The 461,373-nt window shown below is 62.8% G+C and carries 365 protein-coding genes, 4 tRNA genes and 4 pseudogenes (2 of these 373 cut by a window edge); 219 read left to right on the forward strand and 154 right to left on the reverse strand.

Annotated elements, in window-relative coordinates; all coding sequences use genetic code 11:
* The 17 genes from glpK to MRBLMU1_RS12445 form a co-directional block, all read left to right on the forward strand.
* Window positions 1–806 carry the 3' portion of a glycerol kinase GlpK gene (glpK, locus tag MRBLMU1_RS12365; protein ID WP_363501685.1) on the forward strand. 694 nt of this gene lie to the left of the window's left edge, so only the last 806 of its 1,500 coding nucleotides appear in the window; its start codon lies off the left edge, out of view; it ends in the stop codon at window positions 804–806.
* A 701-nt stretch (window positions 807–1,507) separates the two neighbouring features.
* On the forward strand, window positions 1,508–1,936 hold the full coding sequence (gene mraZ, locus MRBLMU1_RS12370) for a division/cell wall cluster transcriptional repressor MraZ (protein WP_090316576.1): 429 nt from the start codon (window positions 1,508–1,510) through the stop codon (window positions 1,934–1,936).
* Between the two features lie 9 nt (window positions 1,937–1,945).
* Entirely contained in the window at window positions 1,946–2,911 is a 966-nt protein-coding gene (gene rsmH / locus MRBLMU1_RS12375) for a 16S rRNA (cytosine(1402)-N(4))-methyltransferase RsmH (protein WP_363501690.1), read from the forward strand.
* The gene (ftsL, locus tag MRBLMU1_RS12380; RefSeq protein ID WP_363501693.1) at window positions 2,908–3,183 is read left to right on the forward strand and encodes a cell division protein FtsL; all 276 of its coding nucleotides are present in this window, start codon (window positions 2,908–2,910) and stop codon (window positions 3,181–3,183) included. Before rsmH ends, ftsL begins: the two co-directional genes overlap by 4 nt.
* The gene (locus MRBLMU1_RS12385; protein ID WP_363501696.1) at window positions 3,180–4,955 is read left to right on the forward strand and encodes a peptidoglycan D,D-transpeptidase FtsI family protein; all 1,776 of its coding nucleotides are present in this window, start codon (window positions 3,180–3,182) and stop codon (window positions 4,953–4,955) included. Before ftsL ends, MRBLMU1_RS12385 begins: the two co-directional genes overlap by 4 nt.
* The gene (locus MRBLMU1_RS12390; protein ID WP_363501699.1) at window positions 4,952–6,529 is read left to right on the forward strand and encodes a UDP-N-acetylmuramoyl-L-alanyl-D-glutamate--2,6-diaminopimelate ligase; all 1,578 of its coding nucleotides are present in this window, start codon (window positions 4,952–4,954) and stop codon (window positions 6,527–6,529) included. The genes MRBLMU1_RS12385 and MRBLMU1_RS12390 overlap by 4 nt, the downstream gene beginning before the upstream one ends.
* A complete protein-coding gene (locus MRBLMU1_RS12395; RefSeq protein ID WP_363501702.1) occupies window positions 6,529–7,920 on the forward strand; it encodes a UDP-N-acetylmuramoyl-tripeptide--D-alanyl-D-alanine ligase in 1,392 nt (463 codons plus the stop codon). Before MRBLMU1_RS12390 ends, MRBLMU1_RS12395 begins: the two co-directional genes overlap by 1 nt.
* A 2-nt stretch (window positions 7,921–7,922) precedes the next feature.
* The gene (gene mraY, locus MRBLMU1_RS12400) at window positions 7,923–9,092 is read left to right on the forward strand and encodes a phospho-N-acetylmuramoyl-pentapeptide-transferase (RefSeq protein WP_363501705.1); all 1,170 of its coding nucleotides are present in this window, start codon (window positions 7,923–7,925) and stop codon (window positions 9,090–9,092) included.
* A complete protein-coding gene (gene murD, locus MRBLMU1_RS12405; RefSeq protein WP_363501708.1) occupies window positions 9,092–10,612 on the forward strand; it encodes a UDP-N-acetylmuramoyl-L-alanine--D-glutamate ligase in 1,521 nt (506 codons plus the stop codon). Before mraY ends, murD begins: the two co-directional genes overlap by 1 nt.
* Entirely contained in the window at window positions 10,612–11,832 is a 1,221-nt protein-coding gene (gene ftsW / locus MRBLMU1_RS12410; RefSeq protein ID WP_363501711.1) for a putative lipid II flippase FtsW, read from the forward strand. Before murD ends, ftsW begins: the two co-directional genes overlap by 1 nt.
* Window positions 11,829–12,908, forward strand: a complete 1,080-nt coding sequence (gene murG, locus MRBLMU1_RS12415; protein WP_363501714.1) for an undecaprenyldiphospho-muramoylpentapeptide beta-N-acetylglucosaminyltransferase — start codon at window positions 11,829–11,831, stop codon at window positions 12,906–12,908. The genes ftsW and murG overlap by 4 nt, the downstream gene beginning before the upstream one ends.
* A gap of 3 nt (window positions 12,909–12,911) precedes the next feature.
* Window positions 12,912–14,303, forward strand: coding sequence for a UDP-N-acetylmuramate--L-alanine ligase (gene murC, locus MRBLMU1_RS12420; protein ID WP_363501716.1), 1,392 nt, complete (start codon window positions 12,912–12,914; stop codon window positions 14,301–14,303).
* A 2-nt stretch (window positions 14,304–14,305) separates the two neighbouring features.
* Window positions 14,306–15,265: a D-alanine--D-alanine ligase gene (locus tag MRBLMU1_RS12425; protein WP_363501718.1), complete on the forward strand. Its 960-nt coding sequence runs from the start codon at window positions 14,306–14,308 to the stop codon at window positions 15,263–15,265.
* Window positions 15,266–15,272: 7 nt separating this feature from the next.
* Window positions 15,273–16,079, forward strand: coding sequence for a cell division protein FtsQ/DivIB (locus tag MRBLMU1_RS12430; protein WP_363501720.1), 807 nt, complete (start codon window positions 15,273–15,275; stop codon window positions 16,077–16,079).
* A gap of 12 nt (window positions 16,080–16,091) precedes the next feature.
* The gene (ftsA, locus tag MRBLMU1_RS12435) at window positions 16,092–17,324 is read left to right on the forward strand and encodes a cell division protein FtsA (protein WP_209724832.1); all 1,233 of its coding nucleotides are present in this window, start codon (window positions 16,092–16,094) and stop codon (window positions 17,322–17,324) included.
* 134 nt (window positions 17,325–17,458) lie between these two features.
* Window positions 17,459–18,682 (forward strand): cell division protein FtsZ, encoded by a 1,224-nt coding sequence (gene ftsZ, locus MRBLMU1_RS12440; RefSeq protein WP_363501723.1) that lies wholly within the window; start codon window positions 17,459–17,461, stop codon window positions 18,680–18,682.
* Window positions 18,683–18,835: 153 nt separating this feature from the next.
* Entirely contained in the window at window positions 18,836–19,339 is a 504-nt protein-coding gene (locus MRBLMU1_RS12445; RefSeq protein WP_363501725.1) for a peroxiredoxin, read from the forward strand.
* A gap of 59 nt (window positions 19,340–19,398) precedes the next feature.
* Here the strand turns inward: MRBLMU1_RS12445 and MRBLMU1_RS12450 are convergent, their stop codons facing one another.
* Window positions 19,399–20,172 carry a class I SAM-dependent methyltransferase gene (locus MRBLMU1_RS12450; RefSeq protein WP_363501727.1) on the reverse strand — a complete coding sequence of 258 codons (774 nt, stop codon included), beginning with the start codon at window positions 20,170–20,172 and terminating at the stop codon, window positions 19,399–19,401.
* A gap of 91 nt (window positions 20,173–20,263) precedes the next feature.
* On the opposite strand from MRBLMU1_RS12450, the gene MRBLMU1_RS12455 reads away from it, so the two are divergent.
* Window positions 20,264–21,022: a helix-turn-helix transcriptional regulator gene (locus MRBLMU1_RS12455; protein ID WP_363501729.1), complete on the forward strand. Its 759-nt coding sequence runs from the start codon at window positions 20,264–20,266 to the stop codon at window positions 21,020–21,022.
* 165 nt (window positions 21,023–21,187) lie between these two features.
* On the opposite strand, the gene MRBLMU1_RS12460 is transcribed toward MRBLMU1_RS12455, so the two are convergent.
* From MRBLMU1_RS12460 to MRBLMU1_RS12470, 3 genes and pseudogenes are all read right to left on the reverse strand, one after another.
* The gene (locus MRBLMU1_RS12460) at window positions 21,188–21,649 is read right to left on the reverse strand and encodes a DUF2244 domain-containing protein (protein WP_363501731.1); all 462 of its coding nucleotides are present in this window, start codon (window positions 21,647–21,649) and stop codon (window positions 21,188–21,190) included.
* 13 nt (window positions 21,650–21,662) lie between these two features.
* Window positions 21,663–22,265, reverse strand: a pseudogene (locus MRBLMU1_RS12465) (cbb3-type cytochrome c oxidase subunit I); the annotation flags it as partial.
* 168 nt (window positions 22,266–22,433) lie between these two features.
* Window positions 22,434–22,832, reverse strand: coding sequence for a VOC family protein (locus tag MRBLMU1_RS12470; RefSeq protein WP_363501733.1), 399 nt, complete (start codon window positions 22,830–22,832; stop codon window positions 22,434–22,436).
* Window positions 22,833–23,177: 345 nt separating this feature from the next.
* Here MRBLMU1_RS12470 and MRBLMU1_RS12475 point away from each other — a divergent pair, with 345 nt between their 5' ends.
* Window positions 23,178–24,020 (forward strand): DMT family transporter, encoded by an 843-nt coding sequence (locus MRBLMU1_RS12475; protein ID WP_363501735.1) that lies wholly within the window; start codon window positions 23,178–23,180, stop codon window positions 24,018–24,020.
* A 54-nt stretch (window positions 24,021–24,074) separates the two neighbouring features.
* Window positions 24,075–25,010 carry a UDP-3-O-acyl-N-acetylglucosamine deacetylase gene (gene lpxC, locus MRBLMU1_RS12480; RefSeq protein ID WP_363501737.1) on the forward strand — a complete coding sequence of 312 codons (936 nt, stop codon included), beginning with the start codon at window positions 24,075–24,077 and terminating at the stop codon, window positions 25,008–25,010.
* Between the two features lie 72 nt (window positions 25,011–25,082).
* Here lpxC and MRBLMU1_RS12485 read toward each other — a convergent pair whose 3' ends face one another.
* The gene (locus MRBLMU1_RS12485) at window positions 25,083–25,562 is read right to left on the reverse strand and encodes a hypothetical protein (protein ID WP_363501739.1); all 480 of its coding nucleotides are present in this window, start codon (window positions 25,560–25,562) and stop codon (window positions 25,083–25,085) included.
* 257 nt (window positions 25,563–25,819) lie between these two features.
* Between MRBLMU1_RS12485 and secA the strand changes: the two genes are divergently transcribed.
* Window positions 25,820–28,612 (forward strand): preprotein translocase subunit SecA, encoded by a 2,793-nt coding sequence (secA, locus tag MRBLMU1_RS12490; RefSeq protein WP_363501741.1) that lies wholly within the window; start codon window positions 25,820–25,822, stop codon window positions 28,610–28,612.
* A gap of 232 nt (window positions 28,613–28,844) precedes the next feature.
* Here the strand turns inward: secA and MRBLMU1_RS12495 are convergent, their stop codons facing one another.
* From MRBLMU1_RS12495 to MRBLMU1_RS12505, 3 genes are all read right to left on the reverse strand, one after another.
* Window positions 28,845–30,488, reverse strand: coding sequence for a sensor histidine kinase (locus MRBLMU1_RS12495; RefSeq protein WP_363501743.1), 1,644 nt, complete (start codon window positions 30,486–30,488; stop codon window positions 28,845–28,847).
* Between the two features lie 72 nt (window positions 30,489–30,560).
* Window positions 30,561–30,974, reverse strand: coding sequence for a hypothetical protein (locus MRBLMU1_RS12500; RefSeq protein ID WP_363501745.1), 414 nt, complete (start codon window positions 30,972–30,974; stop codon window positions 30,561–30,563).
* 13 nt (window positions 30,975–30,987) lie between these two features.
* Complete coding sequence (locus MRBLMU1_RS12505) at window positions 30,988–32,214, reverse strand: porin (protein ID WP_363501747.1); 1,227 nt, start codon at window positions 32,212–32,214, stop codon at window positions 30,988–30,990.
* A gap of 387 nt (window positions 32,215–32,601) precedes the next feature.
* Between MRBLMU1_RS12505 and argJ the strand changes: the two genes are divergently transcribed.
* The 6 genes from argJ to MRBLMU1_RS12535 all read left to right on the forward strand — a co-directional run bounded on the left by argJ (window position 32,602) and on the right by MRBLMU1_RS12535 (window position 37,307).
* Window positions 32,602–33,837 carry a bifunctional glutamate N-acetyltransferase/amino-acid acetyltransferase ArgJ gene (argJ, locus tag MRBLMU1_RS12510; protein WP_363501749.1) on the forward strand — a complete coding sequence of 412 codons (1,236 nt, stop codon included), beginning with the start codon at window positions 32,602–32,604 and terminating at the stop codon, window positions 33,835–33,837.
* Window position 33,838: 1 nt separating this feature from the next.
* The gene (locus MRBLMU1_RS12515; RefSeq protein WP_209724800.1) at window positions 33,839–34,726 is read left to right on the forward strand and encodes an ATP-binding protein; all 888 of its coding nucleotides are present in this window, start codon (window positions 33,839–33,841) and stop codon (window positions 34,724–34,726) included.
* The gene (gene mutT / locus MRBLMU1_RS12520; RefSeq protein ID WP_363501751.1) at window positions 34,723–35,148 is read left to right on the forward strand and encodes an 8-oxo-dGTP diphosphatase MutT; all 426 of its coding nucleotides are present in this window, start codon (window positions 34,723–34,725) and stop codon (window positions 35,146–35,148) included. Before MRBLMU1_RS12515 ends, mutT begins: the two co-directional genes overlap by 4 nt.
* A 269-nt stretch (window positions 35,149–35,417) precedes the next feature.
* The gene (locus MRBLMU1_RS12525) at window positions 35,418–35,954 is read left to right on the forward strand and encodes a DUF3455 domain-containing protein (protein WP_363501753.1); all 537 of its coding nucleotides are present in this window, start codon (window positions 35,418–35,420) and stop codon (window positions 35,952–35,954) included.
* A gap of 103 nt (window positions 35,955–36,057) precedes the next feature.
* Entirely contained in the window at window positions 36,058–36,612 is a 555-nt protein-coding gene (locus tag MRBLMU1_RS12530) for a sigma-70 family RNA polymerase sigma factor (RefSeq protein WP_363501755.1), read from the forward strand.
* Window positions 36,609–37,307 carry an anti-sigma factor gene (locus MRBLMU1_RS12535; RefSeq protein WP_363501757.1) on the forward strand — a complete coding sequence of 233 codons (699 nt, stop codon included), beginning with the start codon at window positions 36,609–36,611 and terminating at the stop codon, window positions 37,305–37,307. The genes MRBLMU1_RS12530 and MRBLMU1_RS12535 overlap by 4 nt, the downstream gene beginning before the upstream one ends.
* A 31-nt stretch (window positions 37,308–37,338) precedes the next feature.
* On the opposite strand, the gene yacG is transcribed toward MRBLMU1_RS12535, so the two are convergent.
* The 4 genes from yacG to MRBLMU1_RS12555 form a co-directional block, all read right to left on the reverse strand.
* Complete coding sequence (gene yacG / locus MRBLMU1_RS12540) at window positions 37,339–37,512, reverse strand: DNA gyrase inhibitor YacG (protein WP_090316479.1); 174 nt, start codon at window positions 37,510–37,512, stop codon at window positions 37,339–37,341.
* Window positions 37,513–37,521: 9 nt separating this feature from the next.
* Window positions 37,522–38,277, reverse strand: coding sequence for a cell division protein ZapD (gene zapD, locus MRBLMU1_RS12545; RefSeq protein ID WP_363501760.1), 756 nt, complete (start codon window positions 38,275–38,277; stop codon window positions 37,522–37,524).
* A 109-nt stretch (window positions 38,278–38,386) separates the two neighbouring features.
* On the reverse strand, window positions 38,387–38,992 hold the full coding sequence (gene coaE / locus MRBLMU1_RS12550) for a dephospho-CoA kinase (protein WP_363501762.1): 606 nt from the start codon (window positions 38,990–38,992) through the stop codon (window positions 38,387–38,389).
* A 15-nt stretch (window positions 38,993–39,007) separates the two neighbouring features.
* Window positions 39,008–39,883, reverse strand: a complete 876-nt coding sequence (locus MRBLMU1_RS12555) for a prepilin peptidase (RefSeq protein ID WP_363502374.1) — start codon at window positions 39,881–39,883, stop codon at window positions 39,008–39,010.
* 227 nt (window positions 39,884–40,110) lie between these two features.
* Between MRBLMU1_RS12555 and MRBLMU1_RS12560 the strand changes: the two genes are divergently transcribed.
* Both MRBLMU1_RS12560 and MRBLMU1_RS12565 read left to right on the forward strand, forming a co-directional pair.
* Complete coding sequence (locus MRBLMU1_RS12560; RefSeq protein ID WP_363501764.1) at window positions 40,111–40,926, forward strand: sensor histidine kinase; 816 nt, start codon at window positions 40,111–40,113, stop codon at window positions 40,924–40,926.
* A 145-nt stretch (window positions 40,927–41,071) separates the two neighbouring features.
* Window positions 41,072–41,944: a hypothetical protein gene (locus tag MRBLMU1_RS12565; RefSeq protein ID WP_363501766.1), complete on the forward strand. Its 873-nt coding sequence runs from the start codon at window positions 41,072–41,074 to the stop codon at window positions 41,942–41,944.
* Between the two features lie 84 nt (window positions 41,945–42,028).
* Here the strand turns inward: MRBLMU1_RS12565 and MRBLMU1_RS12570 are convergent, their stop codons facing one another.
* Entirely contained in the window at window positions 42,029–42,760 is a 732-nt protein-coding gene (locus MRBLMU1_RS12570; RefSeq protein ID WP_363501768.1) for an AraC family transcriptional regulator, read from the reverse strand.
* Between the two features lie 170 nt (window positions 42,761–42,930).
* On the opposite strand from MRBLMU1_RS12570, the gene MRBLMU1_RS12575 reads away from it, so the two are divergent.
* Window positions 42,931–43,887 carry an NmrA family NAD(P)-binding protein gene (locus tag MRBLMU1_RS12575; protein ID WP_363501770.1) on the forward strand — a complete coding sequence of 319 codons (957 nt, stop codon included), beginning with the start codon at window positions 42,931–42,933 and terminating at the stop codon, window positions 43,885–43,887.
* Between the two features lie 11 nt (window positions 43,888–43,898).
* On the opposite strand, the gene MRBLMU1_RS12580 is transcribed toward MRBLMU1_RS12575, so the two are convergent.
* From MRBLMU1_RS12580 to MRBLMU1_RS12590, 3 genes are all read right to left on the reverse strand, one after another.
* Window positions 43,899–45,122 carry a type II secretion system F family protein gene (locus tag MRBLMU1_RS12580; protein WP_363501772.1) on the reverse strand — a complete coding sequence of 408 codons (1,224 nt, stop codon included), beginning with the start codon at window positions 45,120–45,122 and terminating at the stop codon, window positions 43,899–43,901.
* A gap of 18 nt (window positions 45,123–45,140) precedes the next feature.
* Complete coding sequence (gene pilB / locus MRBLMU1_RS12585; protein WP_363501774.1) at window positions 45,141–46,877, reverse strand: type IV-A pilus assembly ATPase PilB; 1,737 nt, start codon at window positions 46,875–46,877, stop codon at window positions 45,141–45,143.
* Between the two features lie 133 nt (window positions 46,878–47,010).
* Window positions 47,011–48,300: an HlyC/CorC family transporter gene (locus MRBLMU1_RS12590; RefSeq protein ID WP_363501776.1), complete on the reverse strand. Its 1,290-nt coding sequence runs from the start codon at window positions 48,298–48,300 to the stop codon at window positions 47,011–47,013.
* Window positions 48,301–48,500: 200 nt separating this feature from the next.
* On the opposite strand from MRBLMU1_RS12590, the gene MRBLMU1_RS12595 reads away from it, so the two are divergent.
* From MRBLMU1_RS12595 to MRBLMU1_RS12605, 3 genes are all read left to right on the forward strand, one after another.
* Window positions 48,501–49,076: a hypothetical protein gene (locus MRBLMU1_RS12595; RefSeq protein ID WP_363501778.1), complete on the forward strand. Its 576-nt coding sequence runs from the start codon at window positions 48,501–48,503 to the stop codon at window positions 49,074–49,076.
* Between the two features lie 13 nt (window positions 49,077–49,089).
* Window positions 49,090–50,127: a hypothetical protein gene (locus tag MRBLMU1_RS12600; RefSeq protein WP_363501780.1), complete on the forward strand. Its 1,038-nt coding sequence runs from the start codon at window positions 49,090–49,092 to the stop codon at window positions 50,125–50,127.
* Window positions 50,128–50,194: 67 nt separating this feature from the next.
* Window positions 50,195–51,412, forward strand: coding sequence for a glutamate carboxypeptidase (locus MRBLMU1_RS12605; protein WP_414646068.1), 1,218 nt, complete (start codon window positions 50,195–50,197; stop codon window positions 51,410–51,412).
* A gap of 168 nt (window positions 51,413–51,580) precedes the next feature.
* Here MRBLMU1_RS12605 and MRBLMU1_RS12610 read toward each other — a convergent pair whose 3' ends face one another.
* Window positions 51,581–53,083, reverse strand: coding sequence for a tetratricopeptide repeat protein (locus tag MRBLMU1_RS12610; RefSeq protein ID WP_363501782.1), 1,503 nt, complete (start codon window positions 53,081–53,083; stop codon window positions 51,581–51,583).
* Between the two features lie 93 nt (window positions 53,084–53,176).
* The gene (uraH, locus tag MRBLMU1_RS12615; protein ID WP_363501784.1) at window positions 53,177–53,530 is read right to left on the reverse strand and encodes a hydroxyisourate hydrolase; all 354 of its coding nucleotides are present in this window, start codon (window positions 53,528–53,530) and stop codon (window positions 53,177–53,179) included.
* A gap of 110 nt (window positions 53,531–53,640) precedes the next feature.
* Between uraH and puuE the strand changes: the two genes are divergently transcribed.
* From puuE to MRBLMU1_RS12665, 10 genes are all read left to right on the forward strand, one after another.
* The gene (gene puuE, locus MRBLMU1_RS12620; RefSeq protein ID WP_363501786.1) at window positions 53,641–54,594 is read left to right on the forward strand and encodes an allantoinase PuuE; all 954 of its coding nucleotides are present in this window, start codon (window positions 53,641–53,643) and stop codon (window positions 54,592–54,594) included.
* A gap of 7 nt (window positions 54,595–54,601) precedes the next feature.
* Window positions 54,602–56,071, forward strand: coding sequence for a xanthine dehydrogenase small subunit (gene xdhA, locus MRBLMU1_RS12625; RefSeq protein WP_363501788.1), 1,470 nt, complete (start codon window positions 54,602–54,604; stop codon window positions 56,069–56,071).
* A gap of 11 nt (window positions 56,072–56,082) precedes the next feature.
* Entirely contained in the window at window positions 56,083–58,446 is a 2,364-nt protein-coding gene (gene xdhB, locus MRBLMU1_RS12630) for a xanthine dehydrogenase molybdopterin binding subunit (RefSeq protein ID WP_363501790.1), read from the forward strand.
* Window positions 58,447–59,457, forward strand: a complete 1,011-nt coding sequence (gene xdhC, locus MRBLMU1_RS12635) for a xanthine dehydrogenase accessory protein XdhC (RefSeq protein WP_363501792.1) — start codon at window positions 58,447–58,449, stop codon at window positions 59,455–59,457.
* A 97-nt stretch (window positions 59,458–59,554) separates the two neighbouring features.
* Window positions 59,555–60,865, forward strand: a complete 1,311-nt coding sequence (guaD, locus tag MRBLMU1_RS12640; RefSeq protein ID WP_363501794.1) for a guanine deaminase — start codon at window positions 59,555–59,557, stop codon at window positions 60,863–60,865.
* A gap of 41 nt (window positions 60,866–60,906) precedes the next feature.
* Window positions 60,907–62,382 (forward strand): adenosine deaminase, encoded by a 1,476-nt coding sequence (locus tag MRBLMU1_RS12645; RefSeq protein WP_363501796.1) that lies wholly within the window; start codon window positions 60,907–60,909, stop codon window positions 62,380–62,382.
* Window positions 62,383–62,999: 617 nt separating this feature from the next.
* Entirely contained in the window at window positions 63,000–66,416 is a 3,417-nt protein-coding gene (locus tag MRBLMU1_RS12650) for a TonB-dependent receptor (RefSeq protein ID WP_363501798.1), read from the forward strand.
* Window positions 66,417–66,572: 156 nt separating this feature from the next.
* A complete protein-coding gene (locus MRBLMU1_RS12655) occupies window positions 66,573–68,279 on the forward strand; it encodes a bifunctional metallophosphatase/5'-nucleotidase (RefSeq protein WP_363501800.1) in 1,707 nt (568 codons plus the stop codon).
* 33 nt (window positions 68,280–68,312) lie between these two features.
* Entirely contained in the window at window positions 68,313–69,539 is a 1,227-nt protein-coding gene (locus MRBLMU1_RS12660) for a phospholipase D-like domain-containing protein (RefSeq protein WP_363501802.1), read from the forward strand.
* On the forward strand, window positions 69,536–70,600 hold the full coding sequence (locus MRBLMU1_RS12665) for a S1/P1 nuclease (RefSeq protein WP_363501804.1): 1,065 nt from the start codon (window positions 69,536–69,538) through the stop codon (window positions 70,598–70,600). Before MRBLMU1_RS12660 ends, MRBLMU1_RS12665 begins: the two co-directional genes overlap by 4 nt.
* Before the next feature lie 4 nt (window positions 70,601–70,604).
* Here MRBLMU1_RS12665 and MRBLMU1_RS12670 read toward each other — a convergent pair whose 3' ends face one another.
* Window positions 70,605–71,381 (reverse strand): DeoR/GlpR family DNA-binding transcription regulator, encoded by a 777-nt coding sequence (locus MRBLMU1_RS12670; RefSeq protein ID WP_363501806.1) that lies wholly within the window; start codon window positions 71,379–71,381, stop codon window positions 70,605–70,607.
* 80 nt (window positions 71,382–71,461) lie between these two features.
* Between MRBLMU1_RS12670 and MRBLMU1_RS12675 the strand changes: the two genes are divergently transcribed.
* Together MRBLMU1_RS12675 and MRBLMU1_RS12680 are read left to right on the forward strand one after the other, a co-directional pair.
* Window positions 71,462–72,040 carry an NUDIX domain-containing protein gene (locus MRBLMU1_RS12675; RefSeq protein WP_363501808.1) on the forward strand — a complete coding sequence of 193 codons (579 nt, stop codon included), beginning with the start codon at window positions 71,462–71,464 and terminating at the stop codon, window positions 72,038–72,040.
* 54 nt (window positions 72,041–72,094) lie between these two features.
* On the forward strand, window positions 72,095–72,472 hold the full coding sequence (locus MRBLMU1_RS12680; protein WP_363501810.1) for a c-type cytochrome: 378 nt from the start codon (window positions 72,095–72,097) through the stop codon (window positions 72,470–72,472).
* A gap of 12 nt (window positions 72,473–72,484) precedes the next feature.
* Here MRBLMU1_RS12680 and MRBLMU1_RS12685 read toward each other — a convergent pair whose 3' ends face one another.
* From MRBLMU1_RS12685 to MRBLMU1_RS12700, 4 genes are all read right to left on the reverse strand, one after another.
* Window positions 72,485–73,456, reverse strand: a complete 972-nt coding sequence (locus MRBLMU1_RS12685; RefSeq protein ID WP_315212049.1) for an ABC transporter permease — start codon at window positions 73,454–73,456, stop codon at window positions 72,485–72,487.
* A gap of 7 nt (window positions 73,457–73,463) precedes the next feature.
* Window positions 73,464–74,537 (reverse strand): ABC transporter permease, encoded by a 1,074-nt coding sequence (locus tag MRBLMU1_RS12690; RefSeq protein ID WP_414646069.1) that lies wholly within the window; start codon window positions 74,535–74,537, stop codon window positions 73,464–73,466.
* A complete protein-coding gene (locus MRBLMU1_RS12695; RefSeq protein ID WP_363501812.1) occupies window positions 74,534–76,063 on the reverse strand; it encodes an ABC transporter ATP-binding protein in 1,530 nt (509 codons plus the stop codon). The genes MRBLMU1_RS12690 and MRBLMU1_RS12695 overlap by 4 nt, the downstream gene beginning before the upstream one ends.
* Window positions 76,064–76,178: 115 nt before the next feature.
* Window positions 76,179–77,174 (reverse strand): BMP family lipoprotein, encoded by a 996-nt coding sequence (locus tag MRBLMU1_RS12700; RefSeq protein ID WP_363501814.1) that lies wholly within the window; start codon window positions 77,172–77,174, stop codon window positions 76,179–76,181.
* A gap of 592 nt (window positions 77,175–77,766) precedes the next feature.
* Here MRBLMU1_RS12700 and MRBLMU1_RS12705 point away from each other — a divergent pair.
* The 4 genes from MRBLMU1_RS12705 to pcp all read left to right on the forward strand — a co-directional run bounded on the left by MRBLMU1_RS12705 (window position 77,767) and on the right by pcp (window position 82,633).
* Window positions 77,767–80,112, forward strand: coding sequence for a TonB-dependent receptor (locus tag MRBLMU1_RS12705; protein ID WP_363501816.1), 2,346 nt, complete (start codon window positions 77,767–77,769; stop codon window positions 80,110–80,112).
* 161 nt (window positions 80,113–80,273) lie between these two features.
* Entirely contained in the window at window positions 80,274–80,972 is a 699-nt protein-coding gene (locus MRBLMU1_RS12710; RefSeq protein WP_363501818.1) for a DUF969 domain-containing protein, read from the forward strand.
* Window positions 80,969–81,925: a DUF979 domain-containing protein gene (locus MRBLMU1_RS12715; protein ID WP_363501820.1), complete on the forward strand. Its 957-nt coding sequence runs from the start codon at window positions 80,969–80,971 to the stop codon at window positions 81,923–81,925. Before MRBLMU1_RS12710 ends, MRBLMU1_RS12715 begins: the two co-directional genes overlap by 4 nt.
* 57 nt (window positions 81,926–81,982) lie before the next feature.
* Window positions 81,983–82,633, forward strand: coding sequence for a pyroglutamyl-peptidase I (gene pcp / locus MRBLMU1_RS12720; protein WP_363501822.1), 651 nt, complete (start codon window positions 81,983–81,985; stop codon window positions 82,631–82,633).
* 65 nt (window positions 82,634–82,698) lie between these two features.
* On the opposite strand, the gene MRBLMU1_RS12725 is transcribed toward pcp, so the two are convergent.
* From MRBLMU1_RS12725 to MRBLMU1_RS12735, 3 genes are read right to left on the reverse strand one after another with little or no spacing between them, the layout of a single operon-like run.
* Window positions 82,699–83,616 carry a LysR family transcriptional regulator gene (locus tag MRBLMU1_RS12725; protein WP_363501824.1) on the reverse strand — a complete coding sequence of 306 codons (918 nt, stop codon included), beginning with the start codon at window positions 83,614–83,616 and terminating at the stop codon, window positions 82,699–82,701.
* Between the two features lie 26 nt (window positions 83,617–83,642).
* Complete coding sequence (locus MRBLMU1_RS12730; protein ID WP_363501826.1) at window positions 83,643–84,554, reverse strand: pseudouridine-5'-phosphate glycosidase; 912 nt, start codon at window positions 84,552–84,554, stop codon at window positions 83,643–83,645.
* Window positions 84,555–84,557: 3 nt separating this feature from the next.
* Window positions 84,558–85,727 carry a carbohydrate kinase gene (locus MRBLMU1_RS12735; protein WP_363501828.1) on the reverse strand — a complete coding sequence of 390 codons (1,170 nt, stop codon included), beginning with the start codon at window positions 85,725–85,727 and terminating at the stop codon, window positions 84,558–84,560.
* Between the two features lie 267 nt (window positions 85,728–85,994).
* Here MRBLMU1_RS12735 and xapA point away from each other — a divergent pair, with 267 nt between their 5' ends.
* The 7 genes from xapA to MRBLMU1_RS12770 all read left to right on the forward strand — a co-directional run bounded on the left by xapA (window position 85,995) and on the right by MRBLMU1_RS12770 (window position 94,551).
* Window positions 85,995–86,834, forward strand: a complete 840-nt coding sequence (gene xapA / locus MRBLMU1_RS12740) for a xanthosine phosphorylase (RefSeq protein ID WP_315212030.1) — start codon at window positions 85,995–85,997, stop codon at window positions 86,832–86,834.
* Window positions 86,835–86,884: 50 nt separating this feature from the next.
* Window positions 86,885–88,078 carry a phosphopentomutase gene (locus MRBLMU1_RS12745; protein ID WP_363501831.1) on the forward strand — a complete coding sequence of 398 codons (1,194 nt, stop codon included), beginning with the start codon at window positions 86,885–86,887 and terminating at the stop codon, window positions 88,076–88,078.
* Window positions 88,075–89,037, forward strand: a complete 963-nt coding sequence (gene deoC, locus MRBLMU1_RS12750; protein WP_363501833.1) for a deoxyribose-phosphate aldolase — start codon at window positions 88,075–88,077, stop codon at window positions 89,035–89,037. The genes MRBLMU1_RS12745 and deoC overlap by 4 nt, the downstream gene beginning before the upstream one ends.
* A 13-nt stretch (window positions 89,038–89,050) precedes the next feature.
* On the forward strand, window positions 89,051–91,432 hold the full coding sequence (locus MRBLMU1_RS12755) for an aldehyde dehydrogenase family protein (RefSeq protein WP_414646070.1): 2,382 nt from the start codon (window positions 89,051–89,053) through the stop codon (window positions 91,430–91,432).
* 135 nt (window positions 91,433–91,567) lie between these two features.
* On the forward strand, window positions 91,568–92,890 hold the full coding sequence (deoA, locus tag MRBLMU1_RS12760; protein WP_363501835.1) for a thymidine phosphorylase: 1,323 nt from the start codon (window positions 91,568–91,570) through the stop codon (window positions 92,888–92,890).
* A gap of 24 nt (window positions 92,891–92,914) precedes the next feature.
* Complete coding sequence (cdd, locus tag MRBLMU1_RS12765) at window positions 92,915–93,319, forward strand: cytidine deaminase (RefSeq protein ID WP_363502382.1); 405 nt, start codon at window positions 92,915–92,917, stop codon at window positions 93,317–93,319.
* Between the two features lie 5 nt (window positions 93,320–93,324).
* Entirely contained in the window at window positions 93,325–94,551 is a 1,227-nt protein-coding gene (locus tag MRBLMU1_RS12770; protein WP_363501837.1) for a nucleoside deaminase, read from the forward strand.
* A 10-nt stretch (window positions 94,552–94,561) separates the two neighbouring features.
* Here MRBLMU1_RS12770 and MRBLMU1_RS12775 read toward each other — a convergent pair whose 3' ends face one another.
* The 4 genes from MRBLMU1_RS12775 to MRBLMU1_RS12790 all read right to left on the reverse strand — a co-directional run bounded on the left by MRBLMU1_RS12775 (window position 94,562) and on the right by MRBLMU1_RS12790 (window position 97,125).
* The gene (locus MRBLMU1_RS12775) at window positions 94,562–94,987 is read right to left on the reverse strand and encodes a VOC family protein (protein ID WP_363501839.1); all 426 of its coding nucleotides are present in this window, start codon (window positions 94,985–94,987) and stop codon (window positions 94,562–94,564) included.
* Between the two features lie 130 nt (window positions 94,988–95,117).
* A complete protein-coding gene (locus MRBLMU1_RS12780) occupies window positions 95,118–95,936 on the reverse strand; it encodes a LytR/AlgR family response regulator transcription factor (protein WP_363501841.1) in 819 nt (272 codons plus the stop codon).
* Window positions 95,933–96,862, reverse strand: a complete 930-nt coding sequence (locus tag MRBLMU1_RS12785) for a sensor histidine kinase (RefSeq protein WP_363501843.1) — start codon at window positions 96,860–96,862, stop codon at window positions 95,933–95,935. Before MRBLMU1_RS12785 ends, MRBLMU1_RS12780 begins: the two co-directional genes overlap by 4 nt.
* Window positions 96,859–97,125 carry a hypothetical protein gene (locus MRBLMU1_RS12790; RefSeq protein WP_363501845.1) on the reverse strand — a complete coding sequence of 89 codons (267 nt, stop codon included), beginning with the start codon at window positions 97,123–97,125 and terminating at the stop codon, window positions 96,859–96,861. Before MRBLMU1_RS12790 ends, MRBLMU1_RS12785 begins: the two co-directional genes overlap by 4 nt.
* A 325-nt stretch (window positions 97,126–97,450) precedes the next feature.
* Here MRBLMU1_RS12790 and MRBLMU1_RS12795 point away from each other — a divergent pair, with 325 nt between their 5' ends.
* Entirely contained in the window at window positions 97,451–98,521 is a 1,071-nt protein-coding gene (locus tag MRBLMU1_RS12795; RefSeq protein ID WP_363501847.1) for a choice-of-anchor A family protein, read from the forward strand.
* 106 nt (window positions 98,522–98,627) lie between these two features.
* On the opposite strand, the gene MRBLMU1_RS12800 is transcribed toward MRBLMU1_RS12795, so the two are convergent.
* Together MRBLMU1_RS12800 and MRBLMU1_RS12805 are read right to left on the reverse strand one after the other, a co-directional pair.
* Entirely contained in the window at window positions 98,628–99,293 is a 666-nt protein-coding gene (locus MRBLMU1_RS12800) for a TetR/AcrR family transcriptional regulator (RefSeq protein WP_363501849.1), read from the reverse strand.
* On the reverse strand, window positions 99,275–100,759 hold the full coding sequence (locus tag MRBLMU1_RS12805; protein WP_363501851.1) for a PLP-dependent aminotransferase family protein: 1,485 nt from the start codon (window positions 100,757–100,759) through the stop codon (window positions 99,275–99,277). Before MRBLMU1_RS12805 ends, MRBLMU1_RS12800 begins: the two co-directional genes overlap by 19 nt.
* Window positions 100,760–100,946: 187 nt before the next feature.
* Between MRBLMU1_RS12805 and MRBLMU1_RS12810 the strand changes: the two genes are divergently transcribed.
* The 9 genes from MRBLMU1_RS12810 (at window position 100,947) to MRBLMU1_RS12850 (ending at window position 113,334) form a co-directional block, all read left to right on the forward strand.
* On the forward strand, window positions 100,947–102,263 hold the full coding sequence (locus MRBLMU1_RS12810) for an aspartate aminotransferase family protein (protein WP_363501853.1): 1,317 nt from the start codon (window positions 100,947–100,949) through the stop codon (window positions 102,261–102,263).
* Window positions 102,264–102,349: 86 nt separating this feature from the next.
* Entirely contained in the window at window positions 102,350–103,465 is a 1,116-nt protein-coding gene (gene ald, locus MRBLMU1_RS12815) for an alanine dehydrogenase (protein WP_363501855.1), read from the forward strand.
* A gap of 24 nt (window positions 103,466–103,489) precedes the next feature.
* The gene (locus MRBLMU1_RS12820; RefSeq protein WP_363501857.1) at window positions 103,490–104,992 is read left to right on the forward strand and encodes a CoA-acylating methylmalonate-semialdehyde dehydrogenase; all 1,503 of its coding nucleotides are present in this window, start codon (window positions 103,490–103,492) and stop codon (window positions 104,990–104,992) included.
* A 59-nt stretch (window positions 104,993–105,051) separates the two neighbouring features.
* Window positions 105,052–106,437, forward strand: coding sequence for an NAD(P)-dependent oxidoreductase (locus MRBLMU1_RS12825; protein ID WP_363501859.1), 1,386 nt, complete (start codon window positions 105,052–105,054; stop codon window positions 106,435–106,437).
* Entirely contained in the window at window positions 106,437–107,729 is a 1,293-nt protein-coding gene (preA, locus tag MRBLMU1_RS12830; RefSeq protein WP_363501861.1) for an NAD-dependent dihydropyrimidine dehydrogenase subunit PreA, read from the forward strand. Before MRBLMU1_RS12825 ends, preA begins: the two co-directional genes overlap by 1 nt.
* Window positions 107,730–107,787: 58 nt before the next feature.
* Window positions 107,788–109,272, forward strand: a complete 1,485-nt coding sequence (locus MRBLMU1_RS12835; RefSeq protein WP_363501863.1) for an NCS1 family nucleobase:cation symporter-1 — start codon at window positions 107,788–107,790, stop codon at window positions 109,270–109,272.
* Between the two features lie 25 nt (window positions 109,273–109,297).
* Complete coding sequence (gene hydA, locus MRBLMU1_RS12840) at window positions 109,298–110,692, forward strand: dihydropyrimidinase (protein WP_363501865.1); 1,395 nt, start codon at window positions 109,298–109,300, stop codon at window positions 110,690–110,692.
* A gap of 18 nt (window positions 110,693–110,710) precedes the next feature.
* Window positions 110,711–111,946, forward strand: a complete 1,236-nt coding sequence (locus MRBLMU1_RS12845) for a Zn-dependent hydrolase (RefSeq protein ID WP_363501867.1) — start codon at window positions 110,711–110,713, stop codon at window positions 111,944–111,946.
* A complete protein-coding gene (locus MRBLMU1_RS12850; protein WP_363501869.1) occupies window positions 111,943–113,334 on the forward strand; it encodes a tetratricopeptide repeat-containing glycosyltransferase family protein in 1,392 nt (463 codons plus the stop codon). The genes MRBLMU1_RS12845 and MRBLMU1_RS12850 overlap by 4 nt, the downstream gene beginning before the upstream one ends.
* A 78-nt stretch (window positions 113,335–113,412) precedes the next feature.
* Here the strand turns inward: MRBLMU1_RS12850 and MRBLMU1_RS12855 are convergent, their stop codons facing one another.
* Window positions 113,413–115,182 carry an allantoate amidohydrolase gene (locus MRBLMU1_RS12855; RefSeq protein WP_363501871.1) on the reverse strand — a complete coding sequence of 590 codons (1,770 nt, stop codon included), beginning with the start codon at window positions 115,180–115,182 and terminating at the stop codon, window positions 113,413–113,415.
* Window positions 115,183–115,287: 105 nt separating this feature from the next.
* Window positions 115,288–116,226, reverse strand: coding sequence for a LysR substrate-binding domain-containing protein (locus MRBLMU1_RS12860; RefSeq protein WP_363501873.1), 939 nt, complete (start codon window positions 116,224–116,226; stop codon window positions 115,288–115,290).
* A gap of 126 nt (window positions 116,227–116,352) precedes the next feature.
* Between MRBLMU1_RS12860 and MRBLMU1_RS12865 the strand changes: the two genes are divergently transcribed.
* The 7 genes from MRBLMU1_RS12865 to MRBLMU1_RS12895 all read left to right on the forward strand — a co-directional run bounded on the left by MRBLMU1_RS12865 (window position 116,353) and on the right by MRBLMU1_RS12895 (window position 123,621).
* Window positions 116,353–117,570, forward strand: coding sequence for a urate hydroxylase PuuD (locus MRBLMU1_RS12865; RefSeq protein WP_363501875.1), 1,218 nt, complete (start codon window positions 116,353–116,355; stop codon window positions 117,568–117,570).
* Window positions 117,571–117,581: 11 nt separating this feature from the next.
* Complete coding sequence (locus tag MRBLMU1_RS12870) at window positions 117,582–118,811, forward strand: M20/M25/M40 family metallo-hydrolase (RefSeq protein WP_363501877.1); 1,230 nt, start codon at window positions 117,582–117,584, stop codon at window positions 118,809–118,811.
* 15 nt (window positions 118,812–118,826) lie between these two features.
* Window positions 118,827–119,270 carry a thioesterase family protein gene (locus tag MRBLMU1_RS12875; RefSeq protein ID WP_363501879.1) on the forward strand — a complete coding sequence of 148 codons (444 nt, stop codon included), beginning with the start codon at window positions 118,827–118,829 and terminating at the stop codon, window positions 119,268–119,270.
* 93 nt (window positions 119,271–119,363) lie between these two features.
* Window positions 119,364–120,638, forward strand: coding sequence for a paraquat-inducible protein A (locus tag MRBLMU1_RS12880; RefSeq protein ID WP_363501881.1), 1,275 nt, complete (start codon window positions 119,364–119,366; stop codon window positions 120,636–120,638).
* Window positions 120,631–122,262: an intermembrane transport protein PqiB gene (locus MRBLMU1_RS12885; protein WP_363501883.1), complete on the forward strand. Its 1,632-nt coding sequence runs from the start codon at window positions 120,631–120,633 to the stop codon at window positions 122,260–122,262. Before MRBLMU1_RS12880 ends, MRBLMU1_RS12885 begins: the two co-directional genes overlap by 8 nt.
* Window positions 122,263–122,267: 5 nt before the next feature.
* The gene (locus MRBLMU1_RS12890) at window positions 122,268–122,885 is read left to right on the forward strand and encodes a PqiC family protein (protein ID WP_363501885.1); all 618 of its coding nucleotides are present in this window, start codon (window positions 122,268–122,270) and stop codon (window positions 122,883–122,885) included.
* Between the two features lie 31 nt (window positions 122,886–122,916).
* Window positions 122,917–123,621 (forward strand): histidine phosphatase family protein, encoded by a 705-nt coding sequence (locus tag MRBLMU1_RS12895; protein ID WP_363501887.1) that lies wholly within the window; start codon window positions 122,917–122,919, stop codon window positions 123,619–123,621.
* A gap of 27 nt (window positions 123,622–123,648) precedes the next feature.
* Here MRBLMU1_RS12895 and MRBLMU1_RS12900 read toward each other — a convergent pair whose 3' ends face one another.
* Window positions 123,649–125,067, reverse strand: coding sequence for a GAD-like domain-containing protein (locus tag MRBLMU1_RS12900; protein WP_363501889.1), 1,419 nt, complete (start codon window positions 125,065–125,067; stop codon window positions 123,649–123,651).
* Between the two features lie 129 nt (window positions 125,068–125,196).
* Here MRBLMU1_RS12900 and MRBLMU1_RS12905 point away from each other — a divergent pair, with 129 nt between their 5' ends.
* Both MRBLMU1_RS12905 and MRBLMU1_RS12910 read left to right on the forward strand, forming a co-directional pair.
* Window positions 125,197–127,581, forward strand: coding sequence for a DNA polymerase II (locus tag MRBLMU1_RS12905; protein WP_363501891.1), 2,385 nt, complete (start codon window positions 125,197–125,199; stop codon window positions 127,579–127,581).
* 10 nt (window positions 127,582–127,591) lie between these two features.
* On the forward strand, window positions 127,592–128,386 hold the full coding sequence (locus tag MRBLMU1_RS12910) for an isocitrate lyase/PEP mutase family protein (protein WP_363501893.1): 795 nt from the start codon (window positions 127,592–127,594) through the stop codon (window positions 128,384–128,386).
* Here MRBLMU1_RS12910 and MRBLMU1_RS12915 read toward each other — a convergent pair.
* Together MRBLMU1_RS12915 and MRBLMU1_RS12920 are read right to left on the reverse strand one after the other, a co-directional pair.
* Window positions 128,383–128,802 (reverse strand): DoxX family protein, encoded by a 420-nt coding sequence (locus MRBLMU1_RS12915; RefSeq protein ID WP_363501895.1) that lies wholly within the window; start codon window positions 128,800–128,802, stop codon window positions 128,383–128,385. The genes MRBLMU1_RS12910 and MRBLMU1_RS12915 overlap by 4 nt on opposite strands.
* Window positions 128,803–128,852: 50 nt before the next feature.
* Window positions 128,853–129,677 (reverse strand): pirin family protein, encoded by an 825-nt coding sequence (locus MRBLMU1_RS12920; protein WP_363501897.1) that lies wholly within the window; start codon window positions 129,675–129,677, stop codon window positions 128,853–128,855.
* 119 nt (window positions 129,678–129,796) lie between these two features.
* Here MRBLMU1_RS12920 and MRBLMU1_RS12925 point away from each other — a divergent pair, with 119 nt between their 5' ends.
* Entirely contained in the window at window positions 129,797–130,684 is an 888-nt protein-coding gene (locus tag MRBLMU1_RS12925) for a LysR family transcriptional regulator (RefSeq protein ID WP_363501899.1), read from the forward strand.
* On the opposite strand, the gene MRBLMU1_RS12930 is transcribed toward MRBLMU1_RS12925, so the two are convergent.
* Complete coding sequence (locus MRBLMU1_RS12930) at window positions 130,681–131,430, reverse strand: SDR family oxidoreductase (protein WP_363501901.1); 750 nt, start codon at window positions 131,428–131,430, stop codon at window positions 130,681–130,683. The two genes, MRBLMU1_RS12925 and MRBLMU1_RS12930, sit on opposite strands and share 4 nt — an antisense overlap.
* A gap of 518 nt (window positions 131,431–131,948) precedes the next feature.
* Here MRBLMU1_RS12930 and MRBLMU1_RS12935 point away from each other — a divergent pair.
* Both MRBLMU1_RS12935 and MRBLMU1_RS12940 read left to right on the forward strand, forming a co-directional pair.
* On the forward strand, window positions 131,949–132,716 hold the full coding sequence (locus tag MRBLMU1_RS12935; protein WP_363501903.1) for a PEP-CTERM sorting domain-containing protein: 768 nt from the start codon (window positions 131,949–131,951) through the stop codon (window positions 132,714–132,716).
* 176 nt (window positions 132,717–132,892) lie between these two features.
* On the forward strand, window positions 132,893–133,993 hold the full coding sequence (locus tag MRBLMU1_RS12940) for an NADH:flavin oxidoreductase/NADH oxidase (protein ID WP_363501905.1): 1,101 nt from the start codon (window positions 132,893–132,895) through the stop codon (window positions 133,991–133,993).
* Between the two features lie 16 nt (window positions 133,994–134,009).
* On the opposite strand, the pseudogene MRBLMU1_RS12945 reads toward MRBLMU1_RS12940, so the two are convergent.
* A pseudogene (locus MRBLMU1_RS12945) lies at window positions 134,010–134,120 on the reverse strand (LysR family transcriptional regulator); the annotation flags it as partial.
* A gap of 168 nt (window positions 134,121–134,288) precedes the next feature.
* Here MRBLMU1_RS12945 and MRBLMU1_RS12950 point away from each other — a divergent pair.
* A complete protein-coding gene (locus tag MRBLMU1_RS12950; RefSeq protein ID WP_363501907.1) occupies window positions 134,289–134,468 on the forward strand; it encodes a hypothetical protein in 180 nt (59 codons plus the stop codon).
* Window positions 134,469–134,627: 159 nt separating this feature from the next.
* Here the strand turns inward: MRBLMU1_RS12950 and MRBLMU1_RS12955 are convergent, their stop codons facing one another.
* The gene (locus tag MRBLMU1_RS12955; protein WP_363501909.1) at window positions 134,628–135,521 is read right to left on the reverse strand and encodes a LysR family transcriptional regulator; all 894 of its coding nucleotides are present in this window, start codon (window positions 135,519–135,521) and stop codon (window positions 134,628–134,630) included.
* A gap of 165 nt (window positions 135,522–135,686) precedes the next feature.
* Here MRBLMU1_RS12955 and MRBLMU1_RS12960 point away from each other — a divergent pair, with 165 nt between their 5' ends.
* From MRBLMU1_RS12960 to paoC (MRBLMU1_RS12980), 5 genes are read left to right on the forward strand one after another with little or no spacing between them, the layout of a single operon-like run.
* Window positions 135,687–136,886 (forward strand): MFS transporter, encoded by a 1,200-nt coding sequence (locus MRBLMU1_RS12960; RefSeq protein ID WP_363501911.1) that lies wholly within the window; start codon window positions 135,687–135,689, stop codon window positions 136,884–136,886.
* Between the two features lie 50 nt (window positions 136,887–136,936).
* Entirely contained in the window at window positions 136,937–137,311 is a 375-nt protein-coding gene (locus MRBLMU1_RS12965) for a cyclophilin-like fold protein (RefSeq protein WP_363501913.1), read from the forward strand.
* A 56-nt stretch (window positions 137,312–137,367) separates the two neighbouring features.
* Window positions 137,368–138,009 carry an aldehyde dehydrogenase iron-sulfur subunit PaoA gene (gene paoA, locus MRBLMU1_RS12970; RefSeq protein ID WP_363501915.1) on the forward strand — a complete coding sequence of 214 codons (642 nt, stop codon included), beginning with the start codon at window positions 137,368–137,370 and terminating at the stop codon, window positions 138,007–138,009.
* Window positions 138,006–138,959 (forward strand): FAD binding domain-containing protein, encoded by a 954-nt coding sequence (locus MRBLMU1_RS12975; protein ID WP_363501917.1) that lies wholly within the window; start codon window positions 138,006–138,008, stop codon window positions 138,957–138,959. Before paoA ends, MRBLMU1_RS12975 begins: the two co-directional genes overlap by 4 nt.
* A gap of 4 nt (window positions 138,960–138,963) precedes the next feature.
* Window positions 138,964–141,153: an aldehyde oxidoreductase molybdenum-binding subunit PaoC gene (paoC, locus tag MRBLMU1_RS12980; RefSeq protein WP_363501919.1), complete on the forward strand. Its 2,190-nt coding sequence runs from the start codon at window positions 138,964–138,966 to the stop codon at window positions 141,151–141,153.
* Window positions 141,154–141,162: 9 nt separating this feature from the next.
* Here the strand turns inward: paoC (MRBLMU1_RS12980) and MRBLMU1_RS12985 are convergent, their stop codons facing one another.
* Window positions 141,163–142,077, reverse strand: a complete 915-nt coding sequence (locus tag MRBLMU1_RS12985; protein ID WP_363501921.1) for a LysR family transcriptional regulator — start codon at window positions 142,075–142,077, stop codon at window positions 141,163–141,165.
* 151 nt (window positions 142,078–142,228) lie between these two features.
* Between MRBLMU1_RS12985 and MRBLMU1_RS12990 the strand changes: the two genes are divergently transcribed.
* Window positions 142,229–143,248, forward strand: a complete 1,020-nt coding sequence (locus MRBLMU1_RS12990; protein ID WP_363501923.1) for a zinc-dependent alcohol dehydrogenase family protein — start codon at window positions 142,229–142,231, stop codon at window positions 143,246–143,248.
* A gap of 12 nt (window positions 143,249–143,260) precedes the next feature.
* Here MRBLMU1_RS12990 and MRBLMU1_RS12995 read toward each other — a convergent pair whose 3' ends face one another.
* Entirely contained in the window at window positions 143,261–143,665 is a 405-nt protein-coding gene (locus MRBLMU1_RS12995) for a limonene-1,2-epoxide hydrolase family protein (RefSeq protein WP_363501925.1), read from the reverse strand.
* 11 nt (window positions 143,666–143,676) lie between these two features.
* Window positions 143,677–144,441 (reverse strand): SDR family oxidoreductase, encoded by a 765-nt coding sequence (locus MRBLMU1_RS13000; RefSeq protein WP_315211907.1) that lies wholly within the window; start codon window positions 144,439–144,441, stop codon window positions 143,677–143,679.
* A 111-nt stretch (window positions 144,442–144,552) separates the two neighbouring features.
* Between MRBLMU1_RS13000 and MRBLMU1_RS13005 the strand changes: the two genes are divergently transcribed.
* Complete coding sequence (locus MRBLMU1_RS13005; RefSeq protein WP_363501927.1) at window positions 144,553–145,506, forward strand: LysR family transcriptional regulator; 954 nt, start codon at window positions 144,553–144,555, stop codon at window positions 145,504–145,506.
* Between the two features lie 40 nt (window positions 145,507–145,546).
* Here MRBLMU1_RS13005 and katG read toward each other — a convergent pair whose 3' ends face one another.
* The 4 genes from katG to MRBLMU1_RS13025 form a co-directional block, all read right to left on the reverse strand.
* Window positions 145,547–147,790 carry a catalase/peroxidase HPI gene (gene katG / locus MRBLMU1_RS13010; RefSeq protein WP_363501929.1) on the reverse strand — a complete coding sequence of 748 codons (2,244 nt, stop codon included), beginning with the start codon at window positions 147,788–147,790 and terminating at the stop codon, window positions 145,547–145,549.
* A gap of 130 nt (window positions 147,791–147,920) precedes the next feature.
* The gene (locus tag MRBLMU1_RS13015) at window positions 147,921–148,835 is read right to left on the reverse strand and encodes a LysR family transcriptional regulator (protein WP_363501931.1); all 915 of its coding nucleotides are present in this window, start codon (window positions 148,833–148,835) and stop codon (window positions 147,921–147,923) included.
* A 62-nt stretch (window positions 148,836–148,897) separates the two neighbouring features.
* Window positions 148,898–149,278 (reverse strand): carboxymuconolactone decarboxylase family protein, encoded by a 381-nt coding sequence (locus tag MRBLMU1_RS13020; RefSeq protein WP_363501933.1) that lies wholly within the window; start codon window positions 149,276–149,278, stop codon window positions 148,898–148,900.
* Between the two features lie 117 nt (window positions 149,279–149,395).
* Complete coding sequence (locus tag MRBLMU1_RS13025; protein WP_363501935.1) at window positions 149,396–149,773, reverse strand: winged helix-turn-helix transcriptional regulator; 378 nt, start codon at window positions 149,771–149,773, stop codon at window positions 149,396–149,398.
* 97 nt (window positions 149,774–149,870) lie between these two features.
* Here MRBLMU1_RS13025 and MRBLMU1_RS13030 point away from each other — a divergent pair, with 97 nt between their 5' ends.
* Both MRBLMU1_RS13030 and MRBLMU1_RS13035 read left to right on the forward strand, forming a co-directional pair.
* Window positions 149,871–150,278, forward strand: coding sequence for a DoxX family protein (locus MRBLMU1_RS13030; protein ID WP_363501937.1), 408 nt, complete (start codon window positions 149,871–149,873; stop codon window positions 150,276–150,278).
* A gap of 11 nt (window positions 150,279–150,289) precedes the next feature.
* Window positions 150,290–151,036, forward strand: a complete 747-nt coding sequence (locus MRBLMU1_RS13035) for an SDR family NAD(P)-dependent oxidoreductase (protein ID WP_363501939.1) — start codon at window positions 150,290–150,292, stop codon at window positions 151,034–151,036.
* Window positions 151,037–151,040: 4 nt separating this feature from the next.
* On the opposite strand, the gene MRBLMU1_RS13040 is transcribed toward MRBLMU1_RS13035, so the two are convergent.
* Window positions 151,041–152,090 carry an NAD(P)-dependent alcohol dehydrogenase gene (locus tag MRBLMU1_RS13040; RefSeq protein WP_363501941.1) on the reverse strand — a complete coding sequence of 350 codons (1,050 nt, stop codon included), beginning with the start codon at window positions 152,088–152,090 and terminating at the stop codon, window positions 151,041–151,043.
* Window positions 152,091–152,259: 169 nt separating this feature from the next.
* Here MRBLMU1_RS13040 and MRBLMU1_RS13045 point away from each other — a divergent pair, with 169 nt between their 5' ends.
* Window positions 152,260–153,189 (forward strand): AraC family transcriptional regulator, encoded by a 930-nt coding sequence (locus tag MRBLMU1_RS13045; RefSeq protein ID WP_363501943.1) that lies wholly within the window; start codon window positions 152,260–152,262, stop codon window positions 153,187–153,189.
* Window positions 153,190–153,208: 19 nt separating this feature from the next.
* Here MRBLMU1_RS13045 and paoC (MRBLMU1_RS13050) read toward each other — a convergent pair whose 3' ends face one another.
* The gene (gene paoC / locus MRBLMU1_RS13050) at window positions 153,209–155,419 is read right to left on the reverse strand and encodes an aldehyde oxidoreductase molybdenum-binding subunit PaoC (protein ID WP_363501945.1); all 2,211 of its coding nucleotides are present in this window, start codon (window positions 155,417–155,419) and stop codon (window positions 153,209–153,211) included.
* 199 nt (window positions 155,420–155,618) lie between these two features.
* On the opposite strand from paoC (MRBLMU1_RS13050), the gene MRBLMU1_RS13055 reads away from it, so the two are divergent.
* Window positions 155,619–156,542, forward strand: coding sequence for an AraC family transcriptional regulator (locus MRBLMU1_RS13055; RefSeq protein WP_363501947.1), 924 nt, complete (start codon window positions 155,619–155,621; stop codon window positions 156,540–156,542).
* A 15-nt stretch (window positions 156,543–156,557) separates the two neighbouring features.
* On the opposite strand, the gene MRBLMU1_RS13060 is transcribed toward MRBLMU1_RS13055, so the two are convergent.
* Window positions 156,558–157,265, reverse strand: coding sequence for a helix-turn-helix transcriptional regulator (locus tag MRBLMU1_RS13060; RefSeq protein WP_363501949.1), 708 nt, complete (start codon window positions 157,263–157,265; stop codon window positions 156,558–156,560).
* On the reverse strand, window positions 157,262–158,194 hold the full coding sequence (locus MRBLMU1_RS13065; RefSeq protein WP_363501951.1) for an NAD(P)-dependent alcohol dehydrogenase: 933 nt from the start codon (window positions 158,192–158,194) through the stop codon (window positions 157,262–157,264). The genes MRBLMU1_RS13060 and MRBLMU1_RS13065 overlap by 4 nt, the downstream gene beginning before the upstream one ends.
* 143 nt (window positions 158,195–158,337) lie before the next feature.
* Here MRBLMU1_RS13065 and MRBLMU1_RS13070 point away from each other — a divergent pair, with 143 nt between their 5' ends.
* A complete protein-coding gene (locus MRBLMU1_RS13070) occupies window positions 158,338–158,946 on the forward strand; it encodes a TetR/AcrR family transcriptional regulator (RefSeq protein ID WP_363501953.1) in 609 nt (202 codons plus the stop codon).
* 71 nt (window positions 158,947–159,017) lie between these two features.
* On the opposite strand, the gene MRBLMU1_RS13075 is transcribed toward MRBLMU1_RS13070, so the two are convergent.
* Window positions 159,018–159,428 (reverse strand): hypothetical protein, encoded by a 411-nt coding sequence (locus MRBLMU1_RS13075; protein WP_363501955.1) that lies wholly within the window; start codon window positions 159,426–159,428, stop codon window positions 159,018–159,020.
* Complete coding sequence (locus MRBLMU1_RS13080; protein WP_363501957.1) at window positions 159,425–160,444, reverse strand: NADP-dependent oxidoreductase; 1,020 nt, start codon at window positions 160,442–160,444, stop codon at window positions 159,425–159,427. Before MRBLMU1_RS13080 ends, MRBLMU1_RS13075 begins: the two co-directional genes overlap by 4 nt.
* A 115-nt stretch (window positions 160,445–160,559) precedes the next feature.
* Between MRBLMU1_RS13080 and MRBLMU1_RS13085 the strand changes: the two genes are divergently transcribed.
* From MRBLMU1_RS13085 to MRBLMU1_RS13125, 9 genes are all read left to right on the forward strand, one after another.
* Entirely contained in the window at window positions 160,560–161,138 is a 579-nt protein-coding gene (locus MRBLMU1_RS13085; RefSeq protein ID WP_363501959.1) for a TetR/AcrR family transcriptional regulator, read from the forward strand.
* 133 nt (window positions 161,139–161,271) lie between these two features.
* The gene (locus MRBLMU1_RS13090) at window positions 161,272–161,913 is read left to right on the forward strand and encodes a M17 family peptidase N-terminal domain-containing protein (protein ID WP_363501961.1); all 642 of its coding nucleotides are present in this window, start codon (window positions 161,272–161,274) and stop codon (window positions 161,911–161,913) included.
* 147 nt (window positions 161,914–162,060) lie between these two features.
* Entirely contained in the window at window positions 162,061–163,578 is a 1,518-nt protein-coding gene (locus MRBLMU1_RS13095; protein WP_363501963.1) for a family 43 glycosylhydrolase, read from the forward strand.
* A 244-nt stretch (window positions 163,579–163,822) separates the two neighbouring features.
* Window positions 163,823–165,517: a DUF1302 domain-containing protein gene (locus tag MRBLMU1_RS13100; RefSeq protein ID WP_363501965.1), complete on the forward strand. Its 1,695-nt coding sequence runs from the start codon at window positions 163,823–163,825 to the stop codon at window positions 165,515–165,517.
* A gap of 17 nt (window positions 165,518–165,534) precedes the next feature.
* The gene (locus tag MRBLMU1_RS13105) at window positions 165,535–166,893 is read left to right on the forward strand and encodes a DUF1329 domain-containing protein (protein ID WP_363501967.1); all 1,359 of its coding nucleotides are present in this window, start codon (window positions 165,535–165,537) and stop codon (window positions 166,891–166,893) included.
* A gap of 24 nt (window positions 166,894–166,917) precedes the next feature.
* A complete protein-coding gene (locus tag MRBLMU1_RS13110; RefSeq protein ID WP_363501969.1) occupies window positions 166,918–167,994 on the forward strand; it encodes a WD40/YVTN/BNR-like repeat-containing protein in 1,077 nt (358 codons plus the stop codon).
* A 4-nt stretch (window positions 167,995–167,998) separates the two neighbouring features.
* A complete protein-coding gene (locus MRBLMU1_RS13115) occupies window positions 167,999–170,431 on the forward strand; it encodes an efflux RND transporter permease subunit (protein WP_363501971.1) in 2,433 nt (810 codons plus the stop codon).
* Window positions 170,428–170,886, forward strand: coding sequence for a cache domain-containing protein (locus tag MRBLMU1_RS13120; RefSeq protein ID WP_363501973.1), 459 nt, complete (start codon window positions 170,428–170,430; stop codon window positions 170,884–170,886). The genes MRBLMU1_RS13115 and MRBLMU1_RS13120 overlap by 4 nt, the downstream gene beginning before the upstream one ends.
* Window positions 170,887–171,028: 142 nt before the next feature.
* Complete coding sequence (locus tag MRBLMU1_RS13125) at window positions 171,029–171,865, forward strand: SDR family NAD(P)-dependent oxidoreductase (protein WP_363501975.1); 837 nt, start codon at window positions 171,029–171,031, stop codon at window positions 171,863–171,865.
* Between the two features lie 22 nt (window positions 171,866–171,887).
* On the opposite strand, the gene MRBLMU1_RS13130 is transcribed toward MRBLMU1_RS13125, so the two are convergent.
* From MRBLMU1_RS13130 to MRBLMU1_RS13155, 6 genes are all read right to left on the reverse strand, one after another.
* The gene (locus MRBLMU1_RS13130) at window positions 171,888–172,259 is read right to left on the reverse strand and encodes a nuclear transport factor 2 family protein (RefSeq protein ID WP_363501977.1); all 372 of its coding nucleotides are present in this window, start codon (window positions 172,257–172,259) and stop codon (window positions 171,888–171,890) included.
* Window positions 172,256–172,957, reverse strand: a complete 702-nt coding sequence (locus MRBLMU1_RS13135; RefSeq protein WP_363501979.1) for a GntR family transcriptional regulator — start codon at window positions 172,955–172,957, stop codon at window positions 172,256–172,258. Before MRBLMU1_RS13135 ends, MRBLMU1_RS13130 begins: the two co-directional genes overlap by 4 nt.
* A 131-nt stretch (window positions 172,958–173,088) precedes the next feature.
* Complete coding sequence (locus MRBLMU1_RS13140) at window positions 173,089–174,699, reverse strand: bifunctional 3-(3-hydroxy-phenyl)propionate/3-hydroxycinnamic acid hydroxylase (RefSeq protein ID WP_363501981.1); 1,611 nt, start codon at window positions 174,697–174,699, stop codon at window positions 173,089–173,091.
* Between the two features lie 13 nt (window positions 174,700–174,712).
* Window positions 174,713–176,155 carry an aldehyde dehydrogenase family protein gene (locus MRBLMU1_RS13145; RefSeq protein WP_363501983.1) on the reverse strand — a complete coding sequence of 481 codons (1,443 nt, stop codon included), beginning with the start codon at window positions 176,153–176,155 and terminating at the stop codon, window positions 174,713–174,715.
* Window positions 176,152–176,703, reverse strand: coding sequence for a VOC family protein (locus MRBLMU1_RS13150; RefSeq protein ID WP_363501985.1), 552 nt, complete (start codon window positions 176,701–176,703; stop codon window positions 176,152–176,154). The genes MRBLMU1_RS13145 and MRBLMU1_RS13150 overlap by 4 nt, the downstream gene beginning before the upstream one ends.
* 36 nt (window positions 176,704–176,739) lie before the next feature.
* A complete protein-coding gene (locus MRBLMU1_RS13155; protein WP_363501987.1) occupies window positions 176,740–177,588 on the reverse strand; it encodes a fumarylacetoacetate hydrolase family protein in 849 nt (282 codons plus the stop codon).
* Window positions 177,589–177,757: 169 nt separating this feature from the next.
* Here MRBLMU1_RS13155 and MRBLMU1_RS13160 point away from each other — a divergent pair, with 169 nt between their 5' ends.
* From MRBLMU1_RS13160 to MRBLMU1_RS13175, 4 genes are read left to right on the forward strand one after another with little or no spacing between them, the layout of a single operon-like run.
* Window positions 177,758–178,339 carry an amino acid synthesis family protein gene (locus MRBLMU1_RS13160; RefSeq protein WP_363501989.1) on the forward strand — a complete coding sequence of 194 codons (582 nt, stop codon included), beginning with the start codon at window positions 177,758–177,760 and terminating at the stop codon, window positions 178,337–178,339.
* Between the two features lie 52 nt (window positions 178,340–178,391).
* A complete protein-coding gene (locus tag MRBLMU1_RS13165; RefSeq protein WP_363501991.1) occupies window positions 178,392–179,501 on the forward strand; it encodes an alcohol dehydrogenase catalytic domain-containing protein in 1,110 nt (369 codons plus the stop codon).
* 11 nt (window positions 179,502–179,512) lie between these two features.
* Entirely contained in the window at window positions 179,513–180,055 is a 543-nt protein-coding gene (locus tag MRBLMU1_RS13170; RefSeq protein WP_363501993.1) for a cupin domain-containing protein, read from the forward strand.
* A gap of 1 nt (window position 180,056) precedes the next feature.
* Window positions 180,057–180,647: a malonic semialdehyde reductase gene (locus MRBLMU1_RS13175; protein ID WP_363501995.1), complete on the forward strand. Its 591-nt coding sequence runs from the start codon at window positions 180,057–180,059 to the stop codon at window positions 180,645–180,647.
* Here the strand turns inward: MRBLMU1_RS13175 and MRBLMU1_RS13180 are convergent, their stop codons facing one another.
* Complete coding sequence (locus tag MRBLMU1_RS13180; RefSeq protein ID WP_363501997.1) at window positions 180,648–181,571, reverse strand: LysR substrate-binding domain-containing protein; 924 nt, start codon at window positions 181,569–181,571, stop codon at window positions 180,648–180,650.
* 122 nt (window positions 181,572–181,693) lie between these two features.
* Here MRBLMU1_RS13180 and MRBLMU1_RS13185 point away from each other — a divergent pair, with 122 nt between their 5' ends.
* From MRBLMU1_RS13185 to MRBLMU1_RS13200, 4 genes are all read left to right on the forward strand, one after another.
* On the forward strand, window positions 181,694–182,881 hold the full coding sequence (locus MRBLMU1_RS13185) for an acyl-CoA dehydrogenase (protein ID WP_363501999.1): 1,188 nt from the start codon (window positions 181,694–181,696) through the stop codon (window positions 182,879–182,881).
* Window positions 182,881–184,098: a CaiB/BaiF CoA transferase family protein gene (locus tag MRBLMU1_RS13190; RefSeq protein ID WP_363502001.1), complete on the forward strand. Its 1,218-nt coding sequence runs from the start codon at window positions 182,881–182,883 to the stop codon at window positions 184,096–184,098. The genes MRBLMU1_RS13185 and MRBLMU1_RS13190 overlap by 1 nt, the downstream gene beginning before the upstream one ends.
* A 112-nt stretch (window positions 184,099–184,210) precedes the next feature.
* Window positions 184,211–185,008, forward strand: a complete 798-nt coding sequence (locus MRBLMU1_RS13195; RefSeq protein WP_363502003.1) for an SDR family NAD(P)-dependent oxidoreductase — start codon at window positions 184,211–184,213, stop codon at window positions 185,006–185,008.
* A 45-nt stretch (window positions 185,009–185,053) separates the two neighbouring features.
* Window positions 185,054–186,130 (forward strand): alkene reductase, encoded by a 1,077-nt coding sequence (locus tag MRBLMU1_RS13200; protein WP_363502005.1) that lies wholly within the window; start codon window positions 185,054–185,056, stop codon window positions 186,128–186,130.
* A 201-nt stretch (window positions 186,131–186,331) separates the two neighbouring features.
* Here the strand turns inward: MRBLMU1_RS13200 and MRBLMU1_RS13205 are convergent, their stop codons facing one another.
* Window positions 186,332–187,222, reverse strand: a complete 891-nt coding sequence (locus MRBLMU1_RS13205) for a LysR family transcriptional regulator (protein WP_315211859.1) — start codon at window positions 187,220–187,222, stop codon at window positions 186,332–186,334.
* A gap of 105 nt (window positions 187,223–187,327) precedes the next feature.
* Between MRBLMU1_RS13205 and MRBLMU1_RS13210 the strand changes: the two genes are divergently transcribed.
* Window positions 187,328–188,494, forward strand: coding sequence for a mandelate racemase/muconate lactonizing enzyme family protein (locus MRBLMU1_RS13210; protein WP_363502007.1), 1,167 nt, complete (start codon window positions 187,328–187,330; stop codon window positions 188,492–188,494).
* Window positions 188,495–188,639: 145 nt separating this feature from the next.
* On the opposite strand, the gene MRBLMU1_RS13215 is transcribed toward MRBLMU1_RS13210, so the two are convergent.
* Both MRBLMU1_RS13215 and MRBLMU1_RS13220 read right to left on the reverse strand, forming a co-directional pair.
* The gene (locus MRBLMU1_RS13215; RefSeq protein WP_363502009.1) at window positions 188,640–189,944 is read right to left on the reverse strand and encodes an ATP-binding protein; all 1,305 of its coding nucleotides are present in this window, start codon (window positions 189,942–189,944) and stop codon (window positions 188,640–188,642) included.
* Window positions 189,941–190,678 carry a response regulator gene (locus MRBLMU1_RS13220; RefSeq protein WP_363502011.1) on the reverse strand — a complete coding sequence of 246 codons (738 nt, stop codon included), beginning with the start codon at window positions 190,676–190,678 and terminating at the stop codon, window positions 189,941–189,943. The genes MRBLMU1_RS13215 and MRBLMU1_RS13220 overlap by 4 nt, the downstream gene beginning before the upstream one ends.
* A 162-nt stretch (window positions 190,679–190,840) precedes the next feature.
* On the opposite strand from MRBLMU1_RS13220, the gene MRBLMU1_RS13225 reads away from it, so the two are divergent.
* From MRBLMU1_RS13225 to MRBLMU1_RS13240, 4 genes are read left to right on the forward strand one after another with little or no spacing between them, the layout of a single operon-like run.
* The gene (locus MRBLMU1_RS13225) at window positions 190,841–191,545 is read left to right on the forward strand and encodes a cytochrome c biogenesis CcdA family protein (protein WP_363502013.1); all 705 of its coding nucleotides are present in this window, start codon (window positions 190,841–190,843) and stop codon (window positions 191,543–191,545) included.
* A gap of 2 nt (window positions 191,546–191,547) precedes the next feature.
* Window positions 191,548–192,081, forward strand: coding sequence for a thioredoxin family protein (locus MRBLMU1_RS13230; RefSeq protein ID WP_363502015.1), 534 nt, complete (start codon window positions 191,548–191,550; stop codon window positions 192,079–192,081).
* A gap of 30 nt (window positions 192,082–192,111) precedes the next feature.
* A complete protein-coding gene (locus MRBLMU1_RS13235; protein WP_363502017.1) occupies window positions 192,112–193,131 on the forward strand; it encodes an alpha/beta fold hydrolase in 1,020 nt (339 codons plus the stop codon).
* A 38-nt stretch (window positions 193,132–193,169) separates the two neighbouring features.
* Window positions 193,170–193,592, forward strand: coding sequence for an organic hydroperoxide resistance protein (locus MRBLMU1_RS13240; RefSeq protein ID WP_363502019.1), 423 nt, complete (start codon window positions 193,170–193,172; stop codon window positions 193,590–193,592).
* Between the two features lie 260 nt (window positions 193,593–193,852).
* Here the strand turns inward: MRBLMU1_RS13240 and MRBLMU1_RS13245 are convergent.
* The 8 genes from MRBLMU1_RS13245 to MRBLMU1_RS13280 form a co-directional block, all read right to left on the reverse strand.
* A tRNA-Pro gene (locus MRBLMU1_RS13245) sits at window positions 193,853–193,929 on the reverse strand.
* 238 nt (window positions 193,930–194,167) lie between these two features.
* Window positions 194,168–194,455, reverse strand: a complete 288-nt coding sequence (locus MRBLMU1_RS13250) for a hypothetical protein (protein WP_363502021.1) — start codon at window positions 194,453–194,455, stop codon at window positions 194,168–194,170.
* Window positions 194,456–195,150: 695 nt separating this feature from the next.
* Window positions 195,151–195,678: a hypothetical protein gene (locus MRBLMU1_RS13255; protein ID WP_363502023.1), complete on the reverse strand. Its 528-nt coding sequence runs from the start codon at window positions 195,676–195,678 to the stop codon at window positions 195,151–195,153.
* A 777-nt stretch (window positions 195,679–196,455) separates the two neighbouring features.
* Window positions 196,456–196,887 carry a hypothetical protein gene (locus MRBLMU1_RS13260; RefSeq protein WP_363502025.1) on the reverse strand — a complete coding sequence of 144 codons (432 nt, stop codon included), beginning with the start codon at window positions 196,885–196,887 and terminating at the stop codon, window positions 196,456–196,458.
* A gap of 420 nt (window positions 196,888–197,307) precedes the next feature.
* Window positions 197,308–197,688 (reverse strand): hypothetical protein, encoded by a 381-nt coding sequence (locus MRBLMU1_RS13265; protein ID WP_363502027.1) that lies wholly within the window; start codon window positions 197,686–197,688, stop codon window positions 197,308–197,310.
* Window positions 197,689–198,337: 649 nt separating this feature from the next.
* The gene (locus tag MRBLMU1_RS13270; protein WP_363502384.1) at window positions 198,338–199,858 is read right to left on the reverse strand and encodes an AAA family ATPase; all 1,521 of its coding nucleotides are present in this window, start codon (window positions 199,856–199,858) and stop codon (window positions 198,338–198,340) included.
* Window positions 199,859–200,213: 355 nt separating this feature from the next.
* Window positions 200,214–201,968 (reverse strand): ATP-dependent helicase, encoded by a 1,755-nt coding sequence (locus tag MRBLMU1_RS13275; RefSeq protein WP_363502029.1) that lies wholly within the window; start codon window positions 201,966–201,968, stop codon window positions 200,214–200,216.
* Between the two features lie 2 nt (window positions 201,969–201,970).
* Complete coding sequence (locus tag MRBLMU1_RS13280; protein ID WP_363502031.1) at window positions 201,971–203,878, reverse strand: ATP-dependent nuclease; 1,908 nt, start codon at window positions 203,876–203,878, stop codon at window positions 201,971–201,973.
* A 130-nt stretch (window positions 203,879–204,008) separates the two neighbouring features.
* Here MRBLMU1_RS13280 and MRBLMU1_RS13285 point away from each other — a divergent pair, with 130 nt between their 5' ends.
* The 6 genes from MRBLMU1_RS13285 to MRBLMU1_RS13310 all read left to right on the forward strand — a co-directional run bounded on the left by MRBLMU1_RS13285 (window position 204,009) and on the right by MRBLMU1_RS13310 (window position 214,139).
* Window positions 204,009–205,562 (forward strand): type I restriction-modification system subunit M, encoded by a 1,554-nt coding sequence (locus MRBLMU1_RS13285; protein WP_363502033.1) that lies wholly within the window; start codon window positions 204,009–204,011, stop codon window positions 205,560–205,562.
* Window positions 205,552–206,796: a restriction endonuclease subunit S gene (locus tag MRBLMU1_RS13290; protein ID WP_363502035.1), complete on the forward strand. Its 1,245-nt coding sequence runs from the start codon at window positions 205,552–205,554 to the stop codon at window positions 206,794–206,796. Before MRBLMU1_RS13285 ends, MRBLMU1_RS13290 begins: the two co-directional genes overlap by 11 nt.
* An 11-nt stretch (window positions 206,797–206,807) precedes the next feature.
* Window positions 206,808–209,894 (forward strand): type I restriction endonuclease subunit R, encoded by a 3,087-nt coding sequence (locus MRBLMU1_RS13295; protein WP_363502037.1) that lies wholly within the window; start codon window positions 206,808–206,810, stop codon window positions 209,892–209,894.
* Window positions 209,895–210,015: 121 nt separating this feature from the next.
* Window positions 210,016–212,133 carry a DUF4357 domain-containing protein gene (locus tag MRBLMU1_RS13300; RefSeq protein WP_363502039.1) on the forward strand — a complete coding sequence of 706 codons (2,118 nt, stop codon included), beginning with the start codon at window positions 210,016–210,018 and terminating at the stop codon, window positions 212,131–212,133.
* Window positions 212,134–212,178: 45 nt separating this feature from the next.
* Window positions 212,179–213,474 carry an AAA family ATPase gene (locus MRBLMU1_RS13305; RefSeq protein WP_363502041.1) on the forward strand — a complete coding sequence of 432 codons (1,296 nt, stop codon included), beginning with the start codon at window positions 212,179–212,181 and terminating at the stop codon, window positions 213,472–213,474.
* The gene (locus MRBLMU1_RS13310) at window positions 213,471–214,139 is read left to right on the forward strand and encodes a retron system putative HNH endonuclease (protein WP_363502043.1); all 669 of its coding nucleotides are present in this window, start codon (window positions 213,471–213,473) and stop codon (window positions 214,137–214,139) included. Before MRBLMU1_RS13305 ends, MRBLMU1_RS13310 begins: the two co-directional genes overlap by 4 nt.
* Before the next feature lie 109 nt (window positions 214,140–214,248).
* Here MRBLMU1_RS13310 and MRBLMU1_RS13315 read toward each other — a convergent pair whose 3' ends face one another.
* The 8 genes from MRBLMU1_RS13315 to MRBLMU1_RS13350 all read right to left on the reverse strand — a co-directional run bounded on the left by MRBLMU1_RS13315 (window position 214,249) and on the right by MRBLMU1_RS13350 (window position 225,644).
* Window positions 214,249–215,526, reverse strand: a complete 1,278-nt coding sequence (locus tag MRBLMU1_RS13315; protein ID WP_363502045.1) for a hypothetical protein — start codon at window positions 215,524–215,526, stop codon at window positions 214,249–214,251.
* A 35-nt stretch (window positions 215,527–215,561) separates the two neighbouring features.
* Window positions 215,562–216,674, reverse strand: coding sequence for a S1 family peptidase (locus MRBLMU1_RS13320; RefSeq protein WP_363502048.1), 1,113 nt, complete (start codon window positions 216,672–216,674; stop codon window positions 215,562–215,564).
* 8 nt (window positions 216,675–216,682) lie between these two features.
* Entirely contained in the window at window positions 216,683–217,438 is a 756-nt protein-coding gene (locus MRBLMU1_RS13325) for a M57 family metalloprotease (protein ID WP_363502050.1), read from the reverse strand.
* A 363-nt stretch (window positions 217,439–217,801) separates the two neighbouring features.
* Window positions 217,802–218,587 (reverse strand): SOS response-associated peptidase family protein, encoded by a 786-nt coding sequence (locus tag MRBLMU1_RS13330; protein ID WP_363502052.1) that lies wholly within the window; start codon window positions 218,585–218,587, stop codon window positions 217,802–217,804.
* A 62-nt stretch (window positions 218,588–218,649) separates the two neighbouring features.
* On the reverse strand, window positions 218,650–221,802 hold the full coding sequence (locus MRBLMU1_RS13335; RefSeq protein ID WP_363502054.1) for an error-prone DNA polymerase: 3,153 nt from the start codon (window positions 221,800–221,802) through the stop codon (window positions 218,650–218,652).
* A gap of 2 nt (window positions 221,803–221,804) precedes the next feature.
* Window positions 221,805–223,280 (reverse strand): Y-family DNA polymerase, encoded by a 1,476-nt coding sequence (locus MRBLMU1_RS13340; RefSeq protein ID WP_363502056.1) that lies wholly within the window; start codon window positions 223,278–223,280, stop codon window positions 221,805–221,807.
* On the reverse strand, window positions 223,204–223,947 hold the full coding sequence (gene imuA, locus MRBLMU1_RS13345) for a translesion DNA synthesis-associated protein ImuA (protein ID WP_363502058.1): 744 nt from the start codon (window positions 223,945–223,947) through the stop codon (window positions 223,204–223,206). Before imuA ends, MRBLMU1_RS13340 begins: the two co-directional genes overlap by 77 nt.
* 173 nt (window positions 223,948–224,120) lie before the next feature.
* Window positions 224,121–225,644 carry a recombinase family protein gene (locus tag MRBLMU1_RS13350; RefSeq protein ID WP_363502060.1) on the reverse strand — a complete coding sequence of 508 codons (1,524 nt, stop codon included), beginning with the start codon at window positions 225,642–225,644 and terminating at the stop codon, window positions 224,121–224,123.
* A gap of 416 nt (window positions 225,645–226,060) precedes the next feature.
* Here MRBLMU1_RS13350 and MRBLMU1_RS13355 point away from each other — a divergent pair, with 416 nt between their 5' ends.
* The gene (locus MRBLMU1_RS13355) at window positions 226,061–226,237 is read left to right on the forward strand and encodes a DUF3606 domain-containing protein (protein WP_363502062.1); all 177 of its coding nucleotides are present in this window, start codon (window positions 226,061–226,063) and stop codon (window positions 226,235–226,237) included.
* Between the two features lie 259 nt (window positions 226,238–226,496).
* Here the strand turns inward: MRBLMU1_RS13355 and MRBLMU1_RS13360 are convergent, their stop codons facing one another.
* Entirely contained in the window at window positions 226,497–227,018 is a 522-nt protein-coding gene (locus tag MRBLMU1_RS13360) for a hypothetical protein (protein WP_363502064.1), read from the reverse strand.
* Between the two features lie 391 nt (window positions 227,019–227,409).
* Between MRBLMU1_RS13360 and ligD the strand changes: the two genes are divergently transcribed.
* The gene (ligD, locus tag MRBLMU1_RS13365) at window positions 227,410–229,374 is read left to right on the forward strand and encodes a DNA ligase D (RefSeq protein WP_363502066.1); all 1,965 of its coding nucleotides are present in this window, start codon (window positions 227,410–227,412) and stop codon (window positions 229,372–229,374) included.
* A 167-nt stretch (window positions 229,375–229,541) separates the two neighbouring features.
* On the opposite strand, the gene MRBLMU1_RS13370 is transcribed toward ligD, so the two are convergent.
* The 5 genes from MRBLMU1_RS13370 to MRBLMU1_RS13390 form a co-directional block, all read right to left on the reverse strand.
* Window positions 229,542–229,937, reverse strand: a complete 396-nt coding sequence (locus tag MRBLMU1_RS13370; RefSeq protein ID WP_363502068.1) for a hypothetical protein — start codon at window positions 229,935–229,937, stop codon at window positions 229,542–229,544.
* A 9-nt stretch (window positions 229,938–229,946) separates the two neighbouring features.
* On the reverse strand, window positions 229,947–230,636 hold the full coding sequence (locus MRBLMU1_RS13375; RefSeq protein WP_363502070.1) for a hypothetical protein: 690 nt from the start codon (window positions 230,634–230,636) through the stop codon (window positions 229,947–229,949).
* 16 nt (window positions 230,637–230,652) lie between these two features.
* Window positions 230,653–231,495 carry a flagellin gene (locus MRBLMU1_RS13380; RefSeq protein ID WP_363502072.1) on the reverse strand — a complete coding sequence of 281 codons (843 nt, stop codon included), beginning with the start codon at window positions 231,493–231,495 and terminating at the stop codon, window positions 230,653–230,655.
* A 1-nt stretch (window position 231,496) separates the two neighbouring features.
* On the reverse strand, window positions 231,497–231,790 hold the full coding sequence (locus MRBLMU1_RS13385; RefSeq protein WP_363502074.1) for a hypothetical protein: 294 nt from the start codon (window positions 231,788–231,790) through the stop codon (window positions 231,497–231,499).
* A 295-nt stretch (window positions 231,791–232,085) separates the two neighbouring features.
* Entirely contained in the window at window positions 232,086–232,640 is a 555-nt protein-coding gene (locus MRBLMU1_RS13390) for a hypothetical protein (RefSeq protein ID WP_363502076.1), read from the reverse strand.
* Window positions 232,641–233,293: 653 nt separating this feature from the next.
* Here MRBLMU1_RS13390 and MRBLMU1_RS13395 point away from each other — a divergent pair.
* Both MRBLMU1_RS13395 and MRBLMU1_RS13400 read left to right on the forward strand, forming a co-directional pair.
* Window positions 233,294–233,458: pseudogene (locus tag MRBLMU1_RS13395) on the forward strand (helix-turn-helix domain-containing protein); the annotation flags it as partial.
* A 114-nt stretch (window positions 233,459–233,572) separates the two neighbouring features.
* Entirely contained in the window at window positions 233,573–233,719 is a 147-nt protein-coding gene (locus tag MRBLMU1_RS13400) for a helix-turn-helix domain-containing protein (RefSeq protein WP_363502406.1), read from the forward strand.
* 93 nt (window positions 233,720–233,812) lie between these two features.
* On the opposite strand, the gene MRBLMU1_RS13405 is transcribed toward MRBLMU1_RS13400, so the two are convergent.
* The 3 genes from MRBLMU1_RS13405 to MRBLMU1_RS13415 all read right to left on the reverse strand — a co-directional run bounded on the left by MRBLMU1_RS13405 (window position 233,813) and on the right by MRBLMU1_RS13415 (window position 235,740).
* The gene (locus MRBLMU1_RS13405) at window positions 233,813–234,430 is read right to left on the reverse strand and encodes an HAD domain-containing protein (RefSeq protein ID WP_363502078.1); all 618 of its coding nucleotides are present in this window, start codon (window positions 234,428–234,430) and stop codon (window positions 233,813–233,815) included.
* 300 nt (window positions 234,431–234,730) lie between these two features.
* Window positions 234,731–235,102 (reverse strand): hypothetical protein, encoded by a 372-nt coding sequence (locus tag MRBLMU1_RS13410; RefSeq protein ID WP_363502080.1) that lies wholly within the window; start codon window positions 235,100–235,102, stop codon window positions 234,731–234,733.
* Entirely contained in the window at window positions 235,099–235,740 is a 642-nt protein-coding gene (locus MRBLMU1_RS13415) for a hypothetical protein (protein WP_363502082.1), read from the reverse strand. The genes MRBLMU1_RS13410 and MRBLMU1_RS13415 overlap by 4 nt, the downstream gene beginning before the upstream one ends.
* A gap of 196 nt (window positions 235,741–235,936) precedes the next feature.
* Here MRBLMU1_RS13415 and MRBLMU1_RS13420 point away from each other — a divergent pair, with 196 nt between their 5' ends.
* The 3 genes from MRBLMU1_RS13420 to MRBLMU1_RS13430 all read left to right on the forward strand — a co-directional run bounded on the left by MRBLMU1_RS13420 (window position 235,937) and on the right by MRBLMU1_RS13430 (window position 238,198).
* Window positions 235,937–236,353 (forward strand): helix-turn-helix domain-containing protein, encoded by a 417-nt coding sequence (locus MRBLMU1_RS13420; protein WP_363502084.1) that lies wholly within the window; start codon window positions 235,937–235,939, stop codon window positions 236,351–236,353.
* Window positions 236,354–236,531: 178 nt separating this feature from the next.
* Window positions 236,532–236,855, forward strand: a complete 324-nt coding sequence (locus tag MRBLMU1_RS13425; protein WP_363502086.1) for a hypothetical protein — start codon at window positions 236,532–236,534, stop codon at window positions 236,853–236,855.
* 374 nt (window positions 236,856–237,229) lie between these two features.
* Entirely contained in the window at window positions 237,230–238,198 is a 969-nt protein-coding gene (locus tag MRBLMU1_RS13430; RefSeq protein WP_363502088.1) for a hypothetical protein, read from the forward strand.
* Between the two features lie 89 nt (window positions 238,199–238,287).
* Here the strand turns inward: MRBLMU1_RS13430 and MRBLMU1_RS13435 are convergent, their stop codons facing one another.
* Together MRBLMU1_RS13435 and MRBLMU1_RS13440 are read right to left on the reverse strand one after the other, a co-directional pair.
* Window positions 238,288–238,614: a single-strand-binding protein/primosomal replication protein n gene (locus MRBLMU1_RS13435; protein ID WP_363502090.1), complete on the reverse strand. Its 327-nt coding sequence runs from the start codon at window positions 238,612–238,614 to the stop codon at window positions 238,288–238,290.
* Window positions 238,615–238,699: 85 nt separating this feature from the next.
* Window positions 238,700–240,007 carry a hypothetical protein gene (locus MRBLMU1_RS13440; RefSeq protein WP_363502092.1) on the reverse strand — a complete coding sequence of 436 codons (1,308 nt, stop codon included), beginning with the start codon at window positions 240,005–240,007 and terminating at the stop codon, window positions 238,700–238,702.
* Between the two features lie 647 nt (window positions 240,008–240,654).
* On the opposite strand from MRBLMU1_RS13440, the gene MRBLMU1_RS13445 reads away from it, so the two are divergent.
* Together MRBLMU1_RS13445 and MRBLMU1_RS13450 are read left to right on the forward strand one after the other, a co-directional pair.
* Window positions 240,655–241,479: a hypothetical protein gene (locus MRBLMU1_RS13445; RefSeq protein WP_363502094.1), complete on the forward strand. Its 825-nt coding sequence runs from the start codon at window positions 240,655–240,657 to the stop codon at window positions 241,477–241,479.
* A gap of 333 nt (window positions 241,480–241,812) precedes the next feature.
* Window positions 241,813–242,676: an HNH endonuclease gene (locus MRBLMU1_RS13450; protein WP_363502386.1), complete on the forward strand. Its 864-nt coding sequence runs from the start codon at window positions 241,813–241,815 to the stop codon at window positions 242,674–242,676.
* A 230-nt stretch (window positions 242,677–242,906) separates the two neighbouring features.
* Here the strand turns inward: MRBLMU1_RS13450 and MRBLMU1_RS13455 are convergent, their stop codons facing one another.
* The 3 genes from MRBLMU1_RS13455 to MRBLMU1_RS13465 form a co-directional block, all read right to left on the reverse strand.
* Window positions 242,907–244,022, reverse strand: a complete 1,116-nt coding sequence (locus MRBLMU1_RS13455; RefSeq protein WP_363502096.1) for a PIN domain-containing protein — start codon at window positions 244,020–244,022, stop codon at window positions 242,907–242,909.
* Window positions 244,023–244,624: 602 nt separating this feature from the next.
* Window positions 244,625–246,130, reverse strand: coding sequence for a site-specific integrase (locus tag MRBLMU1_RS13460; RefSeq protein ID WP_363502098.1), 1,506 nt, complete (start codon window positions 246,128–246,130; stop codon window positions 244,625–244,627).
* A 188-nt stretch (window positions 246,131–246,318) separates the two neighbouring features.
* Window positions 246,319–246,395 (reverse strand) — tRNA-Pro (locus tag MRBLMU1_RS13465).
* Between the two features lie 275 nt (window positions 246,396–246,670).
* On the opposite strand from MRBLMU1_RS13465, the gene MRBLMU1_RS13470 reads away from it, so the two are divergent.
* A complete protein-coding gene (locus MRBLMU1_RS13470; RefSeq protein WP_363502100.1) occupies window positions 246,671–247,444 on the forward strand; it encodes a CPBP family intramembrane glutamic endopeptidase in 774 nt (257 codons plus the stop codon).
* 6 nt (window positions 247,445–247,450) lie between these two features.
* On the opposite strand, the gene MRBLMU1_RS13475 is transcribed toward MRBLMU1_RS13470, so the two are convergent.
* Entirely contained in the window at window positions 247,451–249,376 is a 1,926-nt protein-coding gene (locus MRBLMU1_RS13475; protein ID WP_363502102.1) for a PQQ-binding-like beta-propeller repeat protein, read from the reverse strand.
* A gap of 112 nt (window positions 249,377–249,488) precedes the next feature.
* Complete coding sequence (locus MRBLMU1_RS13480) at window positions 249,489–250,838, reverse strand: MFS transporter (protein ID WP_363502104.1); 1,350 nt, start codon at window positions 250,836–250,838, stop codon at window positions 249,489–249,491.
* 289 nt (window positions 250,839–251,127) lie between these two features.
* On the opposite strand from MRBLMU1_RS13480, the gene MRBLMU1_RS13485 reads away from it, so the two are divergent.
* Window positions 251,128–253,470: a TonB-dependent receptor gene (locus MRBLMU1_RS13485; RefSeq protein WP_363502106.1), complete on the forward strand. Its 2,343-nt coding sequence runs from the start codon at window positions 251,128–251,130 to the stop codon at window positions 253,468–253,470.
* Between the two features lie 40 nt (window positions 253,471–253,510).
* Complete coding sequence (gene arsC / locus MRBLMU1_RS13490) at window positions 253,511–253,858, forward strand: arsenate reductase (glutaredoxin) (protein WP_363502108.1); 348 nt, start codon at window positions 253,511–253,513, stop codon at window positions 253,856–253,858.
* Window positions 253,859–254,015: 157 nt separating this feature from the next.
* Here arsC and ispB read toward each other — a convergent pair whose 3' ends face one another.
* The gene (gene ispB / locus MRBLMU1_RS13495) at window positions 254,016–255,005 is read right to left on the reverse strand and encodes an octaprenyl diphosphate synthase (protein ID WP_363502388.1); all 990 of its coding nucleotides are present in this window, start codon (window positions 255,003–255,005) and stop codon (window positions 254,016–254,018) included.
* 283 nt (window positions 255,006–255,288) lie between these two features.
* On the opposite strand from ispB, the gene rplU reads away from it, so the two are divergent.
* The 4 genes from rplU (at window position 255,289) to proB (ending at window position 258,489) form a co-directional block, all read left to right on the forward strand.
* On the forward strand, window positions 255,289–255,600 hold the full coding sequence (rplU, locus tag MRBLMU1_RS13500; protein WP_008445658.1) for a 50S ribosomal protein L21: 312 nt from the start codon (window positions 255,289–255,291) through the stop codon (window positions 255,598–255,600).
* A 38-nt stretch (window positions 255,601–255,638) separates the two neighbouring features.
* Window positions 255,639–255,920, forward strand: coding sequence for a 50S ribosomal protein L27 (rpmA, locus tag MRBLMU1_RS13505; RefSeq protein WP_090316164.1), 282 nt, complete (start codon window positions 255,639–255,641; stop codon window positions 255,918–255,920).
* Between the two features lie 112 nt (window positions 255,921–256,032).
* Entirely contained in the window at window positions 256,033–257,142 is a 1,110-nt protein-coding gene (gene obgE / locus MRBLMU1_RS13510) for a GTPase ObgE (RefSeq protein WP_363502111.1), read from the forward strand.
* A 228-nt stretch (window positions 257,143–257,370) separates the two neighbouring features.
* Window positions 257,371–258,489, forward strand: coding sequence for a glutamate 5-kinase (proB, locus tag MRBLMU1_RS13515; RefSeq protein ID WP_363502113.1), 1,119 nt, complete (start codon window positions 257,371–257,373; stop codon window positions 258,487–258,489).
* Between the two features lie 66 nt (window positions 258,490–258,555).
* On the opposite strand, the gene nth is transcribed toward proB, so the two are convergent.
* The 5 genes from nth to fdxA form a co-directional block, all read right to left on the reverse strand.
* Window positions 258,556–259,203 carry an endonuclease III gene (gene nth, locus MRBLMU1_RS13520; RefSeq protein ID WP_363502115.1) on the reverse strand — a complete coding sequence of 216 codons (648 nt, stop codon included), beginning with the start codon at window positions 259,201–259,203 and terminating at the stop codon, window positions 258,556–258,558.
* Complete coding sequence (gene rsxB / locus MRBLMU1_RS13525; RefSeq protein WP_363502117.1) at window positions 259,200–259,916, reverse strand: electron transport complex subunit RsxB; 717 nt, start codon at window positions 259,914–259,916, stop codon at window positions 259,200–259,202. Before rsxB ends, nth begins: the two co-directional genes overlap by 4 nt.
* A 145-nt stretch (window positions 259,917–260,061) precedes the next feature.
* Window positions 260,062–261,297: a polyhydroxyalkanoate depolymerase gene (locus MRBLMU1_RS13530; RefSeq protein ID WP_363502119.1), complete on the reverse strand. Its 1,236-nt coding sequence runs from the start codon at window positions 261,295–261,297 to the stop codon at window positions 260,062–260,064.
* 248 nt (window positions 261,298–261,545) lie between these two features.
* A complete protein-coding gene (locus tag MRBLMU1_RS13535) occupies window positions 261,546–262,610 on the reverse strand; it encodes an NAD(P)/FAD-dependent oxidoreductase (RefSeq protein WP_315211802.1) in 1,065 nt (354 codons plus the stop codon).
* A 112-nt stretch (window positions 262,611–262,722) separates the two neighbouring features.
* A complete protein-coding gene (gene fdxA / locus MRBLMU1_RS13540; RefSeq protein ID WP_090316142.1) occupies window positions 262,723–263,046 on the reverse strand; it encodes a ferredoxin FdxA in 324 nt (107 codons plus the stop codon).
* 217 nt (window positions 263,047–263,263) lie between these two features.
* On the opposite strand from fdxA, the gene MRBLMU1_RS13545 reads away from it, so the two are divergent.
* Both MRBLMU1_RS13545 and MRBLMU1_RS13550 read left to right on the forward strand, forming a co-directional pair.
* The gene (locus tag MRBLMU1_RS13545; RefSeq protein WP_363502122.1) at window positions 263,264–263,545 is read left to right on the forward strand and encodes a polyhydroxyalkanoic acid system family protein; all 282 of its coding nucleotides are present in this window, start codon (window positions 263,264–263,266) and stop codon (window positions 263,543–263,545) included.
* 101 nt (window positions 263,546–263,646) lie between these two features.
* Window positions 263,647–264,417: a lectin-like domain-containing protein gene (locus MRBLMU1_RS13550; RefSeq protein WP_363502124.1), complete on the forward strand. Its 771-nt coding sequence runs from the start codon at window positions 263,647–263,649 to the stop codon at window positions 264,415–264,417.
* Between the two features lie 47 nt (window positions 264,418–264,464).
* Here MRBLMU1_RS13550 and MRBLMU1_RS13555 read toward each other — a convergent pair whose 3' ends face one another.
* Window positions 264,465–264,716 (reverse strand): acyl-CoA-binding protein, encoded by a 252-nt coding sequence (locus MRBLMU1_RS13555; RefSeq protein ID WP_363502126.1) that lies wholly within the window; start codon window positions 264,714–264,716, stop codon window positions 264,465–264,467.
* A 190-nt stretch (window positions 264,717–264,906) separates the two neighbouring features.
* Entirely contained in the window at window positions 264,907–265,194 is a 288-nt protein-coding gene (locus MRBLMU1_RS13560) for an HU family DNA-binding protein (protein WP_090316135.1), read from the reverse strand.
* Window positions 265,195–265,397: 203 nt separating this feature from the next.
* Between MRBLMU1_RS13560 and MRBLMU1_RS13565 the strand changes: the two genes are divergently transcribed.
* Complete coding sequence (locus MRBLMU1_RS13565; RefSeq protein WP_363502128.1) at window positions 265,398–266,168, forward strand: hypothetical protein; 771 nt, start codon at window positions 265,398–265,400, stop codon at window positions 266,166–266,168.
* Window positions 266,169–266,171: 3 nt separating this feature from the next.
* Here the strand turns inward: MRBLMU1_RS13565 and MRBLMU1_RS13570 are convergent, their stop codons facing one another.
* On the reverse strand, window positions 266,172–266,528 hold the full coding sequence (locus tag MRBLMU1_RS13570) for an FKBP-type peptidyl-prolyl cis-trans isomerase (RefSeq protein ID WP_363502130.1): 357 nt from the start codon (window positions 266,526–266,528) through the stop codon (window positions 266,172–266,174).
* A gap of 163 nt (window positions 266,529–266,691) precedes the next feature.
* Between MRBLMU1_RS13570 and MRBLMU1_RS13575 the strand changes: the two genes are divergently transcribed.
* From MRBLMU1_RS13575 to MRBLMU1_RS13605, 7 genes are all read left to right on the forward strand, one after another.
* On the forward strand, window positions 266,692–267,660 hold the full coding sequence (locus tag MRBLMU1_RS13575; protein ID WP_363502132.1) for a cytochrome D1 domain-containing protein: 969 nt from the start codon (window positions 266,692–266,694) through the stop codon (window positions 267,658–267,660).
* Between the two features lie 56 nt (window positions 267,661–267,716).
* Window positions 267,717–268,511, forward strand: a complete 795-nt coding sequence (locus MRBLMU1_RS13580) for a polysaccharide deacetylase family protein (RefSeq protein WP_363502134.1) — start codon at window positions 267,717–267,719, stop codon at window positions 268,509–268,511.
* Window positions 268,512–269,507, forward strand: a complete 996-nt coding sequence (locus MRBLMU1_RS13585; protein WP_363502136.1) for a sterol desaturase family protein — start codon at window positions 268,512–268,514, stop codon at window positions 269,505–269,507.
* Window positions 269,507–270,349, forward strand: a complete 843-nt coding sequence (locus MRBLMU1_RS13590; RefSeq protein ID WP_363502138.1) for an EI24 domain-containing protein — start codon at window positions 269,507–269,509, stop codon at window positions 270,347–270,349. The genes MRBLMU1_RS13585 and MRBLMU1_RS13590 overlap by 1 nt, the downstream gene beginning before the upstream one ends.
* A 16-nt stretch (window positions 270,350–270,365) precedes the next feature.
* A complete protein-coding gene (locus MRBLMU1_RS13595) occupies window positions 270,366–271,151 on the forward strand; it encodes a competence/damage-inducible protein A (RefSeq protein ID WP_363502140.1) in 786 nt (261 codons plus the stop codon).
* Window positions 271,152–271,585: 434 nt separating this feature from the next.
* Window positions 271,586–274,708 (forward strand): transglycosylase domain-containing protein, encoded by a 3,123-nt coding sequence (locus tag MRBLMU1_RS13600; protein ID WP_363502390.1) that lies wholly within the window; start codon window positions 271,586–271,588, stop codon window positions 274,706–274,708.
* A gap of 163 nt (window positions 274,709–274,871) precedes the next feature.
* Window positions 274,872–276,236, forward strand: coding sequence for a TAXI family TRAP transporter solute-binding subunit (locus tag MRBLMU1_RS13605; RefSeq protein WP_363502142.1), 1,365 nt, complete (start codon window positions 274,872–274,874; stop codon window positions 276,234–276,236).
* Window positions 276,237–276,249: 13 nt separating this feature from the next.
* Here MRBLMU1_RS13605 and MRBLMU1_RS13610 read toward each other — a convergent pair whose 3' ends face one another.
* On the reverse strand, window positions 276,250–276,708 hold the full coding sequence (locus MRBLMU1_RS13610; protein WP_363502144.1) for a rhodanese-like domain-containing protein: 459 nt from the start codon (window positions 276,706–276,708) through the stop codon (window positions 276,250–276,252).
* A gap of 314 nt (window positions 276,709–277,022) precedes the next feature.
* On the opposite strand from MRBLMU1_RS13610, the gene glnA reads away from it, so the two are divergent.
* The 5 genes from glnA to corA all read left to right on the forward strand — a co-directional run bounded on the left by glnA (window position 277,023) and on the right by corA (window position 282,852).
* A complete protein-coding gene (gene glnA / locus MRBLMU1_RS13615) occupies window positions 277,023–278,438 on the forward strand; it encodes a type I glutamate--ammonia ligase (RefSeq protein WP_363502146.1) in 1,416 nt (471 codons plus the stop codon).
* A gap of 138 nt (window positions 278,439–278,576) precedes the next feature.
* Entirely contained in the window at window positions 278,577–279,104 is a 528-nt protein-coding gene (locus MRBLMU1_RS13620; protein ID WP_414646071.1) for a DUF4124 domain-containing protein, read from the forward strand.
* Entirely contained in the window at window positions 279,101–280,213 is a 1,113-nt protein-coding gene (gene glnL / locus MRBLMU1_RS13625) for a nitrogen regulation protein NR(II) (protein ID WP_363502148.1), read from the forward strand. The genes MRBLMU1_RS13620 and glnL overlap by 4 nt, the downstream gene beginning before the upstream one ends.
* Window positions 280,214–280,282: 69 nt before the next feature.
* Window positions 280,283–281,809, forward strand: coding sequence for a nitrogen regulation protein NR(I) (ntrC, locus tag MRBLMU1_RS13630; RefSeq protein ID WP_363502150.1), 1,527 nt, complete (start codon window positions 280,283–280,285; stop codon window positions 281,807–281,809).
* Window positions 281,810–281,883: 74 nt separating this feature from the next.
* On the forward strand, window positions 281,884–282,852 hold the full coding sequence (gene corA / locus MRBLMU1_RS13635) for a magnesium/cobalt transporter CorA (RefSeq protein WP_363502152.1): 969 nt from the start codon (window positions 281,884–281,886) through the stop codon (window positions 282,850–282,852).
* Window positions 282,853–282,937: 85 nt separating this feature from the next.
* Here the strand turns inward: corA and MRBLMU1_RS13640 are convergent, their stop codons facing one another.
* The gene (locus MRBLMU1_RS13640; protein WP_363502154.1) at window positions 282,938–285,643 is read right to left on the reverse strand and encodes a TonB-dependent receptor; all 2,706 of its coding nucleotides are present in this window, start codon (window positions 285,641–285,643) and stop codon (window positions 282,938–282,940) included.
* Between the two features lie 310 nt (window positions 285,644–285,953).
* Between MRBLMU1_RS13640 and MRBLMU1_RS13645 the strand changes: the two genes are divergently transcribed.
* Window positions 285,954–287,318: a sensor histidine kinase gene (locus tag MRBLMU1_RS13645; protein ID WP_363502156.1), complete on the forward strand. Its 1,365-nt coding sequence runs from the start codon at window positions 285,954–285,956 to the stop codon at window positions 287,316–287,318.
* Window positions 287,319–287,324: 6 nt separating this feature from the next.
* Here the strand turns inward: MRBLMU1_RS13645 and MRBLMU1_RS13650 are convergent, their stop codons facing one another.
* A complete protein-coding gene (locus tag MRBLMU1_RS13650; RefSeq protein WP_363502158.1) occupies window positions 287,325–288,968 on the reverse strand; it encodes an NAD(P)/FAD-dependent oxidoreductase in 1,644 nt (547 codons plus the stop codon).
* A gap of 1,253 nt (window positions 288,969–290,221) precedes the next feature.
* Between MRBLMU1_RS13650 and MRBLMU1_RS13655 the strand changes: the two genes are divergently transcribed.
* On the forward strand, window positions 290,222–293,116 hold the full coding sequence (locus MRBLMU1_RS13655) for a TonB-dependent receptor domain-containing protein (protein WP_363502160.1): 2,895 nt from the start codon (window positions 290,222–290,224) through the stop codon (window positions 293,114–293,116).
* A 93-nt stretch (window positions 293,117–293,209) separates the two neighbouring features.
* Here the strand turns inward: MRBLMU1_RS13655 and MRBLMU1_RS13660 are convergent, their stop codons facing one another.
* The 3 genes from MRBLMU1_RS13660 to MRBLMU1_RS13670 all read right to left on the reverse strand — a co-directional run bounded on the left by MRBLMU1_RS13660 (window position 293,210) and on the right by MRBLMU1_RS13670 (window position 296,000).
* Window positions 293,210–294,493: an aspartyl/asparaginyl beta-hydroxylase domain-containing protein gene (locus MRBLMU1_RS13660; protein WP_363502162.1), complete on the reverse strand. Its 1,284-nt coding sequence runs from the start codon at window positions 294,491–294,493 to the stop codon at window positions 293,210–293,212.
* Window positions 294,494–294,630: 137 nt separating this feature from the next.
* Window positions 294,631–295,182 (reverse strand): flavodoxin family protein, encoded by a 552-nt coding sequence (locus MRBLMU1_RS13665; RefSeq protein ID WP_363502164.1) that lies wholly within the window; start codon window positions 295,180–295,182, stop codon window positions 294,631–294,633.
* Between the two features lie 92 nt (window positions 295,183–295,274).
* Window positions 295,275–296,000, reverse strand: coding sequence for a 16S rRNA (uracil(1498)-N(3))-methyltransferase (locus MRBLMU1_RS13670; RefSeq protein ID WP_363502166.1), 726 nt, complete (start codon window positions 295,998–296,000; stop codon window positions 295,275–295,277).
* Window positions 296,001–296,549: 549 nt separating this feature from the next.
* Between MRBLMU1_RS13670 and MRBLMU1_RS13675 the strand changes: the two genes are divergently transcribed.
* From MRBLMU1_RS13675 to gap, 3 genes are all read left to right on the forward strand, one after another.
* Window positions 296,550–299,615, forward strand: a complete 3,066-nt coding sequence (locus MRBLMU1_RS13675; protein WP_363502168.1) for a TonB-dependent receptor — start codon at window positions 296,550–296,552, stop codon at window positions 299,613–299,615.
* A gap of 141 nt (window positions 299,616–299,756) precedes the next feature.
* A complete protein-coding gene (gene tkt, locus MRBLMU1_RS13680) occupies window positions 299,757–301,751 on the forward strand; it encodes a transketolase (protein WP_363502170.1) in 1,995 nt (664 codons plus the stop codon).
* A gap of 49 nt (window positions 301,752–301,800) precedes the next feature.
* The gene (gene gap, locus MRBLMU1_RS13685; RefSeq protein WP_315223063.1) at window positions 301,801–302,811 is read left to right on the forward strand and encodes a type I glyceraldehyde-3-phosphate dehydrogenase; all 1,011 of its coding nucleotides are present in this window, start codon (window positions 301,801–301,803) and stop codon (window positions 302,809–302,811) included.
* A 72-nt stretch (window positions 302,812–302,883) separates the two neighbouring features.
* Here gap and MRBLMU1_RS13690 read toward each other — a convergent pair whose 3' ends face one another.
* The 5 genes and pseudogenes from MRBLMU1_RS13690 to glnE all read right to left on the reverse strand — a co-directional run bounded on the left by MRBLMU1_RS13690 (window position 302,884) and on the right by glnE (window position 313,246).
* Window positions 302,884–305,742, reverse strand: coding sequence for a TonB-dependent receptor plug domain-containing protein (locus MRBLMU1_RS13690; RefSeq protein ID WP_363502172.1), 2,859 nt, complete (start codon window positions 305,740–305,742; stop codon window positions 302,884–302,886).
* Between the two features lie 228 nt (window positions 305,743–305,970).
* The gene (locus MRBLMU1_RS13695) at window positions 305,971–308,898 is read right to left on the reverse strand and encodes a TonB-dependent receptor domain-containing protein (protein ID WP_363502394.1); all 2,928 of its coding nucleotides are present in this window, start codon (window positions 308,896–308,898) and stop codon (window positions 305,971–305,973) included.
* Between the two features lie 303 nt (window positions 308,899–309,201).
* Window positions 309,202–309,684 (reverse strand): annotated as a pseudogene (locus MRBLMU1_RS13700) (TonB-dependent receptor plug domain-containing protein); the annotation flags it as partial.
* Between the two features lie 215 nt (window positions 309,685–309,899).
* Window positions 309,900–310,355 carry a cache domain-containing protein gene (locus MRBLMU1_RS13705; protein WP_363502174.1) on the reverse strand — a complete coding sequence of 152 codons (456 nt, stop codon included), beginning with the start codon at window positions 310,353–310,355 and terminating at the stop codon, window positions 309,900–309,902.
* Between the two features lie 104 nt (window positions 310,356–310,459).
* Entirely contained in the window at window positions 310,460–313,246 is a 2,787-nt protein-coding gene (gene glnE, locus MRBLMU1_RS13710; RefSeq protein ID WP_363502176.1) for a bifunctional [glutamate--ammonia ligase]-adenylyl-L-tyrosine phosphorylase/[glutamate--ammonia-ligase] adenylyltransferase, read from the reverse strand.
* 180 nt (window positions 313,247–313,426) lie between these two features.
* On the opposite strand from glnE, the gene MRBLMU1_RS13715 reads away from it, so the two are divergent.
* Genes MRBLMU1_RS13715 through tldD form a run of 3 tightly spaced genes read left to right on the forward strand, consistent with a single transcriptional unit; the run spans window position 313,427 to window position 319,967 of the window.
* Window positions 313,427–317,635 carry a YhdP family protein gene (locus MRBLMU1_RS13715; protein ID WP_363502178.1) on the forward strand — a complete coding sequence of 1,403 codons (4,209 nt, stop codon included), beginning with the start codon at window positions 313,427–313,429 and terminating at the stop codon, window positions 317,633–317,635.
* Between the two features lie 30 nt (window positions 317,636–317,665).
* Window positions 317,666–318,463 carry a carbon-nitrogen hydrolase family protein gene (locus MRBLMU1_RS13720; RefSeq protein ID WP_363502180.1) on the forward strand — a complete coding sequence of 266 codons (798 nt, stop codon included), beginning with the start codon at window positions 317,666–317,668 and terminating at the stop codon, window positions 318,461–318,463.
* Window positions 318,464–318,506: 43 nt separating this feature from the next.
* Window positions 318,507–319,967, forward strand: a complete 1,461-nt coding sequence (gene tldD, locus MRBLMU1_RS13725; protein ID WP_363502182.1) for a metalloprotease TldD — start codon at window positions 318,507–318,509, stop codon at window positions 319,965–319,967.
* Window positions 319,968–320,057: 90 nt separating this feature from the next.
* On the opposite strand, the gene MRBLMU1_RS13730 is transcribed toward tldD, so the two are convergent.
* Window positions 320,058–322,706 carry a TonB-dependent receptor gene (locus MRBLMU1_RS13730; RefSeq protein WP_363502184.1) on the reverse strand — a complete coding sequence of 883 codons (2,649 nt, stop codon included), beginning with the start codon at window positions 322,704–322,706 and terminating at the stop codon, window positions 320,058–320,060.
* A gap of 551 nt (window positions 322,707–323,257) precedes the next feature.
* On the opposite strand from MRBLMU1_RS13730, the gene aroG reads away from it, so the two are divergent.
* Window positions 323,258–324,337 (forward strand): 3-deoxy-7-phosphoheptulonate synthase AroG, encoded by a 1,080-nt coding sequence (gene aroG / locus MRBLMU1_RS13735; protein ID WP_363502186.1) that lies wholly within the window; start codon window positions 323,258–323,260, stop codon window positions 324,335–324,337.
* A gap of 424 nt (window positions 324,338–324,761) precedes the next feature.
* Window positions 324,762–327,680 (forward strand): TonB-dependent receptor domain-containing protein, encoded by a 2,919-nt coding sequence (locus MRBLMU1_RS13740; RefSeq protein WP_363502188.1) that lies wholly within the window; start codon window positions 324,762–324,764, stop codon window positions 327,678–327,680.
* Window positions 327,681–327,732: 52 nt separating this feature from the next.
* On the opposite strand, the gene MRBLMU1_RS13745 is transcribed toward MRBLMU1_RS13740, so the two are convergent.
* From MRBLMU1_RS13745 to MRBLMU1_RS13760, 4 genes are all read right to left on the reverse strand, one after another.
* Window positions 327,733–330,573 (reverse strand): TonB-dependent receptor domain-containing protein, encoded by a 2,841-nt coding sequence (locus MRBLMU1_RS13745; protein WP_363502190.1) that lies wholly within the window; start codon window positions 330,571–330,573, stop codon window positions 327,733–327,735.
* Between the two features lie 491 nt (window positions 330,574–331,064).
* Window positions 331,065–333,938 carry a TonB-dependent receptor domain-containing protein gene (locus MRBLMU1_RS13750; protein ID WP_363502192.1) on the reverse strand — a complete coding sequence of 958 codons (2,874 nt, stop codon included), beginning with the start codon at window positions 333,936–333,938 and terminating at the stop codon, window positions 331,065–331,067.
* Window positions 333,939–334,381: 443 nt separating this feature from the next.
* Window positions 334,382–337,054, reverse strand: coding sequence for a TonB-dependent receptor (locus MRBLMU1_RS13755; RefSeq protein ID WP_363502396.1), 2,673 nt, complete (start codon window positions 337,052–337,054; stop codon window positions 334,382–334,384).
* A 437-nt stretch (window positions 337,055–337,491) separates the two neighbouring features.
* Window positions 337,492–340,269 carry a TonB-dependent receptor gene (locus MRBLMU1_RS13760; protein ID WP_363502194.1) on the reverse strand — a complete coding sequence of 926 codons (2,778 nt, stop codon included), beginning with the start codon at window positions 340,267–340,269 and terminating at the stop codon, window positions 337,492–337,494.
* 577 nt (window positions 340,270–340,846) lie between these two features.
* Here MRBLMU1_RS13760 and MRBLMU1_RS13765 point away from each other — a divergent pair.
* The 14 genes from MRBLMU1_RS13765 (at window position 340,847) to MRBLMU1_RS13830 (ending at window position 361,407) form a co-directional block, all read left to right on the forward strand.
* Complete coding sequence (locus MRBLMU1_RS13765) at window positions 340,847–341,785, forward strand: ABC transporter permease (RefSeq protein ID WP_363502196.1); 939 nt, start codon at window positions 340,847–340,849, stop codon at window positions 341,783–341,785.
* Complete coding sequence (locus MRBLMU1_RS13770) at window positions 341,782–342,813, forward strand: ABC transporter permease (RefSeq protein WP_363502198.1); 1,032 nt, start codon at window positions 341,782–341,784, stop codon at window positions 342,811–342,813. Before MRBLMU1_RS13765 ends, MRBLMU1_RS13770 begins: the two co-directional genes overlap by 4 nt.
* Window positions 342,813–344,549: an ABC transporter ATP-binding protein gene (locus MRBLMU1_RS13775; RefSeq protein ID WP_363502398.1), complete on the forward strand. Its 1,737-nt coding sequence runs from the start codon at window positions 342,813–342,815 to the stop codon at window positions 344,547–344,549. The genes MRBLMU1_RS13770 and MRBLMU1_RS13775 overlap by 1 nt, the downstream gene beginning before the upstream one ends.
* 70 nt (window positions 344,550–344,619) lie before the next feature.
* Window positions 344,620–345,582, forward strand: coding sequence for a VTT domain-containing protein (locus tag MRBLMU1_RS13780; RefSeq protein WP_363502200.1), 963 nt, complete (start codon window positions 344,620–344,622; stop codon window positions 345,580–345,582).
* A gap of 177 nt (window positions 345,583–345,759) precedes the next feature.
* Window positions 345,760–346,785 (forward strand): glucokinase, encoded by a 1,026-nt coding sequence (locus MRBLMU1_RS13785; RefSeq protein WP_363502202.1) that lies wholly within the window; start codon window positions 345,760–345,762, stop codon window positions 346,783–346,785.
* A gap of 318 nt (window positions 346,786–347,103) precedes the next feature.
* The gene (gene scpB / locus MRBLMU1_RS13790; protein WP_315221184.1) at window positions 347,104–347,898 is read left to right on the forward strand and encodes an SMC-Scp complex subunit ScpB; all 795 of its coding nucleotides are present in this window, start codon (window positions 347,104–347,106) and stop codon (window positions 347,896–347,898) included.
* Window positions 347,885–350,170, forward strand: coding sequence for a pseudouridine synthase (locus tag MRBLMU1_RS13795; RefSeq protein ID WP_363502204.1), 2,286 nt, complete (start codon window positions 347,885–347,887; stop codon window positions 350,168–350,170). Before scpB ends, MRBLMU1_RS13795 begins: the two co-directional genes overlap by 14 nt.
* A gap of 321 nt (window positions 350,171–350,491) precedes the next feature.
* A complete protein-coding gene (rimP, locus tag MRBLMU1_RS13800) occupies window positions 350,492–350,980 on the forward strand; it encodes a ribosome maturation factor RimP (protein ID WP_209726153.1) in 489 nt (162 codons plus the stop codon).
* Window positions 350,977–352,542: a transcription termination factor NusA gene (nusA, locus tag MRBLMU1_RS13805; protein WP_209726151.1), complete on the forward strand. Its 1,566-nt coding sequence runs from the start codon at window positions 350,977–350,979 to the stop codon at window positions 352,540–352,542. Before rimP ends, nusA begins: the two co-directional genes overlap by 4 nt.
* A 46-nt stretch (window positions 352,543–352,588) precedes the next feature.
* The gene (infB, locus tag MRBLMU1_RS13810) at window positions 352,589–355,459 is read left to right on the forward strand and encodes a translation initiation factor IF-2 (RefSeq protein ID WP_363502207.1); all 2,871 of its coding nucleotides are present in this window, start codon (window positions 352,589–352,591) and stop codon (window positions 355,457–355,459) included.
* 84 nt (window positions 355,460–355,543) lie between these two features.
* A complete protein-coding gene (gene rbfA, locus MRBLMU1_RS13815; protein ID WP_363502209.1) occupies window positions 355,544–355,966 on the forward strand; it encodes a 30S ribosome-binding factor RbfA in 423 nt (140 codons plus the stop codon).
* Window positions 355,967–355,983: 17 nt separating this feature from the next.
* Window positions 355,984–356,907: a tRNA pseudouridine(55) synthase TruB gene (gene truB / locus MRBLMU1_RS13820; protein WP_363502211.1), complete on the forward strand. Its 924-nt coding sequence runs from the start codon at window positions 355,984–355,986 to the stop codon at window positions 356,905–356,907.
* 280 nt (window positions 356,908–357,187) lie between these two features.
* The gene (gene typA / locus MRBLMU1_RS13825; protein WP_363502213.1) at window positions 357,188–359,020 is read left to right on the forward strand and encodes a translational GTPase TypA; all 1,833 of its coding nucleotides are present in this window, start codon (window positions 357,188–357,190) and stop codon (window positions 359,018–359,020) included.
* A gap of 146 nt (window positions 359,021–359,166) precedes the next feature.
* Window positions 359,167–361,407 carry a DUF3141 domain-containing protein gene (locus MRBLMU1_RS13830; RefSeq protein ID WP_363502215.1) on the forward strand — a complete coding sequence of 747 codons (2,241 nt, stop codon included), beginning with the start codon at window positions 359,167–359,169 and terminating at the stop codon, window positions 361,405–361,407.
* Window positions 361,408–361,516: 109 nt separating this feature from the next.
* Here the strand turns inward: MRBLMU1_RS13830 and MRBLMU1_RS13835 are convergent, their stop codons facing one another.
* A complete protein-coding gene (locus MRBLMU1_RS13835; RefSeq protein WP_363502400.1) occupies window positions 361,517–361,981 on the reverse strand; it encodes a GNAT family N-acetyltransferase in 465 nt (154 codons plus the stop codon).
* Between the two features lie 51 nt (window positions 361,982–362,032).
* On the opposite strand from MRBLMU1_RS13835, the gene MRBLMU1_RS13840 reads away from it, so the two are divergent.
* From MRBLMU1_RS13840 to MRBLMU1_RS13865, 6 genes are all read left to right on the forward strand, one after another.
* Window positions 362,033–362,608 carry a helix-turn-helix domain-containing protein gene (locus MRBLMU1_RS13840; protein WP_363502217.1) on the forward strand — a complete coding sequence of 192 codons (576 nt, stop codon included), beginning with the start codon at window positions 362,033–362,035 and terminating at the stop codon, window positions 362,606–362,608.
* Window positions 362,609–362,677: 69 nt separating this feature from the next.
* Window positions 362,678–363,712, forward strand: coding sequence for a tRNA dihydrouridine(20/20a) synthase DusA (dusA, locus tag MRBLMU1_RS13845; RefSeq protein ID WP_363502219.1), 1,035 nt, complete (start codon window positions 362,678–362,680; stop codon window positions 363,710–363,712).
* 335 nt (window positions 363,713–364,047) lie between these two features.
* Complete coding sequence (locus tag MRBLMU1_RS13850; RefSeq protein WP_363502221.1) at window positions 364,048–365,793, forward strand: methyl-accepting chemotaxis protein; 1,746 nt, start codon at window positions 364,048–364,050, stop codon at window positions 365,791–365,793.
* A gap of 93 nt (window positions 365,794–365,886) precedes the next feature.
* On the forward strand, window positions 365,887–366,222 hold the full coding sequence (locus MRBLMU1_RS13855; RefSeq protein ID WP_363502223.1) for an energy transducer TonB: 336 nt from the start codon (window positions 365,887–365,889) through the stop codon (window positions 366,220–366,222).
* Window positions 366,223–366,289: 67 nt separating this feature from the next.
* Window positions 366,290–366,637: an energy transducer TonB gene (locus MRBLMU1_RS13860; RefSeq protein WP_363502225.1), complete on the forward strand. Its 348-nt coding sequence runs from the start codon at window positions 366,290–366,292 to the stop codon at window positions 366,635–366,637.
* A gap of 145 nt (window positions 366,638–366,782) precedes the next feature.
* The gene (locus tag MRBLMU1_RS13865) at window positions 366,783–367,190 is read left to right on the forward strand and encodes a hypothetical protein (protein WP_363502227.1); all 408 of its coding nucleotides are present in this window, start codon (window positions 366,783–366,785) and stop codon (window positions 367,188–367,190) included.
* Window positions 367,191–367,557: 367 nt separating this feature from the next.
* On the opposite strand, the gene MRBLMU1_RS13870 is transcribed toward MRBLMU1_RS13865, so the two are convergent.
* From MRBLMU1_RS13870 to MRBLMU1_RS13900, 7 genes are all read right to left on the reverse strand, one after another.
* Window positions 367,558–368,007, reverse strand: coding sequence for a hypothetical protein (locus MRBLMU1_RS13870; protein WP_363502229.1), 450 nt, complete (start codon window positions 368,005–368,007; stop codon window positions 367,558–367,560).
* A gap of 246 nt (window positions 368,008–368,253) precedes the next feature.
* Window positions 368,254–368,712 (reverse strand): hypothetical protein, encoded by a 459-nt coding sequence (locus MRBLMU1_RS13875; protein WP_363502231.1) that lies wholly within the window; start codon window positions 368,710–368,712, stop codon window positions 368,254–368,256.
* Window positions 368,713–368,715: 3 nt separating this feature from the next.
* Window positions 368,716–369,255, reverse strand: coding sequence for a lysozyme (locus tag MRBLMU1_RS13880; RefSeq protein WP_363502233.1), 540 nt, complete (start codon window positions 369,253–369,255; stop codon window positions 368,716–368,718).
* Window positions 369,256–369,639: 384 nt separating this feature from the next.
* A tRNA-His gene (locus MRBLMU1_RS13885) sits at window positions 369,640–369,715 on the reverse strand.
* A gap of 114 nt (window positions 369,716–369,829) precedes the next feature.
* Entirely contained in the window at window positions 369,830–370,687 is an 858-nt protein-coding gene (gene murI, locus MRBLMU1_RS13890) for a glutamate racemase (protein WP_363502235.1), read from the reverse strand.
* The gene (locus MRBLMU1_RS13895) at window positions 370,687–372,216 is read right to left on the reverse strand and encodes a fumarate hydratase (protein WP_315221144.1); all 1,530 of its coding nucleotides are present in this window, start codon (window positions 372,214–372,216) and stop codon (window positions 370,687–370,689) included. Before MRBLMU1_RS13895 ends, murI begins: the two co-directional genes overlap by 1 nt.
* A 27-nt stretch (window positions 372,217–372,243) precedes the next feature.
* Window positions 372,244–372,843 carry a TIGR00645 family protein gene (locus tag MRBLMU1_RS13900; RefSeq protein ID WP_363502237.1) on the reverse strand — a complete coding sequence of 200 codons (600 nt, stop codon included), beginning with the start codon at window positions 372,841–372,843 and terminating at the stop codon, window positions 372,244–372,246.
* A 231-nt stretch (window positions 372,844–373,074) separates the two neighbouring features.
* On the opposite strand from MRBLMU1_RS13900, the gene acs reads away from it, so the two are divergent.
* Window positions 373,075–375,063 carry an acetate--CoA ligase gene (gene acs, locus MRBLMU1_RS13905; protein WP_363502239.1) on the forward strand — a complete coding sequence of 663 codons (1,989 nt, stop codon included), beginning with the start codon at window positions 373,075–373,077 and terminating at the stop codon, window positions 375,061–375,063.
* A 47-nt stretch (window positions 375,064–375,110) separates the two neighbouring features.
* Here the strand turns inward: acs and MRBLMU1_RS13910 are convergent, their stop codons facing one another.
* Window positions 375,111–377,159 (reverse strand): hybrid sensor histidine kinase/response regulator, encoded by a 2,049-nt coding sequence (locus MRBLMU1_RS13910; RefSeq protein WP_363502241.1) that lies wholly within the window; start codon window positions 377,157–377,159, stop codon window positions 375,111–375,113.
* 309 nt (window positions 377,160–377,468) lie between these two features.
* On the opposite strand from MRBLMU1_RS13910, the gene MRBLMU1_RS13915 reads away from it, so the two are divergent.
* From MRBLMU1_RS13915 to MRBLMU1_RS13930, 4 genes are all read left to right on the forward strand, one after another.
* Window positions 377,469–377,558 (forward strand) — tRNA-Ser (locus MRBLMU1_RS13915).
* 505 nt (window positions 377,559–378,063) lie between these two features.
* Window positions 378,064–379,047: an AAA family ATPase gene (locus MRBLMU1_RS13920; RefSeq protein WP_363502243.1), complete on the forward strand. Its 984-nt coding sequence runs from the start codon at window positions 378,064–378,066 to the stop codon at window positions 379,045–379,047.
* Window positions 379,048–379,071: 24 nt separating this feature from the next.
* On the forward strand, window positions 379,072–381,486 hold the full coding sequence (locus tag MRBLMU1_RS13925) for a S8 family peptidase (RefSeq protein WP_363502245.1): 2,415 nt from the start codon (window positions 379,072–379,074) through the stop codon (window positions 381,484–381,486).
* Window positions 381,487–382,207: 721 nt separating this feature from the next.
* Window positions 382,208–382,387 carry a DUF3606 domain-containing protein gene (locus MRBLMU1_RS13930; RefSeq protein ID WP_363502247.1) on the forward strand — a complete coding sequence of 60 codons (180 nt, stop codon included), beginning with the start codon at window positions 382,208–382,210 and terminating at the stop codon, window positions 382,385–382,387.
* Between the two features lie 106 nt (window positions 382,388–382,493).
* On the opposite strand, the gene MRBLMU1_RS13935 is transcribed toward MRBLMU1_RS13930, so the two are convergent.
* Both MRBLMU1_RS13935 and MRBLMU1_RS13940 read right to left on the reverse strand, forming a co-directional pair.
* Window positions 382,494–383,273: an alpha/beta hydrolase gene (locus MRBLMU1_RS13935; RefSeq protein ID WP_363502249.1), complete on the reverse strand. Its 780-nt coding sequence runs from the start codon at window positions 383,271–383,273 to the stop codon at window positions 382,494–382,496.
* Between the two features lie 196 nt (window positions 383,274–383,469).
* Window positions 383,470–383,706, reverse strand: coding sequence for a hypothetical protein (locus tag MRBLMU1_RS13940; protein WP_363502251.1), 237 nt, complete (start codon window positions 383,704–383,706; stop codon window positions 383,470–383,472).
* 160 nt (window positions 383,707–383,866) lie between these two features.
* Here MRBLMU1_RS13940 and MRBLMU1_RS13945 point away from each other — a divergent pair, with 160 nt between their 5' ends.
* Window positions 383,867–384,409, forward strand: coding sequence for an FxDxF family PEP-CTERM protein (locus MRBLMU1_RS13945; protein ID WP_363502253.1), 543 nt, complete (start codon window positions 383,867–383,869; stop codon window positions 384,407–384,409).
* On the opposite strand, the gene MRBLMU1_RS13950 is transcribed toward MRBLMU1_RS13945, so the two are convergent.
* The 10 genes from MRBLMU1_RS13950 to MRBLMU1_RS13995 all read right to left on the reverse strand — a co-directional run bounded on the left by MRBLMU1_RS13950 (window position 384,362) and on the right by MRBLMU1_RS13995 (window position 397,492).
* Window positions 384,362–386,803, reverse strand: a complete 2,442-nt coding sequence (locus tag MRBLMU1_RS13950; protein WP_363502255.1) for an efflux RND transporter permease subunit — start codon at window positions 386,801–386,803, stop codon at window positions 384,362–384,364. The two genes, MRBLMU1_RS13945 and MRBLMU1_RS13950, sit on opposite strands and share 48 nt — an antisense overlap.
* Before the next feature lie 4 nt (window positions 386,804–386,807).
* On the reverse strand, window positions 386,808–387,866 hold the full coding sequence (locus MRBLMU1_RS13955) for a WD40/YVTN/BNR-like repeat-containing protein (RefSeq protein ID WP_363502257.1): 1,059 nt from the start codon (window positions 387,864–387,866) through the stop codon (window positions 386,808–386,810).
* The gene (locus tag MRBLMU1_RS13960) at window positions 387,866–389,221 is read right to left on the reverse strand and encodes a DUF1329 domain-containing protein (RefSeq protein WP_363502259.1); all 1,356 of its coding nucleotides are present in this window, start codon (window positions 389,219–389,221) and stop codon (window positions 387,866–387,868) included. The genes MRBLMU1_RS13955 and MRBLMU1_RS13960 overlap by 1 nt, the downstream gene beginning before the upstream one ends.
* 15 nt (window positions 389,222–389,236) lie before the next feature.
* Window positions 389,237–390,961, reverse strand: coding sequence for a DUF1302 domain-containing protein (locus tag MRBLMU1_RS13965; protein WP_363502261.1), 1,725 nt, complete (start codon window positions 390,959–390,961; stop codon window positions 389,237–389,239).
* A 51-nt stretch (window positions 390,962–391,012) separates the two neighbouring features.
* A complete protein-coding gene (locus MRBLMU1_RS13970; protein ID WP_363502263.1) occupies window positions 391,013–391,780 on the reverse strand; it encodes a coniferyl-alcohol dehydrogenase in 768 nt (255 codons plus the stop codon).
* A 13-nt stretch (window positions 391,781–391,793) separates the two neighbouring features.
* Window positions 391,794–393,260, reverse strand: coding sequence for a benzaldehyde dehydrogenase (locus tag MRBLMU1_RS13975; protein ID WP_363502265.1), 1,467 nt, complete (start codon window positions 393,258–393,260; stop codon window positions 391,794–391,796).
* A 70-nt stretch (window positions 393,261–393,330) separates the two neighbouring features.
* Entirely contained in the window at window positions 393,331–394,020 is a 690-nt protein-coding gene (gene ligK, locus MRBLMU1_RS13980; RefSeq protein WP_363502266.1) for a 4-carboxy-4-hydroxy-2-oxoadipate aldolase/oxaloacetate decarboxylase, read from the reverse strand.
* Complete coding sequence (locus tag MRBLMU1_RS13985; protein WP_363502268.1) at window positions 394,017–395,066, reverse strand: amidohydrolase family protein; 1,050 nt, start codon at window positions 395,064–395,066, stop codon at window positions 394,017–394,019. Before MRBLMU1_RS13985 ends, ligK begins: the two co-directional genes overlap by 4 nt.
* The gene (locus tag MRBLMU1_RS13990; RefSeq protein WP_363502270.1) at window positions 395,063–396,187 is read right to left on the reverse strand and encodes a 4-oxalomesaconate tautomerase; all 1,125 of its coding nucleotides are present in this window, start codon (window positions 396,185–396,187) and stop codon (window positions 395,063–395,065) included. The genes MRBLMU1_RS13985 and MRBLMU1_RS13990 overlap by 4 nt, the downstream gene beginning before the upstream one ends.
* 93 nt (window positions 396,188–396,280) lie before the next feature.
* The gene (locus MRBLMU1_RS13995; RefSeq protein WP_363502272.1) at window positions 396,281–397,492 is read right to left on the reverse strand and encodes a LysR family transcriptional regulator; all 1,212 of its coding nucleotides are present in this window, start codon (window positions 397,490–397,492) and stop codon (window positions 396,281–396,283) included.
* A 251-nt stretch (window positions 397,493–397,743) separates the two neighbouring features.
* Between MRBLMU1_RS13995 and MRBLMU1_RS14000 the strand changes: the two genes are divergently transcribed.
* The 12 genes from MRBLMU1_RS14000 to MRBLMU1_RS14055 all read left to right on the forward strand — a co-directional run bounded on the left by MRBLMU1_RS14000 (window position 397,744) and on the right by MRBLMU1_RS14055 (window position 409,624).
* On the forward strand, window positions 397,744–398,466 hold the full coding sequence (locus MRBLMU1_RS14000) for a GntR family transcriptional regulator (RefSeq protein ID WP_363502274.1): 723 nt from the start codon (window positions 397,744–397,746) through the stop codon (window positions 398,464–398,466).
* Entirely contained in the window at window positions 398,463–399,173 is a 711-nt protein-coding gene (locus tag MRBLMU1_RS14005; protein ID WP_363502276.1) for a GntR family transcriptional regulator, read from the forward strand. The genes MRBLMU1_RS14000 and MRBLMU1_RS14005 overlap by 4 nt, the downstream gene beginning before the upstream one ends.
* Window positions 399,174–399,290: 117 nt before the next feature.
* Window positions 399,291–400,091, forward strand: a complete 801-nt coding sequence (locus MRBLMU1_RS14010; RefSeq protein WP_363502278.1) for a crotonase/enoyl-CoA hydratase family protein — start codon at window positions 399,291–399,293, stop codon at window positions 400,089–400,091.
* On the forward strand, window positions 400,088–401,941 hold the full coding sequence (locus MRBLMU1_RS14015; RefSeq protein WP_363502280.1) for a feruloyl-CoA synthase: 1,854 nt from the start codon (window positions 400,088–400,090) through the stop codon (window positions 401,939–401,941). Before MRBLMU1_RS14010 ends, MRBLMU1_RS14015 begins: the two co-directional genes overlap by 4 nt.
* Window positions 401,941–402,867: an amidohydrolase family protein gene (locus tag MRBLMU1_RS14020; protein WP_363502402.1), complete on the forward strand. Its 927-nt coding sequence runs from the start codon at window positions 401,941–401,943 to the stop codon at window positions 402,865–402,867. Before MRBLMU1_RS14015 ends, MRBLMU1_RS14020 begins: the two co-directional genes overlap by 1 nt.
* Before the next feature lie 27 nt (window positions 402,868–402,894).
* Window positions 402,895–403,653 carry an SDR family NAD(P)-dependent oxidoreductase gene (locus tag MRBLMU1_RS14025; RefSeq protein ID WP_363502282.1) on the forward strand — a complete coding sequence of 253 codons (759 nt, stop codon included), beginning with the start codon at window positions 402,895–402,897 and terminating at the stop codon, window positions 403,651–403,653.
* A 43-nt stretch (window positions 403,654–403,696) separates the two neighbouring features.
* Window positions 403,697–404,893 (forward strand): formaldehyde dehydrogenase, glutathione-independent, encoded by a 1,197-nt coding sequence (gene fdhA, locus MRBLMU1_RS14030; RefSeq protein WP_363502284.1) that lies wholly within the window; start codon window positions 403,697–403,699, stop codon window positions 404,891–404,893.
* 2 nt (window positions 404,894–404,895) lie between these two features.
* Window positions 404,896–405,594, forward strand: a complete 699-nt coding sequence (locus MRBLMU1_RS14035; RefSeq protein ID WP_363502286.1) for an alpha/beta fold hydrolase — start codon at window positions 404,896–404,898, stop codon at window positions 405,592–405,594.
* Complete coding sequence (locus tag MRBLMU1_RS14040) at window positions 405,591–406,040, forward strand: nuclear transport factor 2 family protein (RefSeq protein ID WP_363502288.1); 450 nt, start codon at window positions 405,591–405,593, stop codon at window positions 406,038–406,040. The genes MRBLMU1_RS14035 and MRBLMU1_RS14040 overlap by 4 nt, the downstream gene beginning before the upstream one ends.
* A 36-nt stretch (window positions 406,041–406,076) precedes the next feature.
* Entirely contained in the window at window positions 406,077–407,309 is a 1,233-nt protein-coding gene (locus MRBLMU1_RS14045; RefSeq protein ID WP_363502290.1) for a gallate dioxygenase, read from the forward strand.
* Between the two features lie 106 nt (window positions 407,310–407,415).
* Window positions 407,416–408,504 carry an acyltransferase family protein gene (locus MRBLMU1_RS14050; protein ID WP_363502292.1) on the forward strand — a complete coding sequence of 363 codons (1,089 nt, stop codon included), beginning with the start codon at window positions 407,416–407,418 and terminating at the stop codon, window positions 408,502–408,504.
* A 151-nt stretch (window positions 408,505–408,655) separates the two neighbouring features.
* The gene (locus MRBLMU1_RS14055) at window positions 408,656–409,624 is read left to right on the forward strand and encodes a PAN domain-containing protein (protein ID WP_363502294.1); all 969 of its coding nucleotides are present in this window, start codon (window positions 408,656–408,658) and stop codon (window positions 409,622–409,624) included.
* 19 nt (window positions 409,625–409,643) lie between these two features.
* Here MRBLMU1_RS14055 and MRBLMU1_RS14060 read toward each other — a convergent pair whose 3' ends face one another.
* Window positions 409,644–411,563 carry a sensor histidine kinase gene (locus MRBLMU1_RS14060; protein ID WP_363502296.1) on the reverse strand — a complete coding sequence of 640 codons (1,920 nt, stop codon included), beginning with the start codon at window positions 411,561–411,563 and terminating at the stop codon, window positions 409,644–409,646.
* Entirely contained in the window at window positions 411,563–412,234 is a 672-nt protein-coding gene (locus MRBLMU1_RS14065) for a response regulator transcription factor (RefSeq protein ID WP_363502298.1), read from the reverse strand. Before MRBLMU1_RS14065 ends, MRBLMU1_RS14060 begins: the two co-directional genes overlap by 1 nt.
* 118 nt (window positions 412,235–412,352) lie before the next feature.
* On the opposite strand from MRBLMU1_RS14065, the gene MRBLMU1_RS14070 reads away from it, so the two are divergent.
* The 3 genes from MRBLMU1_RS14070 to MRBLMU1_RS14080 all read left to right on the forward strand — a co-directional run bounded on the left by MRBLMU1_RS14070 (window position 412,353) and on the right by MRBLMU1_RS14080 (window position 416,023).
* Window positions 412,353–412,964 carry a CHAP domain-containing protein gene (locus tag MRBLMU1_RS14070; protein WP_363502300.1) on the forward strand — a complete coding sequence of 204 codons (612 nt, stop codon included), beginning with the start codon at window positions 412,353–412,355 and terminating at the stop codon, window positions 412,962–412,964.
* Window positions 412,965–413,096: 132 nt separating this feature from the next.
* On the forward strand, window positions 413,097–414,380 hold the full coding sequence (locus tag MRBLMU1_RS14075; protein ID WP_363502302.1) for an MFS transporter: 1,284 nt from the start codon (window positions 413,097–413,099) through the stop codon (window positions 414,378–414,380).
* Window positions 414,377–416,023: a glycoside hydrolase family 43 protein gene (locus MRBLMU1_RS14080; protein ID WP_363502304.1), complete on the forward strand. Its 1,647-nt coding sequence runs from the start codon at window positions 414,377–414,379 to the stop codon at window positions 416,021–416,023. The genes MRBLMU1_RS14075 and MRBLMU1_RS14080 overlap by 4 nt, the downstream gene beginning before the upstream one ends.
* 49 nt (window positions 416,024–416,072) lie before the next feature.
* On the opposite strand, the gene MRBLMU1_RS14085 is transcribed toward MRBLMU1_RS14080, so the two are convergent.
* Both MRBLMU1_RS14085 and MRBLMU1_RS14090 read right to left on the reverse strand, forming a co-directional pair.
* Entirely contained in the window at window positions 416,073–419,090 is a 3,018-nt protein-coding gene (locus MRBLMU1_RS14085; RefSeq protein WP_363502306.1) for a sensor histidine kinase, read from the reverse strand.
* 37 nt (window positions 419,091–419,127) lie between these two features.
* Window positions 419,128–420,069: an alpha/beta fold hydrolase gene (locus tag MRBLMU1_RS14090; protein ID WP_363502308.1), complete on the reverse strand. Its 942-nt coding sequence runs from the start codon at window positions 420,067–420,069 to the stop codon at window positions 419,128–419,130.
* Between the two features lie 220 nt (window positions 420,070–420,289).
* Between MRBLMU1_RS14090 and MRBLMU1_RS14095 the strand changes: the two genes are divergently transcribed.
* The 13 genes from MRBLMU1_RS14095 (at window position 420,290) to MRBLMU1_RS14155 (ending at window position 447,007) form a co-directional block, all read left to right on the forward strand.
* Entirely contained in the window at window positions 420,290–420,931 is a 642-nt protein-coding gene (locus MRBLMU1_RS14095; protein WP_363502310.1) for a response regulator transcription factor, read from the forward strand.
* Between the two features lie 108 nt (window positions 420,932–421,039).
* Complete coding sequence (locus MRBLMU1_RS14100) at window positions 421,040–424,447, forward strand: GDSL-type esterase/lipase family protein (RefSeq protein ID WP_363502312.1); 3,408 nt, start codon at window positions 421,040–421,042, stop codon at window positions 424,445–424,447.
* A gap of 139 nt (window positions 424,448–424,586) precedes the next feature.
* Complete coding sequence (locus MRBLMU1_RS14105; RefSeq protein WP_363502404.1) at window positions 424,587–425,810, forward strand: XylR family transcriptional regulator; 1,224 nt, start codon at window positions 424,587–424,589, stop codon at window positions 425,808–425,810.
* Between the two features lie 195 nt (window positions 425,811–426,005).
* Window positions 426,006–427,958: an SDR family oxidoreductase gene (locus tag MRBLMU1_RS14110; protein WP_363502314.1), complete on the forward strand. Its 1,953-nt coding sequence runs from the start codon at window positions 426,006–426,008 to the stop codon at window positions 427,956–427,958.
* 4 nt (window positions 427,959–427,962) lie between these two features.
* Window positions 427,963–429,753: an IlvD/Edd family dehydratase gene (locus tag MRBLMU1_RS14115; protein WP_363502316.1), complete on the forward strand. Its 1,791-nt coding sequence runs from the start codon at window positions 427,963–427,965 to the stop codon at window positions 429,751–429,753.
* A 187-nt stretch (window positions 429,754–429,940) separates the two neighbouring features.
* Complete coding sequence (gene xylF, locus MRBLMU1_RS14120; RefSeq protein ID WP_363502318.1) at window positions 429,941–430,948, forward strand: D-xylose ABC transporter substrate-binding protein; 1,008 nt, start codon at window positions 429,941–429,943, stop codon at window positions 430,946–430,948.
* 132 nt (window positions 430,949–431,080) lie between these two features.
* A complete protein-coding gene (gene xylG, locus MRBLMU1_RS14125; RefSeq protein WP_363502320.1) occupies window positions 431,081–432,607 on the forward strand; it encodes a D-xylose ABC transporter ATP-binding protein in 1,527 nt (508 codons plus the stop codon).
* A 19-nt stretch (window positions 432,608–432,626) separates the two neighbouring features.
* A complete protein-coding gene (locus MRBLMU1_RS14130; RefSeq protein ID WP_363502322.1) occupies window positions 432,627–433,769 on the forward strand; it encodes a sugar ABC transporter permease in 1,143 nt (380 codons plus the stop codon).
* A gap of 450 nt (window positions 433,770–434,219) precedes the next feature.
* Window positions 434,220–437,228 carry a TonB-dependent receptor gene (locus tag MRBLMU1_RS14135; RefSeq protein ID WP_363502324.1) on the forward strand — a complete coding sequence of 1,003 codons (3,009 nt, stop codon included), beginning with the start codon at window positions 434,220–434,222 and terminating at the stop codon, window positions 437,226–437,228.
* Between the two features lie 66 nt (window positions 437,229–437,294).
* Window positions 437,295–438,896 carry a DUF5597 domain-containing protein gene (locus MRBLMU1_RS14140; protein ID WP_363502326.1) on the forward strand — a complete coding sequence of 534 codons (1,602 nt, stop codon included), beginning with the start codon at window positions 437,295–437,297 and terminating at the stop codon, window positions 438,894–438,896.
* 25 nt (window positions 438,897–438,921) lie between these two features.
* The gene (locus MRBLMU1_RS14145; protein WP_363502328.1) at window positions 438,922–441,798 is read left to right on the forward strand and encodes a TIM-barrel domain-containing protein; all 2,877 of its coding nucleotides are present in this window, start codon (window positions 438,922–438,924) and stop codon (window positions 441,796–441,798) included.
* Between the two features lie 89 nt (window positions 441,799–441,887).
* Entirely contained in the window at window positions 441,888–444,236 is a 2,349-nt protein-coding gene (locus MRBLMU1_RS14150) for a glycoside hydrolase family 95 protein (RefSeq protein WP_363502330.1), read from the forward strand.
* A complete protein-coding gene (locus MRBLMU1_RS14155) occupies window positions 444,233–447,007 on the forward strand; it encodes a glycoside hydrolase family 2 TIM barrel-domain containing protein (protein WP_363502332.1) in 2,775 nt (924 codons plus the stop codon). Before MRBLMU1_RS14150 ends, MRBLMU1_RS14155 begins: the two co-directional genes overlap by 4 nt.
* 110 nt (window positions 447,008–447,117) lie before the next feature.
* On the opposite strand, the gene MRBLMU1_RS14160 is transcribed toward MRBLMU1_RS14155, so the two are convergent.
* Together MRBLMU1_RS14160 and MRBLMU1_RS14165 are read right to left on the reverse strand one after the other, a co-directional pair.
* Entirely contained in the window at window positions 447,118–447,987 is an 870-nt protein-coding gene (locus MRBLMU1_RS14160) for an alpha/beta hydrolase family protein (RefSeq protein WP_363502334.1), read from the reverse strand.
* A 1-nt stretch (window position 447,988) separates the two neighbouring features.
* Window positions 447,989–448,768 carry an alpha/beta fold hydrolase gene (locus tag MRBLMU1_RS14165; RefSeq protein WP_363502336.1) on the reverse strand — a complete coding sequence of 260 codons (780 nt, stop codon included), beginning with the start codon at window positions 448,766–448,768 and terminating at the stop codon, window positions 447,989–447,991.
* Window positions 448,769–448,923: 155 nt separating this feature from the next.
* Here MRBLMU1_RS14165 and MRBLMU1_RS14170 point away from each other — a divergent pair, with 155 nt between their 5' ends.
* Together MRBLMU1_RS14170 and MRBLMU1_RS14175 are read left to right on the forward strand one after the other, a co-directional pair.
* Window positions 448,924–449,811: an alpha/beta hydrolase gene (locus MRBLMU1_RS14170; protein WP_363502338.1), complete on the forward strand. Its 888-nt coding sequence runs from the start codon at window positions 448,924–448,926 to the stop codon at window positions 449,809–449,811.
* 129 nt (window positions 449,812–449,940) lie between these two features.
* On the forward strand, window positions 449,941–451,545 hold the full coding sequence (locus tag MRBLMU1_RS14175) for a methyl-accepting chemotaxis protein (protein WP_363502340.1): 1,605 nt from the start codon (window positions 449,941–449,943) through the stop codon (window positions 451,543–451,545).
* A 102-nt stretch (window positions 451,546–451,647) separates the two neighbouring features.
* On the opposite strand, the gene MRBLMU1_RS14180 is transcribed toward MRBLMU1_RS14175, so the two are convergent.
* The 6 genes from MRBLMU1_RS14180 to MRBLMU1_RS14205 all read right to left on the reverse strand — a co-directional run bounded on the left by MRBLMU1_RS14180 (window position 451,648) and on the right by MRBLMU1_RS14205 (window position 458,507).
* Window positions 451,648–453,042 (reverse strand): DUF3422 family protein, encoded by a 1,395-nt coding sequence (locus tag MRBLMU1_RS14180; RefSeq protein WP_363502342.1) that lies wholly within the window; start codon window positions 453,040–453,042, stop codon window positions 451,648–451,650.
* Between the two features lie 173 nt (window positions 453,043–453,215).
* Window positions 453,216–454,247 (reverse strand): 2-hydroxyacid dehydrogenase, encoded by a 1,032-nt coding sequence (locus MRBLMU1_RS14185; protein WP_363502344.1) that lies wholly within the window; start codon window positions 454,245–454,247, stop codon window positions 453,216–453,218.
* The gene (locus tag MRBLMU1_RS14190) at window positions 454,244–454,792 is read right to left on the reverse strand and encodes a DinB family protein (RefSeq protein ID WP_363502346.1); all 549 of its coding nucleotides are present in this window, start codon (window positions 454,790–454,792) and stop codon (window positions 454,244–454,246) included. The genes MRBLMU1_RS14185 and MRBLMU1_RS14190 overlap by 4 nt, the downstream gene beginning before the upstream one ends.
* Window positions 454,793–454,800: 8 nt before the next feature.
* On the reverse strand, window positions 454,801–456,348 hold the full coding sequence (locus MRBLMU1_RS14195) for a hypothetical protein (protein WP_363502348.1): 1,548 nt from the start codon (window positions 456,346–456,348) through the stop codon (window positions 454,801–454,803).
* A 57-nt stretch (window positions 456,349–456,405) separates the two neighbouring features.
* Window positions 456,406–457,680, reverse strand: coding sequence for an NAD(P)/FAD-dependent oxidoreductase (locus tag MRBLMU1_RS14200; RefSeq protein ID WP_363502350.1), 1,275 nt, complete (start codon window positions 457,678–457,680; stop codon window positions 456,406–456,408).
* A 110-nt stretch (window positions 457,681–457,790) separates the two neighbouring features.
* Window positions 457,791–458,507, reverse strand: coding sequence for an HAD family hydrolase (locus MRBLMU1_RS14205; protein ID WP_363502352.1), 717 nt, complete (start codon window positions 458,505–458,507; stop codon window positions 457,791–457,793).
* 101 nt (window positions 458,508–458,608) lie between these two features.
* On the opposite strand from MRBLMU1_RS14205, the gene MRBLMU1_RS14210 reads away from it, so the two are divergent.
* From MRBLMU1_RS14210 to MRBLMU1_RS14220, 3 genes are all read left to right on the forward strand, one after another.
* On the forward strand, window positions 458,609–459,589 hold the full coding sequence (locus MRBLMU1_RS14210; protein WP_363502354.1) for a LysR family transcriptional regulator: 981 nt from the start codon (window positions 458,609–458,611) through the stop codon (window positions 459,587–459,589).
* Between the two features lie 96 nt (window positions 459,590–459,685).
* Window positions 459,686–460,285, forward strand: a complete 600-nt coding sequence (locus tag MRBLMU1_RS14215; protein WP_363502356.1) for a LysE family translocator — start codon at window positions 459,686–459,688, stop codon at window positions 460,283–460,285.
* A 36-nt stretch (window positions 460,286–460,321) separates the two neighbouring features.
* Complete coding sequence (locus MRBLMU1_RS14220) at window positions 460,322–460,744, forward strand: hypothetical protein (protein WP_363502358.1); 423 nt, start codon at window positions 460,322–460,324, stop codon at window positions 460,742–460,744.
* Between the two features lie 90 nt (window positions 460,745–460,834).
* On the opposite strand, the gene MRBLMU1_RS14225 is transcribed toward MRBLMU1_RS14220, so the two are convergent.
* Window positions 460,835–461,373, reverse strand: the 3' end of a protein-coding gene (locus MRBLMU1_RS14225) for a CYTH and CHAD domain-containing protein (RefSeq protein ID WP_363502360.1). It continues 964 nt past the right edge of the window; only the last 539 of its 1,503 coding nucleotides appear in the window; its start codon lies off the right edge, out of view — the gene reads right to left on this strand; it ends in the stop codon at window positions 460,835–460,837.

Raw genomic sequence — 461,373 nt, forward strand, 5'->3', positions numbered from 1 at the left:
CGATCGCCGTGGCCGGCATCGCCGGCGACCAGCAGGCCGCCACCTTCGGCCAGGCCTGCCATACGCCGGGCATGGCCAAGAACACCTATGGCACCGGGTGCTTCATGCTGATGCATCTGGGCGAGCATCCGGTGGTGTCGCACAACCGCCTGCTGACCACCGTCGGCTGGCGGGTCGACGGCGCCACCGAGTATCTGATGGAGGGCAGCGTCTTCATGGGCGGCGCCACCGTGCAGTGGCTGCGCGACGGCCTTGGCATCATCGGGAAATCGTCCGATGTCGAACCGCTGGCCGCCAGTGTGCCCGACAGCGGCGGCGTGTTCATGGTGCCGGCCTTCGTCGGCCTCGGCGCGCCGCATTGGGACCCCTACGCGCGCGGCGCGCTGGTGGGGCTGAGCCGGGGCAGCAACCGCGCCCACATCGCCCGCGCGGCGCTGGAGGCGATCGCCTACCAAAGCGCGGAGCTGATGGCGGCCATGCAGAAGGATGTGGCGGCGTCGAGCCGGGATATTCCGCTGACAGAGCTGCGCGCCGACGGCGGCGCCGCCCGCAACGACCTGCTGATGCAGTTCCAGGCCGATTTGCTTGGCGTGCCGGTGGTGCGCCCACGGGTGACGGAGACCACGGCGCTGGGCGCGGCCCACTTGGCCGGCTTGGCGGTGGGATTCTGGCAGACCCGCGAGGAGGTCGCCGCCCAGTGGACCTGCGAGCGGCGCTTCGACCCCGTCATGGGCGCCGACCGGCGCGGCGCGCTGATGGAGGGATGGGCGCGCGCCGTGGATCGTTCCAAGGGGTGGGCGGTCTGAGCCGCAGGCAACAGGAATTATGTTTTTGTTACGGAAGTTGACGGTTTTTGCGTCAATTCGCGCTGGAATTGCACCCCGGCGCAGGCGTATAATGACGTTTTTGGTGCAGTGCGGCAGTCTGAAATTTGTATAGACAAATTGCTTGCTGAAAATGCATTGGTCATCAGGCCATTGCCGACTAGCAAAATCGAAGTTGCAGTTATTAAAAGGTTTCATACTCCTCGTCATCGCGCTGCTGGCGCGACATCCGACCATTCCCCTATCAAATCACGCCACTTTCAGCGCCACTCGTGGATCTATTGATCAGTTGTCAATATGACACATCAATGTTGGCGCTTTGCAACTATATGTAAATATTTCAATTATTTTGAGAATTCATTTTCACCGCTTTAGTGCATGCATACACATGTGTGCAGATGAGGTAGCACATTCACATTCCTCGATAAGTACTTAATTTGTTGAGTTATTTTATTTCTAGCTGGCTTCAAGGAATTGCGCTAAGTCCTTAATTTCATTACTAAAATCCCTGTTTCGTTTGCCTGAAAGCGCTTGACCGCTATTCTCCCATCCTCTAAAGTGGGCATCTGTGTGAAAAAGTGTCTTTTTGTGGGAAATTTCTCCTGACTTAGCGGCGGGGGAGATGAAACCGGAAGGTCGCCGCTCATGCTCCGCTAACCCTACTGAGGTCAAAAGGTAATCCCGTGTTTCAAGGCGCGTCCGCAATCAATCTCGATGCAAAAGGCAGGATGTCTATCCCGGCCAAGCATCGTGACGCGCTCTCGATCCAATGCGAAGGCCGCCTCACCCTGACCCGCCACCCCGATGGCTGCGTCATGCTGTTCCCCCGCCCGGTGTGGGAACAGCACCGTCAACAGATTGCCCAGTGGCCGATGCAGGCCCGCGCGTGGCAACGGATATTCCTCGGTTACGCCACCGACGTCGAAATGGACACGGCCGGCCGCATCCTGATCTCGCCGGAACTGCGGGCCGCCGTCGGCCTGGAGCGCGAAGTCATGATGATGGGCATGGGCTCCCACTTCGAAATCTGGGATGCCGCCAAGCAGGCGGAAAAAGAGCAGCAGGCGATTGAAGCCGGCACCCCCGATGTACTCGCCAATTTCTCTTTCTAAGGTCCCGTGATGACATCAACATCGGTGCCTGAATTTCAGCATCGCACGGTGCTGCTTGACGAAGCGGTCGACGCCCTCGCGCTGGACGGCGCGCGCGCCGACGGCGTCTACGTCGACGGCACCTTCGGCCGTGGCGGCCATTCGCGCCTGATCCTGTCCAGGCTGGGCGCCAACGCGCGCCTGATCGCCTTCGACAAGGACCCGCAGGCCATCGCCACCGCCGAACAAATCGACGATCCGCGCTTCACCATCGTCCACGACAGCTTCGCCACGATGACGGCGGCGCTGGCCGAACGCGGCGTGGGCCAGGTCGACGGCATCCTGCTCGACCTGGGCATCTCGTCGCCGCAGGTGGACGACGCCGCGCGCGGCTTCAGCTTCCGTAACGATGGCCCGCTCGACATGCGCATGGATACCACGCGCGGCATGTCGGCGGCGGCGTGGCTCGCCACAGAAACCGAACAGACACTGGAAAAGGTGATCAAAGAATATGGGGAAGAACGGTTTGCTTTTCAGATTGCAAAGGCGATTGTTGCTCGCCGGGCAATCGAACCAATTTCAACCACACGACAGCTTGCCGGCATCGTGGCAGGCGCGGTCAAGACTCGGGAAAAGGGCAAGGATCCGGCAACCCGCACATTTCAAGCTATCCGGATTTTCATCAATAAAGAGCTTGAAGACCTCGAAGTCGGTTTGAACCAGGCCTACGCCAGCCTGGCGCCGGGCGGCATCATCGCGATCATCAGCTTCCATTCGCTGGAGGACCGCATGGTCAAGCGCTTCTTCGCGTCCAAGGCCAATGTCGAACAGCCGGACCGGCGCCTGCCGATCCGCGCGGTCGATTTGCCGCAGCCGGAGCTCAAGCTGCTGTCCAAGATGAAGCCGTCCGACGCCGAAGTCGACGCCAATCCGCGTTCCCGCTCGGCGGTGATGCGGGTCGCGCGCCGCCTGCCTATTCCGGTGGGGGCGGCATGAGCGGCAAGATCAACCTGGTGCTGGCGGCGCTGCTGGTGGGCTGCGGCCTGTCGGTCGTCAACGCGCAGTACCAGGCGCGCCACCTGTTCATCGAGCTGGAACGCTCGCAGGCGAAGGCGCGCCAGCTCGATATCGAGTGGGCGCAGCTGCAGCTCGACCAGTCGACCCTGGGCAAGCACGCGCGCATCGAGGAGATCGCGCGCCGCGACCTGGGCATGACGCCGCTGACCGCCGCGCGCACGCAGTACCTGACGCCGGAAGGATCGAAATGAGCCGCGGCAGCAATGCGAACACCTCGCGCGTAGCACGCTCCAAGGGCGTGCCGTTCTCGAAGAACCCGGTGCTGGCGGTGCGCCTGCCGGTGTGGCGTTCGCGCGTGGTGCTGTTCGTGCTGTTCTTCGCCTTCTTCGCGCTGGCCGCGCGCGCCGTGTGGCTGCAGGGCGTGTCGACCCAATTCCTGCAAAAGCAGGGCGAGATCCGCTACGCGCGCACGCTGGACCTGCCGGCCACGCGCGGCAAGATCACCGACCGTGACGGCCAGGTGCTGGCGTCGTCGGTGCCGGTCAAGGCCATCTGGGCGATCCCGGACGACGTGCAGAACGCGCCGGCCGACAAGCTCAAACAACTGGCGCAGCTGCTCGGCATGAGCAACGCCGAGCTGCAGAAAAAACTCGATTCGGACCGTGGCTTCGTTTATCTGAAGCGCCAGGTCGAGCAGGACGTGGCCGACAAGATCGTCAAGCTGGGCATCGAGGGCGTGCAGACCCGCAAGGAATACAAGCGCTTCTACCCGCAGGGCGAAGTGACGACCCACGTGGTGGGCTTCACCAACGTCGAAGACGTGGGCCAGGAATCGATGGAGCTGGCGCAGCAGAAGACCCTGGTCGGCCAGCCGGGCAGCCGCCGCGTGATCAAGGACCGCCTGGGCCACATCGTCGAGGACATCGAATCGATCCGCGAGCCGCACGACGGCAAGGACCTGACGCTGTCGATCGACAGCAAGATCCAGTACATCGCCTTCACCCAGATCAAGGACGCCGTCGAGAAGTTCAATGCCAAGGCCGGCGCCGCCGTGGTGCTGGACGTGCACACCGGCGAGGTGCTGGCGCTGGCCAACTATCCGACCTATAACCCGAACGACCGCTCCAAGCTGACCGGCGAACAGCTGCGCAACCGCGTCATGACCGACACCTTCGAGCCGGGTTCGTCGATGAAGCCGTTCCCGGTGGTGATGGCGCTGGAAGCGAAGAAGATCACCCCGCACACCATGTTCGACACCGGCAACGGCGCCATGGTCATCGGCGACCGCGTGATCCACGATACCCACGCGAACCACACGATCGACGTCCAGACCATCATTCAAAAGTCGTCCAACATCGGCACCACCAAGATCGCCATGTCGATGACGCCGCAGGACCTGTGGGAGATGTTCACCAAGCTCGGTTTCGGCCAGCAACCCAAGTGGGGCTTCCCCGGCGCCGTGGCCGGACGCGTGCGCCCATATAAATCGTGGCGCCCGATCGAGCACGCGAACATGAGCTTCGGCCAGGGCCTCTCGGTGTCGCTGATCCAGCTGGCGCGCGCCTACCTGGTGCTGGCGCGCGACGGCGACATCATTCCGCTGTCGTTCCAGAAGGTGCACGAGGCGCCGCACGGCACCCAGGTCATCAGCCCGAAAACCGCCGCCGAAATGCGCGAAATGCTGGAAATGGTGACCCTGCCCGGCGGCTCCGCCGTCAAGGCGCAGGTGCCGGGCTACCGCGTGGGCGGCAAGACCGGGACCGCGCAAAAATTCATCGGCGGGCGCTACTCGCACACCAAATACATCGGCAACTTCGTCGGCATGGCGCCGATGTCGGACCCGCGCTTCATCATCGCCGTCATGATCGACGAACCGAGCGGCCCGCTGAAATACGGCGGCGACGTCGCCGGCCCGGTGTTTTCGGCCCTGGCGGCGCAGGCCCTGCGCGCCAAGAACGTGGCGCCGGATTCGGACCTGACCCATATCATCATTCCTGAGTCAGCAGCACAGGAGAACATGTGACGACTTTTAACTTCGACCCGTCGGCCGATTTCCAGGCCATCGCGGCGGCGATCCGCAAGCTGGCGCCTGGCGCCCAGCTGGCGTCGGACTCGCGCCGCATCAAGCTGGGCGATGTGTTTTTTGCTTTCGCAGCCGACGCGGCCACCGCCGTCGACGGCCGTGGCTTCATTGATGGCGCCATCGAGCAGGGCGCGGCCCTGATCGTGCTGGACCCGGCCGGCTTCACCTGGAACGACAGCTGGAGCGTGCCGTATCTCGCCGTCGACAATCTTAAGCAGCAAGCGGGCCTGATCGCCCACGCGTTCTACCAGCAACCGGATGCGGCGATGTTCACCGTCGCCGTCACCGGCACCAACGGCAAGACCTCCAGCGCGGTGTGGCTGGGGCAGGCCTTGTCGCGCGGCGCCGAACCGGCCGCCGTCATCGGCACGCTGGGCGTGGGCGTGTTCCGCGCGCGCGGCCAGGTCGAATACGACGTCACCGGCTACACCACGCCGGACGCGGTGCTGCTGGCGCGCACCCTGGCCGACTTGCGCGACCAGGGCGCGAAGTCGCTGGCGATCGAGGCGTCGTCGATCGGCCTGGAACAGGGCCGCCTGGCCGGCATGCATTTCGACGTCGCGCTGTTCACCAACCTGACCCGCGACCACCTGGACTACCACGGCGACATGGCGGCGTATGAAGCGGCCAAGACCAAACTGTTCGACTGGCCCGGCCTGAAGACGGCCGTCGTCAACCTGGACGACCCGATGGGCTTGCGCCTGATCGCGCATCTGAAGTCGAAGGCGCCATTGGGTGGCGCCATTCCGTTGATCGGCTACACCCTGCGGGACGCCGCCGCGCAGCCGGACATCGACGGTGTGCTGATGCTGCGCGCCAGCCAGTTCCGCAGCACCCGCAGCGCCGGCACCGAATTCCATCTGGAGTCGGCGCTGGGCGTGGCGCTGATCAAAACCAAACTGGTCGGCCACTTCAACATCAGCAACGCGCTGGGCGTGATGGGCGCGATGCTGGCCAAGGGCCTGGGCTTGCGCGCCGCCATCGAGGCGGTCGAGGCGCTGCTGCCGGCACCGGGCCGCATGCAGCAGGTGGGCGGACAGGACGCGCCGATGATCGTCATCGACTACGCGCACACGCCGGACGCGCTGGAGAAAACCCTGGTGGCGCTGCGCGCCGTGGCGAGCGACCGTGGCGGGCAGCTGTGGTGCGTGTTCGGCTGCGGCGGCGACCGCGATCCGGGCAAGCGTCCGCAGATGGGCAAGATCGCGCAGATGGCCGACCACGTGCTGGTCACCAGCGACAACCCGCGCAGCGAAGATCCGCATTCGATCATCGAGCAGATCGTCGCCGGCATGGACATGAACAATCCGGCATCGACGGTGCAGACCCTGGACGACCGCGCCGCCGCGATCCTGTCGGCGATCAAGCACGCCGCCAAGCCGGATGTGATTCTGTTGGCCGGCAAGGGCCATGAGCCGTACCAGGAAATCAAGGGCAAGAAACTGCCGTTCTCCGATGTCGACCACGCGCAGCTGGCGTTGTCGGCCCGTTTAACCATGATGAGGACGAATTGATGCGTGCAGCACTCGCACAGATTCTGCCTTCCCTCCCGGGCGCGCGGCTGGTTGCCGATTCGGGTGAAGTTGTATTTGCAGGCGTGTCGACCGACAGCCGCAATGTATCCGCAGGTTCTTTGTTCGTCGCCTTGCGCGGCGAAGTATTCGACGCCCACAACTTCCTCGCGCAGGTCGCGGAGAAGGGCGTCGCCGCAGTCGTGGTCGAGGAACTTCCTGAAGGCTGGTCCTTGCCGGCGATCGTCGTTCCGAACACTTTGACGGCGTTGGGGCAGATCGCCAATCACTGGCGCCGCCAGTTCGCCGTGCCGGTCATCGGCGTCACCGGCAGCAACGGCAAGACCACGGCCAAGGAAATGATCGCGGCGATCCTGGCCGCCGCCCATGGCGAAGAAGGCCGCCTGGCCACGCGCGGCAACCTGAATAACGAAATCGGCGTACCGCTGACGCTCTTCCGCATGGAAGCGAAGCAGCAGTCGGCGGTCATCGAGATGGGCATGAACCATCCGGGCGAGATCGGCCGCCTGGTCGCCATCGCCGAGCCGACCATCGCCATGGTCAACAACGCCCAGCGCGAACACCAGGAATTCATGCATACGGTGGAAGCGGTGGCGCGCGAGAACGGCGCCGTGCTGGCCGGCCTTCCTGCCGACGGCGTGGCGGTGTTCCCGCATGGCGACGAGTTCACGCCGATATGGGAAGAGCTGTCGGCGGGGCGCCGCATGATCCGCTTCGGCCTGACCAAGGACGCCGAGGTCAGCTGCACCTTCCGTGCCGGAGACTTCGGCAGCGAGATGTTCATCACCATCCGCGCGGCCGAGGGCGTGGAGCCGGAACAGTTCTTCGTCAACCTGCAGGCGGCTGGCGAACACAATGTGCGCAACGCGCTGGCCGCCGTGGCATGCACGTACGCCGCCGGCATCGCGCTGGAAAAGATCAAGCTGGGACTCGATACCTTCGCTCCGGTCAGTGGGCGTCTGCAAAAGAAGGCCGCGGCCAACGGCGCCGTCGTCATCGACGACACCTACAACGCCAATCCGGATTCGGTGCGCGCCGCCATCGACGTGCTGTCGAAAGCGGCCGCGCCGCGTGTGCTGGTGCTGGGCGACATGGGAGAAGTCGGCACGCAAGGCCGCGAGTTTCACGAAGAGATAGGCGCTTACGCGCACAGTAAAGGCATCGAACAGGTGCTGGTCACCGGCGAACTGGCATCCCACATGAAGGGGGGCGCCATTCGCCATTTTGAACAGTTCGGCGACTTGCTGGCTGCCGTGGAGGCAGCCGTCGCACCGAATGCAACCGTATTAATCAAGGGCTCCCGCTTCATGAAAATGGAACGGGTCGTGCAGCATTTGATTGGATCGCAACAAGCTAACAAGGAAAGTCACTAATCATGCTGCTCTGGCTCGCACAGTTTTTCCAGGACGAGATCGGCCCCCTGCGGGTCTTCAACTTCATTACCTTCCGTGCCGTCTTCGCGACGGCGACGGCGCTGTTGATCGGCCTGTGCGCCGGTCCCGCCGTGATCCGCAAGCTGACCGCGATGAAGTACGGCCAGGCCGTGCGCACCGACGGTCCGCAGACCCACCTGAAAAAACACGGCACCCCGACCATGGGCGGCGTGCTGCTGCTGATTTCCATCGGCGTATCGACCCTGCTGTGGTGCGACCTGTCGAACCGTTTGATCTGGCCGGTGCTGATCGTCACGCTGGGCTTTGGCGCCGTCGGCTGGGTTGACGACTACCGCAAGGTGGTGCGCCAGGACCCGGAGGGCATGCGCTCGGCGGAAAAATACTTCTGGCAGTCGCTGGTCGGCTTGGCCGCCGCGCTGTACCTGGCGTTCTCGGTGTCCGCGCCCAACGCCGGCAAGGTGTTCGAGCTGTTCTTCGCGTGGGTGCAGTCGGGCTTCCAGATGGATTTGCCGCCGAAGGCGGACTTGATCGTCCCGTTCTTCAAGACCATCAGCTATCCGTTGGGCGTGTGGGGTTTTATCGCGTTGACATACTGTGTCATCGTCGGGACCAGCAACGCCGTTAACTTCACAGATGGCCTGGACGGCCTGGCGATCATGCCGACGATTATGGTCGGTTCGGCGCTCGGACTGTTCGCTTACCTGACCGGCAGCGCGACGTATTCGAAGTACCTGTTCATTCCGCACATTCCCGGCGCGGGCGAACTGATTATCTTCTGCGGCGCGCTGGCCGGCGCGGGTTTGGCCTTCCTGTGGTTTAACACGCACCCGGCGCAAGTGTTCATGGGCGACGTCGGCGCGCTGGCCTTGGGCGGCGCGCTGGGCACCATCGCGGTGATCGTGCGCCAGGAAATCGTGTTGTTCATCATGGGCGGTATTTTCGTCGCCGAGACGGTGTCGGTGATTATGCAGGTGGGCTGGTTCAAGTACACCAAGAAGCGTTTCGGCGTCGGCCGCCGCGTGTTCCTGATGGCGCCCTTGCACCACCACTTTGAACAAAAAGGCTGGAAAGAGACCCAGGTCGTCGTTCGCTTCTGGATTATCACGATGATGCTGGTGCTGGTTGGACTCTCTACTTTGAAACTGCGCTGATGATCTACGAAGGCAAAAACGCACTGGTACTGGGGCTCGGAGAATCGGGCCTGGCGATGGCGCTGTGGCTCGCCCGCAGCGGCGCGCGCGTGCGCGTTGCCGATACCCGTGAGTCGCCGGAGCGTTTGCCGGCGTTGAAGGAGGCGATCGCCGACGTCGAATTCGTCGCAGGTCCCGGATCTGGCTCATTCAGTGCTTCGCTGCTGGAAGGCGTGGACTTCGTCGCCGTCAGTCCCGGCCTGGCGCCATACCGAGAGCTGGCCGATATCGGCCCGGCGGCCTCCTCGGCGAATATCCCCGTCTGGGGCGAGATAGAACTGTTCGCGCAGGCGCTGGAAGCGCTGGAGAAGGAACGGGCCTACACGCCGAAGATCATCGCCATCACCGGTACCAACGGCAAGACCACCGTCACCACCCTGGTCGGCCAGCTGTGCGAGCGCGCGGGCAAGAGCGTGCGCGTGGCGGGCAATATCAGCCCGGCGGCGCTGGACGTGCTGCGCCGGGTGTTGGACGAAGACGCGTTGCCGGAGGTGTGGGTGCTTGAGCTGTCCAGCTTCCAGCTGCAAACCACCTTCACGCTGGAGCCGGATGCCGCGACGGTGCTGAACGTGACCCAGGACCATCTGGACTGGCACGGAGACATGCCGTCCTACGCCGCCGCCAAGCACCGCGTCTTCGCTGCGGACACCGTGCGCGTGCTCAATCGCGACGACGCCACCGTCATGCGCATGGCCAGCGCCACCGGCCAGAACGTCACCTTCGGCACCGACGCGCCAACCTTGCGCGACGATTTCGGCCTGAACAACGAGCGCGGCGTGTTGTGGCTGGCGACGGCGATTCCGTCCGAAGAGGAAGCCGAGCCGAAAAAACGCAAGAAGAACGATTCGCCGCCACCGCCGGTCGAGTGCATGGTCAAGAACCTGATGCCGGCCGACGCGCTGCAGATTCGCGGCGTGCACAACGCCGCCAACGCGCTGGCCGCGCTGGCGCTGTGCCGCGCGATCGATCTGCCATTGGCGCCGCTGCTGCATGGCCTGCGCGAGTATCGCGGCCAGCCGCACCGCGTGGAGCTGGTCGGCGCGATCAACGAAATCGAATACTACGACGACAGCAAGGGTACCAACGTCGGCGCCACCGTGGCCGCGTTGAATGGCCTGGGCAAGGCCTTCACCGGCGCCGACCAGCGCCTGCTGGTGATCATGGGCGGCGACGGCAAGGGCCAGGACTTCGCGCCGCTGGCCGAACCGGTGTCGCGCTACGCGCGCGCCGTGTTGCTGATCGGCCGCGACGCGCCGCTGCTGCGCGCCGCGCTGGAGCCGTCCGGTGTTGAGCTGGAGGACTGCGGCACCGACCTGCCGCTGGCCGTCAAGCGCGCCGCCGAACTGGCCAAGGGCGGCGACGCCGTGCTGCTGTCGCCGGCCTGCGCCAGCATGGACATGTTCAAGAACTACGCGCATCGCGCCCAGGTGTTTATCGACACCGTGCGCGATATCGCCCTCGACAACGGACAGGAGATCTGATGGCGCTCCAGATGCCGTTCCGTTTTGGCGCGAAATCGGCGGTTCCGTCGATAGACAGCCGCGCGCGGCAATCGAAGATGATGGAGTACGACCAGCCGCTGGTCTGGGTCACCCTGTTGCTGATGCTGCTGGGGATGGTGATGGTGTATTCGGCCTCGATCTCGCTGCCCGATTCGCCCAAGTTCGCCAACTACATCCGCTGGCAGAACACGTACTTCCTGCAGCGCCAGGCGATGTTCGTCGTGGTCTCGCTGATCATCGGCCTGTTCGTGTTCCGTACCCGAATATCGACTTTGCAGAAGGCGGCGCCTTACCTGTTCATCGCCACGCTGGTGCTGCTGGTGATGGTGCTGATTCCAGGCCTCGGTTCGGTCGTCAACGGCAGCCGCCGCTGGCTGTCGCTGGTGGTGATCAAGATCCAGCCGTCGGAATTGATGAAGGTCGTCGCGGTGCTGTACGCCGCCGACTACACGGTGCGCAAGCAGGAATACATGCACAAGCTGACCAAGGGCTTCATGCCGATGGCGGCGGCGGTCGGCTTCGTCGGCCTGTTGCTGCTGCTGGAGCCGGACCTGGGCGCGTTCGGCGTGATCGTCTGCATCGCGATGGGCATCCTGTTCCTGGGCGGGATCAACGCCATCTGGTTCGGCGGCATCGGCGTCATGCTGGTGGCGATCTTCGGATCGATCATCGCGCTGTCGAAATTCCGCCGCGAGCGCTACTTCGCCTACCTGAATCCGTGGGAAGAGGACAACGCGTTGAACAAGGCCTACCAGCTGACCCACTCGCTGATCGCCTTCGGACGCGGCGAGATCTTCGGCGTTGGCCTGGGCGGCAGCGTCGAGAAGCTGCACTACCTGCCGGAGGCGCACACCGACTTCCTGATGGCGGTGATCGGCGAGGAACTGGGCCTGGTGGGCGTGCTGGTGGTGATCGGCTGTTTCTACTGGATCGTCAAGCGTGCCTTCGATATCGGCCGCCAGGCCATCGCCATCGACCAGACCTTCGCCGGCCTGACGGCCAAGGGCATCGGCATCTGGATCGGCGTGCAGACGTTTATTAACATGGGCGTGAACCTTGGCCTGCTGCCGACCAAGGGCCTGACCCTGCCGCTGATGAGCTATGGCGGCACGGGTGTTGTGATTAACTGCGTCGGACTCGCGATCCTGCTCCGGATCGACTACGAGAACCGGGTCCTGATGCGCGGTGGCAGATTATGAAAAAGTTGATGATCATGGCGGCCGGCACCGGCGGCCACATTTTCCCCGGCCTGGCGATCGCGCAGACGATGCGCGCGCGCGGCTGGGACGTGACCTGGCTGGGCACCTCGGCCGGCATGGAGCAGGAACTGGTGCCGAAACACGGCATCGCGATGGACAGCATCGATTTCACCGGCATGCGCGGCAAGGGCTTGAAGCACTCGCTCGGCGGCGCTTTGAAGATGGTCAAGGCCTTCATCGCCTGCCGCGGCTACATCGGCAGCCGCAAGCCGGACGTGGTGCTGGGCATGGGCGGTTACGTGACGGTGCCGGGCGGCCTGATGGCGCGCATGGGCGGCGTGCCGCTGGTGCTGGTCAATGCCGACGCCGCGCTGCTGTTGTCGAATAAGACGCTGGTGCCGTTCGCGGACCGCGTGTGCTTCGGCTTCCCGGCCGATTTCGGCAAGGCCGCCGGCAAGGCGGTCGTCACCGGCAATCCGGTGCGCAAGGAGATTCTGGACATGCCCGCGCCGGAGCAGCGTTTCGCCGGGCGCGAAGGTCCGCTGCGGATACTGGTGGTCGGCGGCAGTTTGGGCGCGAAAGCGCTCAACGACAACCTGCCGGCCGCGCTGGCGCTGATCCCGGCCGGACAGCGTCCACTGGTGACGCACCAGTCGGGCAAGAAGAACATCGATGCGCTGCGCGCGTCGTACGCGCAGGCTGGCGTGCAGGCCAATGTGGTCGATTTCATCGACGACATGGCCGCCGCCTACAGCAGCGCCGACGTGGTGATCTGCCGTGCCGGCGCGATCACCGTGTCGGAGCTGACCGCCGCCGGCGTGGCCAGCGTGCTGGTGCCGCTGGTGGCGTCGACCACCAGCCACCAGCGCGACAACGCGCAGTGGATGGCGAAGCAGAACGCGGCGATCCACATGCCGCAGACGGAAATGAGCGCGCAAAGTGTGGCGACGCTGCTGGAAACGCTGACCCGCAACGCCTGCCTGATGATGGCGACGGCGGCGCACAAGGTCGGCAAACGCGATTCGAACGAATCGATCGCCCAGGTATTGGAACAATCGGTAAAGGTTAAAGGTTAAGCAGTGAAGCATAAAGTACAGAACATACACTTCGTCGGCATCGGCGGCAGCGGCATGAGCGGCATCGCCGAAGTGCTGCTCACGCTCGGCTACACCGTCTCCGGCTCGGACCTGGGCAGCAACGCTGTCACCCAGCGCCTGGCGGACATGGGCGCGAAAGTGTTCCAGGGCCACGCGACCGAAAACATCGGCGACGCCGACGCCGTCGTGACCTCGACCGCTGTACAACAGGACAATCCGGAAGTCGTGGCGGCGCGCAGCCGCAAGATCCCTATCGTTCCGCGCGCGGTGATGCTGGGCGAGTTAATGCGCCTCAAACGCGGCATCGCCATCGCCGGCACCCACGGCAAGACCACCACCACCAGCCTGGTGGCGTCGGTGCTGGCCCAGGGGGGCCTCGATCCGACCTTCGTCATCGGCGGCCGCCTGACTTCCGCCGGCGCCAACGCGAAACTGGGCAGCGGCGAATATCTGGTGGCGGAAGCCGACGAATCGGATGCGTCGTTCCTGAACCTGACGCCGATGATCGAGGTGATCACGAACATCGACGCCGATCACATGGAAACCTACGAGCACGATTTCGAAAAGCTCAAGCAGGCCTTCGTCCACTTCACGCACCGCCTGCCGTTCTACGGCCGCGCCATGCTGTGCATCGACGACGCCAACGTGCGCTCGATCATTCCGCACGTGACCAAGCCGGTGACCACCTACGGCTTCCACGAGGACGCGGAAGTGCGCGCCGTGAACGCCCGCGCGGTCGGCGTGGAGATGCATTTCACCGTCATCCAGGAAGGTTATCCGGACCTGGACGTGGTGCTGAACCAGCCCGGCATGCACAACGTGCAAAACGCCTGCTCGGCGATCGCCATCGCCCGCGAGATCGGTATCGAGGATAGCGCCACCCAGGCCGGCCTGGCCGGATTCGCCGGTGTCGGCCGCCGCTTCACCAAGTACGGCGAGGTCGCCATTCCCGGCGGCGGCAGCTTCACGCTGGTGGACGATTTCGGCCACCACCCGCTGGAAATGGAAGTGACCACCGGCGCCGCGCGCGCCGCCTATCCGGGCCGGCGCCTGGTGCTGGCCTTCCAGCCGCACCGCTACAGCCGCACGCGCGACCTGTTCGAGGACTTCGTGAAGGTATTGGGCACGCCCGACGTGCTGGTGCTGGCCGAGGTCTACGCCGCCGGCGAGGCGCCTATCGTGGCGGCCGACGGCCGCGCGCTGGCGCACGCCTTGCGCGCACGCGGCAAGACGGAACCGATTTTTGTTGAGGCAATCGGCGATATGCCGGAAACCATCATGAACGTAGTGCGCGACGGCGACGTCGTCATGACCATGGGCGCAGGCTCGATCAGCGGCGTCCCGGCGAAACTGACTAATTATCCAAAGGTCTGATCGTGAACCAGCTAACTCCTATCGATGTAAAAACTTTCGGCAAAGTCGGCGTGCTGCTCGGCGGCCGCTCGGCCGAGCGCGAAGTGTCCCTGATGTCCGGCACCGGCGTGCTGGCCGCGTTGCAAAGCAAGGGCGTCGACGCCCATCCTTTCGACACGGCGGAACGCTCGCTGGCCGAACTGGCGGCGGAAAAATTCGACCGCGTGTTCATCGCGCTGCATGGCCGTTACGGCGAAGACGGCAGCCTGCAGGGCGCTCTGGAATTGCTGGGCATTCCGTACACTGGCAGCGGCGTGATGGCCAGCTCGGTGGGCATGGACAAGATCACCACCAAAATCGTTTGGCTGGCCGCCGGCCTGCCGACGCCGAACTACGCAGTGCTGAATGCGAGTTCGGATCTGGCCCAGATCACGGCGGATCTGGGCCTGCCGCTGATCGTCAAGCCGCCCCACGAGGGCTCGACCATCGGCATCACCAAGGTCAACGCGGCCGGGGAATTCAAGGCCGCCTACGATATCGCCGCCGCGCTGGACGACTCGGTGCTGGCGGAGGAATTCGTCACCGGCCGCGAGTTCACGGTCGCGATGCTGGGCGGCGGCGCCGACGCGCGGCCGCTGCCGATCGTCGAGATCATCGCGCCGGCCGGCAATTACGACTACCAGAACAAGTACTTCACCGACGACGTCAAATACGTTTGCCCGGCGGTGCTGCCGGAGGCGCTGACCGCCGAGATGCAGCGCATCGCCGTCGAAGCGTACCGCGCGCTCGGCTGCGAGGGCTGGGGGCGGGTCGACGTGCTGCTGCGCGAACGCGATCAGAAGCCGTTCCTGCTGGAGGTGAACACCTCGCCCGGCATGACGACGCACTCGCTGGTGCCGATGGCGGCGCGCGCGACGGGCATCAGCTATGAAGACCTGTGCGTGGAGATTTTGCGCACGGCCCGTTTGAAGATGAAGGGATAAGTATCAGATGTGGCAAGACGCTAAAGCCTTGAATGCGACCGCCAACGGCATATTCGCCCTGGTGCTGTTGGCATGCATCGCCGCCGGCGTGTGGTGGGTGGCGCAGCGCCCGGCGTTCAACCTGCGCACGATACGTATCGAGAGCATCGGGCATGACGAGTTACAGCACGTGAACCACCTGACCCTGCGGAACAACGCGCTGGGCCGCATCAAGGGCAACTTCTTCACGACCAACCTGGACGCGGTGCGCCAGGCGTTCGAGTCGGTGCCCTGGGTGCGCCGCGCGACGGTGCGCCGCGAGTGGCCGGACCAGTTGATCGTGGCGCTGGAGGAGCATGAGGCACTGGGCACGTGGGGCGAGGACGGCCGGCTGCTGTCGGTCAAGGGCGATGTGTTCACCGCCAATTTGGCCGAGGCGGAAGAGGACCACGAGCTGCCGGCGTTCGACGGGCCCGATGGCAGCGAGAAGGAAGTGCTGTCGCGTTACGCGGAGCTGCGCGGCTGGTTCGCGCCGCTCAAGCTGGTGCCCGAGGCGCTGTCGCTGTCGAGCCGCTACGCGTGGACGGTGCGGCTGAATAACGGCATGAGCGTGGCGCTGGGGCGCGAGCAGACCAGCACCACGTTGAAGGAAAGGGTGGACCGGCTGACGGGGATTTATCCGCAACTGGTGGAGCACTTGCCCGATATAGAGACGATAGATATGCGGTACCAGAACGGCCTGGCCCTGAGCGCGGCGGGATTGAAGATCCCGAAAGAGGGCGCCAAGCCAAAAGCGGCAGCAAAAAAAACGATAAGCGTTAAACCCCAACACTAGGTAGCAACAGACATGACAAAAGACGCTAAAAACCTGATCGTCGGTCTCGACATCGGCACCTCGAAAGTGGTGGCCGTGGTGGCCGAGGTGATGGGCGATGGACGCCACGAGGTGATCGGGCTGGGTCAGCACGAATCGAAAGGCCTGAAGAAGGGCGTGGTGGTCAACATCGAAGCGACCGTCGAATCGATCCAGCGCGCGCTGGAAGAAGCGGAGCTGATGGCCGACTGCAAGATCCGCAATGTCTATGCGGGCATCGCGGGCAGCCATATCCGCAGCTTCAATTCGAGCGGCATGGTGGCGATCAAGGAAAAGGAAGTGACGGCGACCGACGTGGCGCGCGTCATCGAAACGGCAAAGGCGGTTAACATCCCGACAGACCAGCAGCTGCTGCATACGGTGCCGCAGGAGTTCATCGTCGACAGCCAGGAAGATGTGCGCGAACCGATCGGCATGAGCGGCATCCGCCTTGAAGTGAAAGTCCATATCGTCACCGGCGCCGTGTCGGCGGTGCAGAACATTGTCAAGTGCGTGCGCCGCTGCGGACTGGAAGTGTCGGACCTGATCCTGCAGCCCATGGCCTCGGCCGACGCGGTGCTCACTCCCGACGAAAAAGAGCTGGGTGTTGTGCTGATCGATATCGGCGGCGGCACCACCGACGTGGCGGTGTTCTCCGACGGCGCGATCCGCCACACCGCCGTGATCCCGATCGCCGGCGACCAGATCACCAACGACATCGCGATGGCGCTGCGCACGCCGACCTCGGAAGCCGAAGAGATCAAGATCCGCTACGGCGTGGCCAAGCAGGTGCTGGCCGATCCGGGCGAGAGCCTGGAGGTGCCGGGACTGGGCGACCGTGGTCCGCGCAACCTCTCGCGCCAGGCGCTGGCGGCGGTGATCGAGCCGCGCGTCGAGGAGCTGTTCGCGATGGTGCACCAGGTGGTGCGCGAATCCGGCTACGAGGGCGTGCTCTCGTCGGGCATCGTACTGACCGGCGGCACGGCGATCATGCCGGGCATGGTCGAAATGGCGGAAGACATCTTCCTCAAGCCGGCGCGCCTTGGCACGCCGGACTATCGTGGCCAGTTGGCCGACGTGGTGCGCAGCCCGCGCTACGCGACCGTGCTTGGCCTGTTGTTGGAAGCGAAAAAGCAGTACCTGCGTGGTCACATCGTCACGCGGCAGGATGGGTCGGTGAAGGCGGTATGGCAGCGCATGAAGGAATGGTTCTTAGGTAATTTCTAAAGCAGCACGAGTAAAAACACGGGTGGTTTTTCACCAAACTTTTTTTTAAATTGAAACCGCAGTTTTCAATCCCCAGTTCTTCTACCAATATGAGGACTGGCGCTTGAAAACCGCATTCTGATAGGGAGCACATCATGGAGTTTGATATGGTCGATAACGCAGCTTTGGGCACCGTCATCAAGGTCGTCGGAGTCGGCGGAGCAGGTGGCAATGCAGTTCAACACATGATCGTTAAAGGCATGTCCGGCGTGGAGTTCATCGCCGCTAACACCGACGCGCAGGCGCTGTCGACCTCGCGCGCACACAACGTCATCCAGATCGGCGAGACCGGCCTGGGTGCGGGTATGAAGCCCGACGTCGGCCGCAAGCTGGCCGAGGAATCGCGTTCGCGCATCGAGGACGCGCTGCGCGGCGCGCACATGGTATTCATCGCCGCAGGCATGGGCGGCGGCACCGGCACCGGCGCCGCGCCGATCGTGGCCGAAGTGGCCAAGTCGCTCGGCGCGCTGACCGTGGCGGTGGTATCGAAGCCGTTCTCGCACGAAGGCCAGAAGTGCATGGACATCGCCGACGAAGGCCTGGAGCAGCTGTCGGAACACGTCGACTCGCTGATCGTGATCCTGAACGAGAAGCTCGAAGAGATCTACGAAGACGAATCGCTGATCGAGTGGCTGCAGCACGCCGACGATGTGCTGAACAACGCCGTCGCCGGTATCGCCGAGATCATCAACGTTCCGGGCCACATCAACGTCGACTTCAACGACGTCAAGACCATCATGGGCGAGCAGGGCAAGGCCATGATGGGCACCGCGACCGCGTCGGGCATCGACCGCGCGCGTATCGCGGCCGAACAGGCGGTGGCTTCGCCGCTGCTGGACGGCGTCGATCTGTCGGGCGCGCGCGGTGTGCTGGTCAACGTGACCGCAAGCCGTGGCCTGAAGGGTAAGGAGATCAAGGAAGTCATGGCGGCGGTGCGCGCCTTCGCGGCGCCGGACGCTTCGATCGCTCAGGGTATCGCCTACGACGACACGATGGGCGACGAGATCCGCGTCACCGTGGTGGCCACTGGCCTGGGCAAGAACAAGAAGCACGTGCAGCTGGTGCCGCAGCAGTTGCTGCGCACCGGTACCCACAACAGCCCGATGATGCCTTCGGGCGCCCTGGGCGGCGCGGCGTCGGCCGGCGTGTCGATGGGTGCGACCGGCGGCATGGGCGGCGGTGGCGCCCCGGCCTTCGACGGCATGAAGGCGCCGGCGGTATGGCGTCGCGAGTCGGCCTCCGAGCAGGTGCGCGCGATGGAGAAGAACGGCATGGAGACCTACGACATTCCAGCCTTCCTGCGCAAGCAGGCCGACTAAGAGTCGATCAGGGCTCACCGGGAGTCAACCGGGGCCATCCCGCACGATCGTGCAGGATGGCCGGGGTTCAGGCATACTGTGCGTTCTATGCCGGGAAGAGCCGCGCTTGTCGCGGCTTTTCCACGTTCACTACCCCAACAAAAGGAGTCACACATGACCATCAAGATTGGCGATACCCTGCCGGAAGGCACCCTGTCCGAATTCGTCGAAACCGAAACCGAAGGCTGCTCGCTCGGCCCGAATACGTTCAATGTGCAAGACTTGGTAAAGGGCAAGAAAATCGCGATTTTCGGCCTGCCAGGCGCCTACACCCCGACCTGCTCGGCACAGCACGTGCCAGGCTACGTCAAGCACGCCGCCGACCTGAAGGCCAAGGGCGTCGATGAAATCTGGTGCATCTCGGTCAACGACGCGTTCGTCATGGGCGCATGGGGCCGCGACCAGAAGGCCACCGGCATCGTCCGCATGATGGCTGACGGCAACGCCGCCTACAGCAAGGCGCTGGGCCTGGACGCCGACTTCAGCAAGCACGGCATGGGCACGCGCTCGCAGCGTTATTCGATGCTGGTCGAAGACGGCGTTGTCAAGCAACTGAACGTGGAACAAGGCGGCAAGTTCGAAGTGTCGAACGCCGAGACCCTGCTGGGCCAGGCGTAAGCCGGCCTTATGCGGTAAAGAAGGCGCCGGAGACGGCGCCTTTTTTTTCGTCCGCCGGTTTAGTCGATGCCGCCGGCGTTATGGGTGGCTTTGAACAGCGTCGAGTCTATCGTGAACGAGCCGTCGTCCTGGACGTCGAAGTAGGTCCGCGTTTCCTCCGGCGCGCTGGCGAACAGGCTGCGGATCGCCGCCACCCGCTCGGCCGGCGTCCGCATGCGCGCGGTCCACTCGTCGAATACCATTTGCAGCTTCCAGTCGCCGGCGCGCTCCGGCTGGAAGCCTGCCGCCTGCAGCATCGCGGTCCATTCGGACGGGCGGTAGTCGCGCACGTGCGAGCCGTCGCGCAGCAGTTCGACCGCCTGCAAGGTGGTGTCGTGCAGCGGCACCTCCGGCGCGGTGATGTCGATGACGACCAGCAGGCCGCCGGGCTTGAGCACGCGTTTGACCTCGCGCAGCGCCGCCGGCACGTCGAACCAGTGGTGCGCCGAGAAGCGCGTGACGACCATGCAGAACGAGGCGTCGGCGAACGGCAGGCTGGCGACGTTGCCTTGCTCGGTGACGATGTTGTGCAGCCCGCGCTGGTGCGCCGCGCCGGCCACCACGGCCAGCATTTCAGACGACAGGTCGAACGCGGTGACCGATCGCGCGACCGGGGCGACGGCGAAGCTGGCGTGGCCGGCGCCGCATCCAAGATCGAGCACCAGCGGTTTTCCCAGGCCGGCGGCCAGTTCGCGCAGCGCGGCCAGGTCGGCGCCCTGGGCGTGGACGGCGCTGCTCAGGTAGGCGCTGGCGGTGGGGCCGAATTGCTGGGCGACGACGGCTTGCTGTTGCATTTTATTTCTCCTGAAATGGGCGGGTCAGGGCAGAATAGGCGGGTTTGTATCCTGTAACAAGACAAGTACTTATCCTGGTATAAAAACCACCATGCAAAACAAGCTAGGCGATTTCATCCGCGCGCATCGGGAGCGCACCACGCCGGCCAGCGTCGGGCTGCCGGGCGGGGGACGGCGCCGCACGCCGGGGCTCAGGCGCGAGGAGCTGGCCCAGCTGTGCGGGGTCAGCCCGACATGGCTGACATGGCTGGAGCAGGGCAGGCCGGTGTCGGCGTCGGGCAAGATGCTGGCCCGGTTGGCCGAGGTGCTGCAGTTGAGCGCGGCCGAGCGCGGCTATTTGTTCAGCCTGGCCGAGCGGCTCGACCCGCAGGGCGAGGCCGACGGCGTCCCGCTCGACGTGGCGCTCGACGCGATCGTGGCGGCGGTGGATGCGCCGGCCTATATTCTCGACCTGCGCTGGGACGCGGTGGCGTGGAACGGCGCGGCGGCGCGGTTGTTCGCCGGTTGGCTCGATGGACCGTCGCCGAATCTGCTGCGCTTCATGTTCCAGTCGGCGGCGGCGCGCGGGTTGATCGTCGATTGGCCCGAGCGTGCGCGGCGGCTGGTGGCCGAGTTCCGCGCCGACATCGGCAAGCACGCCGAGCAGCCGGCGGTGCGGGAATTGATCGCCGACGTGGCGCGCGACAGCGCCGAGTTCCGCCAGCTGTGGCGCCTGCAGGATGTGGTGGGAAGGGAGGGCGGGTTGCGACGTTTCAAGTCGCTTGAAGGCCGCGAACTCAGCTTCAGCCAAGTAACGCTGCATCTGGCCAAGCGCCACGATCTGAAGCTGGTGATGCTGTTGCCGGTTTGAACCGGATTGGGGCCCGGGCAATGCGAAAAGCAAGGATCCACGTAGGGCGGATTAGGCGGAACGCCGTAATCGGCCATGCATGAGCCGCTGCCGGCACCGCGATGTCATGGATAAAAACGGGCGCTATGTCGAGATCGTGTAGAAATGGTGGACCTGACCCTGGAGCTAATGCGGCAGGTAGCGCCCCAGCTCCATGGCGACCAGGCGCTTTTGATGTGGCGTGAGAAAACCACCCAGCGGTACCGGCGCCGACAACCCCTCCGCCTGCAATCGGATCGGATCGCTATCCCGCCTCGGCGGCAGCAATCGCGTGCTCCACGGTTTGAGCAGATGGCGCCGGCAACGCCGCGCGCGGCGCTGTTCGATGAAGATGGCGGCCTCGGAGATCTCGATGCGGTCGTAGTCGCCGGCGTGGCGCGCATGATAGCGCAGGCACGCGGCCAGCGCGCCCAGTTCCAGCGCCGCGTATGCCAGCATATGCCAGTAACCCCACCATAGAAATGTCGCGGCCACTAGCAGGGTTGGCGCGCACACGGTGGCGAACAGCAGCCCGATCTGGCGCTGGTTCAGCACGCCGCGCCGCTGCAACAGCCAACTGCGTCGTTCGGAGGGCACATCACGCGGCATCGCTCGCTCCCATTCAAACCACCTGCGGCGGTTTTTCGAAGGTGTGGAACGGCGCCGGACTCGGCACCGTCCATTCCAGGCCTTCGGTGCCTTCCCACGGCTTGGCCGGGGCCGGCTTGCCGCCGCGGAGGGTCGGCAGCACGATGGCGAACAGGAAGTATACCTGTGTCAGCCCGAACAGCAAGGCGCCCACCGTGGCCACCTGGTTGTAGTCGGTGAACTGGGTCGAGTAGTCGGCGTAGCGGCGCGGCATGCCGGCCAGCCCGAGGAAGTGCATCGGGAAGAAGGTGACGTTGACCCAGACCAGTGAATTCCAGAAGTGGAAGGCTGCGCGCCATTCGTCGACCATGTGCCCGGTCCACTTCGGCACCCAGTAGTAGCCGGCGAACAGCGCGAACAGCGAGCCGGCCACCAGCACGTAGTGGAAGTGGGCGACGACGTAATACGTGTCGTGCACCTGGATGTCGATCGGCGCGACCGTCAGGATCAGGCCGGAGAAGCCGCCTATCGTGAACACCCACAGGAAGCCCACCGCGAACAGCATCGGCGCCTCGAACGTCATGGCGCCGCGCCACATCGTGGCGATCCAGTTGAAGACCTTGACGCCGGTGGGCAACCCACCAGCGCTTCGTCGATCGTTTCGATGGCCATCATCGCCCCCTCTGAGTCAGTCCAGCTTATGACGGATGAGGGGGCGCGCATGTCACCTTGCGCGCCGCGTGATTGTAGGCGGCGGCGCTGGCGTTTTTTCGGAAAAATCCGGGGAGGAGTGCGGCAAAACACCTCAGGTGTTGGGCGCCGTCCACACCAGGTTCCACAGGTGGCCGTCGAGATCCTCGAAGCCCTGGTCGTACATGAAGCCGTGATCCTCGGGCGGATGCGGGGTGCGCCCGCCGGCGGCGACCGCTTTGGCGATCAGGCGGTCCAGCTCGTCGCGGCTCTCGCAGCTCAGGCAGATGATGACTTCATTGGCTTCCCTGGCCTGCGCGAGCGGCTTGTCGATCAGGGACTGGAAGAAGGCTTCGGTCATCAGCATGGCATAAATGCTGTCGTCCACGATGACCATGAAGGCCGCGTCCTCGCTGCTGAACTCTGGATTGAAGCTGAAGCCCAGCGCGGAAAAGAAGGCCTTGGACTTGTCGAGGTCCTTGACCGCGAGGTTGAAGATGATCTGTTTGTTCATGACGTCCCCATGTCGAAAAGTGGATGAATAAAGGGTATTTCATGGGGACGACGAATGAAAGCGTGCGACATCGACAAGCCGATGAAAATTTTTTGCCGAGTCTTGCGGCCGGCCATGCCGTAGACCGCCCGGGTTGCCGACGTCACCTGCTGCAGGGAAATTATCAACTTGCTATAATCACAGCCGATCACGGCGCCGATGTCTATCCCGCGCCGCCGCGATCCTGGCTCCGGACGTCGCCATGATGACGTTCCCAGTGGCCCGATGCCGGCCCGTAGCAAGGAGCTTCCTCTGTCTTCCGTTTCCACCATCTCCCGTAAAGAAAACCTGCACAGCATCTACGCGATGCTGATCGCCGTAGCCATGTTCTCGTTCATGGACACGGCCATGAAGCTGCTGTCCGCCCACTATCCCGCCATGCAGGTGACGGCGTTGCGGGCGCTGAGCTCGCTGCCGCTGCTGTGCGGCTACATCATTTATCGCGGCGCCTTCCGTGGCATCTTCGAGGTCCGCTGGTCGATGCAGATTTTCCGCGCCGTGCTTGGCATCGCCATGCTGACCACCTTCGCCTTCGGCCTGAAGTCGCTGTCGCTGGCGGAGGCGTATTCGATTTTCTTCATCGCGCCGTCGCTGATCACCGCGCTGTCGGTGTTCGTGTTGAAGGAGAAGGTCGGCCCGGGCCAATGGGTCGCCATCGTCGTCGGCCTGGTCGGCGTGCTCGTCGTGCTGCGTCCGGAAGGCACCGGCTTCCTGACCATCGGCGGCCTGGCCGTGCTGGGCGCGGCAGCCTGTTATGCGATGTCCGCCATCGCCGCCCGCGTGCTGGCGCGCACCGATAGCACCGAGTCGATGATGTTTTGGCTGCTGACCATGATGGCGGCCGGCGCGGTGGCGCTGTCGTGGCGCAACTGGGTGCCGGTGCGCGCCGAGGACGGTTGGGTGCTGCTGGCGCTGGCGTTGTCGGGCTTCTTCGGTCAGCTTGCCATCACCAAGGCCTTCAGCACCGGCAAGGCGTCGGTGGTGGCGCCGTTCGAGTACTCGGCGCTGGCCTGGGGCGTGGCGATCGACTGGCTGCTGTGGCAGACGCTGCCCGACGGCTATACCTTGCTGGGCGCCGGCATCATCATCGCCAGCGGCATTTACCTGGTGCGGCGCGAGGCGGTGCATGTCGAGGCCGAGCATCCTTGATCCTGGGAAATGCCGGCCGCAGCGCGGCGATCTCAACTTCGCTATAATCGGACCATGTTAAAACAACGCACCATCAAAGAACTGGTCCGCACCACGGGTGTCGGCCTGCACTCCGGCACCAAGGTCGAGCTGACCCTGCGCCCGGCCGAGCCCGATACGGGCATCGTTTTCCGCCGGGTCGACCTGTCGCCCGTCGTCGAATTCCCCGCCAGCGCCATGGCCGTCGGCGACACCCGCATGGCGTCGGTGCTGGTCAAGGACGGCGCCCGGGTCTCGACCGTCGAGCACCTGATGTCGGCCTGCGCCGGTCTCGGCATCGACAACCTGTACATCGAGGTCAGCGCCGAGGAAATCCCGATCATGGACGGCTCGGCATCGTCGTTCGTGTTTCTGCTGCAGCAAGCCGGCGTGCTCGAGCAGCCGGCCGCGAAGAAATTCATCCGCGTGCTGAAACCGGTGGAAGTGCGCGAAGGCAAGGGCGACAAGGAAAAATGGGCGCGCCTGACCCCGCACAACGGCTTCAAGCTGGACTTCTTCATCGAATTCAACCATCCGGCGGTCGACGGCACGCAGCAGCGCGCCAATGTCGACTTCGGCGATGTCTCCTATGTGCACGACGTGGCGCGTGCCCGCACCTTCGGCTTCATGCAGGATGTGGAGATGTTGCGCGGCATCGGTCTGGCGCGCGGCGGTTCGCTCGAGAACGCCATCGTGATGGACGAGTACCGCATCCTCAATTCGGACGGCCTGCGCTATGACGACGAGTTTGTGCGCCATAAGATTCTGGACGCGATCGGCGATTTGTATCTGGTCGGGCATCCGCTGCTCGCCAGTTATGAGGCGCACAAATCCGGCCACGCACTGAACAACCAGCTGTTGCTGGAGTTGCTCAAGCACCCGGATGCGTATGAAATCGTCTCGTTCGAGACCAATGAATCGGCGCCGCCGTCGTATCTGCGCCAGATGGCGCGGGAGTGGGCGCTAACTTAACCTTGATTGAACCCTGAACGACGGGGTCGTACCCCGTACGGGGTACGACCCCAGACATACCGCAGTGCGGGTTTAAGCCGGGCGGCGCCGTGCCACCATGGCCTTTAGCGCCGCGATCAGCGTGGCGTTTTGCGGCGTGTCCTCCAGCGTGTCGCCCAGCGCGTCGAAGGCCGTCACGGCCGCTTCCGGCAGCGACAGCGCCCGCATCTGCTCCTTGATCTCGGCCGGCTTGGTCATCTGCACCCGCAGCTTGACGCCGTGCACCTGCCAGCCGCGCCGCGCCAGGGTCTCCTGCAGCTTGGGGATTTGCTGCTTCAGCTTAGCCGCGAGGGAGGCGTTCGGCAGCGACAAGGTCAGCTGGCCGTCGTCGAAAGCCAGGATTTCGCAGTACTTGAACATCGCCGGCAAGGCGATCGCACAATCTTTTTGCAGCGCCGCCATGCGCTCGATGGCCGGCATCATGGCCGCCAATTTGTCGTCGCGGCGCAGGAAGTCGGTCGCGCCGACCGGGGTGCGGCGGTTGATCGATAGATTGGAGGAATTGAATCGCATGCGGCGAACCATATCACGGCGCCGGATTCCCGTCATCAGCCCGCTTGGCCGACGGCCTTGCGTGCGTCGCCCACCGATAAATTAGGTTGATTTAGTGACATTGTTTACGCTTGGGGTATTGTTATATAGGCCAATAACCCAACCTTGGCACGGACGCATGATAAAATCACCGTCTTTTGCCATAGTCGAACTCCGTGCGGTAAGGCGTTTTTCACCTACAGAGCTTTTTTTAACGGCGTTTTTTCAAGAATTCAAGCATGTCATTACTGACCCAGATTTTCGGCAGCCGCAACCAGCGTCTGCTCAAGCAATACCAAAAAACGGTACGCGAGATCAATGCGCTCGAGCCGGCGATGGAAAAACTGTCGGATGCCGAGCTGCAAGCGAAGACGCCCGCCTTCAAGGCGCGCATCGCCAACGGCGAGACGCTCGACGCGCTGTTGCCCGAGGCGTTCGCCGTCTGCCGCGAAGCGAGCAAGCGCGTCTTCAAGATGCGCCATTTCGACGTTCAATTGCTTGGCGGTATGGTTCTGCACTTCGGCAAGATCGCCGAAATGGGCACGGGCGAGGGCAAGACCCTGACCGCGACCCTGCCGGCCTACCTGAACGCGCTGTCGGGCAAGGGCGTGCACATCGTCACCGTCAACGACTATCTGGCCCAGCGCGACGCCGAGACCATGGGCAAGCTGTACGCCTGGCTCGGTCTGACCACCGGCATCAACCTGTCGCAGATGGAGCACTCCACCAAGCAGGCTGCCTACGCGTCGGACATCACCTATGGCACCAACAACGAATTCGGTTTCGACTACCTGCGCGACAACATGGTGTTCGAGGCCAGCGACCGCGTCCAGCGCGCGCTCAACTTCGGCATCGTCGATGAAGTCGACTCGATCCTGATCGACGAAGCCCGCACCCCGCTGATCATCTCCGGCCAGGCCGAGAACCATACGGACCTGTACCACAAGATCAACGAGCTGCCGCCGCTGCTCACGCAGCAGATCGGCGAAGAGACGTCGGACGGCAAGGGCAAGGTCGAAGTCCCGGGCGACTACGTCAAGGACGAAAAAGCCCACTCGGTGCTGCTGACCGAAGCCGGCCACGAAAAAGCCGAAGCGATCCTGACCAAAATGGGTCTGCTGCCGGAAGGCGCCTCGCTGTACGACTCGGCCAACATCACCCTGGTGCACCACCTGTACGCGGCGCTGCGCGCGCACGCGCTGTACTTCAAGGATCAGCACTACGTGGTGCAGAACAATGAAGTCGTCATCGTCGATGAATTCACCGGCCGCCTGATGACGGGGCGCCGCTGGTCCGACGGCCTGCACCAGGCGGTCGAGGCGAAAGAGGGCGTCAAGATCCAGAACGAGAACCAGACGCTGGCCTCGATCACCTTCCAGAACTACTTCCGCATGTACGCCAAGCTGGCCGGCATGACCGGTACCGCCGACACCGAAGCGTACGAGTTCCAGGAAATCTACGGCCTCGAAACCGTCGTCATTCCGCCGAACCGTCCTTCGCAGCGCAAGGACCGCCAGGACCAGGTCTACAAATCGGCGGCCGAGAAGTACAACGCCATGATGCTGGAGATCCGCGAATGCTACGACCGCGGCCAACCGGTGCTGGTCGGTACCACCTCGATCGAAAACTCGGAGCTGTTGTCGGGCATCCTGACCAAGGGCGGCCTGCCGCACAACGTCCTGAACGCCAAGCAGCACGCCCGCGAAGCGGAAATCATCGCGCAGGCGGGTAGCCCGAAAGCGATCACCATCGCCACCAACATGGCCGGTCGCGGTACCGACATCGTCCTGGGTGGTAACGTCGAGAAGCAGATCCAGTTCATCGAGGCGAACCCGAACCTGAGCGACGCCGACAAGGCCGCGCAGGCCAAGGCGATGCGCGACGGCTGGCAAGCCTTGCACGAGCAGGTGGTCGCCGCCGGCGGTCTGCATATCGTCGGCACCGAGCGCCACGAATCGCGCCGCGTCGACAACCAGCTGCGCGGCCGCGCCGCGCGCCAGGGCGACCCGGGCATGTCGCGCTTCTTCCTGTCGCTCGACGACCAGCTGCTGCGCATCTTCGCGGGTGACCGCGTGCGCGCCATCATGGACCGTCTAAAGATGCCGGAAGGCGAACCGATTGAAGCGGGCATCGTCTCGCGCTCGATCGAATCGGCGCAGCGCAAGGTCGAGGCGCGCAACTTCGACATTCGTAAGCAACTGCTCGAATACGACGACGTCGCCAACGACCAGCGTAAAGTCATCTACCAGCAACGTAACGAGCTGCTGGAAACCACCGACATCTCGGAGCTGATCGAATCGCTGCGCCATGGCGCCTTCACCGACCTGGTACGCGAATACGTGCCGGCCGAATCGGTCGAGGAGCAGTGGAACGTCAAGGGCCTGGAAGCGGCTTTGGCGTCGGAATGGCAGATCGACGTGCCGCTGACGGCGATGCTGGAGTCCGAGCAGAACCTGAACGACGAAGACATTCTGGAACGCGTGTTGGCCGCGGCGGATGCGGTGTACCAGGCTAAGATCGATATCGTCGGCAAGGAATCGTTCGGCGGCTTCGAGCGCAACGTCATGCTGCAAAGCGTCGACAGCCACTGGCGCGAGCACCTGGCCGCGCTGGACCACCTGCGCCAGGGTATCCACCTGCGCGGTTACGCGCAGAAGAATCCGAAGCAGGAATACAAGCGCGAAGCGTTTGAACTGTTCGGCCAGATGCTCGAAATGATCAAGAACGAAGTGGTCAAGTTGATCATGACGGTACGGATCCAGTCGCGCGAAGAGATCGACGCGGCCGAAGCGGCGATGCAGCAATCGCACGTGGAGAACGTCAGCTACCAGCACGCGGACTTCAATCCGAACGCGGCGCCGGAAGAACTGTTGGCGCCACAGGCGGCGTCCAATCTGGGCGGCCTGCCGCCGGAGCTGCAAGGCCTGAGCGGCGAGCAGCTGATGGAGCTGGGCTTGAAGGTCGGACGCAACGATCCATGCCCATGCGGCAGCGGCAAGAAGTACAAGGCCTGCCACGGCAAGCTGGCGTAAGACAAAAAACCGGAGCTAGCTCCGGTTTTTTTATGCGGCTGTGGATACTGGAGCATGAATCGTATGGACATTGGCGCATGAATCGCTTGGATGCCGACGCATGAATCGCGCGGAGACACGTAGGGCGGATTAGCGCAGCGTAATCCGCCATATACGCGCCGTCGGCGGCGCATGCATGGCGGATTACGGCGTTCCGCCTAATCCGCCCTACGTGTTTCAGAACGACGCGTGTTTAGCGGGCGGCGTCCCGCTGCGGCGCGGAGCGCGGTAACAGCATCCGCACCGATGTTCCCGCGCCCGGCGCCGACGAGACGCTGATACGCCCACCCAGCACCGCGTTGACGATGTTGTACACGATGTGCATGCCCAACCCCGTCCCCCCCTGGCCCATGCGCGTGGTGAAGAACGGATCGAATACCCGCCGCAGCACGTCGTCCGTCATGCCGACGCCGTCGTCGCTGAAGGTCAGCGCCACCATGCCATCCGCCGCCGCTTCCGCATGCACGGTGACGGTCCCGCTCCCGCCTCCCTCGAACGCGTGATTGAGCGCATTGTTCATCAAATTATTCAAAACCTGATACAGCCCGCCCGGATAGGAATCGAAGCGCAATCCCTCCTGTATCTCCAGCACCACCTCGCAACCGGCGCGGCGCAGGCGCGGCGTGTAGGTGGCGATGGTGTCGCGCACCGCCTCCTGCAGGTCGAACTCGCGCCGCTGGTCGTTGGTCTGGTCGACGGCGATCTGCTTGAACGACGAAATCAACTCCGCCGCCTTGTGCAGCGAGTTCGATATCAGTTGGCTGGCCATGCGCACTTCCTCAAGATGCATGATCAATTCCGAGCGCCGCAGGGCGCCTGCGGCGACGTGGCGTTCGAAATCCTCGACGCGGTCGCGCAGCGAGGTCGATGCCAGCAGGCTGTTGCCGATCGGCGTATTGAGTTCGTGCGCGATGCCCGCCACCAGCGATCCGAGCGAAGCCATTTTCTCCGATGCCAGCAGCTCGACCTGCGTGCGCTGCAAGGTGGACAAGGCGGCGCTCAAATCGGCGTTGGCGCGTTCCAGCGCGGCCGAGCGCTCGGTGACGCGGCTCTCCAGCGAGACGTTGAGGTCCTTCAGATCGCGCTTGGCCTCGGACAGGCGCAGCTCCGAGTGCTCCAGCTGCGCGATGCGTTCGCGCAGCGCGGCGCTCATGGTGTTGAGCGCGCGGGCGAATGCGGCGATTTCGTCGTCGCCGTCGACCGCCAGCGCCTTGCTGTAGTCGCCCAGTTCCATTTGCGCTGACTGTCCCATCAGGGCGTGCAGGCGGCGTCCGATGCCGTGGGTGAAGGCGTAGAACAGCAGCAGTCCGAAGGCCAGGCCGGCCAGCGAGATCACGCCGCCCTGCAGCATGACCTTGTCCCGCGCGTGTTTCAGATCTTCCGTGGTGAGGCCGAAGTTGATGCTGCCGATGCGGTTATCCTGCAGCAGCAGCGGCGAGCGCGCATGCAGGGTCGCGCCGTCGATGATGGTGTGGACGCCCTTGAAGCTGGTGCCGCCACCTTGTTTGAGGATCGCGGGCAGCGGCTCGTGGCGCTTGCCCACTTCGATGATCGGTTGTTCGTTTTCGTCCAGCACCAGCAGATAGCGCAGCAGGCTGTCGTCGGGGTCGGCCAGCATTTCGGCCAGATAGCCGCTCAGCTCCGGCAGGCGGCCACGCGTGGCATAGGGACTGAGGGAGAGGTTGAGCGTGATCGCATATTCCTGCGCGACCCGTTCGGCGTTGGTGCCGACCGCGTGGTTCATCAGCCGGATGCTATTCCATATCAGCACGCCGACCACCAGCGCCTGGATCACGGCACTGAGCAAGAGGAATTTGGCGCGCAGCGATAGGCTCACAATGGTCTGCTCACAATGGTCGTGTCGTCATGCCGGGGCGGCGGTCCGCCGCCCCGGCATGACGGTTGAGGGTTAAGGCAGCGTCAGAATCACCTTGACGGTATCGTCCACCGCCGACTTGTCAATATAACCGATCGCCTTGGGATCGGCGGCAACCGCTTTTTTTACTTCGGCGTTGCCGGCGTATTCCTTCGGTGGCGTGCCTTTGCCGGTGAACACCAGCTTGGACCACAACGCCTTGACCTGCGCGGCGTCCTTGTCGGCGACCTTGCGATAGAAGTCGGCGCGGATCGGCGAACCCTCGGCCTGGTCGATCGGCGTGAACAGCGTCGATTTACCGAGGAAGAATTGCGACGCCTGTTCCGAGAACATGCGCGTGGCCGGATTCTTCTGGCTGACGATGACGACGGTTTCGGCCGATGCCGACAGGGCGAAGGAGGCCATGGCCAACGCGGACAGCGCGAGCGAGATAACGATTTTTTTCATATGCGCTCTCCAATCAGAATACGAAGTCGAGCGAGGCGCCGACGACGGTGACGCTGTTGCGGTAGCCGGCGGCCGGCGCGAAGATCAGCATGCCCGATTTGGTCTTGGGCTTGACGCGGTCCACCTGCACCTTGAGCGCCAGCGATTTGGCGAAGTCCCAGCGCACGCCGATCAAATCGGAGGTCTGTTCGGCCGATGTCAGCGTGCTGCGGACGGTCGACGACAACAAGCCCGCGCGCGGGAAGTTGGCGGGCAGGTTCACCGAGCTGCCGGCGTCCTTGGTGGCCGCGTGCGAGTAGTACGGCAGGAATTTGCCGAGGCGATAGCCGGTCATGAAGTACCAGGCGTTGGTGTCCGGGATGTAGACCGGATCCTTGGCGCTGCGCTGCGCGTACTCGGTCTGCACCAGGATGTTGTTCCAGTCCATGGTCGCGCCGAGCGAGGTGAAGGCGATCTTCTTGCCGTCGGTCAGATTGATGTCGCTGGCGAGTTGCGCGAAGCCGACCTGGCGCAGGGTGGCGCCCAGGCTGTTGATCGGCGCCAGATCCTTGATCTTCAAATCGGCGCGGGCGTGGCCGATGCGCACCGTGAACGGACCATATTCGCCGCCAAGGCTGATGCCGGCGGCTGGAGCGCGGTAGTTGGCCACCGAGCCGGCGCCGGTCGGCACGAACAGCTTGCCGCGGCTGCGGCCGACGAAGGCCTGGCCGGTGAAGTTGAAGTCGCCGAAGGCGCGCTGGTAGTTGATGTCGGCGCCGTCGGCGTTTTCCATCGGCTCCTGGCCGTACATCTCGATCGGTGGACGCATCATGGTGTTGGCGTAGCCGACGTTCTGGTAGTCGGAGATCAGGAAGATCGGCATGACGATGCGGCCCACGCGCACGCTCACTTCATCGTTGACGCGCGCTTTCAGGAAGCCCCAGGTCAGGTCGGTGGAGTAGCTGTCGCTGGTGGTTTTGCGGGTCAGTACCTGCACGGTGCCGGACAGCCAGTCGTTCATCTTGTAGGTCGCTTGCAGACCGAGGTTGGTATCGAGTCCGATGCGGGCCTTGTCGCCGACACCTTCGGCCTGGTTGTAGCGGACGAATTGCGCGTCGTCGGTGTTGCTCTTGGCGACGCCCAGCGTGCCGAAACCGCTGATGGTCAGGTTGCCGTCGTCGAGCACGCCGGCCCGCGCCTGCGTGGCGGCGGTGGCGGTCAGGGCGGACAGGACTGCCGCTACTAAAAGTTGCTTTTTCATGTAATCAAAATCCTTGGTCTTGGTCGAGGGATGGTGCAGTTTGTGTATGACAATGCGGGGATGGGGCATTCGTTGCTCACGTTAAACTAATTTCCCAAATGCATGAAATCGAAAGCAATAAAATGTACGGTCGTGCTAAAAAGATGTGGTTTTTGTGCGAAAGTCCCCGTGGATTCATGGGGTTGCATGCATCGTCAAGATACTTTTTACGCATATTTATCAATTTCACCAGTGATCCCACCACCTTGAACTGCGTGACCAATAGTTACTAATGCTTGCGATGCCGGGCCCGGCATGGAATGGCGCGACGGGCATGCGACGTTTTGCCCGTCAGGTATTACAATAGCGGCTCCCAGTTCCCAACCTTCCACCCACGAGATCACTTATATGGCCGTCAATTCCCCTCTGCCCCTCGCCTCCGCCCTCAAGCCTGTCGCCGGCGTCGAAATCGGCTTCGCCGAAGCCGGCATCAAGAAGCCGAATCGCAAGGACGTGCTGGTGTTGAAGGTCGCGCCGACGGCCACCGTGGCGGGCGTGTTCACGCTCAACCGCTTCTGCGCCGCGCCGGTGCAGATCGCCAAGGCCCACCTGGCCGCCGCCAAGGAAAGCGGCAAGCCGATCGCCGCGCTGCTGATCAACACCGGCAACGCCAACGCCGGCACCGGCGAGCTGGGTCTGTCGCTGGCCAACGAGACCTGCGCCGCACTGGCGGCGCAACTGGGCTGCGAGGCGTCGCAGATCCTGCCGTTTTCCACCGGCGTGATCCTCGAACCGCTGCCGGCCGCGAAAGTGATCGCCGGCCTGCCGCAGGCGATCGCCGGCCTGAAGGCCGACAACTGGTACAACGCGGCCGAAGCCATCATGACCACCGACACCCAGCCGAAGGCCGGCTCGCGCACGGTCACCATCGGCGGCCACACGGTCACCATGAGCGGCATCAGCAAGGGCGCAGGCATGATCAAGCCGAACATGGCCACCATGCTGGGCTACCTGGCGCTCGACGCCAAGGTCGCGCAGCCGGTGCTCGACGTGCTGGTCAAGCAGGTCGCCGACAAGAGCTTCAACTGCATCACCATCGACGGCGATACCTCGACCAACGACTCCTTCATGCTGATCGCCACCGGCGCCGGCACCCTGGAAGTGAACTCGGTCGACTCGCCGGAGTACACCGAACTGGCGGCCGCCGTCACCGAACTGTCGCTGTTCCTGGCGCAGGCCATTGTGCGCGATGGCGAAGGCGCGACCAAATTCATCACCATCACGGTGGAAGAGGGCGAGAGCGTCGAAGAGTGCCGCAAGATCGCCTACTCGATCGGCCACTCGCCGCTGGTCAAGACCGCGTTCTTCGCCTCCGACCCTAACTTGGGCCGCATCCTGGCCGCCATCGGCTACGCCGGCGTGGATCTGGACGTCGGCAAACTGAATCTGTACCTGGACGATGTCTGGGTCGCCAAGAACGGCGGCCGCAATCCGGACTACAAGGAAGAAGACGGCCAGCGCGTGATGAAGCAGAGCGAGATCACCGTGCGTGTCAAACTGGCGCGCGGCGCGGCGGCGGCCACCGTCTACACCTGCGACCTCTCGCACGACTACGTGAGCATCAACGCCGATTACCGTTCCTAAGATGGCGACGCCCCTCGAACAATTCCTGGTGCGCGCCGAGGCCCTGCTGGCGCGCGTGGAGGCGGTGCTGCCGCAGGCGCCGCGTGAACCCGACTGGAAGCTGGGCTTCGCCTTCCGGTGGCGCAAGCGCAGCGGCGGTGGCGCCAGCTACCTGCAAGCGGTGGCGCACGTGTCGCCGATCGCGCTGGACGACCTGCAGCATATCGGCCCGCAGAAAGAGCAGATCGAGCAGAACACGCGGCAGTTCGTGCAGGGCCGGCCGGCCAACAACGTGCTGCTCACTGGCGCGCGCGGCACCGGCAAATCGTCGCTGATTAAGGCCTGCCTGAACCAGTTCGGCAAGGACGGCCTGCGCCTGATCGAAGTCGACAAGGCCGACCTGGCCGAGCTGCCGGACATCGTCGACATCGTCGCCGGGCGGCCGGAGCGCTTCATCATCTTCTGCGACGACCTGTCGTTCGAAGAGGGCGAGAGCGGCTACAAGGCGCTGAAGGTGGCGCTCGATGGCAGCATCTCGGCGCAGTCGGACAATGTGCTGATCTACGCCACCTCCAACCGCCGCCACCTGATGCCGGAGCGGATGTCGGACAACACCAGCTATACGCACGACGAGGACGGGGACCTGCATCCCGGCGAAACGGTGGAGGAAAAGATCTCGCTGTCGGAGCGCTTCGGCCTGTGGCTGTCGTTCTACCCGTTCAAGCAGGATGATTATCTGGCGATCGTCGGCCACTGGCTGTCGTCGCTGGGCTGCACCGAGGCGCAGATCGAAGCGGCGCGCGGCGACGCCTTGCGCTGGGCGTTGCAGCGCGGCTCGCGTTCGGGACGGGTGGCGTGGCAGTTCGCCAAGGACTACGCCGGCAAGCTGCCGCAGGGCGGCCAGGCATGAGCGGCGGCGAAGCGAAGATCAAACCGGTCGACGTCGCCGTCGGCATCCTGATGAAGCCGAACGGCGACGTGCTGCTGGGCCAGCGTCCGGCCGGCAAACCGTACGACGGCTACTGGGAATTCCCGGGCGGCAAAGTCGATCCCGGCGAAACGATACTGCAAGCGCTCAAGCGCGAGTTTGTCGAGGAGCTGGGGCTGACGATCAACAGCGCCGAGGAATGGTGTGGTGTCGAATACGTGTACCCGCACGCGCACGTGCGGCTGCATTTCTACATCAGCCGGGACTGGGAAGGCGAGCCGCAAAGCCTCGAAGGCCAGGCCTTCGCGTGGCAGGGTACGGTCGGCGTCGAACCGCTGCTGCCGGCCACGATACCGCTGCTCGAATGGCTGGACGTGGTCCGCGCCGAACCAGTCCCGTCTTAATTCATCCTTGCACCACAACGCAAATCCACCTCGGAACCACGTAGGGCGGATTAGCGAAGCGTAATCCGCCATGCATGTGCCGTCGGCGGCTCAAAGATGGCGGATTACGGCGTTCCGCCTAATCCGCCCTACGTGTCTACCGGACGGATCAACTGCAAAGGGTGCAAAAAAATATTTGCATCCCGCTGCATCCAAACTCGGCCCTGGTGTGTAGTACTGACATCAACGGGACAATCCCGCTGGTTCTCACTACTACCCAGGAGCCTGCCATGCAAATCCATCATTCCGCCGCCATCCTCGCCGCCGCCGTCCTGCTGTCCGCCTGCGCCAGCGCCCCGACCTTCGACCAACAGGCTTTGCCCGCCGCCGTGCAAGTGCCAGCAGGTAACAAGGTCGCCATCGAAACCGTCGGCGCCGGCGACATCACCTACGAATGCAAGGCCAAGAAGGACGCCGCCGGCCAGTTCGAATGGACCTTCGTCGGCCCCGACGCCGTCTTGAGCGACCGCAGCGGCATGAGCGCCGGCAAATACTTCGGCCCGCCGGCCACCTGGCAGCACAACGACGGCTCCAAGGTCACCGCCACCCAGGTCGCGGTCGCCCCGGCCGGCGCCGGCAATATTCCGTCGCAGCTGGTCAAGGCCAACCCGGCCATGGGCAGCGGCGCCATGACCGGCGTCACCTACATCCAGCGCGTCGCCACCAAGGGCGGCGTGGCGCCCGCCAGTGCTTGCAGCGCCGCCAACCTCGGCGCCAAGGAAACGGTGAAGTACCAGGCCGACTACATCTTCTGGAAAGCCGCGTAATTTCGTTGCCCGGCGGCGGGCGCTCGGATGTGATCGGCTATAATCGGCCGACACTCAGCAGATCACCGCCGGGCCGCGCCCACCCTTTTTTTTCCGACTGCTGATGCCGAACGCCCCGGACGGTTTTGACTACGACGCCGCGCTGCACGCCTGTGCCAAAGGCGACCAGCGTGCCTTGCAGCGCCTGTACGAACAGGATGGCCGCCATCTGCTCGGCGTGGCGCTGCGCATCGTGCGCCGGCGCGACGTGGCCGAGGACGTGCTGCACGACGCGTTCGTCAGCATCTGGCAAAAGGCCGCCAGCTTCGACCCGCAGCGCGGCGCCGCGCGCGGCTGGATTTTCACCGTCGTGCGCCATCAGGCGCTCAACACGCTGCGCTCGCGCGAGCGGGAAGTGTATGCCGAGGCCGACACGCTCGACGCCTTGCGGGAAGACCGGACCGACACCGTGGCCGAACAATTTGAACTGCAGGCCAGCATGGGCCGCTTGAACGATTGCCTCGGCCATCTCGACAGCGCCAAGCGCAACAGCATCGTCTGCGCCTATGTCGACGGCTGCAGCCACAGCGAAATCGCGACGCGGCTGAACGCGCCGCTGGGCACGGTCAAGGCCTGGCTCAAGCGCGGCTTGGCCGCATTGCGGGAGTGCATGGGATGAACGAATCACTGGAGGAATTGCAGCAGCTGGCAGGCGAGTACGTGCTGGGCACCTTGCCGCTGGCGGCGCGCTTGCAGGTGGAGCGCCGCATGCAAGACGAGCCGCTGCTGCGCGCCGAAGTGGACGCGTGGGAGCGCCGCCTGCTGCCGTTGACGGCGCTGGCCGAACCGGTCGAGCCGTCCGCCAAGCTGTGGCCGCGCATCCTCGGCAATCTGCGGCCGCAGGCGGTGGCCGACGCCGGCGGATGGCGCCGCTGGTGGGACGATTTGCGGCTGTGGCGCGCGCTCGCGGGCGGGGCGATGGTCGCCACGTTCGTGCTGGCGAACATCGTGCTGCTGCGTCCCGACCCGGCGCAGCCCGCCTACATGGTGGTGCTGGTGTCGCCGCAGGAGCGCAACGCCGGTTATGTGGTGCAGGCCAGCCTGAACAATCAGCTGACCCTGACGCCGCTGGAAGGCACGCCGGTGCCGAGCCGGAAATCGCTGCAGTTCTGGACCAAGGGCAAGGACTGGAGCAAGCCGGAATCGCTGGGATTGGTGACGCCGAACCAGCCGCTGAAGGTGGCGCTGGGCAAACTGCCGCGGGTCGAGGCCGGGCAGTTGTTTGAAATCACGCTGGAGCCGGAAGCGGGCTCGCCGACGGGCAGGCCGACCGGTCCGATTCTTTACATCGGCAGGGCCGTCAAGGTCATGTAGGGCTCCAGCCCATCGCGTTCAACTAATCAGCTCACTCTTCCTCGAGCGGATCTTTCGGCGGCGCGGCCGGGATGGCGTACTTTTCCTCGGCCCAGGCGCCGAGATCGATCTGTTTGCAGCGTTCCGAACAGAACGGGCGATACTTATTCTCTTCCTTCCACTCCACTTTGGCGGAGCAGGTAGGGCAGTCAACTACGGTGGCCATGATAATTCTTTAGAAGTTACAGAGTGTGAGCTCGAATGGTACATCATCTTCCAGCGCCTTGGGTTTCAGGTCGCCGCCCTGGGTGGTGAAGCGCACCCACAGCATGTACTTGTTGGCGGAGATCTCCGGGATCGCGCCCAGCGATTCGTCCAGGGTCAAACGCAGCATCTGGTAGACCTTGCCCTGCAACATTTGCTGATAGCTGCCGGCGACGGCGATCATCTTGACCGGGCCGCCGGAGTCGCGCAGCAGGCGCAGCACCAGCGCCAGCGCGTCGAACAGCGGCGCCAGCGGCGCGAACCAGGTGGCGATGTCGTTGAAGCGATGCTCGGCCGGACGCTTTTGCCAGGCGTAATACGACGGCAGATCGAATTCGCAGGCGCCGCCGGGAATGATGGTGCGGCCGCGGATGCTCATCAGCCATTCGTTGTCGCGCACGTTCTGGCCGGTCTTGCCCTGGGCCGCGACCAGCGCGCTGCTCACGCCGTCGAGCTCGGCGAGGATGGCATCCAAGGTTTCGCTCTGGACATTGGGATTCATGCGGTAGCCCAGCAGGCTTTGACGCTGGCGTTCCAGTTCCTGCAGCAGGTCGGATTTCAGGTCGGCGCGGCCGGCCACTTCCAGCATGTCGAAGATCGTCGACAGGGCGACGTGATGCTGCATCGGGTGTTCCTGATGCACAAAGAATTTGAATTTCTCGTACAGATCCTCTAATCGCAACAACGTGCGGATGCGCTCGTTGAAAGGATATTCGTAGACAATCAAAATAACATCCCTCTATTTGTGGACCTGCGGTGAATTCACGTGATTCTGAAGCAAGCCAAGCAAAAATACAAACGTTGCGAAGGTATTGTTACCGTTCTTTTTGAAAATGCTAGCGAATTTTCATGTACAGGGCGTGTAAACGGTCGATTTGGGGCCTCAAGGCGGCGATTCCGTCGTTATTCTCGATAATATCGTCGGCGGCGGCCAGCCGCTGCGCGCGGCTCGCCTGGGCCGCCATGATGGCCCGCACCTGCGATTCCGGCAGATTGTTACGCGCCATCACGCGGGCAATTTGCACTTCCTCGCGGCAGTCGATGACCAGCACGCGCGCCACCCTGGATCGCCAAGTGCCGGACTCGACCAGCAGCGGCACCGCGTAGATGACATAGCTGCCGGTCGCGGCCGCGCCGGCGGCCAGCGCGCCATCGCGGATGCGCGGATGGAGGATGGCTTCCAGGCGCGCCTTGGCGCCGGTGTCGGCGAACACCAGTTGGCGCATGCGCGCGCGGTCGAGCGCGCCGGCGGCGTCGGCGAACTCCGGGCCGAATTCGGCGATGATGGCCGGCATGGCCGGGCCGCCGGGTGCGGTCAGGCTGTGGGCGATGAGGTCGGTGTCGACGATGCTGGCGCCGCGCTCGGCGAACATATTGGCCACCGTGGTCTTGCCGCTGCCGATGCCGCCGGTCAGGCCGATGGAGAAGGGGGCGGTGCTCATGCCGTGGCTTTGCTTTTAATAGTAAGGATAGACGACGCGGGTGAAGGCGGTCAGCGGCTCCCGGTACAGGAAGGTGATCAGGCCGGCGGCGGCCAGATACGGCCCGAACGGGATCTGGTAGTCGAAGCCGCGCCGGTTCGCCACCATCAGCGCGATGCCCACCACCGCCCCGACAAGCGAGGCCATCAGCACGATGGCGGGCAGGGTCGCCCAGCCCATCCACGCGCCCAGCGCGGCCAGCAGCTTGAAGTCGCCATAGCCCATGCCCTCGCGGCCACGCACCAGTTTATACACCCAATAAATGGTCCACAGCGCCAGATAGCCGGCCGCCGCGCCGACCACCGCATCGTGCAGCGAGACGTAGGTGCCGTTGAGGTTGATCAGCAGGCCGGCCCAGATCAGCGGATAGGTCAGGTCGTCGGGCAGCAGCTGGGTGTCGGCGTCGATGAAGGTCAGCGCGACCAGGAAATACAGGAAGAACAGGCCGCCCAGGCCCTGCCACCCGGTGCCGAGTTTCCACACCACCAGCGCCGACAGCACGCCGGTCAGCAACTCGATGGCCGGGTAGCGCGGCGAAATCGGCGCCTTGCAGTTGCTGCATTTGCCGCGCAGGACCAGATAGCTGACGACCGGGATGTTCTCCATCGCGGTGATCTGGTGGTGGCAATGGGGGCAGGCCGAGCGCGGCACCATCAGGTTGTAGCGCTCGGTGTGAACCTCCTGCTTGCCGGCCTCGACGGCGCAATAGTTGTCCGATTCGCGCTGCATCATCTTCGGCAGGCGGTGGATGACGACATTGAGGAAGCTGCCGATCAGCAGGCCGAACAGGCCGGCGATGAGGCTGATGGCCAGGTCGGCGGCGGGAGCGAACAGCAGCGGCGATTGCGGCATCGAGTCGAGCATACGGGTTCATCGGCCCTGAACGGGCGGGTAGGTGGTCACAGGCCCATATTAAAGCATCAAGGCAACATTGCGGGGCGTTTTTCAGGGGACGCGGCGCGGGACGGTCCGCGCGGCGCCTCCCTCGTTGGGGATATGGGAAGGATATTGAAATGATGGCAATGTGCGGGAACCGAATATCGGAATACCGATAAACCCCACGTCGCATGGAGCCGTTTTTGCTGTTGTTCATACAGACACCATTATTTGTGATGTTGGGCGTCATCCTGGAATGCTTGCTGTTGGGCGTGTTATTCCGGATATGCCTGCGCAACATCGCGCGCCGCTACGAATCCCGGCTCAGGCAGCTGGAGGAGCGCGAGCGCGTCGCCTTCGATCTGCACGACATGCTGCTGCAAAGCATGCAGGGCGTGCTGCTGCGGGTGCAGAGCGTCGGCCAGCGGCTGGCCGACGGTAGCGCCGAGCGCGACACCATTGAAACCATCCTCGACCAGGCCGACGAGGTGCTGGCCGACGGCCGCCACCAGGTACTGGCGCTGCGCACGCCGCTGGTGTACGGGGACAATGTCAGCCAGGCGTTCGCGCAGGTTGGGCACTCGCTGCGGGACAATTTCAAGACGCCGTTCAGGATGATCGTCACCGGCCGGGCGCTGCCGCTGGAGGGCGAGTTCGGCGAGGAGATTTACCGGATCGGGCGCGAGGCCTTATTCAATGCGTTTCAGCATGCGCAGGCTGGTCATATCGAGCTCGAGCTGGTGTACGGCTGCGAGTTCTTTTCGCTATTCGTTCGGGATGATGGCAAGGGCATCGATGCGGCGCTGGCGCCGGAAGCCGGCTATCGCGGCCTGAGCGGCATGCGCGAACGGGCCGAGCGGATGGGCGGCGGTGTGGAGGTGCTAAGTTTGCCCGAGCGCGGCACCGAGGTGATTCTGAAGGTGCCGGGCAAGGTGTGCTATCCGCCGCATGGCGAGCGGGGAGGGCACTGGCGGCAAAGGCTCGCGGCTTGGCTGGGCCGCACCGAATCGCGAGGATGATCCGCGCGAGGCTTCTGCTCGCGCATGTTTGACACCTGGGGTAAATGTGGATACGGTTGTGCATACCTCTGACACGAGCTGTCAGACGAGCTGGGGTTCGAAGGGGCCGCTACCGGCAAAGACCTGACATTCGCGTGCGAAAAATATGACCTCTTTTTATCAGTCGGATGTATCAATAGCTCCAAGGGCATGGTCCAAACACGCGTTTCATTTTCAGGTCGCGTTTGTGGTTTTCTCCGGCCTTACCGTCCTGACTGGCGCCATGGCGATTGCCGCCACGGGCGGCGCGGCGAGCTTATGGCTGCGCAATCCGGTGATGTGGTGCGTAACAGTCGCGCTGTGTGCGGGAGTCCGCAGGCTTCGTATGCCGCCAGCGTGGGTGGCGACAGTGATGATCGCCGCGCTTGCACTGAGCATATTGGTCGGGCCCAATCAGGCGGGCGTGCATCGCTGGCTCGCTGTCGGGCCTGTGCAACTGAATGTTGCTGCGCTCATCATGCCCTCTGCAATCCTGCTAATGGATCGCGGAATTCGCAGGAACGGGCAGCCTGGATACGCGCTTGCCGCGCTAGGGGCGGCGGCCATGCTGGCGTGGCAACCGGATATGTCACAGTTGACAGCCCTGATCGCTGCGGCCGTGATGTGGACCGTTGCCCAGCGCAGGTTGAGGTCGCTGATTGTGATCGTACCAATAGCATTGCTTGCCTTACTGATCTGCGCTGGCAGGCCAGATCCACTCGATTCAGTGCCTCATGTCGAAGGCATTTTTCATCTGGCGGCAGAAGTTTCACCCATGCTGCCCTTCTTCGGCGGAACCTGTTTATTGCTAACTTCCCTCAGCCCGTTGGCTTTTGCGAATGACGTGGACAAGCGTCCGGCGGCTGCGGGATTGGCAGCATATTTTTTGGTGTCCGGCTTCGCCTGGTTGTACGGCGCTTTCCCGGTGCCACTGGCAGGCTATGGCATCAGCTTCATTCTCGGCTGGCTTATCGGTGCCACGGCGCTAGTCATGAAGTAGGCGGTCGTGCCGACAGACCGCTTCCGGCGATTGGCAGAAAGTTGCTTCGTATTGCCCGCACCCGTAGTTCGGATGGAAAACGTCTCACGCGCGTTCGATGCCCAAAAGCCTATCGGCGAAATAGCGCGATGGCGTGCTCCCAAGTGCCTTCCTGAACATGATGATGAAGGCCGTCGTGGATTCGTACCCCAAGTCGCCGGCCACTTGCTGGACTGTTGCACCGCCGGCAAGTTCCCGCAGGGCGATGACTAGATATAGCTGGCGCCGCCAACGGCCGAAGCTCAATCCTGTCTGTTGAACCATCAGCCTTTTCAACGACCGCTCACTGACGGCAACATGCTTGGCCCATTGGCCGAGGGTACGGCGGTCGCTTGGGTCTGCCAAAAGAGCGGCAGCAATCAAGGCGATCTTTGGATGGTCGGATATGTGCAGCTCCAGCCCCTCGCGGGGCATCAATGCGAGCTCATCGAGCATGACCCGAACGAGGCGATCGGCATGCGCATCGCGCGCATCACTACCTGATAGTTCCGCTATCCGGAGCATCATCTCCCGCAGCATCGGCGATACTGACAGCGTGCAGCATTCGGTCGGAAGCGCGGCGGCGCCGGGCTCGACAAACAGGAAGGTCAGCTGAGCATTGGGCGTGACCTCATTGCTGTGAGGAACGCCACCGGGAATCCACACGCCGCAGTCGGGTGGAGCGATCCAGACCCTATTTTTCGCTCTGCAGGTGACTGCGCCGTGTAGTGCAAAGATCAGTTGCCCCTGCCGATGCTGGTGCTCCAGCCCCTCCGCTTCATAGTCGGCGAAGTCCATCCTGACTGCCATCGCTGTTCCATGCGAGAGGCTTAGATCGATAGCGGTACTGCAAGGAGGCAGCAGACTCGGAGCTTGGCCTAATTTAGAGATCATTTGGCATTATCTCCACTTTTAATCGCGACCGCAACCTTCTAGGATGTGGGTTCAGCAACCCTAGGAGAGTAATCATGCGTATAGCCGTGGTTGGCGCGACCGGCAGGATCGGTGCCAAACTTACCGAAAATCTCTTGGCCAAAGGGCATTCAGTCAAAGCTCTTTCAAGAGGAGGGCCCGCCCTCGATGCACTAGTCGCGAAAGGAGCGGAACCGTTCCTTGGCAGCTTCGATACAGGTGCTGGTGAGCTTAACAAGTTCTTCGAAGACGCTGACGCTGCGTTCCTGATGGTCAAAACCATTTGGGGGTCGGAGGACTTTCACGGGCACTACCCGAAGGTAGCGCTTCGGTTTTTCGACGCACTTCGAGATTCCCCGGTGAAATTTGCGGTGAGCCTGACCGGCATGGGATCCGAGGTCAGCGGGAACACCGGCCATTTCCAGTCCTTCTATATCCTGGATCAGATACTCGACAGACTACGCGACATCAATCTGGTGCACCTGCAGGGTGGCTGGTTCATGGAGAACCTGTTTGCGTGGGTCGACTCGATCGCGCAGCACGATGGAATCGGCTGGTCGCTTGGCCCGAACGTCAAAACTCCTTGGATTGCCATTCAGGACATCGCGGATCTCGCGGCGAAGGAGTTCGACACGCCGAGTGACCGGCACCGGTCCATCAAGGAACTGGGCGTCGATCACACGATGACCGAGATCGCCGCGATTATCGGCCGGGCGCTCGGTAGAGACGTGGATTACCGCTTCATCGACAGGAGCGATCGCGAGGTCGAAACGGTATTCCGTGAAAAGTTCGGATCGCTCGGACAGTGGGTCTATGATGGCGACACGTTGGCTGCGCTTAACGATGGACGTGTTACCTTTCGCGATGGTCGTCCCGCGCCGCGAACGACGATGGAGGAATTCGTCAAAAACACCCTCGGACCGCTGATCGAGAAGGCGCGGACCGATGGCGTTAAACCACAGACTTTCCAAACGTGGAGCGCACGCTGGCGCCGTGCGCCAACCCAAGCCTGAGCTGATACTCCTTAAACCACCGACCCCAGCTTGAATATCGGCAGATACATCGCCACCACCAGCCCGCCGATCAGCACGCCCAGGATCACCATGATCGCCGGCTCCATCAAGCTCGACAACGATGCCACGGCCTCGTCCACTTCCTCTTCGTAGAAGTCGGCCACCTTGCCCAGCATGGCGTCGAGCGAGCCCGATTCCTCGCCGATGGCGACCATCTGCGTGACCATGTTGGGAAACACCTCGGCGTTCTGCATCGCCACCGTCAGGCTGGTGCCGGTGCTGACCTCGTTCTGGATCCTGCGCGTGGCGTCCAGGTACACCGCGTTGCCCGCCGCGCCGCCGACCGAGTCGAGCGATTCGACCAGCGGCACGCCGGCGGCGAACATCGTCGCCAAGGTGCGGGTCCAGCGGGCGATCGTGGCTTTACGGATGACCTCGCCAAACACCGGCAGCTTGAGCAGCAGCTTGTCCATGAAGCGCTGCATTTGCAGCGAACGCTGCCATGCCCGGAAGAACAGATACAGCCCCATGCCGACGGTGAAGAAAATCACGTGCCACCATGATACGAAGAACTCCGACAGCGCCATCACGAACAGGGTCGGCGCCGGCAGGTTGGCGCCGAAGCTGGCGAACACCTCCTTGAACGCAGGCACCACCCAGATCATGATCACCGCCGTGACGACGAACGCCACCGCGAGGATGGACACCGGGTACATCAGCGCCGACTTGATCTTGGCCTTCATGGCCAGCGTCTTTTCCTTGTAGATCGCCAGCCGCGTCAGCAGGTCCTCCAGGATGCCGGCCTGTTCGCCGGCGCCCACCAAGTTGCAGAACAGCGGGTCGAAGTATAGCGGGAACTTGCGGAATGCCTGGTTCAGGCTGGTGCCGGTCTCGATGTCGGCGCGCAGGTCCATCACCAGCTTGGACACGGATGGATTCGAGTGGCCCTTGCCGACGATGTCGAACGATTGCAGCAGCGGCACGCCAGCCTTCATCATCGTCGCCAGCTGGCGCGTGAACAGCGAGATGTCCTTGTCGGTGATGCGCTTGCCGCTGCGGTAGGCCTTCTTCTTGACCTTGGTGACCATGATGCCCTGACGGCGCAGGGTGACGTTGACCACGGCCTCGCCGCCGGCGCGCATCTCGCCGCGCACCGTCTTGCCGGTCTTGTCCTTGCCCTCCCAGGCGAAGATCAGTTCCTTGACCTGGTTGCCCGCGTTGCCCGAAGTCGCCATGATCGTTGTCCTTCCCGCTTATTCGTTGGTACAGCCGAGCACTTCTTCCAGGCTGGTCAGGCCGTTCTTGACCTTTACCAGCCCCGACTGCCGCAGCGACTTCACGCCTTCCTCTTCGGACTTGGCGGCGATTTCCATCGAGTTGCCGTGCGCGAGGATGATACTTTCGATGGCCGGCGTGATCGGCATGATCTGGTAGATGCCGACCCGGCCCTTGTAGCCGCCGCCGTTGCAACGCTCGCAGCCGACCGGGCCGTAGGGCTTCCAGCTGCCGTCGAGCTCATGCTGCTTGAAGCCGGCCTTGAGCAGCAGGTCGTGCGAGATTTCGACCGGCTGCTTGCAGATGCACAGGCGCCGCGCCAGCCGCTGCGCCGTGATCAAAATCACCGACGAGGCGATGTTGAACGGCGCCACGCCCATGTTCATCAGCCGCGTCAGGGTCGACGGCGCGTCGTTGGTGTGCAGCGTCGAGAACACCATGTGGCCGGTCTGCGCCGCCTTGATGGCGATGTCGGCCGTCTCCAGGTCGCGGATCTCGCCGACCATGATGATGTCCGGGTCCTGGCGCAGGAAGGACTTCAGCGCCACCGGGAAGGTCAAGCCGGCCTTGTCGTTGACGTTGACCTGGTTCACGCCCGGCAGGTTGATCTCGGCCGGGTCCTCGGCGGTGGAGATGTTGATGCCGGGCTTGTTGATGACGTTCAGGCACGTGTACAGCGACACCGTCTTGCCCGAGCCGGTCGGGCCGGTCACCAGCACCATGCCGTAGGGACGCTGGATGGCGTCGAGCAGCAGTTCCTTCTGGTCCGGGTCGTAGCCGAGCGCGTCGATGCCCATCTGCGCCTGCGTGGCGTCGAGGATACGCATGACGGTCTTCTCGCCGAACAGGGTCGGCAGGGTCGAGATGCGCAGGTCGATGGTCTTGGTGGGCGAGACGATCAGGCGCATGCGCCCGTCCTGCGGCACGCGCTTTTCCGAGATGTCGAGCTTGGCGAGCACCTTGATGCGCGAGACCAGCTTGTCCTTGATCGAGATCGGCGGCTGGGCGTGCTCCATCAGCACGCCGTCGACGCGGAAACGCACCCGGTAGAATTTCTCGAACGGTTCGAAGTGCAAGTCCGACGCGCCCATGTTGACCGCGTCCATCAGCATCTTGTTGAGGAAGCGCACCACCGGCGCGTCCTCGACGTCGTTGGGCGCAGACTCGGCCGCCGCCACCGCCGCCGCCGCGCTTTCCTCCTCGGCGAACTGGATGTCGGACTCGTCGCCGGCCAGGTCGGCGATGCTTTGCTCGCTGGTCTTGTTGAGCCGGGCGAGCAGCTGCAGCAGCGCGTCGTGCGGCACGATGACGGGCTCGACCGTGGACTCGGTCTGGAACTTGATCTGGTCGAGCGCCTGCAGATTGGTCGGATCGGAAATGGCCACCGACATCTTGTTGCCGCGCTTGGCCAGGGCGATGACGCGCTGGGCCTGCATCAGCTTGTTGTCGATGGCCTTGGCGGGCAGCGCGTCGATGTTGAGCGCGGCCACGTCCATCAGCGGATAGGCGAACGTTTCGGCGCAAAAGGAGGCGAGGGCGCGGGCGTCGATCACGCCGCTCGACAGCAGCACGTCGATGAAGGCCAGCTTGTCCTGCACGGATTTTTTTTGCAGCGCCTCGGCCTGGATCGCGGAGAGCCTTCCGGCTTGCAGCAATGCGCGCGCCAACCCCGGCATCTGGGCGCCTGGCGCGGCGTTGGGTAGGACTGCTGCCATAGAAGCATCTATCTTGATAGGGGACGGGCGATCAAAGAATCATGCTCTTGAGCATTAAATTTGTAAAGCCGTTTGTCGCTGCCAAGAAACGATTGTACGCCCGGGTGTTGCGTTCGCCACGTGGGCTTAGCAATCAGACACCGCGTTTGGTGCCGGGACGTATCAATTTGACGACTTTGATGGATTGATCATGCGCCTGGATCACCTCGATGATGCAGTTGCCGATTTTGATACTGATGGGCGCCTCTGGAATTTCTTGCAACAATTCCAGCAGCATGCCGTTCAGCGTTTTGGGGCCGTCGAGCGGGAAGTTCAGGCCCAGGCGCTTGTTGACGTCGCGCAGCGCCGTGGCGCCCTCCAGCAGGCACTCGCCCTGCTCGTTCCAGGCGAAGCTGTCGGCGCGGGCGTCGCCCGGCATCGAGGTGGTGAATTCGCCGATCATTTCCTCGATGATGTCGTCCAGCGTGACGAGGCCCTGCACCTCGCCGTACTCGTCGACGATGATGCCCAGGCGCTCCTTGCGTTCCTGGAAGTACTGCAGTTGCGTGAAGACGCCGGTGTCCTGCGGGATGAAGTAGGGCGTGGTCAGCAGCGCGCGGAAGTGCTCGACCGTCAGCTCCTCCTCCTGGTTCAGCAGCGCCACCGCCTTGCGCACGTGCAGGATGCCGACGATGCGGTTGATCTCGCCCTCGTAGACGGGCAGCTTGTTGTGGTAGCAGGTGGTCAGCTCGCGCTTGATCTCCTCGACCGACTGTTCCAGGTCCAGCGCCTCGATCTGCGAGCGCGGCGTCATGATGTCCTCGACGACGATGGTTTCCAGGTCGAACAGGTTGAGCAGGATGCTCTTGTGCTTTTGCGGGATGAAGTTGCCGCCCTCGAGCACGATCGAGCGCAGCTCCTCGGGCGACACGCGCGCGTCCTGCAGGTGGGCGCCGGCCTTGGTGCGGAACAGTCGCAGCACCTGGGTGACGAACAGGTTGACGAACCAGATCACCGGCTTGAACAGCGCCATCAGTGGCCGCAGCACGACGCTGGTGGGCAGCGCGATGCGCTCCGGATAGGTGGCGCCGATCATCTTCGGCGAGATCTCGGCGAACACGATCAGCAGGAACGCCACCACGCCGGTCGAGATGATGATGACGTTGTCGTCGTGGCCGAAGTATTCGATGGCGATCGACGTCACCAGCGCGGTGGCCATGGCGTTGACCAGCGTGTTGGCGATGAGGATCAGCGACAGCAGCTTATCGGTGCGGTCGAGCAGCCACAGCGTGGTGATCGCGGCGCGGCTGCCGCGCTTGGCCTCGTGGCGCAGGCGATAGCGGTTGGCCGCCATCAGGGCGGTTTCGGCCATGGCGAAAAAGGCCGAGCACAAGATCAGGAGGGCGAGTGCAAGAAGTTGCACCCATAAGGGCACGGTATGCAATTGTCACCGTAAAGAGTCTGGAAAACTGGTCGCCGTGCAGCTGCAGGCCCAGAGCGTTATCAGCTTGGAATTTTAAGGCATGGATGAGTCAGGTGCAAGTTGGACTAGTTTCATGCCGTAACAATGCCGTCACAAAAGATTTGTAAGCTGCGCGTGGTTGTTTCGCCATGCCTCACAGTACAAACCTTATTCGGGAACCCATGATGAAATCCATAAAGATAGCCTTGTTATTTGTTTTGATGGCCGCCTACAGCGGCCTGGCCGGCGCACAAACACTCAATACCCAGTTCTGGGGTTGGATCGGTAAGGACCAGCATGGTTACTACCTGGACGGCTCGGATTGGCACTATTGCTTCAGCAATAAGGGCGGTGGCTGCGGTACCGTGGCGTTGACGACCGGTCATTCCCAGTGCAGAACAACCGGTTTTAACATCGGCGCCAAATGGGCCATCCCGACCAAGATCGGTGGCATGGAGATCAACGCCTCGGCCAACCATTCCTGGACGGCCTGCAATATTCGAAGCGAGACCGTCACCTGCAGCCCCAATGTGGGCTACAAGGGCCGCGCGGTCATCAACTTCAGCGAGCGCCGGGGGAAAATGCGCGTGCTGGGCGGAGAAAACTACCTCACGCTGAGGTCGAGCTGCCCGGCCGGCTGGCGTTCCGACTGGATGGGCGGTCCGAGCTGGCGTTGCACCTACGTGGGCGGCGCCTACACCACCGAGGGCTATTTGCCCGAGTGGCGTGGCAGCAGCTGCCAGTACGACAAAATCTAAGGGCGCCGCCGCAATGCCTTTCAATATACATTTTTCATCGCCCCGCGTGGCTGCGGCGGCAGTCATCGGCGGCTGTCTCTTGATCGCGGCGGGGGCTTACTTCGTTTCCCGCAGCGATCATCGGGCCGACCCGGCTGAAGCGCCGCATGTCGACGGGTTTAGCGCTTTGTTGGCGCATGCACCGACGGCCTCCGATGCGTCCTCGACTATGTCCGCCGTGGCGGGCGCCGTCCAGGGGGCGCCCGGCTCAGACTCCGCCGATGCCGGAGCCGTCAAGCCATACACTGCGGATGAGGCGTCCGCCAGTCTGCGGGGTTTCCTCGACAAGATCCAGAAGCGGGAAAACCTGTCGTCGCAAGAGGTCGAGGAACTCCAGGCCCGGCTGCTGGCTTCGATCGAAAGCGATCCCGGCGTCGGCAAGGCCGTGGAACAGTTTTATCACAACATGCCGGCCGAACAGGCCATGGAGCGCGACATGATCAGGTCGCTGCTGGTCGCGTCGCCGGCTGGCCGCAGCATCGTGTTGCAAGAGGCGAACGCCATCTGGGACAGCAAGAGCGAGAGCAAGTTCGGGGAGATGTACGAGACGTACTTTAACTTGCCGGGCCGGGCGCCGCAGGAGGTGATAGTCCGTGCATTGGCCGATTTGAAGGTGGGGACAAAATCCGATGATCGAACCGCCGTCGCGCGGCTCAATTTCATCGGCACGCTCGCGGAGCAGAAGAGTGGCGATACCGCCAATCTTCGCAGCGACGCCGTCCAGCTCTTGAACCAGGTGGCGGAAAGCCCGGGCAGCGACATCGTGCGGGCGCTGGCGGTGCAGAAGCTTTACCGCTTGAGTTCGCCAGGGGAGGCGTCCAACATCGCCATTACGCAACTGTCGAAGGGCGTCTCCGGCGATTTGGTGCGGGAGACATTGAGCTCGGTGACCAGCGGCGACGTCGAGCTCACGCCCAACCTGCGCGCGGCATTGACCACTGCCGTCAAACGCCCGGGCGCCTCGGCCGAGGAGAAGCAGCAATTCAGCCAGGTGCTGGGTCCGCGTGGCTGAGGTGCGTGATCGTTGACGAGGCGTTACTATGGAGCCTACCTCCATACAACGATAAGGGTCGTCGATCATGCGTAAGAACTTTGTTTTGCTTGGCTTGATGTTGGGGTTGGGCGGCGCGGCGGCACAAGCCGCGCCACTCAACAAGGCGTTGCTGGCGCAGGCCGAAAAGGCACAGCCTGAGGCGCTGGCGCTGCTCGAGCGGCTGGTCAACATCGACTCGGGCACCTACAACGAAGCGGGGCTGGACAAGGTCGGCGCGATCGCGCGGGAGGAGTTGAAGAAGCTCGGCGCGCGCATCGAAGTGCTGCCGGCGTCGCCGGCCAAGTCGAGCAACATCGTCGCCACCTGGACCGGCAAGGGCAAGGGCCGCATCCTGCTGGTGGCGCATATGGATACCGTGTTCGGCGACGGCACCGCCGCCGCGCGGCCGTTCCGCGTCGATGGCAAGCGCGCCTACGGCCCCGGCATCATGGACGACAAGGGTGGCATCGTCATGGCGCTGTATGCGATGAAGCTGCTGCGCGAGGCCAGGTTCGACGAATACGCCAAGGTCACCCTGATCCTCAACACCAACGAGGAAACCGGTTCGGCCGGCACGCTTGCGCTGATCGACAAGCAGGCGCGTGAACACGATGTGGCCTTCAACCTGGAGCCGGGCCGTCCGGCCGATGGCCTGGTGATCTGGCGCAAGGGCAGCGGCGGCATCGAGCTGGACGTCAAGGGCAAGGCGGCGCACGCCGGCGTGGCGCCGGACGCGGGGCGCAACGCCGCCATGGAGGTGGCGCACCAGGTGCTGCAATTGAGCAAACTGGGCGACGCCGGCAAGCAGACCACGGTCAACTTCACGGTGATCAAGGCGGGTGAGCGCAGCAACGTCATACCGGACGCCGCGCACGCCGAGGCCGACGTGCGGGTGGCGGTGGCGGAGGAGTTCGACCGGGTGGAGAAGGACATGGCGCGCATCTCCGCCAACAAGCTGATCCCCGACACGCAGGTGAGCGCGAAGCTGCGCCGTGGCTTCCCGCCGATGCCGCAAAACGCGGCGACCGACGGCATGGCGGCGCGCGCGCAGGCCATCTACGGCGAGTTGGGCAAGAAGCTGACCTTGGAAGGCAGCGGCGGCGCGGCCGATTCGAGCTTGATCGCGGCGGCCGGCGTGCCGACCATCGACGGCTTGGGCATCGTCGGCGGCGGCATCCACACGCCGGAGGAATATATCGAAGTCGACAGCATCGCGCCGCGCCTGTACCTGTTGACGCGGCTGATCATGGACTACAGCAAGTGAACGGGACGTCGGCATGTCGTCGTGAAGACGTCGATGCGCCTTCGATTCTCGTAGGGCGGATTAGAGAAGCGTAATCGGCCATGCTTGCGCTGCTTGCGGCTCATGCATGGCCGATTACGGCGTTCCGCCTAATCCGCCCTACGTGATTTAGAAGATTTTGCGCTGACCTTAGGCGCGCAGCATCACGGCGTGACCGGCGATGGTCGCGCCGTTCTCCTGGCGGGCTGCAAGCGGCTCGGCAGCCAGCAGCTCGAAACCCGTCTCCCTCGCCAGGCGTTCGAGATAGGCCAGCGTGTGGGCGTAGCGGTTGGTGGGACGCAAGGTGAAGTCGGCATCGTCGCCGGCTTCGACGGAGAAGCAGAAGCGCCCGCCAGGTCTTAGCGCGCGGTGCACGCGCTCGAACACCGGTTTCAGGTCGCCGATGTAGACGAAAACATCGGCGGCGACCGCGAGGTTCCATTGGTCGGCGTAGCCGTCCAGATAGCTCAGCAGATCGGCGCAGGCCAGCGTATCGTAGCCGCCGCGTTGGGCCGCCTTGTCAAGCATCTGTTGCGACAGGTCGACGCCGTCGAGGCGGCGCGAATAGGCCTTGAGATACGGGGCGCACAGGCCGGTGCCGCAGCCGATGTCCAGCGTGTCCAGATCGGCCTCCGGGGCCACGCGGCGGAGCATCGCGTCCAGATAGGCCGGGGTCTGGTAGTCAAGCACCTGCACCAGATGCTCGTCGAAGTGGTTGGCGTATTGGTCGAACAGCGAGCGCACGTATTCGGCCGGCAGCACCGCCGGCGTCTCGCCCACGCCGAGCGACGCCAAGGCGAAGGCGATGGTTTCCGGATTGTCGCCATGGGCCAGCGCGGCGCGGTAGGCGGCGATCGCCTCGTCGTTGCGCGCCAGCGAGCGGAGGGCGTTGCCGCGATGGTAGTGCGCCAGCGCGTGGTCCGGCTTCAGTTTGATCGCGCGGTCGTAGCTGTCCAGCGCCGCCTCGAATTCGCCCAGCTTGAACAGGCTCGAGCCCTGCGCGCTGTAAGCCTCCGCCCATTGCGGACGCAGATGGATGGCGCGGTCGAAGCTTTCCACCGCGTCCGGCAGCTGGCGCAGGCAGTGCAGCGCGTTTCCGCGCGCGAACCAGGCATCGGCGTGGCGGTCCTTGATGTTTAACGCGTCTTCCGCCGCGCCCAGCGCCTCCAGATAGCGGGCCTGGTCCTGCAGCACGATGGCGCGGTTGCAGTGCGCCTCGGCGTAATTCGGTTGGATCTCGATCGCGCGTTGGTAGCTGAGCAGCGCGTCGTCGAGCCGGCCAAGCTTGCGCAGCGCGTTGCCCCGATTACTCCAGGCCATGGCGTAGTCGGGCAGCAGGGCGATGGCGCGTTCGTGGCTGGCCAGCGCTTCGTCGGCGCGTCCGGCGTCGAGCAGCGCGGCGCCCAGGTTGGCGTGGGCCTTGGCCTGCTGGCCGTCGATTTCGATGGCTTGCGAGATCAGCGCGATGGCCGTAGTCGCGTCGCCCTGCTGGCGGGCGATCACGCCCAGCAGATGCAGCGCGTCGAACTGGCGGGGATTGAGCTCGAGGACCTGGCGGTACAGCGCCTGCGCCGGTTGGAGGCGGCCTTGCTGGTGGAGTTCGACGGCTTGTTGCAGGAAGGACGCTTCGAGGGCGGAATGGGATTCGGTCATGGTGTGCGCATCTTAGGGGAGTTCCCGCCGGCGAACAAGCTGCGGGCGATTACACAACCTGTGGTCCGTCGCGGATACACGTACCATTTATCCTCAACTCCCGCGATACGTCGAATACGCCCAAGGCGACACCACCAGCGGCACATGATAATTCTGCTCCGCGCCGGCCACGCCGAAGGCGATCGTCACCTCGTCGATGAAACGCGGCTCCGGGAGTTCCACCCCCTGCGCGGCGAAATAATCCCCGGCGCTGAAAACCAGCTCATATTTCCCCGCTTTCATCGTCTCGCCCTCCAGCAGCGGCGCCGAACAGCGGCCGTCGGCATTGGTGACATCGGTCTTGATCAAGGTGCGACCCTGCGCGCCGACGGCGTACAGCGCCACCTTGACGCCGGCCCCCGGCTTGCCCTGCGTGATGTCGAGAACGTGCGTGCTCAGCTTGCCCATGGTCTGTCCTATATGTGTACGTCATAAGTATCTATCGTACAAATCATATACCGACGGCGGCCTACGCATATATGATTACAGATATATTCCCCATCGACTTGCCAGCGCCCATGACCACTTACGACAACTATCCGCGCGACATGATCGGCTACGGGCCGAAACCGCCCCACGCCCAATGGCCCAACCAGGCCCGGGTGGCCCTCCAGTTCGTGCTCAACTACGAGGAGGGCGGCGAGAACAACGTGCTGCACGGTGATGCCGGATCGGAAACATTCCTGTCCGAGATCATCGGCGCCGCCTCGTTCAGCAACCGCCACATGAGCATGGAATCGCTGTACGAGTACGGCTCGCGGGCCGGTTTGTGGCGTTTGCTGCGCATGTTCGAGGAGCGCAAGCTGCCGCTGACGGTGTTCGGCGTGTCGATGGCGCTCAAGCGGCATCCGGAGGCGGTGGCGGCGTTCCAGTCGCTGGGCCACGAAATCGCTTGCCACGGGCTGCGCTGGATCACCTATCAAAACATGGACGAGGCCACCGAGCGCGCCCACATGAAGGAGGCGGTCGATATCATCCGTGAACTGACCGGCGCCGCGCCGCAAGGCTGGTACACGGGCCGCGATTCGCCCAACACGCGCCGGCTGGTGATGGAGCACGGCGGCTTCCGTTACGACTCCGACCACTACGGCGACGACTTGCCGTTCTGGCAAAAGGTCGATTACACCGACGCCGCAGGCAAGGCCGCGACGGCGCCGCAGCTGATCGTGCCGTACACGCTCGACACCAACGACATGCGCTTCGCCGCCGCGCAGGGCTTCAACTCCGGCACGCAGTTCTTCGACTATCTGAAGGACGCCTTCGACGTGCTGTACGCGGAAGGCGATCCGAATGGCTTGAACCAGCCGAAGATGCTGTCGATCGGCCTGCACTGCCGCATCGCCGGCCGCCCGGCGCGGGCGGCGTCGCTGGCGCGCTTCCTCGACTACGTGCAGGGGCACGACAAGGTCTGGATCACGCGCCGCATCGATATCGCCGACCACTGGCGCGCCACACACCCATTCGTAGATTGAGACCACGATGTCCGAACCGATTCGTTTTTACTTCCGTGGCGCTGTCCAGGAGATCACCAACGCCGCGCCGACGCGCACCGTGCTTCAGCACCTGCGTGAGGACTTGCATTGCACCGGCAGCAAGGAAGGCTGCGCCGAGGGCGATTGTGGCGCCTGCACGGTCGTCATCGGCAGCTTGAACGCCGGCGGCCAATTGGAGATGAAGTCCGTGAATTCCTGCATCCAGTTCGCGCCCACCCTTGACGGCAAGGCGCTGTTCACCGTCGAAGATTTGCAGCAGGCCGACGGCACCCTGCATCCGGTGCAGCAGGCGATGGTCGAATGTCACGGTTCGCAATGCGGCTTCTGTACGCCCGGTTTCGTCATGTCCCTGTGGGGCATGTACCTGGATAAAAACGGCCAGCCGGCGCAGCGCAAGGAAATCGACGACTGCCTGTCCGGTAACCTGTGCCGCTGCACCGGCTACCGTCCCATCATCGACGCCGCGCACCGCATGACGCAGCTGCCGAAAGTCGGTTTCGACCGCGAAGCCCTGGCGCAGCAATTGCGCGGCTTGCGCCGCGACGAGGGCGCCAGCTACACCGCGCATGGCCAGACCTTCCACGCGCCGCGCACTCTGGACGAACTGGTGGCGCTGCGCGCCGCGCATCCGAAGGCGACGCTGCTGGCCGGTTCCACCGACATCGGCCTGTGGGTCACCAAGCAGATGCGCGAGCTGGGCGACATCATCTATCTCGGTCACGTCGCGGCGCTACAAACCATGGGCGAAAAGGACGGCATGCTGGAAATAGGCGCCGGCGTATCGCTCGACGACGCGTATCGGGCCTTGGCCGAACTCTATCCGTCCCAATTGAGCGAGATGCGCCAGCGCTTTGCCTCGCTGCCGATTCGTAACGCTGGAACGCTGGGAGGCAATGTCGCCAACGGCTCGCCGATCGGAGATTCGATGCCGTGGATGATCGCGCTCGGCAGCGAAGTCGTTCTGCAAAGCGCGTCCGGCCAGCGGGTGTTGCCGCTGGAGGCGTTCTACCTCGACTATCAGAAAAAGGATATGCGGCCGGACGAATTCGTCGTCGCCGTGCGCGTGCCGTTGCCGCGCGCCGGCATCGAATTCCGCACCTATAAATTGGCCAAGCGCTTCGACCAGGATATCTCCGCCGTTTGTGCCGCGTTCGCGTTCAAGCTCGATGGCGAGGTGGTCGTCGACGCCCGCATCGCTTTCGGCGGCATGGCCGCAACGCCGCGCCGCGCGCCGCGCGCCGAAGCTTCTCTGATGGGACTGCGCTGGAACGAGGCCAATCTGCGTGTGGCGATGGACATGCTGGCGCAAGACTTCGCGCCGCTGTCGGACATGCGCGCCTCCAGTTCCTACCGAATGCAGACGGCGCAAAACCTGTTGCGCCGCTTCTGGTTCGAAACGCGCGCCGACGCGCCGCTCGCGGCCGATGCCGTCAACGCCTTCGCATGCCGCGCCTGAAAGGAGTCATCATGAACCATCCAGCCGCTCCTGAACTTGCGCCAATCGCGTTGGACGCCGCCAAGGCCGCCGCCGCCGAGGCGTGGAAGGCCGTCGGCGTCGCCCGCCCGCATGAATCGGCCGAGCTGCACGTGCTTGGACAGGCCACCTATACCGATGACATCCCCGAGCTGCAAGGCACTTTGCACGCCGCGCTGGGCCTGTCGTCGAAGGCGCACGCGCGCATCACCGCGATCGACCTCGTGCCGGTGCGTGCCTCGGCCGGCGTGGTGGCGGTGTACACCGCTGGCGATATCGTCGGCACCAACGACTGCGGCCCGATCATCCACGATGACCCGATCTTCTGCGTGGAAGAGGTGATGTATGTCGGCCAGCCGATCTTCGTCGTTGTCGCCGACACGCACGACAACGCCCGCCGCGCCGCGCGCCGCGCCGTTGTCGAATACGATGAGCTGCCGGCCATCTTCACGCCGCAGGAGGCCAAGGCCGCGCAATCGTACGTGCTGCCGCCGATGCGGCTCCAGCGCGGAGAGTTCCAGACCGCGTTCGACGCGGCGCCGCGCGTCGTCAAGGGGCAGCTGTTCGTCGGCGGCCAGGAACAGTTTTATCTTGAGGGCCAGATCGCCTACGCGATCCCGAAGGAGGACAACGGCATGCTGGTGCAGTGCTCCACCCAGCACCCGAGCGAGATGCAGCACGTCGTCGCCCATGCGATCGGCGTGCATTCGCACAAGGTGCAGGTCGAGTGCCGCCGTATGGGCGGAGGCTTCGGCGGCAAGGAATCGCAATCGGCGCTGTGGGCCGCCGCCGCCGGCATCGCCGCCGCCAAGCTGCGCCGGCCGGTTAAACTGCGCGCCGACCGCGACGACGACATGCTCGTCACCGGCAAGCGGCATTGCTTCTTCTACGAATATGAAGTGGGCTACGACGACGACGGCAAGATCCTCGCCGCCAAGGTCGACATGACGCTGCGCGCCGGCTATTCGGCCGACTTGTCCGGCCCCGTGGCCACGCGCGCCGTCTGCCACTTCGACAACACCTATTATCTGTCGGACGTCGACATCCGCGCCGCCTGCGGCAAGACCAACACCCAATCGAATACCGCCTTCCGGGGCTTTGGCGGTCCGCAGGGCGCCATTGCCATCGAATACGTGATCGACGAAATCGCCCGCAACCTGGGCCGCGACGCGCTCGATATCCGCCGCCTGAATTTCTATGGCAAGACGGAGCGCAACGTCACGCCTTACGGCCAGGAGATCGTCGACAACGTCATCGAGGCGCTGACGACGGAGCTGGAGAAAACCAGCGAATACCGCGCCCGCCGCAAGGCCATCGACGCCTTCAACGCGGGCAGCCCGATCTTAAAGAAAGGATTGGCGCTCACGCCGCTGAAGTTCGGTATCGCCTTCAATGTGACCCACTTGAACCAGGCCGGCGCGCTGGTGCACGTGTACGTGGACGGCTCGGTGCTGGTCAATCATGGCGGCACGGAGATGGGGCAGGGCATCAACACCAAGGTGATGCAGGTGGTGGCGCATGAACTTGGCCTGGACATGGAACATGTGCGCGCGACGGCGACCGACACCAGCAAGGTGTCGAACACGTCGGCGACGGCGGCATCGACCGGCGCGGATTTGAACGGCAAGGCGGCGCAGGATGCCGCGCGCCAGATCCGCGAGCGCCTGTCCGCCTACGCGGTCAAACTGTATGGCGACGATGACGGCCAGCCGGTGCGCTTCTTCGACAACGCCGTCCACGTCAACGGCCATGCCGTGCCGTTCCCGGAACTGGTGCAGAAGGCGTATCTGGCACGGGTGCAGTTGTGGTCCGACGGGTTCTACGCCACGCCCGGCCTGCACTGGGACCCGAAGACCATGAACGGCCATCCGTTCTCGTACTACGCCTACGGTGCCGCCGTGTCCGAGGTGGTGGTCGACACGCTGACCGGCGAATGGAAGCTGCTGCGCGCGGACGCGCTGTACGACGCCGGCCGTTCGCTCAATCCAGCCATCGATATCGGCCAGGTGGAGGGCGCTTTCATCCAGGGCATGGGCTGGCTGACCACCGAGCAGTTGTGGTGGAACCCGGCGGGCAAGCTGATGACGCACGCGCCATCCACGTACAAGATTCCCGGCGTGTCCGACTGCCCGGAGGACTTCCGCGTCAAGCTGTACGACAACGGCAATGTGGAGGACAGCATCCACCGCTCCAAGGCGGTGGGCGAGCCGCCGTTGCTGCTGCCGTTCTCGGTGTTCTTTGCGATCCGCGATGCGATTTCCAGCGTCGGCGGACATCGCGTCAACCCGCCGCTGAACGCGCCCGCGACCAGCGAAGAGATACTGCGCGCGGTGTCCGCGGTGGAAATGGCGGCTTAAGTGGACGAGTGGCTGACAGCCCGGATCACGGAACCGGCGGTGCTGGTGACGGTGGCCATCGTCGAAGGCTCCGGCCCGCGCGAGCCGGGTGCCAAGATGCTGGTCACCGCGCAAGGCCAGGTCGACACCATCGGCGGCGGGCATCTGGAGATGTGCGCGGTCGAGGTGGCGCGCGGGATGCTGGCCGGCGCTGGCGCGGCGCGGCTGGAGCGTTACGCGCTCGGCCCGACGCTGGGTCAATGCTGCGGCGGCGTGGTCCATCTTGCGTTCGAGTTGATCGATGTTTCGCTGCGTTCGGTGCTGGAAAGCTTGCGAACGCGCCGCCGCGAAGACAGCTGGCGCCTGGGCGCCATCGACGGCCCTCCTTGCGCGCTGCTGCTGGATGCCGATGGCAGGGTGGTCGCGGGGGAGGGCGAAGGCGCGCCATTGGTTGACCGCAAGCGCGGCACGCATGTGGTGAAAGACGCTACCGGTCGCCGCTGGCTTGCCGATCCGTGCCTCGCTCTGCGCGCGCACCTGCTGCTGTTCGGCGCCGGCCATGTCGGCGCGGCCATCGTCCGCATGCTGGGCGAGTTGCCGTGCACGGTGACCTGGGTCGACGAGCGTGAGGAGATGTTCCCGTCGACGATACCCGCCAACGTCACGGTGGAAGCGACCGACGTGCCGGAGGCGCTTGTCGCCGGCGCGCCGGCCGGCGCCAGTTACTTGGTGATGACCCACAGCCACGCGCTCGACCAGCGCTTGAGCGAAGCGATTTTGGCCCGCGCGGACGTCGGCTGGTTTGGTTTGATAGGCTCCAGGACCAAGCGCGTGCAGTTCGAACGCAGGATGGCCGCGCGCGGCCTGCCGAAGGACCGCATAGACGCCATGGTCTGTCCGATCGGCCTGGCCGGCATCACAAACAAGCTGCCCGCCGCCATCGCCGCCTCGGTTTGCGCCCAACTGTTAATGGTCTGGGAAGCGCAGCAGAGTCTAACGTTAAACCACGTAGGGCGGATTAGCGCAGCGTAATCGGCCACGCATGTGCCGCCGTCGGCTCATCGATGGCCGATTACGGCGTTCCGCCTAATCCGCCCGACGTAGAACCACCAAATTTTTGAGAGAACTTATGTCCCCCCCAAACCTGCAAGCCTACCGAGGCAGCTTGCTCCACTTCCTCGCCGATCCGGCCTTCAGCGACCAGTCGCACGACTGGCATGAAGACGGCCTGCTGATCGTCGCCGACGGCAAAGTCCAGGCGGCGGGCGACTACGCCACGCTTCACGCCACACTCCCGCCGGAAACCGTAGTGCACGACTACAGCGGCAAGCTGCTGATGCCCGGCTTTATCGACACACACGTCCACTACCCGCAAACCGACATGATCGCCTCGCCGGCCGAAGGCCTGCTGCCATGGCTGGAGACCTACACCTTCCCGGTCGAGAGCAAATTCGGCGACCCGTCGCACGCGGCCGGCGTGGCAGACTTCTTCCTCGACGAGCTGCTACGCTGCGGCACCACCACCGCCATGGTCTATTGCAGCGTGCATCCGCAATCGGTCGACGCCTTCTTCACCGCCAGCGAACAGCGCGGCCTGCGCATGGTCGCCGGCAAGGTGATGATGGACCGGAACTGTCCCGATTACCTGCGCGACACCGCCGAATCGAGCGCCCGCGACACCGAGGCGCTGATCAAGCGCTGGCACAACCATGGCCGCTCGCTGTACGCGATCACGCCGCGCTTCGCGCCCACGTCCACCGAGGAGCAATTGCACCTGGCCGGCGAACTGGCGCGCGCCTATCCGGACACCTTCATCCAGACCCACGTATCGGAGAACGAGGCCGAATGCGCGTGGGTGCGCGAATTGTTCCCCAAGTCGCGCAGCTACATCGACGTCTACGACAGCTACGGCATGATGCGTCCACGCGCGATGTACGGCCACTGCATCTGGCTCGATGAGCGCGACCGCGAGCGCATGGCCGAAACCCGGTCCGCCGCCGCCATCTGCCCGACCTCCAACCTGTTCCTGGGCAGCGGTCTGTTCGACTTCGAGCGGGCCGACACGGCAGGCGTTCTGCTGTCTCTGGCGACGGATGTCGGCGGCGGCACCTCGTTCTCGATGTTGCAAACCATGAATGAAGCCTATAAAGTAGCGCGCTTGGGCGGCAGTTATCTGCCGGCTTTGCGGATGTTTTACCTGGCCACGCTGGGCGCGGCGCGCAGCATGCAGCTTGAAGGCACGATCGGCAATTTCAGCGCCGGCGCGGAGGCGGACTTCATCGTCGTCGATCCGCAGGCCACGCCGCTGCTGCAGCGGCGCACCGACCGCGTCGAAAGCCTGGAGGAATTGCTGTTCGCGCTGGCGTTGCTGGGCGACGACCGCGCCATCGCGGCGACATATTCCGCCGGCCGCAAGGTGCACGCCCGCGCCTCGATTTAATCGTCGGGATAGGAACGGACTTAATTCACATTGGAAGCCACATGCAAAAAAATATCGCCAGCCTGAAGGCCGTCGCCCTCGCCGCCGCCGTGTTCTGCGCCTTGCCGCAAGGCGCCCACGCCGCCAGCAACGAGGACATCGTCAAGAGCCATTTCGCCTCGCTGGTCTCGGGCAAGGAGCCGAAACTGGCCGAGCTGACGATGTTCTTCACGATGATGCCCAAGGGCGGCGATCTGCACCACCACTATTCCGGCGCGATCTACGCCGAGCAGTATCTGGAGTGGGTGGACAAGCAGGGCTACTGCGTCAACAAGAACAGCTTCATGATCGATGTCAGCAAGGAGACCGTCGCCAGCGAGCGCGCCAAACCGCTGGCCGAGCGCGCGTGCCTGTCCGGCCAGGACGTCTTGCAGAACAACACGGTGCTGGCCAACCTGCTGCAGAAATGGTCGGACAAGGACTTCCACAACCATGGCGCGGTGCAGTCGCCGCCGGACCGCCAGTTCTTCGACACCTTCGCCTACTTCAATCCGGTGGCGTCGACCAATGCCGCCGAAGGCCTGAAGACACTGAAGCAGCGCGCCATCCAGGAAAACCTGAGCTACATCGAGACCATCTACGAGATCGCACCGATCGCGCAGGACAAGGCCTTCGACGACAAAGCCATCGCCGGCGGCGTGACCGACGCCGACCTGGCCGCCTACAGCGCCAAACTCGAGGACGACAAGGCCTTCCAGGGCTGGATCGCCGCCTACCTGGAAAACGTCAAGACTTCCGGCGCCGGCATCGACGACGCCGATTTCACGATGCGCTACCAGCCGTTCGCGCTGCGCTTCCTGTCGCCGTCGCAGGTGTTTTCGCAGATGGTGTCGAGCTTTAAGCTGGCTTCCTCCAGCCCGATGATCGTCGGCGTGAACATCGTCGGCCAGGAGAGCGTCCATGTGGCGATGCGCGACTACGCGATGCACATGCAGATGTTTAAATTCCTGAAGACGAAATATCCGAAGGTGAAACTGGCGCTGCACGCCGGCGAGCTGTCGCTGGGCATGGTGCCGCCGGAGGGTCTGACCTTCCACATCCGCGACGCCATCGATGTCGCCGGCGCCAGCCGCATCGGCCACGGCATGGACATCGCCCACGAGACCAACCCGCTGGGCATTATGAAAAAAATGCGTGATCGGCAGATCCCGGTCGAGGTCAATCTCAGTAGTAATGACTTTATTTTGGGCGTGAAGGGCGCGGCGCACCCGGTCACGTTGTATCGCAAATATGGCGTGCCGTTCGTGCTGTCGACCGACGATGCCGGCGTGTCGCGTAATAATTTGTCGGGCGAATTCGTGCTGTACGCGGCCCGTTATCAGCCGACTTATGCCGAAGTCAAAAAACTGTCCTACGACAGCATCCGTTATTCCTTCCTGGCCGAAGCCCACAAGCAGCGGCTGTTGAAGGGATTAGACGGCAAGTTCAGCAAATTTGAAGCTGAAATTGCTGCGTCGCAAAGCAAGCCAGCGCGCTAACCCGCCGGGCATCGGCGGCGAAAAGCTGGCTCAACAGCTGGGTGGTGTGGTGCGCAACCCACACCATTCTGTTGTTTGTTACAAAATATCCTTCCGCACAGCAGCATCCGACTGTTGTCATAAATTCCTCTCTGTGGCATGCGCCGCGACATTTTTTTTCACTCTGTGGCCGCGATGCGACATAAGCGCCGAGGGTCGTGCTGATTTTTGCATTTATACCAATGAAAAGATTTCACGTAAGAATGGCTGATTTATAATTCCGGCTTATTCCACGTCGTAGTTGCACTCGCCTCATAATTTCGCCCTATTTATATATTTTTCATCTGAATTCTTAAAATAAATCGTATTTGTCATGCTTTTTTCGATCCTGCATAGTTGGATGAAATGATCCAAAAAAGCAAGATTATTGCTTTCACACAGTTCAGTAGATAAGTGGCAAACCAGGCGGAAGCGTCACCTACCGACGTCACAGCCCTGACATATTAAGCCGTTACACTCACCCGCTGCCGTTGGCACGCCGGGATTTGGGCGGCTCGACCAGTTGCAGCAAACGTAAAGAGGAGTCCCGCCATCCGCAGGATTTCCACATAACTATTAGTCTTTTTTGGGGTTATACAATGATCAATCATAAACGGCTCAAGCTGACGCAAATAGCGCTCAGCCTGTCTATCGCGCTAGCGGCGGCACCGGCCTTTGCACAGAACACGACGTCGGCCATCGGCGGCCGCGTCTCGGTGGCTGACGGCAAGCCTGCGGCGGGTGCCGTAGTGTCCATCCTCCACACCGAATCGGGTTCCGTCACCAATGTGGTGACCGATGCCGAGGGTCGTTATGTGCAGCGTGGCTTGCGTACTGGCGGGCCGTACACGATTACCATCACCAAAGACGGCGTCACGGAAACGCGCAAGGACGTCTACATTCAATTGGCTGAAACTGCCAGCGTCGACGCCACCCTGGGCGCGCCGGCCATGCAGACCGTGACCATCGCCGGCACTGCCGCCCGTTCCGATAAATTCAACAAATCGAACATGGGCGCCGGCACCAGCATCAGCGCGACCGAACTGGCGATCCAGGGTTCGATCAACCGCAACCTGCAGGATTACGCCCGTGCCGACCCGCGCGTGTCGCAGACCGATAAAGAGCGCGGCGAAATGTCGGTGGCCGGTCAGAACTCGCGCTACAACTCGCTGACCATCGACGGCGTATCCGTCAACGATACCTTCGGCCTGGAAGCGAGCGGTTCGCCGACCGCCAAGCAGCCGATCTCGATCGACGCCATCCAGTCGGTGCAAGTCAACGTCGCCAACTACGATGTGACCCAGAAGGGCTACACCGGCGGCAACATCAACGCCGTCACCAAGTCCGGCACGAACACCGTCAAGGGCAGCGTCTACTACGTGTTCCGTAACGACAGCATGGCCGGCGACCGCTACAACGCGACCAACAACACCTACGCTCCACCGGCGCCGTTCAAGGAAACCACCAAGGGTGGCACCATCGGCCTGCCGCTGATCAAGGACAAACTGTTCATGTTCGCTGGCTGGGAAAAGCTGGAATCGACCCGCGCCGCGCCGGCCTTCGGCCCACTGGGCAGCTCGGTGACCAACGTCGGCATCACCCCGTCGGCGATCGCGTCGGCGCAGTCGATCGCGCAGACCGCCTATGGCATCGACATCGGCAACAGCAATGTGCCGTCGGGCGCCGCGCTGGATGTCACCGACAAGTTGGTCAAATTCGACTGGAACATCAGCGACAATCATCGCGCCATGTTCCGCTATTCCAAGACGGACCAGACCGAGCCTATCTTCAGCGGCCTGTCGGCCACCGGCCTGTCGCTCAACAGCGAGTGGTACCAACAGGGCAAGACCATCGAAACCAAGGTCGCCCAGGTATTGTCGGACTGGACGCCTACGTTCTCGACCGAGTTCAAGCTGTCCTCGCGCGACTACGATTCCGTGCCTAAGCTGAATGCGCAGCTGCCGTTGATCGGCCTGCAATTCTCCGGCGCGTTGCCGCCTGGCACGCCGTCGACCGTCTCGTCGGCCAACCGCACGCTGTTCTTCGGTACGGACAACAGCCGTCAGCGCAACGTCCTGGGCACCAAGACCATCGACGCCTACGCCGGCGCCAACTGGTCGCTGGGCGACCATGAAATCAAGTTCGGCAGCGACTACAGCCGCAACAAGATTTACAACGCGTTCCTGCAAAACGTCTGGGGCAACTACACCTTCGGTTGCATCAACGGCATCGCGTACCAGTTCAATAACAACCAGAACCTCACCTGCGGCACGGCCACCAACGCCCAGAATGAAGCGGCAGTATTGGAAAACTTCCGCCGCGGCCGTCCGAGCAGCTATAGCGTGCAGGTGGCGAATCCGGGCCTGACCCTGGACGACGCCGTTTCGCAATTCACGATGAAGAACTACGGTGCCTTCATCCAGGACACCTGGGCTGTCAGCTCGAACCTGAACGTGAGCTTCGGCGTGCGCGTCGACGGCACCGATGTCGCCGAGCGTCCGCTGCGCAACGACCGCGTGGCGCAGGCGGCTATCGCCGGCAACGCCGCCACCAACACCCGCGCCACCGGTGGTTTTGGCATGGACAACACCAATACCTTCGATGGCCAGAAGTTGTTCCAGCCGCGCGCCGGTTTCAACTACAAGCTCGACACCGCGCGTCAAACGCAAATTCGTGGTGGCGCCGGCCTGTTCCAAGGCTCCGCCTTGACCGTCTGGTTGTCCAATCCGTTCTCCAACACCGGCGTTCAGACCCGCACCGTTGGTTGCGGTATTGCCGGCTACGCGGCGTGCCCAAGCGCCGACGGCTTGTTCCGTACGGACATCAACAATCAGGTGACCAACTTCACCGGTTCGGTCCCCGCCGCCAACGTCGACATCCTGGCCCCTGGCCTGAAGCAGCCTTCGGTGTGGAAAGCGAATATCGCGGTTGAAACGGAACTGCCATGGTACGGTCTGGTCCTGAGCGCCGAATTCCTGAAAACCAAGGCCAATGACGCGATCTACTACCAGAACGCCAACTTGGGCGTGGCCACCCGCACCGGCACCGATGGCCGCTCGCTGTACTACAGCCCGCAAGGTTACAACCAGGCTTGCTGGTCGGCAACCGGTGCTTCGATCAGCAATGGCACCTGCGCAGGCTTTGTCGCCAAGGCGTTGAGCAACTCGTCGTTCAACAACGTGCTGGTCGCCACCAAGACCGACCAGGGCTACAGCAATGTCGCCACCGTCTCGCTGACCCGTCCGATGATGAACGGCTGGAGCTGGTCGGCTGCGTATAGCTACACCTCGGCCAAGGAAGTATCGCCGCTGACGTCGTCGACCTCGGCGTCGAACTACTCGAGCCGCGCCACCTTCAATCCGAACGAGGAAGTCAACGCCAACTCGACCTACCTGGTGAAAGACCGTATCAGCGCGCTGCTTAACTTCCGCAAGCGCTTCTTCGGCAGCTACAACACCACCTTTGGCGTGTTCTACGAAGGTCGTTCGGGCAAGCCTTACAGCTGGACCGTCAACAATGACTTGAACGGTGACGGCCTGGCCGGCAACGACCTGATGTTCATCCCTTCGGCGCCGGGTTCGGGCCAGGTGGTGTTCTATGGCGACACGGCCACTAACCACGCCAACGAAGACAAGTTCTGGAGCATCGTCAATTCCAATGGCGTGCTGCGTAATTCGAAAGGCCGCGTCGTCGATCGCAACAGCGACTTCGCGCCATGGACCAATAGCTTCGACGTTCGCATCGCCCAGGAAATTCCAGGCTTCTTCAACAACAAGGCGACGTTCTCGCTGGACATCTTCAACTTCGGCAACCTGTTGAACAAGAAGTGGGGCCGTATCAATGAAGTCGGCTTCCAGAGCAATGGCGGTGTGGCACGCAGCTTTGTCGATTACCAAGGTTTGGATGCATCCGGCAAGTACGTGTACCGCGTGCGCGATGTCGAAAGCGTCGATGTCCGTCAAGTCAAGGGCGAATCGCAGTGGGCCATTCAGGCAACGGTGCGCTACGAGTTCTAATTTCGTAGCACGTCTGTGATCCCAAACGGCTGGTGGCGACATCAGCCGTTTTTTTATTCCGGAACGGTTTGTAACGTAATATTTTCGCGGGACCCGGCGGCGTTTTTCGGCCGGCCCGGGCTGTACAATATTTGATTATTTCCAAGTTGATCAGGAATGACTAAACCTTTGAGTTCCGTCGCCCGTGCCGTCTTGGCGGGCGCGCTGGCGGTCCTGTCCAGCGGCTGCGCGTTTGGGCCGCCGTTGCCGCCGGGCGTCGTCGAGGTGCAACTGGCCACGCTCAACGACTTCCACGGCAACCTCGAACCGAGCAAGTATGTGTGGGACAGCGTGCGCGATCGCGACGCACGCACGGTGATGGCCGGCGGCATCGATACGCTGGGCGCGGCGCTGCAAGCCTGGCGCAAGCAGGACCCGGAACTGCTGCTGGTGGGCGCCGGCGATTTGATTGGCGCCAGCCCGGCCATCTCGTCGATGTGGGCCGACGAGCCGACCATGGCCGCGATGGATTTGTTGGGACTACGCGCGAGCACCGTCGGCAATCACGAATTCGATGCCGGCCGCGTCGAGCTGCTGCGCCAGCAAAAGGGCGGCTGCAAATCGCCGCGCGCCGACAAGGCCTGCAAGTTCGACCCGGACTACGCCGGCGCGCAATTCAGCTATCTGGCGGCGAACGTGATCGACATGGTCACGCGCAAGCCGATCCTGCCGGCCTACAGGATCGAGACCGCGCATGGCGTCAAGATGGCCTTTATCGGCACCGTGCTGCGCGAGACCGCCGAAACCTCGCTGGCCTCCGGCATCGCCGGCCTTGACTTCATCGACGAGGCGGATGCGATCAACCGCCAGTTGCCCGAACTGCGCAAGCAGGGCGTGGGCGTGTTCGTCGTGCTGCTGCACCAGGGCGGCACCACCGTCGAGAAGTTCGACCAGCAGGATTGCAGCCAACTAACCGGTCCCGTGGTCGACGTGGTCAAACGCCTCGATCCGGCGATCCGCGTGGTGGTCAGCGGCCACTCGCACAAGGGTTATCTGTGCCGGGTGGACGGCCGCCTGGTGACGCAGTCCGATTCGGCGGGCCATGTGATGGGGCGCATCAAGCTCAGGGTCGATACCAACACCAACACGCTGCAGGACGCCAGCGCCACGCAGGAGGTGATGGTGCCGGGAACCTGGCCGGCCGATCCGGCACTCGATGCCTATTTAAAGAAGGCGCGCGAGCGCAGCGCGGCGCAACTGGCGCGTCCGGTGGCGGCGCTGGCGGTCCCCGTCGTGGGGCGCGCGCTCGATGACAATGGCGAGTCGCCGTTGGGCGATCTGGTGGCCGACTCGGTGCTGGCGGCGGGACGTCCATTTGGCGTGCAGATCGCTTTCATGAACGACGGCGGCATCCGCAGCGATCTGGAAAGCGGCGCGGGTCGACGCGTCGCCGTCGGCCAGGCACTGGTGGTGCTGCCGTTCGGGAATAAACTGGTGGCGATGAATTTCAAAGGGTGGCAGATCTACGATCTGCTGGAGCAGCAGTGGATCGGCGGGCGCGACTCGTGGCGCGGGCTGCTGCAGGTGTCCGACGGCTTCACCTATCAGTGGGATGCGAAGCGCGGCGAAGGCAGCAAGGTGGTGCCCGATAGCGTGATGCTGAACGGCATGCCGTTGCAGAGGGAGTCGTCCTATCGCGTGATGGTGAATAACTTCCTGGCCGAAGGCGGCGATGCTTTTCCGACGTTCGCCAATGGCATCAATCGCGCCAACACGGGCATCCTCGCCATCGACGCGCTGACCGCCTATCTGGTCAAGCGCGAGGAAATGGGCAAGCCGGCCGGCAAGGCCGAAACGCAGCAGCGCATCAGGCGCCTGCGGTAGTCAAGACTAAATTTATTGATTGGAGTAGCCGCTATGCGTCGTATTTTACTTTCCGTTGTCGTGTCGGCGCTGCTGGCATCCGCCGCGCCGGCGCGCGCCGAGTTTTCCATTCCAGGCTTTGAGCTGGTGCAGACGGCGCCGGTCGGAACGTCGCTGCATAGCGACGACCTGCGCGATCCCGCGACGGTGTGGAGCGAGATGTTCGACAACGCCAAAACCGAGATCGTGATCGGCCAGTTCTACGCGGTCAACAAGCCGGGCAGCCTGTTCGACAAGGTTGTCGAGCGCCTGGCGGCGGCCGGCAAGCGCGGCGTCAAGATCCGCTTCCTGCTTGAACAGAAAGGCCTGGGCCTGTCGGAGAAGCCGACCCTGGACCAACTGCGGGCGATTCCGAACCTGGAACTGCGCATCCTCGATTTCAGCAAGTTGACCGGCAACGGTATCATCCACGCCAAGTACATGGTGGTCGATGGCGCCACGGCCTTTGTCGGCAGCCAGAACTTCGATTGGCGCGCCTTCGAGCATATCCACGAGACGGGACTGCGCATTACCGATCCGAAGCTGGTCGGCCAAGTGCTGGCGGTTTTCAACCAGGACTGGCGCGCGCAGGCGTTGACGGAGCAGGGCACGGCGGTGCCGGCACTTAACGCCATCACCGCCGTGCCCAACTACCGCCAGGAGACCTTCCTGCTGGCCAGTCCGAACCGCTACAACCCGGCCGGTATCGGCGATTCCGAATCCGGGCTGCCGGCGCTGCTGGCCGACGCCAAAAACGAAGTGCGCATCCAGCTGCTGGACTACGCGCCGCTCAGTTATGGACCGAAGGGTACGCGCCCGTACTACGCCGTGATCGACAACGCGGTGCGCGCCGCCGCCAATCGCGGCGTCAAGATCAAGCTGATGGTCTCCAACTGGAACATGGAGCAGCCCGCGCAAGCCTATCTGAAAAGCCTGGCGATGCTGCCGAACGTGGAGATCCGCGTGGTGACGATACCGGTGGCGCCGGGCGGCTTCATTCCGTTCGCGCGCGTCATCCACAGCAAGACGATGGTGATCGACAATCAGATCGCGTGGGTCGGCACCAGCAACTGGGCCGGGGGGTATATGGATTTGTCGCGTAATATGGAAGTGGTGATGCGGAACGAGAAAATGGCGCAGCGCCTGGCAGCGACGCAGGAGCAGATCTGGAGCTCGCAGTACGCGCAGGCGCTCGACATCAACAAGCAGTACCCGAAACCGGTCAAAGGCAAAGCGGAATGAGGAAGTTATTGGTGGTAGCGGCGGTGTGCGGTGCCTTCGTCTCGTTCAATGCGCAGGCGTGGGGCAACGACGGCCACCGCGCGGTTGGCGCCATCGCCGATCAGCTGATCAAGGGCAGCAACGCCGAGAAGCGCGTGCAGGCCTTGCTGCTGCCCGGCGAGAGCCTGGAAAAGATCGCCACTTGGGCCGACTGCATCAAGGGGACCTATTGCGGTCCGCAGACGGCGGAGATGGAGGCCTACGTGGCGGCCAATCCGCGGCACACCGAGTACCACTACACCAACGTGCCGTTCCAGCTGACGGAGTATCACGACCACGCGGTCGGCACCGCCGACGACGATATCGTGCAGACGCTCAAGCAGTGCATCGCCACTTTGCAGGGCAAGGGCGACCAGACCACCAATCCGCGTAATTTCACACAGCGCCAGGCGCTGTTGATCCTGGTGCATCTGACGGGCGATATCGCGCAGCCGCTGCACGTGGGCGAAGCGTATGTCGCCAAGGACGGCGGTTTCGTGGTGCCGGCGGGGCAGGCGCAGCTCGACGCCGGCGCGGCGTTCGCCACACAAGGCGGCAACAACCTGCTGCTCGATGACGTCAAACTGGGCGCGAGTAGCGTACGCTTGATTCCGCCACCGGAGGCGGAAAACGTCGAGCCGCCAGGGCCGCCGCGCGCGCCGAGGGCCACCCGCCCGCTGCATTCGTATTGGGATGGCACGGTGGTGAACTACGTCTTCCGTCGCATCGACGCGCGCTCGCCGAAGCAGTTCGCGGAAGCGGTCATTGCGGCCAATCCGGCGATGTCGGCCGATAACGGCGATCCGGTGAGTTGGCCGTACCAGTGGGCCGAACAAGCGTTGGTGGTGGCTAAACGCGCCTATGAAGGCGTGGTGCCGGGAGCGATGTCCAGGCAAACCAGCAAGACCAGCGGCGCGGTCTACGGCGTCTGGCCGGTGTCGGTGCCCGATGACTATCCGGTGCCGACGTCGGACGACGCCAGGATGCAGCTGACCCGGGGCGGCTATCGTTTGGCCGCAGTCCTCAAAGCCATCTGGCCCTGAGCCGTCAACCGGCCAGCACCACCTCGATGCCCATGTCGCGGTAGGGCGCCAGCAGCGCCTCCGGCACGTTGGCGTTGACGATGATGGCGCCCACGCTTTCCATCGGTGCGATCTGGAACGGTGACGCGGTGTCGAGCTTTTCCGGCGACGCCAGCACCACCGTCTTGCGCGCCGCTGCCGCGATCGCGCGCTTGACCCCGGCCTCGTCGTAGTCGCCGGTGCTGATGCCTTGTTCCGGATGCAGGCTGCAAACGCCCATGAAGTAGATATCGGTGCGGATCTGCGCTATGGCGTCCAGCGCGGCCGGTCCCATGGCCACGATCGAATGCTTGAACAGACGGCCGCCGATCATGATCACGTCGATCAGCGGATGTTCGGCCAGTTCGACCGCGATGCTGGGACTGTGCGTGACGACGGTGCACTTCAAATCGGCGGGCAAATGGCGCGCCAACTGGACCGCCGTCGTGCCGCCGTCGATGAACACCACCTGGCCTGTCTGGATCATGGCGGCGGCCGCGCGGGCGATAGCCGGTTTGGCGTCGCTGGAAATTCGCTGGCGTTCGGCGAAGTTGCCCATCGCCGGCGACGCGGGCAGCGGCACCGCCAACGGCAGTGCGCCGCCGTGTACCCTCTGAAGCAAGCCTTCTCCGGCCAGCTCGCGCAGGTCGCGGCGTATCGTATCCTCCGATAATCCCAGTTCCTCGCTTAATGATTTGGCGACGATCTGGCCGTCCTGTTTCAGGCGGGAGAGCAGTAGTTCCTTGCGTTGACGTGTTAGCATGATTTACACGAATTATCTTGATATTGCACGATAGTGCATGATATCGTAAAAATACGCAATCAGAAAAAAGGAAGGCCGCCATGCCCGAAGACCGTATCCGCATCCATAAAGTCGAAACCCTATCGGACGACTGGTTCGTGCTGAAGAAAACCACATTCGACTATCGCCGCAGCGACGGCACCTGGCAGCGCCAGTCGCGTGAAACCTATGATCGCGGCCATGGCGCCACGATCCTGCTGTACAACCGCGAGCGGCGTACCGTGGTGCTGGTGCGGCAGTTCCGCTTTCCGGCGTATGTCGAAGGGCACCCTGGCTTTTTGATCGAGGCGCCGGCCGGGCTGCTGGACCAAGCCACGCCGGAAGTGCGCATCAAGGCGGAGGTGGAGGAGGAGACGGGGTATCGCATCGGCGAAGTGCACAAGGTGTTCGAGGCGTTCATGAGTCCCGGCTCGGTCACGGAGCGGCTGCACTTCTTCGTCGCGGAATACGATCCGGCCTCGCGTCCCGGCGTGGGAGGCGGTGTTGCGGAGGAGGGCGAGGACATCGAAGTGCTGGAGCTGACGATGGAGCAGGCGATGGCGATGATGGCCTCCGGCGAAATCGCCGACGGCAAAACCATCATGCTGCTGCAATATGCAGCGCTGCACCTGTTACGCTAAATTTTGACCGTGAACTCGTTGTGGCCGCTTCGGCGGCGCGGGCATAATGGCGGTATGAATAAGATCTATCTGGTGATTCTGTTCGCTTGCATTTGCTCCGGCCACGCCGGCGCGGCCGGCTACGTCGGCAACGCCAAGGCCGGCGAGGCGGCGTTCCGCAAGTGCGCTTCGTGCCATCAGGTCGGCCGCTACGCGCAGGCCGGCTACGGCCCGCAGCTGAACGGCATCATCGGCCGCAAGGCGGCGGCCACGCCGGATTTCAAGTATTCCGAAGCGATGAAGAAATCGGGCATCGTCTGGACCGAGCAAAAACTGGCCGCTTACATGCGCGCGCCGCACGACGTGGTGCCGGGGACCAGCATGCGTTTTTGGGGTATTGGCGACGACCAGCAGATCGCCGATCTGCTGGTGTATATGCGGGAGTTCCGCTAAGAGGGCGGAGGCTTAGCGCGACTTGACGAACGGAATGCCGAGCGATTTCGGCGCCACCGACTTGGCCATCAAACCGGCCAGCACGATCACCGTCAGCACGTACGGCACCATCTGGATCATCGCGCCCGGCAGGCGGCCGATGCCCGGCAGTTCCACGCCTTCGATCTGGATTTGCACCGCGCCGAAGAAGCCGAACATCAGGCAGCCCAGGAAGGTGTACAGCGGACGCCAGTTACCGAACACCATGGCCGTCAGCGCCAGATAGCCGGCGCCGGCCGACATGTCGCGCAGGAAGAAGCCGCTCTGCACGATCGACAGGTAGGCGCCCGCGAACGAGCAAAGGAAACCGGCGATCAGCATCGCCATGTAGCGCTGGCGCTCGACGCTGACACCGGCGGCATCGGCCGCGTGCGGGTTCTCGCCGCAGGCGCGCAGGCGCAGGCCGAAGCGGCTGTGGTAGACGATCCAGTGCACCAGCGGCACCAAGGCGAATGCCATGTACACCAGCACCGAATGGCCGCCGATCAGATGCGCGTACACCCAGCCGATGACGGGGATGCCCTCGACCGCCGCCGTCCCCGGCAGCACCACGTCGAACAAGCGCGCCGACCCGAGGTCCGGCGTGCGGCCGCCCTGCTGGAAGATGTACTGCGCCACCACGAAGGTCAGGCCGCTCATGGCGATGTTGATGGCGATGCCGGCCACCAGCTGGTTGCCCTTCTGGGTGATGGCGATGTAGGCCTGGAGGCTGGCCAGCAGCATCGATACCACGATGCCGGCCATGACGCCGTACCATGGGTTTTGCGTGGTGAAGGCGACGGCCGCCGAGACGAACGCCGACGCCAGGATCTTGCCTTCGAGGCCGATGTCGATCACGCCGGAGCGCTCGGCGAACAGGCCGGCCATGCCGGCGAAAATCAGCACCGGCGCGTTGCGCACGGTCGAGACCAGGATACTGCCGATATGGAGGTCGTCAAAAGTCATAGTGTCCTCACTTCTTCAGTTTGAGCAGTTTGGCGAGCGCCGGCGCGTACAGGTTTTCCATCGCGCCGCAGAACAGGATGATCAGGCCCTGCACCAGGATCACCATCTCCGGCGGGATGTTCTGCTTTTCCAGCGACAGGTCGAAGCCGCCCTGGGTCAGCGCGCCGAACAGCACGGCCGACAGGAAGATGCCGACCGGATGCTGGCGGCCCATCAGCGCGATGGCGATGCCGATGAAGCCCGCGCCGCCGACGAAGTTGAGCGACAGGTAGTGGGTCGAGCCCATGATGGAGTTGACCGAACCGAGACCGGCCAGCGCGCCCGAGATCAACATGACGATGATGATCATCTTGCTGATGCGGATGCCCGCGTAGTGCGCGGCGTGCTTGTTCAGGCCCGTGGCGCGCAGCTTGAAGCCCCACGAGGAGCGCGACACCACCACGCCGTAGATCACCAGCGCGATGATCGCCAGGAAGAAGCTGATGTTGAGCGGCGTTTCGCCCAGCACCGGGAACCATTGGTTCAGGCGCGGCATTTCGGCGGCGGCCGCGAAGGCGCGGCTGGCCGGATTCTGCTCGCCCGGCGGCACCAGCTTGACGATCACGGTGTTCATCAGCGCGGCCGCGATGTAGTTGAACATGATGGTGGTGACCACCACGTGGCTGCCGCGCTTCGCCTGCAGATAGCCGGGCACGAACGCCCACAGCGCGCCGAACAGCGCCGCGCCGATCATGCCGACCGGGATCAGGAACAGCGCCGGCAACGAGCTGTCGAAGGTTAGGATCGCCAAGGTCAGGCCAAGGCCGGCGAAATACATCTGGCCTTCGGCGCCGATGTTGAACAGGCCCGCCTCCATCGCGATCGACACGGCCAGGCCGGTGAAGATGAAGGTCGAGGCATAGAACAGCGTGTAGCTCAAGCCCTCCGGATTGACGACGGCGCTGTTGATCAGGATCGCCAGCGATTCGGTCGGGCTCTCGCCCAGCAGGTGGATCACCAGCGCGGTCACCAGCAGCGCCGACAGCAGGTTCAACAGGGGCAGGGCAAACGCGGTGGCCCAGCGTGGCAGGTCTTTGTTCATGATTTGTGCATTCCGCCCATCAGCAAGCCGATACGGGTCGTGTCGAATTCTTCAATTTTCAGTTCGCCGGTGATGCGGCCGCCGCACATGACGAGGATGCGGTCCGCCAGCGCGCGCACCTCCTCCAGCTCCACCGACACCAGCAGGATCGCCACGCCGGAGTCGCGCAGGGCCAGCAGCTGTTTGTGGATGCTCTCGATGGTGCCGATGTCGACACCGCGCGTGGGCTGGCCGACCAGCATCAGCTTGGGCTGCGCCAGCACTTCGCGCGCGATCACCACTTTCTGCTGGTTGCCGCCGGAGAGCAGGCCGATACGCAGGTCGTGGTTATCGGGACGCACGTCGAAGCTTTTCATCAGCGCGTCGCAGCGGGCCGCGATGGCCTTGAAGTTGAGCAGGCCCCATTTGTTTTTCAGCTTGTCCTGATAGCCGAGGATGGTGTTGTGCATGACCGAGAAGGCCTTGACGACGCCGTCGCGCAGGCGGTCTTCCGGCACGTGGGCGATGCCCAGTTCGCGGAAGGTGCGCGGCAGGCCGTCGGCGTCGGAGCGGCCGCCGAAGGGCAGGTCCTTGCCGAGGAATTCGAGCTTGCCGGAGGTCGGCAGGCGCATGCCCGACAGGATCTCCATCAATTCGCTCTGGCCGTTGCCGGAGACGCCGGCAATCGCCACGATCTCGCCGGCGCGCAGGGTGAAGCCGATATCGGCCAGCAGCTTGACCTGCTGGTCGTCGCTTAGCTGCAGGTTCTCGACGCGCAGCACCGGCGCGCCCGGATTGTATGGCGCGCGCGGCAGGTTGTTCTCGATAGGACGACCGACCATCATGTTGGCCAAGGCTTCCTTGGTGGTGCCGGCGGTCGGCACGGCGCCGATCACGCGGCCGCCGCGCATCACGGTGACGGTGTCGGTGATGTCGAGGATCTCCTGCAGCTTGTGCGTGATCAGGATGATGGTCTTGCCCTGTTCCTTGAACAGGCGCAGGATCTCGAACAGCGACGCCGTCTCCTGCGCCGTCAGCACGGCGGTCGGCTCGTCGAGGATCAGGATGTTGGCGCTGCGGTAGATCTGTTTGAGAATCTCGACGCGCTGTTGCGCGCCCACCGACAGGTCGTGGATGGTGGCCAGCGGATCGACGTCGAGCCGGTAGCGGGCGCAGATCTCGCGCAGCTTCGCCTCGACGGCGGCGCGTTTGGATTGAAGCTTGAAACCGCCCTCGCTGCCCAGCATGACGTTGTCGAGCACCGTCATGTTCTCGACCAGCATGAAGTGCTGGTGCACCATGCCGATGCCCAGGGCGATCGCCTCCTGGCTGTTGTGGATGCGGCGCGCCTGGCCGTCGAGCAGGATCTCCCCGCCGTCGGCGCGGTAGTAGCCGTACAGGATACTCATCAGGGTCGATTTGCCGGCGCCGTTCTCGCCCACCAGGCCGTGGATCGATCCCTTGGCGATGGCGAAGTTGACGTCCGTGTTCGCCTTGACGGCTCCGAAATGCTTGGAGATGCCGCGAAATTCTACTGCTGGCTGCATAGGGTCGTTTTCGGTTCGGTTAAATAACTGTAATGCGTAAAACGTTAAAGCTCAAAACGTTAAACGCGCCGCACGGGGGACAACCCCGGCGGCGCGCTCGCTGTTCAAACTGGCGTCAGACCGGGCAGGCCGCGCCCGAACGGATATCGAAGACCTTGACCTTGCCGTCGATGATGTCCTTGCGCGCGCCCAGCACGCGCTTCTCGATCTCCGGCGTGATCAGCGAGCGGTTGTTGGCGTCGAGCGCCCAATCGACGCCGCCTTCCTTGATGCCCTTGGCGGTGACGCCGGCCTTCCAGGTGCCGGCCTTGACCTGCATGAACGAGTCGTAGACGGCGTTGTCGACGCGCTTGACCATCGAGGTCAGGATAGCGCCCGGATACAGGTGGTTCTGGTTGGAGTCGACGCCGATGGCCAGCTTGCCTTTTTCCTTGGCCGTCTGCAGCGTGCCCAGGCCCGAACCGCCGGCCACGGCGAACACCACGTCGACGCCGCGGTCGAACTGCGAACGGGCCAGCTCACCGCCCTTGGCCGGGTTGTTCCACGAGTCGGCGGTGGTGCCGACCATATTGGAGGTGACGTCGACCTTCGGGTTGACCGCCTTCGCGCCCTGGGTGTAGCCGCAGGCGAAGGTGCGGATCAGCGGGATGTCGACGCCGCCGATGAAGCCGAGTTTTTTGGTTTTGGACGCCATCGCGGCGGCCACGCCGACCAGGTACGAGCCTTCTTCTTCCTTGAAGGTGATCGAGTTGATGTTGGCGCCTTGCGCCACGCCGTCGATCAGCACGAAACGCACCTTCGGGAATTCCTTGGCGACCTTCTGCACCGCCGACTGCTGGGCGAAGCCGATCGAGGCGATCAGGTCCATGTTCTTGCGCGCGAGGCCGCGCAGCACCTGCTCGGCCTGGGTGTCGCTGGAGGCTTGCACCTCGGTGAAATTGATGTTGGTTTCCTTCTTGAAGCGCGAGGCGCCCTCAAAAGCGGACTGGTTGAACGATTTGTCGAACTTGCCGCCCGCGTCATACACGATGGCCAGCTTTGGGTCCGCCGCGGACGCGCTGGCAGCGATACAGATTGCTGCAACCGTCAAACTAAGTTGTGAAAGTTTCATGAATAGGCTCCTGGAAGATCGATATTGTATATTTTTATTGGACGAAACATATAATCCGGCGCCGTTTTATAGCGGCAAACCCCTGATTTCTAGAGCTTTCCCTCTGACTCCGCCTGCCTTGGCCGCCATGGCCCGCCGAAAGCTTGTTTAAATGGCAGCGCCGGTCGACCCGCCCGCGCGACGCGTCCGGTCCGCCCCGCGTCGTTCATGTCGCACTGCCGCAACACCCGGCGCCAAATTAAATATTTTTATATTGTTGCTTTTTGTCCTATTGGAAAAACTTCCTGCCGTTTGGATAAGTCGAGGGGCCCGCGCAAAGCGGGCCCGGCTGGCGGGCCCGCGTCATTCTCAAAGTACCTTCCCCAGTGCAAGTTACATGCGCTTTCGCTCTGGTCGCGGCTATTTTTTAGGCAATCCACTACTATGCATCAGCCTGGATATGTACGACAAATTCGATTTTATTTAGTCATTTATATAAAATAGATATGAATCGAACCATGGAAAAAGTGGGTTTATGTCATTTTTTTCCATGCTAGGATGATTGGCATAACAACAAATACCATCCAAACTTATACAACCGGGAGCAGCATTTATGAGCAAGAACAGTAGTGGTTTCGCAGTGCGGTCGTTGATCGCCCTGGCCGTGGCAAGCGCCTTCCCGCTGCACACGGCCCTGGCCACCGAGGCGGGCGCGGCAGCCCAGCCGGCAGCCGCTGAGGGACAAGACACTGCGGCGGCGCCTCCCGCGCCGAGCACTACCGGCGGCCAGCTTGAAACCGTGATCGTGACCGCGCAGCGCCGCGCCGAAAACATCAAGGACGTGCCGATGTCGATCGCCACCATCAAGGGCGACAAGCTCGACGTGCTGACTTCCGGCGCCGGCGACATCCGCGTGCTGTCGGGCCGCTCGCCGTCGCTGAACATCGAATCCGACTACGGCCGCGCTTTCCCGCGCTTCTACATCCGTGGCCTGGGCAACACCGACTTCGACCTGAACGCCTCGCAGCCGGTCGGCTACGTGATGGACGACATCGTCCAGGAAAACGCCATGCTCAAGGGCTTCCCGGTGTTCGACGTCGACCAGGTCGAAGTGCTGCGGGGCCCGCAGGGCACCCTGTTCGGCCGCAACTCGCCGGCCGGCGTGATCAAGTTCGACTCGGCCAAGCCGGTCTTCAAGCAGGAAGGCTATTTGCAGCTGGGCATCGGCAACTACTCGGCCAAGAACGTCGAAGGCGCGTTCAACTTCCCGGTCAGCGACACCGTGGCGCTGCGCTTCTCCGGCACCAGCCAGCACCGCGACGACCGCGTGCACAATACCAACCCGACCCCGGGCAAGGGCACCCAGGACTTCGAAGGCTACGGCGACAATGCCTTCCGCCTGCAGGCGCTGGTGCAGCCGAACAAGGACCTGAGCGCGCTGTTTAACTACCATCAGCGCAACTACCACGGCAGCGCCACCCTGTTCCGCGCCAACATCATCAAGCAGGGCACCAACGACATCGTCGACGGCTTCGACTACGGCTCCTACCCGACCGACGGCGTCAACTACCAGAAGCTGGAAACCAAGGGCGGCAGCATGCGCCTGAAGTACAACCTGAACGACATCACGCTGCACTCGATCACCGGCTACGAAAAGCTCAAGTTCAACAGCCGCGCCGACGTCGACGGCGGCTACGGCGCCGTGTTCGCGCCACCGTACGGCCCGGGCCGGATTCCGTTCCCGGTCGAGACGGCCGACCTGCTGCCGAACCACAAGCAGTTCTCGCAGGAGTTCCGCGCCGAGTCCAACTACTCGGGCCCGCTGCAGTGGATCGGCGGCCTGTTCTACTTCAAGGAAAACATCCAGATCGACAGCATCAGCTTCGACTCGTTCGCCCCGGGCAATCCGCAGAACACCGCGTACGCGCGCCAGTTCCAGGATTCGAAGTCGTGGGCCGCGTTCGGTTCGCTGAACTACACCGTCTCGGAGAAGCTGAAAGTGCGCGGTGGCGTGCGCTACACCAGCGACAAGAAGGACTTCCAGGCCTCGCGCACCGACTTCAACGCCGCCAACGTGCTGGTCACCGTGCCGCATTCGCTGAACAGCGACTCGAACAACGTCAGCTGGGACGCCAGCGGCACCTATGAACTCGACAAGAACACCAATCTGTTCGCCCGCGTGGCCACCGGCTACCGCGCGCCGTCGATGCAGGGCCGCCTGAACGGGCTGGCCGACGTGCCGTCGATGGCCGGCGCCGAGAAGGCGCTGTCGTTCGAGGCCGGCGTCAAGCAGGACCTGTTCGACAAGCGCGCGCGCCTGAGCGCGTCCGTGTTCCAGTACCGCGTCAAGGACAAGCAACTGACCGCCGGCAGCGGCACGATCAACATGAACCAGCTGCTCAACGCCGACAAGGTCACCGGTCAGGGCGTCGAGCTCGACTTCCAGGCCAACCTGGGCTACGGCTTCAGCACCACGGCCGGCTACAGCTTCAACGACACCGAGATTAAGGACCCGAGCGTGCGCGTCCAGTATTGCGGCAACCTCGCCAACAACGCCGGCCTGGGCTGCACGCCGACCGATCCGGTGGCCGTCGGCTTCCCCGGCAACGTCCTGATCGACGGCAACGACCTGCCGCGCGCGCCGCGCCACCAGGCCAACTTCACGCTCAAGTACAGCACCGACGTCGCCAACGGCGAGCTGTACGCGCTGACCGACTGGAGCTACCGCAGCGGCTACAACTTCTTCCTGTACACGGCGCCGGAATACCGCGCCAAGTCGCTGGTCGAAGGTGGCGTACGCATCGGCTACAAATGGGGCGACGGCAAGTATGAAGTGGCTGCCTTCGGCCGCAACATCACCAACAAGATCGTTCTGCTCAGCGCCATCGAGTTCGACAACCTGACCGGCATGCTGAACGAACCGCGCACCTGGGGCGCCACGTTCAAGGTCAATTTCTAACGTCAAGCCATGACCGAATCCCCGCGCATCGCAAGGTGCGCGGGGATTTTTACATCCGGGGTCAGGTCCGCCATTTCTACACGGGCCGGACCGTAGGGTGGTGGCGGGGCGCTTTACAGTCCCGCTCGTGTAGCATTGGTGGACCTGACCCCGGAGTTGAAATGAATCACACTGTTAATCTTTGGCCACTGCTCGGCGTGGCCGTTATCATTCTTGGTTTCGCGCTGCGCGCGCATCCGGTGCTGGTGGTGATCGCCGCCTGCGCCGTCACCGGCTTGGCCGCGTCCATGGACGTCGGGCATCTGCTGGCGGTCCTCGGCGCGGCTTTCATCAAAACCCGCAACCTGCCGCTGATCCTGCTGCTGCCGCTGGCGGCCATCGGCCTGCTGGAGCGCTATGGACTCAAGGAGCATGCGCAGGCGTCCATCGCCCGCATCAAGTCCGCTACCACCGGGCGCCTGCTGATCGTCTATCTGGCGATCCGCGAGATCAGCGCGGCCTTCGGCTTGACCAGCATCGGCGGCCATCCGAACATGGTGCGCCCGCTGATCGCGCCGATGGCCGAGGGCGCGGCTGAGAACCGCTATCCGGCGCTGACCGACGCGCTGCGCCACCGCATCCGCGCCATGTCCGCCGCCACCGACAACGTCGGCCTGTTCTTCGGCGAGGATGTGTTCGTGGCCTTTGGCGCCATCGTGCTGATGCAAACCATCCTGCGCGGCGAGGGGATCGAGGTCGATCCGCTGCACATCGCGATGTGGGGCATTCCGACGGCGGTGACGGCCTTTATCATCCACTCCTGGCGGCTGCACCGTCTCGACGCCCACATCGCCCGCGCGATGATGAAGGAGCCGGCATGATACTGAAGCTCGATTTCTTCTACTTGGTGCTGGGGGCGATGCTGTTGATGATCGCGCTGATGGCGCTGCGCGACGCTCACAATCCCAAGCGCTATTCCAGCGCGCTGTTCTGGGCTTTGTACGCGGTGGTGTATCTGGCCGGCGACTGGCTGCCGCCGGTGGCGGCGGGCGCGCTGATGGTGGTGATGGCGCTGATCGCCGGTTTCGGCGGCGTCACCTTGGGACGCTACGGCGAGCGCTCGCCCGAACAGCGCCGCGACAGCGCGCAGCGGCTCGGCCACAAGCTGCTGATCCCGGCGCTGATCATTCCAATCACGACGATGATCGGTTCGACCTTGCTGAAGGACGTAAAATTCGACGGCCTGTTCCTGCTCGACCCGAAGAACGCGACCCTGGTCAGCCTCGGTTGCGGCTCGCTGTTCGCCGTCGCCACCGCGTGCTGGCTGACGCGCGCCACGCCGCTGCAGGCGATGCGCGAGTCGCGCCGGCTGGTCGATCATCTGGGCTGGGCGGTGGTGCTGCCGCACATGCTGGCGGTGCTCGGCCTGTTGTTCACCGAGGCGGGCATGGGCAAAGCCGTGGCGCACGTTGTTACGTCTTACATCAACATGGATGTGAAGCTGGTGGCGGTGGCGGTGTACTGCGTCGGCATGGCGCTGTTTACCATCATCATGGGCAACGGCTTCGCCGCCTTCCCGGTGATCGCCGGCGGCGTCGGCATCCCGGTGCTGGTGGGCGTGTACCACGCTAACCCCGCGGTAATGGCAGCCATCGGCATGTTCAGCGCCTACTGCGGCACCTTGATGACGCCGATGGCGGCCAACTTCAACATCGTCCCGGCGGCGTTGCTGGAGCTGCCCGACAAGAACGCCGTGGTCAAAATCCAGGTGGCGACGGCGCTGCCGATTTTGCTTGTTAATATTGCACTACTGTATTTTCTCCTGAACATGTAAACGACAATCATTTAGGTTAGAGTAGCGATCTGGTAGTTGAGTGTGGAGTCAAAGCGGATGAAAAAGATCATATTGTTGACGGGTTTCGAGCCCTTCAACCAGGAGACGATCAACCCTTCCTGGGAAGCGGTGCGTGCCCTGCAGGGCTGGCATGAAGGGGATTTCGTCGTGCATGCGCGGCTGTTGCCATGCGTGTTCGGGCAGGCGAAGAAGGCGATGCACCAGGCGGTCGAGGAACTGCAGCCGAGTATCGTGATCGCGGTTGGCCAGGCCGGCGGCCGTGTCGATCTGTCGATCGAGCGGGTCGCCATCAACGTCGACGACGCGCCCATCGCGGACAACCAGATGCGCCAGATCGTCGACCAGCCCATCGTCACCGGCGGTCCCGCCGCCTACTTCTCCACCTTGCCGATCAAGGCGATTGTGCAGGCGCTGCGCGACGCCGGCCTGCCGTCGTCCGTGTCGCAGAGCGCCGGCACCTTTGTTTGCAACCATGTGTTCTACGGCTTGATGCACCAGGCCAGCGAGTGGGGCACGACGATGCGCGCCGGCTTTATCCACATCCCGTATCTGCCGCAGCAGGCGGCCCTGCATCCGGGGACGGCCAGTATGCGGCTCGACGACATGGTCGAGGGCCTGCGCATCGCCATCCGCACCACGCTCGCGCACACCGTCGATGTGCGCGAGGCGGGCGGCGTGACGCACTAACCCACCAGGCACCGCGCCGCGTACTTCGGCGCCGCCGACGGTGCAAGGGGTCTGACCCCTTGGGGTCAGACCCCGGGCTGTGCGGGTTTCGAGGGGTTCAAAATGTTCAGGAACGCCCGCACCACCGGCGCGTCGTCCAGCGTGGTGTAGGTGATGTACAGATTGGCCGACGGCGGATTGCTGCGGATCGGCAGGAACACCACGCCCGGCCAGCCGATGCGGCTGGTGGTCTCCGGCAGCAGCGCCACGCCCAGGCCCGCGCCGACCATCGCCAACAGCGTCTGCGGCTCGGAAGCCTCCTGGAAAATCGTCGGCTGGAAGCCGGCCTTCACACAGCACTGGATCAGATAGCGCGGGAACGACGACTTGTCGAGCGCCAGGGTCAGCATCGGTTCGTCGGCGATGTCCATCAACTCGATCGACTCCTCCTTGGCCAGCGGGTGGTGCTCGTTGATGGCCACGCACACGTCCTCGCGGAAGCACAGCTCCTGGCGCAGGTTGTCCTGTTTCAGATCGTCCTCGTCGAGCTTGGGCTCGCGCCAGAAACCGACGTCCACCTGCTTGGCGCGCAGCGCTTCGTACTGCAAGGTCGGCCCCAGCTCGTGCAGGGTCCACGTCACGCGCGGGAACTTGGTCTGGAACTCCTCCAGCAAACTGGGGATCGGCCCCCACATCGCCGAGCCGACGATGCCCACCCGCAGGCGTCCCACTTCGCCACGGTCGATCTGGCGGATGGTGTCGATCGTCATGCGCATCTTCGCCAGCAGCTCGGATGCTTCGCTCATGAGCGCCTTGCCCGCCACCGTCAACTCGAAGGTGCGCGTGGTGCGGGCGAACAGTTTGACACCCAGCTCGCTCTCCAGTTTCATGATCTGCTGGCTCAGTGGCGGCTGCGAGATGTGCAGGCGTTCGGCGGCGCGGCTAAAGCTCTTTTCCTCGGCGACGGCCAGGAAGTACCTCAGTTGTTTCAGATCGATGGACATGGCGGGCCTGGTGTCGGTGGTCTCGATTAGTGCGACTGCATGGCGCAGGCCAGCGCGGCGCCGCAGCGGGCGTTGTTCTTCACCAGCGCGATGTTGGTGGCCAGGCTGCGGCCCTCGGTCAGCTGCTTGATGCGGCCCAGCAGGAACGGCGTGACGTTCTTGCCGGTGACGCCCTGCGCGTCCGCTTCGCCCAGTGCCTGGATAGTGATGGCGTCGATCTCCGCCTTCGGCATCGCCTCCGCTTCCGGCACCGGGTTGCTGACGACGATGCCGCCTGTGAGGCCCAACTGCCATTTGGTCTGTATGAAGGCCGCCTGTTCGGCCGGGGTGTCAAGCTGGAAGTCGGCGTTGAAGCCGCTCTCGCGCGTGAAGAAGGCGGGGAAGCCGCGCTGGCCGACGCTGACCACCGGCACGCCATGCGTCTCCAGGTATTCAAGGGTCAGGCCGATGTCGAGGATCGATTTGACGCCGGCGCATACCACCGCCACCGAGGTGCGCGCCAGTTCCTGCAGATCGGCCGAAATATCGAAGCTGGTTTCCGCGCCCCGGTGCACGCCGCCGATGCCGCCGGTGACGAACACCTGGATGCCGGCCAGCGCCGCGCAGATCATGGTCGCCGCCACGGTGGTGGCACCCAGTTTGGATTGCGCGAGCACGTAGGGCAGGTCGCGGCGGCTGACCTTCATCGCCTCGGGCGAGGTGCCCAGCGATTCGAGCTGCTCTTCCGACAGGCCGATGCAGATCTTGCCGCCGATGATGGCGATGGTGGCCGGCACGGCGCCGCCGTCGCGGATGATCTGTTCGACCTCGCGCGCCATCTGCACGTTTTGCGGATACGGCATGCCGTGCGAGATGATGGTCGATTCCAGCGCGACGATCGGTTTGCCGGCGGCGCGGGCGGCGGCCACTTCGGGCGAGAACAGGAGGAATTGGTGCATGGGTCAGTCCTTATGGGGGAAGAGGGGAGGCTCGAAGCTCGAATAAATCGGCGGAACGGGCAGGATCGGTGTCGGATAAAAACCCTGGATCTCGTCGAGGACGTCGGCCGCCAGCATGGGCGAAACGGTTTCGTGGCTTTCCAGCGTCATCGCGGCGACCTTCAAGCCGCGCCGGCAGGCCAGGGTCAGATCCTGGCTGCCCTGGTACAGCGACCAGCAAACGGCGGCCGAGAAGGCGTCGCCGGCGCCGGTGACGTCGACCACGTCCACTTCGTTCGCGGCCAACCATGCCAGCTCGCCGTCGCGGGTGTGGAACACGCCCTGGCCGCCGCAGGTGACGATGACATCCCGGGCGCCGCGCGCCAGCACGGCGCGGCAGGCCAAACGCACGTCGGCCTCGGTGGGCAGCGCGCGTTCGGCCAGCGTTTCGAGTTCGCCCCGATTGAGTATCAGCAGGCGCAGGCCGGTCAGGTCGGCCGGCAGGCGCGCCATCTTCGGCTGCGACACGGCCACCAGGATCAGCGGAACGTTGTCGGCTCGGGCGCTGTCGAGCAGCGCGCCGACGCTGTCGGCCGGCAGGTTCAGGTCCGCCACGGTCATCGACGCGGCGGCGCGCTGCGGCAGCCGGCTGCCGAGGAATTCGGGCGTCATGCGGTCGTACAGCGCCATGTCGGCCAGCGCCACCACCAGTTCGCCGCGCTCGTCGAGGATGGCGGTGTAGGTGCCGGTGGCGGTGTCGGTCAGGTTCAGCGAGCCGCGCATGTCGATGCCGGCGTTTTCCGCGTGGTCGCGCAGCGCGCGGCCGGCGCCGTCGTCGCCCAGGGCGGTCAGCAGCGCGGTCGGCAGATTGAGCCGCGCCAGGTTTTCGGCGATGTTGCGGGCGACGCCGCCGTAGACTTCCTCGGCGGTGGCCGGGTTGGAGGTCCCTAGCTGCATGGCGGCGATGGTGCGCAGCTTGCGGTCCAGGTTGGCCGCGCCTATGCACAGAACGGGACGCTTGTCGGGCAGCACGTAGGCGCGGCCCAGCAGGCGGCGCTCGCGGATCAGACTGGCGATATGGCCGGCCACGGCCGAGCGCGACAGGCGCAGGCCGACCGCCAGATCCTGCTGGGAGATGAAGGGGTTGGCGCGGATCAGCTCGTAGAGCTGCTCTTTTTTGGAAGTATCGTTCACGGTGGCCTTAAAACATTTGTCCGTTATAATAAACATTTGTTTGTTATCGGTCAATCAGGGCGTGGCAGGCGAGGCCGGCTCACCGAATCGGCTAGTTCAGCGGCCTTGATAATATCCCTTATTTATAGGGGTTTTGTATAAATCCGGAAGAAAAATGGTATTTGCCATACATATAGGGAATGATGCATAGTGTCAGTATCTCCAGTAAAACTTCAATCGGCCAACCTTCGGCCCGCTGCGCGTCATCTATAAAAACAGAGGATAACCATGTCTAATAATTCCCCATTCCAGGCCGCCGAAATCATCCGCGCGCGCATTCCTGCGGACTTCAAGCCGCGCGTCGCCATGATCCTCGGTTCCGGCCTGGGCGTGCTGGCCGAGCAGATGACCGACGCGGTCACCATCAGCTTCAACGAACTGCCAGGCTTCCCGATCAGCACCGTGCACGGTCACGCCGGTGAACTGGTGATCGGTACCCTGGCCGGCGTGGCGGTGGTGTGCATGAAGGGCCGCGGCCACGTCTACGAGGGCTACGGCCTGGGCGTGATGACCAGCGCCGTGCGCACCATGAAGCTGCTGGGCTGCGAGATGCTGTTCGTGACCAACGCCGCCGGTTCGCTGCGCACCGAAGTCGACGCCGGCGCGCTGGTCGCGCTGACCGACCATATCAACTTCATGCCAGGCACGCCGATGATGGGCCCCAACGACGAGCGTTTCGGTCCGCGCTTCTTCAGCATGGCCAACGCCTACGACGCCGATCTGCGCGCGCTGCTGAAGGCTTCGGCCGAAGAGAAGAAGGTCACGCTGCATGAAGGCGTATACATCGCCTACGCCGGTCCTAACTTCGAGACCCCGGCCGAAATCCGCGCCTTCAAGACGCTGGGCGCCGATGTCGTCGGCATGTCGGTGGTGCCGGAGGTGGTCTCGGCCCGTCACTGCGGCCTGAAAGTGGTCGGCGTGTCCGCCATCACCAACCTGGCCGAAGGCCTGTCGCCGTTCCCGCTGTCGCACGAGCAGACCTTGAAGTACGCGGCCATCGCCGCGACGTCGCTGATTGAAGTCATCCTCGGCTTCCTGGCCAACGTGGCCAAAACACCGCAGGCGTAAGAACCCGAAAGGGCGGCTAGTCCGCCCTTTTTTGCTTTTTGGAGCACACTATGAAACGCGCATTTATCCTGCTGCTGGACTCCTTCGGTCTGGGCGCCACGCCCGACGCAGCCAAGTACAACGACGTCGGCGCCAACACCTTCGGCCACATCGCCGCCTGGGCCGCCAAGACCGGCAAGCCGATGTCGCTGCCGACGATGGAAAAACTGGGCCTGGCCGCCGCCGCCCATGCCGCCAGCGGCGAGTGGGCCGAGGGCTTCGCGCAGCGCGACGGCTTCACCGCCGCCTACGGCGCCGCGCGCGAGCGTTCGACCGGCAAGGACACGCAGTCCGGCCACTGGGAGATCGCCGGCGTGCCGGTGGAATTCGACTGGGGCTACTTCCCGAAGACGGTGCCGTCGTTCCCGGCCGAGCTGACCAAAAAGCTGCAGGAGCTGACCGGCGTGCCGGGCTTCCTGGGCGACTGCCACGCCTCCGGCACGGAAATCATCAACAAGCATGGCGATGAACATGTCGCCACCGGCAAGCCGATCATCTACACCTCGGCCGACTCGGTGCTGCAGATCGCCGCGCACGAGGAGTCGTTCGGCCTGGAGCGCCTGTACGAAGTGTGCGAGATCGCCTTTAAACTGGTCGAGCCGTACAACATCGGCCGCGTGATCGCGCGCCCGTTCACGGGCGCCAACGGCAACTACACCCGCACCACCAACCGCCACGACTACGCCGTCGCGCCGCCGGCGCCGACCCTGCTGGATCACGTGAAGAACGATGGCGGCGAAGTCATCGCCCTCGGCAAGATCAGCGACATCTTCGCCACCCAGGGCGTATCGCGCGTGGTCAAGGGCAAGGACAACATGGCGCTGTTCGACGCGCTGATGAAGGTCGAACAGGAAGCCGGCGACAAGTCGCTGACGTTCGTGAACTTCGTCGACTTCGACCAGGCCTTCGGCCACCGCCGCGATGTCACCGGCTACTCGAACGCGCTGCACGAGATGGACGCGCGCCTGCCGGAATTCATCGCGCAGCTGAAGGAGGGCGACCTGGTTGTCATCACCGCCGACCATGGCTGCGATCCGACCTGGCCGGGCTCCGACCACACTCGCGAGCACATTCCGATGATCTTCTTCGGTCCGGGCGTGAAGGCGCAGCAACTGCCGATTTCCGAAACCTTCTCCGATATCGGCCAGACCCTGGCCCATCACCTCGGCGTGAAACCACTTTCCCACGGAAGCAATCTGTTATGAGCGTAATTACTGATTTCAAACGTAATGAAGCGGTCCCGCTGGACCTGGGCTGGATCAACCATATTCACATCAACAAGAGCGCGGCCGACCGCCGCGCCGCCAGCCTGGCCAACCGCCGCACCGTCAAGAAGGAATACCAGGCCGCCTGGCTGGTCAAGGCCATCGGCCTGATCGACCTGACCACCTTGTCCGGCGACGATACCCCGGGCCGCGTCGAGCGCCTGTGCATGAAGGCGATGCGTCCGCTGCGTTCGGACCTGGTCGAGGCCCTCGGCCTGCAAGGCGAGAAGCTGTCTACCGGAGCCGTCTGCGTGTACCACGAGATGATCAAGCCGGCGGTGCAGGTGCTGCAAGGCCGCTTGCCGATCGCCGCCGTGTCGACCGGCTTCCCGGCCGGCCTGACCAGCATGGAAACCAAGGTGCGCGAGATCGAATTGTCGGTCGCCGCCGGCGCCAGCGAAATCGATATCGTCATCACCCGCCAGCACGTGTTGACCGGTAACTGGAAGGCGCTGTACGACGAGATGGTGGCTTACCGCCAGGCTTGCGGCGAGGCGCACGTGAAGGCGATCCTGGCGACCGGTGAACTGGTCACGCTGGAAAACGTCGCCAAGGCGTCGTGGGTCTGCATGATGGCCGGCGCGGACTTCATCAAGACCTCGACCGGCAAGGAGCCGGTCAATGCGACGATTCCCGTTTCGCTGACGATGGTGCGCGCGATCCGCGACTATTACGAGCAGACCGGCTTCAAGATCGGCTACAAGCCCGCTGGCGGCGTCGGCACGGCCAAGGCCGCGCTGCAATATCTGACGTTGATGAAGGAGGAGCTGGGCAACGAGTGGCTGGAGCCGCACCTGTTCCGCATCGGCGCATCCAGCCTGCTGACCGACATCGAGCGTCAGCTTGAGCATTACGTGACCGGGAACTACTCGGCCGCTCACCGCCACGCACAACCCTAATACGGACCACGTCATGCCATCTATTAAAGAGATCCTCAATACCATGGAATACGGCCCAGCACCCGAAAGCCAAAAAGAAGCGCAAGCGTGGCTGGAGCAGCACGGCCGCACCTTCGGTCTGTTCATCGACAACGCGTGGAGCGAGCCGGGTGAATTGTTCGCCTCGACCAATCCGGCGGACGCCGGCAAGCTGGCCGACCTGACGCAGGCCACCGGCGCCGACGTCGACCGCGCCGTCGAAGCGGCGCGCCGCGCGCAGCCGGGCTGGCAGGCATTGGGTGGCCACGGCCGCGCCAAGGTGATGTACTCGCTGGCACGCCTGCTGCAAAAGCACGCGCGCCTGTTCGCGGTGCTGGAGACGCTGGACAACGGCAAGACCATCCGCGAAACGCGCGATGTCGATCTGCCGCTGGCCGCGCGCCACTTCTACTATCACGCCGGCTGGGCGCAGCTGCAGGCCGAGGAATTCGCCGACTACCGCGCCGTTGGCGTGGTCGGCCAGATCGTGCCGTGGAATTTCCCGCTGCTGATGCTGTCGTGGAAAATCGCGCCGGCCATGGCGACCGGTAACACCATCGTCTTCAAGCCGGCCGAATTCACCTCGCTGACGGCGATGCTGTTCGCCGAGATTTGCGTGCAGGCCGGCGTGCCTGCCGGCGTGGTCAACATCGTCACCGGCGATGGCCGCGTGGGCGAGGCGATCGTCAACCATGCGGGCATCGATAAAATCGCTTTCACCGGTTCGACCGAGGTGGGTCGTCTGATCCGCGTGGCCACCGCCGGCAGCGGCAAGAAGCTGTCGCTGGAGTTGGGCGGCAAGTCGCCGTTCGTCGTTTTCGACGACGCCGACCTGGATGCCGCCGTCGAGGGCCTGGTCGATTCGATCTGGTTCAACCAGGGACAGGTTTGCTGCGCGGGTTCGCGCCTGCTGGTGCAGGAATCGGTGCAGGATAAATTCCTCGCCAAGCTGCGCGCACGCATGGACAAGCTGACCCTCGGTTCGCCGCTGGACAAGTCGATCGACATCGGCGCGCTGGTCGATCCTGTGCAGCAGCAACGTATCGCCGGCCTGGTGGAATCCGCCCGCGCCGAAGGTTGCGATGTGTACCAGCCCGCGTGCGAGATTCCGGCCAACGGTTCGTGGTATCCGCCAACCCTGATCACCGGCGCTTCGACCTCCGCCGCCGTCGCGCAGGCCGAGATCTTCGGCCCGGTGCTGGTGGCGATGAGCTTCCGCACCCCGCCGGAAGCGGTGCAACTGGCGAACAACACCGTCTACGGACTGGCCGCTTGCGTGTGGACCGAGAACATCTCGCTGGCGCTGGACGTCGCGCCGCAGATCAAGGCCGGCGTGGTGTGGATTAACACCGCCAACCAGTTCGACGCCGCTTGCGGCTTCGGCGGCTACCGCGAGTCGGGCTTCGGCCGTGAAGGCGGCCGCGAAGGCATGTACGAGTACATGACCGCGCTGTCGGAAGATGCGCGTCCAGCCGCGCCGCTGGTCGAGGCCAGGCAGAAGGCCAAGGCGGCCGCGCCGGCCGCAGGCGCGTTCGCAATCGACCGCACCGCCAAGATGTACATCGGCGGCAAGCAGGCGCGTCCCGACGGCGCCTACAGCCGTGCGGTGCATGGCGCCGACGGCGCCTTCATCGCCGAAGTGGGCGAGGGCAGCCGCAAGGACATCCGCAACGCGGTGGAAGCGGCGCACAAGGCTGGCGGCTGGGCGAAGGCGACCTCGCACAACCGCGCGCAGGTGCTGTACTACATCGCCGAGAACCTGGCCGCGCGCGGCGAGGAGTTCGCGGCGCGCATCGCCGCGATGACCGGCTCGAAGAACGCCGACAAGGAAGTGCAGGCTTCGATCGAGCGTCTGTTCTACTACGCGGCATGGGCCGACAAGTACGACGGTCTGGCGCACCAGCCGCCGATGCATGGCGTGACCGTGGCGTTGAACGAGCCGGTCGGCGTGATCGGCATCGTGTGCCCGAACGAGGCGCCTTTGCTGGGCTTTATTTCGCTGGTGGCGCCGGCGATCGCGCTGGGCAACCGCGTGGTTGTGGTGCCGTCGGAAGCGCATCCGCTGTCGGCCACCGATCTGTATCAGGTGCTCGATACGTCGGATCTGCCGGATGGCGTGGTCAACATCGTCACCGGTTCGGCCGACGAGTTGGCGCGTACCCTGGCGACGCATTCGGATATCGATGCGGTGTGGCGTCATGACGGTTCGGCCGAGGGGTGCGCGGAGGTTGAGCGCCTGTCGGCGGGGTCGCTGAAGCGTACCTGGGTCGGTGGCGCCAAGGGGCGCGACTGGTATAGTACGGCCCAAAGCGGCGGCCGCGCGGTGCTGGCGCATGCCTCGCAAGTCAAGAATGTTTGGATACCTTACGGCGTCTGAAGCACCCATATAAATACGTAGGGCGGATTAGGCGGAACGCCGTAATCGGCCATGGATGAGTCGTCGACGGCGCATGCATGGCCGATTACGCTTCGCTAATCCGCCCTACGATTAATCCTCAACGCGGAGAATCGCATGTTTTTACCTCAAGAGATCATACGCAAAAAGCGTGACGGCGGCGTCCTGAGCGCCGAAGAGATCCAGTTCTTCGTCGGTGGCATCACCAGCAATCGCGTGACCGAAGGCCAGATCGCGGCGCTGGCCATGGCCGTGTTCTTCAACGATATGACCATGGACGAACGCGTGGCCTTCACCCTGGCCATGCGCGACTCCGGCGAAGTGCTGGACTGGCGCTCGCTGGACCTGCCGGGTCCCGTGGTCGACAAGCACTCGACCGGCGGCGTCGGCGACGTCGTCTCGCTGCTGCTCGGCCCCATGATCGCCGCGTGCGGCGGCTTCGTGCCGATGATCTCCGGCCGTGGCCTGGGCCACACCGGCGGCACGCTGGACAAGTTCGATTCCATCCCCGGCTACACCACGGTGCCGGACAACACCCTGTTCCGCAAGGTCGTCAAGGAAGTCGGCGTCGCCATCATCGGCCAGACGTCGTCGCTGGCGCCGTCGGACAAGATCTTCTACGGCGTGCGCGATGTCACAGCCACCGTGGAATCGGTGGCGATGATCACCGGCTCCATCCTGTCGAAGAAGCTGTCGGCCGGCCTGGACGCGCTGGTCATGGACGTGAAGGCCGGCAGCGGCGCCTTCATGCCGACCTACGACAAGTCGGTCGAGCTGGCGGACAGCATCGTCAAGGTCGGCAACGGCGCGGGCATGATGACGTCGGCCATCCTGACCGACATGAACGAATCGCTGGCGCCATACGCAGGCAACGCGCTGGAAGTACGCGGCGCGATGGATTACCTGACGGGCGTGTCGCGCCCTGCGCGCCTGCACGAAGTGACGATGGCGCTGTGCGCCGAGATGCTGGTGCTGGGCAAGCTGGCCGCGAACGAAACCGAAGCGCGCGCCAAGCTGCAGGCTTGCCTGGACAACGGTTCGGCCGCCGAGCGCTTCGCGCGCATGGTGGTGGCGCTGGGCGGCCCGGCCGACCTGATGGAAAATCCGGACAAGCATCTGGAGAAGGCGCCGATCGTCATCCCGGTGCCGTCGCTGAAATCGGGCTACGCGTCGACCACCGATTGCCGCGGCATCGGCCTGGCGGTGGTGAGTCTGGGCGGCGGACGTCGCCGCGCCGCCGATCCGATCGACTTCGCCGTCGGCCTGACGGAACTGGCGGGCCTGGGCGACAAGATCGAAGCCGGCCAGCCGCTGGCGATGGTGCACGCGCGCACCCGGGAAGCGGCGGAGCAGGCGGTGCGCGAGATCCAGGCGGCTTATCAGATCGGCGATACCGCGCCGAAGGCCAATCCTGTGGTCTATCGCACGATTCGTCCATAAGCGGAGACACCGATGAGCAAACAAATAAATAAGCAAGGGCTGATCGCCGAAGCCGCCGCCGCGCGGCTGAAGGCCTACACGCCTTACTCCAACTTCAAGGTCGGCGCCGCGCTGCTGACCAACGACGGCAAGGTCTTCCACGGCTGTAACGTGGAGAACGCGGCCTACGGCTTATGCAACTGCGCCGAGCGCACCGCCTTCTTCAGCGCCTTTGCGCACGGCTACAAGCCGGGCGAATTCGACCAGTTGGTCGTCATCGGCGAGACCGACGGCCCGATCGCCCCATGCGGCGCCTGCCGCCAGGTGATCCTGGAGCTGGGCGGCGACGAGCTGCCAGTGCTGCTGACCAACCTGAAAGGCGACATCTTCGAGACCACGGCTTCCGCCCAGCTGCCGAACGGCTTCGGCCGCGCCGATCTGAAGAAGTAGTCGCTTTGGCCCTCAAGAAGACGATCGATGTGCAGGCGGCCGTCGCGATCGCGGCGGCCGAGGCGATCGCAGCCAAGACGCAGGGTACCTTCGGCGTCGGTGGCCTGATGCTGGACCAGCATGGCAACGTGCTGCAGTCGCTGCACAACAACGTCATCAAGCAGGGTTTGATTTTCGATCCCACCGCCCACGGCGAGCGCCAGTTGATCGACTGGTACTACGCCGAACGCGCCAAGGGCCGCGACCTGCCGCCGCCGCGGGACATCACCATCGTCACCTCGCTCGACCCGTGCTGCATGTGCAGCGGCGCGATACTGGCGGGCGGCTTCAATGTGGTGGTGGCCGCGCCGGACCGCGAAGCCGGCATCGACCACGACGTCAGCGCCGGCTTCGGCGCGCTGCCGGAAGCGCTGCGCGCGCAGGCCGCGTCCACCTTCAGCTATCCGGCGATTTTGGGTTCGTCGCTGTACGCGCGCGCCGCTTCCGGCGCCACGCCCAAGTCCTTCTTCATCGGCAAGACCATCTCCGAACCGACGCAGGCCTTGTGCGCGCTGGTGTTCGAGGCGACGTCCGACGAGGTGATGCGCTTGTTCCAGACCGATCTTCCAGTGGAACAGCTGCGCGATCCGGCCACCCTGGCGCCCGACCACGCCATCGCGCGGGCCCTGAAGCAGGTCTGTCCGGACGCGTTGACCTACCGCTGCGCGCCGCTCACGCCCGATGCCGGCCTGGCGCCGTTCCTGCTGCGGGCGATGGCGCGCGACCGTGAACAAGGCGGCGACGGCGATGCCGTCGCGCTGCTCGATTCGTTCGGCAATCTGCTGCTGTGCATGCCCGGCAGGATGACGCAATCGGGCATCCGCAGCGCCTTCATGGAAGCGACGCGCGCCTACGCGCAACTGCGCTACAAATTGATGGCGGGCGCCACGCCGGAACGGCAGCAGGAGGTGCGCCGCTATCTGGGCCACCCGAAGGACGGCACCCTGGTTTTCGCCAAGGGGCCGGACGCCGGCGCGATCAGCTTCATGAATCTCGGGGCTTACGGCTCGACGATGGAAGGGCCGCTGCCGGCGAACAATCCAAGGCAGTTCCAGTATGTCGTCCCGGCCATCGCGCAGGAAGAACTCGACGCCATCTGCGCCGCGATGCCGCCGCTGTACAGCGACATCATCCGCATCCATCCCGCGCAGGTCGCCGACCGGGCGTTGATCGACGCCTTGACGCAAGGGTGAGCGCCGGCGCTCACCCTTGCGGGTCGTAGGTGCCGATGCTCCACACGTGGCCTTCGGGGTCGCGGCAGGTGAAGCCCCGGCCGCCGTAATCTTCATCTTTGATATCCAGCAGGATCCTGGCGCCGGCCTCCAGCGCGCGGCCGTACACCAGGTCGGCGTTGTTGACGACCAGGTAGGTGCTTTGCGTGACGAAGTCGCCGATTTCGGCGGGCTGCTTCATCAACCTGCCGAATTCGGTGTCGAACACGGAACCGAGCATGATCATGCTGTTGCCGAACGCGAGCTGGGCGTGGGCGATGGTGCCGTCCTCGTTGGGGACGACCAGTTGCGGTTCGAAGCCGAAGGTGTCGCACAGCCATTCGATGGCGGCCGGCGCGTCGCGGTAGCGCATGCAGGGAACAACGGTGCAGAGGGTCTGCTTGGGTATGCTGGACATTCTTTTCTCCCCGTTCTGTCGATGGAACAGATTCGATCGGTTTTCCGCGCGGTCAGTTCGCCGTGCTGATGCAAATAGACCGGGAAAAGAAAGTATATATTGATAACGCTCAGGCGAAAATCACAAATCGTCACATTTGCTGGAACAGGTGGGTGTGGCCCCGGCTGACCTCCAGCTGCTCGGAGAAGTTCCTGATCTTGACCATTTGCCGGCCGCGCAGGTCGCGCGTGACGCCCTCGATGGCGTCCACCCGCACCAGGGTCGAGCGGTGGATGCGCCAGAACTCGTCCGGATCCAGCTCGTCGGCCAGCTCCTTGAGTGTCTTGCGTATCAATACCTCCGACTGCTCGGTCTGGACGCGGGTGTATTTTTCGTCGGCGCGGAAGAACAGCACCTCGCGCGTGCTGATCATGCGCAGGTTGGCGCCGACCACCGCTTGTATCCAGCGCAGGTATTCGGGCTTGGCGGGGCCGGGCCGGCCCGGTTTGCCCTGGGCCGCCAGCAGCGCGCCCAGTTGGCGCTCGATGTTGGACGGCTGCCGGCCGATCAGCGTTTGCAGCCGCGCGCAGGTGGTCTTGAGCCGTTCGCCGCCGGCCGGCTTGAGCAGGTAGTCGAGCGCGCCCTGTTCGAAGGCCTCGATCGCGTATTGATCGTAAGCCGTCACGAACACCAGGTGGCAGCGGTTGAACAGCATGCGCGCCGCCTCGATGCCGGACATGCCGGGCATGCGGATATCGAGGAAGACGATGTCCGGCTGGTGCAGGCCGGCCAGCGCCACGGCCTCGATGCCGTTGGCCGCTTCGGCCACGATCTCCAATGTGGGCCAGGCTTCGCGCAGGCGGTTGCGCAATTGCTCGCGCATCGGTTCCTCGTCGTCGGCGATCAGCGCGGTGGCGCGGCGCGGCGCATTTGTTGAACAATTGGTTTGCGGATTCGTTGGAAGGTTCATTTGACACCGTCTGCAAAGATATCGGGCGCGTATGGAACGCGGATGCTGGCGCGGGTGCCGCCCGTCAGCGGCGCCTCGATCACCAGCTGCGCGCGCTGGCCGTACAGGATGCGCAGGCGCTCGCGCACGTTCGCCAGCCCCAGGCCGTCGCCGGCGTGGACGTTGAAGCCGATGCCGTCGTCGATGACGTCCACCTGCAGCATCTGGCCATCGACATTGGCGCGGATGTCGATGCGGCCGCCGTCTATCTTCGGCTCCAGACCGTGCTTGATGGCGTTCTCGATCAGGATCTGCAGCATCATCACCGGGAAGGTGGCGCTGAGCATGTGGTCCGGCACGTCGACCGAGACGGCCAGCCGCGCGCGCATGCGCGCCTGCATGATGGCCAGGTAGGCGCGCGACATCTCGATCTGCCGTCCCAGCGTGCCGGCGCCCTTGGCGCGCATCTGGGGCAGGGTGGCGCGCAGGTAGTCGATCAGGTTCTGGTGGATGCGCGCCGCCTGCGGCGGATCGGTCTCGATCAACTGGCCGATCAGCGCCAGGGTGTTGAACAAAAAGTGCGGCTCGACCTGCGCCTGCAGCGCGGCCATGCGCGCCTCCACCAGGCGCCGCTCCAGGCCTTCCTCGTCGGCGTGGCTGGTGGCGTCGCGCGCTTCCAGCTCGGCCTTGCGCTTGCCGCCGGCCAGCACCTTCAGGCCCAGCGACAGCAGGATGAAGCCGACCGTCTGCTTGGGCAGGCCGAACGGCGTCAGGCCGAGTATCAACAGCAGCAGCCAGATGATGATCAGCTTGCGCCATTCGACCTGCGCCAGCCAGTCGAAGAAGCGCCACCACAGGGCGGCGGCCGTTTCGCCGATCTCGCGGACGATGTCGAGCAGGCTTTTGGCGTTGTCGTAGCCGGCCTTGGCCAGCCGCGATTTTTTCATTGCAGGCGCTCCTTGCGGTGGCGGTGGCGGCGCTTGGCCATGACGCAACCGAGCACCGCGAGCTTGACCAGCATGAAGGCGGCGAACAGCACGATCGCCATCGGCAGGATGGCCAGGATCAGCGCCAGCGCCAACGCCAGGCCCAGCAGCGCGGAAGGCGGCATGGCCCCGATCAGGCGCGCCGCGCGTCGCAGCATGTGCATGCAGGTGGCGAAAATCTCGTCGAGCAGGTTGGACAGGGAATCCGTGGTCGGCTTGCGCATGTTGTGTCTCCATCGTGTGTTGCGATATAGCCACTGTAGCAAAAGGGCGAGGCCGGCGGGGCGGATTCCGATCAACTGCGGTTTGAGCGGGTTGGCCGGCGCTACCCGGCGACGAACGGCGGCCGGGCGCCGCCGTAGACGTTTCCGCCACACTGTTGCTGCGGGAGATCAAGCATGCCACCGGCGGCAACAAAATATTGTTGTGAAAAATCAAAAATATATGTGTTATTGGCAATTATCGATGATATACTACGTGCAACTGAATTGTTGCCCGGTAATTTGCGTGCCGCCATAGCGGCATTTATTCTTAAGATAAGGAAATCTAATGTCCCGTTATTTCGCACTCAGCACGCTGGCCGCAGCCGCCATCTTCGCCGCTCCCGCACAAGCCGGTTCGCTGAACCAGCAACAGATTTTTGACCAGTTCAACGTCGTCACCCTGGGCGACATGAAATCGTCGTCGCACGTCGACGGCCGCACCTATGTGACCGGCTCGATGCAAGGCAACGGCGCCGTGCTGGGCATGCACCCGAACGATATGCGCGCGTCGAACTACGCCGCCGTGACCGTCAAGGGCGTGGGCGTCAACGGCAACCAGCCGGCCATGAGCAACACCCAGGTGACCGACAAGGGCGCCGTCGTCTACGGCAACGTCGTCAACTCGATCGTCAACAACGGCAGCAGCGCCATCTACGGCAACTCGGTCAACACCAGCTACAACGGCAATGGCAGCGTATATGTCCAGGGCAACACCAACGGCGGCAACGTCAACGTGACCAAGCTCAGTTCCGTACCGGCCGGCAGCCTGCAGGCGACCAACTCGGCCGCCGCGACGTCGACCGACATGGGCAAGGTACTGACCGCCGTGTCCAATCAGATGAAAACCTACAAGTCGACCGGCAGCACCGTCGACATTACTTCGGGCAAGGCCACCTTCAACGCCAAGGTCAACAGCCAGGGCGTGGCCGTGTTCGACCTGACCACCATCGAAAGCTCGCTGTTCAACCAGAACCTGGTGCATGAATTCAGCTTCAATTTCAACGGCGCCACCACGGTCTTCATGAACAGCGGCATCACCTCCGGCGTGATCAACGATAACTTCCTGGGCGGCAGCGCACGCGAAGCCGGCCAGAAGGTCATCTGGAACTTCTACGACGCCACCGACCTGACCATCAACGCCGAGTTCGGCGGTTCGATCCTGGCCGTCAAGTCCAACCTGATCAACAACGCCAACATCGAAGGCGGCGTCTACGTCAACAACCTCGATTCGCGCGCGGAAATCCACATCAACAACTTCGCCGGCGCCGTGCCGGAACCGGAAACCTACGCGATGATGCTGGCCGGTCTGGGGCTGGTGGGCGCGATCGCCCGTCGCCGCAAGGCCGCCCGCGCTTAAGCCGCAGCAGCTTCGCCGCAACGCCACCCTTCGGGGTGGCTTTTTTTTTTGTCCTTCGTACCCGATTTGTCTGGGTGGCCTCCCTGCAAGGAGCGGCCAACCGCACTCAGGACGTGGCGGGCACGCTGATCGCCGCCAGCACCATGTCGACGATGACCTTTTCGGCGTCGTCGAAGTCTTTTTTGGTCAGCTGCTTGCGGTTCAACACCAGCGCCATCTGCGCCGAGAAGTCGGCATAGGACTGCGTCATCGCCCAAATGGCGAACAGCAGATGGGTGGCATTGATCGGCGCGATCTTGCCCGCGCTGATCCATTTTTCAAACACCTCGATATCCTTGCGCAGCAGCGGCACCACGCGGCTCTGGATCTGCGCGCCATATAGCTGCGCGCCGCTGATCACCTCCATCGCGTACACGCGCGAGGCCCACGGCTGCTCGCGCGAGAACTTCAACTTGGCCTGCACATAGGTGCGCAGCACTTCGCGCGGTTCCTGGTCCTCGGCGGCCAGGTTCTCCATGCGTTCGAGCCATTCGTCGAGCACCTCGTCCAGCACCCGCTGGTACAGCGACTGCTTGGTCGGGAAGTAGTACATCAGGTTCTGCTTCGACAGGCCGGCGTTCTCCGCCACGGTGGCGATCGACGTGCCCTCGTAGCCGCATTCGGCGAACACCCGCACCGCCTCGGCGGCGATTTCCGCTTCGAGCTTGTCGCGGTTCAGGACGCGCCGTTTGATTTTCGGCGGGGGCGCTGCGGTCAGTTTGGCTGTCGACATATGTGTCTCAGGAAGGTCAGTAGTTGCGGGTGGTCGGTGTAGGCCACGTTGAAGCGGAACCAGATCGTCTCCGGCTGGCGCAGCATGAAGAATTCGCAAGGCGACAGCAGGATGCCGGCCTTGAGCGCCTGGTCGGCGATGACCTGGCCGTTCCATTCGGCGCTCGGGGCCTGCTGCCAGCCGGCGCTGACGAACATGCCGCCGCGCGGCTTGGCCAGCGGCGTCATGCCGGCGCCGCGCAGGCTGTCGATGGCGCGCTCGCGGCCCGCCTCCAGCTGGGCGATCAACTTGTCGACCATGCGCTTGTAGGGCCGCGCGCTGATGGCGTGGTAGACGGCGCGCTCGTTGATTTCGGAGGTGGTCAGTCCGGCCAGCATCTTCACCCGCACCAGCTCGGGCAGCAGCGAGGACGAGGCGCAGATCGAGCCGACCCGCAGCACCGGCGACAAGGTCTTGGAGAAGCTGCCGACGCGGATCACGCGCCGCAGGCCGTCCATTGCCGCCAGCGACGCCTCGCCGCGCGGCGCCAGCTCGCGGTAGATGTCGTCCTCCACCAGCCAGAAGTCGAACTGCTCGGCCAGACCCAGCAGGCGATGCGCCTGCGCCGCGCTGAGCGAGGTGCCGAGCGGGTTTTGCAGCACCGTGTTGACGAACATGAGTTTGGGCTGGGTGAGCGCGGCCTGCCTCGCCAGCGCCTCGAAGTCCAGCCCCTGGTCGCCGCGCGGAATGCCGACCGCCACGCAGCCGTGGTGGCGGATCAGCGACAGCAGGTTGCTGTAGCCCGGGTCCTCGACGAAGACGGTGTCGCCCGGCCGGGTGAGCGTGCGCAGGATCAGATCAAAGGCGTGGGTGGCGCCGTGCGTGAGCAGGATCTGCTCCGGCTCCACCGGGAACAGGTCCTCGGTCAGGCTGGCGGCGAGGTGCTGGCGCAAGGTCGGGAAGCCGAGCGGATGGCCGTAGCCGCGCAGGCGGTTGGCCGGGATGCGCATGGCGTGGCGCACGGCGTCGAGGATGGTGTCCTCGCCGTACCACTCGGGCGGCAGCCAGCCGGCGCCCACCGCCAGCGCGTCGGACATGCCGGAGTATAGGTGGGCGGTGAGGGCGTCGATGGCGGTCGGCGTGGCCTCGCCGGCCAGCGGCAGCAGCGCCGCCGGCAGATCCTGGCGCGCCACGAAGTAGCCGGAGCCGCGCCGCGAGGACAGCAGCCCCAAGGTGACGAGGCGGTCGTAGGATTCCACAACTGTAAAGGTGCTGACGCCATTACACTTGGCGAATTGCCGCACGGATGGCATTTTGGTTCCGATGCGCAACTCCCGCGCGCCCACCATCGCGCTGATCGCCGAGACGATCTGGTCCACGAGGCTGCCCTTGCCGCCGCGCGCTATGGCGACGACGGGCCAGCCGGCCGCGCCGGGCGGCGGCGGCTCGTTGGCGGATTGATCGATCGCAGGATACGCTGGTTCCATCCTTGACTCCAAAGGCGGCATAAAGCAAAACTGTACTGTTTTTACTACCGATACGGTTGGACAGTTTTGATATTTGTGTATCTGTGCCATAGTTGTAGCGCTGTCTATTATTGCATCATCATTTTGCCAACTGGTAAATTTTTTTACGGTTCGTCAAAAAATCCGCTTGGCGTCACAGGAGATATGCATGAACGAATCACGACCAGAATCGATGGCGTCCTTCTGGATGCCGTTCACGAACAACCGCGACTTCAAAGCCCATCCGCGCCTGCTGGTGTCGGCCGAGGGCATGTACTACAAGGACGTCGACGGCAACAGCATCCTCGATGGCACGGCGGGCCTGTGGTGCGTCCCCTGCGGCCACGCGCAGCCGAAGATCGTCGCCGCCGTGCGCGAGATGGTGGGCCAGCTCGATTTCGCGCCGACCTTCCAGATGGGCCACCCGGCCGCCTTCGACCTGGCCGAAAAGCTGATGGACTACACCAACCACCGCTTCGGCCACGTCTTCTACACCAACTCCGGCTCCGAGGCGGTCGACACCGCGCTGAAGATGGCGCTGGCGTACCACAAGGCGCGCGGCGAGGCCGGGCGCACCCGCTTGATCGGCCGCGAACGCGGCTACCACGGCGTCGGCTTCGGCGGCATCTCGGTCGGCGGCATCGCCGGCAACCGCAAGCAGTACACCGTCATGCTGCCCGGCGTCGACCACCTGCCGCACACGCACAACCTGGAGAAGAACGCCTATACGCGCGGCGAACCGGAATACGGCACCGAGCTGGCAGATGAACTGGAGCGCATCGTCGCGCTGCACGACGCCTCCACCATCGCCGCCGTCATCGTCGAACCGGTCGCCGGATCGACCGGCGTGCTGATACCGCCGAAGGGCTACCTGAAGCGCCTGCGCGAGTTGTGCACCAAGCACGGCATCCTGCTGATCTTCGACGAGGTGATCACCGGCTTCGGACGTTTGACGACGCCGTTCGCGTCCGACTACTTCGACGTCGAGCCGGACATGATGACCACGGCCAAAGGCCTGACCAACGGCGTCATTCCGATGGGCGCGGTGTTCAGCAAACAGCACATCCACGACGCCTTCATGGACGCGCCGGCGGGCATTGAGCTGTTCCACGGTTATACCTATTCGGGCCATCCGGTGGCCTGCGCGGCGTCGCTGGCGACCCTGGAGGTATTCAAGGAGCAGAACATCCTGGAGCACGCCGCCGGCATGGCCGAATACTGGGCAGACGCCGTGCACTCGCTCAAGGGCCTGCCGCACGTGATCGACATCCGCACCATCGGCCTGATCGCCGGCATCGAGCTGGCGCCGATACCGGGCAAGCCTGGCGTGCGCGCGTTCACCGCGTTCAAGCAGGCCTTCGCCGACGGCATCCTGATCCGCACGACGGGCGACACGATCGCCTTGTCGCCGCCGCTGGTGCTGGAGAAAAAACATATCGATGAATTGTTTGGAAAGTTGACGACGGTGTTGAAAAACCTGGAGTAATCACGGTGTAACCCGGCAAGGCGGGGTCTGACCCCCTGGGGTCAGACCCCCGTCACGAGGTGCGGGTTTGAATTGAGGAGACCATCATGCTGGTAGGCGTTCCAAAAGAAATCAAGAACCAGGAGTCCCGCGTTGGCCTTACCCCGGCCAGCGTGAAGGAACTCGTACTGCGCGGCCACCAAGTCCTTGTACAAAAGGACGCGGGCGCCGCCATCGGACTGACCGACGCGATGTACGAAGGCGCCGGCGCCGAAATCGTCGACAACGCGCCGGACATCTTCGCGCGCGCCGGCATGATCGTCAAAGTCAAGGAGCCGCAGCCGAACGAATGCGCGATGCTGCGCAAGGACCAGATCCTCTACACCTATCTGCACCTGGCACCCGACGCCGAACAAACCAAGGCGCTGGTCGAATCGGGCGCCGTCTGCATCGCCTACGAAACCATCACCGGCGACAACGGCGGCCTGCCGCTGCTGGCGCCGATGAGCGAGGTGGCGGGGCGCATGTCGATCCAGGCCGGCGCCGCGCACCTGGAAAAATCCAAGGGCGGCATGGGCCTGCTGCTGGGCGGCGTGCCCGGCGTGGCGCCCGGCCACATCGCCATCATCGGCGCCGGCGTGGTCGGCACCAACGCCTTGCAGATGGCGGTCGGCATCGGCGCGCGCGTCACTGTGCTCGACAAGAACATCGACCGCCTGCGCCAGCTCGATCTGGTGTACGGCAACCGCATCTCGACGATGTTCTCCAGCGCCCATTCGATCGAACAGGCGGTGCTCGACGCGGACCTCGTCATCGGCGGCGTGCTGGTGCCCGGCGCGGCCGCGCCCAAGCTGGTCACGCGCAGCATGATCTCGCGCATGAAGCCCGGCGCGGTGGTGGTGGACGTCGCCATCGACCAGGGCGGATGCTTCGAGACCTCGCGCGCCACCACGCACCAGGACCCGACCTTCGTGGTCGACGATGTGGTGCACTACTGCGTGGCCAACATGCCCGGCGCGGTCGCCCGCACATCGACCTTCGCGCTGAATAACGCAACGATCATCCACGCGCTGGCGCTGGCCGACAAGGGCTGGCAAAAGGCGCTGAAAGCCAATGCCCATCTGAAGAACGGCTTGAATGTATGCCAGGGCCACGTCACCTATGCAGCGGTGGCGCATGCGCTGGGCTATCCCTATGTAGACGCGGACAGCCTGCTGGGCTGACCACACAAACGAAAGAAGAACACCATGAGCAACCTTGACACCATCACCCACTTCATCAACGGCGCCAAAGTCGATACCCAAAGCGGCCGCTATGCGGACGTGTTCAATCCGGCGCTGGGCGAACCGGTGGCACGCGTTGCGCTGGGCACCGTCGAAGAAGTCGACGCCGCCGTGCGCGCGGCGCAAGCGGCTTTCCCCGCCTGGTCGGCGACGCCGCCGCTGACGCGCGCGCGCGTGCTGTTCAAGTATCTGCAGCTGTGCCAGCAGCACGTCGATGAATTCGCGGCCATGCTGACGCGTGAACACGGCAAGACCTTCGCCGACGCGCAGGGCGAGGTCGCGCGCGGCATCGAGATGGTGGAATTCGCGGTCGGCATTCCGCAGATGCTCAAGGGCGAATTCACCGACCAGATTTCGCGCGGCATCGACGCCTGGTCGATGCGCCAGGCGCTGGGCGTGGTGGCCGGCATCACGCCGTTCAACTTCCCGGTGATGGTGCCGATGTGGATGTTCCCGGTCGCCATCGCCTGCGGTAACACCTTTGTGCTCAAGCCTTCCGAGCGCGATCCTTCGCCGTCGCTGCTGCACGCCAAGCTGCTGAAGGATGCCGGTTTGCCGGACGGCGTGTTCAACGTCGTGCAGGGCGATAAAACGACGGTCGACGCGCTGCTCGATCATCCCGTGGTGCAGGCGCTGAGCTTTGTCGGCTCCACGCCAATCGCGGAATACATCTACGCGCGCGGCTGCGCGGCGGGCAAACGCGTGCAGGCTTTGGGCGGCGCCAAGAACCACATGGTGGTGATGCCGGATGCCGATATGGAGATGACCGTCGACGCGTTGATGGGCGCCGCATACGGTTCGGCCGGTGAGCGTTGCATGGCGATCTCCGTGGTCGTCGCCGTCGGCGACGCGGGCGATAAAATCGTCGACGCACTGGCAAAGCGCACGGCCGCACTGAAAGTGCGCGACGGTATGGAGCACGACGCCGAAATGGGACCTGTCGTTTCAAGCGCGGCCAAGCAGCGTATAGAGCGCTTGATCGGAGAAGGTGTGGAGCAGGGCGCGAAATTGGTAGTCGATGGACGCAATCACATCGTGCCGGGACGCGAGAACGGCTTCTTCATCGGTGGTACTTTGTTCGACCACGTCACGCCCGATATGACGATCTATAAGGAAGAGATTTTCGGCCCCGTGCTGTGCATGCTGCGCTCGCCCGATGTGGGCAGCGCGGTGGAGCTGATCAATCGCAACGAGTACGGTAACGGTGTCGCGATCTACACGCGCGACGGCGGCGTGGCGCGCGAGTTCGTGCGCCAGATCCAGGTCGGCATGGTGGGCGTGAACGTGCCGCTGCCGGTGCCCATGGCCTTCAACAGTTTCGGCGGATGGAAGCGCAGTCTGTTCGGCGACCATCACGCCTATGGTCCCGAAGGCGTGCGCTTCTACACGCGCCACAAAGCGGTCATGCAGCGCTGGCCCAACACCGCCAGCGCTGGCGCGGAATTTGCATTCCCCCAGATGAAGTAGTCGGACGAATTTTTCGTCCGGGGTGTCTGATACTACCGAGCCATTAGCCAGGAAAATGAATGATGATCGAATCCCTGAAATACATGCCGCATCCGAAGGAAGCCAATGCGGCGTTGGCGGAACACTTCACCGATCTCGCGCCGGCGCTCAACGCGCGCAAGGCCGCGATTGAAAGTTCGCGCTGCCTTTACTGCTACGACGCGCCATGCACGCGCATCTGCCCATCGGACATCGACGTCGCGAGCTTCATCCGCAATATCCACGACGGTAATATCAACGGCGCGGCGGTCGGCATCCTCAAGCAGAATATTTTGGGCGGCAGTTGCGCGCGCGTTTGTCCAACCGAGATCCTGTGCGAGGACGCCTGCGTGCGCAATCATGACGCCGAGGGCCAGCCGGTGAAGATCGGCCTGCTGCAGCGCTACGCCATCGACAACATGTCGCTCGACGAGCATCCATTCAAACGCTTCCCGCCGACCGGCAAGAAGATCGCCGTGGTCGGCGCCGGTCCGGCCGGCCTGTCGTGCGCTCACCGCCTGGCGATGCTGGGCAACGACGTGGTGATCTACGAGGCGCGCGAGAAATCGGGCGGCCTCAATGAGTACGGCATCGCCAAGTACAAGCTGACCGATAACTTCGCGCAGAAGGAAGTCGACTTCCTGCTGGCCATCGGCGGCATCGAAATCCGGCACGGACAGGCCCTGGGCGCCAACCTGCAGTTGAAGGATCTGCACGCGCAGTACGACGCGGTGTTCCTCGGCCTTGGCCTTGGCGCCAGCAAGCAGCTTGGATTGACGGGCGAGGACGCACCTGGCCTGCTGGCCGCCGTCGACTACATCGCCGCGCTGCGCCAGGCGGACGATTTGAGCCAGCTGCCGTTGCCATCGCGCGCCATCGTCATCGGTGCCGGCAATACCGCCATCGACATGGCGGTGCAGATCCAGCGCCTCGGCGCCGAGGAGGTCACGCTGGTGTACCGGCGCGGTTTCGAGGCCATGAGCGCGACCGAACACGAACAGCACATCGCCAAGGAGAACCGGGTGCGCATGCGCACGTGGGCGCAGCCGCGGCAGGTGTTGCTGGACCAGGCGGGCCGCGTGCGCGGCATGCTCTTCGAGAAAACCGCCATGGTCGACGGCCGTTTCGGCGGCACCGGCGAAACCTTCGAGATCGCGGCCGACGCCATCTTCAAGGCCATCGGCCAGAGCATGGACGAAACGAGCATCAGCGATCCACTGGCGAAGACGCTGAAACGCGACGGTGACAAAATCCACGTCGACGATCAGTTCCGCACCGTGCTGCCGGGTATCTATGCCGGTGGCGACTGTGTGGCGCCGGGCCAGGATCTGACCGTGCAGGCAGTCCAGCATGGAAAGCTGGCGGCGCACGCGATCCATGAGGACCTGAAATCATTGACCGAAGCATCGAAAGTGGAGGCTGCATAATGGCTGACCTGAGCATAGAATTCTGCGGCATCAAGTCGATCAATCCATTCTGGCTGGCCTCCGCGCCGCCGACCGACAAAGCCTACAACGTGGTGCGCGCCTTCGAGGCGGGATGGGGCGGCGTGGTGTGGAAGACGCTCGGCGAAGACCCGGCCGCCGTCAACGTCTCGTCGCGCTACTCGGCACACTACGGCAAGAACCGCGAGGTCCTCGGCTTCAACAACATCGAGTTGATCACCGACCGCTCGCTGGACATCAACCTGCGCGAGATCACGCAGGTGAAGAAGGATTGGCCCGACCGCGTGATCATCGTCTCGCTGATGCTGCCTTGCGAGGAGAAGCTGTGGGCCGATATCCTGCCCTTGGTCGAGGCGACGGGCGCTGACGGCATCGAGCTCAATTTCGGCTGCCCGCACGGCATGCCGGAGCGCGGCATGGGCGCGGCCGTCGGCCAGGTTCCCGAGTATGTGGAAATGGTCACGCGCTGGTGCAAGACGCACAGCAAGCTGCCGGTGATAGTCAAGCTGACGCCGAACATCACCGACGTGCGCGCGCCGGCACGCGCCGCCAAGGCGGGCGGCGCCGACGCCGTCTCGCTGATCAACACCATCAACTCGATCACGCACCTGGACCTGGACCAGATGGTGGCTTTCCCCATCGTCGGTGGCGCCAGCACGCACGGCGGCTACTGCGGTTCGGCGGTCAAACCGATCGCACTGAACATGGTCGCCGAAATCGCGCGCGATCCCGCCACCAAGGGTTTGCCGATCTCCGGCATCGGCGGCATCGGCAACTGGCGCGACGCGGCAGAGTTCATGGCCCTCGGCTCCGGTTGCGTGCAGGTCTGCACGGCCGCCATGCTGCACGGCTTCCGCATCGTCGAGGAGATGAAGGACGGCCTGTCGCGGTGGATGGACGAGAAGGGCTACACGAGCGTCAGCCAATTCGTCGGCAAGGCTGTGCCCAACACCACGGACTGGAAATACCTGAACATGAACTATCAGGTGATCGCGCAGATCAACCAGGACGACTGCATCAAGTGCGGCCGCTGTTACGTGGCGTGCGAGGACACGTCGCACCAGTCGATTGCGCAGCTGATCGACGCCGCCGGCGTGCGCACCTATGAGGTGATCAAGGAGGAATGCGTCGGCTGCAACCTGTGCGAGATCACCTGCCCGGTGCAGGGCTGCATCACGATGGTGCCGCAGGATACGGGCAAGCCGTACATGAACTGGACGCAGGACCCGCGCAACCCGCGCGCGGAAAACGTGAAGGTGCCGGAGACTGTTTAGGAACGGATCTTGCAACGGAAGCTGGACGATTGTTTGATCAACCCTTGGAGAACGCCTCGTGAGCAAAGAACTCTCTGGCAGCACGCAACTCTGGAACGAAGACCTGGCGCCGACCACCGAAGCACAGCGCACCTGGCGCTGGTATCACTTCGCGGCGCTGTGGGTCGGCATGGTGATGTGCATTCCGGCGTACACGCTGTCGGCGAGTTTGATCGAGGGAGGCATGTCCGGTTACCAGGCGGTGCTGACGGTGTTCATCGCCAACGCCATCGTTCTATTGCCGATGCTGTTGATCGGCCACGCCGGCACCAAGTACGGCATTCCCTACGCGGTGCTGGCGCGCGCCTCCTTCGGCACCTCCGGCGCGCGGCTGCCGGCGCTGATGCGGGCCATCGTCGCCTGCGGCTGGTACGGCATCCAGACCTGGTTCGGCGGCTCGATGATCTATACGCTGCTGGGCGTGATGATGGGCGGCGAGATCGGCGGGGCAAAACTCGGCTTCCTCGGCATCAATGGCGCGCAGCTGCTTTGCTTCCTGGCCTTCTGGGCCATCCAGTTCTGGTACATCGTGCACGGCATGGACGCGATCCGTAAGCTCGAGACCTACACCGCGCCGTTGAAGATCGCCATCTGCTTCGTGCTGCTGGCGTGGGTGCACAACAAGGCCGGCGGCTTCGGCGACCTGCTGTCGGCGCCATCGCAGTTTGTCGAGGGCGGCAAGAAGGCCGGCCAGTTCTGGTCCGTGTTCTGGCCTTCGCTGACGGCGATGGTCGGCTTCTGGGCGACGCTGGCGCTGAACATTCCCGACTTCACCCGCTTCGCCAAATCGCAGCGCGACCAGGTCATCGGCCAGTCGGTCGGCCTGCCGGTGCCCATGGGGCTGCTGGCGGCGATGGCGGTGATCGTCACCTCGGCCACCGTCGTCCTGTACGGCAAAGCGATCTGGGACCCGGTCGACCTGGCCAGCCGCATGACCGGCATCGCGGTGCTGGTGGCGTTGCTGATCCTGTTGATCGACACCGTTTCCGTCAATCTGGCCGCCAATCTGGTCGGCCCGGCATATGACTTCTCGTCGCTGGCGCCCAAACAGATCTCATACAAGACCGGCGGCTACATCACAGCCGGTATCGCCATTGTCATGATGCCCTGGAAAATACTCGAATCGACCCAGGGTTATATCTTCACCTGGCTGATCGGCTATTCGGCGCTGCTCGGGCCCATCGCCGGCATCCTGATCATCGACTACTACATGGTGCGCAAGACCGAACTCAATGTCGCGGAACTGTATCGCGAGGACGGCGTCTACTCGTACGGCAACGGATGGAACGTGGCCGCGCTGGTGGCCTTCGTGGTCGGCGTGGCGCCGAATATCCCGGGCTTCCTCAATGCCGCCTTCCCGGCGTCGTTCCCCGGTGTGGGGGAGGGTTTCAAAACGATCTATACCTACGCATGGTTCGTCGGAATCGTGATCTCCGCAATCGTATATGGGGTTATGATGAAGGGGAAGACGGTGCCCGCGGTAAGGGCGCCCGCCCACCCCTAAGATTCACAGGATTCAGGAGATGTAAATGACTACTATCATCCGCGGCGGTACCGTCGTCAACGCCGACCGCGCCTTTCGTGCCGATGTGCTGTGCTATGGCGACAAGATCGTCGCCGTCGGCGAAAATCTTGAGGCTCCGCCATCGGCGCGCGTGATCGACGCCGCCGGGCAGTATGTCATGCCCGGCGGGATAGACCCCCACACCCATATGAACCTGCCCTTCATGGGCACCGTCACCCAGGATGACTTTTATACAGGTACAGCTGCCGGCCTGGCCGGCGGCACCACCACCATCATCGACTTCGTGATCCCCGCGCCAGGACAAAACCTGATCGAGGCCTATCACCAGTGGCGTGACTGGGCGCGGAAGTCCGCCGGCGACTACACCTTCCACGTGGCGATCACGTGGTGGGACGAGACCGTGCACCGCGATATGGAAATCCTGGTGCGCGACCATGGCGTCAACAGCTTCAAGCACTTCATGGCGTACAAGAACGCCATCATGGCCGACGACGAGACGCTGGTGAAGAGCTTCCGCCGCTCGCTGGAGCTGGGCGCCATTCCGACCGTGCACGCGGAAAACGGCGAATTGGTTTACCAGCTGCAGCAGGATTTGCTGAAGAAGGGCTTGACCGGACCGAGTTCGCATCCGCTGTCGCGTCCTCCGGCGGTGGAGGCGGAAGCGGCCAACCGCGCCATCGCCATCGCCAATGTGCTCAACACGCCGGTCTACATCGTGCACGTGTCCTGCGCCGAATCGCTGGAGGCCATCACGCGCGCCCGCGCCAACGGCCAGCGGGTGTACGGCGAGGCCCTGGCCGGCCATCTGATCATCGACGATAGCGTCTACCAGAGCGACGATCTGGAATACGCGGCCGCCCACGTCATGAGCCCCCCGTTCCGCAGCAAGCATCACCAGGCCGCGCTGTGGCATGGTCTGCAGGGCGGCAACCTGCACACCACCGCCACCGACCATTGCACCTTTTGCGCCGCGCAGAAGGCGGCCGGCAAGGACGACTTCACCAAGATTCCGAACGGCTGCGGCGGCGTCGAGGACCGCATGTCGGTGATCTGGGACGCGGGCGTCAACAGCGGCATGCTGACGCCTTCGGAGTTCGTCAAGGTGACGTCGACCAACGCCGCGCAGATTTTCAATATGTACCCGCGCAAGGGGCTGATCGCGGTCGGCTCCGACGCCGATATCGTCGTCTGGGACCCGGAAGCCACCCGCACGATTTCGTCGCTGACCCAGTTCGCCAAGGGCGGCTTCAACGTCTTCGAGGGCCGCACCGTGCGCGGCATCCCCAGCACCACGCTGGCCGCCGGTAACGTCGTATTCCATCGCGGCGTGCTGATGGCGGTGGAAGGCGCCGGCCGCCACATCGATCGTCCCGCGTTCAAAGCCACGTCGGCGCGTTAATCAACACAGGAGCAGGTTATGAGTGAATTGCGCATCAATGGCGACCGTCTGTGGGCGGCGCTGATGGAACTGGCCCGGATCGGCGCCACGCCTAAAGGTGGCGTCAAACGGCTGGCGTTGACGGACCTGGACAAGCAGGGACGCGACCTGGTGGTCGGCTGGGCGAAGGACGCCGGCATGTCGATCACGATCGACCAGATCGGCAACGTCTTCATGCGCCGCGATGGCACCAACAACGCGCTGCCGCCGATTATGACCGGCAGCCATATCGACACCCAGCCCACCGGCGGCAAGTTCGACGGCAATTACGGCGTGCTGGCCGGCCTGGAGGTGGTGCGCACCTTGAACGATTTGAAGATCAAGACCGAGGCGCCGATCGAAGTCGCCTTCTGGACCAACGAGGAGGGCTCGCGCTTCGTGCCGGTGATGATGGGCTCCGGCGTGTTCTGCGGCGCCTTCAGCCTGGAGACGGCCTACGCGGCCAAGGATACCGAGGGCAAGACGGTGGGCGAGGAGCTGGCGCGCATCGGCTACAAGGGCGATCAGGTGCCGGGCCAGCATCCGATCGGCGCCTACTTCGAAACCCATATCGAACAAGGCCCGGTGCTGGAGGATGCCGACAAGGTGATCGGCGTGGTGCCGGCCGTGATGGGACTTTCGTGGTACGACTGCGTGGTCAGCGGCATGGAGGCGCACGCCGGCCCTACGCCGATGGGACTGCGCAAGGACGCGCTGCAGGTGTCGACCCGCATCATGCAGGAAGTGGTGGCCATCGCCAATCGCTATCCGCCATATGGTCGCGGCACCGTCGGCATGGTGCAGGTGTTCCCGAACAGCCGCAATGTGATACCGGGCGAAGTCAAATTCAGCATCGACCTGCGCAACGTGAACGACGAACTGCTCAACACCATGCATGAGGAGATGCTGGCGTTTATCGACAAGACCCGCGTCGAAAGCGGCCTGGGGATTTCGATCGAACGGGTGTCCTACTATCCGCCATGCCCGTTCCATCCGGACTGCGTGGACGCGGTGCGCAACGCCACCGCCAAGCTGGGATATTCGACGATGGACGTGGTCTCCGGCGCGGGCCACGATGCGATCTACGCCGCGCGCCTGGCGCCGTCGGGCATGATTTTCGTGCCATGCAAGGACGGCATCAGCCACAACGAGATCGAGGATGCCAAGTCCGAGCATCTGGAAGCAGGCTGCAACGTGCTGTTGCACGCCATGCTGGAGCGCGCGCGAGTAGTGTGAAAGAGTACACGGACGCACAGCAAGCCTACCTCGATGGCAACCGGCGCATGGCCGTCGGCGACGCGCTCGGTGCCGAAGAGTGCTTTTGGCAGGTGATAGCGCTGCAGCCGGAGCACGCCGGCGCGCGCGCCAATCTCGGCTACCTCAAGGAGCTGCGCGGCGACCTGCTGGAGGCCGAATTCCACTATCTGCACGCTATCGCGCTGCTGCCCGATAACGCCCAGCTGTATCAAAATCTCGGCGTACTTTTGCAGAAGTCCAGGCGTTTCGACGAGTCGGAGGCGGCCGCGCGCATGGCGCTCGATATCGCGCCCGAGTCGGCGTCGGCGTGGAGCCAGTTGGGCGTGCTGCTGGCGTGCGTGAAGCGCGAGCAGGAGGCCGAGGCGTGCCACCGTCGCGCGCTGGAGCTGGACGAGGACTATCCGAAGGCGCAGTTCAATCTCGCCTATATCCTGCTGCGGCAAGGGCGGTTTGCCGAGGGCTGGCCGTTGCTGGAGTCGCGCTGGCACTTCGACAGCCTCGCGCAGCCGTTCAACTGCCCGCCGTGGGAGGGGGAACCGCTGTCGGGAAAATCGGTGGTGATCGTGTCCGAGGCGGGGCTGGGCGACATGATCCATTTCAGCCGCTATGCCGCGAAGCTCAAGGAAGCGGGCGCGGTGCGCGTCGCGGTGGCATGTCCTCCGGCGCTGCGGCGCCTGATGGCGGGGCTGGAGGGCGTCGATGAGGTGTACGTGCAGCAGGGCGCGGTGCCGGCCAGCGGTTGGGATTTCTGGACGCATCCGATGCGGCTGCCGGCGTTGTTCGGCACCGACCTGTCGAATATTCCGTCGGAGCCGTATATCACTCCGGACCCCGAGTCGGTGCGTTACTGGGCCGGCATGCTGCCTCAAAAAGGATTGCGGATCGGTTTGGCGTGGAAAGGCAATCCGCGGTTCGAGAACGACGCGGAGCGTTCGCTGCCGTCGTTGCACACGCTGTCGCCATTGGCCGATATCGACCACCACGGTGCGCTGCATTTCGTCAGCTTGCAGAAGGGGGAGGGCGAGGCGGAGGCGCTGACGCCGCCGGCCGGCATGACGCTGCAAGCGATCGCGCCGCGCCTGCAGGATTTTGCCGATACGGCCGGCGTCATCGCCAATCTGGATTTGGTGATCAGTGTCGACACGGCGGTGGCGCATCTGGCGGGTGCGCTGGGCAAGCCGTGTTGGCTGCTGCTGCCGGACCATCGCTGCGACTGGCGCTGGCTGACGGAGCGGAGCGACACGCCGTGGTATCCGTCGATGCGATTGTTCCGGCAGCCGCCGGGCGGCGGCTGGGCCAAGGTGATCTTGGAAGTGGCGTCGGAACTGCGGTTCGCGCTCACCTCGGATACACGTAGGGCGGATTAGCGCGAAGCGCGTAGTCCGCCATGCATGCGCCGTCGACGGCTCAACCATGGCCGATTACGGCGTTCCGCCTAATCCGCCCTACGTGGAACGGTAGTTCCGCAAAAAATCGACCAGCACCCGCGCCGCGATATCCGCATCATCGGCCGTCATCGTCTCCAGCGGGTTATGGCTGATGCCGCCGTTGCCGCAGCGCGTGAACAGCATCGCCACATCCGTGATCGCCGCCATCGCCATCGCATCGTGCCCGGCCCCCGACAGCAAATCAAAGCGCGGCAAACCCGCCCGCTCGATTGCCGCCCCCAACTGGTCCATCAAACGCGGCGCGCACGGCGCGGCCGCGGCATCGACTATCCGCTGCAAGCTGAATTCCACCTGACGCCGCGCGCAAATCTCCGCGATGCCATCCAATACATCCTTGACCGCCGCCTGCCGCACCGCATCGTCGGCCGCACGGATGTCCAGCGACAGTTTGCACGCGCCAGGCACCACATTGACCGACCCACCCGGCACCTGCAACTGCCCGACCGTGCCGACCAGGGCCACGCCTTGGCCGCAACGCCGCTCCACCAGCAGCACGATCTCCGCCGCCGCGGCGGCAGCGTCCTTACGCATCGTCATCGGCGTGGTGCCGGCATGGCTGGCCAAGCCGGTCAGCTCGACCAGATAGCGCGAGCTGCCTGCGATCGCCGTCACCACCCCCAGCGCCAGGTCGCGCTCCAGCAGCACCGGGCCCTGTTCGATATGCACTTCCACAAAGCCGAGCAGCTGCGCCGGATCGCGCGCGATCGCGGGAATGCGCGACACGTCATGACCCGCGGCCAGCAGCGCGTCGCGCATGGCGACGCCGTCGGCGTCGGTCTGGTCCAGCAGCGACAGGTCGAAGCGGCCAGTCACCGCGTTACTGCCCAGGAAAGTGCTCTTGAAGCGTACCCCTTCCTCCTCGGCGAAACCGACAATCTCGAAGTGATACGGCAGCTTCTCGCCGCGCTGGTGCAGATGGCGCACGATGGCAATCGGCAGCAGGATGCCGAGACGTCCGTCGTATTTGCCGCCATTGCGCACCGTGTCGTAGTGCGACCCGGTCATCAGCGTTTTTGCGCCGGGAATGTCGGAGCGGTACACGCCGACGACGTTGCCGACGTTGTCGATGTGCGCCTCCATGCCGGCTTCGCGCATCCATTCCGCCAGTTGCGCGGCGGTGCGGCGGTGCGCCGGCGTCATGTAGGCGCAGGTCAGGTCGAAGTCCTCGTTGCCGCTGTTGTCCGTGTCGCTCCATGCGCCGATGATTTCCGACCAATGCATGATCGACGGGCCGAAGTCCAGCGTCACGCCCAGCAGGTCGTTCAGGCGGATCTCCGCGATGCGTTTAATCTGGCGCAGGCATTCGGCGATTTCGTCCGCGCGCTGGTTCTTCAAGCGGCGCGTGAAGGTGGCGATGACCTGGCGCCGGGTCAGTCCCTGTCCGTCCGGACCTTTGACCGCAAGGATGAAGGGGAAGCCGAATTTGGCGTTGTAGTCGGCGTTGAGCCTGTGCAGCGTGGCGAATTCCTCGGCGCTGCACAGGTGCAGCCCGGACTTTGCCTGTTCGCTGGTTGATTCTGCCGTCAGCTGGCCGGCGACGGCTGCCTTCCCGGCCAGCTCCGGGTGTTCACGGATCAAGCCCAGTTGCTCGTCCTGGGTGGCGGCGCTGACCACATCCTGCAACGCCAGCTTGAGCGCCGTGGCGTTGGCGAACGGGCGTTGCGCCGCCGCCCGCTGCGGTATCCAGGGGGAGTGCTCGTAGATGCCGCGCAGATGCTCGACGAAGGTGGCGGCGTCGCAGCTGTTTAAATCGGAGAGTGTGGTCATGGCGTGGTATCCGGTATCGAACCCTTATCATAACCTCGTCGGCGCTCGCGCGATATACGCGGTATGCCGTAAGATATATATCAGGTGGCTTACTTCGCGTACGGCTTACTTCTGGATCAGCGCCCTGGCGGCGGCGGCGACCTGCTCGCGCAGCCATTTGTGCTCGGGCGCCTGGTGCACGCGTTCGTGCCACAGCTGGTAGAAGCGCATCGCCGGGAATTTGACCGGCACCGTATAGGTTTTCAGCGGCATCTGTTTTTCGTAGTGGCGGACGAACTGGCGGCCGGTGGTCAGCACCAGGTCCGTCTGCGTCAGCATGTAGGGGATCAGGCCGAAATAGGCCGATTCGACGACGACGTTGCGTTGCAGGTTCTGGCGTTCCAGGTAATCGTCGATGACGCCGAGGTAGCCCGGCAGGATCTGGGTCGGCGCCACGTGGGGCAGGGCCAGATACTCGTTGAGCGTCATGGCGTCGCTGGCGGTGCGCAGCGCGTACGGGCAGTCGGCGCGCATCACGCAGATGATCGGGTCCTCGAACAGCTTGGACATGTGCAGGTGTTCGGGCGGCTCGTCCCAGTTGGCGATGACCAGGTCCATGTCGCCGTCGGACAGCAGGCGCACATAGTCAACGCCCGGTCCCAGGCTGTGGATCTTGACGCGGCTGTTGGGCGAACCGCGTCGCAGCAGCGCCACCAGGTTGGGCAGGAACTGGCTGTCCAGGTAGTCCGGCGCGGCGATGTGGAAGGTGCGCGCCTCCTCCTGCGGGACGAAGGGTGACTTCTTGAGGAACAGGTTTTCGGTTTCGTCGAGAATGCGCTTGGCCGGAATCATCAGGCTCTCGCCATGTTGGGTGGGCACCATGCCGCGCGCGCCGCGCACCAGCAGCGGATCGCCGGTCAGCTCGCGCAACTTGCGCAGCGAGGCGGAGATCGAGGGCTGCGGCTGATTGAGCTTGAGCGCGACGCGGGAGACGTTTTTCTCCACCAGCAGCAGGTAGAGGATACGGATCAGGTGGAGGTCCAGATGTTGCGGCAGGGCGGCCATGAATACGTGCTTGAATTGGGGGTTATATGGGAATGGATATGTTTAATATACTCTAATCTTCATGTGGCCGGTATCAAATCCGTTTATCTTCTGTAAATTAGCCACATCCTTGACCGGAAAGAATCCATGGAATTATTCGCCTATCTGATCCCGTACGGCCTTGAGTGGCTGAACCTGATCGTCCGCTGGCTGCACGTCATCACCGGCATCGCCTGGATCGGCGCCTCGTTCTACTTCGTCTGGCTGGATAACTCGATCCGTCCACCCGCGCCGGGCTCGGAGCTGGCAAAGAAGGGCGTCTCGGGCGAACTGTGGGCGGTGCACGGCGGCGGCTTCTATAACCCGCAAAAATACCTGGTCGCCCCGGCGGAGCTGCCGAAGGAGCTGCACTGGTTTAAATGGGAAGCCTATTCCACCTGGCTGTCCGGGATCGCGCTGCTGACCATCGCCTATTACTTCAACGCCCAGGCGATGATGATCGATAAATCCGTGGCCGACATCAGCAGCCTGCAGGCGATCGGCGTCGGCGTCGGCACCCTGGTCGTCGGCTGGACGGTCTATGATCTGCTGTGCCGCTCCCCGCTGGGCAAGCATGACCTGTGGTTCGGCATCGTTGTGTTCTTGCTGATCGTGGCGGCGGCCTATGGCCTCACGCATGTGCTGAGCGGGCGCGCCGCCTATATCCACGTCGGCGCGCTGATAGGCACCATCATGGTCGGCAATGTGCTGATGCTGATCATCCCGGGCCAGCGCAAGATGGTCGAGGCCATGTCGGCCGGCCGCATGCCCGATCCTGTCCACGGACAGAAGGCCAAGCAGCGCAGTGTCCACAATAACTACTTCACCTTGCCGGTGCTGTTCATCATGATCAGTAACCACTACGCGATGACTTATCGTCACGATCACGCGTGGCTGGTGCTGGCCTTTATCATGGCCGCCGGCGTTTTCATCCGCCATTTCTTCAATCTGCGCCACAAGGGCCGCGTCGAGTGGCGCTACCCGGCGATCGGTGTCGCGCTGCTGGCCGCCGTCGCCGTGGCCATCGCGCCGCCCCGTCCAGTGGCGGTGGCGCCAGCGGCCGATCCGGCGGCGGAATTCGCCAAAGTGAAGGCCATCATCGGGCACCGCTGCGCATCCTGCCACGCCGAACGGCCGACGCAACCGGGCTTCGCGGCGGCGCCTTTGGGGGTGATGCTTGAGAACGAGGCAGAAATCCATCAAAATGCCGAGAAAATCTACAAGCAGACGGTCCAGCTCAAAGCCATGCCGTTGGCGAACCTGACCCAAATGACCGATGCCGAACGGGCGCAAATCGCCGCCTGGTACGAAGCCGGCGCAAAATAAAGGAAGCGACTATGAGCGGCACCAAGGAACAACTGGCCAAATGGATCGATGACCACTTCGACGAGGAGGTCGGCGTTTTGCAGCAGTTGTTGCGCGTGCCGACCGATACGCCGCCCGGCAACAACGCGCCGCACGCGGACATGGTGGCCGATCTGGTCAAGGGCTATGGCTGGAGCGCCGAGAAGCACGCGGTGCCGGAGCAGGTGGTGCGCGACTACGGCATGGAGACGATCACCAACCTGATCGTCCGTCGTCCCTACCAGGCCGGCGGTCCGACGGTGGCGCTGAACGCGCATGGGGACGTGGTCCCGCCGGGCGACAACTGGACCTATCCTCCCTACGGCGGCGTGGTGGAAAATGGCTTTATCTACGGACGCGCCGCAGCCGTCTCCAAGTGCGACTTCGCCACCTATATCTTCGCCACCCGCGCGCTGGAAGCGCTCGGCGTTCCGCTCAAGGGCGGCCTGGAACTGCATTTCACCTATGACGAGGAATTCGGCGGCCTGCTCGGCCCTGGATGGCTGCTGGAGCAAAAGCTGACCAAGCCCGATTACGTCATCGCGGCGGGCTTCAGCTACAACATCGTCACCGCGCACAACGCCTGCCTGCAACTGGAGATCACGGTCAACGGCAAATCGGGCCACGGCGCGATGCCGGAGACCGGCCACGACGCGCTGCAGGCGGCGACGAAAATCCTGAATGCCATCTACGACCAGCTGCCGGAGCTGAAGAAGATCAAATCCAGGGTCGCCGGCATCGATTCTCCGACCATGCTGGTGGGCCGCATCGACGGGGGCACCAACACCAACGTCGTGCCGGGCAAGGTGGTGCTGAAGATGGACCGCCGCATGATTCCGGAAGAGGAGCCGGTGGAGGTCGAGGCGCATGTGCGCGCGATGATCGAAAGCGCCGTGCGCGGCATCCCCGGCATCAGCCTGGAGATCAAACGCTTGCTGCTGTCGCACGCGCTGCGCGAGCAGCCGGGCACGGAAAAGCTGGTCGCCAGCCTGCAGCAAAACGCCCAGACCTACATCGGCGAGCTGATTCCGGCGCAGGGCACGCCGCTGTACGCGGACGCGCGCCTGTACGGCGAGCACGGTATCCCGGCGGTGCTGTACGGCGCCGGTCCGCGCACGGTGCCGGAGTCGAACGCCAAGAAGGCCGACGAACGCCTCAACCTCGACGACCTGCGCAAGGCCACCAAGGTGGTTGCCGCAACGCTGTTAGACTTCCTGGGTTGATAGGGGAGGTTAGTCATGTTTGAAAAGAAGTTGATGGCGGGTTGGGGCGATATGGACTTCAACAGCCATATGCGCAATACGGCGTTCATGGACAAGGCGGGCGATGTCCGTATGCTGTTCCTGTCGGAGCATGGCTTTCCGATGAGTGAATTGATGCGCCTTAAAATCGGCCCGGTGGTGATGAAGGACGAAATCGCGTACTTCAAGGAGGTCATGCTGCTCGACGAGATCACCGTGACCCTGGGCGTGGCCGGACTGGCGCCGGACGGCAGCCGCTGGCAGCTGCGCAGCGACGTGATACGCCCGGACGGCAAGCTGGCGGCGCGCATCACCAGCACCGGAGGTTGGCTCGACTTGAACGCCCGCAAGTTGATCGCCCCGCCGGCCGCCTTGCTGGCCACCTGGCAGATCCTCGCCCGCACGGACGATTTCCAGGAACTCAATTCCAGCATCAAATAAGCACTGACCCCGGAGTTGGGTGTGGTGTAGCGCACGGCTGCTGCAATCAAGATTGCCGTATGATATGGAAATTATTGTTCATACGGCTAGCCTGTGCTTCGATACGAGTTGATCAGTTGCCATGACTGCGGGGTGCTGCACCAGTACCGCCCCGTACGGCCGCGCGAGAAGGCGCGCTGCGTGCGCTGTGGCTCCGTTCTCTATCGCGGGATCCATTCTGATCCCAACCGCATGGCCGCCATCACCCTGGGCGCCATCGTCACCTTCCTGATCGCGCAGTTTTTCCCCATCGTCGAGCTGCAAATCGGCGGCTATAGCACCAGCGCGACCTTGCTGGGCTCCATCCGCGTGCTTTGGCATGAGCAGATGCAGCTGGTGGCGGCGGTGGTGTTCCTCTTTACGATGTTGCTGCCGGCGGTGGAACTGGGGGCGCTGTTTTATGTGACGATGTCGCTGCACGCCGGCCGCCGCCCTCCCGGCTTCGATCATCTGCTGCGCGCCATCGGCGCGGCGCGGCGTTGGGGCATGACCGAGGTGCTTATGATCGGTATCCTGATCACCATCGTCAAGATGACCTCTCTCGCGCAGGTTTTGCTGCAACCGGGCCTGTTCGCCTTCGGCGTGCTGACCCTGATGCTGGCCATCGTGGTCTCCTTCGATCCCAAACACCTGTGGAATATCGGCGAGCATCTCCCGGGCCCCGGCGGGCCACGAGCGTCGCAACGTCAGTTCCAGTACAAGGCGGTGCCCGGCGGCGCCCATCTCGAGGCCTGCCATAGCTGCGGACTGGTGGCGTCGGTGCCGCGCGCGGCGCGCCATCAGCGCTGCGAGCGTTGCGGCGCGGCGCTGCACCGGCGCCGTCCCGACAGCGTCGGCCGCACCTGGGCTTTTCTGCTGGCGGCCACCATCTTGTATATCCCGGCCATGCTGCTGCCGGTGATGTACACCGATTCGCTGTTCGGCAAGGAGGACGATACGATCATCAGCGGCGTTATGCTGTTCTGGAACAGCGGCTCGCAGGCGTTGGCGATCATCATTTTCATCGCCAGTATCGTGGTGCCGGTGCTGAAGCTGGCGGCGCTGTCGTTGCTGGCGCTGACGGCGCAGACCCGCTCGCGCTGGCGCCCGCAGCAACGCACGGTGCTCTACCGGATCGTGGAGTTCGTCGGCCGCTGGTCGATGCTCGATATTTTTGTCATCACGCTGACGGTGGCGCTGGTGCGCTTCCAGACGCTGGCGGTGATCACGGCCGGACCCGGCGCGATGGCGTTTTGCGCGGTGGTGGTGCTGACGATGCTGGCGTCGATGCAGTTCGACCCGCGCCTGATATGGGATGCAACCGATTCAAATGGAGAACAACATGCCTGAAAACGAAGGCGGCCAGCCGCCCCTGCACGAGCCACATGTGGAGAAGGCCAGCCGCTGGCTGCCTTCTCTGGTATGGCTGATTCCCCTGCTGGCGGCATTGATCGGCGCCGGCCTGGTGGTCAAGTCCTTCATCGACCGGGGCCCCACGGTGACGGTGAGCTTCCGCAGTGGCGACGGCCTGGAACCCGGCAAGACCAAGGTCAAGTTCAAGGACGTCGACATCGGCCTGGTGCGCTCGATTTCGCTGTCGCGCGATCTGTCCAAGGTGCTGGTCACCATCGACATGAGCAAGGAAGCGTCGCGTTTCACCGCCATCGACACCCGTTACTGGGTGGTGCGCCCGCGCATCGGCGCCAGCGGCGTCTCCGGGCTCAATACCCTGCTGTCTGGCTCCTACATCGGCGTCGACGCCGGCAAGTCGGAGGAGACCAAGAGCGAATTCACCGGCCTTGAGCAGGCGCCCCAGGTGGCGTTCGACGAGAAGGGCAGCTATTTCACGCTGCACGGCGAGACCCTCGGTTCGATCGACGTCGGCTCGCCGATCTTCTATCGCCGCATCCCGGTCGGACAGGTGGCCGCCTACGATCTGGAGACCAAGGGACGCGGCATCAATATGAAGGTGTTCGTCAAATCGCCCTACGACCAGTATGTCGGCAAGGGCACGCGCTGGTGGCATGCCAGCGGCGTCGACGTGCGGCTCGATTCCAACGGTTTCAAGGTCAACACGCAGTCGCTGGCGGCCTTGCTGGTCGGCGGTATCGCCTTCGAGAGCATGAACGGGCAGAAGCCCGCCACCGCCGCGCCGACCGGCAGCGAATTCCTGTTGGCGGCCGACCAGGCCAGCGCGCTGCGCGAGCCCGATGGCCCGCCGATCACCACGGTGCTGTATTTCGACCAGTCGCTGCGCGGCCTGTCGCAGGGCGCCAGCGTCGATTTCCGCGGCATCGTGCTGGGCGAAGTGCGCTCGGTGGGCGTGGAGTTCGATCCGGTCAAGAAGTCGTTCCGCATGCCGGTGACGGTGGATATGTATCCGGCACGCCTGGGCCGCGCCTTCCAGAAGACCGTCGACGAGGACCAGCGCAACAGCGCCGGCTCGCAGGTGCTGGAGCGGATGGTGGCGCGCGGCCTGCGCGGCCAGCTACGCACCGGCAATCTGCTGACCGGCCAGCTGTACGTGGCGCTGGACTTCTTCCCGAACGCGGCGCCGGTCAAACTTGACCTGAGCAAGGAGACGGTGGAGCTGCCGACGGTGCCCAACAGCCTGGACGAACTGCAGACGCAGCTCGCCAGCATCGCGCGCAAGCTGGATAAGGTGCCGTTCGACGAGATCGGCGTCAATCTGCGCGATACGCTGAAGAGCGCCAATGTGCTGCTCAAGCAGCTCGATGCGCAGGTGGTGCCGGAGATGAAGGATACGCTGGGCGCGGCGCGCAAGACCTTCGCCACCGCCGACCAGATCCTGCAGAAGGATTCGCCGGTGCAGTCCGATTTGCGCGAGGCCTTGCAGCAGCTGACGCAGACGATGCAATCGCTGAACGCCTTGTCCGATTATCTGGAACGCCATCCGGAATCGCTGTTGCGGGGCAAAGGCAGCAAGCAGGATAAATTGGGAGAGAAGAAATGACGCAAATGACCAATCGACGTACCCGCCCTGGGCTGGCGATATCGACGGCTGCGCTCGCGCTTGCGCTGGCCGGCTGCGCCAGCACGCCGCCCGAGCATTTCTACAGCCTCAGTAACGGCATGGGCGTGGCGCAGAAGGCCGATACGCCGGCCGCCGGCTACTACATTGAAGTGCCGGCGGTGACGGTGCCGCAGCAGGTAGCGCGCAACCAGATGGTGGTCACGACGGGCGCCGGCAGCATCGATCTGCTGGAGTACGACCGCTGGGCCTCGCCTCCGGCCGCGGAGATCGGCCAGGCGTTGTCGCTGGCCATTTCCGGCGAGCTGGGAACCATCGACGTGTTCCGCACGCCGTCGCCGGACGGCGCGCCGGTCTACCGCATCAGCACCAACGTGCAGCGCTTCGAATCGGCGCCCGGCAAGTACGCGCTGATCGACGCGGTGTGGAGCGTGCGGCTGGTGGGCGGCACCAAGGTACTTACTTGCCGCAGCGTCGCCAACGAGGAAGTCGGCGCCGGCAACGACGCGCTGGTGGCGGGCCACCGCCGTGCCGTCGTTCGCATCGGCGCCGATATCTCCAAGGCCGTGCGCGCGCTCGCCGCCGGCGGCAACGCTGGTTGTTGAACGCACTCCTGAACTGGGAATCTGAAAATATATGGGACAAATTTACCTGGTGCGCAGCGGACAAGCGTCCTTCGGCAGCGCCAATTACGATCAACTGTCGGAAACGGGATACGGGCAGGCGCGCCTGCTGGGGAAGTGGTTCGCCAAAGGCGGGCAGCCGTTCCACCGGATGATCACCGGCGGCATGGCGCGGCACCAACAGACCGCCGACGCCTGCCTGGCGCAGATCGCCAGTGCGCAACTTGAAGGGGCGGATTGTCTGACCGACGCGGGCTTCGCCGAATTCGATCATCACGAGGTGATGCTGCGGCACTGCCCTGAGTTTGCCGATCCCGTCACTTTCCAGGAGCTGCTGTCCCGTTCAGCCGACCCGCAGCGCGCGGCGGAGCAGCTGTTCCGGGGCGCCATGCAGCGCTGGATGACTGGTTGGCACGACGACCAATACGCCGAAGCCTGGCCGGATTTCCGCCGGCGTGTGGTGTCCGCGCTCGAGCGCCTCGATCAGCCGGACAGTAAGCGGACCACCATCGTTTTTACCTCCAGCGGCGTGATCGCGACGGTGATGCAGCATGTGTTGGGGTTCCAGGATTTTCAGGTGATGGAGATGACGTGGAAGCTGGCCAATTGCGCCGTCACCCGGCTGCTGCATCGTCCGGGAGAATTCGGTCTGAGTTATCTGAACAATTATTCGCACCTGGAGCAACCGGACCAGGCCAACATGGTTACCTATCGCTGACGTCAATGCCACGACGCCGGTCGACAGTCAGTCGGCTGGACTTTGCTTTCGCGAGACCAGCACGTCGCCCGGCGCCGGCCGGCCGCTGTCCTCGTCGAGCGGCAGACTCATACAAAGGCGCACGCCCGTCTCGTCTTCGTCCCAGACGTTGCCATGCAAACTTTTGTCCGAGCCCGCCGGTGAGCACATCGGCATGTTCCCGTTCGGCGGCCGGCCGGTGTTGGCCTCGATGCGTGCCCGCACAATGACTTCGCCCGCATCCTCGTCCGGCTCTTCGACGTGGGTGATGACCAGCTTGAGCGGCTCGTCCCGCAGCAAGCCGCGCAGCGCCATCGGCAGTTCCTCGCGGGCCGGGGTGGGGCGGTCTTCGTCATCCTGGGGTATCCAATAATCCATGCCCACTTTGCGCAGCGGGTAGGCGGAACCTTCCACCATGTCATTCCAATCGAGGGAGTCGGCGACGTCGGTCAGGTCTTCCACGCGAATCAGCATCGGATATTCGCCTCCGCAGAGATAGAACATCTGGTCCGAGGCCACGTCCCGGTGGCTGTCCTCGTCCTTGTCGATATCGACAGCGATGAGCGGGTCTCCGTCATCGGACAATTGCCTGCTGTAGGTACCGTTGTACAACCGTGGCGGTGTCGATTGCTGGTCGCGCGGGTGGGTGGTCCAGCAGATCAACGCGCACTTGCCATCGGGCGCAAGGACCAACACCTGATAGCTGCAAAGGTAGGCGTTGAAGTAGAAGCCCGTCACCGCGCCGGGCCGGGCGCCCGCGATGGCACGTTCGAGCGCCTGGATCTCGTCGCTGAACGCCTTAGGCAAGGCTTCTCCCAACGTGCCCGGCGACGGATAGTCGAAGTCCGCTTCCGCCTGCATCGACTCGAATAGTTCGCGATACATCACCAGCGCATCCACCCTAGTGTAACGCGTCAGTATGCCGCTTAGCGACTGATCCAGTTGATACACCAGGCCGGCTTCCAGCGTGCCGGCGGTTTCCGCCGCGTGCTGGAGCGGCTCGATGGGTATCAGGTCGTCGAGCCACTCTTCATTGGTGAATTGCTCGTTAAAGCACTCCACGAAATCCCAGCTCAAGACAGTGGCGTCCCGCTCGAACACGTCGAGGGCTGAAATATCCTCGTCGGTATCGGTCAGCTTGCGGTAGTAAAGCAGCGTGCCGAAAGGCGTCATCAGCACCGGAATACGCCTTGTCTCGTCCTGCCCGGGATCTATCCAAAGATCGAACGTCGCCTGCCAGGTGTCGGGGTTCAGCAGCCACAGTGCCCGTTCGCCGTAATAGCCCAGGCCATGCACACGCCACAGTTCCAGCAAGGCCGCCGGAAGCAGATTTTCATAGCGCTTGATCAAGGCCGGATCGGCAGGACGGTTTGCGGTGTAAGGGAGATTGGCGTCGACGAACGCCTGCAATGCGATGGGTGTGGACACGGGACGTTCCTCGGAGGGGCGATGCCCGCCATCTTGCCTGAATAGCCATAAAAAGGCCACACGCTTGCACGCGCCGGGCTGCCGTTTGGATTTGCCGTGGGCTGTATGAGCATACAGTATAATTAAGTTATGCTTACTCCCGCAGATCCACCTTCACAGCAAGGATTTATCCTGACCCGCCATTGGCGCGACGCGCCCAATGGGACGGAGATCGAGTTTTGGCTGGCGACCGATGACGGCCCCAGGAAAATCCGCCTGACGATGCAAACCTCGGTGGCCTTCGCCGAGGCGCGGGAGCGCTCGGCCATCGAGGCGCTGCTGGACAAGTCGGACGGCATCGAGCTGCGCGAGCTTAAGCTCAAGACCTTCGAGCAGGAACCGGTCGTCGGCGTTTATTCGTCCCGCTACAAACAGCTGACGGCGCTGGAGCGCACGTTGCGCGACCACGGCATCAAGATGTACGAGGCCGATATCCGTCCCCCGGAGCGCTATCTGATGGAGCGCTTCATCACCGCCGGGGTGCAGGTGGAGGGTGGCCGCGTCGACGGCATGACCATCCGCGACTGCAAACTCAAACCCGCCCCCGACTACCGTCCCAAACTCAAGATGGTGTCGCTCGATATCGAAACCAGCGCCTACGAGGATTTGTATTCGATCGCGCTCGAAGGCTGCGGCCAGCGCCAGGTGTACATGCTTGGCGCGCCTCCCGCCGAGGCGCCGGGCGGGATCGACTTCGACCTGGAATACTGCGCCACGCCGCGCCAGCTGATCGAAAGGCTTAACGCCTGGATGGCGCGCCACGATCCCGATGTGCTGGTGGGCTGGAACGTGGTGCAGTTCGACCTGCGCGTGTTGCAGAAGAACGCCGACAAGCACAAAATCGCGCTGGCCTTGGGCCGCGAGGGCAAGACCATCGAATGGCGCGAGCATCCAGGCAAGCAGGGATACATGTTCGCGCCGGTGGTCGGCCGCGTCGTCCTCGATGGCATCGACGCGCTCAAGGCGGCGTCGTGGATGTTCCCGTCGTTTAGCCTGGAGAACGTCTCGCAGGCCATGCTGGGCGAGGGCAAGGACATCGGCGACGTCTACGACAAGATGGCGGAAATCGAGCGCCGCTTCCAGGAGGACAAGCCGGCGCTGGCCCATTACAACCTGAAGGACTGCGAGCTGGTCACGCGCATCTTCGACAAGGCCAACCTGCTGGCCTTCATGATCGAGCGCGCGACGGTGACCGGTTTGCAGGCCGACCATCTGGGCGGTTCGATCGCTGCCTTCGGCCACCACTATCTGCCGCGCATGCACCGCGAAGGCTATGTGGCGCCGAACGTGGGCGACATCTCCGGCGGCGCGTCGCCGGGCGGCTTCGTCATGGATTCCAAACCCGGGCTGTACGACTCGGTGGTGGTGCTGGACTACAAAAGCCTGTACCCGTCGATCATCCGCACCTTCCTGGTCGATCCGGTCGGCCTGATCGAGGGCGAGATCGCCGCAGATCCGGCGACGATCGTGGAGGGCGTCAACGGCACAGTGTTCTCGCGCGAGAAGCACTGCCTGCCCGAGATCACCACGCAGATCTGGAAGCAGCGCGACGCCGCCAAACGAACGAAAAACGAGCCGCTGTCGCAGGCGCTGAAGCTGTTGATGAATTCCTTCTGCGGCGTGCTGGGCGCGACGGAATGCCGTTTCTTCAATCCGCGCCTGGTCTCTTCGGTCACCCTGCGCGGGCACCAGATGATGAAGCAGACCCGCGAGCTGGTCGAGGCGGAGGGTTATGACGTCATCTACGGCGACACCGATTCGATCTTCATCTGGCTCAAAAAGGAATACAAGAACGCCGACGCGCTGGACATCGGCCTGCAACTGGCGAACAAGATCAACGCATGGTGGCGCTCGATGTTGAGGGACAAGCACGGCCTGGAATGCCATCTCGAGATCGAGTTCGACACCCACTTCCAGAAGTTCTTCATGCCGACGATACGCGGCACGGAAACGGGCAGCAAAAAGCGCTACGCCGGCCTGACCGTCAACGCCAAGGGCGAGGAAGAGGTGATTTATCGCGGCCTGGAAGTGGCGCGCAGCGATTGGACGCCATTGGCCCAGCAGTTCCAGAAAGGGCTGTTCATGCGCATTTTCAAGGACGAACCGTACCAGGACTTCGTGCGCGACTACGCGCGCAAGACGCTGTCGGGCGATTTCGACGAGCTGCTGGTTTACCGCAAGCGGTTGCGCCACCGGTTGGACGAGTACAAGGTCAACGTGCCGCCGCAAGTGCGCGCCGCGCGTCTGGCCGATGAATACAACCAGTCGCATCAACGTCCGCTGCGTTATCAGAACGGCGGCTGGATCAGCTACGTGATGACCACCGGCGGCCCGGAGCCGCTGGAGGCGATGCGTTCGAATATCGATTACGACCATTATTTGACCAAGCAATTGCAGCCGATCGCCGATTCGATCCTGCTGCCGATGAAGGACAGTTTTTCCAGCCTGACCACCTCACAAGCCAGTCTTTTTTAAGGGAGCGACCATGAACGATTTCAAGAAACTGCACGACGGCAGCAAGCTGCTGCACCTGCCCAATGCATGGGATGCGGGCAGCGCGCGTTTGTTCGAGAGCCTTGGCGCGCCGGCCATCGCGACCACCAGCGCCGGCGTGGCCTGGGCCGCCGGCTACGCCGATGGCGACAACATGCCGGCCGATGTGGCCATCGCCGTCGCCATCAACATGGCGCGCGTGCTGACGGTGCCGCTGTCGGTCGATCTGGAAAACGGGTACTCGGACGATGCGGACGTCGTCGCGCAAAATGCGATGAAGCTGGTCGACGCGGGCGTGGCGGGGATCAATCTGGAGGATGGCGGGGGCACGCCGGAGGCGCTGGCCGCGAAGATTGCCGCGATCAAGAAGGCGGTTGCCGCATCGGGCAAGGAACTCTTCATCAATACCCGCACCGATGTTTATCTGAGGGGCCTGGCGCCGGAAGGCGAACGCGTGGCGGAGGTGTTGAAGCGCGCCGCGATCTATAAGGCTGCTGGAGCGGATGGTTTGTTCGTGCCGGGTATTTGCAAGATCGATGAGATCAAGGCCGTCGTCGCCGGCGCCGGCTTGCCGGTGAATGTGATGGACTGGCCGGGCGTGCCGTCCGCCGATGAATTGTACAAGCTGGGCGTGCGTCGTTTGAGCGCCGGTTCCGGCATACCGCAGGCTTTGTGGGCCGTTGCCGCCGATATGGCGACGGGTTTCCTGGCCACCGGCAGCGCCGGTCCGTTGATGGACAAGGCGATGCCGTATGGTGAGTTGCAGGCGTTATTTACTAAAGCTTAGCGCGTTGCCGGGACTGGCGCCTTTGCCCGGTTATCGAAGCTATACGCGCCGGCGCCGAACGCCACCACTTGCAGCAAACCACCGGCCATCGCGAAGTTCTTCAGCAGATGGATCATCTGATTCTGGTCGCCCACCGCGTTGTGGAAGGCCAGGCCGGTGACGATCGAGAACACCGCCAGCCCCGCCGCCACAAGGCGCGTTTTCACACCTAAAACCAGCAGCAAGCCGCCGCCCAGCTCCACCCCGATGGCGATCGCCAACGCCAGCGGCGCGAACGGCAAACCGGTCGAGGCGATATAGCCCATCGTCGCGGCGGGTGCGGCCAATTTACCGATGCCGCTGATGATAAAGATCGCCGCCAGCAGCACGCGGCCGATGACAGGGATGACAGAGGTGTTTGGATTGATGGTGTTCATGGTGTTTCCTTTCGAGGTTTAATTTAAGTGGGTCGTTTGTACAGCACTGCTTACATCAATTTCGCGGAGCGCAACTGCGCGCCGATACGTTCAATTTCGCGTTCGCCCTTGACCAGCGCGGCCTGGCTGGTGTGCACCGAGTAGTAGCCGGTCACCAAGTCGTACGGGTGCTTCACGGCCGAGCCGAGGACGAATTCGGTGGCGCCTTCGGCGACGAAATCGATAGCCTCGTTCCCTTCGGCGAACACCGCGACCTCCTTGCCGATCGTGGTGCGGCCGGTGCGCAGCGCGCCGCTGGCGACCGATACCCAGGCCACGTCATGGCCGGCGGGCGGCGTGTAGGTCCAGCGCTCGCCGTCGCCCAATTTCACATGCAGATAATTGATCGAGGCGCGCGGCCGGATGGCGCTGACCGCGCCGGCGTAGCTGCCGATGATCACCCGCGCCGGCCCCACGCTTTGCACTTGTTCAGCCGCCAGATACTGGCTGTGCGCCGGGCCGTTTTCGTCTTCGGCCGGCAGTGCGAGCCACAGCTGGAAGCCGGTCACGCTGCCACCCGCGACGGGGCCGCCGTCGTGCCAGACGCCACCGCCGGCGTTCATCCATTCGACACCGCCGGCGGCCAGTTGGCCTTCGCTACCGGTGGTCTCGCGGTACTGCACGGCGCCATTCATGACCACGGTGACGGTGGCGATGCCCGAGTGCGGGTGCATCCCCATCATGTGGCCGCTCGTCGCTTCCATATGGAACAGGTCGAGGAAGACGAAAGGCTTGATCAGCTGGCCGACGTCGCCGGGGCTGACCAGGCGGGTGATTCCGCCACGGCTGTGGCCGGCGGTGCGGTGGATCAGATTGCGTTGTGTAGGCTGGTTCATGTTACGGCTCCTTGTATTGGCGGGCACATGTTTGTCAGTGCATGGGATGAATCATAGATATCGTCGATCCATCTGAGAAGCCTATATAATTAGATATATAGTATCCACGGAGTAGATGCATGCTTGATGCGATGTCGCTGGACCAGTTGCGCACCTTTATCGCCGCGGCGGAGGAGGGGAGTTTTTCGGCCGCCGGCCGCAAGCTGCGCCGCGCGCAGTCGGTGGTCAGCACCACCCTTGCCAATCTGGAGCAGCAGGTCGGCTTCCCGTTGTTCGAGCGCACCGGCCGCTATCCGCAATTGACGGAGGCGGGCAGGGCGCTGCTGTCCCAGGCCCGGCAGGCGGTCGATAGCATGGACGCGTTCAAGGCCAGGGCGCGCACCCTCGCCGAAGGGCTGGAGCCGGAGCTAGTGGTGGCGGTGGATGTGATGTTTCCGATAGCGACGCTGACGGCCGCCGTGCAGGCGTTTCACCAAGCCTTTCCCGGCACGCCGTTGCGGCTGTATGTGGAGGCGTTGGGCGCCGTGCTGCAGCCTCTGCTGGACGGCAACTGCCGGGTGGCGGTCATCGGTAGCTTGCCGGATATCCCGGATGGCTGCGCATCGGAATTTCTGCTCAGTGTGGCTGCGGTGGGCGTGGTCGCGCCCAGCCATCCGTTGGCGGCGTTGACGGGGCCGATATCGCGCGCGGTCGCCGCCGAACACGTGCAACTGGTGCTGACGGACCGCTCCAGCCTGACGGCGGGACGCAACTTCGGTGTGATGTCGTCGACGACCTGGCGCCTCGGCGACCTGGGCGCCAAGCACGCCTTCCTGAGGGCGGGTCTCGGCTGGGGCTATATGCCGCTGCACATGGTGGAAGACGAACTGCGTGACGGCAAGCTGGTCGAGATACGGCTGGAGGGCCAGCCCGGCATCGGGGCGGGCTTCTCCATGCACGCGCTGCACATGAAGGAGTTCCCGCCCGGCCCCGCCGGCAGGTGGTTCGTCAACCAGCTCAAACTTTAGAACATGCTGGCCGTCGGCCGCACGATGATCTCGCTCACGTCCACGTCGGCCGGCTGGTCGATGGCGAACTGGATCGCGCGGGCGATCGCCTCCGGCTTGATCGAGATCTGGCGGAAGGCGCGCATCTCCTCGCGGCCGCCCGCGTCGGAAATCGAATCGGCCAGTTCGGACTCCACCACGCCCGGCGACACCACCGTCACGCGGATGTCGCCGCCCACCTCCTGCCGCAGGCCCTCCGATATCGCCGCCACCGCGAACTTGGTGGCGCAGTAGACGGCCGCCGTCGGGCTCACCGTGTAGGCGCCGATCGACGCCAGGTTGATGATCTGGCCGCTGCGCTGTTTCTGCATCAGCGGCAAGGTGGCCGCGATGCCGTGCAAAACGCCGCGAATGTTCACGTCGATCATCCGGTTCCACTCGTCGACCTTGAGCGCCTCCAGCTTCGACAGCGGCATCACGCCAGCGTTGTTGATGATCACGTCGACACGGCCATGGCGGTCGACGGCGGCGTCGACGAAGCGCTGCATGCTTTCCTGGCTGGTCACGTCAAGCGCGTACACGCTGGCCGAGCCGCCGGCCGAGCCGATCTCGACGGCCAGCGCCTCCAGGCGGTCGGTGCGGCGCGCGCCCAGCACCACATGCATGCCCTGGGCCGCCAGATGTTTGGCGGTGGCTTCGCCGATGCCGCTGCTGGCGCCGGTGATCAGGACGACTTTGTTCGATGCGTTGTTGATTGCGTTGTTCATTTTCTGCTCCTTGTGGTTGAAATGCGATGGAGCCAGTATGGGCAAATAGAGGCGTCGCGAAAATATCGGATCGTCTGTCTACCTTGCCTAATCCTCCAAAACAGTCACGCGATGCCTCAAACCCGCTTGTAGCGAAATAGAAACATTCACAACCACACACGGTTAGCGACAAAACGCGCGATTTTTACTTTTTCCAAACGGACAAATTTGCTCTTCCAGGCAAATACTTCCTCATAGGGAAGTTGATACTTTTAATCATCCTCTGAAACTTTTTGTTACAGTTTCTTGTCGGAATATCACATATTTCCACAGAAACTTGGTTACATTTCACTTACAAAATAGTTTCATGCAAGCTTTGACAGCTCAGGTCGCCAGACACAGAATCGGCCTCACACCCGCTTAAGAAAACATTAATTCTGATGTGCTCCGAACCCGGTATCCGGCCAAACGCCGGACGCCGGAAAGCGGGTGTGGTGTTAGCGCTATCTCTCTAACTGTCTGATAAAAAAGGAAGACTCATGACTTTGAATAAAGCAATGATGGCTTTGACGTTGTCGCTGGCCGGCGGCTTGGCGATGGCCGCGCCGGGCTCCTCGTTCGTCGATTTTTCCAGCGGTGCGCAAGGGTGGGAAGGCATGCAGCCGGCGGATGGCGTGGGCGGTTCCGGCATCGACCCCAACCTGGGAAACGGGGCGCCGGCCTTGCACACCGTGATGGAGAACTTCGGTATCAGCTTCAGCAACAGCACCAACCAATCCTACCTGGGCGATTACGGCAAGCTTGGTAGCGTCACCATCGGCCTGGACGTCGTGGCCAATTCGATCCGCTACTTCGGGCAGGAAGTTTCGCGCCACATGGTCGTCGAACTGCGCGACTACGGCAACACCCCGCAGGGCATGCCATACACCAGCGTTTGGTACGATCTGGGCACGATCGACTACACCAAAGGCTGGCAGCATCTGTCTGTAACTATCGGTGATACGACTTCGACCGCTCTGCCGACCGGCTGGGGCGGTTACGGTTCTTCCGATGACGCCGCCGGCCCCGGCCTGCCACCAGGCCGCAGCTTCGCCGACGTGCTGTCCAGCATTGACGAACTGGTGTTCACCACCTACGTCCCCGGCTATATGTACGGTTTCACGGACTTTGATGTAGCCGTCGACAACATCTCCGTCAGCGCCGTGCCGGAGCCCTCGACCTACGCCATGCTGCTCGGCGGCCTGGGCATGGTGGGCTGGATGAAGCGGCGCAAGTCGCGCGCGGCCTCGTCGGCGACATTGGCCTAAGCCCGGTCGCCGTTCCAGGCGGCTAAAACACTGATCGGATCGGAGAGTGGGGCCCCGCTTTCCGATTGCACGATGCTACAAACATCGTTCAGGCGCGTCGCTGCACGCCATCCGTGACAGATGAAATTTTCAGTCATGACATAATCGCTGGATCCTCTACTACCGAAGGGCACGGCGTGAGCAAACTCTTTTCCTCCTTTAAGATCGGGCCGCTGGAGCTGGCCAACCGCATCGTCATCGCGCCGATGTGCCAGTATTCGGCCGAGCAGGGCAGCGCCACGGACTGGCATCTAATTCACCTGGGAAATCTGGCGCTGTCCGGCGCCGGCCTGCTGATCCTCGAGGCCACCGCTGTCTCGCCCGAGGCGCGTATCTCCCCGGCCGACCTGGGTTTGTATTCCGACGACAACGAGCAAGCGCTGGCCCGCGTGCTCGACGCGGTCCGCAAGCACTCGGACATGCCGATCGGCATCCAGCTCGGGCATGCCGGACGCAAGGCTTCTTGCGCCGCGCCATGGGACGGCGGCGCGCAATTGGCGCCGGACGCGGGTGGGTGGACCACCGAGGCGCCGTCGGCGATGCCGTACGCGGCCACGGACCGTCCACCGACCGCGCTGGACGACGCCGGCCTGGCGCGCGTGCGCGAGGCGTTCGCGCAAACCGCGCGCCGCGCGGCCCGGCTGGGGTTGGACATGGTCGAGGTGCACGGCGCGCACGGTTATCTGCTGCACCAGTTCCTGTCGCCGCTGTCCAATCAGCGCACCGACCAATACGGCGGCTCGCTGGAGAACCGCATGCGCTTCCCGCTGGAGGTGTTCGACGCGGTGCGCGCCGCCTTCCCGGCGGACAAGCCGGTCGGCGTGCGCATCTCTGCCACCGACTGGGTCGAGGGCGGCTGGGACCTGGCCCAAAGCGTGGCGTTCTCCAAGGCGCTGGCCGCGCGCGGCAGCGCCTATGTGCACGTGTCGAGCGGCGGGTTGTCGGCGCAGCAGAAGATCGACGTGGGACCGGGCTACCAACTGCCGTTCGCGCAGGAGATCAAGCGCCAGGTCGAGGTGCCGGTCATCGGCGTCGGCATGATCACCACGCCGGAACAGGCCGAGACGGCGATCCGCGATGGCAGCGCCGATCTGGTGGCGCTGGCGCGCGGCATCCTGTACGACCCGCGCTGGCCGTGGCACGCGGCGGCCGCGCTCGGCGCGCAGGTCAAGGCGCCCAAGCAGTATTGGCGTTCGCAGCCGGCGGCGTACAAGAACCTGTTCGCGACCGGGAAGTGATTTATTCCACGCCGATTTACGCGAAGCCGCTGTCGCCCAGGGCGCGCTTCGGATAATCGACGAAGGACGTGATGCGTGACGACAGCGTGGTGTTGCGGTAGTGGACCGCGTTGATCGGTGGATGCACTCGGCATGCTTTTCCCGAACCGCTATCCCGAAGCGGATTTGCCACTGGATTAACCTCCGGTCGATTCATGCGCGCCGTGCATAACGGCATTCGGGTTCGCGGTCTACTTCCCGGCCCTGGTTGAGACTACAGTCGAGTCATCGACGATTACTCAAACAGGAGCACGACATGAACGATATCGACATCCCGATTGACCACGGAACCGAAGAAAACGAAGGCCTCGATCTTAGCCGCCGCAATATGGTGAAGCTGACCGGCGGCGCTGGCGCGCGGGACACGTGGACTTGTATGACCGGACCAGGCTCATTCCATTCAATAAGCTGGCCAATTTCTTCACGCTGCACTTGAAATAGGGCGCCGCCGACGGCGCGAACATGGCCGATTACGGCGTTCCGCCTAATCCGCCCTACGTGTCTCCGTGGTCGGGTCTTGGCAGCTGAATAGTGGAGGATCCACGTAGGGCGGATTAGCGTAGCGTAATCCGCCAATGCGTGGTCCGTTGTTTACTTAGCCCTGGTAGCGCAGCGCGTCGATGACCAAGGTGAAGGCGCGCGATGGATGGCGCCTCGACAGATAGTAGGCGTGCAATCCCGGGAACGGGCGGCACCACTCCTTCATCACGCTGACCAGCCGCCCGTCCCGGACGTATGGCTCGGCGAATTCCGCCGTCACAAACGCCAGGCCGACACCGCTCACCGCCGCGTTCAGCATTTGATAGGCGCTGTTGAAGGTGGCCTGGCCGCCGACCTTCACTTCGATCGGCTGGTCGCCTTCACACAGCTCCCACGCGTACACGCCGCCGTTGGAGGACAGGCGCAAGGTGATGCAGTTGTGCTGTAACAGTTCCTGCGGCGATGTCGGTGTGCCGCGCCGTTTGAAGTAGTCCGGCGAGCCGACGATCGCCATCGGCGCGTCGGCCGTCAGGCGCACGGCGATCATGTCCTGCTCGACCTGGTCGCCCCAGCGCACGCCGATGTCGAAGCGCTCGGCCACGATGTCGTGCATCCGGTAGTCGGAGTTGATCTCGATGCGCAGATCGGGGTATTGCGGCAGCAGGTGCGCCACGCGCGGCCACAGCACGCTGTCGATGACGTGGTCGATGGCGGTGATGCGGATCAGGCCCGCCGGACTGCCACCGAGGTCGCTGATGGCGGCGATCTCCGCCTCGATCTCGGCGAAGCGCGGCGCCACGGTCTCCATCAGCCGCTCCCCGGCCTCGGTCGGGGCGACGCTGCGGGTGGTGCGCGCCAGCAGTTGCACGCCCATGCGCGCCTCCAGTCCGCGCACGATGTGGCTCAGCCCCGACTGCGACATGCCCAGTTTGGCGGCCGCGCGCGTGAAGCTGCGCTCGCGCGCCACCTCGAGGAACACAAGGATGTCGTTGATGTTTTCGCGGGCCATTTGGGCGCTTCCGGGTGGGGTGATCTTGCATTCTAGCAGTTGAGCCGCTTCGCCCGGAGGGGCGCGATTGATGATTTTCCTGCATAAACCCTAGCAAATCCGCATGGCGCGCGGGCCTCCCGATGCCGCTACCATGCCCGATTGGAATTGGAAGGACTAGGAACAATGGAAATCGTGAGCAACTCCCTACCGAAGCAATCTTTCACCGGCCAGCCCGCCTGGAGCGCGGTCGGCGCGATGGCGATGTGCGTGGCGCTGCTGATCGCCTCCGAGTTCATGCCCGTCAGCCTGCTGACGCCCATCGCCAGCGACCTGGGCGCCACGCAGGGCATGGCCGGCCAGGCGATCTCCATCTCGGGCCTGTTCGCCGTGGTGACCAGCCTGTTGATTCCGGCCATCGCCAGCCACTTCGACCGCCGCCACGTGCTCATGGCGCTGACCGGCGTGATGCTCGCCTCGCTGGTGCTGATCGCCTGCGCGCCGAATTTCGCCGTGCTGATGGTGGCGCGCTCGCTGTTGGGCGTCACCGTCGGCGGATTCTGGGCCCTGGCCACGGCGACGGTGATGCGTCTGGTTCCAGCCGAGTCAATTCCCAAGGCACTCGGCTTGATGTACACGGGTAATGCCGTGGCGGCGGCGTTCGCCGCGCCCATCGGCAGCTACTTCGGCGCCATCATCGGCTGGCGCGGCACGTTCTGGGCGCTGGCGCCGTTCGTCGTCGCCAACCTGGTGTGGCAGTGGATCAGCCTGCCGTCCATGCCGCCGCAGGCGGCCAATCCGGTCGGCAAGGTCCTCGGGTTGCTGAAGCGCCCGAATGTGGCGTTCGGCATGGCCGGGGTGATGCTGTCGTTCGCCGGCGCGTTCGCCACGTTCACCTACCTGCGGCCCTTCCTGGAGACCTACACCGGGGTGACGGTGCCGCAGTTGTCGATGCTGCTGCTGGGCCTGGGGGCGGCCGGTTTTCTCGGCACCTACGCCGCGACGGTCATGCTGGGCAGCCATTTGTATGGCTTGTTGCGCTGGCTGCCGCTGGCGCTGGGCGCTGTCACCCTGGCGTTGCTGGCCGTCGGCCATGTGTTCTGGGCGGTGGCGCTCGCGCTCGTCGCCTGGGGCGCGCTGAACGCGGCGATTCCGGTGGCGTGGTCGACGTGGCTGAGCAAAGGCATCGCCGACGAGCCGGAGAGCGGAGGAGGGCTGCTGGTGGCGGCGATCCAGCTGGCCATCATGCTCGGCGCCGCGCTGGGCGGCGTGCTGCTGGACCACTTGTCGATCACGGCCACCTTGATCGGCGGCGCGCTCATGCTCGGGATTTCTTCGATCGTCGTCGGCGATGGCGCCCGGCTCAAACCGCGAGGGGCGGCGTGATGCGACGATACACTCTACTTTTTTGTTCGATGACCACGACGATGTCCCTCATGGCGGCCGCTTCCGCGCACGCCCAACAAATCCGGATGACCGTGGACGGGCAGGTCATCGCCGCGACCCTGGTGGACAACCCGACCACGCGCGACTTCGTCTCCAGGTTGCCGCTCACGCTGACGCTCGGCGACTATGCCGGCACCGAGAAAATCGTCTATCTCGATCGCAAGCTGTCCACTGCCGGCGCGCCCGCCGGCGCCACGCCGACGGTGGGAACCATAGCCTACTACGCGCCGTGGGGCAACCTGGCCTTCTACTACAAGGATTTCGCCTACTCGCCGGGACTGATCCCGCTGGGACGCATCGACACCGGCCTGGCCGCGTTCAAGCGCGCAGGCGACATCAAAGTAAAGATCGAGCTGGCCGAATAGCCCCGACCCGTATTTCCCCACGCTTTTTCACCTGAACAAACACAGATCGGAACCCCATGGACAATTCCAGCGAGATCAAGATAACCCGGCGCGAGTTGCTCATCGCCGGCGCGATGTCGGCGACGGCGGTGGCCGTGCCCCTGGCGCATGCCCAGGAGCGCGTGGCCACGGATTTCAGCAACGCGCCCTTCATCACCAAGGTGTCCTTGCGCGTCAACGACAAGCCGCACACGCTGCACCTGGACACGCGCACCACCTTGCTCGACGCCTTGCGCGAACACCTGCACCTGACCGGCACCAAGAAGGGCTGCGACCACGGTCAGTGCGGCGCCTGCACGGTGATGGTCGACGGCCGCCGCATCAACTCCTGTCTCACCCTGGCGGTGATGCACGAGGGCGCGCAGGTCACCACCATCGAAGGCGTGGGCCAACAGGACAAGCTGCATCCGATGCAGGCGGCGTTCATCAAGCACGATGGCTACCAATGCGGCTACTGCACGCCGGGACAAATCTGTTCGGCCATCGCGGTGCTCGATGAAATCAAGCAGGGCATCCCGAGCCATGCCAGCCCGTCGCTGACGGTGCGTCCGCTGCTCAGCGCCGACGAAATCCGCGAGCGCATGAGCGGCAACATCTGCCGCTGCGGCGCCTACGCCAACATCCTCGACGCCATCGTCGAAGTGGGAGGTGCGGCATGAAGGTCTTCACTTATCAGCGCGCCGGCTCGCCGGTGGAGGCGGCCGTCGCGGCGGCCACGGTTCCAGGCGCCCGCTTCATCGCCGGCGGCACCAATCTGCTCGACCTGATGAAGCTCGAGATCGAAACGCCGGCGCATCTGGTCGATGTCAACGGCCTGGGTCTGGACCGGATCGAGCCGACCGCCGACGGCGGCCTGCGCATCGGCGCGCTGGTGCGCAACACCGAGCTGGCGGCCGATGCGACGGTGCGGCGCGACTACGGCGTGCTGTCGCGCGCCTTGCTGGCGGGCGCCTCGGCGCAGCTGCGCAACAAGGCCACCACCGCCGGCAACCTGCTGCAGCGCACCCGCTGTCCCTATTTTTACGACACCAACCAGGCATGCAACAAGCGCCGGCCGGGCAGCGGGTGTTCCGCCATCGGCGGTTTTAGCCGTTCGCACGCCGTCATCGGCGCCAGCGACACCTGCATCGCCACCCATCCAAGCGACATGGCCATCGCCATGCGCCTGCTCGACGCGCAGGTCGAGACGGTGCGGCCGGACGGCGCCGCGCGCACGATTCCGATCGCCGACTTCCATCGCCTGCCCGGCGCCACGCCGCACATCGAGACGGCGCTGCTGCCGGGTGAGTTGATCACCGCCGTCACCCTGCCCAAGCCGCTCGGCGGCCAGCACCTGTACCACAAGGTGCGCGACCGCGCCTCGTACGCGTTCGCGCTGGTGTCGGTGGCGCTGGTGGTCCAGCGCGACGGCAGCGGGCGGGTGGCAGTCGGCGGCGTGGCCCACAAGCCGTGGCGGGTGGAGGAGGCCGACCGCTTGCTGCCGCGCGGCGCCGGCGCCGTCGCCGAGCGCCTGCTGCAAGGCGCGCGCACGACCGACGAAAACGCCTTCAAGATCCCGCTGGTGCAACGCACGCTCGCCGCCATGCTGGCCGACGCGAAGAAAGGGTAATGCCATGAAATTCGATAAAGCCGCCACCAACAATCCGATCGACCAGCTCAAGGTCGTCGGCCGTCCGCTCAACCGCATCGACGGCGCGCTCAAGACTACCGGCGCGGCCACCTACGCGTACGAGCAGCACAAGGCCGCGCCCGACGCCGCCTATGGCTGCGTTATCGGCGCGGCCATCGCCAAGGGCCGCATCGAATCGATGGACCTGGCCGAGGCGCGCCGCGCGCCCGGCGTGATCGCCATCGTCACCGCCGAATCGGCGGGCAAGCTGGGCAAGGGCAATTTCAACACCGCCAAGCTGCTCGCCGGGCCGGACATCGAACACTATCACCAGGCCATCGGGCTGGTGGTGGCCGAGAGCTTCGAGCAGGCCCGCTCGGCCGCGCAGTTGGTCAAGGTCAGGTACGCGGAAGAAAAGGGAAAATACGACCTGGCCGCCGTGATGTCGACGGCCACCTTGCCCAAGGACGCCCCGCCGGCCATCGGAGATTTCGCCGGCGTTTACGCCGATGCGCCGGTTCGGCTGGACGCCGAGTACACCACGCCCGGGCACACGCACGCGATGATGGAGCCGTACGCGTCGATCGCGGCGTGGAAGGGCGACCAGCTCACCGTGTGGACCTCGAACCAGATGATCGACTGGACCCGCACCGACCTGGCCACCACCTTGGGCATACCCAAGGAGAAGGTGCGACTGGTGTCGCCGTTCATCGGCGGAGGTTTCGGCGGCAAGTTGTTCCTGCGTTCGGACGCCGTGCTGGCCGCGCTGGGCGCGCGGGCCGCCAAGCGGCCGGTCAAGGTGGCGTTGAGCCGCCCGTTCATCGCCAACAACACCACGCACCGGGCCTCGACGATCCAGCGCATCCGCATCGGCGCCACGCGCGACGGCGCCATCACCGCGATCGCCCACGAGACGTGGACCGGCAACCTGCCCGGCGGCAGCCCGGAGGACGCGGTCCAGCAAACCCGCCTGCTGTACGCCGGCGCCAACCGCTTGATGGCCACGCGCATGGCGTTGCTCGATCTGCCCGAAGCCAACGCCATGCGCGCGCCGGGCGAGGCGCCGGGCCTGATGGCGCTGGAGATCGCGATGGATGAAATGTCCGAGAAGCTCAAAATCGATCCGGTGCGTTTCCGCATCATCAACGACACCAAGGTCGATCCGGAAAAGAAGGACCGCCACTTTTCGCAGCGCAGCCTGATCGAATGCCTGCGCACCGGCGCCGAGCGGTTCGGCTGGAAGAACCGCCAGGCGCAGCCGGGCAAGACGCGCGACGGCCGCTGGCTGGTCGGCATGGGCGTGGCGGCCGCCTTCCGCAACAATCTGTTGCTGAAGTCGGGCGCGCGCGTGCGGCTCGACCGCGACGGCCGGGTGACGGTGGAAACCGACATGACCGACATCGGCACCGGCAGCTACACCATCATCGCCCAGACGGCGGCGGAGATGCTGGGCGTCGGCATGGACAAGGTGAGCGTGCGCCTGGGCGACTCGGCGTTCCCGGTGTCGTCGGGTTCCGGCGGCCAGTTCGGGGCCAACTGCTCGACCGCCGGCGTCTACGCGGCCTGCGTCAAGCTGCGCGAGGCGGTGGTCCTGCGCCTCGGCCTGGGCGCCGGCGAGGCGCTGTTCGCCGACGGCCAGGTGCGGGTCGGCGCGCGCACCGCGCAGCTGGGGCGGGCGGCGGAAAGTGGCGAGATCGTCGCCGAGGACAGCATGGAGTACGGCGACCTGGATAAGAAATTCCAGCAATCGACGTTCGGCGCGCATTTCGTCGAGGTGGGCGTCGACGCCGCCACCGGCGAGGTCCGCGTGCGGCGCATGCTGGCCGTGTGCGCTGCGGGCCGCATCCTCAATCCGAAGACCGCGCGCAGCCAGGTGATCGGCGCGATGACGATGGGCGTGGGTTCCGCCCTGATGGAGGAGCTGGTGGTCGACAAGCGCGCCGGCTTCTTCGTCAACCACGACCTGGCCGGCTACGAGGTGCCGGTGCATGCCGACATCCCCAAGCAGGAGGTGATCTTCCTCGACGAGACCGACCCGCTGTCGTCGCCGATGAAGGCCAAGGGGATCGGCGAACTGGGTCTGTGCGGCGTCGGCGCGGCGATCGCCAACGCCGTCTACAACGCCACCGGCGTGAGGGTGAGGGATTATCCGGTCACGCTGGACAAGCTTCTTCCAGGCCTGCCGCCGGTGTAAATCCCCACGTCATCCCGCCTCGGATCCTTGGGCGCGGATGTAATCGATGAACGCGCGCAGCTTGGGCGTGACGGTGCGGCGGTTGGGGTAATACAGCGCCAGGCCGGGAAACGCCACCGCCAGATCCGCCAGCACCACCTCCAGCGTACCCGCGTGAATATTGCGCGCGACAAGGGAGCGTGGCAGCCTGAATAGGCCAACTCCCTGCTCGGCGGCGTGGATGCAGGCGACCACGTCGTCCAGTATCAGCGGGCCGCGTATGGAGACCACGCGGCGCTCGCCGGCGACGTCGAACGTCCATTCGTCCAGCAGCATGTCGGCCTGGCGGAAGACGATGCACGGCATGCGGCCGATGTCGTGCGGCAGTGAAGGACGGCCGTAGCGCGCCAGCAGCGACGGCGCGCCGACTACCACGTTTGGTTCCTCGCCGTTGAGCGGCACGGCGACCATGTCCGCCTGTACGAACGAGCGCGGACGCACGCCGGCGTCACAGCCCTCGGCGACGATGTCGACCAGCCGGTCGTCGCCGATCAACTCCAGCCGCAGCCCGGGATGGGCGGCCAAAAAGCCCGCCACGTAACGCTCGGTCAGCATCGGCACGCTCGGCCTGGGCACGCTGATGCGCAGCACACCGGTGACTGAACTCCCCAGGCTGCGCGCCGATTCTATCCCTTGCAGCAGCTGTTGCGCGGCCGGCCGCACCTGCATCAGCAGCCGCTCGCCGGCCTCGGTCAAGGCGACGCTGCGGGTCGTGCGCACCAGCAGCGCCACGCCTATCCGGTCCTCAAAAACCCGGATCGCCTGGCTGACGGCAGATGGCGTGACGCCCAGGCGCCGCGCGGCGGCACGGAAACCGCCTTCCTCCGCGACCGCCAGAAACACCACCACTCCGTCCAGATCATTGCGTCCAATTGTGTAGTTCATCTGCGCAGCATGCTGGCGTATGGGACGGATGTCAACATCGGATCGGGTGATTGTTTAGTTTTTCTACACAGCTTGATCGCCCGTGACCGGATTGTAGTGGCCGTCCGTATCGGTGAGACTACGATTTTTCCACACCGATCAAGGAACCATCATGACTTCAGCAAGCAGCGATTCGCGCGTCTACCGTATCGAGAAAATCCGCGTCGGCGTCGACGGCCTGGTGGCCGGCGTCGCGCCTATCCCCACCGCCGGCCCTGGCGAAGTGCTGGTGCGCGTGCGCGCCACGTCGCTGAACTTCCGCGACCTCGCCATCCTGGACGGCAACTACATCGTGCCGGTGCCGCCGGGGCGCATTCCGGTGTCCGACGCGGCGGGCGAGATCGCCGCCGTCGGCGCCGGCGTCACGACGCTCAATGTCGGCGACCGCGTCGCCAACGCTTTCTTCCCCGAGTGGTTAGAGGGACCGTTCGTCGGCCACTACGCCGGCTACTCGGCCGAGCTGGAAGGTTGGCTGAGCGACTACCGCGTGGTGCCGGCTGAAACGCTGATCCGCTTCCCCGATAGCCTGGGCTTTGAAGAAGCGGCGACCCTGCCTTGCGCCGGCGTGACGGCGTGGACGGCCTTGAAGGGTGTGCGTCCCGGCGAGACCGTGGTCACGCAAGGCACCGGTGGCGTGTCCTTGTTCGCCCTGCAGCTGGCCAAGGCGATGGGCGCGCGCGTGATCGCCACCACCTCCAGCGACGACAAGGCCGTGCGGCTGAAGGCGATGGGCGCGGACGACACCATCAACTACAAGACCGAGCACGATTGGGCGCAACGGGTGCGCGACCTGACCGGCGGCCGGGGCGCCGACCGCATCATCGAAGTGGGCGGACCGGGCACGTTCGCCCGGTCGGTGAGGGCGATCGCGGCGGGCGGGCAGGTGTCGATGGTCGGCATCCTGGCCGGCATGGAGGGCGGCGTGGACTTCCTGTCCATGTTTATGAGCCAGGCGCGCTACCAGCCGGTCGCCATCGGCAGCCGCGAGGATCTGGGCGATCTGGCGCGCTTCGTCGTGCGGCACGCGATCCGCCCGTCGATCGATAGCAGCTGGGATTTCGACGATGCCAAAAACGCCTACGGGCGGCTGCTGACGCGCAGCGTGTTCGGCAAGGTCGTGATCAAGCATTGACCCGGCGCCGAATCAGGCGCCGGCCGCCTGCTTGAGCTGGCGGTCGAAATCGGCCGGATCGAAGTAGTCGCGCCAGACGGTGATCTCGCCGTTTTCGACGGTGACCGTGCCCATGACGGGCAGCGTGATTGTGCCGCCGTTCTTGTGGCGGAAGATGTCGATCCGCTCGTTGAGGACGACGTTGCCGGCCGCCGCGATATGCGTCACCCGCCAGTCGACCAGGAAGTCGGTGCCGATGCCGAAGCCGCGATGGAACGCTTCGACGCCGGCGCGGCCGACGATGTCGGGGAAGGGCACGTTGTCGTACAGGACGTCCTCGGACAACATGGCCAGCGCCTCGTCCACGCGGTTGGCGCTCCAGTGCGCGAAGAAGGTTTCGGCGATCCGCACCGGGCTGTCGGTTGGGTTGGTGTTCATGTTCTCTCTCCTTAGGCGATCTGGCCGCCGTCGACGTTCAGGGTGGCGCCGGTGATGTAGCCGGCATCGGGGCCGGCCAGGAAGGCGACGGCGGCGGCGATTTCCTCCGGCCGGCCGTAGCGGCCCAGCGCTGCCATGGATTTCAGCGTCTCGGCGAAGGCGCCGCTGTCCGGATTCATCTCGGTGTCGATGGCGCCGGGCTGGATCACGTTGACGGTGATGTTGCGCGAACCGAGGTCGCGGGCCCAGCCCCGGGTGTAGGCCGCCACCGCCGCCTTCGAGGCGACATAGTCCGCCACGCCGGGGAAGGCGATGCGGTCGGCGCCCGTGGTGCCGATCGATACCACGCGGCCGCCATCGGCCATCAACGGCGCGGCGGCGCGCACGGCGGCGGCCACGCCTTTGACGTTGACGGCGATCTGGCGCTCGAAGCCGGCCAGGTCGGCTTCCGGATCGTCCACCTTGCCGGTGACGAACACGCCGGCCGAATTGACCAGAATGTCGAGGCGGCCGAAATGGGCGTGCGCCTGTTTTACCATCGCCGCGACTTCATCGGCCCTGGCCTGGTCGGCGCGGATCGCCAGCGCCTGGCCGCCGAGCGCCTCGATGTCGCCCACCACCTGGTTGGCGCGGTCCGGCGAGGCCGCGTAGCTGAAGGCGACCTTGGCGCCGTCGCGGGCCAGGCGCCTGACGATGGCCGCGCCGATGCCGCGCGAACCGCCGGTGACGATGGCGACTTTGCCTTGCAGCGGGAGATTCGAGTTGGTGGTGTTCATGTGGTTTTCCTTGAAGTGGTTTGTCGATGGATCCACTATCCGCCTTTTATTTCCCTTTGATTAGTGTGGAATGACTTTAAATATCTTCAAGCATTGGTATAAGATGAAGATATGGAAACTCTCAGCAATCTCGAATGTTTTGTGCGGGCGGCCGAAGCGGCCAGCTTCTCGGAGGCGGCGCGGCGGCTGGGCCTGACGCCGGCGGCGGTCAGCCGCAATGTCGCCATGCTGGAAAAGAACCTGGGCGCGCGCCTGTTCCAGCGCTCGACGCGGCGGCTGCACCTGACCGAGGCCGGCGAGCGCCTGCTGGCCGGCATAGGCGCCAACCTTGACGGCCTGCATGCGGCGCTGGCCGACGTCTCGACCGAACAGCAGCGGCCGACCGGTATCCTGAAGGTGAGCCTGGCGCCCAACTTCGGCATCGGCTACGTGCTGCCGCAGTTGCCCGCTTTTCTGGCGCGCTATCCGGGCATACGGCCGGAATGGCATCTGGAGAACCGCCAGGTCGACCTGATCGGCGAAGGCTACGATGCCGCCATCGGCGGCGGCTTCCACCTCAATCCCGGCGTGGTGGCGCGCGCGCTGGCGCCGGCGCACCTGGTGGCAGTGGCCGCGCCGTCGTGGCTGGCCGGCCGCGCCGTCCCGTCACATCCGAGCGAGCTGGCGGACGCCGATGCGATCGGCATGCGCTTCCTGCAAAGCGGTCGGTTGCGCGATTGGACCATGCGCAACGGCGCGGGGGAGGAGGCCGGGCTGGAACTGCGCCCGCTGGCGGTGCTGAGCGATCCGCAGGCGGTGTGCGCGGCGGCCGTGATGGGTGTCGGCGTGGCGGTGCTGGCGGTGTCCGACGTGCTGGAGGGCCTGGGGCAGGGCACGTTGGTGCGGCTGCTGCCGGAGTGGTATGTCGATGCCGGAATGATCTCGCTGTATTACCCCAGCCGCGCGCAATTGCCGGCCAAGACGCGGGCCTTTGTCGATTTTGTGGTGGAGGCGTTTGAGCGCGAGGCGCTGGCGAGCAGGTTGTCGGGGGCGGCCGCGCCGGGACGATCGCGTAGGGCGGATTAGCGGGCCGCGCCCGCTAATCCGCCTCTCGTGACTCCGGATGTCAGCCCAAGCCCGTGCCCAGGTTCATCACCTTGGTCCACGCGGCGACGAAGTCGCCGATGAACTTCTGCTGGCCGTCGGCGCTGCCGTAGACCTCGGCGACGGCGCGCAGTTGCGCGTTCGAGCCGAACACCAGGTCGGCGCGGCTGGCGGTCCATTTGACGGCGCCGGTTTTACGGTCGCGGCCCTCGAAGGCGTCCGCCGCGCGCGAGGTTGGCGCCCAGACCGTGCCCATGTCCAGCAGGTTGACGAAGAAGTCGTTGCTCAAGGTGCCGATCCGCGTGGTGAACTCGCCCTGCCTGGACGAGGCCACGTTCGCGCCCAGCACCCGCAGGCCGCCGACCAGGACGGTCATCTCCGGCACGGTCAGGGTCAGCAACTGCGCGCGGTCGACCAGCATCGCCTCGGCCGGCACCGCGTAGCGCTGCGTCTGGAAGTTGCGGAAGCCGTCGGCGAACGGCTCCAGCGGTTCGAACGATTCGGCGTCCGTCTGTTCCTGCGTCGCGTCGGTGCGGCCCGGCGTGAACGGCACCTCCACCGTGGCGCCGGCCTGCCTGGCCGCCTGCTCGATGCCGGCCGCGCCGGCCAGCACGATCAGATCGGCCAGCGACACGCGCTTGCCGCCGGCGTTGAAGGCGCTCTGGATGCCTTCCAGCTTGGCCAGCACCGTGCCCAGCCGCTCCGGTTGGTTGACCGGCCAATCCTTCTGCGGCGCCAGGCGCACGCGCGCGCCGTTCGAGCCGCCGCGCAGGTCCGAGCCGCGATAGGTCGACGCCGAGGCCCACGCCGTCGACACCAGCTCCGATACCGTCAGGCCCGAGGCCAGCACCTGCGCCTTGAGCGCGGCGATGTCCTGCGCGTCGACCAGCGGATGGTCGACCGCCGGCACCGGGTCTTGCCAGATGAAGTCTTCGGCCGGCACCTCCGGGCCGAGGTAGCGCGCCTTCGGTCCCATGTCGCGGTGGGTCAGCTTGAACCAGGCGCGCGCGAAGGCGTCGGCGAATTCGGCCGGGTTGGCCAGGAAGCGGCGCGAGATCTTTTCGTAGGCCGGGTCGAAGCGCAGCGACAGGTCGGTCGTCAGCATCGTCGGCAGCAGTTTTTTCGACGGGTCGTGCGCGTGCGGGATGGTCGCCTCGGCGTTCTTGGCGACCCATTGGTGGGCGCCGGCCGGGCTCTTGGTCAGCTCCCATTCGAAGCCGAACAGGTGCTCGAAGAAGTCGTTGCTCCATTGCGCCGGCGTCTTGGTCCAGGTCACTTCCAGGCCGCTGGTGATGGTGTCGCCGGCGTTGCCGGTGCCGAACTTGTTGTGCCAGCCGAAGCCCTGGGCGGCCAGATCGGCGGCCTCCGGTTCGGCGCCTACGTTGTCGGCAGGGGCCGCGCCGTGCGTTTTGCCGAAGCTGTGGCCGCCGGCGATCAGGGCCACGGTTTCCTCGTCGTTCATCGCCATGCGGGCGAAGGTGTCGCGGATGTCGCGCGCCGCCAGCACCGGATCGGGATTGCCATCCGGGCCTTCCGGATTCACGTAGATCAGGCCCATCTGCACCGCGCCCAGCGGGTTCTCCAGGTTGCGGCTGTGGACGTCGCCGTCGGCGTCGTCGTCGGTCACCAGCACGCCGCCGGCCTTGGCGACGCCTTCGCTGCCGTGGGCGTAGCGCACGTCGCCACCGAGCCAGGTGGTCTCGCGGCCCCAGTAGACGTCCTGGTCCGGTTCCCACGTGTCGACCCGGCCGCCGCCGAAACCGAGCGTCTTGAAGCCCATGGTTTCGAGCGCGACGTTGCCGGTCAAAATCATCAGGTCGGCCCACGAGATCTTGCGGCCGTATTTTTGCTTGACCGGCCAGATCAGGCGGCGCGCCTTGTCCAGGCTGACGTTGTCGGGCCAGCTGTTGAGCGGCGCGAAGCGTTGCTGGCCGCGGCGCGCGCCGCCGCGGCCGTCGCCGGTGCGGTAGGTGCCGGCGCTGTGCCAGGCCATGCGCACGAACAGGCCGCCGTAGTGGCCGAAATCGGCCGGCCACCAGTCCTGCGAATCGGTCATCAGCGCGGCCAGGTCGCGCTTGACGGCGGCCAGGTCGAGGCTGTTGAATTCCTTGGCGTAGTCGAAGTCCGCGCCCATCGGATCGGACTTGGTCGAGTGTTGCAGCAGCAGGTCCAGCCGCAGCCGGTCCGGCCACCAGTCGGCGTTGGCGGTGCCGGCGCCGGTGGCCTGGCTGAACGGACATTTGGCTGCGTGATTCTCGTTGCTCATGTGGGGGCTCCTCATCGGGTGGTGGATGACCTCGCCATGATATTCCCGTTGGATGGAGATTGCTTAAAAGATTGGAAGATCGGCCGGATATTTGCGGGACAAGCGCGGCGCGGTCATCGCCGCCGGCCGGTCACGCGGTGGCGGCCCCGCTGCGGAAATACACCATCAACTTCCCGATCAGCGATATCAGCATCGGATTGGCGGACGCCGGCTTGTAGGCGATGCCGATATCGATGAACAGCAGCTGGTCTTCCTTCAGCGCGCGGAACACCACGCCGCCATGGCGGATCTTTTGCAGCGATTGCGGAATCAGCCCGATACCGCCGTCATTGGCGACCATGCTCAGCAGAACATGGTGATCCGCCGGTTCGGGAATGCGCTGCGGCGCGAATTGAATTCGCTTAAATAATTCCTCGCAATGGTCGTAAAAGCCGGCATTGAGTTCGCGCCTGAACCAAAACAGAACCTCTTCATTCAGGTCCGCCAGCGAGACGGTTTTTTTATGTGCCAGGCGGTGTCCTTTGGCCAGCGCCACGCAAAAGCGGTCGCGGTAAAGATGCTGGACGGTCAAATCGCTGATTGTCGACGGCATGCCAATGATGGCGGCGTCGAGCCGGTCATGGTGTATATCCCGCACCGATTTCATCGAGGTTTGCCGCTTGAAGTCGATCTCCAGATTCGGGATGTCCGCTTGCAACAGCGGCAGGATCCGCGTGAACTTTTCGGTGTCGACCACCGTTGTCAGACCGATCTCCAAACGCCCCCCGGGCTTGCCTGCTTCCGCGTGGAAGCGCTGCGCCATTTTTTCGCACGCGCGCAACAGCTCGGACGCCTCCTTCACCAAGGTCTCGCCGGCCTGGGTCAGGGTCACGCCATGGTTGGAGCGGTGCAGCAATTGCGCTCCCAGCGCGGTCTCCAATTCCTGGATCTGGCGGCTCAACGGCGGCTGGGTCATGTGCAGGCGCGCGGCCGCTTCCCTGAAATTCAACGTCTCCGCCAGGGCGAGGAACATCTCCAGCTGTCTCAGTTTGAAGCGCAGCGCCATATAAGAAAGGTATCACAAAATTTGGATCGGTGATTGTAATATGGCGCAGGACATCGGGGGCTTTATCGCGCGGCCTCTTCGGCGAACACTTCCTTGGCCGCGAACAGGCCGTTGAGCGCGGCGGGAAAGCCGGCGTAGACGGCCATCTGCATGATGATCTCGACGATCTCGTCCCGTGTGCAGCCGACGTTGCGGGCGCCGTGGATGTGCACCTTCAGCTGCGGCGCCGCGTTGCCCAAGGCGGTCAGGCCGGCCACCACGGCCAGCTCGCGCACCTTCAGGTCCAGGCCCGGCCGCGAATAGATGTCGCCGAACGGAAACTCGATCAGCAGGCGGGCGAAGTCGGGGGCGATGTCTTTGAGGCTGTCGATGACTTTCTCGCCGGCCAGGCCATCGATCTCCTTGAGCTTGGCCAAGCCCCGCTCATAACGTTCATTATTCATGGATACACTCCCTAGGTTAGTCGTCGGGGAAGTGTAGGGAAGCGCCGGGGACCCCGCCAATACCATTTTCGTGATGCCCTTTAGGTATCACCGGCAGGCCAAGGCCGGGACGCCAGGCTAGCCGGCCTTGGCCTGCCGGCCACGGGCCGGCTTGGGCGGCACGCTGTTGCCGTACTCGCTCCACCAGGCCATCAGCGCCTGCATCGTCGGCCCCAGGCCGCGCGCCTTGTCCGTCATCGCGTACTCCACGCGCGGCGGCACCTCGGCGAACACGGTGCGCGTCACCAGGCCGTCGGCCTCGAGCTCACGCAGCTGCGCCGTCAGCATGTGCTGGGTGATGCCGGGAATCGCCTTGCGCAGTTCGCCGAAGCGGTAGACCCGCTGATTCAGCAGCCACATGATCTCCAGCTTCCACTTGCCCGACAACAGCGCGAAGGCGCGGCGCATCTCCTCGTGCATGTTGACCTCGACGCCCCCAATAGTCTGTATTTCCATACTAAGCCTCGTTTTTTCATCCTACTTGCGGACTTTCATCTTAGGCGACATTCTTACGCCAGTCGATACCGGACGCACTTTTTTTTCAGGAAAACACATGACCGCAATTTATCTGTATTGGATCAGCACGGCCTTGCTGTCGCTGCTGTATCTGGCCTCCGCCATCACCCACGTCACCAAGCGCGCATGGGTGCGCCAGGCGATCACCGGCTTCGGCTATCCCGGCTACCTGCTGCCGGTGCTCGTCGTGGTCAAGTTGCTCGCGGTGCTGGCGATACTGCCGCGCTTCAGCATCGCGCTCAGCGATCTGGCCTACGCCGGCATGTTCTACCACCTGCTGCTGTCGGCGCTGGCGCACATCGGCGTGCGCAAGCCCGCCGGCGCGGTGCCGGCTGCGGTTGGCCTGGTACTGCTGGTGCTGTCGTTCGCCACGCAGAACGCCGCCCGCGATACGCCTTCCCCTTATGCGCCGGCCGTGCCGACGCATCAATTCAACCCGAACTAAAGGAGTTTTACATGGACCGACTCAAAGGAAAAGTAGCCATCGTCACCGGCGCGACACGCGGCATCGGCCGCGCCACGGCGCAGTTGCTGGCGCGCGAGGGCGCGAAGGTCGCCGTCGTTTCGCGCACGGCGGAGGATGTGGAGCGCGTGGTCGCCGGCATCCAGGCCGAGGGCGGCGTGGCGCTTGCCGTGGTTTGCGATGTCGCCGATCCGGCGCAAATCCGGGCGGCGGTCGACCAGGTCGCCGCCGCGTATGGCGGCATCGATATCCTGGTCAACAACGCGTTCGATCCTTCGGCCGTCACGTCCTCGATACTGGAGTTATCGGTTGAAAAACTCCAGCGGAATTTCGAGATGGGACCGATCTCCTATCTGCGCACCATGCAAGCGTGCCACCCGTACCTGAAGGCCAGCGGCGAAGGGCGCGTCATCAACTTCGGTTCGCTGGCCGGTGTGACCGGCATGGTCGGCTACGGCCCGTACAACATGGCCAAGGAGGCGGTGCGGGCGCTGACCCGCTCGGCCGCGCGCGAGTGGGGCGCCGACAGGATCACCGTCAACAACGTGCTGCCGGTCGCCGACACGTGGGGCGCGGTGGCCAACGACGTGCCGCCGCCGGCCAACGCGCTGGCGCGTCACGGCTCGGCGGAGGAGGACATCGCGCCGGTGGTGCTGTTCCTCGCCAGCCGGGACGCGCAGTTCATCACCGGCTACAGCCTGACGCCGGACGGCGGCATGATCATCGACAGCGCGCGCTAGGACCTCAAGCCGCCAGGGTGGCGGTGTCGATCACGAAGCGGTAGCGGACGTCGCCCTTGAGCATGCGCTCGTAGGACTCGTTGATCTGGTCCGCGCGCACCAGCTCGATATCGGCGACGATGCCGTGCTCGGCGCAGAAGTCCAGCATCTCCTGGGTTTCCGGTATGCCGCCGATCATCGAGCCGGCGATCGCGCGCCGCTTCATGATCAGGTTGAAGACGTTGGGCGACGGATGCGGCGTCGCCGGCGCGCCCACCAGGGCCATGGTGCCGTCGCGCTTGAGCAGCACCAGCAAGGCGTCGAGGTCGTGCGGCGCCGCCACCGTGTTGAGGATGAAGTCGAAGCTCTTGGCGTGGGCCGCCATGTCGCCGGCGTTTTTCGAGACCACCACCTCGTCGGCGCCCAACTGTATCGCCGCCTCGCGTTTCGCCTCGGAGGTGGTGAACGCGACCACGTGGGCGCCCATCGCGTGGGCCAGCTTGATGCCCATGTGGCCGAGGCCGCCGATGCCGACCACGCCGATTTTCTTGCCGGGGCCGGCGTTCCAGTGGCGCAGCGGCGAGTAGGTGGTGATGCCGGCGCACAGCAGCGGCGCGACGGCGGCCAGCTGTTCCTCCGGATGGCGCACCTTGAGCACGTAGCGCTCGTGCACGACGATCTTTTCCGAGTAGCCGCCCAGGGTCCAACCCGGCGCGTCCGGCGTCGGGAAGTTGTAGGTGCCGACCATGTTGTCGCAATAGTTTTCCAGGCCGTCGTCGCACTCGGCGCAATGCTGGCAGCTGTCGACCAGGCAGCCGACGCCGACCAGGTCGCCGACCTTGTGGCTGGTGACGTGGGCGCCGACCGCCGACACGCGGCCGACGATCTCGTGGCCAGGCACGCATGGATACTGCGTGCCGGCCCATTCGGCGCGCACCTGGTGCAGGTCCGAGTGGCAGATGCCGCAAAAGGCGATGTCGATCAGGACGTCGTGGGCGCCGGGCGCGCGGCGGGTGATGGCCAGCGATTCGAGCGGCTTGTCGGCGGCGTGGGCGCCGTAGGCTTGTACTTGCATGGGAAGGCTCCTTGGTGCGTTTGAACAGATGGTCATTTTCCGGATCCGGGCGTTCGATCGGTAGCCCGTTTCGCCGGATTTCTTGCCTGATCCCGCAGCCGCCCGGTCTTTTGGTAGTCAGCGGCCTGCCCGGGAAGCTAGAATTCGTGCAAGGAGGAAGTGAGTGGAAATGACAGCGACAGACAACACGGCGGCGCCGCGCGGCGCCCATCACCCGGCGCTGACCCGCATCATTGAAAGTCGGGTGAGCGGCACCGGCGATTACGAGACGGCGATTCCGAATCTGCGCTTTTTCCGGCGCGACGAGGTTGCGCCGCCGACGATTTGCATGGTCGAGTCGAGCATCGTGTTCGTCGCCCAGGGGGCGAAGCGCCTGTGGGTCGGCGGCGAGGGATATTTGTATGACAGCTCGCGGCTGCTGGTGACGTCGCTGGACCTGCCCGGCGGCTCGGAGGTGCTGGCGGCCAGCGCGGAACAGCCATGCATGGGGCTGGCGTTGAAGCTCGATATGCGCGTGCTCGCGGAGCTCATCGCCCAGGGCGGCTTGCCGGCGCCGGACGGTGCGACGGCCGGCGCCGGCATCGGCATCGGCGCGGCGACGGCCGATATCCTCGCGCCGCTCGAACGGCTGCTGGCGCTGCTGGACGACCCGCAGGCCATTCCCGTCATCGCGCCGTTGATCCAGCGGGAGATTTATTACCGGCTGCTACGGGGCGACCAGGCGGCGCGCCTGCGGCGGATCACGGCCGTGGACAGCCAGGGGCATCGGATCACGAAGGCCATCGAATGGCTGAAATCGAATTTCGCGCAGTCGTTGCGCGTCGAGGACCTGGCGGCGCGGGTGCAGATGAGCGCGACGACATTCCACCAGCATTTTCGGCAGCTGACCGCCATGAGTCCCTTGCAGTACCAGAAGTGGCTCAGGTTGAACGAGGCCAAGCGCCTGATGCTCAGCGAGCATCTGGACGCCGCCAGCGCGGCCTACAAGGTGGGCTATGAAAGCCCGTCCCAGTTCAGCCGGGAGTACAGCCGCCTGTACGGGATGTCGCCCAAGCGCGACATCATGGTGATGCGGGGCCGGGCCGGCGAGGGGATGTAACCCTGGTGGCGGCCGCGCTTCACGCCACCGTCGGCAAGCGGTCGATCAGCTTGTCCAGCGTGATCGGATACTCCCGCACCCGTATCCCGGTGGCGTTGTACACCGCGTTGGCGATGGCCGCCGCCACGCCGCTGATCCCGAGCTCGCCCACCCCCTTCGCCTTTAGCGGCCCGGCGGTGGCGTCGGCTTCGTCGAGGAAGATGGCGTCCAGGTGCGGAATGTCGGCATGCACCGGCACCTCGTACCCGGCCAGGTCATGGTTGACGAAGTAGCCGACACGCTGGTCGATCACCATGTCCTCCATCAGCGCGGCGCCGGCGCCCATCGTCATGCCGCCGATGATCTGGCTGCGCGCCGTCTTCGGATTGATGATGCGCCCGGCCGCGCACACGGCCAGCATGCGCCGGATGCGGATCTCGCCGGTGAACGCGTCGACCGCCACCTCGACGAAGTGCGCGCCGAAGGTCTGCTGGGCGTAGCGCTTGGCCAGGTCGCCGTACTCCATCTTGTCCTCGCCCACCAGCTCGCGCTCGCGCGCGGCGGACCGCAGCGGCACGCTGCGCCCGCCCCATTTGACCTGGCCCTGCGCGAAGGTGGCGTCGGCCACGTTGAAGCCGAGCCGCTTGGCCACCGCCTCCCGTAGCTGGACGCAGGCGGCGTAGACGCCCGCCGTCGACGACGCCGCGCCCCACTGGCCGCCGGAACCGGCCGACTCCGGAAAGCGCGAGTCGCCCAGGCGCACCACCACCTGGTCCAGCGCCACGCCCATCATCTCGGCGGCGGTCTGCGCGATGATCGTGTAGCTGCCGGTGCCGATGTCGGTCATGTCGGTCTCCACCGTCACCACGCCGCGCTGGTCCAGGCGCACGCGCGCGCCCGAGGTCATGACCGGCGCGCCGCGGATGGCGGCGGCCACGCCGTAGCCGATCAGCCAGTGCCCATCGCGCCGGCCGGCCGGCCGCCGCGGCCGCCGGCTCCAGCCGAAGCGTTCGGCGCCGGTGTTCAGGCAGGCGACCAGCTGGCGCTGCGAGAACGGCCGTTGCGGTTCCTCCGGATCGACCTGCGTGTCGTTGCGGACCCTGAACGCGATCGGGTCGATGTTCAGCTTTTCGGCCATTTCATCCATGGCGATTTCCAGCGCCATCATGCCCGGCGCCTCGCCCGGCGCGCGCATGGCGCTGCCTTCGGCCAGGTCCAGCTGCGCCAGTTTCAGTTGGGTCATGCGGTTGGCGCCCGCGTACAGCAGGCGGGTGGGGGCGGTGGCCGCCTCCGGCCGCCCGCCGGCGATATTGCCCGACCAGCTCTCGTGGCCGATGGCGACGATGTCGCCCGCCGCCGTGGCGCCGATGCGGATGCGCTGTATCGTCGCCGGCCGGTGGGTGACGTTGTTGAACATGAGGGGGCGCTGCAACGCCACCTTGACCGCACGGCCGGCGGCGCGGGCGCCCAGCGATGCCAGCACGGCGTCGCACAGGATCGTGCCCTTGCCGCCGAAGCCGCCGCCGACGTAGGGCGACACCAGGCGCACGTTCTCGACGGCGATGCCCAGCGTCTTGGCCAGGTCGCGCTTGCCCCAGTTGACTTGCTGGATCGCGGTCCACAACGTCAGCCGGTCGCCGTTCCACACGGCGATGGTGGCGTGCGGCTCCATCATCGCGTGGGCCTGGTCCGGCGTGGTGTAGGTGGCGTCGAGCTTGACCGCCGCGCCGGCGTAGGCGCCGGCGAAATCGCCGATGCCGGTTTGCGCCGGCGGCATGAACTTGCCCGGCTTCGGCGGCTGCGCCCCGTCCCGCGCCGCCGCCAGGTCGAACGCGCCGGCGCTGCGCGTGTAGCGCACATCGATCAAGCCGGCCGCCGCGCGCGCCTGCTCGAAGGTCTCGGCCACCACCAGCGCGACCGCCTGGTGATAGTGGTCGACGGCGGGGCCGGCCAGCGCGCGCGCCGCGTAGAATTCGCCCCTGTCGAGCTTGCCGGCATTCGCGGCGGTGACGACCGCCAGCACGCCCGGCGCGGCCCTGGCGGCGGCGGTGTCGATGCTGTCGATGCGGCCCTTGGCGATGGCCGCGCCCAGCACGTAGCCGTAGGCCGCGCCGGGCGCCGCCGCGTGCTGCTCGTACGCGTAGGTGGCCGTGCCGGTGACCTTGAGCAGGCCGTCGACACGGTCGACCGGCTTGCCGACCACGCGCAGCTGGTCGATCGGATTGGTGGTGGCGGGTTTATCGAATTTCATGGGTAGGCCTTTTCGTCATCGGCGATGATGGATTGCAGCGTGCGTTCGGCCGGAGCGGCCAGGGCCAGTGTGACCGCACCCCGGGCTGGACGGTATCCCGTTCCTCTAGATTGATTGCCTGTTACTCTGGTCCGGCATGTTCCGCTAGCCAGTTGCCACCCGCACTCGGTATCATCGAAACGAAAACAGGAGGATCACTTTGTCATCTGGCTCATCAGGGAAAAAACCGGCCGCAACGCTGTCCGATGAACTGGCGCGCAAATGCGCGCCATTCGCGTCGTCGACGGAAAACCCCACCATCATTCCGCAGCTGACCCTGTACCGCCATACCGCCGCCACGCAGCCGCTGCCGGTCACCTATACGCCCAGCATCGCGCTGGTGGTGCAGGGGAGCAAGCACGTGCATTTGGGGGCCAACACCTTCGTCTACGACCGCTCGCGGTTTTTGCTGACCTCGATCGAGCTGCCGGTGACCAGCCAGGTGATCGAGGCCAGCGAGGCGGTGCCGTACATATGCCTGCGGCTGGCGCTGGACATGCGGCTGGTGTGCGAGGTGCTGGCCAGCACCGAGCCCGCCGAGGCGGACGCCGGCGGCAATTCGTTCGGCATGGAAACAGGCGAGGCGACGGCCGACATCGTCGGCGCCTTCGGCCGGCTGGTGGACGCGCTGCATACCCCCCGCGACGCGTCTTTCCTGGGTGAACTACTGCAGCGGGAAATCATTTACCGGGTGTTGCAAAGCGAAGCGGGAAGCCGGTTGCGCGCGATCGCCACCAACGGCGACCACAGCCACCGGACCGCCAAGGCGGTGGCCTGGGTCCGCGCCAACTTCACCAAGGCGTTGCGGGTGGAAAACCTGGCGGCGGTGGCGGGCATGGGCGTGTCGACCTTGCACTACCATTTCCGCCGGCTCACATCGATGAGTCCGCTGCAATATCAAAAGCAGCTGCGCTTGCAGGAGGCGCGCCGCCGCATGCTGGTCGACGGCCTGGACGCGGCCAGCGCCGCCTTCGAAGTCGGCTATGAAAGCGCCAGCCAGTTCAATCGGGAATATAGCCGCGTGTTCGGGCTGTCGCCGATGCGCGACGTGCGCGCGCTGCGCGACCAGGGCGGCGCGCTGTAAGCGCGGCCCGCGCCGTCACGCGCAATCGGAGCGGTTGCAATGCAGCTTGGCCCGCGTGTGCCATTCCTTGACCAGTTGCCGGCGGTTTGCGTCGTAGCGCTCGTCCAGGAATTCGGCCTTCGCGACACGCGCGGCGTGGAACATGTGGAAGTCGCCCAGCGATTCGCACCATGCGGCGATGAAGCGTTGCGACTCGACAAAACCGAGGATGATGGGCCAGATGACGCGCTCGGACGCGTTACCGTTCTCGTCGGCGTAGCTGACGCGCATTTTGCGCTGCTCGCGTATCGCCCCGCGCACGCGCGCCAGGTCGAGGCCGCCCGGATTGACCGGCTGGCGGCTGATGTACAGCGTGTTGTCGTTCAGGGCGCGCCGCATGTCCGGCGGCAGCACCGCGTCGATCTTGGCCAGCGCGTTTTGCACCGCGTACGCCAGGCCGTCGTCGGTCTGGCGGCTCACCCACTGGGCGCCGGCCACCAGCGCCTGGATCTCCTCGGCCGTGAACGACAGCGGCGGCAGCAAGAAGCCCGGCCGCAGGATGTAGCCGACGCCGGGTTCGCCATCGATGTCGGCCCCCATGCTTTGCAAGGTCACGATGTCGCGCCGCAAGGTGCGGATCGATATGCCGACCTCGCGCGCCAGCACGGCGCCGGCCACCGTGCCGCGGTGGCGGCGAAGAACCTGCATGAGGTCGAATAGTCTTTCGCTTCGGGACACTTTCACTCCATTTTAACGAGACACTTGCCGCCGGCTTTCAGACCGGCTTCCAACTCCGTGATCAGGCCGGCCGCCGCCTCCAGCGGCACGACGCGGCCGATCGGCAGCCGGAATTTCCCCTCGATGGCCGCGCGCGCGAGCTTGTCGAGCGTCTCGGTCCTTGGCGCGCCGACCACGGGCTTGAGCCGGCGGTTGAACAGCGCGCGGAGGAACTTGCCCGGCGTCGGGTGCAGGTCCAGGAAGACGCCGCTTTTGTTCAGCAGGCCCATGGCTTGTTCGACGGTCATTTTTTCGGCGGTGTCGATGACGACGTCGTAGCGCTCCGCGATCGCCGACAGGTCGGTGGTGCGGTAGTCGTACACGGTTTGCACGCCGAGCGCGCGCATGCGCTCGATGTCCGCCGCGCCGCAGCTGCCGGCCACCGTGGCGCCATGCATGCGCGCCACCTGCACGCTCGCTTCGCCCACGGCGCCGGCGCAACCGTTGATGAACACGCGCTGGCCGGCGGCCAGCCCGGCCTTGTCCATCAGCGCGCCCCACGCCGTGATGCCCGGCGTGCCGATGCAGGCGGCGTCCTCGAAGGAAACGCCGTCGGGCTTTTTGGCCACGAACTGTTCTTTGGTGACCAGCGCTTGGCCCAGCGCGCCGCTTTCCTTGAAGCGGGACAGGCCGAACACGGCGTCGCCGGGCTGGAAGCGCGTCACGTCCGGACCGACGGCGATGACCGTGCCCGAGAAATCGAAGCCCATGGCGCGTGGAAAGTTTTTTCCTGTCATTATCTTCATTACGCCCTGGCGCAATTTCCAGTCGATAGGGTTGATCGCGGCGACGTGGACCCGTATCGCCAGTTCGCCGTTGCCGGGAACGCCCAGGTCGAAGTTTTCAAGCCGCATTAGCTCCGGGCCGCCGTACTGGTGATACTGGAGTCGTTTCATCGTGCTCATGGTGGTTCTCTCGTGTAGTGTAAAGAGATCCAGTGTAGGGCGCCATGGTGCCAGATTATGGCACCATGCTTGGCTAAGTATCCAGTTAATGCAAATATGTAGACGACTGGTCTAGTTGTGCTATAGTGGCGTCCATGGGCACAACAACTACCTCCGACAACGTCGATGTTCGCGGGAACATCCTTGCCACCGGCCAGCGCATCATGGCGGGCAAGGGCTTTTCGGCCGTCGGCCTGAACGAGATCCTGGCTGTGGCCGGGGTGCCCAAGGGTTCCTTCTACCATTACTTCGGTTCGAAGGACGCGTTCGGCGAGGCGATGCTGGAAGCATACTTCGAGGATTACCTGGCCGACATGGACGCCACGCTGGCCCAGTCCGGGTTGACGATGGCGCAGCGCCTGATGAATTACTGGCAGGCGTGGCAGTCCTCGCAGTCGTTCCACGATTGCCAGGGCAAGTGCCTGGCCGTCAAGCTGGGCGCCGAGGTGGCGGACTTGTCCGAGGCGATGCGGCTGTCGCTGAAACGCGGCACGGCGGGCATCGTCCGCAGGTTGGCCGGCGCGATCGAGGCCGGAGTGGCCGAGGGATCGTTGTCCATCGACGGCGATGTCGGGGAAACGGCGCACAGCCTGTACCAGTTGTGGCTGGGCGCCAGCGTGATGGTGAAGATCGTGCGCGACACCAGCCCGTTCGAATCCGCGTTGCGCACGACCCGGCAAATTTTGCATCTGCCTCCGGCTTGAGCGGATTTTCTGTTGGCCGGGCTGGCGTGGCGTGGTGGTGCGACAGCGCGTCGGATCAGCTTTTTGGGCCGCTAACGGGTGCGATGGACGATCCGGTCGTGCACGGCGCCGAACCAGTCGCCAAGGCGTGCAAGGTCGCCATCGATTTTCAGTTGGCCGTTGTTTTGCAACTCGGCCAGCGCGCTGGCGAAGCGCGGGTCGGCGCCGTACAAGGTGTTGAGCCGGCGTGAGGCGGCCACGGTCACCTCGACCGTGATGTCCGCCCGCTCGTCCGCCCGCGCCCCGAGCCGGAACGAGGGCTTGCCGCCGATGATCTCGAAGCGCAGGCCTTGCGCCAGTCCCGCGCCGAGGTCGACGCCGTCGGTGTAGCGCTCCACCAAACATACATCGAAGTCGGACGGCAGCCCGGCCCGCGTGGCGGCTTCCTCCATTACTGCCCCCACCATCTCGAACCATGCGGTCGTGCCATGCGGAATCTTCATGCGCCGGCCACCGTCAGCACGATCTTGCCCCGGATGTGCCCGCTGGCGGCGCGCTCGTGCGCGGCGCGCGCTTCCGCCAGCGGGAAAGTGCTGTCGATGCCGACGCGGATAGTTTTCGCGTCGAGCAAGGCGGCGAGTTCGGCCAGTTGCGCACCATTCGAGCGCACCTGCGTCGTCGACACCGTGAAGCCGGCCTTGGCCGCCTCGTCGGCGCCGGTGTATCCCAGCGGGTAGACCGGATACAAAGCGCCGCCGCGTTTGAGCGTGCGCAGGAAGCGGCCCGTGGCCGGGCCGCCGACGGTGTCGAGCACGAGGTCGACGTCCTGCGCGACGTCTTCGGGTTTCACCTTGGTGTAGTCGATGAACTCGTCTGCGCCCAGGTCGCGCAGGAACGCTTCATGACCTCCCGAGGCCACCGCGATCACGCGCGCTCCCCGCCATTTCGCCAGCTGCACCGCGAAGTGGCCGACGCCGCCGGCGGCGCCGTTGACCAGCACCGTCTTGCCGTCCAGCGTTACCGGGACATGCCGTTGCGGTTGCAGCGGGTTCGGATGGTCGTGTCCCAGCGCGATCAGGAACTGCCATGCCGTCAGCAGGGCCATGGGCGCGGCCGCCGCGTCCACGTGGTCGATGCCGGCCGGCTTGCGCGCCAGGTCCGACGCCGGCGCGGCGACGTACTGGGCATACGCGGCGCTGTCGCCGAAGCTGGGGAAGCGCACCATGCCGAATACCTCGTCGCCGACGGCGAAGTTGGCCACGTCCGACGCCACCGCTTCGACCACGCCGGAGATATCCGAGCCGGGAATGGCCGGCAGCGCCACCGGCGGTTGCCATTCCGGCGGAAGCGTCCGGTAGCCGTCGCGCAGGTACCAGTCCGGCGGATTGATGCCCGCCGCGTGGACGCGCACCAGCACCTCGCCAGCGTTCAGTTGCGGTTTCGGTGCGTCTTCATAGCGCAGCACCTCGGGGCCGCCGAACGCGTGCAGCCGGATTGCCTTCATCATGTTATTTGACATCGTGAGCTCCTTGGTTAAAATACGGTTCTTACCGGAACGGCGCTCCCTATATTCGGAGCACCGTTCCGATTATTTGCAATATAAGGAGCACCGCTCCGTTTGTCAAGTGGGAAGCATGCGCGCCGACGCCCAAAAAAACTACGATCATCTGCTGGACATCGGACGCGAAGTTGTCGCCGAGCAGGGCGCCGACGCGTCGATGCGCGATATCGCCCGCCGGGCCGGCGTCGGCATCGGCACGCTTTACCGCCACTTTCCAACGCGCGAAGCCCTGCTTGCGGCGTTGCTGGGTAAAATCTTCGATCGGCTGACCGCCAAGGCGGGCGAACTCGATTCCTCGGATGCGCCCGGCGCCGCGCTCGTCGCCTGGCTGCGCGAGATCGTCGCGATCGCCCACGACCATCGCGGCGTGATCGCGTCGATGACGGCCGCCATCGACGATCCGGATTCGGCGCTGCACGCCTCGTGCGTGACGATGAAGGCGTCGGGCACGCGGCTGCTGGCGCGCGCGCAGGCCAAGGGCGAGGCGCGTGCCGACATCGACGGCGCCGATCTGTTCGCGCTGGTCGGCGCGCTTGGATGGCTCAACGATCAACCATCGCTGGCCTCGCGCGCGGACCATCTGTTTGGGGTGATCGCCGGCGCGATCCTGGTGCCGGGCGGCGGCGCCGGCGGGACGCCGATCGCGGCCTGACGATCCGGTCGGGCGGGCCGAATCGCCAGCACCGGCAAGGGCGGCTTTTTTCCTTCTCCCTGCCTTTTGGCGGGTTCGGCGTGGCGCCTAGCGGCGGTAAGATCGGCCTTTCGCCGATACCGAGGACCGAGCCATGAGCGCCACCAACCACGCCGCAGTTTCCACTCCCGTACGCCTGCCGATCGGCACCACCGATGGCGTCGTCTTCGACGTGGTCGCCTGGGGGCCGGCCCATGCCGATGTCGACTTCAGCGTCGCGTGCATGTTCGAATACGAAGTCGGCGGCGCGCCCATCGCCGGCGGACTGCTGGCACTGGACCAGGCGCTGGGCGGCCATTTGACCCGCATGCGCGCGTCCGGCGCCTTCCGCGCGCAGCCGATGGAAACCATGCTGATCGCGTCGCCGCCGCCGGGCATGCCGCCGCGCGCGGTGCTGGTGATCGGGCTGGGCGATCCGGCCACCCTCGATGCGGAACGGCTGCGCCAGGCCACCCGCGTCGCCATGCGCGAAGCGATCCGCCACGGCGCCCGTTCGATGGCCTTCGCGCCCAGCGTGCTTGACGCCGGTCACACCGACAACGCCGCGCTCGATATGCCGGCGGTGATGTTGGACGGCATGCTGAGCGCCTTGCGCGCCGAGCTGGCGCTGGCCGGGGCGGACTTGGCGCCGCCTCCCGCACTCCGCCATTGCACCTTCGACGTCGGTGCGGCGCGCGTGGCCGGAGCCGCGCAGGCGTTCTCCGCCGCGTTTTCCGCCACATCGGCGCGGCGCTAGGCCGAAGGCAATATAGAAAAAATCAGAAGATTGATCAGGAACACATTGTCGAACTATTACAGTCGATCAATGCACTGAACGATGAGCGTTCAAAGCCCGCGTAGTCGGGTCGTGCATTCAAACTGTTTTATTTCCTGGAGAACGACAATGACTACTTTTCTGGCTTTGATGGGCCGTTGCATCGCGGTCGCCGGTGTGGCGGCCGGCATCCTGATCGCGCCGGCGCAGGCCGCGCCCAAATTGATCAAGAACGACACGTTCTGGCGGGACACCAACAACAACCCGATCTATTCCCAGGGCGGCGGCATCCTCAAGGTCGGCGCGATCTATTATTGGTACGGCGTCAAATACGAAGGGGCGGTGACGTACGCGGCCAATCCGGTTTCTTCCAACAGCAACACCGGCTTCAACGCGGTGACGGTGTATTCGTCGACCGACCTCGCCACCTGGAAGTTCGAGGGCAACGCGGCGTCCGCCGGGCCGGTGGGCGGGCCGTGGGAGCCGGGCAACTGGATCGGCCGCCTGGGGGTGGTCTACAACAAGAACACCAATAAATACGTGCTGATCTCGCAGATCTGGTCGCCGACCCTGGGCAGCGGCGTGCTGTTCGCTACGAGTAATACGCCGGTCGGTCCCTTCGTGTTCGACCACATCCAGCCGCAGATCACCAACGTGGTCACGCCCGCCACCGGCGATCAGACGATCTATACCGATGACGATGGCGCATCGTATCTGATCTTCAGCAACGCCAACGGCCGCGCGCGCTCATACGTGGCGCGGATACGCGCGTCCGATTCGCTCAACATCGAGCCGGCCGTCAACATCGCCTTGAACAGCGCGGGCCGCGAGGGCAACGCCTTGTTCAAGCATAACGGCGTGTACTACTTCTGCTCGTCCGAACTGCACGGATGGAACGCGTCGCAAACCTACTGCCGCTCGGCCAACGCCATCAACGGCCCGTACACGGCCGAATTCGTGCTGGACGGTTCGCAGGGGGACTTCTCGCATGTGTCGCAGAACGGCTTCTTCATTCAGGTCAACGGCAGCGCGGCCAATACTGTGCTGTACGCCGGCGACCGCTGGAGCGATTTCGCCGGCAACGGCATCGGCTACAACCAGTGGGTGCCGCTGTCGTTCAACGGCACCACGCCGCGCTTCAACTCGATGAGCCAGTTTAACCTGGACGCTGCGACGGGGACGTGGACCGTCGGCGCGGGCAACAACTATGCGATTAATCCGAGCTTCGAAGCAGACCGGGTGCGGCAGAACACGCTGGCCGGTTGGACCACGTGGACCAATCTGACCGACGCCAATCCGAATAACAATTTGCTGCGCGGGCATACGGGGCGTTGGAACGCCGAGCAGTATCACACCGCCGCTTACTCGGCCAGCCGCTATCAGGATTTGACGGGGCTGCCGAACGGGACCTACACGCTGACGGCCTGGGTGAAAAGCAGCGGGGGGCAAAACATCGCCCGCATCTATGTGAAGAACTTTGGCGGCTCGGAGCTCGTTTCGAGCATCAACACGGCGATCCCTAACTGGACGCAGGTCACCATACCCAACATCCAGGTGACCAACGGCAAGGCCACCATCGGCATGTATCAGGTGGCGAACGCCGGTAATTGGATCAATGTCGACGATTTCTCCCTCACCAAGAATTGATTAGCCTGGCGGATTGGAGAGGCTTGCCAATCCGCCGAACTTCTTTCCCCGCATCATCTCCCCTAGTGGTCTTCTGCATGCGCCTGCGCTCGCTGTCGCGTCACGCCCAATCCTCTATAAATGCATAAAATAATAAACTATGCATAAAAAAATATTTGATGCATAATGAATTCGCAGGCGGCGCTTGCCGACCGGCTAAAAAATAATGAGATACGCGGCGCAGAGCCGCTTCAAGGAGACCAGCATGACAACCAAGGGAACCCAGGGGCGGGGCCGGCCGGCTCGCGCACCTGCCGGGCGGCGGCGCCTGAACGTCGCCACCGCCACCGCCGCAGCCATCTTCGTGCAACTGGGTGCAATGCCCGCCGCCGGCGCCATCGAACTCGACACCGGCAACCCCGACGTCAAGGGCCGCTGGGACAACACCATCAAGTACAGCAACGCCTTCCGTCTGAAAAAGATGTCACCCGGTCTGGTGGTCGACGCCAACACCGACGACGGCGACCGCAACTTCTCGCGCGGCATGATCAACAATCGCGTCGACCTGCTGTCCGAACTCGACCTCAGCTACAAGGAATCTGGCCTGCGCATTTCCGGCGCCGCCTGGTACGACAGCGTCTACAACCGCGCCAACGACCACGGTTCGCCGGGCACGGCCAGCCAGCTCAGCGTCGCCAGCGACCAGTTCACATCGGCCACGAAAAAACTGCACGGTCAAAAGGCCGAACTGCTCGACGCGTTCGTCTACAGCCGCTTCCCGATCGGCGACATGCCGGCCAGCGTGCGTCTCGGCCGCCACACGGTGCTCTATGGTGAGACGCTGTTCTTCGGCGACAACGGCATCTCGGCCGGCCAGGCGCCGGTGGACGTGATCAAGCTGGTGTCCGTGCCCGGCACCCAGTTCAAGGAGTTGCTGATGCCGGTCACGCAGGTGTCGGGGCAACTACAGCTCACGCCCAATGTCACCCTGGGCGGCTACTACCAGTTCGAGTGGCGCGGCAACCGCATTCCCGCCTCCGGCAGTTATTTCTCGTTCGCCGACTATGTCGGTACCGGCGCCGAGCGCTTCTACGCGCCGGGCTCGGACGCGCATGTGTATTTCAACCGCATCGAAGACATCAAGCCCAAGAACAGCGGGCAGGGCGGCTTGCAACTGCGCTTCCGCCCGGAGAGCGAGATCGCCGAGTTCGGCCTGTACCTGACCCGTTATCATGACAAGGATTTCAATCTGTATCTGACGCCGGCCGCCGTACCCGCTCTGCCGTCGGTGGGCACCTACCGCCAGGTCTATGGCGAGGACATCAAGGCTTTCGGCGCCAGCGTCAGCACCACCATCGCCGGCGCCAACGTCGCACTGGAACTGTCGACGCGGCGCGACGCGCCATTGGTCAGCGATCCGGTGGTGGCCTTCGGCGCCGGTAACAGCCGCGACACGGCCGCCTACGCGGTCGGCAACACTGCGCACGCCAACCTGTCGGCGATCTATGTGCTCAACGGCAGCGGCCTGTGGGACGGCGGGTCCGTGCTCGGCGAGCTGGCCTGGAACCGCCGCCTGAGCGTGACGGCCAATCCGGGCGCGCTCGATCCGAACAGCACGCGCGACGCCAGCGGCCTGCGCCTGCTGTTCACGCCCGAGTACTACCAGGTCTTGCCGGGCATCGACTTGAGCGTGCCGGTCGGCGTCGGCTATGCGCTCAGCGGGCGCTCGTCGACCGGTCTGCGCTTTGCCGGCGGCGCCGAGCACGGCGGCGACGTCAGCGTCGGCGCCACCTTCGACTACCGCAAGCAGTTCAAGTTCGGCCTGAACCTGGTGCACTTCTTCGGCGCCCAGGGCACCTTCATCAAGCCGAACGTGCCGCCGCAGCAGACCATTTTGCAGTACCAGCAGACCAGCAAGGACCGCAGCTTCATCGCGTTCTCGCTGCAGAGTACATTCTAATTTCGCAGGGGACACAGATGACCACCACTACCTTCCAGCGAGCCGCGCTCGCTTCCCTGATGCTCGGCCTGGCGCAGACGGCGCCGGCGGCGGTGACGGCCGACGAAGCCGCCAAACTCAAGGGCGAATTGACGCCGATGGGCGCCGAAAAGGCCGGCAACAAGGCCGGCACCATCCCGGCCTGGGACGGCGGCGCCACCAAGGTGCCGGCAGGCTACAAGGACGGCGACCCGCGCCCGGACCCGTTCGCCGGCGAAAAGCCGCTGCTGTCGATCAGCGCCAAGAACATGGACCAGCACGCCGACAAGCTGACCGAGGGCGTCAAGGCGTTGATGAAGAAGTACCCGACCTACCGCATCGACGTCTACCCGAGCCACCGCACCGCCGCGCTGCCGCAATGGGCCTACGACAACACGATGAAGAACGCCACGCGCTGCAAGACCGCCGATGGCGGCAACTCGCTCGAAGGCTGCTACGGCGGCGTGCCGTTCCCGATCGCCAAGACCGGCCACGAGATGATGTGGAACCAGTTGCTGGCGTGGCGCGGCCAGGCCAGCTCGATGCTGTTCCGCCTGTTCGTCACCACGTCGGACGGCAAGCTGACGATGGCCTCGGACGGCATGAGCGAAGTGCAGTCGCCGTACTGGTTCAAGGATGGCTCGCTGGAGAGCTTCAAAGGCGACTACAACAACCTGATGCTGGTCACCTACGGGCCGCCGTTCAAGGCCGGCGAATCGATCCTGTTGCGCGATTCGGTCGACGCCGGCAAAGGCCGCCAGGCCTGGCAGTACCTGGTCGGCCAGCGCCGCACCCGCAAGGCGCCGACCCTCGGTTACGACACGCCCGACAGCGTCGCCTCGGGCGCGTTCTACTTCGACGAGGCGTTCGGCTTTTCCGGCAGCCTCGATCGCTACGACTACAAAATCATCGGCAAGAAGGAATTGTATGTGCCGTACAACAGCAACCGTACCTGGCTGGCCAAGCCGGCCGACCTGCTGGGGCCCCAGCACGTGAATCCGGACCATGTGCGCTGGGAGCTGCACCGCGTGTGGGAAGTGGAAGCGACCGTTGCGCCGGGCAAGCGCCACGCCGTACCCAAGCGCCGCTTCTACCTCGACGAGGACACCTACAACATGGTGCTCTCGGATATGTGGGATGGCCAGGGCCAGATCTGGCGCGTCGGCTACACCCTGCCGATGGCCATGCCGGATGTGCCGGGCTCGGTGTCGCAGAGCTTCGGGCTGTACAACCTGCTGGCCAACACCTACGTGTTCGCCAATTTCCCCGGCGAGAAGGCCTACCAGTACAAGCAGGTGCCGCGCTGGAACGACAGCTACTTCACGCCGGAGAACCTGGCCGCCAAGGGCAGCCGCTAAGCGGCCGCGATCAGGGGAGCACGCATGAAGAACATTCTTAAAGGGCAAGGCGCGCTGGCCGTCCTCGGCGCCGTCGCCACCTTGATGGCGGCGCCGGCGCGCGCCGAGCCGGACGTGCTGGAGCGGCCCGCCACGCGTACCGCCAAGGCCGCCACGTCGGTCATGTTGGGCATCGCCCAGGCCGGGCCGCGCCTGATTGCCCTGGGCGAGCGCGGTATCGTCGTGTATTCGGATGATGCCGGTGTCAGCTGGCGCCAGTCGGAGGTGCCGGTGAGTGTGTCCTTGGTCGGCGCGCGCTTCACCACGCCGCGCGACGGCTGGGCGGTGGGCCACAGCGGCGTGCTGCTGCGCACCAGCGACGGCGGACAGACCTGGCGCAAGCAGTTCGATGGCAAGGCCGCCGCCGCGCTGGTGCTGGCCGCCGTCAAGGCGGGCCGGGTGGCGCCGGGCGGCGATGCTGCCCGGATACTGGCCGACGCCGAACGGCTGCAGGCCGAGGGCCCGAGCAAGCCCTTCCTGGACATCAACTTCTTCGACCAGCGCCACGGGCTGCTGGTGGGCGCGTTCGGCCTGTTGTTCGCCACCGATGACGGCGGCGCCACCTGGCAGGCCGCGCTCGACCGGCTCGACAACCCGCAGGGCAAGCATCTGTATGCGGTCGCCATCGACGGCGCGCGCTGCGTCATCGCCGGCGAGCAGGGCGCGGTGTTCCTGTCGAACGATGGCGGGCGCACGTTCGCCACCGCCGCCACGCCGTACGCCGGCACTTATTTCGGCGCGCTCGCCGCTGGTGCGCACACGGTGTTGTTCGGCATGCGCGGCAACGTCTACTGGTCCGACGGCGGCGCCTGGCAGAAAAGCGGGATCGGCACGGAACACTCGCTCACCGCCGGCGCGCGCCTCAAGGACGGCAGCCTGCTGTTGACCGACGAAACGGGACAGCTGTTCCGCAGCGGCGACGGCGGCAAGCGCTTCGCGCCGATGCGCGGCGGACCGGCCACGCCTCTGACCGGCGTGGCGCAGGCCGGCGACGGCAACGTCGTCGTCTCCGGCGTGCGCGGCGTCACCCGCATCGCCCTGAACCCTCTCGAAGGACCGTAATCCCATGCATACCCCGACTCCCGATCACCCGGTGATCGCCCAACTGGACCAGTTCGACCCGCGCTCCGGCTCGGCCGTCGAGCGGCTGCTGTTCAACCACCGCGTCGGCGTGCTGATCGTGTTCGTGCTGCTCACGGCCCTGCTGGGCTGGCAGGCGCTCGGCGTGCGCCTCAATCCCAGCTTCGAGCGCATGATCCCCGCGCGCCATCCGTTCGTGCAGAACTACCAGGCGCACAAGGCAGACCTCGCGGGCCTGGGCAACACCCTGCGCGTGGCCGTCGCCAGTCCCGACGGCACCATCTACAGCGCGCGCTACATGGAGACCTTGCGCCAGCTCAGCGACGAGCTGTTCCTGGTGCCCGGCGTCGACCGCTCGTTCATGAAATCGATCTGGATGCCGTCGGTGCGCTGGATCGGCGTGACGGAAGAGGGCCTTGACGGCGGGCCCGTGATCCCGGACGGTTTCGACGGCTCGCCCGCGCGGCTGGCCGAGCTGCGCGCCAACATCGAGCGCTCCGGCGAGATCGGCGCGCTGGTGGCGCCGGACTTCAAGTCCAGCGTGATCGTCGTGCCGCTGCTCGACACCAGCGGCACCCAGCGCATCGACTACGCGGTGCTGTCGGACCGGCTCGAACAGCTGCGCGCCAAGTACGAGGCGCAGGGCGTGCGCATCCACATCACGGGCTTCGCCAAGGTGGTCGGTGATTTGATCGACGGCATGCGCCAGGTGCTGCTGTTCTTCGCCGTCGCGCTGGCCATCTGCGCCAGCGTGCTGCTGTGGTACACCCGCTGCGTGCGCAGCACCTTGCTGGTGGTGGCGTGTTCGCTGGTGGCGTCCTTGTGGCTGCTGGGCGCCTTGCCGCTGCTTGGCTTCGATCTCGATCCGTATTCGGTGCTGCTGCCGTTCCTGGTGTTCGCCATCGGCATGAGCCACGGCGCGCAGAAAATGAATGGCATCATGCAGGACATCGGCCGTGGCGCCCACCGGCTGGTGGCGGCGCGCTACACGTTCCGCCGGCTGTTCCTGGCCGGGCTGACGGCGCTGCTGGCCGATGCCGTCGGCTTTGCCGTGCTGATGGTGATCGACATCCCGGTGATCCACGACCTGGCGATCGCCGCCAGCGTCGGCGTGGCGATGCTGATCTTCACCAATCTGATCTTGCTGCCGGTGCTGCTGTCGTACACCGGCGTCAGCGCCGCCGCCGCGCAGCGCAGCCTGCGCGACGAGGAAGGCACGGATGCCATCGGCGCGCCGCGCAAGCACCGCTTGTGGGCCTTCCTCGACCGCTTCACCGGCCGCCGCTGGGCCGGTATCGCCATCGGTATCGGCGTGGTGCTGGCGGCGGCCGGTGGCGTCGTCAGCACGCATCTGAAGATCGGCGACCTCGATCCCGGCGCTCCCGAGTTGCGCGCCGATTCGCGCTACAACCGCGACAGCGCCTTCATGGCCGCCAACTACGCCGCCAGCAGCGACAACTACGTGGTCATGGTGCGCACGCCGCAGTACCAGTGCGCCACCTACGCCACCTTGGTGCAGGTCGAGGCGCTGGAGTGGAAATTGCAGCAGCTGGCCGGCGTCGAGTCGACCAACTCGTATGCGACCTTGAGCAAGCGCGCCTCGGCGGGCATGAACGAGGGTAGCCTGAAATGGTTCGACCTGCCACGCTCGCAGGACATGCTCAACGCGATCACCACGCGCGCGCCGCGCGAGCTGCTCAACCAGAATTGCGACCTGCTGACGGTGTACGTCTATCTGAAGGATCACAAGGCCGACACGCTCGATGCGGTGGTGCGCGAGGTCGAGGCCTTCGCCGCCGCCAACAACAGCAAGGATATCCAGTTCCTGTCGGCCGCCGGCAACGCCGGCATCGAGGCGGCCACCAACATCGTCGTCAAGAAGGCCAACACGCAGATGCTGTTGTGGGTGTATGCCGCCGTCATCGTGCTGGCGTTCGTGACGTTCCGCTCGTGGCGCGCGGTGGTGTGCGCTGTGCTGCCGCTGATGCTGACGTCCGTGTTGTGCGAGGCGCTGATGGTGGGCTTGGGCATCGGCGTCAAGGTCGCGACGTTGCCGGTGATCGCGCTCGGTGTGGGCATCGGCGTCGATTATGCGCTGTATGTCGTGTCGGTGATGATGGTGGAGTTGCGCCGTGGCGCCAGCCTGTCGGCGGCGTATTACAAGGCGCTGCTATTCACCGGTAAGGTGGTGGTGCTGACCGGTGTGACCTTGGGTATCGCCGTGGCGACATGGGCGTTCTCGCCGATCAAATTCCAGGCCGATATGGGCATCCTGCTGGGCTTCATGTTCATCTGGAATATGCTCGGCGCGCTGATACTGCTGCCGGCGCTGGCGCACTTCCTGTTGAACCCCAATCGGAAGGCGGCCGTGGGCATTGCGCCGGCCGTTCGCAATCACGCGTTGAAGGAGACTGTATGAATATCAGCAGGAAACGATGGCTCGCGCCGGTGTTGCTGGCGCTGGTGTGTCAGGCGCCGGTGGCGGCCTTCGCGGCCAGCAAGGAGGAGGCGGTAGCCATGGTGAAAAAGGCCGTCGCCTATCTGAAGCAGAACGGCCCGGAGAAGTCGCTGGCCGAATTCAACAAGACCGAGGGGCAGTTCGTCAGCGGCGAGCTGTATGTGGTGGTGCTGGACATGAACGGCGTACTGCTAGCCGACGGGAACAAGCCCAAGCTGGTGGGCAAGGCGTTAATCGATGTGAAGGACGTCAACGGCAAGGCCTTCGTGCGCGAGGAGCTGGAGATCGCCAGGAGCAAGGGCGTGGGATGGGTCGATTTTGTCTGGTTCAATCCCGCGACCAAGGCGATGGCGCCACGCTCCTCGTATTTCGAGAAGGTGGGGGAGTTGATCGTACTGACGGGTGTTTACAACTAAGGTTGTTTCAGGTCCGTGATGCGCGATTGTCCCGTCCGACAGGATCGGGCAACAGCTGGACAGGATCGAGCTACCGCCCGTCGTGATGGCCGCCCTAAGATGGAAGCCTCTTCATTCCTTCCATCAAATAAAGGGAAACATCATGTCTGAAAAAATCTGGTTCATCACCGGCGCGTCGCGCGGCTTCGGCCGTATCTGGGCGGAGGCTGCCCTGAAACGCGGCGACAAGGTCGTCGCCACGGCACGCAACATCGAGGCGTTGGCGCCGTTGGCCGAGGCCCACGGTGCAGCTGTGCTTCCGCTGCTCCTTGACGTCAACGACCGCGACGCCGCGGTGGCCGCCGTCGCCGAGGCGAAAGCGCACTTCGGGCGCATCGACGTTGTCGTCAACAATGCCGGCTTCGGTGTGGCGGGTATGGTCGAGGAGCTCGGCGAGGCGGATGCGCGCGCCCAGTTTGATACCAACGTGTTCGGCGCGCTGTGGGTGACGCAGGCCGCACTGCCGATCATGCGCGCGCAGAAAAGCGGCCATATATTATCCGTATCCAGCCTGCTGGGGATAGTCGGCATGCCCAACCTCGGGCTATACAACGCATCCAAATGGGCGCTCGAAGGCTTGATGGACAGCGTGGCCCAGGAGGTCGCGGCGATGGGCGTCAAGGTCACGCTGATCGAACCAGGACCGTACTTGACCGAATTCAGCGACGCCTCTTCGATGCGCTTCTCGCAGCCGATCGAAGCCTACGAGGAGGTTCGTCAACAGGTCATGGCGCACTTCACGCCCGAATCGTTCGGCGATCCGCAAGCGACCGCGCAGGCGGTGTTGAAAGTGGTCGATGCCGACGCGCCGCCACTGCGCATCTTCCTCGGCGCGACGAACCTGCACGTGGCGCGGCAGACATATGCTGAACGCCTGGCCACGTGGGAAAAGTGGGCGGATGTCTCGGTGCAGGCGCATGGCGCGCAGTCCACTACTTAAAAATAAGGCTTGTGAGCCGCGCTCAGGCCGGCTGGCGCACGGGCGTCGATTGCCAGTGGACGATCTGCCAGTCGTCGCCGGTCCCGGCCCAGCAGATGGTGAACCGGCTGTGGATTTGTTTGACTTCTCCGGCCAGGTTCAAGCGCATGTCGACCAGACCGTCGACGATGGCCATCTCGCCGACGAACCGGATGTTCTGCCGCGAGTTTTCGATGTCCAGGTATTGGGTTTTGCCCGAGGCTATGGCGTCGAGCATGCCGGCCTTGCCGTCCGACTTGCCGGAGCCGTGTATCCACACCATGTCGTCGGCGAACAGCCGGGTCAAATCGGCGATGTCGGCCGAGAGCAGTGCGGCGCAGCGCCTGGCTTCCAGCGCGAGTATGTTTTGGGTCACTGCAAGGTCGCTTGCTGGCGCAGGATCGCTTCGGTGACCGTATCCTGCGTGTGCTCGATGTGCCGGCGCAGCATGCCCACCGCCTTGTCGTGGTCGCGCGCGAGCACCGCTTCCATCAGCATCTGGTGCTCGTTGCTCTTATGGCGCTCGGTCTGGCGGTGCATCGCGGAGAAGCGCCGATAGCGCTCGGCGCGGTCGAACAGCGAGTCGACCATCGATAACAGCAGCGTCGACGGACAGGCTGAAAACAGCGTGAAGTGGTAGTGCTTGTGGCGCTCGGCCCAGTCGTCGTTCAACGCCACCGGGCCCTGGCCCATGCGCTTCTCGGTCACGCTCAGGCGGTGGAAGGCGGCCAGCACATCGCCTTCCCAGGCGTCGTCGCCGTACTTCATCGCGTCCGACAGCGCTTCGCATTCGAGCAGCACGCGCACGCGGGTGATCTCGCGAAAATCTTCGACCGTGATCGGCGCGACGCGGAAACCCTTGTTGTCGCTGGCGGTGACCACGCCTTCCTGCGCCAGACGGTTCAGCGCCTCGCGGATCGGCGAGCTGCTGATGCCATATTGCTTGGAGAGGGCGTCGACCTTGAGCTTGAAGCCGGGCGGCAGCTCGCAGCAGACGATGGCGTGCTTCATCTTCTGCAGCGCGACGTCGATCAGGGAGGTGCCTGGCGACAGTTCGATGGGAGTGGTGTCCATAGCTTTTCAATCCGGTTATATAAATCACATTTTATGCATAAAACGCGGATAATGCAAACTATTAACCAAATCGGGCAATCGTGCGGCCGCGTCGGGCCATGGGATGGCGCCAACGCGGCCTGCCTGCCAACTTAAAACACCGGCGCTTCGCTGCGCACGCCGTTGAGCGTCAGCCGCAGCTCGGCCAACAGTTCCAGCGCTTGCGCGAGATTGGCGGCGCCGCCGTAGACGTAGTGGTCCGGCCGCACCAGAACGTACTGGCAGCCATGCCCGCGCAGCCATCCGGCCAGCAGGCCGTGGCGCTCGCGGTAGGCGTGCCAGGCTTGCGGCTTGTCATCCGCGCCGTCGGTCAGCGCGACCACCGACAGCGGCAGCGCCTCCAGGCTGTCCCAGCTGCGGATCTCCTCGCGCAGCGGCAGCACGCTGGTGCCGGGCGCGGCGACCAGGCGGAAGGTGTTGCCGGTGAACTCGTCGAGCAAGCCTTGGCGGCCGGTCGAGTTTTCCACCTCCGGCTGCGGGAACAGGTGGCCGCGCGCGCTGTCCGGATGCTCGTCGCGCGCCGGCGCCAGCAAGCCGGCCGACAGCCCCGGAATCAACGATTGGCGCACCGTCGGCGCCTGCTGCGCGGCCATCTCCGTCAGCATGCGGGTGTCGCGCTCGGCGGCCTTGGCCGGGTCGCGCTCGCAGATGACGCGGCCCAGTTCGCGCGTGACGAGCGTGGTCTGGCGCACGTGCGGCACGCGTTCGGCCTGATAGGTGTCGAGCAGCGTCGGCGCCGCAGCGCCGCGCCGCACCAACGCCAGTTTCCATACCAGGTTGGCGGCGTCGCGGATGCCCTGGCACATGCCCTGCGCCATGAACGGCGGCGTCATGTGGGCGGCGTCGCCGAGGAAGAACAGGTTGCGGTCGCGCCAGGTCTTCAGGATCAGCGCGTGGAAGCGGTAGGCCGAGGCGCGCCACAGGTCGTACTCGCCCGGCGCCATCCAGCGCGCCAGCAGCGCGGCGATCGCCTCCGGTTGCTGCACGCCGGCCGGCGTCTCGTCGTCGTTGATCATGAACTCCCAGCGCCGGTGCAGGCCCGGGCCGATGATGTAGGTGCACGGCCGCTCGGTTTCGCAGAACTGGATGTTGGTCGCCGGCAGGCGCTCGGCCACCTCCGGCGTAACCATTACGTCGACCACCAGCCAGGGCTCGTCGAATTGCAGGTCTTCCATCGGCATGCCGCGCTGCACGCGCAGCGGGCTGGTGCCACCGTCGCAGGCAAGCACGTAGCGGGCGCTGACGTGGCGCTCGCGTCCGTCACGGTCGCGCAGCAGCGCGCGGCAGGTTTCGCCTTCCTGCGCGACCGACAGCACTTCCGTGCCCAGTTCCGTTTGCACGCCGGGCAGGGTGGCCAGGTTGGCGCGCAGCGCGCCTTCGATGGCCGGTTGCGAAAATACATAGTTTGGCGCCCAGCCCAGCGGGTAGGGCGCGCTGGCCGGGGCGATGCGTTTGAGCACGCGCCCGCCCTTGGCCTGGTATTCGGAGGTGCGATAGGGCATGACGTTGCCGGCGACCGCGTCGGCGATGCCGATGTTGGCGAAAGTGCGCATCACTTCGTGGTCCAGGCCGAAGGCGCGCGGCTTGTCGTACACCGCTTCGGCCTTGTCGACGGCCAGCGCGCTCAGGCCCCATTTGCCGGCCAGGCTGGCGGCCACCGCGCCGACCGGTCCCAGGCCGACGATCAGTACATCGAAATCCATTGCTGTCTCCTTGTTATTGTGTGCTGGTATAGGCGGTTTTGACGCTGGTGAAGAACTCGGCCGCGTAGCCGCCTTGTTCGCGCGCGCCGTGGCTCGAACCCTTGGTGCCGCCGAACGGCACGTGGTAGTCGACGCCGGCGGTGGGCACGTTGACCATCACCATGCCGCTTTGCATATGCCGCTTGAAATGGGTCGCGTGCTTGAGCGAGCCGGTGCAGATGCCCGCCGAGAGTCCGAACGGTGTGCCGTTGGCGATCTCCAGTGCGTGTTCGTAATTGTCGGCCGGGATCGCGCAGGCGACCGGGCCGAAGATCTCTTCCTGCGCGATGCGCATATCCGGCGTGGCGTCGACGAACAGCGCGGGGCTCATGAAGTGGCCGTCGGTGTCGCGTTGCAGCCGCTCGCCGCCGCAGGCCAGGCGCGCGCCGTCGGCGCGGCCGATGGCCACGTAGTCGAGGTTTTGCGACAGTTGGCCGGCGTCGGCCACCGGGCCGATTTGCGTCTCGGCGCGCAGCGCGTGGCCGACCCGCAGCGCCTTCAGCGCTTCCGTCGTCCTGCGCACGAACTCCGGGTAGATGTCTTTTTCGACGATGAAGCGCGACGAGGCGGTGCAGCGCTGGCCGGTCGAGTAGTAGGCGCCTTGCACGGCGCAGTCGACGGCGGTGTCGAGGTTGGCGTCGTTGAGGATCACCAGCGGATTCTTGCCGCCCATTTCCAGCTGCACCTTGGCCTGGCGCCGGGCCGTCGCCAGCAGCAGCGCGTGGCCGGTGGCGACCGAACCGGTGAAGCTGATCGCGCGCACCGCAGGCGAGTCGATGATGGCCTGGCCGACCACGGCGCCGCGTCCCATCACCAGATTGAAGACGCCCGGCGGCAGCCCCGCGCGGCTGATGATCTCGGCCAGCGCCCACGCGCTTCCGGGCACCAGGTCGGCCGGTTTGAACACCACGCTGTTGCCGTGGGCGAGGGCGGGCGCGATCTTCCATGCCGGGATGGCGATCGGGAAGTTCCACGGCGTGATGATGCCGACCACGCCGACCGGCTCGCGCGTGACGTCGATGTCGACGCCGGGCCGCACGGAGGCCAGGCGGTCGCCGCGCAGGCGCAGCGCCTCGCCGCCGAAGAACTTGAAGATCTGGCCGGCGCGTCCGACTTCGGCCACCGCTTCCGGCAGCGTCTTGCCTTCCTCGCGCGCCAGCAGCGTGCCCAGTTCCTGGCGCCGCGCCAGCAGCTCGGTGCCGATGAAGTCGAGCGCGTCGGCACGGGCCTGGATGCCGCCGTGCGCCCATGTCACTTGCGCCGCCGCCGCCGCGGCCACCGCCTGCGCCGCCTGCGCGGCATCTGCCTGCGCATACAGGCCGACGCTGTCGGACAGGTCGGACGGGTTGCGGTTGTCGCGCATGGCGGCGCCGTCGATCCAGGTGCCGTCGATGTAGTTGCCGTGGTTGCGTCTCATACGCGCTGCAGGCGGATCTTCTCGCGCGTCTGGGCGATCCACTCCTCGCGCGTCAGGAAGCCGGGACGGCGGCGGCACATGGCCTCGGTCTGTTCGAGAATTTGCGCCGGCGTCTGCGTCAGGTCCAGCGGCTCGCGGCACGGCTGCGCGGTGTAGAACGGGCTGTCGACATACATCTCGATCGGATTGCCCTCGGGGTCCTTGAAGTACAGCGACCAGGCGTTGCCGTGATCGACCTGATCGATCGGGCCGATGCCGAACTCCTGCAACTGGCGGTAGTACAGGCACAGGTCGTCGATCGAGTCGAGCAGCAGCGACAGCTGGTTGATCGGATTGAACTCCAGGCCGGTCGGTTTGCCGTCGAACATCACCAGCTGGTGATGGATTTCCGGGTCCTGCGTCATGAAGAACAGCCGGTGGCCAGTCGAGGCCACGCCCCGGTCGCTGACGATGAAACCGAGCTTGCTGGTGTAGAACGCGACCATGTTGTCGAGGTCGGCGCAGTGGAAGCCGGTGTGGGTGAACTGTATGCGGGGCAGCTTGGACATGCGTATCTCCTTTATAGGTCTTGTGCGGCTAGCGTATCAGGCTTCGTCGACGACCGGGTTGGACAGGGTGCCGATGCCGGCGATGGTGACTTCGAATACGCCGCCGGCCTCCAGGAAAATCGGCGGGGTGCGTTTGAAGCCGATGCCGCTCGGGGTGCCGGTGGCCAGGATGTCGCCCGGGTTCCACGGCAGCGCCTGCGAGATGTAGGCGATCAGCGCCGGGATGTCGAAGGCCAGTTCGGACAGCTTGCCCGATTGGAGCTGCTCGCCGTTGAGGCGTCCGGTGACCGTCAGCTCGCGGTAGTCGGCGATGTCGTCGCTGGTGACCAGCCACGGGCCCAGCGCGCCGGTGCCGGCGAAGTTCTTGCCCATGCCGTATTGGTGGGTGTGGAACTGCCAATCGCGCACGCTGGCGTCGTTGAAGCAGGTGTAGCCGGCCACGTGTTCCATGGCGTTGGCCGGGTCGATGTGGGCGCCGCCCTTGCCGATGACCACCGCCAGCTCGGCCTCGAAGTCGAACTGCGTCGACGCCTTGGGCCGCAGCAGCGGCGTGCCGTGGGCGATCAGGGTCTCGCTGTAGCGCTGGAAGATCACCGGATACTGGCCGATCTTGCGGCCGGCCTCGTGGGCGTGCTCGACATAGTTGATGCCGACGCAGACCACCTTGCCCGGCTTGGGGATGACCGGCTCCAGGGCCACGCTGTCGAACGGGTAGTCGGCCTTGCCGGTGGCGAGCTGGCGCGCCTGCGCCAGCAAATGCGGATCGGCCAGCAGGGTGGCCAGGTCGGGTGCGCCGGCGACCTTGTCGGTCAGCTCGACCACGCCGCCATCGGTGACGATGCCGAAGTGGGCGCGTGAGGCGCGGCGGTACGAAATCAATTTCATGGAGTCTCCTCGTGTTGGTGTGGGGGTGTGAAACGATTATAGGATCAATTTTAAATTTTGTGCATAAAAATATTTAGTTTGCACAAAAAGATCGGCTGTGTATAATTTATTGCATGGGGCCCGGCGCCGCGCCGGACCGTTTCGGACGTTGATCAACTGGAGATGCAGGATGTCGCTCGTGAATATTCGGAAGTACAAGTTGGAGGTCGAGGAGTGCTGGCATGAGGGTGGCGACAGGCTGGCGACGCCGCTGCGCATCGCCGTGGCGATGGCGGTGGTGAAGAATCCCTACGCCGGCCGCTATCAGCACAACCTGCTGCCGTTCATGCAGGAGTTGCGCGGGCTGGGCGCGGACCTGTCGGCGCGCATGATCGCGGCGCTGGGCGGCGCGGACGTGGTGCAGGCCTACGGCAAGGGTGCGCTGGTCGGTTCGGACGGCGAGCTGGAACAAGGCGCCGTCTGGCACGAGGCCGGCGGCTGGGCAATGCGCGAGGCGCTGGGGCAGCCGAAGGCGATCGTGCCGGCGGCCAAAAGCATCGGTAACGTCGGCGACCGCCTGATCATCCCGCTCGGGCACATCCACGCGGCGTATGTGCGCAGCCATTTCGGCTCGGCCGAGATGACCCTGTGGGATGGTCCCAAGCGCGACGAGATCGTGTTCGGGCTGGCGATGGCCACCGGTGGACGCATCCACGCGCGCCTGGGCGGGCTGGCGGCGGAAGACGTCGTAGGGAACGACGGCTTGCGCTGAGCGCTTGCGTCATAATCCACATCAAACCAAAACAATAAATCAGGAGACGGTAATGACTAAAATGATGCGCGCCGCACGGATGCACGAAGTCGGCCAACCGATGGTGATCGAACAAATTCCAGTGCCGGCGCTGCGCGCGACCGACGTGCTGGTGAGCGTCAAGGCATGTGGCATTGTGCCCAACCTTGGCAATGTGCTCAGCAACTGGGGTAACTGGTTCCCGCACCTGCCGCTGCCCAAGCTGCCGGCGGTGTTCGGGCTCGATCCGGCTGGCGTGATCGAGGCGGTGGGCGACCAGGTGATCGGCTTCAAGCCGGGCGACCGCGTGTACGTGAATCCGGCGCGCTTCTGCGGCGCTTGCCGCCAGTGCCGCGCCGGCGATACCACCGCCTGCGCCCACTACACCTTCAACGGTTACTTCGGTTTCTCGAACAAGTCACAGGCCATCTTCGACCAGTATCCGCTCGGCGGCCTGTGCGAAACCATGAACGCGCCGCAGCACGCGCTGGTGCGCCTGCCGGACGCGATGAGCTTCGAGCAGGCCGCGCGCCTGGGTTATCTGGGCACGGCCTACCGCGCGCTGCGCACCGCCGGTGTCGGCCCCGGATCGACGGTGCTGATCAACGGCATCAGCGGCACGCTCGGTATCGGCGGCGCGCTGTTCGCGCTGGCGCTCGGCGCGCGGCGCATCCTCGGCACCGGGCGTAATCGCGAGCTGCTCGAACGCGTCAAGGCGCTGGCGCCGGATCTGATCTCGGTCCATTCGCTCGACGACGGCGGTCTGCGCGCCTGGGCCGACGACGTAACGCACGGCGAGGGCGTGGACGTGGCGATCGACGCGCTGGGACCGGGCGCGCCGCACGAGACGCTGCTGGACGCCCTGGCCACGTTGCGCCGTGGCGGCAAGCTGGTCAACATCGGCGCGGTGGCCGGCGATGTGCCGATCAACCTGCACTACATCATGGACAACGACATCAGCGTGATCGGCTCCGCGTGGTTCACCACCAAGCAGGGGCAGGAGATGGCCGATCTGGTCGAGGCGGGGAAAGTCGACATGTCGATCTTCCAGCATCATGTCTATCCGCTCGATCAGGTCAACGAGGCGATCGGCGGCATCGAGAACCGCAACGGCGGCTTCAGTAACTTCGTCATCCGTCCTTGAGAGGCTGCGCCATGAAGATCCGACGCATAGTGACGGGCCACGACGCCCAGGGAAAATCGGTGTTCGTCTCGGACGGCGACGCGCCCCGCGCACAAGACTTCGTGCATTATCCGGGGCACGCGGCGGCCCAGGTGTGGAGCGCGGATGCGCCGCCGGTGGTGCCACATGGCGGTGCCGATCCCACCGCTTCGCGCGGGTCGCTGATACCGCCGCCCGGCGGCAACAGCCTGCTGCTGGTCGACTTTCCGCCGGACGCGGTGATGCGCGGCGCGGCCGATCCGGCGGCGGGCATCGCCGAGCTGCTGGCGGCCTTGCCCGGGTTGATGGAGACGTTCGAACCGTCGTCGCCGGGCATGCACACCTCCGATACGGTCGATTACGCGATCGTGCTCAGTGGCGAGATCTGGCTCGAGCTGCACGATGGCGCGGTCAAGCTGGTCAAGGCCGGCGACGTGGTGGTGCAGAATGGCACGCGCCACGCCTGGCGCAATCGCAGCGAGCAGATTGTACGGGTGGCCTTTATGATGACTGGCGCCCGCCGGACGGTGGCTTGAGATGGGGGGCGCCGATGATGTGTCACGTGATTTGGTGTTCCGGGAAGCGCGCAGCCAGAATCGCTGGCTGGCGCGCGAGGTCCCGGACGATCTGCTGCGCGAGCTGTATGACTTGATGCGCTGGGGGCCGACCAGCATGAACTGTTCGCCCATGCGGGTGCTGTTCCTGCGGACGGCGGAGGCCAAACAGCGGCTGGTTCCGGCGCTGGCACCGGCCAATGTGGACAAGGTGGTCGGTGCCCCGGTGGTGGCGGTGATCGCCTACGACACGGCGTTTCAGACGCGCTTGCCGGAGCTGTTCTCGCACCGGCCGGAAGCGGGGGCAATGTTCGAGCATGACGCGCCGTTGCGCGAGGCGACGGCTTTCCGTAACGGGACCTTGCAGGGGGCTTATCTGATGGTGGCGGCGCGCATGCTGGGATTGGATTGCGGGCCGATGTCGGGGTTTAATCAGGACGCCGTGAACCGGGAGTTTTTCAACGGGGGGACGTTGAAGGTCAATTTCCTCTGCGGGTTGGGGTATGGCGACCCGGCGGGGCTGTTCCCCCGCCATCCGCGACTGGACTTCGATCAGGCTTGCACCTTGCTGTAGTCACGCCTGGGCCAAGCCCAAACCCAAAGGTTCGCGGTATTCGCGGGCCTGCTCCTCCAGCCACATGCGGAACACCGCCAGCGCCGCATGGTCGGCGTTGTGCTCGGGGTAGATCAAATAATAATTGCGGTCGCTCAGGTATTCGTGCCGTGCGACCTGGATCAACGCGCCGCGCCGTAATTCATCCTCCACCAGCAGGCGCGGTATCAGCGCCACGCCCATGCCCTGCAACGCCGCTTCGGCTGCCATCGAATACAACTCGTAACGTGGCCCGGCCATGTCGCCTTCCACCTGCATCCCGCGCGACGCGAACCAATCGCGCCAGCCATAAGGCCGCGTGCTTTGCTGCAGCAACGTCAGGCGCTGCCATCCCGACGCGGCGATCGTCGCGCGCGGCGCGATCAGCTCCGGCCTGCATACCGCCACCAGATTCTCCCGCATCAGAAACACGCCCTCGGTCCCCGGCCAGACCGCCGTCCCCGCATGGATCGCGGCGTCGAACTGCGTCTCGTCGAACAAGAAGGGCCGCGTGCGCGCCGACAGGTTGACCGTGATATCCGGATGCGCCTGCGCGAACAGCGCCAGGCGCGGCATCAGCCACTTGATCGCGAAAGTCGGCACCACGCCCAGTTCCAGCACGCCGCCCTGGCCGCCCTTGGCCATCAGATCGAGCGTATCGCGTTCCACCTCGTCCAGCCGCGCCGTCACCTGGCGGCTGTAGGTGGCGCCGGCGTCCGTCAACAGAACGCCGCGACGGCTGCGGCGGAACAGCTTGACGCCCAAAAACTCCTCCAGCGCCGCGATCTGCCGGCACACCGCGCTTTGCGTCAGCGCCAGTTCGTCGGCCGCCTTGGTGAAACTCTGGTGGCGCGCCGCCGATTCGAACGCCGACAGCGCCGCGGTGGAAGGAATTTTTCTACGCATGTCGTACTCTCGAAATGATTAACAAGTGCGGTTTACGCACAGATCAGTGCGAACTTATCGTTTGTCGATGGCCTGTGGCGATTGTACATTAGGCACATCTTCAATCACAGAGTGAGTTCGGAATGAGCCAAACGCATAAAAAAACCGCTTTCCAATGGGACGATCCATTGCTGCTCGACCAGCAGTTGACCGAGGAGGAGCGCATGGTGCGCGAGTCGGCCCGCGCCTATTGCCAGGAGCGTCTGGAGCCGCGCGTGCTGGAGGCCTTCCGCAACGAGCGCACCGACCTGGCCATCTTCCGCGAGATGGGTGAGTTGGGACTGCTCGGCATCACGATTCCGGAACAGTATGGCGGCAGCGGCCTCAGTTCCGTGTGCTATGGCCTGGTGGCGCGCGAGGTGGAACGCGTCGATTCCGGCTATCGCTCGATGATGAGCGTGCAGTCGTCGCTGGTGATGGTGCCGATCTATGAATTTGGCAACGAGGCCACGCGTCAGAAGTACCTGCCCAAGTTGGCCAGCGGCGAGTGGATTGGTTGCTTCGGCCTGACCGAACCGAATCACGGCTCCGATCCCGGTTCGATGTTGAGTCGCGCGCGCAAGGTGGACGGCGGTTATGTGCTGAGCGGCGCCAAGATGTGGATCACCAATTCGCCGGTGGCCGACGTCTTCGTCGTCTGGGCCAAGGACGATCAGAAGCAGATACGCGGCTTCGTCTTGGAAAAGGGCTGGCACGGCCTGACCGCGCCGGCCATCCACGGCAAAGTGGGCCTGCGCGCCTCGATCACCGGCGAGATCGTGATGGACGAGGTGTTCTGCCCGGAGGAAAACGCCTTCCCCGATGTGCGCGGCCTGAAAGGTCCGTTCACGTGCCTGAACAGCGCGCGCTACGGCATCGCCTGGGGCGCGCTGGGCGCGGCCGAGGATTGCTGGCACCGCGCGCGCCAGTATGTGTTGGACCGCAAACAGTTCGGCAAGCCGCTGGCGGCCAATCAGCTGATCCAGAAGAAGCTGGCCGACATGCAGACCGAGATCACCCTGGGCCTGCAGGGCTGCCTGCGCCTGGGCCGCATGAAGGACGAGGGCACGGCGGCGGTCGAAATCACCTCCATCATGAAGCGCAATTCCTGCGGCAAGGCGCTCGACATCGCCCGCATGGCGCGCGACATGTTGGGCGGGAACGGCATCAGCGACGAATTCGGCGTCGCGCGCCATCTGGTCAACCTGGAGGTGGTCAACACCTACGAGGGCACCCACGATGTGCATGCGCTGATCCTCGGCCGCGCCATCACCGGCATCGCGGCGTTCTGATGCCGGCCGCCCAGCTTCTTCCGGCCGGCGCGCTGGCGGGCGTGCGCGTGCTGGATCTGTCGCGGGTACTGGCCGGACCTTGGGCCGGCCAGTTGATGGCCGATCTGGGCGCCGACGTGGTCAAGGTCGAACGCCCCGGCAGCGGCGACGACACGCGCGCCTGGGGCCCGCCGTGGTTGGCCGACGTCGACGGCGAGGCCACTTCCGAGTCGGCCTATTACCTTAGCGCCAACCGCAACAAGCGCTCGGTGGCGATCGATATCGGCACTGCGGAGGGGCAGGCGCTGGTGCGTCGCCTGGCCGCCAAGGCCGATATCCTGCTGGAGAACTTCAAGGTCGGCGGCCTGGCACAGTACGGCCTCGATTACGCCAGCCTGAAGGCGATCAATCCACGCCTGATCTACTGCTCCATCACCGGTTTCGGCCAGACCGGCCCCTATGCGGCGCGCGCAGGCTACGACTTCCTGATACAGGGCATGGGCGGCTTGATGAGCGTGACCGGCCGCGCCGATGGCGACGAGGGCGGCGGGCCGCAGAAGGTGGGCGTGGCGGTAACCGACGTCATGACAGGCCTCTACGCGTCGGTGGCGGTGTTGGCCGCCCTGGCGCACCGCGAGCGCAGCGGCGAGGGGCAGCACATCGACCTGGCGCTGCTCGACGTGCAGGTGGCTTGTCTGGCCAACCAGGCCTCCAACTATCTGGTGGGCGGCGTTGTGCCGCGCCGCATGGGCAACGCCCACCCGAACATCGTGCCGTACCAGGACTTTCCGACGGCCGACGGTTATATGATCATCGCGGTCGGCAATGACAGCCAGTTCGCCAGGTTCTGTGCCGCCGCCGGCCATCCCGAGTGGGCGCGTGATGAACGCTTCGCCACCAATCCGCAGCGGGTGCTGCACCGCGAGGCCTTGATCCGCCTGATACGCGGCGTGACCACGGGCCGTGACACGGCCGACTGGATCGCGGCGATGGAGGCGGCGGGCGTGCCGTGCGGTCCGATCAACATGCTGGACAAGGTGTTCGACGACCCGCAGGTGCGCGCGCGTGGACTGCGCATCGAGATGCCGCACCCGCTGGCCGGTACGGTACCGCTGGTGGCCAATCCAATCCGCATGTCGGCGTCGCCGGTGAGCTACCGGCGCGCGCCGCCCGCCTTGGGCGAGCACACCGGCGAAGTGCTCGACGAATGGTTGAACGAGGGCCGCGTGCAGGCTTGAAAAAAACAGTATATGATGATCGTCATGCAAAGCAAAGCCTCTGGGTAAATCGACCCGGCGGTTTTTTTTAAACAAAAATATGATGATCATCATATGGAATGGAGGAAGAATCATGTCTACCAATGCTCGCAAAATCGCTGTTGTCACCGGTGCGTCGTCGGGTATCGGCGCCGTGTACGCCGACCGCCTGGCCCAACGTGGCTACGACCTGGTGCTGGTGGCCCGCCGCGCGGACCGTCTGCAATCGCTGGCGGCCAGTCTCGCGGCCGCGCATGGCGTCAACGTCGAACCGCTGGTCGCCGACCTGGCCACCGAAGCGGGGCAGGAGAGCGTCGCCACGCTGCTGTCGACCAATCCGGCGGTCGCGGTATTGGTCAATAACGCCGGCCTCGCGCGCCTTGCGCCGGTGGCCGACAGCAGCAGGCAGGATCTGTCGTCGCAGCTGGCGCTCAATATCCTCGCGCTGACCAAGCTGACGCGCGCCGCGCTGCCAAGCTTCAAGCAGCGCAACGAGGGCACGATCATCAACATCGCGTCGGTACTGGGGCTGCATACGCTGCCTATCAGTTCCGTCTACAGCGGCACCAAGGCGTTCGTGATCGCGTTCACGCGCGGTCTGGAGCAGGAGCTGGAAGGCACCCGCGTGAAGGTCCAGGCGGTGCTGCCGGCGGCCACCGCCACCGACTTGTGGGACCCGTCCGGCGTGCCGCTGGCCGCGCTGGCGCCGGAGACCGTCATGACGGCGGAGAACATGGTGGACGCGGCGCTGGCGGGGCTCGATCAGGGCGAGGGCGTGACCTTGCCATCGGTCGCCGACACGGCCTTGTTCCAACGCTACGAGGCCGCTCGCGTCGCGCTGTTCACCGCCGCGCAAACCGGCAAGGTCGCACCGCGCCTGCAAAAGCGTTGAACCGCCTATCCGTTCCCTCGTTCATCAATCACAGGATATCCGAAGATGTTATTTGAAAAATTCCCGCTGCGTTCCGTCGATGTCGCCAACCGCGTCGTCATGTCGCCTTTGACCCGAAGCCGCGCGGTCGACAACAATACGCCGAACACCTTGATGGCCACGTACTACGCGCAACGCGCCGGCGCCGGCTTGATCGTCACCGAAGGCACATCGCCATCGCCGAACGGTTTGGGTTACCCGCGCATTCCGGGCCTGTTCAACGCCGGCCACGTCGCCGGCTGGCGCCTGGTCACCGACGCCGTCCACGCCAAGGGCGGCAAGGTCGTCGTGCAGTTGATGCACACCGGCCGCGTGACGCATCAGGACAACCTGCCGCCCGGCGCCGTGGTCGTCGGACCGTCGCCGGAACTGTGTCCCGGCGTGATGCGCGTCGATGACAAGGGCGATGTGCCGCACACGCCGCCGCGCGCAATGACGGAGGCGGACATTGCCGCCACCGTCGCCGAATACGCGAGCGCCGCCCGCCTGGCCATCGAGGCCGGTTTCGACGGCGTCGAACTGCACGCGGCCAACGGCTACCTGCTCGAGCAGTTCCTGAACGCGAACATCAACCAGCGCACCGACGGCTACGGCGGCACCGCCGAGGGACGCAACCGCTTCGTGCTGGAGGTGGCGCGCGCCGCCGCGAAGGAGATCGGCGCCGAACGCGTGGGCATCCGCCTGTCGCCGCATGGCGTGGTCAACGCCGCCGGCGCGTTCGACGGCGTCGACGAGCAGTACCTGGCGCTGGTGAAGGAGCTGTCGGACCTGGGCCTGATGTACGCGCACGTGTTGGATCATTCCGCGATGGGCACGCCGCCGGTGCCGGCCGCGCTCAAGGCCGCTCTGCGCGCCGCGTTCAACGGACCGTTCATCCTGGCCGGCGGCTTCGACAAGGCCGGCGCGCAGCGGGCGCTGACAGATGGCCTGGCCGACCTGATCGCGTTCGGCCGTCCGTTCATCGCCAACCCGGACCTGGTCGAGCGCATGCGCGCCGATAAACCTTTGAGCGCGCCCGATCCGAGCACGTTCTATACGCCGGGTGCGAAAGGCTACACCGACTATCCTGCGGCGTCCGATTGACGGTCGATGCGACGTTGGCGGCTCGTCGATGGCGGATTACGGCGTTCCGCCTAATCCGCCCTACGTGTATCCGTGGCGACGGCGCTTTTAGTGGTCTTGAAGATACGTGACGTCGAACGACCTCGGAGACACGTAGGGCGGATTAGCGAAGCGTAATCCGCCATGTATGAGCCGTCGGCGGCTTATACATGACGAGAAAATTCAGCGAAACTCCTCGGCGAGAAAATCGATGAACGCGCGGACCTTGGCCGGCAGGTTGCTTCGGCTAAGGTAATACACATAAAGGTCCGCGTCCGGCAGCCTGTAGTCCTGCATGATTTCCTTCAGGCGGCCGCTCTCCAGGTACTTCGCCACATCCCACTCCGAGCGCTGCACGATCCCGTGGCCGTCCAGCGCCCAATTCATGACGATGTCGCCGTCGTTGCTCGATACCGCGCCGCGCACCTTCACCAGCTCCACCGCTTTGCCTTTCTGTAGCCGCCAGGTTCCGTACACGTCGTCGTTCTGGCGGTGCAGGATGCAGCGGTGCCGGTGCAGTTCGGCGGGCGTTTGCGGTTCGCCGGCTTTTTTCAGATACGCCGGCGACGCGCACAAATACCGCTTGTTCGACATCAGCTTGCGCGCGGTCAGGCGCGTATCCGGCAGTTCGCCGAAGCGGATCGCCAGATCGTAGGCTTCCTCCACCAGACTGATAGGGCGGTCGGTCAGGTGTAGTTCGACCTCCACCTCGGGATACGCGTGCGCGAAGCGCGAGACAATCGGCGCGATCCGCGTGCGGCCGAATCCCGGCGTGGCGTTGACGCGCAGCAGTCCCTTGGGCGCCGCGCGGCCGCTGGAAATGGACTCCTCCATCTCGCGTATCTGGTGCAGGATCCGCGTCGACTGCGCCAGGTACGTCTCCCCCTCCTGGGTCAGGCTGATGCGCCGCGTGGTGCGGTTGACCAGACGCACGCCGAGCTTTTGCTCCATCAGGCTCAAACGCTTGGTGATGGCCGGCGGTGTGACGCCCAGCTCGCGGGCGGTGGCCGACATGCTGCCCAATTTCGCCAGCAGCACGAAAAACGCCAGGTCGGGCGCGGTTTCAATTTTCATTTAAAGTGAATAAAGGTTTTAATTTAAGTGAATTTTAGCAGTTAAATTCAAGAGTAAGCTGGCGTCATTGGCTGAGCACAGCGCCCCACACCCAGGAGACTTACCATGAAAATTGTTGAAATCCGCGAAAAAACCGTCCCGATCAGCTCCCCGATCCGCAATGCCTACATCGACTTCAGCAAGATGACTTTGAGCCTGGTGGCGGTGGTGACCGACGTCATCCGCGACGGCAAGCCGGTGATTGGCTACGGCTTCAACTCCAACGGCCGTTACGGCCAAGGCAAGCTGATGCGCGAACGCTTCATCCCGCGCATCCTCGAGGCCGATCCGCAGAGCCTGGTCGACGACAGCGGCAACAATCTGGACCCGCACAAGATCTGGAACTGCATGTTCACCAACGAAAAGCCGGGCGGGCACGGCGAGCGTTCGGTGGCGATCGGCACCATCGATATGGCGGTGTGGGACGCGGTCGCCAAGATCGAAGGCAAGCCGCTGTTCCAGCTGCTGGCCGACCGTTACGGCGACGGCAAGGCCGACCGCAACATCTTCGTCTACGCCGCCGGCGGCTATTACTATCCCGGCCAGGACCACAACAAGCTCAAGGACGAGATGCGCAGCTACATCGACCGTGGCTACACCGTGGTCAAGAAGAAGATCGGCGGCGCCTCGCTGGACGAGGACCTGCGCCGCATCGACTCGGTGCTGAGCGTGCTGCAGGACGGCCAGAAACTGGCGGTCGACGCAAACGGCCGCTTCGACCTCGACACCGCGATCCGGTACGCCAAGGCGCTGTCGCAGTACGACCTGTTCTGGTACGAGGAGCCGGGCGATCCGCTCGACTTCGAACTGCAGGCGACCTTGCGCAACTACTACAAGAATCCGATGGCGACGGGCGAAGACCTGTTCTCGATGCAGGACGCGCGCAACCTGATCCGCTACGGCGGCATGCGCGCCGACCGCGACTGGCTGCAGTTCGACTGTGCGCTCAGCTACGGCCTGGTCGAATACCTGCGCACGCTCGACATGCTGCGCGAGCACGGCTGGTCGGCCAAGCGCTGCATCCCGCACGGCGGCCACCAGATGTCGCTGAACATCGCCGCCGGCCTGGGCCTGGGCGGCAACGAGTCCTACCCCGACCTGTTCCAGCCTTACGGCGGCTTCCCCGACGGCGTCAAGGTCGAGAACGGCCACATCATGCTGCCGGAACTGCCCGGCATCGGCTTCGAAGGCAAGGCCGATCTGTACCGCGAGATGGTCAAGCTGGCCGAGTAAACTCCGGGGTCAAGTCCTAATGCCGCTAAGTTAAGGCGATTTTCGTAGGGCGGATTAGGCGGAACGCCGTAATCCGCCATGAGCCGCCGACGGCGCTTGGCGGATTACGCTGCGCTAATCCGCCCTACGTGATTTAGATGAACGCCTAACTTGGCGGCATTAGGGTCAGGGTGGCTTCGAGGCCGCCGTCCGGATGGTTGCGCAGCGTTAGCGTGGCGCCGATCGCTTGCGCCAGTTGACGGGCGATCGCCAAGCCGAGGCCAGTACCGCCGGTGTCGCGGTTGCGCGAGGCTTCGAGACGGTAGAACGGCTGCATGACGTTGTCCAATTCATCGTCGGGGATTCCGCCACCATGATCGCGCACGCGGATCGTCACCCGTTCATCGGTGCTGTCGACATGCAGATCCGCCGATCCCGCGTATTTCAGCGCGTTGTCGATCAAATTGCCCAGCACCCGGCGCAGCGCGTGCGGGCGGGTGACCAGCGGCGCACCGGCCTTGCCTTCCAATTTGACTGGATGTCCACCATCCAGATAGTCGCCGACGAGACTACCCAGCAGGGAGTCCAGATCGACCCGGCACGCAGCCTCCGACGTGCCGTGCAGCGTGCGCGCATAGGCCACGCCGTCGCGCACCAGCATCTCCATCTCGACCAGGTCGCGGTTCATCTTCTCGCGCTGGATCTCGTCATCCATCATGTCGGCCCGCATGCGCATGCGGGTGATCGGTGTTTGCAGGTCGTGCGAGATCGCCGCCAGGATCTGCGTGCGCTCGTCTAGGTGGGCACCGATGCGTTCCTGCATGGCGTTGAAGGCGCGCGCCGCACGCGCCACCTCCAGCGGTCCATCTTCGGCGACCGGAGCGGCTTTGAGGTCGGGGCCCAGCCGGTCGGCGGCGTCGGCCAGTTGCGCCAGCGGGCGGGTGGCCAGCCGCACGCCGTACCACGTGACCACCGCCAGCAACGCGAGCTGCAACAGCAGCACCGCCGGCAGCCACGCCGGAATCGGCAGGCCGGTAGGCCGCATGTCGATGACCAGCGTGGCGCCGTCGCCGAGCGTGACGCGCGCCTGGACGCGGTTGGGGTGTCCCGGCACCGCGCTGGCGGTGACCGGGTACTGTTTGCCGATGGATTTGACGAACGATTCGGCGGCCCGCTTCGACAGATCGCTGTCTGGCGCGTGGCCGGTGTCGCCCGGCCCCAGCGAAAATCGATAGCTGCGGCGTTCCAGTCGTGGCAACCATTCGGCCCGTTCGCTGGCGGGCAGGCGGTCCAGCAACGCCACCGAGCTGGCGACGTCCTGCTCCAGATAGCCGAGCATCAAACCGGTGGTCGCTTCGCGCCGCTCGCTGACGATCAGCCAATACGACATCGCGTGCGCCGCCGCCAGGCCGATGAACAGGATCAGCGTCAGACGCGTGAACAGCGTGCGTGGCCAGTGCAGCCTGGTCATGCCGTGCCTCCGAGATCGACCTCGGAGGAGAACACATAGCCTTCGCTGCGCAAGGTTTTGATGTAACGGGGCTCGCGCGCGTCGTCCAGCAGGCGCTGGCGCAGGCGGCTCACCAGCAGGTCGATCGAACGGTCGAAGCTGTCGGCGTCGCGCCCTTGCGTGAGGTTGAGCAGCTGGTCGCGCGTCAGCACCCGGCGCGGATGGTCGAGGAACACGCGCAGCAACCGGTATTCGGCGCCGCTTAGCGAGACCACCGTGCCGGCGCGGTCCAGCAGGTGGCGGCCCACGGTGTCGAGCTTCCAGTCGCCGAAGGTGATGAACTGCCCCGGCTCGTCGACCTGCATATTCGGCGGCAGCATGCGCGCGCGGCGCAGCACAGAGCGGATGCGGGCGAACAGTTCCCGCACGGCGAAAGGCTTGGTCAGGTAATCGTCGGCGCCCATTTCCAGTCCGACGATGCGGTCGGTCTCCTCGCCGCGCGCGGTCAGCATCAGCACGGGCAGGGCGCGCCATTTGCTGGCGCGCAGTTCGCGGCACAGGGTCAGGCCGTCCTCGCCGGGCAGCATGAGGTCCAGCACCAACAGATCGAAGTTGTGTTGTTCCAGCAGCGCGCGCATCTGGCGGCCATTCGCCGCCACCGTGGCGCGCATGCCGTTCTTTTCCAGATAAGCGGCCAGCAGCTCGCGGATTTCGCGGTCGTCGTCGACGATGAGAATGTGGTCTGTATTTTCCATGGACGCATCTTAACCTGTGAAAAAGGGCGCCATCGCCCGCTTTGTATCCCAGTGTATCCGGATCGACCCTGTACACACAACATTGCAAAAGCCGGGGTTTTGGACACAGCCGATACACACCGCACCGGTTAAATGGAGCCTTCCAAAACAGGAGGACAAGCCATGAACAATCTCATCGAACTGCCGCTGGCGACGCTCGCCGGCGTGCTGACCATCGCCTCTCCCTGCGTGCTGCCTATCCTGCCCATCGTCTTAGGTAGCACTTTGCAGCGCACAAACCGCAGCCGGCCGCTGTTCATCGTGGCGGGCTTCGTGCTCACCTTCGCCGCGCTCGGCATGTTGCTGGCGAGCGCCTCGCAGCACGTCGTCGTCGCCCACGAGACGCTGCGCCTGGCCGGCATCGCCATGCTGATGTCGACCGGCTTGCTGATGTTGCGGCGCCAGCCGTACGAATGGCTGATGGCCCGCATGGGCGGTTTCCTGAACCGCGTCGGCCCTTCGGCGGACGGCGGCAGCGGCAACGCCGGCGGCTTCGTGCTTGGCATGTCCCTCGGCGCCGTGTGGACGCCGTGCGCCGGCCCGGTGCTGGCGTCGATCCTGGTGCTGGTCGCCAAGGCGCAGGACATCGGCTGGTCGGCCACGCTGCTGGTGATGTACGCCCTCGGCGCCGGCATACCGATGCTGGTGATCGCCTACGGCGGCCAGTTCATGGCGACGCGGGTGCGGGTGCTGGCGCGCCACTCCCACCGCCTGATCCAGATCTTCGGTGTGCTGATCCTGCTGACCGGACTCGCCATCTACTTCCAGTACGACGTCGTGATCTACGCGGCCCTTGCCGACTTTTTCCCTCCCCTGAAAGGATATTGAACATGAAATCCGTATTCCATACCACGCTGGCCGCTCTCGTCTTGTCGAGCGCCACCTTCGCCGCCGCCACAGCGGCGCCGGCGCCCACGACGGCGCCGGAATTCACCGGCATCCAGCAATGGCTCAATAGCGAGCCGCTGACCATAGGCCAGTTGCGCGGCAAGGTGGTGCTGGTCGACTTCTGGACCTACACCTGCATCAACTGCATCCGCACGCTGCCCTACGTGAAGGGCTGGCACGAGAAGTACAAGGACCAGGGACTGGTGGTGGTGGGCGTGCACACCCCGGAATATCCGTTCGAGCGCTCGACCGATAACGTGAAGACCGCGATCAAGCGCTTCGGCATCACGTATCCGGTCGCGCAGGACAACCAATACGCCACCTGGAGCGCCTACAACAATCAGTATTGGCCCGCCGTCTACCTGATCGACAAGCAGGGCAAGGTGGTGTACCAGCACTTCGGCGAGGGCGCGTACGCGGCGACCGAGGCGAAGATCCGCACGCTGCTGGCCGAACCGGCGGTCGTGTCCCGGTAATCCGTTTTCATACTATCGAAAGGAATCATCATGACTGAGCTGACCAACATGAAACGCCGTAGCTTTCTGAATACTGCCGCGCTGGGACTGGCCGCGAGCCAGATCGGGCATGCGGGGCGCGCTTTTGCCGCCACGGTAACGCCGGCGAACGCTTTCCCCGCGATCCGGCAGATCAACGCCGGCCTGCTCGACGTCGGGTATGTCGACATGGGTCCGTCGGACGGCATGCCCATTCTGCTGCTGCACGGCTGGCCCTATGACATCCATGCCTTCGTCGATGTGGCGCCGGTCCTGGTCGCGGCGGGATACCGCGTCATCATTCCGCATCTGCGCGGCTATGGGAGCACGCGCTTCCTGTCGGCGAACACGCTGCGCAACGGCCAGCAGGCGACCTTCACCGCCGATGCCGTCGCTTTCATGGACGCGCTGAAGATCGGCAAGGCCATCGTCGCCGGTTTCGACTGGGGCGCCAGGATCGCCGGCACGCTGGCGGCGCTGTGGCCGCAACGGTTCACCGCGCTGGTGTCGGTCAGCGGCTACCTGATCGGCAGCCAGGAGGCGAACCGGGCGCCGCTGTCGCCCAAGGCCGAGCTGCAATGGTGGTATCAATATTATTTCGCCACCGAGCGCGGGGAACTGGGCTACCGCGCCAACACCCACGCGTTCGCGCGCCTGATCTGGGAGCTCGCCTCGCCGCAGTGGAAATTCGACGACGCCACGTTCGCTCGCTCCGCCGCGTCGCTCGACAACCCGGACCATGTCGCCATCTCGATCAGCAACTACCGCTGGCGTTTGGGACTGGCGCCGAGCGAGGCGCGATATGACGATCTGGAGCGGCAACTGGCGCGCTTTCCCGACATCGGCGTGCCCACGATCACGATGGAAGGCGACGCCAACGGCGCCCCGCATCCCGATCCCAAGAACTACGCCAAGAAATTCACGGGCAAGTACGAACACAGGTTGCTGACCGGCGGCATTGGCCACAACCTGCCGCAGGAAGCGCCACAGGCCTTTGCCCAGGCCATTCTCGATGTGGCGAAATTAAACTGAGCCGCACGCACCTTCACTTACTTATCAAGGAAACGATCATGAACCACCCTGAAAAAACGCTGTACACCGGCAGCACCCACACCACCTCGGGCGGCCGCGACGGCACCGCGCGCAGCACGGACGGCCGCCTCGACATCAAGCTGTCTTCGCCGGGCTCGCAGGGCATGGGCACCAATCCCGAGCAATTGCTGGCGGCGGGCTGGTCCGCCTGCTTCATCGGCGCGATGGGGCTGGCGGCCGGCACGCTGAAGGTGCAACTGCCGGCGGAGTTGTCGGTCGACACCGAGATCGACCTGTGCCATGGAGAAGGTGGTTACTTTTTGCGGGCGCGGTTGCACATCAACATGCCTGGCGTGGAGCGTGACCGCGCACAGGCCGTGATCGAGGCGGCGCATCAGACCTGCCCATACTCGAAGGCGACGCGCGGGAACATCGACGTCGCGTTCGAGCTGACCGTTTAGGTGGCGGGTGGCTGGGGTCGCCGGGCCGGTGCTGTACGTCCTATGGAAGGCGTATTTCAAGCGATGGAACTTTTACCAACAGGCCCAATGGCTCCATTCCTGAATCTAATCTATTCGGATGAACGCAGCAAGGAGGCCTTCGCTTGTTTGTCGGCCTTTCGGCGCGCAGGGGCATTGCACGCTACAGCTGGGAGTATGGCGTCGAGCCCGCGCTGATATTGTTCGATGCGAAGATCACTCCGATTCCCTGCAAAAGAGATTGGTCGGGGTGAGAGGATTCGAACCTCCGGCCTCTGCGTCCCGAACGCAGCGCTCTACCGGGCTGAGCCACACCCCGACTGCAAATCGTGATTCCTGTACCTACCAAAGCCTTTTAAAAACAATGACTTGGTGACCGCTTCGCTTTCCTGCGCATAATTGCGCGAAGCCGCAACCAAGAGCTCTTTGGTATGCATTGGTATTCATTTTAACGAAGGCGAAGACGGATTACAAACGGAAAAGCCGCCCCATTGGGGCGGCTCGTCTATGCATGTTCAGTGCGCGCGATGGTCTATCTTACTGACCTCTGCGAGTTGCTACACGTCGCCATTTACCCAGAGCTTGCCTGCCTCTTCATAGGCCTCGTCTAGCCACCCGAGCAGCTTATCGTAGAGGTCAACCTCTTCGTCGTAGAGATTGAGTTCCTCAATATCTACACGCGCGCTTGAAGTGTGGATGCTGAGTTCTGCGGTCGAGCCCTGTGTTGACGCTTTCTCGTCGAAGAGCTCCACGACCAGATGTGGCAGCCGCTCGTCTCCATCGAACGATTGAAGCATGTAGTCTTTGGAGGCCTTCCAGCCGAGCGCAATGTCAGTAGTAATCATGTGTTTTCCTTTAAATTTGAGGTCGAGTTCTGAAATGAACTCTGATGTTGAAATGAGTGTAGCTAGGCCACTTAAACGGCAGAGTGGCCTTTGGAAATGGGGAGTTACGCTAGCGCCGGTCCGCAACTACATGGCTCGGTAAACGTGCCAGAGGCGGAGACCGCCTATATGTCACTGGGAACTAGATGCGCGCTAGCGCAGCTGCTTTGGCTCGCATGCGTACGAGTGAGGCGCTTGTCGAGTTCGTCGTGCGTCGACCTGGGTTCGCGCCGAAAGCCGTCTCAGGAAGAGAAGTTTTTTTCAGTGGTAGCTCCGCGTCCTCGGGCGACGTCGCGCGGAGGGTGGCGTCGAGCCACTTGTAAAAGATTTCTGGGTGCCACAGTACTCGTCGGCCGATACTCACCGGCCTTGGCAACTCGCCTAAGCTAACGAAAATTTCGACTTGTCGGACGGAGCAGCCGATGGCTTCTGCGACGTCCTGTTTGCTCAATGGTTTAAACGGTGTGATGTTTTGGGTCATATTGTTCGCTGAAGTGGATTGTAGGTTTGGTTCGCATTGGGATTCCTTTCCGAACGTGGATGAATGTGAGATAGCCCGAGGGCTTGTTTGTTAGCGCTAGAGTTCAGCGCTGAAATTCATAGGGTCGCGACGGTGTGTCGAGGCACGTAGCGTGACCTGAAAGCCGCAGGCGATTTCAGCGCTGAAATCTTTGATAGCTGTGAGTCGGCCTTAGCTCGTCCGCATGGTAGAAGCGGTCAAACGGAGATTCCTTCACGCGGATGATAGAGCTGTCGGCGCCGGGGCCCCTGCGAATTACTTCGTCTAGAACCTTATCGGTGCAAGGCAAAATTTCTACTCTCTCGAAGCTGCCGTCCTTCATGCGGTCGGGCCAACCAAACCAATAATTTTCTTCTTGAGGTTCTATCGGGTGGAAGGCCCAGATTGGACCAGCGGCACCGACTGCAATGCAAGCTCCATTAAGTTGTGGTCTGGTTTGCACGTAGTGTTCGTATAGGCTTGTGAGCGTTTCGTAGTCCGAGAGCGCGTTATATGCAGCCGCCCTTTCTTGCGTGTCGGCGAGGCTTTGATTAACTTCTCGCCAAACCTCTATGGAGAAAGTCTCCTCAGATAGGAATGGAGCCTCGAGCGTGAGGCATTGGAGGCGGTCGCCGTAGTCATGGCCAAACACTAAGTGCCATAAAATTTCGTACTCTATTTTCATTGAAGTCCTTCGAGTGTGCATGTTGAATTGTTAGAGCGTTATCAGTAATGGTCACTCGTTCGGGTGGGAGGGCACAGGCTGAAATTCCAAACGGTTTGTTCGATTTCAGCGCTAAAATTTCCCCCCCCAGTTGAGTTGCCCGGGTGGAGTTGAGTAAGACGTTCTGAGACACATTGCAGCACCGTCATCCCAAGCTAAGGCCAATTTACAATCGTCATTTCAGCGCTGAAATCGTACGGAGCACGCAAACGCGGGCTCCGGGCATATCTGGCGGTGTACGTGTGTCGGTGTGACGTGGCGTCTACTGGTGCAATCCTGGAACAGCGGACGCATCCATTTCCGTTGTAAGCTGGGAAGTGAACTGCGCGCTCGGATTTCAGCGCTGAAATGTCCTGGGTTTTGTGTCCCAGTGTCTGGTCGACTAAGTCGAGTGAGGTGGGACTGAATCCCGACTAAAGAGCGGTTGAAGGTGTTCTTGGCTGATGAATCGCCAGGGCTGAAAATCGCTGCCGCAAAGCTCGAGTCAAAGGTCGACATTGCTAGCCGCTCGCATATGTGCGCTATTTCATGGCATCGACTGCTACTTTCGCGTTTTGCTCTGACATTGGGCTTTCAGGACGGCGGCAATTTCAGCGCTGAAATTATCCTTTGCTTTGACGGTGTTTTCTCCGAGCCGCCGCAGCTCTACCCCGGACCGTGTGTGACTTGCAGTCCGTGCACCCGCAGGCGGCGAGAACGCAGTCGCTGTTCGCCCTCCGAACATGATTGCTGCTTCAATCAAATAACGGGGAAGTAGACGGTCTTTGCAAAGTGCCTCGCTGCCTCCTGCGAGCTAGCAGATGAGGAGGTTTTCGATGGCGCCACCAGCTCAGGGGGCAACAGGCTGCGGACGAAATGGAATTGTGGGTCGTTTTCCCCGTCTTCAAAGTGTCCTAGCAAGACCAGTGCGCTGCCGACGCCGCCGAAGAATACTCGCTCTTCTGGTGCATATCCGATACTGTGCCCGAAAAAGGTTCCCTGTTCATCCAGCCCGAGGGTGAACGAGTTTCCTTCAGACCTTATCGGAGACGCCTCCAAAGCACGCAACGCGCAGCCCAATTGGTAACCGCTCGAGGTGGCAAATATCTCTTCGTCGTCGTTGTACAGGCGCGCTACCAGAGCGCGAGAGGAGTTGCGGGACATACTCAGTTTGATGTGATTTACGTTCATATTGTTCCTTTGGTTGTTCTAATTTTTTAGTTAATTGTGTGCCAAGTGCATCGGCTAAAACGGCGGATGCAGAGGAATTAATAGGCTTGGGGTGGTGGTGCTGGCCCGTACTGGATGCGCTGACGAGCACGGCAAGTGAGCGCCGTCTACGCAGTCCGGTCAAGGTGACAACCAGCGTAAGACGGTCAAGCGGCGGTTCTAGTTAGGGATTTCAGCGCTGAAATTGTACGGCGCTTGAAGTAAATGGTTCTGCAAGGGGGCGCTCTTGTTGATTTGGAGCGATACGTAGCGTCGCATGGTACCGCTAATATTTCGACGAAAAGGTGGGCGCATTGCAACTCAACTGCTGTCGCAGAGCGGACGCGTCGAGTGGGAACGGCGACATTTCAGCGCTGAAATCGCAATCGTTCCTTCGCGAATCTAAGCTTGGCCTGTTTCCTGAGCGTGGTCCAGGAACGTTGACGCTGCCTCTGCGCCAGTGACGCAGTACCCGTCATCCATGCATCCCGTGATTTCCCCGAGGGCCAGAGCCCATCGGTCGTGGAATCGTTCCATGTCGCCCATCTCAAGATTTTCCAAGAATTCGTGGAATGCTTTTTTAGAGGAGAACACAGTTTTGACCCAAGTGTCGCTATCAATGCAACCTGCCTCGGCGGCTGCGCTCAGCGCGTCGAGCACCTCCCAGTGCTGATATACGCCTTTGAATTTGATGAATTTTTTCGTCGTTTCGTCGAAGCCCATGCCTCGGACCAGTGGAGTCAGGGCACGCAGTTTTGGGGTGTAAGGGGTGATGGTTGGCATATTGATTCCTTAGATGAATGTAGGTAATTGTTGTGCCCGCGCTCGTTCGCAGGGCGTGTTTTTTCCTGGCGGGCACGCCGCCAGGTTGCGATAGTTAAGCGCCTGTTTTGGCGTTACGCCGTCGGTAAAGCATCAAATTGTTAAAGAGCGAAAAATCTAATTGGGATTCGAATACAGCGGGCGCAACTTGGCTGCTGTTTCTAAAATTTAGGTGCTCAGGGCAAGCCTGGCTATGTGATGTGGTCAGCGCGCAGCTGATTTATGAATCATGCCGTATGGCAATTTAATTGTCAAGGGGCATGAAAGAATTTTCCGGTGTGAACCCACCGCGTCCACCATGGCTGCTGTGTCGAAGCAGGAGAGCGGCACAAAGTCCCCTTAGGGTTGCGAAGCAAGGGTTACATCGGCCAGGATGGGAAATTCACCATTATTCTTATAATGGTGAATACGGCGACGCGTAACAGTTGCGTTTCGACATCTAAAGATTCCATTGTGACGTGCACTAAGTTTTCCCTTTATCGCAGTTCCAGATAAGTGACCCCTAGCTTTTATCCCGAGATGTACGCGTGCTGACTGGTGAGCTGACCAGGGCGCCGTGCATTTGAACAACGAGCGCGCAATGGTGTGAGGTAAACCTTGCGACCTGCTGTCAATGAGCTTCGAGAACGTCGGCACGCCTCGCTTGTAGCCATGCGCGAAGCTCGCCGGTATAGATTGCCCACTGGTCCGATAACGCGGCTGTGGCTACGATTTTTGCATTTCCGGCTTGTTCCCCCATGTCCAAGATTTCGATGACTTGGTGAGTAAAACTGTGGTTGTCCGCGACTGCAACGATTCCGCGCGAAATTAGAATTATCTCCCTGGCAGTTTCGTTCTGTTCCGGGTTCAGCCCAATAATCATGCGGTGCAAGCAGACCTCCGGACTCGCAAAGTCAGCGGCAGTAAATTTCGCTATTGCAGCGGATATTACGTGCTTGCGAACAACCGTGGCAGGTTCTGTCCCTGTCAATACGGCATCAAGGCGGGCCTTGCGTTCCTCCTCTGAAACGTAGACATCGCCGTCTTGAAGAAATAGCGTGTTAGGAAATTCGTTCATTCCAGTGAGTGATAAGCCAGCGGCTACAGTGAAGAGATTTATGGCAGCCCCATAGGTGGTAACGGAGGTGTGCCGCTTCATCCCTAAGGCGGACAGTTCGTATTCCACGATTGCGGTTGCGACGGGGTCCTCCACGAAAATCTCCAGCGGGCGTAATTGATGACCGGTTAAACGACGTAGCGCGTCTGGCTTCGTGTCGCTGAAGCAGAGTGTCCGGTGCGGAGCTTGGAAGAGATGTTTTATGCTGACCCGGTCATTCATCTCTAACACCACTTCGCGATGGGTGGTAAAAATAATCTGTAATGACTTGTCTGCGGCGCGGACTGCAAGGATAGCGATTAGATTTTTCAATGCCTCGGTGTGTAGCAGCAGGTCGATTTCGTCGATTAGAACCAAGCCGTATCTTGGCGAACCGAAAACTTGGGTCAGCAAATTGAGTACTCGCTGTTCGCCAGCGCCCATGCTGAGAGAGGAGTATCGGGTGCCTCCATGCGCCAGCCCGTTGTACCTTTTCCGCCCGGCTTGATGAGTGTTTAATTCGTCGTAACTTCTGTTGAAAATGGTGCTCATGTGGCGGCGAATAACTATTGATGCGTCGTCAGCGTGATGGTTGGTGTTGTATCGAATTATTGACGTGTAACGCTCTTCTTCAATTTTCGGCACGCAGGATGCTATTCCAATCAGCGCGACATGGCGTTGCGGGCGTCGCTCGTACTTTGGAGCCCATCTGTCACCGTCTTTTCGATAGCGCTGCGTGTGAGTTGCAAGTTCGGCGTCGCGGTAAGAATGCTCCAAGCTGAACTCGCTACCGGCCCAGTTAGCATCAGTATTTGCTGTGAACCAATGTGTGAACTTGTGATTGGGTTGCGTGCCGCCGTCAAGCGGCCGGTAGCTGCATGCCAAGGCATGGAGAATTGTAGATTTGCCGCATCCATTGGGGCCCAAGATGGCCGTCAACGGTTTCTCGTCGAAGCGAATTTCATCAAGCTCAACCAAGTTCTTAAGCTTCTTTATTTTCGCAAAATGAAGTTTCTGCTGGGTCTGAGGCATATATTTCCTGGAATCTTTGTCTATCCTGCTGGTATTTGTAAGGGGGCCGGAAGGGAATGAAGTTCACTTTTTTCTGTAGTGCTTCGAGCGTCGCCGCCTCGGCTCATAGGAGTAACCCTAGAACCTCCATATTCGCCTGGTTCGTTTTTACTTGATGACCTAATGCCGGTCACACGGTTGATATTCGGCAAATCGTCCGCTGTACTGTAGTGCGGACGCGGTCACCGCTTTGAATTTTTCTGTTCCAGCTTTTTCAATGATATCTTAAGCTATGCGATAGGCCCTCATCAGCTCGGTCTTCAGGCTACTAGGGCGCCAAATTCGGCCACAATTCCTGCCGTGCTTTTCCGCAGCGGTAATTGGGAAAAAACCACATCGCTCATTTTGTTTTGCTCGTCTTGTTTTGCACTATGTTCGTAATCGCGCTGCTAGCATCAACGAATCCGAGGGTTGCAAGCGCGCGTAAAGAATCTTCATCGGTACGCTTAGGTATGGCGAGTAAGAGAAGGTCTCTGGCACGGGTCAACGCGACATATCCAATCCTACCTTCCTCATCTACTGGGCCGGAAATAACGCCAGCGAGGCTTTCCCCCGTTGTCACATATAGAATGGCAGCGATGCCTTCACCTTTTGCCTTGTGTACGGTTGAGACGCGTATTGTGTCGTCAGATTCCATAATGCGCCCTTGGTACAATGGTGCTTTCCCGAGGTCTCGCTTTGTGAGGTTGTTTACCCAGCTTTTAGGACAGGTGAGACCACATTCATTTTCAATTTTAGGTATGACGATAATGAGTCGCTCTTTCAGCGTCGAATGCCATCGGTCGGCTGGCGTATTCGCGTCTGGAACGCCTGCCGCGCTATCCTTCAGAAATTTCCAAATGTGGCCTCTGAGCGCACGTGATAGTTGGCTTCGTTCGCCGCTCAAAATGTTGGTTCGTAGACCAATATCGTCCAGATTAAACAAACGTAAGAAGGCGTCTACGGAGCGGTTAAACGCTTTTGAGATATCGCCTCTGACGTCTCTGGCAACGGCAGCTTCAGCAAAAAGTTTGGTGGCGCCAGCTCCGAAGCTCTCCTTGCCTCCCCCAATTTTTAATGCCAGTGATTTGCCACGGGTGAGAATCGCCGCTTCGTTTAACCTGTAGTCATTGTTACGAAGAACTTGAAGAAATGTGCCAATCAATTCGGGCAGCTTTTTTGTGTCGTATTTTAAATAGAACGCACCATGCCGCCTGATTGGTGGAACACGAATATGGGTTGAGCTTCTACCGCTCACTTTGTTTGCCAAGTCCACAATTTCCTTCACTGAGCGTCTGTTCTCAGTGAGCGTTAGGTCAAATTGCTGGCCGGGAATTGCGAAGTTGCTCAAGAAGCTTCCGTCTGAGTCGGCAAACTCGAAGATTGCTTGGTGTGGGTCGCCGACCAGTGTAAGTACACTGCCCGCTCTCTGTAGCAATAACAGCGCTTTGCCATGAAGTGAGCCAATGTCTTGCGCTTCATCTACCAGAATGTGAGCAAACTTTTTCGCTAAAATTGGCGATAAACCTTTGGTCCTCTGAAGAGTTAGGACTGCCCAGAGCCGTCCCAACGCGTGACTGTAAGCTCCAGTGGCTGCAAGAGACAATGCGGCTTTTTTACATCCATCGAACGGAAATTTTTTAAGGGTTTGAGGATTAACGAAATGTAGCTCTCCACCTGAAAGAAGGCGAACGTCAAGGTCAACAATTCGCATTCGACGGTCCCCATCCACAACTTGGAATGTAGAATTGCGAAGAAAAAGTTCTCGACCGTGGACTAGAAATGGGCGCACTTTGCATCCCATAACGTGATGCGCGTGCGGGGCCAAAACATATGTAGTTAGAAAAGAATCGACTGTGCAAATCAACACGCGTTTCGATAAATTTTTATAAGCTTTAGCAGCCTCTTCGTATTCTTCTCTAAAAGTGTCGACGGCCGTATTCGAATACGAAAGTAGAACGGCGTAGGACCTAGACTCTGCCATTCGCTGGCGCACCTCGAGTAGGCGTCGGACTGCGGTCGCTGTCTTCCCGCTACCGGCGCAGGCGACGACCTTCATCGGAACAAGCTCAGCCTCCAATACCAGTTTTTGTTCCTCTGTACGCGCGTACTCCACATCTACGCCCTAGTGATGAATTCGAGGGCTGCGAGCAAATACGGCGGAATCTTGAATTGAGTCTTCTGCTTGCCCACTAAGCCAGCAAGAGACTGAGCGTACTTTCCTTTCAGCACATTCGTTCCCTTCTCTCGCTGGAACATACCATTGAACAAGATTCTCGCTTTGTCACGAGGGTCCGCTTTTTTCAGTTCATCTTCCAGATTGCTCGCGATAGTTGGGTGGAGTTCCTTTAGTGCCGCAAGCATTAACGCATGGTTTTCCGTGTGCAGCGCCAAGTCGTATTCTAAGGTTTTTGCGGCAATGAATATCCCGACCGACTCAGACTTATGAGCCTCTAGAGTCTGTGCTGCACTCGACATTTTTGGCAGTTCGTCGAGTTCTGGATAGCAATCAGACGCTGGGTCTCCATCAGTTATTAGCGCCACTTTAATGTTGAGTGCATTTTCACCGAAAAGCGGTAAAAAGCAGTCAAAGTTCAAGCCCTCGGTACTCAACAAACTTACGGAGCGCTTCCTAAGGTCAAAGCCCGCGCAACGTGCCAAGGCATGGAACAGAAATAATTCAGCTGTGCCTTCAACCAAGACGACCCTTCGAGCAAAAAAGAGCTCTGCGCGAGTTACGTCTAAATAGCGCTGAAGTTTGCTTTTCTTTGCTAAAGGAGAGAACTGAATCTTTCGAGGACTGAAGGCGCGTACGCCTTCTGTGCCCCGGTGAATACAGCAGAGAGTGTCTAGGTTTGCGATGCTCGCAAAGTTTGGCGAATGGCTAGTTACGAAGATTTGAACTGCTGCAACACAAGTGGAGACAGAAGCGTCGGAGTCAGAATCAACAGGTAGCTCGAGTCCGACTATGTCGGAGGCCTCGCTTTGTATAATTGAGTGAGGGTTAACTTTTTCCTTTTCCTGAAGAAACTGGAGTAGCACAGCTTGAAGTTGAGGATGAAGGTGTGCTTCCGGTTCCTCAATGATGAGTGCTCGATAAAGTGCATCTGGATTGGTTTCCAATTCACTCAGCACCACGGCCATGTAAATCAAATTATTGAAACCGAGTCCGTTCTGTTCGACATCGAATTCGTCAACGTTGAGCTTAAGTCGTGCGGCGATTCGTTGAAAATCCGGCGCGGTCAATCCAACAGACAAACTTTGGCTCAGTTCTTCGCCCAGCATTGTTTTGTGTTGAGCCGTAATCGCCTTGCTAGTTTTTGTAACCGGGCCCTTAGCTTCGAGTTCCTGTTCAAAACTGCGAACCAAATTGACGATTTCTTCCTTTTCTGACGGCGTCGAAAGACGCGCAAGCAATCGCGCAATTTGACTGCTTCGGCTCGGCCGTAAGCCAGAAGCCGGGTCACGCAGTGGCTGAAGATAAATTGCTCTCAAGTCCTCCAGCAGCTCGGGGCTGACAGAATTTTCTTCATGAGCACCGCACCAGCGTTTCGGACGTAGGCGACCGGAGGCCGACGTCGAATACCTGATACCGAAATGAGCTTCGTATTTGCCCTCGACCTCGGACGGCTTTAGCGCAGTAACGAAGTCCGCTTCGTCTTCTGGCGACAGTCCTTTAAACACATATGAAAAGACGATTTCGTTGGAGCGATTCCCATCTCCGCTAACATGTAAGTCAGTTTCGTCAAGCCTTAGGTTACCCTCTTCCGTCGCAGTCAACAAAGCGCGCAGACCATCAACCACTGCGGTCTTGCCAGCGTTATTTTCACCCACGATAATGTTCAATCCTGGCTGAAAAGATAACTTTAAATGACGGACCTTTCGAAAGCCCGAAATTGTTAGGTCAGCTAGATACATCTCTGCGTCTCCTCGCACCGAATTTGGTGCCAGTGCTGAGGATACTTTCAAACCATGCTTGTTATCAAGAAGGAATTGTGTAATTTGAAATTTCTTGCTGGAATACATGGTGTTCGTTGCGCGATTCAGGCAGGAGGAGAAGGGGACAGCCTCCATCGCGTGTCCTTAGGGCCCACATTTCCACCCAGAACACAATTGCCGTCATAATGTGCTTTTTGCCAAATAGCCAGACTTCCTGATGCTCGACGATATCAAAAAAACACTTTGGGCCACCGCTGACAAGCTGCGTGCCAACATGGACGCTGCCGAATACAAGCACCTCGTGCTCGGCCTTATTTTCGTGAAATACATTTCTGACACTTTTGACGCCCGGCGAGTCGAACTTGCCAAGCGGTTTGCCGACGAGTCGGACGAGTACTTCTTGCATGATTCTGACGCCGAATTGGTTGCGGACGAGTTAGAAGACCGCGACTACTATAAAGCCACGAACGTGTTCTGGGTGCCAGAGTCGGCTCGTTGGGAGGCATTGCGTGGTGCCGCGAAACAAGTCGATATTGGCAAGAGTATCGATGATGCGCTGACCCAGATTGAGCTGGAGAACCCCAAGCTAAAAGGCATTCTGGACAAGCGCTACGCCCGCGCGCAACTGCCTGACGGTAAGCTTGGCGAACTGGTTGACTTAGTCTCTACCATCGGCTTTGGCGACAATCCGAGCACAGCCCGCGATATCCTCGGCCAAGTCTACCAGTACTTCCTGGGTATGTTCGCCAGCGCCGAAGGCAAGCGCGGCGGCCAGTTCTACACTCCAGCCAGCATTGTCAAAACGCTGGTTGCCATTCTTAGCCCTCACAGCGGTCAGGTGTACGACCCATGCTGCGGGTCAGGCGGCATGTTCGTACAGTCCGAAAAATTCATTGAAGCCCACGGTGGCAAGCTGGGCGATGTTTCCATTTACGGGCAAGAGGCAAATCCGACCACTTGGCGCTTGGCTGCGATGAACCTCGCCATTCGCGGCATTGACTTCAATCTGGGCCGCGAGCCTGGTGACACCTTTACCCGCAATCAGCACCCAGACCTGCGTGCCGACTTCATTCTGGCCAACCCTCCCTTCAACATCAGCGACTGGTGGCACGGCAGCCTGACAGGTGACCCGCGCTGGGCTTACGGCGACCCACCGCAAGGCAACGCCAACTACGCTTGGTTGCAGCACATGCTGTACCACCTCAAGCCAAACGGTCGAGCCGGTATTGTGTTGGCCAATGGCTCCATGAGCTCCAGTCAAAACAATGAGGGCGTCATTCGCGCGGCAATGGTCGATGCTGACGTGGTGGAAGTGATGGTGGCGTTGCCGGGTCAGTTGTTCTTCAACACGCAGATTCCAGCTTGCCTTTGGTTCTTGGTCAAGCAGAAGACACACCGCAAGGGCGAGGTGCTGTTCATTGACGCTCGCAAGGTCGCCACCATGATTAGCCGTGTGCAGTCCGAGTTGACTGACGAGGTCATTGAAAGGATAGCGAGCGTCGTCGCCGCCTGGCGCGGTGAGCCGGATGCCTGCGAGTACCTTGATGTCGCGGGCTTCTGCCGTAGCGTCAAACTGTCCGAAATTGCCGCGCACGGCCATGTGCTCACGCCTGGACGATATGTGGGTGCGGAAGAGGTCGAGGACACCGATGAAGATTTTGCCACCAAGATGCAGAAGCTCAGTGAGAAATTAGGTGAACAAATGGCCGTCGGAGCGGAGCTTGACCAACTGATTCGCAAGAAGCTCGGAGGGTTAGGGTATGAGTTCTGAGTGGATTCGCACCACCATCGGTTCCCAATCAACGCTTCAGCGTGGTTTTGACATTACAAAGGCGGCTCAGCGAGAAGGTCCTATTCCGGTTATTTCTTCAGCCGGAATATCAAGCCGACATGATACGGCTATGGTCAAAGGTCCCGGTGTTGTCTTGGGGCGGAAAGGCGTTGTTGGGAGTGTCCATTTTGTTGAGGGGGATTATTGGCCGCACGATACAACGTTATGGGTGAAGGACTTTCATGGGAATAACGAGCTTTTTACCTATTATTTTTTCCGTGCACATGCCAGCATCCTAAGCTCGCTTGACGTCGGCTCTGCAAACCCTACCCTTAATCGAAATCACGTTCACCCTATCGAAGTATCATGGCCTGGAATTCAAGAACAAGAACAAATTGCTTCGTTCCTTGGGGTGCTCGACGACCGCATCAGCCTTCTGCGTGAAACCAACGCTACGCTTGAGGGAATCGCGCAGGCGCTGTTCAAGTCTTGGTTTGTCGACTTTGACCCTGTGCGCGCCAAGACACACGGCCGCATTCCTGAAGGCATGGATGAGGCCATGGCGTCGTTGTTTCCAGATGGCTTTGAGGAGTCGGAATTGGGGCTGGTGCCACGAGGGTGGTCGCTAGTTCCTCTGTATGACTTAGCAACATATATCAATGGAGCTGCATACAAGGCGTTTTCGCCAAACTTAGAGCGTCGGGGACTGCCAATCATAAAAATTGCTGAGCTTAAGGCTGGAGTTTCCTCCCAAACAGCTTATTCAGACGTAGTCATGCCCGAAAAGTATCGTATCAATACCGGGGACATATTGTTCTCATGGTCGGGCAACCCGGATACTTCAATTAACACATTCGTGTGGATTCACGGACAAGCGTGGCTGAATCAGCATATCTTCCGAGTACTGCCACGAGAGGAGCACGAGCGGTCTTTTTTGCTCAGGGCGCTTAAGCATTTACGGCCGGTCTTCGCTGAGTTAGCTCGAAATAAACAGACAACGGGACTGGGGCATGTAACGGTTGCAGACTTGAAGCGATTGCGGGTTCCCAAACCCGATAATGTATTGCTTTCTCACTTCGACAGTGTTGTATCCGCAATTCACGACATGATGTTTAACAACGACCGAACGGTTCAATCTTTAGTAACCATCCGAGACACGCTGCTACCGCGCTTGATTTTCGGCCAGTTGCGCCTTTCCGACGTAGAACCCCCAATCGAAGCTATTGCCGCCTGAGGCTAGAAACCATGACCGAAGACCAACTGGAACAAGAAACCCTGGCTTGGCTGCGAGACGTCGGCTACACCCATCTCTATGGTCCCGACATCGCCTTTGATGGTGTTCGACCAGAGCGCATAGACTATCGCCAAGTTCAGTTGGCATTCCGTTTGCGTGAAGCGATTCAAAGGCTCAATCAGGATATTCCGGTTGCTGCATGTGAGGATGCCCTAAAACATGTCTTAGACCTCGGTATTCCATCGCTGCTCTCGGCCAATCGGCACTTCCACAAGTTGCTGGTAGGTGGTGTGCCGGTCCAGTACCAACAGGAAGGTGAGACACGCGGGGACTTCGTTCGTCTGATTGACTGGGCACACCCTGAGCGCAACGAGTGGCTGGCGGTCAATCAGTTTTCTGTCAAGGGTCCACACCACACCCGTCGCCCGGACATCATCTTGTTCGTCAACGGTTTGCCATTGGTGTTCATCGAACTGAAGAATCCGTCTGACCAGAATGCCAATATCTGGAAAGCGTACGACCAGATTCAGACTTACAAAGAGCAAATCCCGGATGTGTTCCAGTACAACGAGGTGCTGGTCATCTCGGATGGTACCGAAGCACTGCTGGGCTCATTGTCGGCGAGCGGTGAACGCTTCATGGCTTGGCGTACCATTGATGGCGTGACGCTGGACCCTCTGGGTGAATTTAACGAACTGCAAACCTTGGTTCGTGGCGTGCTGGCGCCAGTGTATTTGCTGGACTACCTACGCTACTTCGTGTTGTTTGAAGACGATGGCCGTTTGGTGAAAAAGATTGCGGGCTACCACCAGTTTCACGCGGTGCGCTCCGCTATTGGTCAAGTGGTCACTGCATCGCGGCCCGGTGGCTCCCATAAGGGCGGGGTGGTCTGGCATACGCAGGGAAGCGGAAAGAGCATCACCATGACTTGTTTCGCCGCTCGCGTGATGCAAGAGCCAATGCTTGAGAATCCAACCATCGTTGTCATCACCGACCGAAATGACTTGGACGGCCAGCTCTTCGGTGTATTCAGCCTAGCACAGGACCTGTTGCGCGAACAACCTGTGCAGGTCAGTAGTCGGCAAGACCTGCGGGCTAAGCTGGCAAACCGGCCGTCGGGTGGTATCGTGTTCGCCACCATCCAAAAGTTTATGCCAGGCGAGGACGAGGACGTCTTTCCTATCCTCTCCGAGCGTTCGAATATCGTGGTCATTGCCGATGAAGCCCACCGGACTCAATACGGCTTTGAGGCAAAGCTCAAAGGCAAGCCTGGGCAGGAGACCTACCAGGTGGGTTATGCCCAGCACCTGCGCGATGCACTGCCAAATGCCACCTTCGTTGCCTTCACCGGCACTCCGGTTAGCAGTGAGGACCGCGATACGCGCGCGGTCTTTGGTGACTACATCTCGGTCTACGACATGCAGCAGGCCAAGGAAGATGGTGCCACTGTCGCCATCTACTATGAGTCGCGTCTCGCTAAGCTCAGGCTTAAAGACGAAGACCTGCCGCTGATTGACGACGAGGTGGATGAGCTCGCCGAGGAGGAAGAGGAGGGCGAGCAGTCCAAGCTCAAGAGCCGTTGGGCGGCCTTGGAAAAAGTTGTCGGCGCAGGTCCTCGAGTCACTAGCGTTGCAGCTGATTTGGTAGCGCACTTCGAAGAACGCAGCAAAGCTCAAACTGGGAAAGCCATGGTGGTAGCCATGAGCCGTGACATCTGCGTTCATCTTTATGACGAGATAGTGAAGCTTCGTCCGGGCTGGCATGATGCGGACCCGGAAAAAGGGGCTATCAAGGTGGTTATGACAGGTTCGGCTAGTGACAAGGCTTTGCTACGTCCCCACATCTACAACGGTCAGGTCAAAAAGCGTCTTGAGAAGCGATTTAAAGACCCTACAGACCCTTTACGCCTGGTCATCGTGCGGGACATGTGGCTGACCGGCTTTGACGCGCCTTGCGTCCATACGCTGTATGTCGATAAACCAATGAAGGGGCATAACCTGATGCAGGCTATAGCCCGCGTAAATCGGGTGTTCAAGGATAAGCAAGGTGGACTGGTCGTGGACTATATCGGCATCGGCAATGAGCTGAAGGCCGCGATGAAGGAGTATACGCAGTCAAATGGTCGAGGCAAACCGACCGTGGACGCGCATGAAGCCTACAGCCTGTTGATGGAGAAGATGGACATTTTACGCGGGATGCTGCATGGGTACGATTACACGGCCTTCCTAACCGCTGGCCATAAAGCACTTGCAGGCGCAGCCAACCATGTTCTCGGTATCAAGGATGGTAAAAAGCGTTTCGCCGACGTAGCTCTTGCCATGAGTAAGGCGTTTACCCTGTGCTGCACTTTGGACGAAGCTAAAGAGGTGCGTGAGGAGGTGGCGTTCCTCCAAGGTGTGAAAGTCATTCTTACCAAGAGAGACATCACCGCCCAGAAGAAAACTGATGAACAGCGGGAGCTGGCTATTCGGCAAATCATTAGTTCAGCAGTCGTGTCAGACAGTGTCGTTGACATCTTCGATGCGGTCGGTCTAGAGAAACCCAACATCGGTCTGCTGTCCGATGAGTTCCTGGCGCAGGTTAAGAATCTGCCGGAGAAAAATCTGGCAGTTGAGCTCTTGGAGCGCTTGTTGGAAGGTGAGATAAAGAGCCGCTTTGCCAGCAATCTAGTTCAGGAAAAGAAGTTTTCTGAACTGCTTTCGAATGTTGTAACCCGCTATCAAAACCGCTCGATTGAAACGGCCCAAGTCATGCAAGAGCTGGTCGACATGGCCAAGAAATTCAGGGAAGCTGCTCGTCGGGGAGAGCAGTTGGGTCTTACTGACGATGAGGTTAAGTTCTATGATGCGCTTGCGACGAATGAGTCCGCCGTTCGCGAGCTTACAGACGAGACACTGAAGAAGATTGCGCACGAGCTGACTGAGAACCTTCGTCAGAACATCTCGGTCGACTGGTCCGCGCGCGAAAGTGTACGCGCGACACTACGCTTGATGGTGAAGCGCATCCTCCGGAAGTACAAATACCCGCCGGACCAACAGGAAAAGGCTGTCGAGCTAATCTTGCAGCAGGTCGAGGCGCTCGGTGAAGCATGGGCATGAATTCATTGCAGCGCAAATTCGATATTCGTAATTTTGCGACCTTTATAGTGCTGGGACGTGATTTTCTCCATCGCCTGAAATTCTATATCCAGCCCCCTGCCAAAATTTTCAAGGAGTTCCATTGACACAAACGCTTACGGCCAAAGAACAGTCGCTCGATAAAATTTTCAGCGATGATTTTGCGTTCACAATTCCTGGCTACCAGAGGCCATATTCTTGGGGAAGAGACCAAGCCCAAGAGCTTTTGGACGACTTGCTTGCAGCGTTGGCCACCGCACCGGCAAACGTCAAGGATGCAGCGCCATATTTTTTGGGTAGCATTGTGCTCATTAAAAAAGATGCGTCGGCGGAATCCACGGTTGTTGACGGGCAGCAAAGGCTAACCACACTTACATTGTTGCTATCCGCCGTCCGCGCGACCGTGCAAGTCAAAGATGTGCAGACCGGTATAACCAAACGTATCTATGAACATGGCGACGTAGTCTCGGCGACACCGGCGCGCTATCGGCTATTGCTGCGAGAGAGGGACCGGGACTTCTTCCGCGAGTACGTCCAGCACGAGGGTGGTTTGCAGGCACTTATCGAACTCAATACTCCGTTGCCTGATGCGCAGTCTCGCTTGCGAGTCAATGGCCAGGTGTTCATGGAGGGGCTGGCGAAATTGGCCCAGTCCGAGCTGGTGAGACTCGTGCAGTTCATTATTACCGGCTGCTACTTGGTGACTGTCGCGACGCCAGACCTGGACTCAGCCTACCGTATTTTTGGGGTGCTCAATAGTCGCGGCCTTGACCTGAGCGCGACCGATATTCTCAAGGCCGAAATCATTGGAGGTATTGAGCCTGGGCTGCGCGATGCATATACGAAGAAATGGGAAGACGAAGAAGAGGATTTGGGGCGAGACGAGTTCGGTGAACTTTTCAGCCACATCCGCATGGTCTATCGCAAGGCGAAGCCACAAGGTACCCTGCTCAAGGAGTTTAAGGAACACGTGGTGCCCGCACAGCAACCTCAATCGTTTGTAGATGAGATTTTGCTGCCTATGGCCCAGGCCTTTAGTGAGCTACGTGACGCCGATTATGCTAGCCATAAGCATGCGGAACAGGTAAACGAACATCTGCGATGGCTCAATCGCTTAGAGTTCAAGGACTGGGTTTCTCCAGCGTTAGTATTCTTTGTACGGTATCGTCAACAGCCGGACGCCGTGCTGAATTTCTTCCGCGACTTAGAGCGGCTGGGGTATTCGATGTTGGTCCGCAAGAGCGGTGTGAATGAGCGTATTGAACGATTCTCAGCGTTGACAGGCGCCATCGAACGTGGCGAAGACTTGGTTGCTAACAGCTCGCCGTTGCAACTTACGCCGCTGGAGCAGTATCAGACATATGCAGCGTTACAAGGTCCGCTTTATGAGACGCATTCGCCGCGTGCGTTAGCGATTATCCTATTGCGCCTTGACCATTTGATGTCTGACGGCAGCGCCAGCTATCAACAAGGCACGGTGTCGATAGAGCATGTGATGCCTCAACAGCCTGCACCGAATAGCCAATGGTTGGGTTGGGTACCTGAGGTGCAGGTTCACCAGAACTGGGTGCATCGTCTCGGGAACCTCGCTTTGCTTAGTCGTAGGAAGAATAGCGCTGCCAGCAATTACGAATTTGAGAAGAAAAAGAAGGCCTACTTTACCAAAGGTGGTGTTTGTTCGTTCGCGCTTACGACTCAAGTTCTGCAATACGACACCTGGACTGCGGAAGTGATGGCGCAGCGCCAAAGCCAGATTTTGAAAACTTTTGAGGCGCACTGGCGTCTTCATGGTCGGAAGAGTCGAGCGGACCTTGCCGAGGCTCTGCTGGTCGACCTTGCTTCCGCTGGTGACGTTGCGCTCTTCGAATTGAGTAGTACTAAACACGGTATAGGTGCGATTGCGCGCGAAACTGGCAAAGCGTTTACGGTGTTGGCTGGCTCGCAAGCTAGGCTGGAGTGGACAGGGCAACCGCACTCCTATCAGCAACTGCGTGATGAATTATTGACGGTGGGCGCTCTTAGTCTTTCTTCCGACGACAAGAGTCTGGAGTTCACTCGGGATGTAGACTTCAGTAGCCCAAGTGCCGCATCTGCCACTGTGTTGGCACGCACTGATAATGGTAGAAATACATGGCGCTTGAAGGGCTCCTCCGTCACTTATGCTGCGTGGCAGGACAACCTTCCTGTGAATCAGCCAGCCACCGGTCGTGCTGAGGATTAAGAGGGTTTAGCAGGGCGGTTTAATAAGGTGAAAGACGCTCGTCCTTTGAATTTGATTCAATTGATAGTTGTAGGGGTATCAAAAATGAGAGTAAAGAGCATCGAATTGGTTAACTTTCGAGGGCTGGAGATAATTCCGCTATCCTTTACAGAGCGGACGACGGCGCTTGTAGGAATCAATGGCGTTGGTAAGTCTTCCGTGCTGGATGCGCTTGCGATTTCATTGTCAAACTTGACCGCGCGCATTATGGGGCAGCCTGCGAAAGCGCGAAGCATGTCTATGGATGATATCCGGGTTGGTGCTAGCTTCGCTAGGTTGACCACTACTGCGGAGCTGAACTTTCCATCACCAACGACATGGGCGGTGGCCTTAAATCGAAAAGGCGGCAAGCACCCGCCAGAACGCAGCAGTGAGCTTGAAGCGTTAAAAGTCCAAGCTGACCTTTTGCACATGCGAATGGAAGTGCGCAACTCGGCAGAAAATCCTATCAACTTACCTCTGGCTGTTTACTATGATGTGCATCGAGCTGTGCTTGACGTGCCCCTGCGCGTACGGGAGTCTCTTGAGATAAGTCCACATGCTGCCTACGATGATGCTTTGGCGCATGGTGGAACTGACTTCAAGGGATTCTTCAAATGGTTCCGAAATAAAGAAGACTCAGAAAACGAGGCCATTCGAGACAACCCTGTCTACCGTGACCGGGACTTGTCAGCTGTGCGTAGAGCCATCGAACTATTTACTGGATTCACTGACTTGCGTATTCGGCGAAAGCCAGCATTGCGTATGACAGTCAAGAAAGGTGACACAGAGTTGAATGTGTTGCAGTTGTCTGATGGGGAGAAGTGCATGCTCGCTCTCGTGGGGGACTTAGCCCGGCGATTGACTCTTCTTAACTTTGTCGGGGACGACCCACTTCACGGCCATGGCGTGGTGTTGATTGACGAGATTGATTTGCACCTTCATCCTACTTGGCAGCGAACTGTTGTGGCTTCACTGGCTAATACTTTTCCGAACTGCCAATTCATTATCACCACCCACTCTGCACAAGTTTTAGGTGAACTCAGGCCGGAGGAAATTATTCTTGTCCGACCAAACGGAACAGCTCACCCGCAGGTTAGTTATGGCCTTGATTCCAGCAGAGTACTTGAAGAGATTATGGGGGCAGCTTCCAGAGCTGGAAAAGTCGAAACTGCTATTTCAGAGTTGTTTTCTTCATTGGAGCGAAATGAGCTTGAAGTGGCGCGGGAGAATCTGAATACCCTAAGCCAGATGGCGCCGGGTATTGCCGAGCTAGCTGGTGCCCAAGCGCTATTGAAACGCAAAGAGGTGCTTGGCCGATGAAACATGTTATAAAAGGTGCTGCCCCGGCAATTTTTGATGCATGGAAAGCAATGGCGAACGAGGATTGGGTCCCTACTTACGCAGGATTGCAAAACCCCGAAAAGCTTGCCTTGCAGCAGTCTCTTCTGGCAGAGCAGGGAGGGGTCTGCTGCTATTGCGGTCGTGGAATTTCAGAAGGTGATAGCCACATTGAACATTTCCGTCCTCAAACAGAACACGAAAATTTAGCTTTAGAATACTCAAATATTTTCGCTTCTTGCATCCGGGAAACTTCGCCGGGCGCCCCGCTGCATTGCGGACACGCGAAAGGCGATGAATGTGACGAAGCGAGATTAATTTCCCCTCTAGAGCCTGGTTGTGAAGCACGCTTCCTGTACACCTTGGCTGGTGAAATTTCTCCACGCGACCCAGCGGATGAGCAAGCAAAGTACATGCAGGAGCTCGTGAAGTTAGATATTGCTTTTTTGCGTAATCGACGCGAAGAGGTATTGAAACGAACATTTGATGTTGAATTCATTGATTCGGCCACTGAACTCGAATTAAAGGCATTGAGAGATGCCTTTTTAAGCCGAAATGCTGAAGGCAAATTGCAAAGCTTTGCTCATGTCCTTGCTAGATATGCGGCTCAGCGCTTAGATGACTCCACCGATGGGCCTGGTATTTGAGTTTTTATTCGTGCTTTTTTCACCATTATCTGCATAATAGTGAAAACGTATGCCGCAGAAGGGAGTACGTGATGATTGCACAGTCCTCCCTCAGGTCACTCGGGGATTTTCAGTTCGGAAGCGATATCTTCGCGAGTGCTGTATGTTCTGAGTCCATACCGGCTGAAGTGATTATTCCGGTTTGGTCAGTCAGCTGCCAGGAAACCGCCGTCGTTGTGCCTACCATGACCTTGTACTCGCAAAACAGGCAGTCCTTTGCAATTATGTCGGCGTCTGATGAAATCGTTCTCAAAGCCAACGTGTACACTGAACGTCCGGTCAAAGTTTTTCGGAGAATGCCACCCCTGACAGCAAGGTCGAGTGGTGAATTTCCTTGTGCATCAATAAGATAAAGGGCCGTAAGTCCTTTGTCGCACTCGTCGACCAGTGCGGAGAATGTGGCTACTTGGTCTGTAAACTTTTTTAGCGTTGCGGCTCGGTCGGCTTTTTCTTTCTTTGTCTCATTTCCCACTGGTTTCGCCATCGTTGCAATTTTTTCGTTTGCCGTTTTAATCTCGTCCCGTGATAGCCCAATTTCCTGCGTCAATTCAGCCGCAAGCGTAAGCTCGATTGGAGCGTTTTTGTCAGCGACGCCTGGTACCGGAACTGTTGAGAGATTCGTAATCGCGCTTGGGTTGTGAACGGTGATGCACTCGCTAGCTGCGAGCTTACCTACCACTTCGGATTGGAAGGCGCTATCCGCTACAGCTTGATGGCTAACCGAATCGAATGCTCGACTTGGTTTAAGTATCAGTGCGAACGAGGCCGCCAATTGCACAACATCCGATATTACGCCTATTGCTGGGGCTGCCGCCTTCTCGTCTTTGGCCTCTGTGGAGGCTTTTAGTAGAGCTCGCTGCGCTATGAGTTTTTTCTTTGCCAGAGACAGTACTGATTGCGTCGATGCTGATTGAGTTAATAGCGATTGTGCGCTTGAGTCAGTGAGTAGGATGGAAATCGGATTGGTTTTGTCATCGTCTTTAGCGCAGCATTTTTGCGGTGTTGCGGTACGGATGATGTTAACGATACGGGCAGCAATTGTTGCCGCATTGGAGTACGCGAGTTTAGATGTCGAGGCGGTCAACTTCGGGGCTTTTGGGTCCGCTATTTTATATTTGTCGGGGTCTGGAATTAAAGATTGGTAATAGGCTTGTTGAGAGGTAAGATTTGCGATTTGTGCTTTAGTTAAATCTGCGTTTGCCGTTTGCATTGCCGTTGCGGCTGTGGCCTTGTCTTTTGCGATGCTTGCGGCGGTAGCGGCATCCTCTTTCTCGTCTGCTCGTACATTGCCTATAGACGTAATGCAGACGATAACACCCGATAATGCTCCGATTAGCCAGTTTTTCATTTTGGTTCCCTTTATGTTGGACTCGATAAAACGAATTACTTTTCTATCTTTTTTTGTACAGTTTCTATGAAGCCTTTAACCCCTTTCAAATTTGATGCCGTGTCAGAAATCGTTGCCGCCCTCACCTCATCACCGGTAGCGGAAGGGCCGACGTGTAAGACATTATTTGTTGAACCCTCTGTTACAATCAATCGCGCACTTACAACTTTGAAACCTTCGGCTGCTTGAATGGTTTTGACGTCAATCTTACTGAGGTCACGCGCCGTAGTTATTTTTGAGAGGGTTTGGGAAAATGGATAGGTCACCGTTATTTCATGAGCTCCCTTCGGGATGGTGACGCCACCATCAAGGAAACCTTTTAGAGCAACGCCCTTGGTGGCTGAAAAAACGTTGGCATTAGGTGGCTGGTTTGCAGCAGGGGTGGTTGGAATTGATGCATTCACTGAGAAAATATTTTCGCCGCTCATCATTAAAAGGAATGCCGCATGTCGAATTGGCCGGATAACACCTATTCCCGCACCGTCGTGGTACCCGCCTTCCACAACTCCAACTACGCGAAGTGAATTATCGAAAACCGGCGCGCCAGAGTCACCAGGATTTAATACCATTGAGGCGAGTAGCGTATCGTCTGCTTCTAAGCTTGATAGCGTGCCGCTACGGGCAAAGAAGTCAGCTTCAAATGGAAACCCCATTGCACCGATGCTTTCCCCAATGTCGGGTTGCTGGACGAGCGTTGGAATTGGCTTGCGTTGGACAGCGGTGTTTTTGAAGCGAAGGAGGGCGAAGTCAATGGGCTCTCCCGCACATTGGAGAAATGCCATTGGTTCCAATGCAGCATATTTGCTTCCCACGGCCCCTTGCACGGTGACCTCAGAAGCGCCCTTAGGCAAAATTTCTCCGGAAGGTTTGCGGAGCTTCTTATCTACCGAGTGGCAGCTTGTAAGTATGTGCCCGAGCTTGGACACTATAAACCCCGTAGCTGTCTCCGAGATAACCTGTCCAGTTACTCCGTCTGTCTTATCTATTCTAAGAAAAACGACTGAGTTGCGGTATTCCTTAACCATCTTGGTGACAATGGTTTCAGCAGCAGTGTTGCTGTGTACCGTCAGAGCGATAAGTCCGATGATGTAAGAACGAAGTGTGCTCATTGCGTCTTCTACTTTTCCACGAGCTTATCGTCTTCGGTTCCGTACAGTTGGCGCAAGGCACTTATGTCTAGCTTGGATAGCGTAACTCCGGTCTCGTAAATATCAAAGCAGTAATTCATTATCGAACGAGGGTCGTATGGTGTGAGTTCCCTGTTCCCGTTTGGACCTTGCGCTTTGCGGCCGCATTCTCCCTTCACTTCCGGACGATTTTGCTCGTGTGCGAATCCGATTGCGTGGCCGAATTCGTGCATTGCGACAGACCGAATGCACATATTTCGGCGGTCGCTGTCTTGGCATGATTGACTCCAATTTCCGAAGGTGAAGTTAAGGACCATTCCACCTGCCTGAGTACCTTTTCCTGTTTGGACGTCTTTGCCGAGCCCTCTAGTGTATGGCCCTTCATCGGAAATAGTGATTCGAATTCCAGCGTTGGTTGCACCGCATTTTTGCCAACCCGAGAAGGTAAGACCGGAATACTTTTCCCACGAATCCGCGACGGCGGTTCGGACAATTTGCATTTCTTCTTTGTATTCGTCCGAGGGATTATCCCAGCAAACAAAAATCCGTCGACTCGGCCAGATTGCAGTAGACAGTATGTACGCGTACGGTTTGATGTGGGGGTTTGCGGATACTTCGAGGTGGCTTGCTAGAGCATTAGGCGGATATTTCGGCGCTTTGGACGTGGGGTCTTTGGTAGCCGCCTGGAGGGAAAAGAATGCCGCGCAGAGAAATACTAGCAATGCCCATTTCTTAAGGGAACTCATGATTCGTTTCTCCGTTTCTTATCGTGTGACGTCGGAGCTACACAGGGTTGACGAAGTAACAATCTCGAAGCTGAACGTATCTAAGTTATCATATTTTCATGCAAAAATGCTCATAAATTTCGAGATACGGTTTCTTGGGGGTAATTGTTGCTACAGTGTTGCGCTGCGTATATCCAACAGCGGAGAGCGTGCAAATGTGGGAGACAGAATTTTGCAAGTGCGCAGGATGGCGAACTTCGGGCAGAGTGCGATTACCTGTTCCATGAAATCAATGAGACCTTGCATATTGCCAGGACTTTTCGCGATTGGGTGCGAGGCGCGAGGATGCCTCTCGCCGACGAAGCCATTTAGCGCGCGTTCATGTTAAAAGAGCTCATCTTGAAGCGGCTTGTTTTCCTTGATATCCATCAATAAGCCGGAATTTATCTTCGTGGGTTTTGGAGCCGGTTTGGCATGAAGCAGTTCTGCCGGATAGAGCTTAACGAGAGCGCGCGCAAATTCCGGACTTGTGGAACTGAGCCAATCGTCGTAGTCCTCTGGTCGCAAGATGGCGACGCCCCGCTTCTCCTCGTCGGAGTGGAAGCGCTTGAGCAAGGAATGTTCATTCGCGTTCAAAGTGAAGTGCGTGAAGGCGTTTTTGATGCTCCCGTCTGTATCTTCCCAAGTCCGCCACATGCCAGGTAAGCCGAACGGCTCACCATTCGCCATCTCTATCGCCCATCGCTCATGCTCGCCAGCCTCCCAATTCGGTTCAAAGACGGCGAGGGCAGGCACGATGCAAAGCTGCTGTTGAAGCCAAAATCGCTTGTAGTTGACTCTGCTTGCGACGTCTTCGAAGCGTGCGTTCATTGTGTCCATGCGGATGCGCGGAGGTTCGGGTGGCTCTTTGCCTTGAGCTTTAGCTTTGTCGACTGCACGTGCGTACTTTGCTTGTTCATCTTCGGTGAGCTTTTTGAACGGGCGATGGTTTTGTGGCACAAAAGCATAGGTGCCCACCAGGCCTTTTCTTACCCCATTATTATCATGGATGATGAAGGGAGCCTTGTAGTCGCGGTAGATTTCGGTCCGCCAGTCATCATCGGACTCAATGGGAGTGCGAAACCAATCGAAGGCCATCTGACGGCTTACGGTGATGTAATTGACGCACACGTGACGCTCCTAGCTAAGCAACTAACGAAAAGGATTATTTTGCAGTGTACCTTGACTGTCTGTCAGTGGAAATTCCTTGACCGCGTTTCCAGTTCACCTAGAAGGTGTGAGCAATCAACAAGGCGCTTAGCAATCAGGTTGCGGACACCTTGTTTCGACTGCCACACTCCGTAGACGCCCAGTAGCTGGGAGGTCATCAACTCACGCCGTTGCTTTTCAATCAAAGCAGGCCAGACAATGACGTTGATGGTTCCGAATTCGTCCTCCAGCGTGAGGAAAATAACGCCGTTCGCTGTCTCAGGGCGCTGCCGGACCGTCACAATGCCACATCCCCGCGCTAGCTGGCCGTCCTGGAAGGTGTTCAAAACTTCAGATGGTATAAAACGCATTTTGTACAAGCGGTCGCGCAACAGGGCCAGAGGATGCCTTCCGAGGGTAAGGCCGATGTGGCGATAATCCGCAACGATGTCTTCGCCTTCAGTCGGCGGCGCCAGTTCCAAGACGGGCTCCTCAATGGGAGCGTTTTTGAGGAGCCCCCTGTCTGGAACGCTAGCTCCCGCATTCCACATCGCTGTGCGGCGGTTGCCGGTGAGTGATGCTAACGCGTTTGCAGAAGCGAGTGCTTTCATATGCGCAGCTGTGAGGTCTGCGCGCATTGCCAAGTCTCGCGCGTTTTCGAAGTCCCGCGCGGCTCGTGCTTCCTCAATACGCCAAGCAGCTTCGCGCTCCATGCCCTTGATATTATTCAGACCCAATCGAACAGCAGGCGACGCTGTATTGGAAGGCTCTAGAGTGGCCTCCCAGGCGCTTGAGCATACATCGACCGGCCTTACCTCTACTTCGTGTCGCCGCGCGTCCTGCACGAGCGATGAGGGACTATAGAACCCCATGGGCTGGCTATTGAGCAATGCGGTCAGGAACTCGGCCGGGTGGTGGCATTTGAGCCAGCTGCTGGCGTAGGCGAGTAGGGCGAACGAATGGGCATGTGATTCGGGGAAACCGTATTCTGCAAACCCTCGAATTTGGCCGACGATGGACGTGGCAAACTCTGTGGTATATCCACGCGCGGCCATGCCGCTCATCAATTGCTCTTCGAACTGCTCAAGGCCGCCTTTTCGCTTCCAGGCTGCCATCGCCCGCCGTAGGCGGTCCGCTTCACCTGGCGTAAACCCCGCACCAACCATGGCGATAGACATTACCTGTTCTTGAAAAATTGGAACACCCAATGTCCGTTTCAATACGGCCTCGATTTGCGGGCTGGGATAAGTCACCGGTTCCTCACCGCGACGTCGCCGGAGATATGGGTGAATCATCCCCCCCTGAATGGGGCCAGGTCGGATGATGGCTACCTCAATCACCAAGTCGTAGAACTCGCGCGGTTGCATGCGTGGCAGCATCGACATCTGCGCGCGGGATTCAATCTGGAACACACCAACCGTATCGGCCTTGGAAATCATGGCGTAGGTTGCTGGGTCTTCATGAGGTATGTCGCCTAGCTCGAAACGTTCCCCGCGTTGCTGGGAAATTAGCTCCAGGGTACGCGACAAGCAGGACAGCATACCAAGTGCGAGAATATCGATTTTCAGCAAGCCGATGGCGTCGATGTCGTCCTTGTCCCATTGGATTACTGTGCGCTCCGCCATCGCGGCGTTTTCAATCGGAACCAATCTGGATAAGGGCCCACGAGAAATTACAAAGCCACCTGGGTGCTGCGAAAGATGGCGTGGAAACCGCATCATTCGGTCAGCGATGTATCCCCATTTTTCAGTGACTGGCGAGTTTGGGTCGAACCCACACGTGAGTAGACGTTGCTGAAGGTCGGATTGGCCGCCCCAGCCGTGAGAAGCCTTAGCCACTTTGTCGACTACGGATAGGTCGACACCCAGAACGCGGCCGACATCTCGAACCACACTGCGAGGTCGATATGAGATGACGACGGCTGTCAATGCCGCACGAGTCCGCCCATATTTTCGATAGATGTATTGAATGACCTCTTCCCGTCTCTGATGTTCGAAATCCACGTCAATGTCCGGTGGTTCATCCCGTTCTCGTGAAATGAACCGCTCGAAAAGGAGCGTTCCGCGCGACGGGTCGACTTCGGTAATTCCCAGGCAGTAGCACACCGCGCTGTTTGCCGCAGAACCTCGCCCTTGGCATAGAATTTTTTGCGAACGAGCGAATCGAACGATGTCGAACACGGTCAAGAAGTAGGGCTCATATTTCATTTCAGCGATGAGCTCGAGCTCATACTCCAGCTGCGCATGGACATTGTGCGGAATCGCGTTGGGGTAACGCCAGTGCGCCCCGATATACGCCTGCTCTCGTAGGTAATCGGTAGCGGTCCTGCCTTCCGGCACAATCTCGCCAGGATACTCGTATTTAAGTTCGTCCAAAGAGAAGGTACACGACTGGGCAACACGTATCGTCTCGTCAAGCGCTTGTCGCGGGTACAAATTCCCCAATCGGAGCCGAGACCTAAGGTGCGCTTCGGCATTTGAAGCGAGGCGATATCCGCATTGAGAAATGGGAGTGTTGTGGCGAATGGCGGTCATCGTGTCTTGCACGACCTTCATCGACCTGACATGCATCATTACATCGCCAGTCGCGACAATAGGAAGACTGAACTCGGAAGATATTGCCTCAGTCATGGTCCGGTGTCTATCATCCTCCGCGCGGTAGTGGAGGGTGAGTGCTATGCGTGCCCTACCAGGCGCACTGCGGACCAGCCATTCCGCTTGGCGCTCGACCTCCTCATACGGTGCTTTGTATTTCGGACACAAAATGAGGTGGCAGTCTGGGAGCCCTCTGAGGTGTGCGAGTGCGGCTTCAGGGCTGGCAATGTCCCTTGGCCGGACGAGGTAACTACCCTTGGTCGCGCGCGTACGTGCTACGGTGATTAGCTCGCTCAGATTCCCATATCCGTTTCTGTTCATCGCCAAGAAAAGCACCGTGAAAGCAGGTGAGCCATCTTCGGGCGTCACCAACATCTGACTACCGATTATCAGATGCAAGTTGTGCACTTTCGCTTCCACATGCGCCTTTACCACACCGGCTAGAGAACATTCATCAGTGATGGCCAAAGCCTTGTAGCCCAACTGCGCGGCACGTTGAACCAAGAGTTCGGGCGGTGAAGCTCCTCGTAAAAAAGAGAAGTGCGTGACACACTGAAGTTCCGCGTAGTCCGGCAACGTGCCCTGTGGTTTTTTGTCGTTCATCTTCAGAACATTCCGTGCAGGTGCCAGCGCCCGTTAGGAACTCGCTCCAGATAAATCCAGTAGCACGACGAGTCTGATGCCTGCGCAATGTAATAGTCGCGAGCTGCCAACTGGTCGTTCCACCATCCTGCTTCGATTCGTTCAGGTCCTTTCAAAATTTTCAACGGTGAGTTATAAAACGGTCGGTCGCCACGGACCAACAGCTCAATCGGTTTGTCGAGCAACCAGAATGGCCGTTCAAATGATTCGTCGACTTCGTTAGGTTTTACGGTCTTCTCCGTGGCAGGCACCCAAGTATTTGATGCCTCAGGACGATGGTCGTGGGTCTCTGCTGGTACGAGAACATTTTCAGCGCCGAGACGCGCGCTGAGAAGCTCAAGTAATCGCTTGAAGTCGGCAGGGCTTCCGCCAGGTTCGGGAAACAGGTCTTCCGTTGGCGGCACCATTTCGGCAAGTAGCCGAACCTCAAGTCGCACAGCGATAACTGGAGCGACAAGTTCGACCCGACCAAGTCGCTCTTTCAGCAGGCGAAGCATATGTTCGATTCGCCAGGTAGGTTCGCCCATTCGGATTTCCACCTCTGTGGGGGTTATCGCCTCGCGCCCCCTTTCGTGCTCAAGCACCAACGCGAAAGCGCTTACCGCGTGCTGCTTCGCCGCCAACCACCCTACAAACTGCTGTAGAAGGCCCGTGGCGCCGTCTAGGAGGGCGTCTGCATGTTCGACACGGTCGAACGTCTCGATGCGGGCTACGAAGGTCTCGGGTACCCCTACCCACCGAAACATCTCGGCCGTTAGGCCATAGGCTCGGTCCAATTCGTCCAGAACTCGCTTGCTCATGCGACGCTGAATACCTTGTCGCGGCAGGCGCCGTAGTGCCGCCAAATTCGTTGCCCCGATACCCTTGAGCCATTCCAGATGCTCGACTGCTGCGGGCAGGTATTCGCAGGGAATGCGGTCTAACTGGCGCTCCAAAGAACTCATCTTTACAGTGCGGCGTAAGGTCAACTGTCGCTTGGTCAGGCGCAGACGAGCAAGCAACCACGCCCCCATCGCGGTAGGTGCTGTGCCTAGACGCACTGTCAGCCCTAAAGCATGGGTGCTTGCTCGAATCTGTCGGCTAATGGCCGCGCGGCCTCGGAACAGCCGCAAACTCGCGGTGACATCCAGCAGTAGGCTGAAATCTGCTTCATGAGTAACCTCAGGCGTGAATTGCAGCAAAGCTAACGCCACAGCGTTTCGAGTGATTTCTTCGCGTTGAACGTCTCGTTCAAGAATAGTCGTGGACGGCGCGACCGCAGATACGCCACCGGGACGCATATCTACACGCACACCCAAAGCGAACGCCTCGCGCGACACAGAAATTATTTTACCCTTCTCAACGACGGCATATGGCGCAGGTTCACACCAGCGCGGCCTGACGCACTCGAGCGGTAATAGTGGAAGGTGTACGCTGAACCAGAACCGCATTTTGGTCATCCAAGAATCGTTGACGCGCTGGCAGGTGGGCCAGTTGTACAAATAAGGGTTCGTCGTGATGTGGGCCACGACGCTTGATAATTTCTACTGAAATGCCGCCAGCGGCCGGGCGCAAGGCTAGACGGAGTGAGGCAGGCGAGGAATCGGCAGCTGCACTTAGAGGACGCAAGAGCCAAAAAGTTGTATCGGTGGTTTGCGCAGCTAGATTCAGCCTTCTGAGCGATTCGCTTCGAATATTTTTCTGCCACAGCAACACCGCCCCACAACTACCATTTCTTAAAATTTGTTCAGCCGACCAAAGCGCATCTGCTGTTGCAGGCGCTTTCACCCACAGCAAGTTGGGGCATGTGAGGTCCAAGAATTTGCACGCCGCTGAATTAGGTAGGTAGGGAGGCTGGATTAGCGCAACCCGCCTTGTTCTCGAAAGCGCGGCTAACGCAGGTTGGAGAAGGTGCATTTCTCCGATGCCAGATTGCTGCAAGAGCAGTTCTACCATCGTTGATTGCGGCCACCCCCCTTCCGGGAGCTCTGAATCCAGCGTAGCATGCCCGGACGGAGCGGATAACGTGCGGCTACGGCTCAGTTCGCTCGCACGCCACACGTGGCGCAGGGCTTCCTCAGCTGATAGCTGTGCGTCTGCGGACGGTAGAAGAGGGGGCGCAATCATGGTCTTGTGCAACAATTCGCAAAAATACTGTATGGATAAACAGTATATGCGCCGAGCCGCAATTTGCACAAGGAGGATTTGTTTGTTCTTTGGCAACCTCAGGTGGGGCCACTAAAAGGCCGCTGCTCTTCCACAGTGGCGCCGTGGCGTCATGTGCGGCGGCTTTGTGGCATTCACGAGTCTACGCCGAAAAATTCGCCTAGAGTCGCGCGCCAGCAGGCCGCATATCGCTCCATCGATTTTTCGGTGAACGCGATATTGCCGCCTGAGAAGTGGGCAGAACTGAAAAGAAAGTAGCGAACGATTTGATTGTTAGAGGTGTCCAGCTGCGCAGCTAATACGAAATCGACTCCATCTGCCATGTGCCCTGGTATGCGCCATCTATAGTAATTATGCTTTGATTCGTGACAGCATCTGATAACACGCACAGACAGTCTAACGGTTCCATTTATTTTTAGGGTATAGGGCGATTCGCACTTATCAGCTCTTCCCCCGATGCGCTCAATGAGGTGTTCGATTTGGCTTATCAGGCTGGCCCGTAGGCGATAATTGAGGACTCTCGATTCAAGAAAATCATTGTTGCGTAGGTTGGGAATGCCAGCCATGCTACATGCATTCGATAGTGAGCCGAACCGTCTCGCTATGAGTCGCGCTGTGGGCGCGTGAGGCTCTGCGTCTATTAAGGCACTTGTCACCTTCCCATGGCGGTTCTGGATGCGTTGAAGCAGTTCTAATAGCTCGGTGTGTTTGTACCGGCGGTGCCTCCGTGCGCGCTCTTCCTGCGCAGCTTGAAACAAGGGAAGGGGAACTATGGCGTCGAACGCGCCTTCGTACCGCACCCACTGGTCGGGAGGATTGTTGACGGCGTGTTTTCTCAGCTTGAACGAGCGGCGGTTAAACACGAGGTTGCCTAAATACCGCTCACTGCGAAGCATGCCTCTGATGATGTCGGGCGTCCAGACCGCGCCAGTCTCCGTAGGAACTTTTTGGGAATTAAGCACAGCTGCTATTTTTCGGTCTCCTATGCCACTTACGTACCATAGAAATATCTGATTGACGACCGCGACCTCGTAGGCCGGACCCGGCGCAAGAACGACGCGTTGGGTTTGCAGAAATTTCCACTCACCGACCTGCAACGTTCGAATGATAGTTCCGTCTGCTTCGAGCAGCACTCGCCTCAGGCCGTAGCCAGCGGGCCCACCGGTCTTAAAGCCCATCCGAATCATTCGACATTGAGCCGTAAATACTTTCGCCGAAAGCTCTCTACTGTAGTCGGCTGCCGCTACTCGCTTGAGGGATTTGATGATGGAAGCATATGGGCTACCGTCGTTGAGAAACTCCTCCGCGCAATAAGCAACGTCTACTCCGTGTGCGCGGCAGACATACTCATAATGCGCGCTCTCGTCAACGTCTTGAAACCGTCCCCAACGGCTCACGTCAAACACAAGGATTAGTTCGAATTCGTGTTGTCGTTGAACGTCCTCGATAAGCAGAGAGAGGCCAGGCCGTCCGTGTTTGGTTAATCCGCTTTTCCCTGCGTCCTCATAAATCTTGACCAATGAGATTTGGCGTTCTGCCGCATAGCGCCGGATGGCGTCAAGCTGGTTCTGTGTTGAGTAAATTTGGCGCTCGGTCGACATCCGAACATATGCGGCTGCGCGCTGAGTTGCACCCTCGGCTTGTGTTTTGAGTTCCATCGCTCTGCCCCCTGAATGTTGGAAGGTAGATTAAGGATAGCTCCTGCTGTGGCAAGGTCAAAAAATCTAGCGCGACGTTCAACGGGACGCACTGCTCATACAAAAAAGCAGCGGCATAGAAGACGCCGTGCGTCGCTACGAGCTCCCGTGCAAGCCAACATTGTCTAAGCCAGAAATTACCCATACGTCGATGTTCCCATCATTCCGACCTCATGTATTGAGGTGCGTCAAGCTCTGCGGAAATCACCGTCTTCTGAACACCGTTCTCGTGCCAAAGCTGGGTTAAACGACGAATGGCTTCACGCCATGTATAGAGTTCGTTAAATTTCTACGAGGAGAAAGCATATTAGTGCGTGAGATAACTGAGCGGAACGGTGTCGCGATGTTAATGTAGGGTTTTAATAAAGGAGTACATTATGTCCGATGACCTCAAAAATCGTGGTGTACAGGACCGCTCACGTATAAATGTTCATGAAGACCATGAAGTCCGTTATTGGACCCAAGAGCTCGGAGTCAGCAAGGAAGAGCTCGTGCGGGCTGTTAAGACAGCAGGCGTCATGGCAGCAGACGTCAGGAAACACCTGGGTAAGTGATGCAGCGATGGCCAGCTTATCCCGGCGCGTCTAGATAGGCGTCGCCCTCGGCGCGTGTTCTTACAAGTTGAAGACCACAATCCGATGTGTAACTGGGTGGTTACCATATCTGAGGTGTGCAGCATTCCGCTGCCACCGGCTCCGCGTGCAGAGCCAGCTGGGGGCTCTATCAAACGTTCTGCAATCCAAACGGAGTGTGAGCCGAGCGCGCTTGCCAAGCGGCTCTTACTGGACGGTGCATCGCTACTGCCTCGAAATCTCAAGCTTGGCTTTTCCGAATCACGTCCAAGACTAATTCTAAATCCGGCTCGATAAACTCACGGGTTAGTGGGCTGAAAAATCTGCATCCGTGAAAACGTGTGAGGTCCGCTACCAGCACAAGAAACTGAGGAGCTTCTTCTCTTACATCGCAACGAATAGAAACGGCTGCGCCGACATCATCTTCAAATAGGAGGATTCGATTGCCGTTCTCGGGACCAAAGACGAACCAATCTTCTAACATCAACCAAGGCGGGCCCATATAGTGCGCGAGCTCCTGTTGTATGTCATAAACCAAAGGGAGGGGCAAGAGTGGAGGTTCCCAGCCTGCCTCCGAAACGTTTGGCGGAGGAGCCTCGGGGCCCTCAATGTATAAGTCGAACTGCCAAGCCGCCATGTAATTGCCCTTTTGATGATGCCTGCCATTTCTAGAGTTTAACATCCCTCTTCTGCGCGTCCGCCTTTGGTTCCGAATGGCCGACCAGTAGGCAAACATCGCGATATCCATATCAGAAAACTTCATCGCTCCGTGAAATAACGCACCGTGCTTACTCGTTCTCCGTCGGAAACTTAGATTTTGCGGGGAGACTTTATGAAACCAACTGGCTTGGAGAGCCGTGAGGATAGGGAAATTGAGCGGAGAAGAGATGGGCCTGTGGAGGTCATCGACGAAGCGGTGGTGTTAGCATCTGTCGACGGAGTTGGACCGGCGCTGGAGTATATGGCCGACAGTGGAGTACCCCATGAGACTGCCCTTAGGGTGTTAGCTGGACCAACCTTTCACCGGACGCCTGGTAGCCGTACACTCGAAAAGGTGATGAACTTCATATCTTCACGCTTGAGCCGCAGAAAAGAATAGCGATTCCGGCGAAATGCGGAATATCGGTGTCAGCGCGGACCATTCGGAGAATTGCATGCCACGAAAAGTGCAGCAAAAACAGGCAAATGTTGAGATACCGGAATCGGTGTCACCTGAGCTAGCTACGCTCGTCGCCTCTCCACCTCCGAATCCCAATGAATGGTTTTACGAAATCAAATTTGACGGCTACAGAATGCTGGCGCGCGTTGACGCCACCTCAGTTCGACTAATTTCACGCAACGACAACGACTGGACCGAGAAGCTGGAACCTTTGCGCGCTGAGTTAGCCAGAATGGAGTTACCGGTAGGCTGGTATGACGGGGAGATTGTAGTCAACAACACCGATGGTCATCCAGACTTTGGCCTTCTTCAAAACGCGTTCGACCGAAAGCGAGGAGACAGCATCGTCTTCTACCTCTTCGACGCGCCGTTTCTTGACGGGCACGATATACGGGAGGTGCCAGCTATCCAGCGAAGAGAACTCCTAAGGTCTGTACTTGATTCCCGCCCGTCCGAGAAAGTGATGTTCAGCCAGACTTTGGCAGCGCCGCCTGCGGAAATGGTTGCTGCTGCGTGCCAGATGGGCCTTGAAGGACTGATTGGCAAACGCAAGGACTCGCGTTACGTCGGCCGTCGCTCTCCTGATTGGATAAAGCTGAAATGTGGACTGCGGCAGGAATTTGTGGTGGGAGGCTATAACGACGCAAGCGGCGCGCGAAATGGAGTAGGGTCGCTGCTACTCGGCACATACGACGCTAAGCGGCGTTTGACGTACGCAGGCAGTGTGGGCACAGGGTTCGACGATAAGACGCGTGTCGCCCTTTTTAAGAAGCTCCAGGGCATGCGCTCTGATACGCGGCCGTTCTTGCCGCATCGTGAGCTCACCAAGAATGCTAACTGGGTCGAGCCTCAACTCGTAGTCGAAGTTAGCTTCGCGGAGTGGACGCACACGGGCTCGGTACGCCACGCAAGCTACCGAGGGATTCGCACTGACAAGTCGCCCACGTCTATCGTCCGAGAGCAGGCTGCGGAGCCCATTGCGGAGGAATTGATACCAAAGAAGCGTCATTGGGGAAAGCGCGAAACCAAGCCCACCGCCCCACGCTCCGTGCCGCGCGAGCTGAACGTGAAGGTGACGAACCCCGAGCGCATTATCGACCAGGCCAGCGGCACCACCAAATTGGACCTGGTGAACTACTACAACCACGTGGGTGGACTGATGTTGCCGCACTTGGCCGGGCGTCCATCGTCACTGGTGCGCGCGCCTACCGGAATTGGCGGAGAGCTCTTCTTTCAAAAACATGCGGAGACCGCGAAGTTAAAGGGCATCGCGCGGTTCCCTGTTGAGATAAACCCGGGCCACCCGCCGATGCTCAATGTCGCGACCGCCGAGGGCCTGCTATCGACTGCGCAGTGGAACGTCATCGAATATCACACGCAGAATGCGTACGGCAATAATTATGCTCGTCCCGACCGGATGATATTTGACCTCGACCCTGGCGATGGCGTCACTTGGGTGCAAATTCAAGAAGCAGCACACCTCGTTCAAGCAGTGCTGCTGCACCTTGGCCTTACGCCATTTCTCAAAACTTCAGGCGGGAAGGGACTGCACCTTGATGTGCCAATTGAGCCGCGACACGGGTGGGACACGGTGAAGAACCTTTCGAAGGCAGTGGTAGTGCATATGGCGAAGATGGTACCTGACAGATTCTCGGCAAAGAGCGGGCCTTCGAACCTCAATGGCAAGATATTTATCGACTATCTCCGAAACGGAAGAGGTGCTACGACAGCGTGTGCGTGGTCAGCACGAGCCCGGCCAGGTTTGGGTATTTCTGTCCCAGTGTCGTGGGATGAACTGGACTCGCTGACTGGCGGCGACCAGTGGACAGTATCGAACGCTCACGGACGTCTGAAGATTGGCAACCGGCCGTGGGACGACTACGCTACAGCAGCTGCTGAGGTTAATGAAGCGATGGAAATGCTCGGTATCCGCCACCTCGCACGGCTGCGAGATGCTTAGGAAACTAGGGGAAATTGGCAAACCGAAAAAAGCAAATGAGCGCGGCCGAAGTTTCAGTTCCAACGGTGAAATCTGCCCGACAGGGAAGTCAGAGCAGACGCGCAAATTTCGGTGCTACTCAGAAAATTCAATCGGATTCTAGTGTGCGCAAAAAGCGACACTTCGCTTTACCACTCGTTCTGGGAGCCGCCGTATGAGTTGTTGTGGATGTCAACACCGCCCACGCTCCCTGCCTCTGGATTTACGAGCGGAAGCCCCGTGGCCGGGTTGAAAAGTTCGACTCTATCTTTGCCCAAGCCCGAATTACTGAAGTCGGGTTCAATGTCCTCATGCGTTGGGAGAGTTCCTCCTACTCTCACCGCATTGATTAGCCCGAAAACTAAGCCCAGCATTACACCGCCCGCGAGGTTATCGACAATCAATAGCTGACGTAGCGCCCCCGTAACTGAGCCCGCACCAAGCATGTCAACCGCCTTCAGAAGGAATATACAGAGCGCTATTCCCTGCATGATTGGAACGATTAAAGCGCCGTATACAATACGCATGAAGTTCACGAAACGCATTACAGACCCCTACATTCGCTTGAAAGAAGCGACGTCGATACGAGCGCCGTCAGGTTTTATTTTTGTGCTTCGGTCGAGCTCAAGACCGGAGAGTGCGTCGAACTGACCCTTTACGTACTGGTCGGAGCATTTTTTGAAATCCTCGAGTGAGGATGAGCAGAGCACAGACTCAATCACCGAGATGCCATCTTCATTGCTGCGTGCGATGACTAAGTCCTTAGTCGAATTAATCAACCATGCGCCCGCAGCTGAAGCGAAGTTGATGGAAGACGTCTGCTCTTTCGTAACAGCGGACGAAAGCTTTAGCGCGATGACGCCAGGGATGGAATAGATTTCGAGCGTAGTCCATCCGCCGATTCGACGGTGGTATTCGTTCTCGTCCCAATACGCTGTCTGGCCCGGGTGCCACTTCTCAGCGATATCAGTGAACTCTTTATAGTTTTTTTTTCTTCTAGACGGGTCTAGTTCATGCAGAACACCGGTCTCACCGATTACCAAAATGCCCGGTTTCGAATCTGGCATGATGGCGGCCGTGACCGCTCGTTTCGCCGCCGATTTCTGCGCGTTTTCAGCAATCTGATTTTTGATGCGGGCTATGTCCGAATCTGAGGGGCCTGTGCCGAGACGTACGCCGTCACGGCTTGCCGCGCAACCAGCGAGAGAGGTGGCAAGGGCGATTGAGTAAAGGAGTTTTTTCATGCTAAATATTGAGGAGCTACGAAATTAGGGACAGCGTCAACTGGCTGGTTGAGCTCGCCTGTTTTAGCATCGACGTGCTCGACTGCATCAGCATCTGCGCTGTACTTGATGCTGCGAATTCCATGGCGTAATCGGTGTCCATGATGCGACCAGTCGCGGCCTGCGTATTGGTGAGCATATTTGCGGCGTTGTTTGAAGCATGCTCGAGCGTATTTGCTACCGCCCCGGCCGCGCTGCGGAAGCTCGCCCAGGCATCAATAGCGGAAGACATGTCCTCGATAGCCTCGCTCGCATGCGCGGTGAGGATGTCGAGCAAATCATCGTCTCCATATTTAAACGAAGGTAGCGTCTGAATAAGGGATTCTCTGAAGTTGGCAGTCATTACGTCGGAGCTACTGTCGCCTATTTGAAAGTTAAGTGGCCGCATGAACTTGTCGGAGCTAGCTGCACCCGTGTCTACAAAAAGGTACTCGCCGTTAAAGGTCGTGGAAACAACCTCCCAAGCCTGGTCAAACATCGCAGCAAACTCGCTTTGAAGGGCGTCTTTGTCGGCCTTAGTCGAAGAGCCATCCGCCGCTTGTATGGCAAGGTCGTGCATGCGGCTGAAGATGTCAACAAGGCTCCCTGCCACTGAGTCTGCCACTTGCATGAGCGATATGCCATTTTGAATGTTCCGCATAGCCACAGTCATGCCGGAAGTTTGAGCGGCCAATCGAGTCGCAATTTGGAGACCCGCCGCATCGTCCATTGCGGAGTTAACGCGGTAGCCAGTGGATAGTCGGGTGGCGGCGATAGATTGAGAAACGCCCGCCCGCGTGAGCGCATTCTGAGCACTAAGCGACGCCACATTCGTTCGCATACTAAGCACGCGGGTTCCCTCCACTGGTCGGCGACAGTACTGAACCTTCAGCGGAGGCGAGGTCACTTAATTTGCGCAGGTCAGAGTCGATGAGGATGGTGTGGTTTTCATGGCGTGTCCCTTTTATCTCAGCGCCAAACTTCTCCACGTCGATAATGGCGTAAGTGTCATCGGCACTGGCATGGTTCGCCAGCCAGGCCGAAATCTCATCAATTCGACTGGATGACCGCCTCACATCAGTGCTCCACGGCTCGGCCAAGTTTTCGCCTACCGTAGCCAAGCCCATCAGTTTCATATGGTCTTGCATCTCTAGTCTGTCGACGCCCGGGAGGTACAGGCTGGTTACCACGAAGCAGGGACTGTATTCGGATACGATTAAAGACAATTGTTGAGCTACGCTCGCTCCAACCAGCGCTTCGCTCCGAGATTGCGCTTCCCTCGTACTGCCGAATCTGCGCAACGCGAAAAACGACCTGAAGGCGTTTTCGTGGCGCTCTGTGAGAATCGCGTCTAGTGATAGGAAAACTATAAGGCGCATAGAAGGGAAACGATGTAAATCGTTTACAAAATTGGTTTGGGCGGGAGTGCCACTACTTCAGAAGTTTTCCATCTAGGTCGAATTTCTTAGAAAACGTAAGGCCTTCCAGCGGGGGCTTGCCTCGACTGACGACCCCGGTCCTTTCCCCAAGCTGTCTCTCTTCCCGCTTTTTGCATGCATCATCTCTGTCCTCACACACCCGGCGGAGCACAACAGGTGCCCGTAGCTCGCCATAGTTCGTCTCGTCAAAGGTTCCAAGGTAAACATCGATGACGTCACCGCTCCTCAGTTTCGGAACCTGGTCAGGTACTAAAACTCGGCGGTAGATTTTTCCCCGCGCATCTCGACGGATTTCTGCGTCCGCCAATACCCAGCGATACTGGTTCGCCTGGGGCGTCCAATGAAAATACTTCGCCTCGACGTTGTATGCTGCCGGAAGTAGCGCGTGGCCCTCAGGCTCCTTCCATCCCACCGTCATACGCACGACGTTCCCGTCGACCGCCGTTAATAGTGCGGAGTCGTGTATGGGCCTCATTGCGCACCCCTGGTTGAGCACGGCAGCAGTCAGCATCGCAACGATGCTGACGCTATGAGATAGGAATTTCATGACGACAGGCCTTGGGGTGAATTCGACATCAGAGATTTCTTACTTCTTGCTTCCAGCGGTTTTTTTAGGCGCCACGTTCAGGTCTTCGCCGTACGCGGTGAGATTGTTTTTGCAAAATTTCTGCATTTTGAAACATTGTTCTACCGCTACCTCTTGAGCCTCACGCAATGAAGCCTGACCGTACGAGACACCACAACCTAGTTGGCCACATGAGGCTGCGTACCACCCAGGGCCGCTACCTCGGGCGAAGATTCGGCAGGCGGGCACGAACCCTCCTGCCCGCATTTCCGAATCGCACAATGCCATTGCGGACGTTTCCGCTTCCTGGCTGGTCCGCGCTTTTCCTACAAAAGCAAAACTCGGCAGGGTGTCTGATGTCGCGAAGGCCGTGTGCGCCCAAGTTGTTGTAGGCACCGCTGCTCCGGCGCAAAGTGCAAACACGGCAAACAACTTGAAAAGAGGGCGAATCGATGGGCGCACGGGATGTCCTTGATGGTTGGTTCTTGGCTGTGAGGGGATGAAAACAAAAAATCTAAATTTCGGCAAGGCAACTAATTGTAAAGAAAATTAAAGGTGATGTAAACCGGGGTGATGGAAAAGGGAGTGATACAACAGAGGTGGCGGCGGAGTTACTCTTGAGCCATCCTCCGCAGATGAATTTTCTCGAAGGCCCATCGCGATTTCGCATTTATCATGCGTCCCGACTGCACGACTTGCGCGTTGCTGCGGGGCTATCTCAGCCAGCACTCGCGGCTCAGGTGGGACGGCATCGGACTTGGGTTTCAAAAGCAGAAAGTGGCCTTAGTAATTTGTCGTTAGATACGGTGGCTCTCCTTCGACTCGCACTTATTGAGGGAGAGACTGAGAAGCCCTCCCTGCGTTCCCGCGTTGGCGGGCGGATAGCGGCTGTTCGGCAGCAACAGGTTCCGAGGATGTCTCAAGAGACGTTGTCGATGATGGCGGGCTGCAACCTGAAATACGTCGCGCAGCTGGAGCAGGGCAAGGTCAGCACCAGTCTGGACCAACTGGGGAAGGTGGTTGACTACCTGCGCCTCGATTACGAAGAAATTTTTGAGTGAAAAGTGCGCTGCTGAAATTGCTGGAAGGGTTGAGCTGCAATCATCTCCGTAGTGGTCTCACTACAGTTCGCGGTGGAAAATACCAGAGTGAACTCAAATCCCATCATCCCTGCCCAAGCTCGCGCCAAGAATTTTCCGCGCTGCCTCTAGCTGCGGATACAGAAATCCCCCCGATGCATCGCAAAACACGGCGTGCTCTTCGAGATGAGAACCTACAAGCGACTGCCCGCTTAGCACGTCGTCAATAATGACGTACGGAGCCGCTGCCAACAACCGCGTACCGCGCCAGGCATGGAGGTCTAACCAAGCGTCGATTTCGACAAGGCGGTACGAATCATCGTCGCGCGGTGTGCACCAATGTTCTTGGAGGTTGTCGGCCACAAACCCTAGCCCGGTCGCTTCAAATGCTGCGCACAGCTGCTCTCGTGTCAGGTGCAGCGTCCAAGACGAACTCACCACGTACCAAGGCCGGAATTCATCATCTAATTGGCGCAGATTTTCTACAGCGTGCCGATGAAAAATCTGCTGCCAAACTGTAGAGGCATCGACCGTTCCATCATTATCCAGTACTGCCAATACATCCTTTGTGTTCAGTGTGCGATGCACGCAAAGCACATCATCAATGTCGAGAAAAACTAAGGCGCGCAGGTCAGCATTCGGCGCATCTCCCGGACCCTTATTCTTCATGTTGGCAGTATCGAGTATGGTCATTTTATTTCGCCTTACGGTTGATTTTCCTTAGCACTCGAGATGTCGGTTCTGGTAGCGCGAAGTGCTCTCTAGCGAAGCCTTTTAGCTCGCTGAAGCGCGACGGGCGTGCGACTAGCATGCGGGGGTCTTCCGGCAGGTATTCCAGGCCGATGGACTCTAGATACAATTCGAATGATTCGTCGCCGAGCCACACCATATCCAAAATTTCCGACAGCTTTATCGGGCTGATGAGCAGGGGACGACCGTACATTCGGCAAATGAGGAGATACCCCTTGACCTGGTCGACGAGGGGAGTCACAGCTATTCAGCTCGCTCGGCCCAAGACCAACCAAGTTTTTCCGCAGTCCGCCGAATCGTCCATTCCATTTCTGCCGTAGTACCCCAGCCACTCTTTAGCAGGCGGTTGCGCAGCTGCTCAAGAATCTCGCGCTCTGAAAGGTGTGCGTATTTGCTGGCGCGGTTTCGTCGGCACTTGTCTGAAAGCTGTTCCGCGAGGTCCTCACAGATGACATACTGTGCGGCTGATTCCATGCTGTCTCGCATTTCGACGTAGAGACCAGACTGCGAATCTCGAATGACTGCGAGCTTAGGCTGGACCCCGGGCAGGGATGCGACTGGAGCACCACGCGGAAAGTCGTCAGGTATGGTCATCGGCTTTGCGTCGTCGCTCATCGCACGCGTCCTGCGCAGAATTCTTCGAATGCGCGCGCGCTTGCTGTTTGGCCCTGTCGTGTTAGCGCACCAGGATTAGTTAATTTGGTCATCGCGACGAACCAGGCCTGTACGGCTTCAGGTAGTTCGTCGACGAAAATGAAAGCCTCTGCCGTGCCACCGTGATACACGGTCGTCGTTAAAGCAGCTGCTGGCGTCCTGCCAATTGTCGGGTCACACTGCTCAAGAACGAATTGAATGACACCATGCAAGTCCTCAGGCAATGAAATCGCACTTACTGGGCGGGCCGTGCGTAGTACTGGACCGGTAACGATGAGCCTGGGCGTATCGTTGTCCAACGAGAGGGTTGCAACACAAAGCGGGCTGGTGTCGGCCCGAGCGCCAGATGTCGCTGTAATCCTGATTTCCAACTTTTCGAACGGACCGACCTTCTCTTCGAGTTCGGGCCTGAACTCAGCGAACGCGGCCGCCAGCATCGCAAATCCAGATTCCGACCATGGCAAATAGTCGGACAAGAACCGGTAGTTCGACGCGGTCGCCAAGTGCAGCATCGCAGCTAGACCGCCGGGCCCGGTATCCAATACGATGCTGAAATTCTTCTGCTCCACAACTCCATAGACGACTTCTGCGCGCAGCATACGATTCTCCATCCTACGTGGACCCAACTGATGGGGAGCAAAGCTCCGCCCGTCTCTCCGGAAGAGAACTTTTTTCGATTGGATAAGTGACCGAGATTGTAAATCGAATCATTTGAGTTGTAAACGTATTGGTTTCAAAAGTAGCGGTTTTAAAAGTATCTGGTGGATGTAGCGTGAATGTTGCACTCTCACGCGCATGACAGAAAAGCGGAAAAATTTATTGCGGGAGGCGTGTGCAGCACATCTGAGAATGTCCCGGATAGCTATGGGTTTTAGCCAGATGGAAGTGGCGAAACTCGCAGGTGTAGAACGGTCTTGGTATGCAAAAGTCGAGGCAGGATTGGCCAACATTTCGCTGGATACGCTTGATAGGATTCGTCGAGTGCTTGTCGTCACCGTTCCTCAGCCCCCACCCCTCATTGTGGAAGTAGGTCGTCGAATCGCCACCGCTCGCCAAGGGCGCTATTCGCAGGAGACCCTGTCCGAGGCAGCCGGACTAAATGTCTTCTACGTGGGCAGAGTTGAGCGTGGGGTCACAAATCCAGGCGTTGACCAGATTGGGGCCATCGCAGAGGCCTTGGGCATCTCCCCCTTAGAGTTTTTGGCCGTTTGACGCCGTGATATGGCGCGCTCCGTTCTTCGATGCCTCATTGACGGGGGTGGGTATTGTTCCAAGCTAGATAGACATCATCGGTCTCATAAAATGCCATTTAACATGAGAGGGGTAGGTCGTTTCCTTGTGGTAAAATTTATGCTGAGCAATATTGTTTCCATAAATTACCGAGGTCATCTTGAGCAACAAACTCGTCGTTTCCGCAGTACGCATAATACACAGCCTGAACAAAGACATCGCAGGCAACCTGCTTTCTGGTCAGGATGTTCGTGTAGCCCAATATGTAAAAATCCAAGCAGCGGTCAGCGAAGCCTTAGTACAGAAACTCAATTCTGGAGGCGATTTCAAGGCCGAGCAGAACCTGGAAAACGTACTGAAGGCAGTCGATGTCCAACTCGATGCCATGACACCGATTAATCCAGAGCTCGTTGCTGAGGCGACGGCGAAGTGGAAGGAGCGAGGTGTAGATTTTTCGTCCGTTTTGGTCACTATTCCTGAATAAAAATTCGCATTGCCCGCCTGCGAAGGCGGTTTTTGCCGGTGACTCGCTGATGGCATCTAGAAGGCGAGCTTGTGTGAACCGAAGAGTCCATCACGCGGGGGACCTGGCAAAAAGCACACTTGGGTGATTATCGACAAGCCTTTTATCATTTTCTTGGGTATCTTTTATTTCATGGTAAGCGTCGTCACTTTGACTTGCTTCAAACTCTCTACTGAAAAAACGGAGTTCGAAGACAAGTTCGGAAGCAACCCGCCTTGCCATGGAATGTTGAGGGGACGAAGTGGGCTGCGTTAGCGAGGAAGTTGAGCCACACCCCAAAGTATGAGTCCGTTTGTGCTGAAAATGAGCAGTACTACACACTTTCTAGAGACCCAATGGAAGAAATCTTCAAAAGCTTACGAGTTACCCTCGACCAAACGTTCACAACGAATTTTCGGCAATACATCGGGCGCCATCTTGGTACACATGAGTTTGTGCTGATAAGCGACTATTGCATCGACGATGTGGGCAAACCGAACGATGTGATTGCTTTCACCATTGCACCCTGGCACGCTGTTTCCTCGGAATCAATGGCTGCGCTTGACCGATTAATTCCAACAGATATAAAAAAAACATCAAGCTTATCTACGCCGAGCCGCAACGCTCTCAACGACCCACGATTCTTCCACATTGCTTTTACTCTGGACGACATTTCGGGCTTTTTGTATTCCCCGACTTTCGACAAGCGGAGCGTGAGTTTGCAAAACATCGACCTCATTATTGAGATGATAAAAAGTTGGCATGCGAACCAACCAGAGGGTCGAGAAAAATTCGCAGAACAGATTAAACGTTTTCAAGGACTTGCAAGAGAACTGGGAAAGCGCTCTGCAAGTTTCAAGCTGTTCTATCGTATGTTGTTGACATCCATGCTGGCTTCGATAGTGGCTTACTACGTCACAAGAGAAGCTCTCTGTCGCGCAATTGTTTGGTTGCCTGACCGCGATAAGATTCATGATGCATTTGGGGGTATCTATGTTGACATATTTGAACTGAACCATTGGGGCCTATGTCTCGCCGAGCTACCAGAATGGCGAATCCCCAAGATTGGTTACACTGATACCAAGACGATAGGCAAGAACCTGTGGTATGACCCGTTAGTTAGGTTGCCTGATTATATTGCTGGGACAATTGCGTCATGGGACACGACAATCAATCGTACCAGCAAGGAAAAGCACGCCAAGGTGCTCGACCACGTCATCGCGGATAACCCCAACTGTATTCTAGTTAAGTTCGAGATGAGTAAGGAAAGTTGGTCTTTCGGCATCAGACCAGTAGTACGGCTTCCATTTATCGGCGAACCTTAACGCCGCTTGGTGTGCCGGAACTTTTGGTGGGCCATCGGCGTTCTTCTGCCCCCACCGAAAAGCCATCCTCAGTGAGGATGGCCAAATAATTAATTCTTTGCTATCGCTTTCTCAGCTTCCGGCTCGGCCCCCTGTTTTGCAATCTTCGCCGCTTCGAATGCGATGATGAGTAGAGTGCCGGTGGGTTTTCCTTCCCTAGAGGTGTAAAAGTCAGCCTTCAGTTTTCCTGTCACTTTAACGAAATCGCCCTTCGAGAGTACAGGGTCTTCGTCCTTCATAATTCGGACGGTGTACCATGTTGGCGCATCATCTTTGCCACGCTGGCTTTCACACATTCTGAATTCGAAATATCCTTTTCCGCTGACTTTGCCGACCTTACGTTCAGGCGCGGTGGCCACATTTCCAAATGCTTGCATTGTTATGTCCTTTTTCTAGAAAGAGGAGCCTGCAAAATTGCGCTCCTAAAACGTATAGCAACATTTTGAGTGGACTCATGTTCCCTCAGAGGGCCGTGCGCGGATGTGGCCAAGGCCCTAAGTCGGATGGGCGTCGATATGGAAGATGGTTACCTTCGAACCACTGGCGATGATGCGACCTATCGGGCATGTTCGATTTGAACGCTGGGAGGCCGATAGGGAGCATTTGAAGTACGACGTGGCCCATACAGAAATCGGCTTGTCCGGTGGGCGTATCGCCAGCCCGATATACCTCGAAAATGTCGTCTTCGACCCGCACCAGTCTAATGTTGTTCGCGCTTTCCGTTAGAACGTTGTCCTTCGTGACATCTACTAAATCCATCAATTTGGCATGCATCCGCTTTAGGTAACCCGAGTCGGAAAAATGAATCGAGATGCGCTTCAAACCTGCTTGTTCCAGTGGGATGCAATGCGCACTCGCGATTGTGCTGAGCACCTTTCCCATCTTGTGCAGGAGCCCCACTAGCCTTGCCATTCTCGATGAGCCGCGCTCACTTGTGTCGACCTCAATCCAAGTAAGTCCATCATCTTCTGTCGCTATCGCATCGGGCAGCAGGGTAACCTTTTTGCTCCTCAGCTTTAGGTCTGCGTCACTTCCTCGCTTCGGCGATGGGGTGACCTCAAGCACACCTCGACTCTGGTATTTAGTCACGCTTCCTTTTCCGGCACTGAGCATTCGCATAATCTCGCTTTCGGTAAATGCTTGGATTCCTCTAGCTTCGAAGCTTAGCGTCACAAAATTAATCCACAGAGTATGGGTCGGATTTGTGAGTGCCGAGGCCCTTCCGATGGACGACGTTGCTTGAAGTCCCGTTGACCTGAGACATGCAGCGCCAATACTTGTCATCGCATAGAACGTCTGATGATGTTCACTCAAGAATTTTTTAATCGCACCACGTCTCAAAAGCAATGTGAGGGACCGCCTTGCGGCCTTCTGCGCCGCTGTATATGGGCGCTCGGCGAAACAGTTTGTCGCGACATCCAATGTTCTAATAATGCGAAAGCGCTCGAAGCACCTTAGGGTCTCGATGGCTGTTCGCTCGACTACGTCCAAGGGTTTGGAAGGCTTCTTGTTGGTAGGCGAGGCTGCATCGACCCTTGTCTTGCTGCGGCATGTGCGCGACGTACCATCCATTTTCAGTTTGGAGTGGCTTGCTGGCGCAGAACTGTCTACAACCGCATTGACCGATGTGCCGCTGTAAGCGCCCACCTGAGTGTCCGCGTGCGCAATATTCTGCTTTGCAGGATTGCGCTTTGCAGTGAGCATCAATTGCGCGCGTGTGGGGAAGTGGTCTTTCGTAGTGGTGCTCGTGTTCAAGGTTGGGTGTTTCATCAAGCCTTTCGTCGCAAAATGTATTCGAGAGAGGGCGACCCGCCGGTTCCTCCCGCGCGATTCGTCCGTTTCGTCGTATAGCAACTGTGCCTCCAATGGAAAGTGACCCTAGGGGGACAGGCGCGGCATGTAGTTTGTGCGTCCAATGCATAGATGTACGGCGTGATGCGGGCCGGGGGCAACTGTACTTTCCCCTTATCCCACCTAGCTCGCTTGGGCGAGCTCCATCTCTGTATTCGTCGCTACGTTCACCGAAGCGAATGTGCTCTCCGTCCGGCTTCGCCGGGGCGCAACCCCGCCAACGACCCCTAATGTTCTGGCTATGCCACTGTTCTTTCATGGGTTCGTCGGCACGCAGCCGTTCCCCCACATGCCTCTCTTCTTGGCTACCCCAAATCGCGATAGCAAATGTGCTCTCGTCGCAATTCGTGGCCCCGCGCCAATTGCCTCGCACGCGTGCTCGAGTGAAATCAATGCGGCATGGCATCCGCGTCGGCGGGGTTGCGCCCCGCCTCAGCCGTCCCCAACCGCGAGCAACTCATCCCTCTTGAACCTGACTCGGTAGGCAGCAGCGACCCATACACGCGGCAAACCTGCGCACTATGCACACTCCTGAACGTCGTGCAGCGCCTCCTGCTGCACCCTTCGTGAGCGAACGTCTGGCGCCATCAGGCAGGACCTATGTGTGCTTCGCATGCGTGCTATGCGATGGTGAGGGTGCCCTCTATGGTCACGCCAACACTTATGTCGACTGTCTAATCGACGCATGGCGCAAGACTGGCTTTCGGCAGTTGCTATACGTGTCTTTAAACATCGAAGGGGGAAAAATGCAGGTACGAAAACGTGGCAACTGGATTCATCTATTGAAATCGAGCTACCACCGGTACGATGAGATAAGTAAAGTTGGGGGGCGGACGACGCTGAGCCTGGCCCACAAATTTCCAGCTAGTGCGACTGAGGTGCCGGAAGAGGTCAAAGGAAGTCTCACGGAAGAGGAGCTTGAGCGAGTCATGAACGTCGCGATAATTCCCGCCCGCGAAGAGCAAGCGAGACGAACCGCTTTGGAAGTTCAGGCACGTGAAGCTGTCACGCGTCACGCCATCGACCCCAACTGGCGACTCGAGCGCGCAATTGAAGTCATGCTTGAGGCGGCGGATTCGCTTCAGACAATGAGCCCCGAACTTGATTTCGACCGCGTTGCAAAAATCATGCACCTTTGCGTCGACATGGCGATTCGAGCAGGGGCATTTCACGGGGACTCCGTTAGGCCAGTCAGCCAATTGCTTGGGGCGATGGCAACTGCAACATCAAAGATTGCGCAACACGTTTCCGACACCAAGTTTCCCAGCGTAGCGAAAGGAAATGCTAAGGAGAATTTGATGTACAAGGGGTGGCAGGTTACAGGTAAAGCGCGCGACGAATTGCAAGTGGCAATGCAAAAGAAGCGTTATGTGCAAAAGCGCAGCGGGTGACCGGTTTCGAATTCTAACCTACACTAAGATGTGCTAGCTGAAACCTCCCCGACACAAAGCGTCTGCTTAGCGACCGGCAGCATCCGCTAGGAAGTTGTGAATCACCACAAGTTCCGTAAACACTATCCCGCCTATGAGCAGGTCAAGCGGGATTTCTTCGAACACAGCGAGATGTTCTACAATCCGAACGCCCACACAGCTTTAGCGACAGCTGTTTCCGGCAACCTACGAGAAGCAATACTCCGAGAGGCAGTCTCGCGGCTGACATACTTGAGGCAATTCACAATATGCGCGTGACACAAAGATGCTAACCAACGAAGTGAGAAAGCCGTGATGCAGCGTTCTACGACCAACATGGACAAGATTTGGGTTGCAACTGCGAGCCTCCTTTTCCCCAACATTAATGCTAACAGACTAGTTGCTGCAACTGAGATTCGCCAACGTGTACAAAGTCTGTTTGGGACTGATGTCTCGGCAGCACTCATGGCGCACTTGGTTGCTTGGAAGGACAGAAATCTTGATAAGCAATCGCCGTCGCGAGGCGGTAGTCGTAACCGATACCTTTTCAAAACATCTGACGGCGCTCATCCGTCAGCTGAAGGCGGCGGCTACCGTCTCTACCAATCTGCTGACGCACGATTCGACGGTGAAGGAAAAGACGGCCCAACTTGCCCAGGTGTTGGCAACATCTCGGTCGAATACGAGTACCTCAGGACTTGGTATTTGGATGATTACCTCGGGTCGCTGGCGCAACGTGAATTGGAGGAGCGAGCTGCCGAAGAAGCGATTCTATCTTCTGAGTTGACGCTAACGGAAAAGGTTATGTTGACTAAATCGCGTATTGGCCAAGGAGTTTTCAAGGCAAGAGTCGCCCAGGTTGAAGCGCGTTGCAGGCTGACGGGCGTGGCCGATATTCGTTTTCTAATTGCCAGCCATATAAAACCGTGGGCTAAGTGCTGTAACAAAGAACGACTTGATGGCCACAATGGCCTGCTGCTTTCACCCCACGCGGACTTCTTGTTCGATAGGGGATATTTCACTTTCAAACGGAACGGTGAGGTCATCGTCGCTAGCGACGGAGTCGTGACTATGCGCGAATGGTCGCTCACGCCAGTCTCTAGCGTGGCGCTCAGTAGCGAGCAAGAAGAATATATGAGATACCATCGGCGAAATGTGTTTCGCGGCGCATTGGACTAGTGAAGAGACGTACAGTTGTCTAGCTGAGATTACCTTCAAGGCTAATTTTAAAGCAGGTTCATCGAGTTCACAGGTGCTGCCGCACCAGGCTCCGTAATAAACTGGCGAAGATTTCACCGATACCTGGTAAAACCAATACTCCGCTAAGGCGGCCTGCATCGCAAGGGGCACTTCCGGGAATTGAGCTGTCCCGATTTAGTGTAGCACGCCAAAGTCGATGATGCGTATGCCTAGTCGTCATCACTGAGGTCGAGTTCGCGGTATGATATCCGCTCAACCGTGGCATGAGAGAAGTCGAGTAGCCCTTCTATATCTAACCAATCTATTTCGGCATTTGCCGCAAGGCCGTCTTCGAAGCTAAAAGAGACAGTAGCGATGCCATTAGTCACGTATCGATTAGCCAGCCGATTGTGCAGCACGAACGGGTACTCCTTATCCTCTGGGTCCCATGGCGAACGGTCATAGTCTGGAAATGAAAGCTCCACGACCGCCGTTATTCGAACAGATACCTCGAAGACTGCGTGCGCCGCCGAAACCTCCGTGATATTAGTACCCAGGTAGTCCACTTTTTCAGTATTGAAGCTGACCACTTCTGCCTCAGGATATGTGTCATCGAATTCCATTTCGAACTCAGCATCATCAAGCTTTTTCTGGATATCTAAATGTATAGCCTCTTCGAATTTTTTGTAGGTTTCTTCTGCAAACTTCGCAGGTTCTGCTAGGAGGGCGCTGTTCTTGAGGACTAGGTCAAGAAGCTCCTCCAGCCTTCCAACCGATATTAGGTTTTCATGCCCAGCACAGAAGGATTTGACGTCTCTATCCTCGCTTACGACATAGAGCTTGTGCCCGCGATGTTTGCTTATAGCCTCGACCGCAAGCAGAACAAAAGCGTCGGGGAATTCGGATTTTTTTCCTGAGGTAGCGAAAGGTGGCTTCTCGTTGAAATAGGCGTCGAACACAGCATCAACGCTTACATTGCTAGTCTTCACCACCTCAACCCTTGGACTGTCTAAAAACGCTGAAAATTTTTCATCCAAACCGGTAAACACCTCGTCACTAGTGATTTTTTCGAAGATGCTATGCCACGGCGAATCCGGCAGATTCCTAAGAATCATGGCTTCTTTCTTAGCGCGGCTCATGGCCTCCACCGCTTCGATGGATTTTCTCTGTAGGTGGCGCCGCACCTCTCTGACGTTCACGTCCGTTATTAGTAGGTGGCAGTCGTCTACCTCAAGATGCTCCTTCAGTCGACCCAAAACGCCCACATCGAACTGGAAATTCCTTGCCATGTACGTCTGCGTATCGAGAAAGAAAAGCTTGCTTAGAAGTGGTGCATCGTTTGGCATTGAGTTCTCCAGTATCTTGACGGACGTGGTGTAGCAGGTTTAGTAGGGGGTAGCGTATCATCTCACTTGCGGAAAGCCTGCCAGGCTAGCGTCGTTCGCGTCATGGTCCTCGTGGACTGAACGACTTCCACAGCAACGGCATTGGCAATGCATTATCCGTCTTACCTTAAGACAGTTTATTTTTTTATTTGATAGCCTTTTCTAAAGGCGGACGCCCCCCATAGGGGGACGCGGGAGGCCAGAGGGCATGTGCCATGGCATGTCGGGCAATGCAGTGCCGACACTCAGCTAGACTTTGGAGACCTGCATGCTCCCCCACTCACCCTCTAGCAATCCGCCCAGGTTTGCGCTTTGAGTACCCCGCTAGCGCTTACTTCATCGGTCGCGGTGGTTTTTTCATATTCCCCCCATCCCGATAATGATTGTAGATACGCCCTCTCGAAATTTTTAGACTTTTATGAAAAATATTTTTTCACGGCGGTGCATGTCCATCGAAAGGTTTTATGTTTTCGAGCAACCGCACGCAACGGGTGCGGGATAAAATTGGCAAGCCAAAACTTCGCCTGCGTCCTACCCCGCTCTCGCCCTAGGAAAAAGTGTCGTTAGGCTGCATTTTTGCTGAATAGCTGTATTACGTTCGATGTCGGGGCAGCATTGACCACCTCGGCTACCGAAAGGCCAGTACCAGCCTTGAGGCGGCGGCGCCCGCGATGGGTCGCGGCCTTGTCCTCGTGGGCAAACGCCTCATCCAACTTATGAGCCATATGTGTAGTGCACAAATGCGCATATCGGAGGAGCATCCTTACGTCTCGATGCCCACTGAACTTCTGGAGGTCGATGAGCGAGAACTTGGTTGTCTCTGCCACGCGGGTAATCGCTTCATGACGCAGGTCGTGGATATGCAGGTCCTCAATTCCTGCGCGTGCCACAATACGCGCCCATGCTTTGCGCAGCGCATCTTCTGACAGCCCAAAAACTTGGTCTGCTGCTTTCGGCAGGTCCTTCAACATCTCCACCAATCGCGCCCGCAGAGCGAGTGAACGTGGACGGCCGTTTTTGGTCTCTGCCAGATACGCAGAGCGTGCATCGAAGTCAACGTCTGACCATTTAAGCGCTAGGGCCTCGCCACGTCGTGCAGCAGTCATCACCTGGAATTGGATGAAGGTCTCGAAGAGAGGGATGTGCGTGTAATCTAATTCCGCCTGGCTGCGCGCCGTATTGAGCGCTTCCTTCATGTGACTCTTCCGGGCGTACACGGTATTCAGCGATGCGGCCGCGATGCGCTCGTGTGCCACAAGTTCTTCCAAACGGAGGCCGATAGAGCGACGCGCGTCTTCCTCTTGTGCGGATGCCACTAGTGCGGCTTCCTCCTGCGGTTTCAGGCGACGGTCACGCTCGTTGAAGTATTTTGGGCGGCGAACCGCATCCATCGGGTTTTCGGAAAGTCGAAACTTCCAGATTTTCGTCGCCACAGTAAACACCGAGCGCAAGACGTCTATTTCGCGGTCGATAGTAGCAGGCGCCACTTCTTCAAGGCGCTCCGCCACGTAGCTCTCGATATCCTCGGTTTGGATGGACGCGAAAGGCTTCCGCATCCATTCGATGGACGTGGTTGGTTTGCGCATGACGTTGGCGTTGCGTGCCTTCGACGGTGCCGAGTTTGCGCCGTCACGAATCGGGACCGCAACCCCCGCATTCAGGTCCGCGAGCCAGCCCTGGAATTTGTACTTTTCCACTTTGTGCCAGCCCTTTTTGCGTGGACCTTCCTCCTTCATATAACGTTTGAGAAGGTCTTCGAACGTAATCCGGTGAGATTTTGTGTAGTCGGCGAACAGACCGTTCTTGCGTTCCGCCTGAATGCGGTGCAAAGCGGTTTCCGCTTCGGCGAACGACGAAAACGTTTGTTGAAATGTAGGGTGGCCTTTTTCGCGGATGCGCACGAGGAACGCGTCCTCGAGCTGACCAGCTATCGGCTTGAACCCCTGTGCACGAAGTTCGGCTGCGTACTGCTTCAATTCCGCTTTGTTATTAAAGCGGAATTCGCGGTAGAGGTTGGCGCGGTGTTTTACTGAGATGGTGAAGCGGCTACGGTTTTCGATGTTTGACATGGACGTGAATTCCCTATTGTGGTTAAACAAGTTGGAAATCACGATTTGCGACCGTGCCCGCTCTGATACGCGGATGAGCTGAATACCTAAACTTCGGGTGCATTGGCACACGTTTGGTATTCACGAGTGCATTTTAATGCACCTCAGCAACTCCGTCCAGAATTTTTCCTTATAAAATAAGGGCATTCTGGTCGGGGAGGCGGGTGTTGAACTCGCGGTCTCTACGTCCCGAACGCAGCGCTCTACCGGGCTGAGCCACACCCCGACTCGATGGTGTTATTACAGCAGATTTTCAGGCGGTCTTCAACCTCGTGTCATCGGCATCGCTGCAGCTTGTTATCCGGAAGCGTTAAATACGACTTGGCCGATACGATGAGCCGCAGGCCGCCGGTGGCTCCGATCGTGTCACGGCCTGGCGCCGCCCGAGAGCGGCAGCCGGGTGCGGCAATTGGTCGCGTGCTTGATGCAAGATGTTGCGAATAAAACACTTCCTTCCTGTATTATTCAGTTATCCAGTACAGGGAGCGCGATGCGCAGCCAATGAAAAAACTATCTATCACGTTGCCGGTGGCGCTGGGCGCGCTGGCCGTCTGGCTGGCGCTGACCCTGGGCGGCGGCTGGCTGGCGTCCGGCGGCAGGCCGCAATCGCTGGCAGAGTCGGCCGGCGGCGCCATCGGCTGGCCATGGGCGCTGGCAGCGTTGTTCGCGGCGGCGCTGGCGCTGGCGTCGGTCGACCGGCGCGGCGCCGGCCTGGGCGCGCCGGCGCCGCTCAACTCGATCCGGCTGGCCTGGTTGCCGCTGCTGTACACGCTGCTGATGCTGTTCATCGCCTGGGCCGGCGACTTGCCGCCGCGCGCGGTGGTGCTGGTCGTGGCCTGCAATAGCGCGCTGGTGGCGCTGTCGGAGGAGTTGATGTTTCGCGCCGTCCTGTTGCAAGGATTGCTGGACCGGTATGCGGTGTGGCCGGCGGTGCTGGCGTCCTCCGCGATTTTCGGCGTGGTCCACGCGGCCAACGGCCTGGCCACCGGCGATTTCGCGGCGGCGTTGTGGCAAGCGCTGGCCGCCGGGTTGCAGGGTGTGGCGTACGCGGCGATCCGTTTGCGCACCCGGTCGGTGTGGCCGATGGTCGTCGTGCACGGCCTGTGGGATTTCGCGCTGGTGACGTCGGTGCTGTCGGCCACGGCGCAGGGCGAAACGTCGGTGCTGCCGTACGCCGCGCTGATCGCCGTGCTGCCGCTGTGCCTTTACGGACTGTTTCTGCTGCGCGGCATGCGCGGCCCCGGCGCGCCTGTCATGCTCGCGCCTGCGGATTGACCGGCCTTAGCGCAAGTTGACGGCAGCAAGCGCGCCGGACGCATTCAGTACATATAACACGCCGCTTGCCGAAATGGCCAAACTGCCACCCATCGGATAGGTCCAGACGACCTTTTGCGCTGCGAGATCGATGGCCTGGGTGCTGGAATCCGAGCTGACAAAGGCAAGGTTGCGTGTCACGATGACGTTGGTGTAAGTGCCGCCTTCCAGAAGAGAGACGGTCCACAGCAGATTGCCAGTTGCCGGAGCGCGCGCCTCGAGTGACCGCCCGTTCGCGCCGAGCGCATAGATGGTCCCGTTGCCATAGGCCGGGGTGCCAGTCGAGCCGGAGTTCAGGATCCACGAGCGCTTATGGCCATTGAGGTCGAAGGCCGTCAGGCTACCGCCGCCGACGATCGCTTGCTGCGTGTCGGTCAGGACGACGGCACTGGCGACAAAGTACGTGCTGTACGGGTAAGGGTCGCCGATCGAGTAAGCCAGATTGCCGTTGGCGGCGTCGAACACCGTGAGGATTTCGTCTGGCGTACTGTACGCGTAGACGAAACGGCCATCCGTGCTCGGGCTCCAGCCTTCATAGGCGGTCGCCGCGCCATTCCAGCTGAACTTGCCTTCGGTGTCGCCATACTTGGAGATGCCGCCGTAGTAGCCATTGATGGTATACACATCCGTGCCCAGCACCGTAGGCGCGGAATAGCTTGGCCATTGAGAACTCATGCTTTCTTGCCTGAGCAGCTTGCCGCTGACTTGGTCATAGACCCAGAAGAACGTATCCGAGTGGCCAGTCGATGTGAGATACACGCGGCCATTCGCCGCAGCAGGCGGATTAACCTGGTTCAAGGTTCCAAGGTCTACTTTCCATGCCTGTTCGCCGTTGTCTTCAGAAATGGCGACGAGCTCAAAGCGGCCGCCCGTGGCGCGGCGAACGAAAAACGCGCGTCCATTGTCGATGGCTGTGGAGGCGAAATTGCCGGTGTAAGTGTTTTGGCCTGCCACTTTCCAGCGGCGCGAAAACACGGTCGGATCGAAACTCGCCGCCACATAACCCGTGTGCGCCGCATTGCCCTGGTAAGTCGACCAAGCGCCCAAGCCGTCGACGGCCTTGAGCGCAGTCAGGTTGGTCGGCGACAGTACTTTTATCGACAGCGGCACGATCCACGGTGAGCCGGCGAGCGGCTGCCTGCAAACGCGCACGTCATCCTGACACAGGCGCAGCTCCAGGTTGCTACTATGGGTACCGACCGCAAGCGCGTTGCTGGTCGCTGTCGACAATTCGAAGACATAACGCCCGTCCGACGCGGTCGTCAGCTGACCGGGCGCGGCTATCGTCATGCTGGATGGATCAAACACCCCGATATTGACGACCTGCGACATCAGCTCCTTGTTGAGTTGAGCCCCGATGGAAAAAACGGCCGACTCTTCCGGATAAGTCGTTACGCTCGCGCTGGGTGTCGCCAGGGTGAGGCGCGCTTTAGCGTCCGCCGCTGACTTTACCTGGACCTTCAGGGGAACGCGCCATGGCGAACCCGGGAGTGGCTTGGCGCAGGTAGTCGGCGTGTCTTCGCAGAGGCGAACTTCAAGCGTGGTGGAATGTTCCCCGGCAGCCAGGGCGCTGGAGGTGCGCAGAGTCGCACGATATTCCGTTGGCGATAGGGCCGATATCTGCACGTCGGTGGATATCACGCCAGTGGAATCAATGATGGCCACATTGAATGGTGCGGTAAAAGTACGGCTGGCCTTTGCGGTCAGCACCACGTTTGTGCTTTCGCCCTGATACTGCGTCGCGCTGGGCGTTGCTGGATCGAAGGTGAGCCAATTTCCCGCCGGGTTGTTTTGCGGGGTGGCCGAGCTGCCGTCACCAGAACCACCACCGCCGCAGGCGGCCAAGCTTAATGCGAATACGCTGGCCATCAGGCCGCCAAATCGTGCTTTCATGAAAATCCATACAGTAAAAAGTTGGCAAGTTGTACATTGTACAGGTTGCTGGATTTCACTGGAAATTTTCTTTGGTTATCAGGGCAGCCGCAACTTGATGGCATTGTGTTTTTTAGCTGGTCGCGGCCGCTGTTGCCGCCGCAGCCACCTTGGCCGCCGACGCCGAGCGGCCGTGGCTGATCAAGGACACCGCCAGCACCGCGATCACCGCAGGGATCGCGATGGCCATGAAGTTCTGCTCCAGCGGCAGCGCCATGCCGACCAGGGTGCCGATGGCGATCGGCGCCAGGATGGCGCCGCTGCGGCCCACGCCCGACGCCCAGCCGATGCCGGTCGAGCGGATCGCCATCGGGTAGAACTGCCCCGCGTAGGCGTAGGTGACGATCTGCGTGCCGATGGTCGAGGCGCCGGCCAGGCCCACCAGCACGAACAGCACCCCGGTCGGCACCTTGTAACCGAGCAGGGTGATCGACACCGCCGCCAGCGCGTACATCCCGATCAGCACATATTTGATGTGGAAGCGGTCGGCCAGCCAGCCGCCGCCGACGGCGCCGATCACCGCGCCGAAGTTCAGCACCAGCACGAACGTCAGCGCCGAGCCGAGGCTGTAGCCGGCGCCGGCCATCAGCTTGGTCAGCCACGAGCTGAGCGCGTACACCATGAACAGGCACATGAAGAAAGCGACCCAGAACATCACCGTGCTGAAGCCGCGTCCTTCCTGGAACAGCTTGCCGATCGGCGCGCCGCCCGCTTGATCCTTGACGGGCAGGGCGAAGCGGTCGCCGGCGTCGGCGCGGTAGCCGGGCGACATGCGCGCGACGATGGCTTTGAGCTCGTCCAGCCGCTGCTCGCGGATCAGGAAGGGCATCGATTCGGGCAGGCTTTTCATGATGAACGGGATCAGCAGCACCGGCAGCCCGGCGGCGAGGAACACCGACTGCCAGCCGTAGCTTTCCAACAGGCCTTTGCCCAGCATGGCGGCGAGCATGCCGCCGACGGCGTAGCCGCTGAACATCAGGGTGACCATCGTCGCGCGGATCTTCCTCGGCGAGTATTCGGTCATCTGCGCGACCACGTTGGGCATCACGCCGCCGATGCCAAGGCCGGCGAGGAAGCGCATCGCGCTGAAGGTGTACGGGTCGCTGGTCAAGCCCGCCGCCGCCGTGAAGACGCTGAACAGGGCGATGCAGATGGCGATGGCCTTGCGGCGGCCGATCTTGTCGGCAATGGTGCCGAGGAAGATCGCGCCGAACATCATGCCGAACAGGGCGGAGCTGACCATGAAGCCGGCGTTTTGCGCCGTCACGCCCATGCCCTTCATGATCGAGGGCAGGGCGATGCCGGCCACCGCGAGGTCGTAGCCGTCGCAGATGATGATCAGCGCGCACCAGAACAACACGCTCCTGTGGAAGCGGTTGAAGGTGGCGTCGTCGGATAGTTTGTGGACGTCTATGTGTCGCATGCGGTTTGTCTCTTTCTCTGTTATCACGTTGTTATTGCTGAGTGACTTCAGATTAGACAGCATCCCCCCACGCGTCCAACACCGATTGAGTATCCGCCCCATACCTCAAAGGTATTCCATTGATGAATGATCGTATTTTCCCGCCGCGCGCGATCCATCGCTGATCTGTGGCTGGATTCCAACGTTGACGATTTTGGCAGGTTTCTTGCTTGTTAAAAATTACAAGATGGTTAATATATAAAAATGCATCATTCTGGGGCACGCCCCTACTGACTGGAGAAGCGCAGGCATGAAGATCACTCAGAAAATAATGTGCAGTTCCGTCGCCGCCGCCTTGGCCGCGCTGGCCGGCCCCGTGGTGGCGCAGCAGGTTCCGGTCAAGCCGTCCGACGAAATCGAGGTGGTCACCGTCACCGCGCAAAAGCGCAAGGAAGATCCGGCCAAGGTGGCGATGAGTATTTCGGCCGTCACCGGCAAGCAGCTGCAGGAAGAGCATATCCGCGACATCACCGACCTGACGCGCGTGGTGCCGAACATCTCCTTCACCGCCGCCAGCGGCAATGGCGGCGCCGGCCCGGGCACGTCCAACATCGAGATTCGCGGCATCAGCTCCACGGCCGGCGCGGCGACGGTCGGCGTTTATCTGGGCGATACGCCCGTCACCGTCGGCAACGTCTACACGATGGGGAACGTCGAGCCGAGGTTCTTCGACATCGACCGGGTGGAGGTGCTGCGCGGCCCGCAGGTGACCTTGTACGGCGCCAGCTCGATGGGCGGCACCATCAAGTTCGTGCCGAACGAACCTGATCTGAAGGAGCGCGAGTTCACCACCTACACCGAGTATTCGCATACCAAGGACGGCAGCCCGAGCTACTCAGCCAACGTGGTCGGCAACATCCCGCTGATCGCCGACGAACTGGCGCTGCGCATCGGCGTTCAGGCGCAGCACACGGGCGGCTACATCAACCAGGTGGACGGCGAGGGCGGCGTGCTGGCCAAGGACATCAACAAGATCAGCGACCAGGAACTGCGCATGGCGCTGAAGTGGAAGCCGACGCGCGCGCTGACGATCACGCCGTCGATCTACTACCAGCGGCTGGATGCGAAGGACATCTCCGCCTTCAACATCGAGCTGCCGAACTATCAGGCGCAGAAGCAGGTGCGCGAACCGTCCATCGACAAGCTGTTCACGCCCAGCGTGACCGTCAACTGGGATCTGGGCGCGGTCGATCTGACGTCGGCCACCAGCTACTTCTCGCGCAAGTTCGACCGCACGCAGAACGGTTCGGCCTATAACAGCTATTCGCTGTCGACCTTCCTGACCTCGACCGACGATGGCGGCAAGGCGCCGCCGGAGCTGATCGACGCGATCGCGGCGCTGCCGTCCGCCGTGTATCTGAACAACCAGGTGCGGCAGGTGTCGCAGGAGTTCCGCCTGGCTTCGCGTCCGTACGACGCGGCGGTGTCGCCGTGGACCTGGCTGGCCGGCACCTACTTCTCGCGCCAGCACACCAACATCACCGAGAACGATCCGATCTTCGGCGTGACCGACACCTTCAAGCAGTTCGGCTTCGACATCTACGATCCGGAGCTGCTGCCGGACGTGCGGCCCGGCTCCTTCCCGAACGATAACTCGTTCGCCGGCGCCTTCCACTACACGGAGAAGCAATCGTCGTTGTTCGGCGAGGTCAATTACTACTTCACGCCGGCGGTGCACGCCACGGTGGGCGCGCGCTATCTGCGCGCCAGCTCGAATCTGGAACAGCGCAACGGCAACTACCTGGCCGGCGCCGGCAACAACAGCGGCGCGAGCCTGAAGTCGACCGCGTTCACGCCGAAGTATGCGTTGACCTGGGAAGTCGATCCGCGTCACACCTTGTACACCAGCGTGTCGAAGGGCTTCCGCCTGGGGGGATCGAACATCTTCGTGCCGCCGACCACCTGCGGGCCGGATCTGGAGTTGAACGGCCTGACCGAAGGACCGCCGAACTACGCGTCGGACAGCCTGTGGAATTACGAGGTGGGCAGCAAGTCGCGCTTCCTCAACAACCGGTTGACGATCAACGCCGACGTTTTCTACATCAAATGGAAGAACATCCAGCAGGGCGTTTATCTGCCGACCTGCGCGTACACCTACAACGCCAACGCGGGCGATGCCACCAGCAAGGGCTTCGAATTCGATATCAAGGCCAAGCCGATCGCCGGGTTGACCCTGAGCGCTTCGGGTGGCTACGTCAAGGCGGAGCTGTCGAACGACCAAGGCATACAGAACGGCGTGGTCGGCGCGGTGGCGGGGGCGCAGATCCAGGGCGTGCCGAAATATAACGCGGCGGTCAACGCGCGCTATAACTTCGCGCTGGGCGACCGCAGCGCGTTTGTCATGGGCGGCGTGCAGTGGGTCGGATCGAGCAAGGGGTCGCTCAATCCGGAGCTGACGGATTACGAGCGGCCGGCGTATCACACGGCCGATTTCAGCGCCGGCATGGGCTTCGACCGCTACAACGTCAGCGTGTTCGTCAAGAACGCGTTCGACAACGATAAGGTGATCCAGCATCCGCAGGTGGCGTCGATCGTGCAGGGTTATCGCCTGATGCCGCGCGCGATCGGTGTCAGTCTGGCGGCGAAGTTTTAAGCGATAATGCTGCCTTTGAATTTACGCTCAAGGGCAGCATATGACCGTCACGATTTATCACAACACCGCTTGCGGGACCTCGCGCAAAACGCTGGAGGCGATCCGCGCCGCCGGTGTCGAGCCGGAGATTGTCGATTACGTCAAGAATCCGCCGTCGCGCGCGGCGCTGAAGGCGATGATCGCCAAGGCCGGCCTGACCGCGCGGCAGGCGATGCGCGACAAGGGCGATTTGTATGTGGAGTTGGGATTGGCCGATGCGTCGTTGTCCGACGATGCGTTGCTCGATGCGATGATCGAGCATCCGATTCTGATCAACCGGCCGTTCGTGGTGACGGACAAGGGTGTGCGCTTGTGCCGCCCGTCGGAGTTGGTCCAAGACCTGCTCTAGGTTCCGTCGCGGCGACACGTAGGGCGGATTAGCGTAGCGTAATCCGCCAATGCATGCTTCGCCGGCGGCTCATAAATGGCGGATTACGGCGTTCCGCCTAATCCGCCCTACGTGGTTTAGATGATTTCAACGCCGCCGGTCGTGGCGGCGGCTCTGTTCAATGCGTGCGGTTGACCGAGAAGTCGGCCAGCTGCAGCAGCGATTCCTTGTACACGCTATCGGGCAGGTCGGCGATCGCTTCGGCGGCGCGCCGGGCGGCCGTCTCGGCTTGCTGGCGCGTGTAGTCGAGCGCGCCGCTGCTGGTGATGGCGGCCAGGATCGTGTCGAAGTGCTGCTCGTCGCCCTGCTCGATGCAGGTGCGCACCAGCTCGCGCTGCTCCGGCGTGCCGTTTTCCATCAGGTAGATCAGCGGCAGGGTCGGCTTGCCTTCGCGCAGGTCGTCGCCGACGTTCTTGCCGATTTCGCTGGCGTCGCCGGCGTAATCCAATACGTCGTCGATCAGCTGGAAGGCCGTGCCCAGCGAGCGGCCGTACTCGCCGGCGGCGGCGATTTGCGCGTCGTTGGCGCCGGCGATCAGGGCGCCCAGTTCGGCCGCCGCTTCGAACAGCTTGGCCGTCTTGGAGCGGATCACCTGCAGATAACGCTCCTGGTTGACGTCGGGGTCGTGCATGTTGAGCAACTGCAACACCTCGCCCTCGGCGATGACGTTGGTGGCGTCCGACAAAATCTGCATGACGCGCATGTTGTTCAGGCCGACCATCATCTGGAACGAGCGCGAGTACAGGAAGTCGCCCACCAGCACCGAGGCGGCATTGCCGAATAGGGCGTTGGCGGTGGCGCGGCCGCGCCGCAGCGACGATTCGTCGACGACGTCGTCGTGCAGCAGCGTGGCGGTGTGGATGAATTCGACCACCGCGGCCAGCTCGTGGTGCCCGGTGCCCTTGTAGGAATAGGCGTTCGCCACCAGCAGTACCAGGACCGGGCGGATGCGCTTGCCGCCGGCGCTGATGATGTATTCAGCGATCTGATTGACGAGGCTGACCTCGGAATGCAGCTTGCGGCGGATCACCGAGTTGACCGCGTCCATGTCGGCGGCGATCGAGTGGGCGATATTGTTTTGTGTTGCGGTGTGGGTGGCGGCAGACAAGACGAACCTGTGCAGTGGACTATTGGTGCCGAGATTATACGACATGCCCCAGCCCACAGGGGCGTCCCCCCCCGTTTCAGACAACTCCTTTGTTATTCAGCTAACGCCTGGACGCCGCCCATCATCATGCAAGCTTGTCGACATACCACGCCATCGGCCATTTGTGAATAGTTTTTGACGCGAATTGGCATCCCATGTATAATCAGCGGTTCCCCGATCACCACGCATGCAGTTCCGCTGGCGGCGGAGGGAATTTTCTTAACATTTGATGAGGTTTCAAATCATGTACGCGGTCATAAAAACCGGTGGCAAACAATACAAAGTTGTCGCTGGCGAAAAACTTAAAGTAGAACAGATACCGGCAGACATTGGTTCCGAACTCACCATCGATCAGGTCCTCGCCGTTGGCGAAGGCGAAAGCATCAAGTTTGGTGCTCCCCTGGTTGAGGGTGCAAAGGTACTGGTTACTGTTGTGGCACACGGTCGTCACGATAAAGTGAAGATTTTCAAGATGCGTCGTCGTAAGCACTACCAGAAGCATCAAGGCCATCGCCAAAATTACACCGAAATCCAAATCGTATCGATCAACGGTTAATTCCGTTTGCCCGAGAATTAGTATCCAAGGAGTCTTAAATGGCACACAAAAAAGGCGGCGGCACAACGCGTAACGGTCGTGACTCAGAGTCAAAGCGTCTGGGCGTAAAAGTCTACGGCGGTCAATCGATCAATGCTGGCGGCATCATCATTCGTCAACGCGGCACCCCGGTGCGCGCTGGTGAAGGTGTCGGCATGGGCAAAGACCACACCCTGTTCGCTCTGGTGGACGGCAAGGTCAAGTTCGTAGTCAAGGGCGAAGGTTCGAAGCAATTCGTGACCGTCGTACCAAACGCTCCAGCAGCTGCAGTACCAGCGTAAATCACGCTCACGGCCAGGCGCCCCGCGCCCGGCCGTCCCCTTGTAAGGCGCGAGCCTTCAATCGAAAGGCTCTGCCCACGGTAGGGCCTTTTTAGTTTTATGGCGGTACATCATGAAGTTTATCGACGAAGCAAAAATTGAAGTGATCGGTGGTGACGGCGGCAATGGTTGTGCCTCGTTTTGCCGTGAAAAATTCCGCCCGTTCGGCGGCCCTGACGGCGGCGACGGCGGCAAGGGTGGCTCGATCTGGGCCGTAGCGGACCGTAACATCAACACCTTGGTCGATTTCCGCTTCTCCAAGATGCACCGCGGCAAAGACGGCGAACCTGGCCGTGGCGCCGATTGCTACGGCAAGGGCGCGGACGACATCCACCTGCGCATGCCGGTCGGCACCCTGATCATCGACGACGCCTCGGGCGAAATCCTGGCCGATCTGACCGAACACGGCCAGATGGAACTGCTGGCCAAGGGCGGCGAGGGCGGCTGGGGCAACATCCACTTCAAGACCTCGACCAACCGCGCGCCGCGTCAAAAGACCGAGGGCAAGGAAGGCGAACGCCGCGAAATCCGCCTGGAACTGAAGGTGCTGGCCGACGTCGGCTTGCTGGGCATGCCGAACGCCGGCAAGTCGACCTTTATTTCGGCCGTGTCGAACGCCCGTCCGAAGATCGCCGACTACCCGTTCACCACCTTGCACCCGAACCTGGGCGTGGTCCGTGTCTCGCACGAGAAGAGCTTTGTGATCGCCGACATTCCCGGCTTGATCGAAGGCGCTTCCGAGGGCGCCGGCCTGGGTCACCAGTTCCTGCGCCACCTGCAGCGTACCGGCCTGCTGCTGCACATCGTCGACCTGGCGCCGTTCGAGACCAACGTCGATCCGGTCAAGGAAGCCAAGGCCCTGGTCAACGAACTGAAAAAGTACGACGAGTCGCTGGTCGACAAGCCGCGCTGGCTGGTGCTGAACAAGCTCGATATGGTGCCGGAAGAGGATCGCAAGAAAACCGTCAAGGATTTCGTCAAGAAGTTCGGCTGGAAGGGTCCCGTGTTCGAGATCTCCGCGCTGAGCCACGACGGCACCCAGGAACTGGTCAACGCGATCCAGATGCACCTCGAGGAAAAGCGCCATTCCGAACAACGTTCGGAAGAAACGCAGATGACGGAGGAAGCGCGCGGCATTTCCTCGATCGATCCGGACGATCCCCGTTTTAAAATTCTCGATTAAGCACGACTAGTCCTCGATAAAAATCCGCATCACCGGCATAATCAGCTATTCGCTGGTTATGCTTTCCACAACAGCGCCGTCCCGCATCCCGGGACGGGCGTCTGCCGCGGCAAGAACGGGTCATCCACCCGGCCCTTCACAGCACTCAGCAATGTACGTCCTGGCTCGCGCCGGGGATCCGGACTCACGTCCCGCATGTAACAAGACTGTTATGAGACTGTCGCACCCATGAATTCCGTCATACAAAAAGCCACGCGCATCATCATCAAGGTAGGATCGTCTTTAGTCACCAACGACGGCCGCGGCCTCGACCACGCCGCCATCGCGCGCTGGGCCGCGCAGATCGCCGCCCTGCGCGCCATGGGCAAGCAGGTGGTGCTGGTGAGCTCCGGCGCCATCGCCGAAGGCATGCTGCGTTTGGGCTTCGAGCAGCGCCCCACCGATATCCACGAACTGCAGGCCTGCGCCGCCGTCGGCCAGATGGGACTCGCGCAAATCTACGAGACCAGTTTCCGCGCGCACGAACTGCGCACCGCGCAGGTGCTGCTGACGCACGCCGACCTGGCCGACCGCGAACGTTATCTGAACGCGCGGTCGACCCTGACCACCTTGCTGCGCCTGGGCGTGGTCCCGATCATCAACGAGAACGACACGGTCGTCACCGACGAAATCAAATTCGGCGACAACGATACCTTGGGCGCGCTGGTGGCGAACCTGATCGAGGCCGACGCGCTGATCATCCTGACCGACCAGAAGGGGTTGTATAGCGCCGACCCGCGCAAGGACCCGGCGGCGGTGCTGATCCAGCAGGGCCGCGCGGGCGACCTGGCGCTGGAGGCGATGGCCGGCGGCGCCGGCAGCAGTTTGGGGCGCGGCGGCATGCTGACCAAGATCCTGGCCGCCAAGCGGGCCGCCAAGTCGGGCGCGCACACGGTGATCGCTTATGGGCGCGAGGATAATGTGCTGGAGCGCCTGGCTGGTGGGGAGTCCATTGGCACGGAGCTGGCGGCGCAGACCGGGCATCTGACGGCGCGCAAGCAGTGGATGGCCGATCATCTGCATACGGCGGGGCAGGTGGTGCTGGACGCGGGCGCGGTGCAGAAGCTGACCGGCGAGGGCAAGTCGCTGCTGCCGATCGGCGTGGTGGAGGTGAAGGGGGAGTTCGGACGCGGCGCGGTGATCACGTGCGTGAACGAGAGCGGCTTGCCGGTGGCGCGCGGACTGTCCAATTACACCAGCGCGGAGACGCGGCGCATCATGCGCAAGCCGTCGAGCGAGATCGAGGCGATCCTCGGCTTCGTGGAGGGGCGCGAGTTGATCCACCGGGACAACCTGGTGCTGGTGTAACGGCTGGATAGCGGCGGGTAGCGATGTGTGCCTCCAGATTACTTTGCTGGTGCGGGCCGTTATCGTTTATAGGCCATCCGGCATCGGCGTCTTTTGGCGGTAGTCGCACAGGTCCTGCTGGATGCAGTTCCAGCATTCCGGCTTGCGCGCCTTGCAGGTGTAACGTCCGTGCAGGATCAGCCAATGGTGCGCATCCTGTAAAAACTCCTTCGGCACGAACCGCAACAGCTTTTGCTCGACGATGTCGACATTCTTCCCAGGCGCCAGGCCGGTGCGGTTCGACACGCGGAAGATATGCGTGTCCACCGCCATCGTCGGCTCGCCGAACGCGGTGTTCATCACCACATTCGCGGTCTTGCGGCCCACGCCCGGCAACGCCTCCAGCGATTCGCGGTCGTGCGGCACTTCGCCGCCGTGCCGCTCCAGCAGTATCCGGCAGGTGGCGATGACGTTCTTGGCCTTGGTCTTGTACAGGCCTATGGTCTGGATATAGGACTTCAACTCTTCCTCGCCCAATTCCAGAATCTTCGCCGGCGTGTTCGCGACCGGGTACAGCCTGCGCGTGGCCTTGTTGACGCCGACGTCGGTGGCCTGCGCCGACAGCAGCACGGCGATCAGCAATTCAAAGGGCGTTGTGTATTCGAGTTCGGTCTTGGGACTGGGATTGGCGGCGCGGAAGCGCTCGAACATTTCTTGGCGTTTGGCTGGATTCATTCAGGCGGGTTTCCATCTACAGGCTTGGCGTCGGCGGCCGCGCGCGCGGCTTCCTCTTTTTTCAGGCGCGCGCGTTCCATCGCGGCGGCGATGATGGCGCGCTTGCGTTCCTTCTCGGCGGCGTCGGCGTCGGTGGCCGGGTCGAGCGCTTCGACCGCCGCCATCTTGGCGCTGGCCTTGGCCGCGAGGCGGGCGTCGTTCTCGTCCTTCTCGCGCTTGAGGCGCATGGCGCGGAAGTCGTGCCGTTCGCGCGCGGCGTCGGCGTCGGCCTGGCTCCATGCGGCCCAGCCGGTGGTCTCGGTGACCGGATACATGACGATGCAGTCGACCGGGCAGGGATGGACGCACAAGTCGCAGCCGGTGCACAGGTCCGGCACGACCGTGTGCATCAACTTGGCCGCGCCGACGATGGCGTCCACCGGGCAGGCCTGGATGCACAAGGTGCAGCCGATGCACAGCGCTTCGTCGATGTAGGCGACCGCGCGCGGGCGCTCGACGCCGTTGACGGGATTGAGCGGGATGACCTTGCGGCCGGTGACGGCCGACAGCCGGACGATGCCCTCGGCGCCGCCGGGCGGGCATTGGTTGATGTCGGCCGCGCCGGCGGCGATCGCCTCGGCATACGGACGGCAACCGTCATAGCCGCATTTGGTGCATTGCGTCTGCGGCAGAGCGTCTTCGATGCGGTCGGCGAGTGTTTTAGTGGTGGGCACGGCGGTGAATGGCGCGGGAAAGCGATAGGGCGATAAAGCGCCATTATCCGATATCTGCGCCGGCCGGGCCGAAAAACCTTACCGCCGGCGCTGTCGCGGCAAAAAAAATCCCTGCGCAGGGCAGGGATCTTGTCGGGTTTGCCGATTAACCGTGTTTTTGGATGAACTCGGTGATCTTCGGGCAGACCATTTCGCGCCAGCGGCGGCCCGAGAAGATGCCGTAGTGGCCGGCGCCAGGGGCGACGTAATCCTGCTGCATCTCGGCCGGGATGCCGGTGCACAGGTCGTGCGCCGCTTGCGTCTGGCCGGCGCCGGAGATGTCGTCCAGCTCGCCCTCGACGGTGAACAGCGCGACCGTGGTGATGTCCTGTGGACGCACCAGCTTGCCGCCGACCTTCCACGTGCCCATCGGCAGCGCGAAGTCCTGGAACACCGTCTTGATCGTGTCCAGATAGTATTCGGCGGGCATGTCGAGCACGGCGTTGTACTCGTCGTAGAACTTGCGGTGGCTTTCCGCCGGCTCGTCGTCGCCTTCAACCAGATGGCTGTAGAACTCGCGGTGGCTTTGCGCGTGGCGGCCGGGATTCATGGCGATGAAGCCGGCGTGCTGCAGGAAGCCCGGATAGACCTTGCGGCCGAAGCCCGGATAGTTCGGCGGCACCGCGTAGATGACGGTGTTCTCGAACCACGAGAACTTCTTTTCGGTGGCCAGGTTGTTGACCGCCGTCGGCGAACGGCGCGGGTCGATCGGGCCGCCCATCATCGTCATCGTCTTCGGCAGCTTGGGGTCCTTGTCGGTGGCCATCAGCGCGATGGCCGCCAGCACCGGCACCGTCGGCTGGCACACCGAGATCACGTGCAGGTCCGGTCCCAGCAGGCGGATGAAGTCCTGCACATAATAGATGTAGTCGTCCAGGTGGAACGGCCCCTCCGACACCGGCACCATGCGGGCGTCCGTCCAGTCGGTGATGTAGACGTCGTGGTCGACCAGCAGGCCGCGCACGGTGTCGCGCAGCAGGGTCGAGTGGTGGCCCGACAGCGGCGCCACCAGCAGCACGGTCGGCTGCTTCAGCGCCTTGGTGCGCTTGTCGTCCAGGTCTTTCTTGAAGTGGATCAGGCGGCAGAACGCTTTGTTGACCACGACCTGTTCGATGATGCCGATCGTCTCGCCGTGGATGACGGTCGAGTCGATCTCGAACGCCGGCTTTTCGTAGTCCTTGCCGAGCCGGTACATCAGTTCGTAACCGGCGGCGATCCGTTGCGAAAACGGCGTGTGCGCCAGCGGCGAGACCGGATTGGTCAGGATTTTGGACGTCGCGTCCGCCCATTGCATCAGGGGCGAAAGGAGGGTGCGTTGCATTTCGTGCAGTTGGTAGAGCATAGGTCTTCCCGGTCAAAGCGTGGTGCGGTGCACCAATACATCACATCATAAGCCAATTATAGAGTATTTGTTTGTGGCGCCAAGCATTTCTAGATACCTCCAAGAAAGCGTGTCTTCCGTACGCAATACGCCACTGGCCAGATAATAGTACCGCCGAACCCATAAAAAAAGCAGCGTTTCCGCTGCTTTTGTGTAGGACACCACCCTACGCACCACCTTGCCGTTGTTTCCGTGGCGCGCAACCGGCTTTAATCGAAGACCGGGGTCTCGACGCCGAGCACCTTGTGCAGTTTCGGCGACGTCGTGGTGTACTGCATGTGGATCTTCTTGTCGGGGAAGATGTACGGCGCGGCGCCGAACGCGGCCAGCGCCGCCTCGTGGAAGCCCGACAGGATCAGCTTTTTCTTGCCCGGATAGGTGTTGATGTCGCCCACCGCGAAGATGCCCGGGACGTTGGTCTCGAACTTCTCGGTGTTTTGCACCTTCAGTTGGCGGCGCTCGATGTCCAGGCCCCATTCGGCGATCGGGCCGAGTTTCGGCGACAGGCCGAAGAACACCAGCAGCATGTCGAGCGGCACGCGGCGGGTCACGCCGTCGGCGCCGGTGACCTTGAGCTCGCTCAGTTTGTCGTCCTTGGCCTCGAAACCGGTGGCCTGGCCAATGATGAGCTGCATCTCGTAGTCGTCGCACAAGGCTTTCATCTTGGCGACCGACGCCGGCGCGGCGCGGAAATCTTCGCGGCGATGCAGCAAAACGACCGATTCGGCCTTGCCGACGAAGTTCAGGGCCCAGTCCAGCGCGGAGTCGCCGCCGCCGCAGATGACGATGTTCTTGCCTTCGAAGATGGCCGGGTCCTTGACCTTGTAGTGCAGCTGCGAGCCTTCGAACACTTCGATGCCGTCGACCTTCAGGGTGCGCGCCTGGAACGAGCCGACGCCGGCGGCGATGAAGATGGTCTTGGTGGTGAAACGGGTGCCGGCGCTGGTTTCGACGTCGAAACGGCCGTCGTCGCGGCGCTCGACCTTGGTCACTTCCTGGCCCAGGTGGAAGGTCGGCTCGAACGGCTCGATCTGCTTGAGCAGGTTGTCGGTCAATTCCTGGCCGGTGCACGACGGCACGGCCGGGATGTCGTAGATCGGCTTGTCCGGATACAGTTCCACGCACTGTCCGCCCACCGCGCCCAGCGAATCGATGACGTGGGCTTTGATTTCCAGCAGGCCCAGTTCGAAGACCTGGAACAGGCCGACCGGGCCGGCGCCAATGATGACGGCATCGGCTTCGATGACGCCTGGAGGGGTGACAGTGCTATTCATTCGTATATTCCTGTGATTTCAATGGTGGTTGGGCGAACACAAGGCTGTGCGGCGCTCGACTTGGCGCCCGCGGATGACGCTGCCCGGTGCTGCCCGGCCAGACAAACTCGTCTTAGCGTACCAGCAGGTGCAGTTTTTCTTTGACGTCCTTGAACTCGTCGGCTTCCGGCAACGGCGCGATGGTCTTGGTGATCGAAGGCCAGTGGCGCGCGAGATCGACATTGATCTTGATGAATTGCTGCTGGTCGCCGGGGACGTCTTCCTCGGCGAAAATGGCGTTGACCGGGCACTCGGCCACGCACACGGCGCAGTCGATGCACTCGTCCGGATCGATGGCGAGGAAGTTCGGGCCTTGGCGGAAACAATCTACCGGGCAAACATCGACGCAGTCCGTATAACGGCAGCTGATGCAAGATTCGGTGACAACGTGGGTCATAACAGTCCTATCAATGTTGGTGTGCAGCGGCGTCGGCGGCGGTGGGATGGCCCGGCTAACCTCAGCAAAGCACTGTATTTTAAGGTAATTCGCTATTTCTCACAAATTGCGCTTATATACAATACATATAAGCAAATGCGTAAGCGCCCCCGTGGACTAGCGTGACGCCGGGCCAACTGGCATCATGTCGGCTTTGTTGATTTATCGAGGAAGCCGCATGGCGGACATTAACATCGTTCAGGAACACAACCTTGCGCCGGAGCAGGCCCGCGCGGCGGCGCAACAGGTGGCCGACAAACTGGCCGAACAATTCGAGCTGGAATGCCGCTGGGACGGCGACGTGCTGCGCTTCGAACGCAGCGGCGTCGACGGCACCCTGACCCTGGAGCCCACCCGGGCGCGGCTGCAAATCGCCCTCGGCTTCCTATTCAGCGCGTTTTCGTCGCAGATCGAGGGCAAGGTGGCCGACAAGATGCGCACGGTGTTCGCCGCGCCTTGATGGTGGGTTGTGGGCGTGTTGTTTTTGGGTAATGTAAATTACAAATAAGAATTATTTGTGTATAATTTACATGATTCAACCTGCCCAAAGGACACCAGCCCATGCCTACCCGGTTCGCCCACGGCGCCATCGCCGCCGCCATCGCCGCGCTGTTCAGCGGTTCCGCCAGCGCCGCCTCGATCGACCTATTGACGCTGAACCGCGTCGGCAGCGCCACCATGGCCGGCGGCGATCTGCAACTGACGCGCAACAGCGGCTCGGCCGGCGCGGGCTGGCTCACGCAGACCATCCCGACCACCGAATCGTTCAGCGCCACGTTCTCGTTTTCCCTGCTGGGCAACGGCTTCAACGGCAAGATGGCCGACGGCATCGCGCTGGTGTTCCAGAACCAGGGCGACAACGTGGTCGGCAACGGCGGCGGCGACCTCGGTTATTGGAACATCGGCGGTTCGGGCGCCAGCGCGGTCGGCTCGATCATCCGGAGCTGGGACAACAACGCGGTCGGCCTGAGCACCAACGGCGTGGTCCAGGGCGTCAAGAGCGCCGGCTTCAACCTGGGCGCGGCCAATTACGTGACCGGCACCGAGACCGTGACCTACAACGCGCTCACGCACGAACTGACGATGGGCGGCACGCTGATCGACCATTCGACCGGCCTGAGCTACGCGGTCAGCGACGCCGCCAGCGTCGACCTGAACGTCAAGTATGGCGGCGCGATGTATATCGGCTTCACCGGCGGCACCGGCGGCAGCTACGCCGACCAGCGCATCACCGGGTTCAGCGTCTCGGCGGTGCCGGAGCCGGCCACGTACGCGATGCTGATGGGCGGGCTGGGCCTGGTGGGATGGGCCAGCCGCCGCAAGCGGCGCTAAAAAAAATCCCCGCGAGGGGATTTTTTTTGTCCGTACGGCCGGCGGGCTTACTTCAGGTCTTCGATCAGGTCGATGTACTGCTGCTTGGCCTCGTCGGCGCTGGTGCCCTTGAGCGCGGCCCAGGCGTCGAACTTGGCGCGGCCGACCATGTCGGTGAAACCCGGACGCTCGCCGGTGGCGTCGCCCGACGACGCTTGCTTGAACAGCGCGTAGATCTTCAGCAGGGTCATGTTGTCGGGACGTTCCGGCAGGTTCTTCGAGTCCGCCTGGGCTTGTTCAAATTGCTCTTGTAAGCTCATTTACATCTCCTTGGTATGGTGGCTGGTGAATATGTCCCATCATACCCGGCGCGGCGCCGAAAGCCGCTAGAGGGCATCCTCAAAAACGGCGTCCCCAAAACAGAACGGCGGCCATGGCAGGTCGGGGACCTGGCCATGGGCCGCCGTTTCCGGTGCCCTCGCGGGCACGAACACAGCCTGCTAGCGAAGATTACTTTTTCTTGGTCGGGTTGACAGCCGACTTCAGGGTCGCGCCGGCCGAGAATTTCGGGGTCTTCGACGCGGCGATCTTGATCGCTTCGCCGGTTGCAGGATTGCGGCCTTTGCGTGCGGCGCGTTTGGCGACGGAGAAGGTGCCGAAGCCGGTGATGCCAACCGTGTCGCCTTTTTTCAGACGCTCAGTCACGATCGCGATCAGAGTGTTCACCGCACCGTTGGCGGCGGCAGCAGACATCTCCGTGCGTTTCGCAAATTCTGCAATCAATTCGCCTTTTTTCATTACTACCTCCTTGGTTATTAGAGCGCGCAGATTAGCATAAATATTGTCAAATGTAATGGTTTCTGTACGAAGTAGGCCTTACAGTAGTTGCCGTGCCACGCTGCGGCGCAATAAAACCCTTGTATTTAAAGGGCTTACGCGATCCTGACAGACCCGCATCCGGTGAAAAAAAGGTTTATGATGGAGCGACTAAGGACGTGAACATGAGCTTTTCGGACGAGACACTGATTGCCTACACGGTCGGCGAACTGGACGACGCGACCCGTCGCGCCGTCGAGGACGCGATGCGGCGCGACAGCAGCATCGCCCGCCGCGTGGCGCGCTTGCGCGCCGGGCGCGACGGCGTGTTCGCCGAGCAGCCGCCGTCCGGCGCGACGATGCGCTCGCAGGCCAAGGTGGTGCAGCTGGCGGCGGTGCGGGCGCAGCGCGTGGCCACGCAGCAGGCCGCGCGCAAGGCGGTCAGGCGGCATCTGGGCTGGCGCGAGTGGAGCGCGCTGGGCGCGGTCCTGGTGGTGGGGCTGGCGGTCGGCAAGTTCGGCCTGGCGCACTGGCAGCCGGCGTGGCTGGCCGATCCGGCCAAGGCGCCGACCACCGTCATCAGCCGCAACGGCATGCTGGTGGCGCAGGGCAGGCTCGACGCCGTCCTGAGCCAGCAGATGGGCGGCGCCGCGCCGTCCGAGGGCGATGTGCGGGTCGGGCTGAGTTTTCTGTCGAACGAGGGTGGCTATTGCCGCACCTTCACGGTGGTGGGACTGAGCCAGGATCTGGTGGGGGTGGCGTGCCGCGTCAGCGCGGAGTGGCGGATACCGGTGATGGTGCAGAATGTGCGGCCGTCGGCGCAGATGACCGCGTACCGGATGGCGGGCACGGAGATGCCGGCGGCGGTGCTGGAGGCGATCGACCAGCGCATCGTCGGCGGCATGCTCGATACGCGCGCAGAGTTCGAGGCCCTGCGGCGCAATTGGCAGCGTTAAAGCTTAGACGCCCAGCAGTTCCACGTCGAAAATCAACGTGGCGTTCGGCGGAATCACGCCGCCGGCGCCGCGCGAGCCGTAGCCCAGTTCCGCCGGGATGATCAACTGGCGCGCGCCGCCGATCTTCATGCCTTGCACGCCTTCATCCCAACCGCGGATGACCATGCCGGCGCCCAGCGCGAATTCGAACGGGTCGTTGCGGTCTTTGCTCGAGTCGAATTTCGGGCCCTTGGTGCCGTCGTCGTTGCGCAGCCAGCCGGTGTAGTGGACGGTGACGTTCTGGCCGGCTTTGGCCTCATCGCCCTCGCCAACGGTCAGTTCGATGTACTGCAGGCCCGATTCGGTCGTGATGGTGGTCATGGTTATTCCTTCTAGATTCGTTGAACACAGCCGACAATTGTAGCAGGGCGTTGTGGTTCAGCCGCCGCGCTTCATTACGGATAGGAATAATTGTCCGCTTTTACCTTGTGACGGCCCGGTTTGCACGTAAAATAAACGTTTAGTCCTTCTAAGCGATTTCTTCATGCTCCGCAGTGTCCGCCGTCTGGTTTTCTCCTGTGTTTGCGCCGCGATTGCCATCGGCAGCGCGCAGGCCAATGTTGTCGTTGTGCTCAACTCGCGTGATGCTACCGTGCAGTTGCTGGACCAGAGCACCTACAAGGACCTGTCGACCTTCCCGGTCGGCAAGGAGCCGCACCACCTGATGGCGACGCCGGACAACAAGTCGCTGATCGTCGCCAGCTCGGTCGGCAACGAATTGATCTTCCTCGATCCGAAGAGCGGCCAGATCCAGCGCACCGTCAAGGACATCCTCGACCCGTACCAGATCGGCTTTTCGCCGGACCAGAAATGGTTCGTGTCGGCCTCGCTGCGGCTGGACCGCGTCGACCTGTACCGCTACGACGGCGCCAACATGACCTTGAGCAAGCGCATCCCGCTGGCCAAGCTGCCGAGCCACATGGCCTTCAACGCCGCCAGCAACATGGTCTTCATCACGCAGCAGGGCAGCGACCAGGTCAGCGCCATCGACCTGGTCACGCAGACCGTCAAGTGGACGCTGCCGGTCGGTAAGCTGCCGGCCGGTATCGCGATGACGCCGGACGACAAGTATCTGCTGGTGGGCATCATGGGCAGCGACTACGTCGAGGTGATCGACTGGAAGGCGCAGAAAACCGTCAAGCGCATCAAGACCGGGCAGGGCGCGCACAACTTCCGTTCGGCCGGCGACGGCCGTTATACCTATGTGTCGAACCGTGTTTCCAATTCGATCAACGTGATTGATCAAAAGACATTGGAAAACGTCGGCCAGATCAACGTGCCGGGCGGCCCGGACTGCATGGAAGTGACGGCCGACGGCAAGACCATGTGGGTCACCTTGCGCTGGATCAAAAAAGTCGCGGTGATCGACCTGGCCACGCGCAAGCTGGTCAAGACGATACCGGTGGGGCGCTCGCCGCACGGCGTGTTCTTCTTCAACTCCGCACAACGCTAATGAAACGCCCCACCGCGAGGGTCAGTGCCGACATTCGGACACGAGCTCGTGTCCGAATGTCGGCACTGACCCCGGGGTGGGGGTGGTTGGCCGCGCTGGCGGTAGGGACGGCCGTTCCGGCCTTCGCGGCGGCGCCGGGCGCCTGCAAGGGCACCCTCTACCTGACCTTCGACACCGGCAGCCAGTCGCAGGCCGAACTGATCGCCGAGACGCTCAAGCGCCACAACATCAAGGCCACCTTCTTCCTCGCCAACGAGAAAACCGTGCGCGGCGACTATTCGCTCGATCCGGCGTGGGCGGCGTACTGGAAGGCGCGCGTGGCCGAGGGCCATGCGATCGGCTCGCACACCTTCGATCACGACGTGCTGGTCAAGGACGGCGGCGCCGGCTTCAAGGTCAAGCCCGGCTTCGGCGCCTCGGCCGGCAAGATCCGCACGCTGACGCCGGCTCAATATTGCGGGGAAATCAAGCGGGTCGACCAGCGTTTCGTCGAGCTGACCGGCAAACACCTCGATCCGATCTGGCGCGCGCCGGCCGGGCGCACCTCGCCCGGCACCCTGGCGGCGGCCAAGGCCTGCGGCTACGCGCATGTCGGCTGGGCGCCGGCCGGCTTCTCCGGCGATGAGCTGTCGAGCACGGCCTACCCGAATGCGGTATTGTTGCAGAAGTCGTTGAGGGATTTGCGTGACGGCGATATTTTCGTCGCGCACATGGGCATCTGGTCGCGCAAGGACCCGTGGGCGCCGGCCAACCTGGAGCCCCTGATCAGCGGCCTGGAGCAAAAAGGCTTTTGCTTCGCCACGTTGCGCGAGCACCCTGATTACAAAACTTCTTTCACATCGCACCATTAAATGATCCAACTACTTTCAGACTGGCTGGGCCTGGCCCAGGGCTGGTTGTTCGAGACGGTGATCCAGCCGTTGGTGTTCCAGCTCGGTTTCGGCGAATTCATCGAGGAAGCCTTCGAGGGCACCGAGTGGCTGCTGATCGGCGTGCTGGAGCTGACCCTGCTGTTCCTGGTGCTGCGTCCGCTCGAGGCGATGATCCCGGTCCACAAGTTCACCGATCCGCGCGCCCGCTGGAACGACTTCATCTACACGGTGCTGCACCGGATCGGCCTGTTCCCGATACTGGTCTTCTTCACGCTCGACCCGCTGCTCGACAGCGTGGCCGGCATGCTGCGCTTCGAGAGCTTCCAGCCGTTCAACCTGGAGTCGCTGTGGCCGGGCATCAGCCCCTTGGGCGCCTTCCTGGTCTACTTCGTCGTGCTCGATTTCTTCGACTACTGGTATCACCGGGCCTCGCACCATTTCAACTGGTGGTGGGCGCTGCACGGCCTGCACCACAGCCAGCAGAACATGAACCTGTGGAGCGACAACCGCAACCACCTGCTCGACGACATGCTGCGCGACGTCTACATGGGCGTGCTGGCGCTGGGCATCGGCGTCGAACCGTCGCAATACGTGATGCTGGTGTCGGTGTCGCGCATCCTGCAAAGCCTGCAGCACGCCAACGTGCGCATCCACTTCGGCAAGGTCGGCGAGTGGCTGCTGGTGTCGCCGCGCTACCACCGCATGCACCACGCGATCGGCGTCGGCCACGAGTCGAACGGCAAGGGCACCCTGGGCGGCTGCAATTTCGCGGTGCTGCTGCCGATCTGGGACATCATCTTCCGCACCGCCAATTTCACGCCGCAATTCGTCGCCACCGGCATCCGCGACCAGTTGCCGCAGGCGGAGGCGGGCGGCGTCGTCAAGCCGGGCCGCGAATACGGCCGGGGCTTCTTCTCGCAGCATTGGCTGGCGCTCAAGCGCATGGTCGAGTACGCGCGCAAGGATACCGTCTGATGGCGGGCGGATTCCCCGCGGTGGCGCGCGCCTGGGGCCGCGCCTTCGCCTCGCAATGGCACGGCAAGCTGCTGTTGATGAGCCTGGCGCCCTTCCTGCTGGCGGTCGGCGTGTGGGCGGTGCTGCTGTACCTGGGCCTGCAGCCGCTGATCGATTTCGTCCACGCCACGTTCTCGCAATATGGCGTGTTCAGCTACAGCGGCAGCTTCCTGAGCTCGCTCGGCCTTGGCGCTTTGAAAACAGTCGTTGTGCCGTTGATAGCGATGCTGCTGTTGCTACCGCTGATGATACTGACGGCGCTGATCTTCATCGGCGTCATCGCCATGCCGGTGATCCTGCGCCACATCGGCGCCCGCCACTATCCGCAACTGGAGCAGCGCAACGGCGGCAGCGTGCTCGGCAGTGTCGGCGTGGCGCTGGGCGGCATGGCCGCCTTCATCGGCCTGTGGTTGCTGACCTTGCCGCTGTACGTGTTCCCGCCGCTGGCCGTGTTCGTGCAGGCGCTGCTGTGGGGCTGGCTGACCAGCCGCATGATGGTCTACGACGTGCTGGCCGACTACGCCAGCGCCGACGAGCGCCGCCAGCTGTTGGCCGAGCACCGTTGGCCGCTGATCGCCATCGGCGTGGTGTCCGGCGCGGCCGGGGCCCTGCCGGGCGCGATCTGGCTGGGCGGCGTGATGGCGGTGGTATTCTTCCCCTTCCTGGCAGCCGCGTCGATCTGGCTGTATGTGCTGGTGTTTATCTTCACCGCGTTGTGGTTCGCCTATTATTGCCTCGAAGCGCTGGCGCGCATGCGCGCCGCCGAGGCCATGAAGGCCGAGCCGGCGCCGGCGGAATTTTAAGAAAACGGAACTCATCATGGCGATCGGACTCATCATCATCGGCGACGAAATCCTGTCCGGCAGGCGCGTCGACCAGCATTTCCCGAAAGTGGTGCAAATGCTGGCCGCGCGCGGCCTGCAGCTGGCGTGGGCGGAAATCCTGGCCGACGACCCGGCGCGCATCACGGCCACGCTCCAGCGCACCTTCGCCAGCGACGACATCGTGTTTTGCTGCGGCGGCATCGGCGCCACGCCGGACGACCACACCCGGCTGGCCGCCGCCGACGCGCTGGGCCTGCCGCTGGTGCTGCACGAGCAGGGCAAGATCAACATCCAGCAGCGCATCGTGCAGATGGGGCAGGAGGCCGGCCACGAGGTCGATTTGAACTCGGCCGAGAACCTGCACCGCCTCAAGATGGCCGAGTTCGCGCAGGGCGCGGCGCTGATCCCCAACCCCTACAACAACATCGCCGGCTTCGCGCTGCACAAGCATTACTTCGTGCCGGGCTTCCCGGTGATGGCCTGGCCGATGATCGAGTGGGTGCTCGACCACCATTACGCCGACCTGTTCAACCGCGAGCCGCACCTGGAGCAGTCGGTGCTGGTGTACGAGACGGCCGAATCGGCGCTGACGCCGCTGATGGTGGAGATCGAGGCCCGCTATCCGCGCGTGAAGGTGTTCAGCCTGCCGAGCGTGGGCGACGCCAACACCCGCCGCCACATCGAGCTCGGCGTCAAAGGCGAACCGGCCCAGACGCTCGACGCGTTCGGGCACATGTGCGCGGAACTCAAGAAGCTCAATGTAGAGTTCAACAACATTTAATGCGCGCCAGTATCGGGTGATGTCGCGCCGCTATCGCTCGATAGCGCTTCGACATCGCCGCGCCGCCGGACCCTCCCGCGCGCACTCGCCACATGGTTGTCACTTAACGGTCACATGCATTCACGGCGTTCCTCCATAGGGGAGAAACGCCGTTGTTTTTTTGCGAAAAATAAACTACGGTTGCAAATTATTGTGCGTCATCACCGGTCGCCACCACGCCGATGTGGTGCAATGGTGACTAGTAGGTTTTACTGAAACAGCTGACCGGTTTGAATCATATGTTAAGCAATCGTCGTTTCCGCCGGCCCCTAGTTCGCGCAGTGCGCAAGTTGCGCGCAGGCGCGGCAGCACTAGGCTATCGTCGCACCCGGCATCTTCATGTCGTGCCGCCCCTTACCCCTGAAGAAACCGAGGCGCATCTGGCGCAGGCGCAGATGGACGCGCCGCCGCCGGGCGAGCCCACCAAGAGCAAGCGGTCGCGCAACGCCCTGATCCTGGTGCTGCTGGTCGGCGCCTCGTTCGCGGTGTACTGGGGCGTGCACGAGAGCCGCACCTCGACCATGCAGGCGCGCATCTTCACCGACCTGGCCGGCAAGATGACGTACAAGGTGCAGCCGGGTCCGAGCAATGCGATCCGCTTCCCGCACGACAGCCCGTACGACGAGCGGCTCGGCTACGCCAGCCTGCCCGACTACCTGGCCAAGCTGAGGACGCGCGACTACCAGGTCAGCGCGCAGGCCCGCATTTCGCCGAAGATGGCCGAACTGGCCGACATGGGCATCTTCCCCACGTACCACGAGAAGACCAAGACCGGCCTGACGATCTACGACTGCCGCGCGCAGGAACTGTTCGCCGCCAGCTATCCGGAACGCATCTACAACAAGTTCGAGCAGGCGCCGCTGGCGCTGGTCTACAGCCTGCTGTACATCGAGAACCGCGAACTGCTCGACAACAAATACCCGAAACGCAATCCGGCCGTCGAATGGGACCGCCTGGGCAAGGCCGTCATCGAGAAAAGCGTCAACGCGGTGGCCGGCGGCCACCGCGCGGCCGGCGGCAGCACCTTGGCCACGCAGATCGAGAAATACCGCCACTCGCCGGAGGGCCGCACCGGCTCGATGAAGGACAAGCTGCAACAGATGGTCTCGGCCAGCCTGCGCTCCTACCAGGACGGGCCGGACACGACCAAGGCGCGGCGCCGCATCGTCATCGATTACCTGAACACGGTGCCGCTGTCGGCCAAGCCCGGCTACGGCGAGGTCAACGGCATCGGCGACGGCATGTGGGTGTGGTACGGCCGCGAGTTCGCCGATGTCAACCGCCGCCTCAGTGGCAATCTCGACAATCCCGATCCCGAGACCGCGCTGGTCTACAAGGAAGCGCTCAGCCTGATGATCGCGCAGCGCCGTCCGAGCCACTACCTGGGCGACGGCGCCGACGACCTCGAAGTGCTGGCCGACAGCCACCTGCGCGTGCTGGCGCAGGAGGGCATCATCACGGCGGCGATGCGCGACGTCGCGCTCAAGCAGCCGCTGCATCCGGCCAAGGGCAACGGCCTGCAGGCGGCGCCGGAGATGACCTTTGTCACGCGCAAGGCCTCGAACGCGATCCGCAACCACCTGGCCAACCTGCTGGGCGACAACCGCATGTACAACCTCGACCGTCTTGACCTGAACGTGGTCAGCACGCTCGACGCGCAGGCGCAGATGGCGGTCACGCAGGTGCTGCGCGACCTGCGCGACCCCGAGCGCGCGGCCGCCGCCGGCCTGACCGGCAAGGGCATGCTGGGCAATGGCGATCCCGCCAACGTGGTGTACAGCTTCACGTTGCTGGAAAAGGGCGCGGACAACAACCTGCTGCGCCTGCAGACCGACAACTACGACCAGCCGCTCGACATCAACGAGGGCGCCAAGCTCGATCTCGGTTCGACCGCCAAGCTGCGCACCCTGGTGACCTATCTGGACATCATCGACCAGCTCAACAAGAAGTACAAGGGCATGAACGCCGAAACGCTGACCATGATCCCGGTCGATCCGCAGGACAAGCTGTCGCTGTGGGCGATCGACTACCTGAAGTCGCATCCGGTCGGCAGCGCCGAGCGCGAGATCACGCCGATGCTGAACGCGGCCATGGAGCGCAAATACTCGGGCAATCCGGGCGAGGGCTTCTTCACCGGCGGCGGCCTGCATTACTTCGGCAACTTCTCGAAGGAAGACAACGGCAAGATCCTCACCGTCACCGAGGCGCTGCGCCGCTCGACCAACCTGGTGTTCGTGCGCCTGATGCGCGACGTCGCCAAGTTCTACATGTTCCAGACGCCGGGCTCGTCGGCCTCGCTGCTGGCCGACGCCGACGATCCGCGCCGCGCCGTCTACCTGGCGCGCTTCGCCGACAAGGAAGGCAAGGAGTTCCTGAACCGCTTCTACGCCAAGTACAAGGGCAAGCCGGCGGCCGATCTGGACAAGATCCTGCTGGCCAACATCCGCAGCACGCCGACGCGGCTGGCGGTGATCCACCGCACCGTGTATCCGACCGCGAGTGTCAAACAGTTCGGCGACTTCCTGCACGAGTACCTGCCGTCGCAGAACGAGGTGTCGGACGAGCGCGTCGAGAAGCTGTACGATCAGTACGCGATCGACAAGTGGTCGCTGCCGGACCGCGGCTACCTGGCCAGCATCCACCCGCTGGAGCTGTGGATGGCGGCGTACATGCGCGTGCATCCGAAGGCGACCCTGTCGCAGATGACGGCGGCCAGCGAGAAGGAACGCCAGGAAGTCTATTCGTGGCTGTTCAAGACGCACCGCAAGCACGCGCAGGACCGCCGCATCGCCGGCCTGATCGAGGTCGAAGGCTTCATGGAGATCCACAAGCAGTGGAAGAAGATGGGCTATCCGTTCGAATCGCTGGTGCCGTCGTACGCGACGACCCTGGGCGCGTCGGCCGACCGTCCGGCGGCGCTGGCGGAGATGATGGGGATTATCGTCAACGGCGGCGTGCGCAAGAGCAGCCAGCGGATCTCGTCGCTGCACTTCGCCAAGGGCACGCCGTATGAGACGGTGGTGAGCAAGGCCAAGCCGACGACCAACGAGCAGGTGCTGTCGCCGGAGGTGGCGCGCGTGGTGGCCGACGCCATCCGTGGCGTGGTGTCGGACGGTACGGCCAAGCGCGCGCGCATGGCGTTCGTGCAGTCGGACGGCACGGTGCTGCCGGTGGGCGGCAAGACAGGTACCGGCGACCAGCGCTTCGACGTGTATGGCGGCGGCGGACGGTTGATCGAATCGCGTTATGTGAACCGGTCGGCGACGTTCGTGTTCAATATCGGCGAGCGCTTCTTCGGCAGCATGACGGCGTATGTGCACGGGCCGGAATCGAAGAACTACGACTTCACCAGCGCGTTGCCGGTGCAGTTGCTGGTGGTGCTGGCGCCGAGTCTGATGCCGTTGATCGAACCGAATCCGGTGGCGAAGCCGGGGACGGTGCCGCCGCCGGTGGTGGTGAAGACCGGTGGCGTGCCCGAAACTGCGGCGGCGCGACCGTTGCAAGCCTGCGGCGGTTGATTTTCACCCGCACGGCGATCCGCAGGGGTCGTACCCGGCAGGGTACGACCCCGGTTGGCCTTACGGGTTAAGGCGCCGATCGATCCACTAGCGTCCGTATTCCCCTTGCATAATTGCTCATTTGTTGGCATGGTATCAGCCCATGAAACCAATGCGCCACCACATGTCCAAAATCCTCAAGTTCACGCAATTCTCGGTGCGGGACTTGTTCGTCGCCTCGGCCCCCACCATCGCGCTGATCGTCGGCGTCTGCCTGCTGGCCTACTGGCTGGTCGATCCCGCCCCGCCGCGCAGCGTGCGCCTGGCCACCGGCCAGGAAAATAGCGCCTACGAGGAATTCGGCAAGAAATACGCCGCCGCCCTCGCCAAGCACGGCGTCAAGGTCACGCTGGTCCCCTCGGCCGGCTCCGGCGAAAACCTGCGCCGCCTGCGCGCCGGCGAGGTCGACATCGCCTTCGTCCAAAGCGGCTCCACCAACGAGGAAGTGGCCGAGCGCGAAGGCCTGTCGTCGCTGGGCAGCCTGTTCGTCGAACCGCTGTGGCTGTTCCTGCGCGAGACCAAGGGCCAGCCGCCGATCACCCAGCTCAGTCAACTAAAAGGCAAGAAGATCAACTTCGGTCCCAAAGGCGCGGGCGCGCCGCGCCTGTTCCGCCAGGTGCTGTCGCTCAACGGCCTGGAGAAGGAAGACGTCGAACGCTACTCCCTGGCCAACACGCCGGCCACGGTGGAACTGCTCGAAGGCCGCATCGACGGCCTGGTGTTCACCTCGGCGCCGGAAGCGCCGCTGATCCAGATGCTGCTGCAAACGCCGGGCATCAAGCTGTTCAACTTCAGCCAGGCCGAGGCTTACGCGCGCAAGCTGCCGTTCCTCACGCACGTGGTGCTGCCGCAAGGGATCGTCGATCTGGGGCGCGATATTCCGGCGGAGGATTACAACCTCATCGCGCCGACCGCCACCCTGGTGGCGCGCGACGACCTGCATCCGGCGCTGGTCGATTTGTTCGTGCAGGCGGCCAGCGGCATCCACAACGGCGCCGGCTGGTTCCAGCAGCAGGGGCAGTTCCCGTCCGCCAAGTACACCGAGATCCCGGTCGACGCGGAGGCGGCCAAGTTCTACAAGAACGGCCCGCCGCTGCTGCAGCGTTATATGACGTTCTGGCTGGCCAACTTCTTCGACCGCATGTGGGTGGTGGTGCTGGCGCTGAGCGCCTTGATTATTCCGTTGTCGCGGATTATTCCGCCGCTGTACGTGTGGCGCATCCGTTCGCGCGTGTACCGCTGGTACGGGCAATTGCGCACGGTGGAGCAGCAGGTCGAGAGCGCGCCGGAGGCGACGCGCATGCAGGTGTACGAGGCGCAGCTCAAGCGGCTCGACGAGATCGAGGAGCTGGTCAACCAGATCTCGATTCCGCTGTCGTTCGCCGATGGCTTGTACGGCTTGCGCAGCCACATCCAGTTCGTGCGCAAGCGGATACAGTTTTTGATGGGGGAGGGCGCGCCGGCGGCGACGCAGGCGGTGCCCGTTTAACCCGTCTTAAAAGTCACGCGCCGGTCCACGGCAGGCCTGCCTTGCACCAGCCGCCGATATTCCTGCGGTGGTGGTGCTCGTCCTTGTCGCCCTCGAAGCCTTCAAGGATGTCGTAGCAATGCTGGTAGCCGTGCTCGGTGGCCAGCTTGGCCGCACCACGCGAGCGCACGCCCGAGCGGCACAGGAACAACAACACCTGATCCTTGCGCGCCACCGAGTTCAATTGCTCGATGAATTCATGATTGGCGATGCCGCCGGGATAAATGCTCCACTGGACCGCACCATGTTGGGCTTCCGGAATGGCCACCCGGCCGACCCAGTCGCGCTCGGCATTGGTGCGCACGTCGACCAGCTTGACGGCGTTGTCGGCGCTGATCAGTTCATACGCCTCCTGCGGCGTGACCGCGCCGGCATAGGGCCAGTCCTTGCTGCGCCCACGGGCCACGGCCAGGATCTCGTCTATTTTACTCATGGGATGTCCCTCCAAATAAGATTGAGTTTATTATAGGCGTCCTGTGCACGTCGGAGACAATGGCGCACCAAAGCCGTGCAATTTTCCGCGATAAATGAAAATTGCACGATAACGGTGCGGTTTGAAAAATTCGCACCAAGTTGGTGCCGCATTGATCCGTTGTAAATAGTGGCATTTTGGTGCTCCGCCCGGTTTTAGTCTCTTTTGTCGGCGAGTTCCAAGACGCTATGAACATATCGTTATGAGTTTCAGGCTGGCATAGATACTGCTTATATAGAGCGCACCAGTTATACACATTCCTTTAGGAGATACGCATGGCAATGACAGCCGCAGAAGTCTTGAAAATGGTCCAGGAAAACGAAGTCAAATTCGTTGATTTCCGTTTCGCCGATACCCGTGGTAAAGAACAGCACGTCACCGTGCCTGTGTCGCACTTCGACATCGACAAGTTCGAATCGGGTCACGCATTCGACGGTTCCTCGATCGCCGGCTGGAAGGGCATTGAAGCATCGGACATGATTCTGCTGCCAGATCCAAACACCGCGAACATCGATCCGTTCATGGAAGAGACCACGCTGTTCATGCAGTGCGACGTTATCGAACCGTCGGACGGCAAGGGCTACGACCGCGACCCGCGCTCGATCGCCAAGCGCGCTGAAGCCTACCTGAAATCGTCGGGCATGGGCGACACCGCCTACTTCGGTCCGGAACCAGAATTCTTCATCTTCGACAGCGTGCGCTGGAAGATCGACATGTCCGGCTGCTTCGTCAAGATCGATTCCGACGAAGCGTCGTGGTCGACCGACAAGGAAATCGAAGGCGGCAACAGCGGCCACCGTCCGACCGTCAAGGGCGGCTACTTCCCGGTCCCACCAGTGGACAGCTTCCAGGACATGCGTTCGGAAATGTGCCTGATCCTCGAATCGCTGGGCATCCCGGTCGAAGTGCACCACCACGAAGTGGCCGGCGCCGGCCAGAACGAAATCGGCACCAAGTTCTCGACCCTGGTCGAGCGCGCCGACTGGACCCAGAACCTGAAATACGTGGTCTGGAACGTGGCCCACAGCTACGGCAAAACCGCCACCTTCATGCCGAAACCTATCGTTGGCGACAACGGTTCGGGCATGCACGTGCACCAGTCGATCTGGAAGGACGGCGTCAACCTGTTCGCCGGCGACGGCTATGCCGGCCTGTCGGAAACCGCGCTGTACTACATCGGCGGCATCATCAAGCACGCCAAGGCGCTGAACGCGATCACCAACCCGGGCACCAACTCGTACAAGCGTCTGGTTCCAGGCTTCGAAGCGCCGGTCAAACTGGCGTACTCGGCCCGTAACCGTTCGGCTTCGATCCGTATTCCACACGTGGCCAATCCAAAAGGCCGCCGTATCGAAACCCGTTTCCCTGATCCACTGGCAAACGTGTACCTGTGCTTCGCCGCGCTGCTGATGGCCGGTCTGGACGGTATCGCCAACAAGATCCATCCGGGCGAGGCCGCATCGAAAGATCTGTACCACCTGCCGCCGGAAGAAGACGCGCTGATCCCGACCGTGTGCTCGTCGCTGGAAGAGGCATTGGACAACCTGAACAAAGACCGCGAGTTCCTGACCCGTGGCGGCGTGTTCAGCGATTCGATGATCGACGCGTACATCGAACTGAAAATGCAGGACGTCCAACGCATGCGCATGACGACCCACCCGGCCGAGTTCGACATGTACTACTCGCTGTAATTGCAACGCATCGGCCTGCCGATGCTGCAGTGAAGCAAAATCGGTGAAGCAAAAAACGCGGGGGGAGCCATGGCTTTCCCCGCGTTTTTGTTTGGATGTTGTATATTCAGGATGGAGCTTTCCACCCATGGATTACGGATGACAATGAGTTTCAAAAGATGCGGTTTCGCCAATGTTGGCGCCATGTTTGCGTTGGCGCTGGCCGCCGGCGGCGCCGCGCGGGCGCAGGGCGTGATCTACAAATGCACGCCGCCCAACGGCAGCACCGAATACACCGACGTTTATCGCGGTAACTATTGCAAGGCGATGGACTTGCCGGGCCTGGCGATTCCGGCGCCGTCCCGGCGGCAGGGCGCGCCGGCGCGCGCGGCCCCGGCGACGCCGGCGGCGGCCGCCGCCACGCCGGGGGATTTCCCGCGCGTCGACAGCGCCGAGCAGCGCGCGCGCGACGCCGACCGCCGCGCGATACTGGAAGACGAGCTGAAAAACGAAACGCAGAAGCTGACCGAGTTGCGCAGGGAGTTCAACGGCGGCGAGCCGGAACGGCGCGGCGACGAACGCAACTACGCGAAATACCAGGAACGGGTGGCCGCGATGCGCGACAGCATCAGCCGCTCGGAAAAGAATGTCGAAGCCTTGAAACGTGAGATCGCGAATATCCGATGAGCATAGTAAGTAATATCGCCGCGCGCGCCGTGGCCGCCATGAACCGTCCTCCGGCGCTGGCCGGCCTCGAACTGCTGGCCTCGGCCGTGGTGCTGCTCGACGGCGAGGGCCACATCGCCTACGCCAACGCGGCCGCCGAGAACCTGCTGGAAAGTTCGTTGAAGGCGCTGTCGCGCCAGAAGCTGACAACGCAGTTCCTCAACCCCGAGGAGCTCGATCACATCTGCGCCCAGGCGCGCGAGCACAAGTTCTCCGACCTGCGCCAGGATTTGACGCTGGAGCGGGCCGGACGCGATCCGCTGCACGTGCACAGCATCGTCTCGGCGCTCGACGATCCGGTCGACCACATCCTGATCGAATTGCGCGAGCACCTGCAGCACCTCAAGCTCGACCGCGAGGAGCGCATCCTCGACCAGAGCCAGGTCAACAAGGAATTGATCCGCAACCTGGCGCACGAGATCAAGAATCCGCTCGGCGGCATCCGTGGCGCCGCCCAGCTGCTGGAGATGGAACTGCCGGCGCTGCACGCGGTGCAGCTGCGCGAATACACGCAGGTCATCATCAAGGAGGCCGACCGCCTGCAAACCCTGGTCGACCGCCTGCTGGCGCCGCACCGCCGGCCGCACATCGTCGGCGACGTCAACATCCACGAAGTGCTCGAGCGCGTGCGCAGCCTGATGCTGGCCGAATTCCCGTCCGGCCTGACGATCTTGCGCGACTACGACGCCTCCATCCCCGAGTTCCGCGGCGACAAGGAGCAGCTGATCCAGACCGTGCTCAACATCGCCCACAACGCCGCGCAAGCGCTCGCTTCACAAATCGAGGCGGGCGATGCGCAGATCATTTTGAAGACCCGCGTGGCGCGTCAGATGACCCTGGCCAAGGTTCGCTACGGGCTGGCATTAGACTTGCATATCATTGACAATGGACCGGGCATCGCACCCCAGATCCGCGACCGCATTTTCTACCCGCTGGTGTCGGGCAGGGAGGGCGGCAGCGGCCTCGGATTGACGTTGGCGCAAACCTTTGTGCAGCAGCACATGGGCGTGATCGAGTGCGAGAGCCGGCCTGGATATACGGATTTCCGTATCCTGCTGCCGTTGCCATAAGCCGTGGCAAGCAGGGGCGGGTACCGAGTCCCTTGATTGACGATCCATATTGCGGGATATACACAAACAATGAAGCCAATCTGGATAGTAGACGACGACGAATCGATCCGCTGGGTACTGGAAAAAGCGCTGGCACGGGAAAACCTGGCCACCAAGAGTTTTGCCAACGCGCGCGACGCCATCGCCGCGCTGGAGTTCGAGACGCCGCAGGTGCTGGTGTCCGACATCCGCATGCCGGGCGACTCCGGCCTCGACCTGCTGCAACTGGTGAAGTCGCGCTTCCCCGGGCTGCCGGTCATCATCATCACCGCCTTCTCGGACCTGGACTCGGCCGTCGCCGCGTTCCAGGGCGGCGCCTTCGAATACCTGGCCAAGCCGTTCGACATCGACAAGGCCGTCGAGCTGATCCGCCGCGCGCTCGACGAGAGCCTGCGCGAGACCAGCGTCGAATCGGGGCCGTCGGAGACGCCGGAAATCCTCGGCCAGGCGCCGGCGATGCAGGAAGTGTTCCGCGCCATCGGCCGCCTGTCGCAATCGAACGTGACGGTGCTGATCACCGGCGAATCGGGCTCGGGCAAGGAGCTGGTGGCGCGCGCGCTGCACAAGCACAGCCCGCGCGCGCAGCAGCCCTTCATCGCGCTCAACACGGCGGCGATCCCCAAGGATTTGCTCGAGTCCGAACTGTTCGGCCACGAGCGCGGCGCCTTCACCGGCGCGCAGACGACGCGGCGCGGCCGGTTCGAGCAGGCTGAAAACGGCACCCTGTTCCTCGACGAGATCGGCGACATGCCGTTCGACCTGCAAACGCGCCTGCTGCGGGTGCTGTCGGACGGGCACTTCTACCGGGTCGGCGGGCATCAGCCGCTCAAGGCCAACGTGCGCGTGATCACCGCGACGCACCAAAATCTGGAGCAGCGGGTGCGCGAAGGATTGTTCCGCGAGGATTTGTACCACCGCCTCAACGTGATACGCTTGCGTTTGCCCAGTTTGAGGGAACGGCGCGAGGATATCCCTATTTTGGTGCGCCACTTCCTGGTGCAAAGCGCCAAGCAGCTGGGCGTGGAAGCCAAGCGCATGAGCGACGCCACGGTGCAGTTCCTCAGCAGCCTGGATTTGCCGGGCAACGTGCGCCAGCTGGAAAACCTGTGCAACTGGATCACGGTGATGGCGCCGGGGCAGACGGTCGAGGTCAAGGACCTGCCGCTGGAGCTGACGCAGGAGCAGCCCGGCGGCGGTGGCGCCGCCTTGAGCACCGGCGTGGGCTTGTCGGCGCCGCCGGAAAGTTACGGCGCGATCCAGCACCACGGCACGGTGGTGCCGGTGGCGACGGCGGAGGCGGGTGGCGCGAACGGACCGGCCGGTTCGCCGGACGCCTGGCTCAGCCTGTTGGAAGTGCAGGCCGCCTCCATGCTCAGCGGCGGACAGCAGGAAGTGATGGCGGTGCTGGGGCGGCAATTCGAATCGGCGCTGATCCGCACCGCGCTCAAGCACACGCACGGCCGCAAGAACGACGCCGCCGTCCGGCTCGGGATCGGCCGCAACACCATCACGCGCAAGATCGCCGAACTCGGCATCGACGGCGCGAAGGACGATTAGCGAAGCAACTCTTCGGTTGTTTAAGGTAAGCTCTTGGCTGACGAAGCCAGGGGCTTTTTTTTTATGGAAACCGTATGTTGATTAATTGTGTGGCCTATCAGGACGGCCAGAAGCTGGACGACATTCCGGTCGCGGAAATCAGCGATTACATCGAGCGGCCCGAGACGTTCGTCTGGGTCGCCTTGCGCGACGCCCAGCCCGACGAGCTGGCCGTGATGAAGGAGGAATTCGGCCTGCACGAGTTGGCGGTCGAGGACGCCAGCCGCGGCCATCAGCGGCCGAAGATCGAGGAATACGGCGATTCGCTGTTCGTGGTGGTCAAGACCATCGAGTGCCGCGACGGCGACGTGGCCGTCGGCGAGGTCGATATCTTCGTCGGCCAGAATTACGTCCTGTCGTCGCGCGACGGCGACAGCCAGCAGGGTTTCCTGGGCGTGCGCGCGCGCGCCGAGAAGGAGCCGCACATGCTGCGCCTGGGCCCGGCGTTCGTGCTGTACGCGCTGATGGACGCGGTGGTCGACCGCTACTTCCCCGTGCTCGACATGCTGGAAACGGAGTTGGAAAAAATCGAGGAGCTGATCTTCAGCCGCGGCAAGCAGCGCGACAACATCGAGCGCCTCTACGAGCTCAAAAGCAAGGTCACCACGGTGCGCCACGTCGTCGCGCCGCTGATGGAGGCGGTCGGGCGGCTGCACGGCGGCCGCGTGCCGTCGATGTGCCAGGACACCCAGGAATACTTCCGCGACGTGCATGACCACCTGCACCGCATCATCGCCTCGCTCGACACCATCCGCGACACCATCGGCACCGCGATCCAGGTCAACCTGTCGATGACGGCGATCGAGGAGAGCGAAGTGAACAAGCGGCTGGCGGCGTGGGCGGCGATCTTCGCGATCTGCACCGCGTTCGCGGGCGTATGGGGCATGAACTTCAAGTTCATGCCCGAGCTGGAGTGGAAGTACGGCTATCCGTTCGCGCTGACGGTGATGATCTCGGTGTGCGTCTACCTTTACCGGCGCTTCAAGAAGGCCGGCTGGCTGTAGCCGCGCAGCGGTCATTCCCGCAGGGCGAAAAAAACCACCCCGGGCGCGTGCGCCACGGGGTGGTTTTTTGTTTTACGACTTCAGGTTAGAAGTTGTAGGTGGCGCGCACGTACAGGGTGCGGCCCGTTGGATCCGTGTAGCGTGGATCGTAACCAGCCTGGAAGGCGGTGGTCTGGTACGACAGTGGCGGCTCGCGGTCGAACAGGTTGCGCACGCCGGCGGTCAGGGTCAGGCCCTTGATCGCTTCCCACGAACCGTAACCGTCGAACGTGGTGTACGACGAAACGTGGTTCTCAGGATCCTGGTCGATATAGCCCGACTTGTAGTGCGCGGTCAAACCGGCGCCGAACTTGCCCGAGCTCCAGTTCACGTTGGCGCTGTTCTGCCAGCGGAAGACCACGCTGTCACCCGAGAATTCGCCCAGTCGGTTGCGCATCGTGTCGCCGACGAAGTTCTGGTACTCATACTTGTGCACCCAGGTGCCGTTGTACGAGAAGTTGAACAGGCCGTAGTTGGTGGTGCGCAGCTTGTAGGCGGCGGCCAGGTCGACACCGTTGGTGTTCATGTCGCCCAGGTTCTGCGTGCGCAGGTCCAGGTAGCCGCAGGTGATCGGGTTGGGGCACTGCGAACCATCGACCGCCAGGTCGCCGGCCGGATTGCGCTTGTAGTACGGCGCGAAGGTGACCGGATCGCTCAGCACGTCGTTGTCCTGCAGGTTGCCGATTTGCTGGGTCAGGCGGATCGACCAGTAGTCGGCCGACAGGGTCACGTTGTTGACCGGTTCCCACACCAGACCGACGGTGCCGGTCTTCGAACGCTCGGGGTTCAGGTTCTTGTTACCACCGTTGAGCACCTGGAACTGCTGGCCGCAGTTGGCCGCTGCCGACTTGCCAGGGATCGGATTGCCGCCCGGGCAGTTGATCGGATCGTCCATGGTGTTGGCGGCGTTGGTGTACGAGTTGGCGGCGTTGATCTCATACAGCGACGGCGCGCGGAAACCCTTCGAGTACGAACCGCGCATCAGCAGCGAGGTCAGCGGACGGTAGACGAACGAGAACTTCGGATTGGTGGTGTGACCGAAGTCGCTGTATTTGTCGTAACGGAAGGCGGCGGTCAGGTCCAGGTTCTTCAGCACCGGCACGTTCAGCTCGGAGTAGAAGGCCGACACGCTGCGCTTGCCTTCGTTCAGGGTCAGCGGATCGATACCGGTGGAGGCGATCACTTTTTCCGCGAACTCGGTGTTGGCCGCGCTACGGAATTGCTGGTGTTCGTACTGGGCGCCAACGGCCAGGCCAGCCTGGTGGCCGGTGTTGAGCCAGTCGCCGACTTCACGGCTCAGCTTGATGTCCGCGCCCTTGCTGATGCCTTGCGCGTTCATGATGTTGCCGCTCAGCGCTGCGCTGTTCAGCAGCGCCGTGCCGGCCGCGCTCTGGTCGCCGAAGACGTTGATCACGCCGTCGAGTACGCCGCGCGAGATGATGCCGCCGTCGCTGTAGCCGTTCAGGTTTTGCTTGACCTTGTTCTTGTTGTACGACAGCGCGGTCTCGTAGTCCCAACCGGCGACGACGCCTTTGAGGTTCACCACCAGGCGTTCCTGGCGGTTGATGTTCTCGTCGGCGCGCGAGCCGTTCGGCAGGTCGCGCCAGCGCGCGTGCACAAAGCCCGGCTGTACGCCGTCGGTGATCGAGCCGCCGGTGTCCATGAAGTTCGGGTCCAGCGGAATGCTGTTAGGGACGGTGCCGTTGCCCGGGAAGTAAGGGTTCGGGGTGCCGTCCGGACGGTTGCGGTTGATGTACAGGCCGCCGTACGGCACCGGGGCGATCGCGCTTTGTACCTTGCTCTGGGTGGTCAGGTATTCCACGCCCAGTTCATGGCTGTCGGTCAGCTTGAAGGTGCCGCGGATCAGGCCCGTGGTGCGCTCGCTCTTCGGCACGTAGTCGACGAAGGCCGAGGTGGTCATCTGGCAGGCGCCGTTGCTGCCTGGTACCAGGTTCGGGGCGCTGGTGCAGCCAGGACCGGCAGGGTTGCCGCTGGCGTCGGCCTGGTAGTAGTTGGCCGGGCTGGTCGATGCCGACAGGCCGCCGGCGTAGCGGCGGTTGAAGTCGCGCTGGGTTCCGCCGATCGGGTTTTGGCCCTGGTGGTCGACCATCGCGAAGATGTTGAAGCGATCCTGCTCGAGGTCGCCGAAGCCGTAGCCGATGTTGGCGTTGCGGCTGGTGCCGCCGTCCTTGCGCGGGCTGTCCGCGCCGACGGTGACGGTGCCGCCTTGCCAGTCTTTTTTGGTGATGAAGTTGATCACGCCGCCGACCGCGTCGGAGCCGTACAGCGACGAGGCGCCGTCGCGCAGCACTTCGACGCGCTCGAGCGCGGCGAATGGAATCATGTTCAGGTCGGGCGCCGAACTGTCGAAGGCGTTGTTCGCCAGGCGGCGGCCGTTCAGCAGGATCAGGGTCTTGTTGGCGCCGATGCCGCGCAGGTCGGCGAACGAGGCGCCGCCGGTGCCGGAGCCGACGACCTGGCTGGTGCCGGTGCTCGACTGCGATACGCTCAGATTGGCCAGTACCTGTTCGACGGTGGTGATACCTTCTTTTTTCAGGTCGGCCATCTTCACGACGGTCACGGGCACGGCGGTCTCAGCGTCGATACGCTTGATAGCCGAACCGGTAATTTCCACGCGCTGGATCGGCGCGTCTGGTGCTTGTTGAGCGATTGCCGGTTGTGCCAGCACGAACGCGGCGCCGCCGGCAAACATCAGCCGCAGCGAACGCGAAATAACGGTTTCCATCATCATTGCTTCAACTCCTAAGAGATCTTATTGCTTCTTTATCATTAAACGGCAGGGGCTGAATAATCCATGGGTAAATTATTCAGGGTTGCCATCAGACCACCCGGAGGGCGCAGGGTCAATTGTCTCTCTGTAACAAGTTTGACATAAACAACACTTCCTACGGTTTTTACAAAAAAAAGCGCGTTTCTTACACAAAAATACAAAGTTTTTGAACATTTATGGCAATTTTGTGCTAGAGCTCAGTAAAAAGTTCAACCGGATTCATGCGCGTGAATGGCGGTACAATCAACAGCGAGTCCACCAAGGGGATGCGATGAGTGAAGAGCTGCGGGAGGAGTCGCCGACAGGGCGCTTGTACGGCGAGGCCGACGGTCGGGCGCTGGCCGAGGCGACGCTGCGCGCCATCACGGCGTCGACCTCGCGCGCGCGCGGCGACGAGTTCCTGCGCCTGATGGTGCGCGAGCTGGCGCTGGCGCTCGACGTGCGCTACGTCATCGCCGGCCGCCTGATCCACATGGCCGACGGCCACGAGGGCATCCGCACGCTGGCGCTGTGGGGCGGCGACGGCTACCTGCCGGCCATGGAATACAGCCTGCGCCACACGCCCTGCCAGGACGTGACCGACCAGAGCATTTGTTTCCACGCCCGCGGCATCCAGGCCGACTACCCCCAGGACACCTTGCTGGTCGACATGCAGGCCGAGAGCTATATCGGCATCCCGATGATCGACACCGAGGGCAAGACGCTGGGCATCCTGTCGGCCATCGACACCCGCCCCATCTCCGAGGACAAGCGCCTGCTGGCGCTGTCGCTGCTGTCGATCTTCGCCACCCGCTGCGCGGCCGAACTGCAGCACCAGGAGCGCGAGCGCACGCTCGAGCAGACGGTGCAGCAGCGCAGCGAGGCCTTGCTGGCGGCGCAGGCGATCCTGGTCGAACAGGAGAAGATGGCGGCGCTCGGCGCGCTGGTGGCCGGCGTGGCGCACGAGGTCAACACGCCGATCGGCGTGGCGGTGACGGCGTCGTCGAGCCTGAGCTCGTACGCCGAGGAGCTGGTCAAATGCGTCGGCGGCGACCGCGTCAGCCGCTCGGAGCTGGTGGCCACGGCGCAGCGGCTGCGCGAGGCGGCCCTGCTGGTCGAGCGCAACCTGGCGCGCGCCGCCGATTTGATCGGCAACTTCAAACAACTGGCGGTCGACCAGGGCAGCACCCACGTGGTCGAGTTGGGCTTGCGCGACCACGCGCTCAGCGTGGTGTCGGCGCATGGTCCGGAGTTGCGCAAGGTCGGCATCCAGGTCGGCGTCGAGATCGCCGGCGACCTGCGGGTCAAGCTGGACGCCGGGCGCTGGTCGCAGGTGCTGTCGAACCTGCTGATGAACGCGGCCAAGCACGGCTATCCGAACGGCGGCCCCGGCAAGGTCGTCCTGAGCGGACGCGGCGAATTGGAGGATGGCGCGCGCTGGTTGCTGCTGGAATTCGCCGACGACGGTGTCGGCCTGACGCCGGAAGTGCGCGAGCGCCTGTTCGAGCCGTTTTTCACCACCAAGCGCGGGCAGGGCGGGTCGGGCCTGGGCATGCACATCGTCTACACGATCGTGCACCAGATGGGCGGGCAGGTGGCGGTGTCGCCCGGCGCGCCGGGGTGCCGCATCAACATCCGCCTGCCGGTCGGGGCGTGAACCGTCCTACGGCTGGACGTTGTCGGCGGCCATCGACAAGGCCACCGCCTCCGCCACCTTGATGCCGTCCACGCCGGCCGACAGGATGCCGCCGGCATAGCCGGCGCCTTCGCCGGCCGGGAACAGGCCGCGCGTGTTCAGGCTTTGCAGCGTGTCGTCGCGGCGCTTGATGCGGATCGGCGACGAGGTGCGCGTCTCCAGCCCGGTCAGCACGGCGTCGTGCTTGAAGTAGCCGCGCACCTGCTTGTCGAACGCGGGGAAGGCCTCGCGCAGCGCCGTCACGGCGAACTCCGGCAGGATGCGCGCCAGGTCGGTCAGGTGCACGCCCGGCTTGTACGACGGCACCACGGCGCCGAACGCGGTCGAGGCGCGGCCGGCGACGAAGTCGCCCATCAGCTGGCCCGGGGCGTTGTAGGTGCCGCCGCCCAGTTCGAAGGCTTTTTCCTCCAGCCGGCGCTGGAACTCGATGCCGGCCAGCGGGTGGCCCGGATAGTCGACCTCCGGCGAGATGCTCACCACGATGGCGCTGTTGGCGTTGCGCTCGTTGCGCGAATACTGGCTCATGCCGTTGGTGACCACGCGGCCCGGTTCGGAGGCGGCCGCCACCACCGTGCCGCCCGGGCACATGCAGAAGCTGTAGACGGCGCGCCCGTTCGAGGCGTGGTGCACCAGCTTGTAGTCGGCCGCGCCGAGGATGGGGTGGCCGGCGTTGGGGCCGAAGCGGCAGGTGTCGATCAGCGACTGCGGGTGCTCGACGCGGAAGCCGATCGAGAACGGCTTGGCCTCGATGTAGACGCCGCGCTCGTACAGCATCTCGAAGGTGTCGCGCGCGCTGTGGCCGATCGCCAGCACCACGTGGTTGGTGACGATCTTCTCGCCGCTCTCGAGGGTCAGGCCGCGCACCTGGCCGCCTTCGGCGTTCTGTTCGATCTCGATGTCGACCACCTTGTTGCCGAAGCGGTATTCGCCGCCCATCGCCTCGATGTTGGCGCGCATCTGCTCGACCATCTTGACCAGGCGGAAGGTGCCGATGTGGGGCTTGCTGACGTAGATGATCTCCTCCGGCGCGCCGGCCTTGACGAACTCGGTGAGCACCTTGCGGCCGTAGTGTTTCGGGTCCTTGATCTGGCTGTAGAGTTTGCCGTCCGAGAAGGTGCCGGCGCCGCCTTCGCCGAACTGCACGTTCGACTCGGGGTTCAGTTCGCGCTTGCGCCAGAAGCCGAAGGTGTCGACGGTGCGTTCGCGCACCTGCTTGCCGCGTTCGAGGATGATGGGGCGCAAGCCCATCTGCGCCAGGATCAGCGCCGCGAACAGCCCGCACGGGCCGGTGCCGACGACCACCGGGCGCGGGTTCCTGTCATGGCCGGCCAGCTGCTCGCCGGCGGCGACATATTTATAGGAGGTGTCCGGCGACGGCATCAGGTGGGCGTCGTGCTTGAGGCGCGCGAGCAGCGCGGCCTCGTCGCGGACGTCGACATCGAGCGAGTAGATGAGCACGATCGCGGTTTTCTTGCGCGCGTCGTAGCTGCGTTTGAAGACGGTGAAGCCGAGCAAGTCGGCGGCCGGGATGTCGAGGCGGGCCAGTATGGCGGCCGGCAATTCGTCCTCGGTATGGTTCAGAGGGAGCTTGACTTCATTTAAACGCAGCATGATCGATTCCTGAGAGGGCGCTGTCTAGGCGCCATGGCCGTCGGACCGGACGCGCGGGCCGCCGGCCCGGGCCCGGCCCGTGAAAGGCCGTATTTTACCAATATTGCCGGCCGGACGCAGCTTTGCGCCGCCGTCCGCCTTTTGAAATGCGGCCCATCGCCATTGCGAAGAATATAAAACGCCGCGACGGCATTTATAGAACATTAAGTTCAGCGGCCGCCGCGCGCCGAGAACGATGCCAGGCCGGCCGACGCCTGCCCCGATTAATCCGCCGTCGGTCGCGCGCCGCCGCGGATAATATCGGTTTATTTTCGCGCACGAGGTTTATTTGAAGATGTTTTATTCCCCGCGTTATTCAACGAATATTAACATTTTGTGTGGCGCCAATATGCCCGTGTCAGCCGGACGCGCGCATGGATCCCTCGGCGTCGACGGTGCCAGGGGGGCTTTACTAAATGCAACATATTGCATTTAAGAAATGGTTTGTATGGCGGCAACTGATGTGTTTGTTGTTAAAAGACGACTTGCACCAGATTGGGTAGCTGCCACGTTTTATACGGCCCTAGCTGCGGTTCGCCTAATGAGGTGTGCCGCCCGGTAGCGAAACAGCACTTTCGACGCGTCTGCGATGCCGGGTTTTCGATGTTCAATGTTCTGCGAATGAACCGGTGAACGTTGATTTTCTGCGGTTCGTTCTTGACGACGAAGTGTTTTGATGCAAATCCCTCAGGCAACGTTACTTCCGAGCAGAAAGCATGGCCATGTTGTCTTTTTGTTGTTTTTTTTTGAAGATATAATTATCAAAATAACTATTTAAAATGCCTATTTGGAAATGTTTCTCCCGATTCCGGTGCATCTTGTTGTCAAGACGAGACAAGTCGATAACATGTCAAATCGATCACGATTTCGTGCGTCAGGGTCCTGCTCAAAGTCGCGCCCCAAAATGGTGCGCGCGGAATCGGCGTCGCCGCCGCCCGGCTTACCGGCCTTCAGCTTTATTGACAATGGTCTAGGTGCTATGTTTTTATGAATGGCGGCAAAGTCCTGGATTATTTCGCCCATGATCCCTTACCGGACTTTGCCACCGGCAGCGAAAAGGTTTTGAAAGAGCAGGGCAGCTATTGGGTGGTTTTATCCAGACTCTCAATGAGCTTATAAAAGAAAAGGGTCGTTTTACTCGTCGTTCAAAAGATGCAGTGAAACGTCTAATAAACACACCAAGGGAATTCAATATAATGATCAAGGAAACAGTATTGTCTCGCTCGATCCGCGTGATGTTCATCGGCGGCCTCGCGCTGGGCGCGCAGGTCGCCTCCGCTCAGCAAGCGGAGACCATGCAGAAGGTCGAAGTGACCGGTTCGCGTATCCCGACCGTCAACACCGAAGGATCGAGCCCGATCACGGTGGTGAGCGCCAAGGACATCAAGGTGGACGGCGTGCGCAACACGGAAGACATCCTCAACAACTTGCCACAGGTGTTCGCCGGCCAGGGTGCGGCCGTGTCGAACGGCGCGACCGGTACCGCGACGGTCAACTTGCGTAACCTTGGTTCGGACCGCACGCTGGTGCTGGTCAACGGCAAGCGCCTGCCTGCCGGTAGCGTGCAGGATTCCGCTCCCGATCTGAACGAAATTCCCGCCGCCCTGATCAAGCGCGTTGAAGTGCTGACCGGCGGTGCCGGCGCGGTCTACGGCGCTGGCGCCGTGGCCGGTGTGGTCAACTTCATCCTGCGCGACAATTTCGAAGGCGTCGAAGTACAGGCCAACCTGTCCGGTTACAACCACCAGCAGGGCAATGGTAACGCCAAGGCCGTGTCGGACCGCAACTTCGCGCTGCCAGGCGATGTCAAGTTCGACGGCAAGACCAAGGATGCGAGTATTTTGATCGGTGGTAACTTCGCCGACAACCGCGGTAACGCCACGCTGTTCTTCAATTACAAGGAAACCGACGCTGTGTTGCAATCGCAGCGCGATTTCACCGCGTGCGCGCTGGCCGGCAGCGAAGACGGCTTCAGCTGCTCCGGTTCGGGCACGCAGGCCAGCGGCCGCATCCGTGTCAGCGGCAACGGCTTCACCAATGACGGCAAGGGCGGCGTGAAGCCGTACACCTCCGCCGACGTGTACAACTTCGGTCCGTTGAACTATCTGCAGCGTCCATCGAAAGTCTATGGCTTCAACGCCATCGCGCACTTCGATATCACCGACAAGCTGCAGGTCTACCAGCAGTTCGCGTTCCACAATTATTCGACCGATGCGCAAATAGCTCCGGGTGGTATCTTCTATCCCACCACGGTCACCGTCCGCGCCGACAACCCGATGCTGACCCCAGCCTGGAGAACCGCGCTGGGCTTGGACACGGCAGCGAGCATCCAGGCCACCATCGGCAAGCGTAACGTCGAGGGCGGTCCGCGTATCAACTCCATTAATGACACCTCGTTCCGCGAGTTAATTGGCGTCAAGGGCGAGCTCGGCAACTGGAGCTATGACGTCTTCGGCCAATACGGCCGCGTCAGCCACAGCGAGAAAAACAGCAACTACTTCTCGGTCCAGCGTATCGGCCGCGCCTTCGACGTGGTCAACGTCAATGGCGTAGCCACCTGCGCCTCGAAGGTCAGCGGCGCCGACGACAAGTGCGTACCGTACAACCTGTTCGGCGGTCCGATCACCCCCGAGCAACTGGCCTACCTGAGCACTTCCGGCATCATCACCGGCTACACCCAGCAACTGATCTACGGCGGTAACATCGGCGCCGATCTGGGCGTGTACGGCATCAAGAGCCCATGGTCGAGCGCTGGCGTCGGTGTTTCGTTCGGCGCCGAGCGCCGTGCCGAGAAGCTGGTGTTCGCGCCGGATGAAACCTCGCTGTCGGGCGATCTGGCCGGTTCGGGCGGCGCATCGCCACCGCTGACCGACGGTTACTCGGTCAAGGAAGTGTTCGGCGAATTCCGCCTGCCATTGTTCGAAAACAAATTCCTGGCCAAGTCGCTGGATCTGAACGGTTCGTTCCGTCGTTCCGAATATAGCACCGACCACACCGCCAACACCTACGGTGCCGGTGTCGATTGGGCGCCGGTCGAAACGCTGCGCGTGCGCGGCAGCTACCAGCGTGCGGTACGCGCGGCCACCATTCCCGAACTGTTCAACCCGCAAACGGTCGGCAACAACGGCCCGTCCAACGATCCGTGCGCCGGTCTCGGCGCCTTCGGTGCGCCGGGCGGTCCTACCGCTACCGCGGCGCAGTGCGCACGCACCGGCGTCACAGCTGCGCAGTACGGCAACCTGGAGAAAAATCCGGCCAACCAGTACTCGAGCCAAACCGGTGGCAATCCAAAGCTGTCGCCTGAGCGCGGCACCACCTACACCGCCGGTATCGTGTTGACCCCGGTCAAAGATCTGACGGTCGCCGTCGATTACTTCAACATCAAGATCGAGGACACGATCAGCACCGTCGATCCGACCATCGCTCTGACCCAGTGCTTGGAGGTTGGCACTCCGGTGTTCTGTAATCTGGTCAAACGCGACGCGGCCGGCACGTTGCAGGGCACTGGCGGCCCAGCCGGCTTCATCGTTGCCACCAACGCCAATATCGGCAAGGTCGCCACCTCGGGTGTGGATCTGGTCTCCAGTTACCTCCTGCGTCTGGGTACCGCCGGTTCGCTCAGCTTCAACGTGAACGGCACCTATACCCATAAATCGACCACGGAGAACGTTCCAGGCCTGGGCGAGTACGATTGCGCTGGTTACTTCGGCGCGACCTGCGGCACCCCGACCCCGAAATGGCGTCACAAGTTCCGCACCACCTGGGCGACGCCTTGGAACTTCGATCTGTCCGCGACCTGGCGTTACATCAAGGGCACCAAGCAGGAAGGCTTGAACCCGAGCCCATTGCTGCTTGCCACGGGAGAAAACATCCCGGCATCGATCGAAGATCACATCGACGCACGCAACTATCTGGATCTGAACGTTCAGTATCCAATCACCAAGAAGATCGGTCTGAGCTTCGGCGTGAACAACTTGCTGGATAAAGATCCACCGATCGTTTCGACCAACGTGACTGCCGCCGCCGGCTTCGCCAACGGTAACACCTACCCACAGGTGTATGACTCGATGGGCCGTTACATCTACCTGAACCTGACCGCGCGCTTCTAAGCCGATCAGATCCGGATGTGACAAAGGCGCTCAGCTTCGGCTGAGCGCCTTTTTTTTATGCCGGCGGCGCCGGCACCGGTCAGCAATAGCGGATCAGGAATAGTTGACCGGATCGTCGCCCTGCTTGAAGGCGTTCATGGCCACGGTCATGGCGCTGATCATGTCGCGCTCGGCCGGCGATAAGTGCGGGTGCCAGATGTCGAAGATCAGCACCACGCGCAGCTTGTCGCTGTCGTTCCACGCCTCGTGCTCGATGGTGTCGTCGAACACCCACGCCTGGCCCGGCACCCACTGGCGCGTCTCGTTGGCCACGCGGAAGCCGCAACCGGGCGGCACGATCAGCGGCAGGTGGGTCACCAGGCGCGCGTTGCTGACGCCGACATGCGGCGGGATGCGGGTCTTGGGCTTGAGCAGCGAGAACATCGCGGTCGGCGTGCGGCCGGCCTGTTCCGGCTGCGGCGCGCCGCCGAGCAGGGCCATGGTGCGCGGGCATTGCGCGGCGTTCGCCTCGACCGGCGCGCCGTCCTTGAGTAAGTGGAAGGCGCTCCAGTTCGGCGAGTTGTTCAACTCGGCGAACTGGTTGTGCGGCACGTCGTCGGCGTAGGTCAGGTAGGGGGTGAAGCCATCTTCCTTTTGCAGCACCGCCAGGAACTCGTCGCGGATGGCGTCGGTGCCGGCCTCGATCGCGTCGAGCCACGGGAAGTCCGCGCGCGGCAGGAACGGGATCGGCACCAGGCCCGGGTAGTGGTACATCATCGACTCGGACTCGTAGCGGCGCTTGCGTCCGACCATGATGTCGATCGATTCGCGAAAGCGGCCCAGGTCTTCGCCGGCGTGGCGTTGGTATTGCTGTTCGAGGAAATTGTCGAGGAAGCGGCCGTAGCCGGCCTGGTAGTCGTCGACGTATTTCATCGCGTGTTCGACCGCGTCGCGCATGCCCGGCTCGAGCTGCGCCAGCGGCGGGGCGACCTGGGCCACCGCGCCGTACACCGACGCCGACTGGTGGGTCTTGCCTTGGCGCTCGAGCAGGTTGGCGCGCAGGATCAGCGCCACCATGTTCGACGGATCGGCCACCAGCGCGTTGTGGATCGCGGTCTGCTCGGCCGCCTCGTCCTTCTGCGCTTGACAGGCCAGCGCCAGGTTGATCCAGGCTTGCGGGTCGTCCGGGGTGGCGCGCACCAGGCGCTCGAACGCGAGGCGGGCGGTGGCGTGGTCGCCGTAGCGGAAGGCGCGCTTGCCCAGCGCGGCCAGCGCCAACGGATGGGCCGGCGCCAGCTCCAGCAGGCGCGCCCACAGGCGGGCGGCGTCTTCTTCCTTGCCGGCTTTGGCGGCCTGGATGGCGGAGGCCTCCAGTATCGCGATTTCGGGTTCAGCCATGGACGGACTCTTTTCTTTTATGGTGGAAACTGGCGGTCGCCAGAAGAAAAATTATAGCGTGCCTGCCGGGCCGCGCAGGCAAAAAAAAACCGCGCGGCCTGGCGGCGCGCGCGGGTTCGGGGTGGCTGTCGCGCTGCTTATTTCAGGCGCGCGGCGATGGCGGCGACGCGCGCGCCGTAGGCCTTGGCGGTGTCGAGGTCGCCTTGCGGGATTTCATCGACGCCGGCGTCCGACGGCGACTGCGCCATCGCGCCCACCGAGCCGCCGATGTTGTTGAGGTCGGTGCGCTGGGCGGCCTTGGTATTGGACGGCAGCATGCCGAGGCTGACCCAGATGCCGCCGTGCTGCGAGGCCAGCGTGTTCAGGTAAACCAGGGTGTTTTGCTTGTCGCCGCTGAAGCTGGCGCTGTTGGTGAAGCCGCCGAAGACCTTGTCTTTCCAGCCGCTGCCGAACCAGACCTTGGAGCTGGCGTCGGCGAACTTCTTGAACTGCCAGCTCGGGCCGCCCATATAGGTCGGCGTGCCGAAGATGATGGCGTCGGCCGCGTCCAGTTTCTCCCAGGCGCCGTCGGGCAGGTTGCCCTCGGCGTCGATCGCCAGCAGTTCGCCACCGGCTCCTTCACTGACGTACTCGGCGACACGTTTGGTATGTCCATAACCGGAGTGATAGACGATGACGATTTTGCTCATGTGGCCTCTTCGATAGAAAGTTAAACGGAAGCCATAGATTAGTCGAGCGGGGGCGTTTGGTAAATACTAACCGAAAGGTAGGGGCGTTCCCCTTACATCCCGCCCCAGATCGCGCTCAGCGCGCCGACCGCCGCCAGCGCCGCCGTCTCGGTGCGCAAAATGCGCGGGCCCATCGCCAGCGGCAGGGCGCCGTGGCGCAGCGCCAGGTCCTCCTCCTGCTCGCTCAGGCCGCCCTCGGGGCCGATCACCAGCGTGACCGCCTGCGGTCCCTGGTGGCGCGCCCAGTCCGGCAACGACTGTTGCGCGCGCGGCGTCAGGATGATGCGGCGGTGCATGTCCTGCTGGGTGATCCAGTGTTTGTAGTCTTGTAGCGGCGCCAGCCCGGCCAGGCGGTTGCGGCCGCTCTGTTCGGACGCCGATTCGATGATGCCGCGCCAGTGCCCCATCTTTTTCTCCGCGCGCTCGGCCGACAGCCGCACCACGCAGCGCTGCGCCGCCAGCGGCTGGAAGCCCGACACGCCCAGCTCGACGGCCTTCTCGATGATCCAGTCCATCTTGGTGCCCTCCGGCAGCGCCTGCGCCAGGGTGATGGCGAACGGCAGCTCGACGTCGCGCGGATGGTGGGCCTTGATCTCGACGGTGGCGCCGCGGCGCTCGATGTGGGTGAGGGTCGCGCTGTATTCGCCGCCTTCGCCGTTGAACAGCGTGATCAGCTCGCCCTGGGCCAGCCGCAGCACCTGGATGTGGTGGGCCACGGTGTCGGGCAGGGTGACGAGCTGGCCGACGGCCAGCGGCTGGGAAATGTGAAAGCGGGGCATGCGGAAATCCGGTCGGTGGAGATCGACAATTTTAATCGCTGGGCCCCGGTCACGGTGGCTTACTTTTGGTTATGACCGGAAGTTACAAAAAAGGCGCGATTCTGGTGCGGTCGAGCGCGTTATTTGTGCAAGCATCGTGTCCACAGTGAAAAATTGCACCAAGATAGGATTTGGCCGCCGCCGGCGATTCCGCAGAAAGGCATTAATTCGGTAAAAACCCATATGCGAAAATTTCATATCGATATATGGTATTTTTGCTGCATAAAAAATGTAACCGGTGCTTATCCAGGATGGAATATGTGGCTCCATCGTAAATCAATATCCTTGGATACTGTATACAATTGTGCGGTATTTGCCGGTATTTTAGTCATCCCGTTGTTTTATTGCATTATAAAAGTGCCACCGTTGACAGTGTAATTCTGTACATGGTTTTATCGGTCCGACGGACCATGGAACCTCATGGGCTGTGATTATTGGTAAACAGATCTCCATCAGAGAGACAACGGGCAATGGTGCCCAAAAGGCAAATCTTCTTAATCGGGAAAATACATGTTCAGGAAAACAGTCTTAGTGAATGCGCTGTCGATCGCCTTCGGCACGGCGGCGTTGACCGCCGCGGTGACGCAGCCGGCGATGGCGCAATCCAACGCCGCCGGTAACATTTTCGGCCGCGTCGCGCCGGGTACGGCGACCTCGGTCGTGCTCAAAAATCTGGATACCAACCAGACGCGCACGGCGCCGGTGGACGCCAGCGGCGGCTTTAACGTCACCGCCATGCCGATCGGCCGCTACAGCCTGACGTTGCAACAAGGCGGTACTCCGGGCGCGACGTCGAGCGTCGAAGTACTCGCCGGCCAAGGCGTGGAGGCGCTGTTCGTCGACAATAACGTGCAGGCGGTGCAGGTGACCGGCCGCCGCAGCCGCATCGACGTCTCCAGCGCCAACAACGGCGCCACGTTCACCGCGCGCGAACTGGCCAAGCTGCCGATCGCCCAGAGCGTCGACGCCATCATCCAGCTGGCGCCGAACACCACCCGCGCCGATTCGCGCTACGCGGCCGGCGCCAGCTTCGCCGGCGGCGGCGCCTCGGAAAACGCCTACTACATCAACGGCTTCCCGGTCACCAATCCACTAACCCAGCTGGGCGCGTCCGAGCTGCCGTTCGGCGCCATCGCCCAGGCACAGATCCTGACCGGCGGCTTCGGGGCCGAGTTCGGCCGTTCGGTGGGCGGGGTGGTCAACATCACCACCAAGAGCGGCACCAATACCTGGGAGGCCGGCACCAGTTTTAGCATCGAACCTAATTCGCTGCGCGCCAAACCGAAGGACACCTATTATCCGATGACCGGGGCGACGGAAAACGCCGGCACCGATGGCACCTTGTACCGCCGCAACCAGGACAACAGCCGCACCGAGAAGGTCTACGGCGCCTACGTCGGCGGCCCGATCGTCAAGGACAAGCTGTTCATGTTCGTCTCGGCCGAGACCCGCCGCTACGACTCCGAGGGCACCAACGACACGTTGTCGACGCTGGGGACCCGCACCTCCACCTCGAATGCCGTCTCGGGCTGGCAGGAAAAGCAGGACCGGATCGACCGTTACATGGTCAAACTGGACTGGAACGTCACCGATAACCACCGCCTGGAATTGACGGCGCTGGGCGACACGGCCAAGACCGACCGCCAGCTCTACAGCTACGACTACGCCACGTTCAGCCATGGCAGCACCGCCACCGCCTCGCAGCACTACAAGAACAGCGAGGACTTCACGCCGTCGGTGGGCGCCAACACGCAGATCCTGCGCTACACGGGCAACCTGACCGACAACCTGACGGTGCAGGCGCTGGTTGGCCGCAGCAAAACCAAGAACACCAACCGTTACGACCAGATCGGCCCGGCGTCGAGCGGCCCGCTGTTCCAGATCAACGCGCCGGTCGCCGCCCAGTATCCCGGCCTGAACTATTCGAGCACGCAGGTGCTGTCGGGCCGGGTCACCGCCAACGATTCGGACAGCAACATCGATTCGAACCGCCTGGACCTGGAATACAAGTGGAACGAGCACACGCTGCGCGCCGGCTTCGACAACAACAAGCTCAAGTCCGGCGCGGCCGGCGAGATCTTCGGCGGCGGCGGCCAGTGGGTCTACAGCAAGGCCAACAATCCTATGACGCCGATCAGTGTCGGCGGCGGCTATAACATCGTGCCGGGCACCGGCGGCGGTCTGGGCACGCAGGGTTACTATGTCAGCAACCGCATCTTCGATTCGACCACCTCGGCCGGTTCTGACCAGTCGGCGCAATACCTGGAGGACCGCTGGCAAGTCACCAAGGATGTGCTGCTGACCCTGGGCGTGCGCAACGAGGGCTTCAAGAACAAGAACGGCGACGGCGAAACCTTCCTGGAAGTGAAGAACTTCGTGCAGCCGCGCGTGGCGGCGGCCTGGGACGTTAACGGCGACGCCAGCCTTAAAGTGTTCGGTAGCGCCGGCCGTTACGCGCTGCAAATCCCGACCCACCTGGCCGTGCGCGGCGCCAGCCGCTCGACCAACACCCGCCAATACTTCACGTACACCGGCACCGACGCCAACGGGCTGCCGCTGGGCTTGCAGCCGATGACGGGCGTGTTCTCGACCAACAACGAGCTGGGCCAGGCCAAGGACGCCAAGACCTTGACCGCGCTCGGCATCGATCCGACCTACCAGGACGAGATCACCCTGGGCTTCGAGAAGGCGTTCTCGCCGAGCCTGAATTTCGGCGCCAAGGCCACCTACCGCAAGCTCAAATCGACCATCGACGACTTCTGCGATTCGTCGCCGATCCTGGCATGGGCCGAGCGCAACAACGTCGATACCAGCAATTATGGCGGCTTCAACTGCGCCTCGTTCAATCCGGGCAAGGCCAACACCTTCCTGGTGGACTTCGCCGGCGACGGCAAGTATTCGACGGTTAACCTGAGCAAGGCCGACCTGAACTTCGACGAGGCCAAGCGCAACTACACGGCGGTCGACCTGTTCGCCGAGCATCCGATGCGCAACGGCTGGTATGGCCGCGTCAACTACACTTGGTCGCGCAGCAAGGGCAACACCGAGGGGCAGACCCGTTCGGACAACGCCCAGACCGACGTCGCGGCGACCTCGACTTGGGATAACTATCCACTGATGATAGGCGCCGACGGCTTGTTGCCGAACGATCGCAAACACCAGATCAAGGCGTTCGGCTTCTATGAGCTGACCCCGGAATGGACCGTCGGCGGCAACCTGCTGATCGCCTCCGGCCGTCCGCGCAGCTGCTTCGGCAACCGCTTCGACATTCCCGACGGCATAGACGACTACGGCTCGGTGTATTTCTATTGTGGCAAGGAAGTGCCGCGCGGCACCCTGGGCCGTTTGCCATGGGACAAGCGCCTGGACGCCAATCTGGCCTACCGTCCGCAGATCATCAAGGGCCTCTCGCTCAAGGTCGACGTCTTCAACGTCTTCAACAAGCAGACCGAGCAGACCATCGACGAGACCTACAATCTCGACGGCACGGCGATCAGCTCGCTCTACGGCCGGGTGATCAGCTACACGGCGCCGCGCTCGGTCCGGCTGACGGTGGAGTACAACCACCGCTTCTGACCGATTCGGCACTCCGCACCGAAACCGCCGGCCCGTCCGGCGGTTTTTTTTATGGGAGCGCGTGCTCTGGTAGAATACCGCGTTCAGCAGCACGGCAGTTGGCAGCTCCAGGATTCCAAACCTCCCGCACTTACTTACACCATGAACACTACGCTCCCGCACACCCAAATGGCTAACGCGATCCGCGCGCTGGCAATGGACGCCGTCCAGAAGGCCAATTCCGGCCACCCAGGCATGCCGATGGGCATGGCCGAGATCGCCGTTGCGCTGTGGAGTGGCCATTACAGCCACAACCCGGCCAACCCGAAATGGGCGAACCGCGACCGCTTCCTGTTGTCGAACGGCCACGGCTCGATGCTGCACTACGCGCTGCTGCACCTGAGCGGCTACGCGGTGACGATGGACGACATCAAGTCGTTCCGCCAGATGCACTCGAAAACCCCGGGCCACCCGGAAGTGGACGTGACGCCGGGTATCGAGACCACCACCGGTCCGCTGGGCCAGGGCATCGCCAACGCGGTCGGCATGGCGCTGTCCGAGTATCTGCTGGCGAATGAATTCAACAAGCCGGGCTACGACGTCGTCAACCACTACACCTACGCCTTCGTCGGCGACGGCTGCCTGATGGAAGGCATCTCGCACGAGGTGTGCGCGCTGGCCGGCACCTTGGGCCTGAACAAGCTGATCGCGCTGTACGACGACAACGGCATCTCCATCGACGGCAAGGTCGAAGGCTGGTTCACCGACGACACCCCGGGCCGCTTCGAAGCCTACGGCTGGAACGTGATCCGCGCCGTCGACGGCCACGACGTGGCCGCCGTGTCGGCCGCGATCGCCGCCGCCAAGACCTCGGACAAGCCGACCCTGATCTGCTGCAAGACCGTCATCGGCAAGGGTTCGCCGAACCTGCAGGGCGGCGACAAGGTGCACGGCGCCGCGCTGGGCGACAAGGAAATCGCCGCCGTGCGCGAATACATCGGCTGGAGCCCGGCGCCGTTCGAAGTGCCGGCCGAGCTGTACACCGCCTGGGACGCGAAAGCGGCCGGCGCCAAACAGGAAGCCGAATGGACCGCGATGTTCAGCGAGTACAGCGCCAAGTTCCCGGCCGAGGCGGCCGAACTGACCCGCCGCATGAAGGGCGAGCTGCCGGCCGCCTTCGACGGCGCGCTGGCCGCCGCCATCGCCTCGTGCGTCGAAAAGAAGGAAAACATCGCCACCCGCAAGGCCAGCCAGAACGCCATCCAGGCGCTGGCGCAGGTGCTGCCGGAATTCCTGGGCGGCTCGGCCGACCTGACCAGCTCGAACCTGACCAACTGGAAGGAATCGATTGCTGTCCGTTCGGGCAAGCCGGGCAACCACGTCAACTACGGCGTGCGCGAATTCGGCATGAGCGCGATCATGAACGGCATCACCCTGCACGGCGGTTTCATCCCGTTCGGCGCCACCTTCCTGACCTTCTCCGACTACAGCCGCAACGCGCTGCGCATGGCCGCGCTGATGAAGCTGCGTTCGATCTTCGTGTTCACCCACGACTCGATCGGCCTGGGCGAAGACGGCCCGACCCACCAGTCGGTCGAGCACATCTCGTCGATGCGCCTGATCCCCAACCTGGACAACTGGCGTCCGTGCGACACCGTCGAATCGGCGGTGGCGTGGGGCGAGGCGGTCAAGCGCAAGAACGGTCCGTCGACCCTGATCTTCTCGCGCCAGAACCTGCCGTACCAGGAGCGCACCGCCGAGCAGATCGCCGACGTCGCCCGCGGCGGCTACGTGCTGAGCGAAGTGGCCGACGCCAAGGTGACCCTGATCGCCACCGGTTCGGAAGTCGAGCTGGCCGTGGCCGCCGCCTCCGCGCTGGCCGCCGAGGGCATCGCCGCGCGCGTGGTGTCGATGCCGTCGACCGACGTGTTCGACCGCCAGGACGCCGCCTACAAGGCGGCCGTGTTGACCAAAGGCGTGCCGCGCGTGGCGATCGAAGCCGGCGTGACCGATTTCTGGTACAAATACGTCGGCCTGGAAGGCGCCGTGGTCGGCATCGACACCTTCGGCGAGTCGGCCCCGGCGGGCGTGCTGTTCAAGCATTTCGGCTTCACGGTGGAAAACGTCGTGGCGAAAGTCAAACTGGTCATTGCATAATCTATAATTGCAGACCGGACTACCTTATTTTTTTAATCAGGAGCAGAGTATGACGATCAAAGTTGCAATCAACGGCTACGGCCGTATCGGCCGCAATGTATTGCGCGCTTTCTACGAAGGTGGCAAGAAGCAAGACATCCAGATCGTGGCGATCAACGACCTGGGCGACGCCAAGTCGAACGCCCACCTGACCCGCTACGACACCGCCCACGGCAAGTTCCCTGGCACGGTGGAAGTCGACGGCGACAACATGATCGTCAACGGCGACGTGATCCGCGTATTCGCCCAGCGCAACCCGGCCGAAATCCCATGGGGCGACCTGGGCGTGGACGTGGTGCTCGAGTGCACCGGCTTCTTCACCACCAAAGAGAAGGCTTCGGCCCACCTGAAGGGCGGCGCCAAGAAGGTCATCATCTCGGCACCGGGCGGCAAGGACGTCGACGCCACCATCGTGTACGGCGTCAACCAGAACGTGCTGAAGTCGACCGACACCGTCATCTCGAACGCCTCGTGCACCACCAACTGCCTGGCGCCGCTGGTCAAGCCGCTGAACGACGCCATCGGCCTGGAAACCGGCCTGATGACCACCGTCCACGCCTACACCAACGACCAGGTGCTGTCGGACGTGATGCACGAAGACCTGCGCCGCGCCCGTTCGGCCACGATGAGCATGATCCCGACCAAGACCGGCGCCGCCGCCGCGGTCGGCCTGGTGCTGCCCGAGCTGAACGGCAAGCTGGACGGCTTCGCGATCCGCGTGCCGACCATCAACGTTTCGCTGGTCGACCTGTCGTTCATCGCCAAGCGCGACACGACCGTCGAAGAAGTCAACGCGCTGATGAAGGCCGCCTCCGAAGGCGCGCTGAAGGAAGTGCTGACCTACCAGACCGAACCGCTGGTCTCGATCGACTTCAACCACAACCCGGCGTCGTCGAACTTCGACTCGACCCTGACCAAGGTGTCGGGCCGCCTGGTCAAGGTGTCGTCGTGGTACGACAACGAGTGGGGCTTCTCGAACCGCATGCTGGACACCACCGTGGCGCTGATGACCGCGAAGTAATTCGTTTCATCCAGTAAAAAAGCCCTTCCGGCGCGCGCCGGGAGGGCTTTTTTTATGGCGGCGGCCGGCGCGTCAGTAGAACTTGTACTCCGCCGTCAGGCGCACCGAGCGGCGGCTGACGTCCTGGTTGTCCTGCGGGATCACGCCGCCCGCCGCGTTAAAGGCGCGCAAATCCACCGGCGGGCGGTTGTTGGTGAGGTTGCGCACGAACAGCGACACCGTCAGGTCCTTGACGCCGGTATAGCTGAGGTTCCAGTCGAGCCGCTTATAGGCCTTGATTTGGCACTCGTCGGCGCTCCATTTGCGCGCGGCGCACCCCGCCAGCGTGTAGGTGTCGTCGAAATAGTCGTCGTTGAGCGCGGTCTTGCTCTGGTAGGTCAGGCGCAGGCTGTTGCTGAAGTCGCCGGTCTTGAGCGCGGCGTTGACGTTGGCCATGGTCTTCGAGTAGCCGTAGCGGCCCGCCAGGTTGTCGCCGTAGTTGTTCAGCGCCGAGCTGAAGTACTTCAGGTCCAGCAGCCGGGTCGCGTTGGCGCCCAGGTCCAGGCGCCCGATGCCGGTGTTGAAACGCGTGTTGGCCGACAGGTCGACGCCGCTGGTCTTGGTGCGGGCGACGTTCAGGAACGAGCCCGTGGTCGAGACCAGGCGGCCGGCGGTCACGCCGTATTTGGCCTGCTCGGCGGCGGTGAAGGTCTTGTCGGCCGACAGCGGCTCGCGGTTGACGACGCCGGCGGGCTGGTCGGCTTCCGACGCCAGCAGCTCGTCGGTGCTCTTGTTGCCGATCTCGTCCTTGCGCTCGATCTTCCAGTAGTCCAGCGAGATGTTGGTGCCGTTGACCGGTTCGAGCACGAAGCCGACCGTGCCCATGTGGGTGGTTTCCGGTTTCAGGTTGGGGTTGTTGCGCACGATGCTGGGCACGCCGGCGGCGCACTCGTTGCCTTCGACGGTGTCGGCGCGGGCCAGCAGCAGCGCCTTGTTCGGATCGCTGGCCGGCAGCGCGGCCGACTGGTTGCGCAGGTCGCTGCCGAGCTCCTGGGCCTTGCCGCAGCGCTTGGGATCGGCCACGCTGGGGCTGAAGGCGAATTTGCTCGACTGCGCGCTTTCGGTCAGGTTGGGCGCGCGGAAGCCCGATTCGGCCGTGCCGCGGAACATCAGCGCCGACGTCGCTTTCCACGTCGCCGCCAGCTTCGGCGAGGCGTGCGCCTTGAAGCCGGGGAATTTATCGACGCGGGCCGCGCCGGTGATGTCGACGGTGGACGTGACCGGCAGGTTGATCTCGGTGAACGCCGCCTCGGTGGTGCGCGAGGCGTCGGCGGTGGCCACGCCGTAGCCGACGACGTCGCCGGCCAGCAGGTTGGCGGTGGGGCTGATCCTGAAGCTCTCGCGCCGCACCTCGACGCCGGCGGCCATGCCGATGGCGCGCCCGCCGATCTTGCCCACTTCGCCGCTGATCTTGGCGTCGGCGAAGTACTGGGTGATCTTGCCGTCGTAGCCCTGGGCCGGGAACAAGGTGTTGAGCACCTCCGGCGAGTTGACCTGGCCGATCTTGTAGCCGTGGTTGAAGAAGTTCGGATCGAGCACGCTGCCGGTGTCGGGGTCGAAGTTGTTGTAGTCGCCCACTTCCTTCTTGAAGCCGCTGTCGCTGAGCGAACCGTAGGTGCGGTCCTTGGTCTTGCTGCCCATGACGCCGGCCGCCGTTTCCCAGTCATAGCTGTTCCACGTGCCTTTCAGGCCGCCCAGCACGCGGTACTGGTCGCTGTCGGTCTCGCGGTAGGCCGGTGCGTCGGCCCAGCGGTAGCGGAACTCGACGTCCTCGCCGGTGGTGTTGAGCGGATGGCTCGCCGGCAGGTACTGGTAGATGAAGCTGCGGCCGTTGCCGGTGGCCGGATCGCCCCAGATCGCGTTGGCGGTGGTCGAGCCGTAGGTGCCGAAGGCGTTGGTGTAGTTGGTCTTGGTGTGCGAGTAGAGCGCCTCGGCGAATGCCTCGGTGCCGCCGCCCAGGTTCAGTTTGCCCGACAGCAGGCCGTTGACGCGGTCCGACTTCGGCACCGCCTCGAAGCGGCTGAAGCGGTCGTACACGCACAGGCCGGCGCTGTTGACGGTGGCGCAACCAGGCACGGCGCCCTGGCCGATCAGGTTGCCGGGGTAGGAGTAGGTCGACGGCGCGCCGCGGTCGCCGAACATCAGGCCGCTCTTGGGCGCGACGGCCGAGAATTTGTCGCCGTAGGCCGGATTGATGTCGTCGACCACGTCGCGCCAGATCACCTCGCCGCGCTTGAACACCTCGAGGTTGGCCAGCACGTTGAACTTGTCCTTCTCGAAATCGCCGAAGCCGGCGGTGATGCTGGCGGTCTTGGTCTTGAACTGCTGGTTCTTGAGCGACTGGTCGTAGCTGGCGCGCGCCTGCACGCCCTGGTAGTCGGAACGGGTGATGATGTTGATGACGCCGGCGACGGCGTCGGAGCCGTAGATCGAGGAGCCGCCGTTGCGCAGCACTTCGATGCGTTCGATGGCGTCGAGCGGCAGCGAATCGAGGTTGGTGAACACTTCGTTGTAGTCGGCCAGCGCGTACGGGGCGACGCGGCGCGAGTTCAGCAGCACCAGCGTCGACTGCTTGCCCAAGTTGCGCAGCGAGACGGCCGAGGCGCCGCCGGCGAAGGAATTGGAGCCGCCGATGTCGGACAGCGCGCCGTTCGAGGCGGTCAGCGTTTCGAGCGCCTCCTTGACCGAGTTCACGCCGAGGCGGGCGATTTCTTCGCGGCGCATGATTTGCACCGGGGTCGAGGTTTCGGTATCGATACGTTTTAAGTTGGAACCGGTGATGATGACTTTTTCCAAAGACTTCGCGTCACCGTCCTGCGCGAGGACCACGTGGGACGAGGCCAGGGTCAGGGCGACCGCGGCCACCCCTGCTTTCAATGCTATTTTTGCCATTCAAACTCCCGAGAATTATACTGTTCGGCCTGATTGCCATATTTTCGATGCCGAAGGCGTCGCTTCGGCTCATTTAGTATAGTTGTCGGAATTCCAAAAATTTTCAGTGCTGAACTAAAATACAACACTTTTTCCCTTACCGATATGTAATGTTCGGCCGCGTATAACGCAAAAAAGCCTCCCGGTTCGCACCGGGAAGGCTTGGGTCCAACCGACCGCGACGGCCGCTTACAGGGTCACGCGCAGACCCACGTAGTAGCGGCGGCCGATCGGATCGTAGACCGAGGCGTCGGTTTCCGTGCCGGTGCTGTTGCCCGGCAGGCCGCTGATGATGCGTGCCGGCTTGCGGTCGAACGCGTTGTCCATGCCGAAGTAGATCTGGTAGGCCTTCTTCACGTCATACGTCAGCTGGAAATCGGTGGTCGTGTAGGACCCGATCTTCGGCGCGTCCTGCGGATTGTCGAAGTTGATCAGGAACTGGTCGTCCAGCTTCGAGCGGCCGGTGTAGGTGGTGGTGGTGCTGATGCCGACCGGTCCCCACTTGTAGGCCAGCGCCAGCACCGCCTTGTTGCGCGGCGACTCCAGTTCGCCGGCCGATTCGTCCTTGTCCTCGCCCGGCAGCGGGATGTCCCACAGCGTTTTCAGGTAGGTGTAGGAGGTCTGCACGGCCAGGCGGCCCGGACCCACGCGGTCCGCCCACGAGACGGTCATGTCGATGCCCTCGGTGCCTTTGCCGCCGCTGTTGGAGACGCCGGTGTCGCTGTACTTGATCGAACCGGCGTTGTAGGCGCCCTCGGACGTGGCGCGGCGGGTGATGAAGCTGCAATAGCTTGGATTGCCGCCGCCGTAGCACTGCGCCAGCGAGTACTGGCGCGGGGTGCTGACGATCGCCTCGCTGATATTGATCTTGAAGTAGTCGGCCGTGAAGGTGAACTTGCTCAGCATCGGGATCGAGCGCGGCGTGATGACCACGCCGACGGTGCTGGAGCGGCCCTTCTCGGCGCCCAGGTCGGGATTGCCGCGGTTGTAGCCGCTGATGCCCTGCTGGTCCGATTGCGACTGCGCGAACACGCCGCCGTTGGCGGCGATGTTGGCGTTGACGCCCGGCGCGGCGCGGCAGGCCACGCTCCTGGCGTCGCTGCTGGAGGCGGTGACGCCGATGCAAGGATCGACCAGGCCGCTAGGGAAGTCCTGGCTCGGCGGCGAGTACAGCTCGTTGATGTTCGGCGCGCGGGTCGACACGGCGCGCGTGCCGCGGAATTTGACGTCCGACACCGGCGCCCATTCGAAGCCGGCGTTCCAGCTGTTGGTGCTGCCGACGGTCGAGTAGTCGCCGTGGCGGAACGAGCCGCGGAAGTCCAGCGCCTTGGCGAACGGCTGGTCCTTGAGCAGCGGCACCCGGGTTTCGGCGAAGGCTTCGCGCACGTTGAACTTGCCGTAGGTCGGCGGAATCGCGTTGCCGGCGTTGAGGCCGGCCTGGGTCAGCGGGTCGGCCACGCTGCTCGATTCCTCGCTGCGCCATTCGTAACCGGCCGCGATGCCGATTTTGCCGGCGGGCAGTTCAAAGATGTCGCCGCTGACGGTGGCGCCGGCGATTTTCTGCGTGATGGCGGTCGATAGCGAGCCCGGCGCCGTCACGTACTTGAGCGCTTCCGGGCTGATGGTGTTGAAGCCGAACACATTGAGCGGCACGCAACCCTGGGCCCGGGCCACCGGATCGGCGCACATGACGCCGCCGTCCGGGTTGGGGATGGCTTCGAGCGCCGAGCGCGCCGTCAGCGTGTTGATCTGGCCGGTGGAGTTCTGCGATTCGGTGGTGTGGCCGTAGCTGACGAAGGCGTCGTAGTTCCAGTCGGTCAGGAAGGTGCCTTTGAGGCCGGTCGCCAGGCGCAGGGTGCTGCGGTCGACGTTGGCATGGCGCGGGCCGAACTCGGCCAGCCGGCGGTTGAAGTTGTAATCCCTCAAGCCGTCGCCGTCGGTGTCCTCGCTGCCGTCGAACAGGTTTTGCGGCACCAGCGGATTGCGCACCTTGACGCCGTTGATCAGCGACTCGGCCGGCACCTGGCCGCCGTTGTTCTTGTAGATATCGGCCGAGGTCATCGGGTACGGCTCGATGTTGGTGCTGACTTTGGTCTGCGCGTACGTGCCTTCGAAGAACGCGTTGTGGTTCTCGTTGATCGCCAGGTTGCCATTGGTGGCGAACAGGAAGCGCTCGGTCGGCACGGCGATGGTGCGGTATTCGGAACGGTTGAAGCCGGTCGCCGCGCGCGTGGCGGTGCCGTTGGTCGACCACGGGATGACATTGCCGTTGCGGTCGTAGGTGAAGGTGCTGCCGTCGGCCAGGAAAAAGCGGCCCTGGGGGGCAATGCCGGAGTAGAACGGTGACAACGGGGTGAACAGGTCCTTGGTGTCGCCGGTGCTGCTGGCGCCCAGCGAGGTCTGGTCGACCGCCGACCCCAGGCGCGCGCGGTCTTTCGACATCACGGCGCCTTGTTTGCTGTAGCCGAAGTGGCCCATGATGTTGCTGGCGCCGTCGGCGCTGCTGGTACCGAAGGTCAACGCCAGCTTGCGTTTCTGGTCGTCGTTTTTCTCCCACGCGCGCCCGGCCGAGCCGTCGATCAGGATGCCGTTGAAGTTGCGTTTGAGGATGATGTTGACCACGCCGGCCACTGCGTCCGAGCCGTAGGTGGCCGAGGCGCCGCCGGTCAGCAGTTCGACCCGCTCGATGAAGTCGATCGGGATCGTGTTCAGGTCGACCGCCGTGTCGCCCGGCACGCCCGAGACGAAGCGGCGGCCGTTGACCAGCACCAGGGTGCGTGAATCGCCCAGGTTGCGCAGGTTGACGGTCGACACGCCGCCGCCCGAGGTCAGGAAGTTGGAGTTGGTGCGGCTCAAGGTCGGCACGCCCATGGTTGGGTTCTTCTGCATCAGATCCTGCAGGTTGACGGCGCCGGAGGCGGCGATGTCGGCCGAGGTCAGGATCTGCAGTGGCGACGGCGAGTCGGCGTTCGGCGACGAGATGCGCGAACCGGTGATCTGTACCTTTTGAATCGGCTCGGACGCGGCTTCCTGCGCATGGGCGGCTTGCATGCCTAACGCCAGACCGGTGACGCAGATCATGCGCACCGACCGGGATAGTGTTGTCTCTTTCATCATTTGCAACTCCCTGAGTATTTTGAGTGGTTGTCTAATTGTCGAAACATCATTTTTTCGACCAACCACTGTAATCAGTCGTTGTCGGCCCTGTAAATACAAATACTTAATAAAGCCAAAAAACCAACAATAGCAAGATGATAGTGACGCTGCACCGTTGTGGTGCAGCCACAAACTGCCCATTTCACTTGACTTTGGCAACTTGTTTGCGGCGTTATTTGCAGCCTCACACGGAAACCTCGCCAGCGAGTCGAGGAACGCGCAATTCAAGTTTTTCTTCGAGATAATATTTACCACCCCGGTAAGGGCATTCGAAACGTAGGTGGCGGAGGCGCCACCGGTAAATAACTCGACCCTTGCGATAAAATTGGTCGGAGTAATGTTGGGACCGACTGCGGTAACGTCCGGCACGCCGGAACCAGAACGGCGTCCATTAATCAATATAGAGGCGCGCCAATCGCCCGGACTGGGCGGATTCACTTTGGTGATGCTGGCGCTTGCAGTGAGGAAATTGGAATTGATTCTATCGACGGTGGACGTGCCCATTGTCGGGTTTTTTTGAAGTAATTCCTGCGGATTCGTCGCACCGGAGGCCGCGATATCGGCCGAGCTTAATACTTGCAATGACGACGGCGATTCAGCAGCGGGGGAGGCGATACGCGAGCCGGTAATCAGCATTTTCTGCATTGGTTCAGTAAATTCCTCAGCTTCGGCGGTGGTAGCGTCGAATACCAAGCCGCCAGCGCAGATCATGCGGACCGAGCGGGTGAGTAATATTTCTCTTGTCATTATCCGGCTCCTTTTGATTGTTAGCGGGATGTCACCGTTAAATAGACAGAAGAGGCAGCCGAAGAGTTCCCGGCTTGCGCAAGCTCGTTTTTGGCTTTTACATGCCAATTTCTGGCATGAAGCCAAGCTGAAATGCGCCTAAAAACAAAAAATGGACGAAAAAAAGCCGGGACGCATCCCGGCGGTAGTTGCATGAAAGCGAGGGCTTTATAAACTCATTTATAAATGCCGGAGCCCACCAACATATCGTCGACCTTTTCCACATAACCCGCCTTGGATTCAACCGCCTTCGTCACGGGATTCGGCCATTTGAAATCGACCCAGCCGCTGCCTTTGGTTTTGGCGAGTTCCACCATTTCCTTGATCATCGGCTTTCCCTCATTATCTTTGAGGCCGATTAAAGGTTTGCCGACCATCTTCGGATTATTACCGTGGGCTAAAGCGACGCCATTCAGATCATAAACATAGACATATAAATCGCGGTCATGGAAATTGGTGTTGGCCGGATCGGAAATGGCTGCAAAAGCTTTTTCCTTGCCGTCCGATTTAATCAACGCGACGGCGCGCTTGACCATGGCGACGGCTTCTTCCCTGCTTCCTTTGTCCGCCGCATAAGCGGTCGTGGACAGCGCCAGCAGGCTGAATGCCACGGCGCTCAATAATGTTTTCATGTCAGTTCTCCAGGTTAAGTGAAATAGCAGCGTGGCGCCGTGATCCAGGTCTCGCTCGATATTCTGACTGTACATAGTACTTCACTTAATCGGGAGTCCCGTTGTTACCCGGCAACGTTTTCTCCAAAGATGAGTTGCCATAGAGCTAATACGTGGGGCACATGATCGGCCATCAACCCGGGGTCGACCCGGGCCAAATCCTGGCCCTGCAAGCGCAACTGGTGCTGCAGCTTGCGTAACTGCCGGTACGCATCGCCGACCTTGGCGGCCAGGTCCGCCGGGATCAAATCGAGCTCGGCGAACATCTTCAGCAAGGTGATGTTGCCAATATTGATCGTCAGTTGAGGGTAGGTCGAGGCGTGCCGCAGCACCAGGTACTGGACGATGAATTCGATATCGATCATGCCGCCCGGGTCGTTTTTCAGGTCGAACATCTGGCTGTGGTTGGGCTTGGCGTCCACCATCCGTTTGCGCATGGCCACCACTTCGCGTTTCAGCGGGCCGTCGGCGGGACGCTCCTTGCGCAGCACCGCCTCGCGGATCTGCTCGAAGCGTTCGCCGATGGCGGCGTCGCCGGCGCAGAAACGCGCGCGCGTCAGCGCCTGGTGCTCCCATACCCAGGCGGCCGTGTTCTGATACTTCTCGAACGAGGCCACGCTCGACACCATCATGCCGCTGGCGCCGTCCGGACGCAGCGCGGTGTCGATGTCGAACAACGTGCCGGCCGGGGTTTGCGATGTCATCCAGGTAATGAAGCGCTGCGCCAGCTTGGCGTACTGGGCCGGGGCGTCCTGGTCCGCGTCGTCGTACAGGAAGATCACGTCCAGGTCGGAGACGTAGCCCAGTTCCTTGCCGCCCAGCTTGCCATAGGCGATGACGGCGAATTGCGGCACCTCGCGGTGGCGGGTGGCGATGGTCTGCCAGATCGCCTTGATGGCGGCGTCGACAATCTTGTCGGCCAGCGCCGACAGGTGGTCGGCCAGCTTTTCCACCGTTAGGTCGCCGGCCAGGTCCTGCGCCAGCAGGTGGAATAGCTGGGCGTGGTGGATTTCGCGCAGGATGTCCATCTGGCGCTCGGTGTCGCCCGGCGCGGCGGCCAGCTGCGATTCCAGTTCCTGCGCCAGGACGGCGGGGTCGAACATGGCGTTGCGCACGCGGTCGTCCAGCAGCTCGTCGAGCAGGATGGGGTGCAGGCTGAGGAATTGCGCGGCCCAGCCGCTGGCGTGCACCATGCGGATCACCCGCGCCAGCGTGTGCGGATACTCGGTCAGCAGCGACAGGTAGGCCGAGCGGCGCGCCACCGCCTCGAGGAAGTCGAGCAGGCGGCCCAGGGTGGCCAGCTGGTTGCCGCCGCTCGACTCGGCCGAGCACTGGATAATCAAGGGCAGCGCCGCGTTGACCAGGGCCAGCAGCCGGTTGCGGCTCGCCTCCGGCAGCGATTGCAGGCGCGGCGCCTGCCAGGTGGCGACCAGGCGCTTGGTGGCCACCTCGGGGGCGTCGAAGCCGAGTTCGGCGAAGCGGGCGATCATGGCGTCGCGGTTGTCGGGATCGGCGCATTCGTTGCTCGATTGCGGGTTGATGTCGTTTTCGCTGCCGCTGGTCTTGTCCGAGAACATTTCGTCGAACTGCCCGGCGACGAATTGGCGGTGCGCCTCCAGCTGGGTCAGCAGCGTGGCCGTGTCGGGCAGGCCCATCATCCGCGCCACCAGCAACTGGTCGGCCTCGTTGGCCGGCAGGGTGTGGGTTTGGGCGTCGTCCAGGTATTGCAGACGGTGTTCCAGATTGCGCAGGAAGGTGTAGGAAGCCAGCAGTTGATAGACGATCGCGTGGCTTAGCAGGCCTTTTTCAGCGATGATGCGCAAGGTGGTGCGGGTCGAGCGGTCGCGCAGCGCGGCGTCGCGGCCGCCGCGTATCAGCTGGAACACCTGGGCCAGGAATTCGATTTCGCGGATGCCGCCCCGGCCCAGCTTGACGTTGTTGCTGCGGTCCGGGTGCAGCCGCTCCTGGCGGTTGACCTCGGCTCGGATTTGCGCGTGCATGTTGCGGATGGCGTCGATGACGCCGAAGTCCAGGTAGCGGCGGAACACGAACGGCCGCACGATGGCGTCGAGCGCGGCGATCTCCTCGGGTTTGCCGGTGACGGCGCGCGCCTTGACCCAGGCGTAGCGCTCCCATTCGCGGCCCTGGACGATCAAATATTGCTCCACCATATTGAAGCTGGCGGCCAGCGGACCGGAGCCGCCGTTGGGCCGCAATGCCATATCGACGCGGAACGTGTAGCCATCTTCCGTGATCTCCGCGATGGCCGCGATCAGCTTCTTGCCCAGGCGGATGAAAAACTCGTGGTTGGACAGGCTGCGCTGGCCCGGCGCCACGACCACGGTGTCGCCATCCTCCGGATAGACGAAGATCAGGTCGATGTCGGACGAGACGTTGAGCTCGCGGCCGCCCTGTTTGCCCATCGCCAGCACGATCAGCTCCTGCGGCAGGCCGGATTCGCGCCCGGTCGGGGTGCCGTGTGCGGCGGTCATCTCGGCGGTGAGTTCGCGCAAATGCTGCTGGATGGCGAAATCGGCCAAGCGGGTCATGGTTTCCACCACCTCGGCCAGATTGGCCCGGCCTTCCAGGTCGCGACGGATCAGTCCGCACACCAGCAGATTGCGCAGCCGGCGCATGGCGCGCTGCAGCGGCAGCGGCGCAGCGCCGTCCGGCACGGCGGCCGCTTCCCTGGCCAGACAGGCGTCCAGGTCGATCTGCGCCAGCGAAAACTGCACTAGTTCATCGATTTTGGCGGCGCGGTCGGGCGCGGCGGCCAGCCAGCGTTGGTAGAAGCGGGAGGCGGATGGGGTGACAGACGTGGTGACTGCGGGGGTGACTGCGGTGGCGTTCATAGTCTGCTATTGTTCCGATGCAAATAAGTTGGCTTCCGCCGGACATGTAAAACCGCCGCAACAAGGGCTAACAGGCGCTGTGTTAGCGGTGCGATGCGGTAGAATGCGCAGACTGGGAAGCTTGAAAAAACCGAGTGTAGCGATTTTATTTGACGCATGGCCTGATTTATTAGCTTATTGATGCAAAAACAAGAAGAGGAGACCGTGACAGACGAGGGGCCATTGGCTGCCCGCTGGCACCGGCTTCGTGCCGCCTACCGCTTCTGCAATCTGGCCACCCACCATGTGCTGGGGTTCTCGCTCAAGCTGCTGCTGTTGCTGTATTTCGCCTTCACCATCCTGTTCCTGGTGCTGCGCTACGCCGTGCTGCCGAACATCGACCACTACAAGGGCGATATCGAGCGCGCCGCCAGCCGCGCGGCCGGCAACCAGGTCACCATTTCCCGCATTTACGCCTCGTGGAACGGCTTGCGCCCCAGCCTGTACCTGGGCGATGTCGTGCTGCACGACAGCCAGGGCCGGCAGGCGCTGGCGCTGCCGGGCGTGTCGGCCACCTTGTCGTGGTGGAGCGTGCTGGCGGGCGGCCCCCGTTTCGAATCGCTGGTGCTGACGCGTCCCGACCTCGACCTGCGGCGCGAAGCCGACGGCCGCCTGTACGCGGCCGGCATGTATCTCGACCCCAACAAACCGAGCGACGGCAAGGCCGCCGACTGGCTGCTGTCGCAGCGCGAGATCGTCATCCGCGAGGGCCGCGTGCGCTGGACCGACCAGTTGCGCGCGGCGCCGCCGCTGGCGCTGGAGGGCGTCACCTTGGTGTTGCGCAACAAGTGGCTGCGCCACCAGTTCGCGCTCAAGGCCACGCCGCCGGCCGCGCTGGCCGCGCCGCTCGATGTGCGCGCCGACTTTACCCATCCCGCCTTCGCCAGCCGCGTGTCCAATGTGTCGATGTGGAAGGGCGAGCTGTACGCCGACATCCGCGACACCGACGTCGCCGCCTGGAAAGCCTGGATCGATTTCCCCTTTGTGCTGAACAGCGGCGGCGGCTCGCTGCGCACCTGGCTCGGTTTCGACCAGTCGCGTTTGACCGCCGTGACCGCCGATGTCGGCCTGCGCGACGTCTCGGCGGTGCTGGGCAAGGACTTGCCGCAGCTCGACCTGCGCGAGCTGACCGGCCGCATCGCCGCGCGCGAAGACAGTCCGCCCTTGGCGTCGCCGGCCGCCAAGGGCGCGGCAGGGCAAAAGTTCGGCGAGCGCGGCCACAGCATCGAGTTGACCAATCTGACGCTGACCACCAGCGACGGCCTGGTGATGGCGCCGACCTCGCTGTCGGAAACCTTTGTGGCCGCCACCGCGTCCAGGCCGCAGAAATTCCAGCTGCGGGCGCCGCAACTGGACCTGCGCACGGTGGCCGGCCTGGCCGAGCGCCTGCCGCTGACCGCCGGCCGGCGCAAGCTGCTGGCCGACGCCGCCCCGCGCGGCCTGCTGCGCAATTTCTCCGCCGAGTGGACCGGCGCCTTCCCGGCGGTGCAGTCGTACCGCGTCAAGGGCGACCTGGTGGGCGTGGGACTGCAGCCGCAGCCGCCGCGTCCGGCGCAGGCGAAGACCGGCAAGACGCCGGCCACCGCCGCCGTGCCCGGCATTCCCGGTTTCGACAACCTGACCGGTGCGATCGACGCCACCGACAAGGGCGGCCGCTTCAGCCTGGATTCGGAACAGTTGATATTGCAGATGCCGGACCAGTTCAGCGACGCGGCCATGCCGTTCGACAGCCTGAACCTGAAGGCGCGCTGGTCGTTCGAGCCGGACAATCAATTGCTGTTGCAGATCGACGAGATGGCCTTCCTGCAGCAGGGGTTGAGCGGCACCTTGCGCGGCACGCACACGATGCCGCTGGCCGGCAAGGGCATGGGCAAGGCCGATCTGACCGGCACCCTGAACAACTTCGAGCTCAACCGCATCGACCGCTTCCTGCCGATGCAGACGCCGCACGATCTGCGCGCCTGGCTGACCGGCGCGCTCGAGGGGGGCGTCGCCAGCGACGTCAGCGTGCGCCTGCGCGGCGACCTGGCGCATTTCCCCTTCCACGGCGAGCACGCTTCGCAAGGCGAGTTCCGCGTCGCCGGCAAGCTGACCGAGGGCAAGCTCAATTATTCGCCGAATCACTATCTGCAAGACGGCAAGGTGCTGGGCAAGGACGGCAAGCCGCTGCCGCTGTGGCCGCAGGCCGAGCACATCAAGGGCAGCTTCGTGTTCGACCGCGCCCGCATGGAAATCCATGGCGACACGGCCACCACCGGCGGCGCCGCGCTGACCCGGGTCAAGGCGGTGATTCCCGATCTGACGATCCACGATTCGATGCTGGAAATCGACGGCAACGCCGCCGCGCCTATGCAGGAATTCCTCAAATATGTCGCCAACAGCCCGGTATTGGGCTGGATCTCGCACTTCACCGAGGACACCCAGGCCAGCGGCAACGCCACCCTGGCGCTTAAGCTGCAGTTGCCGCTGTCGCACATGATCGACGCCAAGGTGCAGGGCGCCTTGCAGCTCAATAACAACGACATCACCTTGATGAACGATTTGCCCCCGGTGCAGGCGGCGCAGGGCAAGATCGAATTCAACGAGCACGGCGTCAACCTGAACCAGCTGTCGGGCATCTTCCTGGACGGGCCGATCGCCATCACCGGCGGCAGCCAGCGCGACAACGCCATCGTCATCAAGCTGGGCGGCATGCTGACGGCCGACGGCTTCCGCAAGACCTACACGATGCCGGTCATGCAGCGCCTCGGCAGCCATTTCTCCGGCGCCACCCGCTACAACGGCACGGTGACGGTGCGCGACCACCAGTTGACGGTCGCGGTCGATTCCAACCTGGCCGGGCTGGGCCTGGACTTGCCGGCACCGGTCAACAAGGCGGCGCCGGAGGCGATGCCGCTGCGCTTCCTGCTGACCAGCGGGCTGACGCCGGACGCCAACAACGCGCTGCACGACGAAATCCGCATCGCCCTGGGCACCGGCATCGCGGCGCGCTACCAGCGCCAGAAGGTCGCCAAGACGCCGTGGAAACTGGTGCGTGGCGGCATCGGCGTCAACACCCCCGCGCCGGAACCCGACAGCGGCCTGGCGGTCAACATCAGCCTGCCGGCGTTGAACGTCGATTCCTGGCTGGACTTCGGCAACGCCGTGGGCGGCCAGCATGAGCCATCGGGCGCCGAGGGCGCGGCCCCGGCCGACGCCACCGACTTCGCCCAATACGTGGTGCCGGACACCATCGCCGCCCGCAGTAGCGAGCTGGTCATCGGCGACCGCAAGCTGGAGAACGTCGTCGTCGGCGTCAGCCGCCAGAAAACGGTGTGGCAGGCCAGCATCGATTCGACCCAGGCCAACGGCTACCTGACCTGGAGCGAACCGTCCACCGGCCACGGCTTGGGCAAGGTGACGGCGCGCCTGTCGTCGCTGGTGATCCCGGCGTCGGCGTCGAAGGAGGTGCAGGATCTGCTGTCTGACGGCAAGAGCGCGGCCGCGTCCATCCCCGCGCTCGATGTCGTGGTCGAGCGCCTCGAACTGTTCAACAAACCGCTGGGGCAGCTGGAGCTGCAGGCCAGCAACGCGCAATTGCCGAGCGAGAAGGCGCGCGAATGGCGCATCAACAAGCTGTTGCTGGCCAACGCCGACGGCGAACTGACCGGCACCGGCAAATGGGTCACCCGCGAGGGCGCGCACAACACCAGCCTCAATTTCAAGCTCGACATCGCCGACGCCGGCAAGTTGCTGGACCGCTTCGGCTTCGCCGGCACGCTCAGGAACGGCAAGGGCTCGCTCAGCGGCGACATCGCCTGGAAGGGCTTGCCGTATTCGCTGGACCTGCCGAGCCTGGAAGGCCAGATCACGATGAACGTGGAAAAAGGCCAGTTCCTCAAGCAGGACCCGGGCGCGGCCAAGCTGCTCGGCGTGCTGAGCCTGCAAGCCTTGCCGCGCCTGCTCAAACTCGATTTCCACGACGTCTTCTCGGAGGGCCTGGCGTTCGACGGCATCACCGCCAACGCCAGCATCCATCAAGGCATCGCCAAGACCGACAACTTGAAAATGCACGGCGTGGCCGCTACTGTATTAATGGATGGCACCGCCGACATTGCCAACGAGTCGGCCAACCTGCATGTGGTGGTGATTCCGGAAGTGAATTTGGGCACGGCCCCGCTGGTTTACGCGCTGGCCGTCAACCCGGTCATCGGCCTTGGCAGTTTCCTGGCGCAGCTGTTCCTCAGCGCGCCGGTGATGCGGGCGCTGACCTATCATATGCAGGTCACGGGGCCGTGGAAGGCGCCGGTGGTCACCAAGCTCGACGGGGCCAGGGCGGAACCGCCGCCGGCCGCCAAGGGCGCGCATTAACTTTCCGCCTCAGCCACGATTGGAACAGCCATGACTAAAGTCGCCGCAGTACAAATGATTTCCTCGCCGTCCGTGACGGAGAACATCGCCACCGCGCGCCGGCTGGTGACGCAGGCCGCCGACGGCGGCGCCACCCTGGTGCTGCTGCCCGAGTACTGGGCCATCATGGGCCTGAGCGACAGCGACAAGGTGGCCGTGGCCGAGCCGCTGGGGCAGGGCCCGATCCAGGACTTCATGTCCTCGCTGGCGCGCGAACTGGAGATCTGGCTGATCGGCGGCACCTTGCCGCTGGCGTCCGACGATCCGGAAAAAGTCGTCAACACCACCCTGGTCTACAACGCCCAGGGCGAGCACGTCGGCCGCTACGACAAGATCCACCTGTTCGGCTTCACCAAGGGCACGGAGTCGTACAACGAATCGAAAACCATCGTGCCGGGCAGGAACGTCGGCGTGGTCGACGCGCCGTTCGGCAAGGTCGGCATGTCGGTCTGCTACGACCTGCGCTTCCCCGAGCTGTACCGCGCGATGGGACCGGTCTCGCTGATCGTCGTGCCGGCCGCGTTCACCTACACCACCGGCCAGGCCCACTGGGAAATCCTGCTGCGCGCGCGCGCCATCGAAAACCAGTGCTATGTGCTGGCGGCGGCGCAGGGCGGCACGCATCCGAACGGCCGCCGCACCTGGGGCCACAGCATGCTGATCGACCCGTGGGGCGCGATCAAGGACGTGCTGGCCGAGGGCGAGGGCGTGGTCAAGGGCGACATCGATCCGCTGTTCATCGAAGGCGTGCGCCAGAGCCTGCCCGCGCTGAAGCACCGCACCATGTGATACCCAAGACAATCGCACAATCATCTCGAACCGGAGCACCATCATGAAGCCTTTTGAACCGAATCTGGCCACCCTGGCCGTCGCGCGCGATATCCTGCTGACGCCGTTCGGACTGGACGAGGCCAAGCTGCTCAAGACGCTGGGCGCGATGTTCACGCACAAGGTCGACTATGCCGACCTGTATTTCCAGTTCACCAAGAACGAGGGCTGGAGCCTGGAGGAGGGCATCGTCAAGACCGGCAGCTTCTCCATCGACCAGGGCGTCGGCGTGCGCGCCATTTCCGGCGACAAGACCGCCTTCGCCTACTCCGACGAGATTTCCGAAGCGGCGCTGATGGACGCGGCCACCGCGACCCGCACCATCGCCCGCGCCGGCGCCGGCAAGATCAAGGTGGCCGGCGCGATGACGCCGACCGGTGGCCGCTCGCTGTACATGCCGAACGATCCGCTCGCTTCGCTGGACGCGACCGCCAAGGTCAAGCTGCTTGAGCGCATCGAGAAGATGGCGCGCGCCAAGGACCCGCGCGTGGTGCAGGTCATGGCGGGCCTGGCCGGCGAATACGACGTGGTGCTGGTGGTGCGCAGCGACGGCGTGCTGGCGGCCGACATCCGTCCGCTGGTGCGGGTGTCGCTGACCGTCATCGTCGAGCAGAACGGCCGGCGCGAGATGGGTTCGTCCGGTGGCGGCGGCCGCTACGATTACGGTTACTTCAGCGACACCTTGCTGGACTTCTACGCCACCGAGGCGGTCAAGTCGGCCGTCGTCAACCTGGACGCGCGTCCGGCGCCGGCCGGTCCGATGACGGTCGTGCTGGGGCCGGGCTGGCCCGGCATCCTGCTGCACGAGGCCATCGGCCACGGCCTTGAGGGCGACTTCAACCGCAAGGGTTCGTCGACCTTCTCCGGCCGCATCGGCGAACGCGTCGCGGCCAAGGGCGTGACGGTGGTGGACGACGGCACACTGGCCGATCGCCGCGGTTCGCTGAACATCGACGACGAAGGCAATCCGACGCAGTGCACGACCCTGATCGAGGACGGCATCCTGAAGGGCTACATCCAGGACACGATGAACGCGCGCCTGATGAAGATGCCGGTGACCGGCAACGCGCGCCGCGAATCGTTCGCGCACCTGCCGATGCCGCGCATGACGAACACCTATATGCTCGGCGGCGACAAGGACCCGGAGGAAATCCTGGCGTCGGTCAAGAACGGTTTGTACGCGGTCAATTTCGGCGGCGGACAGGTCGACATCACCAACGGCAAGTTCGTGTTCTCGGCCAGCGAGGCGTATATGGTCGAGAACGGCAAGATCACGTATCCGGTCAAGGGCGCGACCTTGATCGGCAACGGACCGGAGGTGTTGAACCGCGTCTCGATGATCGGCAACGACATGCGGCTGGATCCTGGTGTCGGCGTGTGCGGCAAGGAAGGCCAGAGCGTGCCGGTCGGCGTGGGCCAGCCGACGTTGCGCATCGACGGCGTCACCGTGGGCGGCACGGCTTAACCCCCAAACCCGCACTGCGGCCACATGGGGTCGTACCCCGTACGGGGTACGACCCCGGTTGGCCGTGCGGGTCTACGCCTCGATCAACCGTTAAAACTTATACGTCGCCTTCACATAAAACGTCCGGCCCAACGGATCGGTGTAACGCGGATCGTAACCACTCTGGAACGTCGTCCCCTGGTTGGTATAAGGCGGATTGGTGTCGAACAAATTCTTGACCCCCACCGTCAAATCCGTATTCTTGAGCCCCGCATAACTGGCCGACAGCGAATACGTCGAATACGCGCGCACCTTGTGATAATAAGCCTCCGCCACATCGTTCTGATCGACATAGCCGCTCATATACTTGTTGGCGAAACTCGCGCTCCACGGCCCCTTCTTCCAGTTGATCGCGGCGTTGTGCTTCCAGCGGAACACCGGTGAATTTTCCGCATACACGCCGACGTTTTCAACATACGCGCCGCCCGGCTCGTTTTGATATTCATAGCTGTGCACCCAGGTGCCATCGACCACGAAACTGAAATCGCCGGCCGCCGTGCGCGGCAATTTCCAGCGCAGGCTGGCGTCGATGCCCGACGTGTGCACCTCGCCCAGGTTGTCCAGCACCGCGTTCACATACTGCAAGGTCTTGCCGTCGGCCGAGTACACGAAGTAGCTGGCGTACTTGTCGTAGTTGTCGAAGATGGTGGTCTCCGACACCGTGCCGATCTTGTCCTTGATCTTGATGTTGAAATAGTCGAGCGACATGCTGACGGCGTTGGTCGGTTCGAACACCGCGCCGATGCTGAAGGTCTTCGACTTTTCCGGCTTGAGGTCGATGTTGCCGCCGCTGCGGATGTACTGCTGCTGGTTGCACGCCAGATTCGGATTGGCGCCCGACACCGCCGTGCCGCCCGGGCACAGCACCGGATCGTCATACGAGTTGCTGGTGAAGGTCGACGTGGCCGGGCCGTGCAGGTCGTACAGGGTGGGCGCGCGGAAGCCGGTGTTGTACGAGGTACGCAGCATCAGTTGCTTGACCGGTTGCCAGCGCAGGCCGATCTTCGGATTGAAGCTGCCGCCGACGTCGTTGTAGTGGTCGTAGCGCGCGGCCATCGACAGTTCGACGTCCCTGGCCAGCGGCACGCTCAGCTCCGAGTACAGCGCGGCGATGTTGCGCTGGCCGGCCTGGTCCTGGGCGTCGGCGTAGCCCGAGCTCGACGCCTGCGAGGCCAGCTCGGTGTTGACGTCGTAGGTGGCCTTATCGTGACGGAACTCGGTGCCGATGGCGAAGCCGACGGCGCCCGCCGGCAGCCGGTAGATTTCCCGGCTGACCTTGGCGTCGACGCCGACGCTGGTCATCTTGGCCGACAGGTATTCGCCGCGCAGCTGCGCCGCGTCGATGTAGGCCTGGCCCTCGGCCGATTGCTCGCCGAACGGATTGAGCGTGCCGTTGAGCACGCCAGCCTGCATCAGCGAGTCGTTGGTGTAGCCGCCGACGAAGGCGCTGCTGGCCTTGCTGATGGCCCAGGTCAGGCCGACGTTGTAGTCCCAGCCGGCCACCAGGCCTTCCGAGCCGAGCACCAGGCGGTCGGAGATGCTGGTGTCGTAGCCCATGCGGTTGCCGGCCGCGACGGTGCGCCAGTTGACGCTGAGGTCCTCGCCGGTCAGGCCGGCGACGGCCGGCACGCCGGCGCTGCCGCCCGGGTAGTAGGGGCTGGACGAGGTCAAGGTCAGGCCCGTCAGCGGCGACGGCGCGATGGCGCTGGTGTTGGTGCTGCGGCTGTGCAGGTATTCCACCGTGGCGAGGTTGTCGCCGCCCAGCTTGAAGGTGGCCTTGCCGAGGAAGGATTCCTGCTGCGTCTTCGGAATCGCCTGGATGTATTGGGTGGTGTCGGTGCGGCAGGTGCCGTTGGCGGCGTTGGCGATCAGCCCCTTGCCGACGCAGCCGCTGCCGTAGTAGGGGTTGCCGGTGATGCCGTTGTCGGAGAAGAAGTTGCCCGGCTGCGAGGTGCCGCTGCTGTTGTTGACGCCGCGGTCGGGACGCACGCTGGTGCTGGCGAAGTCGCGGTCGGCGGCGGCCAGCACGGTCTGCTTGTGCAGGTCGACCACGCCGAAGAAGTTGTAGCCGTCCTTGTCGAGGTCGCCGAAGCCGCCCGACAGGTTCAGGCGCGATTCGCCGCCGGCGCCGCTGGCCTGCGGCTGGAAGCGCTCGACGCTGACGGTCAGGCCTTGCACTTCGCGCTTGGTGATGAAGTTGATGACGCCGCCGATGGCGTCGGTGCCGTAGATGGCCGAGGCGCCGTCGCGCAGCACTTCGACCCGTTCCAGCGCCGACAGCGGAATGATGTTGAGGTCGACGCTGGAGCCGTTGAACGGGTGGCTGGCGATGCGGCGGCCGTTCAGCAGCACCAGGGTCTTGTTGGCGCCGAGGCCGCGCAGGTCGGCGCTGGCGACGCCGCCGGTGCCGGAGCCGACCGACTGGCTGCTGCCGGTCGAGCTCTGGTTCATCGAAATGGTGTTCAGCACTTCGGCCGCCGTCGTCAGCCCCTGCTTGACGAAGTCGCTGGCCTTGATGGTGGTGATCGGCAAGGCCGTCTCCGAGGCCAGGCGCTTGATGCTGGAACCGGTCACTTCGACGCGCTGCATGCCGGCTTCGTCGCCGTCGGATTGGATTTGCGCGTTGGCCTGCATGGACACCGCAAGGCCGCCGGCGAACATCAGGCGCAGCGTACGGGACATCGCTCTTTCAATGATCATTATTATTACTCCTGCTATTTGGATGGATGGGTTTTCATCTGCGGCCCTGTCCGGGCTCTTGGCACGGGCGGGGCGAGCCATCAAAACATTCGGCGTGCCGAGCGGACAATGACCATTCAATAACAGTGCGGATAACCAACAGTGGCAAACGCTCACACCTGTAAAGAGCGATTTATGCGCAAAAGACCAAGGCTGGCGCTGGCACGCGCGCTGCGGCGATTACAATTGGTCACAGTCGATAAGATGTAAAGACAAGGCGCAAGGTGTAAATTTCTGTAGTGGTGACGTTGAGGGCAGTCAAGAAATAGCTTGCCAAGCGTTGCGCGTTGGCGTTATAGTCATTCCACGATATTTACCCAATACCTGTCGAACACGTTCATGACCCACTTCTTCTTTACCGGCTACTTTTACTTTAGCGATTCCAACCCCAAGGCGGTGGAGTAGCGGCCGGTGCACGTAGAAGTAAAAACGAGTTCCCGCAAATCCTGAAAAAACCGCCTGATGAGGCGGTTTTTTTTTACCCCGACATTTTTGAATACTTGGAGAACAGCATGCCCCGTACCGACGATCTGCGCATCCGCGAGATGAAGGAATTGGTTCCACCGTCGCACCTGATCCGCGAGTTCGCCTGCAGCGAGGCGGCCGAGCACACCGCCGCCAACGCCCGCATCGCGCTGCACCGCATCCTGCACGGCCAGGACGACCGCCTGATGGTGGTCATCGGCCCGTGCTCGATCCACGATCCGAAGGCGGCCATGGAATACGCCAAGCGCCTGGTCCAGCTGCGCCGCGAACTGGCCGGCGACCTGGAGATCGTCATGCGCGTGTACTTCGAGAAGCCGCGCACCACCGTCGGCTGGAAGGGCATGATCAACGACCCGTACATGGACAGCAGCTTCCGCATCAACGACGGCTTGCGCATGGCGCGCGAATTGTTGCGCGACATCAACGAGCTGGGCCTGCCGGCCGGCACCGAATACCTCGACGTCATCAGCCCGCAATACATCGCCGACCTGATCAGCTGGGGCGCGATCGGCGCCCGCACCACCGAGTCGCAGGTGCACCGCGAGCTGGCGTCCGGCCTGTCCTGTCCGGTCGGCTTCAAGAACGGCACCGACGGCAACGTCAAGATCGCCGTCGAGGCGATCAAGGCCGCTTCGCAACCGCACCATTTCTTGTCGGTCACCAAGGGCGGCCACTCGGCCATCGTCTCGACCGCCGGCAACGAGGATTGCCACATCATCCTGCGCGGCGGCAAGGCACCCAACTACGACGCCGCCAGCGTCGAGGAGGCCTGCAAGGCGATCGCCGCGCAGGGCCTGGCCGCGCGCCTGATGATCGACGCCTCGCACGCCAACAGCTCGAAGAAGCCGGAGAACCAGGTGCCGGTGTGCGCCGACATCGCGCAACAGGTCGCCGGCGGCGACAGCCGCATCGTCGGCGTGATGGTCGAGTCGCATCTGGTGGCGGGCCGCCAGGATCTGGTGCCGGGCAAGGAACTGACCTACGGCCAGTCGGTGACCGACGGCTGCATCGATTGGGACAGCAGCGTGCGGGTGCTGCAAGGCCTGGCCGCCGCCGTGCGCCAGCGCCGTCTTGCCACCCAGGCAGCAGAAGCTGCCTCGAAGTAAAACCGCCGGCGCGACGCTCCGGCGACACGAACGGCCCCAGTCGCCATATGGGGCCGTTTGTTTTTGCATCTGACTATCAATGCTGTTGTAAGAACCCCGAATCGAGCCCAAGATCGGTTGACACTTAATTCCGTGGCATGTTTTTATACTAACCACGCTAGGTGTCGATGGACACCTTCCTTAACTAAACCAATCGGTACCAATGATGATCGCGATCCGTTGCCACCTTGGCTGCGGGCGTTGGACAGACACGCCATTCGTAGGGCGGATTAGGCGGAACGCCGTAATCGGCCATGTATGGGCCGCCGGTGCGCATGCATGGCCGATTACGCTGCGCTAATCCGCCCTACGTGATTTAGACGAGCGCTTCAGTTCGCGGCATTGCTTGGGCCGGTGTTTTCCAAAATTATTGCGGAGGTGGGCCATGATGCAGGAAACAGTGTTGTGCCGTTCGTTGCGCTTGATGTTTGCCGGAGGCGCCTGGTGCGCGCTCGGCCTGCTGGCCCTGCCGGCGCCGGTCCTCGCGCAGGAGGCGGCGGCCGGCGACCCGGTCATGCCGCGCGTGGAGATCACCGGTTCGTCGATCAAGCGCATCGCCAGGGAGGGGGCGTTGCCGGTGCAGGTGCTCAGCGCGGCCGACATCAAACAAAGCGGCGCCACCTCGGCGACCGAACTGATCCAGATGCAGCCGTCGATGCAGGGCTTCGTGCCGGCGTCGAGCTCGGTCAACGGCGGCGGCGCCGGCGTCACCACGGCCGCGCTGCACTCGCTGCCGTCGAAATACACCCTGGTGCTGCTGGACGGCCAGCGCATGGCGCCGAGCGCGCTCGGTTCCAGCCAGGGTGGCGGCTACGCGGTCAACATCGAGAGCATCCCGCTCGAGGCGGTCGAGCGCGTCGAGATCCTGGCCGACGGCGCCTCGGCGCTGTACGGTTCGGACGCCATCGCCGGCGTGGTCAACTTCATCCTGAAAAAGGATTTGACCAAGGGCGAGATGTACGCCACCTACGGCCAGCCGAAGAAATCCGGCGGCTCGTGGTCGAGCGCCGGCATCACCAAGGGCTGGGGCGATCTGGAGAAGGACGGCTGGAACATCCTGGCCTCGTACAGCCACGAGGAGCAGGAGCGGCTGACGGCGCTGCAACGCGACTTTTCGGCGCGCGGCGCCTTCTTCCGCTTCGGCAGCGGCGGGCGCCAGTATTACTTCGACCAGCGCACCGGCAACACCGAGCCGGCCAACATCACGTTCAACGTGCGTCCGCGCGGCTCGGCCGACACGGTCGAGACCAGCGGCGTGGCGATCAATCCCTACCTGGCCGCCAACGGCAATTGCGGCAGCGCGCTGGCCGGTCCGCAGGGCACGCAATGCCGGTTTAATTATGGCGCGACAGTGGAGAACATTCCCGGTTCGCACCGCGACAGCGGCCTGCTCAAGGGCACTTTGAAGCTCAACGACACGATGTCGGTGTGGGGCGAACTGGTGTTGTCGAGCTATGCGATGACCGCGCAGTACGCGCCGTCGGCCCAGCCGATGGGCGTCAACACCACCGACCGCTTCCCGCAATTGTATGCGCGCTATGTGCAGCCCTACCTGGACGCCAACAACCTGGAAAACCCCAGCGGCGAGGCGACCCTGGGCTACCGCTCGGTGCTGATCGGCGGGCGCGCCGACAAATACCAGACCGACGCGCGCCACTTCGCCGCCGGCATCGACGGCAACCACTTCGGCTGGACCTGGAACGCCAGCCTGATCCTGTCGAAGACCAAGCTCAAGGATGTGGCCGCCGGCGGTTATTCCGACTACGACAAGCTGGCCGCGCTGGTCGCCTCCGGCGCCTACGATCCGGTGACCGGCATCGGCGCCGAACAGCTGCGCGGCGCGCTGGTCAACGGCACCGTGTTCTCCAGGACCGACTCCAAACTGGACACCTTGCACGGGGCGGCGCAGCACGACATGTTCAGCCTGCCGGGCGGCATGTCCATCGTTTCGGTGGGCGGCGACTTTTCGAAGACGCGTTACCAGACCGATTACCATCCGACCATCCTGTCCGGCTCCGGCTATTCGACGCAGCCGGCGTCGGCCAACTACCCGGTTGGCGGCAACTACGGCCAGGTGCCGTTCGACGCCAAGCGCGACAACTGGGGCGTGTTCACCGAGATGCTGCTGCCGGCCACCAAGACCCTGGAGGCGACCGTGGCGGCGCGCTACGACAGCTACGACAAGACCCACAGCGGTTACATCTTCGAGCGGCTGGCCGACGCCAGCGGCCTGCGCCAGCGCCTGCCCGGCGGCGACGTCGGCAACGACTTCAGCAAGGCCACGTACAAGGTCAGCGCGCGCTGGACGCCGCTCGACACGGTGCTGCTGCGCGCCTCGTACGGCACCGGCTTCAAGGCGCCCAACATCAACGACATCGCCGGCTCGCCGACCTTCTTCGGCAGCACGGCCGGCAGCTACGCCTGTCCGTTCCCCGGCTCGCGCGGTTGCCAGGTCGGCTCGGCGCAGTACGACCTGTTGACCGGCCCGAACGGCGCCAGCGGCGCCGACGGGCTGCAGCCGGAGAAGTCGAAGCAATGGACCGTCGGCGGGCGGGTCGAACCGCTGACGGGCCTGTCGCTGGGAATGGATTTGTGGAACGTGCAGATCCGCAACCAGGTGTTGTCGGCTGGTGTGCCGGAGCAGGTGGGGTTCGCCAATCCGCAGGCGTACCAGCGGCTGTTCGTCAATCCGTATCCGGACCCGGCCGGCTACACCACCATCGGCTATATCCTGGCGCCGATCAACGGCGGCGTGGCCAATTACCGCGGCATCGACTGGGACTTCACGTATCGGCTGCGGTCGCGCATCGGCGATCTGCGGGCGGGGTGGACCGGCACGTACATGCTCAAGCAGGACTACACCACCACCGCGGGAGGGGAGGTGCAGTCCGACCTGGGGCGGTTCGGGCCGGACAACGCGGTGGTGTTTCGTCTGCAGAGCAATTTGAATCTGAGCCTGGTCACGGGCAAGCTGACCAACACGCTGACGGCCAACTATCGCTCGGGCTACCATGACCAGCCGTATCCGGTCGACACGGCGATCTTCGCGGTCAATCCGGATGGCAGCATCGGCGATTCGGTGGCGTTCGATGGCTTGCGGACGGCGTCGTACACGACCTTCGATTGGCAAGGGAAATATGATTTTGGCGCGTTCACCTTGACGGCCGGGATCAAGAACCTGTTCGACCGCGATCCGCCGCTGACGCTGCAGAACGCCGGCGGCGGCAACCAGCTCGGGTACGACGCGCGCTACAGCGATCCGCGCGGGCGGTCGTTCTACATCACCGGCAATTACCGGTTCTGATGCGGCAAAAAAAAAGGACTCCGAAGAGTCCTTTTTCACCATCTGGTCCGTATCAGAACTTGTAATTGCCCGTCAGGTAGAACGTCCGTCCCAGCGGGTCGGTGTAGCGGCCGTCGTAGCCGGACTGGTTGCCGCCGCCGGCGTTGCGCATGCTGAACGGCGGGTCGATGTCGGCCAGGTTCTTGATGCCGGCCGTCAGCGAGAACTGCTTGGTCAGCTGCGCCTTGGTCTGCCAGTCGAACGTGGTGTACGAACTGACGCGGCGCGTCAGCGGCACGTAACCGCCCAAGGTGCCGTCGGCCAGGATTTCACGCACCACCGAGTTGTCCTCGTTGTATTCCTGGTCGGTGTAACCCGAGTGGTAGTTGGCCGTCAGCGAGTGGATGAACATATTGGTGCGCAGCGATGCGGTCAGCTTCGAGATCACGCGGAACGTGACGTCGGCGTACGAGTTGAAGCGGCCGATGTTCTTCTCCACGCCGGTGCCGGGATTGTCCTGCTCGGCCTTGGTCATGAAGGTGCCGGTCCACTGCAGCGCCACCTTGCCCAGCGCGGTGCTGGTGCGGTAGGTGTGGTCCCAGTCGATGCCCTGGTAGTGCGCGGTCGACAGGTTGAACGGGGTCAGCGCGGCCACCAGCACGTCCTGCTTCTGGATCGGGTCGAAGTAGCTGCGCAGCAGGCTGTCGTACACGGTCGGATTCTCGAACACCAGGTTTTCCGACAAGGTGGCGATCTGGTTGGTCAGCTTGACGTCCCAGAAGTCGAAGCCGAGCGACAGGCTGGGGATCGGCTCGAGGCGGAAGCCCAAGGTGGCTTGCTTCGATTCCTCCGGCAGCAGCGCGCCTTCGCCGGTGGCGGCGTTGCCGCCGGTGAGCAGGGCGTATTCGGCCGGGCCGTGGCACAGGCGGAAGCGCGGATCGGTCGGCGAGGTGATCGGGCAGTTATGGAACTGCGACGAGCCGCCGTTGACCAGCGGCTTGACGATGTCGGTCAGCACCGGCGCCTTGAAACCGGTGCCGTAGGACGCGCGCACCAGCAGCATCTCGACCGGATTCCAGCGCAGCGCCAGTTTGTAGGTCGCCTTGCTGGCGGTCTTGCCCTGCTTGCCCGAGCCGAGCAGGTTGCCGTCGGTGTCGAAGTTCTTGTCGTTGGTGACGGCGCCGAAATCGTCGTAGCGGGTCGACGCGGTCAGGTCCATGTTTTTGAGCACCGGCAGCAGCAACTCGCCATAGGCGCCCCAGTTCTTGCGGCTGGCGTCGACCGGCAACGCGCCGGAGGTGCCGCCGACGACGGCGTCGTCGAAGTCCGGCTGCTGCTTGTTCGGGCCCTGGTTGTACGGGCTCGGCGCCTCCGAATATTTCTGGCGGGTGAAGTCGGCGCCGACGGCCAGCTGGGCCGCGCCGGCCGGCATCTTGAACACTTCGGTCGTCGCGCTGGCCTGGATCTGGTCGAGCGTGGACTTGGTCTCGCCGAACTGGATGCCCAGCACGGCCGGCGCCAGGATGCCTTGCGAGGTGCCCGGCGGCGCGAACGGATCGAACTGGCCGGACGTGACGAGGTCGTCGAAGGCGTTCAGGCTCATGTAGCCGCCGGCGGCGGTGTCGGTCTGCTTGTTTTCCGAGTGCGTGAACGCGGCGCGGTAGTCGAAGCCCTTGAAGGCGCCGTCGACGCCGAAGGCGAGGTGCTTGGCGACGGTTTTGTAGTTGTCGGCGCGGCCGCCGGCATCGACCAGGCGCAGGCTCATCGTCGCGCTGTCGACGGTGGCGCCGGCCGGCACGCCGACGCGCGCCAGGTAGGGCGCGATCGAGCGGGCGTACAGCGCGCTGTTGAGCGGCACGCCCAGCGGCTGGGCCGGCGGCGCGTACTGGGCGGTGTTGGTGAACGACGACCCGAGCGCCTCGGCGAAGAAATTGGCGTTCTCGTTGATCTTGTAGTTGAGCGAGGCGAACACGCTGTCGCGCTTGATGGCCGGGGTGTTTTGCACGGTGGCGGCGTAGTCGAACTGGCAGCGGGTCGGGCTGATGCGGAACAGGTTCTTGCCGTTGCAGGCGCCGGTGGCCAGCAGGTTGGGGCTGAAGAGCACGCTGCCCGCCGACTGGTCGGGATTGGTGTACTGGACGGTGGCGGTGCCGGGCATCGAATTCGAGCTCAGCTGGTAGAGGCTGTAGTTCTTGCCGTTCGACGAGAACGGGATCACGCCGCTCTTGGAAAAGTCGCGGTCGCGCGCCCACGAGGCCTTGGTCTCGTCGTGCGAGGCCGACACCAGCACGTTGAAGCCGTCCTTCTCGATGTCGCCCCAGCCCTTGGAGATCGACGCGGTCTGGGTGCGTCCGCCGCGGCTGCGCGGCTGGCTGTAGGAACCCTCGATGACGGCGTCGGTCTGGTTTTTCTTGAGGATGAAGTTGACCACGCCGGCGATCGCGTCCGAGCCGTACAAGGTGTTGGCGCCGTCGGTCAGGATCTCGACCTTCTCGACCGCCGCCAGCGGGATGCTGGCCAGGTTGACGGTCGAGCCGGAGGTGGCCGGCGCCAGCCGGCGCCCGTTGAGCAGCACCAGGGTGTAGCCTTCGCCGATCGAGTGGATCGACGCCGATTGCAGGCCGCCGCCGCCGCCGTTGACCGACATCGACGACGTGGTGAAGCCCTGCATCGACGGCAAGGTGGCGATCAGGTCGGCGACGCTGGCCGCGCCGCTCTGTTCGATCTGCGCCTTCGTCAGCGTCTGCACCGGCAGCGCGCCCTCGGCGGTGATGCGTTTGATGCTCGAGCCGGTGATCTCGACGCGCTGGATCGGCGCGTCTTCGGTTTGCGCCACGGCCGCCTGCATGCCGAGGGCCAGGCCGCCGGCGCAGATCAGGCGTACCGAACGTGACAAAACTGTTTCAACCATCATTGTGTGACTCCCAATTTAAAACGGCAAACACGGGTGTGAGATGTTGTGTCGGCGGTCTGTCCGCCCCGGAAAGGCCTTGAACGTTCTTTCCATAGTGCTATCAAAGCACCCGGCGCGTTTTGGTGTCAATGCGGCGGCTGGGCACCGTTTGACGTATCGGCGCGATGCGCCGGCGGCCGCGCGCGCGCCAAAGCGGCGCGTCAAAACGCTCTAATTTGGTGGGGCGCGGCCGCGCGTGTCGTGAAAATTGGTTTGCTATCAAAAAAGAAGTGAATATCCGGACCCCACGCGCGCGGGGCGTGCGGGACCTTGTGCGGAGTTCGTCATGGTAAATTTGCCCTGATACGGGCCGTCGCGTTACATTTTTGCCACATCCGCCGCAGCGCGTTTCCGGCACGCAATGAAAACGGCCCGGTCGACGTATCGACCGGGCCGTGGGGCGCGCCGCGCGTGGCGGCGGCCGGGCTTGGAACGGGTCAGGGAACCCTGGTTTAGAACCGGTAGGTGCCGGTCAGGTAGAAGGTGCGGCCCAGCGGATCGGCGTAGCGGCCGTCGTAGCCCACCTGGTTGCCGCCGCCCGAGTTGCGCACCGAGAACGGTGGGTTCTCGTCCAGAAGGTTGCGGATGCCGGCGGTGATCGTCAGGTTCTTCACATAGTCGAGCTTGATCTGATAGTCGGCCGTCGTGTACGAGCGCACGTCGCGCTCCATCGCCGCCACGCCGCCGATGCTGCCGTCGGCGTTGACCACGCGCACGGCGGCGTCGTCCTCGCTGATCGGCTTGTCATGGTAGCCGGAACGGTAGTTGACGGTGATCGAGTTGCTCAGCTTGTCCGAAGTCTTGAGCGCGAACACCAGCTTCGACACCACGCGGAACACCACGTCGTCGTAGGAGTTGAAGCGGCCGATCGATTTCTCGAGGCCGACACCCGGCACGTCCTGCTCGGCCTTGAGCATATAGGTACCGGTCCAGTTGACGCTGGCGCGGCCGATCGGGGTGTTGCCGCGCAGCGTGCTGTCCCAGTCGATGCCGCGGAAGTGCGACGACGCCAGGTTCAGCGGCGAGCGCACGGCCACCAGCACGTTGCTCTTCTGGATAGGGTCGGCGTAGACCGCGATCCACTGGTTGGCCAGCACCGGGTTGGTGAACAGCTGGTCCTGCGAGAAGGTGCGGATCTGGTTCTTCAGCTTGACGTCCCACATGTCCAGGCCGAACGAGATGGCGGTGGTCGGCTCCAGGCGGAAGCCGAGCGTGGCCTGCTTGGACGTTTCCGCCTGCAGCGAGCCGGCGCCGGTGGCCGGGTTGCCGCGGTCGAGCAGGCCGTATTCCGACGAGCCCGGACGGCAGTAGACCGCGCGCGGGTCCGGCGCCTTGACCGGGCAGGCGAAGGCGTTCGACGAGCCGGCGTTCTTGAGCGGGTCGGCGATGTTGTTCATCGTCGGCGCCTTGAAGCCGGTGCCGTAGGAACCGCGCAGCAGCAGCGATTGGGTCGGGGTGTAGCGCGCGGCCAGCTTGTAGGTGGCCTTGGCGACGTCCTCGCCGACCTTGCCCGCCGGCGACGGATTGCCGCTCGAATCGTAGCTGATGTTTTTCTTGTCGACCGCGTCGTAGCTGTCGTAGCGCACGGCGGTGGTCACTTCCAGGTCCTTCATGACCGGCATCAGCAACTCGGCGAAACTACCCCAGTTATTGCGGCTGGCGTCGAGCGGCTGCGAGCCGGTGCCGCCGCCGATCGTCACGTCGGTCCAGCCCGGATTGCCGGGGCCGGGGCCGATGTTGATGCGCGATGGATTGTCCTTGTAGCTTTGCTTGGTGAAGTCGGCGCCCACGCCCAGCGAGGCCGAACCGCCCGGCAGGGTGAACACTTCACGCGAGGCTTGCGCGCTGACCACGTCGATCTTGGACTTGACCACGCCCAGCTCCTGCTGCAGCACGGCCGGGGCCAGGGTGGCGGCGGCGCCCGGGTTGGAGACGAACGGGTTGTAGGCGCCGGTGCGCACCAGTTCCTCGAACTTGTCGCCGCTCATGTAGCCGGCCACCGCCGTGTCGATCTGCTTGTTCTGCGAGTGGGTGTAGGCCGCGCCCATGTCCCAGCCGGCCAGCGTGGTGTCCACGCCGACCACGAAGTGGGCGGCGTCGGTGCGGTATTCGTCGGTGCGGCCGCCGGCGTCGGCGCCGCGGTAGTACAGCAGCGCGTCGGTGACGTCGTTGGCGTTGATGCCCTGGCCGGCCAGCAGCGGCACGACCGAGCTGTTATACGCGCCCAGGTAGCTGTTGTTGACGGTCTTGACGCCCGACACCGGGTCGGTGCTGAACACGGTCAGCGGCTGCGCGGCCGGCGCGTAGCGCGCGGTGTTGGTGAACTTCGACAGCACCAGTTCGCTGAACATGGTGGTGTCCTTGCCCAGCTTCATGCTGCCGTTGGCGAACACGCTATCGCGCTTCAACTGCGGCAGCAGCTGCACGGTGGCGGCGTAGTCGAAGCGGCAGGCGCCGCCGCGCGAGAAGGTGTTGGCCTGGGTGCAGCCGCCCTTGTTGAGCAGGTCGGTGTTGAGGACGACGTCGTCGTTGGGGGTGATCACTTCGACGTTGGCCGGGGTCGAGTTGATACTGGTCTGCCAGGTCGCGTACTGCTTGCCGTTGTTGGTGAACTTTTGCACGCCCGAGTTGCCGAAACTGCGCTGGTTGGCGTTGAGTGCCTTTTGCTCGTCGTGGCTGTACGACAGCTGGATGTTGTAGCCGTCGGTGTCGAGGTCGCCGAAGCCCTTGGAGATCGAGAAGTTGGTGGTGTGGCCGCCCGCTTTTTCCGGCGCGGTCAAGGTGCCGTCGATGATCAGGTCGCGCTGGTTCTTTTTCAGGATGAAGTTGATGACGCCGGCGATGGCGTCCGAGCCGTACAGGGTCGAGGCGCCGTCGGTCAGGATCTCGACGCGCTCGACGGCCGCCAGCGGGATGCTGGCCAGGTTGACGGCGCTGCCGGTGCCGTACGGCGCCATGCGGCGGCCGTTGAGCAGCACCAGCGTGTATTGGGTGCCGAGCGCGTGCACCGAAGCGGTCTGCACGCCGCCGCCGTTGCCGTTGACGGAGGCGGAGGAGGTGATGAAGCCTTGCATCGACGGCAGCTGGGCGACCAGGTCGGCAACGTTGTTGACGCCGCTCTGATCGATATCGGCGCGGGTCAGCGTCTGCACCGGCAGCGAACCTTCCTTGGCGATTCGTTTGATCGACGAGCCGGTGATTTCCACCCGCGTCATGCTGTCTGCGGGCGCATCCGAGGTTTGCGCCACGGCCGCCTGCATGCCAAGGACCAGGCCGCCGGCGCACATCAGACGCACGGAACGTGCCAATACTGTCTCAACCATCATATGTTGCTCTCCCAATTTAAAACGCTGAACATTTGTTGTTATCGGCGAGCCGCCGGCGAAGAGAACGCTCTTCATCCGTTCATCAGATCACCCGGCGTGATTTACTGTCAATGTGCAAAGCTATGTAAAAAAGCACCGCCGTGTCTTTGTTCGGCCCACCGTAGCCGCGCCAATCCGGGGAAAGAAGCGCTCTAATTTGGTGCATTGCGAATTGGAATGTGTTGAAAGTTTGATTTGCTTTTAAAAACGAAGCGAATATCCGGCGTTCGCTTGTTTAGACGTAACATGTTTGTGCAAAATCAAGGACCATGAATCTGCATTAATGGTTATACAGAACGTTACATTTATGCCACAGGTGCGTCTGGGCATGAAAAAACCCGGACGCGCCTGTCGGCGGGTCCGGGTCGTCGCCAGCCGGGGGCTGGCGTGGGCGACGCGATGGCTTAGAAGGTGTAGCTGCCGCGCAGGTAGATCGCACGGCCGACGGCGTCGGTGTAGCGCGGATCGTAACCCTTCTGGAACAAGGTGCCCTGGTTGGAGAACGGCGGGTCCTTGTCCAGCAGGTTCTTGATGCCGGCGGTCAGGCTCACGCCCTTGAAGCCGGTGTACGTGCCCGACAGGTTCCACAGGCTGTACGACGGCACCTTGTTCAGGTACTGGTCTTCGATGTCCAGGTTCTGGTCGGTGTAGCCGGACTTGAACGACTGCGCCAACGTCGCGGCCCACACGCCCTGGCGCCAGTTCAGCGCGGCGTTGTGCTTCCAGCGGAACACCGGATTGTTGGCGGCGTAGCGGCCGACGTTCTGGGTGTACGGGCCGCCGCGCTCGTCCTGGTACTCATACTTGTGGACGTAGGTGCCGTCGACCGTCAAGGTGAAGTTGCCGTACGGGGTGGAACCGGAACGCATCGTCAGGCTCACGTCGAGGCCGTCGGTGTTGACCTTGCCCAGGTTTTCCTTCAAATCCAGGATCGCGTACGGCGAGCCGTCCGGGTTGCGCAGGAAGCGCTCCTGGTACTTGGCGTAGTTGCCGTAGATCGCTTCCTCCGGCAGGGCGTTGATCTTGTCCTTGAGCTTGATGTTCCAGTAGTCGACCGACAGGGTCGCCTGCGGGATCGGCTCGATGACCACGCCGAAGGCGAAGGTCTTCGATTTTTCCGGGCTCAGGTTCTGGTTGCCGCCTTGCAGCTTGAACTGTTGCAGGTCGCAATCGCGCAGCGGGTTGGCGATCGGGTTGTTCGCCAGCACGCCGCCCGGGCACAGGATCGGGTCGTTGTACGAGTTGTTGGTGTCGTTCTTCGACTGCGGCGCGTTCTTCTCGAACAGGGTCGGCGCGCGGAAACCGGTCGAGGCCGAGCCGCGCAGCACCAGTTGCTTGGTCGGCTGGTAGCGCACGCCCAGTTTCGGGTTGGTGGTGTTGCCGACGTCGCTGTAATCGTCGAAACGGGCGGCCAGCTGCACTTCCAGGTCCTGGATCAGCGGCAGGTTGACTTCGCCGAACACGGCCTTGATGGTGCGCGCGCCGGAGGTCGACTGCGAACCGGACAGGCCCGAGCTGGTCGCCTGGCCGGCGATGTCGCGGTTGACGTTGAAGTCGGCCTCTTCGCGGCGCAGTTCGCCGCCGACGGCCACCGCCAGCTTGCCGCCCGGCAGGTCCATCAGCTCGCGGCTGGCCTTGGCGTCGATGCCGGTGTTGCGGGTCTTGCCCTTCTGGACCTGGCCGCGCAGCGCAGTGCTGTCGAGGTAGGCCTTGCCGGCGGCGTCCTGCTTGCCGAACGGATTGAGGATGCCGTTGGCGACGCCGGCGGCGAAGCTTTCGTCGCGCACATAGCCGCCGGTGAAGTATTCGGCCGAACGGCTTTCCGACAGGTTGAAGCCGGTTTTGTAGTCCCAGCCGGCCAGCAGGCCTTCGACCGAGAACACCAAGCGGTCGGCCGCGCCCTTGGAATTGATTTCACGCTGGCCGGCTTCGGTCGGACGCCAGTTGACCGACAGCGGCTGGCCGGACAGGCCCGGCATGGCCGGCACGCCGCCGGAGTTGCCCGGGTAGTATTTGCTGGTGGTCGGCAGCAGCAGGCCGGTCTGCGGCGGCGGCGCGGTGTGCGAGACGACGTCGTTTTCCGAATGCAGGTACTCGATCGAGGCCAGATGGTCGTTGTTGAGCTTGAAGGTGGCCTTGCCGAAGAAGGCGGTTTGTTTTTGCTCTGGCAGGTCGTCGATCTGGCGCGTGTAATCCTGGCGGCAGGTGCCGTTGCTGGCGCGCGGCACCGACAGTGGCGCGTCGCAGCCGGTGGCGAAGCCGGGGTTGCCGGTGACGCTGGAACCCGGATCGAAATAGTTGCCGGGGAAGGTGGTGCCGGAGGTCAGCTCCAGGCCGCGCGACGGAATCACGCCGGTCTTGGAGAAGTCGCGCTGCTGCGAGGTCAGGATGTCGATCTTGTGGTGGTCGAACACGCCGAAGACGTTGTAGCCGTCTTTTTCCAGGTCGCCGAAGCCGCTGGAGATGTTGACGCGCTTCTCGTCGGCGCCGGCGGCGCGCGGCAGTACCGCCTCGGCGGTGATGGTGGTGGCGTTGACCGAGCGTTTGGTGATGAAGTTGATCACGCCGCCGATGGCGTCGGTGCCGTAGATGGCCGAGGCGCCGTCGCGCAGCACTTCGACCCGTTCGAGGGCCGACACCGGAATGATGTTGAGGTCGACGCTGGCGCCGTCGTACGGATGGTTGGCGATGCGGCGGCCGTTGAGCAGCACCAGCGTTTTGTCGCCGCCCAGGCCGCGCAAGTCGGCGCTGGCCGCGCCGCCGGTCGGCAGGCCGCTGCTGTTGCCGCCGACCACGTTGCCGGCGCCGAAGCTGGAGCTGTTCGACGGGATGCGGTCGAGCACTTCCTGCGCCGTGGTCAGGCCCTGCTTGACGAAATCGTCGGCCTTGAACACGGTCAGCGGGTTGGCCGTCTCCGACACCAGGCGTTTGATCGACGAGCCCGTCACTTCGACGCGCTGCATCGGCTGGTCGGTGGTTTGCGCCAGCGCTTGACCGACTGGCGCGATTAGTCCCAGGCCCAGCAAGCCGCCGGCGCAGACGATGCGTACGGATCGTGCCAATGTTGTTTCAACCATCATTGTGTTGTTCTCCCAATTCTTTTTGTTGGCGACCACGTGGGTGATCGATGTTTCTGTCGGCACATGCCAGTGGGAAAAACGTGACGTTTTCCCCGTTCCCCATCAGATCACCACGCGATATCGCCTGTCAACGTAGAAAGTTTTGCGCATCCCGCCAAAACGCCGGATTTCATGCGAACAGCGCCAGCGCCAATTTGGCGCCAAAAAACGTTCTAATTTGGTGCGGAGGGGGGAACGGTGCTGCGAAACATAGACGAATTGGCAAAAAAGAAGCGAATGTATTGGGCGGTGTCGTTGCGGCGCCACAGCATGGTGCACAACCGGAAGTCATAATTTTCTGACAGGAAAGATACTCGGCGTTACATTTTTGCGACAAAAAAAGGGCGGCGCCGCAGCGCCGCCCCTCGGGGTCATTTCAACCGGCCGTCAGGCGGTTAGAAGAACTTGTAGCTCGCGCCGACCTTCATGTAGCGGCCGATGGCGCCGGAAGCGTCCATCGGGTTGTAGCTCATGCCGCCGTAGGTCTGTGGATCCAGCGGCGCGACCTTGTCGAGCACGTTGTTCATCGACGCGAACAGGGTCAGCTGCTTGTTGACCGCGTAGCGGGTCGACAGGTCCAGCGTGGTGAACGAGGAGATCTCGCACTTGGCGTTTGGCGCGTTGGCGCCGCTCACCAGCGTGTTGGCGCACAACGAGGCGGCGTCGGCCGTGTTGCGCATTTTTTCACGGTAGTTGACGTTGCCCGTCACGTTCAGGTTGCCCAGATCCCACGAAGCCATCAGGTTGATCTTGTTCTTCGGGGTACCGGCGCAGTTCGACGTGTCGCAGTTGCCGTGGGTGCCGGCGTACTGGTAGGTCTTGGTGGCCGACTCGGCGCGCAGCCACGAGGCCACGTGGGTCCAGGTCAGGCCGACGACCGCGCGGCCGTAGGCGCCCAGGCGCAAGCGTTGCTTGACGTCCAGGTCGACGCCGCTGACCTTGGTGTAGCTCGAGTTGCGGTACGGCGCCTGCGTCAACACCAGGGTGCCGGTGTTCGGGATGGCCGCGCCGTTGACGATCAGGTTGTTGTCGTTACGCACGGCCGTTGGCAGCGCGGCGGCCTGGTCGTATGGCAGCGAGTTGATCTCGTTGCTGCGCTTGATGGTCCAGCCGTCGAGCGACAGGCTGGTGCCGTCGAGCGGATCCCAGACCAGGCCCAGGGTCTTGCCTTTGGACTCTTCCGGCTTGAGGTTCGGATCGCCGACCTTGACGGCGGCCACGGTCAGGGCGCAGTCGGTCGCGGTGGCGCCGCCGGCGGCCGGCACGCCGCCCGGGCAACGGACCGGATCGCGCACCGGCGCCGAGCCGGTCGATTGCGAGGTGGCGTTGCCTTCGGCCGCGCCCGGTGCGCGGAAGCCTTCGGTGTAGGTGCCGCGCAGCGCGAAGCTCTTGACCGGGGTCCACTTGATGCCGGCCTTCGGCGTCGACGAGCTGAAGTTGTCGTATTTGTCGTAACGCATGGCGGCCGACAGTTCGACCGTCTTGATCACCGGCGCCAGGATCTCGGCGTAGATCGCCTTGACCTTGGTGTCGCCGAAGGCGGCCACGTAGCTCGAGTTGATGGTGCCGTCTTCCGAGCCCGACAGCGATGGGTTCGACAGCTGTTCCTTGCGGTATTCGCCGCCGATGGCCAGGCCCATGTTGCCGCCTGGCAGGGCGAACAGTTCACGCGACGCCTTGAAGTCGATGATGTCGAGCTTGGTGGTCGACTTCGACGTGGCGTTCACGCGCAGCGCCGCGTACAGCGAGGCCGGGTTGCGGGAGGCCTGGTCGCCGATGTAGTACGGGAAGTACTGCGAGGTCGGATCGCCCAGCGCCGAGCGCAGCACCTTCATGTTGAGCATGTTGGTGTATTCCAGGTCCAGGGTCGACTCGGAATGGGTGTAGCCGGTGTCGTAGTCCCAGCCCATGGCCGAGCCCTTGATGCCGATGACGGCGCGGGTGAACTCGTTGTTGGCGTGGCGGGTGCTCGGGCCGACGTCGAACGCCGAGTAGCGCAGGCGGGTGGCCACGCCGTACGGGTTTTGCGGGTGGGTCGCGCCGAGCAGGGCGATGTTGCCGTAGTTGATGAAGCCCAGCGGATTGGCCGCGTTCGGCGGGAAGGCCACGGTCGGCGTGACCGACGGCGGGGTCAGGGTGAACGAGGTGTTGCGCTTGGAGTAGCCGGCTTCGGCGTAGGCCTGGGTGTCGTCGTTGATCTGCCAGGTGCCGCGGGTGTACAGGTTGGTCGATTCGATCTGCGGCTGCATGTCGCGGAACTGGTCCTGGTGCCACAGGCAACCGCCGCCGGAGCCGGTCTGGTCCTTGGTGGCCGACAGGGTCGAGCAGCCCGGCAGCGAAACGTAGTTGTTGTTGGCCGGGTTGCGGATCGAGCCGGTCGGGCTGGCGCTGGCGGTGTTGACGCCGGAGATGTAGCCGGCCGCGAACTGGGTGCCGACCGGGTAGCCGTACGGACGCAGGTCCGACTTGCCGATCCAGGCGCGGTCCTTGCGGTCGCTGTTTTTGATGCTGTCGGACTGGAAGTACTCGGCGTTGAAGACGACGTTGTACTTGTCGCTGTCGAGGTTGCCCTTGCCGTAGGTCAGCGAGGCCTTGTTCTGCTTGCCGTCGTCGTAGCGCGACCAGCCGGTGTCGCCCTTGATCGTCAGGCCTTCGACGTCCTTGCGCAGGATGATGTTGACCACGCCGGCGATGGCGTCGGCGCCGTAGGTCGACGAGGCGCCGTCCTTGAGGATCTCGATGCGCTCGACGATCTGCATCGGAATGGTCGACAGGTCGGTGAAGCTTTTCTGGCCGTCGTCGGCGCGCGCGAACGGCGCCATGCGGCGGCCGTTGAGCAGCACCAGGGTCGAGGTGGCGCCCAGGCCGCGCAGCGAGATCGCCGTCGAGCCGGCCGCGAAGCCGTTGCCGAAGCCGGTCGGCAGGGAGCCGGCGCCGTCGGCGGTCAGCGTTTGCAGGTATTCGGACACGGTGCCCTTGCCCGATTTCAGCAGGTCCTCGCTGGTGATCACTTGCACCGGCGACGCCGTCTCGGCGGTCGCGCGCTTGATGCTCGAACCGGTGATCTCAACGCGCTGGATCGGCGCGTCGGTCGTTTGCGCCATGGCGGGCGCGGACATCAAGCCGGCGGCGGCGATGCCGCCCGAGAAAATAAGGCGTACTGAACGGGACAATACTGTTTCCATCATCATGCTGACACTCTCCAACTGAACTGGGACTACCCTAAAATGAGCCGCCGGCCATGAGGCCGATCGCGACATGGCGGCGCTCTCGTGCGAGAAATTTTCTTTCCTCTATTATTTATAAGAGCATCGGGCTTGCCGGGGTGTCAACGTGGCCCATTCGTATCGAAATTGTTTCGTCCGGCTTGTTCGGCGCCGCCTCGCGCCGGGTCCAAAGTGATAGTCGGTACCGAAATGGCGCTAAGTGGCCGCTAAGTTCGAGTAACTTTGCGAAAATATTTGGTTTTTCGCTAATGACGAAAACGTTAATAAAATTCCGGGAAGCTCGGTTTTCGCCGGAAATTAAACTGTAACAATGCTGTCATGTGTTACTTTTAGGCGACAGAATGCGGATTTCCAAGCGAAAGTTTGTCCGATCGGCGCTGCTTATAATTCGGCTGGCGGCCGGCTGCGCCGGCCACCGACACTTACAGGCGCGGCCCGGCGTAGTCAGCGGCCGCCGGATCGGGTATAACTGCCCGGGTGGAAATTCGGGTTGCGTAACGTCGGCATAGGGGAGAAGCGCGGGATGGGGGCTTTTGTGGTGCGCCGCGTATGGCAGATGCTGCCGACGATGCTGGGCGTGGTGTTGCTGGTGTTTATGTTGTTTAACTGGGTCGGCGGCGATCCCGCCTATATCCTGGCCGGCAAAATGGCCAATGCCGAGGCCATCGCCAACATCCGCCACCAGCTCGGCGTCGATCAGTCCTACCCGATGCAGCTGTGGATCTTCATCCGGCAGATCGTCACCTTCGATTTCGGCCTGAGCTGGGCGACCGGCGAGCCGGTGTCGCACATCATCGCCACGCGGCTGGGGCCGTCGCTGACGGTGCTCATTCCGCTGACCGTGCTGGAAACCCTGATCGGCATCGCGCTGGCGCTGGCGGTCGCCTTCGTGCGCGGCTCGCTGACCGACCGCGCGGTGATGATCGCCTGCACCGTCGGCATGTCGATCAGCATCCTGGTGTACATCATCGTGCTGCAGTACGGCCTGGCTTACAAGATGGGCCTGTTCCCGGTGCAGGGCTGGGGCCAGGGCTTGCGCGAAAACCTGCTGCGCTACGCGGCGCTGCCGATCCTGATCGGGCTGGCGGTGTCGATCGCGCCGACGTTGCGGTTGTACCGCAGCTTCGTGCTCGACGAGGTGGGGCAGGACTATGTGCGCACGGCGCGCGCCAAGGGGCTGGGCGAGCGGCGCGTGATGTGGGTGCACGTGCTGCGCAACGCCGCCATCCCGATCGTCACGCATGTGATGGCCAGCCTGCCGGCCTTGCTGATCGGCGCCTTCCTGCTCGAGCGCTTCTTCGGCATTCCCGGCATCGGACGCGAGGTGATCCTGGCGGTCGAACGCAGCGATTTTCCGGTCATCAAGGCCATCACCGTCTACGTGGCGGTGGCGACCATGGTCTTCAATCTGTTGACGGATTTGATGTACCAGGCGCTCGATCCAAGGGTGAAGCTCGCATGACGGCGGCGACCCTGACGGGACCGCCGGCCGGCTTGTGGACCCTGGCGTGGCGGCGACTGCGCGCGGACCGCGTGGCGATGCTGTCGCTGGCGGTGGTGGCGGCGTTCCTGCTGATGCTGGCGCTGTCGGCCAGTGGCCTGGTCGCCGCCGACTGGGAGGACGAGGTCGGCGTCAATTACGCGCCGCCGGGCTTTGTCGGCGCCGGTGTTGCCGGCGCGGCGCCGTCCGTGGCGTTGCCGGAGCAGGCCGCGTTGCCGGACAACCCCTTCGATCCGCTGGCCGACGACATCCGCTCGTTGAAGGCGCAGCTGGCGGCGCGCGACGACGCCGCGCCGGCGCGGGCGCGCCGCGCCACCTTGCCGTTCGGCGGCGACAAATGGGGACACGACATCATCAAGAAGACCATCAAGGGCGGCGAGACCTCGATCGTGGTCGGCCTGGCGGCGGCCGCGCTGGCGGTCGGCATCGGCACCGTGTTCGGCGCGCTGTCGGGCTACTGGGGCGGCGTGGTGGACGACGTCTTCAACTGGTTCTACAGCATCTTCACGGCCATCCCGTCGGTGCTGATGATACTGGCGGTGGCGGCCGTGCTGCAGCAGCGCGGCGTGGCGACCATCGTGCTGATCCTCGGCCTGACCGGCTGGACCGGTCCCTACCGGCTGATCCGCGCCGAGTACATCAAGCACAAGGGGCGCGAGTACGTGCTGGCCGCCGACGCCATCGGCGCCTCGCACTGGCGCAAGATGTTCTCGCACATCTTCCCCAATGTCAGCCATGTGGCGCTGGTGCAGCTGTCGATCCTGGTGGTCGGCTTCATCAAGGCCGAGGTCATCCTGAGCTTCCTCGGCTTCGGCGTGCCGGTCGGCGTGGTGTCCTGGGGCAGCATGCTGAACGAGGCGCAGAACGAATTGATCCTCGGCCGCTGGTGGCAGCTGACGGCCGCCGCCATCGCCATGGCGCTGCTGGTGACGGCGTTCTCGCTGCTGACCGACGCGCTGCGCGACGCCCTCGATCCGAAGGTGAAATGATGGCCGACGATATCCTGTTGGAAGTGAGCCAGCTGCGGATCGCCTTCCGGATCGACCGCGACACCACCGTCGAAGCCGTCAAGGGCGTGTCGTTCAACGTGCCGCGCAACGGCACGGTGGCGCTGGTGGGCGAGTCCGGCAGCGGCAAGTCGGTCAGCTCGCTGGCGGTGATGGGGCTGCTGGCGCCGGACACCACCGTCATCGGACCGTCGAGCGGCATCCGCTTCGACGGCCGCGAGTTGCTGACATTGCCGGCGGCGGAGCGGCGCGCGCTGTGCGGCAAGGAGATCGCGATGATCTTCCAGGAACCGATGTCGTCGCTCAATCCGGTGTTCACCGTGGGATCGCAGATCGGCGAGGTGCTGCGCCTGCACCTGGGCATGGGGCGGGCGCAGGCGCGGCGCCGCACGCTGGAGTTGCTCGACGAGGTGGGCATCCCCGATCCGGCGGTGAAAATCGACGCCTATCCGAGCCAGTTGTCCGGCGGCCAGCAGCAGCGCGTGATGATCGCCATGGCGATCGCCTGCGAACCGAAGCTGCTGATCGCCGACGAGCCGACCACGGCGCTCGACGTGACGATCCAGAAGCAGATCATGGCGCTGATCGCGAGCTTGCAAAAGCGCCGGGCGATGGCGGTGCTGCTGATCACGCACGATCTGGCGCTGGTGGCGGAGATCGCCGACCACGTGGTCGTGATGCGCCATGGCGAGGTGCGCGAGGCCGGCGTGGCGCGGCAGGTGCTGGGCGAACCGGCCGACGCGTATACGAAGGCGCTGCTGCATTGCCGGCCGAGGCTGGACCAGCGGCCGTGGCGCCTGCCGGTGATCGCCGACTACATGAAAGAGGCCGAGGCCGGGGAGCGCCAGCGCTTCGCTGGCGGCGACATCGCCGAGGGGCAGGGGGTGACCTTGCTGCATCCGCTGGAGCGCGAACGCGGCTACCGGCCCGACGACGAGCCGGTGCTGGTGGTGAACAATTTGAGTAAAAGCTTTTATCTTCGCGAGGGCTGGTTCGGCAAGCGCGAGTTCAAGGCGGTCGACGATGTGTCGTTCACCTTGGCGCGCGGCAGGACGCTGGGCGTGGTGGGGGAATCCGGTTCCGGCAAGACCACGGTCGGCCTGACCCTGCTGCGGCTGCACCAGGCCACCGGCGGCAGCGCCCTGTTCGAGGGGCGCGACTTGCTGTCGATGACGGCGCGCGAGTTCCAGGCCTACAAGCGGCGCATCCAGATCATTTTCCAGAACCCGTATGCGTCGCTGAACCCGCGCTTCACCGTCGGCCAGATATTGCTGGAGCCGATGCGCATCCACCGCATCGGCGCCGACGACCGCGAGCGGACCGCCGCCGCCTATGCCTTGCTGGAAAAGGTAGGCTTGCCCGTGTCCGCGTTCCAGCGCTATCCGCATGAGTTTTCCGGCGGCCAGCGGCAGCGGATCGCCATCGCGCGCTGCCTGACGATGAAGCCGGAGATCCTGGTGTGCGACGAGTCGGTCTCCGCGCTGGATGTGTCGGTGCAGGCCCAGGTGCTCAACCTGTTGCAGGATCTGCAAGACGAGTTCGGACTGTCGTACATCTTTATCTCGCATGACCTGTCGGTGGTGAAATATATCGCCGACCAGGTGATGGTGATGCGGCAGGGCGCGGTGGTGGAGCTGGCCGGTTCCGACGAGCTGTATCGCGATCCCAAGCACCCGTACACGCGGACCCTGCTGGCGGCCATCGCGGGGCGCGCGTGAGGGGCGGCGAGGGCGGCGCGCGTGGGGCGCGCAGGGAACGGTTAAGCGATTTTTAAGTTAAGATATACGAATGCCGAACTTAATCCACCTACTGCAGGAATATGGCGTACTGATCGTGTTTGCGATCGTGCTGATCGAGCAGATCGGCATGCCGATTCCTGCCTACCCGATCCTGATCGTCGCCGGCGCCCTGTCCGTCGATGGCGACTTCAGCTGGCCCGCCGTGCTGGCGGCGGCCATCTGCGCCTGCTTGATCAGCGACGGTTTCTGGTTCCGCATGGGGCGCTTCTATGGCAAGCGCATCCTCAAGCTGCTGTGCAGGATTTCGCTCTCCCCCGATTATTGCGTGAGCCAGACCGAGGACAGCTTCACCAAGTGGGGGCCGAAGATGCTGATCGTGGCCAAGTTCATTCCCGGGTTTAACACCATCGCCTCGCCGCTGGCCGGGGCCATGGGCACGCGGTATCAGGTTTTTCTCGGCTATAGCGTGCTCGGTGGGGCGTTGTGGAGCGGCACCGGCATCGCGATCGGCATGTTCTTCCATTCCAGTATCGATTCGGTGTTGACCACCTTGAGCGATCTGGGCTCGACGGCGTTGATGGTATTAGGCGCGCTGCTGGCGCTGTTCATCGCGTATAAATATGTGGAGCGCAAGCGTTTCCGCCAGTCCGTGCAGATCGACCGGGTGACGGTGGACGACTTCAAGCAGTTGATGGAAGAGGGCCATGAGCCGGTGCTGGTCGATGCGCGCAGCGTGACGGCGCAGATGCTGGAGCCTGCCATTCCGGGCGCGCTGTTCTTCAAGGGCGGCGAGCCGAGCACCGAGATCATCGCGCTGGACAAGCGGCGGCATATTGTTGTGTATTGCAGTTGCCCCAACGATGTCACGTCGGCGCAGGTGGCCAAGGAGTTGAAGGCGCACGGCTTCACGTTGGCGCGGCCGTTGCATGGCGGCCTGGACGCGTGGAACGCGCGGTTCGGCACGCGCGAGCCGGCGGCCAACGAGGCGATCGATCCCGCGCCGGCGGCGTAAGCCGCCATCATCCTTCCCGGACGGCGCAACGCGCACGGTAGTCATACTACTCAAAATAAATTCTCAAAAGTAATTCCGTGTGGCAAACGGTGCCTAACTGTACTAAAACTACAAACTCCACTTGCCTGTAATAGTGAAAATACCTTAAGCTTAGGCCTCAACTATTTTCGACCGACCATGACAGCCCAGTCCCTCCAATCGCCATCCTCCCCGACCACCGACTACATCGGCGGCCCGCGTCTGCTAGCGGATATCGGCGGCACCAATGCGCGCTTCGCGCTGGAGACCGCCCCGGGCAAGATTGAGGCGATCGAAGTGCTGCCTTGCGCCGCCTATCCAACCATCGCCGACGCGCTGGTGGCCTACCTCGGCTCGCCAGCCGTGGCCGGCAAGGGCGTCACCGGCATCCGCAATGGCGCCATCGCCATCGCCAATCCGGTGACCAGCGACATGGTGCGCATGACCAACCACCACTGGCAGTTCTCGATCGAGGCGCTGCGCCGCGAAGTGAATTTCGACATCCTGGTGGTCGTCAACGATTTCACCGCGCTGGCCAGCTCGCTGCCGCAACTGTCGGCGACGCAAAAGCACCAGGTCGGCGGTGGCGTGGCCGTGCCCGGCACGCCGCTGGGCCTGATCGGCGCCGGCACCGGCCTGGGCGTCTCGGGCCTGATCCCGGGCAAGGATGGCTGGACCGCGCTGCTGAGCGAGGGCGGCCACGTCAGCTTCTCGCCGGTCAACGCGAAAGAAGTGGCGATCCTGCAATTCGCCTGGAAAGAATTCGAACACGTGTCCGCCGAGCGCCTGATGTCCGGCGCCGGCATCGAACTGATCTACCGCGCGCTGGCCGACCAGCAGGGCGTCGCCGCCGAACCGCTGAGCGCGGCCGACATCTCCACCCGCGCGCTGGCCGGCGAGTGCCCGCTGTGCGACGACGTCATCGAGACCTTCTGCCGCATGCTGGGCACCATCGCCAGCAATATCGCCATCACCCTGGGTGCGCAAGGCGGTATCTATATAGGTGGCGGAATCGTGCCGCGCCTGGGCGAGCGCTTCGACAAATCCGGCTTCCGCGCGCGCTTCGAGCAGAAGGGCCGCTTCAACAAATACCTGTGCCAGGTGCCCACCTGGGTCATCACCGCCGAGTATCCGGCCTTCGTTGGTGTTTCCGCAATATTATCGGAAAGACTTTCTGCTGCGTAAGTCAAGTTACACTTCGATGTGGCCGAAACGCGCGTTTTGCGCTTTTATCGGGTACAATTCGGCTTGTAGGATGAAACGTCATTGATTGGTCTCGCATGTTTTCGCCCGAAAATCGCGTTTCGCAGTCGCGTTTCACGTAGAAAAGCGGCGGCCTCGGTCGTCGTCGGCATGCCTCTCTCTCCCGCCCGGCGCGTATCGCCCGGGCTCGGAAAACAGCTTCAGCGAGTACTCCGGCAGGCGGCATCTTGAATGCGGCCAGTGCCTCACTGAATGTGATTGATTTCTTTCTTTGCATGACAATGCAACCACAAGATTGCTATGGATACAGCTGAGGCTAAAAGAGTCCTCGAAACCGCCTTGCTATGCGCCCATGAGCCGTTGTCGATCCACAGTCTGAAGAAGCTGTATGTCGATGTCGACGACCAGGGCAGGCCACGCGGTCCCGGAGTAGGTTCCGATACGATCAAGGAATTGCTGGAAGAACTGCGGCTCGATTGGGCCGGCAAGGGTATCGAGGTGGTCAGCCTGTCGACCGGCTGGCGCTTCCAGAGCCGCCCCGAGATGAAGCTGTACCTGGACCGGATGAATCCGGAAAAACCGCCCAAGTATTCGCGGGCGACGCTGGAAACCCTGGCGATCATCGCGTACCGGCAGCCGGTCACGCGGGGCGATATCGAAGAGATACGCGGCGTAGCCGTCAATTCACAGACGATCAAAATGCTGGAAGACCGTGGCTGGGTGGACGCCATCGGTTACCGCGACGTCGTGGGCCGCCCGGCGTTGCTGGGCACGACCAAGCAGTTTTTGGATGATTTGGGATTGAATTCGCTGTCCCAGCTGCCGCCGTTGCAGCAATTGAGCGATGTGCAGGGTGGCGGTCCGGATATGGAAGCGCTGGAGGCGGCCCTGCAAGAGAACTTTGACAAAGCCGCGCACAGCGAAAGCGTCGCGCAACAACGAGATGGTACGGATAGCGAGTTGCAAGTGGCCGACGAAGCAGTAGACGCCGCGACTAGCCCGGAAGCCGGCCAGCAAGCAATCAATCACGACCATGCGCCAGATTTAACGGTTGACGCTGAGCACAACCAAGAAACGAATAATGAACAAATCTAATACCCCCGAGACAGTCAACGACGCCACCGCAGAAGTGGTCGCCAAGCCAAAACGCCGCACCAAAGCACAGATCGAAGCCGATGCGGTCGCATCCGGCGCCGCCGAGGCGGCTCCAGCCGTCAAGGCCAAGCGCAAGCCGAAGGCCGAAGCCGCCGTCGACGCCGTGGCGCCTGCCGCCGCTGCCGCCGACGACGCGCCAGTGCCGGTGAAAAAGCCGCGCGCCAAACCGGTCGCCAAGGTTGCTGTCGAGGCTGTTCAGGCCGTTGAATCCGCGCCGCAAGCCGCGCCAGTTGAGGCGGCGGCCAAAGCGCCGGCCAAGCCGCCACGCGCCAAGAAGCCGGCCGCCGTGACGGCTTCGGCCGAATCGCCGGCCGTGGCAGTGGAAGCGCAAGCCGCTCCTGCCGCAGCCGTTGCTGGTGCGGAAGGCCAGGAAGGCCAGCCCGCCGGCCAGCGCGAGCGCAGCGACCGTGGCCCACGCGGCCCGCGCGGTCCGCGCCAGATGCGCGAGCAACGCGCCCTGCGCGAAGCGACGATGCCGCGTCCGGAGCCGGTGGTCGCGGCCGAAGGCGAAACGGCGCCAGTCGAAGAGGGCGGCCAGCCGAACGGCAAGCCGCGTGGCCCGCGTCCCGAAGGCCAGCAGCGCAACGGCAAGCAAGCCGGCCGCGGTGGCAAGGGACCGAAGCCGCAGCGCGTCCATGGCGCCTTCGGCAACGCCGGCAAGGGCAACGATGCCGACGCAGCGTTCTCGTACGTGACCTCGGACGCCTTCGACAGCGAAGAAACCGGCAAGGGCCGCAACGCGCCGAAAGCCGTGCGCCGCGACCTGACGTCGGAAGACGACGCGCCGAAGCTGCACAAGGTGCTGGCCGAAGCCGGTCTCGGCTCGCGCCGCGACATGGAAGAGTTGATCGTTGCCGGCCGCGTGTCGGTCAACGGCGAGCCGGCCCACATCGGCCAGCGCATCCTGCCGACCGATGCCGTGCGCATCAACGGCAAACTGATCCAGCGCCGCGTCAGCAAGAAGCCGCCGCGCGTGCTGGTGTACCACAAGCCGGCCGGCGAGATCGTCAGCCATGACGACCCGGACGGCCGTCCATCGGTGTTCGACCGCCTGCCGACGATGAAGGCCGGCAAATGGCTGGCCATCGGCCGCCTCGACTTCAACACCGAAGGCTTGCTGCTGTTCACCACTTCCGGTGACCTGGCCAACCGCCTGATGCATCCGCGCTACAGCATCGACCGTGAATACGCGGTGCGTACGCTGGGCGTGCTGGAAGAGGGCATGCGCCAGAAGCTGCTGGCCGGCGTCGAGCTGGAAGACGGCCTGGCGCAGTTCTCCAAGATCGCCGACGGCGGCGGCGAGGGCATCAACAAGTGGTACCGCGTGATCATCGGCGAAGGCCGTAACCGCGAAGTGCGCCGCATGTTCGAGGCGATCGGCCTGACCGTGTCGCGGCTGATCCGTACCCGTTACGGCGCGATGACGCTGCCCAGCAGCTTGAAGCGTGGCCGTTGGGAAGAGATGGAAGAAAACACCGTGCGCGACCTGCTGGCCGCCTACGGCGTCGATAAAAAAGGCAGCGAAGCTCCGGCGGCGGCGCCGCGCGGCAAAGGCCCGCAGCAAGCCAAGCCGACCGGCCAGAACAAGGGTCCGGAGAAGCGTCCGCAGCGCGGCCGCGCCGACTTCGACGACCGCGATGATGACGACGACGAGGATGACGGCGACGAGCCGAACTTCAACCGCGCCGATGTCAGCAACGACAACGCGATGCCTTTCGCCAAGCAGCAGCGCGGTCCGCGTTTCGGTAACCAGGGTCGTCCGGGCAATGGCGCCGGCGGCGCCGGCGGTCCGAACGGCGGCGGCAATGGCCGTGGCGCGCAAGGCTCGGGTCGTCCGGGCGGCAATGGCCAGGGCCAGGGTGGCGGCCAGGGCCGTCCAGGCGGCGCGCAGGGTTCGGGCCGTCCGGGTGGCCGTCCGCAAGGTATCGGCGGTTACGCCGGTGGCCGTCCGCTGGGCGAAGGTCCGGCGCGCAGCGCCGGCGGCGGCCAGGGTCGTCCGCAAGGTCAGGGTCGTCCTCAAGGCCAGGGTGGTCAAGGCGGCCAGGGCGGTATGGGCGGCGGCCAGTCGGCCAAAGGTCCAAACCGCGGTCCGCGCCAGCCCGATCCGCTGCAGACGACTTTCGGCTTCGGTAACGCCGGCGCGCCGCGCCGCAACCAGCCGCCACGCGGCGGCGCCATCGATCACGGCATGCCGCGTCGCCGTAAGGGTTGATTTTGTAGGACGGATTAGCGCGCGCCAATCCGTCCTACGGGATGGCGCCGGTACCCAACGGGTCGGCAGCCTGGTTTGCCAAACAGGCCGCTTGTTTTCTGGTCCATTGGCCTTATTTGTGTTATGCGCTGATTGCAGCGAAGACCAGATAAGGTTATAATAACCAGCCTAGTAAAAGTTCTTCGCGGGTAGCTCCCCAGGAATCCTTTCATCTGGCTAGGTATTACAAGAAGATGGGCAGATGCCCATTTTTTTTTTGTTAAAGCGTTTTGTACGGCCTGTTTTGAATAATTGCAAACAGGCCTTGATTTGGAGAATTTCTTGCAGCTGCCGGAACTAATTGAAAAGACCGTCATGGGTCTGGGCTACGAGCTGGTTGATGTCGAACGGGCCGAGCGCGGACTGCTGCGCGTGTTTATCGATTTCAGCGCGGCCGACGCGGAAGAAAAAGGCCCGATCACCGTGGAGGATTGCGCCACGGTCAGCCACCAGCTGTCGCATGTGCTGACGGTCGAGAACGTCAATTACGAACGCCTCGAAATCTCGTCGCCGGGTCTGGATCGTCCGGTGCGCAAGCTGGAAGACTTCGTGCGTTTTGCCGGTTGCGAAGCAATCGTCAAACTGCGCACCGCAATGCCGGGTACGAACAACCGGAAATCGTTCCAGGGCGTTCTGCAAGAACCCCAGGGCGATAATTTGTCGTTGGAATTTGATAGCAATGATGGTCCGGCGCTGTTGGAGTTTACGCTCGCCGACGTGGATAAGGCACGCTTGGTGCCGCAGGTGGATTTTAAGGGACGCAAAGCATGAGTCGCGAAGTTTTGTTATTGGTAGACGCGCTGGCGCGTGAAAAAAACGTCGATAAAGATGTCGTTTTCGGCGCGCTGGAATTCGCGTTGGCGCAAGCCACGAAGAAACGCTATGAAGGTGAAGTCGATATCCGCGTTTCGATCGACCGCGAGTCGGGTGAGTTCGAATCCTTCCGCCGCTGGCACGTCGTGCCCGATGAGGCGGGTCTGCAACTGCCGGACCAGGAAATCCTGCACTTCGAAGCCAAGGAACAAATCCCTGACATCGAAGTGGACGATCACATCGAAGAACCGATCGAGTCCGTCGAATTCGGCCGCCGCTTCGCGCAAGACACCAAACAGGTGGTCCTGCAGCGTGTGCGCGACGCCGAGCGCGAACAGATCCTGGTCGACTTCCTCGAGCGCGGCGACTCGCTCGTGACCGGCACCATCAAGCGCATGGAACGCGGCGACGCGATCGTCGAGTCGGGCAAGATCGAAGCCCGCCTGCCACGCGACCAGATGATTCCGAAGGAAAACCTGCGTATCGGCGACCGCGTCCGTGCCTTCATCCTGCGTATCGACCGCAATATGCGCGGCCCGCAAGTGATCCTGTCGCGCACCGCGCCGGACTTCATCATGAAGCTGTTCGAGCTGGAAGTGCCGGAAATCGAGCAAGGCATGCTGGAAATTAAATCGGCCGCCCGCGACGCCGGCGTCCGCGCCAAGATCGCCGTCTACACGGCCGACAAGCGCATCGACCCGATCGGTACTTGCGTCGGCATGCGCGGTTCGCGCGTGCAGGCCGTCACCGGCGAGCTCGGCGGCGAGCGCGTCGACATCGTGCTGTGGTCGGAAGATCCGGCCCAGTTCGTTATTGGCGCGTTGGCCCCGGCCAACGTGTCGTCGATCATGGTCGATGAAGAGAAGCACGCGATGGACGTCGTCGTCGACGAGGAAAACCTGGCGATCGCGATCGGCCGTTCCGGCCAGAACGTGCGCCTCGCTTCCGACCTGACCGGCTGGAAGATCAACATCATGACGGCCGAGGAATCGGCCGACAAGGCAGCCCAGGAAACCGCGGCGGTGCGCGCACTGTTCATGGAAAAACTGGACGTCGACCAGGAAGTCGCCGACATCCTGGTGGAAGAGGGCTTTGCCAGCCTGGAAGAAATCGCTTACGTGCCGATCTCCGAAATGCTGGAAATCGAATCGTTTGACGAAGATACCGTCAACGAACTGCGCACCCGCGCCCGTGACGCCCTGGTCACCGAAGCGATCGCTTCGGAAGAAGGCCTGGAAGGCATGGACGAGGCGCTGGTCGGTCTGGAAGGCATGGACCGCATCACCGCCGGCAAGCTGGGCCTGGCTGGTATCAAGACTGTCGATGCATTTGCTGCACTGGCCTACGACGAGTTTGGCGCCATTTTGGCCCTGCCCGCCGACCGTGCACGCGCACTGATTACAAGTGAATTTGAAGATGTGACCGACGATGAGATGAAGTTGGTTGACTCGAAGTACGACGATCGTGCCAAAGGCCTCCAGGCCAAGGCATGGAGTCTTGCCGAATCTGCAAAGGCATAATTTGAGTATCTTTATCATCTCCGCGACACATAGAAAAGAGGACTGAATGGCGAGTAACAACGTAGCCCAATTTGCCACCGAACTGAAGATGCCTGCAGATTTGCTGCTGACGCAGCTGCGTTCTGCCGGCGTCGAAAAAAGTTCGACGTCAGATCCATTGTCGAAAGATGATAAGGATAAGCTGCTTGATCACTTGCGTCGTACCCACGGCGCATCGGCTGATACCGAAAAGAAGAAGATCACGCTGACGCGCAAAGAAACCACTGAAATCAAGCAGGCCGACGCCAACGGCAAGGCCCGCACGATCCAGGTCGCTGTGAAGAAGGTTCGCACCTTCGTCCAGCGCGACGAGCCCGTCGCCGCTCCCGCCCCCGCCCCAGTGGCGCCGGTGGTGGACGCGGCCGAGGTGGCCCGCCGTGAAGAAGACGCCCGCAAGCAGGCCGAACTGATCGCGCGTCAGGAAGCCGAGCTGCGCGAGAAGCAAGACCGTCTGGCCAAGCTGGACGCCGAGAAGGAAGCCCAGGCGAAAGCCACGGCCGCCGCCGAAGCCGAAGCGAAGAAGGAAGCCGACGCCGAAGCGAAGAAAGCCGCCGCCAAGGCAGCCGCCGCCGCGACCAACGCCGGCGCCGCCGCGCCTGCGCCGGCCGTCGACGCCGCAGCTGAAGAGAAGAAAAAAGCCGCAGCGGAAGAGGCCAAGAAGAAGGCCGCCGCCGCCGCCAAGGAAGCCGCTGAAAAAGCCGAAGCCACCGACCGCGCCCGCAAGGCCGTCGCTGACGAGGTCGCCCAGATCAAGGCCATGATGAACGCGCCACGCCGCGCCATCAAAGCCCCCGAGCCGGCACCTGCGCCTGTCAAGGCCAAGGTTGCCGAAGGCACCTTGCACAAGCCTGCGACCGGCGCCGTCGCCAAGCCTGGCGACAAGCCGGGCGACAAGAAGCCGGTCACCGCCGACAAGAAGTCGATCAAGTCGGCCAATGTCTCGTCGACCTGGTCGGACGACGCCAAGAAACGTGGCGCGCCGGGCAATACCGCAAGCAAGGGCCGTGGCAACACCGGTTCGGGCGGCCGTGACGGCTGGCGTAGTGGTGGCAAGAGTGGCGGCCGTCGCGGCTCGCACTCGGACGACCGCGAAACCAACTTCCAGGCACCGACCGAGGCGGTCATCAAGGACGTGTACGTCCCTGAAACCATCACCGTGGCCGAACTGGCGCACAAGATGTCCGTTAAGGCATCCGAGGTCATCAAGCAGCTGATGAAGCTGGGCCAGATGTGCACCATCAACCAGGTGCTGGATCAGGAAACCGCGATGATTCTGGTCGAGGAGATGGGCCACAAAGCCTTCGCCGCCGAACAGGACGATCCGGAAGCGCTGCTGGCAGACCAGGGTGAGCACGCTCACTTCGAGTCCGTCGCGCGCGCGCCGGTGGTGACCGTCATGGGTCACGTCGACCACGGTAAGACCTCGCTGCTGGATTACATCCGCCGCGCCAAAGTGGCGTCGGGCGAAGCCGGCGGCATTACCCAGCACATCGGCGCATACCACGTGGACACCCCGCGCGGCATGATCACCTTCCTGGATACGCCGGGTCACGAAGCCTTTACGGCGATGCGTGCCCGTGGTGCGAAAGCGACCGACATCGTGATTCTGGTGGTGGCGGCCGACGACGGCGTGATGCCGCAAACGAAGGAAGCGATCGCCCACGCGAAAGCGGCCGGCGTGCCCCTGGTTGTGGCGATCAACAAGATCGACAAACCGGGCGGCAACGTCGACCGTGTGACGCAGGAACTGGTCGCCGAACAAGTCGTGCCGGAAGAATACGGTGGCGAATCGCCATTCGTGCCGGTCTCGGCCAAAACCGGCGCCGGTATCGACGCGCTGCTGGAACAAGTGTTGCTGCAGGCCGAAGTGTTGGAACTGAAAGCCCCGGTCGACGCGCCAGCGCGTGGTCTGGTGGTCGAGGGCCGTCTGGACAAGGGCAAGGGCCCGGTCGCGACGATCCTGGTGCAGTCCGGTACCCTGAAGCGCGGCGACGTGATTCTGGCGGGCTCCTCGTATGGCCGCGTCCGCGCGATGCTGGACGAGAACGGCAAGCCGATCAACGAAGCAGGTCCTTCGATCCCGGTCGAAATCCAGGGTCTGACGGAAGTGCCGCAAGCCGGTGAAGAAGTCATGGTCATGGCTGACGAGCGTAAAGCCCGTGAGATCGGTCTGTTCCGTCAAGGTAAGTTCCGCGACGTGAAACTGGCCAAGCAGCAAGCCGCGAAGCTGGAAAACATGTTCGACCAGATGGCCGAAGGCGAAGTCAAAAACCTGCCGATGATCATCAAGACCGACGTGCAGGGTTCGCAGGAAGCACTGGTCAGCTCGTTGCAGAAGTTGTCGACGTCGGAAGTGCGCGTACAAGTCGTGCACGCCGCAGTCGGTGGCATCACCGAGTCGGACGTCAATCTGGCGGTGGCCTCGAAAGCGGTCATCATCGGCTTCAACGCCCGTGCCGATGCACAGGCGCGCAAGCTGGCCGAGTCGAACGGCGTGGACATTCGCTACTACAACATCATTTACGATGCGATCGACGAGATCAAAGCGGCGTTGTCGGGCATGCTGGCACCGGAGAAGCGCGAAACCGTCATCGGCCAAGTCGAGATTCGCCAGGTCATCCTGGTCTCGAAAGTCGGCGCGGTCGCCGGTTGCCTGGTCACCGATGGCGTGGTCAAGCGCGCCTCCTCGGTACGCCTGCTGCGCAACAACATCGTCGTATGGACCGGCGAGATCGACTCGCTCAAACGCTTCAAGGACGACGCGAAAGAAGTGCGCGCCGGTCTGGAGTGCGGCCTGTCGCTGAAGAACTACAACGACATCCAGGTTGGCGACACCCTGGAAGTGTTCGAAGTTCAGGAAATCGCCCGTACGCTGTAATCGTTACGGACAGTAGGACTAGGTCAAGTGGACGGGGGCAACAGCTCCCGTCCACTTGCCGTTTATGGAAAGCAGTACCGAATCATGGCAAAACACAGTAAAAGCATCCCGCAGCGCGGTCAGCGCGTCGCGGACCAGATCCAGCGCGATCTGTCCGAAATCATCGCCTACGAGTTGAAGGACCCACGGGTCGGCATGATCACCATCACCGAAGTGCAGGTCACGCCGGATTACGCGCACGCGAAGATCTTCTTCACGATGCTCAAGGACAACCCGGAGCAGGTCAAGCAGACCGTCGAAGGCCTGTCGGCCGCCGCCGGCTACATGCGCGGCCAGCTGGGCAAGCGCCTGCACATCCACACGCTGCCGGCGCTGCACTTCGTGCACGACACGTCGACCTCGCGCGGCATGGAGTTGTCGCTGCTGATCGACCAGGCCAACGCCACGCGGTCGCTGGACGACGAAGAGGCCAAGCCGGCCGACGAGAAAAAAGACGGCGCCGAATAAGCCTTTCGGCCCCATCCATGAAGCAAAATCATCCTAAAAAAGTCCGCGACCTGGTCGACGGCGTGCTGCTGCTCGACAAGCCGGTCGGCTTCTCGAGCAACGATGCACTGATCAAAGCCAAGCGCGTGCTCAACGCCAAGAAGGCCGGCCACACCGGCACGCTCGACCCGTTCGCCACCGGCTTGCTGCCGTTGTGCTTTGGCGAGGCGACCAAGTTTTCGCAGGACTTGCTGGAAGCCGACAAGACCTACGAAACCACGGTGCACCTGGGCGTGACCACCGACACCGGCGACACCGAGGGCGAGGTCATCGACACGCGCGACGTCAACGTCACCCTGGATCAGATCCACGCGGTGCTGGAAAAGTTCCGTGGTCCGATCGCGCAAGTGCCGCCGATGTACTCGGCGTTGAAGCGCGACGGCAAGCCGCTGTACGAATACGCGCGCGCCGGCATCACGCTGGAGCGCGAGGCGCGCAACGTCGTCATCCACAAGCTGGAGCTGGTGTCGTACGAAGCGCCGTTGCTGAAGTTGACGGTCACGTGCAGCAAGGGCACGTACATCCGCGTGCTGGGCCAGGACATCGGCGAGGCGCTCGGTTGCGGCGCGCATTTGAACGCGCTGCGCCGCACGCAGGTGGGGCCGCTGACGATGGACAACATGATCACCTTGGAAGCGCTGACCGCGCACGCCGAACCGTTGAGTCTGCTGGCCCCGGTCGACGCCTTGCTGGCCAGTTTCCCGGCCGTGCAACTGAACGCCGAGCTGGCCAAGCGCTTCCTCAACGGCCAGCGCCTGGCGTTGGGCAAGGAGCCGGTCACGGTGCCGGCGGAGCAGGGCAGGGTGCGCGTCTACCTGGACGACAAGCTGCTCGGCACCGCGCTGCTGGGCGAGTACAGCATCCTCGCCCCGGAGCGGCTGATCGCCTTCACCGCGCCATAAACAATCTTCAAAAAGAACCCCGGGGTCAAGTCTGACATTCGGACACGACCTGGACCGTAGCAGAGCAGCACCGCCGGGTCCGTGTCCGAATGTCAGACTTGACCCCAACGGGTTGGAAAGCAACTCTTTGAAAATACTCGATATTTTTAAGGAGTTGCAACGCAACATGCTATACTACGCGGTTCCAGAAATTGGCTAAGCAGTTGTAGCCCACGAACATCCCGGAATACCCCCCGTACAGTTTGTACGCACCCGCAGTTTTTCAGCAAATATAACGACCATGTCTACTACAAAACGCGCAATTCGCAACATCGCCATTATCGCCCACGTTGACCACGGCAAAACCACCCTCGTGGATCAGCTGCTGCGCCAGTCCGGCACCTTCCGTGAAAACCAAGCGGTCGATAACCGCGTCATGGACTCGAACGACCTCGAAAAGGAACGCGGCATTACGATTCTGTCGAAGAACTGCGCGGTTGAGTACGAAGGCACCCACATCAACATCGTCGACACCCCGGGCCACGCCGACTTCGGCGGCGAAGTGGAGCGCGTGCTGTCGATGGTCGACTCCGTTCTGCTGCTGATCGATGCGCAGGAAGGCCCGATGCCACAGACCCGCTTCGTGACCCGCAAGGCGCTGGCGCTGGGCCTGAAGCCTATCGTCGTCGTCAACAAGGTCGACCGTCCGGGCGCACGTCCTGAATGGGCGATCAACCAGACCTTCGAACTGTTCGACAAACTGGGCGCGACCGACGAACAACTGGACTTCCCGGTCGTCTACGCATCCGGCCTGAACGGTTATGCCGGCCTGACCGAAGACGTCCGCAGCGGCGACATGAAGCCGCTGTTCGACGCCATCCTGGAACACGTTCCTGTGCGCGACGACAATCCAGAAGGCCCGCTGCAGATGCAAATCACGTCGCTGGACTACTCGTCCTACGTCGGCAAGATCGGCATCGGCCGCGTCAACCGCGGCACCGTCAAGGTCGGCCAGGACGTTCTGGTCATCAATGGCCCAGGCGCCACCCCGATCAAAGGCCGCATCAACCAGGTGCTGAACTTCAAGGGCCTGGAGCGCGTGCTGGTCGACGAAGCCGTCGCCGGCGACATCTGCCTGATCAACGGTATCGATGAAATCGGTATCGGTTCGACGCTGTGCGCTCTGGATACCCCGGAACCGCTGCCGATGCTGACCGTCGACGAGCCTACCCTGACCATGAACTTCATGGTCAACAACTCGCCACTGGCCGGCCGCGAAGGCAAGTTCGTGACCTCGCGCCAGCTGCGCGACCGGCTGGACAAGGAACTGAAAGCCAACGTCGCGCTGCGCGTTGCACAAACCGATGACGACACGATCTTCGAAGTATCGGGTCGCGGCGAGCTGCACCTGACCATCCTGATCGAAAACATGCGTCGCGAAGGTTTCGAGCTGGCCGTGTCGCGTCCACGCGTTGTCTTCAAAATGGTCGATGGCGTGCGCCACGAGCCGTTCGAACAACTGTCGGTCGACGTTGAAGAAGCCAACCAGGGCGGCGTCATGGAAGAACTGGGCCGTCGTCGCGGCGACCTGCAAAACATGGAATCGGACGGCAAAGGCCGTGTGCGTCTGGAATACCGTATTCCAGCACGTGGCCTGATCGGCTTCCAGGGCGAGTTCATGACCCTGACCCGCGGCACCGGCTTGATGAGCCACGTGTTCGACGCCTACGCTCCGGTCGACAACACCAAAGGCGAACTGGGCGGTCGTCGCAACGGCGTGCTGATCTCGCAGGACGACGGCGCCGCCGTGGCCTACGCCATCTGGAAACTGCAGGATCGCGGCCGCATGTTCGTGGTCCACAACGACCCGGTCTACGAAGGCATGATCATCGGTATCCACTCGCGCGACAACGATCTGGTCGTCAACCCGATCAAGGGCAAGCAGCTGACCAACGTGCGTTCGTCCGGTACCGACGAAGCGGTGCGCCTGGTGCCGCCGATTCAGATGTCGCTGGAATACGCCGTCGAATTCATCGACGACGACGAACTGGTGGAAATCACCCCGAAATCGATCCGTCTGCGCAAGCGCTTCCTGAAAGAGCACGAGCGTAAAAAAGCATCGCGCGAATCCTGATTTCCGGTTTCGACGCATGACAAAAAAACCCCGGCCTCCATGGAGTCCCGGGGTTTTTTTTCGTTGAAACGGATTCAATTGCCTTTTGACTTGGGCTGGAGTAATTTGACGCATGGCAGCATAAATCCGTATTGAGGAGCATCAAGGTGAGTGACGACAAGTTGAATCCATGGTCCGGGTGGCCTACCAATCCCTTCTCCTTCGCGCAGCAGGCGACCGACTATTGGGTCGATGCCTGCCAGCGCAGCGTGCTGTTCATGGACGTGTTGCGGCAGCGCGGCGATGAGCGCAACCTTCGTACCGAAGAGACCGCTCCGCACGTGCTGAGCTTTGCCTTCAAGGTCATCATGGACGGGCGCGACCTCGAGCGTCCCGTCAACTACGGCCTGTGCTATATCGCGCCGCCGGACGGCATCACCCCCGATCCGTCCAAGCGTCCGTTCATCGTGTTCGACCCGCGCGCCGGCCACGGCCCCGGCATCGCCGGCATGAAACAGGATAGCGAGATCGGTGTCGTGCTCAAGGCCGGCCATCCCTGCTATTTCGTCGGCTTCCTGCCCAAGCCGGTGCCGGGCCAGACCATCGAGGACGTGTGCCGGGCCGAGGCGAAATTCATCGCCCATGTGGCCCAGCTGCATCCGCAGGCCGACGGCAAGCCCGCGCTGATCGGCAACTGCCAGGCCGGCTGGCAAATCATGATGACGGCCGCGCTGCAGCCGGACCTGGTCGGCCCGCTGGTGCTGGCCGGGGCGCCGCTGTCGTATTGGGCTGGCGTGCGCGGCAAGAACCCGATGCGCTACCTGGGCGGCGCGCTCGGCGGGACGTGGACGACGTCGCTGGCGGGCGACCTTGGCAACGGCATTTTCGACGGCGCGCAGCTGGTCGAAAATTTCGAGAAAATGAACCCGTCGAACACGATGTGGAGCAAGAACTACAACGTCTATTCGAAGATCGACACCGAGGCGGCGCGCTTCCTCGAGTTCGAGCGCTGGTGGGGCAATCCGGTGCTGCTCAACGCCGGCGAGATGCAATACATCGCCGACTCGCTGTTCGTCGGCAACCACCTGAGCGCGGCCGCGCTGCTCGACAGCGAAGGCCGCCGCATCGACCTGCGCAACATCAAGTCGCCGATCGTGGTGTTCTGCTCGTGGGGCGACGACATCACGCCGCCGCAGCAGGCGCTCGGCTGGGTGCTGGACCTGTACGAGGACGACGCCGCGCTGGTTGCCGGCGGCCAGACCATCATCTACACGATGCACCAGAGCATAGGGCACCTGGGCATCTTCGTCTCGGCGTCGGTGGCCAACAAGGAGCACGAGGAATTCACGGCCGCCATGGACATGATCGACATCATGCCGCCGGGCCTGTACGAGGCGGTATTCCTCGACAAGGACGAGGAGATGTTGCAGGCCGAGATCGCCGCCGGCGACATGATGGGCGGCGACTTCGTCATGCGCTTCGAGCGGCGCGGGCTGGACTCGTTGCGCGCGCTCGGCGGCAACGACGCCGAGGACGAGCGCCGTTTCGCCACGGTCGCGCGGGTGTCGGAAATCAACCAGGGTCTGTATCGCCAGTTCGTCAGTCCGATCGTCAAGAGCATGGTGACGGAGGAGAGCGCCGAACGGCTGCGCGAGGCGCACCCGCTGCGGCTGCGCTACACGGCGTTCTCCAGCAAAAACAAGCTACTCGACGGCATCCCGGCGCTGGCCGAGAAGGTGCGTGCGCAGCGCCGGCCGGTGGCCAAGGACAACATCTTCCTGAAAATGCAGGAGCACATGTCCAAGCAGGTCGTCGCCACCTTGGATGCCTATCGCGACGCGCGAGACGAGGCGACCGAAAAGTTCTTCCTCAATGTCTACGGCTCGCCGGTGCTGCAGGCGCTGGTGGGCTTGCGGTCCGAGGCCGGCGCGCCGCGCCGCATCGGCCGCGACTTGGCGCACGAGGCGGCGCTGAACGCGCATCGCCTGGCGGCGGCCACCAAGACGGCCGAGGGCGGGGCGACGGAGGCCATCATTCGCGGCCTGCTGTACATCTATCGCAGTCCGGAAATGAGCGCGGCCGACGAGCGCGCGTTCGCGACGATACGCCAGCTGCGCCTGCGCACGTCGGACGATGAGGAGTTGAGCGTGACGCAGTTCAAGACCATCGTGCGCGAGCAGTACCTGATGTTGCAGGTCGACGAGGAGGCGGCGATGCGCGACCTGCCGCTGCTGTTGCCGGACGAGCCGGAAGCGCGCGCGGCGGCGCTGGGCATCGTGCGGCAGGTGGCGGGCGCGACCGGTACGCTGGTCGGCGACGGCGCCGTGCGGCTGGAGCGGGTGGCGGAGATGTTCGGTCCGCAGGCGCCGAAGCTGGCCGTGGTGCGCAAGAAGAAAAAGGAAGCGTAAGCCGAGAAACCACGGAGGCACGTAGGGCGGATTAGCGCAGCGTAATCGGCCATGCATGCGTCGCCAGCGGCTCGTATATGGCCGATTACGGCGTTCCGCCTAATCCGCCCTACGTGTTTACGAGATCTTTTCGCATGAACACACTCATCGGATCGTCCGGATAGTCGCCGAACGCCCCGCAGCGCTGGAAGCCGTGCCGTTCGTACAGACCCATCGCCTCCGGCTGCGACGGCCCGGTCTCCAGCACCATCTGCGCGCAACCGGCCTCCAGCGCCGCCTTTTCCAGCAAGCTCAGCAACCCCCGTCCAGTGCCCTTGCCGCGCCCGGCGGGGTCCACGTACAGGCGCTTGATCTCGCCATATTCCGGCGACAGCACGATCGCGCAGCAACCGACGATCTTGCCGCTGGCGCCGCCCTCGCGCGCCACGGCAAACTTCACATGCGGCTCCATCAGCGAGGGCAAATCCAGTGCATAGACGAGCTCCGGCGGGTACAGTGTAAGTTGATAAGCATCGAGATCGGCGATCAGGGAGATGACTTCAGGCTGGTTCGGGGTTTCAAAGGCGATATGCATCATGGATGGGCGGTCATTTTGTTGGACGGTAAATCCAGTATAATGGATAGCATGGATATAAACAAATTAATTGCGGGCCGCGTCTTGGCCCTGCGCGAAGCGCGTCAGCTGTCGTTGACGGCGCTGGCCGAGCTGAGCGGCGTGAGCCGCTCCAACATTTCCCTGATCGAGCGTGGCGAGAGCAGTGCCACCGCCACCGTGCTCGACAAGCTGGCCGGCGCCCTCGGCGTGACCTTGGCCTCGCTGTTCGAAGCCGGTGACAACGCCTCCGCGCCGTCGCCGCTGCGCCGCGCCGCCGAGCAGCAGGTGTGGACCGACCCGGCTTCCGGCTACGTGCGGCGGCAACTGTCGCCGGCGGCGCGATCGCCGCTGCAACTGGTCGAAGTGGTGTTCCCGCCGGGCCAGCGCGTCGCCTATGACCGGGTGGTGCGGGCGTCGGACATCTACCAGCAGGTATGGCTGCTCGAGGGCGTCATGGATATCTCGGCCGGCGACCAGCAATGGCGTCTGGAAGCCGGCGATTGCGTGGCGATGCGCGAGGATCAGCAGATCGTCTACGCCAATCCCGGCACCCGGCCGGCGCGCTATCTGGTCGGTCTGGTGACCTTGCCGTTCGCCCCGGCGTAGCGGTCCATGGCCCGCCACGGGGTTTGGCGATATAATGACGACCCTCATCCGTTTCCCGTAGCAGCCGCCATGACCATCATCGATCTCCCGACCACCGATACAGCCGCAGCGCCTGGCGTCAAGCCGAGCCGCCGCCTGTCGGTCGCGCCGATGATGGACTGGACCGACCGCCACTGCCGCGTGTTCCACCGTCACATCAGCCGCCACACGTGGCTGTACACGGAGATGGTCACCACCGGCGCGCTGGTCTACGGCGACGTCGAGCGCCACCTGCGCTTCAACGAGGAGGAGCACCCGGTCGCGCTGCAACTGGGCGGCAGCGACCCGGCCGACCTGGCCACCAGCGCCAAACTGGGCGAAAAATGGGGCTACGACGAGATCAACCTGAACTGCGGTTGCCCGTCCGAGCGCGTGCAGAAGGGCGCTTTCGGCGCCTGCCTGATGGCCGAGCCGCAACTGGTGGCCGATTGCGTCAAGGCCATGCGCGACGCCGTCAGCATCGACGTCACCGTCAAGCACCGGATCGGCATCGACCAGACCGAAAGCTACGACTTCGTCCGCGATTTCGTCGGCACCGTGGCCGACGCCGGCTGCAAGACCTTCATCGTCCACGCCCGCAACGCCATCCTCAAGGGCTTGTCGCCGAAGGAAAACCGCGAGGTGCCGCCGCTGAAGTACGACTATGCCTACCGCCTCAAGCGCGATTTTCCCGACTTCGAAATCATCATCAACGGCGGCATCAAGACCGAGGCCGAGATCGATGAGCACCTGAAGCATCTGGACGGCGTGATGCTGGGGCGCGAGGCGTATCACAACCCGTTCGTGATGGCCACGTTCGACCAGCGCTACTATGGCGACGACAGCGCCATCAAGTCGCGCGAGCAGGTGATCGAGGCGATGATCCCCTATATCCAGGCCCAGCTGGCGCAGCACGGCGTCAAGGGCTTGAAACTGAACAGCATCACCCGCCACATGCTGGGCCTGATGACCGGCCTGCCGGGCGCGCGCCAGTTCCGCCAGGTGCTGTCCGATTCCAAAAAGCTCGCCGCCGGCGACGCCAACCTCCTCCTCGAAGCGGCCGCCCGGCTGCGTACCGCCGCTTAAGTCTTGCCTTTCCGGCATTGAATTCGCAAAACTGTTGGTATTTCCACGCAGAAATTTAGGATGCGTAAATTAGTGGCATTTTTTTCTTGCTTTGAGGAAAAATTTGCATCTATAATTCATCAAATACCACACATTTCCAACACCATCCACGGCATATTGCGGCGCAAAAACTACACCTAGGCTTCGTGTTAGCGCTAAATTTTGCATTCGCAGTCATTGTTTGCTAATGTCATGTTTTATTGATTTACGGCAATGAGTGTGCGGATAGTGTTCTCGTACCAACGAGGAAGTCCAGGGCAAATTCTTATCAACAGTGTCACTTAAGAAGAGACGAAATGAATTTAGCAAAAATGAAAGTCGGAACGCGCCTGGGCCTCGGATTCGCCCTGGTACTGTTGTTCCTGATCGCCGTGACCACGGTCGGCATCTTCCGCATGGCACAGATCCAGGACCGCCTGGACCATGTCATCAGCGTCAATAACGTCGTCTCGCGCCTGGTGCTCGACATGCGCGCCAACGTCAACGACCGTATCAGCTCGCTGCGCGTGCTGACCTTGATGACCGACGCCGCCGACATGGAACCGGAACTGAACCGCGTCAAGGAACTGGCGTCCAAGTACACGGACGCCCAGAACAAGCTGAGCGCGCAATTCGCCAAGGAATCGATCCCTGAGGAAAAAGCGCTGCTGGCCACGATCAAGGAGCAGGAAGGCCTGGCCATGCCGGCGATCGCCAAGGCGACCGAGATGTGGTTGGCGAGCAATGCCGAAGGCGCGACCCGCGTGCTGATCAAGGAAATCCGTCCGGCCCAGAAAAAATGGATGACCGCGCTCGATCAACTGGCCGCGCTGGAAGACAAGCTGAACGCCGAAATGCAGGTCGACGCCGCCAAGGGCTTCTCCAGCGGCCGCACCTTCATGATCATCATGGGCCTGCTGGCGGTCGGTATCTCGATCGTCGCCGCGCTGGTCATCACCCGCGGCCTGCTCAAGCAGCTGGGCGGCGAGCCGGACTACACCGCCTCGATCGCCAGCAGCATCGCCAACGGCGACCTGGCCGTGTCCATCGACACCAGCGGCAACGACAAGGACAGCCTGCTGTTCGAAATGAAGGAAATGCGCAACAGCCTGGTGGACATCGTCGGCCAGGTCCGTTCGGGTACCGAAACCATCGGCACCGCCTCGCGCGAGATCGCCGCCGGCAATATCGACCTGTCGGCCCGCACCGAAATGCAAGCCAGCTCGCTGGAAAAAACCGCCTCGGCGATGGAAGAGTTGACCTCGACCGTGAAACAAAACGCCGACAACGCCCGTGAAGCCAACCAGCTGGCGTCGGTGGCGTCGGACGTGGCGATCAAGGGCGGCAAGGTGGTGTCGGAAGTGGTCAACACCATGAGCTCGATCGACGCGTCGGCCAAGAAGATCGTCGACATCATCGGCGTGATCGACGGCATCGCTTTCCAAACCAACATCCTGGCGCTGAACGCCGCCGTCGAGGCGGCCCGTGCCGGCGAGCAGGGCCGCGGCTTCGCCGTGGTGGCGTCGGAAGTGCGCAACCTGGCCCAGCGTTCCGCTGGCGCCGCCAAGGAAATCAAGATGCTGATCGACGACTCGGTCGAGAAGGTCGGCGCCGGCACCAAGCTGGTCGGCCAGGCCGGCGTGACGATGGATGAAGTGGTCGCCTCGGTGCGCCGCGTGACCGACATCATGAGCGAGATCGCCAACGCCAGCCAGGAACAAAGCGCTGGCATCGAACAGGTCAACCTGTCCATTATCGAGATGGACAGCATGACCCAGCAAAACGCCGCGCTGGTGGAAGAATCCGCCGCCGCAGCACAAAGCTTGCAAGACCAGGCCTCCGAGTTGTCCCGGGTGGTCAGCATCTTCAAGCTGGTGGAAGGCGAGGAGCGCGTCGCCGCTCCGGTATTTACGCCGGCCCCGAAGGCAGTGGTCAAGCCGATCACCGCCGCCCGCGCTCCTGTGAAGAAATTGGCCGCCAAGCCGGCCGCAGCGATCGCCAAACCGAAGAAGGTCGTCAACGCCCCGAGCAGCAACGGCGCCGACGAGTGGGAAGAGTTTTAAGCTTGCCTCGGCCTGCTGTCGCCCTTTGCGACACGTGTGCGGGCCTTGGCGTCTATCTAATCAGTGTCTAAAAATAATTGTTGGGAAATACAAATGAACAAGTTTTCGATCATCGCCGCCGTCGTTCTGTCCGCCGTCTCCGCCGTCACCATCGCCGCCGAAGTGCCGGCCTCGCTCGACGCCAAGAACTGCAAGGCCGAATACCCGAAGGCATCGCTGATGAATGAAGAGCAGGGCGACGTCAAGATGTCGTTCCTGGTCGGCGCCGACGGCAACGTCGTCGAGTCGAAGCTGGAAAAGTCGAGCGGTTTCAAGAACCTCGACAAAGCGGCGCTGAAGGCGCTGAGCGGTTGCAAGTTCAAGCCGGGCACCAAGGACGGCGCGGTAGCACAGACCTGGACCAAGGTCGACTATAGCTGGAAGCTGTAACACCTGTCTCAAGTGGCCATGCCGGGCGCATGGCCGATTGCCGAATCCATCCACTAGGGGAAATCAGATGTCTACAAATAAGCGTTGGTTGAGTGTGGTTGCAGCAGTGCTCGTGTCGAGCGTTCCAGCGGCGTTCGCCGCCGAAGTGCCGGCCAGTTTCGACGCCAAAAACTGCAAAGCGGAATATCCGAAAGCGTCGCTGATGAACGAAGAGCAGGGCACGGTGTCGATGTCGTTCCTGATCAAGGCCGACGGCTCGGTATCCGATTCCAAGCTCGACAAGACGAGCGGCTTCAAGAATCTGGACAAGGCCGCCATCAAGGCGCTGAGCGCCTGCAAATTCAAGCCGGGCACCAAGGACGGCGCGCCGGCCGAGACCTGGACCAAGGTCGACTACGCCTGGAAGCTGGACTAAGCATAGTCCCGCAGGGCAATACCAAAAGGAGCCGCATTCGGCTCCTTTTTTTTCGCCCGTATTATTACGTGTAACAAGCTGTAATCGGGCTGCGGACGCGCTAAACTTCCTTATATAGTACGATACTGGAACAAGGAGATTTGTCATGAAGATTATCTTTGCCGTGGTCGGCGCGCTGCTGGCGCTCACCGGGTGCGCAGTGCAGCAGCCGTATTACACCACCGCCCAGGTACAGGATCCCTACCAGTGGCGCACCGTATCCGTGACGCCGTCGAACCGCGCCCCGGGCAGCGCCCCGGCGACCGTCTACACGACCGAGGAACTGCCGGCGCCGAGCTCGCGCGTGGTCTACGCCGAACCGGTGAGTACCACCACGTATGTCGTGGCGCCGCCGGTCTATTACGCGCCGGCGCCCGTGTATTACCAGCCGGCACCGTCGTATTACTACCCGCCGGTCTCCATCGGCCTGGACTTCTCGTTCAGCCGCTTCTCGGGCGGCCATCGCGGCGGCTGGGGACGGGGTGGCTGGGGCCGTGGCGGCTATCGCCGTTGATCGCCGGCCGCTGATTTCAATCGCGGACACAAAAAATCCCGCCAGGCCTCATGGGCCTGGCGGGATTTTTACATCCGTTCGGGAATTTCTCCGCGCCTTGGTCCCGGCGCACCAGGAAACTAGCGCAGCACGTAGACCGATGCCTGGCCCAGTGCGTTACCCTCTACCAACACATAAGTCGAAGCGCATGCAAGACTGAGCAGTAATGCGCCGTATGCGAAGTGGAGATAGCGTGCCATGACAGACTCCCGGGTTGGGTGAGGGTTGTTGATGTCTCCAGAATAGTCTTAAGGCTACATTAAGAACATCAGCAAAATGTCCGGCGGCGTGTAGGACAACACGCCGTCTCTATCTTTTTACCAACTTCTTACTTGGTTTTCCACAGCACGACGGGGCCGGCCGGGGCGGTATCGGCGGCGTTGGAGATTTCGAGCCAGCGTTGCAAACCTTCCGGCTGCTTCAAGTGGATGCCCATGCCGTCGATCAGGCCGACCTGATCGAGCATCTTGGCGTCGATCTTGGCTTTGGATACGGTGGGCGCGCCCATGACCATGCGGTCGTAGGCTTTGCGCGCCTTGTTTTCCCATTTGTGCAGGCTGCTGTCCTCGAAGCGGTTGGCTTCGAAGTAGACGGTCAGCGAACCGTCCGGGTTGCCGTAGCCGACGATGCCCGAACCGCTGCGGATGGCGCTGTTGCTGCCGGGGTCGAACATTTCCGATGGGACGAATACGCCGGCGCGGCCGTCGATATCCGGACGGCCGACGGGCGTGTCTTTGCTATAGGTACTGACTTCTGAGAGGGATTTTGGTTCAGACATGGCTGCGCTGTAGGTAAGACTTAGATGACGTAATTCGGGGAGCGAAGTGGCCGCTGATTGGTGCCGAAAGGCATCCTCATTGTAGCGCCAATTTAGTGCCATTGGGCAATGGCTGGCAAAATTATTCTGAGATCAAGCATCGATTTTCGTAGGGCGGATTAGGCGGCACGCCGTAATCGGCCATTGCATGGGCCGTCGCGACGCATGCAGTGGCCGATTACGCTGCGCTAATCCGCCCTACGTGGCTTAGAGGGATTTGCTGGGCATGCGGATGGCGTCGAAGAAGAAGCCTTTCCAGTGGACGACCAAGCGGTTTCGGGATTTGATGTACACCTCGGTGCAACTCACGTAGACAGCCGTGACAGGATTTGGCAGTCCCAGTTTTTTCGCGCTCGCATGCGCTTGGTCGCGGAAAAATTTATTTGTTTCAGCCTTGGTGATTTCAAAGCTCGGCGAGTCACACACCCGAGCGCCAAGTTGAACTTTATCGCGATCGATCGTGATGATTTGACCTACCAAAGCCTCCGCCTCTTGGTCGTCGAGAGAGGTGATGTCGGAGGAATCGAGCACGGCTGTCAGCTTCCACCTGCCAATAACGGATGTGTCCAGCTGCTCCGCTGCATACACGGGTTGTGTGGACGAACAAATGAAAGCCAGCACCGTTACCCCCACACGGAGAAGATCGCTTAAACGAAGATAGAGCATTTCTTACCCCTTGGTTGATTTGTTCGAAGTCGATGCGGCCTGAACGCCGATGCGAAACGGTGCGCTTTCCTCTGCTCTGCGCTTGATTAAGCCGGGCGCGATGACTAACTTGCCTCCGATACGCACGCGTATCATCGTGGATATGTTCGAGGCGGCGCCGGCAAAATCTTTCCTGTTGAGATACTTGTAGGTGTCTAGTGAGCCGCTAACTCCGGCGTTGTAGGTGAGGCTGACGATAGCGTCAAATTGTTCCTGGTTTAGTTCAGTGACTACGCAGCGCTTCACACCTCGTTCGGCCTCGGCCACGCGACGTTCGAACTCAATCTCAACGGAAGTGACACTGACCTTCTTCCCAAGCTCTTCCTCGCTGCAGACGCCCCTGTGCGCGAGGATGCCCGCACCCCAGGTGCAGTGGCCTTTGTTCTTCCCCATGTCGTTGTAATATTTATAGACGGCCCGTTCGGTGGAACGCATCCTTGCTTTAGCCGCCAGACTCATGCGCATGTGCGCGTTGGGGTTGGCGGCGGAATTTGAGGAAGGCATATTAGACTTTCCAAGTGGATTGAAAATCTAATTTACATCCCTCCCAGCCTTTGACCTTGAGTGGCATCACGGCTGGCGCTGAGGCACGGCATGTGAGCTTTAAGCCAGGGTCAATTCAAGATGCTTGCCAAGCGCGCGAAGTGCTTGCTCAATGCTTTCGAGCGTTGATATATGCCGCACATCGATTAGGCGGGTAATGCGCAATCGTCTCCATTCGGCGGGCCAGCTCGGACGTGCCGGCTTTCTGAGCCCACATTTCGTTTAACAGGAGAACCTTGGCCAAAATGTTGGCCGGTAGGGAGTCAGGCGCTCGCCCCACCGGGCTTCTGGAGTCCGCATAACGCAAAAAGCCCAGTCAGAGACTGGGCTTTTCACTTTATTCCGTGGGGTGGCTGATGGGGCTCGAACCCACGACAACAGGAATCACAATCCTGGACTCTACCAACTGAGCTACAGCCACCACTGTCTTACTTCAACTATCCAGCTATTCGCTGAACAGGTGCCGAATTATACAAGCCTGATTTGAATCCTGCAAATCTAAATGCAAAGTTTCCCGTGAAAGATGACGTTTTGCTCAGACATCAACTTTCTCGACCGGCGGACGCAAGCCCAGCAGCTTGTCGAAGGCGGGCGCCAGGGCGCTGACCTCTGCCGTGGTGTAGCCGCGCAGGGTGGGCTCGGCAATACCGGCGGCCGGCGGCACACGCAGCAGGCCGGCCGCCTCCAGCAGGCGCACCAGCTGGCGCGCCACGGCGTCGCCGGTGTCGATCAGGGTCACGTCGGTGCGCGCGTGATCGTGCAGCACGCGTTCGATGCCATTCTTGATGAAGGGATAGTGGGTGCAGCCGAGCACCAGCGTATCGGCGCCCTGGTCCAGCAGCGGGGCGACATAGCGCTCCAGCATGGCGCCGATGGCCGGCGTCTCCAGGTCGCCCTGTTCGATCAAGTCGACCAGCCCGACGGCCGGTTGCAACAGGAACTCGGTATTGCTGGCGGCGGAGATCTGCTCGCGCAGTTGCAGGAACTTTTCACCCTTGAGCGTGCGCGCTGTCGCCAGCACGCCCACCTTGCCGTTGCGCGTGGCGGCCACGGCCGGTTTGAGGCCCGGTTCGACGCCGACCACCGGCAAATCCGGATAGCGCGCGCGCACCGCCTTGATGGCGGCCACGGTGGCGGTGTTGCAGGCCACCACCAGCGCCTTGGCGCCGTGCGCCAGCAGGAAATCCGTCACGGCCAGCGCGCGGTCGACGACAAACTGTTCGGTCTTGTCGCCATACGGCGCGTGGCCGGAATCGGCGAAGTACATCAGGTGTTCGTGCGGCAGCTGCGCGCGGATGTGGCGCAGCACCGACAGCCCGCCCACGCCGGAATCGAAAACGCCGATGGGCGAGTCAACCAGGGCGTCGGCCGAACGGGGGCGGGCGCTGGTCATCAGGCGGTGACGACCGGGATGTTCAACTGCTCGATCTTGGCTTTCCACTCCGCCGGGCCGGTGTTGTGCACCGAGGTGCCGGCCGCGTCGACGGCCACCGTCACCGGCATGTCGACCACGTCGAACTCGTAGATCGCTTCCATGCCCATGTCGGCGAAGCCCAGCACCTTGGCGCCCTTGATCGCCTTGGAAACCAGGTAGGCCGAGCCGCCGACCGCCATCAGGTAGGCCGACTGGTGCTTCTTGATCGACTCGATGGCGACCGGGCCGCGCTCGGCCTTGCCGATCATCGCGATCAGGCCGGTTTGCTCGAGCATCATGTCGGTGAACTTGTCCATGCGGGTGGCGGTGGTCGGGCCGGCCGGGCCGACGACTTCGTCACGCACCGGATCGACCGGGCCGACGTAGTAGATCACGCGGTTCTTGAAGTCGACCGGCAATTCCTCGCCCTTGGCCAGCATGTCCTGGATGCGCTTGTGCGCGGCGTCGCGGCCGGTCAGCATTTTGCCGTTGAGCAGCAGGGTCTGGCCCGGCTTCCACGAGGCGACTTCTTCCTTCGTCAGGGTGTTGAGGTCGACGCGCTTCGATTTCTCGGTGTCCGGCGCCCACGAGACGTCCGGCCAGGTCGACAGCGGAGGCGGCGTCATGTAGGCGGGGCCCGAGCCATCCAGCACGAAGTGGCCGTGGCGGGTGGCCGCGCAGTTCGGGATCATCGCCACCGGCTTGGAGGCCGCGTGGGTTGGGTGCATCATGATTTTCACGTCCAGCACGGTCGTCAGGCCGCCCAGGCCCTGCGCGCCGATGCCCAGCGAGTTGATCTTGTCGCACAGCTCGATGCGCAGCTCTTCGAGCTTGTTCTGCGGGCCGCGCTGCTTGAGCTCGAACATGTCGATGTCTTCCATCAGCACCTCCTTGGCCATCAGCATGGCCTTCTCGGCGGTGCCGCCGATGCCGATGCCCAGCATGCCCGGCGGGCACCAGCCGGCGCCCATGGTCGGCACGGTCTTCATGACCCAGTCGATCAGCGAATCGGACGGGTTCATCATGATCATCTTGGATTTGTTCTCCGAGCCGCCGCCCTTGGCCGCGACCTTGACGTCGACCGTATTCCCTTCGACCAGTTCCATATGGACCACGGCCGGCGTATTGTCCTTGGTGTTCTTGCGGTCGAAATGCGGGTCGGCGACGATGGAGGCGCGCAGTTTGTTGTCGTCGAAGTTGTAGGCGCGGCGCACGCCCTCGTTGACGGCGTCGGTGACGGTGCCGGTGAAGCCCTCGAAGCGCACGCCCATGCCGATTTTCAGGAAGACGTTGACGATGCCGGTGTCCTGGCAGATCGGACGCTTGCCTTCCGCGCACATGCGCGAGTTCGTCAGGATCTGCGCGATCGCGTCCTTGGCCGCCGGGCTCTGCTCGTGCTCGTAGGCGCGCGCCAGGTGCTCGATGTAGTCGGCGGGGTGGTAGTAGCTGATGTACTGGAGCGCGGCGGCAACGGATTCGATCAGGTCTTCTTGCTTTATGATGGTCATGATGTTCTCGCGAGGGAAGGATGGTGCTTAGTGGGACTTGGAATCTTGGTGCGTCATCGTCGTCAGGCGGTCGGTGTAGGCGATCGCCATGGCGGACAACAGGAAAGCGATGTGGATTACGGTTTGCGCGATCAGCACCTTGGGCTCGTAGGAAGCGGCGTTGATGAACGTCTTCAGCAGATGGATCGACGAAATGCCGATGATCGCCATGGCCAGTTTGGTTTTCAGCACTGACGCGTTCACGTGCGACAGCCACTCGGGCTGGTCCGGATGGCTCTCCAGGTTCATGCGCGAGACGAAGGTTTCGTAGCCACCGATGATGACCATGACCAGCAGGTTGGAAATCATGACCACGTCGATCAGGCCCAGCACCACCAGCATGATGGTGGTTTCATTGAGTTTGGTCGGCATGGCGCCGCCGCCGGGTACGGCCACGGCCTGGAAGATATGCTGCAGCGCCGCCTCGTTGCCCATGGCCGCGCCGATCAGGTCCTTGAGCTCGACCCAGAAATGGAACACGTAGACGCACTGTGCCAGGATCAGGCCCAAATACAGCGGCAACTGCAGCCAGCGGGTCATGAAGATAAACGCTGGCAGCGGGCGCAGCTTGGGTTTAGGATCGGTCATTAAAGCGGTACTCCTGAAAATAAGGCAGACTAGATAAAGGTTGCCGACATTTTACACGTGCTGCTCAGCTGCCGCACCGCCGTGTTGCGGCGCAACGCCGAAGCGTAATGCAGGGGAAATGTTGGTAAAATTGTACAGCGCAGCATCGGCGGCAGCGGCTAGCAGTCTGTAAGGGTTCAGTAAGCGACAAAGTTTATGTTGGTGCAAAACACTACAACAATGGAGACACGTATGAGCAGCACAACCACACAACAAGGTCCACAGGAATCCCGCATCTTCACGCCGCCGGCGGAGTTTGTCGCCCAAGCCACGGTCGCCGGCATGGAAGCCTACAACGCGCTGTGCGCCGAAGCGGAGGCCGATTACGAAGGCTTCTGGTCGCGCCTGGCGAAAGAACATCTGGTCTGGCAAAAGCCATTCACCAAAACCCTCAACGAAGACAACGCGCCGTTCTACAAATGGTTCGAGGACGGCCACCTGAACGTCTCGTACAACTGCCTCGACCGCAACCTGCAGAACGGCAACGCCGACAAGACCGCCATCATCTTCGAGGCGGACGACGGCATGTCGACCAACGTCAGCTACCGCGAGTTGCACGAAAAAGTCTGCAAATTCGCCAACGGCCTCAAATCGCGCGGCATCAAAAAGGGTGACCGCGTCATTATCTACATGTCGATGTCGGTCGAAGGCGTGGCCGCGATGCAAGCGTGCGCCCGCATCGGCGCCACGCACTCGGTCGTGTTCGGCGGCTTCTCGGCCAAATCGCTGCAGGAGCGCATCATCGACGCCGGCGCGGTCGCCGTCATCACCGCCGACGAGCAACTGCGCGGCGGCAAGCACCTGCCATTGAAAGCCATCGTCGACGAAGCGCTGGCGTTGGGCGGCTGCGACACCATCAAGGACGTCATCGTCTACCGCCGCACCGGCGGCACGATCGCCTTCAAGGAAGGGCGCGACCTCTGGCTGCACGAACTGGTCGCCAGCCAGCCGGCTGAATGCGAACCGGAATGGGTCGACGCCGAGCACCCGCTGTTCATCCTCTACACGTCCGGCTCCACCGGCACCCCGAAAGGCGTGCAGCACTCGAGCGGCGGCTACCTGCTGTGGGCCGCGCTGACGATGAAATGGAGCTTTGACATCAAGCCGAGCGACGTCTACTGGTGTACCGCCGACATCGGCTGGGTGACCGGCCACAGCTACATCGCCTACGGCCCGACGGCGGTCGGCGCCACGCAAGTGGTGTTCGAAGGCATCCCGACCTTCCCCAACGCCGGGCGTTTCTGGGACACCATCGCCAAGCACAAGGTCAGCATCTTCTACACCGCGCCGACGGCGATCCGCTCGCTGATCAAAGCCTCGGACGTCGATCCGAAAGTGCACCCGAAAAACTACGACCTGACGTCGCTGCGCCTGCTCGGCACCGTGGGCGAGCCGATCAATCCGGAAGCCTGGATGTGGTACTACACGCAAGTGGGCGGCGAAAAATGCCCGATCGTCGACACCTTCTGGCAGACCGAAACGGGCGGCCACATGATCACGCCGCTGCCGGGCGCCACGCCGATGGTGCCGGGCTCGTGCACCTTGCCGCTGCCGGGCATCATGACCGCCATCGTCGATGAAGCCGGCGTCGACGTCCCGAACGGGCAGGGCGGCATCCTGGTGGTCAAGCGTCCATGGCCGTCGATGATCCGCACCATCTGGAACAACCCCGAGCGCTTCAAGACCAGCTACTTCCCGGAAGAACTGGGCGGCAAGATGTACCTCGCCGGCGACGGCGCCATCCGCAACAAGGACACCGGCTACTTCACCATCACCGGCCGCATCGACGACGTGCTGAATGTCTCGGGCCACCGCATGGGCACGATGGAAATCGAATCGGCGCTGGTGGCCAACCCGCTGGTGGCGGAAGCGGCGGTGGTCGGCAAGCCGGACGACACCACGGGCGAATCGATCTGCGCCTTCGTCGTGCTCAAGCAGGCGCGGCCGACCGGCGACGAAGCCAAGAAGCTCGCGCTGGAGCTGCGCAACTGGGTCGCGAAAGAGATCGGCCCGATCGCCAAGCCGAAGGAAATCCGCTTCGGCGACAACCTGCCGAAGACGCGCTCGGGCAAGATCATGCGGCGCCTGCTGCGGGTGCTGGCCAAGGGGGAAACGATCACGCAGGACGTCTCCACCCTGGAAAACCCGGCCATCCTCGAGCAGCTCAAGGAAGCTTCCTGACCGGTTGAAGCGGCGGCGCGCCGGCGAATGCCGGCCGCGCCGCCGGATCAGCGTGGCGCCAGCATCCTGTCCACGCGTTCGGACAGCGCATCGATATTAAACGGCTTGGTCATCACCTCGACGCCCTCGTCGAGCTGGCCGCCGCCGAACACGGCCGTTTGCGCATAGCCGGTCAAAAACAGCACGCGCATGTCGGGCCGGTTCACGCGGCCGGCCTCCGCCATCTGGCGCCCGTTCATCCCGCCGGGCAAGCCCACATCGGTGATCAGCAAATCCACATGCACGTCCGACAGCAGCAGCTCCAGACCGGTGGCGCTATCGGCCGCCTCGATCACCTTATAGCCCATATCCTCCAGAATATCGACGATCAGCAAGCGCACGCTCGGTTCGTCGTCGACCACCAGCACGGTCTCGTGTGTGCCATGGTGGACCGGCAGCGACGGCAGCGACGGCGCCGGCACCGGCTCGGCCACGCTATCGTGGCGGGGCAGATAGATGCACACGGTCGTACCGCGCCCCACCTCCGAATAGATACGCACCAGGCCACCGGACTGCTTGGCGAAGCCGTACACCATCGACAAGCCCAAGCCGGTGCCCTCGCCGGGCTGCTTGGTGGTAAAGAAAGGCTCGAACACCCGGCTCATCACCTCCGGCGCGATACCGGTGCCGGAATCGGTCACGCTCAGCGACAGATACTCGCCCTCGGGCATTTGCTGGGCGGCGGCGGCCTTCTGGTTCAAGTGCTGGTTGGCGGTCGCGATACGGATATGGCCGCCGTCCGGCATCGCATCGCGCGCGTTGATGCACAGGTTCAGCAGCGAATTCTCCAATTGGGACGGATCGACCAGCGCGGTCCACAGATCGGCCGCCTCGATGACCTCGATGGCCACGGCCGGGCCGACGGTACGGCGCAGCAAGTCCTCCATGCCCAGGACCAGGCGGTTTACGTCGGTCGGTTTCGGATCGAGGGTCTGCTGGCGGGAAAAAGCCAGCAAGCGATGGGTCAACGACGACGCCCGTTTGGCCGCATCGCTGGCCACATCGATATAGCGGGCGATATCGCCGAAGCGTCCCTGGCTGGCGCGCAACTCCAGCATCTCCAGGCTACCGGTGATACCCGCCAACAGGTTATTGAAATCATGGGCCAGGCCGCCGGTGAGTTGTCCCACGGCCTCCATCTTCTGGGCTTGGCGCAGGGCATCCTCGGCCGAGCGCAGCGCCTCGGCGTTCTCGCGTTCCGACGTGAAATCGCGGCCGACGGCATAGATGCTATCGGCGTCCGGCTGGGTGGACCACGAGATCCAGCGGTAGCTGCCGTCCTTATGGCGATAACGGTTATCGAAGCGGGTATGGTAGCCGCCATCGGCCAGGAACTGCACGGCGTCGAGGGTACGGTCGATATCGTCGGGATGGATCAGTTTCAGCAGACTAACGCCGACCAGATCGGCCTCGTCCCAGCCCAGCACATCCTTCCACGCCGGATTAACGCTCTTGATCTGGCCGTCGAAGCCGCAGCGCAGCATGATATCGGCGGACAGCTCCCACAGGCGGTTGCGGTCGCGGGTGGTTTCATCGACGGTGCGTTCCAGCGTCTCCTGGGCGCGGTGGATCGCGATCTCCTTGCGCACCTGCTCGGTGATCTCGATACCCTGGTTGAACAGGCCGACGATGGTGCCGTCCTCGCCGGTGATGGGCGCGGCGGAAAAGTTCCAGATGGTTTGTTCCATCTGGCCGTTACGCATGATCATCAGCTCGACGTTGGAGCTGGAGAAGCCGATGCCGGTCTTCATGGCTTCGTAGAATTGCGGGGCGACTTCGTCCCACACGCTGCCCCACACCTCGGCCACGGGTTTGCCGAGGGCGGCGGGGTGGCGGTCGGCCATCGACGGGACGTAGGCGTCGTTGTAGAGCATGCACAGGTCGGGGCCCCACAGGATGGTGCCGAGGATGGGCGAGTTCAGGCAGGCGGACACGACCGAGCGCAGCGATTGCGGCCAGGTGTGGGGATCGCCCAGGCATGTTTTCGACCAATCGTGGCTGCGCATTCGGGCGCCCATTTCGCCGCCGTTGTCCATGAATGAAAGCGAGGTCGTCATAGTGGTCTTTTGGTGTCGCTTTTTTAGCTGTTCGGTCTGGTCTTTTGGACGGTTCCTGGGTGTTATGGTGGTGTTGGAGTGTTTGTTTGGGGCTTTGGTGCTTTTGCCGGGGCGCGGTTGGGGGCCAGGCGGAGGGATATCGGGTCGCCGCCACGGGGTTAGCGGGCCGCTTAGCGGCTGCGTGGGGGACGCGGGTTATTGTAGCGTAGGAAGTGGCGGGGTTGGTTGCATGTGGGAGGGGAAATAAAGTTGGTGGTCTGGGGAATGTTTGCTATAATTCGCGGCTTCTCCGAGAGGGGAAGGAATGCAGGAGAGGTGGATGAGCGGTTGAAGTCGCACGCCTGGAAAGCGTGTATAGGGTCAAACCTATCGGGGGTTCGAATCCCCCTCTCTCCGCCAAGAATAGAAATGTGAAAAAGGCCACCCTCGGGTGGCCTTTTTGCATTTCTTTCGTGGCGGAGAGAAGCAAGCCCCCTGCGGGGCTTGCGCGGGGGATTCGAAGGCCTCGCCCCTGCAGGGGCGTGCCTCTTCGAATCGGCTGACTGCCGCCGCGTAAGCGGTGGCGCGCCGGGAGGCGCTGCGCGGAGCGCAAAAAATTCCTATCGACACTATTTCACTTAATCATTTGTCCGAATGTCAGACTTGACCCTCGATGCGCTACTACCGCCGCGCGAAGCGACTGTGTGCTGTTAATGCTCTACGGCGTGGTCGGAAGTATGCAGTTTGAACCTATCACGGCCGCACCCGTTACAATCTCAAACTTTGCGTGAAAATGCCGAGCAAATTTCAGACGCACTGGACAATTGGTTAGCGCTAATTCTGCTTACCAAATCGGCATTGCGAGGTTTACAATGAATTATCGCCATGTCATTCAGGGCAGAGATGCAATGGCTTTTAAGGGGCAATGATGAACGGAAAGATACTTCGGCAGCTAATCAAAGCTGGCACCACTGGGGATTCAGCGGTGTTTCGTCGCGCGTCAGAAGCAATTATCGAAAATGAGCGGCAGAAACAACACCACTTGCTTGCCAACGATCTAGAGCGGATTCTGTATGGGGATCACCAGATCGTGAACCCTAGTCGTGCGAACAAGTTACCAACGTCCCCTGTTGATAAAGAACGTGGGTTTCCCTTGTTGGACATTAGGCAGCCGCAACGCTCGCTAGAAGAACTTATCGTTAGCCCTGCGAGTGTGGCTGCGGTTGATGACTTGCTTGAGGAGCATAGACGCTCCGATTTGCTGCGTAGCTATGGAATGAAGGCAGCGGGAAAAGTTCTGTTTTATGGTCCGCCTGGGTGCGGTAAGACCTTGGCTGCTGAAGTCATTGCTTTTGAACTCGACATGCCTCTCGCAATAGTGCGCCTTGACGCATTGGTGTCATCGTTCTTAGGCCAAACTGCGGCGAATCTGCGGCAGGTATTCGAATTTGTCGCGGAACACTCAATGGTCGTTCTGTTTGACGAATTTGACGCTATCGGCAAGGAGCGTGACGACAGTAGTGAGCACGGTGAACTTCGCCGGGTTGTGAATGCTGTGTTGCAGATGATGGATGCCTATCAAGGGCAGAGCCTAATTTTGGCTGCTACCAATCATGAGCAAATTTTGGACACTGCAATTTGGCGGCGCTTTGATGACACTATAGAGTTTTTATTACCTGAGTCGGCACAGATTGTTCAGCTCTTGCAGCTGAAGCTACGGGGCATTAGGCGGCAATTTGAGCTGGATGATGTAGATGTCGTAAACGCATTTAAGGGAATGAGCGGAGCCGATATCGAACGAACTATACGGCGCGCGGTGAAGCATATGATTCTGAGGAGTCAGGAGTTTTTGACCGTAAAGGATCTCAAAAATGCCCTAACGAGAGAAAGTCGGCGTAATATTAGGTAACGCTGACTCTGTCATAGGGATGAAATGGAATCTGACTTCAAGCACTTAACTATTAAAAGAGAAGTTTTAAAAAATCCCCGACGCACGCGCAATCCTCCGTTTTTCGTAAAACGGGAGGATTTAAGGGCACATGGAAATCGGCTGAACGCTTATTTTGCTACGGCTCGTGAGGCTGTTCGTGCTCAAATTCCCTCATCAACGCAAAACTATATTCTCAAGCTTCAATACGAGGGTACTTTAACGTTCGAGAATCTTCAAATCCACGGTGTAGAGTTCATCAGCCAAGAGGACAACCAAGTATGCGTGGTGTTCGCTGATGAGCAGGGCTTGATGAAGTTTTCGGATCATCTAGATAGGCTCGGACGGAATGATACCGATATAACGTATAAGCAAATCCTTGAGGCATTGAGCGGCATTGACTGCTGGACTGAGGCGGACCGAACGAGCTGGGCTATTCAACGTAAAGGGCTTCCAAAGGACGAGTCCTTTAAGCTGGATGTTGAGCTTTGGCCCATTTATGCAGTAAACCATCCCGAACGACTTCGGCTTTGCCGCGCTTTTGAGGCATGGCTTGTCACTGAAAAAATTCACACTCTTGATAAAGTGAACTTAGACAGCCTTTTGATGTATAGGCTACAAGTAACACATTCTCAGGCCAAAGAGTTGTTGAATCACATGGATGTTCGTTGTGTTGATTTGCTGCCAGACTCTGGAATTGAATATAACTTCCAGCTCAATCGAGACATCGAGACCATCCCCCAAAACATTCCTTCGCCAGACGCATCGGCTGCGAAAATTTGTATCCTTGATAGTGGTGTTAATGGCAATCATCCTCTCTTACGGTCTTCGATGGCCGAGGGAGCTAGCTTCATTGCCGACGGAGATGAAAGTGATCAAAATGGGCATGGAACTGCTGTAGCTAGTGTTGCCCTTTATGGTGATTTAGAAGCATGTAATGCTAGCGATTTCTGGCATCCGGAGCTATGGATTTATAGTGGCAGAGTTCTTGATGCGAACGGTAATTTCGATGTTAAAACAATCGAATCTACCCTGATTGAAGCGGTAAACTATTTTTCCGATCTTGGTTGCCGTATTTTTAATATTTCGTTTGGCAATGCCAATTCTCCATATGATCAACGGCACATCCGAGGCATCGCATACACTCTGGATCGATTGGCAAGGAATAAAGGCATTGTATTTGTTGTCTCAGCTGGAAATTTTAGTGGAAGCGAAGAACCGCCAGTTCCAAAGCATAGTTGGCGAGAAGAGTATCCAGAGTATCTAATCCACTGCGAAAGCCGATTAATTGATCCAGCCCCAGCTTTGAACGTTCTGACTGTTGGGAGCCTGGCTCGGCACAATGCCACAAAGGATGCTCAACAGCGAGAGAATGATATTTCTCAACTCTCACCAGCTAACGAAAATCAGCCGTCACCGTTTACACGGCATGGTCCCAGTGTAAAAGGGGCGCTAAAACCAGAGCTTGTTGCACATGGCGGTAACTTCGCAAATCCCATTAGATTTGGAAAGCAATACAAAGCTGTCGATTCCCGCTTGGGGGTGTTGGCGTGCCGACATGACTTTGTAGGTAACACTTTATTTTGTGAAAAATCTGGCACCAGCTTTGCTGCGCCGTATGTTTCTCATTTGGCTGGTCGTTTTCTTAATCAATATCCGAATTCGTCCGAAAATTTAGTCCGTGCTATGTTGGTTAACCATGCGGCGCTGATTGGTGAGGTGGATAATACGTTCTCTGCGGAAATGAAGAAGGCATATAAAGATGACCCCAAAACCCTTCATCGTGAAATTGCTCGCGACGTGGCTGGATACGGCGTTGTTAATGAAGATTTGTTGTATAGGTCGTCAGAGAACGCAGTCGTCTTAATGATTGAGGATTCGATTGAAAATGATTCGCACCAGTTCTTTGAATTACCGTTGCCACCTGAGTTTTTGCGTTCAAAACGTGCATCGCGTGAGTTGAGAATTTCGCTCGCTTACACGCCAGAAGTCCGAACTACGCGCATCGAATACACAGCGACAAAGATTAGCTTCCGATTCGTCAAGGGAGCAAGTTTGGAGGCGGTAGCGAAACACTTCAATCATGATACGCAGGCCACTGAAGAGTCCAGGAATGACGACGCAGCGCCGAACAGGATTATTACTTCACAGACCCGTGACAAAGGCACAGTGCAGGCGTCAATTTGGCAGTTTCGGCAGTGTAAACCGACCGAAAAGTGGTTCGTTGTAGTAACTCGTCAAGATCGAGAATGGGGGAAGGCGGTCGCACTAGAGCAGGAGCCTTACGCTTTGGCGATTACAGTGACGGATTTTGAAAATGCCGAGGCTGAGCTATATACGCAGATACAGGCCAAAATCCGGTCGCGTATTCAGGCTCAAGAGCGGAGTCAGGCGCAGGAGCGCCAACGAGGACGGGCATAAGCTTAAGCTGATGTCGTTGTGATCATGCAACGATGTGTAAATATATTTTGGTCGCCTAGGCAGGTTGAATTGAAGAAGTCTCCTTAAAATTCATTTTTCCGTATGCATTCTTTTTTGGCGGTATTGGTGACGGTATGGGGCCTATTTTGAACTGAGAACCGTAGTATTCATGCGGGTCCCAAGGAATGATTCGACTTCCCCTCTCGAATAGAAATGTAAAAAGGGCCACCCTCGGGTGGCGTTTTTGCATTTCTTTCGTGGCGGAGAGAAGCAGAGCCCCTGCGGGCTCTGCGCGGTCGCCAAGGCGGCCGGTTCGAAAGCTTCGCCCGCACAGGCGTGCCGCTCCGAATCGCCTGACTGCCGCCGCATAAGCGGTGGCGCGCCGTGAGGCGCAGCGCGCAGAGAAAAAAATCCCTCCCGGCACTATTTTGCTCGGTATTTGTGAGGTTTGCAGACTTATGTCCAAGTGAGCGGGCCTGTTCGTCGAGTATGAGTATCTTGCGAATTCCAGAGATCGATACGTTGTATACCCGTCGAAAGATTGCGAGTGGGGGAGTGTTTTGATATCGCTGAAGCTTGGTGCCACAACGGTATTGGCTGAATAGCTTGAGTGGACGGCGAGATCACAGGATGGTTGCATTGTGCTCATGTGCGCCAAGTAACGGTGTAAATACCGTCTCCGTGCAATCCTTCTGGCACACACTATTCAAAAGAGGAAATCATGAGCGATGATCTGACCAAAACCGGCGCGCAAGACCGCGCCCGCATCAATGTCAAAGAGGCACACGAAATTACCTATTGGACCAACGAGCTGGGTGTGACCAAGGACCGGCTGCAACAGCTGGTGAAGGAAGTTGGGCCCAGCGCCAAGGCGGTCCGGGAAAAGTTGGCTGAAGGATAGCCTATTTAGATATTTTCAGGGTACTTGCGGATATTAAGAGGCCGAATGGGTAGGCACGCGCTCTGGGCGGAGATTTATAGCTGAAGGGTCTCGAGCGTGCTTTCGTTCAGTTCACCGGATTGTTCATCCAATCCGTCATTAGGTCCACAACCGCTTTTTCCTGACCGATGAAGCCGTGGTAGTGCATGGCCTCGCAAACGTCGCCGCTCGGAGTGCCGCCGCCATTAACCATCACCAATTTCTTGACTGATGTGTTTTTCAACCCCTTCATGATCCAGTCCAGGTCGTAAGGCTGGCAGATCGGGCAGGCGTCGCTGGCGTGATGCACCACCAGCACTGGCAGCTTGAGCGCGGCGAGGTTCTGCGACGGCACCGCACCCTGTTTCTTGTAAGCGGTCACGCTGGAGGTCAGCACCAGACCGGCGATACCGGCGTCGGCAGTGCTGCCAATGGCGACATAGGTGGCCGATATGGTGCCGCGACTGGTGCCGACCAGCCAGATCGGCACCGGACTCTTGGTGCGCACGAATTCCAGCGCGGCGCGCACATCGGCCAGGTGTTTTTCGTTGACGCGGTCGCTGTAGTCTAGCGCCGGCGTATCGCTGGGCAGCCCGAAGATGGCGACGTTGAAGCCGTCCGCGAGGAACAGCGCCACGCTGCGCGCGAGGAAGTTGCGGCTGGTCGGCTTGCCGTCGACTATCTTGCCGTAGCCGCCATTTCCGCCTGTGAACAGGAACACCGTCGCCTTGGCGCCGTCCTGCGCTTCCCAATAGACGCTGGTCTCAACGCCGGGGCGGGTGGGGACCTGAAAGGTCTGCCCGCCTGCTTGCGCCGCAAAGCTGCAAACCAGCAGCGCCCATCCAGCCAACCAGCGGAGTACCGTCATCGTATATTCTCGGGAAAAATACGAAAATAGCATAGTCTTCAGGGGAGAGCGAATATCCTCCCTTTCCTTCGCCATGCTGCGGTTGCGGCGCGTAAGGCGCGGCGAGCCGAAGGAACGAGATCAAACAGATTTGAGAGTCTTCGATTCGGCTTCGATAGGATGACGCGCTCCGTGCGACAGCAGCCCGCTACGGGTTTTAGCGAATCTCATACAACGCCTCGATCACCCAAGCCAGATCGATCCCCGGCTCGTCCCTAAAGGTCAGGAAGAACGACATCGCCCAACCCGGATTGAGCAAAGTATTCCAGCGAGAAAATTCAGCTTCCGAGTATGCGGAAAGGAATGCCTCGTAGACCAACTTCTCCGCGTCGACAAAAGTGCAGGCGCCGTCCCAATACGTATTGAATTGAGCTGCGAGAACAAGTTTCCTCATGGCGCCACCTCCGGTGTATGTCAACCGAATGCATTTGTCTTGAGGCTTTATACGCGGAGGGGGCTGGAACGGTTTCAACCAGGTGGCAGCTGACTCGGCGCCTAATCCACAATAACTTTGTTAGTATTATTTTTACAATCTAAACTTGGAGGAGTTGAAGATGAAAAAATGCATGATGCAAGTCGCCATGGCCGTCGCGTCCCTATTTGTAGCCGGTACAGCCAGCGCGGAGGTGAAAGTCCATCTGACGGAACGCTATGCCTCAGGCGCCGTCTTCGACGGCATCCTCACCTTCACCGACGGCCTGGCCGGGCTGAGCGGCGTCGCCGGCACGCTCAGCGGCAGCCAGTACGGTTCCATCAGCATGAACTACACCTGGAACGCGTACAGCAACGGCGGTCCCGCAGGTATCGACCATGACAACATATCGATCACCTTCGAGGATTGGTTGATCCCTTACGAATCCGCATCACCATTCCCGATCATCGGTATATCGTGGGTTCCCGCGGCGAATCCCGAGCTCATCCTGCACTTTGGCACGCCGTACTACACAGGCATATCGGGCGCCAACTTCTCGGACGCGCTGATGAGCTACAGCAGCCGAACCCTGACACCCGTGCCCGAACCGGCAACCTACGCGACGATGCTCGGCGGGCTAGGACTGCTCGGCTTCATGGCGCGCCGCCGGCAAAGGCGTGGGTGAGGTCAATGCAGCAGCCTCCTTCCGACTCGTTGGCTTCAACAGGAAATGTGCCAACGCCGGCAACAACACCAGTGCTCCCACCATATTCCACAGGAACATAAACGCCAGCAGTATCCCCATGTCCGCCTGGAACTTGATCGGCGAGAAAATCCACGTCGCCACCGCGATCGCCAAGGTGATCCCGGTCAGCAGCACCACGCGCCCGGTGAACTCCAGCGCGTGGTGGAAGGCGTCGGACAAATTCGCTCCGCCGCGCATCCGCGCCAGCACCACGCTGAGCACATATAGCGCATAGTCGACGCCGATCCCCACCCCCAGCGCGATGACGGGCAGGGTGGCCACCTTCACGCCCATGCCCAGCCACACCATCAACACCTCGCACAGGATCGAGGTCAGCACCAGCGGCAGCACCGCAACCACCACCGCGCGCCAGGAGCGGAAGGTGAGGTAGCACAGCAAGGTCACCGCGCCGTAGACCCAGAACAGCATCTCGCGCATGGCTTTCTTGACGACGATGTTGGTCGCCGCCTCGATGCCGGCGCTGCCGGCCGCGAGCAGGAACCTGGCCTCGGGCGTGCCGTGGCGCCCGGAGAATTGCTCGACCAGGCCGACCACGCCACTCAAGGTCGCGGCCTTGTGGTCCTTCAGATACACATACAGCGACAGCATCGAGCAGCTTTGATTGAACAGCTCACGCGGCGCGCGTGTTTGCACCGCGCCCAGCGCGCTCTGGTTCGGCGTCAGGTTGTACCACTTGAAGTTGCCTTCGTTGTAGCCGGTGGCGGCCAGCTTGCTGAGCAGCGCCATGGAATTGGTCGCCTCCACGCCTGGCAGTTGCTCCAGCTGCCAGGCCAGCGCGTCGACCTTGGCCAAGGTGTCGTACTGCGTGCACTGGTCGGCGCCGGTCTTGATCATGACCACCAGTACGTCCGCGCTGGCGGCGTAGTTGCTGACCATGAAGGCGTTGTCGCGGTTGTAGCGCGAGTCGGCCCGCAGTTCCGGCGCGCCGGGATCGAGGTCGCCCACCTGCAGTTGCAGGCTGACGGCGAAGCCGAGCACGGCCAGGATGCCGCTGACCAGCAAGGTCAAGGTGGCCCAGCGGCGCTGGGTGAAGCGGTCGAGAAACACCCACAGCCGTGGCTTGGGGGAGTCCTGCGCGCCCGCTTGCAGGCTGCGCTCGGCCGCCTTGAGGCTGACGCCGGTGTACGACAGCAGGATGGGCAGCAACACCAGGTTAGTGAAGATCAGCACGGCCACGCCGATGCTGGCGATTACCGCCAGGTCCTGGATCACCTTGATCGGAATCATCGTCAGCACCATGAAGCCGACCGCGTCGCACAGCAGCGCCGCCATGCCGGCCGCGAACAGGCGCCGGAAGGTGTAGCGCGCGGCAACGACCTTGTGCGTGCCGCGTCCAACGTCCTGCATGATGCCGTTCATCTTTTGCGCGCCGTGGCTCATGCCGATGGCAAACACCAGGAAGGGCACCAGCACCGAATACGGATCGAGCTCATAGCCCAGCGTTGCCAGCAGGCCGAACTGCCACAGCACCGCCACCAGCGAGCACAGCATCACCAGCATGGTGCTGCGCCAGCAGCGCGTGTACCAGTACAGCACGGCCGTGGCGATGCCGATCGCGACGACGAAGAACACCAGCACCTGCCGCAACCCGTCGATCAGGTCGCCCATGATCTTGGTGAAGCCGGTGATGTGGATCTGCACGCCTTGTTGCTGGTACTTGGCGCGGATGGTTTCCAGTTGTTGCGAGAAGGCGTGGTAGTCGAGCGCCTTGCCGGTCTGCGGATTGATGTCGAGCAGCGGCACGAACAGCACGCTGGACTGGTAGTTGGCGGCAACGATCTGGCCGATCTCGCCCGACCGCGCGACGTTAGCGCGCAGCACGTCGATGCTGGCGGCCGAGCCGTCGTAGTCGCCGGGGATGACGGTGCCGCCGTCGAGACCATCCTCGGTCACGGCCGTCCAGCGTGTGTTGGCGGTCCACAGCGACTTCATGTACGGACGGTCGACCCCGGGCAGCAGATAGATCTCGTCGTTCATCTTCTGCAAGGTGGTCAGATAGGCCGGCGTGAAGATGTCGCCCTGCGGCACGGCGACGGCGATCCGCAACGCGTTGCCCAGGCCGCTCAAATCGCTCTTGTTCTCCAGGTAGTTGACCACGTACGGATGGCTGGTCGGGATCATCTTTTCGAAGCTGGCGTTGAGCGTCAGGCGGGTCGCCTGGAAGCCCAGCAGCGCCGTGATCAGCAAGCACAGCAGCACGATCAGCGGCCGGTGGTTGAACAGCGCCCGCTCGGCCAGGTTGCCGGAGCGCTTGTCGAAGTCGCGCAGCGCACGGATCACCGGTTGCTGCTGCATGTCATTGTCAATGTTCATGAATTCAGTCGGGTTTGATTAGCTGCTGGCGCTTGAGGCCGCGCAGGCCGGCGACGATCAAGTGCTGGTCGTCGGCCTGGACCAGCGCGGCGGCCGGGGAGGGCTGTGGATTGGGCTGGCGGGTGAAGGTACGGCCACGGTCGCCGCTGAGCAGCACGTCGCCGCCCTGGCTGAGCAGGGCCAGCGTGCCGTCGGCCAGCTCGACGCCGGCGCTGAAGGTTAGCTGCGAGCCGGTCTCGATCTGCTTCCAGCTATTGCCCTGGTCGCCCGACCAGTACGCCGTGCCGCGCAGGCCGAAGACGACGACCTCGCCGCCGTGCGCCGTCACCAGTCCGAAGTAGCTGCCTTTGTAGGGCGAGGCCAGCGCCGAGAAGCTGGCGCCGCCGTCGAGCGAACGGAACAGGCTGCCTTGTTCGCCCACCAGATAGAGCGCGCCGCCGGCCGCGCGCATGCCGTACAGATGCAGGCTCTTCGGATTGGGCACGCGGCCCTGCCACGGTGTCCAGGTCTTGCCGGCGTCGGTGGTGCGGAACAGCAGGTTGTAGGCGCCCAGGATGTAGCCGGTACTCGCGTCCTGGAAATACAGTTCCAGGAAGGGCTTGTCCGGACCGTCCGCGCGCAGGTGCTCGGCGGCCGTCTTCTCCTGCGGCGTGACGGCGGCGCGCAGCGCGAGTTTGGCGGCCTGGATGCCGTCCAACTGCTTTTGCCAGCTCAGGCCGCCGTCGACCGTGTGCAGCACCACGCCCAGGTGGCCCACCGCCCAGCCGCTCCGTTCGTTGACGAACTGCACGGCGGTCAGGCTCACCTGAACCGGCGTGCGGACCTGGCGCCAGCTGCCGCCCTGGTCGTCGGACAGCAGCACGATGCCGCGCTCGCCCACCGCCACCAGACGCTTGCCGGCGCGCGTCACCGCCAGCATGGCCGCCGTGCCGGACTTGGCGGCGATGACGGACGGCTGGGTCAGCGCGTCCGGTACCGACACGGGCGTTGCTTGCGCGAAGGCCGCCGCCGGCGCGAGGGAAGCCAGCAGCAATGCCGGCAGCATGTGATTCCGCGTCATCATCAGCGCGCGCCCTGGTTGGCCAATTCCTCCGGCCCGAAGTAGCTCAGCGGCAGGCGCGGAATGGCCTTGTACTGGTTCGGCGTTTCATTGGCGGAAGCGTTGAGCAGGTAGGCGCCGGTCTGCACGTTGTAGACGCCCCACATGACGTTGGCGAGCAGGGCCGGCAGGTCCGGCGCCAGCAAGGTCAGCGCATAGTTGCTGCGCCAGATCTGGCCCTGGGCATCGTAGCCGTCGATCTGGATGATCTGCCAGGTGTCCTCGTCCAGGTAGTAGCGGCGCTTGCCCACCACGTGGCGCTTGCCGGGCGCGACCGTCGCCTCGACCTCCCACACCCGGTGCAGTTCCCAGCGCACCAGGTCGGGATTGAGGAATTGCGGACCCATCAGGTCGGCGATCTTGGCGGACGCCGCGCGGTTGTTGTTGTACGGGATGTACATCTCTTTCTTGCCGATCAGCTTGAGCTGGTGGTGGTCGATCGGCCCGAACAGCATGAACGCCTCGTCGACGAAGCCGATGCCGGAGGCGACCGAGTCGGGCGTGTCGTAGGCCACCGACGGCGCCCTCCGCACGCGGCGCTGGCCGACCAGGTATTGCCACAGCGCGCGCGGAGCGGCCGCGTTCAGGCCGTCGTGCGCGAGGATGCCTTCGCCCGCCTTGGACGCCGGCGCGCGCGTGATCAGGCGGCCGTACTGGTAGATGCCGTCCATCTTGTCCAGGCTGCCTTCCTTGAAGTAGTAGGGGCGTGTCAAGGTTTGCTCGGCCTCGTTGGCCAAGGTGCGCTTGCCGTCCGGCGGCACGATCCAGGTGCGGCTGGCGTAGATGGCGGTGTCGCCGACCCAGGCCAGGCGGTGGTTCCAGATCGCCTCGTAGCCGGTCTTGGGAATCGGGAACGGAATGCCGCCGTAGGCGCCGTCGACCCCGTAGCCATCGTCGACGATCTTGGCGCCGGTCGCGTTCTTGAAGGTGTTGTCGTAGACCCAGGACGGCGCGCCGCCGGTGCGGTGGGTGGGGTAGATGTCGAGCCGGTAGGTCGGATACTTCTTCAGCATGGCGACGGTTCCGGCCGCCAGCTTGGCGGCGTACTGGTCGACGTTCTTGCCGGTGATGCTCAGCACCGGTTTTTCCGACGCGAACGGATCGGCGCGGGCATCGCCCGGCTTGTACCCGGGGGCGACCTTGTTGTAGACGCCTTCCCACGCGGGAATGGTGCCGTCCTTGTTGGCGGCCTTCTCGGCGCCGAACGGGGTCAGCGTGGTCTTCAGCGCGGCGGCTTCCTCGGCGGTGGCGGCGTGCGACTGGCCGGCGACGAAAGCCAGGGCGATCGCGCAGGCGAGCATGTTCAATTGTGGTTTCATGATGTTTCCCTGATCTTAGAATGCGCGTTTGAAGTTGAACGAGATGTAGTTGCGGTCCTTGAGCGGCTGCGCATAGCTCAGCATCGGCGCGCTGGCGGCGGGATTGTTCGTCAGGAACGTGCCGCTGCGGCCCAGGAAGCGCACGTAGCTGATGCCGAACTTCCAGTCCTGCTGGTAGCTGCCGCTCAGGCCGATACTCAGGTCTCCGCCATGTTCGGCGCCGCCGTTGAAGTTGAAGACGGTCGACGAGCGGCCGTCGAGGTTGTAGCCGATGCCGATCGGGATCGTCAGGTCGAGCCCGCTTAGCACCTGGTAATACGCCGGCTCGAAGGCGATGCGGATGGCGCTGGCGTCGCGCGTGGTGTTCACGTCGAGCGAACCCTGGTGGGTGACGCTGAGGCGGCGGTTCCACGCCAGCTCGCCGAGCAGCGCGCCGCCCTCGAACAGGCTGTTGGTCGGCATCACATACACGGCCGACAGGTTGACGTGGGCGCTGTTGCCGACCGCATAGGCCGGATTGTCGGTGTTGTTGGCGATGATGCCGACGCCGCGCGCCGACAGGAAGTTCGGCGTCGGGCCGCTGACCAGCGGATTGTTGCGCCGTATCGATCCCTCGATCGCCACGTTGACGCCGCCCAGCACGGTGCTGGCGCTGGCGCCATAGGTCTTGATGCCTTCCGCGTACACGGCCTGCACGGTGGCGGGCGCACCGGGCGGGAAGGCGGGCGAGAAGCCCAGGTAGTAATTGGCGCCCTTGTCGTGGTAGCGCGCCGCGTACAGGCCGAACTCGATGTCCAGGCCGACCGGCGCGATGCGCAGCTGCACGCCGCCCTGGCCGGAATCCTTGGCCTTCATGTCCGGTTGGGTGATGAAGGCGGGCGCGCCCGAGCCGACCGGCGCCACGAGGAAGGCGGTGGAGCCGGCGCCGGCCGCGTCGTAGGAGCTCAGATAGCTGCCCACGCCGGGAATGATGCTCGGTTTCCAGTCCAGCTGGTAGTAGGCGCCGAGCGAGACGGTGGGCGCCAGCTGCAGCTGGCCGGAGATCTGGTTGACCGGACGCAGGATCTCCTTGAACTGGGCGCCGGGCACCGACAGCAGCTTGACCAGGTCGACCGGTCCTTGGGCGGCGGCGATGCCGTTGGCGCCGAAGAACAGGCTCTCGCCGTATTGCAGCGTGTGGCGGCCCGCGCGCAGGTTGCCGGAGAGGCCGCCGACCGTGCCCTTGACGTAGACGAAGGCGTCCAGCAGCTCGGCCTTGCGTCCGTGCAGCTTGCGCGTGCCTTCGGTGAATTCGTTGCTGGCGACGCCGGCCAGGCCGGCCGCGTTCGACGACGGCGAGGCGTTGTCGTTGCGGCGGTTGTAGACCGTGTCGTACCAGGCGGCGCCGGAGGCCCGCATGCCCATGTTGTGGGTGCTGATGTCGAGCTCGGTCAGCCAGTCGACGCGGTTCGACACGATGCCTTTCTTGCGGAAGTTCTGGTTGCCGTCGTCCAGGTTCAGGCCGGTGAAGTCGCCGGGACCGGCGGCCGCGTAGCCGCCGGCCAGCAAGCCCGGATCGGCATCCTTGAGGCGGTAGGCCATGCTGTATTTGATGGTGTTGTTCCAGCTGACCTTGAGGTCGGAGCCGGTGTCGAATTCATAGGCCAGTGCCGACGGGCAGGGCAGCGCGGCGGCCACGGCCAGGGCCATCGTCAAGCCGGCGGACGTGCGCGAGGTGCGCGGTTGCGGTGTTGGTTTCATGTCTCCCCCAGGGATATTTATAGGTATTGTTGGAACGCGTGCGTGGTTGCTTTAGATGAATGTCGACATCAGCCCTCCGTCCACTGGGATGTTCACGCCGCTGACCCAGCGCGCAGCGTCCGACATCAGGAAGGCGACCACCGGCGCGACTTCGTCGGCATAGGCGGGGCGTTTCATGCGGTTGGCGTTGCGTTCCACCACGTCCTGGCCGAGCATGGTGACGAAGTCGCCGAGGATGGGCGTGAAGACGGGGCCTGGCGAGACGCAGTTCATGCGGATCGAGCGGTCCAGGAACCAGCGCTGGGATTGGACGAAGGTCCAGACCAGCAGGGCTTCCTTGAAGTACTGGTAGCAGGTTTCCTGTGGGACCGGGTGGTCGCGCAGCCAGGCTCGGACGTTTTCGTAGCCCTGGATGTTGGCCAGTTCGCGGTGCGGTTCCAATCGTTGTTGCCACTCGGCGCCGAGGGCGGAGGCGATGTTGACGATGGCGCTACCCGCGGGCATGCGCTCCAGGACTGTTTCGGACAGGTGGCGCAGGCCGAGGTAGTTGACGCGGGCGACCAAGTCGCCGTCGGCGGTGCCGGGGACGCCGGCGATGTTGCAGAGGGCGTCGACTTGTGGCGGCAACCGCGACACGGCGGCGTCGATCGCTGCCGGGTCGCTCAGGTCGGCCTGGATGTATTGGTCGAGGGTCAGGCCGGGTGGGTTGCGGTCGATGCCGATGACCTTGGCGCCGCCGGCCCTGGCCAGGCGGACGACCTCGGCGCCGATGCCGGAGCAGGCGCCGGTGATGACGATGGTTTTGTCGGGGAAGTTCATTTCGGGCCGCCGTTTAGAAGGGGTAGCGGGGAGCGTCGCTTTTGATCGTGAGCCATTGCCATTGGGAGAATTCGTCCCAGTCGGCCGGGCCGCCGTGGCGGGCGCCGTTGCCGGAGGTGCCGCTGCCGCCGAACGGTACGTGCGCTTCGGCCAGCACCGTTTGGTCGTTGACGTGGGCGTGGCCGCAGGGAACACGGTTGACGATGTGCAGCGCGCGCGTCAGCGATGGCGAAATCACGCCCAGCGCCAGGCAGCCCTCGGTCAGCGAGGCCAGGCTGATCGCTTCCTCGTCGGTGTCGAAGACCGTGATCGAAGCCACCGGACCGAACAGTTCTTCCTGGAAGCAGCGCATGCCGGGCTTGACGTCGGTGAGCACGGTGGCGGGGTAGAAGGTGCCGTCCGGTTGGCCGCCGGCCAGCAGTTTTGCGCCGGCGGCGATCGAGTCCTGGACGATGCCGTGCAGACGCTGCACCTGGCGCGCGTTGATCAGCGGGCCGAGCGCGACCTGGCCGCTCATCGGGTCGCCCACCGGCAGGTGTTTGGCCTTCTCCAGCAGCCGCTCGGTGACGGCGGCGGCGATGCCGCGCTGGAGCAGGATGCGGCCGGACGCCATGCAGATCTGGCCCTGGTGCAGATAAGCGCCCCAGGCCACGTTGGAGGCGGCCAGGTCGGGATCGGCGTCGTCCAGGATCACCAGCGAGTTCTTGCCGCCCAGTTCCAGCGCGACTTTCTTGAGCGTCTTGCCGGCCAGCTCGGCCACCCGGCGTCCAACCTGGGTCGAGCCGGTGAACGAGATCATGGCGACGTGGGGATCGAGGCACAGCGCCTCGCCCGCCTCGGCGCCGCCCGGCAGCACGTGCAGCACGCCCGGCGGCAGGCCGGCCTGCTCGAAGATGCGGGCGATGATCACGCCGCCGCTGACCGGGGTTTGCAGGTCCGGCTTGTGCAGCACGGCGTTGCCGACCGCCAGCGCCGGCGCGACCGAGCGCAGCGACAGGATCAGCGGGAAGTTGAACGGGGAGATGATGCCGACCACGCCGTGCGGCAGGCGCCGGGCGATGCTCAGCTGCTCGTGCGGGGAGGCCAGCAGTTGCCCCGTCGGCTGGGTCAGCATGGCGGCCGCTTCGTGCATGTAGACGATCGCTTCGCGCACTTCCAGGTCGGCCTTGGGCATGATGCCGCCCGTTTCGCGCGCGATCCAGGTCGCCAGTTCGGCCTGGTGTTGTTCGAACAGCGCGGCGGCCTTGCGGAAGATGGCCGCGCGGGCCTTGTAGTCGGTGGCCGCCCAGCCGCGCTGGGCGGCGCGGGCGGCGACGGCGGCGCGCGCCACGTCCTGCGCGTTGGCCTTGCCGGTGGTGCCGAGCTGCAGGCCGGTGGCCGGTTCGGTGATCGGATGCGTGCCGCCGTCGGCGGCGATCCAGTCGCCGTTGAAGATTTTTCCGGTCCAGAGCGTGTCGTTCAAAAATGCTGGCGTATCCATGCTGTCTCCTGTGTTTTGAATGGGTGTTGATCGCGCCGCATCCTCTGTGGGATGTTGTGCCGGCATGGTGTTAGTCGACGTAGCGCAGTCCCGCCTGTTCCAGCGGTCCGCGCATGGCGTACATGTCCAGGCCCAGCACGCCGGCGGCGAGCTTGGCGCGCTTGCCCGTCTCGGCCGCTTCGCGCACGGCGGCGGCGTCGGCCACCTGCTGCGCCAAGGCGGCCGGCACCACCACCACGCCGTCGTCGTCGGCGATGACGACATCGCCCGCATGCACCAGCGCGCCGGCGCAGACCACGTCGATGTTGACTGAGCCGAGCGTGGCCTTGATGGTGCCCTTGGCGCTGACGACCCTGGAGAACACGGGGAATCGCATCGCCGTCAGGTCCTTGACGTCGCGCACGCCGCCATCGATCACCAGGCCGACGGCGCCGCGCGCCCGGAACGACGTCGCCAGCAGGTCGCCGAAGAAGCCGTCGCCGCACTCGGCGGTGACGGCCGCGACGACGATGTCGCCCGGCTGGATCTGCTCGGCGGCGACGTGCATCATCCAGTTGTCGCCCGGCTGCAGCAGCACGGTGACGGCGGTGCCGCAGCAATGCGCGCCGGCGTAGACGGGCTTGAGGTACGGCCGCATCAGGCCGACGCGGCCCATGGCCTCGTGGATGGTGGCGACGCCGAAGCCGGCCAGTTGCGCCACGGCCGCCGGGTCGGCGCGGACCACGCCGCGCTTGACGATGCCCAGGTTATTCATGTTCATGCGTTGCTCCTTGGTTTGGCCTTGAGCGCGGCGTCGAGGCGCGGGAAGACGCGGCGCGCGTTGCCTTCGTAGATGAGGAACTTCTCCGCCTCGCTCAGCCGGGTCGACGCCTCGATATAGCGTTTGGTGTCGTCGAAGTAGTTGCCGGTCTCGGGATCGATGCCGCGCACGGCGCCGATCATCTCGGAGGCGAACAGGATGTTCTCGACCGGGATCACCCTTGTCAGCAGGTCGATGCCGGGCTGGTGGTAGACGCAGGTGTCGAAGAAGATGTTCTTGAGCAGATGCTCGCGCAGCAGCGGCTTCTTCATTTCCTGCGCCAGCCCGCGAAAGCGGCCCCAGTGGTAGGGAACGGCGCCGCCGCCGTGCGGGATCAGGAAGCGCAGCGTCGGGAAATCGGTGAACAGGTCCGACGTCAGGCACTGCATGAAGGCGGTGGTGTCGGCGTTGAGGTAGTGCGCGCCGGTGGTGTGGAAGCAGGCATTGCAGCTGGTCGAGACGTGCACCATCGCCGGAATGTCGTACTCGACCATTTTTTCGTACAGCGGATACCAGTGGCGGTCGCCCAGCGGCGGCGAGGTCCAGTGGCCGCCGGACGGATCGGGGTTGAGGTTGATGCCGACGTTGCCATACTGCGTGACGCATTTCTCCAGCTCGGCGATGCAGGTGGCCGGATCGACGCCGGGCGATTGCGGCAGCATGGCGGCGCCGACGAAGTGGTCGGGGAACAGCTGCGCGACCCGGTAGCATAGTTCGTTGCAGATGGCGGCCCAGGTGGCCGAGACGTTGAAGTCGCCGATATGGTGGGCCATGAAGCTGGCGCGCGGCGAGAAGATGGTCAGGTCCGAGCCGCGCTCGCGCATCAGCCGCAGCTGGTTGGATTCGATCGATTCGCGCAGCTCGTCGTCGCTGATGCGCAGCGAGGCGACCGACGGGCCGAGGTGGGGCGTGTTGAGGTTGGCGATCTGCGCCTGGCGCCATTGTTCCAGCGCCCTGGGCGCGGTGGTGTAGTGGCCGTGGCAGTCGATGACGAGGGGCTGGCTCATGCGGCGGCCCCTTCCCAGGCGGTGGCGGGCACCAGCACTTCGCCGCGCATGATCAGGCGGGCGGTGCGCAGCAGCGCGGCGCGCACCACGCGCGACGGGTCGGCCGGATCGAGCCCGAGCGCGACGCTGAATTCGCCGCCGGGATGCTCGACCGAGATGGTCGGCGCCAAGCCGTCGGCGGCGTCGGCCAGCGGATGGGCCACGCTGCCCGGCAGCACGCAGGCGGTGGCCACCGTCACCGCCGCCAGCACGCCGATCGCGTCGTGGCAGGTGTGCGGGATGAAGCAGCGGGTGCCGATGCTGCCGCCGTTGCGGGGCGCCGCCAGCAGGCACATCTTCGGATAGTTTTTGGCGCCGACGTCGCCCAGGCCCATCAGGTGGCCGGCGCGCAGGCGCAATGCTTCCAGTTTGGCCTTGAGGGCGGCGTCGGCGTTGAGGCTGTCCACGGTTTCGTTGCCGGTGCGGTTCAGGTCGGAGGCGCGCATCAGCACCATCGGCATGCCGTTGTCGATGCAGGTGACGTCGATGAAGCCGTCCTCGATGGCCAGGCGGTCGCGCACCCGGCCGGTCGGCAGCAGGCTGGCGCACACCGAACCGGCCGTGTCGAGGAAGTTGATCGAGATCGCGGCGGCCTTGCCGGGCACGCCGTCGATGCGGGCGTCGCCGCCGTAGCGGACCTTGCCGCCCCTGGTTTGCACGGTGATGTCGCACTGCATGTCGGTGTTCAGCGTCAGCACGCGCACGGTCGTGGTGTCGCCCTGGACCTCGACCAGTCCGCGCTCCAGGGCGAAGGGCACCACCGCCGCCAGCATGTTGCCGCAGTTGGCGGTGGTGTCGACGGTGTCGGATTCCGGCTGCAACTGGGCGAACAGGAAATCGAGGTCGATGCCGTCGCGCGCGCTGCGGCGGACGATGCCGGCCTTGCTGGTCAGCGAGTGGGCGCCGCCGAGGCCATCGATTTGCCGCTTGTCCGGCGAGCCCAGCGCGGCCAGCAGGACGCGGTCCCGGGCGCCGCGGTCGGCCGGCAGGTCCGACTCCAAAAAGAAGGGACCGCGCGATGTGCCGCCCCGCATCAGCAGGCAGGGCACCGCGCGCATCTCCGCATTTTTCTCATGTTCCATGTTTGCTTCCACCGAGTGACTAACGTGAATCTAGTATCGATGAAGCCTGTCTGGAGCGGCCTGCAATGTCCCGTGCAAGGCCTTCGAATTTGCTTATCGGGGATGCGCCTGGGAGCCGCCGGACTGGGTGGCGGCGAAGCGCCGGATCGTCGCCATCAGTTCCAGCGCGCCCGGCGACGCGTGGCTGTCGCTGCGCTGGGTGATGCCGATGGTGCGGCTGGTGTGCGGCACTTCCACGTCGAGCACGGTCAGCAGGCCGGCCTCGATTTCGTAGCTCAGTTGCTGGGGCGAGATCGCGGTGACCGCGTCGCTGTGCATCAGCATGCCGCGCAGGATGGCCAGGTCGCTGGTTTCGACGGCCGCGCGCGGCGCGGCCAGGCCCAGCGACTGGAACGACAGGTCGAACAGCGCGCGCGCCGGCGTGGACTGGTTGGCCAGCACCCATCTCGCCGGGACCAGGTCGGCCATGCCGAGGCCGCTTCGCTGGGTGAGGGGATGGCCGCTGCGCACCACCAGCGACATCCGGTCGTCGAGCAGCGGTTCGCCGCTCAGATCGCTCGCATAGTCGGCCGGACGCAGCGCGCCCAGGACGAAGTCGATGTCGCCGGCGCGCAGTTGCGCGGCGAGCTGGTCGAACGGGCCTTCGACGGTGGAAAAGCGCAGGCCGGGATGGCGCAGCAGCACGTCGCTGATGGCGCGCGGCAGGATGGCGGTGCGTCCCAGCGGCAGCGCGCCGATCACGACCCGCCCTTCGGTGTTGCCGCGCAAGGCGGCCAGGTCGGCGTCGATGTGGCGCAGCTCGGCCAGCGCGCGTTTGACGCGGAACACCAGGATGTCGCCGGCCTCGGTCGGCTTCATGCCCTTGGACGAGCGTTCGAACAGGTTCGTGCCGAGGCTCGCCTCGAGGTCGTTGACGAAGCCGCTGACCGCCGGCTGGCTGATGCCGAGCGTCTTGGCCACCGTCGGCATGTGGCCGGACTCGGCCAGCCTGACCAGGCATAGCAGGCGGCGCTCGTTGAACATCGCCATCGGCACCCGGGCGCGCGCCAGGGCGCCGCAGCCTTGTTCGAATTCGGCCAGCACGCGGCGCGCGCGGAACAGCACCAGATTGCCGAAGGCGGTGCGCAGCATGCCGCTGGTCTTGCGCTCGAACAGGTCGACGCCCAGCGTCGTTTCCAGCTGGCGCACCGACCGGGTGACGGCCGATTGCGCCCGGTACAGGGCGTCGGCGGCCTTGGTCACGCTGCCCATGTCGGCCACGGCGAGAAATGCGCGCAGGTGGCGCAGGCTGACTAGTTGGGACATGGCGGGGAGCGCGTTCATTAAAAGTCGGTTGAAGGTTCCAATTCCTGAAATGTATACATTGGACATGGCCTTGTCGAGTAATAAATTACTATCCCGACGTCACGCCCCGGCAAAATATATGAAAATATGTGGATTCGATAAGGTAATTAGATTGCGCGGAACGGAAAATGTATACATTTGCTTGGTTCTGCCGGGCATAATCGCTCCATCTGCATCCGCGCCCCGTACACAGCATTCAACGTGGAGTAAGCATGGCAAAAATGAGCGGCGGTCTCACGACTTCCCAGGAACAGGCGGTCATCGATTTGCGCGAGATGATCCTCAACGGCGAACTGGCCCCGGGCCAGCGCGTCACCGAGACGGCGTTGACGGAGGCCTTGCGCACTTCGCGTACGCCGGTGCGCTACGCGCTCACCGCGCTGTCGCAGGAGGGCCTGTTGAGCAGCTCGGGCAAGCGCGGCTACGTGGTCAGCACCTTCCACATCGACGACGTGCTGGGCGCGATCGACGTGCGCGCCGCGCTCGAAGGCCTGGCGGCGCGCAACCTGGCCGAGCGCGGGCTATGCCCGGAGCTGCGCCGCCAGTTGCTCGCCTGTCTGACGGACGGCGACGCGCTGTTCGCCAAGGGCCATCTGGTCGCCGGCGACGCCGCGCGCTACTCGGAGATGAACCGGCGCTTCCACGCTTTGATCACGGACGCGAGCGGCAACGACGCGCTGGCCGATCTGCTGGCGTTCAACCGCCGCGTGCCGTTTTCCGCCGCCGGCGCCTTTGCCTTCGACCAGGCCGAACTGCCGCAGCAGTACAAGGTGCTGAACTTCGCGCATATGCAGCACCACGCCATCGTGCAGGCGCTGGAGCAGGGCGACGGCACGCGGGTCGAGGCGCTGATGCGCGAACACACCCAGGCCGCGAAACAGAGCCTGCACCTCGCGGGCGAAAGCCTGTTCGCCGGCGCGGGGGAGGCGGCATGAGCCAGCAGGACCGGATCGTATTGCAGCTGCGGGAACTGATACTCAATGGCGGACTGGCGCCGGGGGAGCGCGTGCTGGAGGTGGCGCTGGCCGACACGCTGCAGGCTTCACGCACGCCGGTGCGGCGCGCGATCAAGATTTTGGAGGGCGAGGGCCTGCTGGTCGCCAACGGCGCGCGCGGCTACCAGGTCAGGCAATTCTCGTTCCGCGACGTGGTCAACGCGATCGAGGTGCGCGGGGTGCTCGAAGGCCTGGCGGCGCAAGCGGCCGCGCGGCGCGGACTGTCGCCCGAGGCCCTCGCGCGGCTCGAACACTGCATCGGGATCGGCCGCGCGCTGGTCGACAAGAACGCCATGACGGCCGGCGACGAGGAAGTCTTCGCCAACATGAACGTGGCCTTCCACGACACGGTGATCGATGCCGCCGGCAACCGCTCGCTGAAACAGGCGCTGGCCTTCAACGACCGTTTGCCGTTCGCGGCTGCCGGCGCGGTCGCCATCAACGTCAGCGCCGACTCCAGGGAGGCGCAGATGGAATTGCTGGTCAGCGCGCAGCGCGACCACGTGATGATCTATCAGGCGCTGCGCCAGCGCCAGGGCGCCAGGGCCGGCGCCCTGGTGCGCGAGCACGCGTACGTGGCCGTCGAACATATGCGGCTGGTGCTGGCCGCGCGCGGCATGGACGACGGCGAAGGTGCGATGCGATAAGCAGATTCGATGGTTGCGTTCCGTGATTGCGCTAGCTGCCGTTTGACCGGCGCTTGAAAATGGTTGAAAGGCAGGTTGTATCGAAAAAACGATTTTGACAATCACGGAGAACAACGCATGGAAACGACGCAGCACAATGAAGAGCGCCTGGTCGAGCGCGAGATCGAGGGCGAGATCGCCACGATCACCCTGAACCGGCCGCACAAGCGTAATGCGCTTAGCCTGGCGATGGTGGCCCAGTTGCGCAGCTGCGTCGAGACCTTGCCGCCCACCGTCAAGGTGGTGATCCTGGCCGGCGCCGGTCCGCATTTCTCGGCGGGACTGGACCTGGCGTCGTTGAGCGAGGCCACGCCGGCCGAAGGCATGCAGCAATCGATGATGTGGTACGAGGCCTTCGGCAAGATCCAGTTCGGGCGGGTGCCGGTGGTCTGCGTGCTGCAAGGCGCGGTGGTCGGCGGCGGCCTGGAACTGGCGTCCGTGGCCCATGTGCGGGTGGCCGAGGAAAGCGCCTATTTCGGCCTGCCCGAAGGCCAGCGCGGTATCTTCCTTGGCGGCGGCGGCTCGGTGCGCGTCACCAAGCTGATTGGCTTCTCGCGGGTCACGGAGATGATGTTGACCGGACATGTGCTGACCGCCGCCGAGGGCTTCGCCGTGGGCCTGGCGCACTATGTCACGCCGGCCGGGGAGGGCATGCGCAAGGCGCGCGAGCTGGCCGGCAAGATCGCCGGCAATGCGCCGCTGTCCAATTTCGCGATCCTGAACGCCTTGCCGCTGATCGCCGAGCAGCCGATGGCGCATGGCCTGCTGACCGAGGCGCTGATGGCGACCATCACGCAGTCGGCGCCGGAGGCGAAGGAGCGGGTCAACGCCTTCCTGGAAAAGCGCGCGGACAAGATCGCGCCGGAGGGCAAGGCATGAGCGCCGTCGCCGCCGCCACCGCCGCCGTTCCTGTCTTCCGCGCGCTGTCGCTCGGGCCTTACTCGGGGCAGGTCGAGCGGCGCGCGGACGGTTCTTTGCTGCTGCGCTCCGACGAAGCCCTTGGCCCGGCCGCCGCGCGTTACACCGAGCCGCTGGTGCGCTGGGCGCGCGAGCGTCCGCGGTTGTCCTATCTGGCGCAGCGCGATGCCGATGGCGAATGGCGCCATCTGACCTATGCCGACGCGTTGGAAAAGGTTCGGAGCATCGGGCAGGCGCTGTTGCGGCGTGGCCTGGGCCCGGACAGGCCGCTGTTGATCTTGTCCGGGAACGATATCGAATCAGCGCTGCTGTCGCTGGCGGCGACCCACGTCGGCGTGCCGTTCGTGCCGCTGTCGCCGGCCTATTCGCTGCTGTCCAAGGATGGCGAGCGGCTGCGCCACGCGCTGGACCTGCTGACGCCGGGACTGGTGTTCGCCGCCGACGCGGCACGCTATGGACGCGCGATCGAGGCTTGCGTCGATCCCGCCATGGAGCTGCTGTTCGCGCGTGGCAGTCTGGCCGGCCGTTCCTGCACCGCCTTCGACGAGCTGCTGGCCACCGCGGCCGGTCCGCAGGTCGAGCAGGCCCACCGGGCGATCGGGCCGGACACCATCGTCAAGTTCCTGTTCACGTCCGGCTCGACCAAGCTGCCCAAGGCCGTCATCAACACCCACGGCATGATGTGCGCCAACCAGCGGATGCACGCGCAGTGCTACCCCTTCCTGGATGAGCGGCCACCGGTGCTGCTCGACTGGATGCCCTGGCACCACACGGCCGGCGGCAACCTGATCTCCGGCATGGTGATGTTCTGTGGCGGCACCTTGTACCTGGATGACGGCAAACCGACGCCAGATGACTTTGAAAAAACCGTGCGCAATCTGCGCGAGATCGCGCCCACCATCTACTTCACCGTGCCCAAGGGGCTGGAGATGCTGGTGCGCGCGATGCAGGACGACAGCGCCTTGCGCGACCATTTTTTCAGCCGTCTGAGTTTGATCTTTCCGGCCGGCGCGGCCTTGTCGGCGCCGCTCAAGGCGGCGGTGGACAAGCTGGCGGTGGAAGCCTGCGGCGCGCGGATCGCCATGACGATGGGACTGGGCATGACCGAGACCGCGCCGTTCGCGCTGTCGGCCCATCTGCCGGACTGGCAGGCGGGGGTGATCGGCTTGCCCGCGCCGGGTGTCACCGTCAAGCTGGCGCCGGTGGGCGACAAGCTGGAGGTGCGTTATCGCGGCCCCAACGTGACGCCGGGTTATTGGCGCCAGCCGGAGCTCACGCGCGAAGCGTTCGACGAAGAGGGATATTTTTGCAGCGGCGACGCGGCCCGTTTCATCGACCAGGCGAAGCCAGAGCGCGGGCTGCGCTTCGACGGCCGCATCGCCGAGGACTTCAAACTGATCAGCGGGACCTGGGCCAATGTCGGCGGCCTGCGCGGCGGCGTGATCGCCGCCGGCGCGCCCTACATCCAGGACGCCGTCATCACCGGGCATGACCGCGACACGCTGGGCATGCTGGTGTTCCTGCTGCCGGCCGCCCACACCGCGATGACGGCGCCGGCCAGGCGCGTGTGGCTGCAAGCGCTGCTGGACAAGCTGGCGGCGCAGGCCACCGGCAGTTCGCAACGCATCATGCACGCGATGGAGATGGAGGAGCCGGCGTCGATGGATCTTGGCGAGTGCACCGATAAGGGCTCGATCAACCAGCGCACGGTGCTCAAGCTGCGCGCAAACCTGGTCGAGCTGCTGTACGCGCCGCCGGGCGATCCGCGTGTGCTGCACGCATCCCTTACCAAGAACAAGGAGGCCGTATGATCAACCTCGATGACATCGTCGCCATCGACATGCACATCCATGCCACCGTCTCCACGCGCAACGCGCCGGACCCTGTGGCCACCGCCTTCGACGCCGCCATGGCCAAGTACTTCAAGGAGCAGACCACGCGCCTGACGATCGCCGAGACGGCGGCCTACTACCGCGAGCGCAAGATGCTGGCCGTGATCTTCTCGGTCGACACGGAGCGCGCCAACGGCCAGGTAAGGATCGCCAACGAGGAGGTGGCCGAGGAAGCGGCAGCGCACCCGGACGTGCTGATTCCCTTCGCCAGCGTCGATCCGCTGCGCGGCAAGATGGGCGCGCGCGAGGTGCGCCGCCTGGTCGAGGAATATGGTGTGCGCGGTTTCAAATTCCATCCATCGGCACAGGAGTTTTATCCGAACGACCGCGCCGCCTACGCGGTGTACGAGGCCATCGCCCAGGCCGGGCTGCCAGCGATTTTCCACAGCGGCCAGACCGGCGTGGGGGCGGGCATGGCGGGTGGCGGCGGGGTGAGGCTCAAGTATTCCGATCCGATGTTCCTGGACGACGTGGCGGTCGATTTTCCGATGATGCCGATCGTGATCGCGCATCCGTCGTTCCCCTGGCAGGAGAACGCGCTGGCGGTGGCCACCCACAAGCCGCAGGTGTATATCGACCTGTCGGGATGGTCGCCGAAGTACTTCTCGCCGCTGCTGGTGCAGTACGCGAACGGGCTGCTGAAAAAGAAGATGTTGTTCGGTTCCGATTTCCCGGCGCTGACGCCGGAGCGCTGGATGTCCGACTTCGAGCAGATCGGCATCAAGGACGAGGTGCGGCCGCTGATCCTCAAGGAGAACGCGATCCGCTTGCTGGGGCTGGACCGCCATCCCGTCTACGGCCGCTATCAGCGGCTGCAACCGCCGGCCGGCGCCGACTGCTGCTGATCCACCACCCATCCCGAAAGGTACGACATGCAATTACAAGACACGGCCGCCCTGGTCACGGGCGGCGCATCGGGCCTCGGCGAGGCCACGGTGCGGCATCTGGCGCGCCAGGGCGCGCGGGTGGCGATCCTGGATATCGACCGCGAACGCGCCGAGGCGCTGGCCAAACTGGTGGGCGGCCTCGCGCTGCACTGCGACGTCACCGATCCGGCCAGCGCCGCCGGCGCCATCGCGGCCGCGCGCGAGCGGCACGGCGTGGCGCGGGTGCTGGTCAACTGCGCCGGCGGCGGCAAACCGAAGCGGGTGGTCGGCAAGGACGGGCCGATGCCGCTGGAGGACTTCGTCAAGGTGGTCAACCTGAACCTGTTCGGCGGTTTCAACATGGTGCGCCTGGCCGCCGCCGACATGATCGCCGCGCCGCCGCTCGATGGCGAGCGCGGGGTGCTGCTGTTCACCGCCTCGGCGGCGGCGTTCGAGGGCCAAATCGGGCAGTCGGCCTACGCCGCGTCGAAGGGCGCGCTGGTGGCGCTGACCTTGCAGTTGGCGCGCGAATTCGCCCAGTTCGGCGTGCGCGCGATGACGGTCGCTCCCGGCATTTTCGAAACACCGCTGATGGCCAATGTTACTCCGGAGGTGATGCGGGCGCTGATCGATAGCTCGGTTTATCCCAAACGATTGGGGCATCCGGAGGAATTCGCCGAACTGGTGGGCCATGTCATCGGCAACCGTTTCCTGAATGGCGAGGTGATACGCCTTGATGGCGCCGTGCGGCTGGCGCCGCGTTGACGCAGGCTTTGTAGCAGAGTGCTTTACCAACCAAGGAGGAGACATGGAAAACAATCGTGGTGTGGTGTACATGGGGCAGGGCCAGGTGCGGGTGCAGGACATCGCCTATCCGAAGATGGAGGACCCGCGCGGCAGGAAGATCGAGCATGGCGTGATCCTGCGCGTGGTGTCGACCAATATCTGCGGCTCCGACCAGCACATGGTGCGCGGCCGGACCACGGCCTCCGTCGGCCTGGTGCTCGGTCACGAGATCACCGGCGAGGTGCTGGAGGTGGGGCGCGACGTCGAGACGCTGAGCAAGGGCGATCTGGTGTCGGTGCCGTTCAATGTGGCTTGCGGCCGTTGCCGCACTTGCAAGGAGCAACACACCGGCGTTTGCCTGAACGTCAATCCCGCGCGCGCCGGCGGCGCCTACGGCTACGTCGATATGGGCGACTGGATCGGCGGCCAGGCGCAATACGTGCTGGTGCCGTATGCCGATTTCAACCTGCTCAAATTCCCGGACCGCGACCGCGCGATGGCCAAGATCCGCGACCTGACTTGTTTGTCCGATATCCTGCCGACCGGCTACCATGGCGCCGTCACCGCCGGCGTGGGACCGGGCAGCACCGTGTACATCGCCGGCGCGGGCCCGGTGGGCATGGCGGCGGCGGCCTCCGCGCGGCTGCTGGGAGCGGCCGTCACCATCGTCGGCGATGTCAACCCGGCGCGCCTGGCGCATGCCAGGGCGGTGGGCTTCGAGACGGTCGACCTGTCGCTGGACGCCAGCCTGGCCGACCAGATCGCGGCCATCCTCGGCACGCCGGAAGTCGACAGCGCGGTCGATTGCGTCGGTTTCGAGGCGCGCGGGCATGGCCACGCGGGCGCCGCGCACGAGGCGCCGGCCACGGTGCTCAACGCGTTGATGGAGGTCACGCGCGCGGCCGGCAAGATCGGCATTCCCGGCTTGTACGTCACCGACGATCCGGGAGCGGCCGATGCCGGCTCGCGCCATGGCAGCCTGCAGATCCGCTTCGGCCTTGGTTGGGCCAAGTCGCACAGCTTCCACACCGGCCAGACCCCGGTCATGAAATACAACCGCGCGCTGATGCAGGCCATTCTGTGGGACCGCATCAACGTCGCCGAGGTGGTCAACGTCCAGGTCATCGGCCTGGAGGAGGCGCCGCAGGCGTATAACGAATTCGACGCCGGCGTGGCCAAGAAATTCGTCCTCGATCCGCACGGGCTGATCGCCGCCTGACGATGAAAACGCTCTATCTACTTTGCGGTTTGCTGTGCGACGAGGAGGTGTGGGCGGCGCAGGCCGGGGCGCTGGCGCGCGACTACGACGTGCGCGTCGTCAGCTTCACGCGCCAGGACAGCCTGCGGGCGATGGCCGAACACGTGCTGGCGGATGCGCCGGATCGCTTCGCGCTGGCCGGCCATTCGATGGGCGGGCGCGTGGCGCTGGAGGTGTACCGCCACGCGCCCGAACGGGTCGAACGCCTGGCGTTGCTCGACACCGGCTACGAGGCGCCGCAGCCCGGCGAGGCGGCCCGGCGCGCGGTGCTGGTCGATCGCGCCCGGGCCGAGGGCATCGACGCCATCGCCGCCGAATGGGCGCTGCCGATGCTGGCGCCGCGCCACCGCTTCGACGCGGAGCTGGTGGCCGAGATGCTGGAAATGGTCGGGCGGATGTCGCCCGAGATCTATGTTGCGCAGACCCGCGCGCTGCTGACACGGCCCGACGCGGCGGACGTGCTGGCGCGGATCGGCTGTCCGGCGCTGGTGCTGTGCGGCCGGCAGGACGGCTGGAGTCCGCCGGAGCGGCACGAGCGCATGGCCGCGCTGATGGCGCGGCCGCCCGTCCTGCGCCTGATCGACTCCTGCGGCCACATGTCGACGATGGAACAGCCGGCGGCGGTGCTGGGCGCGCTGCGCGACTGGCTGGAGCTGCCATGAAGGCCGGGACCATCCCGCCCGCCGACGAGGCCGCGATCCGGCTCGCCTGCGCCGAATTGATCGTCCGCTACGCCTATCTGAACGACGAGCGCCGCTTCGACGAACTGGCCGCGCTGTTCACCGAGGACGCGGTGCTGTTCCGGCCATCGGCGCCGGAGCTGCCGATCGAGGGACGGCCAGCCATCCTGGCCGCGCTGGGCAGGCGGCCGCCGGAGACGGTGACCTTCCACGTCACCAGCGACGTGCTGGTGGAGGTGGACAGCGCGACGACGGCGCGCTGCCGCTCGCGCATCCTGATGATGAGCGGCACCCGCTCGCCGGAGGGCGGCGCGCCGACCGATGTGCGGCCGGCGGTTCCGGGCGTGTTCATCGACCACCTTCGGCTCACCGCCGACGGCTGGCGCTTCGCATCGCGGCGCGGTTCGTTATGGCTACCTCCAAGCTGACGCGCGGCGCAATCAAGATCAATCACAAGGACCATCATGGCAAAAATTATCGGCGGCATCGGGACTTCGCACGTGCCCACCATCGGCCTCGCGTACGACCGCAAGCGCCAGAACGATCCGGCGTGGGCGCCGCTGTTCAAGGGCTACGAGCCGGTGGCCAAATGGCTGGAGGAGCGGCGGCCGGATGTGCTGCTGTTCTTCTACAACGACCACGCCAACAGCTTTTTCTTCGACTGCTATCCCACGTTCGCTATCGGCGTGTCGCCGGAGTTCGACATGGCCGACGAGGGCGCGGGCCGGCGTCCGCTGCCCGGCATCAAGGGCAACGCCGCGCTGGCCGCGCACGTGACCGATTGCCTCGTCAACGAGGAATTCGACATGGCGGTGTTCCAGGACCGCGCGCTCGATCACGGCTGCAATTCCCCGCTGGGCCTCATGTGGCCGCACGAACCGGCCTGGCCGGGCGCCATCCTGCCGATCGCGATCAATGTCCTGCAGTATCCGCTGCCGACGGCGCGGCGCTGCTACAAGTTGGGCAAGGCGGTGCGGCGCGCGGTCGAGTCCTTCCCGCAGGACCTGAAGGTGGTGGTGGTCGGCACCGGCGGCTTGTCGCACCAGATCCATGGCGAGCGCACGGGTTTCAACGACACCGAATGGGACGAGGAATTCCTGCGTCTGTTCGTCGATGCGCCGGAGACGCTGACGGCGATGACGCACGCGGAACTGGTGCGCCGTGGCGGCGCCGAAAGCGCCGAGGTGATCATGTGGCTGGCGATGCGCGGCGCGTTGACCGACACGATACGCTGCGTGCACCAGAACCACTACCTGGCCACCACCACCAATATGGCGGTGGCCATCTACGAGCAGGAGGAGGCCGGCGGTCCGATGCCGACGCCGGCGCGCGCGCGCTCCAACGAACAGCTGGCCGGCATCGAGGAGATCGACGGCACCTATCCGTTCGATGTCGCGCACAGCGTCAAGGCGCTGGACCTGAACCGCTTCTTCTGGCGCCACCGCGAACCCCTGTTCCGCGAACTGGTGACGCGCGACCTCGAGGCGGCTTTCGATGAGTCGCGATTGAGCGAGGAGGAGCGGGAACTGGTGCGGCGGCGCGACTGGCTTGGCCTGGTGCGGTACGGGGTGAGCTTTTTCGTGCTGGAGAAGTTCGCGCGCGTGCAAAAGATGTCCAACCTGCAGGTGTACGCCAGCATGCGCGGCGAAACGCTGGAGGCTTTCCTGCAGACAAGGAGGGTACCGGCGTCGGCGTAATTTCCACTTAATATAAATAAAACATTGCTTTTTTAGCTTGCATTTCAATCGTGCGCACCTACCCTTGGTTTAAAATTGCCCTGAGTTTGATGCCTAAAAGAAATGTATGACTATCTCGCAAGCCCCCGCTGCGCCGAAAGAATGGATCGATGCCTTGAAAGGGATCGGCATCGTCGCGGTCGTGATGGGGCACGCGTACGGCTGGCGCGATGGCAGCATCCTGCCGCTGATTTATCTTTTCCACATGCCGTTGTTTTTCTTCTTGAGCGGATACCTGTATAAGCCGAGTCCCGACTTATTGGTTTTCCTAAGGAAAAAGACGTTTCATTTGCTGGTGCCCTATGCGGCGTTCCTGCTGCTGATCGTCCTTATTCCGGACGTTTATCGCGCTATCGCCATCCATGATTTTGGAATTACTGAGGCGAAATACAGTCTGAAAAACGCGATATATGGCGGCCGCCGGCTGGAGGGCGCCGCCACCGCCTTCTGGTTCGTGCCATGCCTGTTTTTAACCCAGCAGATCTTTAACTTCATCGTTGTTCGGAGTCGAAGGGGCGGGCTGCTTCTCATCATCCTCGCGGCGACCGTTGTCAGTTACGTCAATTCGCTTTTATACCAGCATGCGCGGCTGCCTTTGAATGTCAACGTGGTGCTGGGCGCGCTTCCGCTCTTTTATCTTGGGTATGTATTCAAGCGACACGAGAACAGGCGGTGGATTACCCTGGCGGCGTTTGCTGTCAGTATTCTCGCCGTCGCCCTCGTACGCTCCGGAATGCCTAACTTTTACGATATGAAGGTGGCGGATTACGGAATACCCGTCGTGACGATGGCGAGCGCCATCGCCGTCACCATCGCGCTGATCGCGGTCGCAAAACAACTGGAGCGGGTGTCTGTCGTTTCCCACGGCTTTGTCGCGCTGGGACAGGCGTCAATGGTGATCATGTTCGTTCATCAAGCCGTTTTCCTCATGCGGGCAGAGCTTGGCTCCAACAACCGGGTCTACGGGATTGTTTTGGCGATCGCCGTGTCGTACCTGGTGTATTTGCTGGCCAAGCGCTTCACGATTTCCAGAGCGGTTTTGCTGGGCTCCGAAGCCGATTTTAAAAAACTCTTAAAACCGCGCGGTGCACGCGGCACCGCCGATCAATCAGATATCACCACAAGTCCGCCGCCGACAAGGTCCGGACTGCGATAGCGGAAGCCCGATCCGGCGCCCATCCCGCAAACGCGCGATGCCGGTGACCATATGCGGGATTCCCGCTGTCCGCCCCACACCTTAAAGTTGATCCACTTGCGAGTCACTGTGACCTGTCGCCAAGTAATCACTTTATCGAGGGGGACACTCTATGGGTACTATTGTCCAAAGCATGTCAAGATTCGCCTCGGCGGCTTTCGCCTTCGGAATTTTAGCGACGAGCCTTGGCGTGGCGCCGCTGGCGTATGCCGACGATCCGCTCAAACCGATTTCAAATATCGTCGAACGAGATCGCGCGAACGGGCCATGCAGGGACGCTGTGACGTTCGGCGGTTTCGGCCCGTTTTTCTCCTACAATAAAAAACTTGAGGAAGTGGCCCAAGCCTATGCCCGCGCGGAGAAGAATATCCCGGGCAACAATCTAAGCAACTACGGCACCATCGTGTCCTTTCTGGGCACGGGAGATCCTCAGTCGCAAGCGATCGATCTGGCTTACAAGAGGGGAGCAGGCAACGCGGTGCGCAACTGCGCTTTCAAAGAATATGGCGTAGGCTTTTGGCGTGACGAGGGGCGGGAAATCGATTTCGTGACAATTGTGTTTGGTGTCCCGACGCCGCCGGACCGGGGGACGATCGTACGCCGGGCAGACCGGCCCGGTAGCGACTACCGGAATTTCGATATTTCGCCCCCCTCAGGCGTTATTTCCGAGATTCGGCCAGATTTGTGCGAAGCGGCTTGCAGCGGGGAGGCAATGTGCAAAGCCTGGACCTATGTCGAGCCGGGCGTCCAGGGCCGCCTCGGTAAATGCTGGCTCAAAAACGCCGTTCCTGCGGCCGTTGCATGCAGCAATTGCTCATCTGGAGTAAAAACGCCGGCGAACGAAACGAATATTGACCGCCCCGGCGGCGACTTTACCCACTTCACCGTTGGCGCGGGTCAGCTATCGGTCTGCGAGACAGCCTGCACCAAGGACTCCCGCTGCGCGACCTGGACTTACGTGCGGCCCGGTGTCCAGGGGCCGGCGGCCCAGTGCTGGCTGAAAGACCGCACGCCCCCGCCAGTGGCGAGTGACTGTTGCACGACCGGCACCGTGCAACGGCCCACCAGGCTCCCCAAGTAAATCACCGGCTCGGCGGAATTTAACTGCTCGCCGGGAGCGACGGGCTTTGAAGAATTTTTCGCATCGCGGAACGGGGAGGACACGGAAGCGCCAGGACGATGCGGGTACCCAGGCCTTCGGGTTGGTCGACGACCAGCGTGCCGGCCAGGCCGGCGGTGCGCGTGCGCATGTTGTGCAGGCCCCGCCCGGCGGTGGACGGCGCTGCGGCGCCACCGATGCCGTTGTCGCGAATAGAGAGCTCCAGGCGACCTTCGATATGGCGCAAGGAAAGATCGACCCGTGTGGCGCGGGAGTGCTTGGCGACGTTGGTCAGCGCCTCCTGCGCCACGCGCAGCACTTGCAGGGTCGTGTGGGGCGGCAGCGACAGGTCGTCGCCGGCGACATCGATGTCCCACACGCAACGCACGCCCACCGCGTCCAGTTCGCTTTGCCAGCGGAACATGAAGTCGCCGAAGGTGGAGAGCAGATCGGGATCGTCGGGCGCGAGCGCGTCGAGCGCCAGCCGCATGTCCGCGATGCAGGCGCGCAGCGATGCGGCCATTTGCGTGCTGTCCATGGCGCCCCGCTCGACGCGGGAAAGCGAGGTGAACAGCTGGGACCCGAGGCCGTCATGAATCTCGCGCATGATGAGCTTGCGCTCCTCGGCGGCGGCGTTTTGGCGCTCAAGATACGCCAGGCGCGCGTAGTTGTCGGCCAGAGCCTTTTCGCGGTCGGCGACGCGCGACTCCAATGTCTGGTTGAGTTCGCGCAGCAGGCGCGCCGTGCCGATAAAACGGGTCGCCAGCAGCAAGCCCATGGCGATCAGCAGCACGTTGGCGCCATGGTGCAGCAGGAAGTAGCGTTGCCCGGCCCAGAGCGGGGCCACGCGCCCGAGCCACTCCGGCTGCCAGACGATCAGGTAGTCGTGCACGCCGCTCAGCGTGGCGAGCGCGAGCGCGGCCGGCAGCAGCAGCGAACTCCACGTTCGCGAGCGCCACGCGGTCAGGCAGGAGATCGCGACGGCGGCGATGGCGATAGGAATGAGGCCCGCCGTCCACAGACGGTTCACAAGGTCGTCGCTGTCGACGCCGTACCAGGCGAACCACGCCGGCCCGCTGAGCCAGTACAGCAGCAGGCCCTGGTCGGCCCGGCGGCTGCGCATGCCGGCCAGGCAGCAGGCGAAGATCAGCAACACGACGATGAAGCCGCCGGTGCTGATGAGGTACACCAGGCGCCACAGCGGCCAGCGGTCGGCCGCGACGACCTCCATCACGAAGGTCAGCGTGCGTATGCCCCACAGCAAGGTCGCCAAGCCAAACCATCCATACAGTACCTCCTCCGGCAACCGCCACCACACCAGCAGGACGAACGCGGAAATGGCTAGGCACGCGGCCACCGTTAACTGGGGCACCGTGTGCACCCAGAACACGCGGCGGTCGTGCACGGCCCTTAAGTCGGCCAGCGGTCCCACCACCGGCGCGGGAAAGGTCAACGTTTGTTCGCCGGCGACCGGAACGGCATGCGCCCACAGTTCGTTGGCGCCGGCGCGCAGCAGTTGCCGCGGCACGGCCACCAGTTGCGGCCGTTCCCATCGCACATGCGCGCGATCGGTGGACGAGGGAATGTCGGCCAGTTGTTGGCCGTTGAGCCAGATTTGCCCGCCGCCATAGAAGTAGGGCAGCAGGACGCCCCAAAACGCCGCCGGCTCTGCGGCCAGGTCAAAGCGCATCCGGAACCAGGTGGGGAGGGGCTCGGCGGGTGTGCCGGGCAGCCGCCAAACCGGCAGGCCCGCCGGTTGCCACGCCGCCGTGTCGGCCGGGGGGGCGCGCTGCGGCGACACCAGATAGGCGGCCCGTCCGATCGGTTGAATGTGACCGAGTTCGATCGACGAAGTCGATGCCAGCCACAGCGCGACGGCCGCCACCCAGATGAACAGCAGGCCGAAAAGCGCCCTTGGCATCACAGCAACCCCAGTTGGGTGGCCTCATAGACGGCTTCACCGCGCGAGTGCACCGCCAGCTTGCGGTAGATCTTCTTGACGTGGGCGACGACGGTATGCGGGGAGATCTCGAGCAGTTCTCCGATGCTGTCGAAGCTGAGGCCCTTGGCCGTCAATTTGAGTAACTCGATCTCGCGCGGCGTCAGGGCGCACGGCGTGCCGGCCTGGGCGGGCGATGCCCCCGGCCCCGTGCGCAGGCGCGCCAGCACGCGGCGGGCGATGCTGGGGCTGATCGGGGAACCGCCGTCCCGCAGTTCATGGATGCTGGCGGCGATGCGTTCCAGGCCCGAATCCTTGAGCAGGTAGCCTGTGGCGCCGGCTTCCAGCGCCTCGAAGACGTGCTGGTCGTCGCCGAACATGGTCACCACCAGCACATCGCATTGCTGTTGGTGCCGCGCCAGGTGCGTGATCACGTCGATGCCGCGCATATCGGGCAGCCCCAGGTCGAGCAGAATCACGTCCGGGGACGTCGTCGACAGCACCGCCAGGGCGGCCGTTCCGGTAGAGACGGCCGCGACCAGTGACAGGCTCTGGTCATTCAAGACGGCCTGGGAAAATCGGCGCATCAGCTCGGGCTCGTCCTCGACGATCAACACGCGGATCAATGGCTGGGGTGGCGGCGCGTTTTGCATGCTTACCATTTTTACACGAAATGATATCGGCAAGGTATACCGCTTTCACGCTATGGCCAGGCCGCCACCGACGTTCTATAGTGGACGGCGCCATGAAACATGACCCGGAGGAATTCCGATGAGCAACGTTGACACCATACTCTCGCGGGCGCGCCACGCCCTGGGGCTATCCACCCTCTACTGGCTGGGCGAGGGTGGCATGCATCCGGACGCGCCATTGCCGTCCAGCAGCCTGGCCGTCGGCCGGCTGTGGCCGACCTTACCGGCCGCGCAACGGATGGAACTCGAACCCATCGCCCAAGCGCATGGCATCGACGTGCACGATCCCGACCTCGTTTTGGACGCCTGCGACTGTTCCGGCTACGTTTGCTGGGTGCTGGGCACGTCCAGGCACGTCGATCACGCGTCATTCGCCGGCGGCGACGGTTGGATCTTTACCGACAGCATCTGGGCCGACGCCATGGGGCCGGGCACGCTGTTCAAGCGCTTGGACGCCACCCGTCCCGGCGCCCTGGTGGTGTATCCGAAAGAGGGAAGCCACGAGAACTTCGGCCATGTGGGCATCGTCATCGAAGCCGATGCCGCCGGGCGGGCCACGCTCGTGGCGCATTGCTCGGCGGCTAATATGCAGGACGGACCGTTCGATTCCATCAAGATTACGACGCCAGCGGTTTTCGAACGGCAGCCGCGCAGCATCTACGCCGCCTACCGCGGCGATAACACCGCTTAGCGGCCGGCGTCCGGGCCGCCCGGCCGGCCTAGGGCGCGCGCATCAAGCCTCGCCAGGCCTGAAGATTGCGCTACCATTTTGCTCCGGAACTATGGTAATGTTGCCATCCGGTCGGCTTATGGTTGCGCTAACATGTCTCTGTCCAAGATCAAGGGAATACGCTGGTGGATGATCAGTCTGATCATGCTCGGCGCCGTCATCAACTATCTGACGCGCAGCACGCTGGCCGTGGCGGCGCCCACCTTGCTCACCGAGCTCGGCATAACCACGAAGGAATATTCGTACATCACGGCCGCCTTCCAGGGCGCGATCATGCTGCAGCCGTTGTGCGGCTACATCCTCGATGTGATCGGCCTGAAATACGGCTTCGCGATGTTCGCGGCGGCCTGGTCGGTGATCTGCATGGCGCACGGCATGGCCACCAACTGGCAAACGCTGGCCGCGCTGCGCGCTTTGCTGGGGCTGGCGGAGGGCTCGGCCAATCCCGCCGGCATGAAGGCGGTGTCCGAATGGTTCCCGGCGCAGGAGCGGGGGCTGGCGGGCGGCATCTTCAACATCGGCGCCTCGTTCGGCTCCATGCTGGCGCCGCCGCTGGTGGTATGGGCCATCCTGCATTACAACTGGCAGTCCGCCTTCGTCATCACCGGCGCGCTGGGCCTGATATGGGTGGCCGCCTGGCTGCTGCTCTACGACGCGCCGGCCCGCCACCGCCGCCTGTCGGACGCCGAGAAGGCCCACATCGCCGCCGGCCAGGAAAAACACCTGGAAGGCGACGGCAAGCGCCCGTCCATCGTCAGCATCCTGAAGATGCGCAATTTCTGGGGCATCGCGCTGCCGCGCTTCCTGGCCGACCCGGCCTGGGGCACGCTGTCATTCTGGGTGCCGCTGTATCTGACGACGGTGCGCCACTTCGATCTGGCGCAGATCGCGATGTTCGCCTGGCTGCCGTTCCTGGCCGCCGACCTCGGCTGTATGTTCGGGCCGGTGGTGGTGCTGGCGTTGCAAAAACGCGGCGTGCGCCTGATTAACGCGCGGCGTGGCGCCTTCACCCTCGGCGCCTGCATGATGATGGGCGTGGCGTTCGTCGGCTTCGTCGACAGCCCCTACGCCGCGATCGCCTTGCTTAGCCTGGCCGGCTTCGCGCACCAGACCTTATCTGTCACCGTCATCACGATGTCGTCCGACCTGTTCCGGCGCAACGAGGTGGCCACCGTGGCCGGCATGTGCGGCACCTTCGGCAACCTGGGCCTGCTGATTTTCTCGTTGCTGATCGGCGGCCTGATGGCCAGCGTCGGCTACACGCCGTTTTTTGTCAGCCTGGCGGTGCTCGACCTGGTGGCCGCCGTGCTGTTGTGGACGCTGGTGCGCGAACCGGCGGCCGTGATTCAACAACCCCTCATCGTTAAACCAGCATGATCCAGAATCCCATCCTGCCCGGCTTCAATCCCGATCCGTCCATCGTGCGGGTGGGGGACGACTATTACATCGCCACGTCCACCTTCGAATGGTATCCGGGCGTGCAGATCCACCATTCGCGCGACCTGGTCAACTGGCGCCTGCTGTGCCGTCCGCTCACGCGCGCCAGCCAGCTCAACATACTGGGCGCGCCGGATTCCTGCGGCGTGTGGGCGCCGTGCCTGACCCACGCGGATGGCTTGTTCTGGCTGATCTACACCGACGTCAAGCGCTACGGCCGCACCTCCACCGGCGGCGCGGCGGGCAGCGCTTCGCTGCGCGACTTCCATAATTACCTGGTCACCAGTCCGAGCATCGACGGTTCGTGGTCCGATCCGGTTTATCTGAACAGCAGCGGCTTCGATCCGTCGCTGTTCCATGACGACGACGGCCGCAAGTATCTGCTGAACCAGCTGTGGGACCACCGTCCGGGCGGCAACCGTTTCGCCGGCATCGTGGCGCAGGAGTATTCGGTGGCGGAGGGACGCTTGATCGGCCGCCGCGAGAACATCTTCAAAGGCACGGCGCACGGGCTGACGGAGGCCCCGCACTTGTACAAGCGCGACGGCTATTACTACCTGCTCACCGCCGAGGGCGGCACCGGCTGGAACCATGGCGTCACCATGGCGCGGGCGCGCGATCTGCACGGGCCGTACGAGTTGCATCCCGACCAGACCATCCTCAGTTCCCGCCACCGGCCTGATGCCGGGCTGCAGCGGGCCGGCCATGCCGACCTGGTGGACACGCAAGACGGCCAGACATATATGGTGTATCTGTGCGGGCGGCCGCTGCGCAATCGCGGCACCTGCACCTTGGGACGCGAGACCGCGATCCAGCCGGTCGTTTGGGGCGACGATGGCTGGCTGCGCACGGTGGACGGGCAGGGGACGGCGCAGCTGCGGGCGGCCGCGCCGGATTTGCCGCCGCATCCGTGGCCGGTCGAACCGGCCCGCGAGGAATTCGACGCGCCGCAATTGCCGCTGGCCTTCCAATGGCTGCGCACGCCGTGGCCGGAGGAGCTGTTCAGCCTGACCGCGCGGCCCGGCCACTTGCGCTTGTACGGCCGCGAGAGCCTGGGCAGCCAGTTCCGGCAGGCGCTGGTGGCGCGCCGCCAGCAATCGCATTGCTACAGCGCCTCCACCGTGGTCGACTTCGAGCCGGAGCATTACCAGCAGCAGGCGGGGCTGGTCTGCTATTACGGCGGCGCCAAGTTCCACTATCTGTACATCACGCATGACGAGGCGGTCGGCAAGCATTTGCGCGTGATGAGCAGCCTGCCCAACCATGTGCAGACGGACACCTTCACCGCGCCGATCGCGCTGCCTTCGGCCGGACCGGTGGCGCTGCGGGTGGAGGTCGACGAGGAGCGGCTGTACTTCGGCTACCGGATCGCGGACGGCGAATGGCAGTGGCTGCCGCAGCAATTCGACGCCAGCATTTTGTCTGACGAGGCCAACGCGCCCGGCCAGCCCAACTTCACGGGCGCCTTTGTCGGCATGGCGTGCCAGGACATGGCCGGCAGCGGCTTGCATGCGGATTTCGATTATTTCGAGTATCGCGGGCGGTCGTATTGCATTGATCCGATGCGGGCGCCGGTGGCTTGAACCGCGGTAGCGAACGACAACACCAACGCCAGCTTTGCGCTGGCGTTGTTTATTGGAACCAGAAACGCCGCGGCACGTTGGGGTAGGCGAGCCCGCCGGCCAGGGTCAGCCGCCACTCGGTTCCGGCCCCCGGCAAGCTGCGCAACGCCAGCCTGGCCTCGATCCGCGCGGCCCGCTCGCGCATGCCGGCGAAGCCCCAGTGATCGCGGCGGCCGCCGGCGGCCAGCACCTCGGGCGCGATGCCGACGCCGTCGTCGGCGATGTCCAGCCGCAGTTCGGCCGCGCCGTAGTGCAGCCGCACCTCGATGCGGCCGGCGGCGGCGTGGCGGTAGGCATTGGCGATGGCCTCGCCCGCGATCGCCACCACTTCCTCGTGCACGATGGGATGCAGCGCGCGCGGCGTGCCGCTCACGAGCAGGCGCGGCGGCGGGGCGTCCGGCGGCCGCAGTTGCGCGCCCGCCGACACCAGCGCCTCGGCCAGCCCCTGCGCGCCGATGTCGTGGCCGCGCAGGTCGCGCACCCGCTCGCGGCCCTCGTGCAGCACGTCGTCCGCATGCAGCAGCGCTTTTTCGATCAGCGCGCGCGCCGGTTCCGGCGGCGGCAGCCGCGTCGCCGCCGCGTGCACTTGCAGGATCAGGCCCTGCACCGATTGCAGCAGCGTGTCGTGCAGCTCGCGGGCGATGCGTTCGCGTTCGTGTATGCGCTCCTCCAGCCGTCCGGCCAGGCGCCGGGCGAGCAGGCGTGTGCGCCAGCGGTACAGCAGCCATGCCGCCGTCAGCAGCGTCAGCGCGCACAGGCTTCTGAACCACCAGGTCTCGGTCGCCATGGGCGCGATGCTGAAATCCAGCGTGACCGGTTGCGCCGGCCAGCGCTCGTCGCCGCCGCTGGCCATCACCTGGAAGCGGTAGCCGCCCGGCCCGACGTTGCTGTAGTAGGCGGTGCGCCGTTGACCGGCCTCCCGCCATGCGCGGTCGACGCCGTCGAGGCGGTAGCGGAAGCGCACCCGCTCCGGCATGGCCAGCGCCAACGCCGTGTAGTCGATTTGCAGCGTGTCGGTGCCCGGCGCCAGGCGCATCCCCGCCAGCGCCGGCCGCGCCTGGCCCGGCGCGCCGATCGCGCGGATCAGCACCGGCGGCGCCGGCCCCGGCGGCGGGCCGCGCGCCGGATCGAGCCGGAACACGCCGGTGGTCGTCGTCAGCCACAAATGGCGGTCGGCGGCCAGGATCAGCGACGGCGTCGGCAGCAGCACCGGCGCGCTGCCCTCGAGGCCGTCAAGGCTGTCGAGCCGCTCGTAGCGCACGCGGTAACCGGGTGTCGCGCGCAGCCGGGCGGCCTCCGCCGCCGGCACGCGGAACAGGCCGGCGGCGGCGTTGAGCCAGAGGTCGCCGTTGTCCAGTTCGACGATGCCGGAGATGCCTTCGAAGGCCTGGCCGTCGACGCCGCCGACGCCGACGAACCGGGCGCCGTGGCGCAGCGCCAGGCCGTTCTCGCCGCCGGCCCACACCTGGTCGCCGCGCAGGTGCAGCGCCATGACCATGCCGACGCCGACACCGTCCTCCGGACCGTAACGGCGCCACAGCCCGTCCTGGAATTGCAGCAGCCGGCCGCGCGGATAGCCCAGCCACAGGCCGGCCGCCTCCGTGTGCGCCATGGCGCGCGGCGTGTCGTCCGGCAGGCCGGCCATGCCGTCCTGGCGTTCCCAGGCGCCGTCCGGCGCCCGCCGGTACAGGCCGCGCTGCGCCAGCGCCACCCACAGGCCGCCGGCGCGGTCGCGCGCCATGCTGTTGATCACCGCGCCGTCCACGCCCGGCGGCAGCGCGACCTGGCGGATGTCGCCGCCGCGCTTGCGCCACAGGCCGCCGTAGCCGCCGGTCCACAACACGCCGTCCGGGTCGCGGTAGGAGCAGCTGACGACGTTGTGCCAGGCCAGCGGCGAAGCCGGCCACAGCGGTGTGGCGGGCGGCGCGCCGGCGCCGGGGCGGGCGACGTGGTAGCGCCCGACCCAGGCGCCGCCGTCGTCGTCGGCCGCCAGCGCGTGCGTGCCGGGGTTGTGCGCCAGCGGCACCCGCGCCACGCGCTTGGCGCGAAAACGGTCGATGCCGCTCGCGGTGGACGCCCAGATATTGCCCTCCCGGTCCTCGAACAGGGCGGCCACGCCGCTGCCGCTCAGGCCTTGCTGCGGCCCGCTGGCGGCGCTCGCGCCCGCCGTGTGGTATTCCAGGCCCTCCTGGCGGCCCACCCACAGGTCGCCGGCGCGGTCGAACAGCATGCTGCTGGCGTCGCCGCCCACGTCCCAGCGGCGCGGCCGGGCGCCGTTGGTGGGCGCGGTCAAGCGGTTCAGGCGGTTGTGCAGGCCATCCCAGCTCCAGATGCTGCCGTCGGGGACGTCGAACAGCACGCCGGTGCCGGTGCCGGGCGCCGACTTGACGAAGCGGCTAGCGCCGGGGGCGAGCGAGTACACCCCCTCGTTGCCCTGCGCCCAGAGGATGCCCTGGCGGTCTCGCATCAAGGTCTTGTAGCCGGTGCGCGGCAGCAGCCAGGCCGGATCGGCCGCCAGCCAGCGGCCGCGCTCCAGACGGAACATGCCGGCGCTGGTGGCGGCCCACATGCGGCCGCCGCCGTCCTGTTCCAGGCCCCACACCGCGCTGTTCGCGGGCAGGCCGTCGCGTTCGTCGTAATGGCGCAGGCGGCCCTGATCGAGCACGCTGGCGCCGCCGAAGCGGTAGCCTATCCACAGGGCGCCCGACGGCACGGCGTTGAGGATGCCGATGCCGTTGGCCGGCAGCGGCGCGCCGGGCGGCACGTAGCGCTCGAAGCGCACGCCGTCGAACCGGAACAGGCCGGTGGCGCCGCCCAGCCACAGCCAGCCGTCGGCGGTCTGCGCGATGGTGATGACCATTTGCGGCGCGCCGTCGCGCGCGGTCCAGCTGGCGTGGTGCAGGTCGATGGCGGCGGCGGACGCGGGCGCCGCCACGGCCAGCCCGAGCAGGCCGGCCAGCAGGTGGACGAGCGCGGCGGCCGCGAACCGGCGAAGCCGCGCGGCGGCCATGGAGGAGGGTTTTGCCATTTTCACCATACTATAGCAAACCCGCCGCGCCAACTCCCTAGTCGATGAACGACACCAGGGCCGGCACGACCTGTTCCGGGGCCTCGTCGATCAGCCAGTGGCCGGAGCCCTTGATGATCACGCTTTGGACATTGGTGGCGTAGAGTTTGGCCTGGTTGCCGACGAAGGCGCCGGCCGACTTTTCGCCGCCGATGGCCAGCACCGGCATGGTCAGTTTGGTCTTGCTCATCGGCCCGAAATCGGCGGCGTCCTGTTCGAACCCGCTGAAGTAGGAGAAGCCGGCGCGCATGCCGTCCGGTTGCGCGTAGGCGGCCGCGTACAGCTTGCGGTCGGCCTCCTTGATCGACTTGCCCTTGTCGGCCGAGAAGTCGTTCCAGAAGTGTTCGAAGTAAATCCGTTCACGCCCCTTGACCAGCGCCAGCGGCGTGTCGCCGTAGAAGTGGAAATGCCACACCGCCTGCGCCGGGAAGGCGGTGCGCCAGTCGCCGACGCCGGGCACGAAGGCGTCCATGACGACCAGGCGGCTGGTATCGGCCGGGAACTGCGCGGCGTAGCCGTAGGCCACCATCATGCCGATGTCGTGGCCGACCACCGCTGCCGGCCCGCTGCTGACGGACTTGACCAGTTCGTGGATGTCGACCGCCATGGTTTTCTTGTCGTAGCCGCCGGCCGGCTTGTCCGAGCCGCCGGCGCCGCGCAGGTCCGGCACGATGACCGTGTGCTTCTTGACCAGCTCGCGCATCGCCGGCCCCCACATGTGGCCCGTTTGCGCGTAGCCGTGCAGCAGGACCACCGGCGTGCCCTGGCCGCCGATCTTGTAGTGCAGGCGCACGCCGTTGACGGTGGCGTACTTGTCGCTGAAGCCGGGCACCGGCGTGTCGATGGGCGCGGCGGCCTGGGCGGCGTGGGCGGCGAGGAGCAGCATGGCGGCGGCGGCGCCGCGCAGGCCGTGGCTGTGAAGGGGGAAGAGGCGATTCATGGTGGGACTCCTGGAATGCCGACGGGCTCGTGATGCCGGCGGCGGGCTGCGATGGATGCCGTGGCGGCATGCGTCGCCACGGCGCTCAAACAGCACAGCGTAGGCCGGAGCGCGGCGGCGGCCTATACCCGAAAGGGTAGCGCGCCGCCACTGGCCCGATCGCCGCTTTCCCTGTAGGATTTCGACCCTGGGATGGCGGCGAACGGCGCGACGGAGGGCGATGATGGACGAGGTTTTGGCCGCACCTGTGCGGGTAATGGTGGTCGACGACCATCCCTTGATGCGCGACGGCATCGCTGCAATGATCGCCTGCCACCGGAGCTTGTCGCTGGTGGCGGAGGCCGAGGACGGCCGCCAGGCCATCGAGTTGTACCGGCAGCACGCGCCGGACGTGGTGCTGATGGATCTGCAGATGCCGGTCATGAACGGCACCGAGGCGATCGGCGCCATCCTGCAGGCCGATCCGGCGGCGCGCATCATCGCGCTGACCACCTATAGCGGCGACGCGCAGGTGATGCGCGCGTTGCGACTGGGCGCGGTGTCGTATCTGCTGAAAAACACCGCGCGCACCGAGCTGCTCGAATGCGTCCTCAACGTCCACGCCGGCGGACGGCCGATGTCGGCCGACGTGGCGCGCCAGCTGGGCGTGTTCCGCCATCCCGGCGACGCGCTGACCGCGCGCGAGGTCGAAGTGCTGCGCCTGGTGGCGAACGGCAACTCGAACCGGCGCGCGGCGCTGCTGCTGGGCGTGACGGAGGACACGGTCAAGGCGCACATGAAAAACATCCTGTCCAAGCTGGCGGCCAACGACCGCACCCACGCGGTGACGATCGCGCTCAACCGGGGCATCCTGGGCGTGTGAGCGGGGCCCCGCGGCCAATATCATTCTTCCGCTTGGTGATTTTCGCAATTGCGGCAGCTCCGCGCTGCTTGCAGAATAGGTGAAAATACTATCGCTACGAGACACTTAATGACGATCACCCATAGGCGGGCTGTTGCCGCCATCGCGCTCGCCTGCGCCGCTCAGGCGGGCGCAGCCGCGTCCGCCAACGAACTCGATATCTTTAGCGGTCGCCCGTCGGGCTCCTTGCAGGCCGCCGTCGCCGATTCGGAATCGCAAAAAAAACTCGAGGGCGCCAGCGCTGTCATTGCGCCGGCGAACAAGTCGCCGACCGGTAGCGTGAGCGTGAGCAAGTCCGGCATGAAGAAGGCCGACGACGCGCTGACCTTGCAATGGAAGGACACCTGGTACGCCAGCCTGCGCATCGACGGCGCCAAGCAGCCGCTCGATCTGCGTCCGTATATGGACAGGGGCGTGCTGGCGCTGGACGTCAACGTCAAGGAGTTGAGCAACGGCGGCATCAATTTCAAGGTCGGTTGCGGCGACAATTGCGAGCGCGCGGTGCCCTACGTGCTGCCGGGGCGCGAGGCTGCGGGCAAGGGCTGGCGGCGCCTGGTGTTTGCGATGAGCTGCTTCGCGCGCGACGGCGACGATTTCAGCAAGGTGGCGCGGCCGTTCGCGCTGGAGGGCACCGGCACCGGCGAGGTGGCCGTCGCCAACGTCAAGATTCTCAAGCGCGGAAAGCCGAACGCCAGCTGTCCGGATTACAAGACCGTGTCGGTCACGCCGGACAAGCTGAATGAATCATGGTCGATCAGCTGGTGGACGCAGCGCCACGAGAAGAAGCTGGAAGAGGCTAAGGCGCTGGGCAAGAAGAATCAGATCGTCTTCATCGGCGATTCCATCACCGAGGGCTGGGAAAAGAGCGGCGCGCCGGTATGGGAGCGCTATTACAAGCCGATGAACGGCCTGGCGCTGGGCTTCGGCGGCGACCGCACCGAGAACGTGCTGTGGCGCCTGCAGCATGGCGAGGTGGATGGCATCGCGCCCAAGGTCGCGGTGCTGATGTTCGGCACCAATAACACCGGCCACCGCCAGGAGGACCCGAAGACCACGGCCGCCGGCATCAAGCGCAATATCGAGGAATTGCGGCGCCGCCTGCCGGACACCAAGATCCTGCTGCTGGCGATCTTCCCGCGCGGCGAGAAGCCGAACGATGTGCTGCGCCAGATTAACAACAAGGTCAACGCCGTCATCGCCGGCTATGCCGACAACAAGACGGTCTTCTTCGCCGATTTCAACCAGCAGTTCCTGGCGCCGGACGGCACGCTGTCGACCGACATCATGCCGGACCTGCTGCACCCGAACGAAAAGGGCTATGAGATCTGGGCCAGGGCGCTGGCTCCGGAGTTGAAAAAGCTGATGCCGGTGGAAGGTTTGGGCGAGGGTTCGGGCGTGCCGTACGCGTGGCAGCCGGTGGCCATCGGCGGCAGCGGTTTCGTCTCCGGCATCATCACCAGCAAAACCGAGAAGGACCTGATCTACCTGCGCACCGACGTCGGCGGCGCCTATCGCTGGGACGCGCCGAACAAGCGCTGGATCGCGCTGATGGACTGGGTGTCCGACCGCGAGACCGGTCTGCTGGGCGTGGAGTCGATCGCCATCGATCCGAACACGCCGGGACGGGTGTACATGTCGACCGGGATCGAGTACTTGAACGGCGGCGCCAGCGCGATTTTGAAATCGTCCGACTACGGCAAGACCTTCACCAGGATCGACGTCACCAATCAGTTCAAGGTGCATGGCAATGGCATGGGACGCGGCAACGGCGAAAAGCTGCAGGTCGATCCGGCCAACGGCAAGATCCTGTACATCGGCACGCGCGCCAACGGCATGTTCAAGAGCGTGGACGAGGGCCTGACCTGGCGCCGCCTCGATGGCCTGGACGTGACCACCACGCCGGTCAACAAAAATGGCGTGAGCCTGGTCGTGCTCGACCCGGCCAGCGTGAAGGATGGCGCCACGCAGCGCCTGTTCGCCGGCGTTTCGCGCTTCGGCAAGGACGGCGCCAATATGTACGTGTCCAACGATGCCGGCAAGACCTTCTCCGCGATGACGGGCGGTCCGTCGAAGCTGATGCCGCACCGCGCCGTTCTGGCCGACGGCAAGCTGGTGGTGACCTTCGCCAAGGGCGCCGGTCCATGGGGCGATGTCGCCCATGGCGAGGGCCTGGAGGAGGGCGGCGTGTGGCAGTACGATATCGCCGCCCAAAAATGGACCGATATCTCGCCGCCGCTGAACCGCGCCTACGCCGGCATCACCGTCGATCCGGGCAACCCCAAACGCATGGTGGTCACCACCATCAGCTACTACCGCAACCACACCAACGCGATACGCGACCAGTTCTTCGAGACGCTGGACGGCGGCAAGAGCTGGAAGAGCATCGTCGACCAGGGCGCGAAGATCGACGCCAACGGCGTGAGCTGGATCGCCGGAAGCTTCATACACTGGGCGGCCAGCGTGGAATTCGATCCCTTCGATACGAAAAAGCTGATGGTCGTCTCCGGCAACGGCATCTTCAACTCGACCGACATCAACGCCTCGCCGGCGATCTGGAAGTTCGAGGACGAGGGGCTGGAGGAGTCGGTGCCGCTCAATTTGGTCAGCATCCCGGGCGGCCCGGTGATTTCGGCGATCGGCGACTACGACGGCTTCCGCCACACCGATCCGACCAAATACTCGCCTATCCACACGCCGACCATGGGCACGACCTGGGGTCTGGATTACGCGGCCCGTAATCCCAACGTGGTGGCCCGCGCCGGCAGCGCGATCTACATCTCCAACGACATGGGCGTGAGCTGGAAAAAGACGGCGGCCATGCATGGCACCAAGGGCCAGCTGGCGCTGAGCGCCTACGGCAAGGTGATCGTGCACAGCCCGGAGAAATCGGAGACCAGCTACGTCAGCACCAACGGCGGCGACAGCTGGACCCCGGTCAAGGGGCTGGACGGCGCCCGTCCGGTGGCCGATCCGGTCGACGCGAACAAGTTTTACGCCATCGGCGGCGGCCATGCGCTGGTGAGCACCGACGGCGGCGCCAGTTTCGCCCCGGCCGGCGCGCTGGCGTCGGCCAAGCGCACGCGGGCGGTGCTGCGGGCGGCGCCGGGCCGCGAGGGCGACATCTGGGTGCCGCAATACGACGGCGGGCTGGTCCGTTCGACCGATTCAGGCAAGAGCTTCAGCAACCTGCCGGGCGTCGGCTACGCGGCGGCGGTCGGCTTCGGCAAGGCCGCGCCGGGCGCCGATTACCCCGCCGTCTACATCTGGGGCAGCGTCGGCGGCGTGCGCGGCGTGTTCCGCTCCACCGACACGGGCGCCACCTGGCTGCGTATTAATGACGATGATCATCAATACGGCGGTCCGGGCGATGCCCAATTCGTTATCGGTGACATCAACACTTTTGGCATCGTTTTCATGAGTACGGCGGGCCGAGGCATCGTATTTGGGAAACCTACCCCTCTGACAGGAGAAAAATAGCCGAATAGATGGCGCCATTTACGGACGGGAACGTCTTTTTCATCTAAATCGTGACGGAATCATGCCACAATACAAATCTCACTCCGCAGAGGGTGCGATGAGACGGGCCGTTTCCGATTGAGGTAGTTGAAAAATGCAGATGAAGTCCCACCGTATTGCGCTGTTATTTAACGCAAACAAGATTTTTGACCGCGAAGTCATCGCCGGTATCGCCGCGCATTTGAGCAGCACGCGCGCGTCCTGGGATCTGTTCCTGGAGGAAGACTTCCGCCTGCGCCTGCCGGGCATCGAACATTGGCAGGGCGACGGCATCATCGCCGACTTCGACGATCCCGCCGTGGCCGCCGCGTTGTCGCGCACCCGCATCCCGGTGGTGGCCGTGGGCGGCTCCTACGCCAGCGAGACCAACTACCCGACCGGCGTGCCCTACGTCGCCACGGACAACTTCAAACTGATTAAGCTTGCCCACGATCATCTAATCGAGGCCGGGCTGCGCCATTTCGCCATGTTCAGCCTGCCCGAGGCGCAGGAAAACCGCTGGGCGCAGGAGCGCGAGACGGCCTTCCGCAAGTTGATGGCCGAGGACAAGATGGAGCCGCAGATCTACCGCGGCCTCGGCACCAGCGCCGCTGCGTGGGACGAGGCGGTCGAGCAGCAGATCAAATGGCTGCACAGCCTGCCCAAGCCGGTCGGCATCATCGCCGTCACCGACGCCCGGGCGCGCCAGCTGCTGCAGGCCTGCATCATGGCCAATATCGAGGTGCCGGAGCAGGTGGCGCTGATCGGCATCGACAACGATCCGCTGGCGCGCATGCTCACCCGCATCCCCCTCAGTTCCGTGATCCAGGGCGCCCAGGAGATGGGGCGCACCGCCGCCCACCTGCTGGACCAGATGCTGCACGGCGTGCGCCTGCAGGGCACCCGCGTGATGGTGCCGCCGGTCGGCATCAACGTCCAGACCTCGACCCGCCACGAGGCGCCCAAGCATCCGCACGTGATGCGCGCGCGCCATTTCATCCGCCAGTACGCCTGCCAGGGCATCAAGACGCACCAGGTGGCCGAATATGTCGGCATTTCGCGCTCGTCGCTGGAGTCGTACTTCCGCCAGGAGCTCGATTGCAGCGTGCACGATGTGATCCTGCGCTTCAAGCTGGACGCGGCCACCGAGCGCCTGGCGCGCGGAGACAGCAGCATCGCCGAGGTGGCGCTGACCTGCGGCTTCACTTCCGTCCAGTACATGCACGCGGTGTTCAAGCGGGAACTGGGCTGCACCCCGCGCGCCTATCAGGACCGCATGCTCAAATGCCCCGAGCCGGCGGCCGCGCCGGAGGGCGCCGCACCGCCGTTGCGCAGCGTCGCCTGAAACCCGCACCCCATGAGAGGGGTCGTACCCCATTCCGGGGTACGACCCCGCAGCGGATCGCCTTGCGGGTTTAACGTATTTGACCAATATACGCGTAAATCATGACCGTGCTTGGTGGTTTTCATAATTGCCCCCACCTCTGATTAAGGTGAAAATCTCCCACGCAGTTTGCTAGCCTGCTTGGAGAGAGAGACCTTGGAAAATAATATAAATTCGATGCTGCCGGACGATGTGAGCCGCGCAGTGCTGGTGGGACGTGTATGGCGTGATGGCGTCATCAATGGTCCTTGTGTGGTCGCCGTACGCAACGGCGAGGTGTTCGACATCACCGGCCACGCCCCGACCATGTCCGATTTGCTGGAGCGCGACGACGCGCTGGAAGTGGCCCGTTCCGCTCCAGGCGAATCGCTCGGCCCCGCGCAAGCCCTGTTGGCGAGCGCCATCGGCGGCGGCGAGGACGGCATCCCGCGCCTGCTGGCGCCGTGCGACCTGCAGGCGATCAAGGCCTGCGGCGTGACCTTCGCGGTCAGCCTGCTGGAGCGCGTGATCGAAGAGCAGGCCGCCGGCGACCCGTCGCGCGCCAACGCCCTGCGCGCCGAAATCCAGACCATCATCGGTTCCGACCTGTCGGCCATCCGTCCCGGTTCGCCGGAAGCGTCCAAGCTGAAGGCGGACCTGATCGCGCGCGGCCTGTGGTCGCCGTACATGGAAGTCGGTATCGGCCCGGACGCCGAGGTGTTCTCCAAGTCGCAGCCGATGTCCGCCGTCGGCGTGGGCGCCGACGTCGGCCTGCACCCCGATTCGAAGTGGAACAATCCGGAGCCGGAGATCGTCCTGGCGGTCAACAGCCAGGCCAAGGTGCTCGGCGCCACGCTGGGCAACGACGTCAACCTGCGCGACATCGAAGGCCGCAGCGCGCTGCTGCTGGGTAAAGCGAAAGACAACAACGGTTCGTGCTCGATCGGCCCGTTCATCCGCCTGTTCGACGAACACTTCACCATCGACACCATCCGCAACGCGGAAGTGAGCATGCTGATCGAAGGCCTGGACGACGATTTCCGCCTGGCCGGCGCCAGCCGCATGCGCGAAATCAGCCGCGATCCGCTGGACCTGGTCAGCCAGGTGTGCGGCCGCCATCACCAGTATCCGGACGGCTTCATGCTGTTCCTCGGTACGATGTTCTCGCCGATTAAAGACCGCGACGCCGTCGGCGGCGGTTTCACCCACCACCTGGGCGACCGTGTCAGCATCTCGACGCCTTCCTTGGGCGCGCTGGTCAACCACGTGCAGCGCAGCGACCAGATCGCACCGTGGACCTACGGCGTGCGCGCGCTGATGAACCGTGCCCGCGCTTCGACTCCAGTGGCCGCCAAGCCGGCCGCGCAAACCAAGCCGGAACAGGCTATCTATCCTAGCCTGGCCGGGAAACGCGTGGTCGTCACCGGCGGCGGCAGCGGCATCGGCGCCGGCATCGTCGAGGCGTACGCGCGCCAGGGCGCCCGCGTGACCTTCCTCGACATCGCCGAAGCCGATTCGCGCGCGCTGGAGGCGACCTTGTCGACCCTGCCGGTGCCGCCGAAGTACGTGCACTGCGACCTGACCAACCTCGATGTGCTGGCCAAGACCTTCGCCGACATCGGCACCGTCGATATCCTGATCAACAACGCCGCCAACGACGACCGCCACAACCTGGCCGACGTCACGCCGGAATACTGGGAAGGCCGCATGGCGGTCAACCTGCGCCACCAATATTTCTGCGCCAAGGCCGTGGCGCAGGGCATGCGCGAGCAGGGCGGCGGCGTGATCCTGAACTTCGGTTCGATCTCGTGGCACCTGGCGCTGCCGGACCTGACCCTGTACATGATGGCCAAAGCCGCCATCGAGGGCATGACCCGCGGCCTTGCGCGCGATCTGGGACCTGATAATATCCGTGTCAATTGCATTATTCCTGGTGGCGTACGTACGCCGCGCCAGGAAGCGTTGTGGCACACCCCGGACGAGGAGGCTCGCATCCTGGCCGGCCAGTGCCTGAAAAAACGCGTGCAGGTGGACGACGTGGCGGCGATAACGCTGTTCCTTTCCTCGGACAGCGCCTCGGCATGCTCCGGTCGTGAATACTTCGTCGACGCCGGCTGGTACGGCGCATAAAGATATGGGCAATGACATGAACAACCAGCAGCCACGCCGCTACCGCTCGCAAGACTGGTTCGACAATCCGGACCACATCGACATGACCGCGCTCTATCTCGAGCGCTTCATGAACTACGGGATCACGCCGGAAGAGCTGCGCTCGGGCCGGCCGATCATCGGCATCGCGCAAAGCGGCAGCGACATCAGCCCTTGCAACCGCATTCACCTGGAACTGGCCAAGCGCGTGCGCGACGGCATCCGCGACGCCGGCGGTATCGCGATGGAATTCCCGCTGCATCCGATCTTCGAGAACTGCCGCCGTCCGACGGCGGCGATCGACCGCAACCTGGCCTATATGGGCCTGGTCGAGATCCTGCACGGCTATCCGATCGACGCCGTGGTCTTGACCACCGGCTGCGACAAGACCACGCCGTCGCAGATCATGGCCGCGTCGACGGTCGACATTCCCGCCATCGTGCTGTCCGGCGGTCCGATGCTGGACGGCTGGTTCGAGGGCGAGCTGGCGGGTTCCGGCGCGGCGATCTGGAAAGGCCGCCGCCAGCTGGCCGCCGGCACCATCGACAACGAGAAGTTCCTGCAGATCGCCGCCGCTTCGGCGCCGTCGGCGGGCCACTGCAACACCATGGGCACGGCGTCGACGATGAACGCCATCGCCGAAGCGCTGGGCATGTCCCTGACCGGCTGCTCGGCGATTCCCGCGCCGTACCGCGAGCGCGGCCAGATGGCGTATGAAACCGGCCGCCGCATCGTCGAGATGGCAAAGCTGGACATCAAGCCTTCTTCGATTCTCAACCGCGATGCTTTCCTCGACGCGATCGTCGTCAACGCCGCCATCGGCGGATCGACCAACGCGCAGCAGCACATCGTCGCGATGGCGCGCCACGCCGGCGTCGAGCTGCATTCGAGCGACTGGATGGAATATGGCCACAAGGTGCCTCTGCTGCTGAACATGCAGCCGGCCGGCAAATTCCTCGGCGAGCGTTTCCACCGCGCGGGCGGCGTGCCGGCCGTGATGTGGGAGCTGGAGCAGCAGGGCATGTTGCGCTCGGAGCGCGCCACCGTCACCGGGCGCACCATGCGCGACAACCTGGCCGGCAAGGAAACGCATGACCGGGAGGTGATCTTCCCGTTCAACGCGCCGCTCAAGGAGGATGCCGGTTTCTTCGTCTTGAAGGGCAACCTGTTCGACTTCGCCATCATGAAGACCAGCGTGATTTCGCCGGCCTTCCGCGAGCGTTATCTGAGCAAGCCCGGGCAGGAGAATGTGTTCGAATCGCGCGCCGTGGTGTTCGACGGTTCGACCGATTACCACAACCGCATCAACGATCCGTCGCTGAACATCGACGAGGACTGCATCCTGGTCATCCGTGGCGCGGGTCCCGTGGGCTGGCCTGGTTCGGCCGAGGTGGTGAACATGCAACCGCCCGACGCGCTGGTCAAGCGTGGCATCAACTGGTTGCCGACCCTGGGCGACGGCCGCCAGTCCGGCACTTCGGACAGCCCGTCGATCCTGAACGCGTCGCCGGAAAGCGCCGTCGGCGGCGGCCTGGCGTGGCTGCGCACCGGTGATATGATCCGCGTCGACCTGAACGCCGGTACCTGCGACGCGCTGGTGCCGCAGGCCGAGTGGGAAGAACGCAAGAAGGGCGCGCTGCCGGCCATCCCGGCCAGCCAGACGCCTTGGCAGGAGATTTATCGCAGCACCGTAGGCCAAATGGAAAGCGGCGCTTGCATGGAACTCGCTGTACCATACCGGGGCGTGGCGGATAATCCGGCCCGGCATAATCATTAGGAATCACGTAGGGCGGATTAGCGTAGCGTAATCCGCCAAGCGCCGTCAGCGGCTCATGGCGGATTACGGCTATGCCTAATCCGCCCTACGAAAATCTGTAAAAATGGGCATAGACCTGTACGGTAACGAGCTAGAAATGTAGGGCCTGTGTCAGGCAAAACGGCATTCGAATCAGGAGACGAAACAAATGAAGAAATTACTGAGTGCGGCCGCCATCGCGGTCATGATGGTGTGCGCCGGCGGTAACGCCATGGCGGACGCCAAAAATCCTAAAATCGGCTTTTCCATCGACGACCTGCGCCTCGAGCGCTGGGCGCGCGATCGCGACTACTTCGTCGCCGCCGCTGAAAAGCAGGGCGCCAAAGTCTTCGTGCAGTCGGCCGACGCCAGCGAGCAGCGCCAGATCGCCCAGATCGAGAACCTGATCTCGCGCGGCGTCGACGTGCTGGTCATCGTTCCCTACAACGCCACGGTGCTGAACAACGCCGTCAAAGAGGCGAAGAAAGCCAAGATCAAGGTCGTCTCGTACGACCGCTTGATCCTCAACGCCGACATCGACGCCTACATCTCCTTCGACAACAAGGCCGTGGGCGAGATGCAGGCGCAGGGCGTGGTGGCGGTCAAACCAAAGGGTAACTACTACCTGCTGGGCGGCGCGCCGACCGACAACAACGCCAAGATGCTGCGCGAAGGCCAGCTGAAGGTGCTGCAGCCGCTGATCGACAAGGGCGACATCAAAGTCGTCGGCAAGCAGTGGGTCAAGGACTGGAATCCAGCCGAGGCGATGTCCATCGTCGAAAACGCGCTGACCGCCAACGGCAACAAGCTCGATGCGGTGGTCGCCTCCAACGACGCCACCGCCGGCGGCGCGATCCAGGCGCTGGCGTCGCAAAAGCTGGACGGTAAAGTGGCCGTCTCCGGCCAGGATGCCGATCTGGCCGGCGTGCGCCGCGTCATCGCCGGCACCCAGACCATGACCGTCTACAAGCCGCTCAAGCTGATCGCCACCGAGGCGGCCAAGCTGTCGGTCCAGCTGGTGCGCGGCGAAAAGCCGGGCTTCAATTCGCAGTATCAGAACGGCTTCAAGCAAGTCGATACGCTGCTGCTGAAGCCGACCATGCTGACCAAGGCGAATATCGATGTCGTCGTGGCCGATGGCTTCTATACCAAGGCCCAACTCGCGGCAGCGAAGTAATCGCCGCTTCATGAAGACCGGGGCGTCGTCCACGCCCCGCCGTGCGTTCGCACTGTCTTTCGCCACGCCCCGTTCCGCTGATTGTGCAGCGGCTTGCGCGTGGCGAGTTCCACCACCTCTGCGAGAACCAGTATGTCCGGCTATTTGCTAGAAATGAAGGGCATCGTCAAAAAATTTGGCGGTGTTCCGGCGCTCGACGGCATCGACCTGCAAGTGCGGGCCGGTGAGTGCATCGGCTTGTGCGGCGAGAATGGCGCCGGCAAGTCGACCCTGATGAAAGTGCTGTCCGCCGTCTACCCGCACGGCACCTGGGACGGCGAGATCCTCTTCGACGGCAAGCCGCTGCGGGCGCAGTCGATCCGCGAAAGCGAGGCCGCCGGCGTCGTCATCATCCACCAGGAACTGATGCTGGTGCCCGAGCTGTCGGTCACCGAGAATCTGTTCCTCGGCAACGAGATCACCTTGCCGGGCGGCCGCATGGATTATTCGGCCATGAACCAGCGCGCCGAGGCGCTGCTGAAGGAACTCAACCTGACCGACGTGAACGTGGTGCTGCCGGTGTCGAACTACGGCGGCGGCCACCAGCAGTTGATCGAGATCGCCAAGGCGCTGAACAAGAACGCGCGCCTGCTGATCCTGGACGAGCCGTCGTCGTCGCTGACGACCTCCGAGATCCAGGTGCTGCTCAATATCATCCGCGGCCTGAAGGCCAAGGGTGTGGCCTGCGTCTACATCTCGCACAAGCTCGACGAGGTCGAGGCGATTTGCGACACCATCGTCGTGATCCGCGACGGCCAGCATATCGCCACCACGCCGATGGACAAGATGGACGTCAAGCAGATCATCGCGCAGATGGTCGGCCGCGAAATGAACCAGCTGTATCCGACGCTGGAGCGCACGCCGAGTGAGGAAATCGTGTTCGAGGCGCGCAACGTGACCTGCTACGACGTCGAGAAGCCGGAACGCCGGAAGGTCGACAACGTCTCCTTCGCGCTGCGCAAGGGCGAGATCCTCGGCATCGCGGGCTTGGTCGGCGCCGGCCGCACGGAGCTGGTGTCGGCGCTGTTCGGCGCCTATCCGGGCCGCTCGGAGGCCGAGGTATGGCTCAATGGCGCCAAAATCGATACCGGCACGCCGCTCAAGGCGATCCGCGCCGGCCTGGCGCTGGTGCCGGAGGACCGCAAGCAGCACGGCATCGTGCGCGACCTCGACGTCGGCCAGAACATCACCCTGTCGGTGCTGGGGCGCTTCTCGAAGTTCACCCGCATCGACCGCGAGGCGGAGCTGAAGGTGGTCAGCGAGGAGATCGCGCGCCTGGCGCTGAAGACGGCCAGCCCGTTCCTGTCGATCACGTCGCTCTCGGGCGGCAACCAGCAAAAGGCGGTGCTGTCGAAGATGCTGCTGACGCGACCCAAGGTGCTGATCCTCGACGAACCGACGCGCGGCGTCGACGTCGGCGCCAAGTTCGAAATCTACAAACTGATGCTGGAACTGGCCAGCCAGGGCGTCTCCATCATCATGGTGTCGTCCGAGCTGGCCGAAGTGCTGGGCGTGTCCGACCGCGTGCTGGTCATGGGCGAGGGCAAGCTGCGCGGCGATTTCATCAACCAGGACCTGACCCAGGAAACGCTGCTGTCGGCAGCACTCGATCATTCGTGATGCCTTATCTGTGAAATCCATGAAAACCATAAATCTCAAACAGCTCTTCACGCAGTACAAGATCCTGGCGCTGCTGATCGCCATCGCCATCATCTGGGCCTTCTTCAGCTGGAAGACGGAAGGCGGCTTCATCTCGCCGCGCAACCTGTCGAACCTGATGCGCCAGATGGCCGTCACCGGCATCGTCGCCTGCGGCATGGCCTTCGTCATCATCGCCGGCGAGATCGACCTGTCGGTCGGCTCGCTGCTCGGCCTTCTGGGCGGGGTGGCGGCGGTGCTCGACGTCACGCACCACCTGCCGCTGCCGGCCACCATCGCGGTGGTGCTGGCCTGTGGCCTGGTGCTCGGCCTGTTCAACGGCTACCTGACGGCCTATAAGCACATACCGTCCTTCATCGTGGGCCTGGGCGGCATGCTGGCCTATCGCGGCATCGTGCTGGGCGTGACCGACGGCGTGACGGTGGCGCCGGTGTCCGAGCCGCTGGTCAATCTTGGCCAGGGCTACCTGTCGCCGCAGATGGGCGTGGTGCTGGGCGTCGGCCTGTTCGTGCTGGGTGCTGTGCTGACCTGGCGCCAGCGCGCCAGCCTGGCCCGCCATGGCCTGCCGGTGCCGCCGATGTGGCGCGACGGCTTGCGCCTGGCGGCGATCGGCGTGGTGCTTTTCGCTTTCGTGCGCACCCTGAACAGCTATGAGGGCATTCCGCTGCCGGTCTTGTTGCTGCTGGTTTTGCTCGGTGTGTTCAGCTATGTCGCGACGCAAACCGTGTTCGGCCGCCGCATCTACGCGGTGGGCAGCAACATGGAGGCGACGCGCCTGTCGGGCGTCAACGTGCAAGCGGTGAAGCTGTGGATCTTCGGGATCATGGGTTTGATGTGCGCGCTGGCTGGCCTGATCAACACGGCCCGTCTGGCGGCCGGTTCGCCGTCGGCGGGCACCTCGGGCGAACTCGATGCGATCGCGGCCTGCTTCATCGGCGGCACTTCGATGCGCGGCGGCTCCGGCACCGTGTACGGCGCCCTGATCGGCGCGCTGGTGATGGCCAGCCTCGATAACGGCATGTCGATGCTGGACGTGGACACCTACTGGCAGATGATCGTCAAGGGCTGCATCCTGACGCTGGCGGTGTGGGTCGACGTGGCGACGCGCTCGGGCCGCCGCTGAATCTGAATAGCCAAGCTGAATAGCTGAGTCCGGTTTCACCAACACGCGGCCCGCAACGACGGGCCGCGTTGTCGTTTACGCCCGTTGTTTTTCTGAGGGTTTGTGTCCGGGGCTGTGTGAGAGTTTGTCGAAAGTACGCGACGCTTGCGGATTATCATTCCGCCGCTTGGTGATTTTCGCAATTGCCACACTTTTGAGTAACTTGCAGAATGTTTGCATATCATCGTGTGGCCTTGGCACTCCGCCAGTTAAGCCAGAACGAAAAAAAATATCAAAGAGCGAGACGTATCCATGAAGATCAAACAACCGCGCCTTGTGGCGCCTGCGGGCTTCGTTCGCCCCGCGTCCGGAATTCCCCACTGCAGGCAATCCCCAAGTGCCACTGAAAAGCACCAATAACAAATAGCCTAAGAGCTATGAAAAAATCGTATACCTTTTGGAGAGCGTAACATGAAACAGTTTAAAAAAACAGCTATCGCACTGGGCCTGGCCCAAATGGCGATGATGGCCAGCAGTGCTTCGCACGCGCAGACCGCCCCGGCGCCTGCCGCGCCCACCACCACGCCGGCCGCCGAGCCGGTCGCCGTTGTCATCACCGGCCAGCGCGCGGCGCTGCAGTCGGCGCAGAAAATCAAGCAGAACTCCGACGAGGTGGTCGATTCGATCGCCGCCGACGACATCGGCAAGCTGCCGGACCGCTCGGTGACCGAGGTGCTGCAGCGCGTCGCCGGCGTGACCATCGACCGCACCATGTCCAAGAGCGATCCGGAGCACTTCTCGGTCGAAGGCTCGGGCGTGTCGATCCGTGGCCTGAGCTATGTGCGCTCCGAATTGAACGGCCGCGACTCGTTCTCCGCCAACGGCGGCCGCTCGCTCAACTTCGGAGACGTGCCGCCGGAGCTGCTGGCCGGCGTCGACATTTACAAGAACCCGTCGGCCGAACAGACCGAAGGCGGCATCGGTGGCCTGGTCAACCTGCGCACCGCGATGCCGTTCGATTTCAAGGGCTTCCATGGCGCCTTGTCCGCGGAGACCACCTATTCGGAACTGAAGAAGGGCAAGAAGTCGCCGTCGTATTCCGGCTTGGTGTCGAACCGCTGGAAAACCCCGTTCGGTGAAATCGGCGCGCTGGTCGACCTGGCCTACTCGGAAAGCGACACCCGCACCGACGCGCTGCAGGTCGAGCCGTACTACCCGTTCCTCGACGCCAACGGCAAGACCGTCTACGTGCCGAAGGGCGCGCAGTGGCGCACCTTGCAATTCGACCGCAAGCGCGAAGGCGCATACGGCGCCTTGCAGTGGAAGCTCGACAGCACTTTGAGCAGCTCGCTGACCTACTTCAAATCGAAGTACAAGATGAAGTGGGACGAGCAGGCGATCTTCTCGGCCGCCAACGTCTCGAGCCTGGGCGTGAGCAACGGCGTCTATGATTCGAACGGCCGCTTCATGTCCGGCACCTTGACCTCGACCGGCGGCATCGACTTCGGCAACGACAACCGCACGGCGACCCGCAATTCGGACACCACCGACATCTCGTGGAACCTGCGCTGGCGTCCGAGCGACGCCTGGACCGTCACCACCGATCTGCAGCGGGTTCGCGCCAACACCAACAGCCTCGATTCGACCGTGGCCACTGCCGTCAAGATGCCGTCGCAGAAGCTGGACCTGAGCGGCTCGCTGCCCAACCTGATCTTCAACGACGCCGACCGCGCCGCGCTGCTCAACCCGGCCAACAACTACTGGAACTTCACCCAGGAGCACCTGGACCGCAGCAAGGGCAAGGAAACCGCATGGCGCACCGACGCCACCTACTCGTTCGACCATCCGGTGCTGCGCGACTTCAAGTTCGGCGTGCGCCTGACCGACCGTGACGCGGTGACGCAGAAGTCCAACCCGGACTACAACTGGGCCGCCATCTCGGCGCCGTGGCAGGTCGGCACCGGACCGGGTAACATCACCTCGGAAGCGTTCCTGAGCGATCCGCGCTTCGCCGGCAACACCACCATCAAGACCTTCGATAACTTCTTCAACGGTAAGATGAACATGCCGTCGCTGATCATCCCGGCCGTCTCGACGTCGGCGGGTTATCCGAACAGCTACGCCGCCTTGCACGCCTACCACGATCTGCTGTGCGCGCAGCCCGGCACCTGCACGCCGTGGAAAGCGGCCACCTTCGGCAGCGATCCACAAGCCACCAACGAGCAAAGCGAGAAGACCCAGGCCGCCTACGGCCAGTTGCGCTTCGGCTGGGACGAGCTGAAGTTCCCGATCGACGGTAACGTCGGTCTGCGCTACGTGAAGACCGATTCGAAAGCCGCCGGCTACACCGTGTACAACCCGCCGTCGGGCCAGCCGGCGCCGGGCAGCTACACCGGCGAGACGATCCCGGTGATCGCCGCGTACGCGCAGGCGCAGAACTACGAGAACCGTTATCACAACTTCCTGCCTAGCTTGAACCTGCGCCTGAAGGCCACCGACGCGCTGCAGTTCCGCTTCGCCTTCGCTTCGGCCATGTCGCGTCCCGACTACGACCAACTGCAAGCGTACACCTCGCTGTCGACCGGCTATAACACCACCACCATCAACGGCGTGACCAACGTTTCAAACGTCAGCCTGACCGGCACCGCCGCAGGCAACCCGAACCTGCGTCCGACCACGTCCAAGCAGCTCGACCTGACCGCCGAATGGTACTTCTCGCCGGTTGGTTCGCTCACGCTGGCGGTATTCAACAAGCGCCTGAAAGACATCATCGTCAACCAGACCTACAACTTCGCGCTGGCCGACACCAGCGGCACGCTGCGCAACTTCTCGGCCACCGGCCCGATCAACGGCGCCCGCGGCCATGCGCGCGGTTTCGAGCTGGCCTACCAGCAGACCTTCGACATGCTGCCAGGCTTGTTGTCCGGCCTGGGCATGCAGGCGAACTTCACGTTCGTCGACAGCAAGCGCGACCTGTACAAGAACGTCTTCTCTGCGTACTGCAGCAGCGATTCCTCCGCCGCCAACGTCAACCTGAACATCAACGGTTGCGACACCAACGGCCGCGCCTTCGGCAACCTGCCGCTGGAGAACCTGTCGCGCCAGTCGTTCAACATCGCAGTGATCTACGACCAGGGGCCGTTCTCGAGCCGCCTCGCGTACAACTGGCGTTCGAAGAGCCTGCAGGGCGTGAACGTCAACGGCACCAAGGGCACCGATGGCGTGGATACCAATCCGGCCAGCGCCACGCCGGGTGCGCGTAACATCGTCTGGGGTCTGCCTACCTGGGCGGACGACTACGGTCAGCTCGATGGTTCGATCAACTACAAGATCAGCGAGAACATGTCGCTGGGCCTGGAAGCGCAGAATCTGACCGATGCGAAGTTCAAGCAGCTGATGCAGCAAACGACCGGCATGAACGGCCGCGCGTGGTTCGTCACGGGCCGCCGCTACACCGCGCAACTGCGCTACCAGTTCTAATACGACGAAAGGCTAGACCGCATGAAGATTACCGCCCGCCAGCTTGTAAGCTCTTTTGGTTTTGTTATGTTGGCCGCGGCTGGCGCGGCGGCCGCGCCCATCCCCGAACTGGTGCAGAAGGATGGCCGTCACGCCTTGATGGTGGACGGCGCGCCTTTTGTCATGTTCGGCGGACAGGCGCAAAATTCGAGTAACTATCCGCTCGCGCTGAACAAGGTGTGGGCGGCGATCAAGGACATGAACGCCAACACGCTCGAGATCCCGGTCGCCTGGGAGCAGATCGAGCAGGTGGAGGGCAAGTTCGATTTCAGCTACGTCGACACGCTGGTGGCCCAGGCGCGCAAGAACAAGGTGCGCCTGGTGCTGCTGTGGTTCGGCACCTGGAAGAACACCGGCGCCAATTACGCGCCGGAGTGGGTCAAGTTCAACAACGCCCGCTTCCCGCGCATGCTGGACAAGGAAGGCAAGCCGATTTACTGCCTGTCGCCGCAAGGCGAGGAGACGCTGAAGGCCGACAAGAAGGCGTTTGTCGCGCTGATGACGCACATCAAAAAGATCGACGAGGCGCACCGCACCGTCATCATGATGCAGGTCCAGAACGAAGTGGGCACCTACGGTTACGCGCGCGACTACGGTCCGAAGGCGGAAGCGGCGTTCAACTCGCCGGTGCCCGAGGCGGTGTTGAAACGTAAAAAATCGCCGGTGGCGCTGGCCGCCAGCGGCACCTGGAAGCAGGTCTACGGAGACTACGCCGACGAGTACTTCCATGCGTATTCGATCGCCAGCTACATCGGCGACATCGCCAAGGCGGGACGTGCGGTGTACAACCTGCCGATGTACGTCAATAACTCGATCCGCGATTCGCTCGAGGAACCGGTCAAGCCGTGGAACAAGAACTTCGCCAGCGGCGGCCCAACCTTCGACGTGATCGATATCTACAAGGCCGCCGCGCCGGCGATCGACTTCGCCGCGCCGGACATCTACAGCCCGGATTCGAAGAAGTTCGCCGCCACGCTCGACAGGTTCCAGCGCCCGGACAATCCGCTGGCCGTGCCGGAAATGAGCAACGCCGCCGAATACGTGCGCTACGCCTATTTGGTCTTGGGCCGTGGCGCGATCAACTTCTCGCCGTTCGGCATCGACTACGCGGACTACAGCAATTTCCCGCTCGGTCACAAGGCCACCGACAAGACCATGGTTGAACCGTATGGCAAAATCTATTCGGCCTTCCGTCCGATGGAGCGCCAGTGGTCCAAGTGGGCTTTCGAGGGCCGCACCTACGGCGTGGCCGAGGGGGACGACCGCGCGACGCAGACCATCGCGATGAAGGGTTGGAAGGGTACGATCTCGTTCCGCGAATGGCAGTTCGGCGAACGTGAGTATTTCAAGGATGTGAAGGACCTGCCGGCCGGCACCGAGAAGCCCAACGGTGGCGTGGCGATCGCGCAGATCGCCGACAATGAGTTCATCATCGTCGGCCAGCATGCGCGCGTGAAGATCGACCACGCGGACGGCAAACCAACCATGTGGGCGCGCGTCGAGGAAGGGTATTATGATCCATCCGGTAAATGGATCATGGAGCGCAACTGGAACGGCGACCAGACGGACTACGGCCTCAATCTGACCGGCAAACCGGTGGTATTGAAGGTCAAAGTCGGGACGTACTAAGTAAAAAAAACAGGAGATAGAGAACATGCGATTCAAAGCGATAGTGCCGGCGGCTTCGTGCCTGGCGGTGATGATGTCCGGCCAGGCCTTGGCCGGTACGTTTGAGAAGACCTCCACCGGCGTGGTGGTCAAGCCCGATTCCGGCGCCAAGGAAGTGCGGCTGGAGGTCATGAGCGACAACATCATCCACGTCGTCAAGACCGACAAGGAAGGCAAGGAGCTCACTCCTTCGCTGATGACGGTGGCCGCTCCTGTTAGCGGTATCTTCAGCATCACCGCGTCGGGCAAGGACAAGGTCACGCTCAAGGCCAAGAAAATCTCGGTGGCGGTGTCGCTGGCGACCGGCCAGGTCCAGTTCTTCAACGCGGCAGGCAAGGCGTTCCTGAGCCAGGCCTCGGAAAGCATGGCGCCGGTCGATGTCGGCGGCAAGCCGTTCCTGGCGGTCAAGCAGGGCTTCAACCACGGCACCAAGGACGCGTACTACGGTTTGGGCCAGCACCAGAACAACCAGATGAACCTGAACGGCGAAGACGTGCTGCTGATGCAGCACAACATGGTCATCGCGGTGCCGTTCGTCGTCTCGGACAAGAACTACGGCGTTTTGTGGGATAACAATTCGATCTCGCGCTTCGGCGACGCCAAGCCTTACGGCTTCCTGAGCCGCGACCTGAAACTGGTCGACGATGAAGGCAAGGCCGGCGGCCTGACCGCGCGCTACTACGTCGACGACAAACTGGTGCTGACGCGCCAGGAAAAAGACATCGATTACCAGTACCTGAAGGACGTGGCCGAGAACTGGCCGAAGGAACTGGGCGATCCGAAGAAGGCCGTCGGCGTCAAGGTCGTGTGGGACGGTACGCTGACGTCCGACAAGGCCGGCGTGCACAAGATGCAGATGTATTCGTCGGACTACGCGAAGCTGAGCATGGACGGCAAGGAAGTCATGGACGTGTGGCGCCAGGGCTGGAACCCGTGGTACCACAACTTCGAGCAGAAGTTCGAAGCGGGCAAACCGGTCAAGCTGCACCTGGAGTGGAAACCGTCGGGCGGCATGATCGCCATGACCCACAACGACCCGCTGCCGGCGCCGGAGCGCCACTCGCTGACCTTCTCGTCGGAAGTCGCGCAGAGCATCAACTACTACGTCGTCAACGGCGAGACCAGCATCGACAACGTCATCGCCGGCTACCGTCACCTGACCGGCCAGGCGCCGATGATGCCGAAGTGGGCCTACGGCCTGTGGCAGTCGCGCCAGCGCTACGAGACGCAGGAGCAGCTGCTCGGCGTGCTGCGCGAGTACCGCAAGCAGGGCTGGCCGGTCGATAACATGGTGCAGGACTGGTTCTACTGGCCGCAGGACGGCTGGGGTTCGCACGACTTCGACAAGGCGCGCTTCCCCGATCCGAAAGGCATGGTCGACGAGGTCCACAAGAACAACGCCCGCATCATGATTTCGATCTGGGGCAAGTTCTACGACAACACCGCCAACTACAAGGAGCTGGCGTCCAAAGGCTACATGTGGACCAAGAACGTCGAAAACGGCGATCTTGACTGGGTTGGCCCTGGCTACAAGAACAGCCACTACGATCCGTACACCAAGGGCGCGCGCGAGATGTACTATCGCCAGATGAAGTCCAAACTGGTCGACCTGGGCTTCGACGCCTGGTGGATGGACAACACCGAACCGGACGTGCTGTCGAACACCCGCCTGGAGGACTTCAAGAAGCTGATCGGACCGACCGTTTACGGCGCCGGCGAAATCACCTTCAACCCGTATAGCCTGGTGCATACCGAGGGCTTCTACCAGGGCCTGAAGAACGACCAGCCGGACAAGCGCCAGTTCATCCTGTCGCGTTCCGGTTTCGCCGGTATCCAGCGCAACGCCACCGCCCTGTGGAGCGGCGACACCGTCAGCCGCTGGAACAACCTGTACGACCAGATCTCGGCCGGCGTGAGCATCTCGATGTCGGGCATCCCGAACTGGACGCACGATATCGGCGGCTACGCGCAGGAAGCGCGCTACCAGGTCGGCGCCACCGGCACCGCGCAGGAAAACCGCGTGGTCGGCGCGGCCGTCGCCAATCCTGAGGACATGAAGGAATGGCGCGAGCTGAATCTGCGCTGGTGGCAGTTCGGCGCGTTGTCGCCGCTGTTCCGCTCGCACGGCGAAGTGGTCAAGCGCGAGATCCACGAGATCTCGCCGGAAGGCTCGCCGATGCGCGACTCGATGGTCTGGTACGACAAGCTGCGTTATCGCCTGATGCCTTACATCTACTCGACGGCGGCGACCACCCACCACGAATCGGGCACGATCATGCGCGGTCTGGTGATGGACTTCCCCAAGGACGACGCGGTCAAGAACATCAAGGACCAGTACCTGTTCGGCCACAACCTGATGGTCGCTCCGGTGTACGTGTACGGTGGCCGCGAGCGCAACGTCTATATGCCGAAGGGCGCGAACTGGTATGACTTCTATACCGGCGAAGTGCACAAGGGCGGCACCACGACCTCGATCAAGGCGCCTGAAACCCGCATGCCGTTGCTGGTGAAAGCCGGCGCTATCCTGCCGATGGGTCCCGTGACGCAGTACGTCGACGAGAAACCTGACGCGCCGATCACGCTGAACATCTACACCGGCGCGGACGGCAAATTCAGCCTTTACGAGGATGACGGCGTCTCCAATGCCTACTTGCGCAACGAGTTCTCGCGTATTCCGCTGAGCTACAACGACAAGACCGGCACCGTCACCATCGGCGAGCGCGTTGGCCAGTACAAGGGCATGGTCGCCAAGCGCGAGTTCAAGGTACGCTTCATCAAGGCGGGCGTATCGAGCTCGGATAACTTCGACGCGGCCGACAAGACGGTCAGCTATGAAGGCAAGGCGGTCACCGTCAAGCGCTGATCTTCGGCACCGACGATGATTCCTCGATGACGGCGGGGGCGGTACATGCCGCCTCCGCCGTTTTTGCTTTGCTCCACAAGAAAACACTCATGAAAATTCTGCTGCGCTCCACATTGTTCTTCTCTTCGGCGCTGGTCGCCATCGCGGCGGTGGCCGCGCCCGAGCTGACGCTGCGTTACAAACAGCCGGCGCCCGATACGCCGCAAGGATGGGAGCGCGAGGCGCTGCCGATCGGGAACGGCCGTATCGGCGCGATGATCTTCGGCCAGCTGGCGCGCGAGCGCATCCAGTTCAACGACATCACGCTGTGGACCGGCGACGACAAGGTGATGGGGTCCTATCAGCCGTTCGGCGACGTATATGTGAACCTGCCGGGCCACGACCAGGCCACCACCGATTATTCGCGCAGGCTCGATATCGGCCAGAGCCTGCACAGCGTCAGCTACACGCACAAGGGCGTGAAATTCAAGCGAGAAGCCTTCGCCAGCTATCCGGCGCAGGTGATCGCGGTGCGGCTGACCGCCGACAAGCGTGGCCAGTACACCGGCTCGATCGAACTGACGGACATGCACAACGCGCAGATCAACGCTCTGGGTAACCGCATCGTCGCCACCGGCTCGCTGCGCGGCAAAGGCGATCCATCGTCCAACGCGATGGACTACGCAAGCCAGGTGCAGGTGCAAAACGAGGGCGGCTCCCTTGCCATCGACGGCAACAAGATCAGCTTCACCGGCTGCGACTCCGTGACCTTGATACTTGGAGCGGGCACCAGCTACGTGCTCGATGCGGCGAAGAAGTTCCAGGGCGAGCATCCGCTGGCGCGTGTATCGGCCCAGGTGGGGGCGGCAACGCGTCCCTGGCCGGCGCTGCTGGCGGAGCACCGCAAGGACTTCCAGGCGCAGTTCAACCGCGTGGGCGTGGACTTCGGCGCGGCCACGGCGGCGCGGCGCGCGCTGCCGACCGACCAGCGCATCGAGACCTATACCTCCGAGGGCAAGGACCCGGAACTTGAGGCGCAGTTTTTCCAGTACGGCCGCTACCTGCTGATCTCCAGCTCGCGCGGTTCGCTGCCGGCCAATCTGCAAGGGCTGTGGAACAACAATCCGACGCCGCCGTGGAGATCGGACTACCACACCAACATCAACGTCCAGATGAACTACTGGCCGGCGGAACCGGCCAACCTGTCGGAACACGCGCTGCCTTTCCTGAACTTCGTCCAGGGCGTGGCGCCGGTGTATCGCCAGTTGATCGCCGATACGGCGGCCAAGGCGATCGCCGATCCTTCCTCGGTGGTCATGGCGGCGCCGGACCTGAGCGGCGAGGCGGTGCAGAAGGAGGAAACCTTCGTCAGCGCCGCCGGAAAACCGGTGCGCGGCTGGACCTTGCGCACCGAGTCCAATCCGTTCGGCGCCATGGGCTACATCTGGAACAAGACCGGCAACGCGTGGTATGCCCAGCACTTCTGGGAGCATTATGCGTACACGCAGGACAAGGCGTATCTGCGCGATGTCGCCTATCCGGTGATGAAGGAGGCCGTCGTCTTCTGGCAGGACTATCTGAAGGTGCTGCCCGACGGCCGCCTGGTGGCTCCGCTGGGCTGGTCGCCGGAGCACGGACCGATCGAGGATGGCGTGACCTACGACCAGGCCATCATCTGGGACCTGTTCAACAATACCGTCGAAGCGGCGGACGTGCTGGGCGACGCCGCGTTCCGCGACCAGATAGCCGGCCTCCGCGACAAGCTGGCCGCGCCGCGCGTCGGCAGCTGGGGTCAGCTGCTGGAGTGGATGGAGGAGAAGAAGAACGATCCGGTGCTGGACAAGCCGGGCGACACGCATCGCCATGTCTCGCATTTGTTCGGCGTCTTCCCGGGCCGTCAGATCTCGCCGACCAAGACGCCTGAACTGGCCGCCGCCGCCCGCAAGTCGCTGGAGAGCCGTGGCGACGCCGGCACCGGCTGGTCGATGGCGTGGAAGACGGCTTACTGGGCGCGTCTGCTCGACGGCGACCATGCGTACAAGATGCTGCGCGGGCAGCTGGCGAAACCCGGCGCGCGCGCCGCGCAGCAGAGCGGCCAGGGCACGGAATCGAACAACGCCGGCGGCACCTACGCCAACATGTTCGATGCGCATCCGCCGTTCCAGATCGATGGTAACTTCGGCGCCACCGCCGCGATCTGCGAAATGCTGCTGCAGTCGCAGACGGGCGAACTGCACTTGCTGCCGGCGCTGCCGTCAGCATGGGCCACCGGCTCGGTCAAGGGCTTGCGCGCGCGCGGCGGCTACGAGGTCGATCTGGCATGGAAAAACGGCAAGCTGGCGTCGGCGACGATACGCCGCACGGCGGGCGAGGGCGCCGGCAAGGTACGCTACGGCGATAAGGTCATACCGCTCAACCTCAAGGTCGGGGAGATCAAACGTCTGGGAGAAAAACTATGATGCGACAGGTCCTTGGAACGCTGCTGCTGGCATTGAGCGGATTGGCTTTTGCTGAAGTTACGCAAGTGCGGTATTTGAGCGGCACGGACAAGGACCATCGTGTCGATTGGGAGTTCATGGTCAACGGCGGTCGCAATAGCGGCTCGTGGAAGACCATACCGGTGCCGTCGAACTGGGAGATGGAGGGCTTCGGCACCTACCGCTACTTCAACGACTGGGAGAAGGACCCGGCGCCTGACACCACCGGCATCTACCGCCACAAGTTCGACGTGCCTGCCGACTGGCAGGACAAGCAAATCGATATCGTGTTCGGCGCGTCGATGACCGATACGCTGGTGAAGATCAATGGACAGCCTGCGGGCGCGGTCCACCAGGGCGGCTTCTACGAGTTCCGCTACGATATTTCGAAGTTGCTGAGGCCGGGACAGAGCAACCAGCTGGAGGTGACGGTCAACCGCTACTCCGCCAATAAATCGGTCAACCGCGCCGAGCGCAGCTCGGACTTTTGGCTGTTCAGCGGGATCTACCGGCCGGTGTGGCTGGAGGCCAAGCCGCTGGACAATATCGACCGCGTCAGCCTCGATGCGCGCCACAATGGCGACTTCAGCGCCGACGTTTTCCTCGCCGGCCAGCCTGACGGCAAGGTCGTCGCGCGCGTGACCACTTTGGACGGCAAGGCGCTCGGCAAGGAGATGACGGCGCAGGTGGTCGACGGCAAGGCGCGGCTGAAGGGGAATGTCGCGAAGGTGACGCCTTGGTCGGCGGAGAATCCGCAGCGCTACAAGGTGAACTTCCAGCTGGTCAGCGGCAGGAAGGTGGTGCATGAAGTGAGCAAGACGATCGGCTTCCGCACCATCGAACTGCGGCCGCGCGACGGCGTGTACGTCAATGGCTACAAGGTGCGTTTCAAGGGGTCGAACCGGCATACGATCTGGCCGACGTCGGGCCGCGCCAGCAGCAAGGAGTTGAGCTACCAGGACGCGAAGCTGATGAAGGAAATGAACATGAACGCGGTGCGCATGTCGCACTATCCGCCGGACCCGCACTTCCTCGACGTGGCCGACGAAGTGGGCCTGTACGTGATCGACGAATTGACCGGCTGGCAGAAGTTCTACGACACCGATGTTTCGACGCCGCTGGTGAAGGAGCTGGTCACGCGCGATCAGCATCACCCGTCGATCGTCTTCTGGGCCAACGGTAACGAGGGTGGATTCAATCACGATCTGGACAAGTTGTATCCGGAGTGGGATACGCAGAAGCGCCCGGTCATTCATCCATGGGCTAACTTCGGCGGTATCGATACCGCCCATTACCCGACCTACAACTGCTGCGCCACGTCGCTGTTCCATGGACGGGATGTCTTCATGCCGACCGAGTTCCTGCATGGACTCTACGACGGCGGCGCCGGCGCGAGCCTGGACGACTGGTGGAAGGATATGCTGGCCAATCCGCTCAGCGCCGGGGGCTTCATCTGGGCGTTCGCCGACGAGGGGATTGTTCGCGACGATAAGAATGGCGCCATCGACGTCGCCGGCAATCTGGCGCCGGACGGTATCGTCGGCCCGTACCGGGAGAAGGAGGGCAGCTTCTTCTCCGTGAAGAAAATCTGGACGCCGGTGTATCTGCCGTTGTCGGAGATGGCCTTCCTGCCACCTACCTTCGACGGCAAGATCACGCTGGAGAACCGCTACGACATCTCCAATCTGAACCAGGTTAAGTTGAGCTGGCAGCTGGTGAAGTTCGGGCGCGACGCCGCCCACAAGGTCGTCGCGAAGGGCGGCGCCAAGGCGCCGGATGTCGCCGCCGGGATGCGCGGCACCACCAGCATCGCCTTGCCGGCCGACTGGGCGCAGCAGGATGCGTTGTACTTCACGGCGACGGACCGCTACGGCCGGGAGATCTATACGTGGTCGTGGATGATCGCCAGCGCGCAGAAGGTGGCGCAGCGTATGCAGCCGGCTGCGGCTTCAGGTGCGGCCACGTTGACGGAAACGGGCGGCGGCTTCCAGTTGCAGGCTGGCGGGCTGGATGCTGTTATCGACAAGACCACCGGCTATCTGCGTTCGCTGAAGAAGAGCGATACCGTGGTGCCGCTGACGAATGGTCCGCGTCTGGTGGCGGGGACGGCGACCTTGAAGAACATCGCCGCGCGACGCGATGGCAACGATGTGGTGGTGCAGGCGGAATACACGGGGAACCTGCGCAAGGTGAACTGGCGTTTGAATGCGGCGGGCGCCTTGAGCGTGAACTATGCGTACAACATGGAGGGCGGCAAGCCTTCCGACGCGTTGGGAGTGACCTTCGATTATCCCGATGCGCAGGTCCAGTCGATGCGTTGGCTGGGGCGCGGTCCTTATCGCGTTTGGAAGAACCGCACGCAGGGCGTGGAATTCGATGTGTGGCAGAAGGATTACAACGACACCATCACCGGGTTGTCGTGGAATTATCCGGAGTTCAAGGGCTTCCACGACAAGGTGTATTGGGCGGAGCTGGCGACCAGGAATTTGCCGATCATGTTCATCAACCATAGCGACGATATCGCGCTGCGGGTGTTTACCCCGAGGGAGGCCAGCGGCGAGGGTTTCGAGCCGAAGGGCACGCATATGGATTTCCCTCCGGGGGACATCTCGTTCCTGAACGCGATCCTGCCGATAGGGACAAAGTTCAATCCGCCGCACGAGTTGGGACCGTCGGCTCAGCGTGGCCGTACGCCCAACCTGGGGATCTGGTTCGAGAACACGATCGATATCGTGATCGGCGACCGAAAATGACAGCGGTCGGACCACGTAGGGCGGATTAGCGAAGCGTAATCGGCCATCGATGAGCCGCCAACGGCGCATAGATGGCCGATTACGGCGTGCCGCCTAATCCGCCCTACGTGTCACAGGGTCTTTGAGAGCCACGCGGCGGTGATGTCGATGACCCGCTTCGCGGCCGGGCTGTTTGCCTCGAACACGTTGAATACGTGATCCGCCCCATCGATCATCTCCGCCTGCGCCGGCTTACCCGGCGCAATGCGGATCAAATCAAAATCCCTCTGCGGCAGATAATCCTTGCTGCCCCGGACCGTCAGAAACGCTCCCCGATAACCTGCCAGCGACTTATCCAGATCCACACCCTTGAAACTCTCGTAGAACTCCCGCTTGGTGGTGATGGTTTTCCAGCCCGGTATCACCTCCGAGGCGACGCCATCCCGCACCGCCTTCTGCGCCGTCGGCTTCGACATGAAGTACTTATACAGGTCACCGCTCGGCGTCGACCACACCACCATGCTGCGGAACCATTCCGGGTGCTTGCTGCCCACCACCATCGCGGTGGCGCCGCCCAGGCTCCATCCCAACACCGCGCTGTGCGCGATCTTGACGCCGGCCTGCTTCTGCAGGAAGGCATAGGCGGCTTCGGTGTCCGCGACCCGCGTGTCGAGCGTCGAGTCGATATCGCTACGCATGCGCCCACCCTCGCCACGGAAGTTGATGCGCAACGACGCGATCCCGATCTGCGCCAGCCGCGCGGACATGCGCTTGCTCAAATCCCCGGCGCCATTCAGGTCGTCGGCGAAGCCGTGCAGCATCAGCACCGTACGGCCGTCCCACGCGCCGTCGGGCGTGACCCATTCGCCGGTGACTTCCGGCGCGACCGTCACCGGCTTCACGGCGGCATGCGACAGGGCGGCAATGCCGCTGAAGGCCACTGCCAGCAAGCCGCGTTGAATGAGCGAGGTCAGGCCGCGCGATGGGAAGTTGGTTTGCATGTCAGCCTTGAATGAGGTCTTCACCGCGCAAGAACGCGGCGATGGTGGGGTTGATCGCGTCGCCATGGGTGATCGGTCCCATATGGCCGCCGCGCGTTTGCAGCGCGCGGGCGTTGGGCAGCGCCGCCGCCAGTTGCGCCGCCAGCGATCGTGTCGACGCGGGACTGTGCTGGCCCGATAGAACCAGCGCCGGCATTGTCAGCACGGCCAGGTCGGCGAGGGAGACCGGCTCGCCCAGCAGCGCCTGGAAGTCCAGCTTGACCTTGGCGATTTGCGCGATCATCTTGTCCTGGGCCGATGCCGGCGCTGCGTCGAACGCGCCCGGACGGTTCCAGTAGTCGATGAAGATGCGGGTGGCGTCGCGGTCCGTGGCGCATGCCATGATGCCGCCGACGACGGTGACGATCTCCACCCGCGCCGCGTCCAGCTCCGGCAGCAGGTGGAAGGCCACCGGCTCGAATAGCGTCAACGTGCGTATGCGTTCCGGCATGCGGCGCGCCAGGTGCAGCGCGGAGGCGCCGCCGAACGAGTGGCCGACCAGATGGAACGCTTCGTCCGGCGCCAGCTGCGCGGCGATGGCTTCGGCGATGGCGTCCGCTTCGTGGGCCAGCGTATGGGTGTATGCTTCGCTCTTGCCGGCGCCTGGCGGATAGGGCGCGGCGCCGTAGCCGAGTAGATCGAGCGGGATGCAGCGGAAGTCGGGCGTGAGCTGTTCGACAAGTGTCGCCCATTGGGCCTTGGAACTCATGGAGCTGTGCAGCAGGACGATGGCCGGTTTCATAGGGGGCGGGAGAGCAAAACGAAGCGCCGATTATACCGGTTCGCCCCCTTTGCCTTGAGAAACGGGCGGCCCGACCGCATTTGGTGTTTTCCACGGGCAAATGTATTTGTACGCTGGCGTACAGCAAAGAGTCAAGACGAGGGTAAAGTAGAGGGATGGACAATTCAAAAAAAGTCGCCGGTCTGGCCGGCATCGTCAGCGTGTTGTGGATGGGGTTGACCGCCGCCGTCGCGGCCAACCAGAAACGCCTGCTGTTTAATCCTCTCGGCAGCCGCCGCGAGGTGCTCAAGCCTTACAGCACCGGTCACCGCACGCGCCCCATCGTCGTGCGCGCGAAGGATGGCACCCGTTTGTCCGGATGGCTGATGACGCCCCTGGTGGCGGGACAGACGCCGGGCGTGGTCTATTTCGGCGGCCGCTCCGAGGAAGTGTCGTGGGTGGCGCGCGACGCCGGCAAGCTGTTTCCCGGCATGGCGGTGCTGGCGGTGAATTATCGCGGCTACGGCGATTCGCACGGCGATCCGGCCGAGGCCCATTTCGTCGAGGACGGCCGCATGCTGTTCGACTGGCTCAGCGAGCGCCATCACGTCGACCCGACGCGCATCGCCGTCGTCGGCCGCAGCCTCGGTTCCGGCGTGGCGGTGCAGGTGGCGATGGAGCGCGAGGCCAGCGCCATCGTGCTGATCACTCCCTACGATTCGATCCTGGCGATCGCCAAGCGTAAATTCAGGACGCTGCCGGTGGAGTACGTGCTGCGGCATAAATTCGAGTCGGTCAAGTACGCGCACCAGCTCAAGGCGCCGACCTATGTGCTGCGGGCGGCGTTCGACGACGTGGTGCCGCATTCGCATACCGATCTGCTGGTGCAGAAGCTCGGCACCTTGCACGCGGACGAAATCGTGCCCGATTCCGACCACATGAACATCCCGTATCTGGAGTCCACCCAGCAGCGCATCGCCAGCTTCCTGGCAGACCGCTTCAGCCAGCCGGCTCAGCGGCAGCCGGCCGACCAGTCACTTCAGCCGCCGGTCATGACAGGTTAGTTCCGTACCGACTTGTTGTCGGCGAAAACTGTTGTTTAAGAGTAACAATGTGACGTTTACACCTTATTTTAGCGCTATCATTGGTTCCGTTTCTGCGCATCGCAGTATTTCCTTCACAGGACGGACCAGATGTTCCAGCTACTAAACAACATTAGTGTTAAACGGCGTCTCGTCCTGGGCTTCGCCAGCATCCTGCTGCTGTCGCTGATCGCCATCGTGGTCAGCATCATCCGTCTCAATAGCGTGGCAGTCGCCACCCGCCACATGATCGACGAGCCGATGGCCACCGAGCGCTATCTGCAGGACTGGTATCGCTACATGTTCGCGGCGGTGCCGCGCACCACCGCCATCATCGTCAGCACCGACGCCAGCCTGGGCGACTATTTCGCCGCCGGCATCAAGGCCTCGTCGGACGCTTCCAGCGTGCTGCAAAAGCAGGTCGAGGCGCGCATGGACAGCGACGTCGAGAAGTCCCTGTTTTCGGAGCTGGGAGCGCGGCGCAAGGCGTTCCTTGGTGCCCGCGACGCTACCCTGGCCCTCAAGAAGGCCGGCAAGGTCGAGGAGGCGCAACAGCAAATGCGCGACGTCTACACACCGGCCAGCGTGACGTATCTGGCCACGGCCGAAGCGCTGTTGAAGGAACAGCGCCGCCAGATCGACGAGGCTACCGCGGAGATCGAGCAAATCAATGTCGCCAGCCGCAACCTGATGGTGGCGCTGGCGGTCGTGATCCTGCTGCTGGGCGGGACGCTGGCTTTCGCGCTGGGCCGGTCGATCGCGCAACCGCTGGAGCGCGCCGTGGCCTTGGCGCGCCGCGTGGCCTCGGGCGACCTGACCTCGCAGGTGGAGAACCAGGCGCGTGACGAAACCGGCCAGCTGCTTGACGCGCTGGGCCAGATGAACGGCAGCCTGTCGCAGCTGGTCGGCGACGTGCGCCTGTCGACCGATACCATCACCGTGGCGGCGCAGGAGATCGCGGCCGGCAACGCTGATTTGTCGGCGCGCACCGAGGCGCAGGCCGGCGCGCTGGAGGAAACCGCCAGCTCGATGGAGGAGTTGACCAGCACCGTGCGGCAGAACGCCGACAGCGCGCGCCACGCCAACGACCTGGTGGTGGCGGCCAGCGGCATCGCCGTACGCGGCGGCGACGTGGTCGGGCAGGTGGTCGAGACCATGGGCTCGATCAAGACCAGCTCCAGCAAGATCGTCGACATCATCGGCGTGATCGACGGCATCGCCTTCCAGACCAACATCCTGGCGCTGAACGCCGCCGTCGAGGCGGCGCGCGCCGGCGAGCAGGGGCGAGGCTTCGCGGTGGTGGCGTCCGAGGTGCGCAATCTGGCGCAGCGCTCGGCATCGGCGGCCAAGGAGATCAAGGGATTGATCGACGATTCCGTCGGCAAGGTCGACGAGGGAGGACGGCTGGTGGACCGTGCCGGCCAGACGATGAGCGAGGTGGTGGCCAGCGTGCAGAAGGTGGCCGAGATCATGGGCGAGATCACGCAGGCGAGCGAACAGCAAAGCTCCGGCATCGAGCAGGTCAACCGCGCGATCGGTCAGATGGACGAGATGACGCAACAGAACGCGGCGCTGGTCGAGCAGGCCGCCGCCGCCGCCGCGAGCATGCGCGAGCAGGCGCAGGCCTTGCTGTCGCAGGTGGGGCGGTTCACGGTGGAGGGTGGTGGCGGTGGCGCCGGCGCCGGCAGGCTGTCGACGCGGCTGCGGCTTCAGTAATTTGCCGGGCGCTGTCGGCGGCTCTTGGCGGATTACGCGCTGCGCGCTAATCCGCCCTACGGGTTTTTGTTATTTGTTAGCCGGATTTCGTTGAGCCGGATTTCAGGCCGGGTGGCGCTGCGCGGCCGCCGTGCCGCGCGCCGTCAGCTGCTTGTGCACCCGGCGTAGTCCCATCCACACGGCCAAAATCACCACCGGCACCGCGACGCCCTGCAGGATGTCCGGATTGACCGGCAGTCCGCCAGCCTTCATCGCCTTGCCGGCATAGCCGATCAATCCCAGCGTGTAGTAAGAAATCGCCACCGCCGACAATCCCTCGACCGCCTGTTGCAGCCGCAGTTGCTGGGCCGCGCGCGCGTCCAGCGATTGCAGGATCTTGCGGTTCTGGCGTTCCTGCTCGATGCCGACGCGGGTGCGCAGCAGGTCGTTGCTGCGGGCGATACGCTTGGCCAGCGCTTCCTGCCGCTGCGAGACCGAGGTGCAGGTGTGGATCGCCGGCGCCAGCCTGCGGCCCATGAATTCGGCCAGGGTCGGCACGCCGGTCATGCGCACCTCGCGCAGCTCGTGGATGCGCGCCTGCACCAGGCTGAAATACGCCTGCGACGCGGCGAAGCGGTAGCTGTTGTTGACCGATAGTTTTTCCAGCCGCGCGGCCAGACTGGTGATACGGTGCAGCAGGTTCTGTTCCTCATGCGCGTCCGGGCCGCGCGAGTCCAGCGACTGCGGCATGTCCGCCTGCACCAGGGTCGCGGTCAGGTCGGCCAGCTCGTTCTCGATGCCGTTCAACAGCGGCTGCGAGGCTTCGGCGTGCGGCAGGCCGAGGAGGGCCATCATGCGGTAGTTTTCGATCTCCAGCAGACGCCCGACCAGGCGGCCGGCCTGGAATTCGCGCAGGCCCAGATCGCGCACGATGAAGCGGCTGAAGCCATCGGGCTGGATCAGGAAATCGGTCCAGACCTCGGCGCCGCTGCCCACGCTGCTGCCGACCATCGATTTACCTTGAAACAGCTCGGCGATGGCTTCCTCGTCGGCGCCGGCCGTGTCGCCCTTGCGCAGCACGACATGCGAGGCGACGATGATTTTCCCGGCCAGGCCGGCCAGCCATTCCTGCGGCACGTGCTGCAGCGGCATGCTGTCGAACGCCTGGCGGAAGTCCAGTCCCGGTTCGCCGCGCTCCACGAAGGTGTAGGTGGCGAACTCGGTGTGGCATTCCCACTTCAGGCGGAAACGTCCGAAGTCATGGAAGAAGTAGCGCGCCTGCGGATGCGGCCCGGCCACCCCGTAGTGGGTGCACAGCTGCTGCAAAATCTGGTGCTGCGTGCCGCGATGGTATTTTTGGGAGGGCTGATCCTGCTGCACGTAGAGCGCGAAATGGGTCAGGCTTTCCGGTGCCTGCAATTGCAGGAAGGGGCGTGAGTGAATCTCCGCCGACAGCGGCACCCGCATCGGGTGGTTCAATTTGGCGAAATCGGCGGTGGCGCGGTAGGCGAGGGACATGACCTTCTCCGGTGGAACGGTATTATTAGTTATGAAAAAGCCGGATTGTTGCAGTGCAGTATAAGCCAGGCGCGGCGCGGCCACAACCGGGCATTGCGCATGGCGGTCATGCGTATCGGTGATGTTACCGGGGAAAACACCGCCGGGTGATCACTTTTTTGAGGATTGCGATGCTAAGTCGGCGGCGCCCTGGCCGCCAGCGCGTTGGCCGTCGGTTCGCCGCGCATGAAGGCGGCCAGGTTGGCGAAGGTGACGGCGGCGATTTCGCGCATCGCTTCGATGGTGAAAAAGCCCTGGTGGCCGGTGACCAGCACATTCGGGAACGTCATTAGGCGCTGGAAGACGTCATCGTCGATGATGTCGCTCGAATGATCGTGGAAAAACAGGTCGCTTTCCTGCTCATAGACGTCGATGGCCAGCGCGCCCAAATGCTTGGACTTGAGCGCGGCGATGACGGCCATCGTGTCGATCAGCGCGCCGCGCGAGGTGTTGACCAACATCGCCCCGGGCTTCATCAGCGCCAGGCTGGCGGCGTTGATCATGTGGCGCGTGGCGTCCATCAGCGGGCAATGCAGGGAGACGATGTCCGATTGCGCCAGCAGCTGTTCCAGTGTGACGCGCGCGGCGATGGCGCCCAGTTGCAGCTGCAGCTGCGGCGCCGGATCGCTGACCAGCACCGTGCAACCGATGCCCTTGAAGATGCGGGCGGCGGCGGTGCCGATCTGGCCGGCGCCGACGATGCCGACGGTCTTGCCGTGCAGGGTCATGCCAAGCAGCCCGTCGAGCGAGAAATTGCCCTCGCGGACGCGCGCGTAGGCACGGTGCGTGTGGCGGTTGAGCGTCATCACCAGCGCCAGCGCGTGCTCGGCCACCGCTTCCGGCGCGTAGGTGGGCACGCGCGCCATGAACATGCCGAGCCGCCCGCCGGCTTGCACGTCGACGTTGTTGAAGCCGGCGCAGCGCAGCAGCACGGCGCGCACGCCCAGCGCGTGCAAGGCTTCCAGCACTTCCGCGTCGAGGAGGTCGTTGACGAACACGCAGACCACCGTGCAGCCGTGGGCCAGCGGCACCGTGTCGAGGGTCAGGCGGTTGGCGAAGTAGACGGCGTCGATCGGCGACGCCGGCGTTGTTTCAACCGCTTCGAGCCGTGCCTCGTCGAGGAAGCGGCGGTCGTAGGGCTGGGCGCTGTAGACGGCGATTTTCATGGAGTTGGAGGTTCCAGGTCGGGTACCCACAGCAGCAGATCGGTGACGCCGATATCGACGCCGGCCTGGGTTAGCAGCGTACTGGCCTGGCCGCGGTGGTGGGTCTGGTGGTTGAAAAAGTGCGCCAGCACGCTGCCGAAGTGCTTGCGGTAGACATCCCCCCTGGTGCTGCGGTATTCGAAAGCATGCGCCAGGTCGGCGGCGGTGAGCTGCGGCACCCAGGCGCTGATGACGGCGTCCAGCTGTTCGCGGTGGCGGCGCAGGGTGGGCAGGTCGTCGCTGAAGCTGTGCGCCAAGCCGCCTGGCTGCGGGATCCCGCTCATCGCGGCCAGCGCTGGAAAATTGGCCGGATGCGTGGCGAAGCGTTTAAGCCAGATGGTGTCGCCGGCCAGCAGGTGGTTCATGGTGCCGGCGAGGGAGCCGAAGAAGGCTTTGCGGTCCGCCGTCAGTTCTCCCGGCGGCAGCTTGGCCGCCGCCGCGTAGAGGTTGCGGTTCATGTCGGCGTTGTAGGCGGCCAGCAGGACGAAGTGCTCAGGTGTGCTCATTCACTTGCTCAGTTACTTGTAAGCGCATCGGGATCCGATTGCAGGAAGATGGCGTCGTTCACCTTGGCCAGCATCTGCGCGCGTTCGTAGTCGTCCATGGACTGGCCGCCGTCCTCCGGATCGAGCGTCGGCAGCAGGTCGCGCGTCATCGCCTTGCCGGACGGCGTGGTGTGGTCGTCCTTGAGCTTGCCGAACATGTATTCCAGCACCCGCGTCGAGCGGCTGGCCTGCATCTCCAGCGAGGCCTTCACCAGTTTGCCCTGGTCATACTCGATGCTGGTGGTGCTGCTGGCCGATTCATCGACCATCATGTATTTGTAGTTCTGCGATTGCGGCTCCAGGTCCAGCGCCAGCGTCGCGGTCGGCGACACCGGAGCGTGGTAGCGCGCCTTCAGGTGCGACTGCTGTTGCTGCGAGAGCGCCAGGTCCATCTGCGAGCGGCCGGAGATTTTGGTCTTTTGCGACAACTCGTAGGCGAAGCTGTCCTTCTCGGTGGACTTGGCGGGATTGGACGCCACCTCGGTTTGCGTGACGGAGGCGGTGAAGTCCGCCAGGCCGGTGGTCGTCGCGCGATCGCGGTCGGTGAGCAGCATGTCGCGCGGCGCCACCGGCGGCGTGCCGTAGTCGCTGTTCATGTCGACCAGCGCGTCCTTGAACATGGTGAGCATGGCGGCGTTGCCCTGGCCGCGCATGCCGGCCTGGTCGACCTGTTGCAGATAGCGGTTGAGCGCCTTGGCCTGCTGTTCCTTGTTGCCCCAGCTGGCGGGCTGGCTGAGGTCCACGCCGATCTTGGCCACGCCATCGGGACCGCTGAAATTGACCGTGCGCTTGCCGCTGTCGGCATGGAATTCGAGCCGCTGCGTTTCCTTGGGATTGAGTTTGATCTCGCCCTTCAGATCGACCGATGACAGGACCGCGCCATCGAACTGCGTCAGGCCGGCCAGGTCGACGCGCGGCGGGTCTTCGGTCAGGCCGTCGACCGCTTTCTGGAAGGCTTCCGACAGTTTGCCCAGCGCCTTGCGTTCCACTTCGGTGAGCTTGCCGCTGCTCTTGGCTTCGACCGCGATGCTGTTGTCGCCGGCGTCCAGCGACAGCTCGACCGAGACGCCGCTGCGGGTGGTGATGGTCAGGCCGATGCGGTTGTCGCCCATGCCGTGCTGGGACACCTGCGACGGCGATACCAGCATGTCGTAGGTATCAGCTTGCACGCCGCTCGGGGCTTGCTGGATCGATTGCGAGAAATCCCCGCCGTCGTAGGCCACCTGCTTCAGCAGCTCGCCGCCGAGGCCCTTGAGGCGTCCGGCCGGCGGCTGCTCGGCGAAGTTTCGCGCCATCATAGTGCTGGAGGTGCTTCGGGTGCGGTTCTCCCACACCACGGCCTTGGGCTGTTGGGCATCCTGGCCGCCGCTGAGCGACACCATGGTGGAAGAGCCGCCGCTACGCGTACCGGAGGCCTGGCCGCTGGCGGTCGCTGACGTGGAGCGGGAGGGCGATGCGGCGACGCCGGCCGCCGCGTTAGCGGCCGTGTCCCGGTTGAATGGAGTGATGGTCGTCATGAACCCATTATAGAACGGTTCCCCGGCGTTGGGCACCGGGCGGCACCGGGTCTGGCACTAGTGCAATCGCACCGGCGGCAGGATTTTCGCGCGCAGCCAGTCCACCAGCGTTTGGGCCGCCATGCGCAGGCTGCCATGCAGCTGCAACAGGTGTTTTTGGTACATCAGCGCATACAGCAGGCTGGCCGCCGCACCGCCGACACGGATGCTCTTGCCGGTGAGCGCGCCCGTCAGCACGCCGACCGCCGCCTGCGGTCCGAGCGAAACCAGCGAGCCGTAGTCGTGGTAGCGGAATTCCGGCCGTGGCCCGTCCTCGCGGCGCGATAGCAGCTCGGCCAGGAACATCGCCTGCTGGTGCGCGACCTGCGCGCGCGGCGGCGCCGCGCCCTTGATCGGGCAGACATAGCTGGCGCAGTCGCCGAAGGCGTGGATGCGGCTGTCGCAGGCGGCGCGCAGGCTGGAATCGACCACGATCTGGCGGATGTGGTTGAGCGTCAGGCCGAGCGTGGCGCACAGCTCCGGCGCTTCGACGCCAGCGGCCCATAAGGTCAGGTCGGCGCGATGGGCGGCGCCGGTGGTGTCGATCACGGCGTTGTCGGTGACGTGGGCGACGGCCGTGGCGGTGCGCACGTCGATGCCGAGCGAGCGCAGATGGTTGGCGGCGCGCTGCGATTGCAGCGGGTGCAGGTGCGGCAGCAGGTTGTCGCCGCGCTCGATGACGGTGATGCGGATGTCGCGCTCCGGATCGAGCGTGTGCACGCGGTAGTCGGCCAGCGCGCGGGCGCTGTTGCTCAGCTCCGCCGCCAGTTCGACGCCGGTGGCGCCGCCGCCGACGATGACGACATTGAGCTGTTCCTTGCGCTCGCCGGCGCGGATGCAGCCGTCGACGAAGCGGCGGCGGAAGGCCTCGGCGTCGGCCACGCTGTCGAGGGTCATCGCGTGGCGGGCGGCGCCGGGGACGCTGTAGAAGTTGGTGACCGCGCCGAGGGCCAGCACCAGCTTGTCGTAGCCGATGGTGCGGCAGACGCCGTCGTCTTGCCGGCCGCCGCGCGGGGTGAGGGTGATGGTTTGGTGGGCGCGGTCCACGCACAGGACTTCGCCTTGCAGGAATTCGAAGTCGTGGTCCATGGCTTGCGCGGTGAAGGAGAGTTCCGTGACTTGCGGGTCGCATTTTCCGGAGGCGACGGTGTGCAGCAGCGGCTTCCAGAAGTGGCCCGGGGAGCGGTCCACCAGCAGGATGCGGGCGCGCTTGCCGGCGCCCATTGTGTCTCCAAGACGGGTGGCGAGTTCCAGTCCGCCCGCACCTCCCCCTACGATGACGATCGTTTCCATTTTTTTCTCCAGGTTGGTGAGTCGTTTGGTGCTGGTGGCGGAGCTTGGCCGATTACGCGCTTTGCGCTAATCCACCCTACGTGTTTCCGTAGTTGTTCCGCGTTTGCGTCCTATGCGGCCAGATTTTGGTGGTTCTGGTCTTGCTGCTGGTCCGGGGTGTAGGGGCTGGAGCGCAGTTCGTTCAGCGCTTCGAAGGTGATGAATTGGCGCGGGCGGACCACGTCGGCGCCGTAGGGTGCGACCGAGACCGTCCACAGGCCGGCTTCCTCGGCGGCGCGCAGGCTCGGGACGGCCGTGTCGATGGCGATGGAGTCGCCCGGGTCCACGCCCATCGCGTGCAACGCCTTGGCATAGGGGCCGGTGCCGGACGGGCCGTCGAAACTGGCGCCGCCGGTGACCACCGTGAACACGCTGTTGACATGCGCGCCGAAGCTGTTGGCCAGCAGCGCCGACGTGGCCGGCGCCGGCAGGTCGGTGAGGATGCAGATCTTGCAGCCGGCGGCGATGGCGTCGTCGATCAGCGTGAGCGTGGCCGGCAGCGCCACCGGCGGGGAGTCGATGATCGCCTGGTGGAACTGGCGGTGCTTGTCGGCGTACAGTTCTGCCGCGCGGCCTCGGTCTTTGCTGCGCGAGAACAGCTCGCGGGTGATGACGGTGCCGATGGCGCGGGCATAGCCGTGGGTGGCGGCGGCAGCGCGCAGGGCGGACGCGGTCCAGCGTATCGACAGGCCGGCGTTGGCGAAGGCCGCGTTGCAGGCCGCCAGATGCAGCGCTTCGGTGTCGAACAGTACGCCGTCGAGGCCAAGGAAGATCACGTCTATGCTCATATCGTTCCCTCAAAATTTGATCTATCGCATTGACGTAAATATAACGGTAGAATCTACAAAAGAAAAATTAAAGATATTCGATAGTTGATAAGGGAAAGCTTATGTATCACGCCAGTTTCCGCCAGCTGCAATCGCTGGTTTTGGTGGCCCGCCACGAGAGCGTGTCGCGCGCCGCCGAGGCGATGCACGTCACGCAGCCGGCCGTCTCGCTGCAATTGCGCACGCTGGAGGACATCGCCGGCATCGCGCTCACGCGCAAGGTGGGACGCAATATCCAGCTGACCGCCGCCGGCGAGGTGATGGCCACCTTCTCGGAGCGCATCCTGCGGCTGCTGGAGCAGGCCGGCGACGAACTGGCGGCGCTGCAGGGGGTCACCAGCGGTACGCTGCGCATCGGCGCCGTCACCACCGCCGAGCATTTGCTGCCGCCGATGCTGGTGCCGTTCACCATCAAGCGGCCGGACGTGCGCCTCAAGCTACAGGTGGGGAACCGCTCGGAGATCGTCAATATGCTGGCGCGCCAGGAGATCGACCTGGCGATCATGGGCACGCCGCCGCGCGAGCTGCGCACCAACGCGGCCAAGTTCGCGCGGCATCCGATGGCGTTCGTCGCCAGCCCCGCGCACCCGCTGATGAAGAAGAAAAAAATCACGCTCAACGACGTCATGGCCGCCAACCTGATGGTGCGCGAACGCGGCTCCGGTACCCGCACGGCGGTCGAGAAGCTGCTGCGCGAGGCCGGGCATCCGGCCGAATTCGGCTCCGAGGTGTCGAGCAACGAGGCGATCAAGCGCATGGTGTCGGCCGGGCTGGGACTGGGATTTTTGTCGGTCCACGCCTGCGGATTGGAGTTCGAGGCCGGCCTGCTGGCGATCCTGCCGATGCAGGAGAATCCGGTGGAGGCGGACTGGCACATCATGCACCTGAGCGGCCAGCCGATTCCCAAAGTGGCCGCGTCGTTCCAGGACTTCGTCATTGAAAACGGCCAGGACCTGGTGCGGCGGGAGTTGGAGAGTTTCTACAAACTGCTGGGCCGGCAGCGCAAGCCGGCGCGGACGGCCAGGGTCGTACCGGCGAAGTGACCAATACACGTGGGCGCATGGTGTGCATAAGTGTACTGGTACACGCCAACACAGTTACGCCTACAATAGAGGCACCTCATCGTCACTGGAAAAAATATGTCGCCCGATTTGCTGCTGCCCCTGTGCACTTTTGCCGTCGTCAGTTCCATCACGCCCGGACCGAACAACGCCATGATCATGGCCTCCGGTCTGAACTATGGTTTCGCGCGCTCGCTGCCGCATCTGTTCGGGATCTGCTGTGGCTTCGCCTTCATGATTTTTGCCACTGGACTGGGCCTGCATGCGGTGTTTGTGCAGTTTCCGATGCTGCAACTGATACTCAAGTACGCCGGGGCGATCTACCTCCTGTGGCTGGCTTGGAAGCTGGCCCACGCGGCGCCGATGAACGCCGAGCAGGCGGCGCGGTCAAAGCCGATGGGGTTCGTCGGCGCGGCCGCATTTCAGTGGGTGAATCCCAAAGCATGGGTCATGGCCGTCAGCGCGCTGACCACCTACCTGCCTCAAGGCTTCGGCATCGGGGATGTGGCGCAGCTGGCAGGCGTGTTCGGCGTGATCGGCATCTTTTGCGTCGGGGCCTGGGCGATGTTCGGCGTGGCCATGCGCCGCCTGTTGCAGGACCCGCGCTCGGTGCGCATTTTTAACGTGGTGATGGCGCTGCTGTTGGTGGCCACGCTGTATCCAATTCTCGTGGGCTGATACCATGGCGGCTTGATTGGATTTTGAGGAATGCCCATGTATCGCCGTATTGTTCCCGCCGTCGTCCGCGCCGCCTTGCTGGCCGCCTCCGTGCTTGCCGCCAATGCCGGTGCCGCCACCCTGCCATCGAACCTGATGCTGCCCGACCCGGTGCTGGCCGCGCGCGGCGTCGCGGAGCGCTGGGTGTTCAGCATCAGGCTCGAATCGTTCGATTTGAAGGGCCTTGAGCCTTGCCGGCAAATATTGGCCGAGCGTGGCTACACGCCGGTGCTGTCGAAAACGGCCAGTTCCACCATGCCCGAGCTGCATTTCAAGATCGAGGGGAGCAAGGAGTATCCGCTGGCGAGCGAGGAGGCCGACCAGGCGTTGTCGGCGGTGGTGCAGGCCAAGTGCACCGGCACGCTGGCCTGGACGGTGACGTCGAAGCCGGTGCCGGCCGCGAGCGCCGCGGCGCGGTAGTAACCCGCACGGCCATGCGGGGTCGTACCCCAAGGGGTACGACCCCTAAGCTGAGACGCGCGCGTCGCGATTCGGGAAACGGGGTTGGGTTTAGTGCGGCAGCTTGAGCTGATGCAAGGTGGCGCGAAGCTCGTCGAGGTCGACCGGCTTCTGCGACTGCAACGCCTGTAGATAGCCGCGCGCATAACCGATGGTGTCGGCCGCATCGGGATGCTGCTCGGCCATTTCCTGCAGCAGCCGGTCGGCGATGATCAGGTCGTTGTGCTGGCCCAACTCCGACTGGATCGCCGCCAGCGTCTTCAGATATTGGCGCGAGCCTTTCTGGCGGTACAGCGAGTGGAAAAATTCCAGCGCGTACCTGCCGCGCTTGGCGGCGATGCGGGTGCGGTGGATGGAGGCGGCGTCATCGTCGTCCATGCGGTTGGCGCGCTTGATCAATTGCTTGTGCAGGCGCTGCATCGTCGAGTGGACGAATTTCGGCAGCGGACTGTCGGGGACGTCCGTGGCGATGTGCTGCATCCACACGCCCATCGACAACAGCAGTTGCGTGTAGCGCGGCGACAGCAGCGCCTGCGCCGCCGTTTTGCGGTAGCCGCGCGCGGCCGCCAATGCCAGCGCTTGTAGTTCCA

The organism is Burkholderia sp. LMU1-1-1.1, assembly GCF_040675865.1.
Lineage (GTDB): Bacteria > Pseudomonadota > Gammaproteobacteria > Burkholderiales > Burkholderiaceae_D > Rugamonas.

Bases quoted from the DNA above. Each gene is read 5' to 3' on its own strand.
- MRBLMU1_RS12660 (WP_363501802.1), top strand. From the start codon at position 68,313: ATGCGTCGTATTTTACTTTCCGTTGTCGTGTCGGCGCTGCTGGCATCC.
- MRBLMU1_RS12870 (WP_363501877.1), top strand. From the start codon at position 117,582: ATGAGCGGCACCAAGGAACAACTGGCCAAATGGATCGATGACCACTTC.
- MRBLMU1_RS12695 (WP_363501812.1), bottom strand. From the start codon at position 76,063: ATGCAGCCAGCAGTAGAATTTCGCGGCATCTCCAAGCATTTCGGAGCC.
- fdxA (WP_090316142.1), bottom strand. From the start codon at position 263,046: ATGACCCACGTTGTCACCGAATCTTGCATCAGCTGCCGTTATACGGAC.
- MRBLMU1_RS13295 (WP_363502037.1), top strand. From the start codon at position 206,808: ATGACCGAAGACCAACTGGAACAAGAAACCCTGGCTTGGCTGCGAGAC.
- pcp (WP_363501822.1), top strand. From the start codon at position 81,983: ATGAAAAAGATCATATTGTTGACGGGTTTCGAGCCCTTCAACCAGGAG.
- MRBLMU1_RS13550 (WP_363502124.1), top strand. From the start codon at position 263,647: ATGCCTACCCGGTTCGCCCACGGCGCCATCGCCGCCGCCATCGCCGCG.
- MRBLMU1_RS13070 (WP_363501953.1), top strand. From the start codon at position 158,338: ATGGGCACAACAACTACCTCCGACAACGTCGATGTTCGCGGGAACATC.
- MRBLMU1_RS13865 (WP_363502227.1), top strand. From the start codon at position 366,783: ATGAAGATTATCTTTGCCGTGGTCGGCGCGCTGCTGGCGCTCACCGGG.
- nth (WP_363502115.1), bottom strand. From the start codon at position 259,203: ATGAATCCAGCCAAACGCCAAGAAATGTTCGAGCGCTTCCGCGCCGCC.
- ftsZ (WP_363501723.1), top strand. From the start codon at position 17,459: ATGGAGTTTGATATGGTCGATAACGCAGCTTTGGGCACCGTCATCAAG.
- MRBLMU1_RS12555 (WP_363502374.1), bottom strand. From the start codon at position 39,883: ATGCCGCAATCGCCGCTGCTGTTCGCTCCCGCCGCCGACCTGGCCATC.
- MRBLMU1_RS13045 (WP_363501943.1), top strand. From the start codon at position 152,260: ATGACAGCGACAGACAACACGGCGGCGCCGCGCGGCGCCCATCACCCG.
- MRBLMU1_RS14010 (WP_363502278.1), top strand. From the start codon at position 399,291: ATGGAAACGACGCAGCACAATGAAGAGCGCCTGGTCGAGCGCGAGATC.
- MRBLMU1_RS14100 (WP_363502312.1), top strand. From the start codon at position 421,040: ATGACGATCACCCATAGGCGGGCTGTTGCCGCCATCGCGCTCGCCTGC.
- MRBLMU1_RS12745 (WP_363501831.1), top strand. From the start codon at position 86,885: ATGAAACGCGCATTTATCCTGCTGCTGGACTCCTTCGGTCTGGGCGCC.
- MRBLMU1_RS12475 (WP_363501735.1), top strand. From the start codon at position 23,178: ATGCTGATCGCCGTAGCCATGTTCTCGTTCATGGACACGGCCATGAAG.
- MRBLMU1_RS14000 (WP_363502274.1), top strand. From the start codon at position 397,744: ATGGCAAAAATGAGCGGCGGTCTCACGACTTCCCAGGAACAGGCGGTC.
- MRBLMU1_RS13965 (WP_363502261.1), bottom strand. From the start codon at position 390,961: ATGAAACCAACACCGCAACCGCGCACCTCGCGCACGTCCGCCGGCTTG.
- MRBLMU1_RS13430 (WP_363502088.1), top strand. From the start codon at position 237,230: ATGGAAGAAATCTTCAAAAGCTTACGAGTTACCCTCGACCAAACGTTC.
- MRBLMU1_RS14105 (WP_363502404.1), top strand. From the start codon at position 424,587: ATGAAGTCCCACCGTATTGCGCTGTTATTTAACGCAAACAAGATTTTT.
- rsmH (WP_363501690.1), top strand. From the start codon at position 1,946: ATGACATCAACATCGGTGCCTGAATTTCAGCATCGCACGGTGCTGCTT.
- MRBLMU1_RS12530 (WP_363501755.1), top strand. From the start codon at position 36,058: ATGCCGAACGCCCCGGACGGTTTTGACTACGACGCCGCGCTGCACGCC.
- preA (WP_363501861.1), top strand. From the start codon at position 106,437: ATGGCTGACCTGAGCATAGAATTCTGCGGCATCAAGTCGATCAATCCA.
- imuA (WP_363502058.1), bottom strand. From the start codon at position 223,947: ATGATTGCGCCCCCTCTTCTACCGTCCGCAGACGCACAGCTATCAGCT.
- MRBLMU1_RS13765 (WP_363502196.1), top strand. From the start codon at position 340,847: ATGGGGGCTTTTGTGGTGCGCCGCGTATGGCAGATGCTGCCGACGATG.
- MRBLMU1_RS13180 (WP_363501997.1), bottom strand. From the start codon at position 181,571: ATGCGTAGAAAAATTCCTTCCACCGCGGCGCTGTCGGCGTTCGAATCG.
- MRBLMU1_RS13290 (WP_363502035.1), top strand. From the start codon at position 205,552: ATGAGTTCTGAGTGGATTCGCACCACCATCGGTTCCCAATCAACGCTT.
- MRBLMU1_RS13990 (WP_363502270.1), bottom strand. From the start codon at position 396,187: ATGGAACATGAGAAAAATGCGGAGATGCGCGCGGTGCCCTGCCTGCTG.
- MRBLMU1_RS14045 (WP_363502290.1), top strand. From the start codon at position 406,077: ATGGCAAAAATTATCGGCGGCATCGGGACTTCGCACGTGCCCACCATC.
- corA (WP_363502152.1), top strand. From the start codon at position 281,884: ATGTTGATTAATTGTGTGGCCTATCAGGACGGCCAGAAGCTGGACGAC.
- MRBLMU1_RS14185 (WP_363502344.1), bottom strand. From the start codon at position 454,247: ATGAAAATCGCCGTCTACAGCGCCCAGCCCTACGACCGCCGCTTCCTC.
- infB (WP_363502207.1), top strand. From the start codon at position 352,589: ATGGCGAGTAACAACGTAGCCCAATTTGCCACCGAACTGAAGATGCCT.
- MRBLMU1_RS13155 (WP_363501987.1), bottom strand. From the start codon at position 177,588: ATGAAATTGATTTCGTACCGCCGCGCCTCACGCGCCCACTTCGGCATC.
- MRBLMU1_RS13100 (WP_363501965.1), top strand. From the start codon at position 163,823: ATGACAACCAAGGGAACCCAGGGGCGGGGCCGGCCGGCTCGCGCACCT.
- MRBLMU1_RS12990 (WP_363501923.1), top strand. From the start codon at position 142,229: ATGACTTCAGCAAGCAGCGATTCGCGCGTCTACCGTATCGAGAAAATC.
- MRBLMU1_RS12855 (WP_363501871.1), bottom strand. From the start codon at position 115,182: ATGACCACACTCTCCGATTTAAACAGCTGCGACGCCGCCACCTTCGTC.
- MRBLMU1_RS13420 (WP_363502084.1), top strand. From the start codon at position 235,937: ATGACAGAAAAGCGGAAAAATTTATTGCGGGAGGCGTGTGCAGCACAT.
- MRBLMU1_RS14175 (WP_363502340.1), top strand. From the start codon at position 449,941: ATGTTCCAGCTACTAAACAACATTAGTGTTAAACGGCGTCTCGTCCTG.
- MRBLMU1_RS13165 (WP_363501991.1), top strand. From the start codon at position 178,392: ATGACTAAAATGATGCGCGCCGCACGGATGCACGAAGTCGGCCAACCG.
- MRBLMU1_RS12705 (WP_363501816.1), top strand. From the start codon at position 77,767: ATGAGCAAGAACAGTAGTGGTTTCGCAGTGCGGTCGTTGATCGCCCTG.
- MRBLMU1_RS12600 (WP_363501780.1), top strand. From the start codon at position 49,090: ATGCCTTTCAATATACATTTTTCATCGCCCCGCGTGGCTGCGGCGGCA.
- MRBLMU1_RS13835 (WP_363502400.1), bottom strand. From the start codon at position 361,981: ATGCATATCGCCTTTGAAACCCCGAACCAGCCTGAAGTCATCTCCCTG.
- MRBLMU1_RS12960 (WP_363501911.1), top strand. From the start codon at position 135,687: ATGGAAATCGTGAGCAACTCCCTACCGAAGCAATCTTTCACCGGCCAG.
- MRBLMU1_RS12895 (WP_363501887.1), top strand. From the start codon at position 122,917: ATGGGACAAATTTACCTGGTGCGCAGCGGACAAGCGTCCTTCGGCAGC.
- deoA (WP_363501835.1), top strand. From the start codon at position 91,568: ATGTTTTTACCTCAAGAGATCATACGCAAAAAGCGTGACGGCGGCGTC.
- MRBLMU1_RS13740 (WP_363502188.1), top strand. From the start codon at position 324,762: ATGATGCAGGAAACAGTGTTGTGCCGTTCGTTGCGCTTGATGTTTGCC.
- MRBLMU1_RS13970 (WP_363502263.1), bottom strand. From the start codon at position 391,780: ATGAACTTCCCCGACAAAACCATCGTCATCACCGGCGCCTGCTCCGGC.
- ftsL (WP_363501693.1), top strand. From the start codon at position 2,908: ATGAGCGGCAAGATCAACCTGGTGCTGGCGGCGCTGCTGGTGGGCTGC.
- ntrC (WP_363502150.1), top strand. From the start codon at position 280,283: ATGAAGCCAATCTGGATAGTAGACGACGACGAATCGATCCGCTGGGTA.
- MRBLMU1_RS13975 (WP_363502265.1), bottom strand. From the start codon at position 393,260: ATGGATACGCCAGCATTTTTGAACGACACGCTCTGGACCGGAAAAATC.
- MRBLMU1_RS12500 (WP_363501745.1), bottom strand. From the start codon at position 30,974: ATGAAAAAAATCGTTATCTCGCTCGCGCTGTCCGCGTTGGCCATGGCC.
- MRBLMU1_RS13090 (WP_363501961.1), top strand. From the start codon at position 161,272: ATGAGCGCCACCAACCACGCCGCAGTTTCCACTCCCGTACGCCTGCCG.
- rpmA (WP_090316164.1), top strand. From the start codon at position 255,639: ATGGCACACAAAAAAGGCGGCGGCACAACGCGTAACGGTCGTGACTCA.
- MRBLMU1_RS13795 (WP_363502204.1), top strand. From the start codon at position 347,885: ATGAACAAATCTAATACCCCCGAGACAGTCAACGACGCCACCGCAGAA.
- MRBLMU1_RS13595 (WP_363502140.1), top strand. From the start codon at position 270,366: ATGGCGATCGGACTCATCATCATCGGCGACGAAATCCTGTCCGGCAGG.
- MRBLMU1_RS13320 (WP_363502048.1), bottom strand. From the start codon at position 216,674: ATGAGCACACTTCGTTCTTACATCATCGGACTTATCGCTCTGACGGTA.
- MRBLMU1_RS13145 (WP_363501983.1), bottom strand. From the start codon at position 176,155: ATGAGACGCAACCACGGCAACTACATCGACGGCACCTGGATCGACGGC.
- MRBLMU1_RS13220 (WP_363502011.1), bottom strand. From the start codon at position 190,678: ATGGAAAATACAGACCACATTCTCATCGTCGACGACGACCGCGAAATC.
- MRBLMU1_RS12430 (WP_363501720.1), top strand. From the start codon at position 15,273: ATGTGGCAAGACGCTAAAGCCTTGAATGCGACCGCCAACGGCATATTC.
- uraH (WP_363501784.1), bottom strand. From the start codon at position 53,530: ATGGGCAAGCTGAGCACGCACGTTCTCGACATCACGCAGGGCAAGCCG.
- MRBLMU1_RS14205 (WP_363502352.1), bottom strand. From the start codon at position 458,507: ATGAGCATAGACGTGATCTTCCTTGGCCTCGACGGCGTACTGTTCGAC.
- MRBLMU1_RS12655 (WP_363501800.1), top strand. From the start codon at position 66,573: ATGACTAAACCTTTGAGTTCCGTCGCCCGTGCCGTCTTGGCGGGCGCG.
- MRBLMU1_RS14080 (WP_363502304.1), top strand. From the start codon at position 414,377: ATGATCCAGAATCCCATCCTGCCCGGCTTCAATCCCGATCCGTCCATC.
- MRBLMU1_RS12580 (WP_363501772.1), bottom strand. From the start codon at position 45,122: ATGGCGACTTCGGGCAACGCGGGCAACCAGGTCAAGGAACTGATCTTC.
- MRBLMU1_RS14145 (WP_363502328.1), top strand. From the start codon at position 438,922: ATGCGATTCAAAGCGATAGTGCCGGCGGCTTCGTGCCTGGCGGTGATG.
- MRBLMU1_RS13105 (WP_363501967.1), top strand. From the start codon at position 165,535: ATGACCACCACTACCTTCCAGCGAGCCGCGCTCGCTTCCCTGATGCTC.
- MRBLMU1_RS13660 (WP_363502162.1), bottom strand. From the start codon at position 294,493: ATGGCTGAACCCGAAATCGCGATACTGGAGGCCTCCGCCATCCAGGCC.
- paoC (WP_363501945.1), bottom strand. From the start codon at position 155,419: ATGAAATTCGATAAACCCGCCACCACCAATCCGATCGACCAGCTGCGC.
- MRBLMU1_RS13250 (WP_363502021.1), bottom strand. From the start codon at position 194,455: ATGATTACTACTGACATTGCGCTCGGCTGGAAGGCCTCCAAAGACTAC.
- MRBLMU1_RS12985 (WP_363501921.1), bottom strand. From the start codon at position 142,077: ATGAACTACACAATTGGACGCAATGATCTGGACGGAGTGGTGGTGTTT.
- MRBLMU1_RS12915 (WP_363501895.1), bottom strand. From the start codon at position 128,802: ATGAACACCATCAATCCAAACACCTCTGTCATCCCTGTCATCGGCCGC.
- MRBLMU1_RS14215 (WP_363502356.1), top strand. From the start codon at position 459,686: ATGTCGCCCGATTTGCTGCTGCCCCTGTGCACTTTTGCCGTCGTCAGT.
- MRBLMU1_RS14210 (WP_363502354.1), top strand. From the start codon at position 458,609: ATGTATCACGCCAGTTTCCGCCAGCTGCAATCGCTGGTTTTGGTGGCC.
- ligD (WP_363502066.1), top strand. From the start codon at position 227,410: ATGCCACGAAAAGTGCAGCAAAAACAGGCAAATGTTGAGATACCGGAA.
- MRBLMU1_RS13920 (WP_363502243.1), top strand. From the start codon at position 378,064: ATGATGAACGGAAAGATACTTCGGCAGCTAATCAAAGCTGGCACCACT.
- MRBLMU1_RS12785 (WP_363501843.1), bottom strand. From the start codon at position 96,862: ATGAAAAAATCGCGGCTGGCCAAGGCCGGCTACGACAACGCCAAAAGC.
- xdhB (WP_363501790.1), top strand. From the start codon at position 56,083: ATGAACCATCCAGCCGCTCCTGAACTTGCGCCAATCGCGTTGGACGCC.
- MRBLMU1_RS13035 (WP_363501939.1), top strand. From the start codon at position 150,290: ATGGACCGACTCAAAGGAAAAGTAGCCATCGTCACCGGCGCGACACGC.
- MRBLMU1_RS13355 (WP_363502062.1), top strand. From the start codon at position 226,061: ATGTCCGATGACCTCAAAAATCGTGGTGTACAGGACCGCTCACGTATA.
- MRBLMU1_RS13665 (WP_363502164.1), bottom strand. From the start codon at position 295,182: ATGAGCAAAATCGTCATCGTCTATCACTCCGGTTATGGACATACCAAA.
- MRBLMU1_RS13535 (WP_315211802.1), bottom strand. From the start codon at position 262,610: ATGAATAGCACTGTCACCCCTCCAGGCGTCATCGAAGCCGATGCCGTC.
- MRBLMU1_RS12505 (WP_363501747.1), bottom strand. From the start codon at position 32,214: ATGAAAAAGCAACTTTTAGTAGCGGCAGTCCTGTCCGCCCTGACCGCC.
- MRBLMU1_RS12710 (WP_363501818.1), top strand. From the start codon at position 80,274: ATGAATCACACTGTTAATCTTTGGCCACTGCTCGGCGTGGCCGTTATC.
- MRBLMU1_RS13360 (WP_363502064.1), bottom strand. From the start codon at position 227,018: ATGAAGTTTTCTGATATGGATATCGCGATGTTTGCCTACTGGTCGGCC.
- MRBLMU1_RS14115 (WP_363502316.1), top strand. From the start codon at position 427,963: ATGGGCAATGACATGAACAACCAGCAGCCACGCCGCTACCGCTCGCAA.
- proB (WP_363502113.1), top strand. From the start codon at position 257,371: ATGAATTCCGTCATACAAAAAGCCACGCGCATCATCATCAAGGTAGGA.
- MRBLMU1_RS12690 (WP_414646069.1), bottom strand. From the start codon at position 74,537: ATGAACAAAGACCTGCCACGCTGGGCCACCGCGTTTGCCCTGCCCCTG.
- MRBLMU1_RS13285 (WP_363502033.1), top strand. From the start codon at position 204,009: ATGCTCGACGATATCAAAAAAACACTTTGGGCCACCGCTGACAAGCTG.
- MRBLMU1_RS13405 (WP_363502078.1), bottom strand. From the start codon at position 234,430: ATGACCATACTCGATACTGCCAACATGAAGAATAAGGGTCCGGGAGAT.
- MRBLMU1_RS12485 (WP_363501739.1), bottom strand. From the start codon at position 25,562: ATGCGATTCAATTCCTCCAATCTATCGATCAACCGCCGCACCCCGGTC.
- MRBLMU1_RS13575 (WP_363502132.1), top strand. From the start codon at position 266,692: ATGCTCCGCAGTGTCCGCCGTCTGGTTTTCTCCTGTGTTTGCGCCGCG.
- MRBLMU1_RS13310 (WP_363502043.1), top strand. From the start codon at position 213,471: ATGAAACATGTTATAAAAGGTGCTGCCCCGGCAATTTTTGATGCATGG.
- MRBLMU1_RS13715 (WP_363502178.1), top strand. From the start codon at position 313,427: ATGCAAAAACAAGAAGAGGAGACCGTGACAGACGAGGGGCCATTGGCT.
- murD (WP_363501708.1), top strand. From the start codon at position 9,092: ATGATCTACGAAGGCAAAAACGCACTGGTACTGGGGCTCGGAGAATCG.
- MRBLMU1_RS13475 (WP_363502102.1), bottom strand. From the start codon at position 249,376: ATGAAAGCACGATTTGGCGGCCTGATGGCCAGCGTATTCGCATTAAGC.
- MRBLMU1_RS13570 (WP_363502130.1), bottom strand. From the start codon at position 266,528: ATGACCACCATCACGACCGAATCGGGCCTGCAGTACATCGAACTGACC.
- MRBLMU1_RS13720 (WP_363502180.1), top strand. From the start codon at position 317,666: ATGACTAAAGTCGCCGCAGTACAAATGATTTCCTCGCCGTCCGTGACG.
- MRBLMU1_RS13670 (WP_363502166.1), bottom strand. From the start codon at position 296,000: ATGCCCCGCTTTCACATTTCCCAGCCGCTGGCCGTCGGCCAGCTCGTC.
- MRBLMU1_RS13950 (WP_363502255.1), bottom strand. From the start codon at position 386,803: ATGAACATTGACAATGACATGCAGCAGCAACCGGTGATCCGTGCGCTG.
- xapA (WP_315212030.1), top strand. From the start codon at position 85,995: ATGTCTAATAATTCCCCATTCCAGGCCGCCGAAATCATCCGCGCGCGC.
- MRBLMU1_RS13870 (WP_363502229.1), bottom strand. From the start codon at position 368,007: ATGTCTGAACCAAAATCCCTCTCAGAAGTCAGTACCTATAGCAAAGAC.
- MRBLMU1_RS13195 (WP_363502003.1), top strand. From the start codon at position 184,211: ATGTCTACCAATGCTCGCAAAATCGCTGTTGTCACCGGTGCGTCGTCG.
- MRBLMU1_RS14095 (WP_363502310.1), top strand. From the start codon at position 420,290: ATGATGGACGAGGTTTTGGCCGCACCTGTGCGGGTAATGGTGGTCGAC.
- MRBLMU1_RS12995 (WP_363501925.1), bottom strand. From the start codon at position 143,665: ATGAACACCAACCCAACCGACAGCCCGGTGCGGATCGCCGAAACCTTC.
- MRBLMU1_RS12800 (WP_363501849.1), bottom strand. From the start codon at position 99,293: ATGTCGACAGCCAAACTGACCGCAGCGCCCCCGCCGAAAATCAAACGG.
- MRBLMU1_RS13690 (WP_363502172.1), bottom strand. From the start codon at position 305,742: ATGGCAAAAATAGCATTGAAAGCAGGGGTGGCCGCGGTCGCCCTGACC.
- argJ (WP_363501749.1), top strand. From the start codon at position 32,602: ATGGCCGTCAATTCCCCTCTGCCCCTCGCCTCCGCCCTCAAGCCTGTC.
- MRBLMU1_RS13450 (WP_363502386.1), top strand. From the start codon at position 241,813: ATGCAGCGTTCTACGACCAACATGGACAAGATTTGGGTTGCAACTGCG.
- MRBLMU1_RS13005 (WP_363501927.1), top strand. From the start codon at position 144,553: ATGGAAACTCTCAGCAATCTCGAATGTTTTGTGCGGGCGGCCGAAGCG.
- MRBLMU1_RS13755 (WP_363502396.1), bottom strand. From the start codon at position 337,054: ATGGTTGAAACAACATTGGCACGATCCGTACGCATCGTCTGCGCCGGC.
- MRBLMU1_RS13610 (WP_363502144.1), bottom strand. From the start codon at position 276,708: ATGAGTAAAATAGACGAGATCCTGGCCGTGGCCCGTGGGCGCAGCAAG.
- MRBLMU1_RS13240 (WP_363502019.1), top strand. From the start codon at position 193,170: ATGAACCACCCTGAAAAAACGCTGTACACCGGCAGCACCCACACCACC.
- arsC (WP_363502108.1), top strand. From the start codon at position 253,511: ATGACCGTCACGATTTATCACAACACCGCTTGCGGGACCTCGCGCAAA.
- MRBLMU1_RS12675 (WP_363501808.1), top strand. From the start codon at position 71,462: ATGCCCGAAGACCGTATCCGCATCCATAAAGTCGAAACCCTATCGGAC.
- MRBLMU1_RS12700 (WP_363501814.1), bottom strand. From the start codon at position 77,174: ATGAAACTTTCACAACTTAGTTTGACGGTTGCAGCAATCTGTATCGCT.
- MRBLMU1_RS12605 (WP_414646068.1), top strand. From the start codon at position 50,195: ATGCGTAAGAACTTTGTTTTGCTTGGCTTGATGTTGGGGTTGGGCGGC.
- typA (WP_363502213.1), top strand. From the start codon at position 357,188: ATGTCTACTACAAAACGCGCAATTCGCAACATCGCCATTATCGCCCAC.
- MRBLMU1_RS13040 (WP_363501941.1), bottom strand. From the start codon at position 152,090: ATGCAAGTACAAGCCTACGGCGCCCACGCCGCCGACAAGCCGCTCGAA.
- MRBLMU1_RS14025 (WP_363502282.1), top strand. From the start codon at position 402,895: ATGCAATTACAAGACACGGCCGCCCTGGTCACGGGCGGCGCATCGGGC.
- truB (WP_363502211.1), top strand. From the start codon at position 355,984: ATGAAGCAAAATCATCCTAAAAAAGTCCGCGACCTGGTCGACGGCGTG.
- MRBLMU1_RS13190 (WP_363502001.1), top strand. From the start codon at position 182,881: ATGCCGGCCGCCCAGCTTCTTCCGGCCGGCGCGCTGGCGGGCGTGCGC.
- MRBLMU1_RS13955 (WP_363502257.1), bottom strand. From the start codon at position 387,866: ATGATGACGCGGAATCACATGCTGCCGGCATTGCTGCTGGCTTCCCTC.
- MRBLMU1_RS13265 (WP_363502027.1), bottom strand. From the start codon at position 197,688: ATGCCAACCATCACCCCTTACACCCCAAAACTGCGTGCCCTGACTCCA.
- MRBLMU1_RS12920 (WP_363501897.1), bottom strand. From the start codon at position 129,677: ATGAACCAGCCTACACAACGCAATCTGATCCACCGCACCGCCGGCCAC.
- xylF (WP_363502318.1), top strand. From the start codon at position 429,941: ATGAAGAAATTACTGAGTGCGGCCGCCATCGCGGTCATGATGGTGTGC.
- MRBLMU1_RS13315 (WP_363502045.1), bottom strand. From the start codon at position 215,526: ATGAAAAACTGGCTAATCGGAGCATTATCGGGTGTTATCGTCTGCATT.
- MRBLMU1_RS13325 (WP_363502050.1), bottom strand. From the start codon at position 217,438: ATGAGTTCCCTTAAGAAATGGGCATTGCTAGTATTTCTCTGCGCGGCA.
- MRBLMU1_RS14135 (WP_363502324.1), top strand. From the start codon at position 434,220: ATGAAACAGTTTAAAAAAACAGCTATCGCACTGGGCCTGGCCCAAATG.
- MRBLMU1_RS12965 (WP_363501913.1), top strand. From the start codon at position 136,937: ATGGCGGCCGCTTCCGCGCACGCCCAACAAATCCGGATGACCGTGGAC.
- MRBLMU1_RS12725 (WP_363501824.1), bottom strand. From the start codon at position 83,616: ATGTCCATCGATCTGAAACAACTGAGGTACTTCCTGGCCGTCGCCGAG.
- MRBLMU1_RS12455 (WP_363501729.1), top strand. From the start codon at position 20,264: ATGCAAAACAAGCTAGGCGATTTCATCCGCGCGCATCGGGAGCGCACC.
- MRBLMU1_RS14140 (WP_363502326.1), top strand. From the start codon at position 437,295: ATGTTGGCCGCGGCTGGCGCGGCGGCCGCGCCCATCCCCGAACTGGTG.
- MRBLMU1_RS12755 (WP_414646070.1), top strand. From the start codon at position 89,051: ATGCCATCTATTAAAGAGATCCTCAATACCATGGAATACGGCCCAGCA.
- MRBLMU1_RS13925 (WP_363502245.1), top strand. From the start codon at position 379,072: ATGGAATCTGACTTCAAGCACTTAACTATTAAAAGAGAAGTTTTAAAA.
- glnA (WP_363502146.1), top strand. From the start codon at position 277,023: ATGGCAATGACAGCCGCAGAAGTCTTGAAAATGGTCCAGGAAAACGAA.
- ftsW (WP_363501711.1), top strand. From the start codon at position 10,612: ATGGCGCTCCAGATGCCGTTCCGTTTTGGCGCGAAATCGGCGGTTCCG.
- MRBLMU1_RS13850 (WP_363502221.1), top strand. From the start codon at position 364,048: ATGAATTTAGCAAAAATGAAAGTCGGAACGCGCCTGGGCCTCGGATTC.
- mraY (WP_363501705.1), top strand. From the start codon at position 7,923: ATGCTGCTCTGGCTCGCACAGTTTTTCCAGGACGAGATCGGCCCCCTG.
- MRBLMU1_RS13460 (WP_363502098.1), bottom strand. From the start codon at position 246,130: ATGTCAAACATCGAAAACCGTAGCCGCTTCACCATCTCAGTAAAACAC.
- MRBLMU1_RS14180 (WP_363502342.1), bottom strand. From the start codon at position 453,042: ATGTCCCTCGCCTACCGCGCCACCGCCGATTTCGCCAAATTGAACCAC.
- MRBLMU1_RS13205 (WP_315211859.1), bottom strand. From the start codon at position 187,222: ATGAAAATTGAAACCGCGCCCGACCTGGCGTTTTTCGTGCTGCTGGCG.
- paoA (WP_363501915.1), top strand. From the start codon at position 137,368: ATGGACAATTCCAGCGAGATCAAGATAACCCGGCGCGAGTTGCTCATC.
- glnE (WP_363502176.1), bottom strand. From the start codon at position 313,246: ATGAACGCCACCGCAGTCACCCCCGCAGTCACCACGTCTGTCACCCCA.
- MRBLMU1_RS12525 (WP_363501753.1), top strand. From the start codon at position 35,418: ATGCAAATCCATCATTCCGCCGCCATCCTCGCCGCCGCCGTCCTGCTG.
- dusA (WP_363502219.1), top strand. From the start codon at position 362,678: ATGACCATCATCGATCTCCCGACCACCGATACAGCCGCAGCGCCTGGC.
- MRBLMU1_RS13590 (WP_363502138.1), top strand. From the start codon at position 269,507: ATGGCGGGCGGATTCCCCGCGGTGGCGCGCGCCTGGGGCCGCGCCTTC.
- MRBLMU1_RS14190 (WP_363502346.1), bottom strand. From the start codon at position 454,792: ATGAGCACACCTGAGCACTTCGTCCTGCTGGCCGCCTACAACGCCGAC.
- MRBLMU1_RS13230 (WP_363502015.1), top strand. From the start codon at position 191,548: ATGAAATCCGTATTCCATACCACGCTGGCCGCTCTCGTCTTGTCGAGC.
- MRBLMU1_RS12650 (WP_363501798.1), top strand. From the start codon at position 63,000: ATGATCAATCATAAACGGCTCAAGCTGACGCAAATAGCGCTCAGCCTG.
- MRBLMU1_RS13030 (WP_363501937.1), top strand. From the start codon at position 149,871: ATGACCGCAATTTATCTGTATTGGATCAGCACGGCCTTGCTGTCGCTG.
- MRBLMU1_RS12910 (WP_363501893.1), top strand. From the start codon at position 127,592: ATGAACGATTTCAAGAAACTGCACGACGGCAGCAAGCTGCTGCACCTG.
- MRBLMU1_RS12795 (WP_363501847.1), top strand. From the start codon at position 97,451: ATGTCCCGTTATTTCGCACTCAGCACGCTGGCCGCAGCCGCCATCTTC.
- rplU (WP_008445658.1), top strand. From the start codon at position 255,289: ATGTACGCGGTCATAAAAACCGGTGGCAAACAATACAAAGTTGTCGCT.
- MRBLMU1_RS13775 (WP_363502398.1), top strand. From the start codon at position 342,813: ATGGCCGACGATATCCTGTTGGAAGTGAGCCAGCTGCGGATCGCCTTC.
- MRBLMU1_RS12610 (WP_363501782.1), bottom strand. From the start codon at position 53,083: ATGACCGAATCCCATTCCGCCCTCGAAGCGTCCTTCCTGCAACAAGCC.
- MRBLMU1_RS13000 (WP_315211907.1), bottom strand. From the start codon at position 144,441: ATGAACACCACCAACTCGAATCTCCCGCTGCAAGGCAAAGTCGCCATC.
- MRBLMU1_RS13225 (WP_363502013.1), top strand. From the start codon at position 190,841: ATGAACAATCTCATCGAACTGCCGCTGGCGACGCTCGCCGGCGTGCTG.
- MRBLMU1_RS12595 (WP_363501778.1), top strand. From the start codon at position 48,501: ATGATGAAATCCATAAAGATAGCCTTGTTATTTGTTTTGATGGCCGCC.
- MRBLMU1_RS13280 (WP_363502031.1), bottom strand. From the start codon at position 203,878: ATGTATTCCAGCAAGAAATTTCAAATTACACAATTCCTTCTTGATAAC.
- MRBLMU1_RS12685 (WP_315212049.1), bottom strand. From the start codon at position 73,456: ATGACTTTTGACGACCTCCATATCGGCAGTATCCTGGTCTCGACCGTG.
- MRBLMU1_RS12865 (WP_363501875.1), top strand. From the start codon at position 116,353: ATGGAATTATTCGCCTATCTGATCCCGTACGGCCTTGAGTGGCTGAAC.
- ligK (WP_363502266.1), bottom strand. From the start codon at position 394,020: ATGAACATGAATAACCTGGGCATCGTCAAGCGCGGCGTGGTCCGCGCC.
- MRBLMU1_RS14155 (WP_363502332.1), top strand. From the start codon at position 444,233: ATGATGCGACAGGTCCTTGGAACGCTGCTGCTGGCATTGAGCGGATTG.
- MRBLMU1_RS14170 (WP_363502338.1), top strand. From the start codon at position 448,924: ATGGACAATTCAAAAAAAGTCGCCGGTCTGGCCGGCATCGTCAGCGTG.
- MRBLMU1_RS13985 (WP_363502268.1), bottom strand. From the start codon at position 395,066: ATGAGCCAGCCCCTCGTCATCGACTGCCACGGCCACTACACCACCGCG.
- MRBLMU1_RS13605 (WP_363502142.1), top strand. From the start codon at position 274,872: ATGTCCAAAATCCTCAAGTTCACGCAATTCTCGGTGCGGGACTTGTTC.
- mutT (WP_363501751.1), top strand. From the start codon at position 34,723: ATGAGCGGCGGCGAAGCGAAGATCAAACCGGTCGACGTCGCCGTCGGC.
- MRBLMU1_RS12930 (WP_363501901.1), bottom strand. From the start codon at position 131,430: ATGAACAACGCAATCAACAACGCATCGAACAAAGTCGTCCTGATCACC.
- MRBLMU1_RS13210 (WP_363502007.1), top strand. From the start codon at position 187,328: ATGAAAATTGTTGAAATCCGCGAAAAAACCGTCCCGATCAGCTCCCCG.
- MRBLMU1_RS13235 (WP_363502017.1), top strand. From the start codon at position 192,112: ATGACTGAGCTGACCAACATGAAACGCCGTAGCTTTCTGAATACTGCC.
- MRBLMU1_RS12680 (WP_363501810.1), top strand. From the start codon at position 72,095: ATGAATAAGATCTATCTGGTGATTCTGTTCGCTTGCATTTGCTCCGGC.
- tldD (WP_363502182.1), top strand. From the start codon at position 318,507: ATGAAGCCTTTTGAACCGAATCTGGCCACCCTGGCCGTCGCGCGCGAT.
- MRBLMU1_RS13390 (WP_363502076.1), bottom strand. From the start codon at position 232,640: ATGAAATTCCTATCTCATAGCGTCAGCATCGTTGCGATGCTGACTGCT.
- MRBLMU1_RS12575 (WP_363501770.1), top strand. From the start codon at position 42,931: ATGCGTATAGCCGTGGTTGGCGCGACCGGCAGGATCGGTGCCAAACTT.
- guaD (WP_363501794.1), top strand. From the start codon at position 59,555: ATGTCCCCCCCAAACCTGCAAGCCTACCGAGGCAGCTTGCTCCACTTC.
- coaE (WP_363501762.1), bottom strand. From the start codon at position 38,992: ATGAGCACCGCCCCCTTCTCCATCGGCCTGACCGGCGGCATCGGCAGC.
- MRBLMU1_RS13015 (WP_363501931.1), bottom strand. From the start codon at position 148,835: ATGGCGCTGCGCTTCAAACTGAGACAGCTGGAGATGTTCCTCGCCCTG.
- MRBLMU1_RS13935 (WP_363502249.1), bottom strand. From the start codon at position 383,273: ATGACGGTACTCCGCTGGTTGGCTGGATGGGCGCTGCTGGTTTGCAGC.
- MRBLMU1_RS13065 (WP_363501951.1), bottom strand. From the start codon at position 158,194: ATGAAACGACTCCAGTATCACCAGTACGGCGGCCCGGAGCTAATGCGG.
- glnL (WP_363502148.1), top strand. From the start codon at position 279,101: ATGAGCATAGTAAGTAATATCGCCGCGCGCGCCGTGGCCGCCATGAAC.
- MRBLMU1_RS13160 (WP_363501989.1), top strand. From the start codon at position 177,758: ATGTCGCTCGTGAATATTCGGAAGTACAAGTTGGAGGTCGAGGAGTGC.
- MRBLMU1_RS13335 (WP_363502054.1), bottom strand. From the start codon at position 221,802: ATGAACGACAAAAAACCACAGGGCACGTTGCCGGACTACGCGGAACTT.
- MRBLMU1_RS12385 (WP_363501696.1), top strand. From the start codon at position 3,180: ATGAGCCGCGGCAGCAATGCGAACACCTCGCGCGTAGCACGCTCCAAG.
- MRBLMU1_RS13945 (WP_363502253.1), top strand. From the start codon at position 383,867: ATGAAAAAATGCATGATGCAAGTCGCCATGGCCGTCGCGTCCCTATTT.
- MRBLMU1_RS12820 (WP_363501857.1), top strand. From the start codon at position 103,490: ATGAGCAACCTTGACACCATCACCCACTTCATCAACGGCGCCAAAGTC.
- MRBLMU1_RS12825 (WP_363501859.1), top strand. From the start codon at position 105,052: ATGATGATCGAATCCCTGAAATACATGCCGCATCCGAAGGAAGCCAAT.
- MRBLMU1_RS12885 (WP_363501883.1), top strand. From the start codon at position 120,631: ATGCCTGAAAACGAAGGCGGCCAGCCGCCCCTGCACGAGCCACATGTG.
- MRBLMU1_RS14060 (WP_363502296.1), bottom strand. From the start codon at position 411,563: ATGCCAAGGGCGCTTTTCGGCCTGCTGTTCATCTGGGTGGCGGCCGTC.
- MRBLMU1_RS14015 (WP_363502280.1), top strand. From the start codon at position 400,088: ATGAGCGCCGTCGCCGCCGCCACCGCCGCCGTTCCTGTCTTCCGCGCG.
- MRBLMU1_RS13470 (WP_363502100.1), top strand. From the start codon at position 246,671: ATGAAAAAACTATCTATCACGTTGCCGGTGGCGCTGGGCGCGCTGGCC.
- MRBLMU1_RS13375 (WP_363502070.1), bottom strand. From the start codon at position 230,636: ATGAAAAAACTCCTTTACTCAATCGCCCTTGCCACCTCTCTCGCTGGT.
- MRBLMU1_RS12790 (WP_363501845.1), bottom strand. From the start codon at position 97,125: ATGCGCAAGCCGACCACGGATTCCCTGTCCAACCTGCTCGACGAGATT.
- MRBLMU1_RS14090 (WP_363502308.1), bottom strand. From the start codon at position 420,069: ATGAATCGCCTCTTCCCCCTTCACAGCCACGGCCTGCGCGGCGCCGCC.
- MRBLMU1_RS12665 (WP_363501804.1), top strand. From the start codon at position 69,536: ATGAGGAAGTTATTGGTGGTAGCGGCGGTGTGCGGTGCCTTCGTCTCG.
- MRBLMU1_RS13645 (WP_363502156.1), top strand. From the start codon at position 285,954: ATGAGTGAAGAGCTGCGGGAGGAGTCGCCGACAGGGCGCTTGTACGGC.
- MRBLMU1_RS13695 (WP_363502394.1), bottom strand. From the start codon at position 308,898: ATGATGAAAGAGACAACACTATCCCGGTCGGTGCGCATGATCTGCGTC.
- aroG (WP_363502186.1), top strand. From the start codon at position 323,258: ATGCCCCGTACCGACGATCTGCGCATCCGCGAGATGAAGGAATTGGTT.
- MRBLMU1_RS13780 (WP_363502200.1), top strand. From the start codon at position 344,620: ATGCCGAACTTAATCCACCTACTGCAGGAATATGGCGTACTGATCGTG.
- MRBLMU1_RS13895 (WP_315221144.1), bottom strand. From the start codon at position 372,216: ATGACCATCATAAAGCAAGAAGACCTGATCGAATCCGTTGCCGCCGCG.
- MRBLMU1_RS12925 (WP_363501899.1), top strand. From the start codon at position 129,797: ATGCTTGATGCGATGTCGCTGGACCAGTTGCGCACCTTTATCGCCGCG.
- murG (WP_363501714.1), top strand. From the start codon at position 11,829: ATGAAAAAGTTGATGATCATGGCGGCCGGCACCGGCGGCCACATTTTC.
- MRBLMU1_RS13640 (WP_363502154.1), bottom strand. From the start codon at position 285,643: ATGATGATGGAAACCGTTATTTCGCGTTCGCTGCGGCTGATGTTTGCC.
- MRBLMU1_RS13940 (WP_363502251.1), bottom strand. From the start codon at position 383,706: ATGAGGAAACTTGTTCTCGCAGCTCAATTCAATACGTATTGGGACGGC.
- MRBLMU1_RS12460 (WP_363501731.1), bottom strand. From the start codon at position 21,649: ATGCCGCGTGATGTGCCCTCCGAACGACGCAGTTGGCTGTTGCAGCGG.
- MRBLMU1_RS12450 (WP_363501727.1), bottom strand. From the start codon at position 20,172: ATGCAACAGCAAGCCGTCGTCGCCCAGCAATTCGGCCCCACCGCCAGC.
- katG (WP_363501929.1), bottom strand. From the start codon at position 147,790: ATGAGCAACGAGAATCACGCAGCCAAATGTCCGTTCAGCCAGGCCACC.
- MRBLMU1_RS13380 (WP_363502072.1), bottom strand. From the start codon at position 231,495: ATGCGAACGAATGTGGCGTCGCTTAGTGCTCAGAATGCGCTCACGCGG.
- MRBLMU1_RS13730 (WP_363502184.1), bottom strand. From the start codon at position 322,706: ATGATCATTGAAAGAGCGATGTCCCGTACGCTGCGCCTGATGTTCGCC.
- MRBLMU1_RS12950 (WP_363501907.1), top strand. From the start codon at position 134,289: ATGAACGATATCGACATCCCGATTGACCACGGAACCGAAGAAAACGAA.
- MRBLMU1_RS13860 (WP_363502225.1), top strand. From the start codon at position 366,290: ATGTCTACAAATAAGCGTTGGTTGAGTGTGGTTGCAGCAGTGCTCGTG.
- MRBLMU1_RS13260 (WP_363502025.1), bottom strand. From the start codon at position 196,887: ATGAACGTAAATCACATCAAACTGAGTATGTCCCGCAACTCCTCTCGC.
- MRBLMU1_RS13440 (WP_363502092.1), bottom strand. From the start codon at position 240,007: ATGAAACACCCAACCTTGAACACGAGCACCACTACGAAAGACCACTTC.
- MRBLMU1_RS12810 (WP_363501853.1), top strand. From the start codon at position 100,947: ATGAACGAATCACGACCAGAATCGATGGCGTCCTTCTGGATGCCGTTC.
- MRBLMU1_RS12860 (WP_363501873.1), bottom strand. From the start codon at position 116,226: ATGGCCGCCCTGCCGCAACATCTGGACCTCCACCTGATCCGTATCCTC.
- MRBLMU1_RS13025 (WP_363501935.1), bottom strand. From the start codon at position 149,773: ATGGAAATACAGACTATTGGGGGCGTCGAGGTCAACATGCACGAGGAG.
- MRBLMU1_RS14220 (WP_363502358.1), top strand. From the start codon at position 460,322: ATGTATCGCCGTATTGTTCCCGCCGTCGTCCGCGCCGCCTTGCTGGCC.
- MRBLMU1_RS13675 (WP_363502168.1), top strand. From the start codon at position 296,550: ATGTTCAGGAAAACAGTCTTAGTGAATGCGCTGTCGATCGCCTTCGGC.
- MRBLMU1_RS13875 (WP_363502231.1), bottom strand. From the start codon at position 368,712: ATGCTCTATCTTCGTTTAAGCGATCTTCTCCGTGTGGGGGTAACGGTG.
- MRBLMU1_RS12535 (WP_363501757.1), top strand. From the start codon at position 36,609: ATGAACGAATCACTGGAGGAATTGCAGCAGCTGGCAGGCGAGTACGTG.
- MRBLMU1_RS13840 (WP_363502217.1), top strand. From the start codon at position 362,033: ATGGATATAAACAAATTAATTGCGGGCCGCGTCTTGGCCCTGCGCGAA.
- MRBLMU1_RS13910 (WP_363502241.1), bottom strand. From the start codon at position 377,159: ATGACGACCTCGCTTTCATTCATGGACAACGGCGGCGAAATGGGCGCC.
- MRBLMU1_RS13480 (WP_363502104.1), bottom strand. From the start codon at position 250,838: ATGCGACACATAGACGTCCACAAACTATCCGACGACGCCACCTTCAAC.
- MRBLMU1_RS13080 (WP_363501957.1), bottom strand. From the start codon at position 160,444: ATGTCAAATAACATGATGAAGGCAATCCGGCTGCACGCGTTCGGCGGC.
- MRBLMU1_RS14150 (WP_363502330.1), top strand. From the start codon at position 441,888: ATGAAAATTCTGCTGCGCTCCACATTGTTCTTCTCTTCGGCGCTGGTC.
- MRBLMU1_RS13120 (WP_363501973.1), top strand. From the start codon at position 170,428: ATGAATATCAGCAGGAAACGATGGCTCGCGCCGGTGTTGCTGGCGCTG.
- MRBLMU1_RS12570 (WP_363501768.1), bottom strand. From the start codon at position 42,760: ATGGACTTCGCCGACTATGAAGCGGAGGGGCTGGAGCACCAGCATCGG.
- MRBLMU1_RS13085 (WP_363501959.1), top strand. From the start codon at position 160,560: ATGCGCGCCGACGCCCAAAAAAACTACGATCATCTGCTGGACATCGGA.
- MRBLMU1_RS12935 (WP_363501903.1), top strand. From the start codon at position 131,949: ATGACTTTGAATAAAGCAATGATGGCTTTGACGTTGTCGCTGGCCGGC.
- MRBLMU1_RS13620 (WP_414646071.1), top strand. From the start codon at position 278,577: ATGACAATGAGTTTCAAAAGATGCGGTTTCGCCAATGTTGGCGCCATG.
- ald (WP_363501855.1), top strand. From the start codon at position 102,350: ATGCTGGTAGGCGTTCCAAAAGAAATCAAGAACCAGGAGTCCCGCGTT.
- MRBLMU1_RS14200 (WP_363502350.1), bottom strand. From the start codon at position 457,680: ATGGAAACGATCGTCATCGTAGGGGGAGGTGCGGGCGGACTGGAACTC.
- lpxC (WP_363501737.1), top strand. From the start codon at position 24,075: ATGTTAAAACAACGCACCATCAAAGAACTGGTCCGCACCACGGGTGTC.
- MRBLMU1_RS13555 (WP_363502126.1), bottom strand. From the start codon at position 264,716: ATGAGCTTACAAGAGCAATTTGAACAAGCCCAGGCGGACTCGAAGAAC.
- scpB (WP_315221184.1), top strand. From the start codon at position 347,104: ATGGATACAGCTGAGGCTAAAAGAGTCCTCGAAACCGCCTTGCTATGC.
- MRBLMU1_RS13930 (WP_363502247.1), top strand. From the start codon at position 382,208: ATGAGCGATGATCTGACCAAAACCGGCGCGCAAGACCGCGCCCGCATC.
- MRBLMU1_RS12565 (WP_363501766.1), top strand. From the start codon at position 41,072: ATGACCTCTTTTTATCAGTCGGATGTATCAATAGCTCCAAGGGCATGG.
- acs (WP_363502239.1), top strand. From the start codon at position 373,075: ATGAGCAGCACAACCACACAACAAGGTCCACAGGAATCCCGCATCTTC.
- MRBLMU1_RS12780 (WP_363501841.1), bottom strand. From the start codon at position 95,936: ATGAACCTTCCAACGAATCCGCAAACCAATTGTTCAACAAATGCGCCG.
- MRBLMU1_RS13880 (WP_363502233.1), bottom strand. From the start codon at position 369,255: ATGCCTTCCTCAAATTCCGCCGCCAACCCCAACGCGCACATGCGCATG.
- MRBLMU1_RS13185 (WP_363501999.1), top strand. From the start codon at position 181,694: ATGAGCCAAACGCATAAAAAAACCGCTTTCCAATGGGACGATCCATTG.
- fdhA (WP_363502284.1), top strand. From the start codon at position 403,697: ATGGAAAACAATCGTGGTGTGGTGTACATGGGGCAGGGCCAGGTGCGG.
- paoC (WP_363501919.1), top strand. From the start codon at position 138,964: ATGAAATTCGATAAAGCCGCCACCAACAATCCGATCGACCAGCTCAAG.
- MRBLMU1_RS12775 (WP_363501839.1), bottom strand. From the start codon at position 94,987: ATGTCCAGCATACCCAAGCAGACCCTCTGCACCGTTGTTCCCTGCATG.
- MRBLMU1_RS13170 (WP_363501993.1), top strand. From the start codon at position 179,513: ATGAAGATCCGACGCATAGTGACGGGCCACGACGCCCAGGGAAAATCG.
- MRBLMU1_RS13855 (WP_363502223.1), top strand. From the start codon at position 365,887: ATGAACAAGTTTTCGATCATCGCCGCCGTCGTTCTGTCCGCCGTCTCC.
- MRBLMU1_RS14070 (WP_363502300.1), top strand. From the start codon at position 412,353: ATGAGCAACGTTGACACCATACTCTCGCGGGCGCGCCACGCCCTGGGG.
- MRBLMU1_RS13110 (WP_363501969.1), top strand. From the start codon at position 166,918: ATGAAGAACATTCTTAAAGGGCAAGGCGCGCTGGCCGTCCTCGGCGCC.
- gap (WP_315223063.1), top strand. From the start codon at position 301,801: ATGACGATCAAAGTTGCAATCAACGGCTACGGCCGTATCGGCCGCAAT.
- MRBLMU1_RS12645 (WP_363501796.1), top strand. From the start codon at position 60,907: ATGCAAAAAAATATCGCCAGCCTGAAGGCCGTCGCCCTCGCCGCCGCC.
- MRBLMU1_RS12875 (WP_363501879.1), top strand. From the start codon at position 118,827: ATGTTTGAAAAGAAGTTGATGGCGGGTTGGGGCGATATGGACTTCAAC.
- MRBLMU1_RS13095 (WP_363501963.1), top strand. From the start codon at position 162,061: ATGACTACTTTTCTGGCTTTGATGGGCCGTTGCATCGCGGTCGCCGGT.
- yacG (WP_090316479.1), bottom strand. From the start codon at position 37,512: ATGGCCACCGTAGTTGACTGCCCTACCTGCTCCGCCAAAGTGGAGTGG.
- MRBLMU1_RS13020 (WP_363501933.1), bottom strand. From the start codon at position 149,278: ATGAATAATGAACGTTATGAGCGGGGCTTGGCCAAGCTCAAGGAGATC.
- MRBLMU1_RS12890 (WP_363501885.1), top strand. From the start codon at position 122,268: ATGACCAATCGACGTACCCGCCCTGGGCTGGCGATATCGACGGCTGCG.
- MRBLMU1_RS13125 (WP_363501975.1), top strand. From the start codon at position 171,029: ATGTCTGAAAAAATCTGGTTCATCACCGGCGCGTCGCGCGGCTTCGGC.
- MRBLMU1_RS13960 (WP_363502259.1), bottom strand. From the start codon at position 389,221: ATGAAACCACAATTGAACATGCTCGCCTGCGCGATCGCCCTGGCTTTC.
- MRBLMU1_RS12445 (WP_363501725.1), top strand. From the start codon at position 18,836: ATGACCATCAAGATTGGCGATACCCTGCCGGAAGGCACCCTGTCCGAA.
- MRBLMU1_RS13585 (WP_363502136.1), top strand. From the start codon at position 268,512: ATGATCCAACTACTTTCAGACTGGCTGGGCCTGGCCCAGGGCTGGTTG.
- MRBLMU1_RS13215 (WP_363502009.1), bottom strand. From the start codon at position 189,944: ATGACCAGGCTGCACTGGCCACGCACGCTGTTCACGCGTCTGACGCTG.
- MRBLMU1_RS13385 (WP_363502074.1), bottom strand. From the start codon at position 231,790: ATGAAACTGATGGGCTTGGCTACGGTAGGCGAAAACTTGGCCGAGCCG.
- MRBLMU1_RS14005 (WP_363502276.1), top strand. From the start codon at position 398,463: ATGAGCCAGCAGGACCGGATCGTATTGCAGCTGCGGGAACTGATACTC.
- MRBLMU1_RS12395 (WP_363501702.1), top strand. From the start codon at position 6,529: ATGCGTGCAGCACTCGCACAGATTCTGCCTTCCCTCCCGGGCGCGCGG.
- MRBLMU1_RS12470 (WP_363501733.1), bottom strand. From the start codon at position 22,832: ATGAACAAACAGATCATCTTCAACCTCGCGGTCAAGGACCTCGACAAG.
- MRBLMU1_RS13350 (WP_363502060.1), bottom strand. From the start codon at position 225,644: ATGGAACTCAAAACACAAGCCGAGGGTGCAACTCAGCGCGCAGCCGCA.
- xylG (WP_363502320.1), top strand. From the start codon at position 431,081: ATGTCCGGCTATTTGCTAGAAATGAAGGGCATCGTCAAAAAATTTGGC.
- MRBLMU1_RS13370 (WP_363502068.1), bottom strand. From the start codon at position 229,937: ATGCGTTTCGTGAACTTCATGCGTATTGTATACGGCGCTTTAATCGTT.
- MRBLMU1_RS13175 (WP_363501995.1), top strand. From the start codon at position 180,057: ATGGGGGGCGCCGATGATGTGTCACGTGATTTGGTGTTCCGGGAAGCG.
- MRBLMU1_RS14055 (WP_363502294.1), top strand. From the start codon at position 408,656: ATGGGTACTATTGTCCAAAGCATGTCAAGATTCGCCTCGGCGGCTTTC.
- MRBLMU1_RS14165 (WP_363502336.1), bottom strand. From the start codon at position 448,768: ATGAAACCGGCCATCGTCCTGCTGCACAGCTCCATGAGTTCCAAGGCC.
- MRBLMU1_RS12715 (WP_363501820.1), top strand. From the start codon at position 80,969: ATGATACTGAAGCTCGATTTCTTCTACTTGGTGCTGGGGGCGATGCTG.
- obgE (WP_363502111.1), top strand. From the start codon at position 256,033: ATGAAGTTTATCGACGAAGCAAAAATTGAAGTGATCGGTGGTGACGGC.
- MRBLMU1_RS13560 (WP_090316135.1), bottom strand. From the start codon at position 265,194: ATGAAAAAAGGCGAATTGATTGCAGAATTTGCGAAACGCACGGAGATG.
- MRBLMU1_RS12845 (WP_363501867.1), top strand. From the start codon at position 110,711: ATGAGTGAATTGCGCATCAATGGCGACCGTCTGTGGGCGGCGCTGATG.
- MRBLMU1_RS12805 (WP_363501851.1), bottom strand. From the start codon at position 100,759: ATGGAACCAGCGTATCCTGCGATCGATCAATCCGCCAACGAGCCGCCG.
- MRBLMU1_RS13530 (WP_363502119.1), bottom strand. From the start codon at position 261,297: ATGCTCTACCAACTGCACGAAATGCAACGCACCCTCCTTTCGCCCCTG.
- MRBLMU1_RS13400 (WP_363502406.1), top strand. From the start codon at position 233,573: ATGTCTCAAGAGACGTTGTCGATGATGGCGGGCTGCAACCTGAAATAC.
- MRBLMU1_RS14085 (WP_363502306.1), bottom strand. From the start codon at position 419,090: ATGGCAAAACCCTCCTCCATGGCCGCCGCGCGGCTTCGCCGGTTCGCG.
- MRBLMU1_RS12730 (WP_363501826.1), bottom strand. From the start codon at position 84,554: ATGCACCAATTCCTCCTGTTCTCGCCCGAAGTGGCCGCCGCCCGCGCC.
- MRBLMU1_RS13995 (WP_363502272.1), bottom strand. From the start codon at position 397,492: ATGTCCCAACTAGTCAGCCTGCGCCACCTGCGCGCATTTCTCGCCGTG.
- MRBLMU1_RS14195 (WP_363502348.1), bottom strand. From the start codon at position 456,348: ATGACGACCATCACTCCATTCAACCGGGACACGGCCGCTAACGCGGCG.
- MRBLMU1_RS13255 (WP_363502023.1), bottom strand. From the start codon at position 195,678: ATGAAAATAGAGTACGAAATTTTATGGCACTTAGTGTTTGGCCATGAC.
- MRBLMU1_RS14075 (WP_363502302.1), top strand. From the start codon at position 413,097: ATGTCTCTGTCCAAGATCAAGGGAATACGCTGGTGGATGATCAGTCTG.
- MRBLMU1_RS13785 (WP_363502202.1), top strand. From the start codon at position 345,760: ATGACAGCCCAGTCCCTCCAATCGCCATCCTCCCCGACCACCGACTAC.
- puuE (WP_363501786.1), top strand. From the start codon at position 53,641: ATGACCACTTACGACAACTATCCGCGCGACATGATCGGCTACGGGCCG.
- deoC (WP_363501833.1), top strand. From the start codon at position 88,075: ATGAGCGTAATTACTGATTTCAAACGTAATGAAGCGGTCCCGCTGGAC.
- MRBLMU1_RS13770 (WP_363502198.1), top strand. From the start codon at position 341,782: ATGACGGCGGCGACCCTGACGGGACCGCCGGCCGGCTTGTGGACCCTG.
- MRBLMU1_RS13415 (WP_363502082.1), bottom strand. From the start codon at position 235,740: ATGCTGCGCGCAGAAGTCGTCTATGGAGTTGTGGAGCAGAAGAATTTC.
- MRBLMU1_RS13455 (WP_363502096.1), bottom strand. From the start codon at position 244,022: ATGCCAAACGATGCACCACTTCTAAGCAAGCTTTTCTTTCTCGATACG.
- MRBLMU1_RS12975 (WP_363501917.1), top strand. From the start codon at position 138,006: ATGAAGGTCTTCACTTATCAGCGCGCCGGCTCGCCGGTGGAGGCGGCC.
- pilB (WP_363501774.1), bottom strand. From the start codon at position 46,877: ATGGCAGCAGTCCTACCCAACGCCGCGCCAGGCGCCCAGATGCCGGGG.
- MRBLMU1_RS14035 (WP_363502286.1), top strand. From the start codon at position 404,896: ATGAAAACGCTCTATCTACTTTGCGGTTTGCTGTGCGACGAGGAGGTG.
- MRBLMU1_RS14130 (WP_363502322.1), top strand. From the start codon at position 432,627: ATGAAAACCATAAATCTCAAACAGCTCTTCACGCAGTACAAGATCCTG.
- MRBLMU1_RS13200 (WP_363502005.1), top strand. From the start codon at position 185,054: ATGTTATTTGAAAAATTCCCGCTGCGTTCCGTCGATGTCGCCAACCGC.
- MRBLMU1_RS13900 (WP_363502237.1), bottom strand. From the start codon at position 372,843: ATGACCGATCCTAAACCCAAGCTGCGCCCGCTGCCAGCGTTTATCTTC.
- MRBLMU1_RS13340 (WP_363502056.1), bottom strand. From the start codon at position 223,280: ATGACCAAAATGCGGTTCTGGTTCAGCGTACACCTTCCACTATTACCG.
- rbfA (WP_363502209.1), top strand. From the start codon at position 355,544: ATGGCAAAACACAGTAAAAGCATCCCGCAGCGCGGTCAGCGCGTCGCG.
- MRBLMU1_RS12670 (WP_363501806.1), bottom strand. From the start codon at position 71,381: ATGCTAACACGTCAACGCAAGGAACTACTGCTCTCCCGCCTGAAACAG.
- MRBLMU1_RS13115 (WP_363501971.1), top strand. From the start codon at position 167,999: ATGCATACCCCGACTCCCGATCACCCGGTGATCGCCCAACTGGACCAG.
- MRBLMU1_RS13140 (WP_363501981.1), bottom strand. From the start codon at position 174,699: ATGGATTTCGATGTACTGATCGTCGGCCTGGGACCGGTCGGCGCGGTG.
- MRBLMU1_RS12955 (WP_363501909.1), bottom strand. From the start codon at position 135,521: ATGGCCCGCGAAAACATCAACGACATCCTTGTGTTCCTCGAGGTGGCG.
- ftsA (WP_209724832.1), top strand. From the start codon at position 16,092: ATGACAAAAGACGCTAAAAACCTGATCGTCGGTCTCGACATCGGCACC.
- secA (WP_363501741.1), top strand. From the start codon at position 25,820: ATGTCATTACTGACCCAGATTTTCGGCAGCCGCAACCAGCGTCTGCTC.
- murI (WP_363502235.1), bottom strand. From the start codon at position 370,687: ATGACCAGCGCCCGCCCCCGTTCGGCCGACGCCCTGGTTGACTCGCCC.
- MRBLMU1_RS13750 (WP_363502192.1), bottom strand. From the start codon at position 333,938: ATGATGGTTGAGACAGTATTGGCACGTTCCGTGCGTCTGATGTGCGCC.
- MRBLMU1_RS13650 (WP_363502158.1), bottom strand. From the start codon at position 288,968: ATGCTGCGTTTAAATGAAGTCAAGCTCCCTCTGAACCATACCGAGGAC.
- xdhA (WP_363501788.1), top strand. From the start codon at position 54,602: ATGTCCGAACCGATTCGTTTTTACTTCCGTGGCGCTGTCCAGGAGATC.
- MRBLMU1_RS13135 (WP_363501979.1), bottom strand. From the start codon at position 172,957: ATGGACACCACTCCCATCGAACTGTCGCCAGGCACCTCCCTGATCGAC.
- MRBLMU1_RS13745 (WP_363502190.1), bottom strand. From the start codon at position 330,573: ATGATGGTTGAAACAGTTTTGTCACGTTCGGTACGCCTGATCTGCGCC.
- nusA (WP_209726151.1), top strand. From the start codon at position 350,977: ATGAGTCGCGAAGTTTTGTTATTGGTAGACGCGCTGGCGCGTGAAAAA.
- MRBLMU1_RS14040 (WP_363502288.1), top strand. From the start codon at position 405,591: ATGAAGGCCGGGACCATCCCGCCCGCCGACGAGGCCGCGATCCGGCTC.
- MRBLMU1_RS13410 (WP_363502080.1), bottom strand. From the start codon at position 235,102: ATGAGCGACGACGCAAAGCCGATGACCATACCTGACGACTTTCCGCGT.
- tkt (WP_363502170.1), top strand. From the start codon at position 299,757: ATGAACACTACGCTCCCGCACACCCAAATGGCTAACGCGATCCGCGCG.
- MRBLMU1_RS13485 (WP_363502106.1), top strand. From the start codon at position 251,128: ATGAAGATCACTCAGAAAATAATGTGCAGTTCCGTCGCCGCCGCCTTG.
- MRBLMU1_RS14160 (WP_363502334.1), bottom strand. From the start codon at position 447,987: ATGCAAACCAACTTCCCATCGCGCGGCCTGACCTCGCTCATTCAACGC.
- MRBLMU1_RS13705 (WP_363502174.1), bottom strand. From the start codon at position 310,355: ATGAAAACATTATTGAGCGCCGTGGCATTCAGCCTGCTGGCGCTGTCC.
- MRBLMU1_RS13600 (WP_363502390.1), top strand. From the start codon at position 271,586: ATGGACGCGCCGCCGCCGGGCGAGCCCACCAAGAGCAAGCGGTCGCGC.
- MRBLMU1_RS13435 (WP_363502090.1), bottom strand. From the start codon at position 238,614: ATGCAAGCATTTGGAAATGTGGCCACCGCGCCTGAACGTAAGGTCGGC.
- MRBLMU1_RS13545 (WP_363502122.1), top strand. From the start codon at position 263,264: ATGGCGGACATTAACATCGTTCAGGAACACAACCTTGCGCCGGAGCAG.
- MRBLMU1_RS12905 (WP_363501891.1), top strand. From the start codon at position 125,197: ATGCTTACTCCCGCAGATCCACCTTCACAGCAAGGATTTATCCTGACC.
- MRBLMU1_RS13150 (WP_363501985.1), bottom strand. From the start codon at position 176,703: ATGTCCAAGCTGCCCCGCATACAGTTCACCCACACCGGCTTCCACTGC.
- MRBLMU1_RS14050 (WP_363502292.1), top strand. From the start codon at position 407,416: ATGACTATCTCGCAAGCCCCCGCTGCGCCGAAAGAATGGATCGATGCC.
- MRBLMU1_RS12515 (WP_209724800.1), top strand. From the start codon at position 33,839: ATGGCGACGCCCCTCGAACAATTCCTGGTGCGCGCCGAGGCCCTGCTG.
- MRBLMU1_RS14065 (WP_363502298.1), bottom strand. From the start codon at position 412,234: ATGCAAAACGCGCCGCCACCCCAGCCATTGATCCGCGTGTTGATCGTC.
- MRBLMU1_RS13580 (WP_363502134.1), top strand. From the start codon at position 267,717: ATGTCGGCACTGACCCCGGGGTGGGGGTGGTTGGCCGCGCTGGCGGTA.
- MRBLMU1_RS13075 (WP_363501955.1), bottom strand. From the start codon at position 159,428: ATGAAGATTCCGCATGGCACGACCGCATGGTTCGAGATGGTGGGGGCA.
- MRBLMU1_RS13565 (WP_363502128.1), top strand. From the start codon at position 265,398: ATGAGCTTTTCGGACGAGACACTGATTGCCTACACGGTCGGCGAACTG.
- hydA (WP_363501865.1), top strand. From the start codon at position 109,298: ATGACTACTATCATCCGCGGCGGTACCGTCGTCAACGCCGACCGCGCC.